A 425,822-nucleotide genomic window follows, 5' to 3' on the forward strand; every position below is an offset into this window, starting at 1 on the left:
CCACGGGAGCGCCGATCTTCACGTCGTCACCGTTGCCGACCAGCAGCACGCGATCGAAGGTGACGGAGTCGCCAGTGCCCACTTCGAGCTTTTCGATCTTGAGGAATTCGCCTTCGGCAACCTTGTATTGCTTGCCGCCGGTCACGATTACTGCGTACATGGTATGTCTCCGTTGATCCTGCTCACCCGGCGCTTTATAGAAGGAGTCGTTGGCCGGCATGGCTGCGCGGACTGGATGACCGCCTGCGCAATTGCGTAAGACAGGGAAATACCCAGGGAAGTTAGGGCCCGCGATTGTACGCAAGCGCCAGAAGCCACGCAAGCGCCGCCAGCCCTTGCCTTGACAGCCCATACCCTGCCACCTAGCATGCCGCGGCAACTGATCAGGAGCTCGAGGCGTTGATGCAACCCCAGGCCTTTTACCGCGTGGTCGCGGACGATTTCAGCGCTGTTGACGGCATTATCCGCAAGCAGCTCACCTCGCGCGTCCCCCTGGTGGAGACGATTGGCGATTACATCATTTCCGCCGGCGGCAAGCGCCTGCGCCCCTTGCTGGTGCTGCTATGCGGCAACGCCCTCGGCAAGTGCGACGAGCGGATGCGCCTGCTGGCCGCAGCCATCGAGTTCCTGCACACCTCCACCCTGCTGCACGACGACGTGGTCGACGGCTCCGACCTGCGCCGCGGCCGCTCCACCTCCAACGCCCTGTGGGGCAATGCGCCGAGCGTGCTGGTCGGCGACTTCCTCTATGCCCGCTGCTTCGAGATGCTGGTCGAGCTGGCCTCCATGCCGGTGATGCGCATCATGTCCCAGGCCACCCGGGTGATCGCCGAGGGCGAGGTGCTGCAGCTGTCCAAGGTGCGCGACGCCAGCACCACGGAGGAGACCTACATGGAAGTCATCCGCGGCAAGACCGCGATGCTCTTCGAGGCCGCCAGCCACGGCGCCGCCATCCTGGCCGACGCCACACCCGCGCAGGCCGAGGCGCTGCGCTGCTTCGGCGACTCGCTCGGCGTCGCCTTCCAACTGGTGGACGACCTGCTCGACTACCGCGGCGATGCCGAAACCCTGGGCAAGAACGTCGGCGACGACCTGGCCGAGGGCAAGCCGACCCTGCCGCTGATCTACACCATGCGCGAAGGCACCCCCGAGCAGGCCGCCCTGGTTCGCCGGGCGATTCAGAAGGGCGGGATCGAGGATCTGGCCGCCATCGTCGCCGCCGTGGAGGCCTCCGGCGCCCTGGACTACACCGCCCGCCTGGCCCGCGAGCACGCCGAGCGCGCCATCGCCAGCCTGGACGTCCTGCCGCCCGGCGAATACCGCGACGCCCTCGTCGAGCTGAGCCGCTTCGCCGTGGCGCGTACCCACTGACGGTCAGCCTTCAGCATCGGCCAGAACGAAGAAGCCGGGTCCATGGACCCGGCTTCTTCGTCTTTGCCTGCGGCAACCCGTAGGAACGGCGTCTTACAGCACGTCCAGCAGCTCGACGTCGAACACCAGCACGCTGTGCGGCGGGATGCTGCCGATGGCCTGATCACCGTAGGCCAGTTCGCTCGGCACATAGAGGCGCCACTTGCTGCCGCTGTTCATCAGTTGCAGGGCCTCGGTCCAGCCGGCGATCACGCCGCCGACCGGGAACTCCGCCGGCTGGCCGCGCTGATAGGAGCTGTCGAACACGCTGCCGTCGATCAGGGTGCCATGGTAGTGGGTCCGTACATGGTCTTCGCGGCCCGGCTTGCGGCCCTCGCCGGCCGTCAGCACCTCGTACTGCAGGCCGGAGGCCAGCACGGTGACGCCCTCGCGCTTGGCATTCTCGGCGAGGAAGGCGACGCCTGCGGCAGCCGCCGCCTCGGCCTTGGCCTGGGTTTCGGCCTGCATGCGGTCGCGGATGACCTTGAAACTGGCCGACAACGCGGCCGGCTCGACACGGCTGGGCTGGCCGCTGAAGGCATCGGCCAGGCCGGCCAGCACCGCCTCGAGACTGACCCCCGGCGGCGGATTGTCACGGATCTGGTCGCCCAACTGGCGCCCGATGCCGTAGCTGACGCGGGCTTCGTCGGTGGAAAGGTTTAGTTCGCTCATGACGGAGTTCCAGTCGGTGAAAAGGCCCGACAGACTAGCACAAGCACAGGAGCGGCACGGGAAAGATGATCGGCGGGACGCATCCGCAGGCATGCCGCCGCACAGGGGAAAGTCGCTCAGGAAGCAGCCGCCTCAATGGGCCTTCTTGGCCATCTTCTCCAGATAACTCATGACGAAGGCGGAAATGACGAAGGTCATGTGGATGAGCACGTACCAGAGCAGCTTGTCGTTGGGGATCTTCTGCGCATCCATGAACACGCGCAGCAGGTGGATCGAGGAGATCGCGACGATGGAGGCGGCCACCTTCAGCTTCAGCGAGCCGGAGTCCATCTTGCCCAGCCAGTCGAGCTTTTCCTTGCCTTCGTCGATGTCCAGCTGGGACACGAAGTTCTCGTAGCCGGAAATCATCACCATCACCAGCAGGCCGCCGACCAGCGACATGTCGATCATCGACAGCAGGACCAGGATCAGCTCCGCCTCGGCCATCTCGAACACATGTGGCAACAGATGATAGAGCTCCTGGAAGAACTTCAGGGTCAGCGCCAGCAGGGCCAGGGACAGACCGATATAGATCGGCGCCAGCAGCCAGCGAGAGGCATACATCGCATTCTCGAGAAAACGTTCCATGGGGCATCCACTCAGCCAAAAACGGCGGCGAGTATACCCATGGGCAGGAACGGGACAAAGATGCCTGCCGGGGCCGGAAACGCCCGGCAACATATCCCCAACCACTGTGGATAACCCTGTGAACGGAGCGCGGATGGATGCCTTCGGAGCCCGCCAGGCGGCCCTCCGCTCCCATCGTACAAATCTCGGACAGCACCTGTTCAGAACTCCGGCCGGGACTCGCAGCTGCCCGGCCGACAGCGTTGCGGGCCGTTCAGCCGGCGCAGTTCGGCCTGCAGATGGAGGCACCAGATGAGCGGGTCGGAGCTCTCCTGATAGCCCACGCCAGCCAGGGTGGCGGCAACCTCGTCGAGTACCCGCCCTGCCGCCACGGGCCCGCGGAACGGCCCCTGTGCCTTGACCGAGGACGGTTGCGCGCCGGACAGACCGGCAGCGAAGAGCAGGATCCACAGCCCCTGCTCCCCCGCCAGCGGGCGGGTTGCCAATTCGATGCGAACGGTCAGCCCCAGGCAGTTCCGGATCAGACAAAGCGTGCGTGACATAGGGCAATCCCCCTTCAGGGTTTTGCTTTCAGCGTACACCCCGCACGGCAACCCAGGAAAATTTTTGCATCCGCCAAATCTGTGGATAAGTCTGTGAGCGAATCCGGGACAATCGAAACCGCACTGCGGCATTCGGCCGCCCCGGTCTGCCGTGGCCCGCTCACTCCTGAAGGCCGATCTGCGGCTCCTTCGGCTTGCCCGAATCCTCCTCCATGCCCATTTCGGCGATTTCCCGCAGCCGCTCGACCACCCGTGCATTGACGCTGCCGACCGGGAAGCGGCCCTGCCCGTCCGGTGCGCCGGCCGGTTCGCCGAGCAGCAGGCTGAGCGCCTCGTCCACCTGGCGCACCGCATAGACATGGAAGCATCCGGCGCGCACCGCCTGCAGCACGCGCTCGTCAAGCATCAGATTGGTGACGTTGGCGCGCGGGATGATCACTCCCTGCTCGCCGGTCAGACCGCGCGCCTCGCAGAGACGGAAGAAGCCCTCGATCTTCTCGTTGACCCCACCGACCGCCTGCACCTCGCCGAACTGGTTGATCGAGCCGGTGATGGCGAAGCACTGCTTGAGCGGGGTGCGCGACAACGCCGAGATCAGCGTGCAGACCTCGCCGAGCGAGGCGCTGTCGCCGTCGACGTAGCCGTAGGACTGCTCCAGGGCGATGCTCGCCGAGATCTCCAGGGGAAACTCCTGGGCATAGCGGCTGCCGAGGTAGCCGGTGAGGATCATCACGCCCTTGGAGTGGATCGGCTGGCCGAGGTTGACCTCGCGCTCGATGTCGACGATCCCCGAACCGCCCGGATAGACGGTGGCGGAGATCCGCGCCGGCACGCCGAACACGGAGTCGCCGATCTCCAGCACGGTGAGCCCGTTGCATTTGCCGGTCGCCGCACCCGCGGTGTCGATCAGGATGATGCCGGCGAGCATGTCGTCGAGAATGCGCGCCGAAACCCGTCCGGTGCGGGTTTCCTTGGCCTTCAGGGCGCGCTCGATGTGGCCGACGTCGGTCAGGGCCTCGCCGGCCAGGTGGCGGATGAAGTCGGCCTCGCTGACCAGTTGGAAGAGATCGCCGATGCGCGCCGACAGCCGCCCCTGATGCTCGGCCAGACGCGCGCTGTAGGTCGCCAGGCGTGCCACGGCCGGACCGGTCAGGGGCGCCATGCCCTCCTCCGAGGTGCGTGTCTTGAGCAACTGGGCGAACTGCTCGAGGCTGTCGTTGCCGAGGGGGATCTCCTCGTCGAAGTCCACCAGCACGCGGAACATCTCCTGGAAGTCGGGATCCACCTCCTGCAGCGCGTAATAGAGCTGGCGGGAGCCGACGATCACCACCTTGACCTGCAGCGGGATGACCTGGGGGGTGAGGGTCACGGTCGCCAGGCGCCCCAGCTCGGCCAGTGGCGACTCCATCTTCAGCTGGCGCGAATGCAGGGCGCGCTTGAGGGCATCCCAGACGAAGGGCTCGCCGAGCAGACGCTCCGCCTCGAGGATCAGGAAACCGCCGTTGGCGCGGTGCAGCGCGCCCGGACGCAACTGGCGATAACTGGTGTAGAGCGCGCCCTGATCGGTGCCGTACTCGATGCGGCCGAACAGGTTGTCGTAGGTCGGGTGCGGCTCGAACACCACCGGCGCGCCCCCCTGGCAGTGGTGGCCGACCACCAGGCTCGGGCAGTACTGCTCGACCAGCAGCGCACGCCGCTGGGCATCGGCGGCGTTCTCGTCGCTCAGTTGCTCGACCACGGTGCGCAGCAGATTGACCTGCATCGCCTGAAGATAAGCGCAGATTCCGGAATTTTCTGCATACTTTTCCGAAAGCGGCGCGAGCAGCGGCTGCAGGGCCACCGTGATGGTTTCCTCGTTGAGCTGGCGCAGCTGGTTGCTCGACTCGCGCTTCCACTGCGGCAGGCTGGACAGCTCCTCGTTGAGACGGTCCTCGAGGTAGCCGATGTCCTCGTGGAAACGCTCGCGCTCGGCCTCCGGCAGCAGGGCGAACTCGCCCTCGTCCAGCGTCTTGCCGTCCTTCATCGGGGTGAAGGCGATGTTGGCGCTGTCGCGGTACAGGGCGATGCCCTTGTCCAGCGCCTGGCGCTCGATGCAGTCCAGGGCGCGGTCGTAGCGCTGATTGAAGCCGCGGTCGATGGCGCTCTTCTTCTGCTGATAGGTCGGCGTCTCGAACACCGCCGGAAAGGTTGCCAGCAGATTGTCGACCAGCAGATTGAGGTCGGCGATGAACTCGCTGGCGCTGCCCGCCGCGAGCTGCAGCGAGCGCGGTTCGCGGGGCTCGTCGAAGTGATTGACATAGACCCAGTCGGACGGCGTTTCCAGGCGCTTGGCCTCGGCCTGCAGGTAGCGCTTGACGTAGGAGAAGCGGCCGGTGCCCGGCTCGCCCATGACATAGACGTTGTACCCCGGGCGCGGCATCGCCACGCCGAACTGCAACGCCTCCACCGCACGCTCCTGACCGAGCACGCCGCGAAAGGGTTCCAGCTCGTCGGTACTGGTGAAGGCGAACTGGGCGGGATCGAAGGGACGGGTCAGCTCATCGGGTGCCAGGCGCAGGCCGGCAGCAACGGAGTCGGGCATCGAGAGTCCTTACATCGGGCGGCAGGTGCCGCGGAGAGGGGGGAAAACAGTCGCCATTCTGGCCTTCGCACCGGCCAGCCGCAAGGCGCCCCATCGATGCCGCACGACGGACGATGCCCCTCATTCGATCAACAGGTCACTCCCGGCCTCAGTGCTCCAGCCCGGCACAGTGCAGGCAGAGCTCGGCGACCGGCAACGCCGCCAGCCGCGCCGGCTCGATGGGCTGGCCACAACGCCGGCAGATACCGTAGCGGCCCTCCGCCAACCGCTGGCGCGCCCGCTCGACCTGGCGCATGCCGGCCTCGGCCTCGGCCAGCAGGGCCTGCAGGACCTCGTCGTTCTGCCGCTCGCCGGCGCGCTCGGTGGCATCCGTGTCGTGCGGCTGGGCCAGATCGTCGCGGAGGGCCTCGGCGCGCTGCCGATAGTCCCGGTACAGACGATCGAGGGTGTCCTGTGGATCGAAGGCGTCGGACATGTTCGCTCCCGGGAATCAACCATACTTCTGTTCAGTGTGGCCCAGACTGGGCGACATGCAGTGATCTATATCAAACGCCCTGCTGCCACCAAGGCGGCTGCCTTGACAGCCCCACGGCGTTGCAAAATGCTGCGCACCGGCCGGCAAGAACCGGCCCATATCCACATGAAGAAGAAGAGATAATCGATGAAAAGGATTCTGCTGGGTTCCCTGTTCGCCATCGCCTCCGTCAATGCCTTCGCCGAGGCGCCGGGTGGTCCGGGCTGCGGCTGGGGCAACATGCTGTTCAAGGGACAACGCGGTATGGCCTCGCACCTGGTCGCCTCGACCACCAACGGTTCCTCGGGCAACGCCACCTTCGGCATGACCTCCGGCACCAACGGCTGCCGTACCGACGGTGCCCTGGCCTACCATGGCAAGTCGATGCTGGTGCTGGGCGGCATCATGGACGAGCTTTCCGAGGACATGGCCAAGGGCGAAGGCGAAGCCCTGAGCACCTACGCCGTGGTGCTCGGCGTGCAGCCGGAAGACCGTGCCTACTTCGCCGCCGTGACCCGTGAGCACTTCATGGAAATCTTCAGCTCCGCCGACGTCACCGCCGAGGACGTGCACAACGCCACCCTGGCCGTGCTGAAGAAGGACGCCCGTCTGGCCAAATACGCCGAACAGGCCTGACCCGGCCGGGCCGCAGCGGCCCGCTGCCGCCTCGTGCCCGCTTCGGCGGGCACTTTTCTGTCCGATCGCTTTAGTCCTCCATGCTCAAACGCCTGCTTCCCCTTCTGCTGGGCGGCGCCTGCGCCGCGCTCCAGGCCGCACCGCAACTGCCGGCGGCGCAGTTGCACGAGTTGGCCACGGATCCCTTCTGGCTCGCCCTTGGCCACTACCAGCGCGACCGACTGGGCGGCTGGCGCAGCCATGTCGACGATGCCGAATTCTTCCTGGCCGAGCGGGGCGAGCGCGACCCGAAAGCGGAACTCGCCGCCACCCTGGCCGCCCTCTACCAGGAACCGGCCCTCGCCGACCACCACCCCCAATGCCGCTTTCCGGCTCGCACCCGCTGGCTGCGCGAGCGACTGGCGCTCGACGGCCTGCCGCAGCCGCAGTGCCGCGAATACATCGACTGGCATGCCGAGATCGCCCCGTACAGCACGGTACTGGTGTTCCCCGCCGCCTACCTGAACAGCCCCTCGTCGATGTTCGGCCACACCCTGCTGCGCATCGACCCGGCCGACCTCGACACCCAGGGCAGCCCGCTGCTCAGCTATGCGCTGAACTTCGGCGCCTACATCGAGGGCAGCGACAACAGCGTCCTGTATGCCTGGAAGGGCCTGATGGGCGGCTATCCCGGCCTCTTCGCCCTGCTGCCGTACCGGGAAAAGCTCGCCGAATACAGCCGCCTGGAAAACCGCGACCTCTGGGAATACCGCCTGAACCTCAGCGCCGAGGAAACCGGGCGGATGGTCGAGCACGTCTGGGAACTGCGGCAAATCCAGTTCGATTACTACTTCTTCGACGAAAACTGCTCCTACCGTCTGCTCGAGCTGCTGGAGATCGCCCGCCCGGGCCTGGCGCTGACCGACCAGTTCCCGCTCACCGCCATCCCCGCCGATACCGTGCGCGCGGTGCAGCAGGCCGGACTGATCGAGCGTACCGATTACCGTCCCTCGCGGGAGAAGGAGCTGCTCGCGCGCGCCGGCCTCCTGAGCCGCACGGAGCAGGACTGGACGCGGCGTCTGGCCGGGGACAGCGCCCCGCTCGCCAGCCCGGCCTTCCAGGCGCTGCCGACCGAGCGCCGGGCACTGGTGCAGGACGCCGCCTACCGGCTGATCCGCTACCGCAAGAACGGCGAGGAGCGCGACGCAGCCAGCGCCCGCGACAGCTACCGCCTGCTGCAGGCGATCAACCGCAACCCGCCGCCGCGCCTGGCCGAGGAGCGCCCGGTAGCGCCGGAGAACGGCCACCCGTCGCGCACCTGGCAATTCGGCCTCGGCCAGCGCGAACAGCGCAGCTTCGCCGACTACGGCCTGCGCATGGCCTATCACGACCTGGCGGACAATCTCGACGGCTTCCCCCTCGGCGCGCAGATCGAGATCGCCCAGCTCAAGCTGCGCCAGTACGAGGGCAATCACTGGCAGCTGCAGCGGCTGGATGTGGCCAACATCCGTTCCCTGACTCCGCGCAGCGCCCTGCTCTCCCCCTGGTCCTGGCAGGTCGGCGGCGGCCTGGAGCGGGTCATCGGCAAGGGGCATCACGACGACGAGCAATTGGTCGGCCACCTGAACGGCGGCGCCGGCGTCACCTGGCAGCTCGCCGACAATCTGTTGGGCTTCGCCCTGGTCACCGCCCGGCTGGAGCAGAACGAGGACTTCGCCGCCTTCCTCAGCCCGGCCGCCGGCTTCGATGCCGGGCTGCTGTGGCGCAACCGGCTGGGCAACCTCGGCCTGGAGGCCCGCGCCGACTACTTCCACAACGGCGAGGTGCGCCGCGCGCTGAGCCTGGCCCAGCAATGGGAAATCGCCGGCAACCTCGGCCTGCGCCTGGCCGCCCGTCGCGAATTCAGCCACATGGGCTCCCCTGCCAGCGAGCTGAGCCTGCAGTTGCGCTGGTATCACTATTGAGGAGACCGTGCGCGAGGCCTGCGGCTCTGCCGCCCTATTCCCTGCTCGCCGCCGGCCCATCGAGACGGAGCGGGCGTCCCGCCCCACCGCTCTCCAGCGCCCTCCTCGCCGGCTCGACGACCTCCTCGAGCGGCAAGGCGGCCACCGCCTGCTGCGCCTGCCGCCCGGCGCTGCGCCGCACATCCTCCAGCTCCGCCTTCAGCGCCTCGTTCTCCTGACGGAACATCTCCGCCACCTCGCGCCAGACCCGGGCGACCACCTCCTGCTCGCGCGCCTCGCCCGGCGAGCCGGCCCGGCGTGCCCGCTCGTCCGCCTGCGCGGCCCTGGCTTCGGCCTTGTCCAGATTGGCCACCCGGCGCCGGCGCAGGATCTCCCGGAGCCTGTCGAACAGCCAGTCGGAGAACTCGTCCAGGATCCTCCCGAGAAGCACCTTGACCACCGGCCCGAGCAGGCCAATCAGGAGTTTGCCAAGCATTGCCGTTTCGCTCCGAATCAGGTTCCCATCCGGCCGGAGGAGCCCGGCCGGTAGGCGGCGCAGCTTGCCGGAAAGGCCACCCGGCGTGCAAACCTCAGCGTGCCTCGATGTCGATATCCACCTTCGCGCCCTGGACAAGCGTGTTGTAGACCGGCGAGAACGCGGCCAGCTCCTTGAGCAGTTCGAGGTTTTCCGGGGCGGTCTTCACCCGGAACTTCACGCGGATGGCCGTGTAGCCCTTGGGCACCGTCGGATCCAGCCCGAGAAAGCCGCGCAGGTCGATGTCGCCCTCCAGTTCCGACTCCAGCTCGTCGATGGCGATGCCGCGCACCGCCGCGTGGGCGACCATGCTGGTGGTGATGCAGCCGGCCAGGGCATTGAGCAGGTGCTCGACCGGATTGGCGGCCCGGTCCTCGCCGGCCAGCACGCCGGGCTCGTCCGCCTGCAGTTCGAACGGCTCCCGGTGGGCGATCTCCCGCCCGGCACCGTGGAAGCCGGAAATGGTGCTGCAGTTGCGCGTGGCGCCGAGCCACCGGTTGCGCGCCCGGAACCTGCAGGCGCCCAGAGCAGGATCCTTCCGGATGGCGCCGATGGTTTCCTCGAGTACTGTCAGATCGATGCCGTTCACACGGCTGATGTTCTTTTCCATCGCTCTTCTCCCCTGCCAGACACGTGAGCGGTGACCAGGCGGATGCGCGCCCCTGCAGGTGCCGAGCGCCCGGCCCCGGAAAGGCCGCCAGGCGACCCAATAGCGTATTAGCCCCTCCCGGGCACGCCGGCCAGTCCGGTTCGTCGCGGCACTGCCCGCCCGGCGGCGGTTCTCCCGCGCCGCACCGCCGGCGCTTTGTGCGATCATCGCGCCTTCGAAAAACCACACCAGATGAGAGGAAACATGAGCAGCGAAGCTTCCGGCACCTGCCGCCACTTCGTTACCTACAGCGGCATCAAACTGCCGCTGAAGCTGATGAACGAGCTCGACGAAGCCGGTCTCCACAACCGCAACACCTTCTTCCGCGGCCACTTCGACGAACAGGACCGCCTGATCAAGATGGAGAAGATCGTCTACGGCGAGCTGGAGCTGCAGCACGTCTACAGCTACCACGCCAACGGCGCCCTGCGTCAGGCCGAGATCACCGACGCCGACGAGGAAGTCACGGTGCTCGACTTCGACGAGAACGGCCAGCCGGTCTGAAGCCCCCCATGCTGCCCTGACCGGCATGAGCTCGCGCATGACGAAAGCCCCCGGCACCGCCCGGGGGGCAACCTGAAGGAAAGGCTTCTGCTTGCTGCAAGTCCAGACATGAGCGGAGGCGGAATCCCCTGTCAGATATCCGCATCGCCCCGGCTCGCCGGCTCCGCCGCCCGCTGCCATGGCCAGCGGCCGTCCAACTCGACCTGCAGGGACATGCTCAGGAAGGTCCGGATCAGGACGATCAGCCCCAGGACGAGGACGCTCTCGAGCGTCGGGGTCACAGCCACCGTGCGGATGATGTCGGCCGCCACCAGAAACTCCAGCCCGAGCAGGATCCCCCGCCCCAGATCGTGCCGCAACTGCCGATAGGGGGTGGCCGTCCGCCGGCCGGCAATGCAGAAGCGGACCGCGGCGACCCCTATTCCAAGCACGATGATCACAACCCCGGCGCCATCGATCGCGAGACCGGCGACCTCGATCATTTCATCCAGTGAAGGCATGGCGTTCCTCCCCAGCGGGCACCCATGGTATCGGCAGCCTTCCGAAAAACCTCGCTGCCTCGTCCAAAACGAAAAAGCCCCTGCCGCTGTGGCAGGGGCTTCTCGTCTCGGGCCTGCTTGTGGCTGCCTTCGAGTTTACGCCAGCTTCTTGTAGCGCACCCGGTGCGGCTGGGCGGCGGCGTCGCCGAGGCGCTTCTTGCGGTCGGCCTCGTACTCGGTGTAGTTGCCCTCGAAGAACACCACGCTGGAGTCGTCCTCGTAGGAGAGGATGTGGGTGGCGATGCGGTCGAGGAACCAGCGGTCGTGGGAAATCACGATGGCCGAGCCAGGGAAGTCCAGCAGCGCCTCTTCCAGGGCGCGCAGGGTTTCCACGTCGAGGTCGTTGGACGGTTCGTCGAGCAGCAGCACGTTGCCGCCCTGCTTCAGGGTCAGCGCCAGGTGCAGGCGACCGCGCTCACCGCCGGAGAGGTCCTTGACGAACTTCTGCTGGTCGGCGCCCTTGAAGTTGAAGCGGCCCACGTAGCTGCGCGAAGGCACCTCGTAGTTGCCGATGCGGATCTGGTCGAGACCGTCGGAGACCTGCTCCCAGACGGTCTTGCTGCCGTCCAGGCTGTCGCGGCTCTGGTCGACGCTGGCGACCTGCACGCTGTCGCCGAGCTCGATGGTGCCGGCGTCCGGGGTTTCCCGGCCGAGGATCATGCGGAACAGGGTCGACTTGCCCGCGCCGTTGCCGCCGATCACCCCGACGATGGCGCCCTTGGGCACGGCGAAGGACAAATCGTCGATCAGCACGCGGTCACCGTAGCCCTTGCGCACGTGGCTGAACTCGATGACCTTGTCGCCCAGGCGGGGACCGGCCGGGATGTAGATCTCGTTGGTCTCGCTGCGCTTCTGGAATTCCTGGGACTGCATCTCCTCGAAACGCTGCAGGCGCGCCTTGGACTTGGCCTGGCGGGCCTTGGCACCCTGGCGCACCCATTCCAGCTCGGCCTTCATGGCCTTGGCGTGAGCAGCCTCGGCCTTGGCTTCCTGGGTCAGGCGGGCGGCCTTGGATTCCAGCCACTGCGAGTAGTTGCCCTCGAAGGGGATGCCGTGGCCGCGGTCCAGTTCGAGGATCCAGCCGGCGACGTTGTCGAGGAAGTAGCGGTCGTGGGTGATCGCCACCACGGTGCCGGGGAAGTCGTGGAGGAAATGCTCCAGCCAGGCCACGGAGTCGGCGTCCAGGTGGTTGGTCGGCTCGTCCAGGAGCAGCATGTCGGGCGCCGACAGCAGCAGACGGCACAGCGCCACGCGGCGCTTCTCGCCGCCGGAGAGGTGCTCGATCTTCGCCTCCCACGGCGGCAGGCGCAGGGCGTCGGCGGCGACTTCCAACTGGCGCTCGAGGTTGTGGCCGTCGGACGCCTGGAGGATCGCCTCCAGCTTGGCCTGCTCGGCGGCCAGCGCATCGAAGTCGGCATCCGGTTCGGCGTAGGCGGCGTAGACCTCGTCGAGGCGGGCCTGGGCCTGCTTGATCTCGCCCACCGCCTCCTCGACGATGTCGCGCACCGTCTTCTCCGGATCGAGCTGCGGCTCCTGCGGCAGGTAGCCGACCTTGATGCCGGGCATCGGCCGGGCCTCGCCGTCGAACTCGGTGTCGACCCCGGCCATGATCCGCAGCAGGGTCGACTTGCCCGCGCCGTTGAGGCCGAGCACGCCGATCTTGGCGCCTGGGAAGAACGACAGGGAGATGTCCTTGAGGATTTCACGCTTCGGGGGCACGACCTTGCTGACCCGATGCATGGTGTAGACGTATTGAGCCATGAATGACCTTGGTTTCGACCAGGAAATGGAAACGGGAAGACGGGGGCGCCTAGCCGGGGGCGCCTAGCCGGGGACACCCGGCCAGGGGCGCGGCCGAACGGCGATCCGCGACAGCTCAGTGACACCGGCTGCCCGGCCCCCGCGCGTGCCGGCAAAGCTACCCGAAATGCGCCGGGCAAACCAGACGAGGGGCGCCCCGGGCGGCGAGCGGCTTTACTGTGGGGAAGATGGCGCGGCCCGCGAGATGAGCCCGGCTCGCCCACAGTTGATCGTCTTTCATGTGCCGGCCCGCTGCGGATAGGGTAGAATCCGCGCCCTCTTTAAATCTACCGCCCAGCCGAACCCAGGGGATTGCCATGTTCAGCCGTGATTTGACCCTCGCCCGCTACGATGCCGAACTGTTCGCCGCCATGGAGCAAGAAGCCCAGCGCCAGGAGGATCACATCGAGCTGATCGCGTCCGAGAACTACACCAGCCCCGCCGTGATGGAGGCCCAAGGTTCGGTACTCACCAACAAGTACGCCGAAGGCTATCCGGGCAAGCGCTACTACGGCGGCTGCGAGTACGTCGACATCGTCGAGCAGCTGGCCATCGACCGCGCCAAGCAGCTGTTCGGCGCCGACTACGCCAACGTCCAGCCGCACGCCGGATCGCAGGCCAACGCCGCGGTCTACCTGGCCCTGCTCAACGCCGGCGACACCATCCTCGGCATGAGCCTGGCCCACGGCGGCCATCTGACTCACGGCGCCAGCGTGTCCTCCTCCGGCAAGCTGTACCATGCGGTGCAGTACGGCATCGACGGCAACGGCCTGATCGACTACGACGAAGTCGAGCGCCTGGCCCTCGAGCACAAGCCGAAGATGATCGTCGCCGGCTTCTCCGCCTACTCCCAGGTGCTGGACTTCCCGCGCTTCCGCGCCATCGCCGACAAGGTCGGTGCCTACCTGTTCGTCGACATGGCCCACGTCGCCGGCCTGGTCGCCGCCGGCGTGTATCCCAACCCGATCCCCTTCGCCGACGTGGTCACCACCACCACCCACAAGACCCTGCGCGGCCCGCGCGGCGGCCTGATCCTCGCCCGCAGGAACGAGGAGATCGAGAAGAAGCTCAACTCCGCGGTCTTCCCGGGCACCCAGGGCGGCCCGCTGGAGCACGTGATCGCTGCCAAGGCGGTGTGCTTCAAGGAAGCCCTGCAGCCGGAGTTCAAGGAATACCAGCAGCAGGTGGTGAAGAACGCCCAGGCCATGGCCCAGGTGTTCATCGAGCGCGGCTTCGACGTGGTGTCCGGCGGCACCCAGAACCACCTGTTCCTGCTGTCGCTGATCAAGCAGGACATCACCGGCAAGGACGCGGACGCCGCCCTGGGCCGCGCCTTCATCACCGTGAACAAGAACAGCGTGCCGAACGACCCGCGCTCGCCCTTCGTCACCTCAGGTCTGCGTATCGGCACCCCGGCCGTGACCACCCGCGGCTTCAAGGAAGCCGAGTGCCGCGAGCTGGCCGGCTGGATCTGCGACATCCTCGCCGACCTGAACAACGAGGCGGTGATCGACGCCGTGCGCGAGAAGGTCAAGGCCGTCTGCGCCCGCCTGCCGGTTTACGGCAACTAAGCCTCGCCTCCTGGAAAAGCCCGGCCCCGCGCCGGGCTTTTTCGTCTCCTGCCGGCGCACCGGCACGACAAGCACGCGCCCCCCCCTGCAGTGCTGGCCACTGCGCAAGCCCTTGCGCCATCGGCTCCCCGCATCCCTCCCGAGACAGCCTCAAGCCCCGCCAGCCGTAGCTTTCGGACAGGAGGCAAGTTCTCGTCCATCTCTACGCAAAAAGCTGCGCAAGGGTTGCCGACAGCCGTCACACAGTTTCGGCTCTCCCAGCCCATCTTCTTGATTTAAAAGGATTAGTGGGTTCGGCACGGGTCTTGTCTGGTTTCGACTTCCGGACCGCTCCGGTCCATCACCCAGCAAGGAGAGTCCCCATGCCAACACCCGCGTACCTGTCCCTCGAAGGCACCAAGCAGGGCCTGATCACTGCCGGCACCTTCACCGAGGATTCGGTCGGCAATATCTTCCAGGAAGGCCACGAGGACCAGATCCTGGTTCAGGCCTTCAACCACCAGGTGATCATTCCCCGCGACCCGCAGTCCGGCCAGCCCACCGGCCAGCGCGTGCACAAGCCGCTGATGATCACCAAGGTGTTCGACAAGTCCTCGCCGCTGATCTTCAACGCCCTCACCTCCGGCGAGCGCCTGGCCAAGTGCCGCCTGGAGTGGTTCCGCACCTCGGCCACCGGCACCCAGGAGCACTACTTCACCATCGAGCTGGAGGATGCGGTGATCGTCGACGTGCAGTCACGCATGCCGAACTGCCAGGACCCGAACATGGCGCACTTCACCCATCTGGAGGACGTCTATTTCACCTACCGCAAGATCGTCTGGACCCACGAGGTGTCCGGCACCTCCGGCTCCGACGACTGGCGCACGCCGATCTCCGCCTGACCGCCGCGGCCGCACCGGCCGCCACTCCTGGCCAGGGGCGGCGAATGTTCGCTCCCGGCCCGTGCGGCCCAACGTTCGGCGCAAAACTGTCCCCACCGAGGCGGCGCGGCTCAGTCCTGCACCTCGGCGAATCCCGCGCGGATTTCCTCTTCCGGCAGGTTGTCGCCGATGAACACCAGCACGCTCTCGCGCGTCTCGTCGGCGCCCCACTCCTCCGCCCAGTCGAAGCCGTAGAGGCGCAGCACGCCCTGGAACACCATGCGCCGCGGCTCGCCGGCCAGGCTCAGCACGCCCTTGTAGCGCAGCAGCGAGTTGCCGTAGCGCGCCAGCAGACCCTCCATGAACAGGCCGAGCCGCTCCAGGTCCAGCGCCTGCTCGGTGCGCAGCACCAGGGTGGCGATGCGGTCCTTGCTGGCGGCCGGAACGAGCGGGCGCAGGGTCAGGGCCTGGCCGAAGTCGGCGTTGAGGTTGAAGCCGCGCACATCGAGCAGCTCGCCCAGCTCGATGCGGCCGTGCTCGACGATGCGGATCGGCGCGCGACGGTTGATGCGCTGCAGGCGCTGGCTCAGCGCCTCGACCGCCTCGCTTGCCACCAAGTCGGTCTTGCTCAGCAGGATGCGGTCGGCGAAGCCGACCTGGGCCTGGGCGATGGCCTCCTGCAGGTGGCGCCCGGCATTGGCGGCATCCACCAGGGTGATGATGCCGTCGAGCACGTAGCGGTCGCACAGCTCGTCGTCGGCGAAGAAGGTCTGCGCCACCGGCGCCGGATCGGCCAGCCCGGTGCACTCGATGACCAGACGGTCGAAGGCCAGCTCGCCGGCGTCCAGACGCTCGAGCAAAAGAAACAGCGCCTTTTCCAGCTCGACATGGATCGAGCAGCAGACGCAGCCGTTGGCCAGGGTCATCAGCTCGACCGGTGCGGAGCCGAGCAACTGGCCGTCGATCGGCGTCTCGCTGAACTCGTTCTCGATCACCGCGATCTTCAGGCCGTGCTCGGCCTCGAGCAGGTACTGCAGCAGGGTGGTCTTGCCGGCGCCGAGAAAGCCGCTGAGCACGGTGACCGGGATGGGGGCTTGGGACATGAAGCGTTCCTCGAAACGAAACGCGCCACGGCGGAGCGTGGCGCGTGAATGCAATGCCAGGCGCAACGATCTGGCGTGGACAACGCTGCGCGGTTGTCCACCCTACGCCAAAGTCAGCAACAACGCACCGGCCGCCCCTTGCCGCCACCATAGCGGGCATCCTGGCGCTCGCGGAAGAAATCCTCGTAGCTCATCACCGGCTGGTCCGGATGCTTGCTCTGCATGTGCTCGACGTAGGTGTCGTAGTCGGGCATGCCGACCAGCATGCGGGCGGCCTGGCCGAGATACTTGCCCATGCGGCTGAGATCGTTGAACACGAAACCTCTCCTCTCTTGCTCAAGACCGGGCCCCCGAAGGAGCCCGGAGCTGGATCAGGCGCCGGGAATCGCCTGGAAGGGCGTTTCCTTGTCGGTGCGCTCCTCGACGACCCAGGCGGCACGGCCGACCTTCAGCGAGTAGAACAGGATGCTGAACACCACCACCAGGAACAGCACGCTGAGACCGGCATTGGTGTAGGCGTTCATGATCACGCTCTGCATCTGGCCGAGGTCCTTGGCCGGAGCCAGGATCTGGCCGGCCTCCAGCGCTGCGGTGTACTTGTTGGCCAGGGCGAGGAAGCCGACCGCCGGGTTCGGATCGAACAGCTTGATCAGGCTCGCCACCGTGGTGCAGATCAGCAGCCAGACAGCCGGCAGCAGGGTGACCCAGACGTAGCGCTGGCGCTTCATCTTGATCAATACCACGCTGCAGAGCATCAGGGCGATGCCGGCGAGCATCTGGTTGGAGATGCCGAACAGCGGCCACAGGGTGTTGATGCCGCCCAGCGGGTCGACCACGCCCTGGTACAGCAGATAGCCCCAGAGCGCCACGCAGCCGGCGGTGGCAATCACGTTGGCACCCCAGGAGTCGGTGCGGCGCAGGGCCGGCACGAAGTTGCCGAGCAGGTCCTGGAGCATGAAGCGCCCGGCGCGGGTGCCGGCGTCCACGGCGGTGAGGATGAACAGCGCCTCGAACAGAATGGCAAAGTGATACCAGAACGCCATGGAGGTCGCCCCCGGCAATACCTGATGAAGAATCTGCGCGATGCCCACGGCCAGGGTCGGCGCACCGCCGGCACGCGCCAGGATGGTGGTTTCACCGATGTCGCGGGCCACGCCCTCAAGCGCTTCGGGGGTGATGGCGAAGCCCCAGTTGCTGACCGCCGCCGCCACGCTGGCGGCATCGGCACCGACAATGGCCGGCGGGCTGTTCATGGCGAAGTACACGCCAGGCTCGATCACCGCGGCAGCGACCATGGCCATGATTGCCACCATCGACTCCATCAGCATGCCGCCGTAGCCGATGTAGCGGGCATGGGTCTCGCTGGCCAGCAGCTTGGGCGTGGTGCCGGAGGCGATCAGCGCATGAAAGCCGGATACCGCGCCGCAGGCGATGGTGATGAACAGGAAGGGGAACAGCGCGCCCTTCCACACCGGGCCGCTGCCGTCGATGAACTGGGTCACGGCCGGCATCTTCAGGTCGGGGTTGAGGATCACGATGCCGACCGCCAGGGCGGCGATGGTGCCGATCTTCAGAAAGGTCGACAGGTAGTCGCGCGGGGCGAGGATCAGCCACACCGGCAGCACTGCGGCGACGAAGCCGTAGCCGATCAGCATCCAGGTGATCTGCACGCCGCTGAAGGTGAACACCTCGCTCCAGTAGGGGTCGGTGGAAATCGCACCGCCCAGCCAGATCGAGCCCAGCAGCAGGACGATGCCGACCAGCGAGATCTCGCCGATGCGTCCCGGGCGGATGTAGCGCATGTACAGGCCCATGAACATGGCGATCGGGATGGTCGCGATCACCGTGAACATGCCCCACGGGCTGTGGGCCAGGGCCTTGACCACGATCAGCGCCAGCACCGCGAGGATGATGACCATGATCAGGAAGCAGCCGAACAGCGCGATGGTGCCGGGAATCCGGCCCATTTCCTCGCGCACCATGTCGCCCAGCGAGCGGGCGTTGCGGCGGGTGGAGATGCACAGGACCAGGAAGTCCTGCACCGCGCCGGCCAGCACCACCCCGGCGATCAGCCACAGGGTGCCGGGCAGGTAGCCCATCTGCGCGGCGAGCACCGGGCCGACCAGCGGGCCCGCGCCGGCGATGGCGGCGAAGTGATGGCCGAACAGCACGTGCTTGTTGGTCGGCACGAAGTCCAGGCCGTCGTTGTTGAGCACCGCCGGGGTGGCGCGGCGCGGATCGAGCTGCATCACCCGGGTGGCGATGAACAGGCTGTAGTAGCGGTAGGCGACCAGGTAGATGGCCGTCGCGGCGACCACGATCCACAGGGCGTTGATGGCTTCGCCTCGACGCAGGGCCACGACGCCCAGGGCGGCGGCGCCCAGCACCGCCAGGGCGAGCCAGGCGAGATGAGAGACCAGTCGGTTCATTGCGTTCTCCTGCCGCCGGCCGGGCGGCCCGCGGCGCCATTGTTGGAATTGTCGCGCTCCGGAGATGGAGCCTTGCTACTATCCCCACATCTCGCCGGCGCCGATATTCGCAGTGCTACTCAGGGCCACTACGTAGAACTACGCAGACGCGAAAAGGACGGCGTGCCACGCCCCACCCCCGGATGGCTCTGGCACGGCGCCTGGCGCCAGATGGCAGGCAGCCGGACGGCAGCGTCCGGCAGAAACGCTCCTGCCGAAAATCCTAGGACAGAATCGCCAGGCCCGGCGGCCTCCCCTTCCCGGCCCGCAACCTCCGCTGCGGGGAATCCCGGCGACAGCGCCGCGCTCCACGAGAAGACCCATGCAGCTCAAACACAAGATCGTCGCTCTCAGCATCCTGCCGCTGCTGCTGGCCGTGGCGCTGATCTGCGCCCTGGTCATCGTGCAGAACCAGCGGCTCGGGGAAGACCAGGCCCGGCTGATCGAGAACGCCATCCTGTCCAGCAAGCGGGCCGAGCTGAAGAACTACATGGCCATGGCGCTGAGCGTCATCGCCCCGCTGCAGGCCAGCGGCCAGGACGATGCCCGGGCCCGGCGGCAGGCGCTCGAGGCCCTGGCCAGGATCAGTTTCGGGCGGGACGGCTACTTCTTCGTCTACGACACCCGGGGCCGCAATCTGATGCATCCCCGCCAGGCCGAACTGGTCGGCCGCGACCTGTGGAACCTGACCGATCCCCACGGCCTGCCCGCCGTCCGGGCGCTGGTCGAGAGCGCCACCCACGGCGACGGCTTCCAGCGCTATGCCTGGCAGAAGCCCTCGACCGGCCAGGTGACCGACAAGCTGGCCTATGTGGTGATCCTCGAACCCTGGGGCTGGATGCTCGGTACCGGGATCTACCTCGAGGACGTGGAGCAGGCGACCCGCCAGGTCCGCGACGAGGTGGCCGGCGGCATACGCTCCACCATGCTCGCCATCGCCACCATCGCCCTGGTGGCGGTGCTGCTGGTCTTCGCCGGCGGCCTGACCCTGAGCGTCCGGGAACACCGGCTGGCCGACAGCAAGCTGCAGGCGCTCAACCGGCGCATCGTCCACCTGCAGGAAGAGGAGCGCTCGCGGGTTTCCCGGGAACTGCACGACGGCATCAGCCAGTTGCTGGTGTCGATCAAGTTCCAGTTCGAGCTGGCCGGCCATCAGTTGGAAGCGGGCCACGCCGCGGGTCTCGCGATCCTCGGCCAGGCCACCGAACGCCTGGGCAGCGCCATCGGCGAGATCCGCCGCATCTCCCACGACCTGCGCCCCTCGCTGCTCGACACCCTGGGCCTGCCGGCCGCCATCGGCCAACTGGCGACCGAGTTCGAGCAGCGCTGCGCCCTGGGCGTCGTCTACCGCAACGGCCTGCCCGACGCCCGGCTGCCCGACGAAGTGGCGGTGGCGCTGTTCCGCATCGTCCAGGAGGCGCTGACCAACATCGAACGCCACGCCCGGGCCGGCAGCGTCCTCATCGATCTCGAGCCCTGCGTGAACGGCGTGCAGCTGCTGGTGCAGGACGACGGCATCGGCTTCGATCCGCAGACCATCGAGCACCTGCAGGACGGCATCGGCCTGCGCAACATCCGCGAACGGGTCGAGCACCTCGGCGGTCGCTTCAGCCTATCGTCCAGCACGGGCCGGACCGGGATACGTGTAATATTGCCCGTGCCGACCGCCTGAGGCCGGCACGTCGCCCACCCAATAAGAAGAGTTGCAGCATGAATTCCGGCAACCCGATCCGGATCGTCCTGGTCGACGATCATGCACTGGTACGCGAGGGCATCCGTGCCTTGCTGGCGGTCATGCCGCGAATCGAGGTGGTGGGCGAGGCGGAAAGCGCCGTCGAGGCGCTCGAACTGCTCGCCCGGGTGCCGGCGGATCTGCTGCTGCTCGACATCGGCCTGAAGGACACCAACGGCCTGGAGCTGACCCGCACCCTGGGCCGGCAGTACCCGGACCTCAAGGTGCTGATCCTCAGCATGTATGACAACACCGAATACGTGCGCACCGCGATCCGCGCCGGGGCCTGCGGCTATGTGCTGAAGGACGCCTCGTCCCGGGAGATCGTCGCCGCCATCGAGGCCATCGCCGCCGGCGGCAGCTTCTACAGCTCGGAAATCGCCCGCAAGCTCGCCGAGCGAAGCGCGGAGCCCCACAACCTGACGCCACGGGAGTGCCAGATCCTGCAGATGCTCGCCCAGGGGCTGGACAGCAAGGCCATGGCCCGCGAACTCGACATCAGCGTGCGCACGGTGGAGACCCATCGCCTGAGCATCCGCCGCAAGCTGAACATCGACGGCTCGGCGGCGCTGATCAAGTACGCCCTGAGCGCCTCCCTGCTCTGAGCGGGGCCCTGTCAGATCCAGCGCCTCACCCGCGCCCGGTAGGCGCGATAGGCGTCGCCGAAGAGCTCGGTCAGCAACGCCTCCTCATGGCGGATCACCGTGCGGCTCATGAAGACGATCAGCACCGGCAGCAGCAGCCAGGGCCAGAGGCTGGCCAGGAGCAGGGCGATGCCGGCGTAGACCAGGGTATCGGCCAGGTAGATGGGGTTGCGCGAGAAGCGGAACGGCCCCTCCTCGAGCAGCTTCGCCGGCGTGCCGTAGGGATTGACGGTGGTGCGCTGGCGGATCATCTGCAGCGCGCTCCAGAGCATCAGCACCAGGCCGGCGTCGATCAGGCCCCAGCCGGCCCAGTAGGTCCAGTCGTTGGACGGCAGTGCTATCGGCAGCAGGGCATCCAGGCCCCAGGCGAGGCCGATGAAGAGCAGATAGATGAGCGGCGGCGGCAGGATGCGGGGGATCGGGCGGCTGGACATGGCGGCACTCCTTGGCGAAAAAGGCCGATTGTAGCGCCCGCCGCTGACGGAGCCGACGCCCGGCACTCACTCGAACAGTGCATCCAGCGCCTGCTCCAGGCGCGTCACCGCGACCACCGCCAGCCCGTCCGGGGCCTCCTTGGGCGTGTTGCCCCTGGGCACGATGGCGCGCTTGAAACCGTGCTTGGCAGCCTCCTTGAGGCGCTCCTGGCCGCTCGGCACCGGACGGATCTCGCCGGACAGGCCGATCTCGCCGAACACCAGGAGATCGTGGGGCAAGGGCCGGTTGCGCAGGCTGGAGATCACCGCGGCGAGCAACGCCAGATCCGAGGCGGTCTCCAGCACCTTGACCCCGCCGACCACGTTGAGGAACACGTCCTGGTCGTAGGTGGGAATGCCGCCGTGGCGGTGCAGCACGGCCAGCAGCATGGCCAGGCGGTTCTGGTCCAGGCCCAGGGTCACGCGCCGCGGGTTGGCCAGGTGGCTGTTGTCGACCAGCGCCTGCACCTCGACCAGCATCGGCCGCGAACCCTCCCAGGTGGCCATCACCACGCTGCCGGGCACCGCCTCCTGGGCGCGGGTGAGGAAGATCGCCGAGGGGTTGGAGACCTCCTTCAGGCCCTTGTCGGTCATGCCGAACACACCCAGCTCGTTGACCGCGCCGAAACGGTTCTTCACCGCCCGCAAGAGGCGCAGGCGGCCGTCGGACTCGCCCTCGAAATACAGCACGGTGTCGACCATGTGCTCGAGCACCCGGGGGCCGGCCAGCGCGCCCTCCTTGGTGACGTGGCCGACCAGGAACACCGCGGTGCCGCTCTGCTTGGCGAAGCGCACCAAGAGCGCCGCGCTCTCGCGCACCTGGGCGACGCCGCCGGGCGCCGACTGCAGCTGCTCGGTGAAGATGGTCTGGATCGAGTCGATCACCATCACCTTGGGCTTTTCCAGGCGGGCGGTGGCGATGATCGCCTCGATGCAGGTCTCGGTCATCACCTTGAGCTTGTCCTGCGGCAGGTCCAGGCGGCGGGCACGCATCGCCACCTGCTGCTGGGACTCCTCGCCGGTGACGTAGAGCGCCGGGAAGCGTTCGGCGACGTTGCACAGGGTCTGCAGGAGGATGGTCGACTTGCCGATGCCGGGGTCGCCGCCGATCAGCACCACCGAGCCGTCCACCAGGCCGCCGCCGAGCACCCGGTCGAGCTCCTTCGAGGCAGTGGAGAAGCGCGGCACCTCCTCGACGCTGACCTCCGCCAGGGTCCTGACGTTGGCCTGCTGGCCGGCCCAGCCGCCGCGACCGTTCGGCGTCGCCGCGCCCTCCAGCAGGGTTTCCACCAGGGTGTTCCAGGCGCCGCACTCGCCGCACTGGCCGGCCCATTTGGGGAAGGTGGCGCCGCACTCGGTGCAGCCGTACATGCGCTTGGCCTTGGCCATGGGAACTCCGCTCCGGGAAAAGCCCGCATGATAGCGGCCGGGCGCAGGCCTGTGCGCGACGCTCGACGAGTCAGCTTCCGCTGTTGTCGAGTGCCTTTCGGAGCTGGCGGGCGATATCGTCCTTCATCACCACCCGCTCCTGCTTCAACGCTTGCAGCTGCAGGTCGTCCAGGTTCTCCGTACCGCCCTCGACACGGCAGATGCGCTTGTCCAGCGCCTCGTACTCCTCGACCAGGCGGGAAAAGTTGGGGCTCGTCTGCCGCAGACGCTGCAGCGTCTCGGTCTGGTCCGGGAAATCCTTGCTCAGGGGGTGGGGATCGACGTACATGAAGCGTTCCTCCTGTGGTGGCGGGGCCGGACCTCTTCACCTTAGCAGCCGGCAACCGCAGCTGCCGGCGCTCAGGGCGAGCGGATCTCCCCGCGCGCCAGGTTCTCCACCGTGTTGCCGAACGCATCGCTGGCCGTCAGGTTGGCACCGCGCTCGCGCAGCGCCTCGAGCAGCTCCCGGCGCTGGAACAGCGCGGCGTACATGGCCGGGGTCTGGCCGGCGGCATTGCGCTGGTCCGGATCGCATTCGGTCGCCAGCAGGCGCCTGGCGATGCGCAGCTCGCCCTTGAAGATCGCCCCCATCAGCGCGGTGTTGCCATGCCGGTCCTGGCCACAGGCATCGGTGCCGGCGCCGGCGGCGAGCAGCTGCGCCACCGTCTCGATTCGCCCGTGATAGGCGGCCAGGATCAGCGCCGTGTGGCCCTATTCGTTGGCCATGCCGAGGTCGTAGCCGCGGAACAGCTCCCCGGCCTGCTTGAAGTTCTGCTCGCGACGGATCCTCTTCTGCTCGGTAATGTATTCATCTGCCTCATAGAAAAGCTTTCCTGGCCCTGGCGAGGCTGTCGCTGCAAGCCGGGCGTGCCTGAAAGTCCGGATGACAGCCAAGGTGAAATCTGCTTTCGTGCCTCATCGAACCCTTCCGAGTCATTCGCCGATGCCTGACACCCCATCGCCCTGCCACGCCTGCCAGACCGCCCCGGACTCCACTCCCGCCCTGAGCATGGCCTTCCAGCCGATCGTCGACCTGCCGAAGCGCCGCATCTTCGCCCACGAGGCACTGGTGCGCGGTGCCGACGGCAGCGGCGCGGGCAGCCTGCTGGCGCAGGTCGATGCGGAGAACCGCTACCGCTTCGACCAGCAGTGCCGGGTCAAGGCCGTGGAATGGGGAGCGGCCCTGGCCGTACCGGGATTCCTGTCGATCAACTTCATGCCCAATGCCGTCTATCGCGCGGAAACCTGCCTCCGCGCCACCCTGGAAGCCGCGCGGCGCTGCCATTTCCCGCTGGAGCGGATCATCTTCGAGGTCACCGAGCAGGAACAGGAGCTCGACCTCGACCCCCTGATCGGCATCCTGCGCGCCTATCGCCAGCAGGGTTTTCGCACCGCCATCGACGACTTCGGCGCCGGCTACGCCGGGCTCAACCTGCTGGCCGACTTCCAGCCGGACCTGATCAAGCTGGACATGGCGCTGATTCGCGACATCGACCGCGACAGCGTGCGCCAGGTCCTGGTCGAGGGTCTGCTCGCGATCAGCCGGCGCCTGGGGATCACGGTGATCGCCGAGGGCGTGGAGACGCCGGGCGAACTCGAGGCCCTGCGCGGTCTGGGGATCGAGCTGTTCCAGGGCTACCTGTTCGCCAGACCGGCCTTCGAGGCCCTGCCGCCAGTCCGCTTTCCGGACGTCTGAGGGACGCCGGCCGGGTTTTCAGCGACCGGCGCGCTGCGGGAAATAACCGATGACACGCCCTAGACTGCGAGCCAGGTCATCTCAACGAGGAGCGCTTGCATGGGCATGCTCAGCGAATTCAAGGCCTTCGCCGTCAAGGGCAACGTGGTCGACATGGCGGTGGGGATCATCATCGGCGCGGCCTTCGGCAAGATCGTCTCGTCCTTCGTCGGGGACTTGATCATGCCGCCGCTCGGCCTGCTGATCGGCGGAGTGGACTTCTCCGACCTGGCCATCACCCTCAAGCAGGCCCGGGGCGATGCGCCCGCGGTGGTGCTGGCCTACGGCCGGTTCCTCCAGACGGTGATCGACTTTGTGATCATCGCCTTCGCCATCTTCATCGGCGTCAAGGCACTCAACAAGCTCAAGCGCAAGGAGGCGGCGGCGCCGAGCCTGCCGCCGGCACCGACCCGCGACCAGCAGCTGCTCGAGGAGATCCGCAACCTGCTCAAGGCGCAGAACCGCTCCTGATCAGCCGAGGGCCTTCTCGATCGCCTGCAGCAGCGCCGGGGCGTCCGGCGCGGTGCGCGGCGAGAAGCGCGCCAGCACGCGGCCGTCGCGGCCCACCAGGAACTTCTCGAAATTCCAGGTGATGTCGCCGGGGAACTCGGCGTCCTCCCCCGCCAGCAAGCGGTACAGGGGGTGGCGCTCGGGACCGTTGACCTCGAGCTTGGCCGCCAGGGGGAAGGTCACACCGTAATTGAGGGTGCAGAACTCGCGGATCTGCGCCTCATCGCCCGGCTCCTGAGCGGCGAACTGGTTGCACGGCAGGCCGAGCACGCTGAAACCACGGTCGCGGTACTGCAGCTGGAGCCTCTCCAGGCTCGCGTACTGAGGCGTCAGGCCGCATTTCGAGGCGACGTTGACCACCAGCACCACCTTGTCGCGGAACTGCGCCAGCGGCAGGTCCTGGCTGTCCAGTCCGCGCAAGGCCAGATCATGGAACGCACTCATCTCTCGACTCCCCTGCTTGCCAAGAGAAAAGGCGCCAAACGGCGCCCTTTCGAGGTGTCACGCACGGCCGGCGGGCCGGCTTCAGTGGTGGTGGCCACCCTCGCCATGGATATGGCCGTGGGCGATTTCCTCCGGATGGGCTTCGCGCACGCCGACCACCTTGACCTGGAAGTTCAGGCGCTGACCGGCCAGGGGGTGGTTGCCGTCGACGGTCACGTCGTCGCCTTCCAGGTGGCGGATGGTGACGATCTGCATGCCGCCGTCCGGCGCGGAGGCGTGGAACTGCATGCCCACCGCCAGCTCGTCGACGCCTTCGAACATGGCGCGGTTGAGGGTGGCGACCAGCTCGGGGCTGTACTCGCCGTAGGCCTCTTCCGGCTCGATGGAAACCTTCAGCTCGTCCCCGGCCTGCTTGCCTTCCAGCGCCTTCTCCAGGCCGACGATGATGTTTCCGGCCCCATGCAGATAGACCAGCGGCGCACCGCCGGCAGAACTGTCGATCACCTCACCGGCATCGTTGGTCAGGGTATAGTCGATGGAGACAGCCTTGTTGGCGGCGATCAGCATGAGCGAACAACCTTTTGCAAAAGAAGAATGAAGTTCCCAGTGTAACCGTCACCTCGCGGGAAAGCGAACCGGGCGAGGACGAGCGGGCCGGGACGCCGCGCCTGACCGGCTTCCGCCAGGACGCGGACGGCCACTGGGTGGCGCTGCTGTCCTGCGGGCATACCCAGCATCTGCGTCACCAGCCGCCCTGGCAGAACCGCCCTTGGGTACTCAATCCGGAACATCGCCGGCGCCTCATCGGTCAACCCTTTTCCTGCGGCTGGTGCCGGAAGGAACGATCCCGGGAGGACTGATGGCCACACGCAACATACTGGTGCTCAACTGCGGCAGCTCGTCGCTCAAGTTCGCCCTGATCAGCCAGGCCCACGCCATGCCCCTGCTCGCCGGCCAGGCCGAGCGCCTGAACAGCCCGCAGGCGCTGCTGCACTGCTGGCAGGCCGCGAGCATCCGCCACCAGCGCGAGCTGCCCGGCGCCGACCACCGCGCCGCGCTCGAAGCGCTGTTGCCGCTGGTCGAGGAGGCCTGCGAGGGCCGCCTGCACGGCATCGGCCACCGGGTGGTGCACGGCGGCGAGCAATTCACCCAATCCTGTCTGATCGACGCGCGGGCGCTCGCGGCGATCCGCGCCATGGTGCCGCTGGCGCCGCTGCACAACCCGCAGAACCTGCTCGGCATCGAGACGGCCATGCAGCTGTTCCCCGGCCTGCCGCAGGTCGCGGTGTTCGATACCGCCTTCCACCAGAGCATGCCCGAGCACGCCTTTCGCTACGCCATTCCGGACTACCTCTACCGCGAGCATGGCGTGCGCCGCTACGGCTTCCACGGCACCAGCCACCACTACGTCGGCCGGCGCGCCGCGGAGCTCGCCGGCCTGTCCCCCGGCGACAGCAGCTGGCTGAGCGCACACCTGGGCAACGGCTGCTCGACCTGCGCCATCGTCGACGGCCAGAGCCGCGACACCAGCATGGGCCTGACCCCGCTGGAAGGCCTGGTTATGGGCACCCGCAGCGGCGACGTCGACCCCAACCTGTATGGCCACCTGGCCCGCGTGCTGGGCTGGAGCCTCGAGGAGATCGACCACCTGCTGAACAGCGAGAGCGGCCTGCTCGGCCTGTCCGGGCTTTCCAACGACATGCGCAGCCTGGAGCAGGCGCGTGCCCGGGGCCACCGCCCGGCGACCCTGGCCATCGAGGTGTTCTGCTACCGCCTGGCCAAATCGCTGGCCGCGCTGTCCTGCGCCCTGCCGCGCCTGGACGGGGTGATCTTCACCGGCGGCATCGGCGAGAACTCGCCGCTGGTGCGCGCCAGGACCGTCGGCCATCTGGGGCTGCTCGGCCTGGCGGTCGACAAGGCCGCGAACGCCCGCTGCGTCGGCGGCGTCAGCGGCGCGATCAACGCCCCCGGCCATCCGCGCCTGCTGGTGATCCCCACCAGCGAGGAGCGGCAGATTGCCCTGGACACCCTGGCGCTGCTCGACTCCCCCACTTCCTGACAAGGACAGCCCCATGCAGACCTTCCTGATCGCCCCCAGCGGCTACGGCGTCGGCCTCACCTCGGCCAGCCTCGGCCTGGTCCGCGCCCTGGAGCGGCGCGGCCTGAAAGTCGCCTTCTTCAAGCCGGTCGCCCAGCCGCACCCCGGCGATAGCGGTCCGGAGCGCTCCACCGCGTTGATCGCCCGCACCCACCATCTGAACCCGCCGCAGCCTCTATCGCTGGCCCAGGTGGAGCGGCGCCTCGGCGACGGCCAGTTGGATGAGTTGCTGGAGGACATCGTCGGTCGTCTGCAGCAGCTCGAGAACGGCCACGACGTGCTGATCGTCGAGGGCCTGGTGCCGAGCCCACAGGTCGGCTACGCCATACGCCTCAACGGGCATCTGGCACGCAGCCTGAACGCCGACGTCGTCCTGGTCTCCACGCCGGCCGAGGAAAGCCTCGAAGAGCTGCGCGACCGCCTGGAGATCCAGGCCCGCCTGCTCGGCGCCGGCCAGGACACGCCAGTCGCCGGGGCGATCCTCAACAAGGTGCGCCCCGGGCCTTTGGCCGAGCGCCTGTGCCAGCCCGAACCGCTCGGCAAGACCCTGCGCCTGCTCGGCTGCGTGCCCTGGCACGACACGCTGAACACCCCGCGCACCAGCGACATCGCCGACCTGCTCGGCGCGCGCCTGCTCAACCCCGGCGACTACCGCCAGCGCCGGGTACAGCACAGCCTGCTGTGCGCCGCCGCCGCGCCGAGCCTGCTGCCGCGCTTCAGGCCGGGCACCCTGTTGCTGGTGCCCGGCGACCGCCACGACGTGATCCTCGCCGCTGGCCTGGCCAGCCGCAACGGCATGGCGCTGGCCGGGCTGCTGCTGTGCGGCGAACTGCCCGCCGATGAGCGGGTGCTCGAGCTGTGCCGCCTGGCCATGGCCGACGGCCTGCCGGTGCTCGCCGTGGAGCGCGCCCCCGAGGAAACCCTGCACGAACTGGAGCGGCTGAACCGGGAGATCCCCCTCGACGACCAGGAGCGCGCCGAACGGATCAGCGACTACGTGGCCAGTCACCTCGACCACGCCTGGTTCGCCCGGCGCTGCGGCACGCCCCGCGAGCCGCGCCTGTCGCCGCCGGCGTTCCGCTACCAGCTGGTCAGGCGGGCCAGGGCGGCGAACCGGCGCATCGTCCTGCCGGAAGGCAGCGAGCCGCGCACCGTGCAGGCCGCGGCAATCTGCCAGCAGCGCGGCATCGCCCGCTGCGTGCTGCTGGCCAGACCCGAGGAGGTGCAGACGGTGGCCCGGGCGCAAGGTATCGAATTGCCCGCCGGCCTGGAGATCGTCGATCCCGAGCGGGTCCGCGAGCGCTATGTCGAGCCGATGGTCGAGCGGCGCCGGCACAAGGGCCTGAGCGCCCCGGCGGCACGCGCCCAGCTGGAGGACAACGTGGTGCTCGGCACCATGATGCTGGCCCTGGACGAGGTCGACGGGCTGGTTTCCGGCGCCGTGCACACCACCGCCAACACCATCCGCCCGGCCCTGCAGCTGATCAAGACCGCACCGGGCTGCCGTCTGGTGTCCTCGGTGTTCTTCATGCTGCTGCCCGACCAGGTGCTGGTCTACGGCGACTGCGCGGTGAATCCCGACCCGAGCGCCGAGGAGCTGGCCGACATCGCCCTGCAGAGCGCGGCCTCGGCCCAGGCCTTCGGTATCCCGCCGCGGGTGGCGATGATCAGCTATTCCACCGGTGCCTCCGGCGAGGGCGTCGACGTGGAGAAGGTCCGCGAGGCCACCCGCCTGGCCCGCCTGGCGCGCCCGGACCTGCCGATCGACGGCCCGCTGCAGTACGACGCCGCGGCGATCGCCGCGGTCGCCCGGCAGAAGGCCCCGGACAGCCCGGTGGCCGGCCGCGCCACGGTATTCGTGTTCCCCGACCTGAACACCGGCAACACCACCTACAAGGCGGTGCAGCGCAGCGCCAACTGCGTCAGCGTCGGCCCCATGCTGCAGGGCCTGCGCAAGCCGGTGAACGACCTTTCCCGCGGTGCGCTGGTCGACGACATCGTCTTCACCATCGCCCTCACCGCGATCCAGGCCGAAACCGCCGCCGGCTGAAAACGAAGAAGCCCGGCATCGCCGGGCTCCCGTACTGCACAAAGCTTCTCGGCTTACGGCTGCTGGGCGGCACCCGGCAGCGGCCGCAGGTTGATCTCCACACGGCGGTTCTGCGAACGGCCGGACTCGGTGGCATTGCTGGCCACCGGCATGTCCGGGCCGACGCCACGGGTGGAGACCCGCGCACCATTGACGCCCTGAGCGACCAGGTAGTTGGCCACGCTCTGCGCACGGCGCTGCGACAGGCTCAGGTTGTTCTGGTAGGAACCGGTGCTGTCGGTGTGACCGACGATCTCGATGCTGTTCTGGTCGTACTGCTTGAAGGAAGTCGCCAGGTCGTTCAGCGGGGTGTAGAAGTTGCTGGCGATCTCCGCCGAGCCGGTGGCGAAGGTGATGTTGCCGGGCATGATCAGCTTGATGTCGTCGCCCTGGCGCTGAACCTCGACGCCGGTGCCGGCCATCTGCTGGCGCAGCTGGGCTTCCTGCTTGTCCGCGTAGTAGCCATAGCCGGCACCGGCGGCACCGGCCACCGCCGCGCCGATCAGGGCGCCCTTGCCGCGGTTGTCGTGGTCGATCAGCGCACCGGCAGCAGCACCGGCCAGCGCACCGAGGCCGCCGTACTTGGCGGTGCGGCTCATGCCGCTCTGCTCCCCGGTCTGGGTCTGATTCTGGTAGGGATTGTTGGAAGCGCAACCGGCCAGCAGCGCCATGGCAGTTGCGGCAATCAACAGGCGAGACGGAGTAAACATGCAGTACTGCTCCTCAGAGATTCATCAGCCCCTTGAAAAAGGGAGGGTGATTGGAACATGAACACGGCGGGAAATTCCCTACACAATCCGCAGGGTTCCAAAAAGGAAGTCTACCCGCTATCCACGGGGCGTGCCGTGCCTCGTCCAGGCCGAACACAGGCTGCCCGGCGCCTTCAGGCCCGGACGAAGGGATTCTCCCGCATCTCGTCGCCCAGGCAGGTATCGGGGCCGTGGCCGGTGACCACCGTGGCCTCCTCGTCCAGCGTGTAGAGCCGCTCCCTGATCGAGCGCTTGAGGGCAGCGGCATCGCCTCCCCACAGGTCGGTGCGGCCGACGCTGCGATGGAACAGGGTATCGCCGGCGATCAGCAGCCTGGCCTCGGCGAACCAGAAGCTCATCGAGCCGGGCGTATGTCCAGGCGTGTGCAGCGCGACGCCGCAGCCGCAGGCCAGTTCCTCGTCGTCGCTCAGCCACTGGTCGGGCGCCGGCACCGGGGTGTAGGGTACGCCGAACATGCGACACTGCATCTCCAGGTTGTCCCAGAGGAACTGGTCGTCCTGATGCAGGTGCAGGGTCGCGCCGGTCAGCTCCTTCAACTGGCCGGCGGCGAGGAAGTGATCGAGGTGGGCATGGGTGTGGACGATGCTGACCACCTTCAGCCCGTGCCGCTGCAGGCGCGCCAGGATCAGCTCCGGGTTGCCGCCCGGATCGACGACGATGGCCTTCTTGCTGACGGGATCGCCGATGATGGTGCAGTTGCACTGCAGGGGACCGACGGGGAAGGTTTCGCGGATCAGGGCGGTGGGTGCGGTCATTGGCGGGGGCTCCGGAAGCGTCGATGCGCCATCTTGGCACACTGCGCAGCAAGTGTGCGCATCCGGACCGGGGCTCGCATAACGCACAGCGCGCCCCGGTCCGTGCGCCCCGTCTCGCAAGGGACGCAGGCGGCTTCAGCCATCCACTCCCGCCGTCGAGGCCAGGATGGCGGCGACCCGCTCCGGCCGGCAGTTGAGGTAGAGGGACGAGGCCAGCCACTTCTGGTCGGGATAGTAGGAAAACATGAACTGCCCGCCCTTGAGACTGTCGACCACCATGCGCGCCACTTCCGGGCGCACCGCCGGGCAGCCGTGGCTGCGCCCGAGGCGGCCTTCGCGGGCGATCCAGGTCGGGCTCACGTAGTGGGCGGCATGGATGACGATGGCCCGCTCGCGCGCCCGGTCGTTGATGCCCGGCTCCAGACCGTCCATGCGCAGCGAGTAGCCGTGCTGCCCCTCGTAGCTTTCCTGGGTGCGGAACAGGCCGATGCTCGACTGATGGCTGCCCTCGATGTTGGAGAAGCGCGTGGCGTAGTTCTCGCCGGACTTCTGCCCATGGGCGACGAAGTCTTCCAGCAGCAGCCGCCTGCGCTCCAGATCGAAGATCCACAGGCGGCGCTGGGACGACGGCAGGGAGAAGTCGATCACCGCCAGACGCTGGGCCGGCGCCGAACCATTGTTGATGGCGCACTGCATGGCCGCCAGGGCGCTGTCGAGCACCTTGCGGTTCAGTTTCGGAGCAGCTCTGGACAGGCTGTCGAGCAGGGAATGGGGGGCCGGTGCCGCGTGGACGGATACGGCGAAGCCCGCCACCGCCAGAATGAGCAGCCGGAAGAGAGTGGACATGAAAAACGCGCCTCGTCTGGGTTGGGTGGCGCACGATCGGAACGCCCTTTGCCCCGCCGGGCAATTGGGTTGATCATGGATGCCACATGATTGCAGTCTAGCCGGCAACCTGCGATCCGAATGTCCTGCAGGCTTGGGAGCCAGCCATTGTATAAAAAGTGCACAGCCCTGTTAACCACTCTGCTCCTGGCAGCCCAGCTCGCCCAGGCCGCCCCGGACACCCCGGGCATCCCGCTGCCGGGCGACGAGGCGCTCCACCAGCAGCTGGCGCAGCCATCGCTCGGCTGCGTCTCTCCGGCCGTCGAACTCGACGCCTTCGCCCTGGAGGCGCTGTCGGCCTTCTATCGCCAGCTCGGCTACCAGCGCGTCTGGGCGGTCGACGCCCGCCTGGAAAAGCTGCTCGGGCAGCTCGCCCAACTGGTCGACGACGGCCTGGAGCCGGCCAACTACCAGCTCGCCAGCCTACGCCGACTGGCCGGCAGCCCGGCCAGCCATCCCAAGAGCAGCGCCTGCACCGACGTCCTGGCCACCCACGCCTACCTGCAAGCCTTGCGCCATCTCGCCTATGGCCAGCTGGACCAGGCCCGGGTCGAGCCGCTCTGGCGCTCGCCGAACAGCCGCGCACCGGCATCGCCCACCCTGTTTCCTGCCGTTGCCGTGACCCAGCTGGACGATCTGCCCGCCGCCTTCGCCGCGGCCCGTCCGGACTTCGAACCCTACCGGGCGCTGCGCCACGCCTACGCGGAGCTGCGCCGCAATCCGTCGCGCAGCTGGCGGCGCGTGCCGGAAGGCGACCTGCTGCGCCCAGGCATGACGGACGAGCGCGTGCCATTGCTCGAACAGCGCCTGACCGCCGAAGGCTATCTGACCGAGCCGGCCCGCCCCGGCAGCGACCGCCAACGCTACACGCCGCAGCTGGTGGAGGCCGTGAAGCGCTTCCAGGCCCGGCATTTCCTCGACGACGACGGCGTCGTCGGCCCGGCCACCCTGGCGGAACTGAACGTCACGCCCGCCGAGCGTCAGGAACAGGTCCGCGCCAACCTCGAGCGCTTCCGCTGGCTCGCCCGGGAGATGGAGCCGACCCTGCTGCTGGTGGATGTCGCCGGTGCCCAGCTGACCCTATTCCGCGACCAACAGCCACGCTGGCAGACGCGCACCCAGGTCGGGCGCCCTGCCCGGCCCACGCCGCTGCTCAAGTCGCAGGTCACCCACCTGACCCTGAATCCGACCTGGACCATACCGCCGACCATCCTGCGCGAGGACAAGCTGCCGCAGATCCAGCGCAACATCGGCTTTCTGGCCAGCCAGAACCTCAAGGTGATCGACTACCAGGGCAACGAGGTCAACCCGCACAGCGTCGACTGGCACAACCCCAGCGGCATCATGCTTCGCCAGGACCCCGGCCCGCACAACCCGCTCGGGCGGATCGCCATCCGCTTTCCCAACCCCTTCGCCGTGTACCTGCACGACACGCCGAGCCAGCACCTGTTCGCCAAGGAGACGCGCACCCTGAGCTCCGGTTGCGTCCGTGTGGAACGGGCGATGCAACTCACCGACCTGCTGCTGGAGGGCGCCAATCCGGCCGAGCGCCAGCGTTTCGAGGAAATCCTCGCCAGCGGCAAGACTCGCAACCTGAACCTGCCCCGGCCGGTGCCGATCCTGCTGGCCTACTGGACCGCCCAGGTCGACGACGGCGGCCAGCTGACCTTTCGCCCGGACATCTACGGGTACGACGCGAAGATCATCGCCGCGCTGAAGGCCCCCGCGCTGGGCGGCGAGCATCCGCCTGCCGGCTAGAAGCGCACGCCGAGGCTCAGCAGCAGGTAGTCGCGATCCACCTGGGTGCTGTACTCGCCGCCGAAGAAGTCGGTATAGGACAGCCCGGCGCTGTAGGTGTCGAGGTAGTCGACATCCAGGTTGAGGCCGAGCGCCTTGCGGCCCTCCACGAAATTGCCCTCCGGACCGGGGGAATAGCCGTCCACGTCGTGGGACCAGGCGATCCCCGGCTCGAGGTCCAGGCCCGGCAGGACGTCGCGGTACGCCCAGGTCGCCCGCAGCCGGTAGCCCCAGGAGTCGCGGGTGGTGAAGCCGTCGCTCTCGCAGTAGCGACCGAGGTTCTTCTGCGAGCGGCCGGCCAGGGTGGCGGTGTTCTGCGCCTGGCAGGCGCCGTCCGGCAGGGGGCCGGCGCCGAACACCGGGTCGCGGCCGTAACGCAGCTTGTCCGCCCCCTCCAGACCGCCGACGTGGGTCCAGCCGACCTCCCCTTCCAGGGTCAGGCGACTGGCACCCATCACCGCATCGAGTTCCTGGGTGAAGCCGGTCTGCAGCTGGATGATCTCCTTGCGCCGGTAGCCGCGGATCTCCTGGCCCGGGCGTGCCTGCTGGAGCGCCGCGCTGGGGTCCAGCGGAGTCAGGGTGGCACCGAGAAGATCGTTGATGTTGAGCTGCACCGGGGCGTTCGGCCGGTAGCTCAACTCGCCGCGCCAGCGGGTTCCGATCGGCAGCGTGGTAGCGAAGCTCAGGCCGAACAGGCGGATGTCTTCGGGGTATTCAACGAAGTAGCGCGCATTGCCGGCCGCCGCCAGCGGCAGCAGCGCCGGCGGCAGGTTCGCGGCGAATGCCGCCGGGCCGGCGGCGCCGGTGCTGAAGATCGCCGCGCGGCTGTGATAGTTCATGAAGTAGGCGCCGAACTCGGTGTCCAGCGGCACGGCGAAATAGCGCAGGGCGATCCCCCACTGGCCGCCGTCGCGGGCATTGCGGTCGCCGCCGCGGCGCACCAGCACGCCTTCGTCGGGTGCAGTCCAGGCGACGCCCTCGGCCTCGAGCGCGGCGATGTCGGCGGCGCTCAGGGCGCCAGCCCGGCTGAGCATCGCCAGGTTGCGGTCGCAGCCGTCGGCCAGCATGTCCGCCTGGGAAAAGAAGGTGCCGCAGTTGTCGCTCAGGCTCTGGTCCCAGGCCAGTTGGTAGAAGGCCTCTACCGTGAAGGCATCGTTCAGGCTCTGGGCGAGGTGCAGCAGGGCGACCGGCAGCCGCCCCTCGCGGACCTCGGCGACGGAGCGGTGGAAGGTCTGCGCATCCAGAGGATTGATCGCATCGATGCCGCCCTGCAGGAACAGGCCCTCGCCCCAGTTCACCACCTGCCGGCCGAGGCGCAGCGAACCCGGCAGATCGCCGACGAGGTAGTTGCGGTAGACGAAGGCATCGAGCAGCCGGGCACCCGAGGCGCGCACGCCCTCCTTGCGGTTGCCGTCGTCGATGTCCTTGAACAGTCGCTGCTCGTCCTTCAGCTCGACGTCGTACCAGTAGTCGCCGCGCAGGAAAATGCCGCTATCGCCGCGCTTGAGCTCCAGACCGTGCACGCCGCGCAGGCGCTTGGCGAAGGTTTCGCCGCGCTTGAAGTTGCGCCGGCCGTCGTCGGAGATCGGCGACAGACCACGTCCACCGTCGGCGCCGATCAGGTCCTTGTCCGTCCTGGCCGTCGACCAGGCCGTCTCCAGCGTCAGGCTGGAATCGAGCTGCCCCTCGATCGGGCCGATATTGAAGCTCACGGCGCCGGCCGGCGCCGCCAGCGAGACGACGAAGACGGCGGCCATGCACCGGAGGACGGGAAAGGATGGCATCGAGGCAACTCCAGGGAGCGGCAGGCAAAGCGCCTATTGTCCCTGCCTCCCCCGGGCTGCCGCCAGCCCGAAGCGCCCTTCGCGCCGAACGGAGCCCTCTGTTAGGCTCCCCGCTTGCCCCACTCCCCCAGCCAAGGAAACTTCGATGAACGCACGTCGCGCCGTATTTCTCGACCATGCTTCTCTCGATCTCGGCGATCTCGATCTCGCCCCGCTGCGCCAGGCCTTCGACGAACTCGTGCTGCACGACGCCAGCAGCGCCGGCGAGGCAGCCGGGCGGCTGCGCGGCGCGCAGGTGGCAATCGCCAACAAGGTACCGCTCGGCGCGGAAACCTTCGCCACCTGCCCCGACCTGAAGCTGGTGCTGGTCGCCGCCACCGGCACCAACAACGTCGACCTCGCCGCCGCCCGGGCGCATGGCGTGGCGGTGTGCAACTGCCAGGGCTACGGCACGCCCTCGGTGGCCCAGCACACCCTGATGCTGCTGCTCGCCCTGGCCACCCGCCTGCCCGACTACCAGGCGGCGATCCGCGCCGGGCGCTGGCAGCAGGCGACGCAGTTCTGCCTGCTGGACTTCCCCATCGTCGAGCTGGAAGGCAAGACCCTCTGCCTGCTCGGCCACGGCGAACTGGGCAGCGCCGTCGCCCGGCTGGCCGAAGCCTTCGGCATGCGCGTGCTGCTCGGTCAGCTGCCAGGCCGCCCCGAGCGCGCCGACCGCCTGCCGCTGGCCGAACTGCTGCCGCAGGTCGATGCCCTGACCCTGCACTGTCCGCTGACCGAGCAGACCCGCAACCTGATCGGCGCCGAGCAGCTGCAGGCGATGAAGCCCGGCGCCTTCCTGATCAACACCGGCCGCGGCGGACTGGTCGACGAACAGGCGCTGGCCGATGCCCTGCGCCACGGCCAGCTGGGCGGCGCAGCCTGCGACGTGCTCAGCGAGGAGCCGCCGCGCCACGGCAATCCGCTGCTGGCGCCGGACATCCCGCGGCTGATCCTCACCCCGCACAGCGCCTGGGGCAGCCGCGAGGCGCGCCAGCGCATCGTCGGCCAGTTGGCGGAAAACGCCCTGGCCTATTTTGCCGGCACGCCGAAGCGCCGGGTCGCCTGAGTCGCCAGCCCCTCTGCTAAGCTGCGGGCTTTTTCCGAGGATGTTCCATGGACCCGCGTAGCGAAGTGCTGTTGCGCCAGGCCGCGCTGTTCGGCGGCGATCTGCTGCTGGCCGGCCTGCCCGCCGACGACCTGCTCGGCCGGTTGCCTGCCGCCCACGGCTGGAGCTGGCACGCCGGGGAGCATGCCGCCCTGACCGCGCGCTTCGCCGGCCGCTGCCAGTTCGGTACCGCCCCCGGCGAGCGGCCCTTCGCCGCCGCCGTACTGTTCCTGCCCAAGTCCACCGAGCTGGCCCGCTACCTGCTCGACGCTCTCGCCGCCCGTCTGCCCGGCGCCGAGCTGTACCTGGTGGGGGAAAAGCGCGGCGGCATCGAGAGCGCCGCCCGCCAGCTGCAGGCCTTCGGCCAGCCGCGCAAGCTGGACAGCGCCCGCCACTGCCAGCTGTGGCAAGTGACGGTGGAACAGGCGCCGCCGCCTCCCGTGCAGGAGGAGCTCGCCCAGCGCTACCGGCTCGAGCTGGCCGACGGTGCGCTCGAGGTGGTCAGCCTGCCCGGGGTGTTCAGCCACGGCCGCCTCGACCGCGGCAGCGCCCTGCTCCTCGAGCACCTCGACGGGCTGCCGCCGGGGGATTTGCTTGACTTCGGCTGCGGCGCCGGCGTGCTCGGCGCGGCGCTCAAGCGGCGCTATCCGCAGAGCCGGGTGAGCCTGCTGGACGTGGACGCCTTCGCCCTGGCCAGCAGCCGCCTGACCCTGGCGGCCAACGGCCTGGAAGCGGAGCTGATCGCCGGCGGCGGCATCCAGGCCGCCCCTGGCGAACTGGCGGCGATCGTCAGCAACCCGCCCTTCCACCAGGGCGTGCACACCGACTACCAGGCCACCGAGACGCTGCTGCGCGAAGCCGCCCGGCACCTGCGTCCCGGCGGCGAGCTGCGCCTGGTCGCCAACAGCTTCCTCAAGTATCCGCCGCTGATCGAGCGCCACCTCGGCCCCTGCCAGGTACTGGCCGAGGCCCACGGCTTTCGTGTCTACCGCGCCGGACGGGAGCGCTGAACTTGCCCGCCGCCCGCCGCTTCGGCACAATGCCCGCCGTCCTGGGGGAGTAGTCTCCCGCGAGCAGCCGCTCGCCCGGCACCCGTCAACATACTTGGCCTGCAGGCCATGGCGAGTGCGACCTCGGCCCCATGCAGGCCGCAGGGTTTGACAAGACCCATGACACGCACACCTCACCCGGGGCGGGGAGGCGTGCGTGTCATGGAAAAGTTGTCGACCCGCCCCCTGCAGGAAATTCAATGGAATCTCTTTTCGTCCCCACCCTGATCGTTGCCCTGGCCGAAATCGGCGACAAGACGCAACTGCTCGCCCTGCTCCTCGCCGCCCGCTTTCGCCAGCCCTGGCCGATCATCTGGGGCATCGTCGTCGCCACCCTGGCCAACCACTTCGCCGCCGGCGCGGTCGGCAACTGGGTCGCCGGCTTCTTCTCGCCCGCCACGCTGAGCGCCATCCTCGCCGCCGCCTTCGCCGCCGTGGCGGTCTGGACGCTGATCCCGGACAAGCTGGACGAGGACGAGGAGTCCGGCCTCAAGCGCTACGGCCCCTTCCTCACCACCCTGATCGCCTTCTTCCTCGCCGAGATGGGCGACAAGACGCAGATCGCCACGGTGATGCTCGCCGCGCAGTATCCGCACTTCGTCCTGGTGGTGATCGGTACCACGCTGGGCATGCTGATCGCCAACGTGCCGGTGGTGCTGGCCGGCAACTTCGCCGCCGACCGCCTGCCGCTGACCCTGATCCGCCGCATCGCCGCTGCCGGCTTCGCCGCCCTGGCCGTCTATACCGGCTACCAGGCGATGCAGCTGGCCGGCTGGCTGTAGGTCCCTTGCCCGGGCAGGGCCGCGCTTGCCCGGCGCGCCCCCCTTGGGCACAATGCCCGCCGTCCTAGGGGAGTTCTCTCCCGCCCGTCCGGAGCTGTCGCCGGCTCCGGTCATGACGCGTGCGCTCCAGGCCCGTCGTATACATGCCCAAGGTATGACACGCGTCCCTCACCCGGGGCGGGAAGGCGTGCGTGTCCTGGAAAATGTCGTCCCGCCCCCAGGAATTCCGATGGAATCACTCTTCATCCCCACCCAGATCTCCATCCTCGCCGAGATCGGCGACAAGACCCAGCTGCTGGCCATGCTGCTGACCCTGCGTTTTCGCAAACCCTGGCCGATCGTCTGGGGCATGTTCGTCGGCATCCTAGGCAATCACATCCTCGCCGCCGAAGTCGGCCACCTGATCGCTGGCCATCTCTCGGAAGTCGCACTGAACGGCATACTCGCCGCGGCCTTTGCCGCGATCGCCGTCTGGACTCTGCTGCCGGACCAGCGGGGCGACGACGACGACTCCAGGCTCAAGCGCTATGGTCCCTTCCTGACCAGCACGGTCGCCTTCTTCTTCGCCGAGATGGCCGACAAGACCCAGGTCGCCACCCTGGTGCTGGCCGCGCAGTACGAATATCCCTTCTTCGTGGCGGTCGGCACGACGCTCGGCATCGTGATCTCCAACGGACCGGTGGTGCTGCTGGCCGGCAACTTTGTCGCCCAGAACCTGCCGCTGAAGCTGATCCGCCGCATCGCCGCCCTGGCCTTCATCTGCCTGGCGGTGTATTCGGGCTATCAGACCGCGAAACTGGCCGGCTGGCTGTAGGCGCCGGCCCCCCGCGCAGGCGGGGGGCCATCCGGCGACTCAGTTGCCGCCCTGCGCCTGCCGGTACAGCGGCATGACCTTGGGAATCGCCGCCTCCAGCGCCGCGGTGCGGTTACCCGGCGAGGGGTGGGTGCTTATGAACTGCGGTGTGCCGTTGTTCCCCGCCTGGTTCATCTTCTGCCACAGGGTGATCGCCGCGTTCGGGTCGTAGCCGGCGCGGGCGGCCAGTTCCAGACCGATCAGATCCGCCTCGCTCTCGTTGCTGCGGCTGTTGGGCAGGGTCATGCCGTACTGCACCGCCACATCCGCCATGGCCATACCGGCCTCCCCCACTCCGAGCAGCGCGCCGGCGCCCTGCTTGGCCATCTGGATGCCATAGGCCTTGGACATCGCCTCGCGGCCGTGCTCGCGCAGGGCATGGGCGATCTCGTGGCCCATGACCGCGGCGATCTCGTCGTCGGTCAGACGCAGCTTCTCGATCAGCCCACTGTAGAAGATGATCTTGCCACCCGGTCCGCAGCTGGCGTTAAGCTCGTCGCTGTCGATCAACGCGACCTCCCATTGCCACTGCGCGGCATCGGCGCGGAACAGCGGCGCCTTGGCGATCAGCCGGCGGGCGATTGCGTTCAGACGCTGGGCATTCTGGCTGCTGGTATCCAGGACGCCCTTGGTGGAAGCTTCGCCCAGCGTCTGCTGGTAGGACTGGGCATACATCTGGTTGACCTGCTCGGTGGAGAGCATGCTGAACATGTACTGCTTGCGTTCGACGCCCACGGCACCGCCACTGGTGGTCTGGACGGGCTGGCAGGCGGCCAGCAGCAGCGCGGCGGCGACACCGGTGAGATAAGACGACTTGCCCATGTGGGTACTCCTGAAAAACACGGTCCGTATGCTAGGTCGCCGCTACAGGAGCGGCAACCGGGGCCGAGGAATGGACAATGGCAGTGAGCCACCCCGGCAGGCGGGGCCGGCAAGAGAGCGCCGACAGGCCGGAAAGTTCCCGCCGCGCCCCTGGCTCAGGCAGGTGTCAGGCACTCCGGGGCATCCAGGCGTGGATCGTTGACCAGATCCGCCAGCGCCCGCTCGCGCAGTGCCGGCACGGGCCGCAACAGCAGCTCCTGCAGCGGCCCCATGGGGCTCGCCGCATCCAGCCAGAGCGCCTGGCCGGCCTCGTCGAGCACCACGGGCCGGCGCTGGCTGGCCGCCGCCTGGGTGATCATGGCGACGCTCAGATAGACCTGCCCGTCGATCGGATAGGCTTCCCAGATCGCCGCGAAGTGCAGCAGCGGCGCCTCGCCGGTCATCCAGTAGGGGCGCTTGCGCGCCGCGCCGCGCCACTCGTAGAAGCCGTTGGCCGGCAGCAGGCAGCGCCGGGTGCGGAAGGCCTCGCGGAACATCGGCTGCTCGGCCAGGGTCTCCGCCCGGGCGTGGGCCGGGGTGCGCGACAGATCGGTCAGCCAGCCCGGGGTCAGCCCCCAGCGCGCCAGCGCCGCCTCGCGGACACCGGCGGCATTGCGCAGCATCAGCACCCGCGCGGCCGGGGCGATGCTCCAGTGCGGCGCCAGGTCCGCGGGAAATCCGCGCAGGACAGTCAGGGCCGGCGGCCAGCGAAACAGGGCATAACGTCCACTCATGACGGCAGGCACTCGGATCAGGAAGCGAAAGAGGTACCGGCCATTGTAGCGGCGGCGCCTGCCGACCGTCCCGACGCGTCGCGGACTTCGGCGGCTCCGTGTCGCCGGCATCGTGGAGTCCCTCGAGTTGCCGCTATAATGCTCAGCCGATTTTTCCCCGCGACAGGAGGCGCAGGCCTGCGCCTCCGCCTCCTTTTTTATCTACCCAGTCCTGATCAAGAGCACATGATGGGCGAATTCGATGCCATCCGACCCTATGCCGACGCCGAGGTCCCTGCCGTCCTGCAGCGGCTGATCGCCGACGCCGGCTTTCTCGACATTCTTACCCGCTTCCGCTTCCCGCGCCTGGCCGGGCCGCTCGGCTGGCTGCTCAAGCCGCTCATCGCCATGCGGCTGCGCACCGAGTTCGCCCGGATCGACAGCGTCGCGGCCCTGCAGACGAAGATCGAAGCCTATGTCGACCGTACCATCGAGCGCGCCACGGATGGCGTGACTTACAGCGGCCTGGAGCAGCTCAGGCCCGGCAAGGCCTACCTCTTCCTCGCCAACCACCGCGACATCGTGATGGATCCGGCCTTCGTCAACTATGCGATCTACCACGCCGGGCTGCGCACCCCGCGCATCGCCATCGGCGACAACCTGCTGCAGCGGCCCTTCGTCAGCGACCTGATGCGCCTGAACAAGAGCTTCATCGTGCACCGCTCGCTGAGCGGGCGGCGGGAAAAGCTCGCCGCCTATCACCTGCTCTCCGCCTACATCAACCACTCGATCCAGGTGGAGGGCGAGTCGATCTGGATCGCCCAGGCCGAGGGACGGGCCAAGGACGGCGACGACCGTACCGACTCGGCGATCCTCAAGATGTTCCACATGAGCCGCAAGAACGAGCCCTTCGCCGAGACGGTGAAGGCCCTGAACCTGATTCCGGTGTCGATCAGCTACGAATACGACCCCTGCGACCAGGCCAAGGCCCGCGAGCTGTACATCCGCGCCAGCAGCGGCAGCTATACCAAGGCGCCGGGCGAGGACGACCAGAGCATCGCCCTCGGCATCACCGGCTACAAGGGACGGGTGCACATCCACTTCGGCACGCCGCTGGAGAGGCCTGCGGAGGATGCCAAGCAGCTCGCCGCGGAGATCGACCGGCAGATCCTCGGCAACTACCGGCTGTTCCCGGCCCATTATCTGGCTTACGAGATGTATGCCGGACGCGATCCCGAGCTGCCGGTGCCGACGGCAGCGCAGCTGTTCTCCGCCGAGGAGCTCGCCCGCGCCGAAACGGAATGGCAGAGGCGCCTGGCCGCCTGTCCCGAGGAACAGCGCCCCTATCTGGTCCTGCAATACGCCAACCCGGTCCGCAATCAATACCGCGTCAAGGCCGGCCTGCCGCTGTAGAGACGCCCCACGGCGGCGTGCCCCTCAGAGTCGGGTGCTGCTCCAGGAGAGGAGCAGCGCCAGCAGCAGGGTGCCGGCGCCAAAGCGGTAGAAGAAGCGGTTGACCCGTCCGGTCGCCGCCTCCAGCGCCCAACCCTCCTCCTCATCCAGCTCTCCCTCGCCGGCCAGACGCGCAAGGGCACGCTGCTCGCGCAGGCGGGTGGCGAGCAGCAGCCAGCTCCCGACAAGGGCGAAGAGCAGGGCCACGGCATTCAGCAGCAGCGACGGGGACAGCGGCAGGGGGAACCCAAGGGCCGGCAATAGCATCGAAACCTCCGCATCGGCGAGGTGCACGGAGGAGTCGCGCGCACCACAACAGGGAAATACGGGCTACTCTGTGGCGGGCCGAAAACGTCACTGCCCGCTGCCGCGCTCGGGAACTGCCCATCGCAGGGCGGCCTGACGCTTCCGTACGTCCCGCAGGGACGACTGGCCGGCGACTTGCATGACATCCCGGCGCGGACAGAGAAGACTCGGTCATATTTTACGCAAGCAAAGCGCCTTATAAGCGCTGCTTTCGACCAAATGCCCAATGAGTCCTCGAAGTTCTGATTCCGTCGGAAAACGGTCATCCGACCGTCCTAAAGTCTGAAGCCCTGGCCATGAGGCAAGGCATTCGATCAGCCAAGGAGGAACCGACATGCAACACGCTGAATCCCTCGACCGTTCGACCGATCTGCAGGATGACCTGGAAGAGCGCATCGCAATGGACTTCTGCGTTCACGATCAGGACTGGCTGGACTATTGCCGGCTGGGCGGCCACGAGCATTACGAACTGCCCGTCACCGAACGGCCCGGGAAGCGCTACGCCCAGGCCGCCTGAGCACGCGAGGCCGTCACGACACCCAGCTCAGGCAGCCAGGGGGCGGCTGCCGCCACCGGCTCCCGCCCCTGCGAAGGAAAGCCCGGCGACGGACCGGGCCGCATACATCCCGTCTCAACGTCCCAGCAGCAGCTGACCGATGGCCGGATCCTTGAAGGCACGGGTCAGGGCATCGCTTAGCACATCGCCAATCAGCTTGGTGTTGGTCTGCTGGTTCGGCGCCATTCCGAAGCGCTGGTTCAGCGACGCACCATAGCGGCCGCTGTAGCGGCGCCCGCTGTTCTGCACATCGACCCGGAAGGTCGCGCCGATATCGGCCTCGGTGACATACAGTCCCTTCTTCGGCGACTGGTATTTCAGTTCGGCCAGGGTCAGCGTCAGCTGCGGCGCATTGTAGGCATTGGGCGACGGGGTGAAGCCGAGCAGGCGCACGGCCGTCTCGGCCTGGGTCTGCAGCCGGGGCAGCACATCCTGCCCGCGCACGACGATCGCGCTGGTTTCCGGATACAGCCCGCCGCGGGTACCGAGGTTCGGCGAGGCGCGTCCGTCGACCACCCGCACGACGACGGGCTGACCGCTGCCGACTGCGGTGAGTGGCGTATTGAGCTTGGGTTCGGGGGTGATTTGTTGCGGGCTGAGGGCACAGCCGGCCAGCCCCAGGCTGGCGACGGCGATCAGGCCGAGCACAGGCAACAGACGATGCAGCATGCGCGATTCTCCAGATTACGCGAAGGAAGCGCAGTATAGCGACAGCGATCCCCGCCCGCAGCCGAGGCAAAGGCTCCCCGGAGCGCGGCACGGCCGGTATCGATAGCACCCGAATAAAACTAAAGCCAAAGGGCCAAACCTGCCGATTTGGCGGTATACTCGACCCCCGATTATAAGGTCGCCTCCTGATCGGGCATCGTCATGCACAGCCGTGCAGCTTGGCAGGACCTCCCCCAGAGAGTCGCCCATCCGCTGCCAGCATGGTCAGCACCGGTTTTACTTTCCGCCCATCGCGCAGAACACTTTAATCGCTTGCAGGGACGCGGCGTGTCTCGTTACGCCTCGGGGTATTGGCGTGCCGCAGACAACGACGAGCAAGGTTCATGCCTCTCAACAAAAAGAGCGTGACAATGCGGTTTTTTCACTACTTCGAAAGAGTGTGGCGAGCAATGAACGACGATGCGTCCCGAGCGAACATTCGTGCTCCTTCGCCCATCGATGATCCACTGACCGAGAGATCGGGGTCTACCCGCTAGGGCCGGCCGAATGGATGCCGCGACGAGAGTCGCCGGCTGCCGACCGGGATCCCGCCCGTTTTCCCGGCAGCCGCCCAGGTATCCCGCAGGAGCACGGCCGACGCAGTCGGCAGGTGCCCGTCAAGGAACAACGGATAACAGGCCGACCGGACGGCCGAAGCATCCTCGCAGGGCAAGGGCGCAGCTCGATGCCCGGGGATTCGGCACAAGGTCGTACTGCCAATTGATGTTGCAGATTTGGAGGCGTTAATGGCGCAGAAAAACTACGAAGTCGATGCGGTGCTGGTCGGCGCCGGCATCATGAGCGCGACACTGGGCGTGCTGCTGAAGGAACTCGATCCCGGCATCAAGCTGGAAATCATCGAGATGCAGGATTCCGATGCCCTGGAAAGTTCCAACCCCTGGAACAACGCCGGCACCGGACATGCCGGTCTCTGCGAACTGAACTACACCCCGCAGGCGGCCGACGGCTCGGTCAAGGCGCAGAAGGCCGTCGAGATCAACGCCAAGTTCGAGGTCTCCAAGCAGTTCTGGGCCTACCTGCTGGAGCAGGGCACCTTCGGCTCGGCGCAGTCGTTCATCAGTCCCGTCCCGCACCTGAGCTTCGTGCGCGGCGACAAGGACATCGGCTTCCTCAAGACGCGCTTCGACGTGCTGAAGAAGCATCACTGCTTCGCCGACATGGAATACACCGAGGACAAGGCGACCCTCGACGAGTGGATGCCGCTGATGATGGCCGGCCGCGACCCGAACGAGCGCCTGGCCGCGACCCGCTCCCTGGGCGGCACCGACGTCAACTTCGGCGCCCTGACCGGCCAGCTGCTGCAACACCTGGCCAGCAAGCCCGACGTCACCCAGAGCTACGACCACAAGGTCACCGGCCTCGAGCGTAGCGACGACGGCTGGAAAGTCACCGTCAAGGACCGCAAGAGCGGCGAGAGCCGCGTCATCAAGGCCCGCTTCGTGTTCCTCGGGGCCGGCGGCGGCGCCCTGCCCCTCCTGCAGATGTCCGGCATTCCGGAAGGCCACGGCTACGGTGGCTTCCCGGTCAGCGGCCAGTGGCTGCGCTGCGACAACCCGGAAATCGTCAAGCAGCACCAGGCCAAGGTCTACAGCCTGGCCGCGGTCGGCGCACCGCCGATGTCGGTGCCGCACCTCGACACCCGCGTGGTCGATGGCAAGAAGTCCCTGCTGTTCGGCCCCTACGCCGGCTTCACCACCAAGTTCCTCAAGCACGGCTCCTTCCTCGACCTGCCCCTGTCGATCCGCCCGAGCAACATCGGCCCGATGCTGGCGGTGGCCCGAGACAACATGGACCTGACCCGCTACCTGATCAAGGAAGTGAAGCAGTCCATGGGCGATCGTCTGGAAACCCTGCGCGGCTTCTACCCCGAGCTCAATCCCCAGGACTGGCGCCTGGAAGTCGCCGGCCAGCGTGTGCAGATCATCAAGAAGGATGCCGAGCGCGGCGGCAAGCTGGAGTTCGGCACCGAGATCGTCGCGGCCGAGGACGGCTCCATCGCCGCCCTGCTGGGCGCCTCGCCGGGCGCCTCGGTTTCCGTGTCGGCCATGCTCGACCTGCTGCAGCGCTGCTTCACCGACCGGATGAAGTCCGAAGAGTGGACCAGCCGCCTGAAGGAAATCTTCAAGGCCTCCGCCAAGGAGCTGGAGAGCGACGCCGAGCTGTACCGCAGCGTCCAGGCCGCGTCGAACCAGCGTCTGGCCCTGGTCACCCCCGCTGCGGCCAAGACCGCGCCCGCGGCAGCCAGCGCCGACAGCTGATCGGACTGCCGGCCATGAAAAAACCGCCTGAACAGGCGGTTTTTTCGTTTTCGGAGGAAGTCGCCCGATTCAGCGCTGGGCAGCCCGCACGATCTCGATATAGGGCTCGGCGAGGCGCTGGTCCTGGATCAGCGCGACGAAGTCGCGGCCCTGGGCATCCTGTGTCGAGAGGTCGTAACCGGCCTCGACGAAGAAGCCCACGAACCGCTCGAAATCGTCCACCCGCAGTCCCCGGTAGGCCTTGACCAGCTTGTGCAGGGCGGGCGGCGTGGCGTCCGCCGGCTCGACCTCGAGGAACAGACGGATCTTCTCGTCGCCGATCTCCTCGCCGATCACCTGCTTCTTGTCTTTCTTGCGCATGTTTCGCTCCATTGACCGCTCTGGAAAGGGCGCATTCTAGCTGCCTTCGGCAGGCGGCGTCTCACAGCCCCTTGACCGCATAGATGCCGGCGGCGTTGCGCCAGTAGCCCTTGTAGTCCATGCCGTAGCCGAATATGTAACGGTCCTCGCAGCTCAATCCCACGTAGTCGGCCCTGAGGTCGGGCGCGGCCTTGCGCTGGTGCTGCTTGTCCACCAGCACCGCGGTATGCACGGCGCTGGCGCCCTCGTGGCGGCAGAAATCGATGATCGCCGCCAGGGTGTGCCCCTCGTCGAGGATATCGTCGATGATCAGCACGTCGCGGTCGATGCAGGAGATTTCCGGCTTGGCCTTCCAGAACAGGTCGCCACCGCGGGTTTCGTTGCGGTAGCGGGTGGCGTGCAGGTAGGACAGTTCCAGCGGGAACCCCAGCAGGGGCAGCAGCTTACCGGCGAAGACCAGGCCACCGTTCATCACGCAGAACACCACCGGATTGCGCTCGGCCAACTCGGCGTTGATCGCCGCGGCGACGCGTCCGATCGCTGCCTCGACTTCGGCATGGTTGAACAGGCAATCGGCCTCCGCCATGACTTGGCGGATATGGGCGAGATCGACGGACATGACATTTACCTCGGATGGATGGAGCGTGAAGGATCCGCTGCAGCGGGTCGGCCCCGGCAATCGAAGCGGGAACGTTACCCAGCGCTCTTGCCGCGGGCAAGCCCCGCGGCCCGGCCACCGGCAGTGCGATTCATTCTCCGGCCGGCCGTGTTTTAATTCAGGCACCATCCCTGAGTGCCGGAGTCCTTCATGCCCATCCACGAAATCCGCCACCCGCTGATCCGCCACAAGCTCGGCCTGATGCGCCGCGCCGACATCAGCACCAAGAGTTTCCGCGAACTGGCCCAGGAGGTCGGTGCCCTGCTCACCTACGAGGCCACCAAGGACCTGCCGCTGGAGAGCTGTCAGATCGAGGGTTGGTGCGGTCCGGTGGAAGTGGAGAAGATCGCCGGCAAGAAGATCACCGTGGTACCCATCCTGCGCGCCGGGATCGGCATGCTCGACGGCGTGCTGCGACTGGTCCCGAGCGCCAAGGTCAGTGTGGTCGGCCTGTCGCGAGACGAGGAAACCCTGGTCGCGCACACCTACGTGGAGAAGCTGGTGGGCGAGATCGACCAGCGCCTGGCGCTGATCGTCGACCCCATGCTCGCCACCGGCGGCTCCATGGCCGCCACCATCGACATGCTGAAGAAGGCCGGCTGCAAGGAGATCCGCGCCCTGGTGCTGGTCGCCGCGCCGGAGGGCATCCGCCTGCTCGAGCAGACGCACCCCGACGTGACCATCTATACCGCGGCCATCGACCAGCGCCTCAATGAGAACGGCTACATCATCCCCGGCCTCGGCGATGCCGGCGACAAGGTCTTCGGCACCAAGCAGAAACCGGGTTGAGGCTCAGGTCGGCGTGCGGCACATCTGCGCCAGCGCCGATGCCCACGCCGGGTGATCATTGAGGCAGGGCACCAGGACCAGTTCTTCGCCACCGGCCGCCTGGAACTGCTCGCGGCCGCGCTGGCCGATCTCCTCCAGGGTCTCGATGCAGTCGGTGACGAAGGCCGGGCACATCACCAGGAGCCTCTTCACCCCACGCGCGGCCAGCGCATCGAGCTGCTCCTCGGTATAGGGCTCGATCCACTTGGCGCGTCCCAGGCGCGACTGGAAGGACACCGACCACTGCCGCTCGTCCAGCCCCATCCGTCGGGCGAAGCCCTCGGCACTTCGCAGGCACTGAGCCCGATAGCAGCGCGCCAGCACCTCTGGCGGCGCCTGGCGGCAGCAGTCGGCGCTGCTCAGACAGTGCCTGCCGCTCGGATCGGCCTTGCGCAGATGCCGCTCCGGCAGGCCGTGGAAGCTCAGCAGCAGATGGTCGAAGCCCTGCTGCAGATGGGGCCTGGCGCTCTGCACCAGGGCCTCGAGGTACTCCGGCCGCGCGAAGAAGGGCTCCAGCACCTCGAGCTCCAGCGCCAGGCCGCTCGTCCGCAGCACCCGCCGGGTCTCCTCCACCACGGTGGTCACGGTGCTGTCGGCGAACTGCGGGTAGAGCGGCGCCAGGGTCACCCGGCGCACGCCCCCCTCCGCCAGCCGGCTCAGCGCCGCCTCGATGCTCAGGCTGCCGTAGCGCATCGCCAGCTCCACCGGCCCCTCGTGCCAGTGAACCTGCACCGCCTCCTGCAGGCGCCGGCTGAGGGCGATCAGCGGCGAGCCTTCCGGCCACCAGATCGAGGCATAGGCGTGCGCCGACTGCTCCGGCCGCTTGCGCAGGATCAGCGAGACCAGCAGGCGCCGCAGCGGCCAGGGCAGGTCGATCACGTAGGGGTCCATGAGGAACTGGTTGAGATAGCGGCGCACATCGGCCACCCCGGGGGAGTCGGGCGAGCCCAGATTGACCAGCAGCAGCGCGTGATCGGTCATGCAACATCCTTACTTCGATGGTCGCCCAGCAGATCGGCCAGGGCAGCGTTGAGATCGGTGAAACGAAACACGAAGCCGGCCTCGCACAGGCGTGCCGGCACGGCGCGCTGGCTGCCGAGCAGCAGCCCGGCCAGCTCGCCCAGCCCCAGGCGCAGGGCGAAGGCAGGCGCCGACAGCCGCGCCGGACGGTGCAGCGCCTGCCCTAGGGCGCGGGCGAATTCGCCGTTGCGCACCGGCTGTGGCGCGCAGGCATTATAGGGACCCCGCGCATCTTCCCGGTGCAGGAGAAAGTCGATCAGCGCGACCTGATCGGCGATATGTATCCACGGCAGCCACTGCCGGCCATTGCCCAGCGGCCCGCCCAGCCCCAGGCGGAACACCGGCAGCAGGCGCTGGAGAAAGCCGCCGTCGGGCGCCAGCACCACCCCGCTGCGCAGAAACGCCACGCGGATGCCCAGCTCCTCGGCGCGCCGCGCCGTGTCCTCCCAGGCGCCGCACAGCTGGCTGGCGAAATCCGTGCCGACCGGCCCCATGTCCTCGCGCAGCTCGCGCTCGCCGCCATCGCCGTACCAGCCCACCGCCGAGCCGGAGATCAGCACCCGCGGCCGCTGCATGCGGGTCTGCAGCCAGTTCACCAGGTGCTCGGTCAGAGTGATCCGGCTGGACCAGAGCACGGCCTTGCGCCGGCGCGTCCAAGGCCGCTCGGCAATGGGCGCGCCGGCCAGGTTGATCACCGCGTCCAGCGTCTCGCCGTCCAGCTCCTCGAGCCGGCCGACCCCGCGCACGGATGGCCCGCAGAGGCCGGGAACCCGCTCCGGCGAGCGGCTCCACACCGTCAGCCGGTGTCCTTCGGCAGTCCAGTTCCGGCACAGGGAACGCCCCATCAGTCCGGTACCGCCAGTCAGCAAAATGTGCATTGCCGTCTCCTCGCATTGCCCAAAGGCACGCATGGCCCTACTTTGAATTTATGACGCTTTTTCGCTTTCGCACTTGTTGATTTAGGAGTACAGATGAAGGAGCACCAACCGTTGTGATCTGCGCCGCATGTACGGAGCGGGGAATTCGTCAGCGGCGCACCTGCTGAAGGGGTACGAGGTAAACCATGACTTTTCCTATTGCCATCATTGGCACAGGTATCGCGGGGCTCTCCGCGGCGGGGGCTCTGCACGCGGCGGGACTCGAGGTCCAGTTGTTCGACAAGGGCCGGGGCAGCGGCGGCCGCATGGCCAGCAAGCGTACCGAGGTCGGCGCCCTCGACCTGGGTGCCCAGTACTTCACCTGCCGTGACCGCCGCTTCGCCGAGGCGGTCCAGCAATGGCGCAACCAGGGCTGGATCGCCGAATGGCAGCCCAGTCTCTACGATTCCGCCAACGGCGCGCTGCGCCCATCCCAGGACGAGCAGATCCGCTGGATCGGCACGCCGCGCATGAGCGCCCTGACCCGCGGCCTGCTCGGTGACATGCCGGTGCGCTTCTCCTGCCGCATCACCGAGGTCTTCCATGGCAAGCAGCACTGGATGCTGCAGGATGCCGACGGCAAGGCCTACGGTCCGTTCAGCCAGGTGGTGGTGGCCACGCCCTCGCCGCAGGCGGCGCAGTTGCTGGCGGCCGCGCCGAAGCTGGCCAGCAGCGTGGCCAGCGTGGCGATGGAGCCGAACTGGGCGGTCGCCCTGTCCTTCGAGCAGCCGCTGGAAACGCCGGTGGACGGCTGCTTCATCCAGGACAGCCCGCTCGAATGGGTGTCGCGCAACCACGGCAAGCCCGGTCGCGCCAGCCAGCCGGACACCTGGGTGCTGCAGGCCAGCAGCCGCTGGACCCGGCAGAACCTCGATGTGGCCAAGGAGCAGATCATCGAGCAGTTGTACGGCGCCTTCGCCGAAATGATCGGCTGCACCGTGCCCGAGCCGGTGTTCAGCCTCGCCCACCGCTGGCTCTACGGCCGGCCGGTCGGCAGCCATGGCTGGGGCGCCCTGGCCGATTCCAGCCTGGGCCTCTACGCCTGCGGCGACTGGTGCCTGTCCGGACGCGTCGAAGGCGCCTGGCTGAGCGGCCAGGAGGCCGCCCGCAAGCTGCTGCAGCACCGCGCGAGCTGAGCTTCGCGCCCATTCCGAAGAAGCATACCCGCCCGACGGCCACCGCATGGCGGCCGTCACCGCTGCCCGCCCATCCATCTTCCTGCCGCGCAGCCATGCCATGTTTTCCCTTCCTCCTGACTCGGCTCGGCGCCGAAAGCTATACAAACGGTTGATCCTGTACAGGAATACCCCTAAGCTCGGCGCATGCTTATACAAATCACGGAATCTGTACAGATATTCGCGAGGTCGTCCATGTCCACCGCCAGACCGAAGATCGCCATCAGCGCCTGCCTGCTCGGCGAGCGGGTGCGTTTCAACGCCGGCCACAAGGAATCGCAACTGTGCAGCCGCGAGCTCGCCAGGCACTTCGACTTCGTCCCGCTCTGCCCGGAAATGGCCATCGGCCTCGGCACGCCGCGCCAGCCGATTCGCCTGGTGGGCGATCCGGCCAGCCCGCGGGCGGTCGGCACGCGCGATGCCACGCTCGACGTCGGCGCACCGCTCGCCGCCTACGGCGAGCGCATGGCCGGCGAGCTGGACGACATCGACGGCTTCATCTTCATGCAGAAATCTCCCTCCTGCGGCCTGGAGCGGGTCAAGGTCTACCAGGCCAACGGCCACCCCGCCGAAGGCGGTGGCCGCGGCCTGTTCGCCGCCGCCTTCTGCGCGCGCCGTCCGGAGCTGCCGGTGGAGGAAGACGGCCGCCTGCACGACCCGGTGCTGCGCGAGAACTTCGTCACCCGGGTGTTCGTGCATGCCGAGTGGCGCCGGTTGCTCGGCCAGGGCCTGACCCGCCAGGCGATCCTCGACTTCCATGCCCGCCACAAGTACCTGCTGATGGCCAACCACCCGCAGCAGTACCGGGCGCTCGGCCGGCTGCTCGGCCAGACCGGCCGGCATGCGCCCGAGGAACTCGGCCCGTGCTACTTCGCTCAATTGATGGCCGCGCTGCGCCAGTGCGCCAGCCGCGGCAGCCACGGCAACGTGCTGCAGCACCTCTGCGGCTATCTGCGGCCGGCCCTGGATGCGGACGAGCGCGAGGAACTCCAGCAGTTGATCGAGCAATACCGCCTCGGCATGCTGCCGCTGGTGGTGCCCCTGACCCTGCTCAAGCACCATTTCCGCCGCCATCCCCACCCCTATGTGGCCCGGCAGGCCTACCTGCAGCCACACCCCGAAGAGCTTGGCTTGCGCAACGCGATTTGAACGATGTCCGAAAAACTACTGCCCGCCCCAGCGCTCGATGAGCCCGAAACCGCCGCCGAGCCCGGCTGGCTGCCGATCCGCGAGGTCGCCCGGCAGACCGGGGTCAACCCGGTCACCCTGCGCGCCTGGGAGCGTCGCTACGGCCTGATCCTGCCCCGCCGCACGCCCAAGGGGCACCGCCTGTACAACGACACCCATGTGGCGCGCATCCACGCGGTGCTCGCCTGGCTGAACCGCGGCGTGGCCGTCGGCCAGGTCCGCGACCTGCTCGACCGCGAGCCGCCGGGCGACGCCGAAGCGGCCCCCGACAGCCCCTGGCAGGTCTTGCAAGCGGAACTGCTCGCCGCCATCGAGGCGCTGGCCAGCCGCCGTCTCGATACTCTGTTCGACCAGGCCGGCGCGCTCTATCCTGCCCCCCTGCTCTGCGAGCGCCTGCTCCAGCCGCTGCTCGCCGAGCTGGAGCGACGCGAGCGGGCCGGTGCCGGGCTGGAGCGTGCGTTCTTCCTGTCCTGGCTGCGCACCCGGCTCGCTGCCCGCGTCCAACAGCACAGCCGCCAGAACGGCGGCGCGCCGCTGCTGCTCGCCGGCCTCGCCGGACAGCCGATCGAGCCCGGCCTGTGGCTCTGCGCCTGGCTCGCCACGGCGGCCGGCAGCCCGCTGGAGGTGCTCGACGGCCCCGCGTCCCTCACCGAACTGGAGCTGGCGCTGCCGCGCCTCGCGCCGTGCGGCCTGCTGCTGCACGCCACCCAGCCGCTGACGGCGGTGCAGCTGCGCCAGCTGGAGCGCCTGGTCCGCGGCAGCAGGTTCCCGGTGCTGCTGGCCGGTCCGGCGGCGGCTGCACAACGAGAAGCGCTGTCGCAGCTGCCCGGCCTGCTGCTGGCCGAGAACCCGTCCGTCGCACTGCGGCTCCTGCAGGAGCTGCACGGGAAAGCGCCATGCGCCAATTGATCTGGCTGCGCAGCGACCTGCGCGTCCGCGACAACCGCGCCCTGAGGGCCGCCATGGCTGCGGGACCGACCCTCGCCCTCTACCTGCTCAGCCCCGGCCAGTGGCGCGCCCACGACGACGCCCCGTGCAAGGTCGACTTCCGGCTGCGCAACCTGGCCGAGCTGTCGCACAGCCTGGCGCGCTTGGGTGTGCCGCTGCTGATCCGCCGGGCCGATACCTGGGACGAGGCGCCCGCCCTCCTCACCCGCCTGTGCCATGAGCAGAACATCGTCCGGGTACACGTCAACGACGAATACGGGGTCCACGAAAGCCGCCGCGATGCGGCGGTGGAGAGCGCATTGCAGGCGCAGGGCATCGGCCTGCAGCGGCACTTGGACCAATTGCTGTTCGCCCCGGGCAGCCTGTTGACCCGCTCCGGCGGCTGCTTTCAGGTGTTCGGCCAGTTCCGCCGGGCCTGCCACCAGCACCTGACCTCCGGCCTGCCGGCAGTCGACGGCCAGCCCGCCGCGCAGCCGCCGTTGGCCGTCGCCAGCGATGCCGTTCCCGCCGCGCTGGAAGGTTTCGCCACCCCGCCGGAATCCCTGCGCCGGCTCTGGCCGGCAGGCGAAGCGGCCGCGCAGCGGCGCCTGCATGAGTTCGTCGAGAACCGCCTCGCCGCTTACGCCGAAGCCCGCGACTTTCCCGCCGAGCCCGGCACCAGCCGGCTGTCGCCCTACCTCGCCGCCGGCGTGCTGTCGCCGCGCCAGTGCCTGCACGCAGCATTGCAGGCCGGTGGCGGCGACTTCGACCGCCCGGGCGTCTCCGCCTGGTTCGATGAACTGCTCTGGCGCGAGTTCTACAAGCATGTGCTGGTCGGCTACCCGCGGGTGTCGATGGGCCGCGCCTTCCTCGCGGAAACCGAGGCCCTGCCCTGGCGCGATGCCCCGGCGGAACTGGAGGCCTGGCAGCAGGGGCGCACCGGCTTTCCGCTGGTCGATGCGGCGATGCACCAGCTGCTCGCTACCGGCTGGATGCACAACCGCCTGCGCATGGTGGTCGCCATGTTCCTGACCAAGAACCTGCTGATCGACTGGCGGCACGGCGAGCGCTGGTTCATGCGCCACCTGATCGACGGCGATCTTGCCGCCAACAACGGCGGCTGGCAGTGGAGCGCCTCCACCGGCACCGATGCGGTGCCCTACTTCCGCCTGTTCAACCCGCTCGCCCAGTCGCGCAGGTTCGACCCGGACGGGCGCTTCATCCGCCAGTGGCTGCCGGAGCTGGAGGGCCTGGACAGGCGCGACATCCACGCGCCGGTCGGATTGTTCCGCCCCGCCGGCTATCCGCCGCCGATCGTCGAGCTGCCCTACAGCCGCGAACGCGCCCTGGCCGCCTTCAAGGCCCTGCCCCGCCGCGGCTGAGCCACCTCAGCAGGGCAGCGCCTCGACCGTCGCGGGCGTGCCCCACAGCAGCGGCAGTACCCGCTCCAGCCCGGCCGGATCGCCGCTCGACCAGAAGCGCGCGGCGGCCGGCCCGGAGGCCAGCAGGTCGCGGGCCTCAAGCAGGCGTTCGAGCTGGCGGGCCACCGCGGCGCCGGTGTCGATCAGGCTGACCGAGCCCGGCACCAGCTCCCTGAGCAGCGGCCTGACGAAGGGGTAATGGGTGCAGCCGAGGATCAGGGTGTCGCAGCCCTCGGCCAGCAGCGGCGCGACGAAGCCCTGCAGCAGCTCGCGGGTCTGCGGCCCGTCCAGCTCGCCGGCCTCGATCCGCTCGACCAGGCCGGGACAGGGCTGGGTGATCACCCGCACATCGCCGGCGAAACGGTCGAGCAGCGCGGCGAAGCGGGCGCTCTTCAGCGTTCCGGTGGTCGCCAGCACGCCGATCTGGCCGCTGCGGGTGGCCGCCGCCGCCGGCTTCACCGCCGGCTCCATGCCGACCACCGGCAGCTCCGGGTACAGCTCGCGCAGCTCGGCCACCGCCGCCGCGGTGGCGGTGTTGCAGGCCAGCACCAGCGCCTTGGCGCCTCGCTCGAGGAGGAAAGCGGCAATATGCCGGCAGCGCTCGCAGATGTAGTCAGGGCTCTTCTCGCCGTAGGGCACGTGGCCGCTGTCGGCGACGTAGAACAGAGACTCGCGGGGCAGCCGGGCGCGGATCTCGCCCAGCACCGACAGACCGCCGACCCCGGAATCGAAAACGCCGACCGGCGCCTCACTGGCCATGCCGCACTCCACAGACCGGGCACTGCGGATCGCGCCGCACGCGCAGCTCGCGGAAACGACTGGTCAGCGCATCGACCAGCAGCAGGCGGCCGACCAGCGGCTCGCCGAAGCCGGCCAGCAGCTTGAGCGCCTCCAGCGCCTGCAGGCTGCCGACCAGACCGACCAGCGGACCGACCACCCCGGCCTCGCTGCAGGTCAGCTCGGCCTCGCTGCCGTGGCCGTAGAGGCAGTGGTAGCAGGGACTGCCCTCGCTGCGCGGGTCGAACACCGAGAGCTGGCCCTCGAGGCGGATCGCCGCACCGCTGACCAGCGGCTTGCCGGCGGCCACGCAGGCGGCGTTGACCGCCTCGCGGGTGGCGAAGTTGTCGCTGCAGTCGAGCACCAGGTCCACCGCGGCCACCGCCGCGGCCAGCGAGTCGGCATCCAGGGCGCCGCGCAGCGGATGCAGGGCGACCTCGGGGTTGAGCGCTGCCAGCCGGGCCAGCGCCGAGTCCACCTTGCCCTGGCCGACGCTCGGCGTGTCGTGCAGGACCTGGCGCTGCAGGTTGGTCAAATCCACGCTGTCGAAGTCCGCCAGATGCAGTTCGCCGACCCCCGCCGCCGCCAGGTAGAGCGCCACCGGCGAGCCCAGCCCGCCGAGGCCGACGATCAGCGCGCGGCTCTGTTTCAGCCGCAGCTGGCCGTCCACGTCGATCTGCGGCAGGAGGATCTGGCGGCTGTAGCGCAGCAGTTCTTGATCACTGAGCATGGACTTGTCCTGACGAAAGATGGATTCGATGAATGGGCGCACCTGGGAGCCCGGCGGCTCCGCCGCACACCTCCGGCCTCACGCCGCCAGCCGCCCCAGGCTGATGCGCTCGTGGCCGCCGAGGTCGCGGCGGCTGTGCACCTCGACGAAGCCGCGGGCCGCCAGCAGTGCGCGCACCGCGCCGGCCTGCTCGAAGCCGTGCTCCAGCAGCAGCCAGCCACCGGCCTTCAGGTGTCCTGGAGCCTCGGCGACGATCCGGCGGATATCGTCCAGCCCGTCGGCACCGGCCACCAGCGCGCTGGCCGGCTCGAAGCGCACATCGCCCAAGGCCAGGTGCGGATCGTCGGCAGCGATGTAGGGGGGATTGCTGGCGATCAGGTCGAAACGCCGGCCATCCAGCGTGGAAAACCAGTCGCTCTGCAGGAATTCGACATTGCCCAGGCCCAGGCGCAGGCGGTTGCGCTCGGCCAGTGCGACCGCCTCCGCAACCCGGTCGACGCCGGCCAGCCGCCAGGCCGGACGCTCTGCCGCCAGCGCCAGGGCGATGGCCCCCGTGCCGGTGCCGAGGTCGAGCACTGCGGTATCGGTCGCCGGCAGCAGCGCCAGGGCGGTTTCCACCAGCAGCTCGGTGTCCGGGCGGGGAATCAGGGTCGTCGGCGCCACTTCCAGATCGAGGCTCCAGAAGCCCTGGCGGCCGAGGATATAGGCCACTGGCTCGCCAGCCCGGCGGCGCGCCAGGTCGGCGGCGAAACGTGCGGCCACCGCTTCCGGCACTTCCCGCTCGGGCCAGGTGCGCAGGTAGCTGGCCGGCTTGCCGAGGGCCGTGGCGAGCAGCCACTCGGCATCCAGCCGCGGGCTGGGCGAGTCGGGCAGATCGGCGCTGTTCAGCAGGTTTTCGATGCTTGCCATGGAGGCGGCTATCTCCGGTCGTGGGCTGGACCAGCACACCGGCGCTGGCCCGAAGGTGGAAAACCGCTGCGCGGGTTTTCCACCCTACGGCATCACAGGATCAATCCCCCAGCGCAGCCAGCTGGTCGGCCTGGTATTCGCTGAGCAAGGGCTCGATCACCGCCTCCACGCCACCGGCCATGACCTCGTCGAGGGCGTAGAGGGTCAGGTTGATGCGGTGGTCGGTGACCCGCCCCTGCGGGAAGTTGTAGGTGCGGATGCGCTCGGAACGGTCGCCCGAGCCGACCAGCAGCTTGCGGGTTTCGGAGATTTCCTTGTGCGCGGCGGCATCCTGGCGGTCCTGCAGCTTGGCCGCCAGCCAGGCCATGGCCTTGGCGCGGTTCTTGTGCTGCGAGCGCTCCTCCTGGCATTCGACGACGATGCCGGTGGGCAGGTGGGTGATGCGGATCGCCGAGTCGGTCTTGTTGACGTGCTGGCCGCCGGCCCCCGAGGAGCGGTAGGTGTCGACGCGCAGCTCGGCCGGGTTGATCTCGATCGCCGCCTGCTCGTCCGGCTCCGGCAGCACCGCGACGGTACAGGCCGATGTGTGGATGCGGCCCTGGGACTCGGTTTCCGGCACGCGCTGCACGCGATGGGCGCCGGACTCGAACTTCAGCTTGCCGTAGACGCTGTCGCCCTCGACGCGGGTGATGATCTCCTTGTAGCCGCCGTGCTCGCCCGGGTTCTCCGAGAGGACCTCGATCCGCCAGCCCTGCTTTTCCGCATAGCGCGAGTACATGCGGAACAGGTCGCCGGCGAAGATCGCCGCCTCGTCGCCGCCGGTGCCGGCGCGAATTTCCAGGAACACGTTGCGCCCGTCGTTGGGGTCCCTGGGCAGCAGCATGCGCTGCAGACGATCCTCCAGGCCGGCCAACCGCTCGCGGGCCTCGGTCACCTCCTCGGCAGCCATCTCGCGCAGGTCCGGGTCGCTGTCCTTGAGCAGCGCCTGGGCGCCCGCCAGATCGTCCTGCACCTTGCGGAATTCGCGGTAGGCGGCGACCACCGGCTCGACCTCGGCATACTCCTTGGAATAGGCGCGGAACCGGGTCTGTTCGGCGATCACCTCAGCGTCGCCGAGCATCGCGGTGAGTTCCTCGTAGCGGTCGTGCAGGAGATCGAGTTTGTTCAGCAGGGAGGCTTTCATCGTTTCGACTCACCCTCGTCGAGGGCAAAGAGTTCCTGGGCCACGGCCAGCGCATCGAAGCGACCGTCGGCGGAAAGTTTCTTCAGCTGCACGCTGGGCGCATGCAGCAGCTTGTTGGTCAATGCGCGCGCCAGGGCGGCGATCACCTCCAGCGGGTCGCTGCCGTTGGCCAGCAGGCGCTGGGCCTTGGCCAGTTCCTCGTCGCGCAGCCGCTCGGCCTGCTGGCGGTAGGCCTTGAGCACGTCCACCGCGGCCAGCTCGCGCAGACGCAGCATGAAGTCGTCGGCGCCGGCGGCAACCAGCTCCTCCGCCGCCTTCGCCGCGTCCAGGCGACTCTTGCGGTTTTCCTCGATGACCTCGTGCAGGTCGTCGACGCTGTACAGGTAGACGTCGTCCAGATCGCCCACCTCCGGCTCGATGTCGCGCGGCACGGCGATGTCGACCATGAACATCGGCTTGTGCTTGCGCTGTTTCAGCGCCCGCTCGACCGCACCCTTGCCGAGAATCGGCAGCTGGCTGGCGGTGGAGCTGATGACGATGTCGCTGTTGGGCAGCTCGCTGCCGAGATCGGCGAGCATGATCGCCTGGCCGCCGACCTGCTCGGCCAGGAGCCGGCCGCGCTCCAGGGTGCGGTTGGCGATGACGATGCGTTTGACGCCCTGCTCGTGCAGGTGGCGGGCGACCAGGGTGATGGTTTCCCCGGCGCCGATCAGCAGCGCCTGGCTGCGGCGCAGGTCGCTGAAGATCTGCTTGGCCAGGCTGACCGCGGCGAAGGCCACCGACACCGGGTTCTCGCCGATGGCGGTGTCGGTGCGCACCGCCTTGGCGGTGCTGAAGGTGGCCTGGAACAGCCGGCCGAGCAGCGGGCCGACGGTGCCGGCCTCGCGCGCCACGGCGTAGGCGATCTTCATCTGGCCGAGGATCTGCGGCTCGCCGAGCACCAGGGAGTCGAGTCCCGAGGCGACGCGCATCATGTGGCGCACCGCGGATTCGTCCTGATGCACGTAGGCGCAGGCGCGCAGCTCGTCCAGGCTCAGCCGGTGGTAGTCGGCCAGCCATTGCAGCACCGCCTCGACCCCCAGGCTATCCTGCTCCAGATAGAGTTCGCTGCGGTTGCAGGTGGAGAGGATCGCCGCCTCGCGGCTGTCGGTATGCCGGCAGAGCTGCTGCAGTGCCTCGGTGAGCTGCGCGGGGGTGAACGCCACGCGCTCGCGGACATCCACCGAGGCGGTCTTGTGGTTGATACCGAGGGCGAGGAATGCCATTCAGGTGCGCAGATCCGAACAGGGGAAGCACACGATTGTCCTATTTCATCGGATGGAGAACAACCTCCGCCCGCCTGTTCCGCGCCCCGCCGGCCCCCGTAGCCATGGGCTTGACCGGCGGCTTGTGTCATGATGCTTCCCACTTTTCCGGTGCAACCATCGCCTTCCCCCTCCCTATGAATAAAATCTTCGCCTCGCTGGCCGTCATGATGTTCCTCGGCGGCTGCCAAAGCCTCTCCCAGCCGGGTAGCAGACCGCCGGCGAAGGAAGAGGCCGCACCGTCGCCCGCCCCGGCCAGCCCGCCGCCTCCGCAGCCGGTTGCCCCGTTCCGCGAAGACACCCTCTACAGCCTGCTGGTCGGCGAGCTGGCGGGGCAGCGCAACCGCTTCGATATCGCCCTGGAAAACTATGCCGCACAGGCCCAGGTCACCCAGGACCCGGGCGTTGCCGAACGGGCCTTCCGCATCGCCGAATACCTCGGCGCCGACCAGACCGCCCTGGAGAGCGTGCTGATCTGGGCGGACAACGCCCCGACCAATCTTGACGCGCAGCGCGCCGCCGCCATCCAGCTGGCGCGCAGCGGCCGCTACGACGAGTCCATGGGCTACATGGAGCGGGTTCTGCAGGCCCAGGGCGATACCCATTTCGACTTCCTGGCCCTGGCCGCCGCGGAAAGCGATCCGGAAACCCGCGCCGGACTGATGCAGAGCTTCGACCGGCTGCTCGCCAGGTCTCCGGAGAACGGCCAGCTGCTGTTCGGCAAGGCGCTGCTGCTGCAGCAGGACAATCAGCCCGAAGCCGCCCTCGAACTGCTCGAGGACCACCCGGCGAGCGAACAGGAAATCGCCCCGCTGCTGCTGCGCGTGCGCCTGCTGCAGGGGCTGGGGCGCAGCGACGACGCGCGCGCCCTGCTGAAGAAGGGCATGCGCCAGCACCCCGACGACAAGCGCCTGCGCCTGACCTATGCCCGCCTGCTGGTCGAGCAGGGCCACCTCGACGATGCCAAGGACGAGTTCGCCACCCTGGTCCGGCAGTTCCCCGAAGACGACGACCTGCGTCTGTCCATGGCGCTGGTCTGCCTGGAAGCCAGGGACTGGGACGAAGCCGCGGTCTACCTGGAGGAGTTGATCGAGCGCGGCAGCTACGTGGATGCCGCGCACTACCAGATGGGCCGTGTCTACGAAGAGCGCGAGGACCCGGAGAGCGCGCTGATCGAATACGCCCTGGTCGGTGCCGGCAACCACTACCTGCCGGCGCAACTGCGCCAGACCGAGATCCTCTTCGAGCGCAACCGCCCGCAGGAAGCCGCGGCGCGCCTGGCGCAGGCCCGCGAGAACCAGCCGGACTACGCCCTGCAGCTCTACCTGATAGAGGCCGAGGCGCTGACCAACCGCGAACGGCTCGACGAGGCCTGGCAGGTCATCGAGCGCGCCCTGCGGCAGTTCCCGGACGACCTCAACCTGCTCTACACCCGCGCCATGCTGGCCGAGAAGCGCGGCGACCTGGCCCAGCTGGAGCACGACCTGCGCTTCATCATCGCCCGTGAACCGGACAACGCCATGGCCCTGAACGCCCTCGGCTACACCCTGGCCGACCGCACCACCCGCTATGCCGAGGCCAAGGCGCTGATCGAACAGGCCCATCAGTTGAACCCGGACGATCCGGCGATTCTCGACAGCCTCGGCTGGGTGCACTACCGCCTGGGCCAGCTGGGCGAAGCCGAGCGCCTGCTGCGCCTGGCCGCCGAGCGCATCTCCGACCACGAGATCGCCGCCCACCTGGGCGAAGTACTCTGGGCCCGCGGCAAGCAGCGCGAAGCCCGCAAGGTCTGGGCCAAGGCCCTCGAGGAACAGCCCGACAGCGCCATCCTGCGCAGTACCCTGCTGCGCCTGACCGGATCCGAGACCTTCTGAGCCATGCCCACCCCGCTTCCGTTTCTCCGCCACGGCCTGCTGCTCGTCCTGCTCGCCCTTTTGGCCGGCTGTGCCGGCCTGACTTCCCGGGAGGCCCTCGAGGGCCAGGGCGATCCCGGCCGCTGGCAGGTGCACAAGCGCGAGATCGGCGCCCTCGACGCCTGGCAGATCAGCGGCAAGGTCGGCATCCAGGCGCCCCGCGAATCCGGCAGCGGTACCCTGTTCTGGCTGCAGCGCCAGGAGTACTACGACATCCGCCTGTCCGGCCCGCTCGGCCGCGGCGCGGCGCGCCTGACCGGCCGTCCCGGCACAATCCAGCTCGAGGTCGCCGGCCAGGGGCGCTACCAGGCCGAATCGCCGGAAGCCCTGCTCGAGCAGCAGCTCGGCTGGCGCCTGCCGGTTTCCCACCTGCTCTGGTGGGTGCGCGGCCTGCCGGCCCCCGGCAGTCGCAGCCGGCTCACCCTCGACGGCAACAGCCACCTGGCCCGGCTGAGCCAGGACGGCTGGCAGGTCGAATACCAGCGCTACGTCGAACAGAACGGCTTCTGGCTGCCCGAGCGCCTGAAGCTGTACGGCCAGGACCTGGTCATCACCCTGGTGATCAAGGACTGGCAACCGCGCCGGCTGGGGCTCTGAACACCATGCAGCACGCCCGACTGATCCTGCCGGCACCGGCCAAGCTCAACCTGATGCTGCACATCCTCGGCCGCCGCGCCGACGGCTACCACGAGCTGCAGACCCTGTTCCAGTTCCTCGACCACGGCGACGAGCTGGGCTTCGCCGTACGCGAGGATGGCGCGATCCGCCTGCACACGGAAATTCCCGGCGTTCCCCACGACAGCAACCTGATCGTCCGCGCCGCACGCCGGCTGCAGCAGCAGAGCGGCTGCCGGCTGGGTGCCGACATCTGGCTGGACAAGCGCCTGCCGATGGGCGGCGGCATCGGCGGCGGCAGTTCGGACGCGGCGACCACCCTGCTCGCCCTCGACCGCCTCTGGCGACTGGGCTGGAGCGAGGACCGCCTGGCCGCACTGGGCCTCGCCCTGGGCGCCGACGTGCCGGTCTTCGTGCGCGGCCGTGCCGCCTTCGCCGAAGGGGTCGGCGAACGCCTGCAACCGGTCGAACTCGAGGAGCCCTGGTTTCTCGTCGTGGCACCGCAAGTCACTGTCAGCACAGCAGAAATTTTTTCCGACCCGGAGTTGACACGTAATACACCGGCCATTACAGTTCGCAGCCTCCTTGCAGGGGACGGTCGCAACGACTGCCAGGCAGTCGTCGAGAGGCGCTACCCGGAAGTGCGTAATGCCTTGAACTGGTTGAACAAATTCGTTCCAGCCAGAATGACCGGAACTGGAGCTTGCGTATTTGGGAGCTTCCCAAATCGGGACGATGCTGATAAAGTCGCCCGCCAACTTCCAGTGACCATGCCGGGTTTCGTTGCCCAGGGTCGCAACCGCTCGATGTTGCACCGCAAGCTAGAGACGTTGGCGCAGGGAGTGAATGCCTAGCATTCGATGATCGTGTGTCACAGGGGCGTCGCCAAGCGGTAAGGCAGCAGGTTTTGATCCTGCCATGCGTTGGTTCGAATCCAGCCGCCCCTGCCATCTCCCTACCGGGGTCGCACGCATCGACCGGGTATTCAAGGATGTAACGCCACAGGGGCGTCGCCAAGCGGTAAGGCAGCAGGTTTTGATCCTGCCATGCGTTGGTTCGAATCCAGCCGCCCCTGCCATATTCCAGGAAGCTGTTCAAAAATGCCGCAATTACGCCGCCTTTTTGAGCAGCTTTTTAATTTCATCGGGTCCACCCTCAGCCGGCAGGTACTGCGCGTGTCCAAGATGATGGTCTTCACGGGGAATGCCAACCCCGATCTGGCGCGTCGCGTCGTACGTCAGCTGCATATTCCCCTCGGCGATGCCTCCGTAGGCAAGTTCTCCGATGGCGAAATCAGCGTTGAGATCAACGAGAATGTCCGTGGCAAGGACGTCTTCCTGATTCAACCGACTTGCGCGCCGACCAACGACAACCTCATGGAACTGGTGGTGATGGCCGACGCCTTCCGCCGCTCCTCCGCCTCGCGGATCACCGCAGTCGTCCCCTACTTCGGCTATGCCCGCCAGGACCGCCGCCCGCGCTCCGCCCGTGTGGCGATCAGCGCCAAGGTGGTGGCCGACATGCTCGACGTGGTCGGCGTCAACCGCGTGCTCACCGTCGATCTGCACGCCGACCAGATCCAGGGCTTCTTCGACATCCCGGTGGACAACATCTACGGCTCGCCGGTACTGGTCGACGACATCCAGGCCCAGCGCTTCGAGAACCTGATGATCGTCTCTCCGGACATCGGCGGTGTGGTGCGCGCGCGCGCCGTCGCCAAGTCCCTGGGCGTGGATCTGGCCATCATCGACAAGCGCCGGCCGAAGGCCAACCAGTCGGAAGTCATGCACATCATCGGCGATGTGGAAGGCCGCACCTGCATCCTGGTCGACGACATGGTCGACACCGCCGGCACCCTGTGCCATGCGGCCAAGGCCCTCAAGGAGCACGGCGCCGCCAAGGTATACGCCTACTGCACCCATCCGGTACTGTCCGGCCGCGCCATCGAGAACCTCGAGAACTCGGTGATGGACGAATTGGTGGTGACCAACACCATCCCGCTGTCCGCCGCCGCCCAGGCCTGCCCGCGCATCCGCCAGCTGGACATCGCCCCGGTGGTGGCCGAAGCGGTACGGCGCATCAGCAACGAGGAATCCATCAGCGCCATGTTCCGCTAGGAACGGGCGCCGATACCACCGCCTCGCCAAGTGCGAGGCCCTCAGCCATCGCCCGGACGCTGGTCGCAAGCGTCGCGGGCGATGCTGTCATTCTGGAGAAACGCAATGACCGATTTTGCCCTGAATGCCGAAGTGCGTTCCGACCTGGGGAAAGGTGCGAGCCGCCGCCTGCGTCGTAACGCCGACCAGGTCCCCGCCGTGATCTACGGCGGCGACAAGGAGCCCCAGTCCATCAGCCTGCTGGCCAAGGAAATCGCCAAGCTGATCGAAGACGAGGCTGCCTTCAGCCACGTGATCGCCCTGAACGTCGCCGGCACCACCGAAACCGTGCTGATCAAGGCCCTGCAGCGCCACCCGTCCAAGGCCATCGTGATGCACGCCGACTTCCTGCGCGTGGTCGCCGACCACAAGCTGACCGCCCACGTGCCGCTGCACTTCATCAACGCCGAAGCCTCGGTGGGCGTGAAGCAGCAGGGTGGCGAAGTCTCCCACGTGATCAGTGAAGTGGAAGTGTCCTGCCTGCCGAAGGACCTGCCGGAGTTCATCGAAGTCGACCTGGCTAAGGTCGAAGTCGGTCAGATCGTTCACCTGTCCAACCTGACCGTTCCGGCCGGCGTCGAGCTGGTGGCCCTGGCCCACGGCAACGACCTGGCCGTGGCCAACATCCACGCCTCCCGCGTGAAGGAAGAAGGCGCCGAGTAATTTCTCGGAGTCCAGGAGGGCCTCTGCGATGACTGCCGTGCAACTGATCGTCGGCCTGGGAAATCCCGGCCATGAATACGAGCAGACCCGGCACAACGCAGGGGCCCTTTTCGTCGAGCGCGTGGCGTCCGCCAAGGGCGTCGGCCTCAGCGCCGACAAGAAGTATTTCGGCCTGGTCGGCAAGTTCAGCCATCAGGGCCGCGACGTTCGTCTGCTCATTCCCACCACCTACATGAACCGCAGCGGCCAGTCCGTGGCGGCGCTGGCGAACTTCTTCCGTATCCCGCCGGCGGCCATCCTGGTGGCCCACGACGAACTCGACATGCCCCCCGGCACCGCCCGACTCAAGCAGGGCGGCGGCCATGGCGGGCACAACGGGCTAAAGGACATCATCGCCCAGCTCGGCAACCAGAATTCCTTCCATCGCCTGCGGCTCGGCATCGGCCACCCCGGCGACAAGACGCTCGTCTCCGGCTTCGTGCTCGGCCGGGCCCCGCGCAGCGAACAGGAAAAGCTCGAGGCCAGCATCGACTTTGCCCTCGACGTGCTGCCGGACATGCTCGACGGCCACTGGACCCGCGCCATGCAGCAGCTGCACAGCAGGAAAGCCTGAGCCCACCCTTTTCCACCGACTCCAGCTCTGCGAGGGACACACCATGGGATTCAACTGCGGCATCGTCGGCCTGCCCAACGTCGGCAAGTCCACCCTGTTCAACGCCCTCACCAAGTCCGGCATCGCCGCCGAGAACTTCCCGTTCTGCACCATCGAGCCGAACAGCGGCATCGTGCCGATGCCCGACTCGCGCCTGGACGCCCTGGCCGCCATCGTCAAGCCCGAGCGCGTGCTGCCGACCACCATGGAGTTCGTCGACATCGCCGGCCTGGTGGCGGGCGCCTCCAAGGGCGAGGGCCTGGGCAACAAGTTCCTCGCCAACATCCGCGAGACCGACGCCATCGCCCACGTGGTGCGCTGCTTCGAGGACGACAACGTCATCCACGTGTCCAACAGCGTCGATCCCAGGCGCGACATCGAGATCATCGACCTCGAACTGATCTTCGCCGACCTCGACAGCTGCGAGAAGCAGCTGCAGAAGGTCGCGCGCAACGCCAAGGGCGGCGACAAGGAAGCCCTCGCCCAGAAGGCCCTGCTGGAGAAGCTGATTCCGCACTTCAGCGAGGGCAAGCCGGCCCGCTCGCTGATGAAGGGCATGGACGACGAGCAGAAGCGCATCATTCGCGGCTTTCACCTGCTGACCAGCAAGCCGGTGATGTACATCGCCAACGTCGCCGAGGACGGCTTCGAGAACAACCCGCACCTCGACGTGGTGAAAGCCATCGCCGAGGAAGAAGGCGCCATCGTGGTGCCGGTGTGCAACAAGATCGAGGCGGAAATTGCCGAGCTCGACGACGACGAGGAAAAGCAGATGTTCCTCGAGTCCATGGGCATGGAGGAGCCCGGCCTGAACCGGGTGATCCGCGCCGGCTACCAGCTCCTCAACCTGCAGACCTACTTCACCGCCGGCGTGAAGGAAGTGCGCGCCTGGACCGTCAAGGTCGGCGCCACCGCGCCGCAGGCCGCCGCGGTGATCCACACCGACTTTGAGAAGGGCTTCATCCGCGCCGAGGTCATCGCCTACGACGACTTCATCCAGTACAAGGGCGAGGCCGGCGCCAAGGAAGCCGGCAAGTGGCGCCTGGAGGGCAAGGACTACATCGTGAAAGATGGCGACGTGATGCACTTCCGGTTCAACGTCTGATCGCTCCCCGCTTCAGCCAAGGCCCCACATACGGGGCCTTGGCCTGCTCTCCGCCTCACCCCTTCCCTACCAGCCCGGCCAGCTGCCAGCCCAGCGACACCAGCGCCAGGCCGACGGCCATCAGGGTCAGGCGGTAGCGTCCCACGCGCTTATCCTGCGCCTCCTCCAGAAACTGCAAACGAGCCTCCGCGTTATCCAAGGCTTCGGCCCTGGCCTTCAGCTCGCTCTCCAGCCGTGCCAGCGTCTCGTCCTTGCGCTTCGACTCGTCCGCCAGTTGCGCCAGTGCTTCGCCCAAGGCCGTCAGCTCGCCCTCCAGGCGCACCAGCACCTTGTGCTGCACCTCCAGGATCCGGGCCTGTTCCTGTTGCCAGGTGCCCTGGCGCAGTTCAACAGTGCCGAATGCCTTGCGCAGCGGAGGACGCTCTGCTCCAGCGTGGTGACGAGTTCCTGGCGAAACTGCGTCAGCCGCTCCGAGAGCGCCTCGCGCAGTTGCCGGGCCGCCGCTTCCTGGGCCTCCATGCGCGCCTGGCCGGCCTGCACCTGCTGCTGCAGCTTCCGCTCCAGCCCCACCGAACAGGCTGCGGCCTTGTCCGCAGCGGCCTCCAGTTCGATCCGCACCTGATCGATATGGTCGCGGAACTCGTCGAACAGCTTGCGCTCCAGCCCGGCCTGTTGCTGCCTGAAGTCGCGGGCCAGGTCGTCGAGCCGGGTGCGCCAGTCGCTGACCACGCTGACCAGATCCTCGGCGACACAGGCGATCAACTGCTGATTGAGCGCCTCCATCTGCGACTCGGCCTGCTCCAGGCGCTTCACGCTGCCGATCAGCCGGTCGGTCTGCTCCGCGCCGAGGTCCCGGGCCTCCAGCAGCCCCCGGTTGGCCACGTCGATTTCCCGCTGCTGCTGCTCGAGTGCCCGCTGCTGCTCGAGAATCCGGTGGTTCTGCTCCTCGAGGATATCGGCCTGCTGCCTGAGCATGTTCTGCTGCTGCAGAAGGCTCCGCTGCTGATCGCTGAGAACCCTGGAGATCGCCGCATTGACGATCAGCAGCTGCGAGGACTTCTGCGACAGGCTGCCGATCGACTTCTGCAGGTCGATCTGGGCATCCAGCAGCTTGTCGCCCCGCTCCTTCCACCAGTTGCCGAGCAGGCTGCCGCCCTTCTTCTCCCGCCGGGCCTGCTCCAGCTCCTCGGCGCTCCGGCCGACCTCGGCCTGGGCAGACAGCATGCCGCCGACCAGCTCCTTGATGTCGGCCGAGCGGATGATCTGCTCGGAAACCTCCGCGGAGGAGAAGGCCTGCACGATCTGCAGCTCCTGCCCGCTCCGCCTGTCCTCGTCGTGCGCCACGGAAATCGCCTCGGGAAAAGCTCAATGGGTGCGGATATTGTCCCGAAAACCGCCGATGCCTGTGCCCGGCCGGTTGGCAAATCCGCCAACCGCTCAGCGGGAGATCACCCAGCACCACCCCGCCTCCGGCATTGCCTGCGCCGCCTCGAACAAATCGCCGGCCCTAAGCTGCTGCAGCCCGGCGCGCAACCGCTCCAGCCAGTCGTCCGGCCGGCCGCCGAGCCAGGCCGTGACGGCACGCTGCAGGCGCAGCGGACGGCTGCCTTCGTCGAGGGCATCCAGCGCCGCGCGGCGGGCCGACGCCAAACGCGTCGCATCCAGCCCGGCGAGGCCGTCCCGCTGCCTGATGAGAAAATCGCCGATCGCCTGTTGCAGACGCGGCGCCGAGACGTGCGGCGACTGCACGCCGAACTGCATCTCGCCCCCCTCCTCGGCGTCGACGAAACGGCAGAACAGCGCATAGCCGAGGCCCTGCTCGACGCGCAGGGCTTGATGAAAGGCACCCTGCAGGAGAATCGCCAGCAGGCGCCAGGCCGCCTCCAAGCCGGGATCGCCGGACGGCGCCAGAAGGCGCAGCAGGACCGCCTGTTCGCCTCCCGCGATCCCCAGATGCAGCTCATGCTCACCGCCCAGGGGCTGCTGCTGCGATTGCATGGCCGCAGGATGGCCGAGCCCCTGCAGCAGCGGCAACACGGCCGAAGGCACCTCGCCCATGCACCAGCCGCACAGACCGGCACCGGCCAGGTAATCGCCAACCAGGTCTGCCAGACCGGCGCTATCCAGCGTCGTCAGCTGCCGGGCGAGCCAATCCTCATCCACCACCAGCACACGCGTCCGCGCCGCCGGATGCGCCACTAGACGGCGCAGCAGGATCTGCTGCCCCTGTGCATCGCGCCGCCGCTGCCAGACAGCGCGCCAGCGCGCCGCATCGCCCTCGCGCAGTGCTGCCAGCAGAGGCGCCAGCGCCGAAGGCAGAGCTGCGGGCGGCCCGCTCAGGCACAGGCTCAGGCGTCCGGCATCGCTCGATACCTGGCAGTCGACGCCAAACGGCCGCGCTTCACCGGCCAGCGCGTCCCAGCGCTCGGCCAGCGCCAGCTCCGCCAGCCGCGCCTCCGGCCCCGGCGTTGCCGCCTGCCAGGCGAGCAGCAGTGCGGCGTGGCCGGGACGCAGCAGCTCCGTGCCCGTGCTGCGCCACTCGACAGGCCAGTCTCCCGCACCGGACGGAAGCGCCGGTGCCTGGAAAGGATTGGCCGGGGACGCCTGCCAGGAACTCCGTACAGGCGGCAGCCCGGCCTGCGGCAGCACCCGATGGCGCACCGGAAAGCGTGCGGTGAGCTCGCCCCCCGGCAGGGCATCACGGCTGCAGTGCAGGAGCCGCGGCGGCTGCGCCAGCGGCCTCAGCCACTCGCCCAGCACGGCATGCGTCGGCGGTTCCGGCCACAGTGCCAGCTCGGCACCGCCCTGACGCTGCCAGCGCTCCAGCCAGCGCGCGGCACGCTCCAGCGGCGCCTGCTCGTATTCGTCCCAGGCCTGGCCGATGCGCAGGTTTTCGATCAGGGCCGGATCGCCGACCCGCTCGGGTGCGGTCTGCAGCCAGGCCAGCCAGTCGCGGCAGAGGGCAGCGACCTGCTCCTCGCGGCCACTGCCCTCCTCCAGCAGATCCAGATGCAGGGCCAGCAGCGCCTGCCCGGCATCCGCCGGGTGCAGCTCCAGGCGAGCCGACCGGGCCAGACCGCGGGCGCGCAGCACGCCGAGCAGGCTGCCGGCGTCGCTGCGCTGCAGTGCCTGGCGCAGCAGATCCAGAGCCGGCTCGTCGCGCGCGGCGACATGCTCCAGCGCCCACCACAGGCTCATGCGCCGCTGCGCCGGCTGCTCCAGCTCCAGACGCAGGCAGCCCTGCCCTGCCGGCCAGGACGATGGCCAGGCGGGTGCCGCCACGCGTGCGCCGCCCGGCAGCACGCCGGCGACGGCGCGGACCTGCGCCTCCAGCTCGCCCAGGGACTGCGGCCCGCAGGCCAGCAGGCGCAGGTTCTCGCCCCGGTAATGCCGGGCGTGCCAGGCGCGCAGCTCGGCGAGAAAGGCCGCTGACGGCGGATCGAGGCTGTCGCGTGCGCCGGCATGGAAGCGCGCCAGCGGATGGCCTGGCTCGAGCAGAACGGCCAGCGCACCGAGCAACTGGCTGTCGCCGTCCTGACAGCGCGCCAGATACTCGGCATGCAGCACCTCGCGCTCGGCGAGCAGCCGCTCGGGCAGCAGCAGCGGCCGCGCCAGCAGGTCGCAGAGCCGCTCGAGGGCGGGGATCAGCTCGCGCGCCGGCATCTCCAGGTAATACTGGGTATGGAGGCCGAGGGTGCGGGCGTTGTAGCGCCCGCCTTCGCCGTGCACGTACCCGGCGAAGACGCCGACCTCGGCAAAGCCTTCGCTGCCGAGAAACAGGCAATGCTCGAGAAAGTGCGCCAGTCCCGGCCAGGCCTCGGGCTCGTGCAGGCTGCCGGTGTCCACCCCGGCGGCCAGGGCCAGGCGGCGGGCCTGCGGGTCGTGCAGCAGGGTCGCCTGCACGCCGTTGTCCAGGCGCAGGCTGCGCTGCTCGAGCGGCGGCAGTTCGCGCATGCCCCGCTGCCTCAATCCAGCAGACGCCGATAGAAGCGCCATTCGCGCTCCAGCGCATCGGCCAGATGGGCGGCCTGGCGAAAGCCGTTGCGCTCGTCGGGATAGAGCCGGTACTCGACCGGCACCCCGTGCGCGCGCAGGGCGGCGACCATCGCCTCGGTCTGCTGCGGCACCACCACCGCATCCAGGCCGCCCTGGAAGAAGATCACCGGTGCCTCGATGCGCCCGGCGTGCAGCAGCGGCGTGCGCTGCCGGTAGCGTTCGGCGTCGCGCTCGGGATCGCCGATCAGCCAGTCGAGGTAGTCGCCCTCGAACTTGTGGGTGACCCGGCGCAGGCTCAAGGGATCGCTGACCCCGTACAGGCTGGCGCCGCCGCGGAACAGGTCGTGGAAGGCCAGGGCACACAGCGCGGTGTAGCCGCCGGCGCTGGCGCCGCGGATGAAGGCCCGCGCCGGGTCGATCAGGCCCGCATCGCCCAGATCGCGGACCAGGGCACAGGCGTCCTCCACGTCGATCCGCCCCCACTCGCCCGCCAGGCGCAGCCGATAGGCGCGCCCGAAGCCGCTGGAGCCCCGGTAGTTGAGGTCGGCCACGGCGAAGCCGCGCTGGGTCCAGAACTGGATGCGCGGATCGAGCACCGGATAGCAGGCCGAGGTCGGCCCGCCGTGGACGAACACCACCAGCGGCGGCCGCCCGTACTCGGGCTCCGGGCAGGCGGCATTGCGCGGCGGATAGAAGAAGGCCTGGGCGGACTCGCCCTCGCCGGTGGCGAAGCGCAGCGACTGCGGCCAGGACAGCTCGACCTCGGCCAGCGGCGCATCGCCCCCGGCGAGCAGGCGCACCGCCCCGCCGGCCCGCTCGATCGCCAGGACCGCCGGCAGCCGCGTCGGCGAACCGGCGATGCAGTAGAAATACTCCTCGTCCGCCGCCAGTTGGCGAAAGCGGCTGAACTCCGTGGCCAGATAGCGCTCGCGGCCCGCGGCATCGCGCTCGATCAGAAAGCCCCAGCCTTCCTCCTGGCAGGTGAGCAGCAGGCCGCCGTCCGCCAGCGGCAGGTAGCTGACAGTGCCCAGCAGCCAGGGAGCCGGGGCATGGTCGGCGGCGGCCAGGGGACGTGGCTCGCTCCAGTCCGCGGCACCGGCCGACGAGGCTGCGCCGTTGTCCGACCTGCGTCCTGCGTCCTCGCCCGTCCGCTCGATGGCCTGCAACCGGCCGCCCTGCTCCACCCAGGGCTGCCACCAGCCGGCGCGGTCGGAGAGGCACCACAGGCGCCCGTCGGCGGCGAAGCAGGGCTGCTGCAATGCCTCGCCGCCCTCGAGGCCGGCCAGGGTCACGGGCTGGCCGAGCGGGCCATCGGTCTCCACTTCGGCCAGGCACAGGCGGGTGGCGGTCCACGGCAGCTCGGGGCGGTCCCACTCGAGCCAGGCCAGACGGCAGCCGTCGGCGCTCAGCCGCGGCGCGCTGTAGAAGTCGGCGCCCTCGGCCAAGACCCGGCGCGTGCCGTCGTGCAGCGACAGGGCGACCAGCCGGTGCACCACCGCCTGCGCCGCGTGGCTTTCCTCGACCGCCAGCACCGCGCTCCAGCCCGGCGCGTGGTGCAGGTCGCCGTAGCGGCAGTCGCTGCACGCGGTCAGCGCCTGCGGAGCGGCGGCAGCGGCGAGGTCCGTGCGATAGACCTGCTGGTCGGCCTCGTCGACCCAGGCCACGCCGTCCTCGACGACGCAGAAGGCCCCGCCGCCGTATTCGTAGACCCGGCTGCGCACCGAGCGGCCCGGCGGCGTCAGGCACTGCACGGCGCCGTCCCGCCACAGCCACAGGCAGCAATGCCCGTCGTCCGGGCGGTATTCCAGCCAGAGCAGGCCGCCGAGGCCGGCCTGCAGCCCGGCGAAGTCGCAGCTGGCCGCGGCGGCATCCGCCGCCGACCAGCGGCTGGGCCAGGAACCGTAGGGCATGGGTTGCGTGGACACGGGCAAGCCTCCCGGAAGATGGCCAATCGAGGACCGATGGAGAAGCTCATCGGCCGCCGGGTGGAGAGCCGCCGGCGCGGCCTCCCTCCTAACTCTGACCCCTACCCCTTGCAGATGATCTTTCGATGGCTCCCACGCTCCTGCGTGGGAGCCATACCCGAGCGACTCGAACGCTCCTCAGACGCCAGAGCACCCACGGTGGCGTTCCCACGCAGGAGCGTGGGAACGATCGGCTCCCTGGCACTGCCCATCGGCCCGCCCTCAGCCCTTGCAGATGATCTTCGAGGTCCGGGCATTGCGCCAGGTCAGCCGCTCCAGGCCGAGCGGCGCCTCCTCCGCCTGGCGACGGGCGTCGAGGATCAGGCCGTGATGGGCCGACTTGCCGCATACCGGGTCGGCCGCCGCGGCGTCGCCGGTGAGCAGGAAGGCCTGGCAGCGGCAACCGCCGAAGTCGCGGCCCTTCTCGTCGCAGGAACGGCACGGCTCGGGCAGCCAGACGTCGCCGCGAAAGCGGTTGAAACCGAAGGAGTCGTACCAGATGTGCCGGAGGCTGTGCTCGCGCACGTTGGGAAACTGCACCGGCAGCATCTTCGCGCTGTGGCACGGCAGTGCCGTGCCGTCCGGGGCGATGTCGAGGAACAGGCTGCCCCAGCCGCCCATGCAGGCCTTGGGACGCTCCTCGTAGTAGTCCGGGGTGACGAAGATCAGCTTGCACGGGTGCTTGCGTGCGGCGAGCTTTTCCCGCCACTCATTGGTGATGCGCTCGGCGCGCTCCAGCTGGGCACGGGTCGGCAGGAGTCCGGCGCGGTTCAGCTCGGCCCAGCCGTAGAACTGGCAGGTCGCCAGCTCTACGTAATCCGCCTCCAGCTCGATGCACAGTTCGATGATCCGCTCGATACTGTCGATGTTGTGCCGGTGGGTGACGAAGTTGAGCACCATCGGATAGCCCTGGGCCTTGACCGCGCGGGCCATGGCCAGCTTCTGGGCGAAGGCCTTGCTTGATCCGGCCAGCAGGTCGTTCACCTCCTCATCGGCGGCCTGGAAGCTGACCTGGATATGGTCCAGGCCGGCCGCGGCGAACGCGGCGATGCGCGTCTCGGTGAGGCCGATGCCGGAGGTGATCAGGTTGGTGTAGTAGCCGAGGCCGCGGGCGGCACGGATCAGCTCGGTCAGATCCTGGCGCACCAGCGGCTCGCCGCCGGAGAAGCCGAGCTGGGCGGCGCCCAGCTCGCGGGCCTGGCGGAACACCTCGATCCACTCGGCGGTGGACAGCTCCTCGCCCTGCCTGGCGAAGTCCAGGGGGTTGGAGCAGTACGGGCACTGCAGCGGGCAGCGGTAGGTCAGCTCGGCGAGCAGCCACAGCGGCGGGCCCGGCTCAGTGCAGCTCGATCCAGGATCGCTCACGCGCCACCTCCAGGAACTCCAGGACGTCCGTCTCGATGTCCCCGGCCTCGGGAAAGCGCTCGCGCAGCGCGGCGACGATGGCGGCGATGCTGCGATCGCCGTCGACCTGGCCGAGGATCGCCGCGGCGCTGTCGTTGAGCTTGACCATGCCCTCGGGATAGAGCAGCACATGGCAGTTCTGCGCCGGCTCCCACTGCAGGCGGAAGCCGCGGCGCAACTGGGGGATATCGTTCAGGGTGGTTTCGCTCATGGGCATTTCCCCTCTGTAGGGTGGAAAACGACCGCAGGTCTTTTCCACCAGTGTGGACTGCAGTGGAAAATCGCGGCGCGCGTTTTCCACGGGATGGCCATCCACCCCACCGAACGTTCGCGCACGGCACTCACCACGCGATTCCCCGGTGCCAGACCCGTTCGCCGGTCACCGTGTGGTACGGCGGGCGGTTCAGCTCGTAGGCCATGCTCATGGCGTCGAGCATGCTCCAGAGGATGTCCAGCTTGAACTGCAGGATCTCCAGCATGCGTTCCTGGGCCTCGCGGGTGGTGAAGTGCGCGAGGGTGATGCGCAGGCCGTGCTCGACGTCGCGGCGCGCCTCCTTCAGGCGCTTGCGGAAGTAGTCGTAGCCACCGGCCTCGATCCAGGGATAGTGCTGCGGCCAGGTGTCGAGGCGCGACTGGTGGATGCTCGGGGCGAACAGCTCGGTCAGCGAACTGCCGGCCGCCTCCTGCCAGCTGGCGCGGCGGGCGAAGTTGACGTAGGCGTCCACCGCGAAGCGCACCCCCGGCAGCACCAGCTCCTGGGACATCAACTGCTCGCGCCTGAGCCCGACCGCCTCGCCGAGGCGCAGCCAGGCCTCGATGCCGCCCTCCTCGCCGGGGCCGCCATCGTGGTCGAGGATGCGCCGGATCCACTCGCGGCGGACCTCGCGCTCCGGGCAGTTGGCGAGGATCGCCGCGTCCTTCAGGGGAATGTTCGCCTGATAGTAGAAGCGGTTGGCCACCCAGCCCCGGATCTGCTCGCGGGTCGAGCGGCCCTCGTACATGGCGACCTGGAACGGGTGGTGGATGTGGTAGTAGGCGCCCTTGGCGCGCAGCGCCTGCTCGAATTCGGCAGGGCTCATGGCTGGCTCGGTCATTGTGGCTCCTCGGCGGCCGCGATCGGCACGGCGCGTTGTTGTTCTGGTGGTGCCTGGCACCTTGCGTAGGGTGGGTTAGGCCAGAGGCCGTAACCCACCAACCGGCTGCAAGGCCGGCAATCGCGACGCCTGACGGCATCGTTGGTGGGTTACGCCGCTACGCGGCTAACCCACCCTATGATCCGCCTTACAGCTCGATGCTCATGCCGTCCCGGGCGACCTCGACGCCGCACGCGGTCAGCTCGGCGCGCTCGGGCGAGTCCTCGTCGAGGATCGGGTTGGTGTTGTTGATATGGATGAGCACCTTGCGCCCGTCCAGGCCGTCGAGCACCTCGAGCATGCCGCCCGCGCCGCTCTGCGGCAGATGGCCCATCTCGCTACCCAGCCTGCTGCCGCAGCCGGCGTGGATCATCTCGTCGTCGCGCCACAGGGTGCCGTCGACCAGCAGACAGTCGGCGCGGCGCATCCAGCTGAGCAGCGGCGCATCCACCTGGCCGAGGCCGGGGGCGTAGAACAGCACGCCGCCCGTGCGGCTGTCCTCGACCAGCAGGCCGAGGTTGTCGCCCGGGTGCGGGTCGTTACGGTGCGGCGAATACGGCGGCGCGGCGCTGCGCAGCGGAATCGGCGTGAAGCGCAGGGCCGGGCAGGCGTCGATCACGAACGGCCGGTCCAGGGCGATGGGCCTCCACGTCAGGCCGCCGTTCCAGTGCTCGAGCATGTTGAACAGCGGGAAACCGGTGGTCAGGTCCTGGTGAACCATCTCCGTGCACCAGACCTCGTGCGGGCAGCCCTCGCGCAGGCTGAGCAGGCCGGTGGTGTGGTCGATCTGGCTGTCGAGGAGGATCAGCGCGCGGATCGCCGTGTCGCGCACCGCGCGGGCCGGCTGCAGGGCCGGGAAGGCCTCGATCTGCACGCGGATGTCCGGCGAGGCGTTGCAGAGAATCCAGTTCGCCCCGTCGTCGGACAGGGCGATGGACGACTGGCTGCGCGGCGTGGCGCGCAGGCTGCCTTCGCGCAGGCCACGGCAGTTGCGGCAGTTGCAGTTCCACTGGGGAAAACCGCCGCCGGCGGCCGAGCCGAGAATTCGGATATGCATGGGCGCATGGGAAGGCCCCGGCACGCCGGGGCCACTCTTTCAACGGTTGGCGAAGTACAGCGTCACTTCGAAACCGATGCGCAGGTCAGTGAAGGCGGGTTTGGTCCACATGACAGACTCCTTGCAGGTGCGTGGTGGTGAATGATTGATCCGGCGCCGCTTGTTTCGACGGGACCTGCAACGATCCGTTCGGAACAGTGCGCAGGAAACTCCCCGCGAGCGGCCTTGGCAGCCACGGCTCTTCCTTCCATTAAAGAAGAAAAGGCCCCGGGCGGCCGGGAGCCGCCCTCAACCGCGCCTTTTCCCCGGCATCTCGATGCCGTGCTGGTTCACCCGGCGATACAGGGTGGCGCGGGAGATACCGAGGGATTCGGCCGCCGGCCCCGGTTTCCAGCGGTGGCGGACCAGCGCGTCGAGCAGCGCCTGGCGCTCCGGGTCGGCGGCCAGGGCGGCGGCGTCCTCGCCGGTGGCCAGGCGCCCGCCGCGCAGTTCGGCCGGCAGGTCGTCCGGCTGGATCACCCCGCCGGCGCACACCGCGCAGGCGTAGCGCAGGGCGTGGCGGAGCTGGCGCACGTTGCCCGGCCAGCGGTAGCCGAGCAGGCACTCCAGCGCCGCGGCGCTCAGGCCGACGGGCTCGCCGCAGGACTCCGCCTCCTCCTCCAGCACGCGGTTGATCAGCGCCAGGCGGTCGCTGCGGCTGCGCAGCGGCGGCAGCTCGAAGCGCGCGCCGCCGATGCGGAAGTACAGGTCCTCGCGGAAGCTGCCGTCGGCGACCATCGCCGCCAGGTCGCGGTGGGTGGCGCAGATCACCTGGATGTCCACCGCCTGGCGCCGCGCCGCGCCCAGGGGCGCCACCTCGCCCTCGGCGAGCACCCGCAACAAACGGGTCTGCAGGGTCAGCGGCATGTCGCCGATCTCGTCGAGGAACAGGGTGCCGCCGTCGGCCTGCTGCAACAGGCCGCGCATGCCCTTGCTGGAGGCGCCGGTGAAGGCGCCGGCGGCGTAGCCGAACAGCTCGCTCTCGATCAGGCTCTCCGGGATCGCCGCGCAGTTCAGGGCGACGAAGGGCTTGCCGCGGCGGGCACTGGCCTCGTGCACCTGGCGGGCGAAGACCTCCTTGCCGGCGCCGGTCTCGCCCTGGATCAGCACCGGCAGGTTGCGGTCCTTGACCCGCACGGCCAGGCGCAGGTTCTCGGCGATGCGCGGATCGAGCTCGCTGGCGCACGGTGCACTGCGCAGCGCCACCCGCTGCGGACGCTGCGGCACGCTCAGGCGCACGTGCAGGGCGAGGCTGTCGCCGCGCCCGCGCAACTGGCAGGTGGAGCCGTCCTCGGCAGCGTGCAGGGCGTCCGGGTCGAACACCTCGGCGACATGGGTCGGCACCTCGCCGAAACGCTGGCCCAGGTAGCGGCGCGCCGCCGGGTTGAGCGCCAGCAGGCGGCCGTCGGCGTCCCAGGCGAACAGGTAGTCGGGCTGGCTGTCGACGTAGCCCGGCACCGCGTGGGCGCGCAGTATCCAATGCCCGCGGGCGCTGTGCATGAAGAAGGCGTTCTCGATCTGCCGGGCGCTCTGCGCCACCAGCTGGCGGACCAGGGTCTGGCTGCGGCGGTCGTCGGGCGACTGCACCGCCGAGACGTCGAGCACGCCGAGCAGCTCGCCCTGCGGATCGAAGACCGGCACCGCCGTACAGGTCAGGCCGATGAAGGCGGCGCGGAAGTGATCGCGCTTGTGCACCGTCAGCGGCATCCGGCTGGCCAGCACGGTGGCCACCCCGCAGGTGCCCTCCTCGCCCTCCGACCACCAGGTGCCGAGGTCGAGGCCGGCCTTGCGGCAGTCGTTGCGGATGGCCGCATCGACCCGGTAGTCGAGGGTCCGCCCCTGGGCGTCGGCGAGCATCACGCAGTAGTCGGCGTCGCGCACCTGGCCGTGCAGGCGGCCGACTTCCTCGCTGGCGATGCGCAGGAACAGCTCGGCGCGCTCGCGGCATTCCCTGAGCAGGACCTGGTCGAGGATGCGCGGCCCCTGCAGGGAGCCGGGGTCGAGCCGGTGCTGCTCCGAGCGGCGCCAGGAATCGAGGATCGGCGCGGGAACCGGTGCCTGGGGCAGGCGGGCGGCGTTCTTCAACACGCGGCTGACACAGTCCACGTGGGCTTTCGAGTCTGCGGAAAGCATGACGTCTCCGTCTCTCGTCTCTTGTTGTTGTCTTCCCATTAAGCACCCTTCCCCACCCCGCGACAAGCGCCGGGACGGAGAAGCCCGGCGCTGAGACGGAGCGTCTCAGCGTCTCGCCGCCGCCGCCGCCGCGCTGACACCCGGCGTCTCGCCGAGGCCGTCCCCAAGCCCGCTACCCAGCCGAGCGAACCGCTCTAAAACGCGGCATACAGCCTGTTCAAGGCATTCTGGCACCGCCCTTGCTCTCTCCCTTGGCAGAAACGGCCGGCAACGCAAGCCCGGCCCATAACAACAAGCACAGGTGCCCCATGTCCGAGTCACTCCTTCCCGAATTCTCCCTGTCCGGCAAAGTCGCCCTGGTCACCGGGGCCGGTCGCGGCCTCGGCCAGGGCATCGCTCTGAGCCTGGCCCGCGCCGGCGCCGACGTGGCGGTGGCCGACCTCGCCGGCGCCGAGGAAACCGCCGCGCAGATCCAGGCCCTCGGCCGGCGCAGCCTGGCGCTGGCGGTCGACGTCGCCCGCCAGGACAGCGTGCAGGCCATGGTCGCCAAGATCGTCGAGGGCTTCGGCCGCCTCGACGTGGCGGTCAACAACGCCGGGGTGATCGGCATCCACAAGGTCGGCGAACTGACCGTCGAGGAATGGGACCGGGTGCTGAACGTCAACGCCCGCGGCGTGTTCCTCTGCTGCCAGGCCGAGCTGGAGCCGATGCGCGCGCAGCGCTGGGGGCGGATCATCAACGTCGCCTCGATCGCCGGCAAGGTCGGCTTTCCCGACCTGTCCCACTACTGCGCCTCGAAGTTCGCGGTGGTCGGCTTCAGCAACGCCCTGGCCAAGGAGGTCGCCCGCGAGGGCATCACGGTCAACGCGCTCTGCCCCGGCATCGTCGGCACCGGCATGTGGCGCGGCGAGCAGGGCCTGGCCAACCGCTGGCGCCAGCCCGGCGAGAGCGAGGCGCAGTCCTGGGAACGCCACCAGGCCAGCCTGCTGCCGCAGGGCGAGGCGCAGACCGCCGAGGACATGGGCCAGCTCGCCGTCTACCTGGCCTGCGCCCCGCACGTCACCGGCCAGGCCATCGCCGTCGACGGCGGCTTCTCGCTGTGAGTCCGCGGAGTCCTGTCATGAGCCGTCCTCCGCTGACCGTGGGGATCATCCCCAACCCGGCCTCGGGCCGCGACCTGCGCCGGCTGACCGCCAACGCCGGGCTGTTCTCCAGCACCGACAAGGCCTCGGTGGTGCAGCGCCTGCTCGGCGCCTTCGGCGCCACCGGCGTCGAGCGCGTGCTGCTGCCGACCGACATGACCGGCATCGCCGCCGCGGTGCTCAAGGCCAGCCGCGGCCGCCACGCCCGGGACAACCGCTGGCCGGAACTGGAAATCCTCGACATCCGCCTGCGCCAGACCGTCGAGGACACCCGCCTGGCGGCGCGCCTGATGGCCGAGCGCGGCGTCGCGCTGATCGCCGTGCTCGGCGGCGACGGCACCCACAAGGCGGTGGCCGCCGAGGTCGGCGACATCCCCCTGCTGACCCTCTCCACCGGCACCAACAACGCCTTTCCCGAGCTGCGCGAGGCGACCGGCGCCGGGCTCGCCGGCGGGCTCTTCGCCGCCGGGCGGATTCCGCCGGAGATCGGCCTGCGCCGCAACAAGCGCCTGCTGGTGCGCGAGGCGCGCCGCGGCCTCTGCGAATGGGCGCTGGTGGACGTGGCGGTGTCGCCGCTGCGCTTCGTCGGCGGCCGGGCGATCAGCCGCGCCGAGGACCTCGCCGAGGTCTTCGTGACCTTCGCCGAACCGCACGCCATCGGCCTGTCGGCGCTCTGCGGACTCTGGTGCCCGGTCTCCCGGCAAGCCCCCGAAGGCGCCTGGATGCGCCTGCATCCGCAGGCCCGCGACGCCCTGCTGGCGCCGCTCGCCCCCGGCCTGCTGCAGGGCTGCGGGGTGGTCGCCGCCGGCACCCTGGAGCCGGGCGTGCCCCACGCGCCCAGCCTGAGCGGCGGCACCCTGGCGCTGGACGGCGAGCGCGAGATCGCCTTCGCCGCCGGCGACCGACCGACCGTCACCTTGGATTCCCACGGCCCGCTGAGCATCGACGTGGAAGCCACACTTGCCTATGCGGCACGCCACCGTCTGCTGTCCATCGACCGCGAACACCCGCAACACCCCGTGAACCTTTCGTGTTGAAACAACCCAGGAGAACAACAATGACCACCCACCTGTCAGCCGAGCAGCTGCTGCATGCCTACCGGGTGATGCGCACCATCCGCGTCTTCGAGGAGCGCCTGCACATCGAATTCGCCACCGGCGAGATTCCCGGCTTCGTCCACCTCTACGCCGGCGAGGAAGCCTCCGCCGCCGGAGTCATGGCCCACCTGCGCGACGACGACTGCATCTCCTCCAACCACCGCGGCCACGGCCACTGCATCGCCAAGGGCGTGGACGTGCACGGGATGATGGCCGAGATCTACGGCAAGAAGACCGGCGTCTGCCAGGGCAAGGGCGGCTCCATGCACATCGCCGACCTGTCCAAGGGCATGCTCGGCGCCAACGGCATCGTCGGCGCCGGTGCGCCGCTGGTGGCCGGCGCGGCGCTGGCCGCCAAGCTCAAGGGTACCGATGCGGTGGCCGTGGCCTTCTTCGGCGACGGCGCCTCCAACGAGGGCGCGGTGTTCGAGGCGATGAACCTCGCCGCGATCATGAACCTGCCGTGCATCTTCGTCGCCGAGAACAATGGCTACGCCGAGGCCACCGCCTCCAACTGGTCGGTGTCCTGCGACCACATCGCCGACCGCGCCGCCGGCTTCGGCATGCCCGGGGTGACGGTGGACGGCTTCGACTTCTTCGCCGTCCACGAGGCCGCCGGCGCCGCCGTGGCCCGCGCCCGCGCCGGCGAAGGCCCGTCGCTGATCGAGGTGAAGCTGACCCGCTACTACGGCCACTTCGAGGGCGACGCCCAGACCTACCGCGACATGGACGAACTCAAGGAGATGCGCGAGGTGCGCGACTGCCTGAAGCAGTTCCGCGACCACACCGTCGCCGCCGGCCTGCTCGATATCTCGCAACTCGACGACATCGACGGCGAGGTCGAGCGGCAGATCGAGGACAGCGTGATCAAGGCCAAGAGCGATCCCAAGCCGCCGGCGGCCGATCTGCTCGCCGACGTCTACGTCTCTTACCCCTGAGCCCCCATTCCTAGGAGAACCATCATGGCAAGAAAAATCAGCTACCAGCAGGCCATCAACGAAGCCATGGCCCAGGAAATGCGCCGCGACGAAACCGTCTTCCTGATCGGCCAGGACATCGCCGGCGGCGCCGGCGCACCGGGCGAGCAGGACGCCTGGGGCGGCGTGCTCGGCGTCACCAAGGGGCTCTACCACCAGTTCCCCGGCCGGGTGCTCGACGCCCCGCTGTCGGAGATCGGCTACGTCGGCGCGGCGGTCGGCGCCGCCACCCGCGGCATGCGCCCGGTGTGCGAACTGATGTTCGTCGACTTCGCCGGCTGCTGCCTGGACCAGATCCTCAACCAGGCGGCGAAATTCCGCTACATGTTCGGCGGCAAGGCGGTCACCCCCTTCGTGCTGCGCGCCATGTACGGTGCCGGCCTGCGTGCCGCCGCCCAGCACTCGCAGATGCTCACCTCGCTGTGGACCCACATCCCCGGCCTCAAGGTGGTCTGCCCCTCCTCGCCCTACGACGCCAAGGGCCTGTTGATCCAGGCGATCCGCGACAACGACCCGGTGATCTTCCTCGAGCACAAGATGCTCTACGGCATGCAGGGCGAGGTGCCCGAAGAGCTGTACACCGTGCCCTTCGGCGAGGCCAACTTCCTGCGCGAGGGCGACGACGTGACCCTGGTCACCTACGGCCGGATGGTCCACCTGGCCATGGACGCCGCCGCCAACCTGGCCCGCCAGGGCATCGGCTGCGAGGTGCTGGATCTGCGCACCACCAGCCCGCTGGACGAGGACAGCATCCTCGAAAGCGTCGAGAAGACCGGCCGCCTGGTGGTGATCGACGAGGCCAACCCGCGCTGCTCGGTGGCCACCGACATCTCCGCGCTGGTCGCGCAGAAGGCCTTCGCCGCCCTCAAGGCGCCGATCGAGATGGTCACCGCGCCGCACACCCCGGTGCCCTTCACCGATTCCCTGGAAGACCTGTACATCCCCAACGCGGCGAAGATCGAAGCCGCCGTCCTGAAGATCGTCGACAAGAGGAAGGTTGCATGAGCCAGATCCATACCCTGACCATGCCGAAGTGGGGTCTCTCGATGACCGAGGGCAAGGTCAACGCCTGGCTCAAGGAAGAAGGCGCCAGCATCGCCAAGGGTGATGACGTGCTCGACGTGGAAACCGACAAGATCTCCAGCAGCGTCGAGGCGCCCTTCTCCGGCGTGCTGCGGCGCATCGTCGCCCAGGAGGACGAAACCCTGCCGGTCGGCGCCCTGCTCGCCGTGGTGGTGGAAGGCGAGGCCAGCGAGGAAGAGATCGACGCCGTGGTGCAGCGCTTCCAGGCCGAGTTCGTGCCCGGCGGCGAAGACGAGGAAGCCGGCGGCCCGGCGCCGCAGAAGGTCGAGCTGGACGGCCGCACCATCCGCTTCCTCGACCGCGGCGAAGGCGGCGCCCCGCTGCTGCTGATCCACGGCTTCGGCGGCGACCTGAACAACTGGCTGTTCAACCACGAGACGCTGGCCGCCGGCCGCCGGGTGATCGCCCTCGACCTGCCGGGCCACGGCGAGTCGGGCAAGACGCTGAAGAGCGGCGACCTCGACGAACTGAGCCGGGCCGCACTGGCCCTGCTCGACCACCTGGACATCCAGCGCGCGCACATCGCCGGCCACTCGATGGGCGGCGCGGTGTCGCTGAACCTGGCGCGCCTGGCGCCCGAGCGGGTGCTCTCGCTGACCCTGATCTGCAGCGCCGGCCTCGGCGCGGAGATCAACGGCGACTACCTGCGCGGCTTCGTCGAGGCGAGCAACCGCAACGCCCTCAAGCCGCAGCTGGTGCAGCTGTTCTCCGACCCCGCGCTGGTCACCCGGCAGATGCTGGAGGACATGCTCAAGTACAAGCGCCTGGAGGGCGTCGAGACGGCGCTGCGCCAACTGGTCGAGCGGCTGTCCGCCGATGGCCGCCAGCAGATCGACCTGCGCGGCGTGCTGGAACAGGGCCGCCATCCGGCCCTGGTGATCTGGGGCAGCGACGACGCGATCATCCCCGTCGCCCACGCCCAGGGCCTGCCGGCGCAGGTGGAGATCCTCCCGGGCCAGGCGCACATGGTGCAGATGGAAGCGGCCGACGAGGTCAACAGGCTGATCCAGGCCTTCCTCGCCAAACACTGAAGCCGGCGGCGGCCGGCCCGCGCCGGTCGCCGCAACCCTGCAAGTCCCGAAGGAGAACAACAATGACAACATCCCTTGGTGCAACCATGCGCGCCGCCGTCTGGCATGGCCGTCAGGACATCCGCGTGGAGGACGTGCCGCTGCCCGCCGACCCGCCGCCCGGCTGGGTGCAGATCCGCGTCGACTGGTGCGGCATCTGCGGCTCGGACCTGCACGAATACGTCGCCGGCCCGGTGTTCATCCCGGTCGAGAAGCCCCACCCGCTCACCGGCATCCAGGGCCAGTGCATCCTCGGCCACGAATTCAGCGGCGAGATCGTCAAGCTCGGCGCCGGCGTGAGCGGCTTCGCCCCCGGCGAACGGATCGCCGCCGACGCCTGCCAGCACTGCGGCACCTGCTACTACTGCCGCAGCGGCCTGTACAACCTCTGCGAAAAGCTGGCCTTCACCGGGCTGATGAACAACGGCGCCTTCGCCGAACTGGTGAACGTGCCGGCCGAACTGCTCTACAAGCTGCCGGCAGGCTTCCCCGTCGAGGCCGGCGCGCTGATCGAACCGCTGGCGGTGGGCATGCACGCGGTGAAGAAGGCCGGCAGCCTGCTCGGCCAGAACGTGGTGGTGGTCGGCGCCGGGACCATCGGCCTGTGCACCATCATGTGCGCCAGGGCGGCCGGCGCGGCCCAGGTGATCGCCCTGGAAATGTCCTCGGCGCGCAAGGCCAAGGCGCTGGAAGTGGGCGCGAGCCTGGTGCTCGATCCCAAGGAATGCGACGCGCTGGCGGAAATCCGCGCCCGCACCAACGGCCTCGGCGCCGACGTCAGCTTCGAGTGCATCGGCAACAAGCACACCGCCAAGCTGGCCATCGACGTCATCCGCAACGCCGGCAAGAGCGTGCTGGTCGGCATCTTCGAGGAACCCAGCTCGTTCAACTTCTTCGAACTGGTCTCCACCGAGAAGCAGGTCATCGGCGCCCTCGCCTACAACGGCGAATTCGCCGACGTGATCGCCTTCATCGCCGACGGCCGCCTGGACGTCAAACCGCTGATCACCGGCCGCATCGGCCTGGAGGACATCGTCGGCCGCGGCTTCGAGGAACTGGTCAACAACAAGGAGCACAACGTCAAGATCATTGTTTCGCCGCATTGAGGGCGGGGACGGCGCGGGGCGGCGGGGGGCCGCTTCGCGTGTGTGTGGGGGGGGGAGGAAGGTGTGTGTACTGATGGGGTTATGCCTTCCCAAGCGGTCTGTCGCCACAGGCGGAAAGCGGCCAACAACGGGCGTTTGCTCCCTGGGACGGTGCGACACTCGAACGGCGCCTTCGCAACGGTCACTCAAGCCCTCCTCGTGCTTGCCCGATGAGGAGTTGACCGTTCGGGAGGCACTCGTCACCCGTCGATCCGAGCGTCGCGGTATGGCGTGCCATCACCTCGACGACGGCTTTGCAACCCAGCTAAAATCCTAGGACTTAGTACCCGTCAGGTTCCCAGGGGCCGCTGTTCTCCGCTTTTCCCGACAAGCACGAACGGTAGCCTTTAACTGCTCGGCATCCCCGCGCGCATTAGGACACCTGCAGGAAGCTTAGCGGCCCTGTCGAACGGGGCTTGATCGCTGTCAGCTTCCTCGCAGCCTATCCAAGTAAGGTCAGTTCTTCGCGGAATTAGCTGAATAAATCCTGAAGGTCAATCACGCTGTACAGGCTGATCAACAAGAACATAACTCGACAATGAACTCTTTCCCAGAGAAGCCGGTGCGGCACGCTTCCGCGTTAAGGCCGGTGACGCTACCTCCCAGGATTTGCAAGTGACGCTCGTACCCTTCATCGATCCCGACGACACGCCCGCTCTCCGCAAGGAGCGAGGCGCCTTCTTCACGCCCGACGAGATCACCCGATTTGTGGCCAACTGGGCAATTCGCGCGCCCAGCGACCGAGTGTTGGAACCGTCCGCAGGCGATGCTGCTTTTCTTGTCTCCGCCGTGGGCCGTTTTCGCGAGCTGACACCTAACATAGATGCACGTCCGACCGTCGACGGTGTCGAGATTCATGCCCACAGCGCACACGTCGCCCGCCAACGTGTGCGGGAAGCTGGTGGTAAAGCCAAAATCCGGCATAGTGACTTTTTTACGATCGAACCCGAATCCGTCTACGACACTGTTATTGGCAACCCGCCCTACATCCGCTATCAGGACTTCTCGGGCGAGGCCCGCGCCCGATCGCGCGAGGCCGCCCTCCGAGGTGGCGTATCGCTCACCGGCCTCGCCTCTAGCTGGGCCGCATTCACCATCCACTCCGCGATGTTCTTGAAGCTGGGTGGGCGGCTCGGGCTTGTTCTCCCAGCCGAATTGCTTTCGGTGAACTACGCGGCTCCCGTGCGCCGATTTCTCTTCAACCGCTTCCGCGACGTGCAGCTCGTGCTCTTTGACGAGCAGGTGTTCCCCGAAGCAGAGGCCGACGTCGTGCTGCTACTAGCCGACGGTTATCTTGAAGGCCCTGCGCATTACGCGACCATTCGGCAATCGAAGAACGCTGCTGACCTTGCGTCGCTTGGTGCAGGCCTGATTTGGACGCCGACTGATCCCGCGGCCAAGTGGACCAGCAGTCTCATCGACCCGAAAGCTATCGAGCCGCTGCACGAGCTACTGCAGCGAGGACTGTTTACTAGCTTGGAGACGTGGGGAGACACCACCCTCGGCATCGTCACGGGCAACAACAAATACTTCACGCTCTCCCCTCAGCGAGTGAAGGAACTCGGCCTACGCCGCAATGAGCTGCTGCGCCTCTCGCCGCCTGGAAGCTCCCACCTACGTGGTCTCTCGCTCTCCAAAGCCATGCTTACCAAGCTTGGCCGAGAAGGTCACGCTACCTACCTCTTTTATCCGAGCGCCCCACCCTCGGCTGAAGCAGCGGCATACATCGAAGACGGCCACCGAACCGGTGTCGATACTGCATACAAATGCCGCGTCCGCAAGATCTGGTACCAAGTGCCGCTTGTCCCCGCTGCGGACCTGTTCTTGACCTGCATGAACGCAGACACACCCCGACTCACAGCAAATGACGCGGGCGCTCGCCACCTCAACTCCGTGCATGGCGTTTACCTTGATGAAAAATTCCGTGAACTCGGCCGTGAGCTTTTGCCGCTTGCGAGCCTGAACTCGGTCACGCTGCTGCATGCAGAAATGGTTGGACGCGCTTATGGTGGGGGGATTTTGAAGATCGAGCCGAAGGAAGCCGACGTCTGGGCAATGCCCTCGCCAACGTTGATCTTGGCCCGTGCTAACGCGCTTCGCACAGTCAAGCAACAAGTTGCAGACCTCCTAAGCGACGGCAGGCTGCTCGACGCCGTAGAGATCGTGGATCAGGTCGTCCTTGAGGGATGCGGCGACTTATCAACAAAACAGATTAAGCATATCCGGCAGGCACGAGCAGAGCTTGCCCACCGCCGCACAGTGAGGGCAGCCAGTGGCCGCTAAGCAATCCACGAAAGCAAAAGCTTGGGTCCTTTTCGACCGAATCGTCGCCCGCGCCGCCCCTGGCGGCATGCACAGCAATCCTTGGATCAAGAGCCCCGATGGACAGGTGCACTTCGAGCCGGACTACAACACGCTTATCCAACTGCTGGGCGTTCCTCTTTACTTAAAGGCCGAGACCCAATCCGGAGTGCCGGCGCTAGCACTCGATGTATGGCTGAGCTATGAGCTGCGACGGGCCGGCTTCAACTCGGATCAGGCTTGGCCACGACCAGTCCACCCACGCATCCTCCCGGCGCCTGTTGCGGCCTTGCTGAAGTCACTGCCTAACGGGATTCGAGCGACTGTGGCGGATCGGCTGAACAAGCAAGCTTCGATTCCTGGCGTTACCTCGTCCAGTGCAGTCATTCTTGGCAAAAACTACCTCAAGCAAGTTGACGTCGTCATCACAGACTGGGCTACTGGCCCAGAGTTGCTGATTTCGACAAAGCGAATGGACTCGTCCTACGGAAAAAACGCTCCGAATCGAGTCGAGGAGTCATACGGCGACGCCAAGAACCTGCGATTGAGGCACCCCCTCGCTGCTCTCGGCTTCGTGTTTGGGCTTCGGTCCGACATCCTCCAAAAGGAACCCTCTGTTGCCGAATGGTTGTTCGACCTGCTCGCCAAGCTCGGACGTGAGGACGACGCTTACCACGCTACCTGCCTCGTCTTGATGGAATACGCAGACGATGTCGCAATAGCTAACGCAGGGGAAGAGATTCCCGCTGACGGCGTGCCGGAGCCGGGGCCCGAATTGGACGAAGAGGAGGATACACCGGCACCCGCGCCCGAGTTCGACGTAGACCGTGATATTGCGCAGCTTCCAAAGGTGACGATCCTCAAAGGACAGACTCCAGAGGAACTCGCACCAAGCCGCTTCCTCGCGGCGATGGTCACGCGTGTCCTTGGCGCTACGCCGGTCAACATGCACAAGGAAGCGCGGCAACGTCGTGCTTCGCCCGAGCTACGATAATGAGCGTCGCTCTAGGGCGACGTAGCGTTGCATGTGCGGCTGAATAGCATGAAGTCCCCTGATCATGCCGCTTGAGGCGGCATGCTTCGAAATTCATTTGCAACCGGTCGCAAATTGTCAAGGGCGACACATCGGAGTCGGGACTCGCAGCCCTGGAAGCGGTCATTGATCGGACGAAGTCGCCTTGGGTAGCGACTGAAGACTCAGTCCGATGATTCATCGGCCAGCGCGATTGTGCGAGTAGTAGGTGCAGTTCTGAAGCAGCCGTTGCTGTGGTACCGGCTCGAATGGCGGTTTAGGGTCGCAGCCAGTCGATGAACACCCGCAGGCACGGCGTCAGGTGCCGGTGATGTGCATAAAACGTCATGATCGGCAACGGCGGCTGCGGTAACAGTTCGACCAGGCTGCGGGCGATCAACGTCGACTCGACCGACCTACCGCCCCGCCCCACACAGCCCTCTCACCTCTTCGCACACCCGGTCGATCATCCGCTCGGCGAAGCCGATCTCCAAGGCGATTTCCGGGTAGCGCGCATGAAGATCCGGCAGAGCCGGGATCACGACCGGGCGACGGCGGCCCACCGGTTTCCGGCATCGCCCCATCGCATCCACAAAAACCAGTCCCATCACCCCTCCCCTCACTCCTGATGCACCCCCGCCCGCTTGAGCAGTTGCCTGCAGCGCTCGGACAAATGCAGCACGCGCAGGTGCTTGCCAGCCTTGGCGTAGCGCTCGCGCAGGGTCTTCAGCGCGGCGATGGCCGAGTAGTCGACGAAGCTCAGGTGGCGGCAGTCCAGGGTCACCTGGGGCGGGTCGCCGGCGGGGTCGAACTGGTTGAGGAAGGGCGTCGTGGAGGCGAAGAACAGCGTGCCGTGCAGGCGGTAGAGCTTGCTGCCGTCGGTTTCCCGATGGGTGTCGGCGTACAGCTCGCGGGCCTGCTGCCAGGCGAAGTTGAGCGCGGCGATGACGATCCCGCAGAGCACGGCGGTGGCCAGGTCGGTGAACACGGTGACGATGGTCACCGCGACGATCACCAGCGCGTCGTTCAGCGGCACCTTGTCGAGCACCCGCAGCGAGGCCCAGGCGAAGGTCTGCTGGGCCACCACGAACATCACCCCGACCAGCGCGGCGAGCGGGATGCGCTCGATCAGTGGCGAGAGGAACAGCACGAAGAGCAGGATCATCACCCCGGCGACCACCCCGGAGAGCCGGCCGCGGCCGCCGGAGCTGAGGTTGATCATGGTCTGGCCGATCATCGCGCAGCCGCCCATGCCGCCGAACAGGCCGGACACCAGGTTGGCCGCGCCCAGCGCCGCGCACTCGCGGTCCGGGTAGCCGCGGCTCTCGGTGATCTCGTCGGTGAGGTTGAGGGTCAGCAGGGTTTCCAGCAGGCCGACCAGCGCCATCAGTACCGCGTAGGGCGCGACGATGCCCAGGGTTTCCAGGTTCCAGGGCACGTCCGGCACGGCCGGGACGGGCAGGCCGCCGGCGATGTGCGCCATGTCGCCGAGGGTGTGGGTCGGCAGGCCGAGCAGGTATGCCAGCAGGCCGACGCCGAGGATCGCCGCCAGCGCCGGCGGCACGGCGCGGGTCAGGCGCGGCAGCAGGTAGACGATGGCCATGGTCAGCGCCACCAGCCCGAGCATCAGGTAGAGCGGCATGCCGCTCAGCCAGGCCTCGCCGTCCTTGAAGTGCTCCAGCTGGGCCAGAGCGATGATGATCGCCAGGCCGTTGACGAAGCCGAGCATCACCGGATGCGGCACCATGCGGATCAGTTTGCCCAGGCGCAACAGGCCGAAGGCGACCATGATCAGCCCGCCGAGCAGCACGGTGGCGAGCAGGTACTGCACGCCGTGCTGCACCACCAGCGCGACGATCACCACGGCCATCGAGCCGGCGGCGCCGGACACCATGCCCGGCCGGCCGCCGAACAGGGCGGTCAGGGTACAGATGATGAAGGCGCCGTAGAGGCCCATCAGCGGGTTGAGGTGGGCGACCAGGGCGAAGGCGATGCACTCGGGCACCAGGGCAAAGGACGTGGTGAGTCCGGCCAGGACATCGGCACGCAGGGATTTCGGTTTCATGACTTACCTGAAGGGTTGGCCGGCAAGGCCGGCCGCAGGGGGATGGCTGGAAAAAAGGGCTTCGGATGTTACGGATTCGAAGCGGATGGGGCCAGCGATTGGGTGGCCGCCAGCCCTGCGCGGCGGTCTTTCGCTGCCGGGGCGTTTCGGGCATCCATTGCCAGGCCTTTCAAGCGAGATCGATAGCGCTTCGGCAGGAGCGAATTCATCGCGATGCTTGCGGTCTTGCCGATGGGCATAGGTTACGATTGCGAACCGTGATGCGATAGATCACACTGCAAACCCATGATCATCAGCTTCCAGCACAAGGGCCTTCGCCTCTTCTACGAAACAGGCTCGACCAAGGGGATTCGCGCCGATCATGCCAAGCGCCTGGCCCGCATGCTGGCCTTCATGGATCGAGCTACAGCGCCGGGAGACCTCGACCTTCCGGGCTGGAGACTCCACCCTCTGAAGGGGGATCGCGCGGGGTTCTGGTCGCTGACTGTCAGCGGCAATTGGCGGGTGATTTTCCGCTTTGCCGGCAACGATATCGAACTGGTCGACTACCTCGACTACCACTGAACAGGAGGGCAACATGGTCATGTTCAACCCACCGCATCCGGGGGAAACGCTCCTCGAAGACGTGCTCCCCGAGTTGGATATCAGCATTGCCGAGCTTGCCCGTCGGCTGGGCTTCGCGCGAGAAACCCTGTCTCGCATCCTGCACGGACGCGCCCCTATCAGCCCGGACCTGGCCGTTCGCCTGGAAATGGCCGGTATCGGTACGGCACGTACCTGGCTTGGCGTACAGGCCGATTATGACCTGTGGCAAGCCCGGCACCGCGAGCAGCCCCGCATAGAGCGATTCGCCTCGATTGCCTGATACGACACAGGACCCAGGCACCAGGCCTGGGTCTCATCCACGCGCCCGAGCTCCCGCTCGCCTCAGGATGAAACCCCGCTTTCATCCCCTCACCCGAACACCCCCATCAACCAAACGATGAACACCCGCAAACGCGGCGTCGGATGCCGGCGGTGCCAGGTATCGGGGCATTCGCGATGTTTCCGGTCTTGCAGATGAGCGCAGGTGAATCCGCTACAGGGGTGTATCGGGCAGGCCGGCGGCGGGCCAGTCGATCCGATAACGGGTGCTGCGCCCGCCGCCGGGCAGACGGACGAGGCAGCCCTTGTCGAGCAGGTCGCCGAGATGGCGGGTGGCGGTGGCCTTGGAAACCCTGGCGACGGCCTGGTACTGGGCGGCGCTGATGCCGCCTTCGAAGCCGCGCTCGCCGCCGTCGAGCAGGCGGTTGAGCACCTTGATCTGTTCGGCGGACAGCGCCTGCTGGCGGTGCCGCTGCCAGAAGCGCGCCTTGGCCAGCACCCGGTCGATGCGTGCCAGCGCCTGTTGCAGGCTGCGCAGCAGGGTATGGAGGAACCATTCCAGCCAGGGGGTGATCTCCAGCCCACCCTTCTGGCTGGCTTCGAGGATGCGGTAGTAGCCTTGGCGGTCGTCGAGGATGCTGACCGACATGGCATGCAGGCGGATCGCCTGGCGCTCGCCCTGGGCCAGCGCCAGGTCGGTGATGGCGCGGGTCAGCCGGCCGTTGCCGTCGTCGAAGGGATGCAGGGTGACGAACCAGAAATGGGCGATGCCGGCGCGCAGCAGCGGGTCGAGGCCGCCGTCGCTGCGGCTCGCCTCGAACCAGTCGAGGAAGGCGGCCAGTTGCCGCTCCAGCCCGTCGCGCGGCGGCGCCTCGAAATGCACGGTGGGCCGGTCGAGCCGGCCGGAGACCACCTGCATCGGCTCTTCGCCGCGCAGGGCACCGACGCGGATGCGCCGCGGCAGCAGGTCGTCGTCCTGCGCGGGAAACAGCAGCCGGTGCCAGTGCAGCAGGCGTTCGAGGCTCAGCGGTTGCTCCAGGTGCCGGGTGGCGTCCAGCATCAGCTCGGCGAGACCTTCGCTGCGCGGGCTGACGCGGCTGTCGCCGTCCGTTTCGAGACCCAGGCGGCGGGCCAGCGAGGAGCGTACCGAGCCGACGTCGAGTTGCTCGCCTTCGATGGCCGAGGAGGTGACGATGTTCTGCAGCAGGGCATCCAGCTCGCTCTGCGCGCCGAGTTCGTCCCCTGCCGCCCCGGCCATGCCGAGCAGCCGGCCCTGGGCCTGCGCGCAGTCGCGCAGCAGCGGCGCCAGGCGCTCGGCCTGCCAGCGAAAATGTGGCCAATCCGGTTGCTGCCAGATCCAGCGTGAGTCTTCCATCGTGAGCCTGCTGCGGGTGGCGAGCCGATTAGGGAGGCTATTCGGCTCATTCAGTGAGCCGATTATGGGGACTATTCGGCTCAGGAGCCATTCGCGTGTCGACGGCTGCCGCTCCCCGCCCTCAGCCGAACAGCGCCACCAGCCAGTCGATGAACACCCGCAGGCGCGGCGTCAGGTGGCGGTGATGGGGATAGAGCACGGTCAGCGGCAGCGCCGGCGGCGAGTATTGCGGCAGCAGTTCGACCAGACTGCCGGCGGCCAGCTGGCGCTCGACGTGGTAGCGCGGCACCTGGACGATGCCGAGGCCCGCCTCGCAGGCCGCCACGTAGGCTTCGCCGTGGTTGACCGCGAGACTGGCCGGCAGGCTGCGCGTCTCGATGCGGCCGTCGACGGCGAACTCCAGCGGCGCCAGGCGCCCGGTGGTGGGCGAGAGGTAGTCGACGCAGCGGTGACCCTGCAGTTCGTCGAGGCTGGTCGGCAGGCCGTGGCGGGCCAGGTAGCCGGCGCTGGCGCAGGTGATCTGGGGCAGCGCCGGCAGGCTGCGGGCGATCAGCGTCGAGTCGCTCAGCCCGCCGATCCGCACCACGCAGTCCACCCCTTCGCGCACCAGATCGATCATCCGGTCGCCGATGCCGATTTCCAGGGTGATTTCCGGGTAGCGGGCGTAGAAGTCCGGCAGGGCCGGGATCACCAGCAGGCGGCCGAGAGAGGCCGACAGGTCGATCTTCAGCCGGCCGCGCGGGTGCCCGGCGCTCTGCGACAGCACGCTCTCCACTTCCTCGATCTCGCCGAGGACCGACAGGCAGTGCTGGTAGTAGGAACGCCCGTCGAGGGTGGCGCTGACCTGCCGGGTGGTGCGCTGCAGCAGGCGCACGCCGAGGTGGTTCTCCAGTTGCCGGATCAGCGCGCTGGCCGAGGCGCGGGACATGCCCTGCTGCTCGGCGGCCTTGCTGAAGCTGCCGAGTTCGACGATGCGGGCGAAGAGCTGCATGGCCTGGAAGCGGTCCATGGCTAGGGTCTGTTGACGTTTTGGCGTGAGCCGCGTTGCCGCGTCAAATGCCGCCAGGCAAGGCGCGGGGCGCCGGCAATGGTCATTCCCTTGCCAAGCCCCGCAACGCCGCATGGCGGCATTTGCCGCGCAACCCGAAGGGACGGGGCCCGTTTGGCGCAGCACGGCGTCGCTCGTCGTTCATTTGGAATGACCAAACCTCTCTCCTCGTTCCTTGTTCTGCGCCAAACGGGCCTCCGTCGCGGCCATGCCAAAACGTCAACAGACCCTAGGGCCTTTATTCGTGAAGGCCGAACAGTGTTGCCGGTTTTCGCGGCTTTATCCATCCAGGCAATGACAATAAGGTGGAGCCTCGTCCGCACAGCCGCCAGGAGCCGAGCCCGCATGAAGCCCCTAACCCTCCACAAGGATTTCTCGCTGTCCGCCGTCACCGCCGGATTTCTCGCCGTGCTGATCTCCTACTCTGGCCCGCTGGTGATCTTCTTCCAGGCCGCGCAGAGCGCCGGGATTTCCGCCGGGATGATGTCCTCCTGGGTCTGGGCCATCTCCATCGGCGCGGCGCTGTCCGGCATCCTGCTCAGCCTGTGGCTCAGGGTGCCGGTGGTGACCGCCTGGTCCGCGCCCGGCACCGCCATGCTGGTCACCCTGTTCCCGGCGCTCAGCCTCAACGAGGCGGTCGGCGCCTACCTCACGGCCGGCGCGATCCTCTTTTTGATCGGCATTTCCGGCTGGTTCGACCGGTTGGTGCAGGCCATTCCCCGAGGCATCGCCTACGCCATGATGGCCGGCATCCTGCTCCAGTTCGGCGTCGGCGCCTTCCAGTCGGTGGCCTCGATGCCGGCGCTGGCCTTCGGCATGCTCCTCGCCTACCTGATCTTCAAGCGCCTGTTCCCGCGCTACTGCCTGGTGCTGCTGTTGGTCGTCGGCGTGGCCCTGGCCGTCGGCCTGGAAGGCAGCAACCTCGCCGGCATCGGCGCGAGCCTGGCCGCGCCGCAGTTCATCGCCCCGCAGTGGAGCTGGAGTTCGACCCTGAGCCTGGCCATTCCGCTGGTGCTGGTCAGTCTGACCGGACAGTTCCTGCCCGGCATGGCCATCCTGCGCAATGCCGGCTACGACACCCCGGCCAGGCCGGTGCTCGCCACCACCGGGCTGGCCTCGCTGGCGGTGGCCTGTTTCGGCGGCATCAGCATCGTCATCGCCGCCATCACCGCCGCCCTGTGCACCGGCAGGGACGCCCACGAGGACCCGGACAGGCGCTACGTCGCCGGCATCGCCAACGGCGTCTTCTACCTGCTCGGCGGCACCTTCGCCGGCACCATCATCCTGCTGTTCAGCGCCATGCCGAAGACCTTCGTCGCCGTGCTCGCCGGCCTGGCGCTGATCGGCGCCATCACCAGCAACGTGATGGGCGCGGTGAACGAGGAGGACCACCGCGAGGCGTCCATGCTGACCTTCCTGGCCACGGCGTCGGGGATGAGCTTCTTCGGCCTGGGCTCGGCCTTCTGGGGCGTGGTGATCGGCGCCCTCGCCTACCTGATCCTGCACCGGACGGGCTGGCTGCCGAAGAACCTGCTGGCCGGGCTGCTGGCGGCGGGCAAGGACCAGGGCGTGCGCTGAGCGGAAGGAACGGAAAAGCCCGAGCCAGGACTCGCCTGGCTCGGCAGGGCCGTTGAACGCTCCGCTCGTGGCGGCGCGACGGCGAAAGAAGCCACCGAACCGCACCGGCCTTGCGCGCGGTGCGGTCCGGGGCAACCGGGAGCTCAGCGGTATTCGATGCGGATCTGATCGACGGTGACCTGCTGCGGTACGGCGCCGGCAACGGTCACGGTGATTTCCCCACCCGAGTACAGGCCCTTTTCGGTCTGCTTGCGCAGCGCCTCGGTGATATCGAAGGTGCGGTCGAACTTCATCGGCTGCATCTTGAGGGTGGCACCGAACATGGAGATGGTGCCGACCAGGTAGGGGCTGTCCAGGGACGGCTTCTCGTCGCTCGGCAGGTTGGCGAACACCGGCAGCAGGAAGGAGTGCATGGGCGCACTGATGCCCTGCAGATGCAGGATGACCCGCTGCTTGGAGTCTTTCGCCGGGGCGGCTGCGACCGGCGGCATGACCTTCGCCGAGGCGCGACCGCCCTTGTGCAGCAGGGCAGGCTCCTGGCCCGAGCCGGTCGCCTGGCCGGCGACCTTCTGCTCGGCCGCATGTCCGCTGTGATCCGCGGCGAGCGCGGCAGTGACGGCGGTGGCGGTGCAGCTGGTGATCTTGGCGACGTCCTGCGCACTCTGCTGCTGCGAGGCCTGTCCGGCAGCGGTCAGCTCGAGGGTGTCGTATCCGTAGCCCAGCTTCTCGCTGTCGAGCACATCCTCCACCGCCTCACCGGTCACCCGCTGCACCTGCTCGGCGAGGGCTGCCACCTGGGCGCGGCGATGGTGATCTTCTGGTAGTCGGTGGAGTCGCGCTGGTTCATGCGCGTCAGGTAGCCGCCCTGGAAGCTGAGGCCGGGGATATCTTGGAAGGGCTTCTACTACTACTTCAAGAGTCGCGGCGAACTGCTCGAAAGCATCCTCAGCGACTGGCGGGCACGGGCTACCGAGAGCGTCATCCAGCAGCTGCGCAATACCCGCAACAGCCCGCGGGAGCAGCTCAAGCAACTGCTCGAACTGCCCCTGCACGACAATACCGCGCGCGAGGCAGCCTCCACCGAGATCGGCATCCGTGGCTGGGCCCGTCGCGCCCCGCAGGCGCGCCAGGCCATCGATGAGGTCGACAGCCACCGCCTGAGCTATATCGAAGGCCTGCTGATGCAGCTCGGCTGCAACGAAACCGAAGCCCGCGACCGTGCCTGGCTGATCTACGCCTACCAGCAGAGCCTGTCGCAAGTGCAGGCCGGCGCCGATCCCGGGGAAAAGGCACAACGCAGCGCCAGGCTTCTGGACATCCTGCTCCCCCCTCCCCAGCCGGAGCAGGAAAAGGGCGGAGCCTGACCGCCCCACTCTTTTCGGCAGGATTTGCCTTTGTCGGCAACAGCATCCGCGCTTTCCCTCAACGCCCGACCGACTCGGGGCGTTGAACCGCGCCCGATCTTTTCCCTGTCGTCGCCAAGGCCCGGATTTTCCTGATCTTTTTTATGAAAAAGAGGGTTGACACCCAAATCGATGGCGATAATAATGCGCGCCACTTGGCTACATAGCTCAGTCGGTTAGAGCGCAGCATTCATAATGCTGATGTCCCAGGTTCAAGTCCCGGTGTAGCCACCAATCGCTGTAACAAGAAAGCCCGCCCCGTGCGGGCTTTCTTGCTTTTATCCCTTGCCGTCATGACTCGCATCGCCGGGGACTCCCAATCCGGCCTCAAGGCGCCTCGCAGCGTCCCGCCTGGCACCCAGCCGGGCGCCAGGGAGACGACCTGGCTGTCCCGCCACTCACAAGCTGGACGATGACTCCTTCACCCCGTGCGTATCATCCAGGCGAACGACGCCGCGGTTTCATCTGCCCGATATCCACATCCGGCACGGCGCCAGCGTGCCGGCATGGAAATCGTTTTATTGCACAATGGACGTCAAGGCACCCGCATGCCCCGTTGCGCGGGTCGGAAAACGGCCAAAGCCTTGGAAAAGATGCGGTAAGATCCATCCGGAACCCGCAGGCGGCAGTTGTATCCCCGCAGATGCATTCCCGACTCTCGAGCAAGCATCGCTCGCACACACCTACGTACGCTACAGGCCGGCTCCAGCGGAGCGCGGCACGGCAGGATGAGTTGATGAACAAGCGAAACACACTGGAGGGCTTCAGCGCCCGCGAGGATGACCTGGAAGAATTCGAGCTGGAGATTGCCCCGGCGACCCGCGCCGCCGGACAGCGGCGGAGCAGGAGCGGCAGCCTGGTGTTGCAGATCGCCCTCGGCGTCTGGCTCGGCGGCCTGGCGCTGATGCTCACCTGGTACGGCCTGTCGCAGGTGCTGCCGGCGGCAGCGGACCTGCACCTGCAACTGCGCTGAGGCCCGGCCAGCCGGCCTTTTTGCCGCCGCCAGGCCCCGGCGTTGAGGGCCTTCAGAAGGCAGCGGCTCGACTCGCCGTCACCACCCGGTGCCGGCCGAAGGTGCGCAGGTCACGGAGGAAATTGTCCCGCCAGGCGTTCAGGTCGGCTGCGCGCAGGGCCCGCATCATGTCCTCGTAACGCTCCTTGCGCTCCTCCAGCGGCATGCGCAGGGCGCGGTCCATGGCCTCGGCCATGCCCAGGCAGTCGTAGGGATTGACGATCAGCGCCGCGGTCAGTTCACGGGCCGCGCCGGAGAAGCGCGACAGCACCAGCACGCCCGGATCGGCCGGATTCTGTGCGGCGACGTACTCCTTGGCCACGAGGTTCATGCCGTCGCGCAGCGGGGTGACCAGACCGACATTGGCGGTGCGGAACAACCCCATCAGGGTGCGCCGGTCGAGGCTCTTGTTGAGATAGTGCAGCGGCATCCAGTCGAGGTCGGCCAGGCGCCCGTTGACGTGTCCGGCCACGGTTTCCAGCTGCTTGCGGATGGCCTGGTAGGTCTTCACGTCCGAGCGCGAGGTCGGCGCGATCTGGATGAACTCCACGTTGCGTCGGTGCTCGGGGAAGCGCTCCAGGAACTGCTCGTAGGCCAGGAAGCGCTCGACCAGCCCCTTGGAGTAGTCCAGCCGGTCGACGCTGATGAGGGTCTTGCGCAGCGTGCCTTCGGTGGTCCGCCCGATCATGGGCCGGCGGCCCCGGTAGGAGTCGGCCAGGCGGCGGATCTCGTCGGGCATGACGCCGATGGGATAGACGCCGGCGCGGAAGTTCTGCCCGCAGGCGCTCAGGCTGCCGTCGGCCTCGACGATTCCGCCGAGTTCGCGGCAGACGTAGTCCTGGAAGGCCATGCGGTCGGTTTCGGTCTGGAAGCCGACCAGGTCGTAGTCGCAGAAGGTCCGGAACAGGTCTTCGTGCGGGGGGATGGCGGTGAGGACTTCCGGCGTCGGGAAGGGAATGTGCAGGAAGAAGCCGATGCGGTTGCCGATCCCCAGCTGGCGACAGGCGGCGGCAAAGGGAATCAGGTGGTAATCGTGGACCCAGATGATGTCGTCCGGACGCAGCAGGGGCTTGAGCTTCTCCGCCAGCATGGCGTTGACCCGCCGATAGCCCTGGTACTCCTCGCGGTAGTAGCGCGCCAGATCGATGCGGTAATGGAAGATCGGCCAGAGCGTGGCATTGGAAAAGCCGCGGTAGTATTCGTCGTAGTCCGACTTGCTGAGGCCCAGGGTGACGTAGGTGATATTGCCGACGGTTTCGCAGGCAGTCTCCGGCGTCTTGCTGACCTCGCCACTCCAGCCGAACCAGATGCCGCCATTCTGCCGCAACGCATCGTACACGCCCACGGCCAGCCCCCCGGCGGCGACCTTGCCTTCGCGGATGGGGGCGACCCGATTGGATACCACGACTAGACGGTTCATGGATAAACCTCCGGTTTGAGAGGCCGGACCAGGTCGTCCAGCCATTTTTCCACTGCCGTGACGGAGTCCAGCCGCTGCTGCGCGACCGTCTCGCCCGGACCTACCTTGAACGAATGCCCACCCAGGGCGTTGACTGCCAGGAAACCGGCCTCGTCGGTGAGATCGTCGCCGATGAAAACCGGCACCCGGCCGCAGAACGGCGGCTCGCGCATGAATGCGCGGATCACCTCCCCCTTGCTGGCGCCGCGGGGCTTGAGTTCGAACACGCACTTGCCCGGCTGCAGGGTCAGCAGTTCGGGATGACGGCGGGTGAAGTCCTCGGCCAGGCGGCGAGCGGTCGCCTCCAGTTCGGGGGCCAGGCGGAAATGCAGCGCGAAGGCCAGGCCCTTGTTCTCCAGATGCAGTCCGGGATGCTGGGCACAGGCCTGCACCAGCTCACCCTCGACCCGGCGCAGGGCCTCCCAGTCCAGGCTCAGCTGCCGCAGCCGGCCGTCGGCTCCGCGGCGCTCGGCGCCGTGCACGCCGGCAGCCGGCAGGCGCAGCGGTTCGAACAGGCGATCGAGATCCGCCAGCCGGCGGCCGGAAATCACGGCGACCGGCACACCGACGGCCTGGAGCCGGTCGAGGGCGGCGAGGGTAATGGGGGGAATGAATACCAACTCGGGACGGGGCTGTATTTCGGCAAGCGTTCCGTCCACATCGAAGAAGAAGGCGCAGCTCTTCAGGTCCTGCGCACTGGTGGGGCATTGACCGTTCATATCGATTGGGACCGCCAATCGGCGACTCAGTTTCGCTAGATATGAATCAATGGAACAGGAATGCCGGCCGGCGGCCAGCCTGAATCATCCGCCGTCGCGCAGGTCACACCCTGCAAGAACGCAGCCCCGGCAGGAGGTTCCCATGAAACATCGCAAGCCCCACGTACAGGAAATCGACGACCTCGAGGATCGCATGGGCTCGCTGCAGCCGCTGGACTTCAGCAGCCGGCAGGACGAACGTCGGGGCCATGCCGGCGATCGGCGGCCGGCCGAGGAGGTGCGGGAGGAGTTCCCGCCGGAGCGGGTTCGCGAAGCGGGCACGAGCGGCGGCGAGACGCCCGACGGCCACTCGACCATGGACGATGCGGACCCGGAAATCCTCATCCCCGAAGATGGCGCGCGCTCGCCCAGGGAGCACGGCCACGGCATTCCGGCCGACAAGGATCTGAGCATCGTCTCCGCCGAGCGGATCGGCGCGGGCGGCGGGCTGGACGAGGCCGAGGAGGCCCGGCTCCTCCCCTTGGACGGCGAGCCCTGGGATGGCCGTACGGACGAGACGGCCTCGCTGGAGGAGGACGAAGACGAGGAAGAGAATGAGGAAGTCCTGTCCGACGAGGAACTCAAGGGCCCCGAGCCGCTACACTCGTCGCGCGACCGGGAGCCTTGAGGCTCAATCGAGCAGGGTGCAGACCATCACCAGGGCATCCTCGCGGCCGCCGGCGGCCGGATAGTAGTCGCGCCGCCGGCCGACCTCGTTGAAACCGTAGCGCTCGTAGAGCCGGTAGGCGGCGCCGTTGCTGGCCCGTACCTCGAGAAAGCACTCCGTGGCCTTGTGTTCCCGCGCCCGCGCCATCAGGTACTCGAGCAGGCGCAGGCCGAGCCCGCGCCCCTGGCTCTGCGGCTTGATGGTGATGTTCAGCAGGTGCGCCTCGTCGAGGATCACCTGGATCACGCCATGGCCGACCTGCTGGCTGCCTTCGAACATCAGCCAGCACTCGTAGGACTTCAGGGCATCCTGGAAGATGCCACGGGTCCAGGGATGACTGAAGGCGGCGTATTCGATCTTCAGCACGGCATCCAGATCCGCCTCGATCATCGGGCGGAAGTTAATCGCATCACTCATTCGCGGATATCCAGCGCATACGTACTCGGCGCATCGCGCGCCACAGCTCGGCCTTGCGGGCCGGCTCTTCCATCAGGGTTTCCAGACCGGGCAGCGCCCAGACCGGCGGCAAGCCTTCGACCTGCAGCTCGCGAAGGCAGGCATCGGCCTCGGCCGCGGCGGCGAAACGCAGCGCCGGCAGCCCGACCAGCCACAGGCAGGCGCAGTCGCCCTCCTCCTCCAGCCGTGCCGCGACGAAGGTCTGCACGTATTCCAGTGCCGCCTGCGGCCCTTGGTCCAGATTGCCGCCCTTGAACAGGGGCCAGCGCACCGGCTCGCCGAGCGGACGCGGGCTGTCCGCAAGCCCCGCGGCACGCAGCAAGTCCCTGAGCAGCAGATAAGCCGGGTCGCGGCTCTGGAAGGGTTCGCCGGTGGGCAGCTCGACCAGCAGGGCGCAGCGGCCGGCACGCAGCAGCTGCAGGGCGAAGCGCGGCGGCGGCAGCGAAAGAGCCCTGGGTGCGGTCGGTTCGACGGTCTCCTCGCGGGCGGCGGGCGCCTCGGCACGGGCAGCGGGACGCGGCACCTCGATCTTCGCCCGCTCGACCGGGCTTGGCCTGGGCGGCGCCTCGGGCACGGCCCTGAGTTCCACGGCCGGTCGCACCGGCGCTGCCGTCGCCGGCTCGGGCGGTTCGAGCAATTCCGGCCGCGACGGCGCGGCGAACGGCAGCGCCACCCGCGGCACCCAGCTGACCACCTGCATGGCGCCGAGACAGGCGCGGCGGCGGACCTCGTCGATCAAACGTCGGCCGCCTGCGGGTGGGCCTTGGGTACGCCGGCCTGCATCAGGTTCAGCGCGTTGATGTAGGCCTTGGCCGAGGCCACCAGGATGTCGATGTCGGCGCCGTTGCCGTTGACGATGCGCCCCCCCTTCTCCAGACGCACCGTGACCTCGCCCTGGGAGTCGGTGCCCTCGGTGATGGCATTGACCGAGTAGAGCTGCAGGGTGGCCTGGGAGGCGGCGAGCGACTCGATGGCCTTGAAGATCGCATCCACGGGGCCGGCACCTTCGGCCGTCGCCTCCTGTTCGTGGCCGGCCACGGAAAGCAGCAGGTGCGCCCGCGGCACCGCGCCGCTCTTCGAGACGACTTCCAGGGAATGCAAGCGGAAGTGCTCCGGCGCCTCCTCGTCTTGGGCCTCGGAGACCAACGCCTGCAGATCCTCGTCGAAGATCTCGTGCTTCTTGTCGGCCAGCGCCTTGAAGCGAGCGAAGGCCGCATTCAGCGCGGCCTCGTCGGCGAGCTGGATGCCCAGCTCCTCCAGACGGGTGCGGAAGGCGTTGCGCCCGGAATGCTTGCCCAGCACCATCTTGTTGGTGTGCCAGCCGACCGACTGTGCCGACATGATCTCGTAGGTCTCGCGGTGCTTGAGCACACCGTCCTGATGGATGCCCGACTCGTGAGCGAAGGCGTTGGCGCCGACGATGGCCTTGTTCGGCTGCACCGGGAAGCCGGTGATCCCCGAGACCAGCCGCGACGCGGCGAGGATGTGCGGCGTGTCGATGTTGGTGTACACGCCGAGCAGATCGTGACGGGTCTTGATGGCCATGACGATCTCCTCCAGCGCGGCGTTGCCGGCACGCTCGCCGAGGCCGTTGATGGTGCACTCCACCTGGCGCGCCCCGGCCACCACCGCGGCCAGCGAGTTGGCCACAGCCAGCCCCAGGTCGTTGTGGCAGTGCACCGAGAACACGGCCTTGTCGGCATTGGGAATGCGCGCGAGCAACTGGCCGATCATCTCGCCGTATTGGTGCGGAATGGCATAGCCGACGGTGTCCGGGATGTTAATGGTGCGCGCCCCGGCGTCGATGGCCGCCTCGATGATCCGGCAGAGGAAATCGATCTCCGAACGACCGGCATCCTCGCAGGAGAACTCCACGTCGGCGCACAGGCCGCGCGCCTTCTTCACCGCCCGCACGGCCTGCTCGACCACTTGGTCGGGCTGCATGCGCAGCTTGTACTGCATGTGGATCGGGCTGGTGGCGATGAAGGTGTGGATGCGTCCGGAATTGGCGTTTCTCAGCGCTTCGGCGGCACGCTCGATGTCCGCGTCCACGGCACGCGCCAGGCTGCATACGGTGCTGTCCTTGATATTCTCGGCGATCGCCTTGACCGCCTCGAAGTCGCCCGGGCTGGCAATCGCGAAGCCGGCCTCGATCACGTCCACCTTGAGCCGCTCCAGTACCTTGGCGATGCGCAGCTTCTCCTCCCTGGTCATGGAGGCGCCGGGGCTCTGCTCGCCATCGCGCAGTGTGGTGTCGAAGATGATGACGCGGTCTTTGCTGCTCATTCGCGGGCTCCTCACGTCCCCGCCGGGCGGCGGCGGGGTTCGGGCTTGTTCAATGCTTGCCGACGGGCAAGCCCATAGCGGAATTGTGGCCGGAAACGGCACAGGCGGAAAGCTGCCGGACCGAATCCCGGGCCGTCGCGGCAACGCGCCGTCAGCGAAAGCGACGAGGGGCCGCTGTGCGCCCCCTCTCCTTCTCCGGCGCGCATCCAGATAGCCCGGGCTACCGCCTCTCCTTCTCCAGAGCGATCTTCGGCGCCCACTGCAACCATTCGCCGTTCGCTTCGGCGAACAGCGGAAAGGTCTGCCCCGGGATCGCCGGCTTGCCCATCTGCTCACCTTCGGGCGTGGCGAAGGCAATACCGCCCTCGAGCAGGGTTTCCAGCGATTCAGTACGCAGCTGCGCCCCCTTGAGCAGACCGAAGTCGAAACCGAAACCGCTGGTGTTCCAGAAGCGGCTGCCGCTGCGAACCAGGGGCGCGTAGCGCGGCTCGATGAGGATGTCGATCAGCACCCGGTCGGCATTCGGCCCCAGTTCGAACCCGGTGACCTTGCCGACCGTCACCTCACGATAGGTGACCGGTACCCCCGCCTTGAGCGAGCCACGTCGCGGCGTGCTGAGTACCAGTCTGAGCCCGGCCTCCGGCTTGGACGAGCCCTCCGGCGGTTGTGACAGGGCGACAAAGCTGGTCTGCCGGGAGGAGTTGCCCGCATCGGGCCGTACCTCGATGTAGGGGCCGCTGATCAGGGTATCCAGATTGGCAGTACGCATCAGGCCAAGCTCGGGCCTGACCACCCAGAACAGGCTGCCCGAGCGGGCGATCCGCTCGGCGGCCTGGGTGATCCGGGTACGAAGCAGGACCGACTGCAGGTCCTCGCTCAGCTCGACCCGCTCGACCTTGCCGACATCCAGCCCCTTGTAGCGGATCGGTGTGCCGGCTTTCAGTCCATCGCCACTGTCGACGCGGATCTGCAGTTCGGTTCCCGCCTGCAGGGCGCTCTCGCGATCGGCGTGCAGGGCATAGCGCGGAATCTGCCGTGTGTTGGCAGGCGCTTCGGGATCGGGTGTTTCGAAGGCGATGCCACCGGCCAATAGGGTCTGCAGGGACTCGCTCTTCACCTCGATTCCGGACAGGCCACCGCTCAGGGTGATGCCGCTGGCATTCCAGAAGCGCGTCGAGCTGTTCACCAGACCGGCATACTCCGGCTCGATGTGCACACCCAGCAGCACGCGACGACGGTTGCGGGACAGCTGGAAACTTTGCACGGAGCCGACCTTGATCTGCCGGTAGAGTACCGGGCTGCCGATATCCAGCGAGCCGAGGGTGTCGTTGGTCAGCACCAGATGCAGGCCGGGAGCGCCGAGATCCATGGGTGGCGCCTTGGAGCGGGCCACGAAGGTACGCCTGACCGCCGCCCCCTTCTCGCCTGGACGCATGCCGATGTAGTTGCCCTTCACCAGCGCCTCGAGGCCGGTGACCCCGCCCAGGGAGATCGAGGGTTTGACTACCCAGAAGTCGGTTCCCTCGACCAGAAAATCCTCGGCCAGCGGATCCAGAGTCAGCTCGGCCATAGCGCGGGAAAGGCCGGGCTCGATCTTCAACGTTTTCAGGATGCCGACCTGAACGCCCTTGTACACCACCGGGGTACGCCCGGCCTGGAGCCCCTCGAAATCGCTCAGCTCGAGCATGACCTTGATGCCGGTCTGCGCTGCATCGAAACTGTCATACAGGCGAAACGGCAGGCGCGGATCGGTGGGCGGACTGTCCTGACGGTGCTCTGGCGTGGCGAAGGCGATACCGCCCGCCACGATACTGGCCAGGGACTCGGTACGGAACTTGACGCCACCGAGTCCGGCATCGACCGTGACCCCACTGGCATTCCAGAAGCGCGTGTGCTTGCGCACCAGATGGGCATAGGCCGGCTCGATGAAGATCCTGATCTCCACGGTGCTCAGGTCCTCGGCCAACTGATAGCTCTTTACCCGGCCGACCTGGATCTGCTTGTAGAACACGGGGCTGTCCCGATTCAGCGAGCCCAGCCGCTCGGCTTTCAACGTGATGTGCAATCCGGGCGTACTGTCCGGCAGTGGTGGCTCCTCGGACAAAGCGGTGAACTTCTTGCTCGGCTCGCCATCTCCCGGACTGACTGCGATGTAATTTCCAGAAACCAGGGTTTCCAGACCGGTGATGCCGGCCAGGGTGACCTGCGGCCTGACCAGCCAGAAACGCGTATTGCTGCGCAGATAGGACTCGACGTCCTTGTTCATCTCCAGCGTGGCGATCACCCCTGTGTTCGAACCCTCGTCATCCAGGGTAAGTCCCACGACCTTGCCAACCGGCATGCCCTTGTAGATCACCTCGGTCTTGTTGACCTGGATACCCTCGCCGCTGGCGAAGCGTACCTGGACCTCGATACCGGCCTGGCTATAGGCATTCCAGGCCAGCCAGGCGCCGATCAGCAAGGCGATCAACGGCAAAACCCAGATCGCCGACCAGGTGGAGGCCGGGCGGGTTCTGGCCTCAGGCAGGTCACTCATGGTCATCGTCGGACTCCGTGTTATCCCAAATCAGGCGTGGATCGAAGGTAAGGGCTGCCAGCATGGTCAGGATCACCACACTGGCGAAGGCCACGGCCCCCAGGTTCGGCTCGACCTTGGCCAGGGTGCCGAAATTGACCACGGCTACCAAGATGGCGATGACGAAGATATCCAGCATCGACCAGCGGCCGATCCATTCGATGAAGCGGAACATGAGGATGCGCTGGCGGGCGGAGAGCGGCTGGTGACGCTGCACGGAAAGCAGCAGCAGGGCGATGCCGACCAGCTTGAAGGTCGGCACCAGAATGCTCGCCACGAATACCACGAGCGCAACGGGCAGGGACCCCATGTGCACCAGAGCAATCACGCCGGACATGATGGTGTCCGGCTCGCCCTTGCCAAGGGAGCGGACGGTCATGATGGGCAGCAGATTCGCCGGGATATACAGGATTGCGGCCGCAAGCAGCAGTGCCCAGGTACGCCTCAGACTGTTCGGATGACGTGCATGCACTCGCGCACCACAGCGGATACATAGTTGTTGTCCGTCGCAGTCCTTCTCATGGCGATTGAGTTGGTGGCACTCCGGACAGACCAGAATGCCCATGTCAATGGCTCGCATGGGTCCTCCCCCGAGACAGGGCCTCCCATACCTGGTGCGGCGACATGGTGATCTCGAGCCAGACCTGTATCAGCAGCAGGCAGATAAAGCAGGCCAGCCCCGCCCCAACCGCCAGATCGGCCAGGGAAACCAGCTTGACGATCGAAACCAGAATGCCCATGAAATACACCTCCAACATCCCCCATTCGCGCAGATGGTGGTAGATGCGATATAGCAGCAGGCCATATGCTCGCCCCGCATCCCAGTAGATGGTCAGCAAGACAACTAGCTGACAGAGCAGCTTGAGCAGTGGAATACCCATGCTGCAGAGAAAGACGACCCCGGCAATGCCTTGCAGGCCACTTGCATAGAGAGCGACAACAGCACTCCATACGGTGTCCTCGGTCGTCTGGCCCAAAAGACGAAGCTGCAGGATGGGTAGGAAATTCGCCGGGACATAGAGCAGCAAGGCAGCAATGACCAAGGCCAGACTGCGCCCCAGCATACGAGGCTGATTGCTGAACAATTCGAAACCACAGCGGGGGCATTCGGCGCGCTCGCCTGGAGCGAGTTCAGGCTTGAGCATCAATAGGTCGCACTCATGGCAAGCGACCAGTTTATCCAAGGGAAGCTCCCTCAAGTCGTGAGATCGGCTCGAGTCATGCATGGCTACTGCCCAATTGAAACGGCCGCTCATTTTAAACGAGCGTAACGAGCTCGTAGAGTGCCACTAAGCCGCCAAGCAAGAACCCCCGAGCCGGATGACGGCTCGGGGGTTCGGAAAGGGCGCTTGACGATGACCTACTCTCGCATGGGGAAGCCCCACACTACCATCGGCGATGCGTCGTTTCACTGCTGAGTTCGGGATGGGATCAGGTGGTTCCAACGCTCTATGGTCGTCAAGCAATTCGGTGGGGAGGTCGCTGTGCGGCGCCCTCCCGTATCGGGCATGTGATATCGGTGTCGCGGTGCTCTTGCGGTTCAGGCGAATCTTCGGTTCTGTCGGCTTCGACCCCACCCGCTGCCGCAGCGTGCTGCGTGCAGATTGTTTGGGTGTTATATGGTCAAGCCTCACGGGCAATTAGTATGGGTTAGCTCAACGCCTCACAGCGCTTACACACCCCACCTATCAACGTCGTAGTCTTCGACGGCCCTTCAGGGAGCTCGATGCTCCAGTGAGATCTCATCTTGAGGCAAGTTTCCCGCTTAGATGCTTTCAGCGGTTATCTTTTCCGAACATAGCTACCCGGCAGTGCCACTGGCGTGACAACCGGAACACCAGAGGTTCGTCCAACCCGGTCCTCTCGTACTAAGGTCAGCCCCTCTCAAATCTCAAACGTCCACGGCAGATAGGGACCGAACTGTCTCACGACGTTCTAAACCCAGCTCGCGTACCACTTTAAATGGCGAACAGCCATACCCTTGGGACCGGCTTCAGCCCCAGGATGTGATGAGCCGACATCGAGGTGCCAAACACCGCCGTCGATATGAACTCTTGGGCGGTATCAGCCTGTTATCCCCGGAGTACCTTTTATCCGTTGAGCGATGGCCCTTCCATACAGAACCACCGGATCACTAAGACCTACTTTCGTACCTGCTCGACGTGTCTGTCTCGCAGTCAAGCGCGCTTTTGCCTTTATACTCTGCGACCGATTTCCGACCGGTCTGAGCGCACCTTCGTACTCCTCCGTTACTCTTTGGGAGGAGACCGCCCCAGTCAAACTGCCCACCATACACTGTCCTCGATCCGGATGACGGACCAGAGTTAGAACCTCAAGCATGCCAGGGTGGTATTTCAAGGATGGCTCCATGGGAACTAGCGTCCCCACTTCAAAGCCTCCCACCTATCCTACACAAGCAGGCTCAAAGTCCAGTGCAAAGCTACAGTAAAGGTTCACGGGGTCTTTCCGTCTAGCCGCGGATACACTGCATCTTCACAGCGATTTCAATTTCACTGAGTCTCGGGTGGAGACAGCGCCGCCATCGTTACGCCATTCGTGCAGGTCGGAACTTACCCGACAAGGAATTTCGCTACCTTAGGACCGTTATAGTTACGGCCGCCGTTTACCGGGGCTTCGATCAAGAGCTTCGCTTGCGCTAACCCCATCAATTAACCTTCCGGCACCGGGCAGGCGTCACACCCTATACGTCCACTTTCGTGTTTGCAGAGTGCTGTGTTTTTAATAAACAGTCGCAGCGGCCTGGTATCTTCGACCGGCATGGGCTTACGGAGTAAATCCTTCACCCTCACCGGCGCACCTTCTCCCGAAGTTACGGTGCCATTTTGCCTAGTTCCTTCACCCGAGTTCTCTCAAGCGCCTTGGTATTCTCTACCCGACCACCTGTGTCGGTTTGGGGTACGATTCCTGGTTACCTGAAGCTTAGAGGCTTTTCCTGGAAGCAGGGCATCAACCACTTCGCCTTCGTAAAAGAAGGCTCGTCATCAGCTCTCGGCCTTGACCACCCGGATTTGCCTGAGTGATCGGCCTACCACCTTAAACTTGGACAACCAACGCCAAGCTGGCCTAGCCTTCTCCGTCCCCCCATCGCAGTAACCAGAAGTACGGGAATATTAACCCGTTTCCCATCGACTACGCTCTTCAGCCTCGCCTTAGGGGTCGACTCACCCTGCGTCGATTAACGTTGCGCAGGAACCCTTGGTCTTTCGGCGTGGGTGTTTTTCACACCCATTGTCGTTACTCATGTCAGCATTCGCACTTCTGATACCTCCAGCCAGCCTCTCGACTGACCTTCACAGGCTTACAGAACGCTCCTCTACCGCGCATCTTGCGATGCACCCGTAGCTTCGGTGCCTGGTTTGAGCCCCGTTACATCTTCCGCGCAGGCCGACTCGACTAGTGAGCTATTACGCTTTCTTTAAAGGGTGGCTGCTTCTAAGCCAACCTCCTAGCTGTCTAAGCCTTCCCACATCGTTTCCCACTTAACCAGGACTTTGGGACCTTAGCTGACGGTCTGGGTTGTTTCCCTTTTCACGACGGACGTTAGCACCCGCCGTGTGTCTCCCGTGCTGACACTTGCCGGTATTCGGAGTTTGCATCGGTTTGGTAAGTCGGGATGACCCCCTAGCCGAAACAGTGCTCTACCCCCAGCAGTGATACACGAGGCGCTACCTAAATAGCTTTCGAGGAGAACCAGCTATCTCCGAGCTTGATTAGCCTTTCACTCCGATCCACAAGTCATCCGCTACCTTTTCAACGGGAGTCGGTTCGGTCCTCCAGTCAGTGTTACCTAACCTTCAACCTGCTCATGGATAGATCGCCCGGTTTCGGGTCTATACCCAGCGACTAGACGCCCTATTAAGACTCGCTTTCGCTACGCCTCCCCTATTCGGTTAAGCTTGCCACTGAATATAAGTCGCTGACCCATTATACAAAAGGTACGCAGTCACCCAACAACGTGGGCTCCCACTGCTTGTACGCATACGGTTTCAGGTTCTATTTCACTCCCCTCTCCGGGGTTCTTTTCGCCTTTCCCTCACGGTACTGGTTCACTATCGGTCAGTCAGGAGTATTTAGCCTTGGAGGATGGTCCCCCCATGTTCAGACAACGTTTCACGTGCGCCGTCCTACTCGATTTCACTTGCCAGATCCTTTCGTATACGGGGCTATCACCCACTACGGCGGCCCTTTCCAGAGCCTTCTACTAGAATCAAGCAAGCTTAAGGGCTAGTCCCCGTTCGCTCGCCACTACTAAGGGAATCTCGGTTGATTTCTGTTCCTCAGGGTACTTAGATGTTTCAGTTCCCCTGGTTCGCCTCTTGCCCCTATGGATTCAGGACAAGATACCCGGCTTGTGCCGGGTGGGTTTCCCCATTCAGAGATCGCCGGATCACGGGCTGTTTGCCGCCTCCCCGACGCTTATCGCAGGCTACCACGTCTTTCATCGCCTCTGACTGCCAAGGCATCCACCGTATGCGCTTCTTCACTTGACCATATAACCCCAAGCAATCTGTGGCCTCGCGGCCGTGCCTGGATGGCGTGAAGACGACATTCGCCGAAAATTCGCGCTTGAACTCGCAAATTTACCTTGACCTCATCGATTGCAGTGAAACAATCGATCAGTCTACTTCTATCACATACCCGAATTTTTAAAGAACGGTTCTGGCGCAAAGACCAGAAATCAATGTTCGCCCAGACGCTGGGGAAACATTCATTTCTGCGCTTTCAGCGATCGATGAGTGGTTGGTGGAGCCAAGGAGGATCGAACTCCTGACCTCCTGCGTGCAAAGCAGGCGCTCTCCCAGCTGAGCTATGGCCCCTCTATCCTCTCGCGAGGTCGAGACCGGCCATGCCCCTTGACAATTGGTGGGTCTGGGCAGATTCGAACTGCCGACCTCACCCTTATCAGGGGTGCGCTCTAACCAACTGAGCTACAGACCCAATCGTCTCACTCTCGGGTCTAGACCCAATCGCTGTTTGCCAGTGAATCAAGCAATTCGTGTGGGCGCTTATGGAAGGCCGGGATCTTCGATTAAGGAGGTGATCCAGCCGCAGGTTCCCCTACGGCTACCTTGTTACGACTTCACCCCAGTCATGAATCACTCCGTGGTAACCGTCCTCCCGAGGGTTAGACTAGCTACTTCTGGAGCAACCCACTCCCATGGTGTGACGGGCGGTGTGTACAAGGCCCGGGAACGTATTCACCGCGACATTCTGATTCGCGATTACTAGCGATTCCGACTTCACGCAGTCGAGTTGCAGACTGCGATCCGGACTACGATCGGTTTTCTGGGATTAGCTCCGCCTCGCGGCTTGGCAACCCTCTGTACCGACCATTGTAGCACGTGTGTAGCCCTGGCCGTAAGGGCCATGATGACTTGACGTCATCCCCACCTTCCTCCGGTTTGTCACCGGCAGTCTCCTTAGAGTGCCCGACCGAATCGCTGGTAACTAAGGACAAGGGTTGCGCTCGTTACGGGACTTAACCCAACATCTCACGACACGAGCTGACGACAGCCATGCAGCACCTGTCTCTGCGCTCCCGAAGGCACCCGGGTATCTCTACCCAGTTCGCAGGATGTCAAGGCCAGGTAAGGTTCTTCGCGTTGCTTCGAATTAAACCACATGCTCCACCGCTTGTGCGGGCCCCCGTCAATTCATTTGAGTTTTAACCTTGCGGCCGTACTCCCCAGGCGGTCGACTTAATGCGTTAGCTGCGCCACTAAGCTCTCAAGGAGCCCAACGGCTAGTCGACATCGTTTACGGCGTGGACTACCAGGGTATCTAATCCTGTTTGCTCCCCACGCTTTCGCACCTCAGTGTCAGTATCAGTCCAGGTGGTCGCCTTCGCCACTGGTGTTCCTTCCTATATCTACGCATTTCACCGCTACACAGGAAATTCCACCACCCTCTACCGTACTCTAGCCAGGCAGTTTTGGATGCAGTTCCCAGGTTGAGCCCGGGGCTTTCACATCCAACTTACCAAACCACCTACGCGCGCTTTACGCCCAGTAATTCCGATTAACGCTTGCACCCTTCGTATTACCGCGGCTGCTGGCACGAAGTTAGCCGGTGCTTATTCTGTCGGTAACGTCAAGACTGCAGGGTATTCGCCTACAGCCCTTCCTCCCGACTTAAAGTGCTTTACAATCCGAAGACCTTCTTCACACACGCGGCATGGCTGGATCAGGCTTTCGCCCATTGTCCAATATTCCCCACTGCTGCCTCCCGTAGGAGTCTGGACCGTGTCTCAGTTCCAGTGTGACTGATCATCCTCTCAGACCAGTTACGGATCGTCGCCTTGGTGGGCCGTTACCCCACCAACCAGCTAATCCGACCTAGGCTCATCTGTTAGCGTGAGGCCCGAAGGTCCCCCACTTTCTCCCGTAGGACGTATGCGGTATTAGCGCGAGTTTCCCCGCGTTATCCCCCACTAACAGGCAGATTCCTAGGCATTACTCACCCGTCCGCCGCTCGCCGGCAACCCGAAGGTCCCGCTGCCGCTCGACTTGCATGTGTTAGGCCTGCCGCCAGCGTTCAATCTGAGCCATGATCAAACTCTTCAGTTCAAATTCAGCAGGATCCGAGGATCCAAAGCCTGGCTCAGCAATCGCAAATAAACTCATGAATTCACGAGCTACTTGTGTTGCCGATAATCTTGCGACCACCGGTTCTATCCACAAGCACCCACACGAATTGCTTGATTCGACTTGTTAAAGAGCGTTTCGCTTGAGCTTTCGTCTCAACCGAGGCCGCGCATTCTACAGCAGCCTTGAAGCCTGTCAAGCGTTTCGATGAAGGTCGTTTCGCATCCCTCTCGAGCGCCTGCCCCCGCTACCAGCCTCACAGACAAGCCCTTGATTTTCAAGGGTTTCCGGTGCCACTGCGCAGGAAGTGGGGCGCATTATAGGGCCTCGAAGCGGGGCGTCAACAGTTAATTGAAATATTCTTCGACAAACCGACTTACGCCTCTTTTCTTATAGGACTCAAAGAGCGCTCAGCCGACTCGCTTTCGACGCCATTGCAACAGATACTGCAGCGGACCAGAAATCGCGTAGGCCAAGAAAATCAACAACAAGATCCGTGGCGGATCACTGAACACCACGGCGAAGAGCAGCACCACTACCAGAATGGCAACAAAGGGCACCCGCCCCCTGAGGTCCAGATCCTTGAAGCTGTAGTACTTGATATTGCTGACCATCAACATGCCTGCTGCGGCAACCAGCAGAGCAACCAGGGAAGCGATATTCGACCCCTGAACACCAAAATCACTGAAGGCCCAGACAGTGCCAGCTACCACACCCGCTGCCGCCGGGCTAGCCAGCCCTATGAAGAAGCGCTTGTCAGCCTTGCCGATCTGGGTATTGAAGCGCGCCAGGCGCAAAGCCGCACCCGCCACATAAATGAACGCGACCATCCAGCCGACCTTGCCCATGCTGCCCAGCGCCCACTCGAAAGCGAGAATGGCTGGCGCCAGCCCAAAGGCCACCATGTCGGAAAGCGAGTCATATTCGGCACCGAACGCACTTTGCGTATTGGTCAGGCGAGCCACGCGCCCGTCCAGACTATCCAGCACCATTGCGACGAAGACCGTGGCTGCGGCCACATCCAGGTTTCCATTGATGGCACTTACAATGGAATAGAAGCCCGCAAAAAGGTTGGCCGTGGTAAACAGGTTAGGCAACAAATAAATACCACGGTGACGGACCTTGCGCCCCTCCGCATCCCGCCCTTCTTCAATGTGTTCGTCGATGGGCAACAGGCTGTCAGCTGCGGGCCCCTTGTTGGACTCCTCCGGACGTTCGCTCATGAACAGTACCTTGCAGATTCAGAAAGATTTTCAACGGATGCCGTGACGTGAATTCACAGGCAGCACGCTGCCATGCGGCTTTATACCAGAAGCCGCCACCAATAAAAAAACGCGGCCGGAGCCGCGTCTTTTTCGTTCCGTCTTTAATCTTAGTTCTTCGCCTTGTCGACGATCTTGTTGGCAGCGATCCAGGGCATCATGGCACGCAGCTTCTCACCGACCACCTCGATCTGATGCGCAGCGTTGTTGCGGCGGTAGGCGGTCATCGATGGATAGTTGGCGGCGCCTTCGGTAATGAACATCTTGGCGTACTCACCGTTCTGAATGCGCTTCAGAGCATTGCGCATGGCCTGACGGGACTGCTCGTTGATCACCTCCGGACCGGTAACGTACTCGCCGTACTCAGCGTTGTTGGAGATCGAGTAGTTCATGTTGGCGATGCCGCCTTCGAACATCAGATCGACGATCAGCTTCAGCTCGTGCAGACACTCGAAGTAAGCCATTTCCGGCGCGTAACCGGCTTCAACCAGGGTTTCAAAGCCGGCCTTGACCAGTTCGACGCAACCGCCACACAGGACAGCCTGCTCGCCGAACAGGTCAGTTTCGGTTTCATCCTTGAAGGTGGTTTCGATGATGCCGGTACGACCACCACCAACGCCACTGGCGTAGGACAGGGCAAGGCTCTTGGCATTGCCGGAAGCATCCTGATAGATGGCGATCAGATCCGGAATACCGCCGCCACGGACGAACTCGGAGCGCACGGTATGACCCGGCGCCTTGGGCGCGATCATGATCACATCCAAGTCGGCACGGGGCACCACCTGGTTGTAATGGATAGAGAAACCATGCGCAAAGGCCAGGGTTGCACCCTTCTTCAGATTCGGCTCGACCTCATCCCTGTACAAACGGCCCTGGAACTCGTCGGGAGTTAGGATCATCACCACGTCGGCACTGGCAACGGCATCCTTGACACTCTTCACGGTCAGACCATGAGCTTCGGCCTTGGCTATCGAAGCGGAGCCGGCACGCAGGCCGACGCAAACGTCAACACCGGAATCCTTCAGGTTGCAGGCGTGCGCATGGCCTTGGGAACCGTAACCGATGATGGCAACCTTCTTGCTTTGGATAAGGGAAAGGTCGCAATCTTTGTCGTAATACACTTTCATGAGGTTACCCCTGTTAACTGGCCCGGTACGGCCATTTGCTAAATGGTGAGTACTTTGTCGCCACGGGCAATGCCGGTGACGCCACTGCGCACGGTTTCGAGGATCGAGGAAGTGCCGATGGCATGCAGGAAGCTGTCCAGCTTGTCACTGGTTCCAGTGAGCTGAATGGTATAGACGCTACTGGTGACATCGACGATCTGCCCACGGAAGATGTCGGTGGTACGCTTGATCTCGGCACGCTGGGCGCCGGTGGCCTTGACCTTGACCAGCAGCAACTCGCGCTCGATATGCGCACTCTCCGACAGGTCTACCAGTTTGACCACCTCGATCAGCTTGTTGAGGTTCTTGGTGATCTGCTCGATCACTTCGTCCTGACCGATGGTGGTCAGGGTCAGACGGGACAGAGTCGGATCCTCGGTGGGCGCCACGGTGAGGGTTTCGATGTTGTAGTTGCGCTGGGAGAAAAGGCCGACTACGCGGGACAGGGCACCCGGCTCGTTTTCCATCAGCAGGGAAATGATGTGTCGCATGCTCAGGTCCGCTCCGTCTTGCTCAGCCACATATCGCGCATCGCACCGTCTCTGATTTGCATCGGATAGACGTGCTCGCTGGTATCCACCGCGATATCGAGGAACACCAGGCGGTCTTTCAGGGCGAAGGCCTCTTCCATCTTCGGCTTGAGGTCCTTCAGCTCGGTAATGCGCATGCCGACATGCCCATAGGCCTCGGCCAGCTTGACGAAATCGGGCAGCGACTCCATATACGAGTGCGAATAGCGGCTGCTGTACTGCATGTCCTGCCACTGGCGAACCATGCCCAGTGCGCCGTTGTTGAGGTTGACGATCTTGACCGGCAGGTCGTACTGCATGCAGGTGGACATTTCCTGGATGTTCATCTGAATACTGCCTTCCCCGGTGACGCAGACCACGTCCGCCTCGGGGAAATTCAGCTTGATGCCCATGGCTGCCGGGAAGCCGAAGCCCATGGTGCCCAGGCCACCGGAGTTGATCCAGCGGTTCGGCTTGGCGTACTTGTAGTACTGGGAGGCGAACATCTGGTGCTGCCCCACGTCGGAGGCGACGTAGGCATCGCCCTTGGTCACTTCGTAAAGGGTCTCGATCACCATCTGCGGCTTGATGATGCTGCCGTCCCCCTTGTCGTAGGGGAACAGGCCGCGCGTGCCACGCCACTCTTCGATCTGCTTCCACCAACTGGCCACGACATCCTTCTGCGGCATCACGCCGATTTCCTTGACGATGGAGATCATTTCGGCAAGCACGCTGTCAACCGGCCCGACGATCGGCACATCGGCCTTGATGGTTTTGGAAATCGAAGCCGGATCGATATCGACGTGAATGATCTTGGCATTCGGACAGAACTTGGCAGGCCCGTTGACCACCCGGTCATCGAAGCGCGCCCCGACAGCGAGAATCACATCGGAGTGGTGCATGGCCAGATTAGCGGTGTAGCTGCCGTGCATGCCCAGCATGCCGAGGAATTGCCGGTCGTTGCCGGGATAGCCACCCAAGCCCATCAGGGTATTGGTTACCGGCAGGTTGAGCATCTGCGCCAGCTCGGTCAACTGGGCGGCAGCTCTGCCCATGATCACACCACCACCGGAATAGATTACGGGACGCTTGGCTGCCAGGAGCATCTCGACAGCCTTGCGAATCTGTCCGGAATGCCCACGCTGCGCAGGGCTGTAGGAGCGCAGCTTGGCCTTCTTCGGATAGACATACTCATACTTCTGGGTCGGATCGCCCATGTCCTTCGGGATATCCACCACCACCGGACCGGGCCGCCCGGACTCGGCAATATAGAAGGCCTTCTTCAGCACTTCGGGGATTTCCGAGGGATGCTTGACGATGAAACTGTGCTTCACGATCGGACGGGAGACGCCGATCATGTCGGTTTCCTGGAAAGCATCGCTGCCGACCATGGTGCTCGGCACCTGTCCGGAAATCACCACCATCGGGATGGAGTCCATGTAGGCAGTGGCGATGCCGGTAATGGCGTTGGTTGCGCCAGGTCCGGAGGTCACCAGCACGACACCGGCCTTGCCAGTGGCGCGGGCATAGCCATCGGCCATATGGGTGGCCGCCTGCTCATGACGGACCAGGATATGGGTGACTTCCTTTTCCTTGAACAGGGCATCGTAGATGTGCAGAAGGGCACCGCCCGGATATCCGTAGATGTATTTAACGCCTTCGTCGCGCAAAAAGCGGACTACCATTTCAGCGCCGGATAAAAGCTCCACGTTGTTCACCTCTAGAACGCCAGATTGCCGCCGGCTAGCGGACGGTCTGAATAGATTACTGCCAAACAGGCATGAGCGACGGTTGTCGCCGCCTACGCAGCGCTGTCGAGCAAGTATCGGGAGGCCCCGGAGTGTGTTGCAGGATTCTCCCACCCAGCGCGAGGTAACGCGTTGCGGGTGTATCAGGTCGGCGTGGATGACGCCTCATGTCTGCTGAGCTGAAGCCCGCCTGCGGCGAACCCCGCTGCAGCGAACCTTGAATTGTTCGGATTCACTCAACCCAAGTCAAGTAATGCCTCGGCCTTCGGTCCTTTACCGCTGTGACGGGATGCCATAAGGCGCACTATCGTTCCGGTTATAGTAGTGCCAGGCCTCACCGAGACTTAAGGAGTCCTCATGCGAAGCATGATCCTCACCAGCCTGCTGTTCACCCTGAGCACAACCGCCATGGCTGGCCAGGTTTACACTTGGGTGGACAAGCAGGGCGTATCCCACTTCAGTGAGCTGCCCCCGAACGGCCAGGCAAGCACCATTATCAACACAGCCACTCCCGCTCCTCGGCCGCCCGCCTCGGAGAAACTGCCGCCGAGTCAGACAAAGGACCCTGAACAGGAGACCATCGAGCGCAAAGTGCAGCATGAGGTTGCCTCCCAGGAAGCCAAGCGCCGGGAATTCTGCGAAACGGTGCGCACCAACCTGGCCCAACTGGAGAACAATCCCAGACTGCGTGCACAGATCAAGGGAGAGATGCGCAGGCTGACCGAGGAAGAGCGTCAGGCCCGCATCGCCGAGGCGAAAAAGGCCATAGAGCACAGTTGCCGCTGATCAGCCGGCAACAGTCAATCCCCATCCGCGATCAACCGGTCAATTTCGCCGAGCGCCTCCAGCAGGGCGGCCACTTCGGCGAGTCGCTCGCGGTAGACCATCTCGGCCATCGGCCGAATCCCCGAGGAGGCAGGGAGAGCTCTGCCTCCCTCGATGATCACCTTCATCCGAGGCAGGAAGATCCACTGCAGCCACTCCTCGAAGGCCAAGGTGTCGACACAGAACGGCTGCTCGCTGGATAGCGCCTCGTCGCTCGGTGGCAGCAGGCCCCACATCCCGAGAATCCGCAACTCCCGCTCAATCAGCAGCATCTGCTCGGCCAACGCCGGAATACGCACGTCCATCACAGGTTGACCCGTGCCCGTTCGCGCGCCTGGGCTGCTCCTGCCACATCACCTTGCCGCTCACGTGCCTGGGCGATCAGGTTCCACAGGCTGGCCTGCAGTGCCGGGCGACCGCCGGCATAGGTCAAGGCACGACGCGCCAACTGCTCGGCCTGGGCAGCATCGCCCTGGGCCAGGCGAACCTCGGCCAGCCGGTAGAGCACTTGCGGCTCGCGGGGCGCGATGCGCTGCGCCCGCTCCAGACTGGAGGCGGCGCTCTCTAGATTGCCGCTCCCCTGCTCCCGCTGTGCCGTGGTGAGCAACGCCAGGATCGGACCATCAAGCTGCTCGTCGGCCGCCAGATCGCTTGAAGGAGCAGAAGCCGTTCCCGGAACACCGCTCGGCCCACTGGGTACGGAATAGCCAGTGTTGCCGCCAACCGCGGTGGTGGCGGTGATCGGCTGCGAAACGATCGGCGCCGCACTGCCGGAGACGCCGGATGCCGGGTAAGCCTGAATCGGCGCCGAGCTGGCGCCAGCACCGGGCACCATTACCACTACCCCGGAATCCTGGGCGGAAGCAGGAGCCTTGGATGCCGGCGCCTGGGGAGCAGGCGCCGCCGGAGGGCGAGAAACCGCGTTGCCACGCCCCTGTTGCCGGTCATAGACCGAGCCACTCGCCTCGACCACCGGGATCGAGCCACGCTCGACCGTTGCACAGCCGCTCAGCAGGACGCCTGCGGCCACTGCCCCCATCAACCACCTGTTCACCTGGCACCCTCTTCGCTCAATTCGACCAGCCACGCACCCAGTCCATGACATCCTGAACATTCTCGATCACATCCGGCATGTTTCCGTTTGGAGCCTGCGGCAGGCCGCAAGCGGGCCCTGGCGGCGGCTCGCTGCCCCTGATATAGGGCATCTGCACCGCATCCGGGCAGCCTTGCTCGGAGCTCAGCCCGTTGCGCGCATTCACCCAGGTCAGGGTGACATTGTCCGGCAGCGGCATGTCCAGCGGAAGCGGATCGGCCTTGACCATGAAATCCGTCCAGACCCTCAGCGCACCGGTGGCACCGGTCAGCGGGGTCTTGCCGTTGTCGTCACGCCCCAGCCAGACCACTGCCAGCAGATCCTGGCTGAAGCCGGCGAACCAGCTGTCACGCGAATCGTTGGTGGTACCGGTCTTGCCGGCCAGAGTCAGCGAGCGCGGCAACTGGCCGTAAACCGAACGCCCGGTTCCCTCGCGCATCACCCGTTGCATGGCGTTCTGTAAAAGATAGATGGCGCCCGGGTCGAAGCGCTGCTGGATCTGGAACGGATAGCGCTTGAGCGGCTCGCCGTCGGCCGCCAGGACACTGCGGATACCACGCAGGGGCGTGTTGAATCCGCCACTGGCGATGGTCAGGTACATGCTGGTCACTTCCATCGGGGTCAAGGCCCCGGCCCCCAGCAGCATCGACGGGTAGGCTGGCCACTCGCGATTGACGCCCAGACGGGCCAGCGTCTTCAGCACGTTCGGCACGCCCAGCTCGAGGCCGAGCTTGGCGGTCGACAGGTTGTAGGAGTTGGCCAGCCCCTGATACAGATAGATATCGCCATGGGCCTGGTGGTCGTAATTCTGCGGGCGCCAGAGCTGGCCGTCCTGCCCCTTCACCGAGAAGGGCACATCGGCCAGCCAACTGGTCAGGGTGTACTGGCTGGGCCGCTCCAGCGCGGTGAGGTAAATGGCCGGCTTGATCAGCGAACCGATCGGCCGCACCGCATCCAGCGCCCGGTTGAAGCCGGCGAAGCGCGGCTGCCGGCTGCCGAGCAGGGCCAGCACTTCGCCGGTTTCCGGATTGCTGACCACCATCGACGCCTCGACCGGATCGCCGCCCTTGCCGATGCGCTTGAAGGTATCCCGCACCGCGGCTTCGGCCTTGCTCTGCAGGATCGGGTCGAGGCTGGTGAAGATGCGCAGCCCCTCCTCGGTGAGATCGGCCTCCTGGTAGTCCTCGCGCAACTGGCGCTTGACCAGGTCGAGAAACGCAGGATAGGAGGTATTGGCCATGCTGCCGCGGGCGGTGACGCCGAGCGGCTTCTGCTTGGCGGCCGCGGCTTGCGCGGTGTCGATCACGCCCTGCTCGGCCATGAGGTCGAGAACCAGGTTGCGCCGCGTCATGGCCCGCTCGGGGTTGCGGCGCGGATTGTAGTAGGTAGGCCCCTTGACCATGCCTACCAGCAGGGCGATCTGGTGCGGCTGCAGTTCGGCCAGCGGCTGACCGAAGAAATACTGGCTGGCCAGACCGAAGCCATGCACTGCACGATTGCCGTCCTGCCCCAGAAACACCTCGTTGAGGTAGGCCTCGAGAATCTCGTCCTTGTCGTAGTGCAGCTCCAGCAGCACGGCCATCATGGCCTCGGTGGCCTTGCGCACCAGGCTGCGCTCGTTGCTCAGGTAGAAGTTCTTCACCAGTTGCTGGGTCAGCGTGCTGCCGCCCTGGACCACTCCGCCCGCCGAGGCATTGACCCATAGGGCACGGACGATGGATTTCGGCGACACCCCGAAATGGCTGAAGAACTCGCGATCCTCGACCGCCACCAGCGTCTCCACCAGATAGGGCGGCAGCTCGTTGCGTTGGACCAGAATGCGGTCCTCGTTGTGCGCAGGATACAGGCCACCAATCAGCAGCGGCTCCATCCGCACGACGGCCAGGTCTTTGCCATCGGCGCCGCTCAGGCCGGCCACGTAGTCGCCGGAGAAACGCACGCGGATCCTCCGTGCCGGCTCGTCACCTTCATAGAAGCGGAAGCCCCGGGTATGCAGATCGATGGTATTGCCGGATACCAAGGCCGAACCCGGCCCGGCAACGGCCTCGCGGCGATAGCCAAGCGCATCGAGCTCGGTGAGAAAGTCCTGTTTCGACAGCTTGAGTCCGGAGAACAGCTCCAGCGGTCGTGCATAGACCTTGGCCGGCAGCGTCCAGCGCTTGCCGGAAAACTTCTCCTGCACCACGGCATCGAGATAGATGGCAAAGCCGGCCAGCACCACCAGACCGACCAAAGCGAGCTTGACGGTCCAGCCCAGCCAGGAACGAAGGGCGCCGGAGCGACGGGGAGGGAGCGATTTGGGAGAGCGGGTACGTGTCATGGCGGCGCATTATACGCACTTTACCCACCCTCGATAGCGCAGCCCGGCGGTTTGCAGGGGCGGTCTCAGCGGCCATAATGCGGGCCTTCGCCCCGACTGCCCCAGCAAGGACTGACCGTGAGCCAAGCCCTGATCAACGCCCTGCAGAACCCTGCGCTCTATCCGCATGCGGTGACTGAGTTCAAGGTCATCGAGACCCACATCTCCTGGGTCCTGCTCACCGGCCCCTATGCCTACAAGTTCAAGAAGGCTGTCGACTTCGGCTTCCTCGACTTCACCGGACTGGCGGCACGCAAGCACTTCTGCGAGGAGGAGGTGCGCCTGAACCAACGCCTGACCCGCAACCTCTACCTCGAGGTGCTGCCGATCACCGGCAGCGAGAACGCCCCGCAGCTGGCGGGCGACGGCCCGGTCATCGAATACGCGGTCAAGATGCGCCAGTTCCCGCAGAGCCAGCTGCTCGGCGAAATGCAGGCCCGCGGCGAGCTCGCCCCCGAGCACATCGATGCCCTTGCGGAGCGGATCGCCGCCTTCCACCTGCAGGCGCCGAAGGTACCGGTGGAGCACCCGCTGGGCGGCCCCGAGGCGGTGATGAGCCCGGTGCGGCAGAACTTCGAACAGATCCGCCCGCTGCTCGCCGAGCCGGCCGACCTGCAGCAGCTCGACGCCCTCGAAGCCTGGGCAGAAATCAGCTTCGAGCGCCTGCGGCCGCTGCTCGAACAGCGCAAGGCCGATGGCTTCATCCGCGAATGCCATGGCGATCTGCACCTCGGCAACGCCACCCTGCTCGATGGGCAGGTCGTGCTGTTCGATTGCATCGAGTTCAACGAGCCGTTTCGCCTGATCGATGTCATGTGCGACGCCGCCTTTCTCGCCATGGACCTGGAGGACCGCGGCCTCAAGGGGCTGTCCCGGCGCTTCGTCAGTGCCTGGCTGGAGCTGACCGGCGACTACGCCGCCCTGCCGCTGCTGAACTTCTACAAGGCCTACCGCGCCATGGTGCGCGGCAAGGTCAACCTGTTCCGTCTGGCCCAGGAGGAGAGTGCCGAGCGGCGTGCCGCGATCCTCCAGCAATACCGCAACTACGCCAGCCTGGCGGAACACTACAGCGCCATCCCCTCGTGCTTTCTGGCTATCACCCACGGGGTATCTGCCGTCGGCAAGAGCCATGTCGCCCAGCGCCTGACGGAAGAATTCGGCGCCATCCGCCTACGTTCGGACGTGGAGCGCAAGCGCCTGTTCGGCGAGCAGCAGGCAGCCGACCAGGAACGATTGGCAAGCGGCATCTACAGCATGCAGGCCAGCGTGGCGACCTACGAGCACCTGCACCGGCTGGCTGCCGGTGCCCTGCAGGCCGGCTTTCCGGTGGTGATCGACGCCACTTACCTGAAGCAGGCACAGCGCGCGGCCGCCTGGCAGGTCGCCCAGAACAACGGCGTCCCCTTCCTGATCGTCGACTGCCAGGCCCCCGAAGCCCTGATCGCCGAGTGGCTCGCAGAGCGCCAGGCTGCCGGAAAGGATCCGTCCGACGCCACGCTGGAAGTCATCCGGGCACAACAGGCCAGCCGCGAGTCCCTGACCGAGACCGAACAGCAACGCAGCCGACGGGTCGATACCCACCTTGCCGCCAGTCTCGATGATCTGGTGGCGCGCATGCGCAATCACCTTCCCCACCTCTAGACCAGCCCTCCTCTGCCGAAGGCGCTCAGCGGGCGCCTTCTTTAACCTTGGGTTCCACCAAGAGAGCCGACAGAAAAATTCGCCGCCATCACTTGACCAGCAAATGAGAAGCGTTATTATTTGAACAGCTGATCGCGAGATCAGCGGTAAACTGACAGAGCGGCTACTCTTCAGGTTATCTCCTCATCAGGCTAATTACGGTTTTCGACCCGGCTCTGCCGGGTCTTTTTTTGTCTGCCGCTCGGCAGCCCGCATCTCGGCGCAGTAGTCGCGGGCCAGTGTCTCCGGGGTATACCAGACATAGTCGGCAGCTTTTGCCTCCACTGCATCCCCGGCCTCGGCCAGCAGCAGCACGACACTGCCGCTCGTCCCACCGAGGTCGGCCAGGTGCAGAGGCACGCCCAGATCGCGCCGCACATGGTAGGCGCCAGCCAGCAGCAGGGCCGGCTGCGGGGCGGCCAGCAGTCGCTCGGCCATGCGTCGGTCGCGCTGCTGCTGGACGGCGAGCATCGCCGGCCACTGGGACTCCGGCAACTGGCCGCAGTGGGAGGCGCCAATCTGTTCGAGCAGTGCCTCACGCACCCGCGCATCGGTCGACGCGCGGCCAGGCAGGGTTGGACGCTCGGCATAGATACGGCGCATCTCCTGCTTATCCAGATTGGCTGCCAGCAACGGATAGGGCTGTGCCAGTGCATGGCGTAGCAGCGGACCGTACAGCGTCCAGTCCCAGCCCTGGCGCCAGGCCAGCGCCGCGGGCAGATCCTCCGGCGCACGGCCCGCGGCGAACGCGGCCTGGGTCGCCCCCACCCGCGCCTGCTGGTCGGGCTCGAGCATCTCCAGCAGCAGACTGCCCTGCGCCCGTCGCCCGGCAAGGGCCTCGAGCAGCCATAACTGCAGGGCATGATGATCTGGGTTGTCGTGCTTCTCGCCGACCAGCAGCCGTGGCGCCACGGCCAGCCGCTCGACCAGTTGCTCCGGCGTCAGGCTGGCGCCACTGCGCAGATCGAGGATGGTGCCGGGGCCGGTGCCCTGCCGTTCACCATCCACCTGCCAGGCGGGCAACGGCGGCAGCGCCTGACAGGCAGCCAGCAGGATCAGGCCGACGAACAACAATGAACGCATGAATCCTCCTCAGCGCGCCACGATCAGCGGATGCCCCCGCTCCGGATGGCGCTGCACCAATACATCGAGACCGAAGACCGCCTTCAGCGGTCCGGCACGTAGAATCTCCTCGGGACTGCCGAGCGCCTGCATGCGGCCATCGGCCAGCAACAGCAGGCGATCACAGTAGCGCGCCGCCAGATTCAGGTCGTGGAGTATCGCCAGCACAGCCGTGCCCTGCCCTGCGAAGCCCCGAACCGCCTGCAGAATGCTGTGCTGGTGCAGGGGATCGAGCATCGAGGTCGGCTCGTCGAGCAGCAGCACCCGCTCGCCCCCCCCCGGCCAGAGTTGCGCCAACACCCGCGCCAGATGAACCCGCTGACGCTCGCCCCCCGACAGGGTCAGGTAGCTGCGCCCGACCAGATGGGCGGCGTCGGCCGCCGCCAGGGCACGGGCGACGATCTCGGCATCGCACTGCCGGCCGCTGGCATGGGGCAGACGCCCGAAGCCGACCACCTCCTCGACGCGAAAGGCAAACTCCAGCGCCGGGCTCTGCGGCAGCACCGCCAGCCGACGCGCCCGCTCCGGCCCTCGCCAGCAGGCCAGCGCGCGACCATCCAGGCGGACCTGCCCCTCCTCCGGGCGCAGCTCGCCGGAAAGCGCCGCTAGCAGCGAAGACTTGCCCGCCCCGTTCGGTCCCAGCACACCGAGCAGCTCACCGGGCCTCAGCTCGAGGTCGATCCCCCGCAACACCTGCCGGCCGCCACGCCGCACGGCCAGCCGCTCGGCCCGCAGCATCAGAGTGGCTCCCGCCGCAGCAGCCAGAGGAAGAAAGGCGCGCCGAGCAGCGCTGTGACAATGCCGAGCGGCAACTCGGCCGGCGCCAGCAGCAGACGCGCCAGCAGGTCGGCGAACAGCAGCAGGCTGGCGCCGGCGAGCATTGCCGCCGGCAGCAGCAGGCGATGATCCGGCCCGCAGATCAGGCGCAGCAGATGCGGCACCAGGAGGCCGACGAAGCCGATCAGCCCGGCCGCCGCCACCGCCGCCCCCACGCCCAGGGCCGTGCAGAGCACCAGTTCGCGCTTCAGCCGCTCCACGTCGAAGCCGAGATGGCGCGCCTCCGACTCGCCCAGCAACAGGGCGTTCAGCGCTCCCGCACGGCGCGGCAGCCAGAACGCCACCCCCAGGGTCGCCAGCAGCAATGGCCAGAGCCGGGCATAGCTGGCGCCGCTCAGGCTGCCCAGATTCCAGAAGGTCAACCGGCGCAGCGCGGCGTCGTCGGCCAGATAGCCGAACAGACCGACCGCCGCGCCAGCCAGGCTGCTGAGGGCGAGCCCGGCGAGCAGCATGGTGGCCACCCGGGTCTGGCCGTCGCGACGCCCCAATCGATAGACCAGCGCGGTCACCACCAAGCCTCCGACGAAGGCGCTCGCCGACAGCAGATAGGGCGACACCTCGGGCAGGGCATCGGCACCGAACAGCGAGCCGCCGACGATCGCCAGCGCCGCCCCCAGCGCGGCGCCGCTGGACACCCCGATCAGCCCGGGATCGGCCAGCGGATTGCGGAACAACGCCTGCATCGCCACCCCGCTCAGCGCCAGCACGCTGCCTACCGCCAGGCCGAGCAGGGTTCTCGGCAGGCGGATCTGCCCAACGATCAGCTCGGCCCTTTCGAGGCCCTCCCCGGACAACGGCAAGCCGGCCAGGCGCAGCAGCGCCAGCAGGGAATCGGCCAGGGGCAGCCGCAGCGGCCCCAGCGCCAGCGACAGCCAGAAGGCGAGCAGCAGCAGTAGCCCCAGGCTCATCAGCAGGACGCGGGAACGACGGTCACAGACAGTCATGAAAGGCTCTGGAAGTGAAGGTGGCGGCAAGCATAAGAGGCGCTCCGGCCAATCACCAGCCCATGGCTTCCGCCATCTCCCGTCGGCATGGATAATCGCGGGCTTTTCGGGAGGCGCCATGAAGTTTCTCTGTGCCGGGGACGCCCTCGGCGAAGGACAAAGCCGCGGTTTCCTGCTCGAAGACCGCAAACTCCTCGCGATCCGCAAGGACGGCCGGGTTTTCGTCTACCGCAACGTCTGTCCACATCTGGGCATTCCGCTGGAATGGCAACCCGACCGGTTTCTCGACGCCAGCGGCAGCCTGATCCAGTGCGCCACCCACGGTGCGCTGTTCCTGATCGACAGCGGCGAATGCGTGGCCGGCCCATGTGCCGGTGAGCACCTGCCACGCATCGCCTGCCGCGAAGACGGAGCCGGTATCTGGGTAGACCTGTAACCGCCGCCTCGCCGCCCTACAGGCACATCTCGAGTCGGTGCGTCAGCCGGATCGCCGCGGACGACAGCTCGGCACCATAGGCGAGCACCTCGACGCCCGCCGCCACGGCTTCGCGCAGCGCCTGCGCATAGCACGGATCGACCTCCGCCGCCGGGCGCACCGCCGTGATGCCGGACAGGTTCACGCAGTACAGCTGCACCGTACGCACGCCCTGTCGCGCCAAGGCCGCCAGCTCGCGCAGGTGCCTGGCGCCGCGCTCGGTGCGGGCATCGGGGAAGGCAGCGACCGGGCTGTCGGCAAAGCCCAGGGTGACGCTCTTCACCTCGACGAACGCCATCCCATCCGGGTAGTCGAGGCAGAAATCCACCCGGCTGTTCTCCACCCCGTAGCGAACCTCCCGGCGCAACGCAGCAAACCCTGCCAATTCGGGGATCAGCCCGGCACGCAGTGCCTCCTCCACCAGTGGATTAGCCCGTGCGGTATTCACGCAGGCCAGCCGCCCCTGCGGCGTCTCGCTCAGTTCCCAGGTGCCCGGCAGCTTGCGCCGGGGATCGCTCGAGCGGCTGAACCAGATGCGTCCGCCCTCGGCCATGCAGTTGAGCATGGAGCCGGTATTGGGGCAGTGGATGCACAGTACTTCGCCGGCCGGCGTCTCGATATCGGCAAGAAAGCGCTTGTAGCGGCGCAGCAGACGCCCCTCCTCCAGCGGCGGATCAAAGCGCATCGGGCTGCCAGCTCTTCAGACCGCGGGCGATGCGCTCAACCGCCTGCTCCAGGCGCGGCAGGCTCTGGGTGTAGGCGAAGCGCACATGCCGGTCGGCCAGGTGATGGCCGAAATCGATGCCCGGCGTGATGGCGACGAACTCGCGCTCGAGGAAGTGCCGGCAGAAGGCGAAGGCATCGCCGCCGAAGGCGCCGATGTCGGCATACAGATAGAAGGCCCCCTCGGGCTCCACGGCGATGCCGAAGCCCAGTTCGCGCAACGCCGGCAGCAGGTAGTCGCGGCGCCGGGCGAACTCCGTGCGGCGCGCCTCGAGGATCTCCAGGGTCTCCTCCTCGAAGCAGGCCAGCGCGGCATGCTGGGCCAGGGTCGAGGCGCTGATGTAGAGGTTCTGTGCCAGCTTCTCCAGTTCGGGCACCGCCGCCTCGGGCGCCACCAGCCAGCCGAGCCGCCAGCCGGTCATGCCGAAATATTTGGAGAAGCTGTTGAGCACGAAAGCATCGTCGTCCACCTCCAGCACGCTGGAGGCGTCCACGCCGTAGGTCAGACCGTGGTAGATCTCGTCCACCAGCAGATGGCCGCCGCGCGCATGCAGGGCGGCGGACAGCGCCGCCAGCTCGTCGCGCCGCAGCAGCGTTCCGGTGGGGTTGGCCGGCGAGGCGACCAGGGCCCCGACGCTCTCCGTGTGCCAGTAACGCGCAACCAGCTCCGGCGTCAATTGGTAACGCTGCTCCGGCCCGACCGGGACCAGTTGCGCGCCCCCCTCGACCAGACGCAGGAAGTGGCGGTTGCAGGGATAGCCGGGATCGGCCAGCAGCCAGTGCCGACCCGGGTCGACCAGCAGGCTCGTAGCCAGCAGCAGGGCACCCGAGCCGCCAGGCGTGATGAGGATGCGCTCGGGGTCTATAGTCAAGCGGTAACGCTGCTCGTAGAACCGGGCGATGGCCTCGCGCAGCTGCGGCAGGCCGCGCGCGGCGGTATAGCGAGTATGTCCGGCCGCCAGCGCCGCCTGCCCGGCAGCAACGATGGGCGCCGCTGTGGTGAAGTCCGGCTCGCCGATCTCCAGGTGGATCACGTCGTGGCCCAGGGCCTGGAGTTCGTTGGCACGGGCCAGCAGGGCCATGACATGAAAAGGTTCGATGGCACGACTGCGCGCACTGTAGGGCATGGGCCTTCCATCAGGACGGGGCGGAAGGTGGATTCTACCCCTCCGGGACCGCTCTGGCAGCTGCCATGGCCAGCGCTGGGGAGTAGCGCGGCCCGATGGCTTCTGGTAAGTTCGGCCGCTTGCGGTCGCAGGGCCGACGCCGTCGGCAGGGAAATGTGCCTGCGTGTATGGATTAGAGAGAGCGAGGCGGTCATCCATGCCCACCAAAGCAAAGCAGAACAATCTGGTTCGCGGTTTCGAGCCTTACCCGGAAACTCCGGGCGAAGAATACATGAGCGAGAACATGCGCGCCCATTTCACCGATATCCTCAACAAGTGGAAGCAGGAGTTGATGGAAGAGGTCGACCGCACCGTGCACCACATGCAGGACGAGGCCGCCAACTTCCCCGACCCCGCCGATCGGGCCAGCCAGGAAGAGGAGTTCAGCCTGGAACTGCGCGCCCGCGATCGCGAGCGCAAGCTGATCAAGAAGATCGACGAAACCCTGCAGCTGATCGAGGACAACGAATACGGCTGGTGCGACTCCTGCGGCGTGGAGATCGGCATTCGCCGCCTCGAGGCGCGCCCCACCGCCACCCTGTGCATCGACTGCAAGACCCTGGCGGAAATCAAGGAAAAGCAGATCGGCAGTTGATCCTGCATGCGGGGCGCCTCGGCGCCCCGCTTCGCGTCCGCAGCCCGGCAGGCTGCCACTGTCGATCATCAGCTCCGCCGAACGCCGCATGATTGCCTCCCCGCCCCTTCCCTACGTCGGCCGCTTCGCCCCCACCCCCAGTGGCTCCCTGCATTTCGGTTCGCTGATCGCCGCCCTGGCATCCTATCTGGATGCACGCCATGCCGGCGGTCGCTGGCTGCTGCGCATGGAGGACCTCGACCCACCCCGTGAGGTGCCAGGCGCCCAGGCGGTCATCCTCCGGACCCTGGAAGACTACGGTTTTGAGTGGGACGGCGAGGTCGTGCGCCAGAGCGAACGCCTGGCGTTGTACGGCGAAGTGGTCGAGCGCCTGCTCGAACGGGGCCTGGCCTACGCCTGCACCTGTTCGCGCAAGCAGCTGGAGGGATTTTCCGGAATCTACCCGGGCTTCTGCCGGGAGGCCGGGCGCCCTCCACGAGATGCCGCCATCCGCCTGCGCGTGCCGGAGCGCGAATACGCCTTCGTCGACCGGGTGCAGGGCCCCTTCGTCCAGCACCTCGCCCGCGAAGTCGGCGACTTCGTAATCCGTCGCCGCGATGGCCTCTACGCCTACCAGCTGGCGGTGATCCTCGACGATGCCTGGCAGGGCATGACCGACGTGGTACGCGGCGCCGACCTGCTCGACTCGACTCCGCGCCAGCTCTACCTGCAGGAACTGCTCGGCCTGCCCCATCCGCGCTACCTGCATGTACCGCTGATCGTCCAGCCGGACGGCCACAAGCTCGGCAAATCCTACCGCTCGCCCCCGCTCCCCGCCGACCGGGCCGGCCCGCTGCTGCTGCGCGCCCTGCGTGCGCTCGGCCAGCGCCCGCCGGCGGAGCTGGGGCGCACCTGTCCGCGGGAGCTGCTCGCCTGGGGCATCGCCCACTGGGATGCCGGGCGCATCCCGCGCTGCCGGACCCTGGCCGAGGCCGCGCTCGACTGAGCGGTCGGTCGGCAAGGATGCCGCCACGTTTGCGCCGGCGCGCGCTTCCATTACCATCGCCGACGCCATTGCCCATCCACATGGAGGCACACCATGTACATCTACCGGCTGGTCCTGCTGCTGGTGGTGGGAATCTATCTGTTCTCCCCCGCCATCATGGACTGGTGGATCGACCCCAACGGCGCCTGGTACCGCCCGTACCTGCTGTGGCTGATCCTCATCGTGGTGACCTTCATCCTGCAGAGCCAGCCCGACGCCGATGAGCTTTAGCCTGAGTGAATTGCTGCTGATCAGCGCCGCCTATCTGCTGACCCTGTTCGGCGTCGCCTGGCTCAGCGAGCAGGGCCTGATCCCGCAGCGGCTGATCCGCCACCCGCTGGTCTACACCCTGTCCCTCGGCGTGTACGCCAGTGCCTGGGCCTTTTACGGCGCGGTCGGCATGGCCTACCAGTACGGCTACGGCTTTCTCGCCTGCTACCTGGGGGTTTCCGGTGCCTTCATGCTGGCGCCGGTGTTGCTCTACCCGATCCTGCGCCTGACCCGCACCTACCAACTCTCCTCCCTGGCCGACCTGTTCGCCTTCCGCTTCCGCAGCACCTGGGCCGGTGCACTGACCACGCTGTTCATGCTGGTTTCGGTGCTGCCGCTGCTGGCCCTGCAGATCCAGGCGGTCACCGACTCGGTGGGCATCCTCACCCAGCAGCCGGTGAAGGCACGCGTGGCGCTGGGCTTCTGCGCCCTGATCATTCTCTTCACCATCCTCTTCGGCTCGCGACATATCGCCACCCGCGAGAAGCACCAGGGTCTGGTCTGCGCCATCGCCTTCGAGTCGCTGGTCAAGCTGGTCGCCCTCGGCGGCATCGGGATCTACACCCTGTACCGGGTGTTCGACGGCCCCCAGGGCCTGGAGCAGTGGCTGCTGCACCAGCGGGAAGTGCTGGGCACGCTGCACACGCCGCTGCAGGAGGGGCCCTGGCGCACCCTGCTGCTGCTGTTCTTCGCCTCGGCCATCGTCATGCCGCACATGTACCACATGGCCTTCACCGAGAACCTCAACCCCCGCGGCCTGGCCAGCGCCAGCTGGGGCCTGCCGCTGTTCCTCCTGCTGATGAGCCTGGCCGTCCCGCTGATCCTCTGGGCCGGCATGCGCCTCGAGGTCGCCACCGGTCCGGAATACTTCACCCTGGGCGTGGGTCTGGCACTGGAAAACGCGCCCCTCACCCTGCTGGCCTATGTCGGGGGACTGTCCGCCTCCAGCGGGTTGATCATCGTCCTGACCCTCGCCCTGTCCGGGATGACCCTCAACCACCTGGTGCTGCCCCTGTACCAGCCGCCGGCCGAGGGCAACATCTACCGCTGGCTGAAGTGGACGCGGCGCACGCTGATCATCGCCATCATCGCCGCCGGCTACGCCTTCTACCGGCTGCTGGATGCCAGCCAGAACCTGTCCAACCTCGGCGTCACCGCCTTCGTCGCCACCCTGCAGTTCCTTCCCGGCGTGCTCTCGACCCTCTACTGGCAGACCGCCAACCGTCGCGGCTTCATCGCCGGCCTCCTAGTCGGCATGACGGTATGGCTGGGCGGCATGATGCTGCCCATGCTGGGCAACCTGCAGGACGTGCACCTGCCGCTGCTGAATTTCGTCTATGCACTGGACGACACCAGCTGGCACCTGGCGGCGATCACCTCGCTGGCCGCCAACGTGCTGGTGTTCTCCCTGGTATCGATATTCACCGAGCCGAGCCCCGAGGAGCGCAGCGCCGGCGAGGCCTGCGCCGTGGACAACGTGCGCCGGCCGCAGCGCCGCGAGCTGCTGGCCACCTCCGCCCAGGAGTTCGCCGCCCAGTTGGCCCGCCCCCTCGGCGCCAGGACCGCTCAGCGCGAGGTGAAGCAGGCCCTGCGCGACCTGCACCTGCCGTTCGACGAAAGCCGCCCCTTCGCCCTGCGCCGCCTGCGCGACCGCATCGAGGCCAACCTGTCCGGCCTGATGGGGCCGAGCGTGGCGCAGGACATCGTCGAGACCTTCTTGCCCTACAAGACCGCCAGCGAAGACTACGTCACCGAGGACATCCACTTCATCGAGAGCCGCCTGGAGGACTACCGCTCGCGCCTGACCGGCCTGGCCGCCGAGCTCGACGCGCTGCGCCGCTATCACCGCCAGACCCTGCAGGAGCTGCCGATGGGCGTCTGCTCGCTGTCCAAGGACAAGGAGATCCTCATGTGGAACCGGGCCATGGAGGAACTCACCGGCATCTCCGCCGAGCGCGTGGTCGGCTCCTGCCTGGCGACCCTCGATGCCCCCTGGCGGGGCCAGCTGGAAGACTTCATCCAACGCTCCGACGAGCACCTGTACAAGCAGCGGCTGTCGCTGGACGGCCAGATGCGCTGGCTCAACCTGCACAAGGCGGCGATCGACGAACCCCTGGCGCCGGGCAGCAGCGGCCTGGTCCTGCTGGTCGAGGACCTCACCGAAACCCAGCTGCTGGAAAACAAGCTGGCGCACTCCGAGCGCCTGGCCAGCATCGGCCGCCTGGCTGCCGGCGTGGCCCATGAGATCGGCAACCCGATCACCGGCATTGCCTGCCTGGCGCAGAACCTGCGCGAGGAGCACGAGGACGACGCCGAGCTGGGCGAGATCAGCAGCCAGATCATCGACCAGACCAAACGGGTGACACGCATCGTCCGCTCGCTGATGAGCTTCGCCCATGCCGGCAGTCACAAGCAGGCCAGCGAAGCGGTATGCCTGGCCGACATCGCCCGCGAGGCGATCGGCCTGCTGTCGCTCAACCGCGAAGGCGTCGAAGTCCAGTTTCTCAACCTTTGCGATCCCGCCCACTGCGTGGTCGGGGATCCCCAGCGACTGGTCCAGGTACTGGTCAACCTGCTCTCCAACGCCCGCGACGCCTCTCCTCCCGGCGGCTTCATCCGCGTGCGCAGCGAGGCCGTGGAGCACAGCATCGATCTGATCGTCGAGGACGAGGGCAGCGGCATTCCCAAGGCCATCGCCGGACGCCTGTTCGAACCCTTCTTCACCACCAAGGACCCAGGCAAGGGGACCGGCCTCGGCCTTGCACTGGTCTATTCGATCGTGGAAGAGCATTATGGCCGGATCACCGTCGACAGCCCGGCCGACCCCGCGCGGCAACGCGGGACCCGAATCCGGGTCACCCTGCCACGGCATGTCGACATAGCGCCGGTGCCGTGAGACCGTCGAGAGAGCCCGTCCGATGCCACATATTCTGATCGTCGAAGACGAAACCATCATCCGCTCCGCCCTGCGCCGTCTGCTGGAACGCAACCACTACCAGGTCAGCGAGGCCGGCTCGGTGCAGGAAGCCCAGGAGCGCTACAGCCTTCCCGGCTTCGACCTGATCATCAGCGATCTGCGCCTGCCCGGTGCGCCCGGCACCGAACTGATCCGCCTGGCCGAGGGTACGCCGGTGTTGATCATGACCAGCTATGCGAGCCTGCGCTCGGCGGTGGACTCGATGAAGATGGGCGCGATGGACTACATTGCCAAGCCCTTCGACCACGACGAGATGCTCCAGACCGTGGCGCGCATTCTCAGCGAGCGGCGCCAGGCGCCGCCACCGACCGTGCCCGCCGAAGCGGCGCCCCTGGCTCCTGCCCCGGCCAGCGGCGAGATCGGCATCATCGGCTCCTGTCCGGCCATGCAGGACCTGTTCAACAAGATCCGCAAGGTCGCCCCGACCGACTCCACGGTGCTGATCCAGGGTGAATCCGGCACCGGCAAGGAGCTGGTCGCCCGCGCCCTGCACAATCTGTCGAAGCGCGCCAAGGCGCCGCTGATCTCGGTGAACTGCGCGGCGATTCCGGAAACCCTCATCGAGTCCGAACTCTTCGGCCACGAAAAAGGCGCCTTCACCGGCGCCGTCGCCGGCCGTACCGGCTTGGTCGAGGCCGCCGACGGCGGCACCCTGTTCCTCGACGAGATCGGCGAGCTGCCTCTGGAGGCCCAGGCCCGCCTGCTGCGCGTGCTGCAGGAGGGCGAGATCCGCCGGGTCGGCTCGGTGCAGTCGCAGAAGGTCGATGTCCGCCTGATCGCCGCCACCCACCGCGACCTCAAGACACTGGCCAAGACCGGCCAGTTCCGCGAGGACCTGTTCTACCGACTCAACGTCATCTCGCTGAAGCTGCCGGCCCTGCGCGACCGTGAAGACGATGTCCTGCTGATCGCCCGGGCCTTCCTCAAGCGCCAGAGCCAGCGCATGGGCCGCGGCGAAATGCGCTTCTCCCCCGAGGCCGAGCGGACCATCGGCCAGTACACCTGGCCGGGCAACGTGCGCGAGCTGGAAAACGCCATCGAGCGCGCGGTGATTCTCTGTGAGGGCCAGTCGATACCCGCCGACCTTCTGGGCATCGACCTCGAACTGGAGGACCTGGAGGACGAGGGCTTCGCCGAACTACCCGGTCCGGAGGTCGGTGGCAGCCACGAGCCCACCGAGGATCTCTCGCTGGAGGACTACTTCCAGCACTTCGTCCTGGAGCATCAGGACCACATGACCGAGACCGAACTGGCCCGCAAGCTCGGCATCAGCCGCAAGTGCCTGTGGGAACGCCGCCAGCGCCTCGGTATCCCGCGCCGCAAGTCGGGAGCGCCCAGCGGCTCCTGAGTGCCATCAGGGTAACAGCCGGCTGCCAGCAGGCTGTTACCCCCGACAAAGGTGGTAACAGAAACCGGGTCGACAAGTAACCAAAGCCCAGCTAACCCTTTCCCAACGCCACACAAAAATAAAGCTAATTAATTGATTAAAAAGAAATTTTTAATTCATGGCATGACATCTGCTTCTTAATTCGCACAACAACAATAACAAGACGTACCACACCTAATAAGAACGACTGACACGACTCCAGCCCAACAAGAACAACGACGCGGAGACGGGGCCAACCGATTTTTTTGGAGTAGCGCATGCCCGCCGGGCCAAGCCCGCAGCCAGGCCGAGAACAACAAAACTGCCTTGAGGCAGCACCCGAACTGGTGGATCCGCAGGATCCAGGCAATACCTGCGACCAAAGAAATCCGTTTGCTATTGGCTCCCCTGTTGGGGGCCATCCCGGAGCCAACGAGCCAACCGGGACGGGCACACAACAAGAACAACAAGCCCGAAACAGAACAAGAACAACGCACGCACCTCGATTTGAAAGGGAGCTTCGGCTCCCTTTCTGCGCTCGTGAGCCATTCCGGCTTCGTATATCCTCCGGTGCCGATGCTAGAATCCGCAGTCATTCCGCGGTCAAGCTCGTGTCTGGCCGGTCACTCCGTCAAGCAGTCCATCTCCAATGCTGAAGAAGCTGTTCAAGTCCTTTCGCCTATCCCTGAACCGCCCCCATCCGCGCAGCACGCCGGAGGTCCTTGGCAGCCAGCAGCATCCGCTGCGCCGTGCCGACATCAGCCGCCATGCCGTCAGCGTGGTGGAGCGCCTGCAGAATGCCGGCTACCAGGCCTACGTCGTCGGCGGCTGCGTTCGGGACCTGCTGCTCGACATCGAGCCGAAGGACTTTGACGTCGCCACCAGCGCCACGCCCGAACAGGTCCGCGCGGAGTTCCGCAATGCGCGGGTGATCGGCCGCCGCTTCAAGCTGGTCCACGTGCAGTTCGGCCGGGAGATCATCGAGGTCGCCACCTTCCGTGCCCACCACCCGGACGATGAGGACGACGACGAGGACAACCACCTGGCAGCGCGCCACGAAAGCGGCCGGATCCTGCGCGACAACGTCTACGGCACCCTGGAAGAGGATGCCCAACGCCGCGACTTCACCATCAACGCCCTGTATTTCGACGTCACCCATGAGCGCATCCTCGACTACGCCCACGGCGTACACGACATCCGCAACCACCTGGTCCGCCTGATCGGCGATCCCGAACAGCGCTACCTGGAGGATCCGGTGCGCATGCTGCGTGCCGTGCGCTTCGCCGCCAAGCTCGACTTCGACATCGAGCATCACAGCGCCGCGCCGATCCGCCGGCTCGCCCCGCTGCTGCGCGACATCCCTGCCCCCCGCCTGTTCGACGAGGTGCTCAAGCTGTTCCTGTCCGGTTATGCCGAGGACACCTTCGAACTGCTGCTCGAATACGACCTGTTTGCCCCCCTGTTCCCCGCCACGGCCGAGGCTCTGGAGCGCAACCCAGGGTATGCCAGTCGACTGATTCGCCAGGCCCTGGCCAATACCGACGAGCGAATCGTGCAGGGCAAGCCGGTGACGCCCGCCTTCCTGTTCGCCGCCCTGCTCTGGCCAGCCCTGCCGCCCCGGGCCCTGGCGCTGCAGGAGCGCGGCATGCCGCCGCTCCCGGCACTGCAGGAGGCGGCCCACCTGGTGATCACCGAACAGTGCCGGCGAACCGCGATTCCCAAGCGCTTCACCATACCGGCCCGGGAAATCTGGGACCTGCAGGAGCGCCTGCCGCGCCGTCAGGGCAAGCGAGCCGATCTGCTGCTCGAGCACCCGCGCTTCCGCGCCGGCTACGACTTCCTTCTCTTGCGCGAGGAGGCTGGCGAGCAGACCGGCGGACTGGGCGACTGGTGGACCGATTACCAGGAGGCCAGCGACAGCGAAAGGCGCAACATGATCCGCGCCCTCGGCAACAAGGAAGAGGCCGGCGCCGCCCCGCGCAAGCGCCGCCGCAGCGGCGGCCGGCGACGCCGCGGCTCGGACGCTGCACCGGAGCGGGATTGAACGTGGAGCGCGTCTATATAGGTTTGGGCAGCAACCTGGCCGATCCCGCCGCGCAGCTGCGCGCCGCCCTCGCCGCCCTGCAGGCCCTGCCCCGCACCCGCCTGGTGGCGGTTTCCTCCTTCTATGACAGCGACCCCCTGGGGCCCGCCGACCAGCCGTGTTACGTGAATGCCGTCGCCGCACTGGACTCTGCGCTGGCCCCCCTCGAACTGCTCGATGCCCTGCAGGCGATCGAACGGGAGCAGGGCCGGGTACGCAAGGCGGAGCGCTGGGGCCCGCGCACCCTGGATCTGGACATCCTGCTGTTCGGCGACCGTCAACTGCACGAAGAGCGCCTGACCGTTCCCCACTACCACCTCCATGCGCGCCCCTTCGTGGTCTATCCACTGGCCGAGATCGCTCCCGGGCTGCACCTGCCGGACGGCCGCTCACTCGATGAGCTGCTCGCCACCTGCCCGGCACAGGGGTTGCGTCGCCGCACCGAACCGGAGCCGGACGCCCAAAGCGCCAATTGACTTGAAGCCCCCCCATCTGGACTATAGGCCTCCCATTGCTCCGCATCGGTGTCCGCCGATGCCGACCAGGACGAAACCGACATGCCTGATGTAACCCTGACCACCCTGCAAGGCCTCAAGCAGCGCGGCGAAAAAATCGCCATGCTGACCTGCTATGACGCCACCTTCGCCCAGACCGCCTGCCAGGCAGGCATCGAGGTGCTGCTGGTCGGCGACTCCCTGGGCATGGTCCTGCAAGGTCATGACAGCACTCTGCCAACCAGCGTGGCCGAGATGGCCTACCACACTGCCTGCGTCAAACGCGGCAACCGCGGCGCACTGATCGTTACCGACCTGCCGTTCATGGCCTACGCCACCCTCGATCAGGCCTTGGAAAGCAGCGCCCAGGTCATGCGTGCCGGAGCCCACATGGTCAAGCTGGAAGGCGGAGCCTGGCTGTGCGAGACCGTGACGCGCCTGGCCGAGAACGGCATCCCGACCTGCGTGCATCTGGGCCTGACCCCGCAGTCGGTGAACCTGTTCGGCGGCTACAAGGTGCAGGGTCGCGACGAGGGCCGGGCACAGCAGCTGCGTGCCGATGCCGAAGCCCTGGAGCGGGCCGGTGCAGCCATGCTGCTGCTGGAGTGCGTGCCCAGCCCGCTGGCAGAACAGATCACCCGGGCGGCGGGCGTGCCGGTCATCGGCATCGGCGCCGGCGCCGCCACCGACGGCCAGGTACTGGTCATGCACGACATGCTCGGGCTGTCCCTGAGCGGGCGCACGCCGAAGTTCGTGAAAAACTTCATGGCCGGCCAGGACAACATCCAGGCAGCCTTTGCCGCCTACGCCAACGCAGTCAAGCAAGGCGAATTCCCCACAGCCGAACATGGATTTTCAGCATGATCACCTTCAAGACCGTCCGCGAACTGCGTGCCGCCATCGCCCGGGCCCGTGGCGAAGGCAAGCGCATCGCCCTGGTGCCGACCATGGGCAACCTGCACGCCGGCCACATCGCCTTGGTTGACAAGGCCCGCCAGCGCGCCGACTTCGTGGTCGCCAGCATCTTCGTCAACCCCCTGCAGTTCGGCCCCACCGAGGATCTGGATAAATATCCGCGCACCCTCGCCGCCGACCAGGAAAAGCTGCTCGAGGGCGGTTGCAACCTGCTGTTCGCCCCCAGCGCCGAGGAGATGTATCCGGGCGGCATGCAGGGGCAGACGCGCATTGCCGTTCCTGGCGTCTCCGAGGGACTCTGCGGCGCAACGCGTCCCGGCCACTTCGAGGGGGTCGCCACCGTGGTGACCAAGCTGTTCAATATCGCCCAGCCCGACATCGCCCTGTTCGGCGAGAAGGACTACCAGCAGCTGGCGGTGATCCGCGCCCTGGTGCGCGACCTCAACATGCCGATCCAGATCTTCGGCGAGCCCACCGTGCGCGCCGCCGACGGCCTGGCGCTGTCTTCGCGCAACGGCTACCTGAACGACGAGCAGCGGAGCGTGGCGCCGGCGTTGTACCGCACCCTGTGCGATATCGGCACAGCCATCCAGGCAGGCGAGCGGGACTTCACCACACTCTGCGCCCGGGGACTGGAAACGCTGCGGCAGTCCGGCTTCCGCCCCGACTACCTGGAGATCCGCGAAGCCGCCAGCCTGCGCCCGGCGAACCCCGGGGACCACCGGCTGGTCGTGCTCGGAGCAGCCTATCTGGGCACCACCCGCCTGATCGACAACCTGAGCGTCGATATCAGCGGCGACTGAACAATGACGAAGGCTCGCCGGGACGGTCCGCAGGTCGGTCCCGGCGGGCCGTTTTCTTGATCCCCCCTGACGGTTAAGGCAAACTCAGCCGCCGCCAGTGGAACCTGAAGAGGAATCGCCATGCATGCCATCATGCTCAAGGCCAAACTGCACCGTGCCGAGGTGACCCACTCGGTGCTCGATTACGAAGGCTCCTGCGCCATTGATGGGGAATGGCTGGATCTGGCAGGTATCCATGAATACGAGCAGATCCAGATCTACAATGTCGACAACGGCGAGCGTTTCACCACCTACGCAATCCGCGCCGAGGACGGCTCGAAGATGATCTCGGTGAACGGCGCCGCCGCGCACAAGGCGCAGAAGGGCGACCGCGTGATCATCTGCGCCTATGCCCATTACAGCGAGGCGGAGCTGGCCACGCACAAGCCGCGCATGCTGTACATGGCGCCCGGCAACGTGCTCAGCCATACCAGCAACGCGATCCCGGTCCAGGTTGCCTGAGTCGCTCACCCACGCCACCGGCCCCTCCGCCTTTTGCCATGTGCGCTGCAGGCGTCCCTCCCGAAAAGCCCGGAATACTCCGGGCTTTTTGCTATCCGCACAGCCCCACAGGAAGCAGAATCCCATGCCGCACTACCAGCAACCTCTCGATGTGACTACCCTGAGTTCCTGGGAGGCGCTCCGCCAGCATCGCGAAGTCATGCAGTCCTTCAGCATGCGCGAGGCCTTCCAGAACGATCCGCAGCGCTTCGCCGAGTTCTCCCTGAGCAGCAGCGGTCTGTTTCTCGACTACTCGAAGAACCTGCTGACCCAGGAGACCCGCAGTCTGCTGATGCGCCTGGCACGGGAAGCCGGGCTGGAAAGAGCCATCCATGCGCTGTTCGAAGGCGAAGCGGTGAACGCCTCCGAAGGCCGTCCGGCGCTGCACACCGCGCTGCGCCGGCCGGTCGGCGACCGCCTGGTGGTCGACGGCGTGAACCTGATTCCCCAGGTTCATCGGGTACTCAACCAGATGACCGAACTGGTCGGCCGCATCCATGACGGCCTGTGGCGCGGCTACTCGGAAAAACCCATCACCGATGTGGTGAACATTGGCATCGGCGGCTCCTTCCTGGGCCCCCAACTGGTCTCCGAGGCCCTGCTGCCCTTCGCCCAGCGCGGTGTGCGCTGCCACTACCTGGCGAACATCGACGGCAGCGAGTTCCATGAACTGTCCACCCGCCTGCGTGCCGAGACCACCCTGTTCATCGTCTCCTCGAAGTCCTTCGGCACCCTGGAGACTCTGAAGAACGCCCAGGCAGCACGCACCTGGTACCTGGCCCAGGGCGGCACGGAAAGCGAGCTGCACCGCCATTTCATCGCCGTCTCCAGCAACATCGAGGCAGCGGTGGCCTTCGGCATCCGCGAGGAGAACATCTTTCCCATGTGGGACTGGGTCGGCGGACGCTATTCGCTGTGGTCGGCCATCGGCCTGCCGATCGCCCTGGCCATCGGCATGGCCAATTTCAAGGATCTGCTCTCCGGCGCCTACGCCATGGACCAGCACTTCCTGAACGCGCCCTTCGAAGGCAACATGCCGGTGCTGCTGGCCATGCTCGGCGTCTGGTACGGCAATTTCTGGGGCGCGCAGAGCCACGCCATCCTGCCCTACGACCACTACCTGCGGAACATCACCCAGCACCTGCAGCAGCTGGACATGGAGTCCAACGGCAAGAGCGTTCGCCAGGACGGCAGCCCGGTTTCCTGCAATACCGGTCCGGTGATCTGGGGCGGCGTCGGTTGCAACGGCCAGCACGCCTACCATCAGCTGCTGCACCAGGGCACCCTGCTGATTCCGGCGGACTTCATCGTGCCGGTGGTCAGCCACAACCCGGTGGCCGACCACCATCAGTGGCTGTACGCCAACTGCCTGTCGCAGAGCCAGGCCCTGATGTGCGGCAAGAACCGCGCGGAAGCCGAGGCCGAACTGCGCGCCAGGGGCATGAGCGAGGAGCAGGTGCAGCGCCTGGCGCCGCACAAGGTGATCCCCGGCAACCGGCCGAGCAACACCCTGGTGATGGAGCGCGTCAGCCCGCGCCGCCTCGGCGCGCTGGTCGCCCTCTACGAACACAAGGTGTTCGCACAGAGCGTCATCTGGGGCATCAACGCCTTCGACCAGTGGGGCGTCGAGCTCGGCAAGGAGCTCGGCAAGAGCGTCTATCCGCGACTGACCGGCCATGACGAGTCAGTGGCCGAGGATGCCTCGACCCAAGGCCTGATCGACTACTTCCGCGGCCGCCACCGCGGCTGAATCCACCCGGCGCGCAGGCCCCGTCCGGCCTGCACGCCCCCTCCTGCGCCCCCCCCCTTGCGAAACTTGAACCCGGCGGTCCGTGGGTCCACGATTACGTCACCCGCGGACACACAACAACAAGGAGCCGCCATGTTCAAGATCGCCAACCATCCCGTCAGCGAAGCATCGCGCCAGCACAGCTGGCTGGACAATGACGACTATCTGCGCCTGTATCGGCAATCGGTCGAACAACCGGACAGCTTCTGGGCCGAACAGGCCAAGGCCTTCCTAGACTGGTTCGAGCCTTGGCAGAACGTCCATCGCGGGGACATGAACAAGGGCCAGACCAGTTGGTTCGAGGGCGGCCAGTTGAACGTCGCCCACAACTGCATCGACCGGCACCTGAAGCAGCGCGGCGATCAGGTGGCGATCATCTGGGAAGGCGACAATCCAGCCGATTCCGCACGGATCACCTACCGCCAGCTGCACGAGCAGGTCTGCCGCCTGGCCAATCTGCTGAAAAACCGCGGCGTCGGCAAGGGCGACCGGGTCTGCATCTATATGCCGATGATTCCCGAGGCCGCCTATGCCATGCTCGCCTGCGCCCGCATCGGCGCCGTCCATTCGGTGGTGTTCGGCGGCTTCTCCCCGGAGGCCCTGCGCGACCGCATCCTCGACGCCGATTGCCGCCTGCTGATCACCGCCGACGAGAGCGTGCGCGGCGGCAAGGTCGTGCCCCTCAAGCGCAATGCCGACAAGGCCCTGCAGAGCTGCCCGAACCTCTCCACCATGGTGGTGGTACGCCATACCGGCGGCAACATCGACTGGAGCGAAGGCCGCGATCTCTGGTACCACGAGGCCGTACCGGGCTGCAGCGCCGACTGCCCGGCCGAGCCGATGGACGCCGAGGCACCGCTGTTCATCCTCTACACCTCGGGCAGCACCGGCAAGCCGAAGGGCGTGCTGCACACCACCGGCGGCTACCTGCTGCAGGCGGCGATGACCCACAAGTACGTGTTCGACTACCACGACGGCGACATCTACTGGTGCAGCGCCGACATCGGCTGGATCACCGGACACAGCTACATCGTCTACGGCCCACTGGCCAACGGCGCCACCACCCTGATCTTCGAGGGCGTCCCCAACCATCCGGACGCCTCGCGCTTCTGGCAAGTCGTCGACAAGCACCAGGTCAACATCTTCTATACCGCACCCACCGCACTGCGCTCGCTGATGCGCGAAGGCGAAGGCCCGGTCAGGAAGACCTCGCGCGCCAGCCTGCGCCTGCTCGGCTCGGTGGGCGAGCCGATCAACCCGGAAGCCTGGGAGTGGTACTTCCACGTGGTCGGCGAAGGCCGCTGCCCGATCGTCGACACCTGGTGGCAGACCGAAACCGGCGCCATCATGATCACCCCCCTGCCCGGCGCCACCCTGCTCAAGCCCGGCTCGGCAACCCGTCCATTCTTCGGCGTGCAACCGGCGCTGCTCGACGAGAAGGGCAAGGAGATCGAAGGCCCCGGCGCCGGCGTGCTGGTGATCAAGGCCAGCTGGCCGAGCCAGATCCGCAGCATCTACGGCGATCACCAGCGCCTGATCGACACCTATTTCAAGCCCTACCGCGGCTACTACTTCACCGGCGACGGCGCGCGTCGGGACGAGGATGGCGACTACTGGATCACCGGCCGGGTCGACGATGTAATCAATGTCTCCGGCCACCGCATCGGCACCGCCGAAGTGGAAAGCGCCCTGGTGCTCCACGACTGCGTCGCCGAAGCCGCCGTGGTGAGCTGTCCCCACGACGTCAAGGGCCAGTGCGTCTACGCCTTCGTCACCCTAGTGACCGGCAGCCAGCCCAGCGATCAGCTCAAGCGGGAACTGATCGATCAGGTCAGCCGAGAAATCGGCAGCTTCGCCAAGCCGGACTTCCTGCAATGGGCACCGCGCCTGCCGAAGACCCGCTCGGGCAAGATCATGCGGCGCATCCTGCGCAAGATCGCCTGCAACGAACTGGACAATCTGGGCGATACCTCGACACTGTCCGATCCCTCGGTGCTCCAAGAGCTGATCGACAGTCGCCTGAACCACTGAGGCCGGCGCAAGGAAAGGCAGGAAGCAGGGGGAGAGACACCTCTGCCCCGCTTCCTTCCCAGTCCCTCCCGATGGAACAACGCGCGGCCGGCTTGGCTTCGGGGAACAGGGCTCCCATGCCATACTCCCAGCCATGTATTGCCGGAAAAGATGCACCTCCATGCCCAAAGGACTGAAGCCCACCCTCGCCACCCTGGCAATCGCGCCCGCCCTCTACAGCCTGCTCGGCTTCCTCGTTCTCCCAGGCGTTGCCCAGCAGGCGATCAACCGGCAACTGCCCCGCTTCGTCACCCAGCCCGCCAGCCTCGAGCGCCTGGAATTCAACCCTTTCACTCTGGAGCTGACCCTGCACCGATTGCGCCTCGGCGAAACGGGCCGCGAACAATTGGCCTTCGAACGCCTGTACGGCAAGCTGGAGTGGGACAGCCTGTGGCGCGGCCACTTGCATCTGGCCGAGATACAACTGGAACGCCCGCAGGTGGAAGTGCTGTTCGACAAGCAGGGCACGCTCAATCTGGCCCGCCTGTTCAAGCTTCCGGCGCCCTCTCCGGAGAAGGCGGAAGAGTCCGCTGGAGCCCCCTTTCCAGTACGCCTCGACCACTTCCTGCTGACGGGCGGCCAGTTGCACTTTCAGGACCGACGGCCGAGCGAGCCGGTCGAGGCCCGCTATAACGACCTCGCCCTCGAGCTGCGCCATCTCGGCACCCTGCCGAACGACACAGCCGAGCTGAATCTGCAGGCCAGCGACCGGAATGCCGGGCGGATCGACTGGCGCGGGCAGCTCAGCCTGATTCCGCTGCGCTCCAGCGGCAAACTGGGCATCGATCAGGCCAGCCTGCGTCCCTGGTGGCCCTATGTGCGGGATGCCGCGCCCCTGGTGCTGGAGAAGGGCATGTTCAGCCTGAGCAGCGACTACCGGCTGGACCTGGCGGAAGGCGTCCAGCTGCAACTGCAGAATGCAGTCCTCAAGCTCGCCCCGTTTGCCCTCGCGGCGCCGGATGGCCGTCCCCTGGCACGCCTGAAGAGCCTGGAGATCGGCAAGACCTCGCTCGATCTGACTAGGCGCCAGGTGTCGATCGGCCAGTTGCAGGGCCAGGGACTGGAAACCTGGGCGGCCCGCGAGGCCGATGGCGAGCTGGACTGGCAGAAACTGCTCGCCCCCAGCACGTCCGGACAGCAGAGCGACGCCAAAACCAAGGATAAACAGCCCGACAAACCCGACAAAGAACCCGGCAAGCCTTGGCAGATCCTGTTGGCGGATGTCCGCCTGCGCGGCAGTCGCCTGCATCTGGCCGACCGGGTGCCGGAACAGGACGTGGAGCTCCAGGTCGGCCCGCTGGATCTCGCCCTGCGCGACTTCGACAGCCTCGGCCAGACCCCCTTCCGTCTCGAACTGGATAGCGGTATCGACCGAGAGGGCCACCTCAAGGCCGCCGGCCAAGTACGGCTGAGCCCTCTCGCCGCGCAACTGCAGGTCGACAGCCGCGATCTAGACCTACGCCCGGCGCAGGCCTATCTCGCCCCGTTCATTCACCTGGAACTGCGCAGCGGGCAACTCGACAGCGCCCTGAAAATCGACCTGAAAGGCGGCGAAAAGCTGGCCCTGCAGGTCGACGGCCGTGCCACCGTCAAACAATTGCATACCCTCGATACCCTGAAGAACCGCGACTTCGTCAAGTGGCGACAGCTGACCCTCGAGAACCTCCGCTACCGTCATGGCGAGCAGCTGGGTATCGAGCGGATCGTGCTCGAGCAGCCCTATGCCCGCTTCATCGTCAACGAGGACCTGAGCACCAACGTCAGCGAACTGCTTATTCCCCAAGGGGAAAAGCAACCAGCCCAGGTGACACAAAAAGGCACGAAGTACCCCACGGAGAAAACGGCTGCCCAGCCGCTGGGCATCCACATTGGTGCGGTGGAGATCAAGGACGGCTCGGCCAACTTCGCCGACTTCAGCCTGAAACCCAACTTCGCCACCGCCATCCAGCAGCTCAACGGGCGCATCGGCAGCCTGGACAATCGCCGGCAGAAGCCGGCCACGGTGGACGTCAAGGGCAAGGTGGACCGCTACGCTCCGGTCAGCATCAAAGGCAGTCTGACCCCCTTCGATCCGCTCGAAAGCCTGGACATCACGACCCGCTTCCAGCGCGTCGAGCTGACCACCCTGACCCCCTACTCCGGCAAGTTCGCCGGCTATCGCATCCGCAAGGGCCGGCTCAACCTGGACCTGCGCTACCGCATCGACAAGGGCCAGCTGAATGCCGAGAACCGCCTGGTCCTGGAGCAGCTGCAACTGGGCGAGCAGGTCGACAGCCCGGATGCGGTGGACCTGCCGATCCGCCTGGCGGTAGCCCTGCTGAAGGACAGCCGGGGACGGATCGCCATCGACCTGCCGGTCAAGGGCGATCTGAACAACCCCGAGTTCAGGGTCATGCCCATCGTCTGGCAAACCCTGCGCAATCTGGTACTGCGCACGGCACAAGCGCCGTTCAAGTTCATTGCCGGGCTCGTCGACGGCGAAGCCGATCTCAGTCAGGTCGAGTTCAGGCCAGGCAGTAGCGAACTGGATGCTACCGCGCAGCGCAACCTGGATGCCCTCGGCAAGGCCCTGAAGGAGCGTCCGCAGCTGCGCCTGGAGGTCGAAGGCATGAGCGCTCAGGCCAGCGACGGCCCCCTGCTGGCAGAACAGCGCCTGGAGCGCGAATACCGGGAGCTCTACTACAGCATTCTGCAGCGGCGGGGCGAGCGCGTGCCGGCCAGCGCCGATGGGCTGAAGGTACCCGAGGGAAAGAAAGGGCCACTGCTGGAGGGCATCTACCGCAGCCGCCTGAAACGACAGCCGCCGGAGGAATGGAGCGGGCTGGACAAGAAGCGGCGCGCCGCCCGGCTGCGCGAAGCCGTGCTGACCGACTGGGCTGACAGCACGCTGCTGCTTCGCCAGCTGGCCCAGGCGCGCGCCACCAGCATCAAGGCCTACCTGGTCGAACAGGTCGGCCTGGACGACCAGCGCATCTACCAGTTGGATGTCGGCGTCAGCGAGGCGCCCGCCGGCGAGCGCGTCAGTGTCCCTCTGCAACTGGCCAGCGAATAGGTGCGCGAATGAATCTCCTGCGCCTGCTCGCCGCACTGCTCGGCCTGGCACCGACGCTGCTCCTGGCCGCCACCCTGCGCTGCGACAACCGGCTGATCAGCACCGGCGACTCCATCCACGAAGTCCTGACCAAATGCGGCGAACCGGTCAGCCGCGATCTGCTCGGCTATCGCGAGCGGCGCGACGACTGGGGTTTTCGTCATGAGCTGGTAGTGGAGGAATGGGTATACGGCCCGCGCAACGGCATGTACTACTTTCTACGCTTCGAAGGCAACCGTCTGGTCGACATCGACAGCCGTCGCGTCCAGTAGGGAACGTCCTGTACCGAAACGAACGAGGGCCCCGCAGGGCCCTCGTCTTTTCCACTTGGAGGCGATGGCGTCAGACGCCAGAAGCTTCGGCAGCGGCGACGTCCTTGATCGACAGCTTGATGCGACCACGGTTGTCCACATCGAGAACCAGCACCTTCACCTCCTGGCCTTCCTTGAGCACGTCGGTGACCTTCTCGATACGCTGGTCGCTGATCTGCGAGATGTGCACCAGACCATCCTTGCCCGGCAGGATGTTGACGAAGGCACCGAAGTCGACGATGCGCTCGACCTTGCCGACGTAGATCTTGCCGATCTCGGCCTCGGCGGTAATGGACAGCACGCGCTGCTTGGCCGCCTCTGCTGCCTCGCGGGTCTCGCCGAAGATCTTGATCGAGCCGTCGTCCTCGATGTCGATCGAGGCCTTGGTTTCCTCGCAGATGGCACGGATGGTGGCGCCACCCTTGCCGATCACGTCGCGGATCTTGTCCTGATCGATCTTCATCGCCAGCATGGTCGGGGCGTTGACCGACAGCTCGCTGCGCGACTGGCCGATCACCTGGCTCATCTGACCGAGGATGTTCAGGCGGGCTTCCAGCGCCTGGTTCAGGGCGATCTCCATGATCTCCTCGGTGATGCCCTGGATCTTGATGTCCATCTGCAGCGCGGTAACGCCCTTGGCGGTACCGGCCACCTTGAAGTCCATGTCGCCCAGGTGGTCCTCGTCGCCGAGGATGTCGGTCAGCACGGCGAACCGCTCGCCTTCCTTGACCAGACCCATGGCGATACCGGCTACCGGCGCCTTCATCGGCACGCCGGCATCCATCAGCGCCAGGGAGGCACCGCAGACCGAAGCCATGGAGCTGGAGCCGTTGGACTCAGTGATTTCCGAGACCACACGCACGGTATAGGGGAACTCGTCGCCCTTCGGCAGCATGGCCTGCACACCGCGGCGGGCCAGGCGGCCATGGCCGATCTCGCGACGGCCGGCACTGCCCATGCGGCCGCACTCACCCACCGAGAACGGCGGGAAGTTGTAGTGCAGCATGAAGCTGTCCTTGCGCTCGCCTTCCAAGGTGTCGAGCACCTGGGCATCACGCGCGGTACCCAGAGTGGCCACCACCAGCGCCTGAGTCTCACCGCGGGTGAACAGGGCTGAACCGTGGGTCTTCGGCAGCACGCCGACCTCGATCTTCAGCGGGCGCACGGTGCGGTTGTCGCGACCGTCGATGCGCGGTTTGCCGTCGACGATGTTCTCGCGCACAGTGCGGTATTCGATCAGGCCGAAGGCATCCTTGACCTCGCCGACGGACGGCTGGCCCTCGGCTTCGCCGGCCAGGCTAGCCACGGCCTGGGCGCGCAGCTCGTCAAGGCGATTGTAGCGCTCCTGCTTGACGGTGATGGTATAGGCCTGCGAGATCGCCTCGCCGAACCCGGCGCGAATGGCCTCGAGCAGCGCGCTCGGCTCGGTCGGCGGCTCCCAGCTCCAGGCCGGACGGGCAGCCTCGGCGGCGAATTCCTTGATCGCCTGGATGACCGCCTGGAACTCCTCGTGGGCGTACAGCACGGCGCCCAGCATCTGGTCCTCGGTCAACTCCTCGGCTTCGGACTCGACCATCAGCACAGCAGATTCCGTACCGGCCACCACCATGTCCAGGCGCGAGGCCTTGAGCTGCTCGTAGGTGGGGTTCAGCAGGTAGCCGGTCTCCTCGTGATAACCCACGCGGGCGGCGCCGATCGGGCCGCTGAAGGGAATCCCGGAGACCGCCAGGGCGGCGGAGGTGCCAATCATCGAAGCGATGTCCGGATCGGTCCTCTTACTGGTGGAAAGCACGGTGCAGATCACCTGCACCTCGTTCATGAAGCCTTCCGGGAACAGCGGGCGGATCGGCCGGTCGATCAGCCGCGAGGTCAGAGTTTCCTTCTCGCTGGGGCGGCCTTCGCGCTTGAAGAAACCACCCGGGATTCGGCCGGCGGCGTAGGTCTTCTCTTGATAATGCACGGACAGCGGGAAGAAACCCTTGCCCGGATCGGCCTGCTTGGCGCCGACCACGGTGACCAGTACAGTCACGTCCTCGTCGACGGTGACCAATACGGCGCCGGAGGCCTGGCGGGCGATGCGGCCGGTCTCCAGGGTGACGGTCGACTGACCGAACTGGAATGTCTTGATAACCGGATTCACGGTATTTTCCTTCTCTTTGTTGCTCGGGGGAAATCCTCAGGAAGGTGGGAGTCGGACCCAGAGAGCTTCCTGAAAAGGGAGAAGCCGAAAGCAAAAGGCTGGAAGCAAGCACGATGTCTCACTTCCAGCCTCCCGCTTCCAGCTTGGCGCGCGTCTTAACGACGCAGGCCCAGGCGACCGATCAGGGCGCTGTAACGAGTGGTGTCCTTACCCTTCAGGTAATCCAGCAGCTTGCGGCGCTGGTTGACCATGCGGATCAGGCCACGACGGGAGTGGTGATCCTTGCCGTTGGCCTTGAAGTGATCCTGCAGCTTGTTGATGTTGAAGGTCAGCAAGGCAACCTGCACTTCCGGGGAGCCGGTATCGCCTTCAGCTTGCTTGTACTCGTTGACGATCTGGGCTTTTTCTTCAACGGTGAGTGCCATGATGGGCATCCTCTCTGTCGGGAAACCATTCAGGCCGTGGCACCGAATGATTTCAGCAGGCCGGGAACATCTTCCCGTGTTTGAGAAAGAGGTATGACCGTGCCTGCTAACAGCCACCCTCGCATCGGTCATTCCGACCGAATCAATCGACGCGGCGCGATGCGCCCGTCGTCGCCGACCTCACCGATGCCGATGAAGCGGCCTGTGTGATCCTGCACTCGCACCATACCGAACTTCGGCGACTGGGGCGCGCGCACCGGCTGCCCGTGCAACCAGTAGTAACTGCTGTGCTCGGAAAGCTGCAGCAACGGCCAATGCTCCAGGCCGCTGTCTGCCGGCAGCAGGAACTGGTCCAGTGCCTCGCTGCCGCCTTGGGCGTGGGCCTGCTCCAGAGCCTCGAGACTAACCGTCTGGACCAGGCCGAAGGGGCCGGCCTGGGTCCGGCGCAACTCCGCGACATGCGCGCCGAGCTCGAGCGTCCGGCCAATGTCCTCGACCAGGGAGCGAATGTAGGTTCCCTTGCTGCAGGCCACCGCCAGCCGTACGAACGGCGGCTCGAAGGCCAGCAGATCCAGGCGCGCAATAGTAACAGAACGTGCCTCGCGCTCCACCACCTCTCCGGCCCTAGCCAGCTTGTAGAGCGGCTGTCCGTCGCGCTTGAGGGCCGAGTACATGGGCGGCACCTGGCTGATCTCGCCACGGAAATCCGCCAGCGCCGCCTCCAGCGCATCCCGTCCGAGCAGCACCTCGCGCCGCTCGAGCACCTCGCCCTCGGCGTCCCCCGTGGTCGTGGCCACGCCGAGATGCATCAGAGTTTCGTAGCCCTTGTCGGCATCCAGCAGGTACTGGGAAAACTTGGTCGCCTCGCCGAAGCACAACGGCAGCACGCCGGTGGCCAGCGGATCGAGACTGCCGGTATGCCCGGCCTTCTCGGCATTCAACAGCCAGCGGACCTTCTGCAGTGCGGCGTTGGAGGTCAGCCCGCGCGGCTTGTCGAGAATCAGGATGCCATCGACCTTGCGGCGGATACGTTTGCCCTGAGCCACGCCTTACTCCTCGTCCTTGCCGGCATGTAGCCGGTCTTCAGCGACCGCGCGCTCGATCAAAGCCGACAACTCGACACCCCGACGAATGCTCGCATCATAACTGAAGTGCAGCTGCGGCACGCTGCGCAGCTTCATCACCTTGCCCAGATGCATGCGCAGGAAACCGGCCGCCTCGTTGAGAATCTCGAGGTTTCGGTTGACCTCCTCGACGCTGTCTTCCTTGCCCATGACGGTGATGAACACCTTGGCATGGGACAGATCGCGAGCGACCTCGACAGCAGTAATGGTGACCATGCCGAGGCGCGGATCCTTGATCTCGCGCTGGATCAGCTGGGACAGCTCACGCTGCATCTGATCACCGATGCGCTGGGTGCGACTGTAGTCTTTGGCCATATTTCGCCTCTCAATAAGCCAAAAGCTGGAAGCCGAAGCCGGGAGCCTTCCGGCCTCCGGCTTCGTGCTTCCAGCTTCGTGCTTGCACGCGCATCAAAGCGAGCGCGCCACCTGGACCTTCTCGTACACTTCGATCTTGTCGCCGACCTTGACGTCGTTGTAGCTCTTCACGCCGATACCGCACTCCATGCCGGCCCGGACTTCAGAGACGTCGTCCTTGAAGCGGCGCAGGGACTCCAGCTCGCCCTCGAAGATCACCACGTCGTCGCGCAGCACGCGGATCGGACGGTTGCGATGGACGTTGCCCTCGACCACCATGCAGCCGGCGACGGCGCCGAACTTCGGCGAGCGAAACACGTCGCGCACCTCGGCGATGCCCAGGATGTTCTCCCGCACCTCGCTGCCCAGCATGCCCGACAGCGCCTTCTTGACATCCTCGATGATGTCGTAGATGACGTTGTAGTAGCGCAGGTCCAGACCTTCCTGCTCGACGATCTTGCGCGCACCGGCGTCGGCGCGCACGTTGAAGCCGAACAGCACGGCATTGGAGGCCAGTGCCAGGTTGGCATCGCTCTCGGTGATGCCGCCGACGCCGCCACCGACCACGCGGACCTGGACCTCCTCGTTGCCGAGCTCGCCCAGAGCGCCCTGCAAGGCCTCCAAGGAACCGCGCACGTCGGACTTGAGGACGATGTTGAGGGTCTTCTTCTCGTCCTGGCCCATGGTCTCGAAGATGTTTTCCAGCTTGGCCGAATGCTGACGAGCCAGCTTGACCTCGCGGAACTTGCCCTGACGGAACAGCGCCACTTCGCGCGCCTTCTTCTCGTCGGTGACCACGGTCAGCTCGTCGCCCGCATCCGGCGTGGAATCCAGGCCGAGAATTTCCACCGGAATCGACGGACCGGCCTCCTTGAGGGGCTGGCCGTTCTCGTCCAGCATGGCCCGCACACGGCCGAAGTTGACACCGGCAAGAACGACATCGCCCTGGCGCAGGGTACCGTTCTGGACCAGCACGGTCGCCACCGGACCACGCCCCTTATCCAGACGCGACTCGATCACCACACCGCGCCCCGGAGCACTCGGCGTAGCGGTCAGCTCAAGCACCTCGGCCTGCAGCAGCACCGCTTCCAGCAACTCGTCGATACCGGTACCGACCTTTGCCGAAACCGGGACGAACTGGGTGGTACCACCCCACTCTTCCGGGATCACGTCGCGTGCGGCCAGATCGTTCTTGATCCGGTCCAGATCGGCTGCCGGCTTGTCGATCTTGTTGACCGCGACGACGATCGGCACACCGGCCGCCTTGGCATGCTGGATGGCCTCCTCGGTCTGCGGCATCACGCCATCGTCGGCTGCCACCACGAGGATGACGATGTCGGTGGCCTTGGCACCCCGGGCACGCATCGCGGTGAACGCAGCGTGGCCGGGGGTGTCGAGGAAGGTGACCATGCCGCGATCGGTTTCCACATGGTAGGCACCGATGTGCTGGGTAATGCCACCTGCCTCGCCGGTCGCCACCTTGGTGCGACGGATGTAGTCGAGCAGCGAGGTCTTGCCATGGTCGACATGACCCATGACGGTGACCACCGGTGCGCGCGCCACGGCTTCGCCCTCGAACTTGAGGGACTCGGCCAGCTGTTCTTCCAGCGCATTCTCGCTGACCAGCTTGACCTTGTGCCCCAGTTCCTCGGCCACCAGTTGCGCGGTTTCCTGGTCGAGCACCTGGTTGATGGTCACCGGCGTGCCCATCTTGAACATGAACTTGATGACCTCGGCCGCCTTGACCGACATCTGCTGGGCCAGTTCGGCGACCGTGATGGTCTCGCCGATGGTCACCTCGCGCACGACAGGGCCGGTCGGACTCTGGAAGCCATGCTGGTTGCGCTTCTTCAGCTTCGACCTGCCACCGCGACCACCGCGACGACCGAAGCCCTCGCCCTCTTCGTCGACGGTGCGTACCGACGCACGGGCAGCGGGAGCCTTGTCCTTGATGGAAGGGCGATGCTGGGCATTCTTGCGCTCACGCCGCTCATCATCGACATTGCGCACCTTCTCCTTCTCGGTACGACGAGGCTCTTCCCGCTTGCGCTCTTCGCTGGCGGCCGGGACGGCAACGGGCTCGGACGCAACACTGAGTGCCGGCTCCCGCTCCTTCGCCGAGGACGCTGCCGCAGCAGCAGCCTCCTCGGCCTGACGCTGCGCCTCCTGCTCGGCAGCACGGCGCTTGGCCTCTTCCTCTGCCTTCTGGCGCGCGGTGGTCTCCTCGGCAGCGCGCTGCTCCTCAAGCTCGCGCTGCTTCTCGGCCTCGAGTTCGTCAGGGCTGCGCTTGACATAGGTCTTCTTCTTGCGCACCTCGACGCTGATGGTCTTGCTACCGGCGACCCTCAAGGTAGTCGTGGTCTTGCGTTGCAAGGTAATCTTTCGCGGCTCCTCCAGCTTCACACCGTGGCTGCTCTTGAGGTGAGCCAACAGGGCCTGCTTTTCATTATCGGTCACTACCTGCTCGGCGCTGGTATGCGACAGCCCTGCCTCGCGCATCTGCTGCAGCAGGCGCTCGACCGGTGTATCGACCACCAGGGCCAGTTCTTTCACCGTGACTTGCGTCATGCATCTCTCTCCTCAGGCCGCTAATGCTTACTCGAACCAATGGGCTCGGGCGGCCATGATCAGCTTGCCGGCACGCTCTTCATCCATGCCGTCGATGTCGAGCAGGTCGTCGATCGACTGCTCGGCCAGGTCTTCGCGGGTAATCACTCCACGCATCGCCAGCTCAACCGCCAGCTCCTTGTCCATGCCCTCAAGCGAGAGCAAGTCTTCGGCCGGATGGGCTTCCGCCAGCTTTTCTTCAGTAGCAATGGCCTTGGTCAGCAGGCGATCCTTGGCGCGTGCGCGCAATTCGTTGACGACTTCCTCGTCGAAGCCATCGATGGCGAGCATCTCCTCCATCGGCACATAAGCAATCTCTTCCAGACTGGTGAAGCCTTCCTCCACCAACACCTGCGCCAGTTCCTCGTCGACTTCCAACTCATCAACAAAGGAGCGCAGAATGCTGCCAGTCTCGGCCTGTTGCTTGGCCTGGATATCAGCCTCGGTCATTACGTTCAGGGTCCAGCCGGTCAGTTGGCTGGCCAGCCGCACATTCTGCCCGCCGCGGCCAATGGCCTGGGCCAGATTGTCATCGGCCACGGCGACATCCATTGCGTGGGCATCCTCATCAACAATGATTGCCGCCACTTCGGCGGGGGCCATTGCGTTGATCACGAACTGAGCCGGATTATCGTCCCACAGCACGATATCGACACGCTCGCCACCCAGTTCCCCGGAAACGGCCTGCACACGAGAGCCACGCATGCCGATGCAGGCACCTTGCGGGTCGATGCGCTTGTCCTTGGAGCGCACGGCAATCTTGGCGCGCGATCCCGGGTCGCGGGAAGCCGCCTTCACCTCGATCAACCCCTCGGCGATCTCCGGCACCTCGATGCGGAACAGCTCGATGAGCATGCCCGGCGCGGTGCGCGAGAGGATCAGTTGCGGGCCGCGGTTCTCCGGGCGGATCTCCTTCAGCAGCGCCCGTACCCGTGCGCCTACCCGGAAGGTCTCGCGTGGAATGATATCCTCTCTCGCCAGCAGCGCTTCGGCGTTGTTGCCGAGATCGACGATGACATTGTCCCGCGTCACCTTTTTAACGGTGCCGGAAATGATTTCACCTACACGCTCGCGATAGGCATCCACCACTTGGGCACGCTCGGCCTCCCGCACTTTCTGCACAATCACCTGCTTGGCGGTCTGAGCAGCGATGCGCCCGAACTCGATGGACTCGATCTTTTCCTCGATTACATCACCTACCCGGGCATCGGGCTCACGCTCGCGGGCCTCGTCGAGCGTCAACTCGGCAGCCGGATTTTCCAGCAGATCGTCCTCGACAACGGTCCAGCGACGGAAGGTGTCGTACGCACCGCTCTGGCGATTGATCTGCACACGCAGATCGACTTCGCCCTCGTAGCGCTTCTTGGTGGCAGTGGCCAGCGCCAGTTCCAGGGCTTCGAAAATCACACCAGCCGGAACGCCCTTTTCGTTGGACACCGACTCAACTACCAGCAGTACTTCTTTGCTCATCGTACGCTCGCCTTTCGCAATCCATTGGGACCCGCGGGATCCGCGTCTCAGTCAAAACGGGGAATGATATTGGCTTTATCGATCAGATCGATCGGCAACAGGTATTCATGATCGTCCACCAGCACGACCACATCCTGATCCTCGATGCCACGCAGAAGCCCCTGAAAGTTGCGCCGTCCCTCAAAGGGGGAGCGCAGCCTGATCTTCACCTGCTCGCCGGCGCAGCGGGCAAACTGCTCCAGAGTGAACAGGGGCCGGTCCATGCCTGGAGAGGAAACCTCAAGGGTATATTCATTGCTGATCGGATCTTCCACATCGAGTACGCCGCTGATCTGACGACTGACCTTTTCGCAATCATCGATGAGAATACCGTTGGCGTGATCGATATAGACCCGCAGTAGCGAGTGCCGCCCCTGCGACAGGAACTCAATGCCCCAACATTCATAGCCGAGCGCCTCGACTACCGGGGCCAACAAGGCCTGCAACTGTTCTAGCTTGCTCGACACCTGAACCCCTCGCGCATGCTGTGCAAATAAAAAATGGGCGAAACGCCCATTCCCTTCATCATCTTCGCCATGTGCGCCGCTTGCCGGCACTTGCTTTCAACTAGCAAAAAGCCCCTTGGAAAGGGGCTTCTGCGACAACTGGTTGCGGGGGCTGGATTTGAACCAACGACCTTCGGGTTATGAGCCCGACGAGCTACCAGACTGCTCCACCCCGCGTCAAAAGCTGGAGCGAAAGTATACGCACGACCTCTACTTCTGGTCAACCTAACTTTCACCGACAAGAAAGCCCGCTGATTAGCGGGCCTCTTGATTTGGTACCGAGGAGGGGACTCGAACCCCTACAGCCTATGGCCACTACCACCTCAAGGTAGCGTGTCTACCAATTCCACCACCTCGGCAAAAACCTTTATTTTTGCTCCGGGGCCTGCGGAACATCTGCGGCACCGCCCGCAGCACCCTGCCCCTCAAGCACCGGCACATCCTCCGCCGCCGGCTTCTTCAGCTGAACTTCGAGCGCCGCCGGATCCGGCAGACCAGCCCCACTCAGCAAGTCAGCCTTTTCCTTGGCCAAAAACCCCAATCCGAGGCTGGTCAGGAAAAAAGCGGTGGCGAGTATAGCAGTAACGCGACTCAAAAAGGTAGAGGAACCTTGGCTACCAAAAACAGTGGCCGATGCACCAGAACCAAAAGAAGCGCCTGCTTCCGCCCCCTTACCCTGCTGGATCAGAACCAGCACGACCACACCCAGCGCAGCCAGCAGGTGAAAGACGACAACGATCGTTTCCGTTTCCAGCATCTTCAATTACCCGCGGCGCGACAGATCGCACCAAACTCATCCGCATTGAGGGAAGCCCTACCAACCAGCCCCCCATCGATATCAGGCATGCAAAACAGCTCAGCCGCGTTTTCCGGCCTGATGCTCCCACCACACAGAATCCGTAGATCCTGCCCGATCAGCACATCAACCAAAGGGCGACGCATGCTTGCCTCATCCATCAAAGTGGGCGCAGATGTTATACGAACAAAAGTCGACCTGCAAGCGAATCAAGCACATACATCTGAAACAATCTTTGCCAGGTTATCCGCGTGGAGCCGTACTTGGCTTTCGTCATCACCCTCGACCATCACCCGCACCAAGGGCTCGGTACCCGACTTGCGCAATAGCACCCGCCCTCGCCCCGCCATCTGCTCGGTCACGCGCTCGCAGGCTTCCTGCACGGCAGGATGCCCGACGGGATCCTTGTCACCCGCATAACGTACGTTGACCAATACCTGCGGAAATTTGCGCACCCCTTGGCGTGCCTCTGCAAGCCTCTGCCCGCGATGCTTCAAGGCCATCAGCACTTGCAGCGCTGCGATGATTCCATCACCCGTCGTCGAGTGATGGCAGCAGACGATATGTCCGGAGCTTTCGCCACCCAATTGCCAATCCCGGGCCAGCAGCTCAGCCATGACATAACGGTCACCGACCTTGGCCCGCTCGAAGGGGATCCCTATATCCTGCAGAGCCAGCTCCAATCCCAGATTGCTCATCAGGGTACCGACGACGCCCCCCTGCAGCCTGCCCTGCTCGTGCATGTCGCGCGCGATAAGAAAGAGCAGTTCATCGCCATCGACCACTGCACCGGTATGATCAACCATCAGCACGCGGTCGCCGTCGCCATCGAAGGCAATACCAAGATCGGCACGCTGCATGAGCACTTCGGCCTGCAAGGCGACGATATCGGTGGAGCCGCAACGGTCATTTATATTCAGGCCGTTGGGCTGGGCCGCCAGCACTGCCACCTCGGCCCCCAGCTCGCGGAACACACTGGGGGCGACCTTGTAGGTCGCTCCATGAGCGCAGTCCACGACCATCTTGAGGCCGGCAAAGCTGGTGCCGGTCGGCACACTGCTCTTACAGAACTCGATGTAGCGACCAGCTGCATCGTTGATCCGGGAAACCTTGCCCAACTGGGCCGAGTCGACCACCGTCATCGGAGTATCGAGCAACTCCTCAATGACCAGCTCGAGCTCGTCTGGCAACTTGGTCCCCTGTCCGGAAAAGAACTTGATGCCATTGTCGTAATGGGGATTGTGCGAGGCGCTGATGACAATGCCGGCCTCGGCATGGAAGGTTCGCGTCAGATAGGCGATAGCCGGTGTCGGCATGGGCCCGAGCAGCAGCACATCGGCGCCAGCGGCAGAGAGCCCCGCCTCCAATACCGACTCGAACATGTAACCGGATATGCGGGTATCCTTGCCGACCAGCACGCGACATATGCCTTGGCGACGAAAGGCCTTGCCGGCAGCCCAGCCCAGCCTGAGCATGAAGTCCGGCGTAATGGGATACTCGCCTACCCGGCCACGAATGCCATCGGTGCCGAAATATTTTTTACTCAATGCTTCCCCCTATTCTGCCGTCTCCACGGCATCGATCATTCGTATCACCTCGACCGTTTCCGCCACGTCGTGCGCTCGCACGATACGTGCCCCCTTGGCTACTGCCAGTGCTGCCAGGGCCAGGCTGCCGCTCAGGCGCTGACCGACCTCGCGTCCCAGGACTTGGCCGATCATGCTTTTACGGGATACGCCAACCAATAGTGGACGACCGAGTTCGTGCAGTATTTCCAGACGCCTGAACAGCAGCAGGTTGTGCTGCAATGTCTTGGCAAATCCAAAACCCGGGTCCAGCAGCAAGCGCTCGCCCGGAATTCCCGCCGCCGCACAGGCCTGCATGCGCTCAAACAGAAAGCCGCGCACCTCACCCAGCAAATCTTCATACCGAGGATCCTGCTGCATGGTGCCCGGCTCTCCCAACATGTGCATCAGACAGACAGGCAGCCTCGTTTCTGCGGCCGCTTCCAGAGCACCATCCCGCTGCAGCGCGCGAACGTCATTGATCAGACCAGCGCCCAGCCGGGCAGCTTCGCGCATCACCAGGGGAGTCGAGGTATCTACCGAAATAATGACATCCAGCTCGGCCGCAATGACTTCGACGACAGGCGCGACCCGATCCAGTTCCTCGTCTGCCGATACTGCAGCAGCACCGGGGCGGGTCGATTCCCCCCCGACATCGATCAGCGCAGCTCCGGCAGCAACCATGCTCTGTGCGTGCCTCAACGCCGCATCGAGCCCACGGAAGCGCCCTCCGTCCGAAAAAGAGTCAGGCGTCACATTGAGAATCCCCATCACCTGGGGATGCGATAAATCAAGAACCCGGTTGCCACAAGGCAACCGGGTTGGGGACAACAAGGTCATCTTCAAGCCTTAATGTTCGCCAGCTGGCCCTCCGATTGGAGCCTCTGGCCGGCTGGCCCCATGGGAGGCCGGCGTTCCGGAGGCACCAGAACCACCCTGCCAGTCCTTCGGCTCGCGAACCGTGCGCCCGGCCATGATGTCGTCGATCTGATCGGCATCGATGGTTTCATACTTCATCAATGCCTCTGCCATCATGTCCAGCTTGTCGCGGTTATCCTTCAATAATCTGGTAGCCGTGGCATAGCACTGATCGATGACGCTGCGCACTTCCTGATCGATCAGCCTGGCAGTTTCCGCCGAGACGTTGGAGTGCTGGGCCCCTGCGGTGCGACCAAGGAACACCTCCCCCTCCTCCTCCGCATACATCAACGGTCCCAGCTTCTCCGAGAGCCCCCACTTGGTCACCATGTTCCGGGCAATCTGGGTAGCGCGCATGATGTCGTTGGATGCCCCCGTGGTGACCCCTTCGAAGCCCAGGGTCATCTCCTCGGCAATACGCCCGCCAAACAATGAGCAGATCTGACTGACCAATGCCCGCTTGGACAGGCTATAGCGATCTTCTTCCGGTAGGAACATGGTCACGCCCAAGGCACGCCCACGCGGAATGATCGATACCTTGTAGACAGGATCGTGCTCGGGCACCAGCCGCCCAACGATTGCGTGCCCCGCCTCGTGGTAGGCCGTATTGAGCTTTTCCTTCTCGGACATGACCATGGTCTTGCGCTCGGCGCCCATCATGATCTTGTCCTTGGCCAGCTCGAACTCGCGCATCTCCACGATGCGCTTGTTGGCACGCGCGGCGAACAATGAAGCCTCGTTTACCAGGTTAGCCAGGTCGGCGCCGGAGAAGCCGGGAGTACCGCGGGCAATGACTGCCGGATTGACATCCTCGCTCACCGGAACCTTGCGCATGTGCACCTTGAGGATCTGCTCGCGACCACGGATATCCGGCAGGCCAACCACCACCTGGCGATCGAAGCGACCAGGACGCAGCAGTGCCGGATCGAGCACATCGGGACGGTTGGTCGCCGCGATGACGATGATGCCATCGTTCATCTCGAAGCCATCCATTTCCACCAGCAACTGGTTGAGGGTTTGCTCCCGCTCGTCATGACCACCGCCGAGCCCGGCACCACGATGCCGACCGACGGCGTCGATTTCGTCGATGAAGATGATGCAGGGAGCATGCTTCTTCGCCTGATCGAACATATCCCGTACGCGCGAGGCGCCAACCCCGACGAACATCTCGACGAAGTCCGAACCGGAGATGGTGAAGAACGGAACCTTGGCCTCGCCGGCAATCGCCTTGGCCAGCAGCGTCTTGCCGGTGCCGGGCGGACCGACCATCAGCACGCCGCGGGGAATGCGTCCGCCGAGACGCTGGAACTTGCCCGGATCACGGAGGAACTCGACCAGCTCGCTGACCTCCTCCTTGGCCTCGTCACAGCCGGCGACATCGGCAAAGGTGGTCTTGACCTGATCCTCCGAGAGCAGACGCGCCTTGCTCTTGCCAAAGCTCATCGGACCGCCCTTGCCGCCCGCACCACCCTGCATCTGGCGCATGAAGAACATGAACACGGCAATAATCACCAGAATCGGGAAGCTGGCCACCAGCAGCTGCGACCAAATGCTCTGCTGCTCTGGCTGCTTGCCCTCGATCTGGACATTGTTGTCGATCAGATCGCCTATCAGGCCGCCATCCTGGATCGCCGGACGGATCGTCTTGAAGTTGTCGCCGTCTATCCGCTGGCCGGTGATGATGTAGCCATCCACGGTCACGCGCTCGACCTTGCCATCCTTGACCTGCTGGATGAAGTCCGAATAATTCAGCGTCTGCGGCTCGCTCGGATTGGTAAAGTTGTTCATCACGGTCACCAGAACGGCCGCGATGATCAACCACAGAATCAGGTTCTTTGCCATGTCGTTCAATTAACTACCCTCTGGGACGGAGCCAGTCCCTGTATGACGGCCGGTACAGCTACCCGCCTAACTTAATACACAACCCCCGACCCCGGCAGGCCTCTCTGTAACCCTTTGTGTGCCAGTCCCTCGGGCACGTGCATGGTCCATCAGCAGTCTAGGCTCCATGAAAGCCACGCGCGAGCAGATATTGTTCGCGAGAGCGGTCACGTGAGGAAAGTGGCTTGCGCATCTGCACCTTGTCGAAACTTTCGCGCACTTGTCGCAGATACTGGTCGAAACCTTCGCCCTGGAAGATCTTGATCAGAAAGTCGCCTCCCGGCCGCAGAACTCGTCCGGCCAGATCCAGCGCCAGCTCGCAGAGGTACATGGCCCGCGGCTGATCAGCCGCCTTCACCCCACTCATATTGGGGGCCATGTCGGAAATCACAAGATCGACCGGTTGCTCGCCAATCGCCTCGAGGAGTTGGGCAAACACCGCGTCATCGGTGAAGTCCCCCTGAATGAAGGTCACATCCGGGATGCTGTCCATTGACAGGATATCCGAGGCGATCAGGCGTCCCCGGTCGCCAATGACCCGACTGGTCACCTGCGACCAGCCGCCCGGCGCAGCCCCCAGATCGACCACGGTCATACCCGGCCGCAGAATGCGGTCCCTTTCCTGAATCTCCAGCAATTTGTAGCTGGCGCGCGAGCGGTAGCCGTCTCTTTGCGCCATCTTCACATAGGGATCATCGAAATGCTCTTTCAACCAACGATGACTAGTCTTGGATCGGGCCACGGGCACCTCGCGTTTGGCTGGGCGGCCCCGGGTCGCTCGGGTAGACTAGGCCGCTTTTCAACAAGATCGGACGCAGGGGTCAGATTATGGCGCTCACTCAGGAGCAGAAGAAACATTTCAAATCCATCGGCCATCACCTGAAGCCTGTTTTGATCGTGGCCGAAAATGGCGTGACCGAAGGCGTTCTGGCCGAGCTGGAGCGGGCCCTGAACGATCACGAATTGATCAAGGTGAAGATCAACCTCGCCGAGCGGGAAGATCGCCAGACGGTGATCGCCGAACTCTGCGCGGCGTCCGGAAGCGAACTCGCCCAAGTGATCGGCAAGGTTGCCCTGCTCTACCGCAAGAACCCGAAGCCGAACAAGAACCTCTCGAACATCAGTCGCTTCCTTCAGGCTTGATGTGAAGGGCGGGCCACCCCTCCGGCTTGCATACCGAAAGGGTGGCCATCCAGTACCAGACTGACGCTGCATCCCCAAGAGGCCAGCTCGAAAGCCCCCTTGGTACAGGGGCTCCGACTCAGATGTGACGGACCTCAATGATTTCGTATTCGACGGTACCGCTTGGCGTCTTAACCACCACCACGTCGCCCTCCTCCTTGCCTACCAGGGCACGGGCGATGGGCGAGCTGACCGACAGCTTGCCCTGCTTGATGTCGGCCTCATCGTCACCCACGATCTGGTAGACCACGGTTTCGTCGGTCTCGACGTTGGCAATCTCCACAGTAACGCCAAAAATCACCTTCCCGGAATGGGGAATGGTCGTCACATCGATGATCTGCGCATTCTGCAGACGTCCCTCGATATCGCGTATCCGCGCCTCGACCATGCCCTGCTGCTCCCGGGCAGCGTGGTATTCGGCGTTCTCCTTGAGGTCGCCCAACTCGCGCGCCTCGGCGATCGCCTGGGTGATCTGCGGACGCAGCTCGGTTTTCAGATGCTTGAGTTCTTCCTCCAGGGCGCGTGCGCCCTGGACAGTCATCGGAAATTTGGTCATGCGTTGATTCCTGCATGGAGATCCTGCAGACGGCGCACGGTCTTCTCGGGACCGAACTTGAGCGCTTCACAGATCGCCTGGCCACCGGCGATGGTGGTGGTGATGCAGATCTTGTGCTGCAGAGCGTTGCGACGGATCGAGAAGGAGTCGGCGATCGACTGACGTCCCTCGGTGGTGTTGATGATCAGGGTGACCTCGTCATTCTTGATCATGTCGACCACATGGGGGCGGCCCTCGGTCACCTTGTTCACCCGGCGGACCGGCAGGCCGGCAGCCTCGATCATTCGAGCGGTACCGGCAGTGGCCACCACTTCAAAGCCGAGGGCAACCAGATTGCGCGCCACGTCAGCGACGAACGGCTTGTCATCCTCTCGCACGCTGATGAAGGCACAGCCACCGGTCGGCAGGGTCTCGCTGGCGCCCAGTTGGGCCTTGGCAAACGCCTCGGCAAAACTGTCGCCGACTCCCATCACTTCGCCGGTGGACTTCATTTCCGGGCCGAGAATGGGATCGACGCCGGGGAACTTGGCAAACGGGAACACCGCCTCCTTGACGCTGAAGAACGGCGGAATGATTTCCTCGGTAAAACCGATTTCCCTGAGCGTCTTGCCAGCCATCACGCGGGCCGCAACCTTGGCCAGGGACTCGCCGATGCACTTGGAAACGAAGGGCACGGTGCGCGAGGCACGCGGGTTCACTTCCAGCACGTAGATGTCCTCTCCCTGCACGGCCATCTGCACGTTCATCAGACCGACCACGCCGAGTTCCAGGGCCATTTTCTTGACCTGCTCGCGAATATCGTCCTGGATGCGTGCCGGCAGCGAATAGGGCGGCAGCGAGCAGGCCGAATCGCCGGAGTGTACGCCGGCCTGCTCGATGTGCTGCATGATCGCGCCGATCACCACGTCCTTGCCGTCACAGACCGCATCGACGTCGACCTCGATGGCGCAATTGAGGAAGTGATCAAGCAGCACCGGGCTGTCGTTGGAGACCTGCACGGCTTCGCGCATGTAGCGCTTGAGCTCGTCCTCCTCATAGACGATCTCCATGGCTCGGCCGCCCAACACATAGGATGGACGCACCACCAGCGGATAGCCGATCACCTTCGAGGCGGCGATGGCCTCGTCCTCGCTGCGGGCGGTAGCGTTCGGCGGCTGGCGCAGGCTGAGGCGCTCGACCATGTGCTGGAAGCGCTCGCGGTCCTCGGCGCGGTCGATGGCGTCCGGGCTGGTACCGATGATCGGCACGCCAGCCTCTTCCAGGGCACGACAGATCTTCAGCGGAGTCTGGCCGCCGTACTGCACGATGACGCCCTTGGGCTGCTCGACACGGACGATCTCCAGCACATCCTCCAGGGTCACCGGCTCGAAATACAGGCGGTCGGAAGTGTCGTAGTCGGTGGAGACGGTTTCCGGGTTGCAGTTGACCATGATGGTCTCGTAACCGTCCTCGCGCATGGCCAGCGCAGCATGCACGCAGCAGTAATCGAACTCGATGCCCTGGCCGATGCGGTTCGGACCGCCGCCGATGACCATGATCTTGTCGCGGGACGACGGATTGGCCTCGCACTCTTCCTCGTAGGTCGAGTACATGTAGGCGGTGTCGGTGGCGAACTCGGCGGCGCAGGTATCGACACGCTTGTACACCGGCTGCACCTTGAGCTTCTGCCGGTGGCTGCGCAGGTTCTTCTCGGTCACGCCGAGCAGCTTGGCCAGGCGGGCGTCGGAAAACCCCTTGCGCTTGAGCTTCCACATCAGGTTGCGATCGATGCTGGAGAGACCGAGCGTCTTGACCTGCTCCTCTTCCTTGACCAGATCCTCGATCTGCACCAGGAACCAGGGATCGATCTTGGTCAATGCGAAGACATCATCGACGCTCTTGCCGGCGCGGAAAGCGTCAGCCACATACCAGATGCGCTCGGCACCCGGCACAGTCAGCTCGCGCCGGAGAATGCTCTCGGCCTCCGGATTGCCCAGATCCAGCTTGGGATCGAATCCGCTGACGCCCACCTCGAGGCCGCGCAGGGCCTTCTGCACCGACTCCTGGAAGGTGCGCCCGATAGCCATGACCTCGCCCACGGACTTCATCTGGGTGGTCAGGCGGGCGTCGGCCTTGGGAAACTTCTCGAAGGCGAAGCGAGGCACCTTGGTGACCACATAGTCGATGGCTGGCTCGAAGGAAGCGGGAGTACGGCCGCCGGTGATGTCGTTGGACAGCTCGTCGAGGGTATAGCCCACCGCCAGCTTGGCGGCGATCTTGGCGATCGGGAAGCCGGTGGCCTTGGAGGCCAGTGCCGAGGAGCGCGACACGCGCGGGTTCATCTCGATCACCACCATGCGGCCGTCGACCGGATTGATGCCGAACTGCACGTTGGAGCCGCCGGTTTCCACGCCGATCTCGCGCAGCACCGCAAGCGATGCATTGCGCATGATCTGGTATTCCTTGTCGGTCAGGGTCTGCGCCGGAGCCACGGTGATCGAGTCGCCGGTATGCACGCCCATCGGATCGAAGTTCTCGATCGAGCAGACGATGATGCAGTTGTCCTTCTTGTCGCGGACCACTTCCATCTCGTACTCCTTCCAGCCGATCAGCGACTCGTCGATCAAGAGCTCGCTGGTTGGCGAAAGGTCGAGACCCCGGGTGCAGATTTCCTCGAACTCTTCGCGGTTGTAGGCGATGCCGCCACCGGTGCCGCCCATGGTGAAGGACGGACGGATGATGCAGGGGAAGCCGACCTTGTCGAGCACGCCATAGGCCTCGTCCATGCTGTGGGCGATGCCGGAGCGCGGGCACTCCAGACCGATGGAGCGCATGGCCTTGTCGAAGCGCGAGCGGTCCTCGGCCTTGTCGATGGTATCGGCATTGGCGCCGATCATTTCGACGCCGAACTTGGCCAGCACGCCGTGCTTTTCCAGCGCCAGGGCGCAGTTCAGCGCGGTCTGGCCGCCCATGGTCGGCAGCAGGGCGTCGGGACGCTCCTTCTCGATGATCTTGGCCACGGTCTGCCACTTGATCGGCTCGATGTAGGTGGCGTCGGCCATGGCCGGGTCGGTCATGATGGTGGCCGGGTTGGAATTCACCAGAATGACGCGAAAGCCTTCTTCCTTCAGCGCCTTGCACGCCTGGGCGCCCGAGTAGTCGAACTCGCAGGCCTGACCGATGACGATGGGGCCGGCGCCGAGGATCAGGATGCTTTTAATATCTGTACGTTTTGGCATGGTCTCTCACACGAATCCGTTGATCTGTCGGCAGGCTCAGCGACGCTTGGCCATCTCGGCGATGAAGCGGTCGAACAGCGGCGCCACATCATGCGGGCCCGGGCTGGCTTCCGGGTGGCCCTGGAAGCTGAAGGCCGCCTTGTCGGTGCGCTCGATACCCTGCAGGGTGCCGTCGAACAGCGATTTATGGATCGCCCGCAGATTGGCCGGCAGCGTGCTCTCCTCCACGGCGAAGCCATGGTTCTGGCTGGTGATCATCACGGCGCCGGTGTCGAGGTCCTGTACCGGGTGGTTGGCGCCGTGATGGCCATGGCCCATCTTCACGGTCTTGGCCCCCGAGGCCAGGGCCAGCAACTGATGACCGAGGCAGATGCCGAATACCGGAATATCGGTCTCGAGGATTTCCTTGATCGCCTGGACCGCATAGTCGCACGGCTCGGGATCGCCCGGGCCGTTGGACAGGAACACACCGTCCGGATTCAGCGCCAACACCTCGCGGGCCGAGGTCTGTGCCGGCACCACGGTGAGGCGGCAACCGCGCGCCACCAGCATGCGCAGAATGTTCAGCTTGACGCCGAAGTCGTAGGCCACCACATGGTAGGGCAGCTTGCCGGCCGGAATTTCCGGGTGGTTGTCGGTCGCCAGCTCCCAGACGCTGGAGCGCCATTCGTAGGGCTCGGTGCAGCTGACCACCTTGGCCAGGTCCATGCCCTTGAGGCCGGGGAAGCTGCGCGCCAGTTCCAGGGCTCTTTCCTCGGTGGCGTCGTCACCCACCAGGATGCAGCCGCTCTGCGAGCCCTTCTCGCGCAGGATGCGGGTCAGGCGGCGGGTATCGATGTCGGCGATGGCCACGCAGCCGTTTTCTTTGAGGTAGTCCGGCAGCGACTGCTTGCTGCGCCAGTTGCTGGCCAGCAGCGGCAGATCGCGGATGATCAGGCCGGCCGCCCACACGCGATCGGATTCGGCATCTTCCGGCGTAGTGCCGGTGTTGCCGATGTGCGGATAGGTCAGGGTGACGATCTGCTGCGCATACGAAGGATCGGTGAGGATTTCCTGATAGCCGGTCATGGCAGTGTTGAACACCACCTCGCCGATGGTCTGTCCATCAGCGCCGATGGATTCGCCACGAAAGATGCTGCCATCAGCAAGGGCGAGAATGGCTGGCTTAGTCAAGAAGACCTCCGTAAATCAAGCCTGAAGGGCATACGCAGGTTGTAAAAAAGCGGAATGACGTGTAAACACATCATCCCGCTCTTTTTCAAATTGTCTGCGTGCTTTTAGTAGACACATTGGAATCCTAGGGTACAGGAAAAGGCTTTTCCGGTCCAGCAACCCACCATTCCACTCAGTCTTTTCAACGTCAACGCAGCGCGAGCACGTCCTGCATGTCGTACAGTGCCGGGCTGCGTTCCTCCAGCCAGAGCGCGGCGCGTACCGCTCCCTTGGCGAAGGTCATGCGGCTGGACGCCTTGTGGGTGATCTCGACCCGCTCCCCCTCAGCGGCGAACAGGACCGTGTGATCGCCGACGATATCGCCGGCACGCACCGTGGCGAAGCCGATGGTTTCCCGCGCCCGGGCCCCGGTCTGACCTTCGCGGCCGTATACCGCCACCTTCTGCAGGTCGCGCCCCAAGGCGCTGGCCACCACCTCTCCCATACGCAGGGCGGTGCCGGACGGTGCATCGACCTTGTGCCGATGATGGGCTTCGATGATTTCGATATCGACCTCGTCGCCCAAGACCCGCGCCGCAGTATCCAGCAACTTCAGACACAGGTTGACACCGACGCTGAAGTTGGCGGCAAAGACGATCGGAATCTCCCGGGCCGCCTCGCTCAGCAATTGCCGCTCGTCGGCCGAAAAGCCGGTGGTACCGATCACCATGGCCTTGCCGGCCTGGCGGCAGATTTCCAGGTTCTTCAGGGTCACGGTCGGATGGGTGAAATCGATCAGCACATCGAACTCGTCCAGCACCGCGGTCAGATCGCCCGACAAGGGCACGCCGATCCGCCCCAGACCGGCCAGCTCGCCAGCATCCCCCCCCACCAGGGTGCTGTCCGGCCGCCCGACGGCCGCCGCCAGGCAGGCTCCCGGGGCTTGCCGCACCGCCTCGATCAAGGCCTTGCCCATGCGCCCGGCGGCGCCCATCACTGCAATACGTCGCATAACATCAGCCTCAAGCTACAAGCCCAAACCTGCAGGCCGGCGGCAGCCTCATCGAATTTGCCGCCAGCCCGCAGCCAGGAGTTACAAATCGTCGAAAAAGCGCTTCACGCCCTCGAACCAGCCGCTGGCCCTGGGCGAATGGCTGCTGTTGCCCTGCAAACTGCCGCGGAACTCCTCGAGCAGTTCGCGCTGGCGCTTGCTCAGATTGACCGGCGTTTCCACCACCACCCGGCACATCAGGTCGCCAGCCGCGCCGCCGCGTACCGGCGCCACCCCCTTGCCGCGCAGACGGAACAGCTTGCTGGTCTGGGTGCCCTCCGGGATCTTCAGCTTGACCCGGCCATCAAGGGTCGGCACCTCCAACTCGCCGCCGAGCGCCGCATCGGCGAAGCTGATCGGCACCTCACAGTACAGGTGCTTGCCGTCGCGCTGGAAGATCGGGTGTTCGCGGACACTGACCACCACATAGAGATCGCCGGGCGGTCCGCCCAGGGTACCGGCCTCGCCCTCGCCGGCCAGACGGATGCGATCGCCGCTGTCGACCCCGGCCGGCACCTTCACCGACAGAGTCTTGTGCTCCTCCACACGCCCCTGGCCATGACAGTCCGGACAGGGATCGGCAATCATCTTGCCGCTGCCGTGGCAGCGCGGGCAGGTCTGCTGCACCGAGAAGAAGCCCTGCTGCATGCGCACCTGACCGATGCCGCCGCAGGTCGTACAGGTGACCGGCGTGGTGCCCTTCTTCGCACCGCTGCCATCGCAGGTCTTGCAGTGCACCAGGGTCGGCACGCGGATGGTCACCGTGGTGCCGCGGACCGCCTCCTCCAGGTTGAGCTCAAGGGTGTAGCGCAGATCGCTGCCGCGCTGCGGCCCGCCACGGGCACCGCCGCGTCCGCCCCCGAAGAAATCGCTGAACACGTCACCGAAGATATCGGAGAAGTTGGCTCCACCGGCACCGAAACCGGCGCCTCCCCCCATGCTCTGATCGACCCCGGCATGACCGTACTGGTCGTAGGCCATCCGCTTGCCTGAATCGGAGAGCACCTCGTAGGCCTCGTTGACCTCCTTGAACTTCTCCTCGGCCGACTTGTTGTCGGGATTGCGATCAGGGTGGTACTTCATCGCCAGACGGCGGTAAGCCTTCTTCAGCTCCGCTTCGTCAGCCCCCCGCTCGACCCCCAGCACCTCGTAATAGTCACGCTTCGCCATAAATCTCATGAACTCCGGATTCGTCTGCCCCAGACACGCCGACGCGGGAGCAAGCCCCCGCGTGGCGGTTCAGGCCCCCCGCAGGCGACGGGCCGGGACGAAAGCAAGCGTGCTGCTTACTTGTTGCCCTTGCTGTCCTTGACCTCTTCGAACTCGGCGTCCACCACGTCGTCCGCCGAGGCCTTGGCCTTCTCGCCGCCTTGGGCAGCCGCCTCGCCGGACTCGGCCTGCTCGGCATACATCTTCTGCGCCAGCGGAGTGGTGGCCTGGGACAGAGCGTTCATCTGGGACTCGATCCGGGACTTGTCGTCGCCCTTGAGCGCCGCCTCCAGATCAGCGATCGCTTTTTCGATGCCAACCTTCTCGTCCGCGCCGACCTTGTCACCTGCCTCGGAGATCATCTTGCGGGTGGCATGTACCAGCTGATCGCCCTGGTTACGCGCGGAAACCAGCTCCTCGAACTTGCGGTCTTCCTCGGCATTGGCCTCGGCGTCACGCACCATCTGCTGGATCTCATCCTCGGACAGGCCGGAGTTGGCCTTGATCACGATGGACTGATGCTTGCCGGTGGCCTTGTCCTTGGCGGACACGTGCAGGATACCGTTGGCGTCGATGTCGAAGGTGACCTCGATCTGTGGCACGCCGCGCGGTGCCGGCGGAATGTCGGCCAGGTCGAAACGGCCCAGCGACTTGTTCTGCGCGGCCTGCTTGCGCTCGCCCTGCAGCACGTGAATGGTCACGGCGCTCTGGTTGTCATCCGCGGTGGAGAACACCTGCGACTTCTTGGTCGGAATGGTGGTGTTCTTCTCGATCAGCGGCGTCATCACGCCACCCAGGGTCTCGATGCCCAGGGTCAGCGGAGACACGTCGAGCAGCAGCACGTCCTTCACGTCACCGGCCAGCACCGCACCCTGGATGGCGGCGCCCATGGCCACGGCCTCGTCCGGGTTGACGTCCTTGCGCGGCTCCTTGCCGAAGAACTCGGCAACCTTCTGCTGCACCAGCGGCATGCGGGTCTGACCGCCGACCAGGATCACCTCGTCGATCTTGCTCACGTCAATGCCGGCGTCCTTCAGGGCAATGCGGCACGGCTCGATGGTGCGCTGCACCAACTCCTCGACCAGGGATTCCAGCTTGGCACGGGTCACCTTGACGTTGAGGTGCTTCGGACCGGTCTGATCGGCGGTGATGTACGGCAGGTTGACGTCGGTCTGCTGGCTGGAGGACAGCTCGATCTTGGCCTTCTCAGCGGCCTCCTTCAGGCGCTGCATGGCCAGCGGGTCGCCCTTGAGGTCGATGCCGCTCTCCTTCTTGAATTCGTCGACGAGGTAGTCGATCAGGCGGATGTCGAAGTCCTCACCACCCAGGAAGGTGTCGCCGTTGGTGGCCAGCACCTCGAACTGGTGCTCGCCGTCGACCTCGGCGATTTCGATCACCGACACGTCGAAGGTACCGCCGCCCAAGTCATAGACGATGATGGTGTGATCGCCCTTGGCCTTGTCCATGCCGTAGGCCAGCGCTGCGGCAGTCGGCTCGTTGATGATGCGCTTGACGTCCAGACCGGCGATGCGGCCGGCGTCCTTGGTGGCCTGACGCTGGCTGTCGTTGAAGTAGGCCGGCACGGTGATCACCGCCTCGGTGACCGGCTCGCCGAGATAGTCCTCGGCGGTCTTCTTCATCTTCTTCAGCACTTCGGCGCTGATCTGCGGCGGAGCCATCTTCTGGCCCTTCACTTCGACCCAGGCATCACCGTTGTCGGCCTTGACGATCTTGTACGGGACCAGCTTGATGTCCTTCTGCACCACATCTTCTTCGAAGCGGCGGCCGATCAGGCGCTTGACCGCATACAGGGTGTTCTGCGGGTTGGTCACCGCCTGGCGCTTGGCCGACTGACCGACCAGGGTTTCGCCGTCATTGCTGTAGGCGATGATCGACGGTGTGGTGCGCGCACCTTCCGCGTTTTCGATGACCTTGGCCGTCCCGTTCTCCAGCACAGCCACGCAGGAGTTGGTGGTGCCCAGGTCGATACCGATGATTTTTCCCATGTTCATTCTCCGAAACTTGATTCAACAGGCCACCGAAAGGCCCCTGCGCTAATCGTTCCACTGGCTCGCCGCCGTGCCGCAAAGGCCAGGCGCGAAAACCGATAAATACATGCCCCTACAGATGGGGGCGGGCTGCCCCATTTCAAGCCTGCTCGTCGTTCGAAGGCACCGGCGCCTTGCTGACCACCACCATCGCCGGACGCAGCAGGCGACCGCTGAGCAGATAGCCCTTCTGGAACACCTTGAGCACACTGCCTGGCTCGGCGCTGTCGCTTTCCTCCATGGCCATCGCCTGATGGTGCTCGGGATTGAAGGGCTCACCGTGTGGATCGAGCTGCTCGAGCTGATAGCGCTTGAGAACGTCATGGAACATCTTCAGGGTCAGCTCCATGCCTTCACGCATCGGTCGAATCGACTCGTCGGACGGATCGGACAGCTCGATACCGCGCTCGAGACTGTCGACCACCCCCAGCAGATCCTGGGCAAAACGCTCGAGAGCGAACTTGTGTGCCTTCTCCACATCCTGCTCGGCACGCCGACGCACGTTCTGCAGCTCCGCCGCGGCGCGCAAGGCCTGATCCTGGGCAGCAGCCAGCTGCTCTTCCAGCGCCTGCACGCGAGCAACCAGGTCCTCGCCGGCAGGGACACCCTCGGCGGCCGGCGTCTCCGGTGCCTGGTTATCGAGGTTCTGTTCGTCAGCCATGCATCTCTCCTTTCAAACAAAAAGCAGCCACGGGCGCGGCTCGTGTTTCTGCCGCCCTATATGGGGATGCAATCCGGCGCTTCAAGAGGCCTTGTGCAGTCCATCCGCATTTCGCGCACGGGCATGTTGTCGGCACAAAACCGACTACTGTATATATGCACAGAAAACGCATCCCGGGAGCCTTGCCATGCTGGTGCACCTGTCGATCCACAACTACGCCATCGTCGAACACCTGGACCTCGAACTGGACGCGGGCATGACCGTCATCACCGGCGAGACCGGCGCCGGCAAGTCGATCATGCTCGATGCCCTCGGCCTGGCCCTGGGCGATCGGGCCGACAGCGGCGCCGTGCGGCCCGGTGCGGACAAGGCTGACATCCTCGCCAGTTTCGATCTGACGACGATCCCCGAAGCACAGACCTGGCTCGCAGAGCGAGACCTAGAGCGCGGAAGCCCGTGCATCCTGCGCCGGGTGATCACCGCCGAAGGCCGCTCGCGCGCCTATATCAACGGCACACCCTGCCCGCAGGGCGACCTCAGGGCACTCGGCGAACTGCTGATCGACGTCCATAGCCAGCACGAACACCAGTCCCTGCTGAAGAACGACATTCAGAGGCGCCTGCTCGACGAATACGCCGGCGCCAGCGACCTCGCCCGCCAGGTACGACTGGCCGCACAGCGCTGGCGACAGACCCGCCAGGAGCTGGAAAGACTGAGCAGCGCCGGCGACGAGCAGCGCGCCCGCCAGCAACTGCTCAGCTACCAGTTGGAGGAGTTGGAGAACCTCGCCCTCGGCGACCATGAGCTGGAAGAGCTGGAGCAGGAACACAAGGCCCAGACCAATGCAGAGCATCTGCTCGGCAGCTGCCGCCAGGTCATCGACCTGTGCAGCGAGAACGATGCCGGCAACGTGCTCTCCGCCCTGACCGCCAGCCTGCAGCGCCTGACCGGCCTACAGGCCCAACCCGGCCCGCTCGGCGAGGCGATCAACCTGCTGGCCAGCGCGCAGATCCAGGTCGAGGAGGCCGTCGGCGAGCTGAACCGCTTTCTCGATCACTTCGACATCGACCCGCAGCGCCAGCAACGCATCGAGGAGCGTCTCGATGCCATCTACAGCCTGGCACGCAAGCACCGCATCCAGCCGTACGAGCTGATCCCCCTGCAGCAACGGCTGCTGGATGAGCTGTCCGGATTGAACGCGGACGACGAAACCCTCGAGCGACTCGCACAGGAGCTGGCAGCCTACGAACGGCATTATCAGGAAAAGGCCGTGGAGCTCGGCGAGCTTCGACGGCAGGCGGCTACCCGCCTGGGCATGGCCGTCGAGCAGCAGATGCAGCGCCTGGGCATGCCTGGCGGGCGCTTTGCCATCGAGCTATCCCCATCCACCTCGAGCGAGCCTCATCCCCACGGACTCGAGCAGGCCGAATTCCTGGTCAGCGCCAACCCCGGCCAACCCTTGAAACCCCTGGCCAGGGTCGCCTCGGGCGGCGAGCTGTCGCGCATCAGCCTGGCGATCCAGGTGATCACCGCCCAGACTTCGCGCACGCCGACCCTGGTCTTCGACGAGGTCGACGTCGGCATCGGCGGCCCGACCGCCGAAGTGGTCGGCCAGCTCCTGCGCCAGCTCGGCGAGCTCGGCCAGGTGCTGACCGTCACCCACCTGCCCCAGGTGGCCGCCCAGGGCCATCGCCACCTCTTCGTGCACAAGGCGCGCGGAGTCGACGAAACCCGCACGGCAGTCACCCTTCTCGAGGGCGATCCTCGCATCGAAGAGCTGGCCCGCATGCTGGGCGGGCTCGAGCTGACCGAGGAGTCCCTGGCCCACGCACGCCGCATGATCGGCAGCGCCCAGGCCTGAGCAACACTGCCTGCCGGCCGATGCAAAAAAGGCGACCAACCGGTCGCCTTTCCACTGATGAAAGAGGCTGTCCGACCTCAGGATTTCTTGCGCACGTAGAGCACCAGGTTGTGGTCGACCAGCTCGAAGCCGTGTCGCTTGACGATTTCCCGCTGCAGCTTTTCGATATCCGGATCGTAGAACTCGATCACCTCGCCGGAATCCACGCACACCATGTGGTCGTGGTGACCGCTGTCGGCCAGCTCGAACACCGCATGTCCGCCATCGAAATTATGGCGCACCACCAGCCCAGCCGCCTCGAACTGGGTCAGCACCCGATAGACCGTCGCCAGCCCCACGTCTTCTCCGGCCTCCATCAACGCCTTGTAGACATCCTCCGCACTCATGTGGCGATGCCCGGCGGAATCGAGCATCTGCAGGATCTTGACGCGCGGCAGGGTAACTTTCAGACCGGCTTTACGCAGTTCGTTATTTTCAACCATGGTCGGCTTTCTTGCTGCTGCTTCGCAGCCTCCTTCAATGCGGGTATTATCAGGGATTCGTTGCCCCAGCAGATAGCGGAACTCTCCCAGCAATGCAAAACACCAAGCTCATGCTGACCAGTCTACCCCTCGTGGGCCTGCTCGCTCTTGCCGGCTGCACGATTCCCGGGGTGTACAAAATCGACATTCAGCAGGGCAATGTCGTGACGCAGGACATGATAGACCAGTTGCGCCCCGGAATGACCCGCCGGCAAGTCCGGTTTGTCATGGGAAGCCCGCTGATCACCGATACCTTCCATCCGAATCGCTGGGATTATCTGTACAGCATCAAACCCGGCGGCGGCCAGCGGCTGCAGGAGCGGGTCAGCCTGGTGTTCGACAGCAACGACCTGCTGGTCGGCCTGGCCGGCGACTTCCTCCCCGGCGTCACACGCGAAGAAGAGATCATGGGAGGCAGTGGCGGCACTGTCATCAGAAGGGCGCCGAGCGGGGAGGGCGAAAAGCCGATCAAGCCCGGCTCCCTGCTCGAGGAGATCCAGCGCGAAGTGGACGAGGCGGAAAGCGAACCCGTACCGACGCCGGAACCCTTGGACCCCAGCCCGCAATAGGCCGACCGGTCCGCAGGCCTCCAGAAGCCCCTACTCTGGCGCTCCCTCGTCCGCCTTGACCCTGGCGGCCTTGGCAGCCCGCAGCTTGCGCACCTCCTTGGGATCGGCGATCAGCGGACGATAGACTTCCACCCGCTCGCCCTCCTCCAGCACACGCTCCTCCGGCCTGGGCACCACCTTGCCGAAGACTCCCAGAGGACTGTTCGCCAGGTCCAGGCCGGGAAACTCCCGGTCGAGCCCGGAGCGCAAGGCCGCTTCGCGCACCGTGGTACCACGCGGCACGCTCAGGCAGACGAGTCTCTGCCGATCCGCCAGGGCATAAACCACTTCCACGGCGATGCTCTGCCTATCCATACAGTTGCTTGGCCCGTTCGCAGAAGGCATCCACCAGGGTATTGGCCGCCTGGTTGAACAGCGGCCCGAGGGTCGCCTTGACCAGTGGCCCGGAGTAGTCGAAGGTCAGATCAAGGCTGATCTTGCAGGCTTTCTCGCCGAGCGCCTTGAACTCCCAGAGACCATGCAGATGGGTGAAGGGCCCCTCCTCCAGATTCATCTCGATGCTCCGCCCCGGCTGCAGGGCGTTGCGGGTGAGAAAGCGCTGACTCAAGCCCCCCTTGGCCACTTCCAGCCTGGCGCGCATATGCGTCTCGCTGACCTCCAGCACCTCGGTGGCGCTGCACCAGGGGAGAAAATCCGGATAGTGCGCCACGTCGTTGACCAGGTCATAAAGGACACGCGCCGGAAAAGGCAGCAGTGCCGAGCGGTGTATGCGCGTCGCCATTCAATGCACTCTCGGTTACTTCGTCAATTCGCCGGCAAACACGGCAGCACGCCTGGCACCTGCAGCCCCTGCGAGGAGATGCCAGAAGCTCAGACAAGGGCACAGCCGGCGGACCCCAGGTACGCCCCGGCCGCAGCCGCATGCAGCAGCGATTGGGCATTGTCCGAAATTAACCGCCCCCCCTCAAGCTCGGTGTCGCCAGCCCGCCCGCAACTGCCTATAATGCGCGCCCTATGGCTAAGCAAAAGAAACACCCTCAGGGCAACATCGCGCAAAACAAGAAGGCGCTGCACGACTATTTCATCGAGCAGAAGTTCGAGGCCGGCCTGGCCTTGTCCGGCTGGGAAGTGAAGAGCCTGCGTGCCGGCAAGGCACAGCTGGTCGACAGCTACGTACTGCTGAAGGATGGCGAGGCCTGGCTGATGGGCAGCCACATCACACCCCTGACGACGGCCAGCACCCACGTGATCGCCGACCCCACCCGCACACGCAAACTGCTGCTGCACAAGCGCGAGCTCGGCAAGCTGTTCGGCGCCGTCCAGCAGAAGGGCTACGCCTGCGTCGCCCTCTCGCTGTACTGGAAGAAGCATCTGATCAAGTGCGAGATCGCCCTGGCCAAGGGCAAGAAGGAGTACGACAAGCGCGACACCGAGAAGGCGCGCGACTCAGACCGGGAAATCCAGCGCGCCATACGCAGCAAGGGCAAGGAAGATTGAACCACGGGGCGACGCCACCCTGGCGCCGCCCCGCCCCGTCAGCCCTCGGCCAACCCTTGGCGTCGCCGCGCCCGCGCCTCGCGCTGCGCCTCCTGCCGCACCTCGGCCAGCACCTCCTGCACATAATGAATGTGCCGACTGGATACCACTCGCGCCTCTTCGGCCCGCCCGCCGACGATCGCCTCGTACAGCTCGCGATGCTGCTGCATCAGCATGTCGCGGGTCTCTCCGCGCTGGGCATACATGCCGCCGATATTGGTCACTACGTTGCGCTGAAGCAGATCGAACAGCCCCTTGATGGTATGCAGCAGCACGGCATTGTGGCTGGCCTCGGCGATCGCCAGATGAAAGTGCGCATCGGCCAGGCCCTCCTCGGTGCTGCCACCGGGCACCGAGGCTTCGTAGCAGCGCTGCAGCCGTTGGAAGGCGGCACGCAGGCGCTCGTGATCCAGGGGCGTGGCGCGCTGCGCCGCATAAAAGGCGCAGGCGCCCTCCAGTGTATGCCGGAACTCCAGCAGGTCGCGCTGCGCCTCGGTGCTGCTTTCCAGCAACTGCACCAGCGGGTCGCTGAAGGTCGAACCCAGCGCCTCGGCCACATAGGTGCCGCCTCCCTGGCGGCTGACCAGCAGGCCACGTGCCGCCAGCCGCTGAATCGCCTCGCGCAGCGAGGGGCGCGACACGCCGAACTGCTCGGCCAGCACACGCTCCGCCGGCAGGCGCTCGCCCGCCTTGAGCGAGCCTTCGAGAATCATTGCCTCCAGACGCTCGACGATGTCATCCGACAGACGACGCTGCCGAACCGGACCGAATCCCATTCCTTCCTCTCCAGTGGTTTGACCGCTCAAGCTCCTGCCGGAGCACGCAGCCGGCAAGCCTAACGCCTGGACGGAAAGCCTCACAAGCCATAGTCGAGCGACTAAAGTCAAAGCAGGGGCGATTGACAGACGTCAATTTCAACTTTTACCCTGAGCCTCGCCATTTGTAAATTGGTATTACCAATTTAGGCCAACAAATCCAATAACCGGCCACGAGGTCCAGCCATGCCTGCTCCGCTTGCCTGCCATCCCCTGTCCACCTGCCCGCGCGTCGCGCCCTGATCCGAGGTACAGCCCATGCAACCCGGAATCCTCGCGCTTCTCGCCTTTTCCCCGATCCTGCTCGCTGCCGCCCTGCTGGTCGGCCTGCGCTGGCCGGCCAAGCGCGCCATGCCGCTGGTCTACCTGCTCACCGCCGGCATCGGCCTGTACGTCTGGGACATGAGCCTCAACCGCGTGCTCGCCTCCACCCTGCAGGGTCTGGTCATCACCATCGGCGTGCTGTGGATCATCTTCGGCGCCATCCTGCTGCTCAACACCCTCAAGCACTCCGGCGCCATCGCCGTGATCCGCGCCGGCTTCACCACCATCAGCCCCGACCGGCGCATCCAAGCGATCATCATCGCCTGGCTGTTCGGCTGCTTCATCGAAGGCGCCTCCGGCTTCGGCACCCCGGCGGCCATCGCCGCCCCGCTGCTGGTGGCCATCGGCTTTCCGGCGCTGGCCGCGGTGCTGATGGGCATGCTGGTACAGAGCACCCCGGTGTCCTTCGGTGCGGTCGGCACGCCGATCATCATCGGCGTCAACAGCGGCCTGGACAGCGCCAGCCTGGGCGCCCGCCTGAGCGCCGAAGGCTCCAGCTGGGAGGTGTTCCTGCAACTGATCACCAGCAACGTGGCGATCATCCACGCCATCGTCGGCACTCTGATGCCGCTGATCATGGTGCTGATGCTGACCCGCTTCTTCGGCAAGGAGAAGAGTTGGAAGGCCGGCTTCGAGGTGCTGCCGTTCGCCATTTTCGGCGGCCTGGCCTTCACCCTGCCCTACGTCGCCACCGGCGTGTTCCTCGGTCCGGAGTTCCCCTCGCTGGCCGGCGGGCTGATTGGTCTGGCCATTGTCACCAGCGCCGCGCACTACGGCTTCCTGGTACCGAAGAAGACCTGGGACTTCGCCGACGCCAAGGACTGGCCGAACGAATGGCTGGGCAGCGTGGAGATGAAGCTCGATGCGCTCACCCAGCGGCCGATGAGCACCCTGCGCGCCTGGCTGCCCTATGTGCTGGTCGGCCTGCTGCTGGTGATCAGCCGGGTGTTCCCGGAAGTCGGCAGCGCCCTGAAATCGGTGATCGTGGTGTTCCCCGACCTGCTCGGCGAAACCGGGATCAAGGCCGACTTCATGCCGCTGTACCTGCCGGGCGGCATCCTGGTCGCCGTGGTCATCGCCACCTTCTTCCTGCATGGCATGAAGACCCGCGAACTGGCAGCGGCAGTTGGCGAATCGAGCAAGGTGCTGCTCGGCGCCGGCTTCGTCCTGCTGTTCACCGTGCCGATGGTGCGCATCCTGATCAACTCCGGCGTCAATACCGGCGGGCTGCCGAGCATGCCGATCGCCATGGCGCAATGGGTGGCCGACAGCGTCGGCAGCATCTATCCGCTGCTGGCGCCGAGCATAGGCGCCCTGGGCGCCTTCATCGCCGGCTCCAACACGGTGAGCAACATGATGCTCAGCCAGTTCCAGTTCGGCGTCGCCGAGAACCTCGGCATCTCCGGCGCGCTGATCGTCGCCGCGCAGGCCATCGGTGCCGCTGCCGGCAACATGGTGGCGATCCACAACGTGGTCGCCGCCTCCGCCACCGTCGGCCTGCTCGGACGCGAAGGCAGCACCCTGCGCAAGACCGTGTGGCCGACCTTCTACTACGTGCTGTTCACCGGCCTGATCGCCCTGCTCGCGATCTATGTCCTCGGTGTCAGCGATCCGCTGGTGAACGCCCGCTGACGGCCGCTGCCGACCGTGCGAAACCCGCCTCGTGCGGGTTTCGCCGATGCCGTGACAACCAGGCCAATGGATGATCGGAGATCCCGATGAGCGAACTCTTCTACAATGCCGCGCCCAACGCCACCCGCGTGGCGCCGCCCCTGCCCGAACCGCGCCAGTACCCGGCGCAGAAACCGGGCAACGCCTACCTGTTCGGCACCTGCGTGCTCGACCTGTTCTTCCCCGAGGCCGGCCTCGACGCCATCCGCCTGCTCGAGCGCGAAGGCATCCAGGTGCACTTCCCGCAGGAACAGAGCTGCTGCGGCCAGCCGGCCTACACCTCGGGCTACACCGACGAGGCGCGGGAGGTCGCCCGCGCCCAGCTGGCGCTGTTTGCCGAGGACTGGCCGCTGGTCGTGCCGTCCGGCTCCTGCGCCGGGATGATCCGCCATCACTATTGCGAGCTGTTCAAGGACGAGCCGGCCACCCTGCGCCAGGTGCAGGCCCTGGCCGCACGGACCTTCGAGCTGGCCGAGTTCCTCCTGCACATCTGCAAGGTCGAGTTCAAGGACCGGGGCCAGCCGACCCGCATCGCCCTGCACACCTCCTGCTCGGCGCGCCGCGAGATGAACACCCACCTGCACGGCCGTGCCCTGCTCGCCCAACTGGAGCGGGTCGAGCGCGTCGAGCACGACCACGAGGGCGAGTGCTGCGGCTTCGGCGGCACCTTCAGCGTGCGCATGCCTGACATCTCCGGCGCCATGGTCGCCGACAAGACCCGCGCTCTGCAGGACTCCGGCGCCGCCGAGGTGGTCAGCGCCGACGGCGGCTGCCTGCTCAACATCAACGGCGCGCTGGAGAAGCAGCACGCGCCGCTGCGCGGCCAGCACCTGGCCAGCTTCCTCTGGAAACGCACCGGAGGCGCCCGATGAACAGCCAGGCCCGCATCCCGGCGGTGGAGCTCTCCAGCCGCGACCTCAAGCACAACGCCCACAATGCCCTCGGCGACGCCCAGTTGCGCGGCAACATGCGCAAGGCCATGGATTCGCTGATGGCCAAGCGCCTGGCCTCGATGCCGGACGAGTATGAGCGCGAGCACCTGCGCGAGATGGGCAACCACGTGCGCGCCCGCGCCCTGTCCAGGCTGCCGGAACTGCTCGAGCGGCTGGAAGCCAACCTGACCCGCAACGGCGTGAAGGTGCACTGGGCGGAAACCACCGAGGAGGCCAATCGCATCGTGCTGGAGATCGCCGAGCGCCATCAGGCCAAACAGGTGATCAAGGGCAAGTCGATGGTCAGCGAAGAAATGGAAATGAACCATTTCCTCGAACGCCACGGCATCGAGGCCCTGGAATCCGACATGGGCGAGTACATCATCCAGCTCGACCACGAGAAGCCCACCCACATCATCATGCCGGCGATCCACAAGAACGCCCGGCAGGTCGCCGACCTGTTCCACGACCGGCTCGGCGAACCCTATACCGAAGACGTCGATGCGCTGATCCAGACCGGTCGGCGTGTGCTGCGCAAGAAGTTCCTCGAGGCCGACATCGGCGTCTCCGGGGTCAACTTCGCGGTGGCCGAGACCGGCACCCTGCTGCTGGTGGAGAACGAGGGCAACGGCCGCATGTCGACCACGGTGCCGCCGGTGCACATCGCCGTCACCGGCATCGAGAAGGTGGTGGAGAACCTGCGCGATGTGGTGCCGCTGCTCTCCCTGCTGACCCGCTCGGCGCTCGGCCAGGGCATCACCACCTACGTCAACATGATCTCCGGGCCGCGCAAGGCCGACGAGCTGGACGGCCCGCAGGAAGTCCACCTGGTGCTGCTCGACAACGGCCGCAGCCAGGCCTTCGCCGACGGCGAGCTGCGCCAGACCCTCAACTGCATCCGCTGCGGCGCCTGCATGAACCACTGCCCGGTGTACACCCGGATCGGCGGCCAGGCCTACGGCACCGTCTATCCCGGGCCGATCGGCAAGATTATCTCGCCGCACCTGATGGGCCTCGAGAACACCCCCGACCACCCCAGCGCCTCCTCGCTGTGCGGCGCCTGCGGCGAAGTCTGCCCGGTGAAGATCCCGATCCCCTCGCTCTTGCGCCGCCTGCGCGAGGAGAACGTCAAAGCCCCGGACGACCCGCACAAGGTCATGCGCGGCCAGGGCAGCAAGTACTCGCCGCGCGAACGCCTGTTGTGGAAGGGCTGGCGCCTGCTCAACCGCTCGCCATGGCTGTATCGCGTCTTCGGCTTTTTCGCCACCCGCCTGCGCGGCCTGACGCCAAGCAACCTCGGCCCCTGGACGCAGAACCACAGCGCACCGAAACCGGCCGCCCGCTCGCTGCACGAGCTGGCCCGCGAGCACCTGGAGGGCAAATGATGTCGGCCAAAGCCAATATCCTCGCCAAGCTGAGAAAGAGCCTCGAAGGCACCGCACCGGTGGCCGACGACTACGACGTGGACCTGGTGACCCGGCCCTGGAGCTACCCGGCCGCCGAGCGCATCTCGCGCCTGCGCCAACTGATGGAAGCGGTGCACACCGAAACCCACCTGACCACCGCGGCCGACTGGCCGGCGCTGCTGGAAAAGCTGCTGGCCGACAAGCAACTCCCCAGCCTGCTGATTGCCCCGAGCACCGCCCACGGCGCGCAGCTCGCCGCACACTTCGCCGGACGCGAGGGCCTGCCGCGGCTCAAGGCCTACGACCGGCCGGTCGAGGAATGGAAGGCCGAGCTGTTCGACGACACCCCGGCCAGCCTGACCGGCACCCTCGGCGCCATCGCCGCCACCGGCAGCCTGATCCTCTGGCCGACCCGCGAGGAGCCGCGGCTGATGAGCCTGGTGCCGCCGGTGCATTTCGCCCTGCTCAAGGCCAGCGAGGTCTACGACAACTTCCACGAGGTGCAGCAGAAGCAGCGCTGGGCCGCCGGCATGCCGACCAACGCCCTGCTGGTGTCCGGCCCGTCGAAGACCGCCGACATCGAGCAGGTGCTGGCCTACGGTGCCCACGGCCCCAAGGATCTGGTCGTGTTGATCCTGGAGGATGCATGAGTCTGCCCGCTTCCTTTATGAGCGCCGTCGAACGCCTGATTCCCCGCGAGCGGCGCTTCGACGATCCGCTGTCGACGCTGGCCTTCGGCACCGACGCCAGCTTCTACCGGCTGATTCCCAAGCTGGTGCTGCGCGTCGAGACCGAGGCCGAAGTGGTCAAGCTGCTGCGCCTGGCCTCTACCTCCCGCGTGCCGGTGACCTTCCGCGCCGCCGGCACCAGCCTCTCCGGCCAGTCGGTGACCGACTCGGTGCTGATCGTCCTCGGCGAGCAGTGGAACGGCCGCGACATCCGCAACGGCGGCGCGCAGATCCGCCTGCAGCCCGGCGTCATCGGCGCCCACGCCAACGCCGTGCTGGCTCCGCTGGGACGCAAGATCGGCCCGGACCCGGCGTCGATCAACGCGGCGAAGATCGGCGGCATCGTCGCCAACAACTCCAGCGGCATGTGCTGCGGCACCGCGCAGAACAGCTACCACACCCTCGCCGCCCTGCGTCTGGTGCTGGCCGATGGTACCGTGCTGGACACCGAGGACCCGCTCAGCGTGGCGAGCTTCCAGGCCAGCCACGGCGAGCTGCTCGAGCAGCTCGCCGAACTGGGCCGGCAGACCCGCGCCGACGAGACGCTGGCGGCGAAGATCCGCCACAAGTACCGGCTGAAGAACACCACCGGCCTGTCGCTCAACGCCCTGGTCGACTACGACCAGCCGCTGGACATCCTCACCCACCTGATGGTCGGCTCCGAGGGCACCCTGGGCTTCATCAGCGCGGTGACCTACCACACGGTGCCCGAGCACCCGCACAAGGCCAGCGCGCTGATCGTCTTCCCCGACGTGGAGACCTGCTGCAACGCCGTGCCGGTGCTCAAGCAGCAGCCGGTCTCGGCGGTGGAACTGCTCGACCGGCGCAGCCTGCGCTCGGTGCAGGACAAGCCGGGCATGCCGGAGTGGGTCAAGGCACTTTCCGCCGGTGCCTGCGCCCTGCTGATCGAAACCCGCGCCTCCGGCCTCTCGCTGCTGGAGGAGCAGATCGAGCGGATCACGGCGTCCATCGCCGGCTTCCCGGTGGAGAAGCAGGTCGACTTCAGCAGCGACCCGGCCGTCTACAACCAGCTGTGGAAGATCCGCAAGGACACCTTCCCGGCGGTCGGCGCGGTGCGCCAGACCGGCACCACGGTGATCATCGAGGACGTCACCTTCCCGATCGAACGCCTGGCCGAAGGCGTTAACCGGCTGATCCAGCTGCTGGAGAAGCACCGCTACGACGAGGCGATCCTGTTCGGCCACGCCCTGGAGGGCAACCTGCACTTCGTCTTCACCCAGGGCTTCGACGAGCCGGCCCAGGTCGCCCGCTACGAGGCCTTCATGCAGGAGGTCGCGCAGCTGGTGGCGGTGGAGTTCGGCGGCTCGCTGAAGGCCGAGCATGGCACCGGGCGCAACATGGCGCCCTTCGTCGAGCTGGAATGGGGCCAGGATGCCTACCAGCTGATGTGGAGAATCAAGCGCCTGCTCGATCCCCAGGGCATCCTCAACCCCGACGTGGTGCTCTCGGAAGATCCCGAGATCCACCTGAAGAACCTCAAGCCGCTGCCGGCCGCCGACGAGATCGTCGACAAGTGTATCGAGTGCGGCTTCTGCGAGCCGGTCTGCCCGTCCCGCGGCCTGACCCTGACGCCGCGCCAGCGCATCGTCATGTGGCGCGACATCCAGGCCAGACGGCGCAACGGCACGGCCAGCGACACTCTGGAGAAGGCCTACCGCTACCAGGGCATCGACACCTGCGCGGCCACCGGCCTGTGCGCCCAGCGCTGCCCGGTGGGGATCAACACCGGCGACCTGGTGCGCAAGCTGCGCGGTCTGGACGCCGGCCGCAACGGCACCGCCGACTGGCTGGCAGAACACTTCGCCGCTGCCGTGCGCGCCTCTCGCCTGGTGCTGGTCGCCGCCGACGGCGCGCGCCGCCTGCTCGGCGCGCCGCGCCTGGCGAAGTTCAGCAGCGCCCTGTCCCGAATCAGCGGCGGGCACCTGCCGCAGTGGACGCCGGCCATGCCGCAACCGGTGCGACTGAAGCGGCCTGCCGCAGCGCAGCCCGACGAGCGGCCACGGGTGGTCTACCTCGCCGCCTGCGTATCGCGCGCCATGGGGCCGGCCGGCGACGACAAGGAGCAGGTGCCGCTGATCGACAAGACCCGTGCCCTGCTGGAGAAGGCCGGCTACCAGGTAGTCTTCCCGGAAGGGCTGGACAAGCTCTGCTGCGGCCAGCCGTTCGCCTCCAAGGGCTATGCCGGACAGGCCGAGCGCAAGCGCCGGGAAACCCTCGACGCCCTGCTCGAGGCCAGTCGCGGCGGGCTCGATCCGATCTACTGCGACACCAGCCCCTGCACCCTGCGCCTGGTCAAGGAGCAGCCCGATCCGCGCCTGCAGATCTTCGATCCGGTGAGATTCATCCGCACCTTCCTGCTCGAGCGGCTGGACTTCGAGCCGCAGGAGGCGCCGGTCGCCGTGCACGTCACCTGCAGCACCCAGCACCTGGGCGAAGCCGAGGCGCTGATCGACATCGCCCGGCGCTGCGCCAGGGAAGTGGTGGTTCCGGAGGGCATCCACTGCTGCGGTTTCGCCGGCGACAAGGGCTTCACCACCCCCGAGCTGAACGCCAACGCCCTGCGCAGCCTGAAGGACGCAGTGCAGTACTGCGAGGAGGGCATCTCCACCAGCCGCACCTGCGAGATCGGCCTCAGCCGGTACAGCGGGCTGGACTACCACGGACTGGTCTACCTGGTCGACCGGGTCAGCCGCGCCAAGGGCCGCCCGGCCTGATCCCTTCGGGGCAGGGACGCCCCACCCGTCAGTCACGCTTCAGGAATCGTCCTCGACCCACTCGACCTGTCCGGCCGACGGGCCGTTGCCGAATGCCGCCTGCTGCTCCTCGGGCGAGGCCGCTCCCGGCAGATCGATCCAGAAACAGCAGCCCTGGCCGAGCTCGCTGTGAAAGCCGAGGCTGCCGTTCATCATGCCGGCCAGCTCATAACACAGCACCAGACCGATGCCGGAGCCGGGAATGTTCGAGCTTTCCCGCCCCAGGCGCTGGAAGGGCTGGAACAGCTGCTTCTGCTGGTCGGCATCGAGCCCCGGCCCTGTGTCCTTGACCCAGAGACGCACGCAGTCCGGACGTACCTCGTGGCCGAGCGTGACGGTGCCCTGCGGGCGGTTGTACTTGATCGCATTGGACAAAAGGTTCAGCAGGATCTGCCGCAGGCGACGGGAGTCGGCCTGCACGTAGAGGGGCAGGCGCCCGGACACGAGCGTCAACTGCAGTCGAAGGTCGCGGGCCTGCGGCTGAACCAGCTCCACACAGCTGGCCAGCATGGCCCCCACCTCGACCGGCCGGATCTGCAGATGCTGACGGCGCCCCTCGAGCGTGGAGAGGTCGAGAATGTCATCCACCAGTGCGGTGAGATGCCGGCTGGCCTTGACGATTTCCCGCGCATACTCGCCAACCGGCTGCGTCTCGGACTTGCCCTCCACTTCCAGCTCGATCAGTTGGGCGAAGCCCTGCACCGCATTGAGCGGGGTACGCAGCTCGTGGCTCATGCTGGACAGGAAGCGGCTCTTCGCCCGGCTGGCGTCCTGGGCTTCCAGGGTGGCGCGACGCAGATCCTCCTCCACCGCCTTCAGCCGAGAGATATCCACATGGGTGCCCGCCGAGTGCAGCACCCGGCCATTGGCATCCCATTCCAGGGCCTGGCCGCGGGACAACAGCCAGACGTACTGGCCGGCACGGTCGATACAGCGGTACTCCACCTCGTAGACGCCGTCGGCGCCGCTGAAGAAGCTCTCGCGCCGCAGCTTGAGACGCTCCATGTCGTCCGGATGGACGAGCCGGTTGAATTCCTCGATGGTCACGCATTCGGAGTCCAGGGCGAAACGCCGGGCGAAGCGGCTGCTCACCCGGATCAGGCTCTTTTCCGCGACGATTTCCCAAAGACTCTCGGTGGTGTTCTCCATCACCACCTCCAGCAGGCGCTGGGCCCTGGAGCGCTCGGCCTCGCTGGCCTGCAATTGGCGGTCGCTGCTGCGTACCGCATCGGCCATCGCATTCAGCTCCTCGATCCGGCTGGCCCGCAGCGGCGAGAGCTGCACGGTTCCCGGCTGCCACTCGCTCTGGCCCAGATGCCGAAGCATGTCGACGATACCGCTGATCGGCAGCTCCAGCTCGCGGCTCAGACGCCGCAAGCGTCGCCACCAGAGCATCAGTAACAGCACATGGAACAGCAGCAGACCGGCGATCAGCAGATAACCCATCTTCTGGTAGTGGGCAGCCAGGGCACGGGTCGGCTGGAGAATCCGGTCCTTGTCCGCGACCAGCAGCAGACGCCAGCCGGTCTGGGAAATCCCCTGCCAGGCCAGCAGATGCTCGCGGCCATCGAACACCGCCGTCTGCACCTCCCCTTCGGCTCCGACCGCCGGCAGCAGATGTTTCACCTCGCGCAGATACCGCGGCGCATTGACAATGGAGTCGCCCGGGCTCCTGTGCTGACCCGGCAAGAGCATGACGTTGCCGCCCGCGTCGATCAGCACGGCATGGCCCTGCCAGGGCACGCCCAGCTCGCCGATGTCGGCGAGCAGGCGCTCGAGATCGATCTCCAGGCCGACCACCCCCTCCAGGAAATCGCCGTGGTAGACCGGGGCGAGCGTCGACATGCGCCAGCGCCCGTTCGCGTCGGGATAGGGATCGGTCCACACCGGCTCGCGCCCCGGGTTGTGGGCCTGGTCGGCCCGGGAATAGAAGCCGTACGCGGGAGACGGCCTGCCGGCAAGATCCCGCTGCAGTACGTCGAAGAACGGATAACTGCGGATATAGCCGTCCCAACTGCGGAAATGGACGGCAACCACCAGGGGGCCGGCCTCCTCGATCGAACGCATCAGGAAGTCGAGGTGCGATAGACGCAGGGCCTTGGCATGATCCTGCCGTTCCGGTGGCGTGTCCTTCACATAGAAGGAGACGGCGCGGCCATCGCCGCTGCGGCTGTAGAACAGTCCGTCCGGACCGACCACGTGCCTGGCCCGCTCCACGGCATCCGGCCGGAAGCTCCGCTCCTGCAGGGCATGGGCGACGGCACCGCGGAAAATCCGAGTCTGCTTCTCTATACTTTGCAGATCCCAGCCGATGATCTCTGCCTCGCGCCGCACGGTACCAGCCAGGCTCTGCTGCGCCCGCTCCTCGAGATGTGCGAGCTGCGCATCGCGCATCGCCGCGTTGCTCAGTAAATAGGCTCCGATCAGCACGAGTTCCACCAGGAACAACGGAATCAGGGCGCACTGCATGAAGACGCGCCAGATCCACTGGCGCAGGGAATATCGCATTGCCCGGGGCATAGAAGGTCTCGTCACCCAGTGACGTCAGAAAGACCATCATATAGCAGCCCACTGGCGATTTTTGCCAGCCTCGACAGTCGACGTGCCGAGCTATTTGCCGTAAACTTGACTTACCACCTAAGGTTTTGGGGCCGATTAGGATTCGACGCCGGTAACGAAACTTGAGGGGCATGCCGAGTTGGTAACAGAACTCGTAAATCCACTGTTGCAAACCTATAGTTGCCAACGATGACAACTTCGAAGGGTACGCGCTAGCCGCCTAACCTTCATCTGGTCGCTTCGGCGCCAGCGATCATCAGGGGATGCCTGTAAACCCGAAGTGATCGTCAGACAGAACAGGATCGCCGCCAAGTTCGCTGTAGACGTAACGGCTAAAACCCATACAGCTCGCTCCAAGCACCCTGCCACTCGGGCGGCGCGGAGTTAACTCAGTAGAGCTGGCTAAGCATGTAGAACCGATAGCGGAGAGCTGGCGGACGGGGGTTCAAATCCCCCCGGCTCCACCAGATACAAGCACAGAGCCCCGTTTTACGGGGCTTTTTGCTGTCCATACCTGCTATTTTCGGCAAATGCGACACCGAGCGGTCCCACGCGCATGGGACACCACTGCAGGCGTTCGGCGCTCCCCCTCCTGCCTCTTTCTCCCTATCACGCACCGTACGAAAGCGCCAACGCTGGATGCCCATCCTTGCCGACCGCCGTTTGGCTCCGCCGGGAACAGACCTCTAGCCTTGATTGCTTGGGGCGTTTTCGGGCCCCTTGTTCCCCTTGCATGCCGATTCGCTGTTCTGGAGGGGTGTCCATGAATGTATTCGCAATCAGCCGACGGGCCAAGGACGAAGGCATCGCCCTGGCCCTGAGAGACGACTGCCTGCATGTGCAGGCAGGCCACCTGCCAGCCCTTGATCTGCTGGCCGGGTCGAGGACGGACAAGGCAACGAGCCTCGAGATCCCGGGCACTGCCGAGGATCGTCGCCGGTATGGCGCCCGGATGGCTCCTGGTCGATGGCTCATTCCTATCAGCCCTCCGTAAGCCGCAATCCAGCCTTGACCATTGCTCGCTGGCGGTGAGGCGATGTCGATATCGCCGACCGGACATTACGGGAAAACAGAAAGGGCTACAGATTCAATTCCCTGATCGCTTGCCGAGGACCGGGGATGGGAGCGGAACATGGAAAACAATCACGACGGCCTGACCGGCCTGCTGGCTCACTACGGCGGGGTCCATGAAGAAATCAAACGAACAGCCGCGGAGTTTGCCGCGGAAATCGATCAACGCCACCGTCTCATCGACCTGGCGGACCAGCTCGAGCAGGAGTTCGGCCCAGCCCTCCTGACACGCGAGGAACTACTCGCGTGGCTGGCTGAGCAGGTCGAGGCGATCAAGGCAGCCGGCGTCACGGATGGCAACTCGGCGACCGAGATGATCGACAACGCCTATCTGGAACTGCTGATCGATGATGCCTACCTGGGACCGATGCTTGGATGGCCTTCGATCCATTGATGACAGACGCGAGGCCGTTCACGATCTCTCCCAGACGCGGCGGGGTGCCCCGGAAAAAGATCGTGAACAGCCTCCAGGAGTTCCTGTAGGCGACGCCGATCGACGGCTGTAGCCTGCCAATGGAATGCCCCCGTGCATGCCAGTCCGGCACGGACCCCGCTGCTCTCCGCCACGGCCTGCTCTCTGCGGGCTTGCCTGTTTCTGACGCCCCCTCTCCCGGATGCATGCCGCTTTCCGAGAAGCGCCCTCTCCTGCCGGCACCTGCCCCCATGTACTGCCAGCGCCGGACGGGGCAACGCGAAAACAATCGATAAATACGATCGATTCATCCAGAAAGCCGCGTTTTTCTTTCACTTCGGCGAAGACTAGCCTTGCTGACAGCAAAGCCCCTTCAACTTTTGGAGAGACTCGATGATCACTCTGCGCCCGGCCGCCGAACGCGGGCATGCCAGCCTTGGCTGGCTGGACAGCTACCATACCTTTTCCTTCGCCGACTACCACGATCCGCGCCACATGGGAGTCTCGCGGCTGCGGGTGATCAACGACGACCGCATCGCACCGCGGACCGGCTTCGATGCCCATCCGCATCGCGACATGGAGATCATCACCTACATGCTGGAAGGCACCATCGAGCACAAGGACAGCATGGGCAACAACAGCCGGCTGAAAGCCGGGGAGGTGCAGGTGATGAGCGCCGGCAGCGGCATCGTGCACAGCGAGTACAACCCGTCCGCCAGCGAGCCGCTGCACCTTCTGCAGATCTGGATCCAGCCGCAGGAAAGCCGGGTACCACCGCACTATGCGCAGAAGGACTTTTCCGCCGTGCAGGGGCTCGGCCTGGTGGTCTCACCGGACGGTCGCGAGGGCTCGCTGCCGATCCATCAGGACGCCTGCCTGTACCTGGCCCGCCTGGACGAGCACCAGCAGGTCAGCCAGCCGACTCGCGCCGGCCGCACCTACTACCTGCATGTCGCCAGCGGAAACCTGCAGGTCAACGGCGTGCCCCTGGAGGCCGGCGACGGCGCCACGCTGGTCGGCGAGCCGGCCATCGCTCTGGAAGCCCGAGGGAAAGCCGAGGCACTGCTGTTCGAACTGCCCTGAGCCGCCCGCTCAGAAGCGGAATACCTCGACGTTGTTGCGGGTCGGACTGACGATAGGGATATCCGGCGCCTGCGGCGGTTTTGCCTCCACCTTGGGCGTCGCCACGCGCGTGCTCCTGCGCGATTCCGCCACCGGGGCCTGTCTCTGCTGCTTGGCCAGCGGCAGGATCGACGTCGCCAGTTGCTCCGCCAGGCGCTGCAACACCACACTCTGTGCCCGCACCTGATCGGCGCTGGAGCCCAGGTGCGGCTCCTCCAGCCGGATCAGGCGGCTCTCGCCGAGCTGGCCCCGGCGATCCAGCAGGCGCCATTGCGCCTCCAGCACGGCAGGCTGCTTCGGCCCCGAATCCAGGCGGGTGATGTTCAGCTGAACCTGGACATCCGGCTTGAAGCCGGGCGTGCCCGGCTCGGGAACCAGGCGGTGGCTGTCCAGGCGCCAGGCCAGATGGCGCAGCAGCAGTTGGTCGATGTCGGCCTTCAGGTCGCCGGCCCAGCGAGCGTCGCGGGCGGAAGTGAAGCTGCCGTCTTCGTGACGCTGCACCAGGGCGGCGCCCTGTCTCAGATAGTCGGCCACGGTCACCGGGCCTAGCAGAACGGCCAGACCATTGCGTTCGGGAAGGGAGGGATTACCGCCGTCCAACCTGTAGAGAGTGGACGTCGGACGCAGGGTGCACGCACCCAGCAGCGACAGGACGCCCAGCAGGACAAGCAAACGAAAGCGCGGAAGATTCATCAATGTTCACCCAGAAGGTTGCCGGCAGGCAGTCCTAGTCCATTACCAAACCCTTGCTCGGCGAGCTGCGCAGGCAGCACGCACCGAGGGGATCAATCGGCCATGCCCGAGGTGGCCGGATTCCTTGTACCGGGGCGCTCCACGCCCCGAACCAAGGCCGGCCCGGACATGGCCAATACGTCAATCCCTTGCAGGCCGACCTGTGTGATGCGTTGAAAAGCCGCGGAAAGCTGGCTGCAGGTTGCTGTGCCAGCGCCCTGCGACGCGCTCGGGCGACATTCTGCCATCAGGCCGGCTCTTCGACCAATAGCGCATCGACTCGCTGAAAACCGCGTGGCAGCTTGTTGCCGCGCCCGCCACGCTCGCCCCGGTAATGCTCCAGGTCGGCCGGCTTCAGCGACAGGGTCCGCTTGCCGGCCTGCAGCTGCAGAGTCGCCTGGGCGGACAGCACGGCGAAGTCGCTGAGATACTCCTCGCGGCTGGCGACCCGCGCTCCCGGGATGGCGATGATCCGGTTGCCCTTGCCCTTGGCCAGCTGCGGCAGATCGGCGACCCTGAACAGCAGCAGGCGCCCTTCCGTGGTAACCGCCGCCAACCAGTCGTTCTGCGCATCGCCCAGCGGCCGCGGCGCCATGACCCTGGCCCCGGCCGGCAGGCTCAGCAGGGCCTTGCCCGCCTTGTTCTTCGCCTGCAGATCCTCGCCCTTCACCACGAAGCCATAACCGGCATCGGACGCCAGCACGTAGAGCGCCTCGTCGTCCGGCAGCAGTACGCATTCGAAACTCGCCCCTGGCGGTGGCGCCAGGCGCCCGGTCAGAGGCTCGCCCTGACCGCGCGCCGAGGGCAGCGAATGTGCCGCCAGGGAATAGCTGCGCCCGCTGGAGTCGATGAGCACGGCATATTGATTGGAGCGCCCCTGGGCCGCCGCCTTGAAATTGTCACCGGCTTTGTAGGAGAGCGCCGCCGGGTCGATGTCGTGGCCCTTGGCGCAGCGCACCCAGCCCTTCTCGGAAAGCACCACGGTCACCGGCTCGGTGGGCAGCAGTTCGGTTTCCGACAGCGCCCTGGCCTCGGCCCGCTCGACGATCGGTGAGCGGCGCGCGTCGCCGTAGGTCTCGGCGTCCGCCAGGAGCTCCTTGCGCACCAGCCTCTTCAGCCTGGCCTCGCTGCCGAGCAGGGCAAGGAGCTTGTCGCGCTCCTTGGCCAGCGCGTCCTGCTCGCCGCGGATCTTCATCTCTTCCAGCCGCGCCAGCTGGCGCAGGCGGGTGTCGAGGATGTAGTCGGCCTGCACCTCGCTGAGGGCGAAGCGCTCGATCAGCACAGGCTTCGGCTGGTCTTCGGTGCGGATGATGCGGATCACCTCGTCGAGATTGAGGAAAGCGATCAGCAGGCCCTCGAGCAGGTGCAGACGCCTTTCCACCTTGTCGAGGCGGAACTGCAGGCGCCGGCGCACCGTCCGCACGCGGAACTCCAGCCACTCGGCGAGCAGCGTGCGCAGGTTCTTCACCTGCGGCCGGCCGTCCAGGCCGATGATGTTGACGTTGACCCGGTAGCTGGATTCCAGATCAGTAGTGGCGAACAGATGCTGCATCAGCCCTTCCACGTCAACCCGATTGGAGCGCGGGATGACGACGATGCGGCAGGGATTCTCGTGGTCGGACTCGTCACGCAGGTCGGCGACCATCGGCAGCTTCTTGGCCTGCATCTGCGCGGCTATCTGCTCCAGCACCTTGGCCCCGGAGACCTGATGCGGCAGCGCAGTGATCACCACGTCGCCGTCCTCGACCCGGTACAGCGCGCGCATGCGCACCGATCCGCGGCCGCTCTCGTAGATCTTCAGCAGCTCGGCGCGCGGGGTGACGATCTCCGCCTCGGTGGGAAAATCCGGTCCCGGGATGTGCTCGCAGAGCTGCGCCACCGTCGCCTGCGGCTCGTCCAGCAGGCGCACGCAGGCGGCCGCCACCTCGCGCAGATTGTGCGGCGGCACATCGGTGGCCATGCCCACGGCGATCCCGGTGGTGCCGTTGAGCAAGAGGTTGGGCAGCCGCGCCGGCAGCACCGCCGGCTCGTCCAGGGTGCCATCGAAGTTCGGCACCCAGTCGGCGGTACCCTGGCCCAGCTCGGCCAGCAGCACTTCCGAGTAGCGCGACAGACGCGCCTCGGTGTAGCGCATGGCGGCGAACGACTTGGGATCGTCCGGCGCGCCCCAGTTGCCCTGGCCGTCGATCAGCGGGTAGCGGTAGCTGAACGGCTGGGCCATCAGCACCATGGCCTCGTAGCAGGCCGAGTCGCCGTGGGGGTGGAACTTGCCGAGCACGTCGCCGACGGTGCGCGCCGACTTCTTGTGCTTGGCGTCGGCATCCAGGCCCAGTTCGCTCATCGCGTAGACGATGCGCCGCTGCACGGGTTTCAGGCCGTCGCCGATGTGCGGCAGGGCGCGGTCCATGATCACGTACATGGAATAGTTGAGGTAGGCCTGCTCGGTGAACTCCGCAAGGGAGCGGCGCTCCACGCCGTCCAGGCCGGGATCGAAGGATTCGTTCATGGGTCAGTCCCTAGGGTGTGTCATCGATTATTTCCCCGATTGCGGGAAATAATCGATGACACACCCCCTATGTTGCGGCGCGGCGGCAGGTGGCCGGCGCCGGAAGACAATGAATGCGGTGTCGTGGCCAGGCTTCAAGGCGCGCCGTTCCAGCCTTCGGCCGGTGCGGCGAAATGCCAGAGCATCGGCCGCGTCTCGCCGTCGCCGCGGGCAAGGGTTCCGTTGTCGGTGCCGATCCAGGCGCCGTCGTCGTCGATCCACAGGGCCTCGGCGCTGCCCCAGGGCTGTGCGTAGCGGCGCGCGTCGGTGAGCAGCTCGTCGGCGAACGACCAGCAGCGTTCGACCTCGCCGGTGTTCGGGCTGTGCCGGCAGATCTGGTGCGCCAGGCGCTCCAGGCTGAACAGCTTGCCGGCGTGGAAGGCCAGGTCGGAGAAACTCTTCGCCCAGCTGCGCGAGCTCTCCAGCTGGGCCGGCGGCAGCGCCAGGCCGTCCTCGCTGAGCAGCACGCAGCTCCCGCTGCACTGCCAGCTGCTGCGCACGCGGTGCGCCACCAGCAGTCCGCGGCGCTCCCGCTCGGCGGCCAGCCAGAGGCGTTCGCCGGGCGGATCGACGGCGACCCCCTCGAACATGGCGTTGAACTTCAGCAGCATGCCGCTGGCGCGGGCCTGACGCAGCAGCGGCGCCGGCAGCGCCAGCCACTGCGGATCACCGACCTCCGGCAGCTGCAGCACGGCGGCGTAGGCCTCGCTGACCAGATAGCGGTTGCCCTGGTCGTCGCAGCTCAGCCCCTCGAAATCCATCTCGCCGCCGCGCAGCTTGCCCATCAGCCTGGAGCGCGCCCGCACGCCCCAGGGCAGCCCGCTGTCGGGCCGCGGCGGCAGGACGAAGGTCCGCGCCTCCGCCAGCCAGGCCTGCTCGCCGGGCTGCAGGCGGTAGAGACGATCGTCGTCGCGGTCGGAGACCGCCCACAGCGCGTCCCCGCAGCGGGCCAGCCCGGAGAGGTTGCCGCTCGGCATGCCGTCGAGCGGATGCTCGCCGAGCAGGCGCAAAGGCTCCACCGGCAGCGCGGCGTGCAGCGCCGTGCTGAACAGCAGGCACAGGCCCGGCAACCAGCACCGCATCAGACCAACACCTCGGCCAGGTTGCCCTTGGTCTCCAGCCAGGACTTGCGGTCGCCGGCGCGCTTCTTCGCCAGCAGCATGTCCATGACCTCGCGGGTGCTGTCGAAATCGTCCAGGGTCAGCTGCACCAGACGGCGGGTGTTGGGGTCCATGGTGGTCTCGCGCAGCTGCAGCGGGTTCATCTCGCCGAGGCCCTTGAAACGGGTGACCTGCGGCTTGCCGCGCTTCTTCTCGGCGACCAGGCGCTCGAGGATGCCGTCGCGCTCGGCCTCGTCGAGGGCATAGTGGACCTCCTTGCCGAGGTCGATGCGGTACAGCGGCGGCATGGCCACGTACACGTGGCCGGCCTCCACCAGCGGCCGGAAATGGCGGACGAACAGCGCGCACAGCAGGGTGGCGATGTGCAGGCCGTCGGAGTCGGCGTCGGCGAGGATGCAGATCTTGCCGTAGCGCAGCTGGGAAAGGTCCGCCGAGCCGGGATCGATGCCGATGGCCACGGCGATGTCGTGCACCTCCTGACTGGCCAGCACCTCGCCGCCGTCCACCTCCCAGGTGTTCAGGATCTTGCCGCGCAGCGGCATGATCGCCTGGAACTCCTTGTCGCGCGCCTGCTTGGCGCTGCCACCGGCGGAATCGCCCTCGACCAGGAACAGCTCGGCGCGCAGCGGGTCCTGGCCGGCGCAGTCGGCCAGCTTGCCGGGCAGCGCCGGGCCCTGGGTGATCTTCTTGCGCTCGACCTTGCGTCCGGCCTTGAGGCGGCGCCCGGCGTTGCTGATCGCCAACTCGGCCAGCTGCAGACCCAGCTCGGGATGCTCGTTGAGCCACAGGCTGAAGGCGTCCTTCACCACGCCGGAAACGAAGGCCGCCGCCTCGCGGGACGACAGGCGCTCCTTGGTCTGCCCGGAGAACTGCGGCTCGGCGAGCTTCATCGAGAGGACGAAGACGATGCGCTCCCAGACGTCCTCCGGCGCCAGCTTGACGCCGCGCGGCAGCAGGTTGCGGAATTCGCAGAACTCGCGCATGGCGTCCAGCAGGCCCTGGCGCAGACCATTGACGTGGGTACCGCCCTGGGCGGTGGGGATCAGGTTGACGTAGCTTTCCTGCACGCTCTCGCCGCCCTCGGGCAGCCACAGCAGCGCCCAGTCCACCGCCTCGCGGCTGGCGGCGAAGCTGCCGGTGAAGGGCTCCTCGGGCAGGCGGGCGAAGCCGCTGACCGCATCCGCCAGGTAGGAGCGCAGGCCGTCCTCGTAGTGCCACTCGACCTTCTCGCCGGTGCTCCGGCCCTCGAAGCTCACGGAAAGGCCCGGACAGAGCACCGCCTTGGCCTTGAGCACATGCTTGAGGCGGCTGACGGAGAACTTCGGCGAATCGAAGTACCTGGGGTCAGGCCAGAAATGCACGCTGGTGCCGGTGTTGCGCCTGCCCACGCTGCCGACGATCTCCAGCTCGCTGGCCTTGAAGCCGTCGGCGAAGGTCATCCGGTATTCTTTGCCGTCGCGCTTGACGCGCACCTCGACGGAGGTCGACAGCGCGTTGACCACCGAGATGCCGACGCCGTGCAGGCCGCCGGAAAACTGGTAGTTCTTGTTGGAGAACTTGCCGCCGGCGTGCAGCTTGGTGAGGATCAGCTCGACTCCCGGCACGCCCTCCTCCGGATGGATGTCCACCGGCATGCCGCGGCCGTCGTCGATCACCTCCAGCGAATTGTCCTCGTGGAGGATCACCTGCACGGATTTCGCGTGGCCGGCCAGAGCCTCGTCGACGCTGTTGTCGATCACTTCCTGGGCCAGGTGGTTGGGACGCGTGGTGTCGGTGTACATGCCCGGGCGCTTGCGCACCGGGTCGAGTCCGGAAAGGACCTCGATGGCATCCGCGTTGTAGGTCTGAGCCATGGTTGCCTTAGTTCAGAGTTCGGAAAAATCGAAATTGCGCCACAGCGCGGCATCGAAGCCGGCGAAGGCGAGCAGCTCCGGCAGGTGCCCGGCGAAACCCTGGAAGCCGTGGTCGCCGCCCGTCTCGACGGCGGGCGCGCAGTGCCGGTAGTAGGTTGCGGCATCCCGCCAGTCGAGCGTCTCGTCGCCGGTCTGCAGCCACACCCGGTAGCGCGCCGGGTCCTGCGGGGGCGGTACCTCCAGGGCGACGAGCGCCGCCAGATGGTCGGCGGTCAGTTCCCAGGTCTCGCCGCTGTGGTGGTTGTGCTGCGTCCCCAGGCGGCCGTCGAACAGCCGGTATGGACGTACCGCGGGGTTGATCAGCACGGCCCGCAGGCCGTGCCGCTCGGCCAGGTGGGTCGCATAGTAGCCGCCCAGGGAGCTGCCGACCAGCGTGGGGCGCCCCAGCTCGGCAAGCGCCGTCTCGAGCTGGGCGATCGCCTGGCGCGGATGATGGTGCAGGTCGGGCGCCCGCAGGCGTGCCCCCAGGCCGAGGGCCTGCATGGCGCGCATCAGCTGCCGGGCCTTGTGGGAGGCGGACGAGCTGTTGAAGCCGTGGATATAGAGGATGGACGGCGCGGCGCTGGGCATGAATCTCGGGCGACAGGGACGGAAGGGTGAAGGCTACAAGCGGAGCGCGACAGTCTCAAGTCGGCCGGCGGATTTGTCGCCGTACGGCGCGGCCCCGCCATCCTGCCGGAGTCAGTAGCCGTCCTTGCCGTAGTCGATCTGGAAACGATAGTCGATCAGGCGCGACACGCCGGTTTCCAGACGGCCATCGGCATGCAGGCGCAGCCAGCGGTAGCCGGGGGCCTGGTCGCTGACCGAGAATTCCTCGCTGCCGGGCGTGAACTGCACGCAGGTCGAGGGCGAGGCCAGCAGACGCACGCCGTGGCGCATGCGGTCGAACTCCTGGTGCACGTGCCCCCAGAGCAGCGCGCGCACCTGCGGGAAGCGATCCAGCACGACGAACAGCGCCTCGGCGTTGCGCAGGCCGATCGACTCCATCCAGTGGCAGCCGATCGATACCGGGTGATGGTGCAGACAGACCAGATGATGGCGCTCGGGCGCCTCCGCAAGGGCCTGCTCGAGGCGGGCCAGCTCGACCGGCTCGAGAAAGCCGGGCACCGCGCCGGGAAGGACCGAGTCGAGCAGCACGATGCGCCAGTTGCCCAGATCGACGACCGGCTGGCGGTATTCGCCGCCGGCACTGGCGCGTGCCATGACCTCGGGCTCGTCATGGTTGCCGGGAATCCAGCGCAGCGGCGCAGCGAGTGGCGCGCAGAGCTGCAGGAAACGGGCATAGGATTCGGCCGAGCCGTCCTGGGAGATATCGCCGCTGGCCACCACCAGGTCGATGCGCGGCTGCTCGCGACGCACCAGCTCGATCACCCGCTGCAGGCTATCCTGGGTCTGCATGCCAAGCAGCCGCGCCTGTGCGTCGGCGAACAGATGACTGTCGGTCAGTTGCACGACCAACAGGGAAGAATCGTCATTGGTGGGGGATGGGCGCGGCAAGACCGTCTCCTGGAGCAGAAGCAGGTTAATTATCGGCTCAGGCAACCGGCCTGGTAAGTCCACACAGCGGACATGGTTCACAGAACCTCCGTGCGCAATCCCCCGTTGCGAAGCGAATCATTGTCGCAGCCCCTGGTGTGCATGCCTGCCACACTCGCCCGGACCGCTGCCTGGCCGGTGTCCCTCAGATGCCGGGAGCGTCCCGCGCCTTACCGGCCCGGCGACATCAAAACATGAAACTCGTATCCGCTCAGCCCGGAAAGTGGAGGTAACAATAGGGGCATGAACTTTCGGGACGTTAAAAAGTATCGGATCTTTATTTCCTGAAGCCGGACTGTGCCTCGCAAATGGCGGGCAGCTTTTGCAGAAGCGCGGACATATACCGGCAGGGCGCCAGCAACTCGCCGAAAACATAAAGATGGAATCAAATATTCGCACCACCCCAGCATGTTCAGGAAACTTCTCCAGCTCCGGACCAAACGATGTCGCACGAAAATATCACTTGAACCAATAAAAGAACTTTCCGAAAAAATTTCCTGATCCTTTCGACCGCGCTCCAGTTTCGGCTCTTGCCAAGGCTCTGCCCAGCGGCATGCAAGCCCCCGGCAGTAGGCACTGTGGAAGCATCCGAGACGTGGACCGGCATGCCGGGCAAAACCGGACAAAAGCAACGAAAATGACGGATACCTCCTTTTCAAAACGGTTACAAAGCGGAAGTCTGTATTCTCTTCCCTTGCCGCTCACAGAACTTACCTGTCCTTCCGGGAGTCCATAGTTACGTTGCCACGCTGTAATTCCCCCAGAAGAGCAGGAGTGAACACCATGAAAAAGCATCCCTGGACTTATATTGCCATCACCGCCACTGCCGCTCTTGGCCTTTCGATGGCCAATGGCGTCCTTGCCGACGAGGCTCGGCAGGACAAGACCCCATCCGTGCTCATGGCTGCCGGCGAAACCATGGACAAGGCCGAAGATGCGGTTTCCGACACCTGGATCACCAGCAAGGTGAAGTCCACCTTCCTGGCCGACAGCGATCTTGACGGCATGGACATCAAGGTGGAAACCAATCAGGGTGTGGTGTCGCTGTCCGGCACGGTCAGCACCGAGGCCGAAAAAGAGCTGGCCATCCAGAAAGCCAGGAGCATCAAGGGCGTGAAGGACGTCTCCGCCGATGCTCTGATGGTGGCCGAATAAGCTGCCGCACACGCTAAACCTGCCTGCAGCCATGGCGGGCTTTGCCGTGACGCCCATTCAGGAGTCGGCTTGCCGGCGCCGCCCTTGGCGCCTGGCGATTACGGGCAAGCCGGCTCCTGGAGTCTTTCCCCGGAAAACGCCGTCCCCCTCCTCCCGCGCAGCGACCCGGGCGAGGCGCTGCCAAGCTCTCGCGCTCTGGCTCAGAGCCGGTCCAGCGCCTGAATGAAATCCTGAACGATATCCCCAGCCTCCTCGATGCCCACGGAGACGCGCACGGTGCCGTCGTGGATGTCCAGTTCGGCGAGGACCTCCGGCGCCAGGCCGCGGTGTGAGGTCTTGCCCGGATGGCTGATGCTGGTCGCCACGCCGGCCAGCGAGGGGGCGAACACCGCGAGCCGCAGGTTATGGATCAGCCGGTCGACCTCGGCCAGCCCGCCCTTGAGGGTGAAGCTCAGCATGCCCGAGCAGCCCCTGGGGAACAGCCGCCGGGCCAGGGCGTGGTCGGGGTGCGAAGGCAGCCCCGGATAGTGGACCCGCGCCACCTGCGGATGGGCCTCGAGCGCCTCGGCCAGCGCCTGGGCGTTGCGCGAGTGGGCCTGCATGCGCAGGGCCAGGGTCTTGGCGCCGCGGAAGGTCAGCCAGGCCTCGACGGGGCTGGCGCTGCCGCCGGCGTTGACCTGGAAGCGCCGCGCCCGGGCCACCCACTCGGCGTCGCCGACGAGGATGCCGCCGGTGGCGTCGCTGTGGCCGTTCAGGTACTTGGTGGTGCTGTGCAGCACCAGGTCGGCACCGTCGTCCAGCGGCCGGTACAGCGCCGGCGAGAGGAAGGTGTTGTCGACCAGCAGCTTGAGGCCGCGCCGCCTGGCCAGCGCGGCCAGCGCCGGCACGTCGCTGACCCGCACCAGCGGGTTGGAGGCGCTTTCCGTGTAGATCAACCGGGTCCGCGGGCCGATCGCCGCCTCCACCGCGGCCAGGTCGCGGATATCGACCAGCGTGGCGGCGATGCCGAAGCGGCCCAGCTCCTTCTCGATCAGGCTCTGGGTGGTGCCGTACAGCTCGCGGCTGGCGATCAGGTGGTCGCCGGCCTCCAGATTGCCGAGCAGCGCCGCGCCGATCGCCGCCATGCCGGAGGCGCCGAACAGCGCCGCCGCGCCGCCCTCCAGGGCGAGGATCAGCTCCTCCAGCGCGGCCGGGTTGGGGTTGCCGATGCGCGTGTACATATAGTTGTCGGGATTGCCGGCGAGGAAGTCGTCGACCTGCGCCAGCGAGTCGTAGACGAACACCGAGGTCTGGTAGATCGGCTGGGCCTTGGGGTGGGTGACCATGTGGCGGTCGACCTCGTTGCCCGCGTGCACGGCGCGGGTGGAGAAACCGGAAAGGGGTTCGGACATGGCGGAATCCTGAGGTGGGCTTGCGAGGGTCTGCCGAAAAGATAGCGCCGCCCCACCTGGCGTGGGGCGGCGAAAGGGATCGCCGGCCAGCCGGCGCCGGCGTTACAGGCCGAACAGCCGCGCGGCGTTGCCGTAGAGCAGCTTGTCCAGCACGTCTTCGCGAAAGCCCAGGGCGAGGAAGTCGTCGATCGACTGGCGGATCGGGCGGAACGGATAGGACGAGCCGAACAGCAGCTGCTCGCCAAGAAAACCGTTGGCCGCCTGCACGAAGGCCGCGCTGCCCGGCAGGAACAGGTACATGTCCGGCACGGCGAGGATGTTCTCGTAGCGGAAGGCCACACCGAGCAACTGGTCCACGTTCGGCCAGTAGCCGTGGTAGCAGACGATCTTCAGGGTCGGGAAGGTCCGCGCGATCTTCGCCAGCCGGCCGGGGTCGTTGAACGCCGGGTCGGGGGTGGTCGGCCCGGACATCAGAAACAGCGGGATGCCGCGCGCCGCCAGGTGCTCGTAGACCGGGAAGTACAGCGGGTCGTCGGGATGGCGGGCCGGCTCGCCGAAGCCCGGCTCCAGGTCTATGCCGGACAGGCCCAGGCGATCGACGGCGCGGTCGATCTCCTCCACCGCGCCCTCGACGCCCTGCAGCGCCGGGTCGATGCCGGCGATGCCGAGCAGTTCGTCGTGGCCGTGGACGATCTGCTGGATGAAATCGTTGGGCAGGTGCTGGGCCGGGGTGTGTCGGCCGACCACCACCGCCTTGCTCAGCCCGGCGTCGCGCACCTCGGCGAGAAAGCCCTCGGGCGTCAAGGAGCGCTCGAAGTGCGCGTCGTCGCCGCGGGTGCCGACCCGCCGGTTCAGCCAGCGGGCCGCCGCGTGGGCGGCATTGCCCGGCGTGGCGCCGAAGAAGTCGTGCAGGTAGGCCGGCCGGCAGCGCATGTCGATAACCTTCATGCCGCGGCCTCGCTCTTGGTGGCGCGCACGTCGAAGGCGCCGCCGGTCAGTTCCTCCTCGACGGTGACTGGCTGCTTGCCCGGCAGCAGCGGGAACACCAGCTCGGCGAAGCGGATCGCCTCCTCCAGGTGCGGATAGCCGGAGAGCACGAAGCTGTCGACGCCGAGGTCGGCGTACTCCTTGAGGCGCGCGGCGACGGTCTGCGGGTCGCCGACCAGCGCGGTGCCGGCGCCGCCGCGCACCAGACCGACCCCGGCCCACAGGTTGGGGCTGACTTCCAGCTGGTCGCGGCGGCCGCCGTGCAGCGCGGCCATCCGGCGCTGGCCCTCGGAGTCCATGCTCGCGTAGTTGGCCTGGGCCTTGGCGATGGTCTCGTCGTCGAGGTGGCTGATCAGCCGCTCGGCGGCGGCCCAGGCTTCCTCGTTGGTCTCGCGTACGATCACGTGCAGGCGCACGCCGAAGCGCACGGTGCGGCCGTATTTCTTTGCCCGCTCGCGCACGTCGGCGATCTTCTCGGCCACCGCCGCCGGCGGCTCGCCCCAGGTGAGGTAGGCGTCGACGTGCTTGGCGGCCAGCTCGTGGGCGGCCGGCGAGGAGCCGCCGAAGTACAGCGGCGGATAGGGCTTCTGCACCGGCGGGAAGAAGTTCTTCGCGCCCTCGACGGTGATGTGCTTGCCGGCGAAGTCGACGGTCTTGCCCTGCAGCAGGTCGCGCCACACGGTCAGCACCTCGTCGGCCGCCTCGTAGCGCTCGTCGTGGCCGAGGAACACGCCGTCGGCGGCCAGCTCGGTGGCGTCGCCGCCCGGCACCACGTTGAGCAGCAGGCGGCCCTTGAGCGCCTGGTCGAGGGTGGCGGCCTGGCGGGCGGTGGCGGTCGGGCCGCTGACCGAGGTGCGCAGCGCCACCAGCAGCTTGATGCGGCTGGTCACCGGCGCCAGGCTGGCGGCGGTGATCCAGGGGTCCAGGCAGCTCGATCCGGTGGGGATCAAGAGGCCGTCGTAGCCGAGGCTCTCGGCGGTCACGGCGATCTGCCGCATGTATTCGTTGGTCGCCGGGCGACCGGCGGAGGACTTGCCGAGATAGCGGGTGTCGCCGGAAGTGGGAAGGAACCAGAAGATGTCCAGACTCATGGGTGCGTGCCTCAGGATGGATGCGGTGCGGCGATGCGCGGTTTCCCTATAGGGGCAAGCGCCATGCCAGCACGGCCGAGGCAGCCTTTAGCCTTAGGTTATTGCCGCGAAAAACCAGGAAACGGCAGCCAACACACAAAATTCAGCGAGCATCGACAAGCGGGCCGCGGACAAGGCCGGCGATCTCCCCATCCTTTATCCATACCAGCCGACACCGGGCAACTGTTGGCGAATCACCACTTTGCGGGGCAAGTGTTGCCGGCGGAACAGTTGCTCCACCAACAGCGCCCCATCCTGGTGGCGATCGCGGTAAAACCCTTAAGCAAATAACAAAAAGATATTTAATTTAAAATTTTTATATCGCCTAGATTATTTGCAGCGGTCTGCCGCCCCCTGCCGACAACGGGCCGACTGCTGCCGCCGCAACAGCAGGCCCGGTGTTGCTCCGGCAGCAGCGATTCAACAGTGCAGCACCGCAGGCAACAAGGACAGCCGGGCGCCTCTCGCCCAAGCCCCCGATTTCAAAGGGCTCGCTCCCTGGCACAGGGATTGCCCCTGCCAGCGCCAGTCGAACCACAGCCCGAGGAAACAACCTGTGACTGTCATCCAGCAACCCAAGGTACTGCCGCCCCTGGAGACCGCCCGCCAGCTGGCCGCCGAATTCGCCGAAACCGCCGCCGAGCGCGACCAGCACGGCGGCACGCCGAAGGCCCAGCGCGACGCCCTGCGCCGGAGCGGCCTGCTGGCCCTGAGCATCCCCCGGGAATACGGCGGCCTGGGCGCCAGCTGGTGCGAAACCCTGGAGATCGTCCGCGAGTTCGCCCGGGTCGACAGCTCGATCGCCCACGTCTACGGCTTCCAGCACCTGATGCTGGCCACCGTGCGCCTGTTCTCCCGCCCGGACCAGTGGCAACCCTGGTTCGAGCAGACCGCGCGCAACCAGTGGTTCTGGGGCAACGCCCTGAACCCGCTGGACACCCGCACCGTCGCCCGCAAGTTCGACGGCTGGCGCGAATTCTCCGGGCGCAAGAGCTTCTGCTCCGGCTCGGCCGATTCGGAAATGCTGATCGCCTCGGCGCTCGACGAGAGCAACGGCGGCAAGCTGCTGATCGCCGCGCTGCCCAGCGGGCGCAGCGGCATCACCCTGCACGGCGACTGGGACAACATGGGCCAGCGCCAGACCGACAGCGGCAGCGTCACCTTCGAGCGGGTGCGCGTCGAGGAGAACGAGCTGCTGCTGGAGCCCGGCCCGCTGAGCACGCCCTTCGCCTGCCTGCGCCCGCTGATCGCCCAGCTGACCTTCGCCAACCTGTTCCTCGGCATCGCCGAGGGCGCCTTCGCCGAGGCCCGCCACTACACGCTCAAGGAAACCCGCCCGTGGTTCAAGTCCGCTGCCACCCACATCGGCGAGGACCCCTACGTGTTGCGCCACTTCGGCGAGTTCTGGGTCGGCCTGGAGAGCGTGCGCCTGCTCGTCGAGCGGGCCAATGCGCTGCTCGACGACGCCTGGCGCAAGGAGGACGGCCTCGGCGCCGAGGAGCGCGGCCGGCTCGCCGTGGCCATCGCCACCGCCAAGGTCGCCGCCAGCCGCGTCGGCCTCGAGCTGACCGGCCGGCTGTTCGAGGTCACCGGCGCCCGCGCCACCCATGCCGCCCTGCGCCTGGACCGCTACTGGCGCAACCTGCGCACCCAGACCCTGCACGACCCGGTGGACTACAAGCTCCACGAACTGGGCGACTGGGCGCTGAACGGGGCGCTGCCGACTCCCACCTTCTACTCATAGCGATCGCCCATGCAGTTACTCACCCTGCCCCCGTCCCCTGCGCTCGCCACCTCGGTCCGCGCCACCGCGCAGGTCTTCGCCGACCCCAAATCGCAGGCCCTGCTTGACCACCTGCAACAGATCGCGCCGAGCGACGCCAGCGTGCTGATCATCGGCGAAACCGGCACCGGCAAGGAGCTGGTGGCCCGCCACGTGCACAACCTCAGCAAGCGCCGCGGCGGCCCCTTCGTCGCGGTGAATTGCGGCGCCTTCTCGGAAAACCTGGTGGAGGCCGAGCTGTTCGGCCACGAGAAAGGCGCCTTCACCGGCGCCCTCAGCGCCAAGGCCGGCTGGTTCGAGGAGGCCAACGGCGGCACCCTGTTCCTCGACGAGATCGGCGACCTGCCGCTGCCAATCCAGGTCAAACTGCTGCGCGTGCTGCAGGAACGGGAGGTGGTGCGCCTCGGCTCGCGCAAGAGCATCCCCATCGACGTGCGGGTGCTCGCGGCGACCAACGTGCAGCTGGAGAAGGCGATCAACGCCGGCAATTTCCGCGAGGACCTCTACTACCGCCTCAACGTGGTCAGCCTGGAGCTCAGCCCGCTGCGCGAGCGCCCCGGCGACGTGCTGCCGCTGGTCCGCCACTTCATCGGCGAATACAGCCGGCGCCTGGGCTACCGCGAGATCGCCCTGGACCGCGAAGCCGAGGAGAAGCTGCTCGCCTATTCCTGGCCGGGCAACATCCGCGAGCTGGAGAACGTCATCCACCACACCCTGCTGATCTGCCGCAACAACCGGATCCGCGCCGCCGACCTGCACCTCTCCAACCTGCGCCTCGAGCGCCAGGAGGAAGCCGCCGCGCCGGCCGACGAGTCGGCCGAGGCGCTGTTGCAGCGCGCCTTCCACAAGCTCTTCGAGGAGGACGCTGGCGCCCTGCACGAGCGGGTCGAGGCGGCCCTGCTGCGCACCGCCTACCGCTTCTGCCACTGCAATCAGGTGCACACCGCCAACCTGCTCGGCCTCAGCCGCAACGTCACCCGCGCGCAGCTGATCCGCATCGGCGAGTTGGTGGTCAACAAGCGCCGCCGCCCGGTGCCGACAGCGGACAGGAGGCGGATCGACCTGTCGATCTGAGCCATCGGGCAGGAGCGTTGTCAGATGCACGCCATCGGCGCAGGCCATGATGCGCCATGCCATACGTCGCGCCGTCATCTCTGTGACTCATGTCCCGCGGCGATCTTCCGAGCGCAAACACCCCCGGCGAAGAGCAACCCGATGCCTGAAACCCACACCCTGACCCAGCAGCAGTCCCAGCCGGAGCGCGCCTCCGCCAGCCTGAGCCAGGCCCTGCGCTTCTGGCTGAAGCTCGGCTTCATCAGCTTCGGCGGCCCGGCCGGGCAGATCGCCATCCTCCACCAGGAGCTGGTCGAGCGGCGCCGCTGGATCTCCGAACGGCGCTTCCTGCACGCCCTGAACTTCTGCATGCTGCTGCCCGGCCCCGAGGCGCAGCAGCTCGCCACCTACCTCGGCTGGCTGCTGCACGGCACCCGCGGCGGGCTGATCGCCGGGGCGCTGTTCGTGCTGCCCTCGCTGTTCGTCCTGATCGCCCTGTCCTGGATCTACCTCGCCTTCGGCGACGTGCCGCTGGTCGCCGGGCTGTTCTACGGCATCAAGCCGGCGGTGACCGCCATCGTCGTCCACGCCGCCCACCGCATCGGCGCACGCACCCTGCGCAACGCCTGGCTGTGGGCGATCGCCGCGGCGGCCTTCGTGGCGATCTTCGCCCTGGGCGTGCCCTTCCCGCTGATCGTGCTGGGCGCCGCGCTGTTCGGTTACCTGGGCGGACGCCTGGCGCCGGAGAAATTCAGCACCGGCGGCCATGCGGCGGCGCAACAGAGCTACGGCCCGGCGCTGATCGACGACGACACCCCGACGCCCGCCCATGCGCGCTTCAGCCGTGCGCGGCTGGCGCGGCTGCTGCTGGCCGGCGCCCTGCTCTGGCTGCTGCCGATGGGCCTTCTGACCCTGCTGTTCGGCTGGCATGGCACCCTGACGCAGATGGGCTGGTTCTTCACCAAGGCCGCGCTGCTCACCTTCGGCGGCGCCTATGCGGTGCTGCCCTACGTCTACCAGGGCGCGGTCGGCCACTACGGCTGGCTGACCCCGACGCAGATGATCGACGGCCTGGCCCTCGGCGAGACCACCCCGGGGCCGCTGATCATGGTGGTGGCCTTCGTCGGCTTCGTCGGCGGCTACGTCCAGCAACTGTTCGGCGCCGAGCAGGCCTTCCTCGCCGGCGCGCTGGCCGCCTGCCTGGTCACCTGGTTCACCTTCCTGCCGTCGTTCCTCTTCGTCCTCGCCGGCGGCCCGCTGGTGGAGTCCACCCACGGCGAGCTGAAGTTCACCGCCCCGCTGACCGGCGTCACCGCCGCCGTGGTGGGGGTGATCCTCAACCTGGCGCTGTTCTTCGGCTACCACGTGCTCTGGCCCGAAGGCTTCGCCGGCCGCTTCGACTGGCCCTCGGCGCTGATCGCCCTGGCCGCGGCCATCGCGCTGTTCCGCTTCAGGCGCGGGGTGATCGAAGTGCTGGTGGGCTGTGCGCTGGCGGGATTGCTGGTGCACTTGGGGCTGCGCTGAGAGACGAAGAACCTGTGTGAAAGTGGTGGCAGGCGTCGGTCCGATGGGGACGGTGGAAAAGTCGATCGTATCTGTGCTCCTGCGTAGGTACGCCGCCGGGGACGCTCCCGCGTCCCCTGGACACAGAGCGTCGATCAGTCAGGGCTCCACGCAGAAACGTGGAAGCCGTCAGAATCAAGATGTATCTGGCATTTCGCTGGGAGTTGAAAAACGTCAGTGAAATGCGTGACAGAAAACGGCCAGTTCCGGTGATTCGCCGGTCGCCGAAACCAACTTAGGAACGGCGGCTATACCCGGATTCTGTTGAAAAACTCGATTTCCTCGCTCAACCAAGCTGAAAGGAGAGAGTCGGCTTTTCATAAACGGCTGAATAAACAGCGAGTTACCATCAGGGGATAGCTCAATCCTTCTCTCTGAAACTCCTTGAAAATCGGTTTCTGGGAGTTTTTCAGCAGAATCGGCCAGAAGCTGACTTTCGTGACTGCCTACTATCTGGCCAGCATCTGACGCTTGCCAGTTTCGGTTTTCAAGCCGTGGTGGATGGTCATCAGTGCCCTGTGGAGCGATGCTCCTGGAGAGTCATCATATCCAGACGCAAGTTGTCCCAAATGCTCATTGCCAGTGTCACGGCTGCGTCGAGCATCGCATGCGGTACGCCGTCCCGAGCCAGTGGGGACAGTCCCAATAGAAAGCTGTCGAACACAGCAGCAAGCGCCTCTGGAACAACGGTTGATGGCAGCTCCCCTGAGGCGACGGCCCGTTCGATACAGGCCACCATTCCCGCACGGTTCAAGGCTCTTGCTTTGGCGAGGGGCTGGGAGATGATTTTGCTTTCCTCCGAGCAGGCGCTCATCAGTCCCAGCGCCACGAGACAGCCTCTGGGATGACCTGGTTCGCACTGCATTCTTGCTGACCGACGAATCGCGAGCTCAATAGCCTGCCTGGGGGGCAAGGACTCATCGAAAAGGCTTTCTGTCACTCTGCCGTGAGTTGCCAGATAACGATCCATCACCTCAGTGAACAGCGCTTGTTTTGAGCCGAACGCAGCGTAAAAGCTCGGCGCGCTGATTCCTCCACCGATACTAGCCTTGAGTTGGGTAAGCGATGTAGCGTCGTAACCGTGCTCCCAAAACAAGTGCATTGCTTGAGTAATTGCCGCGTCACGGTCAAAGGTGCGCGGACGGCCCATCTGTGCCAATGCATGCCTCCTCTTGAACGAAATACATACTAGTCGATACATAAGTCATTGACTACCGCTGCCACAACAATTTACATTTATACCGATCGGTATATATTAGGTGTTGTAATGACTACGAATGAACCACTGGATGGTAAACTCCCTGTCGGAGCGCTGTTGGCTTTGGCCATGACCGGGTTTATCTGCATCGTGACGGAAACATTACCTGCAGGCCTGCAGCCGGAAATTGGTACAGGATTGGGGGTCTCAGCTTCCTTGGCAGGTCAGATGGTAACCGTGTATGCGCTGGGATCCCTGTTGGCGGCGATACCGCTGACAATTGCTACTCAAAACTGGCGGCGCAGAACGGTGCTGATGCTGACCATCATCGGATTTCTGGTTTTCAACTCCATCACTGCGATATCCACGAACTACTGGGTGACCCTTGTCGCACGCTTCTTTGCCGGTGTTTCTGCCGGTCTGGCATGGAGCCTGATTGCAGGCTACGCACGGCGCATGGTTGTGCCCAAATTGCAGGGACGTGCGTTAGCCATTGCGATGGTAGGAACTCCTATCGCCTTGTCGCTAGGCGTACCTCTAGGAACTTGGCTAGGCGGGGTTATGGGGTGGCGGATGGCGTTTGCGTTGATGTCCGCTTTGACGCTTGTGTTGATCGCATGGGTCTTAATCAAGGTTCCGGACTATCCAGGACAATCGTCATCGCAACGGATGGCCCTGCGTCAGGTTTTCATCTCGCCGGGTGTTCGTCCCGTGCTGGGCGTGGTGATGACTTGGATGTTGGCTCACAACATTCTTTACACCTACATAGCGCCTTTCGTTTCTCAGGCAGGTCTGACTAGTGATGTTGATTTGGTGCTGCTGGTGTTTGGTCTCGCCGCGTTGGGGGGAATCGGGGCAACAGGTCGGCTTGTCGATAGGTATCTTCGCAGCGCAGTCCTTGCCAGCCTCGCAATCTTCACAGCGGTCTCAGCTCTTTTAGGACTATTTCCTCACTCAGCAGTCGCGGTATACGCAGGCGTGTTTCTCTGGGGCCTGAGCTTTGGTGGGGCGGCAACGCTCCTACAAACAGCATTGGCTGATTCCGCCGGCAAGGGGGCAGATGTCGCCCTCTCGATGAACGTTGTTGCCTGGAATAGTGCGATTGCTGGTGGCGGACTAATAGGGGGAGTGTTGCTCGGACAGTGGGGGGCGGCTGTGCTGCCCTGGGTGCTGATATTCCTGCTGCTGGCGAGTCTGGCTATTGCGTTTCGGGCGCGCACGCATGGCTTTCCACAAGGTGAAAGGCGCACCGGTCAAGTGGTGCTGGGACACTAGTGTGGTGAATCACAACTACTCAGGATAAGTCTTGTCTACCGCGGAGCTGGCAGAGTTTTTTCGGAGGGCATGCGATGAAAACAGGCCGCCCAGCCGTTCGGATCGAACTGACCGAACACGAGCATGCCGAACTCACCCGCCGCCGAGCCAGGCACAAGGGGCCTGCCGATATGCAGCTGCGCGCCGAGATCATTCTGTCCTGCGCTCGAGGCGAGTCCGGCTCTTCCATTGCTCGACGGCTCGGCATTACGGCGCAAACCGTTTCGAGGTGGCGCCTTCGCTTCGCCCGTTTGGGCCTGCAAGGCCTCAATGACGAGCCGCGCTCAGGCCGCCCACGCAGCATCAGTGATGAAAAGGTCCAGGAAGTGGTCGACCGGGTGCGGCAGACCCGGCCCGACGATGCCAGCCATTGGAGCTCGCGCCGGATGAGCAAGGCCACCCATATTTCACCGGCGAGCGTACAGCGTATCTGGCGAGCCTTCGGGCTCAAGCCTCACCTGGAGCACACCTTCAAGCTGTCCACCGATCCTGCCTTTGTCGACAAGGTGCAGGATATCGTAGGGCTCTACCTGAATCCGCCGGATAAAGCGCTGGTACTGTGCGTCGATGAGAAAAGCCAGATCCAGGCGCTCAATCGAACACAGCCGGGGCTGCCGCTGGAGCCTGGGTATCCGGCGACCCGTACCCATGATTATCAGCGCCATGGCACGACGTCCTTGTTTGCCGCCCTGGATGTGGCCACCGGCGAGGTGATCGGACGTCTCAAGCGCCGTCACCGCAGCGCAGAATTCCTGGAGTTTCTCAGGGCCATCGAGGAAACGGTCGAGAGCGACAAGGCCATACACCTGATCATGGATAACTATGCCGTGCACAAGACCGACAAGGTGCGTGCCTGGCTTGTCGCACACCCGCGTTATCACGTGCATTTCACCCCGACGTCTGCGTCATGGCTGAATCTGGTGGAGCGCTTTTTCTCGATGCTCACCCAGAAGTGGATAAAGCGCCAGGCCCATACCCGCGTGAAGGATCTCGAGCAGTCCATCGAGTATTACCTGGCGACCTACAACCAGAATCCAAGGCCCTTCCGCTGGCGTAAGGGAGCAGGTGAAATCCTGGCCTCTGTCGGCAGGGCTGCTCGAGCCTTGCAAAGAAATAATGAAGCGAACTTGTGATTCACCACACTAGGCGCAAGGTGTTGCCAGGGCGGACAAGGGCCCCTTGCATATTAATCCGGCAATCCAATACCCCAAATCATGCCGCATAGGCTATTTTGGGGTGCCTGAAGTACGAGCGAATTCGCTCGGGCTTTGATTGCAGGCGGCGCATGACCGAACGAACACGTCCTTCCAGAGCCTCCCGGCTTCTCGCGCTCGGCCCGCTGCGCACCTGCTGCTTGAGGTCGCCATTGAGGTACTCGTCCGGGTTGAGCTCCGGGGCGTACGCAGGCAGAAAGAACACCTCGATCCGCTCTCGTCGCTCGCCCAGCCAGGCTTTCACTGTCTTGCAGTGATGCACGCGCAGGTTGTCCAGGATCAGGAACACCTTGCGCCCTTGGGTGTCCCGGATCAGCCGCCCCAGGAAGCGGATCAACACAGTCGCCGTCATGGTTTCCCGGTACAGCATGAAGCGCAGCTTGCCCCGGTTGGTCACCGTCGAAATCATGTTCGTGGCAAAGCGGCTTCCACTGACCTCGCGTACCGGCGTTCGCCCTGTCGGGGCGTAGCTGCGCCCCGCGTGGCTATCGCTGCGCAAGCCGGTTTCATCGCCCCAGTGAATCTCGCCGCTCTCGGCCTTGGCACGCTGTTCGATCTTCGGGTACTCGGTCTTCAACCAGCGCTGTATCGCCTCGGGCTGCTGCTGATAGGCGCGCTTCAACGGCCGCTGCGGGGTATAGCCCCAACGCTTGAGGTATTCGCCGACCGTCCGGATCGGCATCTGAAAACCACAGTGCAGGGCGATCAGGGCCTGTACCGCCTCCCGAGTCCAGAGCGCGAAAGCGAGCTTCAGCTGGTCTGGCATGGTATCGAGCAGCAACGTGCGAATCAGCGCCTCCTGCTCCGGGCTGAGGCTGCGGCGCTCTCCTGGCAGTGACCCGCGCTGGCCACCCTCGATGGCAGCCGCCTTGCCCTGGCGCTGCGCCACCTCAACCCAGTGCGCCACGGTGCGCAGATGAACGCCAACGGCTTCGCCGATGGCTCGGTAGGTATACCCCTGCTCGCGCATGCGAAGGGCGATGGCGCGTTTTTCGCGCTGTTCCAGGGGGCTGAGGCTTCGGGCGTCACGGGTCATCGGGAAAATGCTGATTATGCCCTATTTTATTGCCGGATTAATAGCGTCGGTGACCGTCCGCTTCTGGCCGATTCTGTTGAAAAACTAGCTACCCCGGCAGACAGCGGCCAGACTCCTCGTGTCGGCAAGCGAGAGGGCACGCAGCATGATGGGGCGGCTATCGAGTGGGCAGGAGCGGCTGTTTTACGCGTTCAACCTGGAAGAGTATGTTCCCTGCCAGCACCTCCTGCGCCGTATCGATCGCGGCCTGGATCTCAGCAACCTGCGCCAGTACCTCAAGGATTTCTACAGTCCCGTCGGGCGTCCCTCGATCGATCCCGAGCTGATGATCCGTATGCTGGTCGTCGGCTACTGCTACGGCATCCGCTCCGAGCGGCGGTTGTGCGAAGAGGTCCATTTGAACCTGGCCTATCGCTGGTTCTGCCGTAACCGTCCGGCCAAGTCATCTGGCTTGAACCCGCCAGGCTAAGAGATGGTGTCCACCTATTTATCGTGGACACCATTTCAAGGCTTTCAAGCGGGGAATCATGCAGCGACGTTCTTATTCCAAGGCCTTCAAGGCGCAGGTCGTGCAGGAGTGCAGCCTGCCCGGCAACTCGGTTGCCAGCGTGGCCCTGAGCCACGGCATCAATACCAATGTGGTTCATCGCTGGAGAAGATTGGCCGCATGCTCCCCGTCGACCGGGACACTGCCCGCCTTTCTTCCGGTGACGCTGGAGCCGCTGGTTCAGTCGGCGACTTCCGACCAGGCGGAGATCCGCATCGAGATTCCCCATCGCCGTACAAGCTTGACCGTGCACTGGCCGGCGGGCGATGCCGAAGGCTGTGCCCGGTTCGTCCGCGAGCTCCTGCAATGATCCGCATCGATGCCATCTGGCTCGCCACCGCGCCGCTGGATATGCGGGCCGGAACGGAAACGGCGCTGGCCAGGGTGGTGGCGGTCTTCGGTGCGGCGAAGCCGCACAACGCCTACCTGTTCGCCAACAAGCGGGCCAACCGCATGAAAGTGCTGGTTCACGATGGTTTCGGTGTCTGGCTGGCCTCGCGCCGGCTGAACCGGGGCCGCTTCGTCTGGCCGGGCAGCTGGCAGGGTGCCCAGTTTGAACTGAGCGCCGAGCAGCTTCAGGCCCTGGTGGTCGGGCTGCCCTGGCAGCGGGTCGGATCGGGGGCCGAAATCCGCCTTTTATAGTTGACCGTCAGGTGCCCCATGCCGCGCAATTGACCGAACGGCCTATCGCCGGGAGCGATCAAGGCAGGCACACTCGGCGCCATGACTTCTGCTTGCTTCGACCATCTGACTCCCGAGCAACTGCGCGAACTGGCGGCGCAGTTGACGCAGCAAGTCCATTACTATTAATCCGGCAATAAAATAGGGCATAATCAGCATTTTCCCGATGACCCGTGACGCCCGAAGCCTCAGCCCCCTGGAACAGCGCGAAAAACGCGCCATCGCCCTTCGCATGCGCGAGCAGGGGTATACCTACCGAGCCATCGGCGAAGCCGTTGGCGTTCATCTGCGCACCGTGGCGCACTGGGTTGAGGTGGCGCAGCGCCAGGGCAAGGCGGCTGCCATCGAGGGTGGCCAGCGCGGGTCACTGCCAGGAGAGCGCCGCAGCCTCAGCCCGGAGCAGGAGGCGCTGATTCGCACGTTGCTGCTCGATACCATGCCAGACCAGCTGAAGCTCGCTTTCGCGCTCTGGACTCGGGAGGCGGTACAGGCCCTGATCGCCCTGCACTGTGGTTTTCAGATGCCGATCCGGACGGTCGGCGAATACCTCAAGCGTTGGGGCTATACCCCGCAGCGGCCGTTGAAGCGCGCCTATCAGCAGCAGCCCGAGGCGATACAGCGCTGGTTGAAGACCGAGTACCCGAAGATCGAACAGCGTGCCAAGGCCGAGAGCGGCGAGATTCACTGGGGCGATGAAACCGGCTTGCGCAGCGATAGCCACGCGGGGCGCAGCTACGCCCCGACAGGGCGAACGCCGGTACGCGAGGTCAGTGGAAGCCGCTTTGCCACGAACATGATTTCGACGGTGACCAACCGGGGCAAGCTGCGCTTCATGCTGTACCGGGAAACCATGACGGCGACTGTGTTGATCCGCTTCCTGGGGCGGCTGATCCGGGACACCCAAGGGCGCAAGGTGTTCCTGATCCTGGACAACCTGCGCGTGCATCACTGCAAGACAGTGAAAGCCTGGCTGGGCGAGCGACGAGAGCGGATCGAGGTGTTCTTTCTGCCTGCGTACGCCCCGGAGCTCAACCCGGACGAGTACCTCAATGGCGACCTCAAGCAGCAGGTGCGCAGCGGGCCGAGCGCGAGAAGCCGGGAGGCTCTGGAAGGACGTGTTCGTTCGGTCATGCGCCGCCTGCAATCAAAGCCCGAGCGAATTCGCTCGTACTTCAGGCACCCCAAAATAGCCTATGCGGCATGATTTGGGGTATTGGATTGCCGGATTAATACAAAACCCGCGGCGAGCAGCTGGCTCACGAAATTGCCGTCCTCAAGCGGCATCGGTTTGCCCGGCGCAGCGAGCAGCTCGGTGCTGCCCAGCTCAGCCTGCTGGACGATCTGCTCGATACCGATATCGCGGCCATCGAAGCCGAGCTCGAGGAACTGGCTCCAGCTCCCGCCGCTGCCGGGCCACGCCGGCAGCCCAGGCGCACGGCCTTGCCGCCGCAGTTCCCCCGCACGCTGATCCATCACGAGCCGGACAACACGCAGTGCTCCTGCGGCTGCCAGCTCAAGCGCATCGGCGAGGATGTCAGCGAAAAGCTCGACTACACCCCGGGCGTCTTCACGGTGGAGCGGCATATCCGCGGCAAGTGGGTCTGCGAGCGGTGCGAAACCCTGATCCAGGCGCCGGTTCCGGCCCAGGTGATCGACAAGGGCATCCCGACCGCCGGGCTGCTGGCCCAGGTCATGGTGGCCAAGTTTGCCGATCATCTGCCCCTGTACCGGCAGGAAAGGATCTTCGCCCGGGCCGGCCTGGCCATCCCGCGCTCGACCCTGGCGCAGTGGGTCGGCCGCTGCGGCGTACAGCTGCAACCGCTGGTCGATGCGCTGCGGGACACAGTCCTGGAGCAGAACGTCGTCCATGCCGACGAGACCCCGGTGCAGATGCTCGCGCCGGGCATGAAGAAGACCCAGCGCGCCTACGTCTGGGCCTACGTTCCCAGCCCGTTCGCCGAGCTGCGCGCAGCCGTCTACGACTTCAGCCCCAGCCGTGCCGGCGAGCATGTCCGCACCTTCCTGGGCGACTGGAAAGGCAAGCTGGTCTGCGACGACTTCGCCGGTTACAAGGCCTGCTTCGAGCAGGGCGTGACCGAGATCGGCTGCATGGCCCATGCCCGACGCAAGTTCTACGACCTGCATGTCGCGAACCAGAGCCAACTGGCTGAACAGGCCCTGCGCCACATCGGTCAGCTGTATGACGTCGAGCGCGAGGTACACGACTTGCTGCCCGATGAGCGACAGCGAATACGCCAGGAAAAAGCCAAGCCCATCGCCGATGCCCTGCACGGCTGGATGCTCGCCCAGCGCCGGTTGGTGCATGAAGGCACGGCCATCGCCAAGGCACTCGACTACAGCCTCAAGCGCTGGGCGGCCCTGGTGCGCTATCTCGATGACGGCATGCTCGCCATCGACAACAACGGGTGTGAAAACCAGATCCGCCCGTGGGCCATCGGCCGTGCGAACTGGCTGTTCGCCGGCTCGCTGCGCAGCGGCAAACGTGCGGCTGCGCTGATGACACTGATCCAGTCAGCGCGGTTGAACGGCCATGATCCGTATGCCTATCTGAAAGATGTGCTGACCCGGCTGCCAACGCAGAAGGCCAGTGGGCTCACCGAGCTGCTGCCGCACAACTGGATGCCTGCCAGCAAGGTGTAATCCCCAGCCGCTTACGTTCTGCCGGTTGGGGCTGGAAGACGAAGTGTCCAATCACTCGACGCTTTCCAAGAACCGGCATGGCCGCTTTCGGGCCAGCGGCCTGTTTCGCTGGCTGTTCAATGAAGTGGTTCGTCGCTGCATGACCGCCGGCCTGGTCAAGGGCGAAGGCTTTGCCGTGGACGCCAGCATCATCAAGGCGGATGCAAACCGGCAGCGTGGCGTCACCGGGGATGAAGCGATCAACTGGGGCGACCCGGCACTCAGCACGCGCGCGGTGCGTGAGTACCTCGAGGCACTCGATGACGAAGCGCTCGCGGAAACGCTACCCAAGCGCTTGTCACTGACCGGCCAGCTGGACGGCTGCGCCGGGCGGGCCGGCGTTCTTCGCCTATTCCACGAACTACCTGATCGATACCGAGCACAGCGTGATCCTGGACGTGGAAGCCACGCCGGCTCACCGCACCGCCGAGGTCGAGTCGACCAAGACCATGGCGGAGCGCGTCGAAGAACGTTTCGACATCACACCGGAACGTCTGATCGGCGACACCGCCTATGGGACAGCGCCCATGCTGGCCTGGATGGTGGAAGAAAAGGGCATCGAACCGCATGTCCCGGTGTGGGACAAAACCGAACACAAGAACGGCACCTTCTCGAGCAATGATTTCCACTGGAATGAAGAGGATGGGGAATACCGCTGCCCGGCCGGACGCCCCCGGCGTAGCGAGTGGCGGGCCTTCAAGCGTCAGCGCTCCCACGTCACGAAAGCCAACACGGTGATCTACCGGTCCAGCCAGGCCGACTGCACAACCTGTCCGATGAAGTCACGGTGTTGCCCGAATACGCCGATGCGCAAGATCGTCCGCAGCGTTCATGAAGCCGCTCGGGAAGTGGCTCGACGCATCGCCACCACAGCGGCGTATCAACGCTCCCGCTGCGAACGCAAAAAGGTCGAGATGCTCTTCGCCCATCTCAAGCGGTTCCTGAAAGTCGATCGCTTGCGGCTACGTGGACTGACTGGCGCAATCGATGAGTTCACACTCGCCGCAGCGGTACAAAATCTGCGGCGATTGGCCAAGTTGGTTCCTCAGGGGCCACCGGTCACAGGATAGGTACGCCTGTTTGAAGCAGAAACCCTCCAAATAACCCCAAAACCCGAGCCTGAAGGCTCAACAGAACATCGAAAGGCCATGAAAAGTGGCGGGCCAGCCCTTCGGTGACCAATCCGAAGGCCAGCATGCCTACTGTAAGTAAAACCACTTTTTCAACAGAATCCCCGGAAAGCTGACCTACAAGGATCGGTCGTCAATTCCTGCTCATCGGTCTAAAGCCGCCAGTGGCTTCCTATTGCGCTAACGACCGCTACAGGCTCATCACCGGCCGTCTCGGCTTCATTTGCTCATGCTGCTGATCATGCAAGCTATCGCCCGAGCCAGGACAGCACGAAGAACGCGACGACGATGGCGATCCGGAGCGTCGATGACCTGAACCGTGGCCAGGAATGTGTCTTGCCGCGCCCGAATTTGTGTAACGTTTCGAGGATTCCGCCAACTAAATTGGTAGGTGGCCGCGCCGGCGACCACTCTTACCTACTCATTTTAGGAGGCTGAGATGGACATACTAAAGACGCACAGATTGACCCACCGCAAGCTCGATGGCCGTGCAGGCGTTTGGGCCGGGGTGATCGCCGGTGTTGCGTTCCTGGCGCTCGAGATGCTGCTGGTGCCGCTGCTGATGGGCGGAAGCCCGTGGGGGCCGCCGCGGATGATCGCGGCGATCGTCATGGGTCGGGATGTGCTGCCACCCCCGGCGACCTTCGACGGTGGTGTCCTGATGGCAGCGCTGCTCGTGCATTTCGCGTTAGCCATTGTGCTGGGATTGATCCTGGGCAAGCTCATCGCCCTATTCAACCTCGATTCCAGCTGGGGATTGACCTTCATTGTCGGGGCGGTGTTCGGGCTGGTGGTCTATGTCGTGAATTTCTACGGGATGACCGTGTTTTTCCCATGGTTCGCCGAGGCTCGTAACTGGCTCAGCATGACGCTGCACGCCGTCTTCGGCGTGATCGCAGCCGAATCCTACTTCGGGCTGGAAAAGCGCCCGGCTGCAGCCTCAGGGCTTGTGTCCTGAGCAAGCTTTCTCGCTGGCGAGAGGGACAAGCGGCAGCCGTCGAGGTTGCCGCTTGCCTGCCTAGTGAGCTGGCAATAATGATGTTCACTGCAACAGCGGCTCCACTTTTGGGAACCGCCGTTTGACTTCTGAGCCGCCGAAGCCGAAGTGGTTCGGAATTCAGTCCATCGCGAAGTCCGAATGTAGCCATTCGGCGCGAGCGTTCCGCCGCTGGCCGGTAAGGCCGCATAGCGGACACGGCAAGGCCGATGGCGAGTCAGATTTCCTCAGCTTTTGGCTACCGAGCAAAAGCCTACGCAGTCCACCCATTCAATCCCCGAATGATCGGACTCATCGCCCACCGCAGACATGCACGCAAAGCCTGAACCCACAAGGCCGGCTCGGGGCCGGGACGGGCCGGTTTCTCCTTGAGGCCGCCATCCGTCCATGACAAGCTGCCGCACCGGTCGCCTCCGCTCCGCATCCTGGCGACGCTCTTCGCGGCGGCGTTGGCTGCCCCGCTCTCCGGCTCACGGCCGCCCTCTTCGTAGAGATGCCCATGAAACGTTTCGTCCTGCTCGACACGGCCTCCATCCCGGAAAACGGCGGTGCGCTGTGCCTGTACGAATATGGCGAGGATTTCGTCATCAAGATCCAGGGCGGCAGCGGCAATCAGCTGATGAATACCCGCATGCACGGATCGGAGGACGCCCTTGGCCAGATCCCCTGCCGCAAAGTCGCGTCGCGCCCGCAGGCGCGCGTGCTGGTCGGGGGCTGGGGATGGGCTTCACCCTGGCCGCGGCGCTCAAGGCGCTGGGTGCCGATGCGGAGGTGCAGGTGGCGGAGCTGGTGCCCGGCGTGATCGAGTGGAACCGCGGCCCTCTGGGCGAGAAGGCCGGCCATCCGCTGAACGACCCGCGCACCACCCTGCTCAACGCGGACGTCGCAGCAGTCCTCAAGCGGGAACCCGGGGGCTATGACGCGATCATGCTGGATGTCGACAACGGGCCCGAGGGGCTGACGCAGAAAGTGAACGGCTGGCTCTACTCGCCGGACGGCCTGAACGCCTGCGCGCAGGCCCTGCGGCCCAGGGGCGTGCTGGCCGTCTGGTCGGCCAGCGCCGATCGGGCCTTTTCTGGACGGCTTGCCAAGGCCGGCTTCCGGGCGGAAGAGGTTCAGGTCTTCGCGCACGGCAACAAGGGCACCCGGCACACCATCTGGATTGCGGAAAAGCTTCGCTCTTGAAGGTGTGCTGCGGACCGCAGCCGAACGAACCCTGGAGCGAGCGTCGATCTTCCTTGGCAGTCCGTCCGTGTCGGTGGAAAAGCATCCCCAGATTCACCGCCCCGCTCTCGCGCTGTTCCGCGCGCTGATCGAGGTGCTGGCTGTGCGCTGGCGGGATTGCGGGTGCATCCGGGGCCGCGCGGAAGCTCGCCCCGGCCGAGGAGAAAGGCACAGCCCGTCGGAATCGCCGGACGCCTGCAGGGGACGATCTAGACTCGGTTTCCCAAGGAAACCCCCAGGGAAATCGAGCATGCCCTTCTGCAGATTCATGGTCGTCGTCCTGGCGCTCGCCGGCGCCGCCTGCAGCAACATCCCCTCCTCCGAAAGCCGCCATTCCGGGTTTCTCGGCGACTACAGCAGGCTGGTCGAGGACCCCTACTGGGACAACAGCGAGTACTGGGTCAAGCCGGACCTGAACCTGCGCCAGAACTACGACAGGCGGATCGCCCTCGAACCGTCCCGCTACTACGTGGACCCCGCTACCCAGACGGTGATCCGCGAGCGCGGCGAGGAAACCGCCAAGGTCCTGGCCCATCTCGACCAGGCCCTGCGCCGCGAGCTGCAGGCCGGCGGCTACCAGTTGGTGAAATCCGGCGATGCGCGCAGCCTGCGCCTGAGTCCGGCGATCACCGGCCTGATCCGCAACGCCCGCGACCTGAAGCCCACCGAGTACATTCCCATCGGCTTTCTGATCGGCGCCGGCATGCAGCTCGGCGGCGTGCGCGACCAGCAGGTACGGATCTTCTTCGAGACCGAAATCCGCAACGCCAGGACCGGAGAACTCCTCGCCCAGTCGGTCAGCGCCGCCAGCGGCAACGAGATCCCGCCTTCGGTCAAGGCCGGCGCCAGCGACACCTACCGGGCCCTGGACGACTGGGCCCGGCAGGTGCGCGAACGCCTGGACCGGGCCTATGACGAGGGCGTCGAGCAGCGGGCCGGACGCTGAGCTCAGGAGCGGACCTAAGCGTGCGGCAGATGGCCGAGGTCGACCGGATCGCCCGGATGCAGCCCCAGCTTGGCGCGGATGTCCCGGAACATGGCGTCGTATTCGCCGTGTTCGCGCAGGACCGGTCCGAAGCGCGGCTGGAAGCCGTTGCGCACGGCGATCTGGGTCAGCGCGTTCATAAAATCGAAGGCCATGTCGCGGTGCAGCTCGCACTCCTCCGCAAAGGGCCGGCCGTCGATCTCGCCCTCCATGCGCAGATGCAGCATCGACCCTTCCCGGGGATCTTCGCGCACGTCGTAGTAGACGTCGCAGACGAAGGCCTGGCGATTGAACTTGTCCACCTTCTGCTCGCGGTGCACATGGCCGGGTGTGAACATGGGATTCTCCTCGCTGTGTGAAAACCCACCCCGGAGTCCCCCTGCCGGCCGGGATGGACTCCGCCCGGACACAGTGTAGGTAGTGCCCCGCGGCCCGCACCGACGGGGCGATGTCCGGCAGGGAGCCGCGGTCATGTGCGCAGATAACCGGCAATGCGCCACGCACCGTCGGTCGGTGGCTGCCGGCCGGCAACACCGCCGGCGACGACTGGCATGGTCAAGGCGATGGCGCCACCTAGACTCTGCCCCGAAACACGACCAAGGCATGAGCATGGACATCGCAGCCCGGCTGGCACGCAGCCAGGCCATTGCCGGCAAGACCCGGCAGCTCCTCGAAAAACGCACCCGGATCGCCCGGGAGCAGTTTCGCGAGCGGCTGCACGAGGCCTGGGAGCGGGAAATGGCCGGCGCGCTGGCCAATCCCCTGGCGCCCTGGGACCAGTGGAACGCCTGGTGGCGCTACGGCCTGGACGTCGCCCAGCGCTCGGTGCTGTTCTGGGACACGCTGCGCCAGCGCGGCGACAACTATCTGGAGCATGTGCGGCAGGGCCAGCCGCCCCTGCTGCACTTCGACCACGAGATGGTGCTGGACGGGCGCACCTTCGCCCGTCCGGTCAACTACGCCCTGCTGCGCATCCTGCTGCCGGCAGGCCAGGAAGTGGACCCCAGGCAGCGCCCCTACCTGATCATCGACCCGCGGGCCGGGCACGGCCCGGGCATCGGCGGCTTCAAGGATGACTCCGAGGTGGGGGTGATCCTGCGCGAACGGCACCCGGTGTACTTCGTGATCTTCTTCCGCCTGCCGGAGCCGGGGCAGACCCTGCTGGACGTGTGCGCCGCCGAGCAGCGCTTCGTGCGCAAGGTGCGCGAACTGCACCCGGACAGCCCCAGGCCGGCGCTGGTCGGCAACTGCCAGGGCGGCTGGGCGACGATGATGCTGGCCGCCACCGACCCGGACAGCACCGGCCCGGTGGTGATCAACGGCGCGCCCATGTCCTACTGGGGCGGCGCCCTGCAGGAGGGCGAAGGCGACAACCCCATGCGCTACGCCGGCGGGCTGCTCGGCGGCAGCTGGCTGGCCTCGTTCGCCGCCGACCTGGGCAACGGCCTGTTCGACGGCGCCCATCTGGTGGAGAACTTCGAGAACCTGAACCCCGCCAACACCTTCTGGGACAAGTACTACCACCTGTTCGCCAACATCGACAGCGAGCCGCCGCGCTTCCTCGAGTTCGAGCGCTGGTGGGGCGGCTACTTCCTGATGAACCGCGAGGAGATCGAGTGGATCACCCGCAACCTGTTCGTCGGCAACAAGCTCTGGTCCGGCGAGACCCGCGCCGGCAAGGGCCGGGCCTTCGACCTGCGGGACATCAAGTCGCCGATCGTCCTGTTCGCCTCCCTGGGCGACAACATCACCCCGCCCCAGCAGGCCTTCAACTGGGTGGCGGACATCTACGGCAGCACCGAGGAAATCAAGGCGCGCGGCCAGGTCATCGTCGGCCTGCTGCACCGGGACATCGGCCACCTGGGGATCTTCGTCTCCGGCCGGGTGGCCAGGAAGGAGCACGCGCAGATCGTCGAGGTGCTGAAATCCATCGAGATGCTGCCGCCAGGCCTGTACGGCATGGCCATCCAGGAGCGCCCGGGCGCCGGCGGCCGGATGGAATACGAGGTGGAGTTCCACGAGCATCGTCTGGAAGAGGTAGCGACCCGCCTCAACCGCCTGCAGCGGGCCGACGAGAAGCCCTTCGAGGCGGTGGTCGCGCTGTCCGAACTCAACCAGCACCGCTACGAACTCTTCGTCCGCCCCTGGGTACAGCTCGTGACCAACGAGCGCTCCGCCGAGCTGCTGCGCCAGCTGCATCCGCTGCGCCTGCAGCGCTGGGGCCTCTCGGCACGCAACCCCTGGCTCTGGTGGCTGGCCCCGACCGCAGCCATGGTCAGGACGCAGCGCCAGGCGCTGAAAGTGGGCAGGGACGACCTGCCCCACCACGGCGAGCGGCTCGCCTCCGAACTGATCAGCGCCTCCCTGGACCATTACCGGGCGCTGCGCGACGCCTGCGGCGAGGCGCTGTTCTTCCAGACCTACGGCAGCCTGTTCTCCCTGCTCCTGGGCGAAAGCCCCGCGGCCACAGCGCCGGCGGCGGCCGAGCCGCAGGAGCTGCCCTTCGTCGAGGAGGCTTTGGCCGCCATCGGCGAAGGCGGCTACGACGAGGCCTGCGCCCGGGTGATGGTGCTGCTCTCGCGCAAGGGCGAGGTGCCCCTGTCGCGGCTGGCGGCCAAGCAGGAGGTCGCCCGCGACCATGCCGACCTGCTGCCCCGGTTGCCGCCCGAGACCTGGCGGCGCATCCGCGGCGAGCAGGAGATCATCGTCCACTACGAGCCCGAACAGGCCCTCGCCACCCTGCCCGCCCTGCTGGGCGAGCCGGCCGATCGCGACCGCCTGCTGACCCTGCTCGAGCGCCTGGTGGCGGACGAGCGCGTCCAGCGCTCCGCACCCACGGCCGAACAGCGCGCCATGCTCGAGCGCATCCGCGCCGTGCTGGGCCGCGAGCCCGCCGCGCCGCAGCCCGTCGCGGCCCAGAGTGCCTGAGCCCCCGAGAACGGAGGTATGCCGATGACCGGCCCCCACGAAAAATACCGGCGCCTGATCGACTACTGCAGCAGCCTGCCGCCGACGCCGACGGCGGTGGCCTGGCCCTGCGACCAGAGCGCCCTCGAGGGCGTGGTGGACGCGACGAAGAGCGACCTCATCGCGCCGATCCTGGTCGGGCCCCGCGCACGGATCGAGGGGCTGGCGGCCCAGCACGGCATCGACATCGCCGGCCTGCCGATCGAGGAGGCGCCCTACAGCCAGGCGGCCGCCGCCCGCGCCGTGGAGCTGATCCGCGAAGGCCGGGCCGAGGCGCTGATGAAGGGCAGCCTGCACACCGACGAGCTGATGGCTGCGGTGGTCAGGCGCGACACCGGGCTGCGCACCGCGCGCCGGGTCAGCCACTGCTTCGTGATGGACGTGCCGGGACACGAGGAGACGCTGATCATCACTGACGCCGCGGTGAACATCGCGCCGACCCTGGCCGAGAAGATGGACATCACCCAGAACGCCATCGACCTGGCCCACGCCCTGCTGCAGGTCAGCCCGGAGAAGAAGGAGGTGCGGGTGGCGATCCTCTCGGCGATGGAAACCGTCAACCCGGCGGTGCCCTCCACCGTCGAGGCGGCCGCCCTGTGCAAGATGGCCGACCGCCGGCAGATCACCGGCGCCATCCTCGACGGCCCGCTGGCCCTGGACAACGCCATCAGCCTGGAGGCGGCGCAGATCAAGAAGATCGACTCGCCGGTGGCGGGCCGCGCCAACGTGCTGGTGGTGCCCGACCTGGAAGCCGGCAACATGCTCGCCAAGAGCCTGTCCTTCCTCGCCGGCGCGGATGCCGCCGGCATCGTGCTGGGTGCGCGGGTGCCGATCATCCTGACCAGCCGCGCCGATTCGCTGACCACCCGCATGGCTTCCTGCGCGGTGGCCACCCTGGTGGCCAAGGCCCGCCGGGAGAGCACCGGCAAGGTGATCGGGTGAAGTCATGCGGAACGTGATCCTGGTTCTCAACGCCGGCTCGTTCAGCCTCAAGTTCTCCTTTTTCGCCGACCATCCCCAGGAGCCGGAACTCTGTCTGCGCGGGCAGATCGAGGGGCTCAACGGCGCACCGCACTTCGTCGCCAAGGACACCACGGGCGCGATCCTCGACGAACGGCGCTGGGCCGACGGCACCCGACTCGGCCACGACGGCGCGGCCCACCATCTGGTCGAGTTCCTGCAGGACTACCGGGACCGCTACCAACTGATAGCGGTGGGCCATCGGGTGGTCCACGGCGGCCAGGAGTTCTCCCGACCCACCCGGGTGGACGGCGAGATGCTGAAGAAGCTCGAGAAGCTGATTCCCCTGGCGCCGCTGCACCAGCCGCACAACCTGGCGCCGATCCGCGCCCTGGCCGAGCGGGCGCCGCACTTGCCGCAGGTGGCCTGCTTCGATACCGCCTTCCATCGCCGACAGCCGGAACTCGCCCAACTGTTCGCCCTGCCACCGGCGATCACCGGGCGCGGCGTGCGCCGCTACGGCTTCCACGGGCTGTCCTACGAATACATCGCCAGCGTGCTGCCGCAATTGGCGCCCGAGGCGGCGGCCGGCCGGGTGGTGGTCGCCCACCTGGGCAACGGCGCCAGCCTGTGCGCCATGCGCGGCGGCCGCAGCCTGGCCAGCACCATGGGCTTCACCGCCGTGGACGGGCTGCCCATGGGCACCCGCTGCGGGACCCTCGACCCCGGGGTGATCCTCTACCTGCTGGACGAGCTGAAGATGGACGCCCGCGCCATCGAGCGGCTGATCTACAAGGAGTCCGGCCTGCTCGGCGTGTCGGGGATCTCCAGCGACATGCGCGAGCTGCTGGCCAGCGATGCGCCCGGCGCCACCCTCGCCGTGGACCTCTTCGTCTACCGCATCGGCCGCGAGCTCGGCTCCCTGGCCGCGGCCCTGGGCGGACTCGACGCCCTGGTGTTCACCGCCGGCATCGGCGAGCACGCCGCGGCCATCCGCGAGCGCGTCTGCCGCGACGCCGCCTGGCTGGGGCTGGAGCTGGACGCCGCCGCCAACGCGGCCGGCGGGCCGCGGATCAGCACGGACGCCAGCCCGGTGTCGGCCTGGGTGGTGCCCACCAACGAGGAGCTGATGATCGCCCGCCACACCCGGCAGGCACTCTCGTCAACCTGAGGACAACGGATATGTCAGAGGAAACTCCCCGTCCGCTGCTGCAGGGCGCCAAGGCCCTGGTCACCGGCATGGCCAACGAACACTCGATCGCCTACGGCTGCGCTAAGGCCTTCGCCGAACTGGGCGCCGAACTGGCCATCACCTATGCCGACGACAAGACCCGCGGCTACGTCGAGCCCCTGGCCCAGGCCCTGAAGGCGCCGATCTTCATGCCGCTGGACGTCACCCGGCCCGAACAGCTCGATGCCGTGTTCGAGGCGATCGAGCGGCAATGGGGCGGCCTGGACATCCTGGTGCACTCCATCGCCTGGGCGCCCAAGTCAGACCTGCAGGGCGGCCTGCTCGACTCCTCGGCGGCCGGCTTCGGCCTGGCCATGGATATCTCCTGCCACTCCTTCGTGCGCATGGCGCGTCTGGCCGCGCCCCTGATGAACAACGGCGGCACCCTGTTCGCCATGAGCTACTACGGCGCCAACAAGGTGGTGCCCAACTACAACCTGATGGGGCCGGTGAAGGCCGCGCTGGAGGCGTGCTGCCGCTACCTGGCCTACGAGCTGGGGCCGAAGGGCATCCGCGTGCACGCCATCTCCCCCGGCCCGCTGAAGACCCGCGCCGCCTCCGGCCTCAAGGACTTCGACCTGATGCTCAACGAGGCCGCGCGGCGCGCGCCGCTGGGAGAGCTGGTGGACATCATGGACGTGGGCTTCACCTGCGCCTACCTGGCCACCCCCTACGCCCGCCGCCTGTCCGGCGAGACGCTGTACGTGGACGGCGGGGTGAACATCATGGCCTGAGAAGCCCACGAACCATGGGTATCCTGAAGGGATGGTCACGCCCGGTGCGTGACTGCGCAGTCGCTGGCCTGCAGACAGGCGAAGCGGTGTATCGAGGAGTCGGCCGGCCAGTCGCCTGGCTGGCCGCAAGCATGGCTCTGCTCGCCGGCTGCGGCGAAGCGCCCGCCCCGCCGCCACGCCCGCCCACCGAAGTGACGGTCCTGACGGTAACGGCGCAGGACACCCCGGTGGTCTTCGAATTCGTCGCCCAGACCCAGAGCTCCCGGGAGGTGGAAATCCGCGCCCGGGTCGAGGGCTTCCTGGAAAAGCGGCTGTACAACGAAGGCGATCTGGTGCAGGCCGGACAGGTGCTGTTCCAGATGGACCCCCGGCCCTTCGAGGCGGCGCTGCAGTCGGCCCGCGGCCAGCTCGCCCAGCAGCAGGCGCGCCTGGAGATGGCCAGGTCCGACCTGGTGCGCATCCGCCCCCTGGTGAAGATCGGTGCGCTGAGCAAGAAGAGCCTCGACGACGCCATCGGCACCGAGCGGCAGGCGCAGGCCGCCGTGCTTTCGGCCGAGGGCGAGGTGCGCACCGCGCAGCTCAACCTCGGCTACACCACCATCGCCTCGCCGCTCACCGGGGTGTCGAGCTTCGCCAAGCTGCAGGAAGGCAGCTACGTGACGCCGGGCGCAGCCGGCCTGCTGACCTACGTGTCGCAGGTGGACCCCATCTACATCAACTTCAGCCTCTCGGAAAACGAGATGCTGAAGTTCCGCAACGAGATCTCCGCCGGCCAGCTCAGGTTTCCGGCGCGCGACGACTTCGAGGTCGAGGTGGTGCTGGCCGACGGCACGCTGGTGCCCGAACGTGGCCACCTCAACTTCGCCGACTTCTCCTTCAGCGAGGAAACCGGCACCTTCCTGATCCGCTCGGTACTACCCAACCCGAAGGGCCTGCTGCGTCCCGGCCAGTTCGTGCGTGCCCACGTCAAGGGCGCAGTCCGGCCCAATGCCCTGCTGGTGCCCCAGCGCGCGGTCCTGCAGGGCTCCAAGAGCCATTACCTGTGGGTGATCGGCGAAGGCGGCAAGCCCGAGCAGCGCATCGTGGAGATGGGCGACTGGCACGGCGACGACTGGTTCGTCGCCCAGGGCCTGCGTGCCGGCGAGCGCATCGTGGTCGACGGCGCGATCCGGGTGGCGCCTGGCATCCCGCTGCAGATCGCCGAAGCCCGCCCTGCGGCGGGCGAAACAGGCAAGCAGCCGCGCCAGAAGGCAGCCGAGACCTGGCACGGCGAGCAGGAGCGGCTGAAGGCCAGTCCGTCCGGCGCAGGCGCGACACCATGAACAGGCCGCCCCGATGAGCATCTCCCACTACTGCATCGACCGGCCGATCTTCGCCTCGGTGATCTCCATCGTCATCACCCTGGCCGGGGCGGTGGCGATGTTCAACCTGCCGGTCGCCCAGTACCCGGACATCACCCCGCCGCAGATCACCGTCTCGGCCACCTACCCCGGTGCCGACGCCGAGGTGGTGGCCAACAACGTGGCGGCGCCCATCGAGCAGCAGGTCAACGGCGCCGACGCCATGATCTACATGAACTCGTCGAGTTCGGCGACCGGCAACATAACCCTCAACGTGTTTTTCGAGATCGGCACCGACCCCTCGCTGGCCCAGGTGGACGTGCAGAACCGCGTCAACCTGGCCCTGCCGCAGCTGCCCTCGGCGGTGCAGGCCCAGGGCATCCAGGTGCAGAAGAAGTCCTCGGCGTTCATGATGGTCATCGCGGTGTACTCCCCGGACAACCGCTACGACAGCACCTACATCGCCAACTACACCAACCTGTACATCCTCGACGCGCTCAAGCGCATCCCCGGCGCCAACCAGGCGAGCATCTTCGGCACCCCCGACTACGCCATGCGCATCTGGCTCAAGCCCGACCGCATGGCCCAGCTGAAGATCACCGCCGCCGACGTGCAGCAGGCGGTGGCCAACCAGAACCAGCAGTTCGCCGTGGGGCGCATCGGCCAGTCGCCGACCGGCGAGGCGGTCGAGCAGTCCTTCGCCGTCACCACCAAGGGCCGGCTGACCGAGCCGGAGGAGTTCGAGAACATCATCGTCCGCGCCGCCAGCGGCGGGGCGGCCATCGTCCGCCTGCGCGACGTCGGCCGCGCCGAGCTGGGTCAGAAGGACTACTCCCTGCGCAGCACCTACCAGGGCAAGCCGGCGACGCTGATGGCCGTCTACCAGCAGCCCGGCGCCAACGCCCTGGACGTATCCAACGCCGTCCGGGCGACCCTGGCGGAGATGGAGAAAAGCTTTCCCGCGGGCATCGAATACAGGATCGTGATGGACACCACCGCCTTCACCCGCGCCTCGATCAGCGAGGTGGTGCACACCTTCTTCGAGGCCCTGGTGCTGGTGGTGGTGGTGGTCTATGTGTTCCTGCAGAGCCTGCGCGCCACCCTGATCCCGGTGCTGGCGGTACCGGTGTCCATCGTCGGCACCTTCATCGGCATGACCGCCCTGGGCTTCTCGATCAACATGCTGACCCTGTTCGGCATGGTGCTGGCGATCGGCATCGTGGTGGACGACGCCATCGTGGTGATCGAGAACGTCGAGCGCAACATGCACGTCCACAAGATGCATCCCAAGGACGCCGCCAAGCAGGCGATGGACGAGGTGGCCGGCCCGGTGGTGGCCATCGTCCTGGTGCTCTGCGCGGTGTTCGTCCCGGTGGCCTTCATGGGCGGCATCACCGGCCAGCTCTACAAGCAGTTCGCTATTACCATCGCCATCTCGGTGGTGATCTCCGGCCTGGTCGCCCTGACCCTGTCGCCGGCCCTGGCCGCCCTGCTCATCAAACCCGCCCACGGGCAGAAGCGCGGCTTCTTCCGCTGGTTCGAGCGCAATTTCGAACGCATGACCGAGGGCTACTCCCGCGCGGTGGCCTTCATGATCAGGCGCTTTCTGCTCGCCCTGCTGCTGTTCGCCGGGATGCTCGTGCTGACCGTGCTGATGGCGCAGCGCATCCCCGGCGCCTTCCTGCCGCCGGAGGACCAGGGCTACTTGCTCGGCGCGGTGATCATGCCCGATGCCGCCAGCCTGGACCGCACCAGCGAGGTGGGCCGGGTGGTCAGCGACTACTTCATGCAGGACGAAGCCGTCGAGGGGGTGGCGGTGGTCAGCGGCTACAGCCTGCTGGACAGCCAGAACAAGAACAACGCCGGGGCCTTCTTCGTCGGCTTCAAGGATTTCGAGGAGCGCTACCAGGACGCGGAAAGCATCCGGGCGCAGAGCGCCCCGGCGGTCATCAAGGCCGCCGGCCAGGCTTTCTCCCGGATACGCGAGGGCCTCGTGGTGCCGGTCAACCCGCCCTCCATTCCCGGCCTGGGCACCACGGGCGGCATGGAGGTGTGGATCCAGAGCAAGGGCGACGGCACCATCGGCCAGCTCGCCGAGCTGGTGAACGACTTCCTGGCCGGGGCCAGGCAGCGCCCGGAACTCGGCGCCATCACCTCCACCTTCAACGCCTTCTCCCGGCAACTGCTCGCCGACGTCGACCGGGAAAAGGCCGAGACCCTCGGCGTGCCGGTGGAGGACGTGTACAGCACCCTGCAGACCATGTTCGGCTCGCTGTACGTGTCGCAGTTCAACAAGTACAGCCGCCTGTGGCAGGTGATCCTGCAGGCCGAGCCGGCCTACCGCCTCAAGGTCGAGGACCTGCAGCAGATCTACGTGCGCAGCCGCAGCGGCGAGATGATCCCGCTCAAGGCCCTGCTGACCACCCGCTACGTCACCGGCCCGGACCTCTTGACCCGCTTCAACAACTTCCCGGCGGTGAAGATCACCGCCAGCGCGGCGCCGGGCTTCAGCTCCGGGCAGGCGCTGGCGGCCCTCGAGGTGGTGGCCGCAGAGAGCATGTCCAGCGACTATGCCCTGGCCCTGAGCGGCGAGGCCTTCGAGGAGAAGAAGGCCGGCGGCACCAGCGCCCAGGTGTTCGTCTTCGGCCTGGTCATGGTGTTTCTGATCCTCGCCGCCCAGTACGAGAAGTGGTCGCTGCCGGTCGGCGTGCTGCTGGCGGTGCCCTTCGCGCTGTTCGGCGCGCTGCTGGCGATCCTCCTGCGCGGCCTGGTCAACGACGTGTACTTCCAGATCGGCCTGACCATGCTGGTGGCCCTGGCGGCGAAGAACGCCATCCTGATCTTCGAGTTCGCCGTGCTGAACCGCGAGAAAGGCATGTCGGTGTTCGACGCGGCGATGACCGCGGCGCGCGAGCGCCTGCGGCCCATCGTGATGACCTCGCTGGCCTTCATCCTCGGCTGCGTGCCCCTGGCCATCGCCGTCGGCGCCTCGGAGAACAGCCGCCACTCGATCGGCACCGGGGTGATCGGCGGCATGCTGGCGGCGACGGTGATCGCGGTGTTCTTCATCCCGCTGTTCTACTACCTGATCGAGCGGATTTCCGAGAAGACCGCGGGCAGGAAGCAGGCGCCGCCCGTCGAGCCGGCGCTGCCGGGCGGCGGCCTGAGCGGCGCGCCGCAAAGCCGGCGCGAGGACGACTGAGATGAGCCTGGCCGAACAGCCCCTGGTCGCCTGCCACGACTGCGACCTGCTGCAGCGCGAGCCGCTCCTGCCCCAGGGCGGCGTGGTGCGCTGCCGGCGCTGCGGGGCGACCCTGCTGCGCAGCCATCCGCGGAGCAGCGAACGCGCCCTGGCCTTCACCCTCGGCGCCCTGTTCCTCTTCATCCTCGCCAACGTCTTTCCCATCGTCGGCCTCAAGCTCAGCGGCGACTACATCCAGACCAACCTGCTCGGCGCGGCGCAGGCCATGTACGACAACGACATGCGCCTGGTCGCCGGATTGGTGCTGATCACCACCTTCGCCGCGCCCCTGGCGCAGATGCTGGCCATGACCTACCTGTTGCTGCCGGCCTGTCTTGGACGCCGGCCGCCGCAGGCCCGGCGCGTGTTCCGCGGCATGACCCTGGTCCAGCCCTGGGGCATGCTGGAGGTGTTCGTGCTCGGCATCCTGGTCTCGTTGGTCAAGCTCGCCCACCTCGCCGCCGTGGTGCCGGGGGTCGCCCTGTGGTCGTTCGGCGGGGTGATGCTGCTGATGGCCGCGGCCACCGCCTCCTTCGACGCCCGCGACCTCTGGGCGCGGCTGGAGGCGGCGCGATGAAGGACCCGGCGAGCACCGCCCGCTGGCACCTGGCGACCTGCCACGGCTGCGGCCTGCTGAGCCGCGCAGGCACAGGCCACGCCGCCCGCTGCCCGCGCTGCGGCACGCCCCTGCACGCGCGCAAGCCGGAGAGCATCGCCCGCACCTGGGCCCTCATCGTCGCCGCGGCGATCCTCTACGTCCCGGCCAACCTGCTGCCGATCATGGAGACCAGCTCCCTGTTCGGCGCCCAGAACGACACCATCATGAGCGGCGTGGTGTACCTGTGGGTGTCGGGCTCCTGGCACCTGGCTCTGGTGGTGTTCATCGCCAGCATCGTGGTGCCGATGGCCAAGCTGATCGCCCTGGTCATCCTGGTGCTGTCGGTGCAGCTGCGCGCCCGCTGGCAGCCGGTGCAGCGCACCCGCCTCTACCGCCTGGTCGAGCTGGTCGGACGCTGGTCGATGCTCGACGTCTACGTGGTGACCCTGCTGGTGGCCCTGGTGCAGCTCGAGGCCCTGGCGACCATCCGCCCCGGCCCCGGCGCCCTGGCCTTCGGCGCCGTGGTGGTGCTGACCATGTTCGCGGCGATGAGCTTCGATCCGCGCCTGATCTGGGACTCCATGGAGAAGAACGATGCCTGATACACCTCCGGCTTCCGATCTGTCCACGCTGCCGGAGGCCGAAACGGCGCCCCGCTCGCGCTGGCGGCCGCAACTGGTCTGGCTGGTGCCGCTGGTGGCGGCCCTGATCGGCGGCTGGCTGGCGATGAAGTCGATCCTCGAGCAGGGGCCGGTCATCGGCATCGTCTTCAAGAATGCCGAAGGCCTGGAGGCGGGCAAGACCAAGGTCAAGTACAAGGACGTGGACATCGGCCTGGTCACCGCCGTGACCCTGTCCAAGGATCTCAGGCAGGTGGAGGCCACCGCGGAGCTGGTCAAGGACTTCCAGCCCCATCTGGTCGAGGACACCCGCTTCTGGCTGGTCACGCCGCGCATCTCCGGCGGCAGCGTCTCGGGGCTCGGCACCGTGCTGTCCGGCGCCTTCATCGGGGTCGACGTGGGCAAGTCGAGCCGCGCGCAGAGGACCTTCACCGCCCTGGAGGTGCCGCCGCTCATCCAGATCGACACCCCGGGTCGGGAGTTCGCCCTGCACAGCGCCGACCTGGGCTCCCTGGCGATGGGTTCGCCGGTATTCTTCCGGCGCCTGCAGGTCGGCCAGGTGGTCGGCTATCAGCTCGACGAGAACGGCCGCGGGGTGAGCCTGAAGATCTTCGTCAATGCGCCCTACGACCGTTTCGTCACCGACAACACCCGCTTCTGGAACGCCAGCGGAATCGACGTCAAGCTCGGAGCCGGCGGCATCGAGGTGGATACCCAGTCGCTGGCCTCGCTGCTGCTGGGCGGCGTGGCCTTCGAAACGCCGGAGGAGGCCGTTGCCCTGCCAGCCGCCGCCCCCGACACCCGCTTCGAGCTGTTCGCCGATCGCACCCGGGCCCTGCGCAATCCCGAACGCGACGTGTTGAAAATGGTCCTGCTCTTCGACGAATCCCTGCGCGGCCTGGAGGTGGGCGCTCCGGTGGACTTCCAGGGCATCGCCCTCGGCGAAGTGTCGGCCATCCGGGTGGAACTGGACCCGGTCAGCCGGCGGATCATCATGCCCGTCGAGATGAACCTCTATCCGCAGCGGTTGCGCCTGCGCTCCAAGGAAAAAGATCAACCCCCGCTGTCGGACGAGGCGCGCAAGCGTTTCCTGGACGACATGGTCGCCACTGGCCTGCGCGCCCAGCTGCGCAGCGGCAACCTGCTCACCGGCCAGCTCTACGTCGGCCTCGACTTCTTCCCCCGGGCGGCCACCGCCAGAATTCAGTGGGACAGCGATCCGCCGCAGCTGCCCACCACGGTGGGCAGCCTGGGCGAACTGCAGGCGTCCCTGCAGCGCGTCGCCGGCAAGCTGGAAAAGCTGCCGCTGGAACAGATCGGCGCCGACCTGCGGCAAACCCTGCAGACCACCAGCCGCCTGCTGCACCGGCTGGACACCCAGGTGGCTCCCGAGGTCGTAGCTACTCTGGGCGAGGCGCGCAAGGCCGTGGACACCGCCCAGGGCATGATGGCCGATGACGAGCCCCTGCAGCAGGACACCCGCGAGGCGATCCGCGAGCTGGGGCGCACCGCCAAGTCCCTGCGTGCCCTGGCCGACTATCTCGAACGCCACCCCGAGGCGCTGCTCTGGGGCAAGAAGAGGAATCAGCAATGAAGCGTCGCGCTCCGCTCCTGCTCGCCGGCCTGGCCCTGGCCGCCCTCGGCGGCTGCGCCAGCGCTCCCGAGGAGCGTTTCTACACCCTCAGCGCCGTGGCCGAACCGGCGACGGCCACGCGGGCCTATACCGTGAGCGTGGGACCGGTCAACGTGCCCGAGATGGTGGACCGGCCGCAGCTGGTGCTGCGGCTCGCCGCCAACCGGGTGGAGATCCTCGAGCAAGCGCGCTGGGCGACCCCGTTGCCGAGCGGCATCGGCCAGGTCGTCGCCGCCAATCTGGCCCGGCTGCTGGGCGGTACCCGGGTGGCCGCCTATCCGCAGAGCGCCGTGTCCGATCCCGACTACCGGGTGGCAGTGGACGTGCAGCGCTTCGAGTCGGCACCCGGCACCGCGGCCAGCCTCGACGCCCTGTGGACGATCCGCAGCGCCAGGGGCGCGCTGGTCAAGGCCGGCCGCTCGACGATCGACGAGCCGGCCAGGGGCGGCGACACCGAAGCCCTGGTGGCAGCCCACGACCGCGCCCTGGCGGCGCTGAGCCGGGACATCGCCCGCGCCCTGCCGGCGATGGCCTCACCCTGAGCGGGATTGACCGCCATCTGGCTTGTCGACTTCGACCTCGGCAGGCTGGTTGTCCACCCACTGCCAGAACAGGCGGTAGCCCACGGCCAGGATGATCGGTCCGATGAACAGGCCGAGAATGCCGCTGGCCACCATGCCGCCGAGCGCGCCGATCAGCACCACCGGCATGGGCACATCCACGCCGCGGCCGAGCAGCAGCGGCTTGAGCACATTGTCCACCAGGCCGGCGAGGACGCTGTAGACGGCGAAGACGATGGTGGCCAGGCTGGCGCCTTCGCTGGAAAAGACGTAGATGATCACCGGCACGGTGATCAGGGTCGCCGGCACCTGGATGATGCCGAGCACCAGGACCGCCAGCGCCAGCAGACCGGCGCCCGGTACCTCCATGAACACGAAGCCGACACCGACCAGCAGCATCTGGATGAAGGCGATGCCGAGCACCCCCTGGGCCACGGTGCGGATGGTGGCGGTGCACAGCTTGACGAACGGCTCGCTCCTTTCCGGGCCGACGATCCGTGCGGCGATGCGATGGGCGCTGCGATGGCCGAGTTCGCCGAAGGCCATGATGATGCCGGCGATGATCAGGGCAGCGATGAAGAGCAGAAAGCCGGCGCCGATGCCGGCGATCCTGCCCAGCAGGCCGAGCAGGAGTTCCCGGATCTGCGGCCTGAACTTCTGGATCGTGCCCGACAGGTCGGAGGCGATCTGCTGCCAGGCGGTGTACAGCGGCTCGCCGATCAGCGGCCAGTCGGCCACGGACTCGGACGGCGGCGGAATGCGTAGGGAGTCGCTCCTGACGGTTTCCATGACCTGCTGCGCCGAGTCGACGAGCGAGATACCGAGCAGGTAGGTCGGCACCATCAGGATCAGCAGGCCGACCCCCACGATGAGGCTGGCCGTCCGGCCCTCGTGGTGGCCCAGGCGGGCGGCGAGCCGGCGCTGCAGCGGATAGAGCATGACGGCGAGGATCAGCGACCAGAGTATCAGCTCGAGAAAGGGCCGGAAGACCAGGTAGCAGTAGATCGTCAGCACGGCGATCAGACCGGCGCGGATCAGCACATCGAGCAGGTTTCCGGACAATTGCTGGTCGGAAGAGGATTTCGGCGACATGAAGGGTCCCTTTCGTGGCTACACGGCGCGTCCTGTCCGGGCGGTCTGGGCGACTCGTCGAAAGTCGGGCCGAATGCTCCCGCCGGGGCTTGCGGGGGCTGATAGAGCATAGTTCAGGGCGGCGCTTGCGCGTGTGCCCGCCAGGGGGCGCCGGCGATTGCCAATCCCGGCGATTCCTGAGAAAAAGCCGCCCACCGGGACGGCCCCTGACGGGCCGCCGACTGAACGAGAGCGAGCGATGAGCAGCGAACTGCAGATCGAAGACATCCAGCCGGGCGACGGCAAGGCAGTGGTCAAGGGCGCCCTGATCACCACCCAGTACAACGGCTTTCTGGAGGACGGCACCAGGTTCGATTCTTCCTACGACCGCGGCAAGCCCTTCCAGTGCGTGATCGGCACCGGCCGGGTGATCAAGGGCTGGGACCAGGGGCTGATGGGCATGAAGGTCGGCGGCAAGCGCAGGCTCTTCGTGCCGGCCCACCTCGCCTACGGCGAGCGGCAGATCGGTGCGCACATCAAGCCGAACTCGAACCTGATCTTCGAGATCGAGCTGCTGGAAGTGCTGACGCGGGACGATTGAACAATCCCCGGCACTTTCGGAGAAAGGAAAGCGGGTATTCCGGGTCCTGCACTTGCAATGCAAGACCCGGCCTCCCGGAACTTTCCCGTTATCCGCCTTTGCTCTTTCGCCGCGTCAAGGGCGATGCCCATCAAATCAAAAACCATGCGTCTTTCCGCAATCGCAAAGTTGTGCGGAGCGTGGCCGGCAGGCAGGCGGGCCGCTGTCTGGCGGAACTTCAGCCGGCCTGTGGCGGCAACTTCGAAACATGCGATTTCCGCTGTTCGTTCATTCGTCACCGCCAATCCGACAGCCTGTCGGATCGACTGCAAAGTTTCCTGAACCAACAAAGCCGGGGCGAACTCTAGTTCCCAGGAGGGCGTGAAACGCTCGGCCGAGCGAAGGATGGGAGACGATGCCTGCAGACGAACCCAAGAGACTGGAAAGCGAGACGATTCCGGTGATGGCCGAGGAGGCCGTCCTGCACAAGCGCCAGGTCGAGTCCGGCCGCGTGCGGATCAGCAAGTCGGTGGAAACCGAGGACTGTCTCCTGGAGGAGTCCTTGCGCCGTGAAGAGGTGCAGGTCGAGCGGGTTCCCTGCGGGACGGAAGTCGATCCGGCCCATCCGCCGCAGGTTCGCCAGGAGGGCGACGTCACCGTCATTCCCGTGCTCGAGGAAGTGCTGGTCGTGGAGAAACGGCTGGTGCTCAAGGAAGAGCTGCATGTCCGGCGAGTCGTGCATGAGGAGCCTCACAGCGTGCCCGTCACGCTGCGGCGCGAGCAGGTGACGGTCGAGCGCACCCCCACGGAAGTCCCGCCCTCCCAAACCCGGTAGACATCTACCGCAGCACCGCTATCGCCTTGCAGCCCAGGCTGCCGAATTTATAGAGGTGGACCATGCAACACATTCTGATTGGCGCATTCGACCACTACGACGAAGCCGAACAGGTCAAGCGCGAGCTGATGAGTAGCGGCGTGTCGCAGACCGATATCCTGCTGGCTGCCTCGAACGATATCAGCATCGGCGAGGACACGGCACTGCGCACCGACACCACCTACGACACGCGCCGGGAGGACCAGTCCCTGGGCGACAGGGTCAGCGAGTTCTTCCATTCGATCTTCAGCGGCGAGGACGCCACCGCCCAGCGCTATGCCGATACCTACCCCGAGGCGGTACGCCACGGCTCCACCGTGGTGACCGTCACCGTCAACGACGACGACCAGGTTCCCGTCGTCGAGGAGATCATGGAGCGCAACGGCGCCATCGACATCGACGAGCGCAGCGCCAGCTGGGGCCTGCAACATACGGAACAGCTCGGCTCGGCCGAAACCGCCAGGACCACTGGCGAAGCTCCCGTCAGCGGGACGGCCGAGCGCACGGCCATTCCGATCATGGAGGAGCAGCTCAAGGTCGGCAAACGGGAGAACGCCCTGGGGCGCATCCGCATCGTGTCGCGGATGAGCGAGCGCCCGGTCGAGGAGACGGTGAACCTGACCGAGCAGCACGCCGTGGTCGAGCGCCGCCCGGTCGAGCGCCCGGCCTCGCAGGAAGAGATGTCCACCTTCCACGAGGGCACCATCGAGATCCAGGAAACCTCCGAAGAGCCCGTGGTCTCCAAGACCGCCCGGGTGGTCGAGGAGGTCACGGTCGGCAAGGAAACCACCCAGCGCGAGGAAACCGTGCACGACACGGTGCGGCGCACCGACGTGGACATCGAGAGGGACAGCGACATCCGCAAGACCCGGCCGACCGCCGGCGACCGGCCGATCGATCCCGACACGCCCTTCCGCGACCGCCCCTGAGCGGCCTGCACGCCCTCCCCTCTCCCGCCCGCGGGAGAGGGGGCCTCTTTCCGCAATCCGCAGGCGCCTGCCTGTCCCTCAGGCCGTGGGCGCGTTGCCGTCCGGCCCGACCGGGGCCCGCTCGCCGAAACGCCAATACTCCTCGCGCGGCCCCTTGATGCGCACCAGCCGTCCCTCCTGCAGGCGCCAGACCTGATCGGCGACGTTGATCAGCGCCGGCCGGTGCGAGACGGCGATGACGGTGATCTCCGGGGTCAGCTGCTTCATGGTCCGGCAGATCGCCTCTTCCGCCTCCGGGTCGAGGGCGCTGGTCGCCTCGTCCAGGATCAGCAGCCGGGGCCGGTGGGCCAGCGCCCGGGCGATGACGATGCGCTGGCGCTGGCCGCCGGACAGCTTGCCGCCGCGCTCGCCCACGATCGTCTGCAGGCCGTGGGAAGTCCTTTCCACGAATTCCCAGGCGCCGGCCTGCCTGAGCGCCCGCTCTGCATCCGCGGCGGTCAGCGCTGGATCGCCGAGGGTCACGTTGGCCAGGATGCTGTCGTGGAGCAGCAGGGTTTCCTGGGGCACGTAGCCGATCAGCCGCCGCCAGCGCCTGCGGTCCAGCGCCTCTAGGGGGACGCCGTCGATCAGTATGCGTCCGGACTGCGGGATCAGCAGCACGCAGAGCAGGTCGAGGAGCGTGGTCTTGCCGGCTCCCGAAGGCCCGACCAGGCTGGTGAAGGTGCCCACCGGGATTGTCAGGTCGACGGCATCGAGGATCGGCCGCTCGCCGTAGCCGAAGGACACGCGCTCGAAGACGATCTCGTCCTGCAGGCTGGGAACCCGCTTGCCGCCGCCGGGCTCGGCATCGGCCAGCGCGGTATCGATCGCCTCCCGCAGCGCCCAGTAAGCGCTTTCCTGGGCGGCCATGCGGTGGTAGCGCTGCTGGGCCTTGTGCAGCAGGCTCAGGATCCGCACCACCAGAAAGATCAGGACCATCACCGACGACAGCGGCAGCCTCCACACCACCAGCCCGACATAGAGCCCGCCCGCCGCGAGGATCGCCAGCATGGGACCCTGCAGCGCCCTGAGGGTCTCGCGGCTCATGACCTCGCGCTCCATGGCCCGGTTGAGTTCGTCGGCCTCGCACCTGAGCAGCGAGTCGGCGATATCCTCGCGGGCCATGGCCTTGAGCGGCTTGACCGAACCCAGGGTGTCGGTCAGGTGCGCCAGCAGCTCGCGCATCAGCCGGGTCTGGCTCTTGCCGGCACGCCGCGAGGTCTTCACCAGCCTCTGCAGGACCAGCAGCAGGAAGACCCCGAGGACCAGCGAGAGGACGGCCGCCTGCCAGGAGACGAACAGGGCGACGACCACGTAGACCATGGCCTGGATGACCAGGGCCAGAGTATTGGCGGCATGCTCGTAGCCAGTGGAGGCCCGGTAGGCCTCGGTGGCGACGGCGTTGGCCAGCGCGCCGGTCGGCTGGCGCAGATAGTATTCCCAGCGACTGCCGAGCAGGGCGCGGATCAGTTCGAGGCGCAGGTCCGTGGCAACATGTGCCACCGTATAGCCGACCTGGCGGTTGCCCAGCAGGACCAGCGCGCTGCTGAGGACCATGCCCAGCACCATCACGCTCAGCATGGTCGTCACGCTCGGTTCCAGACCGAGCTGGCGCAGGATCGCGATGACCTCGAGGGAGAACGCCGAGTGCGTCTCGTCGCCCAGCGCCACCGACAGCAGGGGCAGCAGGGTGGTCAGGCCGATGCCCTCGGCCAGGCCGGCCAGGAGCAGGCTGACGAGCATGAGCAGTGTGCGCGCCGGGTAGGACCGGCCGAAGGCAAGAAGAATCCGCATGGCGATCGCTCAGGGAAACAGGGCCTTCCGGTTGTAGGTGGGCGTCATTCGGCATCCTCCCGCGCCGCCGGCGCTCCCTCAGGCACCGGCCATGGCCTGGCCGGCGGGAGCACGCAACAGGGCGAACGCCTCGATGATCCGCTCGATCTGCTCGGGCGTGTGCGCGGCGCTGACGCTGCAGCGCACCAGCGCCTGACCGCCGGGCGTCGCCAGCGGCGGCACCAGGTTCACGTACACGCCGCGCTCGATCAGGCCCTGCCAGAAGGCCACGCCCTCCTTCGGCGAACCGAGCAGGACCGGAATGACCGGGCTCGGCTGCGGGCCGGTCCGGTAGCCCAGCGCCGCCAGTCCGCGATACAGCCGCCGCGCGTTGGCCCAGAGGCGCTCGCGCAGCTCCGGCCGGCTGCGCAGGGCCTGCAGGGCGGCGCGCACCGAGGCGATGGCGGACGGCGACGGCGAGGCCGTGAAGATGTATGGGCGGCTGGCACAGCGCAGCAGCTCCAGATCCGGGTCATGGCTGGCCGCGAAGCCGCCGATCGCCCCCAGGCTCTTGCTGAAGGTGCCCATGACCACGTCCACGTCCGCCTCGACGCCCAGTTCCTCGGCCAGGCCGCGGCCGCGCCCGCCCAGTACGCCGACCGAGTGGGCCTCGTCGACCAGCAGGTAGCCGCCCAGGCGCCGCTTGACCTCGACGATCTCGCCGAGCGGCGCCTGGTCGCCCAGCATGCTGTAGATGCCCTCCACCAGGATCAGGGCGTGGCGCGCCCGCTCGCCGAGGCGCTGCATGCGCCGCTCCAGGTCGGCGGCATCGTTGTGGCGGAAGCGGATCACCTGGGCGCCGCCCAGCTTGCAGGCGTCGTAGATGCTGGCATGGCAGTCGGCATCGAGCAGCACGATGTCCTCCGGGCCGGCCAGGGCGCCGATGACGCCGAGGTTCACCAGGTAGCCGGTGGAGAAGACGATCACCGAGCGGCGCCCCAGGAAGTCGCCCAGCTCGGCCTCCAGCGACAGGTGGCTGCCATAGCTGCCGTTGGCCATGCGCGAGCCGGTCGTCCCCGTGCCCTGCTGCGCCAGCGCCTGCTGCGCGGCCTGGATGCAGGCGGGGTCGAAGGTCAGCCCCAGGTAGTTGTTGGTGCCGGCGAGGATCACCCGGTAATCGCCGATGCGCCCTTCGGTGGGCGAGAAGATCTCGTCGATGCGCGTGCCGAACGGATTGAGGTGGCCCTGCACCAGCTCGGCGCGTGCCTGCGCCAGACTTGCGAACCTATCGAACAAGGCCATCGGTATGCTCCATCAGCGCGTGGACGGCCCGTGCCAGCTCGGCCGGCGTGTGCACGTCTATCAATACGTTCAGGGGAATGGAGACATCGAATTCGTCCTCGAGCGCCATCAAGAGGTCCATGACCTTGATGGAGTCCAGGCCCAGCTCCTGTTTCAGGTCGATATCCGCATGCAGCGGCGTTCGGGGCGGCACCAGTGGCCGCAGATGGACGAAAAGCCGCTCCAGTATCTGCTCCTCGGAAATCATGACGGGGGTCCTCCTCTCGTCCTGGAAGTGCCTTTCGTTTAGAACCAGCGCTCCTGCAAGGCCTCCCTCAGCGCTATCCGGGGCTCCCAACCCAGGGCGCTGCGGATCGGCTCGTTGCTGCAGGACCAGTCGGGATGGGTCAGTTCCCCCACCTTCGCCGGCGTCAGCATGGGCGCGCGGCCGGTGAGGTGCGACAGGAGCAGGTTGCCGCGGGCGAGCCCCTTCAGCAGCGGCGCCGGGATCACGATCCGGCGCACTGGCTCGTGGCGGATCTGCGTGGCGATGGCGGCGATGCCGTTCCAGTCGTAGCCGTCCGGCTGGCAGTCGTTCAGCTCGTAGGTGGCGCCCGGCGCCCGCGGCGCCTCCAGCCAGCGCAGCACGGCGCCGGCCAGGTCCTCGACGTGCAGGAAGCTGAGCCGCGCACTGTCCTGCCCCAGGGTGAACAGCCAGCCGCGCAGCAGCCACTCGAACAGCGGACGCATCTCCCGGTCGCCCGGGCCGTACACCGCGGTGGGCCTGAACACCGTCACGGCGATGTCCCCGGCCGCCTGGGCGACCCGGCGCTCGGCCTCGAACTTCGAGGCGGCATACCAGGACAGCTGCGGATGCCGGGCCGCCAGCGACGACATCAGCAGAAAGCGCGTGCAGCGGCCGCCGTTGCGGGCGGCCTCGAGCAGGCGCAGGCTGCCGTCGACATTGATGGCCTGGAAATGCGCGGGGCTGGCGCCGCGCACCGCGCCGGCGCAATGGATGACCGTATCTGCCCCGGCGACCAGCCGTGCCAGGGCCTCCTCGTCCTCGAGGGTGCCGCGTATCCAGACGGTGCCGTCCTCGAAGCCGCTCCGGCGGCGGCCCAAGGCGCGCAGCGGAACGCCCGCCTGGGTCAGGCGCCGGCGCAGGACGCCGCCGATGAAGCCGGTTGCTCCCGTCAGGGCAACGACGGACGCCACGGGCCGCTATCCGCAGACCCGGGACAGTCCGGGGGCGGACTGTGCCAGGAAACGCCTGCGCGCCTCGGCCCGTGAGGGCTTGCCCGACGAGGTGCGCGGCAGGGAATGGGGCGGCACCAGCTCCACCAGGGCGATGAAGCCGAATTCGCTGCTGATCAGCCCGCCCAGCGCGCGCACCAGGCGCTCGCGCCTCTCCGGGTCGATCACCCGGCACTGGACCTGCACCACGACCTGGGGATCGGGCGTCGTGGGAATGAGGAAGGCGATCACGTCGCCCGGACGGATGTCCGGCTGGGACTCGACCAGGTATTCGACGTCCTGCGGCCAGATGTTGCGGCCGCGCACGATCAGAAGATCCTTCTGCCGGCCGGTGATGAACAGCTCGCCGCCGCTCAGGTAGCCGAGATCGCCGGTATCCAGCCAGCCATCCTCCACCAGGACCGCCTGGGTGGACTCCTCGTCGCGGAAATACCCCGACATGGTGCTCGGGCCCTGAACCATCACCCGGCCGATCCGCCGCTCCGCCAGAGGGCGGCCGGCCTCGTCGCGGACCTCCAGGCGGTGTCCCGGCAGCGCGGCGCCGCAGTTGACGAAGGTGCTGGCCCGGCTTTCCTCGCCGCCGAAGGGCACGGCCGCCGACTGCAGCTCCAGGGCCCGGCGCTCGATGCGATCCACCCGGACCCCGGCGCCGCGCCGGCCGAAGCTGACGCCCACGGTGCTTTCCGCCAGGCCGTAGCTGGGCAGGAAGGCCGTGCGCTCGAAGCCGGCCGGGGCGAACTGCTCGGCGAAGCGCTCGAGCACCTCCGCGCGGATCGGCTCCGCGCCGATCCCGGCGACACGCCAGCTGGACAGGTCGAAGCGGACGGCCTCGCCTTCCCGGCTGCGCCGGGTGCAGATGTCGTAGCCGAAGGGCGGGGCGAAGGAGATGGTGCCGCGGTTGCGGCTGATCAGGTTGAGCCACTGCCGCGGGCGCATGGCGAAATCCTGGGTGCGCAGGTAGTCCACCGACAGCTGCGCGGCCATCGGGCCGAGCACGAAGCCGACCAGCCCCATGTCGTGATAGAAGGGCAGCCAGGAGACGCAGCGGTCGTCGGGACGCACGCCCAGCCCCGCGCGAATGATGCCCTGCAGGTTGGCCATGACCGCCCGCTGCGTCACCACCACCCCGCGCGGAAAGCGGGTGCTGCCCGAGGTGTATTGCAGATAGGCGACCTCGTCCGGCCGCGAGGGCTCCAGCGTCACCGGCGGCGCCTCCCGGGTCTTCAGCTCCTCGGTGGAGCCGACGAGCAGCCCGGCAAAGGGCGCGGCCGCCTCCTGCGCGAACGGCAGCCAGGCGGCGGGCGCCAGGACGGCGGCCGGCGCGCAGCTCCTCAGCAGCGCGCCGAGCCTCTCGACATAGGCGGCATGGCCGCCCACCCCGGTGGGAATGGGCAGCGGCACCGGCACGAAGCCGGCGTACTGGCAGCCGTAGAAGGCCTTCATGAATCCCGGCTCGCTGTCGGCGATCAGCGCCACCCGGTCGCCGCGGCGCACGCCCAGCCCGTGAAGGCGCCTGGCCAGGGCCAGCGCCTCCTGGCGCAGTTCGGCATAGGGGACGACCGCCGTCAGGCGGCATTGTCCGTCATGGAAGTTCAGGCCGGTATGTCCCAGTGCCGCATAATCGAGGGCTTCGGCAAGCGTCGAGAAATCGCCTAAACGCGGCGGCAAGATGTTCAGCGTAGGAGTTGCAGGCATAGAGGGTCTGGCCATGATTCCAGTCCTGGTATGTTTTAGCGCAACAACTTATTCCCTTATTTCCCATTTTCCTGCGGCGGACCGAGCAGCAAGGCCGGCAGAAGCATTTCGAAGCACAAAAGACAGATGAAGCGTGGCGGACCACGATCTGGTGAGAGTAGTCCATTTTGCTCGGTCAAGGGGGCCGCGGGGAAAACGGGATGACAGGATGGTTAAAGCCGGCAGGCCGGGCCATGCGCGCCCTGCCGGCGGACTTCCACTATTAAGGTGGCCCTTAAATAGACGTCTAGTTAGACTTCAGGCATGGAAAAGATCGACGCCCGCAAACTGACCGCAGAGAGTCGCAAGCTGCTTCGCCAGATAGTGATTCGCCTGCGCCAGCAGTCCAACATGAAAGTCGAGGAGTTGGCCTCGGTCACCGGTGTGCATCCGACCACCATCAAGACTTGGCTGACCCGTGCCAACCGCGAGGGCGCGCAAGCCCTGGAGGAAAAGCGTCGGGGGCGCCCGGCGGGCGCCTGCCGCAAGCTGACGCCGGCCGACGAGCAGTGGCTGCGCGAGCAAATCGTCGAGCAACCCCCGCAGCAGCTGCAGTTGCCGTTTGCCCTATGGACGCGCCCGGCCATCAAGGCGCTGGCCAGGGAACGCCTCGGGATCGAGCTGCAGGACCGGTTGATCGGCAAGTATCTCAAGCGCTGGGGGTTTACGCCTCAGCGTCCCGTGAAGCGGGCGCAGGAGCAGCGGCCGGAGGACATCGAGCGCTGGCTGAAGCAGACCTACCCCCAGGTCAAGGCGCGCGCCGCTGCCGAAGGAGCGGTGATTCACTGGGGGGACGAAACCGCAGTCAAGGAGGATGCGAACTGGATACGCGGCTACGCCCCCAGGGGCCAGACGCCAGTGCTGGCGACGCCCACTCGCTGGCACAAGCTGTCGATGATCTCCGCAATTTCGCCCCGTGGCGAGGTGGCCTTCCAGATCGTCGAAGGCAGTATCAACGCGCTGCGTTTCATCGACTTCCTGAGCCGCCTCGTTGAAGGGACACCGCAGAAGATCTTCCTGGTGGTCGATAACCTGCGCGTCCACCATGCCAAGGTGGTCAGCGAGTGGCTCAGTGACAAGCAGGACAGGATCGAACTGGTGTTCCTACCACCCTATGCGCCCGAGTCCAATCCCGACGAGTACCTGAATCGGGATTTCAAGACGGCGCTGCGCAGCGGCCCGGTCAGCCATGACAAGGCCAGCCTGCTGGACAAGGCGATGGCTTTCATGAACACACTCGGCAGCTTGCCCGACAAGGTCATGGCCTATTTCCAGCATCCTGCAGCACGCTATGCCATGGCGTGAATTTAAGGGCCTGATTAATAATCTTTTTCATTTGCTCTGGAAAACCGCCCGCCAAATGGCCTTTCCAATAAAAGGGAAATACCCCTCCGCGAACTTCACAGTGATTGCCTCGCGACAACTTCATTGATGGCGAAGTTGCGGCAAGGGGCGAAGCATGGCTGCACCGCCTATAAGTTCAGTGGCCATGTCGGCCATTTGGACGAGAGGACCGTGGATGTGAATCGACCGTTTTCCCCAGGGAATGGAGCGCTCGTCACCAGACCGGTGCAGAGCAGGGCCGATCTCGCCGCCTTCATCGGCCTGCCGGGCCGGCTGCACCGGGACGATCCGCACTGGGTGGAGCCCCTGCACGCCGAGCGCCGCGACCATCTGTCGGCGAAGAATCCGCTCTTCGCCCATCTCGATTGGCAGGCCTGGATCGCCTGGTCGGGCGCCACGCCCGTGGGCCGCATCAGCGCCCAGGTGGACCGCCTGCACCGCCAGTTGCACGGCCCGGACACGGGCCACTTCGGCATGCTGGCGGCAGTCGACGATCCGGCGGTCTTCGAGACGCTGCTGGCGAACGCCGAGCACTGGCTGCTCGAACGGGGCGCCCGGCGGATAACCGGCCCCTTCAGCCTGAACATCAACGAGGAAAGCGGCCTGCTGGTCGAGGGCTTCGACCGGCCGCCGGCGGTCATGATGGGCCACGGCCAGCCCTGGTACGGCGCCCGCATCGAGGCGCTGGGCTACTGCCCGGCCACGGACCTGCTGGCCTACTGGATGCGCACGGACGAGCTGCACTTCCCGCCCCCGCTGCGCCAGCTGATGGAGCGCTGGCGGGACCGCGTGCGCATCCGGCCGCTGGACCGCCGCCGCTTCGCGGCGGAGATGCGGCTTCTGCGGGACATCTTCAACGACGCCTGGGCCAACAACTGGGGCTTCGTCCCCTTCACCGCCGAAGAATTCGAGGCCCTGGGCGACCACCTCAGGCTGCTGGTGCCGGACGACCTGCTGTACATCGCCGAGGTCGACGGCGAACCCGGCGCCTTCATCGTCGCCCTGCCCAACCTCAACGAGGCCATCGCCCCCCTGCAGGGGCGCCTGCTGCCCTTCGGCTGGCTCCGCCTGCTCTGGGGGCTCAAGGTCCGCGGCCTGCGCACCGCCCGCGTGCCGTTGATGGGCGTGCGCCAGGCGCATCAGCGCAGCCGTCTGGGCTCGGCGCTGGCGCTGTACCTGATCGAGGCGCTCAAGCCGCCCTTCGTCCGCCGCGGCCTCCAGGCGCTGGAGATGTCGTGGATTCTGGAAGGCAACCGCGGCATGCGGAACATCCTCGAGCACATCGGGGCCTACCCCTACAAGAGGTACCGGGTCTATGAAAAGCGCATCTGAAGCCGGGTGCTGCAGCGTGCTGGTGCTGGCCGCCGACCGCCATGCGGAGGACGCCGTGGCGAGCGCGGCCGGGGTCGCCTGCAAGGCCCTGGCGCCGGTCGGCGGCGTGCCGATGGTCCACCGGGTGGTGCAAAGCCTGCGCAGGAGCCGCCGGGTCGGCCGCATCACTCTGGTCGGGCCGGCGCACGCCCTGCTCCTCCGGGATGCCGAACTCGCGCGCGAGCTGGCCAGCGACGCCCTGGGCTGGCAGGAGAACGCCGCCTCGCCGAGCGCCAGCGCCGCACGCGCCCTGGAAGGCGAGGACCTGCACCGGCCGGTGCTGTTGACCACGGCCGACCACGCCCTGCTGAGCCCGGCCATGGTCGATCACTTCCTCGAGCAGGCGCTGGCCAGCGGCTGCGACTTCGTGGTCGGCGTCGCCCGGCTGGACACCGTGCGAGCACGCTATCCCGACACCCGGCGCACCGCCATACGGCTGCGTGGTGGGCCGTACTGCGGCTGCAACTTGTTCGCCTTCACGACCGCCCGGGGCCGCCGGCTGGCGTCCTTCTGGCGCGGCGTCGAGCAGGCGCGCAAGCGGCCCTGGCGGGTGATCGGCGGCGCGCTGGGCCCGGCCGCCACCCTGCGCTACCTGCTCGGCCGCCTGACCCTGGAGCAGGCCCTGGCACGGCTGTCGCGGCGGCTCGGGGTGAAGATCGGCGCCGTGGTGCTGCCCTTCGCCGAGGCGGCCATCGACGTCGACACCGCGGCGGATCTCGCCCTGGTCGAGCGCATTCTGGCGCAGTGCCCCGCGGAGCGAGCCGCTCAGCCCTGAGCCACGGCCAGGGGCGTCTCCCAGAGGTGGGCCTTGGCCCTGACCGCCTCCAGATCGGCCGGGAAGTCCAGCTCGCCCCAGCCGAGCCCCTCGATGGACTGCACGAACACCTGGCCGGTGCTCTGCGCCAGCTGGTCGATGATGCTGAGATACCAGCGCTGCAGGGCCTCCGGCCGGCGCATCTGCGCCTCGAGGCTCTGGCGGAACAGCGCCGCGCCCGGCGCCTGGAAGTACATCATGCCGATGGATTCGCCATCGATGCGGGTCAGCGGCAGCGTCTTGCCGACCCGCTCCAGCCGCGTGCCGTCCAGGCAGACCTTCATGTCGTCGCTGTCGTAGCTGGCCTTGCGGTCGACGGCCAGGGTGATGGGCCGTGGCGGCGCCGCCAGCAGGCGCTCGAGGACCGCCGGCTCGAACAGGGTGTCGCCGTTCAGCAGCAGGAAGGCCTCCTGCATTGCGTGCCGGGCCATCCAGCAGCTGGCCAGGTTGTCCGCCACCTCGAAGAAGGGATTGAACAGCGTAGCGATGGCGCCGGTCCCGTAGCGCTCGTCCAGCACGCGCTCGACCTGCTCCGCGCCATAGCCCACGACCACGGTGATGTGGCCGATGCCGGCGGCCAGCAGCGCATCGATCTGGCGCTCGATGACGCTGCGTCCGGCAATGTCGAGCAGGCACTTGGGGCTGCTCTGGGTGAAGGGAAGAAGGCGACGTCCCTGGCCTGCGCTCAGGATTACCGCCCGACGGAGTTCATTCCGCTTGAAAGGGTGCATGCCATCCCCCGCTCTTGATCTGTAAACCCGAGCCACTCCGTTCGGCTAAAGGACTACGCTCCTGAGAATAGATCACGGCTTCAGGGATGGCCTGGCCGGGTGCATGGCACGGGGAAGGTTCAAGCATTCATGCTGCTGATCGAGCGCTACGTCATCACCGAGACACGCCGGCCGCTGCTGGTCATGCTGGGGATTCTCACCTTCATCTTCGCGGCCTACTCCTCCGAGCGCTATCTGGCCGAGGCCGCCAACGGCACCCTGGCCCTCGAGGTGGTGTTCGACATCGTCGTCTACAAGGTGCTGATCGCCCTGGAAGTGCTGGTGCCGGTGGCCCTGTACGTATCGGTGGTCCTCTGTCTGGGGCGCCTGTACCACGACTCGGAGATCACCGCCGTGGCCGCCGCGGGCATGAGCCCGCTGCGGCTCTACAAGGCCGTGGCCATCCTGGCGATCCCGATCGCCCTCGCCGTGGCCGCGCTGTCCCTGTACGGACGGCCCTGGGCCTACGCCAACGCCTACCGGCTCGAGCTGGAGTCGAAGACCGAGCTGGACATCGGCCACCTGCTGGCCGGGCGCTTCAACGTCAATGCGGAGAACGGCCGGATGATCCTGGCCGAGCGCATCGACCGCCGCAGCGGGCGGCTCAGGGACGTGCTGATCTTCGACGGCGGCGAGCGCCGAACCCGCCTGTACCGCTCCCGGGAGGCCTGGATCGCCGATCCCGACCCCGAGGACCCGATCGTCGAGATGACCCACGGCACCGCCTATTCGCTGCAGCACGAGGGCATCAAGGACAAGCGGGTGTTGTTCCAGCGGATGGCCATCCACCTCGAGCCGCTCGAATCGACCGCGGAGTTCCGCAGGAAGGCGGCCCCCCGGCCGGCGCTGCGGGCCTCCGCGGCACTCCCCGACCGGGCGGAGCTGCAATGGCGCGAAACCCGCGGGGTCAGCACCTTCCTCCTGGCCCTGCTGGCCATCCCGCTCAGCCGGACCGCGCCCAGGCGCGGCCGCTTCGCCGCCCTGCTGCCGGTCACGGCGGTCTACGCGGCGATCTTCTACGCCGGCGACATCTGCAAGAGCCTGGTCGGCAACGGCTCCCTGCCCCTGATGCCCGGACTCTGGCTGGTGCCCCTGGCCATGGGGCTCGTCCTGCTGGCGCTGATCGTCCGCGAGCGGGCCATCGTCCGGGTGAAGACCGGATGAGGATTCTCGACCGCTACCTGGTGCGCAGCCTGTTCCTCGGCTTCGCCGCCGCGGCGGCCCTGCTGCTGCCGCTGTTCAGCACCCTGGACCTGGTCGGCGAGCTCGACGACATCGGCGACGCGGAATACCGTCTGCAAGAGGCGCTCGAAGTCGTGCTGATGACCCTGCCGCGCCGCGCCGTGGAGCTGGGCCCCTTCATCGCCCTGCTGGGCGGCATCGCCGCCCTCGGCCAGCTCTCCCTCACCCAGGAGCTCAGCATCCTGCGCACGGCGGGCATCTCCGCCACCCGCATCGGCCTCACCGCCCTGCTGGCCGGGACGACGCTGGCCGTGGCGCTGGGCGCGCTCGACGAATTCGTGGCCTCGCCCCTGCAGCAGCAGGCCATTCAGGTGCGGGCGCACGCCAAGCCGGGCGACGACAAGGACAACAGCATCTGGGCGCGCCGGGACGACCAGGTCGTGCGCATCGGCGGCCTGCGCGCCGGGCGCGTCCCCGACCATCTGGAGATCTTCCGCTTCGACGGGCAGAACCAGCTGCGCGAATACATCCTGGCCGACCACGCCGAGGTCCGCCCCGGCGGCACCTGGCTGCTGCGCGACGTGCGGCTGAAGCGCTGGAGCGACGAGGCGGAAAGCGTCGAGCAGCTCGAGCAGATGCCCTGGCGCGCCATCCTGCCCGACTCGCGCCTGCACGAGGTGTCCCTGCCCCCCGAGAGCCTCTCGGCGCGGCAACTGCGCCGCTACGTGCAGTTTCTGCAAGGCACCGGCCAGCCGGCGCTCCAGTTCGAGATCGCCCTCTGGCAGAAGCTCGGCGTGCCGATCCTGACCCTGGCGATGATCCTGTTCGCGCTGCCCTTCACCTTCGCCCCGGTGCGCTCGACCGGACTCGGCAGCCGGCTGGCGCTCGGCGCGGTCCTCGGGCTGCTGGTGTACATCGGCAACGAGATCCTGATCAGCCTGGGCCAGCTGTTCAAACTGAACGCCATGCTGGTCGGGCTGGCGCCGGCCCTCGTCCTGCTCGGCACGGCCCTGGCCCTGGTGCGCCGGTTCGACCGCGGCAGGCCCTGAGCGACGCCGCCGCCGTGCCGATTGCGCCGGACGTGCTTTCATTAACGAGTCCCGACACATTTCGGTCACTTGGGTCAAGGCAGGGAAACCATGACGACATGCGTCCATCTGCTGGGCGATTGCAGCGTACGCCTGTGGGGATTGACCTCCAGGGAAAGGCTCGGGCGGATGCTCGAAAAGCACCCCGGAGCGCGCCTGTGCGAGGCGCATGAGCCCCTGCCGCCGGCCGGGAGCGTGCTGCTGCTGCGCGAAGACTACCTGTACGACGAGCGGGTGCTGCGCGGGCTGCTGGACACGCCGGACGTCGCCCTGCAGGACCCGCGCGACGGCAGCCTGGTCGCCGCCCGCCTGCCGGCCGGCGAGCTGGCCGGGACGGCCGGCTTCGACGCCCCGGCCATCGGGCGGCTGCGCCGGGTGCGCCCGGATACGGTGGCCTCCGGCCTGCAGGAACAGCTGCGCAAGTTCGACCCGCCCTGGGTCGCGCGCATCGCGGAAGGCGAGCGCGAGGCCCTGGAAAGGTCGCTGTTCGACGGCGCCTACAAGGGCGTCACCGACTTCATCACCCGCGGCGTCTGGCCGGTGCCGGCGCGCCGGGCCACGGCCTGGTGCGTGCGCCTGGGCCTGAGCCCCAACCATGTCACCGCCGCGAGCTACGTTCTGGCGATCCTCGCCGGCTACTGGTTCTGGCAGGGCGCGTACGGCGCGGGCCTGCTCGCCGGCTGGATCATGACCTTCCTCGACACGGTGGACGGCAAGCTGGCGCGGGTCACCGTCACCTCGACCCGCTTCGGCGACCTCTTCGACCACGCCCTGGATCTGGTGCACCCGCCGCTCTGGTACCTCGCCTGGGGAATGGGACTGAGTGCCGGCTGGGATGCCGCCATTCCCCTGGATACGCTGCTGTGGGTCATCTTCGCTGGCTATGTCGCCGGCCGCCTGTGCGAGGGAGCCTTCAAGTTCGCCGCGCCCTTCTCGCTGTTCCTCTGGCGTCCCTTCGACTCGCTCAACCGCCTGGTGACCGCCCGCCGCAACCCCAACCTGCTGATCCTGACCCTGGCCTGGGCGCTGGGCGCCGGCGATACCGGCCTGCTGCTGGTCGCGCTCTGGACGCTGGTCTCCACGCTGGTCCTCGCCGCCCGGGTGTTCTGGGCGCTCCTGCTGCGCCGGCGCGGCGCCGAGCTGCAGCCCTGGCTGAGCCAGATCGACCTGCGAGCCGAGGGCCACCGGCCGATCGTGCGCCTGTTCGCGCCGCGCTCCGGGCTGAGCGATGTCTGAGGCCGGAGCGCGGCCGGCGCGGATCGCCATCCTGCTGAACCCCGGCAGCGGACGCGTCCGCCGCCAGCTGCCGGCGCTGCGCCGGATCGCCGCCACTGTGCCCGGCGCCCTGCTGCAGGAGGTCTGCGACGCCCAGGAGATCGCCCGGGCGCTGCGCCACTGGCGCGCCGGGCCGCAGGACCTGGTGGTGGTGCTGGGCGGGGACGGCACCCTGCAGGCCGTCCTGACCGCCCTCCTGCAACGACCGGCCGCCGGCCTGCCCGGCCTGCTGGTGGTGCCGGGGGGCACCACCAACATGAGCGCGAGCGACCTCGGCGCGCGCCTGAAACCCGAGGCCGCGCTGCGCGCCCTGTGCGCCTGGCTGCGGGGCGCCGGACCGGCGCCGCAGGCGGTGCGGCGCGCCGTGCTGCGGATCGACGGCGAGGCGGACCTGGGGCCGCAGTTCGGCATGTTCTTCGGGACCGGCGCCATCCTCAGCGGAGTGCGCTATTTCCACCGGCACATCCGCCCGACCGGCGTGCGCGGAACCCTGGGGCCGGCGCTGGCCCTCGGCCGCCTGCTGTTCTCGCTGCTCGGCAACCGGCCGCACCCGCTGCTGCCGGCGATGCCGGCCCGGCTCAGCGCGACGGACGCCGACTGGCAGAGCGACTGGCTGCTGGTGCTGGCCTCGACCCTGGACCGCCTGCTGGTCGGCTGCCGGCCCTACTGGGGAGCCGAACCGGCTCCCGTGCACGTCACCGCGGTCCGCCATCGCCCGCGCCGCCTGCTGCGGGTCCTGCCAGCCCTGCTGTGCGGGCGCGGCGCGCGCGTCGCCCGCGAGCAGGACGGCTACCTCAGCCGCAATCTCGAGGCGCTGAGCCTGAGCGGGCCCGACGACTTCCTGCTCGACGGCGAACTGTTCCAGACCCGGGCGCCGATCCGCCTGTCCAGCACACCCCCGCTATGCTTTCTGACCTTCTGAGGCCGGCCGATGCCCGACGTACCGCCCTTGCCCGCACCGCCACCGGACCTGCTCGCCGAGATCGCCGGCCAATGCGCCCGGCCGGTCGCCGGGGAACTGCACCAGCTCTGCGCCGAAGCCCGCGCCCGCTTCGGCGACGCCCTGGTGGCGCTGCTGTTCTACGGCTCCTGCCTGCGCAGCGGCAATCCCGGCGAAGGCCTGGTCGATCTCTATGCGATCGTCGACGACTATTCCCACGCCTACCCCAGCCGCCTGCTGCGGCTGGCGAACGCCTGGCTGCCGCCCAACGTCCTGCTCCTGCGCACGCGCACGGCCGACGGCCGGCTGCTGCAGGCGAAATGCGCGGTGCTGTCGCTGGCGGATCTCGAACGGGGAACCGCCCGCTGGTTCCAGAGCTACCTGTGGGGACGTCTCGCCCAGTCGTCGCGCCTGGTCTACTGCCGGGACGAACGGATCGAGCGACGGGTACAGGAGGCGCTGGCCCGCGCGGTCCTCACCCTGCTCGAGCAGGCCCTGCCGTGCCTGGAGCCGCGCTTCGACAGCGAGACGCTCTGGCAGCGGGCGCTGGCGCGCAGCTACGGCTGCGAGCTGCGCCCGGAGTCGGCCGACCGCCCGGCCCGGCTGGTGCGCCACGACCGGGAGCACTACCGGCGCCTGACCCGGGCCGCCGTCCCGGCGCTCGCCGGCCTGGAGGCCGTCGCCGGCGAGGCCGACCTGTACCGCAACCGCTTGTCCGCCGCCGCCTGCCGGCAGGGCCGCCGGCGCTGGCGGCTGCGGCGCCTGCAGGGACGGCTGCTGAACCTGGCCCGCCTGGCGAAGGCGTCCTTCACCTTCGAGCTGGGTGTGGACTACGTCGTCTGGAAGCTGCAGCGCCACCTGGACCAGCCCGTCGAGATCAGCCCGCGCCTGCGCCGCCATCCGCTGATCTTCGGCTGGCCCCTGCTCTGGCGGCTGCTGCGGGAGCGGCGCCTGCATTAGTTCGACCAACCAATCGTGTGCCGGGCATGCCTGGCCGATCCGGGGGAGTCCCATGGAACAGAGCAACGACGACATCGCGCCGGCGCCCCGGCGCAAACGCAGGCACCGCCCCAGCGTGGCCGTCGGCCTGTGGCTGATCAAGCGTCTGGAACATGCGATCCGCCACTATTCGACCGTGGGCACTACGCCGTTCTTCGATACCCGGCAGTTTCCCTGGGTGCCCGTGCTGGAGGCCAACTGGCAGGCCATCCGCCAGGAGCTGGAGCAGGTCCTGGAGCAGCGCGAGCGGCTGCCGAACTTCCAGGACATCTCCCGGGACCAGTTGAACATCACCCAGGACGACCGCTGGAAGACCTTCTTCCTCTACGGCTACGGCTACAAGATGGAAGGCAACTGTGCACGCTGCCCGGAGACCACGCGGCTGGTCGAGGCCATTCCCGGGATGTACACCGCCTTCTTCTCGATCCTCGCCCCCGGCAAGCACATCCCGCCGCACCGCGGCCCCTACAACGGCCTGCTGCGCGCCCACCTGGCGCTGATCGTGCCCGAGCCGCGGGAGCAGTGCCGGATCCAGGTCGGCGACCAGGTCCGCCACTGGGAGAGCGGCAAGTGCCTGGTGTTCGACGACACCTACCGGCATCAGGTGTGGAACGACACCGACGGCACCCGCGTCGTGCTGTTCCTCGACGTGCAACGGCCTCTGGCCTGGCCGGGGACGCTGCTCAACAGGGCGGTCCTCCGGCTGATCCGCTGGTCGCCCTTCATCCAGGACGCGCGGCGCAACCACCGCGCCTGGGAGCGGGGGCTGGAGCGTTAGGCTTGGCCGGCTGCCGCCTATGCATGCGCCACCGAACGGCCGCCTCGTATGCGATCGGCTATATGGCTATATGAAGACGGCCGGTTATTCACACGGCCCCACAGTGATTGACGAATCCTTCACGGCTACCGCCCATTCGTCGGCGATCGGTGCCGGCAGCCTTCGACGGCATGAACTCCTGGTTTCGACCACCTTCTGACACGTTGACGACGGCTCTTTTTATCCGGGCCTCGCCCGGAAAATCTGTCCGAACGGCAATCACCAGCGCAAAAGCAGGAGGTGCAGGATGACAGAGAAGAAAAAAGGCGACATGAGCGTCAGCGAAGCGGGCCGCAAGGGCGGTGAAAGCACGGCGGCGACCCACGACCACGAGTTCTACGAGGAAATCGGCCACAAGGGTGGCGAGAAAGGCGGCCAGCGGGTCCGCGAACTGGTCGAAGAAGGCAGGAAGTCCGAAGAAACCGGTAAGAAAGGCAAAAAATCCTGAACGTGCGGGAAGCCCGGCCTGACCGGGCGCCTCCCGTCACCCGAGGAGACAGCAGATGGCCAAGACCGAGAAAGGCAGGATGAGCGTCGGTGAAGCCGGCAAGAAAGGTGGCCAGGCCACGTCCGCCACCCATGACCGCGAGTTCTACGAGGAGATCGGTCACAAGGGCGGCGAAGCGGGCGGCAAGAAGGGCGGACAGCGTGTCCGCGAGCTGATCGAGGAAGGCAAGCGCCAGGAAGACAAGTCCTGAGCGGCCGGCGCCGAATGAACATATGCAGCGGCACGCCAGAGGGACCGTCCCCCTGCTCCGTGCCCACCCTATGGAGGTGCATCATGACCAGAGGCATGGGTGGTCATTCCCCGTCCAACATCTCCCATCACCTGAAAGGCATCGACTTCCCGGCGCAAAAGAACGACCTGCTGAAGCAGGCCGAACAGAATGGCGCCGACGAAGAGGTGCTGGATACCCTCAAGCGCATGCCGGACGAGCGCTACGAAAACATGGCGGACGTCATGAAGGGCTACGGCTCGGTGCACTGAGCCGATCGCACGGAGCGGGCCCTCGGCCCGCTTCCTCTTTCCTGTTCCCGGCCGCTCAATCGTCCAGCAATTTGTGCGCCTCGTCCCAGGCCGCCAGGTTGCGCCGCGCCTCCTGAACGAACGGGCTATGCCGCACCGCGCCGAGAAACAGGTCGCCCAGCAGGCGCCCGGGCAGGCGCAGCGGGCGCTTGAACTGGATCAGCAGCACCACGCGGGTCTGCTCGGTGTCGTTCCACACCTCGTGGGGATAGGTGTCGTCGAAGACCAGGCACTGGCCGTCGCCCCAGCAGGCCGTCTGGTCGCCGACCTGGATGCGGCAGCGCTCGGCCGGCGTCGGCGTCATCACCCCCAGGTGGCAGGTCATGATGCGCTTGGTCACGCCGGTGTGCCGCGGGATATGCGCGCCAGGCGCGAGGATCGAGAAGAAGGCGCTGTTGAGCCCGGGCACCACCGACAGCAGCCGCGCCGTCTCCGGGCACTGGCGGCAGCCGTTGTCGATCCGGTAGCCATAGCCCCAGAGAAAGAACGACTGCCAGGCGTTGCCCGCGGCGATGCGCCGGTGGTCCGGGGAAATGTCGCGCAGGGCCGGTATCGGGGTGCGCTGCTCGAGCAGTCGGTCGAGTTCGGCGCGCACGACCGGCCAGGCGGCCTCCAGCTTCGCGGTCCAGGGGAACAGCCGCTTGTCGAAGACCGGCGGATCGCCCACCAGGGAATTGCGCGCCAGGTAGCGGTTGAGCAGCGGCCGCAGTTTCTTGCCGGTCCGGTACAGGGCGCTGCGCTTGACCTTGTCCCTGGCCACCTCGGCCGAAGCCATCTCCTTCATTCGGACACTCCCGGTTGCCGGCTGCGGATGCCGGGGCAGCGGCGCTGCCCGGAGGACGTTGGTCGTCCGCCGCTCATGGCACGGGCCGCTCCGCCACCATCACCTCGCGGATCGCCTGCAGGGCACGGTCGCGGGAAGCGGCGAGCAGGGCCGGCGAGAGTCCCGGCGGGTGGTCCAGCCCTTCCGGCAGGGGCGCCACGCCCAGGGACAGGTGCACCTGCTCCATGCGCCGCTCGCGACTGATCCAGCCCGCCTCGACCACCCGGTCGTAGAAGCGCCCGAGCCGGTTCTGCTGCCGGGGCACGCCGCGACTGCCGGCGACCCGCTCGACCACGCCCATCCGCCGCTCCAGCAGGTGGCGCAGCCGCTCCTTGCGCTGCCGGCGCACCGGCAGGGGGAACACCGCCACCGGCCGGCCGGTCATGCAGGCCTCGGTCAGCATGGAGACGCTCTCGCCGGTGACGATGAAGGCATCGGCCAGCGCCAGCAGGGCCCGGTAGGGATTGTCGCCCGGACTGCCGAAGCGGTAGCTCCACAGCGGCGTGTCGATGGCCGCCAGCAGGGCATCGATCGCGCTGCCGGAGGTACGCGGGCTGGTCGAGAGAAGCAGCGATCCGCCGCGGGCCCTGGCCGCGACGCCGGCCTCCCGGCCCAGCGCCGCGGCGGTCTGCGCATCGAGCCGGTAGGGGATGCTGTCGCCGCCCACCAGCAGCGCGATCCAGGGCCGCGGCAGAGGGGCGAAGCGCTGCCGCCAGGCTTCCAGCGCCGCCTCGTCGAGCGGACGCTCGCCGATGAAGGGCGCCGGCAGATCGACGACGTTGGCGCGCAGCGGCAAGCCGTACTGCGGGGTCGTCACCACCCGGTCGAAGCGGGCCAGCGGCGCGCGCGGGCGCCCCAGCACCACCAGCCGCGTGCGGCCCTGCGAGCGGCGCTGTATCCGGCGGGCCAGCGGTGCGGTACGCCGTCCTGCGCTGAGCACCAGGTCCGGCCAGGGCGGCGCCAGGCCGGCCTCGGCGGCGCCCGGACGCTTGATCTCGCAGGGCCAGCCCAGGGCCTCGGCGATGTCGGTCAGCTGCGCATTGTCGCCGGCATGCTCGCCCTGCAGCACCCAGACCCTGGGCAGCCCCCGGCCATCCCGGCTGCGCTGGGCGAAGTCCGCCCGGAAGCGCTGCGTCCGCCCCTGGCGGTCCAGGCAGTCGAGCTGCCAGCAGCGGTCCGGATAACGCTGCGCCACCCGGCGCAGCAGCGTCCGCCAGCCGTCCGGGCTGCCGATCGTCGAGTCCTCGGCGCCGAGCGCCGCCCGGACGAACACCCAGCGGCGGCCGAGCCGGAACAGCCGGTCCACCACCCAGGGCAAATCCTCCACCGGCAGCCGTTCGAGGCCGGTCGCGGCGATCGCATCCCGGGGCACCGGGTCGTCGCTTCCGATCCGCTCCAGCGGCCAGAGCGGCAAGGACAGCTCGGCGGCCTCCGCCGCGCTCCAGGGCCCGGCCAGCGCCAGCTGCGTGGCATCTGCCGCCCGCGCCCGGCGCTGAAACTCCGCCGGCGACGCGGCCGGCATCCGGGCCGCCTGTTCGCAGCCAGCGACGAAGCCGGGACTGGGATGCGCCGCCGTGTAGATTTCGTAGCCCTCGCGGTCGGCCGCCTGCTCCAGGCTGAGGAAATGCTCGGCGAGGGGATGGATCTGGTAGGAGTACTGCCCGGGCGTCGGGCGCCAGGGCTGCAGGTGCAAAGCCGTGTAGTGCAGCAGCCGGGATTCGCCCGGCCGGTACTCGAAGTCCCGGGCGTGCCAGCGGGGATCGAGCGCGCCCCAGCGCCCCGGCTCGGCGGCCGCCTCCGCGCACAGGGCCTTCTTCGGCTCGCGGCAGGCCCTGGCGAAGGTCCAGCAGCGGGCCATGCGCGCGCAATCGATCAGCATCACCGCGGTGTCCTCGGGACGCAGCGCCAGATAGCCGTGCTCGCCCATCGGCTGGTCGAACAGTTCGGCGGGATCGGCGGTGTAGATCTGGTCGACGTCGTTGTAGATCGCCCGCCCCTGGCGTCCGGCGAGGTCGGGAATGGCGAAGCGGTAGTTGGTGAAGCCGGTGCGCCAGCCCCGTTGCGCGAAGCCCGGCAGGCCGGTCATGCGGTAGACCTCGTAGCGGCGCTGCGGATCGCGCACCTGCTCCAGCGAATAGAAGAAGATGCGCTCGGCCCGGTGCTGCGCCGGCTCGGTGCCGAGGAAGATCCGCACGGCCGGCGCCTGTGGCGCGCCGGGCCGGGCCTCCAGCACGACGGGGACGATCTCCGGCACCGCCGGCGCCTCGTCCGGGCGATCCCGCGCCGCGGCGGCGCCCGGCCGGGGCGCGGCCCAGGCCTGGAAGGCCGGCGACTGCTGGTGAAGCGCAAGAAGTTTCCGTACTGCCTCGTTGATTTTCAGGGCAAAGAAAGTCATGCGTCCGCTCATCCCTTGCGAGTACGGCAGTTGAACCTTGGCCAGGCCGGCCCCGCTGAATATATAGTTCATCCATTGCGCACACGCGTGGCTCATGGTCAGGACGCTTCCACCCGAAGTGCGGGCCAATGCCCCGGCCGGCGCGCTCGTCGACTCCTTCGCACAGAGGCGGTTCCCGGCAGCATGACGCGCATCCTGCACATCTCCGACACCCATTTCGGCACCGAACAGCCGCCGGTCATGGCGGCCCTGGAAGCGCACGTGCGCGAACGCGGCGCCGACCTGCTGGTGCTGTCGGGGGACATCACCCAGCGTGCCCGGCGCGACCAGTTCGACGCGGCGCAGGCCTTCGTCCGGCGCCTGGAGGACTGCGGCATCCCGCGAACCCTGGTGATCCCCGGCAACCACGACCTGCCGCTGTACAACCTGCTGTCGCGCTTCCTGTCCCCCTACGGCAACTACTGCCGGCACTTCGGCCGGGAGCTGGAGCCGGCCTTCGAGAACGACGAGCTGCTGGTCATCGGCCTGAACACCACCCATCCCTGGCGCCGCAAGGACGGCCGGGTGTCGAGCGAGCAGGTGCAGGCGGTCTGCGAGCGCCTGCGCCGCTGCGATCCGGACAAGCTGCGCATCGTCGTGGCCCATCAGCCGTTCGGCTCCATCGTGCCCGCGGACCTGAGCAACCTGCAGCACGGCGCCCAGGAGGCGCTGACGCGCTGGGCCGAGGCCGGCCTGGACATCGTCATGGGCGGGCACATCCACCTGCCCTACGTGCTGCCGCTCAGCGGCCAGTACCCCGAGCTGGCGCGGGAGATCTGGACGGTGCAGGCGGGCACCGCCGTGTCGGCGCGGATCCGCGGCACCGCGCCGAACTCGTTCAACCGGCTGCATCTGAGCCAGCAGCCGGAGAAGCGGGTGGAGGTCGAGCGCTGGGACTACCAGACCCACAGCGGCCGCTTCGTGCCCGGCGGGCATTTCTACCTGAACTGGCCGGCCCGCTGAGCCTGCGCTTCGCTCAGCGAGGCACGGCCAGCAGGTCCTCGAGGGCGGCGATCAGCTGCCGCTCCTCCCGCGCGCCGTCGGCGGGCGCCGCACTCGCCCCGTGCGAAGGCGGCCGGCGCTGCCCCAGCCTCTGCAGCTGGCGCTCGAGGGCGGCAGGCTCGGGACGGCTTTCCAGCAGGCGCCGCCGCGAGAACGGCCGCTTGGTCGAATAGCCCACCAGGAGCGGCAACAGCCGCTCGGCCTCGGCGAGGCCGGCCCCAGCGCCCGAGATCTGCCGCAACAGCCGGCAGGCGGCCTCCGCCAGCCGCGGCGAGGGTGCACTGCGCTTGCCGTTGAGCTCGTGCAGGAGCACCCCCAAGTGCAGCGCCGCCGAGACGGCGGAATCGGCGTCCAGGCACATCTGCCCGCAGTCGATCACCCGCAGCGGCGCCCGCGCATCGGGCGCGACCATGAGGTTGGCCGGATGCAGGTCGAGATGGCTGATGCCGGCCTCGCGCAGCGCCGTCAGCACGTCCAGCGCCTGCCAGAGCAGCGCCCGGCGGCGCGCGGCATCCTGCTCGTGCTGCCGCCAGGCGGTGCCGAACGGCTGCCAGCCGGCCAGATACTCCTGCAGCAGCACCTGCCGTACCGGCAGGCCGCAGCGGAAGTACTCGCCGAAGGCCAGGGTCCTGACCCCGTGCCGGGTGCGCTCGGCCAGCGCCAGGTTGTGCGCCAGCTCGGCGGTCCCGTGACTGACGCCCAGCAGCGGGCCGCTGCAACCAAGCAGCGCGCCGAGGCGCTTGCGCGGGCCCAGGGCCATCTGCTTGACGAAATAGCCGGGCGCCTCCGGCCGTTCCGGCGGTACCAGCCGGTAGATGCGCCGCGCCTTCCCGGCCTTCTCGCGCAGCAGCGCCATCCCGGCCGCCTCGCCCGTCGCCAGGTAGTGGTCGACGATCCGGGCCGCCGCCTGCGCCTCCGCGTCGGCCAGCCACCAGCGCCAGCCCGAGCCGGACAGGGCCAGCGGACCGACGAACCGGGCGCTGAGAAACCCGGGCCTCGGCCAGCCCGTGCCAAAACCCGCTGCACGAAGGCTCATCCGCTCGCTCCCGCTGCCATGGACCCGATTGAGAATAAGCTGCCCGGGGCCATCCTGCCGGCCCGTTGCACTACGCTGAGGATGTTCGCAGCGTCAGGCGCTTCGGCAGCAGCGCCCTTGCCCGGGAAATCTCGCCATGACTCGACCACCGCGCGTGACGGTCTTCATTCCGGTCCACAACCGGCAGCATTACATCTCCACCGCCGTCGACAGCGTGCTGGCGCAGACCTTCGGGGACTTCGAGCTGCTGGTCGTCGACGACGGCTCGACCGACGCCACCCTCGAGGTGCTGTCGCGCTACCGCGACCCGCGCCTGCGCGTGGAATGCAATCCGCGCAACCTGGGCATTCCGGCGACGCGCAACCGCGGCCTGGAGCTGGCGCGCGGCAAGTACATCGCCCTGCTCGACAGCGACGACAAGGCCTGGCCGACCCGCCTCGCCCGCCAGGTCGAGGCCCTCGACCGTCATCCCGAGCTGGCCCAGATCGGCAGCGCCTGCGACTTCATGGATGCCGACGGCCGGCGCCTGAAGAAAGTCCGCCGCCAGCCGCTCGATCCCGACGAGGTGGCCGCCAGCCTGGCGTTCTACTGCGCCCTGACCAACCGCACCATCATGGCGCGCACCGCCGTCCTGCGCGCGCATGGCTACCGCGAGGACTTCCCGCGCTGCCAGGACTACGAGCTGCACCAGCGCCTGTCGCGGACGCAGCGGATGGCCAATCTGGGCGAGGTGCTGGTCTGCGGGCGCGAGCACGACGGCCGCTTCACCAAACAGACCGACACCCTGGGCCGCGAGCGCAAGCGCGAGATCTGCCGCCGTGCGCTGGGCGAGCTGGGCATCGAGCCGAGCGAGGACGACCTCGACCGCCACTATGCCCTGGCGCGCCCCCGGCGGCTCGGCGCCGCCCTGGACGAGGACTATCTCGACTGGGCCGACCGCTGGCTGGCCCGGCTCGAGGCCGCCAACCGGCGCACGCGGCGCCATGCGCCCGAAGCGCTCCTGCGCGTCATGACCGAGCGCTGGGTGCAGCTGTGCTGGCAGGCGCGCCGGCCGCTCGGCCCCAACGCCTGCCTGCGCCTGCTGCGCTCGCCGCTGGCCCGCCGCCTGCCTTCGGCATTGCTGCGCTTCCTGCGCACGCCCCGCCCGCTGGCCGGCTGAGTCCCTCCTCCCACCACGCGCCAGAAGGAGCACGACATGCGCTATCTGGATCTCGAGGCCCTGGAGCGCATGGACGCCCGGGCATTCCAGCGGCAGCAACCCTATCCCTGGGCCAATCCGGCCGGCCTGCTGACCGCCGAGGGCTATGCGGCGCTGCGCGACAGCCTGCCCCCGGTGGAAAGCTTCACGGCGGTCTTCGGCAAGGCGCGCCGCCACGGCCAGCAGTCCCATGACCGCCTGGCGCTGGAGTATTCGCCCGGACTCGCGCTCTCGCCGCACTGGCAGGCCTTCGTGGACGAGCTGAGCGGCCCGCACTACCGGCAGTTCATGACCCGCATGCTGGGCACCCGCGCCTTCCGGCTGCGCTTTCACTGGCACTACACGCCGGCGCGCTGCTCGGTCTCGCCGCACTGCGACGCCCGCGAAAAGCTCGGATCGCACATCTTCTACTTCAACACCGAGGACGACTGGCGGGCCGAATGGGGCGGGCAGACCCTGGTGCTCGACGACGGCGGCCGCTTCGACAGCAGGAGCGCGCCGGCCTTCGAGGACTTCGAGCGCATCATCGAGTCCCGGGCGCTGGGCAATTACAGCCTGCTGTTCCGCCGGCGCGGCAACTCCTGGCACGGGGTGCGCGAGCTGAGCTGCCCGCCGGGCCACTACCGCAAGGTCTTCATCGTGGTCATCGACGAGCGCCAACCGCTCCGCCAGCTGTCCCGGCGGATCAAGGGGCTGTTCGGGCGTGCCGCCTGAGAGCCGGCCTCAGACGCTCGCCGCCTGCCCCGCCCCGAAGATCCGGTAGCAGGCCTTGCCTGCGTGCTTGGCCTCGTACATGGCGTGATCGGCCTCGCGGATCAGGCTGTTGGCATCGCTGTGCTCGCCGGCGAAGGCCACGCCGATGCTCGCCGAGACAGCGATGGGGGATTGTCCGCCGCCCAATGCCATGGGCCGGCTCACCTGCTCGATCAGCCGCTTCAGGATGCCGTCGAGGATGGTCCCATCGTTCACCCCCGGCAGCACCAGCACGAACTCGTCGCCGCCGAAGCGGGCGAGCGTGTCGGAGGGGCGCAGCACGGCCTGCATGCGCTGCGCGACCTCCTTGAGGAGCAGGTCGCCGGTCTGATGGCCGAAGCGGTCGTTGACCGCCTTGAAACCGTCCAGATCGAGCACGCAGACCGCCAGCCGGCCGCCCTGCCGGCGCTGCTGACCGAAGGCCATGTGGATGCGGTCGAACAGCAGCCGGCGGTTGGGCAGGCCGGTCAGGGCGTCGTAGTAGACCAGGCCGTCGAGCTCCCTCTGCCGGCTCAGCAGCTCGCGGTTGAGCCGCGCCAGGGCGATGGCGCCGCGCCAGGAGCGGTCGAGAAAGAGCAGCAGGACCAGGGTCAGTGCCAGCAGCGACAGCATCAGCAGCAGGGGCAGGACACTGACCGACAGGCCGCCGAGGCCTTGCGGGGCGACGAACTCGATGAGCCACTCCCGGCCGGGAATGCTCAGCCGGCCCTGGACCACAGCATCTCCGGGCTCGCGGGGCACCGCGCCGCGCGGGTGGATGGCCAGCGGCTGCCCGTTCTCCAGGTCGTAGAGACGCACGGCCACCCGCTGCTGCCCGAACGACAGGCTCCTGAGCAGTACGGTGGGCTGCAGCATCAGGATCAGATGGCCCGCAAGGGCCTGCCAGCGCTGCCCGTCGCTCACCACCGGCATGCCCTTGCGATACAGCGGCTGATAGATGGCGACCGCCGGCGGCCCGTCCGGGTCCTGCAGCAGCGAGAAGACCGGGGTGGTCCGCTGCAGGCCCAGGCGGGCCGAGGCGAGCGCCACCTCCCGGTTGTGGGGGCGCGTCAGGATGTCGAGCCCGAGCCCCCGGCGGTTCGCCTCGAGCGGCTCGATGTACCAGATCGGCAGATACTCCTCGCGCGCGGGCGCCGGCACCGGGAGCCGGCCATCGGCGCTCACGTCGAAGATGCCGAGCGGGCGCTCCTGCAGGGACAACAGCTTCCACTCGAATGTGGCGCGCTGGTCATGGGCGATCTTCGGCGCCCAGTGCATGGCCAGGATTTCCGGGTAATTCGGCAGCACCTCCCGGGCGAAGCGGGCAAACTCCTCGCGTTCCACCGTCTCGGCCGCCATGAACAGGCCGCGAAAGGCCATCAGGACCTGCGGCGAATGGTCCAGCAAATTCTGGACACTGCGGAGCTGGACGTGCGCCAGGCGCTGGAACTCGGCGGCCTGCACGCGCCGCTCCAGCGCGGAGCTGTACAGGTAGGCGATCACCGAGATCAGCCCGCCGAGTCCTCCCACCGCCAGCAATCTGGCCCAATGCCCGCGCCGTGCGCGTCGATCCGCCCCCATCATTCATGCCTTCGCCTGGAGCCGCTACCCTTCAAGGCTGTGAATTATATGGGTGAATGCCTGCCTGCACCGCTCGCCGATCGCATTAGGCACGAGGATATCCGACCTGCACACGGCCCAACCTGCCCGGGCCGGGGACGCAAAAGGATAAGCGGGCCCCCTCAGGTGTAGTTCGCCGGATCGGGCGCCTCGTCCTTGAGCGCCCAGCGGCCGAGCATGTTCAGCTTGTAGTCGATCGGGTCGTGCAGGGTGTGGGTGCGCACGTTGCGCCAGTAGCGGTCGAAGCCGAGCGAGGCGCGGGTGCCGCGGGCGCCGACCACCTCGAACAGCTCCTGGCTGGCGAACAGCCCGGCGCGATGGGCCAGCACCTTGGCCTCGGCCACCGCGACCGCCACCCGGGCGCGCTCCGCGGCGGTCAACGCGGGCCCGCGGGAAAACGCCCGGTCGATCAGCTCGGCGGCGCGCTCGGCCAGGGCGCGGCCGGCGGCGATCTGCACGTGCATCTCGCCGAAGCGGTTCTGGGTGAAGGGATCGTCCACCGCCTGTGCGGCCGGCGAGGTCAGCCAGGGCCGCGCCTGGCCGTGGGCGTAGTCGCGGGCCTCGGCGAAGGCGCCCTCGGCGATGCCCAGGTAGAGGTTGGTCAGCACCAGCTGGCCGAAGCAGTTGCGCAGGGTGTGGAAGGCGCTCGGCGTGGCGTCCGCCGGGCGCAGCACATCGCGCGCCTCCAGCGGCACCCGGGTGAAGCGGATCGAGTTGCTGTCGGTCTGGCGCTGACCGATGGGCTCCCAGTCGTCGAGCACCTGCACGCCGGAATGCTCGGTGGAAACCACCCCGAGCAGCGGCTGGGCGTGCTCGCCGAGCACCGCCGAGAGGGTCATGAAGTGCGCGCCGACGGTGCCCGAGCAGAAGGACTTGGTGCCGTCGAGCAGAAAGCCGCCGGCCGTGGGTTCGGCGACCAGGCGGCGGTCCAGCGGGTTCATGCCGTTGCCCCACCAGCACTGGTGCTCGGCGGTGTGGCCGAGCAGACGCGTCTGCTGCTCCTCGCTGCCGTAGATCAGCACGGTGGCGACCTGCAGCTGGTGGAAGGCCAGGATGTGGGCCAGGGAGCTGTCGACGGCGGCCAGCCGGCGCACCAGGGCGAAGATCTCCTGCCAGTTGCGCTCCAGGCCGCCCAGGGCGCGGGGAATGGCCAGCAGCAGCAGGCCGGCGTCGCGCAGCAGCGCCTTCTCCGCGGCGGCATGGCCGCCCCGGGCATCGCGCTCGACGGCGCTGGCCTTGATGTGTTCGAACAGGGTGTGCAGATCGTGGGACATGTCGGTCAATCGGTCGTGTGGAAAATTCAGTGGCAGATCAGCCCTTGCTCGAGCTTCAGCACGTCGAAGGCCAGCTCGCCGGTGCGCTGTGCCAGCACGGCGTCCAGCGCGCCACGGCGCTGCCAGTCGCCCAGGACCGCGGCGAGCCAGGCCTGCGCCTGCGGCTCGGCGTCCGCCAGGCGCACGTGGCCACTGGCCGGCGCCTGCAACTCGAATGGCAGGCGCCGGTAGAAACGCCAGTCGGGCTGCTGCAGCAGCCAGTCGACCAGGCTGCGCGCCTCGACCAGCGCCTGGCACTCGCCGGCCATGAAGGCGGCGATGGCGTGGACCGCCGAGGGATACTCGCGCAGCCGGGCGCCGTGGCGCTCCGCCAGCGGACGGCGGTACGGGCTGCCTTCGGCCAGGCACAGGCTGCGGCCGCGCAGGCCCTCGCCAGCGTGGATGTCGAGCCCGCGCAGGACGACCAGCGCGCCCTCCCCCTGCCGCCTCGACGGCGGGATTGCCGCGCCACTGTCCGCGGCGGCGCCGGCGACCAGCAGGTCGACCCGCCCTTCGCGCAGCGCGGCCTCGCGCCGCTCGGGCGAAAGGCCGAGGGTTTCCACCGGCACCCCCAGATAATCGCCGAGGGCCCGCGCCAGGGCCGCATCGAAGGGATCGGGCTCGGCCACCACGGGCAGGCCGGGCAGCGCCGGACGCGGATAGGCGCGCACGCCGACGATCAGCCGGCCGCGCGCCCTGGCCTGCTCGAAGTATGGGCCGGGCGACAGTCGATCGGGATGCGCCGTGTCCTCGCGCCCGGCCACACCGAAGCCGGCGAGCAGCACCGCCAGCAGCAGGAGTGCCATGCCAGGCCAGAGCCCCGGGCGCCGCGCCGGCAGCGTCTCGCGCAGCGGGCGAAGCTCGCCGAGCCAGGCCGGCACCAGCGCGTCAGGCATTGTGGGTCAGCCCCTTGCGCCAGCGGGTGAGGCGCCGCTCGATCAGGGCGAGCACGACGTTGAGCAGCAGCCCCACCAGCGCCAGCAGCAGGATCCCGGCGTACATGCTCGGCACCTGGAAGACTTCCTGGGAGTTGAGGGTGAGGAAGCCCAGTCCGGAATGCGCGCCGATCATCTCGGCGGCCACCAGCGCGGTGACGCAGTAGGCGCCGGCCAGACGGATGCCGGTGAAGATCGACGGCGCGGCGGCCGGCAGCACCACCTTGCAGAACAGGAAAGCCTGCGAGGCGCCCATCGAGCGGGCCGAGTCGATCAGCAGCCGGTCCACCTGCTTCACCCCGCTGATGGTGCTGAGCAGGATCGGCCAGAACGACGCCCAGAAGATGATCGCCACCTTGGACGACTCGCCGATGCCGAAGAACAGGATGAACACCGGGAACAGCGCCAGCGCCGAGGTCTGCCGGAACAGTTGCAGCAGCGGATCGACCAGCGCCTCGAGACGCCTGAAGCCACCCATCAGCAGGCCGAGGCCCACTCCGCTGGCGGTCGCCAGCAGCAGGCCGGACAGCGAGCGGTAGAGGCTGGCCTCGAGGTGCTTGAGCAACAGGCCCGACGCGGCCAGCTCCGCGATGGCCTGCAGGACCGCCGAGGGCGGGCTGAGATAGGCCGCACTGACCAGGCCGCTACGCGGCAGCAGCTCCCAGAGCAGGACGAAGACGAGAATGCCCAGGCTGCGCTGGAACAGGCTGGAGAGCTTGCCGTAAAAATTCATGGCGCCTCCCTATCCCTTGGCCAGTTGCCGACCGGCCTGCGCGCTCGCCGGCCAGTCGGCCGCACGCACGGAGGTCGGCGCCGGCACCGGGGCCGTGGCGAAGCGCACCTCGTCCTTGAGCACCTCCCAGGCACGCTGGCGCAGGTGCACGAAATCCTCGGAGTTGCGCAGCTCGGCGAGCCGCGGGCGCGGCAGCGACACCTCGATGATTTCCTTGACCCGTCCCGGCCGGTGGGTCATCACCGCGATGCGGTCGGACAGGAAGATCGCCTCGTCGAGGCTGTGGGTGATGAACACGATGGTCTTCTTGTGGGCGTCCCAGATGCGCAGCAGTTCGCCCTGGAGGATCTCGCGGGTCTGGGCGTCCAGGGCGGCGAAAGGCTCGTCCATGAGCAGGACCTCGGGCTCGTAGACCAGCGCGCGGGCGATGGCCACACGCTGGCGCATGCCGCCGGAAATCTCGTGGGGATAGCGCGCGCCGAAGCCGCTCAGGCCCACCAGCTCCAGGTACTCGCGGGCCCGCTCGCGGCGCTCGGCCTTGCCGACGCCGCGGATCTCCAGACCCACCTCGATGTTTTCCAGCACGGTGCGCCAGGGAAACAGGGCATAGCCCTGGAACACCACGCCCTGCCGGGCATTGATGCCCTCCAGGGGCTGCCCGTCGATCAACAGGCTGCCGCCGCTCTTCTGCGCCAGCCCGGCGAGGATGCTCAGGAAGGTCGACTTGCCGCAGCCGGAGGGGCCGAGCACCGAGAGGAACTCGCCGGCGCGCACTTCCAGGTCGAAGTGCTCCAGGGCGACGATCCGTTCGGCCCGGCCACCCTCGTCCCGGGCGGTGAACTCCATGCGCAGGTCGCGCGCGGCTATGCGGCTGCTCACGCGGGCGCCTCCGGGCTGACGAAGGGGTTGAATTCGTTGGTGTAGACGTCCTTCACCCGCACCTTGCCGGGCGGGATCTTGCCTTCGGCCTCGAGGATGTCGATGTAGTACTGGATCGGCGGCTCGGTGATCACCAGGTTCTCGACATAGGCGTAGCGCTCGACCAGGCGCAATTCCATGCCGATGCGCTGGGCGGTGATCTTGCGCGCCTCATCCGGATTGGCGTTGACCCAGTTGGCTGCCCGGGCGATGGCCCTGACCACGTCGCGGGTGGCCTCGGGATGCTCGCGGATGAAGCGGCCGTGCGCGCTGTAGGGCGCCATGCCGCCCAGGCCTCGGTCGAGGTCGTAGTCGCTCCACAGCCGGAGCAGCGCCGGATTGTGCTCGGCGCCGCCGGAATGCGGCGGATGGATGATCGCCAGGTCGATGTTGCCGGTCGCCAGGGTTTGCTCGCTCTGGTTGTCCGGCACCACCAGCCAGTTGATCCTGTTCACGTCCACGCCATGCTGGCGCAGGTAGGTCTTGGTGACGAACTCGGCGCAGGCGCCGAAGCTGTTGAAACCGATGGTCTTGCCTTCGAGATCCTTGGGCGTGCGGATGCCCGAGTCGCGGCGCACGAAGTACTTCATGTGCGGCGCCTCTTCCAGGGTCTTGCCGCCGGCGGACACCACCTTCAGATCCAGGCCGCTGGCAATGGCCGAGATCACCAGCGGCACCATGCGCATGCCGAAGTCGATCTCGCCGGTACCGACCAGCGGAATGATCTGCGGTGCGGCAATCTTGCCGACATATTTGGGTCGTGCGCGAGTGCCCTCGAAATAGCCCAGCGACTCGGCCAGATAGATCAGGTCGAACGCCGGATTGTCGGGATACTTGAACTCCACCACCGGATCGCCGGCACTCTTCACCACGGCCGGCGCGCTCGCCGCCTTGGCAGCGCCCTTCTCTTCCTGCTTCCAGCATCCGGGCAGCAGGAGGCTGGCGGCGCCCGCCGATCCGAGCAGGGCGAGCGTCTTGAGTGCCGATCGACGGCTGGCATTTACAGGCATGGCGATTTCCCTCTTGCGGTGGGCGGGCGCGAAGGCGGCCCGTTCCGATGTGCTGAAGGCCATTCAGCAAGAGCCGCGCCATGACTCTGGAAATTCGAGCAAGCCTTTGATTTATAAGATTTTTACTCCGAACACCAAAGGCTTTCGGAAAAGGTGCAAGTCCCTCGGCTGCGCGAATCGCAGCAGCGAGCCGCGCCAACTGCGCGAAATCGCGCAGCGGCGGGAGTCGAGCACGGCACAAGCCCCGGAGCAGCGGCCCGGCGTGGGGGAAGAGCGGAGAAGATTCGGACCGGAGACATCCCGGTCCCGACGAGCGGTCGTCGCCTCAGGGCGATGGAAAATGCCGGTGGAACGACCGGCGCCCGGTCAGACGACCGGCTCCACTTCGTGTCCGCAGGACAGGCAGTGGCTCAGCCATTCGCCGAGGAACAGGTTGAGCTGACTCTTCTCGTCCGGCTGGTGCATCGCCGCATTGGGGTAGACGTAGCGGCTGCGCAGGCGCCGGGCCTGCTCCGCGCCGACCACCTCGGCCATGCGTGCATCGTGATAGACCCGCACCTCCATCCGCGGCGCCGGCAGCCACGGCAGGCTGTGCTCCTGGCAGACCTTGAGGGTGGTGGTGTAGGGGCAATCCTCCAGCACCTCCAGTGCCAGCACGCCGAGCAGCCGCTCGCCCTGGCTCACCCCCACCCGTCGCGCCGCCGCGGGCACGCTGCGCATCTCCGGCAGCAGGCGCATCAGCCGCGCATAATTGGCCTCGCAGGTCGCCTGCAGGTCGACCAGGTCGACCCGGTAACGCTCGCGCATCAGACTTACGCCCACAATCCTCGTACCTCGACACGGTTCAGCGCCAGCCACTGCAGGGCAATGATGCTGGCGGCATTGTTGATCCTGCCATCCCTGACCGCCTGCAGCGCGTCCTCGAAAGGCAGCACGTGCACGCGGATGTCCTCCCCCTCCTCGGGCAATCCATAAACGCCGCCGGCCCCCTGGCTGTCGCAGCGACCGACATAAAGGTAGACCTTCTCGTTGCTGCCGCCGGGCGAAGGGTAATAAACGGTCACCGGCCACAGCGCCTGGAGCCTGAGCCCCGCCTCCTCGAGGGCCTCGCGGTGGGCGACCTCCTCGGGCTCCTCGTCCTTGTCGATCAGCCCGGCGACCATCTCGAGCAGCCAGGGATTGTCCGACTTGTCCATCGCCCCGACGCGGAACTGCTCGTTCAGCACCACGCAGTCGTGCTGCGGATCGTAGGGCAGTACGCAGACCGCATCGTGACGCACGAACAGCTCGCGGCTGAGCACCGGGCCCATCTCGCCGGAAAACTGGCGGTGGCGCAGGTGCACGCGCTCGAGTCGGTAGAAACCGCTGAAACAGGGCTCGCGCCGCACGATTTCCACGGCATCCGCATCCGGCTTGAAGAATTCGCTCATCCTGCACACTCACTCGTCTAGTGAACCGAAGTCGGTGCCATCCTAACCCGCCCTTTCGAGCGGCGCAGCCCCTTTGCAGAAGGCCGAGGACCTGCGACCCTAGCCAGTCCGCCGGCGACCGATCCGGGTGTCCGGCGGAGTCTCCCTCAACGACGCCGAAAGCCCCGATGAATGCTGTCTCGCCCCTGAAATCGCTCGTCCTCGCCGCTCTCGTCCTGCTCCTGGGCGCCTGCCAGAGCCTGTCTTCCTCGAGCCGGCCGGCCGTCTACCAGCGCACGGCCTGGGAACATCTGCAAGCCGGATGCCAGGGCAGCGAGTGCCCGCTGGTGAACATCGACACCCTGCACTTTCCCGACGAGCCGGAGCTGAACCGGCTGATCGATCGCGGTCTGCTGGAGCTGACCCGCGACGCCGAGGGCATGCCGCTGCCGGCCTCGCTGGAGAGCCACGAACGGGACTTCCTGGCCAGCGCCAAGCGCGGCTGGAGCAGCTACCTGCAGGCCAAGGTGCTGGAGCAGAACGGCGGGCGCATTCTCGTGGAGCTGTCGAGCTACCGCTTCACCGGCGGCGCCCACGGCATGCCGCGGCGCGCCTTCATCGACTTCGACCGCAGCCGGCAGAAGGCCCTGGAGCTGCGCGATCTGCTGCTGCCGGGTCAGGAGGAAGCCTTCTGGACGAAGGCCAGACAGGCGCACCAGCGCTGGCTGGTGGCCCAGGGTGTCGGCGAGGACCCGGAGTTCATCGACACCTGGCCGTTCCAGCAGACCCGCCACATCGCCCTGGCGAAGGTCGGCGTGCTGCTGATGTACGACACCTACCGCATCGCCCCCTATGCCATGGGGCATCCGCTGGTGGTGGTGCCCTACCCGCAGCTCAACGGCATCCTCAAGCCGGAATTCTTCCCGCGCAGCAGGTAGGAGCCAGGGGGACGCGCCCCGACGAGGTGGACATGAGGGCCGCTGCCGCTCCCGTGTAGCCAGCTCGCTGGTGGTCGGTGGTCGGTAGGGTGGACAACGCCGCAGGCTTGTCCACCATGGTGGATGGCTGCGGCCATCCACCTTACAGCCTGCGCCGGTCACCCCTGCGGACCGCATGCCCGGCCCCGGGAAGAGCCGGGCGGCGCTTCAGACCTGCTTGTAGATCACCGAACCCTCTTCGCGGAAGCGCTCGGCCTGCTCCTTGAAGCCGGCCTCGACGGCCTGGCTTTCCTCGGACAGGCCGTGCTCGGCGGCGTAGTCGCGCACTTCCTGGGTGATCTTCATCGAGCAGAACTTCGGTCCGCACATCGAGCAGAAGTGCGCCACCTTGGCCGAGTCCTTGGGCAGGGTCTCGTCGTGGAAGGCCCGCGCGGTGTCCGGGTCGAGGCCGAGGTTGAACTGGTCCTCCCAGCGGAACTCGAAGCGCGCCTTGGACAGGGCATTGTCGCGGATCTGCGCACCCGGATGGCCCTTGGCCAGATCGGCGGCATGCGCGGCGATCTTGTAGGTGATGATGCCGGTCTTCACATCGTCCTTGTTGGGCAGGCCGAGGTGCTCCTTGGGCGTCACGTAGCAGAGCATGGCGCAGCCGAACCAGCCGATCATCGCCGCGCCGATGCCGGAGGTGATGTGGTCGTAGCCGGGCGCGATGTCGGTGGTCAGCGGGCCGAGGGTGTAGAACGGCGCCTCGTCGCAGCATTCCAGCTGCTTGTCCATGTTCTCCTTGATCATGTGCATCGGCACGTGGCCGGGGCCTTCGATCATGGTCTGCACGTCGTGCTTCCAGGCGATCCTGGTCAGCTCGCCAAGGGTTTCCAGCTCGCCGAACTGGGCGGCGTCGTTGGCATCGGCAATCGAGCCCGGGCGCAGGCCGTCGCCCAGCGAGAAGGCGACGTCGTAGGCCTTCATGATCTCGCAGATTTCCTCGAAGTGGCTGTAGAGGAAATTCTCCTGGTGATGCGCCAGGCACCACTTGGCCATGATCGAGCCACCGCGGCTGACGATGCCGGTGACGCGCTTGGCGGTCAGCGGCACATAGCGCAGGAGCACGCCGGCGTGGATGGTGAAGTAGTCCACGCCCTGCTCGGCCTGCTCGATCAGGGTGTCGCGGAACAGCTCCCAAGTCAGGTCCTCGGCGATGCCGCCGACCTTCTCCAGCGCCTGGTAGATCGGCACGGTGCCGATCGGCACCGGCGAGTTGCGGATGATCCACTCGCGGGTCTCGTGGATGTGCTTGCCGGTGGACAGGTCCATGACGGTGTCGGAGCCCCAGCGGATGCCCCAGGTCAGCTTGGCGACTTCTTCCTCGATGCTCGATCCCAGCGCCGAGTTGCCGATGTTGCCGTTGATCTTCACCAGGAAGTTGCGGCCGATGATCATCGGCTCCAGCTCCACGTGGTTGATGTTGGCCGGAATGATGGCGCGGCCGCGGGCGACCTCCTGGCGGACGAACTCGGGGGTGATCTCCTTGGGGATCGCCGCACCGAAGCTCTGCCCCGGATGCTGCTCGGCGAGCAGGCCGGCTTCGCGCGCCTCGGCGAGCTTCATGTTCTCGCGGATGGCGACGTATTCCATCTCGGGGGTGACGATGCCCTTCTTGGCGTAGTGCATCTGGGTGACGTTGTGACCGGCGCGGGCTCTGCGCGGGTTGCGCACGTGGGCGAAGCGCATGGCGGCCAGCTCGGGGTCGGAGAGACGGCGCTGGCCGAACTCCGAGGACAGCCCCGGCAGCTTCTCGGTGTCGCCGCGGTCCTCTATCCAGGCGCTGCGCACGTCGGCCAGGCCCTGGCGCACGTCGATGGCGACGCTCGGGTCGGTGTAGGGACCGGAGGTGTCGTAGACGGTGACCGGCGGGTTGATCTCGCCGCCGAAGGCGGTGGGCGTCACGTCCAGGCTGATCTCGCGCATCGGCACGCGGATGTCCGGGCGCGAGCCGGTGACGTAGATCTTCCGCGAGCGCGGGAAGGGCTGTACGGACTGCTGGTCGACCTGGGCGGACTCGCTCAGGTTCTTATGTTGTTCTGTCACGCTCATCAAGGCACTCCATTTCGTCCGGGGCATGAATTGTCGGAGTCGATCGGAGCGGGCGCAGGCATGCCGAGGCATGGAGAAATCCCCGCCGAACGGCGAGGACGTCTTGTTCCCTACGCAGGCGTCACCCTGATCAGGTTCAACGGGACCCGGCCTCAGCCGATCTCAGCCCCCCACTGGGGCACCCCGACAAGTACCGGCTGAGTCTAAACAAGCTGTGCGCAGAATACCAACGGGCATGTGCCGCCTCGTCGGAAAAAGCGATCAGGGTTTCGCCAGCAGCCGCTCCAGCCCGTCCAGCAGCCGCGTCAGCGCGCCCTGGTTGGCCTCAAGTACCGCTTTGCCGGCCGCGCCGGCCTGCGCGGCGCTCGCCGGCTCGCGCCAGAAGGCGCCGACCGCCGCGGCCAGCGAGCCGGCGTCGGTCACCTGACGCAGGGCACCCGCCTCGGCGAGCCGCGCGGCGATCTCGAGGAAGTTGAACAGGTGCGGCCCGCTCAGCAGCGGCTTGCCCAGTGCCGCCGGCTCCAGCAGATTGTGTCCGCCGCTTTGTACCAGGCTGCCGCCGACGAAGGCGCAGTCGGCCAGGGCATAGAGGAACAGCAACTCGCCCATCGTGTCGCCGAGCAGCACCTGGGTCTGCGCCGCGACCGCCTCGCCGCCGGAGCGCCGCACGGTGGCGAAGCCTTCGCGGCGGCACAGCTCGAAGACCTGGGCGAAACGCTCGGGATGGCGCGGCACCAGGATCAAGAGCGCCTCGGGAAAGCGCGCCAGCAGCTGACGATGGGCCGCCAGGATGATCTCGTCCTCGCCGGCATGGGTGCTGGCGGCGATCCACACCGGGCGATCCGCCGCGTCCCACTGCGCGCGCAGCGCCGCCGCCCGTGCCGGCAGCTCGGGATCGACGGCCAGGTCGAACTTGATCGAACCGGTCACCGCCACCGCCTCGCGACCGGCGCCCAGCGCGCGGAAGCGCTCGGCCTCGGCCTCGCTCTGCACCGCCAGCCAGCGCATCTCGGCGAGCATCGGGCCGGTGAGCCGGGCGAAGCGTCCGTAGCCGCGCGCCGAGCGCGCCGACAGCCGGCCGTTGGCCAGTGCCACCGGAATGCCGCGCCGCGCGCACTGGTGCACATGGTTGGGCCACAGCTCGGTCTCCATGATCACCGCCAGGCGCGGCTGCAGCCGGTCGAGAAAGCGTGCCGCCGCCCAGGGCAGGTCGTAGGGCAGGTAGCAGTGCTGCACGCTGTCGCCGAACAGCGCGCGGATGCGCTCGGAGCCGGTCGGCGTCATGCAGGTGACGGTCAGCGGCAGCTCCGGATGGCGCGCCTGCAGGGCGCGGATCAGCGGCGCGGCGGCGATGCTCTCGCCGACCGATACCGCATGCACCCAGATGCCGCCCGGGCGCAGCGCCGGCAGGCCGAGGGCGAAGCGCTCGCCGACGCGGTGCGCATAGGCCGGCGCGCGCCAGGCACGCCAGGCCAGGCGCAGGAGAATCACGGGAAGGGCGAGATGCAGCAGAAGGGTATAGAGGGTTCGGTTCATGGCGGCGCAGCTTAACAAAGCGCCCGGCGGCTGCAAGGTGGCTGATAGCGGGCTGCCTACACGACTAAGGTCGTGATCGACTCGACAGAAAAAGCCCGACGAATGGCATGCTTCATGCTGACCGGGATCAATAAACTGGCGCCCCTTTATCTCCTATGGTCCCAGTCCGAGCACATCGGATAACCGGGACCCATGACATCAAGTCAGCCGCTATAATCCGACTCTTTTACTCAACGAGACGAGCCATGTTCCCAACCCTCAGCACGGACGTCCTGATCGTTGGCGGCGGTATCGCCGGCCTCTGGCTGAATGCACGCCTGCGCCAGGCAGGCTACGCCACCCTGCTGCTGGAGAGCGCCAGCCTCGGCGGCGGACAAAGCGTCAAGTCACAGGGAATCATCCACGGTGGCACCAAGTACGCACTGCACGGCGCGCTGACCGGCGCCTCCGAGGCCATCGCCGACATGCCGCGGCGCTGGCGCCAGGCGCTTGCCGGCGACGGCGAGCTGGATCTCTCCGGTGTGCGCCTGCTGTCCGATGCCCACTATCTATGGTCGCCCGGCACCCTGGCCGGCAAGCTGACCAGTTTCTTCGCCAGCAAGGCGGTACGCGCGCGAGTCGAGCCGGTGAAGGGCGAGGCCCTGCCCGCGGCGCTGCAGCATCCGGCTTTCCGCGGCAGCGTCTATCGCCTGGACGAGCTGGTGCTAGACGTGCCCAGCCTGATCGGCCGCCTCGCCGAGCTGGCCGGCGAGGGCCTGCTGGCCGCCCGCGAGATCGCCCCGCTGCGCGAAGCCGGCGAACTGGTCGGCCTGAGCGTCGACGGCCGGGAAATCCGCGCCCAGCGCATCGTCCTCTGCGCCGGCGCCGGCAACGCCGCATTGCTGGCCGCGCTCGGGCTGAGCCAGCCGGCCATGCAGCGGCGCCCGCTGCACATGGTCATGCTCAAGGCACCGCCCCTCAAGCCGCTCTACGCCCATTGCCTGGGCGGCGGACCCAAGCCACGGATCACCGTCACCAGCCATCCGGCCGCCGACGGCCAGTGGGTCTGGTACCTGGGCGGCGACCTGGCCGAGGCCGACGGCGTGGCCCGCGACGAGGCCCGGCAGATCGACATGGCCCGCCACGAACTGAACGACCTGCTGCCCTGGATCGATCTGAGCCAGGCGCGCTGGGCGACCCTGCGGGTGGACCGCGCCGAGCCGGCGCAGTCGGCCCTGGCGCGCCCGGACAACGCCTTCCTCGCCGAGCAGGGCCGCCTGCTGGTCGGCTGGCCGACCAAGCTGGCCCTGGCCCCGGATCTGACCGACCGGATCTTCGCCGCCCTCGAGCGGGACACCGTGCGCCCGGCGGCGCATCCGCCGCTGCCCGCCCTGCCCCGCCCGCCGCTGGCGCGCCCGGCCTGGGAGGAGCTGCTGCCATGAGTGTCGCGACCCTCCACGATCTGCAGCGTCCGCTGGGCAGCACCGGCCTGACGGTCTCGCCGCTGGGCCTTGGCACCGTCAAGCTGGGCCGCGACCAAGGCGTGAAATACCCGACCGGCTTTCGCATCCCGGACGACGCCGAGGCCCGCCAGTTGCTCGCCCTGGCCCGCGAGCTGGGCATCAATCTGATCGACACCGCGCCGGCCTACGGGGTCAGCGAAGCGCGCCTCGGCCCGCTGCTGCGCGGCCAGCGCGATGCCTGGGTGATCGTCAGCAAGGTCGGCGAGGAGTTCGAGAACGGCCAGTCGCGCTTCGACTTCTCGCCGGCGCACACCCGCTTCTCCGTCGAGCGCAGCCTCAAGCGCCTGGAGACCGACCGCATCGATCTGCTCCTGGTGCACTCGGACGGCAACGACGTCGCCATCCTGCAGGACAGCGGCGTCTACCCGACCCTCGCCGAGCTCAAGCGCGAAGGCAAGATCCGCGCCTTCGGCCTGTCCGGCAAGACCGTCGAGGGCGGCCTGCTGGCCCTCGAGCAGGGCGACTGCGCCATGATCACCCTGAATCTGAACGACCAGCGCGAACGGCCGGTGGCCGACTACGCCGCCGCCCACGGCAAGGGCATTCTTGTCAAGAAGGCCCTGGCCAGCGGTCATGTCTGCCTGGACGGCGGCATCGACCCGGTTCGCGCCAGCTTCGAGCTGCTGTTCCACCACCCCGGTGTCGGCAGCGCGATCATCGGAACCATCAACCCGCTGCACCTGTCGCATAATGTCTCGGCAGCTGCAGCCGTCATCCGCCAACAAAGACAATAAGGACCTGCCGCTTCTGCGGCAGGCCAGGACCAAGGAGCCGCCATGTCGACCATCATCGCCAAGCGCAATCCGCGCGCCTTCAAGACCCTTCCGCTGTTCGTGGAAGCCGCCCCCGAAGGCCTCAGCTACCAGGCTCTCGGTCAGCCACTGAACTTCAGCCAGATGCTCGAACGGCGCCGTCCGGTCGAGGTCACCGACAGCCAGCGCTTCGCGCTGGAACTGGCCAACCTGGGCGTCTCCGTGCGCCTGACCCTCTCTTGGCAGGGCCGCGACTACTGGCTGCTGGTACGCCAGCAGCGTCAGGATCGCGGCGACGTGGTGCTCAAGCCGATCTCCGGCTACGTGCCGGCCCACGAGCTGAACCTGCCGCTGCTCACGGCGATCCAGGAGGTCGCCGAGGAATGCCTGCTGCAGACCCCGCAGTGCTGGCTAACCGGGCGCTTCGGCGACACCTGGCTGCCGGCACCCTACGAGAACGTCCTGCACTACTGCGACAACACCACCTTCCGCCTGAGCCCGCTCTCCGGCGCGGCCCGCCCGGTGTACTGCGGCAACATGCCCCTGCTGGAGCGCCCGCGGGCCTACGTGCACCTGCCCACCGCCTCGCTGCAACTGGTCTACGACATGCGCCTGGAGGTCCCGGAGAACCTGCGCCAGCTGAGCCTGCTGCACGCCGACGACTATCTGGAGGACGACACCCTGATCGCCCGCATCGACCACGACAGCCCGGACATCTACCTGCTGCCCTTCGACCAGGACCGGCGCCCGGCGGACGAGCTCTACACCCTGCAGCAGGGCTTCCTGCGCCCGGTCGACACCCGCGGCCTCTGGCTGGCCGAAAGCTTTGCCCCGCAGGACGGCTGGGTGGTACGCGAAGAGCGGATCAGCTGGCGCGACTGGCAGGCTCTGTGGGACACCCCGGAGCAGAAGGTCGCCAGGCCGGCTCCGCAGCGCAGCGGGGCGATGGGCTGAGAGGAGCCCCCAGGAGGAAATTCCCCCCGGCCGCCGCTCACCGAGGGCACGCCAGTGCCCTTACCTGGCCACATCCTTCCGCCGATGTGCCAAGGCCTCGCCGGCGTCCTGCATGGATGCGAAAGCCTTGGCAAACATCGGCACCAGCAGGCGGTTGCCGAACTCGCTCAGATGATCGTCGTCCGCATACAGCGGGATTCCATTCCTGCTGCCGTGACAGACCTTGCCGTCGCACAGATAAGGCAGGGGGTCGAGAATCCGGGCGCCGCATTGCTCGCGGGCCTCGTCCTGAAGGCGCCAGACGAAGGCATGGCGCTTGTGGTAGTCCGCCAGTGTGATCGAGATCTCCCTCTGGGCGCCTATCAGCATCGCCTTGGCCATGGCATGGGGCACATCTATCGCCATCTCGGGTATGGGCCGCATCAGGAATAACGGCCGATGCCTGGCGATGTCGCAAGCGCTCGCCAGATAGTGCCGGCGAAACTCCTCCAGATACTCGGGCGAAGCCCTGTCGGCAGGCGAGGAAAAAAACACCAGGGGCCGGCCGGTCTCCTTGCCCTCGAATTTTTCGTTGTAGCCCATGGCATACACGGAGGTCCGATTTATCACGATGACCGGCAGGCTGGAGGAAGCATCGGCCAACTCTGCTTCCAGGTCCCTCTTCAAGGCCAGACAAGGCGCCGCATTCTTCCTCTCGACATCGTGCGCACCGAACACCAGCAGACACAGGGGAGCCGCTCGAAACTGGATGCCCTGTTGCGAACCGGGCAGCGCGGCCTGTGCCGCCATGACCAACGCATCGGCATGACTGTCGCCCACCATCAGCGCCCTGATCGAAGGGCCACCGAAAGTGCAGGCAGCTCCCTTGTCCAGGCATTCTTCCTGCCGGGGATTGCGATTGTCGGCCTGAGCCTCGATCTCGCCCACGGCCGCGGGCAGACGCTGCGGGAAACCATCGGCTTCACGTATCCAGGCGGCTGCCAGCGCTGGCGGAACAACCGCCAGTAGCAGAGCGGCCGCCGCCCAACGAGGCGCCAATCCGTGCAAGCCACGCCGTGCCGGAACCTCGACCAAGGCATAGGAGAGCTGGCCAAGCAACAGGGTCGCGAAGAGAGCAGACAGGACCCAGGCCGGGCTTTCCAGCCTCTCGCAATAGGCAAGGCCGGCGACCAGCGGCCAATGCCACAGGTAGATGGAGTACGAGCGAGTGCCAAGCCACTGGGCTACAGCGCTGCAGGTCCAGGGTGAATTTCCGCGCTGTGCCAGCAGTACCGACAGGGCCCCGATGCAGGGCACCAGTGCCAGCCAGCCCGGCCAGAGACTCGACGAGTCGAGAAAGACTACGGCAGAGACAATCGAGAGCAGGCCAAGCCACTCCAAACCGAGCCTGGTGCGCGCGGAAAGCCTCAGGTTCTCGCCAAACAGGAAAAGCAGACCTCCGGCCAGGAACTCCCATGCCCGCGACTGCAGCAGGTAGAAGGCTTTGGGCGGCTCGCTCAGAGTCAGTACGACACAGACGCCAAAGGAGGCAAGCAATAACGGGACATGGACCAGGAGCATTGCCCGCCGGCCCGGAAACAACCGCCAGACGGCCAGCAGGAGTACGGGCAGCAGAAGATAGAACTGCCACTCCACGGACAGCGACCAGCTATGCAGAAGCCACTTTTCGTGGGCGTCGTCATCGAAATAGCCGGACTCCTGCAGGTAACGCAGGTTGGATGCAAAGAGCAGGGTTCGCCGGGCATGCCCACCGAGCGTCTCGTACTCCTTGGGCATCAGGAAGAACCAACCGACCGCCAGCAGCACCGCCGCCAGCACGATCAGGGCCGGAAGAATCCGCCGGGCCCGGGCCAGGTAGAAATCCCACAGGGAAAAATCTCCCCGCTGCAGGCCCTTGCCGATGATGCCGGTCATCAGGAATCCGGAGATGACGAAGAACACATCGACACCGACAAAACCGCCCGCGAAACCGGCGATGCCGAAGTGATACAACACCACGGCCATCACCGCCCAGGCGCGTAGTCCATTGATGTCACGGCGGAACTCATTGGCTCCGGTGGTCGATGCAGAAATGCTGTGCGACACCCTCTTCCCCACAGGAATTTGCGGATCGCAATACCCAGGCGAAGCAGTGCAGGCGCTTGGGTGCGACGGATTTGAAGGACGAATTTTCCGCGCTTATGGCTGCCGGCGGATTTTCTCGACGATGCCGGTAGTGGAGCTGTTCTCCACCAGCCCCAGCACCCGCACCTCGCCGCCATGGGTGCGGACGATATCGGCACCGACCACCTGATCGACGCCATAGTCGCCGCCCTTGACCAGCACGTCCGGACGGACCTGCTCGAGCAGGTGCTCGGGGGTGTCCTCGGCGAAGCTCACCACCCAGTCCACCGCGCCGAGCCCGGCGAGCACCGCCATGCGCCGGTCCACCGTGTTGATCGGCCGGCCCGGCCCCTTCAGGCGGGTGACCGAAGCGTCGTCGTTGACCGCCACGATCAGCCGGTCGCCCTGGGCGCGGGCCTGGTCCAGGTAGGTGACGTGGCCGGCGTGGAGGATGTCGAAGCAGCCATTGGTGAAGACGATCTTCTCGCCCTGGGCGCGGGCGTCCTCGATGGCCAGCAGGAGCTGCTCGAGACTCAGCACGCCGCGCTCCGAGCCCTGTTCGCGCTGCACCGCGCGGCGCAGTTCGGGGGCGCTGATCGCCGCGGTGCCCAGCTTGCCGACCACGATGCCGGCCGCCAGGTTGGCCAGCGCCACCGCCTGCGGCAGTTCCTCGCCGGCGGCCAGCGCTGCGGCCAGGGTGGAGATCACGGTGTCGCCGGCGCCGGTGACGTCGAACACCTCGCGGGCCCGCGCCGGCAGGTGCAGCGCCGGATGGCCGGGGCGCAGCAGGGTCATGCCATGCTCGCCGCGGGTCACCAGCAGCGCGCCGAGCTCGAGCTCGGCCATCAGCCGGGCGCCCTTGGCCACCAGCTCGGCTTCGTCGGCGCAGCGGCCGACGATGTTCTCGAACTCGGCCAGGTTCGGCGTGATCAGGTCCGCGCCGCGGTAGATGCTGAAGTCCTTGCCCTTGGGATCGGCCAGCACCGGAATGCCGCGGGCGCGCGCCGCCTGGATCAGCACCTGCTGGTTCTTGAGCGCACCCTTGCCGTAGTCGGAGAGCACCAGCACCCGGACGCCCGCGAGCAGCCCCTTGACTTCGCTGGCCAGGGCCGAAGCATCGGTGGCGAAAGGTTCTTCGAAATCCATGCGCAGCAGCTGCTGATGGCGGCTCAAGACCCTGAGCTTGACGATGGTCGGCTGACTGGCGATGCGCTGGAAATGCACGTCGACACCGGCCGACGTCAGACTCTGGGCCAGGCTGTCGGCCGCCTCGTCGGCGCCGGTCACCCCGACCAGGGTGGCCGCAGCACCGAGGGCGGCGATGTTCAGCGCGACGTTGGCCGCGCCGCCCGGGCGGTCCTCCATCTGCTCGACCTTCACCACCGGTACCGGCGCCTCCGGGGAAATCCGCGTGGTGCAGCCATGCCAGTAGCGGTCGAGCATGACATCGCCGACCACCAGCACGGGGGAGCGATCGAAACGGGGCATGGAAAGCTTCATACTGTACCGAAGAGTAGAAAAAAATATTGAAAATTCTACAATAGTCCCACCAACAGAGATACCCCTTCCTTAATAGTGTCTTGAAACAATATGCCTTCGCTAGCCTACCTAAAAAAAGCATTTCCCATAAAACTACAAAACGACGGCTTTCACTATTACCTGACCGAACCATTGGACATCGGCAACCTGAGACGAAACGTAATAAGCACTGGAGGCGAGCGCACCCTGATACTCGCCACACACCCACACAACAAAAGCAATTATTTCATCAAGAGATCGCTGCTGACGGGCCTCTCGTCCAAGCTCAGAATTACTTTTGGGCTACCCAGGAAGAACGCCGGACCTGACTGGGAGGTCGAAGAATTGATCAACAATTTGAATGCCCTACAGAAGAATATCGATAGCCCCAGGATTCTGGGCTTCGGTTATCGAAAGAGACTTGGACTGATCAATGACTTCGAAATAATATCAGAACACTTGGGCACCCATACGGATGCCGCGACATGGCTCTCGACCAACCCCAAAAAGAAAGAAATCCAAGAGTTCGCCCGCTGTATCCAAGAACTGATAATGAAACTCCACCAAAGAGAGGCCTATCACCTTGACATGTGGGCAGGCAACTTGATGCTACCGCCAGACAGAAAGACACCCAAGTTAATCGACTTTGAAAACTACCAGTTTGGCAGAACCGCATACAGCCATGAGCTTCTTGGCTTCCTGTTTGGCTTTTTCTTTCACAGAGAACTCGGGAAGCACCTAACCAGCCAAGAGTACGACAAGATTACGGAGCACACGCTAGAGAACCATCCCGAGATTGATACAGGCCGATTCGCCAGGCTCTATGAAGTGAGCAAGTATCTGAAAATAGGCCGCAAGGAGCGCCGCGAGATTTTTCATAGCGGCACAGTCGTTACAGGATAAGCTCTGGCCAAACGGGCTGGATGGTCATGCATCCTGCTCAGCAACGGATACTATTAATCCGGCAATACAATAGGGCACTTTCTGTATTTTGGTTTCTCCTTGAAAATCAAGGATATATGCCGATACTGGTATGAGCCTTATTTGTGCTTTCGTATTGCCGGATTAATACCCAGCTTCCATTAAGCAGGAATCGTCATGATTCCTCAGCTACTTGTGCGCTCGCCTGTGGCAACCGCCCGCACCCAGAACAGCTCATGCCGGCGCACCGCCTTGCGGAAGAACTCGTCGGCCCCGGTGGCCGGCCAGCGGCGCCCGGCCAGCAATTGCTGGATCAGCCGGCGCAGACGCTTCTTCGCCGGCAGGGGCGCCTGCAGGTCATGCTGCATGGCGAGGGCCGCGGCCTTGTCCAACCGGGTCTCGGCATCAAGGCCGGGGCTCCACAGGCCGTCGGCCGGCAGCGGCTCGATGGCCGGCGGCAGGGCGATACCACCCTCGGCCGGGCCCATCGGCCAGCGGTCGTTGTCGTGCAGATGGTTGGCGTAGAGCAGCAGGGTCTCGGGACGCCAGGCGCTGTCGGCAACCGCCTCGCGCAGGGCACGGGTGGCGGCCACGTGGTCGGCATGCGGATCCAGCTCGGGATGCGGCGTCACCACCACCTCGGGACGGAAGTGCTCGAGCAGCGCACCCAGGTCGGCGACCAGGTTGCGCCAGCTCGGCGCACCGTCGGCATCGCCGGGGAGGGGCAACGGATTGTGCCGGCGGGCGTTGCGGATGTCCGTCTCGCCGGACTCCCGCGAGCCGAACGGTCGCGGCGGCTCGGCGGCCATCGTCGGCAGTTGCAGGCAGTAGTAGCCGAGCTGCACGCAGCGGCTCTGCGGCACGCCCCCCCACAGCGGCACCGCCAGGCTGTCCCAGGTGCGCAGGCGGCCCTTGAAACGCGCCGCGGCAGCCGCGTCGAGTAGACCCCAGCCTCGATCTCGCCCTGGGTCAGTGTGACGATGGCGACGTCCCGTGCCCGGCTGTAGAGGCCGAAGGCGGCCAGTTCGGCGTCGTCGGCATGCGGGGCGACGATCAGCAGGCGCCGTTCGGCATAGTCCGGGTTGCTCAGCGCATGCAGGGTGGCACTGCCGGCCAGGCTGCAGAAGCGCCCGTGAAGGCGCAGGCTCCCGTCACGCAGCGCCTCCTGCTGACCGGACAGGTTCAGGTAGCGCCGCCCGTCGACGCCGCGCTCGAAATCCTGGCGGTCGTCGCCGATCCACACCTGCGGATCGAACAGCCGGCCGAGCCGGCCGGCGCTGACGCGCACCTCGAGGATCAGGGTCTCGGCCGCACCGATATCGCCCTCAACCACCAGCCTGCCCTCCTCCAGGCGCGCCGGCAGGGCCAGGGCATCGGGCGGAAAAGCGTAGCGGTAATCATCCTGCGGACGATAGAACAGATGATCGGCGAACCAGGCCTCGTGGGCGACCCAGCCCAGCACCAGCGCCAGCGGCACCAGCCACCAGGCGACCAGCAGGCCGAGCAGGACCAGCGCCACCAGGGCGACCAGCATGAAGAAGCGCTTGTTGCGGCGATGGCGCTTCAGCAACTGCTGCTTGCGGGCTGTCATGGCGTCAAACCTGATAGACCGGCACCCGGTGGCACCACAGATCCTTGTATTCGCGGTCGGCACGCCCGAAGGAATAGCGCAGCTGCTTGTCCTTCGCCCGCGCCTCGGCCCAGGCGTCCTGGGTGTTGACGAAGGTGAGCACGCTGCCCGGGGCCAGCTTGTCGCAGTCGGGATCGAAGCCGCCGTTGATGTACTCGTAGGAGACCCACTTGGGCGACTCGACCCGATAGAGGATTTGGATGGCGATGGGGCGCTCCTCGAGAAACACCACCTGGCCGGCCATGAACTCGTTCATCAGCTCGAACACCTCGGCCAGGCGGGGCTTGCCCGGCACTTCGAACTTCCAGCGGCGCTCGAACAGCTCCGAGTAGATGGAAGCGCGCTCGGCAGGCGTCACCTCGCCGATCGGCCGCAGATGACCGCCGGCCTCCTGCAACAGGCGCAGGTCGCGGCGCAGGTTGTAGCGATAGCGGCCCTTGTAGTTCTCCGGCGGGCGGGCCATGGCCAACTGCTCGGGCTGCTCGCGCAGATTCTCGATGCGCCCGTGGTTCAGCTCGGAGACGTAGCTCATCTGCTGACGCACGGGGACGCAGGCGTTCTCGGCGATCGGCAGGATCACCTCGGCATTGCCCAGATCGAACAGCCGGCGCTTGCCGGCCTGCTTCAGCACGTCCTTGGACAGTGCCAGATGGCGCCCCCAGCAGGGCACGGCAGCCAGCAGCTCGCCATCCTGCTCCCAGCCCAGGTAACGGACAGGCATGTCCGCCAGGGCGGACAGCCGCTCGACGAACTCGGGATGGGTCGCCACGCTGCCGCCATGGCGGTGCCAGGCCGCGGCATAGGCCGCCCGATCGATGACATTCCAGCCGCGCTCACGCCAGCCACGCAACAACTGCAGCATCAGGCATCCCCTGTTACAGAAAGCATTTCATCGGTTTCCTTGAATTGTCTGGCGTGCAGACGCGCGTAGTGCCCGCCGAGCGCCAGCAGCTCGGCGTGGGTGCCGCGCTCGACGATGTGCCCTTCGTCCATCACCAGGATCAGGTCGGCCTTCTCGATGGTCGACAGACGGTGGGCAATGACCAGCGTGGTGCGCCCCTGCATGACGCGATCCAGGGCGGCCTGGATATGTCGCTCGGACTCGGTGTCCAGCGCCGAGGTGGCCTCGTCGAGAATCAGCAGCGGCGCGTCCTTGAGCAGCGCCCGGGCGATCGCCAGGCGCTGGCGCTGGCCGCCGGAAAGGGTCACGCCGTTCTCGCCCACCTCGGTGTCGAAGCCCTGCGGCAGCTTGTCGACGAACTCCCGGGCGTAGGCGGCCTCGGCAGCCTGCTCGATGGCCTCGCGAGGCGCTCCAACCAGGTCGCCATAGGCGATGTTGTTGGCCACGCTGTCGTTGAACAGGGTGACCTGCTGGGTCACCAGGGCGATGTGCCGGCGCAGGTTGCGCAGGCTGTAGTCCTCGATGGGGACGCCGTCGAGCAGGATCTGTCCCTGTCGATGCTGGTAGAAGCGCGGGATCAGGTTGGCCAGGGTCGACTTGCCGCTGCCGGAACGGCCGACCAGGGCGACCATCTGTCCGGGTTCGGCGCTGAAACTGATGCCCTCCAGCACCGGACGCTCGCTGCCGGGGTAGCCGAAGTTCAGGTCGCGCACCTCGAGACGCCCGGCGACCCGCTCGCGCTCGACACGCCCCTGGTCGAGCTCGGGCTCCTCGTCGAGCTGGGCGAAGATGCTGTCGGCCGCCGCCAGACCCTTCTGAATCGTGGCGCTGACCTCGGACAGCTGGCGGATCGGCTTGGGCAGCATGCCGGCCGCGGTGATGTAGGCGATCAGGTCGCCCGCCGAGGCATCGCCGCGCAGATAGAGCACCATGTACATGAGTACGGCCATGCCGCTGTAGATGACCAGCTGCAGCAGCGGCGTATAGACCGCCTGGGTACGGGTCATGCTCAGGCTGCGGTTCATGTTGAGGGCGCTGGCCTTGTGGAAGCGCCCCCGCTCGTAGGTCTCGCCGCCAAAGCTGCGCACCACCCGGTAGCCCTGAATGGTTTCCGAGGCGACATGGGTGACGTCGCCCATGGCATCCTGGATCTTCCGGCTCTGCTTGCGAAAGCGCTTGCTGGCCGCGGTCACCATCAGCGCGATGATCGGCAGCAGCACCACCAGCAGCAGGGTCAGCTTCCAGTTGCTGAGGAGCAGATAGCCGAACAGGAAAACGACGGTGAGCCCCTCGCGGATCACCACCTTGATCGCATCGGTCGCCGCGCCCGTCACCATGGTCACGTTGTAGGTGATCCGCGAAATCAGGTGGCCCGAGTTGTGGGTATCGAAATAACGGTTGGGCAGAGTCAGCAGGTTGTCGAAGAGGGCGCAGCGCAGGTCGTGCACCACGCCGCGGGCGACTTTCGCCAGGTAGTAGTTGCCGAGAAACGAGCCTATGCCCTGATAGAGGGCAATGAGTACAATCAGCAGCGGCACGCCATAGAGCAGCGGCACGCCCAGCAGCCTGGCGTCGCCCGCCCCCTCCAGGCCATCCAGGAAGTACTTGAGCATTTCCGCCAGCAGCGGCTGGCTCGATGCGAACAACAGGAACCCCACGATGCTCAAGGCGAAAGCCTTCGTATAGGGCAGAACATACCTCAGCAACCGCAAATAGACTTTCAGGCTGGATTGCTGGACAGGGTTGGCCATGCGGCGAGCCTCGGACATCGATTGAGGAACAGGATGCGGATTGTATCAGCGCAGCAGCTGGAAGAATGGCTGGGAAACGGCCGGGTCCTGGAAAAGGACGGACGCGGCCCCAAGGTCGTCGCCCTGGACGACGGGCGCTTCCTGAAAATCTTCCATACCCGCCGCCATCCCCTGCTCGCCCGCCTGCAGCCCGCCGCGCGGCGCTTCTCCCGCAATGCCGGGCAGCTCGCAGAGCGCGGCATCCGCACGCCACAGGTCATCGAGACCTTCTGGCTGGACCGTGCGGCGGGCCTGAGCGGCTGTCTCTACCACCCGCTTCCGGGAGCCTCCGTGGAGCAGCTGTATCGCCAGAAGCCGCAGCAGATCGCCGAACTGCTGCCGGCCCTGGCGGACTTCATCCGTCACCTGCACGAGCGCGGGGTCTACTTCCGCTCCCTGCACCTGGGCAACATCATCCGCATGCCCGACGGCCAGTTCGGCCTGATCGACATCCTCGACCTGCGCTGCCGGCAGGGTGCGCTCGGCGCCTGGCAGGTCAGGCGCAACCTCGGTCATCTGCGCCGCTATCTGGAGCGGCGCAAGCTGACCGACTTCCCCTTCGACGCGCTGTGCGAACTGTATCGCCATGCGGCCCACAGCCAGGCCAGCCGCACGGCCCTCGCAGGTCCAGGCAAGACGAAGTGACGGCAGCGGCTGCGGATATGCACCAAGTCTGGCTGGCTCAGGCCGTTTCGCCCTCGGAGGACGAACACCGCACCCCGAGCAGGATGCCGACCGGAAACCAGAACACCACCCAATAGGGACTCGGGCGATGGAAGACGGCATAGACGTCCGAAACCATTGCCACCATGGCAAATGTCAGCAAGGCCAGCCCCAACCGGGCCAGAGGCTCCGCCCTGCACGTCCAGCCCTTCCAGAGCAGACTCGCGAGCAAGGCGACGAACAACAGGAAGCCGACGATGCCGTATTCGTACCAGAGCTGCAGGTAAAGGCTATGCGCGTGCTTGACGCTCCAGTTGGCGGGCGGCGGAAAGGTAAAATCGAAGTCCGCTCCGGCCCCTGCTCCCAGCAACCAGAATGAAGGAAGGCGCTCGCCCCACTCGTCCCAGATCAAGCCACGGCTGCTCAATCCCACCTGGCGCTCGTGCTGGACCTCCGGCCAGAACGCAAACAGCACGACCGGCAGCAGGAGAGCCCCTGCCCCGAGCAGGCTTCTCGATTTGACATTGGGTAGCAGCAGGAGCATGACAAAACAGCCGGCCGCCGTGGCAAACCAGGCACCACGGGAGAAGGTCAGCAGGATGTAGGTGGACAATCCAAGCATGCCCAAGGCCAACAGGCCGGCCTGCCAGAAACGGACATGAAGCCCGACGAGAAGCCTGGTCGCCAGCACCATGAAAACACCGTAATACAGGCCGGCGACAATGGGATGATCCAGATCGGCAAAACCCTTCCAGCCCAGTTCGCTCAGGCGGCCGGAAAAGCGCAACGCCTGATAGTCCAGCGGTTTGCCGAGCACGCCAAACTGATAGTAGAGCGTCAGCCAGGCAAAAATCGCCGCCATGGCCACGGCCATGGCCGACAGCCCGGTGAAGAGCCGCGCATGCTCGACCAGGCTGGCCACTGCGAATACGTAGAGAAGGACGAGCAGGACGATCTTGAGCCAATGGGCCGGCTCGCCGGCGGAGCCCGGATTCAGCCATCCCCCCAGCAGAACCCAGACGCACAGTCCGAGCAGAACCCCTCCGGGCAACTGCCGCCAGAGCCCCACGGACAGACGCCGGGATACCAATAGAAAGAGCGCCGGAACAAACAGCAACAGATGGGTCTGGGTGGCATAACGACTACCGTCGTTGTTGAACAGCAGACCGGTCAACTGAACGAAAAGTCCGACGCCCAGAATATACAGGCAAGCATTGGAAAATCGTGACGCCTGGGCCAAGCGCTGAATGGAACTCACTTCAACTCCTTTTATTATCGGGAAACCCTTCCTCGCATACAGACCACCCCGTGCGGGCCAATGATCCGGATATGTTTCAGCTCCAAAAGTGGCGACAAAAATCAAGGCCACTACGAACCTCTCCCTTATCAGGACAGCATGTTCGGCATCCTTGCTGCCATGCCCTCCGAATACGGAAAGGCCGGGATCTCGGCAGGAAAACCGTCAAGCACAATGCCCCGGGAGTTTTCTGCATCAGCGGCAACGAAAGACGGATCATCCTTCGTAGCCATGCGGATTCATCGACAGCCAGCGCCAGGTATCGACCATCATGTCGGAAAGGCTTCTCCGTGCCTTCCAGCCCAGTTCCCGCTCCGCCTTGAGAGGGTCTGCCCAACACGTGGCAACATCACCGGGACGACGCCCCACGATGCGATACGGGATGGGGCAACCGCTGGCGCACTCGAAGGCGCGGATCATCTCCAGCACGCTGTAACCTCGCCCCGTGCCGAGATTCCACACCCCAAGCCCCGTCCTGTCGCTGATTGCCTGCAATGCCTTCAGGTGTCCCTCTGCCAAGTCGACCACGTGGATATAATCACGTACGCCCGTGCCATCCCGGGTGGGATAATCCCCCCCGAAAACGGCAAGCTCCTTGCGCCTGCCGATGGCGACCTGCCCGATGAAAGGCAGCAGGTTGTTGGGAGTGCCGCAGGGATCCTCCCCGATCAGCCCGCTGTCATGCGCCCCCACCGGATTGAAATAGCGCAGCAGTGCAATGCCCCAGCGCGGATCTGAAGCCGCCAGATCACGTAGAAGCTCCTCGACCATCAGCTTCGAGCGAGCATAGGGGCTGGCTGGCGAACCGGTCGGACAGGCCTCGGACAGCGGTACCTTGCGCGGCTGTCCATAGACGGTCGCAGAGGAGCTGAAGACCAGCCGAAAGACACCGGCACGCGCCATCGCCCGGCACAGCTGCACGGTGCCGGCCACGTTGTTTTCATAGTATTCCAGCGGATTGCGCACACTCTCACCGACGGCCTTGAGTCCGGCGAAATGCAGCACGGCCGTTATCTCGTGCGCGGCGAAAAGAGCCTCCAGCAAGCGGGCGTCGCGAATATCGCCCTTGATGAGCGTCGGCGCCCTGCCGCAAATCCTGGCTACCCGGACCAGGGACTCGGCCGAGCTGTTGCACAGGTTGTCCAGCACCATGACCTCGAAACCCGCGGCCAGCAGAGTCATCACCGTGTGAGAGCCGATATAGCCGGCACCGCCGGTGATCAATAGTGTTTCCGTCAAGAGCGACTGCCATTCACACGCGATGGGACAGCGGCCAGATGCACTGGCCGTGAATCTTTCCAGAACGGCAAAACCACTAGCCCGTCATATACTTCTTGTGCAGGAACTTGCCGTACCATAACAACCCGCTCAGCCAGCGCCCCTGTTGAAACATGAGCCGGTACATGAACCGCGAGTAGACATAGATCTCTCGAGGGGTAAAGCTGTCATCCAGAGACTCCCCGGCCCAGGGCGACAGAGCCTGATACTTGAGGAACAACTCCTTCGACTGATGAGGGTTCCAGTTGCGCCAGGGCTTCATCGGACCGATGAAGTGGACGAACCTGGTATCCGGCGGAACATCCATGTCGACCTTGCCCTTTTTCAGCTTGCCGGTCAGACCATATTGATGGTTCCAGACCCTGTCGGCTATTCGCACGTCGCCATCGAGCACCAGGTTGAGAGCATCCTGATCGGAATATCGGAGATTCAGGACAGGATCGGCTATCTTCTCCAGAGCCTGGCGTGATACGTCCCTGGCAATCCAGCGGGGGATGTTGATATACAGAACGCCGGAGTTGAAATAGTTGCCCAGTATCTGCCCCTTCTTGGCCAATCCGGCCCGCTTCGACTCTGCACCGGTATCGCGGACCACGGCAGCAGTCTGCTGGCTGATATCCAGTTGCAATAAGCCGGAAATATCACCAACGCACAGAATATCCGCGTCGAGATAAAGCACCCTGTCGGCTACATCCTTGAGTGCCTCGGGAATCAGCAGCCGAATGTAGGCCGCCTTTGAAATATGGGCCTGTCCCTTGGCCGCTGCCGGGTCTTTGACATTCATCAGCTCATCGACCAGGTGCAGCTTGACCGGCCTCTCGAAAGTCCGCTCCAGTTGCTCCAGACACGCACGACTGTTCGGCGAAATCCTGGAAATGAAAACATGGAAGACCAGATTCAGCCCGGGGTTGTTTTCAACAATGGAGGCAATGGTTACCCCCATGGGGTGCAGATACTTTTCGTCCACACCAAAGGCAATATGCAGAAGATCGGTACTTTTTATAGTGGTGACGGACATGATTTCCCCCGAATCGAAACGCACTCGAGCAGGACGAACCGCTCGCAGGCAAGCTGCTGCCAATACTCATGAGAACCAAGGCAGGTCCCTGCGTCCATTCGCCCAGTGATGGGGGGCCTGACCCGACAGCTTCCGGGCAGTGCATGAAAAGTTGGTAACGCTCTTTCAGACAAGATGTAAGAGCCCTCAGGCTTGCATTCTGCGTGCAACTTCCTGCAAATGCTCGATATCGGCATCCTGCCAGCGTCCCGGCACACAGTACACATTCCTCAAATAGAGCAGGAAGCTTTTTCGCAAGCCATCGTCGATGGGCCAGTCGGGAAACTGCCTGGCGATACGCACGAGTTCGTCGGCCGAGTCCGCATGCATGACCACGCCCTCGACGTTGAAGAATGCCTGCCCCAGCGTTACCACCGGCTTGCCGAGGAGAATGCTTTCCAGCCCTACGGTGGAGTTCAGAGTGACCACGAACTGGCTGCCCTCGATCAACTCCTGGGTACTGTTGCCGTTGGCGAACAGCAGGCGCTCATGGGTGCGACGATGCAATTCGGGATAGGACTCGCGGCTGGAGGGGTGCTCCTTGAAAACCACGGACAGGCCCGTTTCGGCGGCCAGCCGCTCGCCCAGGGCGAAGAGTTCGCGCATGTTGCCTACCCAGGGCGAGAACAGGCGCACCTGGGTATCGCGGTCGTCCTGGAAGGGTATGAATATGTACCGCTGGGGCAGTGCGATAGGCTGCAAGCCGGTATTGCGCGGCTTGCGCGGCACCAGGACGATCTCGCCGCCCGGCTCGTCGCCCAGAGTGGCCGCATAGCGCCGATAGAAATCGGCATCCCGCGGTACGGAGTTGTGGAAGTTGACCCCCCGGAAATCGAGCGTCGTGGTGTTGGGCAACAGGCCATTCTCGAAGAAGAAGGTGCGACAGCCCTCCGGCAGCAGAGCCCTCAGCAGCTGGCAATAGCGATGAGAGCCGTTCCACATGACCAGCGCCGCGGGATGCTCACGGTCCAGCAGTGCCTGGATGCTCAGTGCCGTCCAGAGCAGCTCCAGGCGCAGCAGCAGCCGATAGAACGGGCCCTCCGGCTTGCGCTTGACACGGCGCTCCTGACATTTCTCGTCGATCAGCCGCGCCCAGTCGATGCGCTTGACAATGGCCGGCAACCGCCAGGGGCGCGGCCAAGGCAGATCCGCCGGAGTCACCACCCTGCCACGGAGTTCGGTCGCATCCAGAAGCTTCTGGAAATAAATGCTCTGATGCTTGGCCAGAGAAAAAAACAAGAAATGCCCCATAAACGAATTCCGCAGCCCCTGCTCCATCATGCCAATCATTGATGCCATGAAAGCTCCGCAAGCCAGCCCTTGCATGGCGCCACCGCGCGCTCAGGGGAGAACTCCGGTCCGACTTTCGACAGCCTGCTCATTACACTCTTCGCAAGTGAGCTGCCCCCATGGGCGGCTTCCATCCGCTCGAGTCACTTTTCACCCATACCGGATTCTGGCCAGCAGACGCTCCAGAAACTGGCGGGATTTGAACCTGGGTTTGCGCATTACCTGCTCGATGTCGCTCAGGTCCATGAGCCGCTGACGCGCCAAGGTGGGCTTCACCATGAGCCCACGAACTTCCGGCAGCAGCACCTCGGAGTAGTACCAGTCGAGCGGCAGCCCGGACAGGGGCGCCTCGGCGAGAATCCGCTCGTAGAGCTCCGCCTTGACCATGTAGGCATGGGTCAAACGCATGCGCGTCACCGACAGCAGGTTCGCCGCGACCTTCCGCTTCGCCCCGCCCTTCTTGAAGGTGCCGCCGAGATACAGCATGTCCCACCCTTTTCCCTGCAGCTGGGCCTGCACGCGCCTGAGTACGGCCTGGGCATAGGGCTCGAATTCGCAGTCATCCTCCATGATCAGCACCGCCGGCCAGCCGTTGTCCCTGGCCTTGGCGATCACGCCGAGATGACTGCGCATGCAGGCCCAGGTCCCCAGCAGCTTGCGCTCGAACCCGGGACTCTCGCCATCGGCGCGCAGCAGGAACTCCCGCAACGCCGTGGATGGCGGGTCGCCCTCCAGATTGTGCAGGGAAACCGCGGGAAAACGCTCCGCCTGCACACCCATGTCACGTAAAGACGCCTCCATGCGAGCCCAACGGTCCGGCCTGCCGTCCAGATTGATGACGCAGGCAAAATCAAACGGCCAGCTCACTGTGTGATCCTCGATTAAGTCCGGTAAAACCCGCTCATGAGACGGAGCCGTCGAGCGGCTGGCCCGGGACAGCGTCCCCCTGAAGGAGACGGCCAAGCAGTTCGATGGTCTGCTCCAGACCGCAAACCCCATGGGCCAGGTGATATTCGGCGAATTCCCGCGCCTTTTCGAGGCTTGCAAGGTAATGCTCCTCGATCCAGGCCACACGCTGCGTCAAGGCCGCGAGGGAGTCGATCCGCCCGCCGAAGAAACGCTCCTGGGCGAAGATGTCCCGATCGTCGCCGGCATTGACATAGATGACCGGCCGCCGCGCCAGCGCCGCCTCGACCACCGCATTGGACATGATGTTGACCACCACACCGGCTCGCCCGAGGGCCTCGGCCAGAGTGCAGCCGGCCGGCAGGACCTCGATATGGGCGTGCTGCGCGGCCGCTTCCTGCCAGAACGGCACCTTGCTGCGCGGATGGGCCTTGACCAGCACCCGGTAGTGCGGATTGTCCGCGGCCCAGTCCCTGAGCAGCGCATAGGTGCGCTGGTAGCCGGCCTCCTTCTCCTTGTCGGGGCCGACCCCAAGAATCAGCAGGGTACGCAGCGCCGCATCGGCCGGCGGCAGATCGTAGGCGCGGTCGATCATGTGCGAGCCGGACAGCACCGCCCGGGTGTCGCCGAAGCGCAGGGGCCGCTCGCGCAGCGCGTCCAGCGAACTCTGGCCGAACAGGAAGTAGTAGTCGTAATCGGTCATGCCCAGGCGCCGCGAGTCTTCCAGAGTGGTGGCATGGGCCAGGTGTACCAGCGGACGGCCAAGACGGTTGAGCGACAGGCGTAGGAACGGGCTGTACAGACTGCCGTTACGGTCGTTGATCAGCAGCTTGGGATCGTGGCGCTCGATCAGCCATTCGGCGTAGGCGGCGTAGCCGAAATAGCGCAGCGGCACCGGCTGCGGCGGACGCGCCAGCATGTGTCCGGCGATGACCGCCCGCGGATCTTCCTGGGCGATCTCGACCAAGTGGTGACCGGCACCGCGCAAGGCCGCGATCAGGTGTTTCTTGCGCTGCAGCGGAATCACCTTGGGCGCCCCCTGCAACAGCAGGAAGTCGCAGGACTCGCTTTCACGGCTAGCTTTCGACAGGCCAAGGTGTGCCCGTATGCCGAATATCAGGTCGAGCAGCGCCTCGCGGCCAAAACGCAGCGCAGCACCCGGCCAGGCGTGGCGCTCGCGCAGCAGCCGCCAGCGATAGCGATCCAGCATGCGGGCCCTGCGCGCCCAGGCACCTTCGCCCGGCGGAGCGATACGAATGGGTTCGGCCATGAGGTCAGTCCAGCACGAAGGGGGCGGTCATCGGCAGCGCCCAGAAGCGCCGGGCCACCGCCTGGTCGGAGAAGCGCTCCTGCAGCCGTCGCTCCATGGCCTGCTCGCAGGCGGCGCGGGCGGCCTCGTCGAGGCCGGCGAGACGCACCAGGCCCGCGGCCAGCGCCGCCGCATCGCCCAGCGGAAACAGCGTACCGGCGCCCTCGACCACTTCCTTGCCGCCGCCGCAGTCGGTGGCGATCAGCGGCACGCCGGCGGCCATCGCTTCCAGCAGCACCATGCCGAACGGCTCGTGGTCGGAACTCAGCGCGAAGACGTCGAAGGCCCTGAAGTAGCGCCGGGCCTCGGGAACCTGCCCGAGAAAGCGCACCTGGCGGTCGATGCCCAGCGTGCCGGCCAGGGTTTTCAGCTCGGCCTCCAGCCGGCCACTGCCGAGGATCGCCAGCAGGCTGCCTGCAGGCAGCTGCGGCAGCGCTTCAGCGAAGCCGCGCAACAGGGTGGCCTGGTCCTTGTCCGGATGCAGCCGGCCGACGTTGCCGACGACCCAGGCCTCCTCCGGCAGCTCCAGCGCCTGGCGGGCCACCCGACGCTCCAGCTGCACGGCCTTGAGGGCCGCCACATCGATGCGGTTGTACAGGGTCTCGATACGCTCGGCCGGCCAGGATGGCAGGCAGGCGCGCATGTCGTCGCGCACCGCGTCCGACACGCCGAGCAGGCTCAGGCGCCCGCGGAAGAAATGGGCGAACAGCCGCCGCGACAACCGCCGGTAGTCGTCGAAGGCATGATGCACGGCGATCACCGGCAGGCCGCTGGCCAGCAGGGCGACGTAGGCCGGCTTGAAGCGATGGGCGATGCACAGGCGGAAATCGCGCCCGCGCAGGATGCGCTTCAGCTCGCGGATGGCGGCGAGCTTGAGGCCGCGCACATCCCTGCTGTCATAGCCGAGGAAGACCACCTCGTCGGAGGCGCTGCCCTGCGCCGCCTCGATGCTGGGCTCGCCAGTCAGGTAGACGGTGGTGACCTTGTACGGGGTGCCGGCGAACAGCTGCGCGTACTGCCGGGCGCAGTCGAGGAAAGGCCCGTCGTAGCCGTGGCAGAACTGCAGGACCCGCGGCCCCTCAGATGGCGTCATACCAGTCCATCCCGTCCTTGACCACCAGGATGTCTTCCATGATCAGGTAGCGCAGGTCCGATCCGTAGAACATGTTCAGGGCGTCGGTCGGCGAACAGATCATGGGCTCGCCGCGGCGGTTCAGCGAGGTGTTGAGCGACACGCCGTTGCCGGTGAGGTTTTCCAGCTCCTTCATCAGGTCGTACCAGCGCGGGTTGAACTCGCGCCTGAGCACCTGGGCGCGGGACGTGCCGTCCTCATGGACGACTTCCGGCACGCGGGTCTTCCACTCCTCGTTGACCTCGAAGGTGAAGGTCATGAACGGCGACGGATGATCGACCTTGAGCATCTGCGCGGCGACGGTGTCGAGCATCGACGGGCAGAACGGCCGCCAGCGCTCGCGGAACTTGATCTGCTCGTTGATCCGGTCGGCGACGCCCGGCACGCTCGGGCAGCCGATGATCGAGCGCCCGCCGAGGGCGCGCGGGCCGAACTCCATGCGGCCCTGGAACCAGGCCACCGGATGGCCGTCGACCATGATCCGGGCGATGCGCTGCTCGACGTTGTCGATTCTCTTCCAGACGGGCTTCTGCGGGTGCCTGGCGCAGGCGGCGATCACCTCCTCGTTGGAGTAGGACGGGCCGAGATAGACATGTTCCATCTTCTCCACCGGCACGCCGCGCTGGTGCGAGACGTAGGCGGCGGCGCCGACCGCGGTGCCGGCATCGCCGGACGCCGGCTGGACGAACAGCTCCTTCACCTCCGGGCGGGCGATGATCTTCTGGTTCAGCTTGACGTTCAGCGCGCAGCCGCCGGAGAAAGCGATCCGTCCGGTCTCGCGGATGATGTCGCCGAGGTAGTAGTCCATCATCTCCAGCGCCAGCTTCTCGAACAGCGCCTGCATGCTGGCGGCGTAGTGGATGTAGGGTTCGTCGGCGACATCGCCTTCGCGCCTGGGCCCCAGCCACTCGACCAGCTTGGGCGAGAAGTAGTAGCCCTTGCCCTTGTCCTTGTAGCGGCGGAAGCCGATGACGTTGGCGTAGTCGGTGTTGATGGTCAGCTCGCCGTTCTCGAATTTGGCCAGCCGCGAGAAGTCGTAGCGGGCGGCGTCGCCATAGGGCGCCATGCCCATCACCTTGAACTCGCCGTCGAGCATCTCGAAGCCGAGGTACTCGGTGATGGCGCCGTACAGGCCGCCGAGCGAGTCGGGGTCGTAGAACTCCTTGATCTTGTGGATCTGGCCGTTCTCGCCCCAGCCGAAGAAGGTGGTGGCGTACTCGCCCTTGCCGTCGATGCCGAGGATCGCGGTCTTTTCGGTGAAGCCCGCGCAGTGGTAGGCGCTGGATGCGTGGGCCAGGTGGTGCTCGACCGCCTCGATCCGCACCTTCTTGAGATCGAAGCCGAGCTGCTGCAGGCACCACTGGATGCGTGTGCGGTAGCGCTTGTAGCGGCGGTTGCCCATCAGGATGGCGTCCAGCGCCCGGTCCGGGGCGTACCAGTAGCGCCCGGCATAGTGCCAGCGGGCCTTGTCGAACAGGCTGATCGGTGCGAAGGGAATGGCCACCACGTCGACATCGGAGGGCTTGATCCCGGCCTGCTCCAGGCAGAACTTGGCCGACTCGTAGGGCATGCGGTTCTTCGCGTGCTTGTCGCGCACGAAGCGCTCTTCTTCGGCGGCCGCGACCAGCCTGCCGTCGATGTACAGGGCGGCGGAGGGATCGTGACTGAGGGCGCCGGAAAGGCCGAGAATCGTCAGTGCCACAGGGTCTAGCCTCTTTACTCTTCGGTGGTGCGGGCATCCGCTGCCCGCGGTAAGCGTTGATCGAGCAGCCGGAACAGCGCCGAGTCGGCCGGCCAGTTGCGCAGGAAGCGGGCGCGGTCCTCGGCGAAGGCGCGCTCGAAACGGGCAGTGCTGTGATGCTGCTCCAGTGCATCCAGGTCGATCAGCAGCCAGTGGCCATCCTGCCAGAGCAGGTTGTTGCCCTTCAGATCGCCATGGCTGATGCGCTCGCGCAGCAGGGCGGCGAACAGCCGTTCCAGCGCCAGCAGCTCCTCTTCCGGCGGCATGCCGTCCAGATACGGCTGAAAGCGCGCGAGTATATCCTGCCCGCCGCAGTATTCGGTAATCAGGTAGGCACGCCCGCGCAGCCCGCAGAAGCGCCGCTCGAGCACCGCCAGGGGGCGCGGCGTGGGGATGCCGAGAAAGGCCAGGCGATTGCCAGCGACCCAGCTGTGCCAGCCGCGACTGGGCCGCCAGAAGCGTTTGAGCCAGTGGGCGAAGCCCTTGATGTTGTAGCGTTTGACGACCAGTATCCGGCCGCACAGCTCGACCCGCGCCACGGTGGCGGCCCCGCCGGTCTTGTAGATGTGCCCCCGTTCGATGAGCGCATCCGGCGTGGCCAGGAGCGGACGCAGCAGCGCCTCGCTATCGCGCCGCTGCGCACACAGCCCCATGGGCCCGCGCCGCACGCTGAACAGGGTGCAGTCGCGACCGACCTTGGCGAGAAAGTCGCGCAGGCGCCAGCGCCGCACCCGGGCCACCTCCTTGAGCAGCGCTTCCAGCGGCAGGGCATGCTCGCCGTTGACCAGCAGGTAATGGACCAGGAGTTCCTCGATGAACGGCTCGAGTGCGACCGGGAACTGGGCGAAGAAGGCGCCGAGGTTCTCCAGCACCCGCTCGCGGGACAGCGGCCGACCCGGCTCCTCGGCATGTACCGCGCCGCCGTCGACCAGATACAGCCGCCCCTCGTGGCGCAACAGGTTGTCCAGGTGCATATCGGCCTGCCAGAGTCCCTTGGCATGCAGGCCGGCGATGGCGGTCAGGGCTTCGCCGAGTACCGCCTGCTGGCCGTCGGACAGCAGCGGCTCGCCCTCCACCTGCTGCCAGGCCTCGTTCAGGCCGTGGGCCTCCTCGAGATACTCGAACAGCAGCCAGCCGCCCTCCCCCTCGATCAGGCCCTCGGCGCGCAGGTGCGGCGTCGTCTGCTGCTGGCCGGCGAGCAGATGCACGCCCTTCAGCTCGCGCTGGAAGTGCCGCGACGCCTTGTCGCCGACCAGCAGCTTGGCGAGCACTCTCTGGCCGCGCCACTCGCCACGACCGACGTAGCGCTGCCCCGGCAGCACGCGCAGCAGGCTGTCGAGGCGCAGGGTGGCCGACCCGTCGGCATCGGCCAGCTCGACGAGCAGCGGCAGCTCCGGCTGGCGGCCGGCCTTTTTCAACTGACGCAGATTCATGCGAGATACTCCTTTCCGTGCTGTCGCCTCGACAGCCGTCCATGTCCTGTGTGCGGCATGCTGGGGATGCACACGCTCATTCGCGCCCCTCGAAATACTTCAGGATCTGCCGGATGCGCACCTTGTCGCTGGCATTCAGCCTGCTGCGCCGGCGGTACTGCAGATAGAAGCGCAGGCGCTGGGTGCGCGACAGCGTGTACTTGGCTACCTTGTCCAGGCAGGCCAGATCCTTGACGATTCGCCAGCGCAGCCAGTGGCCCCACCAGAAGCCGCCCACCGGGCAGTCGATGAGAAACAGCCGACCCTCGTCGTCGACCAGCAGGTTGCGCCACTTCAGGTCGTTGTGGACGAAGTGGTGATCGTGCATGGTCCGGGTCGCCCGGGCCAGTTGACGGCTGACGGCGTCCACCCAGTGCGGATCGGACAGGCGCGAATCGTTGTCCTTGGCCAGCCGGGCCAGATCCTTGGTGCCGGGCAGTTCGCGGGTGATCAGCGCGCCGCGCAGGAAGGCCCCGGCGCTGCGCTCCAGGCCCCAGGCGGCCAGGGAGGCGGTCGGAATGCCCCACTTGGCGAAGCACTTGAGGTTCTGCCATTCGGCCTTGACCCGCGGCCGCCCCAGATAGCGGCGCAGGCCCTTGCCCGCCGAGCGGTAGCGCTTGACGTAGTAGCGCACGCCGGCGAGCTCGACGCGGATCACGTCGGACAGCGGATCCCGGGACACCCGCTCGCCCTCGAGGGCGAAGACCGCATCCAGGCTGACGAAGGCTTCGGCCGCCGCCGGCTCCAGGTCGGGGGCCAATTGCCAGGAGCTCATAGCGGGTTGCCCTCCGCCGCCCTGCGCTGGAAGCGTGCCAGCAGCCGTCCGGCTCGAGCCTCGAGACGGGCGATCAGCCGGGCTTCCTCATGCAGTATCTGGCGCAGCGGCCGGCGGAAGTAGCCGCGCAGGAAGCGCAGCTTGTCGCGCCGGGTCAGGCCGATGTCCAGCGCCGAGAAATACAGCGCGGCCAGGTCCTTGTCGCGCCAGCGCCGCGGCGTGCGCGCCCGGGTCTGCGCACGGTGCAGGTCGATCAGCGACAGGCGCAGGCTGTCGGGCTCGATCGGCCGGTCGGTGTGCAGCAGGAAATGGCAGATGTAGCAATCGCGGTGGTTCACCCCGGCGCGGTGCATGTCGCCGGTCAGCCGCGCCACCTCGGCGATCAGCGCGCGCTTCAGGCGCGGCGCCGGCGGCCGGCTCGGCCAGTCGAGGCAGAAATCCTCCAGGCTGAGGGTCGGCGCCAGCTCCTCGGTGATCAGGAAGGAGTGCTGGTGCGCCGGGTTGCTGCCACGCTCGCCGAAGGCCACGGGATGCATGGTCGGAACCCCCGCCTCGGTCAGACGCCGGAGTGCCGTCCACTCCTGGGCGGCACCGAGCACCGGAGCCTTGGCGGTCAGCAGGTTCTTGAGGATCTCGGCCCAGCCGATGCCGCGGTGGATCTTGACGAAGTAGCCGCGCCCGGCCACCTCGATGCGCAGGGTGCGGCGAGCCTCCAGCTCGCGGTAGACCCGGCCCTGCAGGCGCTCGACCTCGGCGAAGGCATCGCGCCCGGCCCAGAGGGACTTGAAGGGTTCGGAGAGAATCAACTGCATGGACATACATCCCTGTAGGAGCCAGTGTGCTGGCGATCTTCAGCGAACCACGATATCGCAAGCATGCTGGCGCCTGCACCCGGCAAGAGGCTCACGCGTCCTGCCCCGTCAGGATCAGGTCGGCGGCCCGCTGCGGCATGGAGTAGAGATCGGCGGTTGCGGCGTAGGCCAGACCGTTGCGCCGATGGAGCGCCCGCTGTCCCTCGTCCTCGAGCATCCCGGCGAGCACCCGGCTCAGGCGCTCCTGCTCGAAGGGGCTGGGCAGCACCTGCCCGCAGCCTGCCTCGGCGATGTAGTGAGCATAGCCACAGACATCGGTGACCAGCACCGGCAGCCCGGCGACCAGTGCCTCGAGCAGCACGGTGCCGGTGTTCTCGTTGTAGGCCGGATGGATCAGCAGGTCGGCGCCGAGCAGAAAGCGCGGAATGTCGTTGCGCCCCTTGAGGATCTCGACCCGTCCGGACAGGCCGAGCGTCCTGACCTGCAGCTGGAAAGGCCGGGGGTCGTCCTGGCCGATGGCGATCAGCCGGGTGCGCCGTTTCAGCGCTGCCGGCAGCGCGGCGAGCGCCTTGAGGCTGCGGTCCAGCCCCTTGGTCTTGAAGCCGGAACCGATCTGCACCAACAGGAGGTCGTCGTCGCCCAGGCCGAACTCGCGGCGGAAGTCGGCGCGGATCTCACCCGCGTCGGCCGGCGCGCGGCGATCGCTGGAGATTCCCGGGGGCAGCAGATGGAAGCGCTCGGCCGGGGTGCCGTAGTGCTTGACGAACAGCGGCTGCTGTACTTCGGAGATCATCAGGATCCGCGTCCTGGACTGCGGCGCGAACACCGCGCGCTCGTAATCGGCGAAGTGCCGGTAACGTCCCCACAGGCGATAGAGCGGGTTGCGCAGGGTCTGCGCCTTGTCCTCGTAGCAGGGATCGGCGGCGTAGTAGACGTCCAGCCCGGGCATCTTGTTGAAGCCGACCACCCTGTCCACGGGGCGGCGCGCCAGGTCGGCCTGTACCCAGGCGGTGAACCTCTCGTTGCGGCGATGGTTGAACAGCGCCCTGATCGGAGCGATCAGGACCTCGAAGCCCGGCGGAATCTCGCCCTCCCAGATCATGCTGTAGACGCGGATGGCGTGCCCACGCCGCTGGCACTCCAGGGCGATGCGCATGAAGTCGCGCTGCAGCCCGCCGAAGGGGAAGTACTTGTAGAGGATGAAGGCCAGCTGCATCAGGAGATCCTGTCGGCAAAGGCATGGATCGGCGCCGGGCGCACCGGCACGATGAAAAGGGCCGGCCCGTTCAGCATCGGCACGCCGCCTCGTCCAGCAGCGCCTGCAGCTCGCCGGCCACCCGTTGCGGGGCGAGGCGGCTGAAGCACACCGGCTGCTCGCGGCTCAGGTCCAGCCGCTGGCGGTCCTCCTCGGTCGGCCGGTAGCTGCAGGTCTTCTGCAGGCAGGGCACGCAGGCCGGGTAGTCGCTGGTCAGATGGCGCTGGTGGCGGCCATAGGCACCGGTCAGGCGCGGATCGGTCGGCCCATAGAGGGAAATGGTCGGCACGTCCAGCGCTGCCGCCAGGTGGCCGAGACCGGTATCCACCGCCACGCAGGCGCTCGCCCCGGCGAGGATGCCGGCGATGCCGGCGAGGTTGGTCCTGGGCAGCACCTCGACCGCCGCCAGCCCCTCGGCGATACGCTCGGCGCGCGCCTGCTCCGCCGCATTGCCCCAGGGCAGGCGCACCGCCCAGCCCTCCCCGGCCATGCGCTCGGCCAGCCCGCGCCAGTAGCTTTCCGGCCAGTGCTTGCTGTCCCAGGTGGTGCCGTGCAGGAACAGCAGGTAGGGCGCGGCCGCCGGCGTGGCCAGCCGGCTGCGGTCCAGGCCGTAGTCGCCGACCGTCGCCGGCACGGAGTAGCCCAGCGCCTGGGCGAACAGCTGGCGCACCCGCTCCACCGCGTGCTGGCCCCAGGGCACGGGATAGCGGCGCCCATAGAAGAGACTGGCCAGCGGCTCGCGTGCCGAGCGGCGATCCAGCCCGGCCACCGGCGCCCCGCCGAAGCGGGTCAGCCAGGCGCTCTTCAGGAGGCCCTGGGCGTCGATCACCAGGTCGTAACGGCTGTCCCCCAGGCTCTGCCGGAAGCGCCGCCACTCGGCGCGGGTAGTCGTCTGCCAGAGATTGCGGCGCCAGCGGCGAATGGCCACCGGCAGCACCCGCTCCACGGCCGGGTGCCAGGCGGGAATCTCGGCGAAGCCCTCCTCCACCACCCAGTCGAAGCGGATGCCGGGCAGCGCCCGCGCCGCGTCGGTCAGCGCCGGCAGGGTATGGATGACGTCGCCCAGCGAGGAAGTCTTGATCAGCAGTACGCGCACTCAGTGCTCCTGCGGCTGCGGGACGGACAGGGGATCGCCGGCGAGGCGTTGCAGGGCATCCAGCACCCGCTGCGGAGCCAGCTCGCGCAGGCAGTTGTAGTGGCCGAGGGGGCAGGTGCGCTCGAAGCAGGGGCTGCAGTCCAGGCCCAGACGGACGATCTCCACCTGTTCGGCCAGCGGCGGGGTGAACTGCGGCGAGGTGGAGCCGTATACCGCCACCAGCGGGCGGCCCAGCGCGGCGGCCACGTGCATCAGCCCGGAGTCGTTGGACACCACCGCATCGGCGCAGGACAACAGGTCGAGGGCCTCGGCGAGGCTGGTTTCCCCGGCCAGGTTGACCACCGCCTCGCGAAGCTCGGGCGTCAGGGCCGCGCGGATCGCCTCGCCGACCGGGTGGTCGTTCTTCGAGCCGAACAGCCAGACCTGCCAGCCGGCGCGCAGCTTGGCCTCGGCCACCGCGGCGTAGTGCTCGGCCGGCCAGCGCTTGGCCTCGCCGAACTCGGCGCCGGGACAGAGCGCCAGCAGCGGCCGGCCGAGGCGCAGACCGAACTTCTGCAACGCCGCCGCACGGCTCTGCGGCTCGATGCGCAGGGCCGGCCGCGGATAGGGCCGCGGCAGTTCGGCGCCCGGCGCATAGGCCAGGGCCATGAAGCGCTCGATCATCAGCGGATAGCGCGTCTTGTCCAGCCGGCGGATGTCGTTGAGCAGGACGTAACGCATCTCGCCGCGCCAGCCGGTGCGCCTGGGGATGCCGGCGAAGAACGGCACCAGGGCGGACTTCAGCGAATTGGGCAGGAGGATCGCCTGGTCGTACTGTCCGGCCAGCGACTTGCCGATGCGGCGGCGGCCGGCCAGATCGAGCACGCCATGGCCGAACGGAAAGCTCAGCGCGCGGCGCACCTCGGGCATGCGTTCGAGGATCGGCCGGCTCCAGTCGGGCGCCAGCACGTCGATCGCGCAGTCGGGATGGCGCTGCTTCAGGCAGACGAACAGGGTCTGCGCCATCACCATGTCGCCGACCCAGCTCGGGCCGATGATTAGAATATTCATGGGAATTCGACAGCTCGTAGGTTGGGTCGAGCGCCGCAGGAACTGCCGCGGCGCCAGCGGGCAAGCCCCCTGTTGGGTTCCGGGCACCGCCCGCAACCCAACCTACGCGGCATGCGGCTTACTTGACCAGGGTGCGCCACTCGGAATGGGCGTCGGTCTTGCCGGTGACCAGGTCGAAGTAGGCGCGCTGCAGCTTCTCGGTGACCGGACCGCGGCGGCCGATGCCGATCTGCCGGCCGTCCACTTCGCGGATCGGCGTGACTTCGGCGGCGGTGCCGGTGAAGAAGGCCTCGTCGGCGATGTACACCTCGTCGCGGGTGATGCGCTTCTCGACGATCTCGATGCCCATCTCGCGGGCCAGGGTCAGCACGGTGTTGCGGGTGATGCCGTTCAGGCAGGCGGTGACTTCCGGGGTGTAGATCACGCCGTCCTTGACGATGAAGATGTTCTCCCCCGAACCCTCGGCCACATAGCCTTCCGGATCGAGCAGCAGGGCCTCGTCGGCGCCGCCGGAGATCGCCTCCTGCAGGGCCAGCATGGAGTTGACGTAGGCGCCGCTGGACTTGGCGCGGGTCATGGTGATGTTCACATGGTGGCGGGTGAAGGAGCTGGTGCGGATCTTGATGCCCTGCTCCAGCGCGTCCTCGCCCATGTAGGCGCCCCAGTGCCAGGCGGCGACGATGACGCGGACCTTCAGGCCGCTGGCGCGCAGACCCATGCCCTCCGAGCCGTAGAAGGCCAGCGGGCGGATGTAGGCACTGTCCAGCTTGTTCTCGCGCACCGCGGCGCGGGTCGCCTCGTTGATCTCGTCCTTGGTGAAGGGAATCTTCATGCCCATGATGTGCGCCGAATCGAACAGGCGGTCGGTGTGTGCCTGCAGACGGAAGATCGCCGTGCCCTGCGGGGTGTTGTAGGCACGCACGCCCTCGAACACGCCCATCCCGTAGTGCAGGCTGTGGGTCAGCACATGGGTGGTCGCATCGCGCCACTGCACCAGTTCGCCGTCGTACCAGATCACACCATCACGGTCGGCCATCGACATAATTAGCCTGCTCCTCAAGAGAATTCGCTACGTAATACACATCCAGACCGGGCGGCGCCCTTGCGCCACCCCTTTCGGCAGGCCCCCGCAGGCGCCCCGCTCAGCTCAACCCCAGCTCCCGCCAGATCCGCATGACCGCACGACGTTCGTCCTGGAACTGATCGCCGCCCACCACGCCCGGCTGCTTCTGCAGGGCCAGTCGATGGGCTGCGGCGCGATAGGCCTTGTAGGCCTCCTGCAGCAGGCGAACCTCGTCGCACGGCAGCAGGCCGGCCTGCGCGAGGCCGTCCAGAATCCTGATGTTGTCGGTGTAGCGCAACAGCTCTGGATGCTGGTGCGACCAGGCGAGGGCCGCATATTGCACCATAAATTCGATATCGACGATACCGCCGGCATCCTGCTTGAGATTGAAGGGGACCGCCGCCTCGAAGGCGTTCTCCGCGGTGCCGGCGGCCGTGAGTCCAGTGCCCAGGTTGGCGCGCATCTTCGCGCGCATGTCGCCGACCTCGCGGCGCAGGCCGTCCAGCTCGCGCGGACGGGCCAGCACCTGGGTGCGCACCTGGGCGAAGTCGGCGGCCAGCCGCGGGCTGCCGACCAGCACCCGGGCACGCACCAGCGCCTGATGCTCCCAGGTCCAGGCCTCCTGCTCCTGATAGCGCTGGAAGGCGCCGAGCGAACTGACCAGAAGCCCTGCGTTGCCGCTCGGGCGCAGGCGCATGTCCACCTCGTAGAGTTGCCCGGACGGCGTCTGCGCGGTGAGCAGGTGGACGATGCGCTGGCCCAGGCGGGTGAAGAACTGCGCGCCGTCGATCGGCTTGGCGCCGTCGGTTTCGGCCTGCGGATCGCCGTCGTGGATGAATACCAGGTCCAGGTCCGAACCGTGGCCCAGCTCGATGCCGCCGACCTTGCCGTAGCCGACGATGATGAAATCCAGATCGCAGGGGCTGCCGTCGCCGCGCCTGGGGTTGCCATGGCGGGCGACCATCTGCCGCCAGGCGAGGTTCAGCACCTGTTCGAGAATCGCCTCGGCCAGCCAGGTCAGGTAGTCGCTGACCTTCATCAAGGGCAGGGTGCCGGCGATTTCCGAGGCGGCGACACGCAGCCGGTGGGCCAGCTTGAAATGGCGCAGCGCCTCCATCTGCTGCTCCAGGTCGTCCTCGGGAATGCGCAGCAGCAGCTCGCGCAGCTCGGCGGCCAGCTCAGCCTCCTGCGGCGGGCTGTACAGGCGCTCCTCGTTGAGCAACTGGTCGAGCAGCAGGGGGAAGCGGGCGATCTGCTCGGCGATCCAAGGACTGGCCGCACAGAGGACAAGCAGCCGCTGCAGGGCGCCAGGATTTTCCGTGAGCAGCACCAGGTAGGCCGAACGTCGCGCCACCGCCTCGACCAGCGGCAGCACCCGCTCCAGCACCAGATCGGGGTCGCCCTGCTCCACCGCCAGGGCCAGCAGCTGCGGAATGAAGGCATCGAGGCGCTCGCGGCCGAGGCGCTGCATGCTGCGCACCTGAGTGCCGCCGCGCAGCGCCGCGAGGCGCTGGCAGACCTGCTGCGGATCGGCGAAGCCGGCCTCGGCGAGCTGCCGGCAGGCCGACGCCTCGTCCCCGGCACTCTCCCACAACGGCAGCCACTGGGTGTCGACCGGCCGCTCCTCGGGCGTCTCGTCCTCGCCGGGGACGGCAATCACCTGGCGGAAGTGCCAGTCGACCCGCTCGCGCCAGTGCGCCAGCCGGCCGAGGAAGGCCTCCCAGTCGGCGCAGCCGAGCATGCTGGCGACTCGCACCCGGTCGAGCTCGTTGTCGGGGAGCATCTGCGTCTGGCGATCGGCGATGGCCTGCAGGGCATGCTCGGTGTAGCGCAGGAACTCGTAGCCCTCGCGCAGCTCGGCCACCACCGCCGGCGGCAGGTAGCCCTGCCCCTCGAGGGTTGTCAGCACCTTCAGCAGCGGCCGCTGCTGCAGGCTACGGTCGCGGCCGCCGTGGATCAGCTGGAACACCTGGGCGATGAACTCCACTTCGCGGATGCCGCCAGCGCCCAGCTTGACGTTGTCCGCCATGCCCTTGCGGCGCACCTCCTGGCGGATCAGCTGCTTCATATCGCGCAGCGCCTCGATCGCGGAAAAGTCCAGGTAGCGCCGGTAGACGAACGGCTGCAGCATCTCCAGGAGCAGGCGCCCGGCCTCGCGGTCGCCGCCGACCACGCGCGCCTTGATCATCGCATAGCGCTCCCAGTCGCGCCCCTGGTCCTGGTAGTACTGCTCCATGGCGCTGAAGCTGTAGACCAGCGGCCCGCTGGAGCCGTAGGGGCGCAGGCGCATGTCGACGCGAAAGGCCTGGCCGTCCACGGTGATGGCGTCCAGCGCCTTGATCAGCTTCTGGCCGAGGCGGACGAAGAACTCCTGGTTGTCCAGGCTGCGCCGCTCCCCTGCCGTTTCGCCGCCCTCGGGGTAGGCGAAGATCAGGTCGATGTCCGAGGACAGGTTCAGCTCGCCGGCGCCCAGCTTGCCCATGCCGAGCACCACCAGTTGCTGCGGGCGCCCGGAGCGACGCCCGATCGGCGTGCCGAACTGCGCGCAGAGCCGCGTGTGCAGCCAGTGGCAGGCCAGGTCGATGCAGACGTCGGCGAGCTCGGAGAGGTCGCGACAGGTCTCGACCAGATCGGCCTGACGGGTGATGTCGCGCCAGACGATGCGCAGCTGCTGGCGATGGCGGAAGCGCCGCAGCCGCCGGCCCAGCTCCTCCTCGCCCTCGCAGTCGGCGAGCAGCGCCGCCAGCTCTCCGCGCAGTTCGTCCGGCGCCAGGGAACGCTCGAGGGCGCCGCTGTCGGCCAGCTGCAGGAGCGTGGCCGGATCGCGCAGTGCCTGTTCGGCAACGAATTCGCTGTTCGCGCAGACCCGTGCGAAGGCCGCACGACGTATCTGCGGCCAGGCGGGAAAGGGCGTCGCCGGGCTGTCGCCGAGCATGCCGGCGGCCTGCTCGAACGCCTCCAGGGCGCGGTTGGCCAGGGTTTCCAGCGAGGGGGGAAGGGCGATCAGCGTAGGTAGGCTCATGCTCATGTCCTGTATCGGCCAGACTTTCCGCAAGCGGCTGAGTCCGACCCGCGGGGTAATTTTACAAAAATCCGTGGGAGGGGGCTGAAAGCGCCATTGTTTTGTAGTAAAACTACAAGACAGTCGGATCACCCGCCGACCCCACTAACAACAATCCCGCTGCCGCCCATAAGGCCGGCAGCGCATCCAGGCTCCCAACTCAGGGAGGCCTTCCGCTATGGAGCAAGACATGCAAGACATGCAAGACCTTGACCCCATCGAGACCCAGGAGTGGCTGGACTCGCTCGAATCCGTCCTCGATCAAGAAGGCGAAGACCGCGCCCACTATCTGCTGACCCGGATGGGCGAGCTGGCCACCCGCACGGGCGCCCAACTGCCTTACGCGATCACGACGCCCTATCGCAACACCATTCCGGTTACCCATGAAGCGCCCATGCCCGGCGACCTGTTCATGGAGCGCCGCATCCGCTCCCTGGTGCGCTGGAACGCGCTGGCCACGGTCATGCGGGCGAACAAGAAGGACCCGGACCTGGGCGGCCACATCTCCACCTTCGCCTCCAGCGCCACCCTCTACGATATCGGTTTCAACTATTTCTTTCAGGCGCCGACCGCCGAACATGGTGGCGATCTGATCTATTTCCAGGGCCACGCCTCTCCCGGCGTCTACGCCCGCGCCTTCCTCGAAGGCCGCCTCAGCGAGGCACAGCTGGAAAACTACCGGCAGGAAGTCGACGGCAATGGCCTGTCCTCCTACCCGCACCCGCACCTGATGCCGGACTTCTGGCAGTTCCCCACCGTCTCCATGGGCCTGGGCCCGATCCAGGCGATCTACCAGGCGCGCTTCATGAAGTACCTGGAAGACCGTGGCTTCATCGCCCCCGGCAAGCAGAAGGTCTGGTGCTTCATGGGCGACGGCGAGTGCGACGAACCGGAATCCCTCGGCGCCATCGCCCTGGCCGGCCGCGAGAAGCTGGACAACCTGATCTTCGTCATCAACTGCAACCTGCAGCGCCTCGACGGCCCGGTACGCGGCAACGGCAAGATCATCCAGGAACTCGAAGGCGTGTTCCGCGGCGCCCAGTGGAACGTCAACAAGGTGGTCTGGGGCCGCTTCTGGGACCCGCTGTTCGCCAAGGACCATGCCGGCCTGCTGCAGCAGCGCATGGACGAGGTGGTCGACGGCGACTACCAGAACTACAAGGCCAAAGACGGCGCCTTCGTGCGCAAGCATTTCTTCGGCGCGCGCCCCGAGCTGCTGGAGATGGTCAAGGACATGTCCGACGAGGACATCTGGAAGCTCAACCGTGGCGGCCACGACCCCTACAAGGTCTATGCCGCCTATCACCAGGCGGTCAACCACAAGGGCCAGCCGAGCGTGATCCTCGCCAAGACCATCAAGGGCTACGGCACCGGTGCCGGCGAGGCGAAGAACATCGCCCACAACGTGAAGAAGGTCGATGTCGAGAGCCTCAAGCTGTTCCGCGACAAGTTCGACATCCCGCTGAAGGATGAGGAGCTGGAAAGCCTGCCGTTCTACCGGCCGGACGAGAACAGCCCGGAAATGAAGTACCTGTGCAGCCGCCGCGAGGCCCTGGGCGGCTTCGTGCCGCAGCGCCGCAACAAGAGCATCAGCATCCCGACCCCGCCGCTGGACACCCTCAAGGCGATCCTCGACGGCACCGGCGACCGCGAAATCTCCACCACCATGGCCTTCGTGCGGATCCTCGCGCAACTGGTCAAGGACAAGGAGCTGGGCTCGCGCATCGTGCCGATCATCCCCGACGAGGCGCGCACCTTCGGCATGGAGGGCATGTTCCGCCAGCTCGGCATCTACTCCTCGGTCGGCCAGCTCTACGAGCCGGTGGACAAGGACCAGGTGATGTTCTACCGCGAGGACAAGAAGGGCCAGATCCTCGAGGAAGGCATCAACGAGGCCGGCGCCATGTCCAGCTGGATCGCCGCGGCGACCTCGTACAGCAACCACAACCAGCCGATGCTGCCGTTCTACGTCTACTACTCGATGTTCGGCTTCCAGCGCATCGGCGACCTGGCCTGGGCGGCCGGCGACAGCCAGGCGCGCGGCTTCCTGGTCGGCGGCACCGCCGGACGCACCACGCTCAACGGCGAAGGCCTGCAGCACGAGGACGGTCACAGCCACATCCTCGCCTCGACCATCCCCAACTGCCGCAGCTACGATCCGACCTATGCCTACGAGATGGCGGTGATCATCCGCGAAGGCATCCGTCAGATGACCGAGGAGCAGCAGAACGTCTTCTTCTACCTCACCGCGATGAACGAGGCCTACGCCCAGCCGGCCATGCCGGAAGGCGTCGAGGAAGGCATCGTCAAGGGCATGTACCTGCTCGAGGAGGACAAGCGCGACGCCGCGCACCACGTCCAGCTGCTCGGCTGCGGCACCATCCTGCGCGAAGTGCGCGAGGCGGCGAAGATCCTCCGCGAGGACTACAACATCGCCGCCGACGTGTGGAGCGTGACCAGCTTCAACGAGCTGCGCCGCAACGGCCTGGCCGTCGAGCGCCACAACCGCCTGCACCCGGAACAGAAGCCGGAGCTGAGCTACGTCGAGCAGTGCCTGAACGGCCGCAAGGGTCCGGTGGTGGCTTCCACCGACTACATGAAGCTGTTCGCCGACCAGATCCGCCAGTGGGTCCCGAGCCGCGAATACAAGGTGCTCGGCACCGATGGCTTCGGCCGCAGCGACACCCGCAAGAAGCTGCGTCATTTCTTCGAGGTGGATCGCTACTGGGTCGTGCTGGCCGCGCTGGAAGCGCTGGCCGATCGCGGCGACATCGAACCCAAGGTGGTGGCCGAGGCCATCGCCAAGTTCGGCATCGACCCCGACAAGCGCAACCCCCTGGACTGCTGAGGAGAGCCATCGTGAGCGAAATCATCCGCGTACCCGATATCGGCGGCGATGGGGAAGTCATCGAGCTGCTGGTCAAGACCGGCGACCTCATCGAGGTCGAGCAGGGGCTGGTGGTGCTGGAGTCCGCCAAGGCCAGCATGGAAGTTCCCAGCCCCAAGGCCGGGGTGGTCAAGAGCGTGAGTGTCAAGCTGGGCGACAAGCTCAAGGAAGGCGACGCGATCATCGAGCTGGAGCCTGCCGCCGGTGCCGCGGCGAAGCCGGCTGAAGCGGCGGCCGTGCCCGCCGCGCCGACCCAGGCCGTCGACGAGGCCGAGGCGCCCTCTCCCGGCGCCTCCGCCGGAGCCCCGGCCGCTCCCGCCGCTGCCGAAGCCGTGACCCAGGAAATCCGGGTTCCCGACATCGGCTCGGCCGGCAAGGCGCGGGTCATCGAGGTGCTGGTCAAGGCCGGCGACCAGGTCCAGGCCGAGCAGTCGCTGATCGTGCTGGAGTCGGACAAGGCCAGCATGGAGATCCCCTCCCCGGCCGCCGGCGTGGTGGAGAGCGTCGCCATCGCCCTGAACGCCGAGGTCGGCACCGGCGATCTGATCCTCACCCTGCGCACCACCGGCGGCGCCCCGGCCCAGCCCGCAGCCTCCGCCCCGGCGGCAGCGAGTGCGGCGCCCGCTCCGGCGGCTCCGGCCGCTGCCGGTCCCCAGGAGGTCAAGGTCCCGGACATCGGCTCGGCCGGCAAGGCGCGCGTCATCGAAGTGCTGGTCAAGGCCGGCGACCAGGTCCAGGCCGAGCAGTCGCTGATCGTGCTGGAGTCGGACAAGGCCAGCATGGAGATTCCCTCCCCGGCCGCCGGCGTGGTGGAAAGCATCGCCGTCCAGCTGAACGCCGAGGTCGGCACCGGTGATCCGATCCTCACCCTGCGCGTCGCCGGTGCTGCGCCGGCCCCCGCGCCTGCAGCAGCCCCGGCCAAGCCGGCCGCCGCTGCGGCCGCTCCGGCGGCAGCTGCCCCGGCTCCGGTCGGCGCGCCGACCCGCAACGGCGCCAAGGTGCATGCCGGTCCCGCCGTGCGCCAGCTGGCTCGCGAGTTCGGCGTCGAACTGGGGGCGATCAACGGCACCGGTCCGCGCGGGCGCATCCTCAAGGAGGACGTGCAGGCCTACGTCAAGGCGATGATGCAGAAGGCCAAGGAGGCGCCGGCTGCCGGCGCGGCCGGTGGCGCGGGCATCCCGCCGATTCCAGCGGTCGACTTCGCCAAGTACGGCGAAGTGGAAGAGGTGGCGATGAGCCGCCTGATGCAGATCGGCGCCACCAACCTGCACCGCAGCTGGCTGAACGTGCCGCACGTGACCCAGTTCGACTCGGCCGACATCACCGACCTGGAAGCCTTCCGCGTCGCGCAGAAGGCCGTCGCCGAGAAGGCCGGGGTCAAGCTGACCGTGCTGCCGCTGCTGCTCAAGGCCTGCGCCTACCTGCTCAGGGAGCTGCCGGAGTTCAACAGCTCCCTAGCGCCCAACGGCCAGGCGGTGATCCGCAAGAAGTACGTGCACATCGGCTTCGCCGTGGACACTCCGGACGGCCTGCTGGTGCCGGTGATCCGCAACGTCGACCAGAAGAGCCTGCTGCAGCTGGCTGCCGAGGCCGCCGAACTGGCGGAGAAGGCGCGCACCAAGAAGCTCGGCGCCGACGCCATGCAGGGTGCCTGCTTCACCATCTCCAGTCTCGGCCACATCGGCGGCACCGGCTTCACGCCGATCGTCAACGCACCGGAAGTGGCGATCCTCGGCGTGTCCAAGGCCAGCATGCAGCCGGTGTGGGACGGCAAGGCCTTCCAGCCGCGCCTGATGCTGCCGCTGTCGCTGTCCTACGACCACCGGGTGATCAACGGCGCCGCCGCGGCGCGCTTCACCAAACGTCTCGGCGACGTGTTGGCGGATATCCGTTCGATGCTGCTGTGAACTTCCCTTGAAGAGCGAACCCGCTACGCTCTTTGACCTTCGGCCCCGCCCTCGTGGCGGGGCTTTTTTATGTCCGCGCGGCCAGGGTCGGTCGACCTTTTGACGTGAACCTACTCCAAAACGCCAACAGCCCCTAGGATAGATGACGCCTCGTCGATCCCCAGGAGAACTCCCATGGTGCTGCGCTCGCAGATTCTCGCCCACAAGCTGGCCCTGCCCGACCCCGCCCAGGCGCTGCCCGGACGCGCCGAGGCCATGCCGGTGCCGGCGGCCCACTACGTCAACGGCCACCCCCTGAAACCGCCCTTCCCGGCCGGGCTGCAGCAGGCCGTGTTCGGCCTCGGCTGCTTCTGGGGCGCCGAGCGGCGCTTCTGGCAGCAGCCCGGCGTGTGGAGCACGGCGGCGGGCTACGCCGGCGGCTTCACGCCGAATCCGACCTACGAGGAGGTCTGCTCCGGCCTGACCGGGCACGCCGAAGTGGTGCTGGTGGTGTTCGATCCGCAGGAAACCGACTACCAGACGCTGCTGAAGACCTTCTGGGAAATCCACAATCCGACCCAAGGCATGCGCCAGGGCAACGACATCGGCACCCAGTACCGCTCGGCCATCTACTGCTTCGACGCCGCCCAGCGCGCCGCCGCCGAGGCCAGCCGGGAGCGCTTCCAGGCGGAGCTGGCGAGGGCCGGCTACGGCCCGGTCACCACGGAAATCGCCGACGCCCCGCCGTTCTACTACGCCGAGGAGTATCACCAGCAGTACCTGGCGAAGAACCCCGGCGGCTACTGCGGGCTGGGCAGCACCGGTGTCTGCCTGCCGCCGGCCTGATCAGCCCTTGTGCCCCTTGCGCCCGATCGCCTGAACAGCGGATTTGGTGACGGGTTTGGCGGCGGCCGGCTGCTCCTCGATCAGCCAGTCCAGCCGCCAGCCGCCCTCACTCTGCGCCAGGCGCTCGGCCAGCCAGGGCAAGAGCTGGCGCAGCTCCTCCTCCAGCCCCCACGGCGGGTTGGCGATCGCCAGGCCCGAGCCGCTCAGGCGCTGCGCATCATCGGCCGGATGCACGTAGAGTTCGGCACGCAACAGCTTGGGCGCGCCGCTTTTCTGCAGGTCCTGATAGAAGCGTTTGAGCTGCCGCAGATCCTTGATCGGATACCAGATCGCCACTACCGTCTGGCGCATGCGCCCGATCGCCTCCTGCAGCGCCTGGGCGCAGCGCTCCAGCTCGTCGGGCTGCTCGAAGGGCGGGTCGATCAGCAGCAGGGCGCGCTTCTCCGCCACCGGCAGCAGGGCCCGCGGAAGGTGCCAACCCTCGCCCAAATGCACCGCGACGCGCCGGTCGCCGGCCATGTTTTCCTTGAGCAGACGCCCGTCCTTGGGGTGCTTCTCGTTGAGCAGCAGGCGGTCCTGCGGCCGGGTCAGGCGGCGCGCCAGTTCGGGCGAGCCGGGATAGTGGCGCAGCACGCCGTCGGCGTTCATCTCGCGTACTACGTTCAGGTAATCGGCGGCCGGCGCGGGCAGGCCCGCCGCATCCCACAGGCGGGCGATGCCCTCCAGCCACTCGCCGGTGCGGCTGGCCGCATCACCCTGCAGATCGTACAGACCGACGCCGGCATGACTGTCGAGGTAGGCGAAGGGGTTCTCCTTGCGCGCCAGCAGGGCGATCAGGCGGGCCAGGGTCAGGTGTTTCAGGACATCGGCATGGTTGCCGGCATGGAAGGCGTGGCGGTAATTCATGGCTGCGAAACTCCTCGGGGCGCACAGTTTACCCGCTTGCCGTCCGCCTCAAGCAGAGGGTTGCACAGGCAGGCTCCGCAGCAGCTCGACCAGGCGCTCCAGGGCGCCGTGCGCCGGCGCATCGCGGCGGCGCATCAGGAGCGTCGGCGCCGCCGCCAGGTCAGCCTCGATCGGCTGCCAGCACACCAGCCTGCCGCGCGGGTGCAGCTCCAGCAGGCTGCGCGGCAGCAGGCCGACGCCCATGCCGGCGGCGGCGGCACCGAGAATGGCATCGATCGAGCCGTAACTCTGCCGCGCGCCGATCTGCAGGCGCTGGCGCTCGCTCCAGCGTTGCAGGCGCTCGCGGTAGTGGCAGCCATTGGGAAAGCCGAGCAGGGTCACCGGGGCCTGCCTCAGCCCCTCGGGGGTCTGCCCCGCCGGCAGCACCAGCACCAGTTCCTCGTGCCAGATCACCTCGCCATGCAGCCGCGGGTCCTCGTAGGGGCCGCCGATCAGCACGGCGTCGAGCCGGCCGGCGAGCACCTCGCCGAGCAGATGGCCGCTGGTGCCGGTCACCAGGCTCAGGTCGAGCCGCGGTGCCTCCCGGTGGAAGGCCGCCAGCACCTCCGGCAGGCGCACGGCAGCGGTGGTTTCCATGGAGCCCAGGCGCAGCTCGCCGGCCCAGAGATCCTCCTGGACGCTGCTCCAGGCCGCCCGGCAGAGCTGCTCCAGCTGCTCGGCATGGGGCAGCAGGCGCGCTCCCGCCGGGGTCAGGCGCAGACGCTGGGCCTGGCGCTGGAACAGTGCGACGCCGAGCTGCGCTTCCAGCTGGCGCAGCCGTGCGGAGACGTTCGACGGCACGCAGTGCAGCTCCTGGGCCGCGCCGATCAGCGAACCGGTGCGGCTGACCGCGAGGAAATGACGCAGTAGCTGGGGATTGAGTCGTTCCCAGGAGGACATGGGCACCTCGACCACATCAAAAGTGAAAATCCGCTTCAATATTTTTCACTGGCAGTATTTCCCAGGCAATCGCTAAGGTAAATAAAAGACCACAAGAGAGCCTCGCCCATGAGCGCACCGCCCCGTCAGATCCTCCTCGCCCTGCTGGGCGGCAGTGCCGCCCTGGTGGTGGTGCACGCCCTCGGCCGCTTCGCCTTCACCCCGCTCTTGCCGCATTTTCTCGCCGACGGCCTGTTCGATCTGCAGCAGGGCTCGCAGCTGGCGACCTGGAACTACGTCGGCTACCTGCTCGGCGCCCTGCTCGCCCTGGTTCTCCACACCCCGTCACGGCTGCGCCCGGGCCTGATTCTGGCTCTGCTGCTGAACGCCCTGCTGACCCTGGCGCAATGCTTCGCCAGCGACTACGCGCTGCTGCTGGCCCTGCGCCTGGCCAACGGCGTCAGCAACGGCGTGGTGTTCGTTCTCGCCCCAGCGCTGGTCCTCGAATGGCTGGCCAGTCGGCAGCGCGCCGGGCTGAGCGGCTTGGTCTACCTCGGCTTCGCCGCCGGCCTGCTGCTCTCCAACGGCCTGGCCAACTGGCCGGCCGACGCGCTCGCCGGCGCCCGGCGCTGGCTGCCGATGGCCGCCCTGGCCGTGCCGCTGGCCCTGCTCGGCGCCTGGCTGCTCGCCCGCCTGCAGTTGCCGCCCCGCCCGGCGAGCGGCACCGGAAAAGGCACAACACCCGCCACGGCGCTGTTCGACCGGGCCAGCACACCGCTGTTTCTCGCCTATGCCGGCGCCGGCCTCGGCTACATCCTGCCGATGACCTTCCTGCCGACCCTGGCCCGCGAGCAGTTGCCGGCCGGCGATCCGCTGCTCGAAGGCGCCTGGCGCTGGACGGCACTCGCCTGCCTGCTGTCGATCCCGCTGTGGAACCACCTGGGCACACGCCTGGGCGACCGCCGAGCGCTGCTCGCCAGCTACGCCCTGCAGGCCCTCGGCGCCGCCGCGCCGCTGCTCTGGCCGGGCGCGACCGGCGTGCTGCTCTGCGCCGTGCTGGTGGGCGGGACCTTCGTCGGCAGCGTGCTGCTGACCCAGCGACTGGCCCGCAGCCTGCAGCCGCATCAGGGACCTCGCCTGTCGGCCGCGCTGATCGCCCTGTACGGCGGCGCCCAGCTCACCGGCCCCTGGCTGGCCGGGCTCTGGATCGGCCTGGGCGGCAGCCTGACGCAAAGTTTCGTCCTCGGCGCCGGCGCCCTGCTCTGGGCGCTCGCCTGGACCTGGCTGATCCCCGTCCACACCCTGCACAAGGAAATACAGCAATGCCCTACGTGAACATCAAGATCACCCGCGAAGGCGCGACCACCGAACAGAAACGCCAGCTCATCGAAGGCGCCACCCGCCTGCTGGTCGAGGTACTGGGCAAGAACCCGGCGACCACCGTGGTGGTGATCGACGAGGTGGACACCGACAACTGGGGCATCGGCGGCATCCCGGTCACCGAGCGCCGACGCAGCGAGAACAAGCAGCCGGGATAGCCCCGCAGAACGTGCCGGTGCCCCTGCGGAGCGGGCCCCGGCACGCGTCGCAGACAGCTTCCCATCCCGCTCCGAAGGCCCCGTCGGCATGCCGACGGGCAGCCGCTCCCGCCCTTCCGAAAGCGCCGAACATAGTCTTTGACAGCCGGGCAAGGCAGCGGTTTTAATCCGTTGGCACGCCCAATGCATATATGCGTGGACCCTTCTGCCGGCCGCCCTGGAGACCCCCTGTTTTGGATGCCGCCACCATCAACACCCTGTTCCTGATCGGCGCGCTGCTGGTGGGCTCCAGCATCCTGCTCAGCTCCCTGTCCACGCGGCTCGGCATCCCGATCCTGGTGATCTTCCTCGGCGTGGGCATGCTCGCCGGGGTCGATGGCATCGGCGGCATCGTCTTCGACGACTATTCCCTGGCGTTTCTGGTCAGCAACCTGGCGCTGGCGATCATCCTGCTCGACGGCGGCATGCGCACCCGCGTGGCCACCTTCCGCGTCGCGCTCTGGCCGGCGATGTCGCTGGCCACCCTGGGCGTGGCGGTCACCTCCGGCCTGACCGGGCTGGCCGCCGCCTGGCTGTTCGACCTCAGCCTGCTGCAGGGCCTGCTGATCGGCGCCATCGTCGGCTCCACCGACGCCGCGGCGGTGTTCAACCTGCTCAACGGCAAGGGCCTCAACGAGCGGGTCGGCGCCACCCTGGAGATCGAATCGGGCAGCAACGATCCGATGGCGGTGTTCCTCACCGTGACCCTGATCGAGATGCTCGCCTCCGGCCAGACCGGCTTCGGCTGGGGCGTACTGCTCAGCCTGGTGCAGCAGTTCGGCATCGGCGTCGCCCTGGGGCTCGCCGGCGGCTGGCTGCTGCTGCAGCTGATCAACCGTCTCGACGTGGCCGACGGCCTCTATCCGCTCTTGGCGGTCAGCGGCGGCATCATGATTTACGCCACCGCCGGGGCGATCGGCGGCAGCGGCATCCTCGCCGTCTATGTCTGTGGCCTGCTGATGGGCAACCGGCCGATCCGCAACCGCTACGGCATCCTGCACATGTTCGACGGCCTGGCCTGGATCAGCCAGATCGGCATGTTCCTGGTCCTCGGCCTGCTGCTCACGCCCAGCCAACTGCTGCCCATCGCCCTGCCGGCGCTGGCCCTGTCGCTGTGGATGATCCTCGTCGCCCGTCCGCTGTCGGTGTTCCTCGGCCTGCTGCCGTTCCCCAACTTCTACCTGCGCGAGCGGCTGTTCATCTCCTGGGTCGGCCTGCGCGGCGCGGTGCCGGTGATCCTCGCGGTCTTTCCGCTGATGGCCGGGCTGCCCCAGGCGAACCTGTACTTCAACGTGGCCTTCTTCATCGTGTTGGTATCGCTGCTGCTGCAGGGCACCACCCTCGGCTGGGCGGCGCGCAAGGCCCGGGTCGAGGTGCCGCCCTCGCCCACGCCGATCTCGCGGATCGGCCTGCAGATCCACCCTACCAGCCAGTGGGAGCTGTTCATCTATCGCCTGAGCGCCAGCAAATGGTGCGTCGGCGCCGCCCTGCGCGACCTGAAGATGCCCGACGGCACGCGCATCGCCGCGCTGTTCCGCGGTCGGCAACTGCTCCACCCGTCCGGCAGCACCCGCCTGGAGGTCGGCGACCTGCTCTGTGTGATCGGCCACGAGGAGGACCTGCCGAGTCTCGGCAAGCTGTTCAGCCAGCCCCCGCAGCGCGGCAAGGACCTGCGCTTCTTCGGCGATTTCGTGCTCGAGGGCGATGCCGAGCTGTCCGCCCTGGCGGCGCTCTACGGCCTGAAGCTCGACGGCATCGATGGCAACCAGTCGCTCGGCCGCTTCATCGCCGGCCTGATCGGCGGCCATCCGGTAGTCGGCGACCAGGTGGAATGGAACGGCCTGACCTGGACCGTGGCCGATACCGAAGGCGACCGGGTGCGCAAGGTCGGCCTGAGGTTCCCCGAGGACGGCAGCCGCCACGGTCCCACCCTGTTCCTCTGAGGCTAGCTCGTCGGGCAGGCATGCGAAAAAGCCCTCGTTTGCTACACTGGGGCCTTTTTCAGCCGAAAGACCCAGACGCCATGACTGTTTCGCGTTCCCTGTTCAGCGTTCTTCTTCTCGCGCTTTGCCTTCATATTCCCGCTCTTCAAGCCGCCGAGCCGCCCAGCCGCAAGGCCGTGCAGACCAGCCTGGACGGCCTGGCCGAGCGCAAGCTGCCGGAGGCCGACCAGGCCACCGTCAAGCAGCAGCTCGAGCAGAGCCTCGTCCAGCTCGACCTCCTCGACAAGAGCCGCCAGGCCATGGACGAGCTCAAGCGCCGGCTGGCCGCCGCGCCGCAGCAGATCAAGACCTCCCAGCGCGAGCTGGAAAGCCTCAAGGAGGCCGCGCAGAAGCCGGTGACCGCACCGAACGGCAACACTCCGCTGCCGCGGCTGATGGACCAGCTGACCACCCGCAACAGCCAGATGGCCGAATGGCAGCAGGCCCTGAACGAGGCCAACAGCCTGCTGGTCAGCTCGCAGACCCGCCCGGAGCGGGCACAAACGGAAATTGCCGCGAACCAGGCCCGCATCCTGGAGATCAACGCCCTTCTCAAGAGCGGCAAGCAGGACGGCAAGCCGCTGACCACCGAGGGCCGCGGCCTGCTGGAGGCCGAACTCGCCGCCCTGGAAGCCAAGACCGCGCTGCGCCGCCAGGAACTGGCCGGCAACAGCCAGCTCCTCGAGCTGGGCACCAGCCAGCGCGATCTGCTGCAGGAGCGCATCCAGCGCCTGACCAAGGAGATCGCCGCCCTGCAGGCGGTGATCAACGAAAAGCGCATGGCGCTGTCCGAGGAAACCTTCGCCGAGCTTTCCCGCAATGCCAGCGCAGCCGGCTCCGACAGCCTGCTGGCCAAGGAAACCGCGGCCAACCTGAAACTGTCCGACGCCCTGCTGCGTACCACCGACCGTCTCAACGAGCGGACCCGGCAGAACCTGGAAACCAAGCACACCCTGGACAGCCTCAGCCAGAACGAGCAGGCCCTCGAGGAGCAGATCGAGGTCCTGCGCGGCAGTCTGCTGCTGGCCAAGATCCTCCTGCAGCAGAAGCTCGCCCTTCCCCAGGTGCAGAGCGACGGCCGCCTCGCCGACGAAATCGGCGACATCCGCCTCTACCAGTTCGAGCTGGGCCAGAAGCGCAGCGAGATCAGCGACCCCGAGGCCTACGTCGATCGCTTGCTGGCCAAGCAGACGGCAGAAGGGGAAGCGTCGGTCGATCCGCAACAACTGCGCAGCGGCCTGCTGGAGCTGGTGAGCAGCCGCAGCGACCTGATCGAGCGCCTCGACCGCGAGCTCAACGCCCTGCTCAACGAAGAGATCACCCTGCAGCTGAACCAGAAGCAGCTGCTCGATACCGCGAAAAAGGTGGAAGCCACCCTGGAAGAGCAGCTGTTCTGGATTCCCAGCAACAAGCCGCTCGACCTGGACTGGCTGAAGACCGCGCCGCAGCGCCTCCAGGAGCAGGTCGCCGGCACCTCCTGGAAGACCATCCTCGAGGACCTGGGCGCCGGCCTGATCCAGCGTCCCTGGATCTTCCTGCCGCTGCTGCTGCTGATCGGCCTGCTGCTCTGGCAGCGCGGAGCCATCAACCGCAAGCTCGAGGCGCTGCACGCCGACATCGGCCACTACCGCCGCGACAGCCAGCGGCACACCCCGCTGGCCCTGCTCTTCAACCTGCTGCTGGCGCTGCCCGGCACCCTGTTCCTCGCTCTCGGCGGCTATACCCTGCAGATGGACGCCCGCGGCCAGAACGCCTACCTGGGCGCCGCGCTGAACGACATGGCGCTGGCCTGGCTGGTGCTCTACAGCACCTACAAGATCCTCTCCCCCGGCGGCGTGGCCGAACTGCACTTCGGCTGGGCCCGGCCGCAGGTCGCCTTCCTGCGCAAGCAGATGCGCCGCTTCACCATCGTGGTGCTGGCCCTGGTCGGGGTAGTCGGCTTCGCCCGCAACCAGCCGGGCGCGCTGGACAACGACGTGCTCGGCATCCTCGTGCTGCTGTCCGGCTATGCGCTGATGGCCTGGCTGCTGGGCAAGCTCCTGCTGCGCGGCCCCGCCAGCCAGAACGCCTCGCCGATCAACCTGCTGATCGGCCTGCTGTTCACCGTGCTGCCGATCGGCCTGATCCTCGGCCTGGTGCTCGGCTACTACTACACCGCCCTGCGGCTCAGCGACCGCCTGGTCACCACTCTCTACGTGCTGCTGTTCTGGGCACTGATCGAGGCCACCGTGGTGCGCGGCCTGTCGGTCGCGGCGCGTCGCCTGGCCTACCAACGCGCCCTGGCCAAGCGCCAGGCGGCTGCGGCGGAAGGCAGCGAGACAGGCGAGACGACCAAGGAGGAACCGGTACTCGACATCGAGCAGGTCAACCAGCAGTCGCTGCGGCTGATCCGCCTGGTCCTGTTCGGCGTGCTGCTGAGCGCCCTGTACTGGGTCTGGGCCGACCTGCTCTCGGTGATCGACTACCTGGACAACATCGTGCTCTATGAATTCGCCAGCGAAGCCGCCGGCGCCGCCAGCCTGGTGCCGATCAGCCTGCGCGACGTGCTGGCCGCCCTGCTGATCGGCACCGTCACCGTGGTCCTGGCGCGCAACCTGCCGGGCCTCTTGGAGATGCTGATCCTCTCGCGCCTGCAGTTGGCCCAGGGCAGCTCCTACGCCACCACCACCCTGCTCTCCTACGCCATCTACGGCTTCGGCCTGGTCACCGCGCTGTCCATCCTCGGGGTCAGCTGGGACAAGCTGCAGTGGCTGGTCGCCGCGCTCTCGGTGGGCATCGGCTTCGGCATGCAGGAGATCATCGCCAACTTCATCTCCGGCCTGATCATCCTTTTCGAACGTCCGGTGCGCATCGGCGACACGGTGACGGTCGGCGGGGTCAGCGGCTGGGTGAGCCGGATCCGCATCCGCGCCACCCACATCATCGATGCCGACCGCAAGGTGGTGGTGGTGCCGAACAAGACCTTCATCACCAGCCAGTTGATCAACTGGACCCTGAGCGACACCGTCACCCGTCTGGTGCTCAAGGTCGGCGTCGGCTACGGCTCGGACCTGGACCTGGTGCGCGAGCTGCTCTACAAGGCCGCGCGGGAGAACCCGCGGGTGCTGCGCGACCCGGAGCCGCTGGTGCTGTTCCAGACCTTCGGCGAGAGCACCCTGGACCACGACCTGATCGTCCACGTGCGCGAACTGGCCGACCGCGGCCGCGCCACCGACGAGATCAACCGGCGCATCGACGAGCTGTTCCGCGAGCACCACATCGACATCGCCTTCCGCCAGGTCGACGTGTTCGTCAAGAACGCCAAGGGCCAGGAGCAGTTGCTCAAGAGCGGTGAAGTCCAGGCGGCCATTGGCGCCGCGGTGGACAAGCCGGCCACCTTGCCCGCACCGGCGGGCAAGGTGTGATTCCACCGGCGAGCGCGCATGCTATGGTGAGCGGATCCAGGTAGTGCCGGAGGATCGTCGTGAAACACCTGAGCGAGCTCACCTTCGACAACCGCTTCGCCCGCCTCGGCGATACCTTTTCCACCGCGGTGACGCCGCTCCCCATCGCGTCGCCGCGGCTGGTGGTGGCCAGTCCCGCGGCGCTGGCGCTGCTCGATCTCGCCCCGGCCACGGTGGACGATCCGCAGCTCGTCGCGTTCTGCTCCGGACAGAGCCCCTGGCCCGGTGCCGAACCGCGCGCCATGGTCTACTCCGGCCATCAGTTCGGCTTCTACAACCCCCAGCTCGGCGACGGCCGCGGCCTCCTGCTCGGCGAGGTGATCAATGCGGCCGGCGAACGCTGGGACCTGCACCTGAAGGGCGCCGGCAAGACCCCCTACTCGCGGATGGGCGACGGCCGCGCCGTGCTGCGCTCGTCGATCCGCGAATTCCTCGCCAGCGAGCACCTGCACGCCCTCGGCATCCCCAGCTCGCGGGCGCTCTGCGTGACCGCCTCGGACACCCCGGTCTGGCGGGAAACCGAGGAGCGCGCCGCCACGCTGCTGCGCCTGGCCCCCAGCCACGTGCGCTTCGGCCATTTCGAGTTCTTCTACTACACCCGCCAGCATGAGGCCCTGCGCCAGTTGCTGGACTACGTCATCGGCGAGTACTTCGCCGACTGCCTCGAACACCCCGAGCCCTACCGGACCTTCTTCGACCGGGTGCTGGAGCGCACCGCGACGCTGCTCGCCCACTGGCAGGCCTACGGCTTCTGCCACGGGGTGATGAACACCGACAACATGTCGATCCTCGGCATCACCTTCGACTACGGTCCCTACGCCTTCCTCGACGACTTCGACCCGGGCCTCGTCTGCAACCACTCCGACGATACCGGCCGCTACGCCTTCGACAACCAGGTGCCCATCGCCCACTGGAACCTTTCCGCGCTGGCCCAGGCGCTGACCCCCTTCGTCGACAGGGATGCCCTGCTGGACAGCCTCAAGCGCTTCCTGCCGCTGTTCCGCGGCGCCTGGCTGGAGCTGATGCGCCGCCGCCTCGGCCTCACCACGGCGGAAGCGGACGACCGCGAGCGGATACAGCGCCTGTTGCAGCTGATGCAGGGCAGCGCGGTGGACTACAGCGGCTTCTTCCGCGAGCTGGGCGACAGCCCGGCAGCGGCCGCCCTGCGCGGCCTGCGCGAGGACTTCGTCGACCTGGCCGGCTTCGACGCCTGGGCCGAAGACTACCTGGCGCGCCTCGCCCGCGAGGGCGAGCCGGACGAGGCGGCCCGATGCGCGCGCATGCATGCCGTCAATCCGAAGTACATCCTGCGCAACTACCTGGCCCAGCAGGCCATCGAGGCGGCGGAACGCGGCGACTACGGTCCGGTCCGCGAACTGCACGCCGTGCTCTCGCGCCCCTTCGACGAGCAGCCGGGCATGGAGCGCTACGCCGAACGCCCGCCGGAATGGGGCAAGCACCTGGAGATCAGCTGCTCGTCCTGACCTGTTCAACGACGCGTCGCACTGTCTGCCGGAGGCTTTCACGATACCTCGGGAAAGAAGCGCTCCAGCAGCCCAAACCTCGCCTGACCCGACAAGCTCGACAAAGCGGGGCGCCTCAGCCCTGCCCCAACTTGCACAGCGCCTCCAGACGGAAGGCGATGTCCTGCTCCAGCTCGGCCAGCTGGCGCTGCAGGCGCAGGCGCAGGCGGGTGGGCTCGTCGCCGGCCGCCGCCAGGCTGGCGCGCAGGCTGGCACGTTGCTGGAACAGCTCCACTTCCGCTGGCGGCACCCCAGCGCTCTTCAGGATCTGAAAGGCCATGCGCAACCCGGGCGGGGTCTGCAGCCAGGCCTCGTCAATCACCAGCGGCTTGCCCGCGCCGGCGCGCAGCTGACCGGCGGCCATCGCCCGGGCCAGTTGGCGGCCGATCTCGTCATCCAGTGCTTTCATGACGCCTCCTGCCGATCGTGACGCAAAGCCCTAGGATGCCGCACGCCGGACGAGGCAGGCAATCAGGCGCATTTAATCCTATTTTGCATATAAACCTTCTCAAACATTCTTAGACTATCTAAAAAAAGCCGCTTATCTTTGCGGCGGCTTCACTTTTGCCTGTTCTACCACCCACTGCCAGGCGCAACTGCATGAAAATCCGCGATCTCGATCTCAGCCCAAGTCTGCTCAACGCGGAGCACCAAGCACTGGGATTACCCCCCGTAGAAGACTTCGTTTCGCACCCGGACAACCACCCTGTCCTGCGCGCAGCCATGTGGGCGGCCGCGCTGATCCTGGCCGGGTTGGTGGTATTTCTCACTTGGCGCCTGTTCTTCGGTGACAACGGCGGCATCACTGGTCTGGAGATCATCGAGCAGACCCTGGCCAGCCAGACCTTCTGGAGCGCCGTTGCTGTTGGCTTCTTCGCGCAAATAATCGATGGCGCGCTGGGCATGGCCTACGGCATCACGGCCACCACCTTCCTGCTCAGTGCCGGCGCCTCGCCGGCGGCGGCCAGCGCCAGCGTACACATCGCCGAGGTATTCACCACCGGGATATCCGGTATCGCTCACGTCAAGCTGGGCAACGTCAACAAGTCGCTGTTTCTGCGCCTGTTGCTGCCAGGGATCATCGGCGCAGTACTCGGCGCCGTGCTGGTCACCCAGCTCGACGGCAAGGTACTCAAGCCTTTCATTTCCGCCTACCTGCTACTGATGGGCCTGTACATCCTGAGCAAGGCGTACCGCCATGTGATCCAGCGCAAAGCGCCCAAGCATGTGGCCAAGCTGGCCCTATTCGGTGGTTTCGTCGATGCCGCCGGTGGCGGTGGCTGGGGGCCGGTGGTCACCAGCAGCCTGCTCGGCTCCGGCAGCGACCCGCGCACGACGATCGGTTCGGTCAACTTCGCCGAGTTCTTCCTGACCCTTTCCAGCGCCACCTCGTTCATCCTGCTGGCCGGGCAGCCGGATACCTGGAAGCTGGTCGCCGGCCTGGTGTTCGGCGGCCTGTTCGCCTCTCCATTCGCTGCCCTGCTGTGCAAGAAGCTGTCGGCCAGAACCCTGCTGACCATCGTTGGCTGCCTGATCACCTTGATCAGCGCTTACAACATCTATATCGGCCTGACCTGAAGCACGGAGCCCCGCAGCCCCTCCGCTGCCACCGAATCCACTCGGCGGCAGCCTCCCTTGATTTTCCCGCCCGCGGCTCCAGATAGGTAACGAACGCCTCCGGAGCCCACCATGACCGACGCCCTGCTGATTCCCTGCCCGCACTGCCACAGCCTCAACCGCATTCCCGCCGCACGCCTGGACGAGGCGCCGCATTGCGGGCGCTGCAAGAGTCCCGTGCTGCCCGGCAAACCCTTCGCCGTCGACGCCGCCGGCTTCGCTGCCCAGCTCAAGGGCGATCTGCCACTGCTGCTGGATGTCTGGGCCGACTGGTGCGGGCCGTGCAAGGCCTTCGCGCCGACCTTCGAGCAGGCCGCCCGGGAGCTGACGGGGCGGGTACGCCTGGCCAAGCTGGACAGCGAGACCGAACCGCAGCTGGCCGGACAGCTGGGTATCCGCTCGATTCCCAGTCTGATTCTGTTCAGGGCTGGCCGCGAAGTGGCCCGCCAGAGCGGCGCCCTGCCGCTTCCGCAGCTGCTCGCCTGGCTGCGCCAGCAGGGCGTCTGAAGCGTCGCCAGCGTCACATCAAGGCTGCGGCAGGTTTGCCGCAGGTCAAGGCCGGGCTCCCGGCTTGCCGCCAGACTGAGGCCCCCTCAGGAGGAAGCGCCATGGCCAAGCATATTCTGATCGCCCATGATCTCAGCCCCGAAGGCGATATCGCCCTGCGTCGTGCTATCCAGCTCGCCGGTCAGTTGCAGGCACGCCTGACCCTGCTGCACGTGGCCTCCAGCCAGCCCTCGCCGGCCCTGCTCGCCCGGCTGCGCAGCGCCGAGGAGCAGACCCTGGCCCACCATCTGCAGGGCCAGCCGGCCCTGGACGTGCAGTTGCGCCTGGAGGTGGGGCCCCACCCCGCCGAACTCATCCTGCAGTACATCAGCCTCGGCAGCTGCGACCTGCTGGTGCTCGGCAGCCACCACCGGCAACCCACCGAGGGTTTCGCCGGCAGCGTGCAGGAGCGCATCCTGCAGGCCAGCCCGGTTCCCGTGCTGGTCGCGATCGACCCGGCCGCCGCGCCCTACGAACGCGCCCTTGCCGCCATCGACTTTTCCCCCTGCGCCAGCCGCGCCCTGCGTGCGGCCTGGCAGCTGCTGCCGCCCGGCGCACAGCTCAGGGCCCTGCACGTGCAGGAGGTCGCCGCCATCCACGCCGCGGACAATCCGGACGAGCAGGCCTTCCAGCAGTCGCTCTTCGAGCGCTTCATCGGCGCCGAATTCACCGCCCTGCCACCGCGTGCCGTGCAGTTCAGCCATGGCTTCCAGAGCGGCGAGCGGCAAGCCTGCCTGGACGCCGCGATCGCCAGCCAGCGCGCGCAACTGCTCGCCCTCGGCGGGCACAGCCGCGACGCCCTGAGCGAGCGGCTGCTCGGCAGCCTGACCCGCTACTATCTGGACACCCCGCCCTGTGACCTGCTGGTGATGCGTTAGGGCCTGTTGGCACTACTCCACGCGGCCGCGACGGAGCCCGTTTTTGCGCGGGGTTAGGCGCGAGGAGAGAAGTTTGGTCATTCCAAACGAACGGCGAGCAACGACGCACCGCGCAAAAACAGGCCCGTCCCTGCGGGTGGGGCCGCCTAGGTTGCGCGGCAACGCGGCTCGCGGAGAGTAGTATCAACAGGCCCCGGTCAGTCGGCCGACTCCAGCAGGTCGTGCAGCGCGACGAACTGGCGGGTCAGCCTGTGCTTCGGTTCCAGATGGATCAGCGGCGTGCAGGCCTGGTGCGACTCGCGCATCTTCACCGAGCTGCCGAGATACACCGGCAGCACCGGCAGCGACTCGGCGATCAGTTCGTCGAGCATGCGCTGGGGCAGCGCCGCCTGCGGCAGGAACTGGTTGACCACGATGCCCTCGACCCGCAGGTGTTCGTTGTGGTCCTCGCGCAGCTCGTCGATCTCGGCGAGCAGGGCGTACAGCGCCAGGCGCGAGAAGCTGTCGCAGTCGAAGGGAATCAGCACGCGGTCGGCAGCGATCAGTGCGGAAACCGTGTAGAAATTCAGCGCCGGCGGCGTATCCAGATAGATCCGCTCGTAATCGCCGCCCAGCTCGTCGAGCAGTCTGCGCAGACGGGTGATCTTGTGCTTGGCCTCCAGCTTGGGCTGCAGGTCGGCCAGCTCGGCCGAGGCGGTGACCAGGTCGAGGTTGGCGAAGGGCGTTTCGATCACCTTGACCTTCGGCCGCTTGCCCACCCCGCCGGTGAGCACCTGCTTGAAGAAGTCGGCGATGCCCAGCGGAATGTCCTCGCCGCAGAAGCCGCTGAGGTAGTGGGTGGAGTTGGCCTGGCTGTCGAGGTCGACCAGCAGGGTGCGGTAGCCCGCCGCCGCACTCACCGCCGCCAGATTGCAGGCGATGCTCGACTTGCCGACCCCGCCCTTCTGATTGAACACCACGCGCCGCATGCTGCCGTCTCCTTCCGCCCGGTCTGCTGAAGATTCAGCATTTAACCCCATTTCCGTCGGCGCGTGCGCTTATCCCTTGGTGGTTGGCCGGGGCGGCTGCGCCTCGCGCGCCTCCCGCTCGAGCAACTCGGCAAAGCGCCGCACCAGCGGCGAGGCCTCGTCCCGCCGGCGCACCAGCCACACCGCGGTGCTGGCGCCCGGATCGAGCAGGGTGCGGCAGACCACGCCGTCGATGCGCATGCGGCTGAAGGAGGCCGGCAGCACGGTGACACCCAGGCCGGTGGCGACCAGGCCGATCAGGGTCATGGCCTCGCTAGCTTCCTGCACGATGCGCGGGATGAAGCCGGCGGCTCGGGCCAGACCGAGCAACTGGTCGTAGAGCCCGGTGCCGAAGCTGCGCGGGAAGAACACGAAGGGCTCCTCGCCCAGCTCGGCCAGTTGCACCCCAGCGGCGCAACCGCCGGCCAGTCGGTGGCCGACCGGCAGGACCACCACCAGGGGCTCGGCGAACAGCTCAAAGGCCACCAGCTCCTCCGGCAGGGGCGCCAGAGGGCGCAGCACGCCGACCTGCAGCCGTCCCTCGTGGACCGCCTCGGCGACCCCGCGGCTGCTCAGCTCGCGCAGATCCAGATGCACCTCCGGGCAGGCTTGGCGGAAGGCGCGGATCGCACGCGGAATGGTCGAAGTGAAGGGCGCCGAGGAGGTGAAGCCGACCTTCAGCTCGCCCAGCTCGCCACGCTGGGCACGCCGGGCCACGGCGACTGCCTGCTCCAGTTGGGCCAGCACCTGGCGCGCCTCGGGCAGGAACAGCCGGCCGACCTCGCTGAGCATCACCCGGCGGTTGGTGCGCTCGAAAAGGCGCGCGCCGAGCTCCTCTTCCAGAGCCTGGATCTGCTGGCTCAACGGCGGCTGGGAGATGCCCAGCTGTTCGGCGGCGCGTCCGAAGTGCAGCTCCTCGGCGACGGCGATGAAGTAGCGCAGGTGACGGAGTTCCATGGCGGCCTCATTGATTCGCAATACATATCAAATCAGTCGAACAATATATTGGAACCCAGAATATCGCCTCACTTATCCTGATCGGCATCCGCCGGACCGCCGGCCGGCCATCGCCCGCACCGAGGTCGAGATGAACACCCTTGCCGTCCAGCCCGCCCCCGCCAGCCTCGCAGCCGCTCCCCAGACCGAAAAGGGCACGGCGCAGTTCCGCCGCACCAACTGGGCGCTGTTCGCCGGCGGCTTCGCCACCTTCGCCCTGCTCTACTGCGTGCAGCCGATGCTGCCGGCACTCTCCGCCGCCTTCTCGCTGAGTGCGGCGCAGAGCAGCCTGGCGCTGTCGATCTCGACCATCACCCTGGCGGTCGGCCTGCTGCTCACCGGCCCGCTGTCCGACGCCATCGGCCGCAAGCCGGTGATGGTCGCGGCGCTGTGTGCGGCGGCGCTGCTCACCCTGCTCGGTCCGCTGATGCCCAACTGGCATGCCCTGCTGCTGATGCGCGCGCTGGTCGGCCTGTCGCTCAGCGGCCTGGTGGCGGTGGCGATGTCCTACCTGAGCGAGGAGATCCATCCCCAGCATCTGGGCCTGGCCATGGGCCTGTACATCTCCGGCAATGCCCTGGGCGGCATGAGCGGACGGCTGCTCAGCGGCGTGCTGCTGGATTTCTTCTCCTGGCAGGTGGCGGTGGCCGCCCTCGGCGGCCTGGCGCTGCTCGCGGCACTGGTGTTCTGGCGTCTGCTGCCGGACTCGCGGCATTTCCGGGCGACGCCGCTGAGCTTCGCCAACCTGCTCCAGGGCCTGCGTCTGCACCTGTCCGACCGAGGCCTGCCCTGGCTGTTTCTCGAGGCCTTCCTGCTGATGGGCGGCTTCGTCACCCTGTTCAACTACATCGGCTACCGCCTGCTCGAGCCGCCCTACGAACTGAGCATGAGCCTGGTCGGCCTGCTCTCGGTAGTCTATCTGTCGGGCACCTACAGCTCGACCCAGGCCGGAGCGCTGGCCGACCGTCTGGGCCGGCATCGGGTGTTCTGGCCGGCGATCCTGCTGATGTTGGGAGGGGTCCTGCTGACCCTGTTCGGCTCGCTGGGCGTGATCCTGGCCGGCATGCTGCTGTTCGCCTTCGGCTTCTTCGCCGCCCACTCGTTGGCCAGCAGCTGGGTCGGCCGCCGCGCCCTGCAGGCCCGCGGCCAGGCTTCGTCGCTGTACCTGTTCAGTTACTACGTCGGCTCCAGCGTGGCCGGCACGGCGGGCGGCCTCTTCTGGCAGCACGCCGGCTGGATCGGCGTCGGCCTGTTCATCGCCGTCCTGCTCAGCCTCGCCCTGCTCGTAGCCCTGCACCTGTCGCGCCTGCCACCGAAGCAGTCGCCAGCCTGAGCCCCTGAAACGCAAAAGCCCGATCGGTCGATCGGGCTTCGATTCAGGCGCGGATCACTGGTGATAGCGTGCGGACAGCTCGTGCACCGCCTCGAAGAAGGCGCCGGCATGGGCCGGATCGACCTCGGGGGTGATGCCGTGGCCGAGGTTGAACACATGCCCCGTGCCCTTACCGTAGCTGGCGAGGATCCGTGCCACTTCGGCGCGGATTGCCGCCGGGTTGGCATAGAGCACGCTCGGGTCCATGTTGCCCTGCAAAGCCACCTTGTCGCCGACGCGGGCGCGGGCGCTGCCGATATCGCAGGTCCAGTCCAGGCCCAAGGCTTCGGCGCCGCTCTCGGCCATGGCCTCGAGCCACAGACCGCCACCCTTGGTGAAGAGGATCACCGGCACGCGCCGGCCTTCGTGCTCGCGAATCAGGCCGTCGACGATCCGGCGCATGTAGGCCAGGGAGAACTCCAGGTAGGCTGCCGACGACAGGCTGCCGCCCCAGGAGTCGAAGATCTGCACCGCCTGGGCGCCGGCGCGGATCTGTCCGTTGAGGTAGGCGGTGACCGACTGGGCCAGCTTGTCGAGCAGTGCGTGCATGGCCTGCGGGTTGTCGTAGAGCATCGCCTTGGACTTGCGAAAGTCCTTGCTGGAGCCGCCCTCGACCATGTAGGTGGCCAGGGTCCAGGGGCTGCCGGAGAAGCCGATCAGCGGCACGCGGCCGTTCAGCTCGCGGCGGATGGTGCGCACCGCCTCCATCACGTAGCCCAGGTCCTGCTCGGGATCGGGCACCGGCAGGGCTTCGATGTCCGCCAGGCTGGAAACCACCTTGCGAAAGCGCGGCCCCTCGCCGCTCTCGAAGTACAGGCCCTGGCCCATGGCATCGGGAATGGTGAGGATGTCGGAGAAGAGGATCGCCGCATCCAGCTGCGGATAACGGTCCAGGGGCTGCAGGGTCACCTCGCAGGCCAGCGCGGGATTCATGCACAGACTCATGAAGTCGCCCGCCTTGGCCCGGGTCGCCCGGTATTCCGGCAGGTAGCGGCCGGCCTGGCGCATCATCCACACCGGAGTGACGTCGACGGGTTGCTTGAGCAGGGCGCGGAGGAAGCGGTCGTTCTTCAGGACAGTCATGGCAGGGTTCCAGCGAGAGAGTGCCGAACATTTTCGCAAAGCCCAACGCAAAAGGCACGGCGAGTGCCGTGCCTTCTTGCTGCCCGATGCCTGCGGCGTGCCGCGGTCGTCTCAGAGGCCCAGGTAGTCGAGGATGCCCTCGGCCGCCTGGCGGCCTTCGTAGATCGCCGTGACCACCAGATCGGAGCCGCGCACCATGTCGCCGCCGGCGAAGATCTTCGGGTTGCTGGTCTGGTGCTTGAACTCGTTGTCGTGCAGCGGCGCGATCACCCGGCCCTGGCTGTCGGTCTTGATCTGCAGCTCCTCGAACCAGGGCGCCGGGCTCGGACGGAAGCCGAAGGCGATCACCACGGCATCGGCCGGGAGGATCTCCTCGGAGCCGGGAATCGGCTCGGGGCTGCGCCGGCCGCGGGCATCCGGCTCGCCGAGACGGGTCTCGACCACCTTGACGCCTTCCACCTTGTCCTCGCCGACGATGGCGATGGGCTGGCGGTTGTAGAGGAACTTCACGCCCTCTTCCTTGGCGTTCTTCACCTCGCGGCGGGAGCCCGGCATGTTCTCCTCGTCGCGGCGGTAGGCACAGGTCACGCTCTTGGCGCCCTGGCGGATCGAGGTGCGGTTGCAGTCCATGGCGGTGTCGCCGCCGCCCAGCACCACCACCTTCTTGCCCTTCATGTCGATGAAGTCTTCCGCGGACTTCTCGAAGCCGAGGTTGCGGTTGACGTTGGCGATCAGGAAGTCCAGCGCGTCATGCACGCCCGGCAGGTCCTCGCCGGGGAAACCGCCCTTCATGTAGGTGTAGGTGCCCATACCCATGAACACCGCGTCGAAATCGTCGAGCAGCTGCTGCATGGTCACGTCCTTGCCCACCTCGGTGTTCAGGCGGAATTCGATGCCCATGCCCGCGAACACCTCGCGGCGCCGGCTCAGCACGCTCTTCTCGAGCTTGAACTCGGGAATGCCGAAGGTCAGCAGGCCGCCGATTTCCGGGTTGCGGTCGAACACCACCGGGGTCACGCCGTTGCGCACCAGGATGTCGGCGCAGCCGAGGCCGGCCGGGCCGGCACCGATTATCGCGACACGCTTGCCGGTCGGGGTGACCTTGGACATGTCGGGACGCCAGCCCATGGCGAAGGCCGTGTCGGTGATGTACTTCTCCACCGAGCCGATGGTTACCGCGCCGAAGCCGTCGTTCAGGGTGCAGGCGCCCTCGCAGAGACGGTCCTGCGGGCAGACCCGGCCGCAGACTTCCGGCAGGGTATTGGTCTGGTGCGACAGCTCGGCGGCCGCGAGGATGTTGCCTTCGGAGACCAGCTTCAGCCAGTTCGGGATGAAGTTGTGCACCGGGCACTTCCACTCGCAATACGGGTTCCCGCAACCGAGGCAGCGATGCGCCTGATCCTGGGCCTGCTGCGGCTTGAACAGGTCGTAGATCTCGACGAACTCCCGCTTGCGCTGGCGCAGCAGCTTCTTCTTCGGATCCTTGCGCCCGACTTCGATGAACTGGAAGTCGTTGTTCAGACGTTCAGTCATTTCAAAACCTCTATACAGCGGCTGCGAGCCTCAAGCTGCAGCTGCAAGACACATCAGGATGGGCCGCAACCTCGCGCCCTTGCGCGAGGTTGCGGCCGAAGCTGCTTACTGCGGGTTGGCCCGGGTGCTGGAGAGCAGCGACTGCAGGCTCGCCGCTTTCGGCTTGACCAGCCAGAACATGCGCAGGTAGTCGTCCAGGTTCTCCAGCAGGTGGGCGCCCCACTCACTGCCGGTCTCGGCCACATACTCGGCCAGCACCTGCTGCAGGTGGCTGCGATGGGCCTCCATGGACTCCCCGCTGATCCGCTGCATTTCCACCAGCTCGTGGTTCACCCGATCGACGAAGCCGTTGTCCAGGTCGAGCACATAGGCGAAGCCGCCGGTCATGCCGGAGCCGAAGTTGTAGCCGGTCCGGCCCAGCACGCAGACGAAGCCGCCGGTCATGTATTCGCAGCAGTGGTCGCCGGTGCCCTCCACCACCGCATGGGCGCCGGAGTTGCGCACGGCGAAGCGCTCGCCGGCGGTACCGGCGGCGAACAGCTTGCCGCCGGTGGCGCCGTACAGGCAGGTGTTGCCGAGAATGGCGGAGTCCTGGCTCTTGAACACGCTGCCCTGCGGCGGGGTGATGACCAGCTTGCCGCCGGTCATGCCCTTGCCCACGTAGTCGTTGGCGTCACCCTCCAGGTAGAGGTTCAGACCGCCGGCGTTCCACACGCCGAAGCTCTGCCCCGCGGTGCCCTTGAAGCGGAAGGTGATGGGCTGGTCGACCATGCCCTGGTTGCCGTGGGTCCTGGCGATCTCGCCGGAAACCCGGGCGCCGATGGAGCGGTCGCAGTTGCAGATCTCCAGCGCGAATTCGCCGCCGCCCTTGGCCTGGATCGCCGGCAGGGCCAGCTCGACCATCTTCTCGGCCAAGAGACCCGGGTCGAACGGCGGGTTCTTCTCCACCTCGCAGAACTGCGGCTTGTCGGCCGGGACATGGGCGCTGCCGAGCAGCGGGCTCAGGTCCAGGTGGGCCTGCTTGGCGGTCTCGCCCGGCAGCACCTCGAGCAGATCGGTGCGGCCGATCAGCTCGCCGAGGCTGCGCACGCCCAGCCTGGCCAGCCACTCGCGGGTTTCTTCGGCGACATAGGTGAAGAAGTTCATCACCATCTCCACCGTGCCGATGAAGTGATCCCGGCGCAGCTTGTCGTTCTGGGTGGCCACCCCGGTGGCGCAGTTGTTCAGGTGGCAGATGCGCAGGTACTTGCAGCCCAGGGCGATCATCGGCGCGGTGCCGAAGCCGAAGCTCTCGGCGCCGAGGATGGCCGCCTTGATCACATCGAGGCCGGTCTTCAGGCCGCCGTCGGTCTGCACCCGCACCTTGCCGCGCAGGTCGTTGCCGCGCAGGGTCTGGTGCGCCTCGGCCAGGCCCAGCTCCCAGGGACTGCCGGCATAGCGGATGGAGGTCAGCGGCGATGCGCCGGTACCGCCGTCATAGCCGGAAATGGTGATCAGGTCGGCATAGGCCTTGGCCACACCGGCGGCGATGGTGCCGACGCCCGGCTCGGCCACCAGCTTCACCGAGACCAGTGCCCGCGGGTTGACCTGCTTGAGATCGTAGATCAGCTGCGCCAGGTCCTCGATGGAATAGATGTCGTGGTGCGGCGGCGGCGAGATCAAGGTCACGCCGGGCACCGCATAGCGCAGGCGGGCGATCAGACCGTTGACCTTGCCGCCCGGCAGCTGGCCGCCCTCGCCGGGCTTGGCGCCCTGGGCCACCTTGATCTGCAACACCTCGGCATTGACCAGGTACTCGGGGGTAACCCCGAAGCGGCCGGTGGCCACCTGCTTGATCTTCGAGCTCTTGACGGTGCCGTAGCGTGCCGGGTCCTCGCCGCCCTCGCCGGAGTTGGAGCGCGCACCCAGACGGTTCATCGCCTCGGCCAGGGCCTCGTGTGCTTCCGGCGACAGGGCGCCGAGGGAAATGCCGGCGGAGTCGAAGCGCTTGAGGATGGCCTCCAGCGGCTCGACCTCTTCCAGCGCCAGCGGCTGAGCGGCCTCCCTGACCTTCAGCAGGTCGCGCAGCATCGACACCGGACGCTGGTCGACCAGTGCGCTGTATTCCTTGAACTTGGCGTAGTCACCCTGCTGCACAGCGGCCTGCAGGGTGCTCACCACATCCGGGTTGTAGGCATGGTATTCGCCGCCGTAGACGAACTTCAGCAGACCGCCCTGCTGGATCGGCTTGCGCTTGCTCCAGGACTCGGCGGCCAGCAGCTTCTGCTCGGCCTCCAGGTCGACGAAGCGTGCGCCCTTGATGCGCGAGGCGACGCCACGGAAGCTCAGCTCCACCACCTCGTCGGCGAGACCGACCGCCTCGAACAGCTGGGCGCCACGGTAGGAGGCCACGGTGGAAATGCCCATCTTCGAGAGGATCTTCAGAAGGCCCTTGGAGATACCCTTGCGGTAGTACTTGAACACATCGTCCATGTCGCCCAGCACTTCGCCGGTGCGAATCAGGTCGGCCAGCACCTCGTAGGCGAGGAGCGGATAGACCGCGGTGGCGCCGAAGCCCAGCAGCACGGCGAAATGGTGCGGGTCGCGGGCAGTGGCGGTTTCCACGAGGATGTTGCAGTCGCAGCGCAGGCCCTTCTCGACCAGGCGGTGGTGCACTGCACCGACGGCCAGGGAGGCATGCGCCGGCAGCTTGCCGGGAGCGATATGGCGGTCGGACAGCACCAGCACCACCTTGCCGCCGCGCACCGCCTCCTCGGCCTGGTCGGCGATGTTGCGCACCGCGGCCTCGAGGCCCAGCGACTCGTCGTAGTTGAGGTCGATGAAATGCCGCTCGAAGCCTTCGCGCTCGAGGTTCATGATGCTGCGCCACTTGGCGGGGGAAATCACCGGCGTGGTCAGGATCGCCCGGTTGGCGTGCTCGGCGGTCTCCTCGAAGACGTTGCGCTCGGCCCCCAGGCAGGTCTCCAGGGACATGACGATGGACTCGCGCAGCGGGTCGATCGGCGGGTTGGTGACCTGGGCGAACTGCTGGCGGAAGTAGTCGTAGGGCGAACGCACGCGCTTGGACAGCACGGCCATGGGGGTGTCGTCGCCCATCGAGCCGACCGCTTCCTGGCCCTGCTCGGCGAGCGGGCGCAGCACCTGGTCACGCTCCTCGAAGGTGACCTGGAACATCTTCATGTACTGCTTGAGCTGCTCGGCATCATAGGCCGAAGTACCTTCGCTCTCGTCCAGGTTGGCCTGGATGCGCAGGGCGTTCTGGCGCAGCCACTTCTTGTAGGGGTGACGCGACTTCAGACGGCTGTCGATGTCGTCGGTGTGCAGGACCTCGCCGGTTTCGGTGTCCACGGCGAGGATCTGTCCCGGGCCGACCCGTCCCTTGGCGATGACGTCTTCCGGCGCGTAGTTCCATACACCGATTTCCGAAGCCAGGGTGATGTAGCCGTTCCTGGTGGTCACCCAGCGTGCCGGGCGCAGGCCGTTGCGGTCGAGCAGGCAGACCGCGTAGCGACCGTCGGTCAGCACCACGCCGGCCGGACCGTCCCAGGGCTCCATGTGCATGGAGTTGTATTCGTAGAAGGCGCGCAGGTCGGCGTCCATGGTCTCGACGTTCTGCCAGGCCGGCGGAATGATCATGCGCAGGCCGCGGAACAGGTCCATGCCGCCGGTGACCAGCAGTTCGAGCATGTTGTCCATGCTCGAGGAATCGGAGCCGGTCCGGTTGACCAGTGGCGCCAGGCTTTCCAGATCGGGCAGCAGTTCGTTGGAGAATTTCACGCGGCGCGCCTGGGCCCAGTTGCGGTTGCCGGTAATGGTGTTGATCTCGCCGTTGTGGGCGAGGAAGCGGAACGGCTGGGCCAGCGGCCATCTCGGCAGGGTATTGGTGGAGAAGCGCTGGTGGAACACGCAGATCGCCGTGGCCAGGCGCTCGTCGCCGAGATCCGGATAGAAGCGCGCCAGATCGGCGGGCATCATCAGGCCCTTGTAGATGATGTCCTTGTGCGACAGGCTGCAGACGTAGAAGTCCGGGTCGTCCTTGAGGGCGACTTCGGCGCACCGGCGGGTAAAGAACAGCTTGATGGTGAAGTCCTGGTCGGAAAGACTTTCGCCGGTGACAAATACCTGCTCGATGCGCGGCAGGCGCTCGAGAGCCAGCGGGCCGAGCACCGAGGTATCCACCGGCACTTCGCGCCAGCCCACCAGGCCCAGCCCCTGTGCGACGATCTCCTCGCTCAGGCGTGCACGCGCGGCTTCGGCCTTGCCCGCATCCTGACTGAGGAAGACCATGCCGACCGCGTACTGCCCGGGCAGCTCGGCACCGAAGTGCTCCTGTGCCTTGGTGCGCAGGAAGGCATCCGGTTTCTGCATCAGCAGACCGCACCCGTCGCCGGTCTTGCCGTCGGCGTTGATGCCGCCGCGGTGGGTCATGCAGGTCAGCGCTTCAATGGCAGTTTGCAGCAGGTGATGACTCGCCTCGCCTTGCATGTGGGCAATCAGACCGAAGCCGCAGTTATCCTTGAATTCTTCAGGATGGTACAGACCTGCTTTCATAGACACTCTCACCGGGCAGATTCTTTGCTTTCAAAACGTGCTTGCCTGCGCGACCGGGGTCGCCCTCGACGCCGGACAGACAAAAAGGGCGACTATTGTCGCACACCCGCCTACACACCTCAAACGCTCAAGTCGTTTTCTCGTAGCAGGGTGTCGCGATCTTGAAAGATAAATCGAACCTGTCGTGTTAGAGCGATATCAGCGCACGCCGGCCTCCTGCTGAATGCTGGCGAAGGTGCGAGGCCAGGGCTTGCTGGCCTGCACCGATGCCGGCAGGGTCTTGATCGCCGCCTGCGCTTCGGCGCGGCTGGCGAAACTGCCGTAGGTCACCACGAACAGCGGCTGCCCCTGATGTAGCTTCCGGAAGTAGCGGTAGCCCGCACCCTGGGCTCGCACGAAGGCCTGGGCACTGCTCTCCGAGCGTGTGCCCAGCACCTGCAGGGCATAGCGCGAGGCAGCCTGGCCGCGATACCAGTCGCCCCCCGCCGATGCGCCAGGCTGTGCGGCAGCCGGCGACCGAGAGGCGGGGGCCACTGCCGTCGGAGCCGGCTTCGCGGCGACCGGCGCCGTGGGAGTGGCCGGCGCCGGGGCCGGCACGGCGGGCTTCGCCACGACCCGCGGCGCAGGAGCCGGCGCGGAGGACGTAACGGGCCTCGCGACAGCTGGCGGCTGAGTTGCCGATCCGGACTGGGGAGCCGGCGCCGGCTGCACCACTGCAGGCGCCCTGACCTCAGGCTTCGGCGCAGGCACTGACGGCGTGACCGGCGCAAGCACGGCACTAGTGGTGGCGGCCACGACCGCAGCCGGACCGGCAATACCGATATCCTCGGCGTCCACCTCGCTCGCCGCCTGGGCCAGCGGCTCGCGCAGCACCGGCTGGACTTCACCCGCCGCGGACTGCACGGGCATGGCGCCAGCCGGCCCGGCAGTCGGGGCGCTCGGTGCCTCCGCCGGCGGCTGCTGCGCCACAACCGGTGTCTCGCCTTCCGCTCCACCGTGCATGAACCAGGCCCCAGCCACGGCCATGGCGACCACTGCCATGGCCAGCAGATGCTTTCTCGGCAGCATCAGGCCTGGCGCCTCCTCGTCATCCTCCGCATAGCCGGCCAGCATTTCCTCGTGCAGCAGCTCGCGAGCAAGCCGATTGATCTCTCCCGGCCAGCCACCGGACTCGCGGCGAATCGCCTCGATCTGCTCGTCGCTGAACACCCCGATATCGCTGCCCGCCCCCTCCAGGCGCTGCGCCAGATATTCGCGCGTGTCGTTCAGCGTGTAGGGATTCAGCTGCAGCACATGGAAGCGTTCCTCGCCGCCATCCAGAGACTGCAGGCGCGCCACCAGCTCCGGCTCGCCGAACAGAAACACATGCGGCCGCCCGATATCAGTGCCCGCCGCCAGGGCCAGCAGCGCATCGAGGGCAGCCGTTTCCAGCAGCTCCGCATCGTCCACCAGAAGGTAGAGATCCTGGCCAGCGGCGGCCAACTGCTCCACCTGATCCAGGATCGATTGCTCGTCCGCATGCGCCAGCCCCAGCCCGAGCGCAACCTGCCGCAGCAGACCGTCGACACGCGCCGAGGCCCGCGCAGAAACCACAACGCACAGTACCGTCTGCTTGTTGCTGCTGGCCACCAGCGCCTGCCGGAGAAGCGTCTTGCCACTGCCCAGCGGCCCGCTGACCACCAGCAGCAGGCGGCTGTAGTGGGCAAGATGATGCAACTGGCCGAGCACCTGCTTGCGCTGCGCTGGAAAGAACTTGAATCCCGGCGTACGCGGCGCGAAAGGGTCGTGGCTGAATTGGTAGTAGGTCAGGAGTGCGTCGTCTGCATGCAAACTGGTCATGGCTTTCTCAGTGACTGATCTGTTCCATCAGCGTCCGGTAGTCGGTATCCAGGGTGGCCAGCAAGGCCTCGTGCGGGAAATCCCCGGTCACCACCGCTTCGCCCAGGCGCTTGAGCAGCACCAGCCGCAAGCGACCGCCCAGAACCTTCTTGTCGACGGCCATGTGCCTGAGGAAGTCGTCCGCCGTCATCTCCGCCGGCGGCACCACGGGCAAGCCTGCCCGCTGCAGCAGACGGATGCCGCGATTACGCCCGGCCTCGTCGAGCCAGCCGAGGCGTCGGGACATCTCCAGGGCCATGACGGTCCCCGCAGCCACCGCCTCGCCATGCAGCCACGAACCGTAGCCCATGTGGGTTTCGATGGCATGACCGAAAGTGTGTCCCAGATTCAGGGTGGCGCGCACCCCCGATTCGCGTTCGTCGGCACCGACCACCTGCGCCTTGGCCGCGCAGGAGCGGGCGATGGCCTCGGTCAGGGATGCCGAGTCCAGGGCGCGAAGCGCTTCCATGTGCGATTCCAGCCAGCCGAGGAAAGGCTCGTCACAGATCAGGCCGTACTTGATCACCTCGGCCAGCCCGGCGGACAACTCCCGCTCCGGCAGGGTCGCCAGCGTGGCGGTATCGATCACCACGGCCTTCGGCTGATAGAAGGCACCGATCATGTTCTTGCCCAGCGGGTGATTGATGCCGGTCTTGCCTCCGACCGAGGAGTCCACCTGGGACAGCAAGGTGGTCGGAATCTGGATGAAGTCAACCCCGCGCTGATAGCAGGCCGCAGCAAATCCAGCCATGTCGCCGACGACTCCCCCGCCCAGGGCAATGATGGTAGTGCGCCGGTCGTGCCGGGCCTCGAGCAGGCCGTCGAAAATCTTCTGCAGGGTCTCCCAGTGCTTGAAGGCTTCGCCATCCGGCAGCACGATGGGCGTCAGTTCATGACCGGCCAGAGTCCGGATCAGTTGGTCCAGATAGAGCGGCGCCACGGTTTCGTTGGTGACCACCGCCACCTGACGGCCGGCCAGATGCGGAACGATGCATTCCACCTGGCTCAGCAGACCGGCTCCGATATAGATGGGATAACTGCGCTCGCCGAGATCAACCTGTAACGTCTGCATGAAAGCCCCCGCATTGGAAAGGGCGCTAGAATAGCGCAGTTGCGTGCGGCGTTACCGCGGCGGCAGCGTGTGCAGGCGATCGAGGATTTCTTCCACGACCATGCGCGGCGGGCGCTCGTCGGTCTCCACCACCAGATCGGCGATCTCCCGGTACAAGGGATCCCGGATGAGCATCAGATCGCTCAGCACCCGCCCCGGATCGGCAGCACGCAGCAGCGGACGATTGCGGTCGCGGGAAGTACGCTCCAGCTGCTGGGCAACCGAGGCATGCAGATAGACGATCCGTCCGCCCGCGCGCAGGGCGATGCGATTCTCGGGCCGCAGCACGGCACCGCCACCCGTGGCGAGCACGATGCCGTCGCTGGCGCAAAGCTCTCCAATCATCGCCTGCTCGCGCTCGCGAAATCCCTTCTCTCCTTCCACATCGAAGATCCAGGGAATGTCGGCACCGGTACGCTGTTCGATTTCCTTGTCGGAATCCTTGAACGTCAACCGCAGTTCTTTGGCAAGCAAACGCCCGATGGTACTCTTGCCCGAGCCCATCGGGCCCACGAGGATCACATTTCGCACTGACTCAACGACTCACAGCAATAGCCTGGTTATTAAGAATACGCGGAGTCAGGAAAACAAGCAGCTCGGATTTGCTGTCGGCAACCACGTCGCGGCGGAACAGACGCCCGATGAACGGCAAATCGCCGAGGAAAGGCACCTTGTCCACGGATTTGGCCTGGGTATTGGAGAAGACCCCGCCGATCACGATGGTTTCGCCGTCGCCGATCAGCACCTTGGCATTGACCTCGTTCTTGTTGATCGGCGGCACCCCGTTCAGGGCCTTGGAGAAGTCCGCCTGATCCTTGGTCACCTTCACTTCCATGATGATGCGGTTGTCGGGAGTGATCTGCGGCGTCACCTCCAGCGACAGCGCCGCCTCCTTGAAGGAGGTGCTGGTCGCACCGCTGGAGCTGGCCTCCTGATAGGGGATCTCCTCGCCGGTCAGAATCTTTGCCGTCTCCTTATCCGAGGTGAGCACCTTGGGCTGGGAGATGACCTCGCCGTTGCCGGTCTTCTCCATGGCCGACAGCTGCAGATCGAGGATCAGATGATCGGAGACGAAGCCAATGCCAAGACCGGAGGTGCTGTTCGCAACCCCCATGTCGACGAAGGGGACGGGAGCCACGCCATCCTCCAACGTGAAGTTGCCGACTTTGTCGGTCCCCGGCAGGAACACCTGCCCGTCATCGATCGATTGTGCGCCATCCTTGCCATACAGGCTCCACTGGTCGTTCACGAAACTTCCGCCCCAGCGCACCCCCAAGCTCTTGTCGTAATCGACATTGGCCTCGACGATGCGCGCCTCGATCATCACCTGGCGCACCGGGATATCAAGTTGGGCGACGATCCGCCGCAACTCGTCCAGGCGATCCTGGGTCTGGTAGGCAATGATGTTGTTGGTCCGCTCGTCGACCGTGATGGAGCCACGCTGCTCTCCAACCTCTTCGCCGCTGGTGACCGACTGGAAGAGCTTGGCGATGTCCGCCGCTTTGGCATAGTTCACCTGAACCAGCTCGCGACGGAGGGGAGCCAGCTCGGCGATCTGCTGTTGCGCCTCCAACTCTTGACGCTCGCGTGCCGCGATTTCGTCGGCCGGCGCCACCAGAAGCACGTTGCCGATCTTGCGCTTGTCCAGCCCCTTGGTCTTGAGCACCAGGTCGAGCGCCTGATCCCAAGGCACATTCTGCAGGCGAAGGGTGATATTGCCCTGCACGGTGTCGCTGGCCACCAGGTTGAGATTGGTGAAGTCGGCGATCAACTGCAGAACCGAACGGATATCGATATCCTGGAAATTCAGCGACAGCTTTTCACCGGTATACGCGAAGCGATCGGCACCGGGCCTGACATTACTCTCCTGGGCCTTCGCCTTGACGCTGACGGTCAGTCGATTGTCGGCCTGGTAGACCAGGTAGTCGTACATGCCGGTCGGCTCGATGAGGATACTGGCCTTGCCACCCTGGCTCGAAGCACTCACGAACTGCACGGGTGTGGCGAAATCCTTGACGTCCAGGCGTGCCCGCAGGGACTCCGGCAGCTGCGCCCCCGAAAAATCCAGGCGGATCTTGCCGCCCTGCTCCTGGATATCGGGATTCATGCCTGGGCTCGACAGATCGATGATGACGTTGCCCTCGCCCTGCTCGCCCCGCTGGAAGTCGATGCCCTGAACCGCCTTGCCTGCCGGCACGTAGGGCTTGGCCAGCGGAGCCGAAGCCGCCGCGACCGGTGGCGGCGCAGTGCGGGCCTGCTGGGGCGCGGTGGCCGATTCGCCGATCACCACATAGAGGTTGTTGCCCTCGGCCCGCGTGTTGTAGGGCGACAGTGCAGCCAGGTTGACGATCATCCGGGTGCGTTCGTTCGCCTCGACCAAGGTGACACTGCGGGCGTTGCCGACACCCAGCTCACGGTACTTGGTCCCCAGTTTGTTGGCCACACCGGGCAGATCCAGGGCAATACGGGCCGGCTGCTCGATGGTGTAGCCGCGCGGAGCCGGCACGGGCTCGTCGAATGACAACTTGAGTTCGACCCGATCGCCAGGCAGGGCGGCCACGTCCAGGGCCTTGAGATCGGCCGCCAACAATTCCGGCGACAGCAGGGCAGCCAGGATCGAAATACCGAGACGCGAAAGGGTGCTGTTCATTGACTGGTTCCGTAATGCAGACCGGGGATTTTTCTTCATGCTGGATCCGCCCATCACGAGCGCTCCTTCAACGTGAGACTGCGCGGGCGCTCCAGCCAGCCGCCCTCGCCGTCGGGAACGATTTCCACGACATCGATGGAGGCTTCGTTGATCTTGACGATGCGGCCGTGGTTGCGCCCCAGATAGTCGCCCAACCTCACCCGATGGACGCCGCCTGCCCCGCGCACCAGGGCGTGCATGCCCGCCCCGTTGGAAAGCGTGCCGACCATCTCGAAAACCTCGATGTTGAACCCCTCGAGGTATTGCCTGACCCTGCCTTCGTCCGGCCGAATGTCCTGCGAGCCTCTACGATGGTTGGCCAGATCGATCTTCACCGGCGGCTGGAACGGGCTGCGCATGGCGGCCGCACTGTAGGTGAAGGCCTCATAGGGCTGGAACTCCGGCAGCGGCTCGATCGTTCCCTTGGGCCGTGCACGCACTTCATCCATATAAGCCTGCAAATCCTGAAACTCGCTGCCGACATCGCAACCGGAAAGTCCGACAAGAGCCACAATGCAAACCAGACGGGCAGACTTCATTTGCGCAGCCCCTTGTCGTTATAACGATAAGTCTTGGCCAATATCTTCATGCGCAACTTCGTATTGTCTCCCGAGGCCACGGGCTTTATATCGAAATCATGCAAGGTGACTATGCGCGGAAGGCTGGCGACGCCACTGACAAAAGTGGCGAGATCGTGATAAGTGCCCACTACGGATATTTGAATCGGCAACTCGATATAAAATTGCTGGGCAACTTCCTCGAGAAGTTTGATTTCCTCAAACTCCAGTCCGCTGCCCAAGCCGGTACGGGTGATATCCTCGAGCAGCCCCGGTACTTCGGTATCGCTCGGCAACTGCCGCAACAGGGCACCGAAAGAGGCCTCCATCTCCACCATCTGCTGCCTATAGGCCTCCAGGTTTGCAGCCTGGAAAGCCTTGGTGGAAAACTGCTGTTTCAGGGTTCCCTCTTCGCCTCGCTCCCGCTCTAGCTGGGCCTGCAGATCCTTGAGATGGAAGTTGTATCCCAGCGCCAGAACGGCAATCAGCATCAGCAGGCAGGTAATGACCTTCACTGGAGCCGGCCACGAGCCGAGGTTGTTCAGATCCAGATCGGCCAGGTCGACCTTGCGCAAACTTTCCAGGGACTCGGACAGGCTCATTTCCGCGCTCCTCCTTTTTTCTCCTGCGCACCCTTCGAAGCGGGAACCCCTGCACCGCGCACGGCAGCTGCGGCCTGCGCATGCCCGGCGACCTGCGCAGCATCCTCTCCCGGCTGCACCTGCTGCACTGTCAGCTGGAACACGTTGGCCTGATCGAGGGCCCCGGCCGTCACAGCCTTCACCGCAGTCAGGTTGGGCGCCTCGAGCCATTCCGAGCCGTCCAGGTTGCGCATCAAATTCGAAACCCGGTTGTTGGACTCGGCAGCCCCTTCGATAGCAATGTTCTTGCCGGTCATCTTCAACGAGGTGAAATACACGCCGTCAGGCAAGGTGCGGACCAACTGTTCGAACACCCGGCCGATGATCGGCCGATTGCCCTGCAGGTCCTGGATGATCTTCATCCGCTCCAGCAACTGCTGACGGCGGGTCTTGAGTTCGCTGATCTCCTTGATTCGCGCGTCGAGCACGGCGATCTCCCGACGAATGAAATCGTTGCGCGCACGCTGCGCGTCGATGCTCGCGTTCAGGTACCGGTCACCCAGGAAAACCAGACCACCGGCAGCCAGCAACACTGCCCCCAGCGTGACCAGAAAGCGCTGGCGGCGCTCCTCGCGGAGCTGCTCGCGCCAAGGTAGAAGGTTGATCCGCGCCATCTAATCGAAACTCCTCATCGCCAGACCGCAGGCAACCATCATGGCCGGAGCGTCGCTGGCCAGAGCCGCTGCACTCACCTTGGGGCTCAGCGTCATCTCGGCAAACGGATTGGCCACCAGGGTCTTGGTACCGGTCTTCTGCTGGATCAACTGATCAAGCCCCGGCAGGGAAGAGGTCCCACCCGCCAGCAGGATGTAGTCGACCTGGTTGTGCTGGCCCGCCGCAAAAAAGAACTGCAGCGAACGGGACACCTGCTGTACGACGGCTTCCTTGAACGGCTGCAGAACCTCACTGTCGTAGTCTTCCGGAAGTCCGCCTTTTTTCTTGGCCAGACCGGCTTCGGCCACGGACAGCCCATAACGGCGCTGGATTTCGTCGGTGAGCTGCCTGCCGCCAAACAACTGCTCACGGGTATAGAGGGTGCGACCGTCATGCAATACGCTGAGCGTCATCATGGTCGCGCCGATATCCACGACGGCCACGATCAGCCCCGCCGGATCGCCGCCCAGTTGATTGACCAGCAGCCCGCACGCACGCTCCATGGCATAAGCCTCGACATCAACGACCTTGGCCGTCAGGCCGGCCAGTGCCAGCACTGCCTCGCGGGCTTCGACGTTTTCCTTGCGACAGGCGGCGAGCAGCACCTCGACCCGGCCGGGGCTGCGCGGCAGCACCCCCTGGACTTCGAAGTCGATCGCCACTTCCTCGAGGGGATAGGGAATGTATTGGTCGGCCTCAAGCTTCAGCTGGGTTTCCATTTCCTCTTCGGAAAGCCCGGCATCCATCTCGACAGTCTTGGTGATCACTACGGAGCCGGCCACGGCCACCGCTGCATTCTTGGTTCCGGTCTTGGCCTTGGCCAGTACCTTGCTCAAGGTCTGGCCGACACCATCGAGATCGGCGATATTCTTCTCGACGACGGCATTGGCAGGAAGCGGCTCGACGGCATAGGCCTCCACCCGGTAACGATTACCCGAACGACTCAATTCGATAAGCTTGACCGTGGTCGAACTAATATCGATCCCCAGTAATGAACCCGCTTTCTTGTTGAAGAGCCCTAGCACAACCAATTTCCTTGCTGTATCCGTAACTTACGGACAATTTATGTAATGACGCATTAGATAACAGGCTTGACAGAAGCGTAAATGGCTATCCCGCAGAAAAAACGCATATAATGTGACCGGCTTTTCGCTTTTCGCCTTGCCCGAACTTCTGTCCTTCTTTCATCTGGAAACCCCGCCGCCTTGATGCGTTTGCTTAAATTCTTCGGCTGGACCTTCGTCGCCATTTTCAGCAGCCTGCTGCTCGGCCTGAGCGGAGCCTTTCTCTATCTGGGACCCAACCTTCCGTCGGCCGAATCGCTGCGCACCATCCAGCTGCAAATCCCCCTGCGGATATACAGCAGCGATGCCAAGCTGATTGCGGAATTCGGCGAGATGCGCCGCACCCCCATCCGCTACGCAGAAATCCCCCCGGACTTCATCCATGCCCTGCTGGCTGCGGAGGACGACAATTTCGCCAGCCATTATGGCGTCGACCTTGCGAGCCTAATGCGCGCTGCCACGCAATTATTGAGCAGCGGGCATATTCAGACCGGGGGCAGCACCATCACCATGCAGGTGGCGAAGAATTTCTTCCTGACCAGCGAGCGGAGCTTTTCGCGCAAGGTCAACGAAATCCTGCTCGCCCTGCAGATCGAGCGGGAGCTCAGCAAGGAGGAAATCCTCGAGCTCTACGTCAACAAGATCTACCTCGGCAACCGCGCCTATGGCATCGAGGCAGCGGCCCAGGTCTACTACGGCAAGTCCATTCGCGAACTGAGCCTGGCGCAGATGGCGATGATCGCCGGCTTGCCGAAAGCCCCGTCGCGCTTCAATCCCCTGGCCAACCCGGCACGCAGCAAGGAGCGGCGCGACTGGATCCTCGGGCGCATGTACAAGCTTGGGCACATCGACGAGACTCGTTACCTGCAAGCCCTCGCAGAACCGGCGGACGCGAGCTATCACGTTCCCGCTCCGGAGCTGAACGCCCCCTATATCGCCGAACTGGCCCGTGCCGAGCTGGTCGGCCGTTACGGCAGCGACGCCTATACCGAGGGGTTCCGGGTTACCACCACGACTCCCAGCGACCTGCAGGAAGCGGCCAACAGCGCCGTTCGCCAGGGGCTGCTCGACTACGATCGGCGCCACGGCTACCGAGGCCCCGAGGCCCACCTGCCCGGCACGAGCAGAAGCGCCTGGCTGGACGAGCTGGACAAGCAGCGCAGCATCAACGGTCTCGAGCCCGCCGTCGTCACCCAGGTCGGCAGCAACGCCATCCAGGCCCTGATGCGCAACGGCGACGAGGAAACGGTGCGCTGGGAAAGCATGAGCTGGGCCCGGCCCTTCGTCAGCGCCGACAGCATGGGACCCAGACCGCAGAACCCGGGTCAGGTGGTCAAGGTTGGAGACCTGATTCGCGTCATGCGTCAGGAGGATGGCAGCCTGGCCTTCAGTCAGATTCCTGCCGCCCAGAGCGCCCTGATCTCCCTGGACCCGCGAAACGGCGCGATTCGCGCCCTGGTCGGAGGCTTCTCCTTCGAGCAGAGCAACTACAACCGCGCCGCCCAGGCCAAGCGGCAACCCGGCTCGAGCTTCAAGCCCTTCATCTACAGTGCAGCCCTGGACCGCGGCTTTACCGCCGCCAGTCTGATCAACGACGCCCCGATCGTCTTTGTCGATCCGTATCTGGATACGGTCTGGCGCCCCAAGAACGATACCAACACTTTTCTCGGCCCGATCCGCTTGCGCGAAGCCCTGTACAAGTCGCGCAACCTGGTATCGATTCGCCTGCTGCAAAGCATCGGCATCGACTACACCCTGGATTACATCGGCCGCTTCGGCTTCGACAAGCGCGACCTGCCACGCAACCTGTCCCTGGCGCTCGGCACGGCCAACTTGACCCCGCTGGAAATCGCCGCCGGCTGGAGCACCTTCGCCAATGGCGGCTACCGCATCCAGCCCTACCTGATCGAGCGCATCGAGGACCGCGACGGCAAGCTTCTGTATCAGGCCAACCCGCCTCGCACTCCGGCAGAGGAGCCGGCACCGGCCGCCTTCACCAGCCCCCCGATCATCACCGAGGGCGCACAGCTCGTTACCACCGCCGATGCCTCTTCCGAGGCGGTCCAACCAGCCCCGCCCACGCGGCTCCCGCCCCCCCCCGAGCCGATCGTCGCGGAGCGCATCGTCGATGCCCGTACCACCTACATCATGACCAGCATGCTGCAAGATGTGATCAAGCGCGGCACTGCCCGCCGCGCCCTGGAGATGGGGCGCAGCGACCTGGCCGGCAAGACCGGGACCACCAACGAGTCCAAGGACAGCTGGTTCTCCGGCTACAACGCCGACTACGTCACCACCGTCTGGGCCGGTTTCGACCAGCCGGAAAGCCTGGGCAGCCATGAATACGGCAGCACCGTGGCCTTGCCGATCTGGATGAACTTCATGAGCGCAGCCCTGAAGGACAAGCCGCCGCACCTGCAGGCCGAGCCCGAAGGGCTACTGACCCTGCGCATCAACCCCGGCAGCGGTCGCATCGCTTCGCCCGGCACCCCCGGCGCCGTCTTCGAGCTGTTCAAGAACGAAGCCCCGCCGCCTATGGCCAGCGAGGAGGAGTCCGGTCCGGGCACACTGGCGAAAGAATCCGCACCGCCGATCGACCTGTTCTGACCCTCAAAAGAAATTCCCGCCTTAAGCCAAGGCCAGTCAGTTAAGCTGACTAAGCTGACTGGCATTTTTCTTTCTGGGGATACTTATTCGAACATGGTTTCGCGACGCGCGAATAGTGCCGCTCATGCCTGAGCGGCAGCATGAAGTGGCGAGCCTGCGCCCGGAGTTCCATCAGCCGCTGCGGGATCGTGCCTGGCATCAGGCCGTTGCCCTCGGATAATCCCGGCTGTTGCACGATCAGCCAGCTGGGCTCGCCCCCTGAACAGGGCCATCCCGACGACCAGCCAGACGATACGCTCGGCCGGCAAGCGCCGGCAGCGCAAGGAAACCGTGCCGGTCAGTGTCAATGCCTCCTCGATCCAGGCAGGGTCGATCGACAGGACGAAACACTCGAACGAGGCGGGATTGAGTTCCATGTCCTGCTGGAGTACTTGCTGAAGGAGCATAAAAGAAACAGGCTCATGGGAATCCATGAGCCTGTTTCCATCGTTTTATCCTGCAAGGTCAATGCCTTGACTGACGGGCATTCGCCTTAAGCGGGGTTTCTTTTGGACCAGGCAGAGTCTCGCTCAGCTGTTGAACACCGCCTCCACCGACTGCAGCGGATAGTGCTTCGGATACGGCAGGGAGGCCACGCCGCTCTCGATGGCGGCGCGGGCCACGGCGTCGGACACCATGGTGATCAGCCGCGGGTCCATGGGCTTGGGAATGATGTAGTCGCGGCCGAACTCCAGCCCCGACACCCCGTAGGCCTCGCACACCTCCCTGGGCACCGGCAGCTTGGCCAGCTCGCGCAGGGCATGCGCCGCGGCGATCTTCATCTCCTCGTTGATGCGGGTGGCGCGCACGTCCAGGGCGCCGCGGAAGATGAAGGGGAAGCCCAGCACGTTGTTGACCTGGTTCGGGTAGTCGGAACGCCCGGTGGCCATGATCACGTCGCCGCGCGTGGCATGCGCCAGCTCCGGCCGGATCTCCGGGTCGGGGTTGGAGCAGGCGAAGACGATCGGGTTCGGCGCCATGCGCAGCAGGTCTTCCGGACTCAGCAGGTTGGCCCCGGACAGGCCGACGAACACGTCGGCGCCGTCGAGCGCGTCGGACAGGGTGCGCTTGTCGGTCTCGTGGGCGAACACCGCCTTGTACTGGTTCAAGTCGTCGCGTCCGGCATGGATGACCCCCTGGCGGTCGACCATGTGGATGTTCTCCACCCTGGCCCCCAGGCTGATCAGCAGGCGCATGCAGGAGATAGCCGCGGCGCCGGCGCCGAGGCAGGCGATCCTGGCATCGGCCAGGGTCTTGCCGGCGATCTCCAGGGCATTGAGCATGCCCGCCGCGGTGACGATGGCGGTGCCGTGCTGGTCGTCGTGGAACACCGGGATGTCGCACTGCTCGATCAGCGCCCGCTCGATCTCGAAGCACTCGGGCGCCTTGATGTCCTCCAGGTTGATGCCGCCGAAGGTCACGGAGATGCGCTTGACGGTGTCGATGAAGGCCTGCGGGCTCTCGGCATCCACCTCGATGTCGAACACATCGATCCCGGCGAAGCGCTTGAACAGCACGCCCTTGCCTTCCATGACCGGCTTGGAGGCCAGCGGGCCGAGGTTGCCCAGGCCGAGGATCGCGGTGCCGTCGGAGATGACGGCGACCAGGTTGCCCTTGCCGGTATAGCGGTAGGCCAGTTCGGGATCGCGAGCGATTTCCCGCACCGGCTCGGCGACGCCGGGGCTGTAGGCCAGCGACAGATCGCGGGCGGTCTGGGTGGGTTTGGTCAGTTCCACGCTCAGCTTTCCGGGACGCGGCTGGGCGTGATATTCGAGGGCGGCGGTCTTGAGATCAGACATAATTATTAGTTTCCGTTTTTATAGTGTTGCAACTTGCTGAATGAGCATACGGCAAGACAACAAGCACCAACAATAGCACTCAACGCCGCATGTCAAGATCCCTGACGCCCGACTTTTAGCCAATTTCCGACCTGTCTCAAGGAGAGCATGGACGCTTGTCCAGATCGGCCATCGAGGCTTGTCAAATACTGCGATATGGCCGGACACGGCCACCAACGCCAGCGGGCGACAGACGAAAAGGCGCTGCTCCTCTCCAACCGATACAGATAGGGCAGAACGATCTGCGCATTTACCCTGGCTCGACAGCCGCTGATCTCCATGGGCGAGAACCCACCGGCAGCGACAGGCGGTTTCGACAGCCCGCATGACGAAAGATCCAGCAGCGACCGGCCGAGTACCAGAGCCCGGCAAGCCTCATGGAAGCACGTCGAGCATGAACGGATGGGTCAGAGGCAGCATCCAGCGTGCCTGCTCCTTGTCCACTTGCCCCTGACGGGCGCGATCGACCACCCAGCCTCGCGTCTCGACCCTTCGTCCCGGCAGGCGCTGCAGGGCGGCCAGATCGAACAGGCGGAGCAGCTTCGGCTCGACACGCAGGACCAAGCCCCCCTCCAGCTCGATCCACAGGCCACCGCCATTGCGTTCGACCCCGCCGACCCGTGCGCGGATCAGGGCGAAGCCACCGCGCCGCAGCTGCTCCGGTCGCTGCCATGCCGGCTGCCGCCAGAGTCCTGCGCCGGCTGCCCGCGCCCGGCGCTCGGCCTGCCTCAGGCAATCGGCAAGCGCCGCGTTCGGCGCCACCGCCACCTGGTAGCCGAGCCCCTCGGCCAGCAGTTGCGCCTCCCAGCTGCGGCCATGCGCATCATAGGCATGAGCCAGGAGGCGGCCATGGCGATCCCTGGCCTGACGCCCCGGCAGCAGGTCGACCCGCCCGCCGTTGGCCGTCACCAGTTGCCGAAGGCGCTCGCGCGCCGCCTCGGCAAAGGGCTCGGCAGGCTGCTCACGGCGTGCACGCTCCGGCGTATTCACACCGATCAGGCGCACACGCCGGCCGTCGGCGAGGTGCAGGGTATCGCCGTCTATCACACGCTCCACGCGGGCAGTCGACAGCTTGTCCGGCGCCGGGCATAGCGCCTGTGCAGGCAGACCCCAGGCGACGGAAACGAAAAAGGCGCCCGCGAGGGGCGCCTTTTTCAGCAGCGCGAAACAGCGCATCAGGCCTCCCTGGCCATCGGTGCTTACTTGGAGCCGAACACACCGAAACGCTGCTTGAAACGATCGATACGGCCGCCGGTGTCGAGCACCTTCTGCTTGCCGGTATAGAACGGGTGGCACTCGGAGCACACGTCGATGCTGATGCTCTTGCCCAGGGTGGAGCGGGTCTTGATCACGTTCCCGCAGCTGCAGGTCGCCTCGATCTCGACGTAATTCGGATGGATATCGGCTTTCATGGAAAAGTCCTCGACTCTGGCGTACCGCCACCCGACCCAATGTCGGGCACCGTACGAAAACAGGCGCCGGATGATACCAGAGCACTGCGGCGATGCAAGCACGCAAGACCAGGCGGTCGCCGTCCCGGCTTCGCCGCCTGCTAAGATCGTCGCTCTCCGTCAAGGACTGCCCGCGTGCCTGCTCCGATCCTCCGCCTCGCCTTGCCCTCGCCACTGCGCCGCCTGTTCGACTACCGCGCACCGCCCGGCGTGCCGGCCGCCCTCCTGCAGCCGGGCGTACGCCTGCGCGTGCCGTTTGGCCGGCGTGAGGTGGTCGGCGTGCTGGTCGAACTGAGCGAGCGCAGCGAAGTACCGGCCGACAAGCTGAAGGCTGCCCTCGAACTTCTCGATCCCGGCCCGCCACTGCCGCAAAGTCTGCTCAGGTTGTGCCAGTGGACGGCCCACTACTATCAGCACAGCCTCGGCGACACCTTCGGCTGGGCCCTGCCGGCGCTGCTGCGCCAGGGCGAGCCGGCCGAGCAGCGCCAGGAGCGCTGGTGGCATCTGGCCGAAGGCGCGCACCCGGACGACCCGCGCCTGGCCCGTGCACCTCGCCAGCGCGAAGCCCTGCAGACTCTCGCCCAGCATCCCCATGGCGTACCCCAGGCCTTGCTCGGCAAGCTGCAACTGAACAAGGCCAGCCTCGACCTGCTGCTGGCCAAAGGCCTGCTGCGTACCGAGATACGCCAGCATGCGCCCCGCGAACGGCACGGCAGTTGGCTGCTCCAGGCCGAACTGGCGCTGAACGACGAACAGCGCGGGGCCGTCGAGGCGGTGCGCGCCGGCTTCGGCGGCTTCAATGCCTTTCTGCTGGCCGGCGTCACCGGCAGCGGCAAGACCGAGGTCTATCTGCAGTTGATCCACCAGGTGCTGGAGGCCGGGCGACAGGCACTGGTCCTGATCCCGGAAATCAACCTCGGTCCGCAGACACTGGAGCGCTTCACCCGCCGCTTCAACGCGCGGATCGCCCTGCTCCACTCCGGCATCGGCGACCGCGAGCGCCTGGACGCCTGGCTGGCAGCTCGCGACGGCGAGGCGGACATCGTCATCGGCACCCGCTCGGCACTCTTCACCCCGCTCAAGCACCCTGGCCTGATCATCGTCGACGAGGAGCACGACGCGTCCTATAAACAGCAGGAAGGCCTGCGCTACCATGCCCGCGACCTGGCCGTGGTTCGCGCCCGGCTGGAGGAGATCCCGCTCCTGCTCGGCTCCGCCACGCCCTCTCTGGAAAGCCTGCACAACGCCCACACCGGCCGCTACGCCCTGCTCCAGCTCCGCCAGCGCGCCGGCCACGCCCGCCCACCGCGCTTTTTGCGCCTGGACGTGAAGAGCCGGCCGCTCGACGGCGGAATCTCCCCACCCCTGCAGCAGGCGATCGCCCGCACGCTCGCCGCCGGCCAGCAGGTGCTGGTGTTCCTCAACCGTCGCGGCTTCGCGCCGACCCTGCTGTGCCACGACTGCGGCTGGATCGCCCAATGCCCGCGCTGCGATGCGCGCATGACCCTGCACCAGCGCCAGCGCGAACTGCGCTGCCACCACTGCGGCCACGCGGAACGCCAGCCGATGGCCTGCCCGCAGTGCGCCCGGGTCGACCTGCGCCCGGTCGGCGTCGGCACCGAGCGTACCGAGGAGCGTCTGAGTATCCTGTTTCCGGATTACCCGGTGCTGCGCATCGACCGCGACAGCACCGCACGCAAGGAGGCGCTGCCCAGGCTGCTCGCCGCCATCCATCGCGGCGAGCCCTGCCTGCTGGTCGGCACGCAGATGATCGCCAAGGGGCATCACTTTCCGCGGGTCACCCTGGTGGCGATCCTCGATGCCGACGGTGGCCTGTTCTCCGCCGACTTCCGCGCCAGCGAACGCATGGCCCAACTGATCGTGCAGGTCGCCGGGCGCGCCGGGCGAGCCGAGGAGCCGGGCACGGTGATCATCCAGACCCATCTGGCAGACCACCCGCTGCTGGTCCAACTGGCCGAACAGGGCTACCTGGCCTTCGCCGAGCAGGCCCTCGAGGAACGCCGCGCCGCCGGCCTGCCTCCCTTCACCCATCTCGCCCTGCTGCGTGCCGAGGCGCACCGGCCGGGGCAGGCCGAAGGCTTTCTCGAACAGGCTGCCGACGAAGCCCAGCACCTGCTCGACGCCCTGCCGCTCTCCGGCCTCGAGCTGCTCGGCCCGGTCCCGGCGCCGATGGAGCGCCGCGCCGGCCGCCATCGCGCCCAGCTGCTGTTGCAGGCGACCAGCCGTGCGCCACTGCGCCGACTGCTCGGCCCATGGCTGGCGGCCCTCGAACGACTGCCCGGCGCCCGTACGGTGCGCTGGTCGCTGGATGTCGACCCGATCGACCTGTACTGAGCCGCCACGGCCGGCACCGGCCGCTTCGCCTGCCGATCGCGGTGCCTGCCCCCAGGGCTCGCAGCGGTTGGCAAGCCCGCCGCTGCCGCGGATAATGCCCGGTTTTCACAACCCGCCTTCCCGGTGCACTGCCCCTCCGTGGCCAAGAGCAGACCATGAAAGACACGATTCGCCAGCTGATCCAGCAAGCCCTGACCCGCCTGACCGATGACGGCGTGCTCCCCGCGGGCCTGGCGCCGGCGATCCAGGTGGAAAACACCAAGGACAAGAGCCACGGCGACTTCGCCAGCAACATCGCCATGATGCTGGCCAAGCCGGCCGGCCTGAAGCCGCGCGAGCTGGCCGAGAAGCTGGTCGCCGCGCTGCCGGCCAACGCCTCGATCAGCAAGGTGGAAATCGCCGGTCCCGGCTTTCTCAACTTCTTCCAGAACAGCGACGCCCTGGCCCTGCGCCTGGAGGCCGCACTGACCGACGAGCGCCTCGGCGTGCGCAAGCACGGCGACCTGCAGCGGGTGGTGGTCGATCTGTCCTCGCCCAACCTGGCCAAGGAGATGCATGTTGGCCACCTGCGCTCGACCATCATCGGCGATGCCGTGGCGCGGGTGCTGGAATTCCTCGGCGATAGCGTGATCCGGCAGAACCACGTCGGCGACTGGGGTACCCAGTTCGGCATGCTGCTGGCCCACCTGGAGGAAAACCCGGCCTCGGCCGAGAGCGAGCTGGCCGACCTCGAGCAGTTCTACCGCGCCTCGAAGAAGCGCTTCGACGACTCCGAAGCTTTCGCCGACCGCGCCCGCGAACTGGTGGTCAAGCTGCAGGCCGGCGACCCGGAGTGCCTGCGCCTGTGGCAACGCTTCAACGAGGTCTCCCTGTCCCACTGCCAGGAAGTCTACGAACGCCTCGGCGTGCGCCTGAGCACCGATGACATCCGCGGCGAGAGCGCCTACAACGACGAGCTGCCGGGCATCGTCCAGGCCCTGCGCGACAAGGGCCTGCTGACCGAGAGCGAGGGCGCCCAGTGTGTGTTCCTCGACGAGTTCAAGAATGCCGAAGGCAACCCGCTGCCGGTGATCGTGCAGAAGGCCGGCGGCGGCTATCTCTACGCCACCACCGACCTCGCCGCAATGCGCTACCGCAGCCAGGTGCTCGAGGCCGATCGCGTGCTCTACTTCGTCGACCAGCGCCAGGCCCTGCACTTCCAGATGGCCTTCGCGGTGGCGCGCCGCGCCGGCTTCGTGCGCGCGGGCATGGAGCTCGAGCACATGGGCTTCGGCACCATGAACGGCGCCGACGGTCGCCCCTTCAAGACCCGCGACGGCGGCACGGTGAAGCTGATCGACCTGCTCGACGAAGCCGAGCAGCGCGCCTACACCCTGGTCAAGGGCAAGAATCCGGAGCTGCCCGAGGAAGAACTGCGCACCATCGCTCGCGCCGTGGGCATCGGTGCGGTGAAGTACGCCGACCTGTCCAAGCACCGCACCAGCGACTACAGCTTCAACTTCGAACTGATGCTGAGCTTCGAGGGCAACACCGCGCCGTACCTGCTCTATGCCTACACCCGCGTGGCCAGCGTGTTCCGCAAACTGGGCAAGGGCATCGACGAGATCGGCGGCGGCATCGTCCTCGAGGCCGCACCGGAGCAGGCGCTGGCCGCCCGGCTGGCGCAGTTCGGCGAGGTGCTCGGCAATGTCGCCGAGAAGGGCCTGCCGCACCTGCTCTGCGCCTATCTTTATGACCTGGCCGGACTGTTCTCCAGCTTCTACGAGAACTGTCCGATCCTCGCCGCCGGCACGCCGGCCCGCCAGCAGAGCCGCCTGCTGCTGGCCGCACTGACCGGCCGCACCCTCCGGCAGGGCCTGGAACTGCTCGGCCTGGAAACCCTGGAACGCATGTAAGTAAAGGGACTTACCCATCAGCATGGCAAAGAACAATGCCCCCAAGCGTGGCGCCAGCCGCACCCCGCCCCCGCGCAAGCGGGAGGTGCCGGGTTGGCTCTGGCTCTCCTGCGGCCTGGCCGTCGGCGGCTTCGCGATGTTTCTGACCAAGCTCGAACCCGGCAGCAATGCCATCAAGCGCGACACCGCCGAGCAACCGGCCAAGGCGATGCAACAGCAGCCGAGCAAGCCCAAGTACGACTTCTATACCCTGCTGCCCGAGTCGGAAGTCGTGGTGCCGCCGACCGCGCAGCAGCAGGTACAGGCACAGCCGCAGAAGCCGCCGGAGCAAGCGCCGGCCCAGCCGGCACAACAGCCGCCGCAGACGCTGCCGCCGACGCAGCAGACGGCACAAACGCAAGCGCCACCCCTGCGTCCGGCTACACCGCCGCAGCAGCCAAAGCCGACGCCGACGCCGACGCCGACGCCGACGCCAGCCCAGGACGCCGCACGAGCAGAAGCCCTGCTCAACGGCCGCACGCCTCCCGCCGTCACCGCCAAGCCACCGGCCCTGGCCAAGCCTGCGCCGACCACCCATTACTACCTGCAGGCCGGCTCGTTCCGCAGCAAGGCCGATGCGGAGGATGCCAAGGCGCGCATCGCCCTGCTCGGCCAGAGCGTGCGCGTCGAGGTCGGCACCGTGCGCGGCGAGACCTGGCACCGCGTGGTAGCCGGCCCCTTCGGCAACCGCCAGCAGCTGGAGCAGGCACAGAAGCAACTGGCCGGCGACGGCTTTCGCAACCTGATGCCCCAGCAGCGCCAGACACACTGAGCTTCCGGCAGGCCGCCTGCCAAGGCCTGCCGCCTTCCTCGTTGAAATTCTCCCGCCCCTGCCCCATATAGGTTCCACTCGGGCATTTTCGCCCCGCAGCGTGGAGACACTCCCTTGACCACCATCGTTTCAGTCCGCCGCCAAGGCAAAGTCGTCATGGGCGGCGACGGCCAGGTTTCCCTCGGCAACACCGTGATGAAGGGCAACGCGAGGAAAGTCCGCCGCCTCTATCACGGCCAGGTGCTGGCCGGCTTCGCCGGTGCCACTGCGGATGCCTTCACCCTCTTCGAGCGCTTCGAGGGTCAACTGGAAAAACACCAGGGCCATCTGGTCCGCGCTGCCGTCGAGCTGGCCAAGGACTGGCGCACCGATCGCTCGCTGAGCCGCCTGGAGGCCATGCTGGCGGTGGCCAACAAGGACGCCTCGCTGATCATCACCGGCAACGGCGACGTGGTCGAACCCGAGGAAAGCCTGATCGCCATGGGCTCCGGCGGCCCCTACGCGCAGGCCGCGGCGAAGGCGCTGCTGCTGCATACCGGCCTGTCGGCCCGCGAGGTTGCCGAAACCGCGCTGAACATTGCCGGCAGCATCTGCGTCTTCACCAATCAGAACCTGACCATCGAGGAGCTGGACCTCGACTGAGGCCCAGCGCAACCGGCCGCAGATCCGCGACCGGCGAACAGAACGCCGCGGCGGAGGGTCCCAGACCCGACGCCCCACCGCATGAAGCGAGTCTTACCCATGTCCATGACGCCCCGCGAAATCGTCCACGAACTCAACCGCCACATCGTCGGCCAGGACGACGCCAAGCGCGCCGTCGCCATCGCCCTGCGCAACCGCTGGCGGCGCATGCAGCTGCCGGCCGAGCTGCGCGCCGAGGTGACGCCGAAGAACATCCTGATGATCGGCCCGACCGGCGTCGGCAAGACCGAGATCGCCCGCCGCCTGGCACGCCTGGCGAACGCTCCGTTCATCAAGGTGGAGGCGACCAAGTTCACCGAGGTGGGCTATGTCGGCCGCGACGTGGAATCCATCGTCCGCGACCTGGCCGACGCGGCGGTGAAGATGATGCGCGAGCAGGAGATCCAGCGGGTGCGCTACCGCGCCGAGGACGCCGCCGAGGACCGCATTCTCGACGCCCTGCTGCCGCCGGCACGCCAGGGCTTCGGCGACGAGCAGGTGACGCGCGAGGACTCGAACACCCGCCAGCTGTTCCGCAAGCGCCTGCGCGAGGGTCAGTTGGACGACAAGGAAATCGATATCGAGATCGCCGAAGCGCCCAGCGGCGTGGAAATCATGGCCCCACCCGGCATGGAGGAAATGACCAGCCAGCTGCAGAACCTGTTCTCCAGCATGGGCAAGGGCCGCAAGAAGACCCACAAGCTGAAGGTCAAGGATGCGCTCAAGCTGGTCCGCGACGAGGAGGCGGCACGCCTGGTCAACGAGGAGGAGCTGAAGGCCCGCGCCCTGGAGGCGGTGGAGCAGAACGGCATCGTCTTCATCGACGAGATCGACAAGGTGGCCAAGCGCGCCAATGTCGGCGGCGCCGACGTCTCCCGCGAGGGCGTGCAGCGCGACCTGCTGCCGCTGATCGAGGGCTGCACGGTGAACACCAAGCTGGGCATGGTCAAGACCGACCACATCCTGTTCATCGCCTCCGGCGCCTTCCACCTGGCCAAGCCCAGCGACCTGGTGCCGGAACTGCAGGGCCGCCTGCCGATCCGCGTCGAACTCAAGGCGCTGAGCCCGGAGGACTTCGAACGCATCCTCACCGAGCCGCACGCCTCGCTGACCGAACAGTACAGCGAACTGCTGAAGACCGAAGGGCTGGACATCGAGTTCACCGCGGATGGCATCAAGCGCATCGCCGAAATCGCCTGGCAGGTCAACGAGAAGACCGAGAACATCGGCGCCCGGCGCCTGCACACCCTGCTCGAACGCCTGCTCGAGGAGGTTTCCTTCAGCGCCGCCGATTTGGCCGCCGATCATAGCGGTCGGCCGATCGTGATCGACGCCGCCTATGTCAACAGCCACCTCGGCGAACTGGCCCAGGACGAGGACCTGTCGCGCTATATCCTCTGAGCGGACGCTGTAGCCGCAGGGCGGATGGCCACCCCGTGGGAAACCGCCCAGCGTTTTCCATCGGGCCCCTATGGCGGTGGGTAAGGCGCCGCCGCTACCCCCCCCCTACGACCCGCCTCCTCACGCGGAGCCCCGACGATGCACATACCGACTGCCATCAAGCTGCACAAGGCCTCGAAAACTCTCGAGCTGCACTACGGTCCCGACGAACAGTACTGCCTCGATGCCGAATTCCTCCGCGTGCACTCGCCCTCGGCGGAAGTGCGGGGCCACGGCCATCCCGTGCTGCAACACGGCAAGCTCGGCGTCGGATTGACCGGTGTGGAGCCGGTCGGCCAGTACGCCCTCAAGCTGACCTTCGACGACGGCCACGACAGCGGCCTCTACAGCTGGGACTACCTCTACCAGTTGGCCCACGACCGCGACCGCCTGTGGACCGACTACCTGGCCGAACTGGAGCGCGCCGGCAAGTCCCGCGATCCCCACGAGTCGGTGGTCCGCCTGATGCCCTGAGCGAGCCACAGGTGCCCTGGCAAGACAAACCCGACCGCCAGCATTAGAATGTCCGGCACATTTTTCCGGTGCCAGCGACATGAACGATCCGCGCAAGAGCCACGAGTCCGAACCCATCACCCACTTCGGCTACCAGAACGTCCCGGAAAGCCAGAAGGCACGGAAGGTCGCCGAGGTGTTCCATTCGGTGGCGGCCAAGTACGACCTGATGAACGACGTGCTCTCCGGCGGCCTGCACCGGCTCTGGAAGCGCTTCACCATCGAGCTGTCCGGCGTGCGCCGGGGCAACCGGGTGCTGGACATCGCCGGCGGCACCGGCGACCTCGCCGGGCAGTTCTCCCGTCTGGTCGGCGAGACCGGCGAGGTGGTGCTGGCCGACATCAACGACTCCATGCTCAAGGTCGGCCGCGACCGCCTGCTCGACAAGGGCGTGGCCGGCAACCTGCGCTTCGTCCAGGCCGACGCCGAGAAGCTGCCGTTCCCCGACAACCACTTCGACGTGGTCACCATCGCCTTCGGTCTACGCAACGTCACCCACAAGGAAGACGCCCTGCGCTCCATGCTGCGGGTACTGAAGCCGGGCGGCCGCCTGCTGGTGCTGGAGTTCTCCAAACCGGCCAACGCCCTGCTCGGCAAGGCCTACGATGCCTACTCCTTCGCCTTCATGCCGCTGGCCGGCAAGCTGATCACCAACGACGCCGACAGCTACCGCTACCTGGCCGAGTCGATCCGCATGCACCCGAATCAGGAGACCCTGAAGGGCATGATGGTCGACGCCGGCTTCGAGCGCGTCACCTATCACAACATGACCGGCGGCATCGTCGCCCTGCACCGCGGCCTCAAGCCCTGATGATCGGCACGGCCCTGCTCGCTGGCGCGGAACACGGACTCAACCGCCTGCTGCGCCTGGACGGCACCGCCCTGCCGCGCCTGGCCCGGCTGGCCGGCAGCGTGCTCGCCGTGCACTGCACGGCCCCCGAGCTGCGCTTCCATATCCTGCCGAACGCCGACGGCCTGCGCCTGGCGAGCCACTGGCAGGGCGAGGCCGACTGCACCCTGCACGCCCCTGCCGAAAGCCTGCTGCGCCTGGTCGCCAGCCGGCGGAAGACCGCCATCCTGCACAGCCCCGAGGTCAGCCTGGAGGGCGACAGCGCCAGCCTGCTGGCGCTCGCCGAGATCCTCCAGGATCTGGAGCTGGACTGGGAGTACGAGGTGTCGCGCTGGCTCGGCCCGGTGGCCACCCAGGTGTTCGCCGGCAGCCTGCAGCATGCCACGCGCTGGGGCGGTCGGAGTCTGGCCAGACTGCGCCAGGATCTGGCCGACTATCTCGGCGAGGAAGCACGCACCCTGGTCGGTCGCCACGAAGCCGAGGCCCGCTTCGCCGAGGTCGACGACCTCCGGCTGGCCATGGACCGCCTCGAGGCGCGCATCGCCCGCCTCGCCCACCCACAGGAACCCAGCGATAACGCATGAAGCTCCTCGCCGTCCGCCGTCTGCTGCGCATCCAAAGCGTCGTCGTCCGCTATCGCCTCGACGACCTGCTGTTCGACCAGCTGCTGCTGCCCTGGTGGCTGCGCGCGCTGGGCTACCTCCTGCCCTGGCGCTGGTTCCCGCGCAGGCACAGCGAGCTGCCGCGTGCGGTCCGGCTGCGCCTGGCCCTGCAGGATCTCGGGCCGATCTTCATCAAGTTCGGACAGATCCTCTCGACCCGACGCGACCTGCTGCCGGAGGATATCGCCGACGAGCTGGTCTGGCTGCAGGACCGCGTACCTCCTTTCAATCCGCAGCAGTCCGTGGCGCTGATCGAGGAACAGCTCGGCGCCAAGGTCGACGAGGTGTTCGCCCGCTTCGACAGCGAGCCGCTGGCCTCGGCCTCGGTCGCCCAAGTGCATGCGGCACGGCTGAAGACCGGCGAGGAGGTGGTGGTCAAGGTGGTCCGCCCCGGGCTCAAGGCGGTGATCCGCCAGGACCTGGCCTGGCTCTACCTGTTCGCCCGGCTGGCCGAGCGGGCCTCCACCGAGGCCCGTCGCCTGCATCTGGTGGATGTGGTCAGCGACTACGAGAAGACCATCTACGACGAGCTCGACCTGCTCCGCGAGGCGGCCAACGCCAGCCAGCTCAAGCGCAACTTCGAGGACTCGCCGCTGCTCTACGTTCCGCAGATCTACTGGGACTGGTGCCGGCCCAAGGTGCTTGTGATGGAGCGCATCTACGGCGTGCCGGTGACCGACCTGGCCGCCCTCGTCGACCAGGGCACCGACCTCAAGCTGCTCGCCGAACGCGGCGTGGAGATCTTCTTCACCCAGGTGTTCCGCGACAGCTTCTTCCACGCCGACATGCACCCCGGCAACATTTTCGTCAGCACCCGCCAGCCCTGGGACCCGCAATACATCGCCATCGACTGCGGCATCGTCGGCAGCCTGACGCCGGAGGACCAGGACTACCTGGCGCGCAACCTGATGGCCTTCTTCAAGCGCGACTACCGCAAGGTCGCGCAGCTGCACATCGACTCCGGCTGGGTCCCGGCGCAGACCAAGGTCAACGAGTTCGAGGCGGCGATCCGCACCGTCTGCGAGCCGATCTTCGAGAAACCCCTGAAGGACATATCCTTCGGCCAGTTGCTGCTGCGCCTGTTCCAGACCGCCCGGCGCTTCAACATGGAGGTCCAGCCGCAGCTGGTGCTGCTGCAGAAGACCCTGCTCAACATCGAGGGGCTCGGCCGCCAGCTCTACCCGGAGCTGGACCTGTGGACCACCGCCAAGCCCTATCTCGAGCGCTGGATGCGCAAGCGCATGAGCCCGAAGGCCGTGCTCGGCAACCTGCAGGGCCAGATCGAGCAGCTGCCGCATCTGGCGCACATCACCCGCGAAGCGCTGGAAGGACTGGCCCGTCCGGCGTGGGACAGGGCGCCGCGGGAGCGCGAACGGCACGACCACCATCTCCTGCGCCTGCTCGGTGCCGCCCTGCTGGCCGGCGGCGTGCTGCTCGCCCTACAGACGCAGCCAATGGCCGTGAACGCCTGGCCGAGCTGGCTGATGCTCGCCAGCGGCCTCTACCTGCTGGTACGCCGCCGGCGCTTCCCCGACTGACCCGGTTGTCGCGACGCCCGCGCGTCGCAACGGAGTGGATATGCAAGACTGGTTGGACGAGATTCACTGGAACGCCGATGGCCTGGTGCCGGCCATCGCCCAAGACTACAAGACCGGGCGCATCCTGATGATGGCCTGGATGAACCGCGAGTCCCTGGCCCTGACCGCCCGGGAAAATCGTGCCATCTACTGGTCACGCTCGCGTGGTAAGCTTTGGCGCAAGGGCGAGGAATCGGGCCATGTGCAGAAAGTGCATGAACTGCGCCTGGACTGCGACGCCGACGTGATCGTCCTGCAGGTCGAGCAGCTCGGCGGCATCGCCTGCCACACCGGCCGCGAAAGCTGCTTCTACCGCGTTTTCGAAGACGGCGCCTGGAGGGTCGTCGATCCGATCCTCAAGGACCCCGACGCCATCTACCACGCAGGACACCGTCATGAGTGACACCCTCAACCAGCTGGCCGAAGTGCTCGAGGCGCGCAAGAACGCCGCCCCGGAAAGCTCCTACGTGGCCAGCCTGTATCACAAGGGTCTGAACAAGATTCTGGAAAAGGTCGGCGAGGAATCGGTGGAAACCATCCTCGCCGCCAAGGACGCCGCGGCCAGCGGCGACTACAGCGACCTGATCCACGAAACGGCCGACCTCTGGTTCCACAGCCTGGTCATGCTCGCCGCCCTCGGCCAACATCCCCAGGCGGTGCTCGACGAACTGGAGCGGCGCTTCGGCCTGTCCGGGCATGCGGAAAAGGCCGCCCGCCCGAAGTCCTGAGCACGGCCAGGACACAGCAACCCCTTCATGTTTTTACGGAGTGAACCACCATGGGTTTCGGCGGCATCAGCATCTGGCAACTTCTGATCGTTCTGCTCATCGTCGTCATGCTGTTCGGCACCAAGCGCCTGAAGAGCCTGGGCTCGGATCTGGGCGATGCCATCAAGGGCTTCCGCAAGTCGATGGATAGCGAGGAGAACAAGACGCCTCCGGTGGAGGAGCACAAGGGCCATACCATCGAAGCGCAGTCACGCAAGGTCGAGGAACCGGCCAGGAAAGACTGAGCATGTTCGACATCGGCTTCAGCGAACTCCTGCTGGTCGGCCTGATCGCCCTGCTGGTGCTCGGTCCCGAGCGCCTGCCGATCGCCGCGCGCATGGCCGGGCTGTGGATCGGCCGCCTGAAAGGCAGCTTCAATGCGCTCAAGACGGAGGTCGAGCGCGAGATCGGCGCCGACGAGATCCGCCGCCAGCTGCATAACGAGCGGATTCTCGAGCTGGAGCGCGAGCGCGAACGGGAGATGAAGCAGAGCCAGCAGCCGGCCGCCGCTGCGCCAAGTGCGCCGGACAAGGACCCGACCAGCCCTGCCCTGCCCTCTCAGTCTGCCCCTGCGACCAGCACCGAGCCGCCTGCCGCCAACCCCGACAAGACGCCCAGCCCATGACAGCCCGACCGGACAGCGATCAGGACATGCCCCTGGTCGCGCACCTGACCGAGCTGCGCTCGCGCCTGCTGCGCAGCGTGGCGGCAGTGCTGCTGATCTTCGCCGCACTCTTCTACTTCGCCCAGGACATCTACGCCCTGGTCTCGGCGCCCCTGCGCGCCTACCTGCCGGAAGGCGCGACCATGATCGCCACCGGCGTGGCCTCGCCGTTCCTCGCGCCGTTCAAGCTGACCCTGATGGTGTCGCTGTTTCTCGCCATGCCGGTGGTCCTCTACCAGATCTGGGGCTTCATCGCGCCGGGGCTGTACCAGCACGAGAAACGCATCGCCGTGCCGCTGATGGCCTCCAGCGTGCTGCTCTTCTATGCCGGCATGGCCTTCGCCTACTTCGTGGTCTTCCCGATCATGTTCGGCTTCTTCGCCAGCGTGACCCCCGAAGGCGTGGCGATGATGACCGACATCGGCCAGTACCTGGACTTCGTCCTCACCCTGTTCTTCGCCTTCGGCGTGGCCTTCGAGGTGCCGGTGGCGACTTTCCTGCTGATCTGGGTGGGCATCGTCGACGTGGAAAGCCTGCGCCGGAGCCGCCCGTACGTGATCGTCGCCAGCTTCGTGATCGGCATGATCCTCACCCCGCCGGACATCTTCTCCCAGACCCTGCTCGCCGTGCCCATGTGGCTGCTGTTCGAGGTCGGGGTATTCTGCGGCGCCCGCATCCGCCGCCAGGAGTCGGCCGGAGCCAACGGCCAGTCGCACCCGTGAACCTGCTGCTGCTCGACGACGCCGACTTCGTCGCCGCCGACCGGGTGATCCTGCGCGACCGCCGCCTGCGCCACCTGCAGGAAGTGCATCGCGCCGAAGCCGGCGACAGCCTGCGGGTCGGCCATGTGGGCAGGGCGATGGGCGAGGGCCGCCTGCTGCGCCTGGAGGCCGGGCTCGCCGAGCTGCAGGTGGCCTTCGACCGGGCACCGCCGGCCAAGCTGCCGCTGACCCTGCTGCTCGCCCTGCCTCGGCCGAAGATGCTCAAGCGCGTGCTGCAGACGGTCGCCGCCATGGGCGTGCCGCGCCTGGTGCTGCTCAACAGCTACCGGGTGGAGAAGAGCTTCTGGCAGACCCCCTTCCTCGAACCCGCGGCGATCCGCGAGCAGTTGATCCTCGGCCTGGAACAGGCGCGTGACACCGTGCTGCCGGAAGTGCTGATCGAAAAGCGCTTCAAGCCCTTCGTCGAGGATCGCCTGCCGCAGCTCGCCGCCGGCAGCCTCGGCCTGCTCGGCCATCCCGGCGACTTCCCGCCCTGCCCGCGCGCCGTCGACCGGCCGGTGACCCTGGCCATCGGCCCGGAAGGCGGCTGGATTCCCTACGAGGTGGACAAGCTGCAGGCCGCCGGTCTCGCCCCAGTGCAACTGGGCGAGCGCATCCTGCGCGTGGAGACTGCGGTGACCGCGCTGCTTGCGCGCCTGTTCTGAGCGCACGTCGCCGCCCCTGCCGCCTTGCGGGCACCTGCCTCACGCCCCCTCGACGACAGGGCGTGGCGGGCGCATGAGCGCCCGCCGCCCTACCCGGCCAGCAGCACCCCGTCGGCCGCCGGCTTCGCCTGGCTGCTCGGGGCAGGCTGGGAGCGACCGCTGCTGCGGTACAGCCCGCCCAGGGAGCGCCGCCAGGGCGCCAGCCAGTTCTCCCAGCCCTCCTCCCAGAGCTGCAGGTGCAGGCGCGCCAGGGCCACCGGATCGCTGAGCAGAGCCAATCGCGCCCGGTCGTCGAGCCGCTCGGGGCCGACGGCCAGGGCATGGGTCACGCGCTCCGCGCGCAGCCGCTCGACCGCCAGCGAACGGCCATGGCGCGCGGTGGCCATGGCGCAGGCCAGGGCATTGCCCAGCGGATCGACCACTGCCCGGACGAAGGCGCCGCCCAACGCGCGCCGGCGGTTCTCACGGGTATAGCGCTCGGTGGCGCGCAGTTCGGGCGGCGCATCGTGCTCCTCGGGGATGAGGAACAGCTTCAGCGCGCGCAGGTGCCGGCCCAGATCGACCCGACTGGAGAGCACCGACACCGGAATAGAGAGCGTCAGGGCCCCGACGATCGGCGCCAGCCACCAGAGGAAGTGCGGATTCAGCCAGGCCACCAGCAAGGCCCAGACGACGCCGAGCAGGGTCTGCACCCCATGCCGGCGCAGCGCCTCGCCCCAGGAGGTGGAGCCGTCGTCGCGGCGCGGCGACTTCCACTGCACCGAGCGGCCGAGAAAGGCACCGATCACGAAGCAGCTGTGGAAGAACATCCGCACCGGCGTCAGCAGGATCGAGCAGCACATCTCCAGCAGCACGCTCAGGGTCACCCGGATCGCTCCGCCATAGGGGCCGGCCCCCTTGACCCAGACCAGCACCAGACTGAGCAGCTTGGGCAGCACCAGCATGGTCAGGGTGCTGTAGAACAGCAGCATCGCCTCCCGGGGATACCAGGGCATCCAGGCTGGAAACGGCCCCGATGCACTGGCGACATCCTGGGGCATCAGCAGTTGATGCGCGGCCATCAGCGCGGTGGAGAGCAGCAGAAAGGCGAACCACAGCGGTGCCGACAGGTAGGACATCACCCCGGTGAGGAACACCGCGCGGTGTACCGGATGTATGCCACGGACCAGAAACAGGCGGAAGTTCATCAGGTTGCCATGGCACCAGCGGCGGTCGCGCTTGAGCTCGTCGATCAGATTCGGCGGCAGCTCCTCGTAGCTGCCCGGCAGGTCGTGGGCGACCCACACGCCCCAGCCGGCGCGGCGCATCAGGGCCGCCTCGACGAAGTCGTGGGAGAGGATCGCCCCGGCGAACACCCCACGTCCGGGCAGCGGCGCCAGGGCGCAGTGCTCGATGAACGGCTTGACGCGGATGATCGCGTTGTGCCCCCAGTAGTGCGACTCGCCGAGCTGCCAGAAATGCATGCCGGCGGTCAGCAGCGGGCCGTAGACGCGGGTGGCGAATTGCTGCATGCGCGCATAGAGGGTGTCGCGGCCCGAGGCCCTGGGCGCGGTCTGGATGATCCCGGCCTCGGGATTGGCCTCCATCAGTCGCACCAGGGTGGTCAGGCACTCGCCGCTCATCACGCTGTCGGCGTCCATCACCACCATGTAGCGGTACTGGCTGCCCCAGCGCCGGCAGAAGTCGTCGATGTTGCCGCTCTTGCGCTTCACCCGACGGCGGCGCCGGCGGTAGAAGATGCGCCCGAAGCCGCCGGTCTCGCGGCACAGCTCGAGCCAGGCCTGCTGCTCGGCGGCGGCGATGTCGGCCGAGCCGCTGTCGCTGAGGATGAAGAAGTCGAAGCGCCCCAGCTCGCTGCCGGCGGCCAGCGACTCGTAGGTCGCCCGCAGGCCGGCGAAAGCCCGCGCCACGTCCTCGTTGCAGATCGGCATGACGATGGCCGTGCGCACCTCGGCGGGTATCGGCTCGGCCTGCAGGCCAGCGGCGGAGATGTGCTGGCGCTCGCGTCCGCGCAGCAGCTCCCAGAACCCCATCACCGCGGTCCAGAAACCGGCGGACACCCAGCCGAAGAGCAGCGCGAAGAGGCCGAGCACGCTGCCCTCGAGCAGATAGGGCAGCGCCGTGCCCAGGCTGTGCCAGGGGCTGGGTGGGACACCCTCAACGAGCTGGGCGAGTGTCGAGAAAGACCAGTCACAGCAGGGCAGGATATCCCTCATGTACCAGGTGGCCAGGGCGGTCGGTCCCAGCATCAGCAGCAGCAGGATCAACCGGCGCAGCGAGGCGACCCGCTGCCAGCTCGCCGGCGGCAGATCGTGCCTCGGCGGCGGCGAATTGCGGCGGCCGGTGAGCCGGCGCCAGAGACGCAGCAGCGGATTGCAGCCCCAGGGCTCGGGGATGACCGGTGTGCGGCGGATCGGCGGTGCGGCGGCCAGGCGGGCATGCCCAGCGGCATCGGTGGCGAGCCCCCCGGCCAGCTCGTCGCCGTAGCCCCCGGCCAGGCGCCGGGAGGCCGAGGCCAGGACGGCATCGCCGGCCCCCGCCCGGGCATCCCCTGCCAGACGCCGGTGCAGTTCGACGAACGAGCCGGCATCGGTCATTTGCTCGCGCTCTGTCGCGGCCAGCGGCAGATGCCGCAGGTAGTCGTCCAGCGGAGCCTGGGGGAAGGTCGGATTATTCTTTGGCATGCAACTGGTAACTCCAGATTTCGGTCAGGCGTCGGTCGCCCTTGACCAGTGCGGCGTACATCTCCACCGGCCGCTGTGGGTCCTTGATCTTCAAACGCAGGGTAAGGCGCCAGCCACGAATGGCCGGGTGATAGCGTAGGCTGTTCTCCAGCAGCTCGCCGTTGTGGTCGACGCTGACCTGGCTGGCGAGCGGCGTGTCCGGAGCCAGCGCCTGCAGCGCCGGCCCCTCGAAATCCACCAGCAGCAGCGTGCTGCCGTCGGCCTGGCGGACCAGGTTGCGCTGGCGGAACTCCCCCCGCGAGCGCAGCGTCTGCCTGACCCAGGCCGAGCCGCCGGGATACAGCGCCGCCTCGTTCCGGGTCCAGTGCAGGCGGTAGGCGAAGTCCAGCGGCTGGCCCGACACGGGCATGACCTGCGGCCGCCAGAAGGCGACGATGTTGTCGTTGGTCTCGTCCGCGCTGGGGATCTCCACCAGCTCCACGCTGCCCTGTCCCCACTGGCCCAGCGGCTCGACCCAGGCGCTCGGACGCAGATCGTAGCGATCATCCAGGTCTTCGTAGTCGGAGAACTCGCGGCTGCGCTGCAGCAGGCCGAAACCTCTGGGGTCCTCCAGGTGGTAGGGGGTCACCGACAGCTGGCGCGGGTTCTGCAGCGGGCGCCAGATCCAGTCGCCATTGCCGTCATGGATCAAGAGGCCGCTCGAGTCGTGGATCTGCGGGCGGAAGTTGAGTTGAGGCGACGGCTGGTTGTCGCCGAACAGAAACATGCTGGTCAGCGGCGCCAGGCCCAGCCGGCCGACCGGCCCGCGCAGATAGAGCCGGGCCTTGATGTCCATCCGGGTATCCTGTCCCGGATGCAGGACGATGTGGTAGGCGCCGGTGGCCCGTGGCGAGTCGAGCAGGGCGAAGATGGTCAGATGCTGATCATGGGGCTCCGGCCGCTCGATCCAGAACTCGCGAAATTGCGGGAACTCCTCGCCGGAAGGTAGTGCGGTGTCGAGCGCCAGGCCGCGGGCGGACAGGCCGAACACCTGGCCCTGGCCGACCACCCGGAAATAGCTGGCGCCGAGAAAACTGGCGATCTCGTCCCGCTTGTCCGCCTGATTGATCGGATAGAGCACGCGAAAGCCGGCGTAGCCGAGCCGCTCGATCGCCCCGGGATCGATGTGCAGGGAGCCGAAATCGAAGCGCGAGGGATCATAGGCGATTTCCCTGGCGATACCGTCCACCACCTCGTTGATGCGCACCGGCATGGCGAAGTGCATGCCCTGGTGGTGGAAGCCCAGCTTGAAGCGGGTCTGCTCACCGGCCCAGTAGGCCTTCTCGGGACGGAGGCGGATCTGCTGGTGATCGGCGAAGGTCATGCCGGCGAGCTCGGCCGGCAGGTTGCCGACGGAGGCGGCATAGGGTTCGCGGGCCAGGCGCTTCGCCCGCTCGGCCACCTCGTCGAAGCCGAAGCCCCAGGCCGGGGCGGCGCCCAGCGCCAGGATGGCGGAACCGGCCAGCAGCAGGCCGCGGCATGAAGCGATCATCGACGTCATTGCGCAAGGCTCGGGCATGGCTGAAAGGTGGGGATGGACGGGAGTTGTCGGTCGGCAACTCTAACCTATTGAAAAAAATAGAGAAAATCCGGAAGGCGCGGAAAGCCGCAAATAGGCAAATTTTCCTTTGCATTCATATGGTTAGCTATTTTTATCCAAATCCTTCAAAAATCCCCGGAAAGGGGGACGAGCGGCAACCCGGCCGAGCAGGACAGTCGCCGTCGGCATTTTGCAGGGTTGCCAGGGTACAACACTCGGCTCCCGGCCACGGCGCCGCTCACGCCCGGCGCGCGGCAACGGCGTCATGGGTGCGCCCCTCCCCCTACCTCGCCAGCAGCACTCCAGCGGCCTCCGGCGTGGCCTCGTCGGTCGCGTGGCGGCGGCACCGGGCACTCCGAGCATGCCGCCATGGCGCCAGCCAGTTCTCCCGGCCCTCCTCCCACAGCTGCAGGTGCAGGCGCGACAGGGCCACCGGGTCGCTCAGCAAGGCCAGACGCGTTTCGCCATCGAGCCCTTGCGGCCCGGCTGCCAGCGCCTGCTCCACACGCTCGCGGCGCCGCGTCTCGATCGCCTGGGCGGTGCCGTGCCGCGCCGTGCCCATGGCGCAGGCCAGGGCGTTGAGCTGCGGATCGACGGCGGCCCGGATGAAACCGTCCTGGAGTGCTTGCCGCCGATTCTCTCGGCTGTACGCGTCGGTAGCGCGCAGTTCCCGTGGCATGTCGTACTCCTCTGGAATGAGGAACAGCCTCCCATGACGTGCGCATGCCCCCCATTTGACCCAGCTGGTGACCACCGACACCGGGATGGACAGTATCAGCGAGCCCAGGATGGGTGACAGCCACCAGAGGAAGCGGGGGTTCAGCCAGGCCACCAGCAGCGCCCAGGCGATGCCGAGCAGGGTCTGCCCGCCGTGCCGGCGCAACGCCTCGCCCCAGGTAGTGGCATCGTCGTCGCGCTGTGGCGACTTCCATTGCACCGACCGGCCGAGGAAGGCGGCGAATACGAAGCGGGTGTGAAAAAGCATGCGTACCGGCGCCACCAGCATCGAGAAGCACATCTCCAGCAGCATGCTCAGGGCCACCTTGAACGCGCCCCCATAGGCCCTGGCCCCCTTCGCCCAGACCAGGATCACGCTGAGCAGCTTGGGCAGGAACAGCAGGGTCAGGGTGGTGGAGAACAGCGCGATGGCGCGTTCCGGGTGCCATTGCGGCCAGATCGGAAAGAGCTGCCTTGGCGCCATGAAATACTGCGGCTCCATCAACTGATGCACCGCCAGCAGGGCGGTGGAGAGCACCAGGAAGGCGAACCACAGCGGTGCCGACAGGTAGGACATCACCCCGGTGAGGAACACCGCGCGGTGTACCGGATGCATGCCCTTGACCAGAAACAGGCGGAAGTTCATCAGGTTGCCGTGACACCAGCGACGGTCGCGCTTGAGCTCGTCGAGCAGGTTCGGCGGCAGCTCCTCGTAGCTGCCCGGCAGGTCGTAGGCGATCCACACGCCCCAGCCGGCGCGGCGCATCAGCGCCGCCTCGACGAAGTCGTGGGAAAGGATCGCCCCGGCGAACGCCCCCTTGCCCGACAGCGGCGCCAGCGCGCAGTGCTCGATGAACGGCTTGATGCGGATGATCGCGTTGTGCCCCCAGTAGTGCGACTCGCCGAGCTGCCAGAAGTGCAGGCCGGCCGTGAACAGCGGGCCGTAGACGCGGGTGGCGAACTGCTGCATGCGTGCGTAGAGGGTGTCCATGCCCGAAGCCTTGGGCGCGGTCTGGATGATCCCGGCCCCGGGGTTGGCCTCCATCAGCCGCACCAGCTTGGTCAGGCACTCGCCGCTCATCACGCTGTCGGCGTCCATCACCACCATGTAGCGGTACTGGCTGCCCCAGCGCCGGCAGAAGTCGTCGATGTTGCCGCTCTTGCGCTTCACCCGGCGCCGCCGGCGGCGGTAGAAGATGCGCCCGAAGCCGCCGGTCTCGCGGCACAGCTCGAGCCAGGCCTGCTGCTCGGCGGCGGCGATGTCCGCCGAGCCGCTGTCGCTGAGGACGAAGAAATCGAAGCGCTCCAGTTCGCCGCTGGCGGCCAGCGACTCGTAGGTCGCCCGCAGGCCGGCGAACACCCGCGCCACGTCCTCGTTGCAGATCGGCATGACGATGGCCGTGCGCGCTTCGGCGGCGATCGGCTCGTCGTCGCTCACGCTGCTGCCGGAGATGCGGTAGCGGTCGCGTCCGGTGAGCAGCTCCCAGAAGCCCATCAGGGCCGTCCAGAAGCCGGCCGAGACCCAGCAGAAGAGGACGGTGAAGAGCGACAGCACGCCGAACTGGAGGACATACGGCAAGACCTGCTGCAGGCTCTGCTGCCAGCTCTGCCGGCTGATCTCCGCGAGATCGACGAAGGCCCAGCCCTGATAGGGCAGGATGTCCTTCATGTACCAGGTGGCCACACTGGTCTGGCCCAGCATCAGCAGCAGCAGGATGAGCCGGCGCCGCGAGCCGACCCGCTGCCAGTGCGCCTTCGGCAGGTCGCGGGTCGCCCTGGGCGGGCTCCGGCGGCCGGTGAGCCGGCGCCAGGCGCGCACCAGCAGGTTGGTACGCCAGGGCTCGGGGATGACCCGGGTGCGCCGGATCGGCGGAGCCGCCTCCAGGCAGGGACGGCCACAGGTATCCCTGCCTGGCGAGCCGGCCTCGTCCGGCTCGCCGCGGCCACCCAGCGCCAGGCGCCGGGCGGCCGAGGCCAGGGCGGGATCGCCGGCCTCTGCCGGAGCTTCCCCGGCAAGCCGCCGGTGCAGTTCGGCGAGCGAGCCGGCCTCGGCCAGGCCTTCGCGCTCCCGCGCATCGAGCGGCAGATGTTCGAGATATTCGGCCAGCAGAGCTTCGGTGGGCGTCGGATTATTCATTGGCGGGCAACTGGTAGCTCCAGGTTTCGGTGAGGGTTTTCTTGCCGTTGACCAGCGCGACGCGCATCTCCGTCGGCTTCTTCGGGTCCTTGACACTGACCCGCAGCATCAGGCGCCAGCCCTTGGTGGCCGGGTTGTAGCGCAGGCTGTTCTCCTTCACCTCGGCGTTGCCGTCGACGCCGATCTGTGGAGCGAGCGGCGCATCCGGCGGCAGACCCTTCAGCGCCGGCCCCTCGAAGTCGACCACGAGCGCCGTGCTGCCGTCCGGCTGGCGGATCAGGTTCTTCTGCTTCACGTCGCCCGCCGCGCGCAGGGTCTGCTCGACCCAGGCCGAATCCCGGTCGTGCAGCCCCGGCTCGTCGCGGGTCCAGTGCAGGCGGTAGCTCAGGTCCAGCGGCTGGCCCGGCTCCGGCTGGCTGGCCGGACTCCAGAAGGCGACGATGTTGTCGTTGGTCTCGTCCGGGGTAGGGATCTCGACCAGCTCCACGCTGCCATTGCCCCAGTCGCCCTGCGGCTCGACCCAGGCGCTCGGGCGCAGGTCGTAGCGGTCGTCCAGATCCTCGTAGCGCGAGAATTCGCGGCCGCGCTGCAGCAGGCCAAAGCCCTTCGGGTTCTCCACGCTGTAGCTGCTCACCGAGAGGTGCTTCGGATTGTTCAGCGGGCGCCAGATCCATTCGTCGTTGCCGGCATGGATCTGCAGACCGCTGGAGTCGTGCAGTTCCGGACGGTAGTTGGGCTGCGCCGGAGGCTGGTTGCCGCCGAACAGGAACATGCTGGTCAGCGGCGCCAGGCCCAGCTTGCCGACCTTGTCGCGCAGGAACAGCCGGGACTGGACGTCGACCACGGCGTCGCGGCCCGGGTGCAGCACGAAGCGGTAGGCACCGGTGGCGCGTGGCGAGTCGAGCAGGGCGAAGATCGTCAGGTGCTTGTCCTGCGGCTTCGGCTGCTCGATCCAGAACTCGCGAAAGCGCGGGAACTCCTCGCCCGAAGGCTGCGCCGTGTCGATCGCCAGGCCACGGGCGGACAGGCCGTAGGCCTGGCCCTTGCCGACCACCCGGAAATAGCTGGCGCCGAGGAAGGTGGTGATCTCGTCGCGCTTGCCCGCACCGTTGATCGGATAGAGCACGCGGAAGCCGGCGTAGCCGAGATTCTGAGTGGCGTTGCGATCGAACTTCAGGGTGCCGAAGTCGAAGCGTGTGGGGTCATAGGGGATTTCCGCGACCCGGTTGCCGGCGATTTCGTTGATCTTCACCGGCGTGTTGAAGTGCATGCCCTGGTGGTAGAAGCTCAGCTTGAAGGGCGTCTTCCTGTCCGACCAGTAGGCCTTGTCCTCGCGGAAACGGATCTGCTGGTAGTCGGCAAACTTCATCTCGCCGAACTCGGCGGGCAGGTTGCTGGCGGGAGCGACGAACTTTTCCGCGGCCAGGCCCTTCGCCCTCTCGGCCACGTCGTCGAAGCCGAAGGCCCAGGCCGGGGCGGGCTCCAGCGTCAGGATGAGAGCCCCGGCCAACAGCAGGCCATGCAAACAGTGGTTGCGTGATGCAGATAGAACAGCGCGAAAAGCCACGAATCCTCCTGTTATCCAATACAAGAACGAAGATGCTGCCTGCCAGGACAGCACCGGACACCAGGGAGTGGGACCAGGGTGCCAAGAGGTGAGTTCCGCTTCGCTGCAACCGCTTGTCTGCCCGGCAGGCGAACGCGAAACCCAGGCGCCCTGGAGAGGCACCATTCCGATACCGCGTCGGCGGGTCGTCCTCCCATGGAAAACAGCCCCCGCCGAGCCGCAGCCCGAGGGTCACCGCCCGTGAGATTCAGGCCGGCAGCTTGCCGACGATGCCGACCAGGAAGAGCGTCCACCGATGAACACCAGCACCAGCGCGTACTTGCTGTAGCCGAAGCGTTGGATCATCGCGGCGAGGGCGAAGTACGGGACGCGCAGGCCCTGTCCTCCAACAGCGCCCGGCCTCATGCCTGCGACTATCGACAGAGGCCGGCGTGGCCGCCCGTCGGGCCTTGCCGCACCCGGCCCGGCAACCGTTAAGCTGGGGCCTCGTCCCCCTCAGCCGGAGATCGCCATGCTTCTGACCATCGACCTGCAACGACTGGAAAATGCCCTGGAAGGCGACGAAGCCGTCGATCACTACCTGGACCTGGATACCGGCGAGATCCTCACAGTCGGTCCCGAGGCGCCGATTCCGGGCAGCACCGAGAAGTACGACGTGCAACCCGAGCGCTACCTGCCCATCGAGCCCCTGCCCGGCGCCAAGAGCCTGGCCATGCGCGAGGACTTCCTCTACACCCAGCCGGACCCGCACGCGCACCCGCTGCTCAGCCGCGCCTTGAGCGGGCGCCGGCCGCTGCGTACCTTCGACTACGGACTGGAGCACTTCCCGCGGATGCGCGAGGCCTGGCACCTCTACCGCCAGCGGCGGCTGCGCGAGTACGCCCTGGAGTGGCTGGAGGACAACGGCCTGGAGCCGGCGAGCGACCTCAGGCCTCGAGCAGGAAGGTCACTGGGCCGTCGTTGACCAGCTCGACCTGCATGTGGGCGCCGAAGCGCCCGCTGGCGACCTGCGGATGGCGCTCGCGGGCCAGCGCCAGCAGCGCCTCGAACAGCGCCTGGCCCTGCGCCGGCGGCGCGGCGCTGGAGAAGCTCGGACGCAGCCCGCTTCCGGTATCGGCGGCGAGGGTGAACTGCGAGACCAGCAGCAGGCCGCCGCCGACCTGGCTCAGGGACAGGTTCATGCGCCCCTCGGCGTCGGCGAACACCCGGTAGTTGAGCAGCCGGTGCAGCATCCGCCCGACGCTGTCCCGGTCGTCCTGCGGCTCGATGCCGACCAGCGCCAGCAGGCCCTGGCCGATGGCGCCGACCTCCTCGCCCGCGACTGTCACCCGGGCCGTGGCGACCCGCTGGATCAGCGCCTTCATCAGGCCTCCTCGGGCGGCACGCCGAGCAGGCGCTTGGCGAGCGCGTCGGTGGCGTGCACCAAGGCATCGGCGATGCCCGGCTCGCCGGCCGCGTGCCCGGCATCGCGGATGATCTGCAGCTGGCTGTTCGGCCAGGCATGGTGCAGCTCCCAGGCATTGTCCAGCGGACAGACCACGTCGTAGCGGCCATGCACGATCACCCCCGGCAGGTGGGCGATCTTCGGCATGTCGCGCAGCAACTGGTCGGGCTCGAGGAAGGCATCGTTGACGAAGTAGTGACACTCGATGCGGGCGATGGACAGGGCATGCTCGTGGAAGCGCTCGACCACGTCCGGGTTCGGCCGCAGGGTGGCGGTGCGCCCCTCCCAGGCCGACCAGGCCTTGGCCGCGTGCATCTTGGCGATCTCGTCGGTTCCGGTGAGGCGCTTGTAGTAGGCCTGCATCAGGTTGTCGCGCTCCTCCACCGGGATCGGCGCCAGATAGTCCTGCCAGTAGTCCGGGAACAGCCGGCTGGCGCCCTCCTGGTAGAACCAGTGGAAGTCCTGCGGGCGGCACAGGAAGATGCCGCGCAGGATCAGCGCCTTCACCCGCTCCGGATGGGTCTGGGCATAGGCCAGCGCCAGGGTCGAGCCCCAGGAGCCGCCGAACAGCACCCACTGTTCGATGCCCAGGTGCTCGCGGATGCGCTCCATGTCCGCCACCAGATCCCAGGTGGTGTTGTTCTCCAGGCTCGCATGAGGCGTCGAGCGCCCGCAGCCGCGCTGGTCGAAGGTGACGATGCGGTACAGGTTGGGATCGAAGAAGCGCCGGCTCATGCTGTCGCAGCCCGCCCCCGGCCCGCCGTGGACGAACACCACCGGCAGGCCGTCTGGCGATCCGCTCTCGTCCACGTACAGTTCATGGGGATGGTCCACGGCCAGTTGGTGACGGGCGTAGGGTTTGATCTCTGGATACAAGGTTTGCATGCTCTGCTCCAAGGCTGAACAGGACCATCCGTCCCGGGTTAGCCGGCATCATAGCCTCGAAAAGAGCCGGGGGCATGCGTCCGATCAGGCGAATTTTCCGCCTGCCGCTGCGCTTTTTTGCAGGTTGCCGCACCCCTCCCGGACGCAGCGCCAATGCCGCCGCCCACGCGGAAGGAGCGGCCCGTCGCCCCGCCGGCCGCGCGGGGGAAGCCCGCGGTGAGTACCGCCACCTGGCTGTCCAGGCTGACCTGGACGGAGCGATTCGATGAGCATGCCCCCGCGCCAGCTGTACCCGATGTTCGGCCTGCTCGCTCCGGTCTGGCTGTGGGCGGCCATCGATCCTCTGAGCCGCGCGGACTGGCTGCTAGAGAACCTGCTGGTGTTCTTCTTCGGCGGCCTGCTGTTGGCGACCCACCGGCGCTTCGCCTTTTCTCCGGGCGCCTACTGGCTGTTCGCCCTGTTCCTCGCCCTGCACCTCTACGGCGCCCACTACACCTACATGGAAACGCCCCTCGGCAACTGGCTGCGCGACACCTTCAGGCTGGGCCGCAACCATTACGACCGGCTGGTGCACCTCGCCTTCGGCCTGCTGCTGGCCTGCCCGCTGCGCGAGCTGCTGGAGCGCCGCGCCGGCCTGCGCGGGTTCTGGCTGGATGGCCTGACCCTGTGCCTGGTGATGGCCATGAGCAGCCTCTACGAACAGCTGGAAATGCTCGCGACGCTGATCGTCAGCCCGGAACTGGGCACGGCCTTCCTCGGCACCCAGGGAGACGAGTGGGACGCCCAGAAGGATTCGGCGCTGGCCACGCTGGGGGCGGTCGGCGCCCTGAGGCTGCGTCGGCTGTTCGGGCGAAGCCGGGGCACGATAGCCTGAAGCCGGGCTTCTCCCCCGGCGCCGCTGGCGGCTACGCTTGAGGCAAGGCGGACTCATGGCGTCGCTCCGGGCAGCGCCGTCGCCACAGGAGGAACATGGAAGCCTCTTTCCCACGCATCGGCATCGCCGGCGCCGGCGCCATCGGCTGCACCCTGGCCGCGCGCCTGGCCTGCAGCGGCCGGGCCGTCAGCCTGCTGGCCCGCGGCGCGACCCTGGAGGCGCTGCGCCGCGACGGCGTGCGCCTGACCGACTGGCAGGGCCATCACCGCGCGGCAGTGACGGCCAGCAACCGGGGGGCGGAGCTCGGCGAGCAGGATCTCCTGTTTCTCTGCACCAAGGCCCACGACCTGCCGGCACTGCTGCCGGCCATCGAGCCCATGCTCGGCGCCGACACCCTGGTGGTGCCGGTGGTCAACGGCGTGCCCTGGTGGTACTTCCTGGGCGAAGGCGGACGCTTCGCCGGGCAGCACGTCGAGACGGTCGATCCCGGCGGACGGCTCGCCGCGCGCCTGGCCCCGCCGCGCCTGATCGGCTGCGTGGCCTTCATCACCGCCGAATCGCCGGCCCCCGGCGTGGCGCTGACCACCAACCCCTTGCGGATGGTCTTCGGCGAGCCGGACAACCGTCCGAGCCAGCGCCTGGAACGCCTGTGCGCGCTGGTCGAGGCGGCCGGCATCGAGGCCCGCGCGAGCGAGCGCATCCGCGACGCGCTGTGGACCAAGATCATCGCCAACCTCAGCTCCAACCCGCTGTCGGTGATCAGCGGCGCCACCCTGGAGGAGGTCTATACCAGCCCCGAGCTGCACGCGCTGGTCTGCGACCTGCTGCACGAGGGGCTGCTGGTCGCCGCCGCCTACGGCGCACGGCTGGAGCTCGACCCGCCGGGCTTTCTCGAGCGCGGCGCGGCCATGGGCGCGGTGCGCACCTCGATGCTGCAGGACCATGTGCGGGGACGCCCGCTGGAGCTGGCGGCGATCGGCGACGCAGTGCTCGAACTGGCCGCCAGGCTGGACATTCCGCTGCCACGCAGCCGCGAGATCATTGCCCTGGCGCGCTTCTGCAGCGGCCGGGGACGCCCCTGCTAGATTCGAACCCTCATTACAAGCCCGAGAGCACTTCATGGCCAGACTGCACCTGGAAATCCCCGAGCATGCCTTCCTCTACCGCACCGAGATGAGCGTGCGCACCAGCGACGTCAACGGCGCCCGCCATCTGGGCAACGACGCGCTGGTCTCGATGCTCTCCGAAGCGCGCTCGCGCTTTCTGTTCGCCCACGGCATCGACGACAGTGGCGCCGAAACCGAGGGCCCCGGCATCATCGTCACCGACCTCGCCACCCTCTACAAGGCCGAGGCCCACGCCCGCGACCGGCTGCTGTTCGAGGTGGGGCTGGCGGACTTCAACCGCTACGGCGGCGACATCGTGTTCCGCGTCAGCCGCCCGGCCGACGACGCCCTGCTGGCACTGGCCAAGTACGGCTTCGTGTTCTTCGACTATGGCGCCGGCACGGTGGTGCCGATCCCCGAGGCCTTCGCCGCGCGTTTTCCGGAGGTCAACCGGCTGTCGTAGCGCCCTTCGCATGCACCGCCAGCCAGACCGTCGGGCCGGCCGGATCGGTGGCCTCGACGCGGTGGCGCTCGCCGGCCGGAATCAGCAGGTGATCGCCCACCGCCAGAGCGATCGGCCGGGGCCGGCTTTCCAGGCGCAGCACCGCGCTGCCGGCCAGGAGCAGCACCCACTCGTCCCAGTCCTGGTCGTACCAGAAGCCCGGCGGGCTGGCCTGGCCCCGGGAGACGATGCGCTCGACCCGGCAACCGGGCAGGCTGAGCAGGTCGTCGAAGCGCTCGCCCGCCGAGGCGTCGGGCAGCGGCCGGAAGAGGTTGGGAAGGGACGGCATGGAGACTCCTGGCAGTGTCAGGGAGCGGCGGCCGGCGCCGCCGGGTCTTCGGGCCGCCAGATCAGCAGCTCGAGATGGTAGCCCCGCTCGCGGGCCAGCTTGAGCAGGCGCTCGCGGTCCTGCGGGGCGATGGTGGTGTCGCGGGAGAGTATCCAGAGGAATTCGCGGTCGGGGCTGCCGACCAGGGCCAGGCGGTAGTCCGGGTCGACGTGCAGCACCCAGTAGTCGCCCTCGGCCAGGACCGGAAAACCGTAGCCGAAGACGTTGTGGAAGCGCACCCAGAGCCGGTCGGTGCGGCCCCGCTGCAGCGGCCGGGCCGTGCCGCTGGCCTCCAGCCATTCGCCGGCGGCCGTTCGGCAGCGGTTGAGCACGGCCAGAACGTCGGGGGACAGCAGTCGATAATGGGCTTCTGCCTGACGGCAGCGGCTCTGGAACGGCACCGGCAGACGCGCCAGCTCGTACCAGGTGCCCTGGTAGCGTTCGAGGTCCACCGCGCCGGCGGTAGCCGGCGGCTCCCGCCCCCAGTAGGCGCAGCCGCCGAGCAGCAGGCCGAGTCCGGCCAGGCCGAGCGCACGCCACGGCCCGGCCCGCCTCACCGCAGGCCCTGCCCCGAGAACAGCAGCACCTTGTCGCCGCCGAACTGGATGCTGATGAATTTCTGCTGATCGCCCCAGGTGCAGCTGGAGAAACCGAGCGCCCCGGAGCACTCGGCGGGTTTGCCGAGCAGCTGCTCGACCTCGGGACGGGTCATGCCGGGCTTGAGCCGGGAATAGTTCTCCTGGTTGAGCCTGTCGTTGCAGGCAGCCAGCAGGAGACAGAGGGACAGCAGGGCGAAGCGAGGCGACATCGATGGACATCCTGGCAAGGGAGAAGCGACAAGCCTGACATGATAACGCCCCAGGTGGCATCGGAGTCTCGTGGAAGCCGGAGCCGGCGGGAAATGCCGATCCGGCCACAGTCGCGGCGCTGCCGCCCGGTGGAGGCGGCAGCGGCAGGGATCACTCCTGATGATAGCCGGTGATGCGCTCGACCTCTTCCTTCGAGCCGAGGAACACCGCGACCCGCTGGTGCAGGGACTCGGGCTGGATGTCGAGGATGCGCTGGGTGCCGTTGGTGGCGGCGCCGCCGGCCTGCTCGATGATGAAGGACATCGGGTTGGCCTCGTACATCAGGCGCAGCTTGCCGGGCTTCTCCGGCTCGCGGGCGTCGCGCGGGTACATGAAGATGCCGCCGCGGGTGAGGATGCGGTGCACATCGGCCACCATGGAGGCGATCCAGCGCATGTTGTAGTTCTTGTCCAGCGGGCCGGTCTTGCCGGCCAGCAGTTCGTCCACATAGCGCTTGACCGGCGGCTCCCAGTGGCGCTGGTTGGACATGTTGATGGCGAACTCGGCGGTGGTTTCCGGCACGCGCAGGTTGTCGTGGGTGAGCACGAAGCTGCCCAGCTCGCGGTCGAGGGTGAAGCCCTTGACGCCGTTGCCGAGGGTCAGCATGAGCATGGTCTGCGGGCCGTAGATGGCGTAGCCGGCGGCCACCTGCCTGGTGCCCGGCTGGAGGAAGGCCTGCTCGTTGAGGCTGTCGTTCTGGCTCAGGTACTGGTCCGGGCAGCGCAGCACCGAGAAGATGGTGCCCACCGAGACGTTGACGTCGATGTTGCTGGAGCCGTCCAGCGGGTCGAACACCAGCAGGTAGGCGCCCTTCGGGTACTTGCCGGGGATCTGGTAGGCGGCGTCCATCTCCTCGGAGGCCATGCCGGCCAGGTGGCCGCCCCACTCGTTGGCCTCCAGCAGGATCTCGTTGGACATCACGTCGAGCTTCTTCTGCACCTCGCCCTGCACGTTCTCGGTGCCCATGCTGCCGAGCACCCCGCCCAGCGCGCCCTTGGACACCGCATGACTGATTTCCTTGCAGGCACGCGCCACCACCTCGATGAGGAAGCGCAGGTCGGCCGGGGTGTTGTGACTGCGAGTCTGCTCGATCAGGTAGCGGCTCAGGGTTACGCGGGACATTGTAGATGGCTCCGGAGGTGGAAGATGCGCGCATCTTAGCGCGACTGGGTGGGCGATGCCTCACTCAGACCGGGCCGGCCGGCGCAGGTTCAGCCACTCGCCCACCGGCTTGCGAAGGCCGACTCACTCCGGCAGCCGCCAGATCTCGCGGGCGTACTCGCGGATGGTGCGGTCGGAGGAGAACCAGCCCGTCCGTGCGGTGTTCAGCACCGCCGAGCGCCACCACTGGCTGGGCACGCGCCAGCGCGCATCGACCTCGCGCTGGGCCTGCCAGTAGGCATCGAAGTCGGCACAGACCATGAAGTTGTCATGCTGCAGCAGCCCGTCGACCAGCCCCGCGTAGCGCCCCGGATCGTCCGGCGAGAACACCCCGCCGCGGATCGCCATGAGCACCTCGGACAGCCGCGACGAGGCGGCCACGGCGGCCGCGCCGCCGACCTCGCCGGAACGCCGGCGCGCCTCCACCTGCTGCGCGCCGAGGCCGAAGATGAACATGTTCTCGCTGCCGATCCGCTCGCTCATCTCCACGTTGGCGCCGTCCAGGGTGCCGATGGTCAGCGCGCCGTTGAGGGCGAACTTCATGTTGCTGGTCCCGGAGGCCTCCATGCCGGCCGTGGAGATCTGCTCGGAGAGGTCCGCCGCGGGGATGATGACCTCCGCCAGGCTGACATTGTAGTTGGGCAGGAACACCACCTTGAGCCGGCCGCGCAGCGTGGGGTCGCCGTTCACCGTGCGGGCGATGTCGTTGGCCAGCTTGATGATCAGCTTGGCCTGATAGTAGCTGGCCGCCGCCTTGCCGGCGAGGATCTTCACCCGCGGCGCCCACTCCATGCCCGGCTCGTCGCGGATCGCCTGGTAGAGCGCCACGCAGTGCAGCAGGTTGAGCAGCTGGCGCTTGTACTCGTGGATGCGCTTGACCTGCACGTCGAACATCGCCTCGGGATCGAGGGCGATACCCAGGCGGTCCTGCACCAGCGCGGCGAGGACTTCCTTGTTCTGCCGGCGCAGGGCACGGAAGTGCTGATGGAAGGAGATCTGTCCGGCCTGTACCTCGAGCCCGCCGAGCAGGTGCTCCGGATCGTCGAGCAGCGGCTCGCCGAGCGTGTCGACCAAAAGCGCGGTGAGCCGCCGGTTGCTCTGGTAGAGCCAGCGGCGGAAGGTGATGCCGTTGGTCTTGTTGCTGATCCGTTCGGGATAGAGGCGGTGCAGCTGGGCGAACACGGTCTTGCGCATCAGCTCGGTGTGCAGCGCCGAGACGCCGTTGACGCTGTGCGAGCCGAGGAACGCCAGGTTGCCCATGCGCACCCGCCGGCCATGGCCCTCCTCGATCAGCGAGACCGCCCGCAGCAGCTCGAAGTCGTGCATGCCCTGGGCGCGCAGGTGGTCGATGTGCTGGGCGTTGATCAGGTAGATGATCTGCATGTGGCGCGGCAGCAGGCGTTCCATCAATGCCACCGGCCAGCTCTCCAGGGCCTCGGGCAGCAGCGTGTGGTTGGTGTAGGACAGGGTCGCCACGGTCAGCTCCCAGGCCTTGTCCCAGTCCAGGCCGTGGATGTCGAGCAGCAGGCGCATCAGCTCGGCCACGGCGATCGACGGGTGGGTGTCGTTGAGCTGGATGGCAGCGTACTCGGGCAGGTCGAGCAGGCTGCCGCGCTGCTTGAGGTGGCGGCGCAACAGGTCCTGCAGCGAGGCGGAGACGAAGAAGTACTCCTGGCGCAGGCGCAGCTCCTGGCCGGCGGGGGTGTCGTCGGCCGGATAGAGCACCCGCGAGATGCTCTCGGCGCGCACCGCCTCGGCCACCGCGCCGAGGTGGTCGCCGGCGTTGAAGCGCTCCAGGTGCAGGTCGGTCTCGGCGCGGCCGCGCCACAGGCGCAGGCTGTTCACGCTGTGCCGGCGCCAGCCGACGATCGGCGTGTCATAGGCAATGGCGCGCATCTCCTCGGCTGGCTGCCAGACGTGGCACTGCCGGCCGCCCTCGCCGTCCACGCAGGCCACGCTGCCGCCGAAGCTGATCCGGTAGCTGACCTCGGGCCGCTCGAACTCCCAGGGGTTGCCGAACTCCAGCCAGGTCTCGGTCTGCTCCTGCTGCCAGCCGTCGACGATGGTCTGGCGGAACAGCCCGTAGTCGTAGCGGATGCCGTAGCCGTAGGCAGGAATGCCGAGGGTCGCCATGCTTTCCATGAAGCAGGCGGCCAGCCGGCCGAGGCCGCCGTTGCCCAGCGCCGCATCCGGCTCGAGGTCGCGGATGCGCTCCAGGTCGACGCCCAGCTCGGCCAGCGCGGCGCGGGCGACCTCGAGCAGGCCCAGATTGCTCAGGGTGGCCTGCAGGAGGCGCCCGATGAGAAACTCCAGCGACAGGTAGTAGACGCGCTTGCTGCCCTGGCGATAGGCGCGGCGGGCGTGATCCATCCAGGTTTCCACCAGATGGTCGCGGGTGGCCAGGGCAACGGCCTCGAACCAGTCGAAGCCGACGGCATGCTCGGGGTCTCTGCCCACGGCGTACCTCAGCTTGTCGACGATACGTTCACGGAATGCGGCGACTTCCTCGGGAACAGGCGACACCTCGGGCATAACGGCAACCTCGCTGGGTGGCGGTGACAGGACAAGGGTTCGATCCTCGACGGCGCAACGACATGCATCCATCCGATCAAGCATGCACAAAGCAGGCGAGGTCGCCAGGCGGATGCACCGGCGGGCGGATTTGCCGCTATCATCGCGCCCCCTCGCCAGCCGTTCCCCCGACCGATGAAAAAGCCGCCGATCCTCGCCTCCGCCGACCCCGACCGCCTGGAAACCTGGGTCAAGTACCGCCAGAGCCTGTGCCTCGACTGCCACGCCACCTGCTGCACCCTGCCGGTGGAGGTGCGCCTCCCCGACCTGATCCGCCTGGGCCTGGCCGATCCCTTCGAACAGGACGAGCCGGCCAAGCAGGTCGCCCGCCGGCTGATGAAGGCCGGCGTGGTCGAGCACTTCAACCACAAGCGGGAACTCTTCACCCTCGCCCGCCGCAGCAACGGCGACTGCCTCTATCTGGATGCGCGCACGCGCCTGTGCACCTGCTACGAGCAGCGCCCGGACACCTGCCGCAACCATCCGGGCATCGGGCCGAAGCCGGGCTACTGCGCCTGGCGGCCGAAATGATCCTCACCAGAGCCAGCCGAGCCAGAGCAACGCCGCCAGCAGCCAGGCGCTGAAGGGCAGCGCCCGGCGAGCGCAGAGCCGGCTCCAGCGCCGCTCGCCCCGGCGCCAGCGCGCCGGGTCCGGACGCAACCGAAGCTCCGGCAGGGGCGGCCGGCGCAGCAGCCTTGCGATCCGCAGGGACAGGCCCAGCGCCCGGCTCCGGCGCTCGCCCAGAGGCGGCGGCACCGACCAGCCGACGCGCACCGCCAGGGTCGCCAGGGTCGCTGCCAGGAGCAGCGGCCAGAGCAGCTTCCACACGCCATCCAGACTCAGGCTGGCCAGCAGCGGCAGGCGCAACTGGGGCCAGAGCCAGGGCAGCAGCAGCGGCAAGCTGCTGAGCAGTGCCCAGGGCAGCCGCTGGGCCAGCGGCGGCGAGCGCGCCGGCGCATGCGCGGCATCGCGGCGCAGCAGCCAGAGCGCGCGCAGCAGCAGCAGGGCCGTGCCGGCACTGCCCAGGCTCAGCCAAGGCTGCCAGATGCTGTAGGCGCTCGCGCTCCAGGCATCCTTCAGCGCTGTCTTGACCGCCCCGCCGCTGCTCAGCGGCAGCCCCATCAGCGCCAGCGCCGGCACGCTCAGCAGCAACCAGCCCGGCCAGCGCAGGCGCCCCTCGTGGCACAGGCCGGCGGCGAGGAACAGCGCGCCCTTGGCCAGCCCGTGGTGCACCCCGTAGAGCACCAGCAGGGTGGCGAGCGCCGCCGCTTGGGCCGGATGGCGCCAGGCCAGGGCCAGCACCATGAGGAACCAGCCCATCTGGCTCACCGAAGACCAGGCCAGGGTCGCCTTGGCGCGGCTGCTGCACAGACCGAGCAGCACGGCGTAGAGGGCGCCGAACATGCCGGTCACCAGCAGGGGCGCGGACCAGGCGGCGAGCAGCGGATCCGCCTCCGGCAGGCAGCGCCAGAGGCCGAGCACGCCGGCCTTGAGCATCGCCCCGGAAAGCACCGCGCTGGCCGGCGCCGGCGCCGCCGGATGGGCCAGCGGCAGCCACAGGTGCAGCGGCCAGAAGCCGGCCTTGAGGCCCAGCCCGAGGAACAGCAGGAGCAGGGTCGTGCCGTCCAGCGGCACGCGCTCCCAGGCGACGAAGGAGAAATCGCCGCCGGCGGCATGGCTGCGCAGCAGGAGTCCGGCGAGCAGGAGCAGCTCGCCGAGAACAGCCAGCTGCAGGTACAGGCGCCCGGCCCGACGCGGCTCGGGGCCGCCCAGGTGCACCACCAGGCCGTAGGCGGACAGGCTCATGGCGCTGAAGCCCAGGTAGAAGCTCAACGCATCGCTGGCGATGATCAGCAGCAGGTTGCCGGCCAGGGCCAGCAGCCAGAAGCACCAGAAGCGCAGTTGCCGGGCATCGGTGGCCAGGCTGCTGGCGCCGAACACCGAGGCGCAGCCCCAGAGCAGCGCCGTGAAGCCCAGCCAGGCACGGCTCAGCTCGTCGCCGTGGCCCCAGCGCTCGCCTTCCCACAACCAGGCCAGATCCAGCGGCGGCGGCTGCAGGAGCACCATCGCCAGCGCCGGCAGGCAGGCCAGCGCCAGCCAGGGCGTCGCCCGTTCGCGCCAGACCAGCAGCGCCACGCCGGCGAGCAGCGGCGCCAGCGGCACCAGCGGCCAGAGCCAGGCGGCCGTCACAGGGCGAACTCCCGGTCGACGATCAGCCGGCTCCAGCCCAGCGGGCTGATCGCGGTGCCGGCCAGCAGGCCGACCAGCAGCGACAGCAGCGCGGTGAACAGCGTCGGCAGCAGCATCCAGTGGGTTTCGAAGCGCTCCCCGGCCCAGCGTCCGTGCTGCCAGTCGGCCGGGGCAGCGAACCAGCCGCGCCAGAGCAGCGGCAGGAAATAGGCGGCGTTGAGCAGCGCCGAACCCAGCAGCACCAGCAACACCCAGTCCTGGCCCACCTCCAGGGCGCCGAGGCCCAGGTACCACTTGCTGACGAAGCCGGCGATCGGCGGCACCCCGATCATGCCCAGCGCGCCGATGCTGAAGGCCGTCATGGTCAACGGCATGCGCCGGCCGATGCCGTCCAGATCCTGGACGCGGTACACGCCGAGGGTCTCGGTGAAATTGCCGGCGCAGTAGAACAGGGTCACCTTCATCAGCCCCTGATGGACCAGGTGCACCAGCCCGCCGACCGCCGCCAGCGGGCCGAGCAGGGCCACGCCGAGGGTGATGTAGGAGACCTGGCTGATGGTCGAGTAGGCCAGGCGCTTCTTCAGCTCCTGCTGCTGCAGGGCGCGCAGCGAGCCGTAGAGGATGGTCGCCGTGGCCAGCCAGAGCAGGGGCTGCATCAGGTCCAGGCGGCTGAGGGTCTCGGCGCCGAACACGTCGTAGACCACCCGCACGATGCCGAAGGCTCCGGCCTTGACCACCGCCACCGCGTGCAGCAGGGCGCTGACCGGCGCCGGCGCCACCATCGCCTGGGGCAGCCAGCCGTGCAGCGGGATCAGCGCGGCCTTGACGCCGAGGCCGCCGACCAGCAGGGCGAAGGCCACGCGCAGGAGCGGCTCGTGCCCGGCGGCCTGTCCGCCCAGGTAGCCGCCGGCCTGGAACGAAGGGCTTCCGGCCAGGCCGTGGAGCAGCGCCACCCCGATCAGCAGCAGCATGCCGCCGCCCAGGGTATAGGCCAGGTAGACGCGGCCGGCGCGCAGCGAGCCGGAGGTGCCGCGGTGCACCACCAGGGGGAAGGTGGCCAGGGTCAGCAGTTCGTAGAACAGCAGGAAGCTGACCAGGTTGCCGGCCAGCGCCAGACCGACGGTGGCGCTGACGCACAGGCTGAAGAAGCCGAAGAAGCGCGAGCGCAGCGGCGAACCCTCCAGATAGCCGATGGCATAGACGGTGGTCGCCAGCCAGAGCACCGAGGACAGGGCGACGAACAGCAGGGACAGCGCATCGGCATGCAGCAGCAGCGGCGCACCGGGCAGCAGCGGCAGGCTGAAGCGGAATTCCAGGCCGAAGGCCACGCCCACCAGCATGGCGCCGACCAGCAGCAGCTTGATCACTGCCCCGGCGAGGTTGAGGGCGATGCGCAGGCGATGCTGCTCCTCGCGCAGGGCGAAGATCACCAGGCCCGGCAGCAGCGAGCTGAGCACCACGGCCAGGGGCAGCAGGCTGCCGCCGTTCATCGCCCGGCCCCGTCGAGCCACTGCAGCAACGGCTCGGCGAACGGCGCCAGGGCCCACACCAGCAGCGCCGGCAGCAGCGCCAGCCCGTGGGCCAGGCGATCCTGAGGCCGAGCCGGCCGCCGCGACCGCTGCCGGTCGAAGCCCCGGGCCACCACGCGGAACACATAGGCGGCGGAGAGCAGCGTGGCGAACAGCACGCCCAGCACCCAGGGCCAGCGCCGCGGCTCCTCGAGCAGCGGCTGCAGGAGCAGCCACTTGGCCAGGAAGCCGCCGCTCGGCGGCAGGCCGATCAGGCTGGCGCCGGCCAGGGCGAAGGCGAACAGGGCCAGCGGCAGGCTCTGCCCGGCGCCGGCCAGGGTCTTCACCCGGCGGCTGCCGAAGCCGTGCTGCAGCTCGCCGGCAGCCAGGAACATCGACAGCTTGGCCAGCCCGTGGGCGAACACGAACAGCCACAGCGCGGCGTCCAGGCGCGGCTCCCGCCAGTGCAGCAGCAGGCCCAGGGCGAGCAGCCCGTAGCCGAGCTGGGCCACGGTGGAATAGGCCACCAGGGTCTTCAGCCAGGGCGAGCGCAGCGCCGACCAAGCCGCCGGCGAGCAGGGCCGCCATGCCGCTCGCGGCCAGCAGCGGGCCGGCCTGACGCCCCAGCTCGGCCGGCGCGACGTCCCGCCACAGCAGCCAGAGGATGTACAGGGGCCCCTTGACCACCAGTGCCGAGAGCAGCGCGCTCACCGCTGCCGGCGCTCCGGCGTGGGCTGGCGGCAGCCACAGGTGCAGCGGCCAGAGCGCCGCCTTGAGCATCAGCCCCAGGCTCATCAGCAGCAGGGCCAGGCGGGTGGCGGCATCGGCCTGTGCCTGCGCGCCGAGCAGCGGAATGTCGAGCACGCCATAGCGGCCATAGAGCACCGCCACGCCGAGCAGGTAGGCCAGGGAGCCGGCCAGGGACAGCAGCAGGTAATCCAGGGCCGGCGGATAGGCCCTGGGGCCGGCCAGGGCGACCAGCGCCACCGCGGTGAGGCCGAGCAGCTCCAGGGTCACGTAGAGGTTGAACAGGTCGGCCGACAGCCACAGCGCGGCCAGCGCCGCTTGCAGCAGGCAGGACAGCGGCCAGAAGTCCTCGCCGCCGATGGCGTGCCGGCTGCGCGCGGCGTACAGCGCCACCAGCAGCTGCAGCAGGGCGCCGAACAGCAGCAGCAGAGCCGCCAGCGGGGTCAGCCGGAAGCGGATCGCCAGTCCCGCCGGCCAGCCGCCCAGCTGCAGCAGTTGACTGCCCTGCTCCAGCACCTGCTGCAGCGCCAGGGCAGCGGCCAGCAGGCTGGCCAGGGCGATGGCGATCGTCCAGCGCCCGCCCGGCGGCCGCAGGAGCACCAGCAGCAGACCGCCGACCAGCGGCAGCGCCAGGCACAGCAGCGCCGGCGTCATCCGCCGCGCCTTCCACGTGCGGCGCCGCCCAGGCGCAGGGCCAGGGCGGTGGCGCTGATCGCCACCACCAGTCCGGTGACCACCAGCGCCTGCAGCAGCGGATCGGTCGGCGTGACGCGCGCGGCCAGGGCGATCAGCACCAGGAACACGCCGCTGCCCATCAGGTTGACGGCGATGATCCGCCGCAGCGTGTCGCGCAGGCCGAGCAGACCGAACAGGCCGAGCAGCCAGAGCGCGGCGCCGATGCCCAGATAGAACAGCGTCGCGCTCATCCCGGCGGCTCCTCGCCGATCACCAGAAGGCTCAGGGTGAAGGCGATGGACAGGATCGCCGCCGTCTCGATCGCGAGGATCAGCGCCCCGGCCCAGGCCGGCGGATAGCTCAGCCAGCCCGCCCCCAGCCAGGCCGTGCCGGCGGCCACGGCGAGAAACAGCAAAAGGCCGATCAGCAGCACCAGGCGCAGCGGCCAGGACGACCAGCGCAGTGCCGGCAGCAGCCCGGCCAGGCGCAGCAGCACCAGCGCGGCGGCGAACAGCGCGCCGCCCTGGAAGGCGCCGCCCGGCGCGTGGCTGCCGCGCCACAGCAGGTAGCCGCCGGTCAGCACCAGCAGCGGCGCGAGCAGGCGGCTCCAGGCCTGCAGCAGGGGCCAGGGGGCGGCGACGGCGAAGCGCGCCGGCCCGAGCTGGCGGGCGCCGAGCAGGGCGAGCAGCAGCACGGCCAGCTCCAGCAGGGTGTCCCAGGCGCGGAAGTTCAGCAGCACGGCGGTCACCGGATGGCTGACGCCGCTGTCCGGCAGGTGGCTGCGGATGCTGTCCGGCAGGTCCGGGGCCAGCGCCAGGCTGGGTACCAGGCCCTGCAGCAGCAGGATCGCCAGCGGCAGCACCACGAGCGCTGCGGCCAGCAGAGGGCGGCGCTCGGTGGCAGCAGCTTCCGCCTGCTCCTGGCGGGCCAGGGCGGCAAACAGCAGCACGCCGGTCAGCCCGGCGCCGATGGCCGCCTCGGCCAGGGCCAGGTCGGGCGCGCCCAGGCGCGCCCAGACCAGCGCCAGCACCAGGCCGAAGGCCATGAACAGCAGGATGCCCGCATACAGGCTGGGAGCCAGCAGGGCGCCGCCGGCCAGGCCGAGCAGCAGCAGGCCGAGCGTGCCGTCGAGCAGCCACTCAGCCATCGTCCCGCTCCTCGCGCACCAGACGCGCCAGGAGCAGGCAGGCGGTGGCGCTGGAAGCCAGCAGCAGCAGCCAGATCAACAGCGGCCGGGCGACCGTCAGCGGGCCGTCGGCACGGCAGATCAGCCCGGCTACCACCAGGCCGAGGCCGAGGGCGTCGGCCTTGGTCAGGGCGTGCAGGCGGCTGCAGGCATCGGGAAAGCGCAGCAGGCCGATGCTGCCGGCGGCGAAGAACAGCAGGCCGCCGGCCAGCAGCAGCCAGCTCAGCGCCGTCAGGAGCGCCTCAGTCATGCCCGCGCCCCAGCTGCACCAGGGCGGCGCCGGTCACGGCCGCCAGCAGGGCCAGCAGCAGCGCCACGTCGAGCAGCGCCGGCTGCCCTAGGGTTTGTCTGAAAAGTCGGCACGTAAGCATTTTTCGATGCAGGCCAGCGTGACCATGGCCTTGAAACTGCTGGCCAGCTTGTCATAACGGGTGCAAAGACGGCGCTTTTCCTTGAGCCAACTGAACAGTCGTTCAATGGCGTTGCGCTTTTGGTACTGCGGTCTGTCAAATAGGCGAGGCAAGCCCGGTCGAGGCTTACGGTGCATCTTGCGTAAGGGAATGATGGGCTTCATGCCATACCGGTCGCAGTATTGGCGCAGGCTTTCGCTGTCGTAGCCTTTGTCAGCCAGTACATACCGGCAGCGCTTGCGCGGACGACCCTGGCTGCCAGGCAGGCTGATCTGCTCAAGCAAGGGCATGAAATAGCGCGAGTCGGCGTCCTGCCCGGGTGAAAGCATCACTGCCAGCGGATACCCGTTGCTGTCACAGGCCAGATGAAGCTTGGTGGTCAGCCCACCACGGCTTCGGCCGAGACATTGGTGCTGCGGCTCTTGCAGGCCCCTTTTTTTCTCGCACCGCTGGCGGCTCTGGTGGCCCGAATCGACGTTGAGTCGACCATCCAGGTATCCAGGTCGATAAAGCCGTCCTCACGCAGACGCAGATGCAGATGCCGCAGCACCTGCTCGAAGGTGCCGTTGTCACGCCACAGCCTGAAGCGCTGATATACCGTCTTCCAGGGGCCATAACGCTCGGGAAGATCGCGCCACTTGGCCCCTGAGCACAGAATCCAGAAGATGCCGTTGAGCATCTGGCGGTCATCTCGCCGGGGGCGGCCCATGCGTTGAGGGGGAGAAACGATGGCTTCGATCATCGCCCAGCGCTGGGCAGAAATCTCGTAACGGCCTGACATGGCTGCGCTCGGAACAACGGAGGCGGCATTTTAGCCAAATCGACTTTTCAGACAAACCCTAGCCATTCGCCCAGCACCAGCAGCACGGCGGTGCCGCTGGTGCCGACCAGTTGGATCGCCAGCAGCCGGTCGACCCGCCCCGGACCGAGCAGCACCCGCACCAGACCGGCGCTCATGGTCAGCAGCAGCAACCCGGCATAGAGCGCCATCAGCCGGCTCCTGCGCCGAGCAGCCGCGCCAGATGCCGCTCCAGCTCGGCGACGGTGGCCTGCCAGGGCTGCTCATGGTCGAGTAGGTGCATACGCAGACAGTCGCCCTCGACCTCGGATGCCAGGGTGCCGGGCAGCAGGCCGACCAGCGCCGACAGCAGCAGGCGCACCCGTGGCTCGGAGCAGGCCAGCGGATAGTCGCGCCAGGCCGGCGCCAGCGGCAGGCGCGGATGCAGGGCGCGACGGGCGACGTCCCAGCCGCCCTGCAGCATGTGCCAGGTGAAGAACGCCACGAAGCCCGGCAGCGCCGGCAGGTGCAGGCGCACCGGCGCCGTGCCCAGCCAGAGCGCCAGGCTGGTGGCCAGCAGCACCAGCGGTATGCCCAACGCCCAGCCGCGCCCCTCGGCGAGCAGCGCCCAGAGCGCAGCGTGGAACGAGCCCCAGTAGAGTCCGCCGGCATGGCTGCGGCGCAGCCGGGACAGCTCCATCGCCTTCCTCCTTGGTCAGCGGACATGCCGCCCGCTGCGCCGCCGATGGCCGTCCGTCGCGCACGAGCGCGCGAACGGAAGAGGCCGGAAATCCGTTCCTAAGGCTAGCACTCGCCCAGCCCGGCGAACGCTCGCCGGGCCGCGCCGGCATCAGAAGAAGAAGGTCGGCCTGCCCGCGACGCTGCCGGCCCCGGCGGCGCCGTCCCGCTCCCGGAGCTGCCGATGATCCCGGTTCCAGGCCGGCAGGGCCCGTCCTCCGGGGCCATGGATGGCTTGGAACAGGCCGCCCGGCGCCGCGTCCTCGGCAAATGCCGGCTGCCCCGGCCCGGAGCCGATGGCGCGCTGCGGGGCCGATCCCTGTTCCCTGTCCCGCTGGCAGGGCCGGTCCGACGTCCCCGAGCAATCGCCCACGGACGACGGATCGACAGCGGAAGATGACTGATTCCCGGCGACGGCCTGAGTGCACAGAGCGAACACCAGCACGGCAGCGGCAAGCATGGACGGTTTCATGAACGGCTCTCTGCATGAAATGGGAACGGCAGCATGCGCAGTCAAGATGACGGCAGAATGACAACCCTATCCGAGCAGATAGCAGCAAAATAATGGCATTAGACTGGCAGCCGGTGTCTCCCGGGGCTATCGCTCCGACCGCGCCGCCCCCGAAGCTGCCCGGCGAGCAGCGCGGTTTCAGCGCCCCATCCCCTCCCCTGTCCCGGAAGAAAGTCGGGAGGGGGTGGCCAGATCCCGTACAGGCCTCAGCGTCCTGCCGCCTCGAGCGGCGTGCGGTCGATGCGGAACAGCGTGGTCGTGCCGCTGACCTCGTTGGCCACCACCAGCAGCGGCACGCCGGGAAGCGGGCTGGCGCCGGCCTCGATCACCGTCAGCCCCTCGGGGCCCAGATCGCCGGTCTCGGGCGTGCCCGGCGTGGCCTGGAAGTCGCGTCGGTTGAGGTACTGCACGAAGGTCGGCGCGCGCGGATCGTCGATGTCGTAGACCATCACCCCGCCGACCCGCTCCAGGCCGACGAAGGCATAGGTCCGCCCCCACAGGCTGGCCAGGGTCAGGCCCTCGGGCTCGGGTCCCTTGTCGTCGCTGCGGGTGTCGAAGCCGTTCTCGCTGTGGTTCGAGTTGAAGAAACCGGGGTTGGCCTCGGCGATGATCCGCTCGAAGTCGGCGCCGCTGTCCCAGACCGGCTCCAGATTCTGCGTCCAGATCGAAAAGGAGCGCCCGCCGAAGGCGTGGATGCGCTCGTAGCGCCCGGTCTGCGGATTCAGGCCGCTGGCCTTCGACACGTTCAGGCGGCCCAGGTTGGCGTTCTGCTTGAGTTCCGCCGCCTCGGGAAAGCGCTCCGGGTCCAGCGGATAGGCGGCGCTGCCGAGGCGCACCACCTCGCTGTAGCCGCCGTAGTCGCGGGCATCGCCCTCGTTGGCGGTAACCAGATAGGTGAGCCCGCGGTGCTCGTAGCGGGCAATGGCGTCCGGCTGGTACATGCCCAGCACCGGCCAGTTGCGCAGGTCGATCCTGCCGTCGCGGTCGCTGGCATCCAGCTCGTTGCCGGGCAGGCCGTGGTCCTTGAAGCCGAGGCCGTGCAGTGCGCCGAAGGTGCCGCTGCGGATGTCCAGCACGGCGACGGCGTTGCCCTCCTGCAGGCTCACCCAGGCGGTCCGCGAATCCCCGGACACGGCGATGTACTCCGGCTCCAGGTCCCGGGCCACGCTGGCGTGGGGGCCGAAGACGCGGACCGAGTCGTCCAGCTCGGTATCGTCGAAGCGGCGGAAGTCGGCGGTGCGCACCTGATCCTGGGTCAGCCGGGCGATGTCGCCGGGCAGGTCGATGATGCTCACCGAGCCTTCGGGGTCGATCCCGTAGTCGTCGCTCGGCTCGCCCTCGTTGGCCACCAGCACATGGCGGCCGTTTGGGGTGAAGGTCAGCATGTCCGGCAGCGCGCCGACCTCGACCGCGGCCAGCACCTGGCCGTCGCGGTCCATGAACACCGCCTTGCCCGGATCGGTCTTGCTGCGCGCCTCCACCGCCGCCGCCACCAGCCCGCCATGCACCGCCACGCTGTTCACCGCCGCCCCGTGGGCGGACAGGTCGATGCTGAACAGCAGCGCCGGCGCCGCCGGATCATGGATATCCAGCACATCCAGCCGCCCGCTGGCGGCATTGACCACATACAGCCGCTGGCTGTGCGGATCGTGGGCGACGATCTCCGCCGCGGCCTGGTCGAACAGCCCGGAATGGAAGGTCCCCAAGGGCGACAGCCTGAGGGTGAACGGCGGCTGGATCTCGGCAAGCGCCGGCCCGGCCAGCCCGACAGCCAGCAGCGCGGCGGCAAGCATCTTCTTCATGTACGACTCCCTGTCTGAACGGAAGCCGCAGCATGGGTCGGCGAGGTTGCCGGCGCATGACAGATGGCAGAACACTGGCAAGCCCGCCATGCGGACAACACCTGACAAGCCACCCTGCGCCCGCCTCCCCCGCCCGGCATGCCTCTTGTGAATCTTCGACTACAGCGAGCGTCGGCACCTCGATCGGGCAAAGAGGCAGGCCATAATATTTGGTGAAAATTTCGTGAAAAACCGAAAGCCTTTTCACCCATACTGCATCGGCAGTGCCTTGCTATACAGGCATCTCGCAATCAGGACGGCGACAGACACCCTTGCAGGCCATCCCGTCCCGCCAGAAGCCATAACCTCGCCCCGCCCGGGGCTGGAGCAGGAAAATGGACGACCGAAACGACTTGGCCGCGCTGCTGGCCCACTCTCGAGCCCCCCAGGTCATGCAGGGGGCAACGGCGGAGCTGGCGGCAGGGATCTATCAACGCTACCGGCTCACCAATCTGGCCGACCGGCTCGAGGAAAGCTTCGGCCCGACACTTCTGGCGCGCGAGGAACTCCTGGCCTGGCTGGCCGAACAGATCGAGCGAATCGGCACCTCCGGCATCACGGACTGCGGCCTCGCGAGCGCCTTGATCGACGAGGCCTATCAGGAGTGGTTGAAGGTCGGCAGCGCACGTTTTTTCGAGCGCTACGCCCCGTGATATCCAGCGTCCCTGAGTAGTGCGAAACAGCAGGGCGATACGGCTCTCAAGACAACCGGAACGCTCGCCCCAAAATACCGGCAAAAAGACATCAAGGCGCAGTAACCTACCGGGCAAACTGCGGACGACCTCTCTGCGACTCCGTGAAGCCCACCACGGAAGGCGCACTCGCAATGGCCGAAGCCAAGGACCCGCTGTTCAGATACCTCGCCCTGCTGCAACTGATCCCGCGCTGGCCGGGACGCATCTCGACCCCGACCCTGCAGGAAAAACTCAGGGACAAGGGCTTCGAAATCGACAAGCGCTCGCTGCAGCGCGATTTGCGCGACAAGCTGGCGCGCCGCTTCCCGATCATCTGCGACGACACGGAACGCCCCTACCGCTGGAGCCTCGACCGCGACGCCACCCACGGCCTGCCCGCCCTCGACACCGCCTCCGCGCTGGCCCTGCACCTGGCCGAAAGCCACCTGAACACCCTGCTGCCGCAGAGCGTGCTGGATCAGCTCAACCCGCACTTTCGCAGCGCCCGCGACTACCTCGACGGCATGGAACGCAACGGCCTGGCCCACTGGGCGCGCCGGGTACGCAGCCTGCCCAACGGCAAGGCCCTGCTCCCCGCCCCGCTGCAGCCGGAGACCTGGACGCAGGTCTGCACCGCCCTGCTGGAGCGCCGGCAGCTCCGGGTCGACTACCTCAGCCGCAGCAAGGGCGAAGCCAGGAGCCTGCGCATCCACCCCGCCGGCCTGGTGTCCCGCCATTCCAGCAGCTACCTGATCGGCACCGCCAACGACTACGAAGACCTGCGCCAATTCGCCCTGCACCGCATCAAGCGCGCCGAACTGCTCAACGAACCGGCCCGCGAACCCGCCGGCTTCGACATCGACCGCTACATCGAAAGCGGCGCCTTCGCCTGGCGCCAGGCCCCGCACGAGGTCGAACTGATCGCCGACGTCCACCCGCAGATCGCCTGGCTGCTCAACGAAACCCCGCTCAGCCGCCAGCAAAGCCTCGAACCGCTCCCCGACACCGACTGGCAACGCCTGCGCGCCAGCGTCCCGCTCGACCAGGAGACGCTGTGGTGGATCTTCGGGCTGAACGACAACATCCGCGTGCATACGCCGCGGGAGTGGGTGGAGGAAATCACCTGCCGCGTGAACAACTTGCGAGAGATGTATGCGGAGCCGGCGCAGTGCGACACAAGCCGTCGCGCCCCCATGGAAAACTCCCCGCAAGCGCCCGCAACCGAGCGGCAAGGCGCAAAAGCACAGACGCCGGAGGAAATGCCATGAAAGAACTGACCTGTTTCGTGATCGGGCTGGTGGTGGGTGGACTGCTGTGAAGAACCCTACAGAAATAAAGAGGCAGAGAACCCCCTAATCACAGTACACAAACATCACTCTCGCCGGCATGAGCAAACCAGGCCGAAATAGAAAACCAGCATTTCCTTAACCATATAGCACATCCAAATATTGCATATAAAGCAAAAAGACAAGAAACCCGCAGACTGGCACAGGACAGGCTTTGAGCAGCAGTCCCAGAGTAAAGAAATCAAATATACCAAGACCGTCAAAAAATACAGTCCCAAAAAATCATTTCAGCCACCACTCACAACCTACACAGCGAAAGACATAAAGGAAAGAGCATGACAATCATTAGCTCTCATAACAGCCACAACACAAACGACCCCATTGACACTGCAATCAAAGATGCAGTAAAGGGAGTTGGCAAGATAAATATATTAATAGCGGGAAAAACTGGCGTAGGGAAAAGCACCCTCATCAACTGTATATTTCGAGGAGAATTAGCTAAAACCGGATCAGGAAGGCCTGTCACACAAAACTCAGAGGAAATCACAAAAGCAGGACACCCCATTACTATTATCGACACAAAAGGTTTAGAGATTAAAGACTATGAAAGCATAGCCTCACAACTTGAAGAGCTAATACAAGAAAGATCCCAGCACCACGATGAGAACAAACATATTCACGCAGCTTGGCTTTATATCCATGAAAATGGACGCAGAGTTGAAGATGCTGAAATAGCTCTATGCCAGATGCTGGACAAAAATAAGATACCTGTCGTAGTTGCTATTACTAAAGCCCGGTCAGACAAAGGCTTTGCAACTGAAGTCAGAAAAGCACTCCCAACAGCAGCTGAAATAATTTCAGTAAGAGCTCTTAAAGAGCAAATTGAGGACGGCGACGATATAATTACGCTTAAAGAAAAGGGCATTATTAACGCGGCAATCAAATTCACGATATAAAGAGGCATGAAAAAGATCGATGCCCGAAAGCTCTCTCGAGAAACTCAGGACCAGATGCGGCGCCTGGCCATGAATCTGCGTGAGCAGCGCGAACTGACTTGGCAAGAGGTTGCCGACGCATTGGGCGTACATCTGAGTACCGTACTAGCCTGGTCCAAACGCTACAGCGAGCAAGGCAGCGAAGGTCTGAAATCCAGGACACGAGGTCGGCGCCAGGCAAGCGGACGGACCTTGACGCTCGCACAGGAGTGGCAGTTGCGCTCGATTCTGGTGGGCCAGACCCCGAACCAGTTGCAACTCGACTTTGCCCTGTGGAACCGCCGGGCCGTCATGCAGTTGATCAAGCACTTGTATGGCATCGAGATGCCGATCCGGACGGTGGGTCAGTACCTTCAGCGCTGGGGATATACCCCACAGCGGCCGACCCGGCAGGCGCTGGAACAGAACCCGGAGGCGGTCGAGCACTGGCTTGAAGAGACCTATCCGGCCATCGTGGCACGCGCCAAGGCCGAAAACGCGACGATCTACTGGGGCGATGAAACGGCCGTAGCTGAAGATGGGCATTGGATTCGAGGCTATGCGCCGGCAGGCGTCACGCCGGTGCTGGTGGCGCCGACTCGGCGTCATGGCCTGAGCATGGTCTCAGCGATCAGCAACCAGGGACTGGTACGGTTCGAGTTCCTGGAGGGGGCCATGAATACTGAGCGGATGATCGGTTTCATGTCGAGGCTGGTGGCGGACAGTGACAGGAAGATCTTTCTGATCCTGGACAACCTGCGTGTCCATCATGCGCGTCTGGTCAGGGAATGGCTCGAAGGGCACCAGGAAGAAATCGAAGCGTTCTACCTGCCACCCTATTCGCCTGAGTGTAATCCGGACGAGTATTTGAACCGCGACCTCAAGACACGCTTGCGCACCAGTGACCGGGCGCGAAACAAGTCGGAATTGCTGGAGAAGGCCGAGGCATTCATGAGCTGGTTGGCCAAAACCCCGGAGCGGGTAGTTGCCTATTTCCAGCATGCGTCGGTGCGTTATGCCACTTAGATTGGGTATTTGATTGCCGGGCTAATAACGATTTAATTAACGCAACCGCAAGGCTGATTCCAGACGCAAAAAAGCGCGCATTTGCTAACGCGTTATCTTCAAGACACCAAGCCGCCCTCGCATTAAAAATTGAACAGGCTGAACGCGAAGTCAATATTGCAGCGACTGCTGCAGGTACTGCCGCAGCTATTCCCGTGCCATTTTCAGACGCATTTACACTGGTTCCTATCCAAGTAGACATGCTGGCAAAAATTGGCGTAACCTTTGGAATGGAAGTAAGAGCAGCAACATTAACAACTGTTGTGACATCAATAGCTGGAGCGTCTGCCGCCACAGTAGTAGGGCGGACGCTCGTCATCGGCTTATTGAAAATGGTTCCAGGGGTAGGCTCCGCTGCAGGCGGGGCAATAGCGGCCGCGACTGCTGTAGCACTCACAAAAGCTTTGGGCGCTGCTTATATTGCTGTGCTAACGGATTTCTGCAACCAACATCCAGGTGAAGAACTAGATATACCGCGCATCACAGCAGCACTAAAAAATCGCCTCAAGTTTTCCTGATACCAAAAAACAGATTAGCCTCCGCAGGCACACTGACGGGGGCTATCTTTATTGCGTACAAGCAATTCACTCAATCAAGCCTTACTGTTCTCTAGCGAGGTGAGTAGAAACTCGTTTACAAAAAGAGGCGGCCAAAGCTGAGACTAGATGATCTCCTAGCCAGACTCTCCATAGGCCAAACTCCTGACCTCGCCTTCAAGTTATGCACCTCTTTATCAAATGACTTCCCCCTGCCCCGCAGATACGAACTACCCTTTCCCTCAATACACCTGACCGCAGCGCTGCCCAGCACCCGACCGCCTGCACCAAGCCGGCCGCACCCCCTACTCCAGAAGGCCGCCGCCATGCCCCAACCCCACGACAAGCCCTACATCGTCGCCCTGGACCAGGGCACCACCAGTTCGCGGGCCATCGTGCTCGATCGCGAGGCCGGCATCGTCAGCGTGGCGCAGCGCGAGTTCACGCAGTTCTACCCGCAGTCGGGCTGGGTCGAGCACGATCCCATGGAGATCTGGGCCACGCAGAGCGCCACCTTGGTGGAGGCCCTGGCCCAGGCCGGGATCGAGCAGCGGCAGGTGGCTGCCATCGGCATCACCAACCAGCGCGAGACCACGGTGGTCTGGGACCGGCAGAGCGGCCGGCCGATCCACAACGCCATCGTCTGGCAGTGCCGGCGCAGCGCGGCGATCTGCGAGGAGCTCAAGCGCGACGGCCTGGAGGAGTATGTCCGGGAACACACCGGCCTGGTCATCGACCCGTATTTCTCCGCCACCAAGATCAAGTGGATCCTCGACCACGTCGAGGGCAGTCGCGAGCGGGCGCGGCGCGGCGAGCTGCTGTTCGGCACCATCGACTCCTGGCTGGTCTGGAAGATGACCCAGGGCCGGGTGCACGTCACCGACTACACCAACGCCGCGCGCACCATGCTCTTCGACATCCATGCGCTGGACTGGGATACGCGCCTGCTCGAGGCCCTCGACATCCCACGCGAAATGCTGCCGCAGGTGCGCTCCTCTTCCGAGGTCTACGGCCACGCCTGCATCGCCGGCGGCGACGCGCACGGCGGCATCCCCATCGCCGGCATCGCCGGGGACCAGCAGGCCGCGCTGTTCGGGCACATGTGCGTGGAGCCCGGCCAGGGCAAGAACACCTACGGCACCGGCTGCTTCCTGTTGATGAACACCGGCGCCAGGGCTGTGCGCTCGGCCCATGGGCTGCTCACCACCATCGCCTGCGGGCCGCGCGGGGAGGTCGCCTATGCGCTGGAGGGGGCGATCTTCAACGCCGGCTCCACGGTGCAGTGGCTGCGCGACGAGCTCAGGCTGATTGACGACTCGTTCGACTCCGAATACTTCGCCACCAAGGTCGAGGACAGCAACGGCGTCTACCTGGTGCCGGCCTTCACCGGCCTGGGCGCGCCCTACTGGGACCCCTACGCGCGCGGCGCGGTGTTCGGCCTGACCCGTGGAGTGAAGGCCGACCACCTGATCCGCGCCGCGCTCGAATCCATCGCCTTTCAAGCCTGCGACGTGCTCGACGCCATGCAGCGCGACGCCGGCGAGCGGCTCAGGTCGCTGCGCGTGGACGGCGGCGCGGTGCGCAACAACTTCCTCATGCAGTTCCAGGCCGACCTGCTCGGCACGCCGGTCGAGCGCCCGGCGCTGAAGGAAGTCACCGCGCTCGGCGCCGCCTACCTGGCGGGTCTGGCCACCGGCTTCTGGAGCGGCCTCGACGAGCTGCGCGACAAGGCGCGGATCGAGCGGGTGTTCGAGCCGGACTGCTCCGACGCCAAGCGCCAGGCGCTGAGTGCCGGCTGGAAGAAGGCAGTGGCCCGCACCCGGCGCTGGACCGAGGAGGAGTGAGCACGAGACAGGACCTGCGGAGCGGACTGCCGGGTGCCGACAGGGCGCGAGACAGGTATCGTCTGGACCGTTCCCGGCAATGCCCGCTCGCTCTCGCCTTGGACTTGGACTTGGACTTGGACTTGGACTTGGACTTGGACTTGGACTTGGACTTGGACTTGGACTTGGACTTGGACTTGGACTTGGACTTGGACTTGGACTTGGACTTGGACTTGGACTTGGACTTGGACTTGGACTTGGACTTGGACTTGGACTTGGACTTGGACTTGGACAGGTTTGGCGGCGATGCCATGCGCGGCCTCGCCCCCTTCGTCCACGTGATCGCGGGACCTCCCACGGTTGCGGCAAGGCTCGAAAACATTCATGCACAGCGGTGGCAGTGCTTGCCTTCCTGCCATAGCCTTCCCCTAAGGTGAACCTGTCTTTTCGCTGCAGCGCAGGTAGTCGCATGACGCATTCCCACACCAGTCTTGCCGAGCTCTACGATGTCGCCGTGATCGGCGGCGGCATCAACGGCGCAGGCATCGCCGCCGATGCGGCCGGCCGCGGTCTTTCGGTGTTTCTCTGCGAGCAGGACGACCTCGCCCGGCACACCTCCTCCGCCAGCAGCAAGCTGATCCACGGCGGCCTGCGCTACCTCGAGCACTACGAGTTCCGTCTGGTGCGCGAGGCGCTCGGCGAGCGCGAGGTACTGCTGGCCAAGGCCCCGCACATCGTCAGGCCGCTGCGCTTCGTCCTGCCGCACCGGCCGCACCTGCGCCCGGCCTGGATGATCCGCGCCGGTCTGTTCCTCTACGATCACCTGGGCACGCGCAAGACGCTGCCGGGCTCGCGCAGCCTTCGCTTCGGCGCCCGCAGCCCGCTCAAGGCGGAGATCCGCCGCGGCTTCGAATATTCCGACTGCTGGGTCGACGACGCCCGCCTGGTCGTGCTCAACGCCATGGCCGCCCGCGAGCACGGCGCCCAGGTGCAGACCCGCACCCGTTGCCTCTCCGCCAGCCGCAACCTGGACCACTGGCACCTGCAACTGGAGCGCGCCGACGGCAGCCGCTTTTCGATCCGCGCCCGGGCGCTGGTGAACGCGGCCGGCCCCTGGGTGGCGCGCTTCATCGAGATCGGCCTGCAGCAGAAGGCCCCCCACGGCATCCGCCTGATCCAGGGCAGCCACCTGATCGTGCCGCGGCTGTACGAGGGCGAGCATGCCTACATCCTGCAGAACGAAGACCGGCGCATCGTCTTCGCCATTCCCTATCTGGAGCGTTTCACCCTGATCGGCACCACCGACCGCGAGTACCAGGGCGACCCGGCGCAGGTACGGATCAGCGAGGCGGAAACCGACTATCTGCTCGCGGTGGTCAACCGCCACTTCAAGCGCCAGCTGAGCCGGGACTGCATCCTGCACAGCTATTCCGGCGTGCGGCCGCTGTGCAACGACGAATCGGCCGATCCCTCGGCAGTGACCCGCGACTACACCCTGGAGCTGTCGAGTAATCCGGGCGAGCCGCCGCTGCTGTCGGTGTTCGGCGGCAAGCTCACCACCTACCGCAGGCTGTCCGAAGCGGCGCTGGAGCGGCTGGCACCCTTCTTCCCGCAGATGGGTCCGTGCTGGACCGCCGGGAAACCGCTGCCGGGCGGCGAGCAGATGAGCGACAGCCGCACCCTGGCCATCCAATTGCGCGAGCACCATGCCTGGCTCGCCCCGGAACTCGCCCAGCGCTGGGCCACCAGCTACGGCAGCCGCGCCTGGCGCCTGCTGGAGGGCGTCGACGGCCCTGGCGATCTCGGCGAACACTTCGGCGCCAGCCTGCATGCCCGCGAAGTGGACTATCTGTGCATGCAGGAATGGGCACGGGAGGCAGAGGACATCCTCTGGCGACGCAGCAAGCTCGGCCTGTTCCTGAACGCCGAGGAGCAGGAGCGGCTGCGCGCCTATCTGGGCACGACGGCCAGGCAGTCGGAGTGCCGCGTCCTGGCCCCCTGAGGCTTTCACGCCCCGCCCATCGCTCCGCAGCAGGAGCATTGGCTGCGCTGCAATCGGAGTGGCCACTCTCGGCATGCATGGCTTCGCGCCATGGCACAACCCTGCAGGCAGGGTAAGCACGACCATGGTCGCAGTTTATCGGCCTCGGCGGGCTGGCTTAGGATCGAGCGAGGTCACCGCCCGGTGGCCTACAAAAAACCATGAAATAACAAGAACAAGAGGCGTAAGACATTCATGCGCAAGACCCTGCTGGTAATGCTGTGCACTGCGGGTATCCACCTGACCGCCCACGCCGGCGAGTTCGGCACCGCCGACGAAGCCAAGGCCATGCTCGAAAAGGCCGTGGCAGCGGTCGAGGCCGACAAGGCCTCAGCCCTGGAGAAGTTCACCAAGGGCGAAGACGGCTTCAAGGATCGCGACCTCTATCCCTACTGCGGCGGCCCGGACGGCACCTTCACCGCGCATCCCACCCTGATCGGCAAAAGCCTGAAGGAGCTGAAGGACAAGGAAGGCAAGGCCCTGGGCGAGGAAATCTACGCCAAGGCCCAGCCAGGCACGATCAGCGAAGTCTCCTACATGTGGCCGCGGCCGGGCAGCGATACGCCGGTCGAGAAGGTCACCTTCGTGACCAAGGCCGATGATCAGGTGTGCGTGGTCGGCTACTACAAGTAAGGCCCCTCCCCCAGCCACGGCTCCCAGAGGCACGTAGCTGAAGCGACAATTGCCGTGCGCCAGCCTTCTTCGGCGCACGGCAACCGAACAGCCCTCCTCTTGTTTCCTCCCGACAGACCGCTCCCCCGCGGGCGCCACTCCTCAAGCCCCACGTCCCTTTTCGCAGCTCTCGTCGGCCCGCGCCATTGCGTGCGGTGACGGATGCCGGCAGCGGCGCGCAGAGCCGCCCAAAAACAAAAGGCCCCGCCGGCGATGCCGGCGGGGCCCCTGTCACGCGACAGCGGTCCGATCAGACCTTGCTGCGCTCGTAGCGCTTGCGGTCGTTCTCGTTGAGCAGCTTCTTGCGCAGGCGGATCGACTTCGGCGTCACTTCCACCAGCTCGTCCTCGTCGATGAACTCCAGCGCCTGTTCGAGGGTGAACTTCAGCGCCGGGGTCAGCTGGATGGTCTCGTCCTTGCCGGAAGCGCGCATGTTGTCGAGCTTCTTGGCCTTGGTCGGGTTGATCACCAGGTCGTTGTCGCGACTGTGGATGCCGGCCAGCTGGCCTTCGTAGACCTCCTCGCCCGGGGACAGGAACAGCTTGCCGCGATCCTGCAGGGTTTCCAGCGAGTAGGTCAGCGCGGTGCCGGTGGCCATGGAGACCAGCACGCCGTTCTGGCGGTGGGCCACTTCGCCAGCCTTGATCGGGCCGTAGTGGCTGAAGGTGCTGGTGAGGATGCCGGTGCCCGAGGTCATGGTCAGGAAGGCGTTGCGAAAGCCGATCAGGCCGCGCGCCGGGATGGTGTATTCGAGACGAATACGGCCCTTGCCGTCCGGGATCATGTTGGTCAGGTCGCCCTTGCGCAGGCCCATCTGCTCCATCACCGGGCCCTGGTGCTGCTCCTCGATGTCGATGGTGACGCTCTCGTAGGGCTCCTGCTTCTCGCCGGCCTCGTTCTCGATGATCACCACTTCCGGGCGGCCCACGGCCATCTCGAAGCCCTCGCGGCGCATGGTCTCGATCAGCACCGAGAGGTGCAGCTCGCCGCGGCCGGACACCTTGAACTTCTCCGGGCTATCGCCCTGCTCGACGCGCAGCGCCACGTTGTGCAGCAGTTCCTTCTCCAGACGATCCTTGATGTTGCGGCTGGTGACGAACTTGCCTTCCTTGCCGGCGAACGGCGAATCGTTGACCTGGAAGGTCATGCTCACGGTCGGCTGGTCGACGGTCAGCGGCGGCAGGGCCTCGACGTTCTGCTGGTCGCACAGGGTGTCGGAGATGTACAGCTCCTCCATGCCGCTGACGCAGACGATGTCGCCGGCCTGGGCTTCCGGCACTTCGACGCGCTGCAGGCCGTGGTGGCCCATGATCTTCAGGATGCGGCCGTTGCGCTTCTTGCCGTCGGTGCCGATGGCGGTCACCGGGGTGTTGGACTTGACGGTGCCACGGGCGATGCGGCCGATGCCGATCACGCCGAGGAAGCTGTTGTAGTCCAGCTGGGAGATCTGCATCTGGAACGGGCCCTCGACGTCCACCACCGGGGCCGGCACGTGGTCGATGATGGCCTGGAACAGGGCGTCCATGTTGTCGTCCATCTTCTCGTGGTCCATGCCGGCGATGCCGTTCAGGGCACTGGCGTAAACGATCGGGAAGTCGAGCTGCTCGTCAGTGGCGCCGAGGTTGTCGAACAAGTCGAAGATCTGGTCGATCACCCAGTCCGGACGCGCGCCCGGACGGTCGATCTTGTTGACCACCACGATCGGACGCAGGCCGGCCTTGAACGCCTTCTGGGTCACGAAGCGGGTCTGCGGCATGGGGCCGTCCTGGGCATCGACCACCAGCAGCACGGAGTCGACCATGCTCATCACGCGCTCCACCTCGCCGCCGAAGTCGGCGTGCCCGGGGGTGTCGACGATGTTGATGTGGTAGCCGTTCCACTGGATGGCGGTGTTCTTGGCCAGGATGGTGATGCCGCGCTCCTTTTCCTGGTCGTTGGAGTCCATCACGCGCTCGTTCTCGGCCTCCTTGCGGTCCAGGGTGCCGGAGAGCTTGAGCAGCTTGTCGACGAGGGTGGTCTTGCCATGGTCGACGTGGGCGATGATGGCGATGTTGCGCAGTTTTTCGATCACGGTTCTGTCTCTATGAAAGCGTCCAGCTGAAGGCTGGGCGCTGAAAAAAGGAAAGTGGGCCGAACTGGCCGACAGCGACGTTGCGGGCGGTCAGCGGTCGGGAGGGCGGTGGCGGATACTGCCACCGAGCAGGCCCGGCAACCTATGCCGGACGATAAACGCGCACATTGGCATGCCCCTCGCTCAGAAGATGATGAGCATGCAGGCGGCTCATGACACCCTTGTCGCAATAAAGGAGATATTGACGGTTGGTGTCCAGCTCCTTGAAACGGTTGTTCAGCGCGTAGAAGGGCAGCGTCCGCACCTCGATGCCGGGAAGCGTGAGCGGCTCGTCCTCGGCCGTGTCCGGATGGCGGATGTCGAGGACGATCTGTCCGGCCAGCGCCTCGCGGACCTCCTCCACGCGGATCTCCTCGCCCAGTTCGTCGATCACCCGGTCGATCGGCACCAGGCGGGCGCGCTCCAGGGCGCGCTCGAGGATCGCCATGTCGAACTGGCGCTCCTCGTACTCGATGCGCTCGCGCTTCGCGCGGGTGGTCGGGTTCACCGAGATCACCCCGCAGTATTCGGGCATGTTCTTGGCGAACTCGGCGGTGCCGATGTGCGTCGCGGTGTCGATGATGTCCTGCTTGTGGCTGGCGACCAGCGGGCGCAGCACCAGCATGTCGGTGGCCGAATCGATCACCGAAAGGTTCGGCAGGGTTTGGCTGGAGACCTGGGAAATGGCTTCGCCGGTGACCAGTGCGTCGATCTTCAGGCGCTCGGCGATGCGCGTGGCGGCGCGCAGCATCATGCGCTTCAACACCACGCCCATCTGGCTGTTGTCGACCTTGCCGAGGATCTCGCCGACCACTTCCTCGAAGGGCACGCTGACGAACAGCACGCGCTGCGAGCTGCCGTACTTCTGCCACAGGTAGTGGGCGACTTCCATCACCCCCAGTTCGTGGGCGCGTCCGCCCAGGTTGAAGAAGCAGAAATGGCTGAGCAGGCCGCGGCGCATCATCTGGAAGGCCGCCACGGTGGAATCGAAACCGCCGGACATCAGCACCAGGGTCTGCTCCAGGGCGCCCAGCGGGTAACCGCCGACGCTGTCGTGCTGGCTATGGATGACGAACAGGCGCTGATCACGGATCTCCATGCGCACCTCCACTTCCGGAGCGCTCAGCGAGATGCCCGCGGCGCCGCACTGCTGGCGCAGGCAGCCGCCCACATAGCGCTCCACCTCCATCGAGGTGAAGGAGTGCTTGCCGGCGCGCTTGCAGCGTACGGCGAAGATCTTGCCGGGCAGTTGCGCAGCGTAGTGGCGCTTGCACTTTTCCAGGATGTCGTCGAAGTCGCCCAGGGGGTACTCGTGCACCTCGAGGAAGTGGGCGATGCCGGGCGTGCAGCTCAGCCGCTCGACCATCTCGCGCAGAAGGCGCGGATCCTCGACTGCGGTCTCCACCTCGAGGTTGTCCCATACGCCGGTCACCGCCAGGTCCGGATCGAGGTCGCGCAGCACGGTGCGGATGTTCTTCGCCAACTGGCGAATGAAGCGCTTGCGCACCGGCGGGCTCTTGATGGTGATTTCCGGAAAGACCTTGACGATGAGTTTCATGGAGGCAGCACGGGCCGGACAGGCAAAAAGGGGGCGAGATTATAGCGGATCTTGCTCAAGGCTTGACCAATTATCGGCAGGCCTGCGCACCTGCACCAAAATGAAACAAAACACCTGATCCAGGCACATAAATCGGGCGCAACTTTCCGCCACAATAGCCGGCACCGGAATGGCAGGTCTGGCCGAGAGCCCTTTCTTACCTCCCGAGCAGTGGCATGAAACTTGCTCTCTTGTGGCGCGACTTGCCTTGGCGGATGATCGCCGCCCGGTTTTACCCGAATTCCCCGAGGGCCTTTTCGAGGCTCTCTCCACCTGGAGGACAACATGTCGAAGTCGCTTCAACTGATCAAAGAACATGACGTGAAGTGGATTGATCTGCGCTTCACCGACACCAAAGGCAAGCAGCAACACGTAACCATGCCGGCGCGTGACGTGGACGACGACTTCTTCGAATACGGCAAGATGTTCGACGGCTCCTCCATCGCCGGCTGGAAAGGCATCGAAGCTTCCGACATGATCCTGATGCCGGACGACAGCACCGCCGTGCTGGATCCGTTCACCGAAGAGCCGACCCTGATCATCGTCTGCGACATCATCGAGCCTTCGACCATGCAGGGCTACGATCGCGACCCGCGCGCCATCGCCCGTCGCGCCGAGGAATACCTGAAGTCCACCGGCATCGGCGACACCGCCTTCTTCGGTCCGGAGCCCGAGTTCTTCATCTTCGACGAAGTGAAGTTCAAGTCCGACATCTCCGGCTCCATGTTCAAGATCTTCTCCGAGCAGGCCTCCTGGAACACCGACGCCGACATCGAGAACGGCAACAAGGGTCACCGTCCGGGCGTCAAGGGCGGCTACTTCCCGGTTCCGCCGGTCGATCATGACCACGAAATCCGCACCGCCATGTGCAACGCCCTCGAAGAGATGGGCCTGAAGGTCGAAGTGCACCACCACGAAGTGGCCACCGCCGGCCAGAACGAGATCGGCGTCAGCTTCAACACCCTGGTGGCCAAGGCCGACGAAGTGCAGACCCTGAAGTACTGCGTGCACAACGTCGCCGACGCCTACGGCAAGACCGTGACCTTCATGCCGAAGCCGCTGTACGGCGACAACGGTTCGGGCATGCACGTGCACATCTCCATCGCCAAAGACGGAAAGAACACCTTCGCTGGCGAAGGCTATGCCGGCCTGTCCGAGACCGCCCTGTACTTCATCGGCGGCATCATCAAGCACGGCAAGGCGCTGAACGGCTTCACCAACCCGTCGACCAACTCCTACAAGCGTCTGGTCCCGGGCTTCGAAGCCCCGGTCATGCTGGCCTACTCGGCCCGTAACCGTTCCGCCTCCATCCGCATCCCCTACGTCAACAGCCCGAAAGCCCGCCGCATCGAGGCGCGCTTCCCGGACCCGGCGGCCAACCCCTACCTGGCCTTCGCCGCTCTGCTGATGGCCGGTCTGGACGGCATCCAGAACAAGATCCACCCCGGCGATGCCGCCGACAAGAACCTGTACGACCTGCCGCCGGAAGAGGCCAAGGAAATCCCGCAGGTATGCGGCAGCCTGAAGGAAGCCCTGGAAGAGCTGGACAAGGGCCGCGCCTTCCTGACCAAGGGCGGCGTCTTCTCCGACGACTTCATCGATGCCTACATCGAGCTGAAGTCCGAGGAAGAGATCAAGGTGCGCACCTTCGTGCACCCGCTGGAATACGACCTGTACTACAGCGTCTAAGCCAGCCGGCAGCATTGGAAGGCCTCCCTCGGGAGGCCTTTCTTTTTGAGTGATCGCCGTAACGCTCCGATATCCCCGGACTTGCCAGCCCACAGCAGCAGTGCAAGGCTTCATCCAACGAGTTTCGCGGAAGCCCTCTCCCATGCGCAGCATATTGCCCGGCCTGCTTCTGCTGCTGGCCCTTCCAGCCGGCGCGGAGATCTACAAGTACCTCGATGCCAACGGCAACCCTGTCTTCAGCAACCAGCCACCCGAGGGCGTGGCCGCGGAAAAGGTCGAGTTGCCGGCGCCCAGCATCGTCACCCCGCCCCCTCCCGACCCGGCGGACGCGGCCAAACGCAAGGAGCAAGCGGCAGAGGCCCGCTATAGCCGCCTCGAGCTGACCGGCATTCCGGACGGCGAATCCCTGCGTGCCAACAACGGCAGCCTCAGTGTCGACGTGGCCATCGAGCCCATGCTGCGCCCCGGCCACAGCCTGCGCCTGCTGCTGGACGGCCAGCCCTACGGACAGCCCGGCAGGGCCACCCGCCTGCAACTGGTCAACGTCGATCGCGGCGAACACAGCCTGGCAGTGGAAGTGCTCGCCGGCGACCGCTCCCTTCAGCAGAGCGCTCCGCTCGTGTTCACCGTCCAGCGGGTCCATCGGCGCAGATAGACGACTCCATGCGAATCCTTCCCCTCTGCCTGGCCCTGCTCGCCTTTCCGGCGCCGGCCGAGATCTACAGCCATGTCGACGAGCAGGGCAATCGGGTCTTCACCGACCAGCCCCGGGGCGACGCGCCGGCGATCCGCCTGAACCCGACCAACAGCATGTCCGCTGTGCCGACGGCACAGCCCACACGGGAAAATTCCGCCCCCCGGACGAAGAAGCCCGGCTATCGCTGGCTGCGCATTGTCGATCCGGAGCCCGATGCCACCCTGCGCGACGCCAGCGTACTGACGGTGACGGCTGCCAGCGAGCCCGCCCTGCATCCCGGCCACCGCTACCGGCTGCGCCTCGACGGTACGCCGGCCGGTCCGGGCGGGGCGGAACCGGTCTTTTTCCTGGACAGCCTGGAACGCGGCACCCATCTGCTGGTCGTGGAAATCCTCGATGCCGAAGGCCGCCCTCTGGAGAGCAGCCCCGAGCAGGCCGTGCACGTGAAGCGCCCCTCGCTGATCCAGAAGCGCCTGGCCAGCCCCTGCCAGCTCGCCGATTACGGGGTGCGTCCCGAGTGTCCGCTGAAGGACAAGCCAGCCCAGAAGCGGGACATCCCCTACGTGCCCGTCCTGTGAATCCCGCCCTGTTTTGGGGCAACTTACAGCCTACCCTTCTATACTGTCCCCATATTGGATCATCTCCTGTCCGCGAGGCGCGCCAAAAGTCGGCATGGAGCACGCTTTCTCGCCTCCCTGAAATTCCGGTGCATTTTTTGCATTTGCCGACCCGACGCCGGAGCCCTGGTAAACCAGCCAATGCCTGATAACGACAACCTGCACCGCCTGCTGCTGGACAACCTGACCACCGCCACCATCCTGCTCGACGGCGAGCTGCGCCTGGAGTACATGAACCCGGCCGCGGAAATGCTGCTGGCCGTCAGCGGCCAGCGCAGTCACGGACAATTCATCAGCGAACTCTTCACCGAGTCCCCCGAAGCCCTGATCTCCCTGCGCCAGGCCGTGGCCGAGGCGCACCCGTTCACCAAGCGCGAGGCCCAGCTCACTTCGCTGACCGGCAAGACCCAGACGGTGGATTACGCGGTGACCCCGGTCATCAACCAGGGGCAGACCCTACTGCTGCTGGAGGTCTATCCACGCGACCGCCTGCTGCGGATCACCAAGGAGGAGGCCCAGCTGTCCAAGCAGGAAACTACCAAGCTGCTGGTGCGTGGTCTGGCCCACGAGATCAAGAACCCGCTCGGCGGTATCCGCGGCGCGGCGCAGCTGCTCGCCCGCGAACTGCCGGACGAGGCCCTGAAGGATTACACCAACGTCATCATCGAAGAGGCCGACCGTCTGCGCAATCTGGTGGATCGCATGCTCGGCTCGAACAAGCTGCCGTCGCTGGCGATGACCAACATCCACGAGGTGCTGGAGCGGGTCTGCAGCCTGGTGATGGCGGAAAGCGAGGGGCGCATCGTGCTGGTGCGCGACTACGACCCGAGCATCCCGGAGCTCTTGATCGACCGCGAGCAGATGATCCAGGCGGTGCTCAACATCGCGCGCAATGCCATGCAGGCGCTGACCGGCCAGAGCGATCTGCGCCTCGGCCGCATCCAGCTGCGCACCCGCACCCTGCGCCAGTTCACCATCGGCCACGTTCGCCATCGCCTGGTCTGCCAGGTGGAGATCATCGACAACGGCCCCGGCATCCCCGCCGAACTACAGGAAACCATGTTCTATCCCATGGTCAGCGGCCGTCCGGACGGTACCGGACTGGGCCTGGCCATTACCCAGAACATCATCAGCCAGCACCAGGGCCTGATCGAATGCGAGAGCCATCCCGGCCATACCCGCTTCTCGATCTATCTGCCGCTGGATCTAGGAGCCTCATCTTCATGAGCCGAAGCGAAACCGTGTGGATCGTCGACGACGACCGCTCCATCCGTTGGGTCCTGGAAAAGGCCCTGCAGCAGGAAGGCATGACCACCCAGAGCTTCGACAGCGCGGACGGCGTGCTCAACCGCCTGTCCCGCCAGCAGCCGGACGTGATCATCTCCGATATTCGCATGCCCGGCGCCAGCGGCCTCGACCTGCTGGCGCAGATCCGCGAGCACTACCCGCGTCTGCCGGTGATCATCATGACCGCGCACTCCGACCTGGACAGCGCGGTGGCCTCGTACCAGGGCGGCGCCTTCGAGTACCTGCCCAAGCCGTTCGACGTCGACGAGGCGGTGTCGCTGATCAAGCGCGCCAACCTGCATGCCCAGGAGCAGCAGGGACTGGAAGTGCCGACCGTCCAGGCGAACACCCCGGAAATCATCGGCGAGGCGCCGGCGATGCAGGAGGTGTTCCGCGCCATCGGCCGTCTCTCCCACTCCAACATCACCGTGTTGATCAACGGCGAGTCCGGCACCGGCAAGGAGCTGGTCGCCCATGCCCTGCACCGCCACAGCCCGCGCGCCAAGGCGCCGTTCATCGCACTGAACATGGCGGCCATCCCGAAGGACCTGATGGAGTCCGAACTGTTCGGCCACGAGAAAGGCGCCTTCACCGGCGCCGCCAGCCTGCGCCGTGGACGCTTCGAGCAGGCCGACGGCGGAACCCTGTTTCTCGACGAGATCGGCGACATGCCGGCCGACACCCAGACCCGCCTGCTGCGCGTGCTGGCCGACGGCGAGTTCTATCGGGTCGGCGGCCACACGCCGGTCAAGGTCGATGTGCGGATCATCGCCGCCACCCACCAGAATCTGGAAAACCTGGTGCAGGCCGGCAAGTTCCGCGAGGACCTGTTCCATCGCCTGAACGTCATCCGCATCCACATCCCGCGCCTCTCCGACCGCCGTGCCGATATCCCCGCACTGACCCGGCACTTCCTCAACCGCGCGGCCGTGGAGCTGGCGGTCGAGCCCAAGACGCTCAAGCCGGAAACCGAGGAATACCTGAGCAACCTGCCCTGGCCCGGCAACGTGCGCCAGCTGGAGAACACCTGCCGCTGGATCACGGTGATGGCCTCGGGGCGCGAGGTGCACATCGACGACCTGCCGCCGGAGCTGCTCAGCCATACCCAGGAGAATGCGCCGGCCAACAACTGGGAACAGGCCCTGCGCCAGTGGACCGACCAGGCCCTGGCCCGCGGCCAGTCGAACCTGCTGGACATCGCCGTACCGGCCTTCGAGCGGGTGATGATCGAGAGCGTGCTCAAGCACACCGCCGGACGCCGCCGCGACGCCGCCCTGCTGCTCGGCTGGGGGCGCAACACCCTGACGCGCAAGATCAAGGAGCTCGGCATGAACGTCGGCGGCAGCGACGAGGAAGACGGCGACGAGAGCTGACCCCCCATCCTTCATCTTCCGGCCCGCCTTGTGCGGGCCTTTTTCATTCGGACCACGGCACGCATGCCGCCGCATGGGCCAAAGCTCTGCGAAAACAATCTTTTCGACATGCCGGGGTTGTATCGTGCAGCGGCCGGCCCCATATCGGCTGTTCGGCGCATGCAATCGCCCGAATCTTCGATTGACCGGGACAATGAACCCTATGCGGTCAATCAATGAAGGTTTTTCCCGGGATCGCGTAACATCGCCCCTGATTTCCCCATCCACAAAAAGGAGTTCGCAGATGTCTCTGATCAACACTGAAGTCAAGCCGTTCAAAGCCACCGCCTACCACAACGGCAAGTTCATCGACGTCACCGAAGCCGATCTGAAAGGAAAGTGGTCCGTATTCTTCTTCTACCCGGCCGACTTCACCTTCATCTGCCCGACCGAACTGGGCGATCTGGCCGACAACTACGCCGAATTCCAGAAGCTGGGCGTTGAAATCTACGCCGTGTCCACCGACACCCACTTCACCCACAAGGCTTGGCACGACAGCTCCGAAACCGTCAAGAAGCTGCAGTTCCCGATGATCGGCGATCCGACTCTGGCCATCTCCCGCAACTTCGAAGTGCTGATCGAAGAAGCCGGCCTGGCCGAGCGCGGCACCTTCGTCCTCGACCCGCAGGGCAAAATCCAGATCATCGAGCTGAACGCCGGCAACGTCGGCCGTGACGCCAACGAACTGCTGCGCAAGATCAAGGCTGCCCAGTACGTTGCCGCCCACCCGGGCGAAGTCTGCCCGGCCAAGTGGAAGGAAGGCGAAGGCACCCTGAAGCCGTCGCTGGATCTGGTCGGCAAGATCTAAGTCGCCCCAGACCACCGCGCCACGGGGCCGCAACCGGCTCCCTGCCGCATAAGAAAACGCCCGGTCGCGCTGCGCGCCGGGCGTTTTTCATTACAGACGGGCGGCTTGGCGGCCGTAGGGTGGGAAACCGCGCCAGCGTTTTCCACCATGGTTTACGCCCTCAATACCCCAAGTCGAACTCCTCCGCCGCCATTTCCATCAGCGGGCCGGCGCCGCTGAGCATGGCCTCCACATGGCTGCGGGTACGTGGCAGGATCCGCGTGAAGTAGAAGCGCGCGGTCTGCAGCTTGGCACGGTAGAAGGCCTCCTCACCCGTTCCGGCAGCCAGCTTTTCCTGCGCCAAACGCGCCATGTCGGCCCAGAAGTAGGCTAGGCAGGCATAGCCGGAATACATCAGGTAGTCGACCGCGGCGGCTCCCACCTCCTCGCGATCCTGCATGGCCTGCATGCCGATCTGCAGGGTGATCTCGCCCCACTCCTTGTTCAGCCGGTCCAGCGGCTCGACGAAGGCCTTGAGCCCCTCGTCCTCGGCGTGGGCCTTGCAGAACTTGTGCACGATCTTGGTGAAGGCCTTGAGCGACTCGCCCTGGGTCATCAGCACCTTGCGCCCGAGCAGGTCCAGCGCCTGCACGCCGGTGGTGCCCTCGTAGAGCATGGCGATGCGGCTGTCGCGCAGGTTCTGCTCCATGCCCCACTCGCGGATGTAGCCATGTCCGCCATAGACCTGCAGGCCGAGGCTGGCGGCCTCGAAGCCGGTCTCGGTCATGAAGGCCTTGGCGATCGGCGTGAGGAAGCCCAGCAGCAGGTCGGCCGCCGCCCGCGATGCGGCGTCCTGGCTGTAGCGGGCGATGTCCACCTGCTTGGCCGAGAAGTGCAGTAGCGCCCGGTTGCCCTCGGCGAAGGCCTTGATGGTGAGCAGCATGCGTCGCACGTCGGGGTGCACGATGATCGGGTCGGCCGGCAGCTCCGGCGCCTTCGGGCCGCTCAGGGCGCGCATCTGCAGGCGCTCGCGGGCGTAGCGGATCGCGCCCTGGAAGGCTACCTCGGCATGCGCCAGCCCCTGCAGCGCAGTGCCCAGGCGCGCGGTGTTCATGAAGGTGAACATGCAGTTGAGGCCCTTGTTCGGTGGGCCGATGAGAAAGCCGGTAGCACCGTCGAAGTTCATCACGCAGGTGGCGTTGCCGTGGATACCCATCTTGTGCTCGATCGAACCGCAGGACACCTGGTTGCGCGCACCCAGCCCGCCATCGGCTCCCGGCAGGAACTTCGGCACGATGAACAGCGAGATGCCCTTGGTCCCGGGCGGCGCGTCGGGCAGACGGGCCAGCACGATGTGCACGATGTTCTCCGCCAGGTCATGCTCGCCGGCGGAGATGAAGATCTTCGTGCCACTGACCCGGTAGCTGCCGTCGGTCTGCGGCTCGGCACGGGTGCGCAGCAGGCCCAGGTCGGTGCCGCAATGCGGCTCGGTCAGGCACATGGTGCCGGTCCATTCGCCGGACACCAGCTTGGTCAGGTAGGTCGCCTTCTGCTCCTCGGTACCGTGGGCCGACAGGGTGTTCATCGCCCCCTGAGCCAGCCCCGGGTACATGCCCCAAGCCCAGTTGGCCTCGCCGATCATCTCGGTGATGGCAATGTCGAGGGATTCCGGCAAGCCCTGACCGCCATGCTCGACGGCATGCGCCAGGCTCGGCCAGCCGCCCTCGACGAAACGCCGATAGGCCTCTCTGAAGCCGCTCGGGGTTTTCACCCCCGCCTCGCTCCATTGGCAGCCCTCGATATCACCCACCCGGTTGAGCTGTGCGATCACCTCTTCGCAGAAACGTGCGCCCTCCTCGAGGATGGCATCCACCACATCGGGCGTGGCATCTGCACCACCAGGCAGGCTCCGGTAGTGGGCCGGGTAGTCGAGCAATTCATCGCGAACGAAACGGATATCCCGCAAGGGGGCCTTGTAGTCGGGCATGACGATACCTCGGCGGCTCGGATCAAGGGCATGGACAGCTCTGCGGTCGCGGAAGACAACCCCTGTCCCCGCAGAAGCCTCTGCCCTCATCATTACACGTATTGTTCTTACATACATATCTTAGGGTCTGTTGACGTTTTGACGTAGGCCGCGACAGCGGCCCGTTTGGCGCAGAACAAGGAGCGAGGAGAGAAGTTTGGTCATTCCAAATGAACGACGAGCGACGCCGTGCTGCGCCAAACGGGCCCCGTCCCTGCGGGTGGGGCCGCCGAGGTTGCACGGCAAATGCCGCCATGCGGCGTTGCGGGTCTTGGCAAGGGAATGACCATTGCCGGCGACCCGCGCCTTGCCGAACGCGGCCCGGCCTGGCGGCATTTGACGCGGCAACGCGGCTCACGCCAAAACGTCAACAGACCCTAGCCTGTGCCTGTCAGGCAGCACCGCACTGGCGAAACGGCCGGCCCCTTACGACCGACGCAGAGCATTCACGCTCGTCCGCCCGCGGGAACGTCCGCAGGGCCGGGCAGTCCTCTTGGAAAGACCGGATGTCTCAGGAGGCGCCATGAACCCGCATCCCCCTCTCGCTGCCGAGCGTATCCCGCCCGAACGGCTGCACCAGGCCAATGTCCAGGGCCTGGAGCGAGCCGCCTCGCTGGCCGGCGGCAGCCTGCTGATCGGCAAGGGGCTGCGCCGCGGTGGCCTTGGCGGCGGCCTGCAAGTAATCCTCGGTGGTCTGGCTCTGGTGCGCGGGCTGAGCGGTCGCTGTGCCCTGAAGGCCGCCATGCAGCCGAGCCCGCTCGAACAGCAGCTGATCGAAGACACCCATTGGCGCAGCGCCAAGGCCCTGGCGCGCAGCATCACCATCAATCGCCCGCGCGAGGAGCTGTACCGCTACTGGCGCGACTTCAACAACCTGCCGACCTTCATGACCTTTCTCGAGCACATCGAAGTCCTGCCTGGGGCGCGCGTCCGCTGGGTGGCCAGATTGCCGATGGGCAAGACGCTGGAATGGACCACCCATCTCACCGAGGACTTGCCGGGCGAACGTCTGGCCTGGGAGTCGGAGGCCAACGCGCCGATCCGCAACCTCGGCCGGGTGACTTTCCGGGATGCCCCGGATGAACAGGGCACCGAGATCCAGGCGCTGATCGCCTACGAGCCGCCGGCTGGTCGTGTAGGACATGCGCTGGCCGGGCTGCTCGACCAGTTGCCGGCCTTCAAGACCGCTCAGGACCTGCGTCGCCTCAAGCAGCTCATGGAAACCGGCGAGATTGCCACCAGCCGCATGACCCGGGACGCCAGAGTCGAAACGCTCCAGCCAGTTCCCCCCACTGCCGAGCAAGGTATCCACTGATGCGCGCCCTGACCTGGCAAGCCCCGAACCGCCTCAGCGTCGAAACCGTTCCCGATCCCTCCATCGTCAATCCGAAGGATGCGATCGTCAGGGTCGTCATGTCCTCGGTATGCGGCTCGGACCTGCACCTGCTCGGCGGTTACGTGCCGACCATGCAGCCTGGTGACGTCATCGGCCATGAATTTCTCGGCGAGGTGGTGGAAACCGGCTCGGCGGTCAGCGCCTTCGCCAAGGGCGATCGGGTGATCGCCATCTCCATCATCGGCTGTGGCGAATGTGCCTATTGCAGCCGGAACGACTTCAACTGCTGCGACAACTCCAATCCGAACAGCCCTCAGACCGAGCTGGCCTACGGCTACACCTGCGCCGCTATATTCGGCTACAGCCATGCCTTCGGCGGTTACGCAGGCAGCCACGCCACCTACGTCCGGGTGCCCTACGCCGAGGTGAACCTGTTCAAGGTGCCGGAAGGCATTACCAACGAGCAGGCCGTGTTCGTCTCGGACGCCGCCCCGACCGGCTTCTTCGGCGCCGATCAGGCGAACATCCAGCGCGGCGATACCGTAGCCGTATGGGGGTGTGGGGGTGTCGGCCAGATGGCCGTCCGCAGTGCCTACCTGCTCGGCGCGGAACGGGTGATCGCCATCGACCGTTTCACCGATCGCCTGGAGCTGGCCGAGCGCAAGGCCCACGCCCTCCCCCTCAACTACGAAACTACCGATGTGCACGAGGCCCTGCTGGAGCTGACCGGCGGGCGCGGCCCGGACCGCTGCATCGAGTGCGTCGGCATGGAGGCCCACGGCACCGGCATCGAGTACGCCTACGACAAGGTCAAGCAGCAGCTGCGCCTGCACACCGAGCGCGGCGAAGCCCTGCGCCAGGCCATCCACAGCTGCCGCAAGGGCGGTACGGTGTCGGTGCTGGGGGTCTACGGCGGACTGCTCGACAAGTTTCCCATGGGTGCGATCGTCAACAAGGCATTGACGCTGCGCGCCGGCCAGCAGGCCGGCCAGCGCTATGCCGAGCGACTGTTCCAGTACATCCTGGCGGACCTGCTGGACCCGAGCTACCTGCTGACCCATCCGATGAGCCTGGAGGAAGGCCCGGAAGGTTACCGCCTGTTCAAACACAAGGAGCAGAACTGCCTGCGTGCGGTATTCATGCCCTGAATGGCAGCCCGAGCGGCGCAAGATCGAGATGTCGGGCCACGGCCGCAGGCGTGGCCGCGTGCAACTGGGGGACCTGTCCCAGGCAGGGCGCCAGCAGACGTTCGGCGAGGGTCGCAAGGTTCTCGTCGAGACGCGCGGTGTGCGGATCGATCACATTGGCCACCCAGCCGACCAGCGGCAGGCCGTCGCGGACGATCGCCTCGGCGCTCAGCAACGCATGATTGATGCAGCCCAGGCGCACGCCAACCACCAGAATCACCGGCAGACCGAGGGCCACCGCCAGATCGGACAGGTTTTCGCGCCCTGACAGAGGCACTCGCCAGCCGCCGGCGCCCTCCACCAGAGTGAGGTCGGCGCCATACGCCAATACCTGGCGTACCGGCGGGAGGAGGGTCTTCACCGTCAGCTCGATGCCGACCTCACATGCGGCCAGATGCGGGGCAATGGCCGGAGCGAAGGCGACCGGATTGACTTCGGCATAGTCCAGCGCCACTGAACACTCGCCGAGCAAGGCCAGGGCATCGCCGTTGCGCAGCCCTTCGGGTGTGGCCTTGCAGCCAGAGGCCACCGGCTTGGCCGCGGCGGTGGACAGTCCCCTCTGCCGGGCGGCATGCAACAGGCCGCAGGCCACGGTAGTCTTGCCGGCATCGGTGTCGGTGCCGGCGATGAAGAAGGCGGCGCTCACGTCTATATGCTCCTAATCGCTCGAAAAATAGATGGCCGCATGGAGCAGCCCCAACACCAATGCCCAACGATGCCAGCACCGGGCAACCGACCGAGGGTACGCCATCGCCGGCCTGCGGCTCTCCCGAGAGGGGCCGGTCGTGCTACTGTCCCGGCATGACTCCCCCGGCTTCGACTCCGGGCGCGGTCTCCGCGAGTGTCTTTTCGATCCGCATCCTCTTCTGTGGAAGTCCGTGCTCCTCGATCAGAACATTTTCCTGATGCACCACGCTCCATCCTCAAGAAGAAAGCGCCATGCCTCCCTGTCACACGCATGCCATTGCCATCGTCGGCCACAGATGCCGGCCATTCCGCCCGGCTTCGCCTCCGTGGTCACACACTACCCTCCACACGGAGGCGGTGCCGGCAGGACCGAAATCCTCATGAGCAGCCGCGACAATCCCCTCTGGCTGCGACTCTGGCGCGACCGGCGAACCGACGACTTCCACCAGAAGACGGTGAATCGCTACCTGGCCAGGTTTTGGCCCGACCTCGCGCGCCCCCTGGGCAGCCGGGTATTCGTCCCCCTCTGCGGCAAGAGTCTGGATATGATCTGGCTTGCCGAGCAGGGCCATGAAGTCATCGGCGTCGAGCTGAGTCCCGTCGCCGTCCGGGCCTTCTTCCAGGAGAACCGCCTGCAGCCATCTCGACGGCGGATGGGCGACTTCACCCTGTGGGAGCACGGCCGAATCGGTATCCTCTGCGGAGATTACTTCGCGCTGGACAAGGGGGACCTGGGGCAGATCGACACGGTGTACGACCGGGCGGCGCTCACCGCTCTGCCGGAAGACATCCGCCGACTCTACGTGGCTCACCTGCGAAGAATAGTGCCGGCCAACACCGGCGTCTTTCTGCTGACCATCGAGGACGCGGAGGAGGACCTGCCTTTAGAGCAGGCCTTGGGCGTGGATGAGGAGCTCACGGCCCTTTATTCAGAAGGGTTCGAGATCAGGCTGGAGCATGTCGAAAGCGTGTTCGAGACCGATCCGCAGACGCCAAAATGCCCCCCAAGACGCGCCGAATACAAGGTGTATCGACTCTCCGGCAGGGCGGACGCTAGATAGCGGATCGACAGGGCGCCGGAGATCGAAGTGTGGAGTACTTCGAATCACGCTGCTGCGCCCGCCTCTCCTGCACCATCAGGCTGTGCGATCAGGCCGACAGAAACTCCTCCTGCAGCACGGTCACCCAGCGCTCGAGGCGCTCGTCGGTCTTGTCCGCCTCGTTGATCTTGTCGAACGGCAGGCCCACGAACTTACCGTCGCGCACGGCGAAGGAATACTCGTAGGTGTAGCCATCGGTCGGAAAGCTGCCGACCAAGGTGGCGCCACGCGCCTTGAACTTGTCGTAAAGAATGCCCAGTGCACTCACGAACTGCTCGCCGTGGGAGACATAATCACCAGCACCGAACAGGGCAATGGTCTTGCCCGAAAAATCGGGCTTTTCATTATCTAAGTCCAGCAGCGGATCGCGCCAGTCATTCTGCACTTCGCCCGAGCCCCAGGTGGAACAGCCGAACAGCAGGTGGTCATACTTCAGCATGTCGTCGAAGTCGACGAAGTCTTCTTCCATGTTGTAGAGATCACAGCGATCCTCGCCCAAGAGCCCGGCAAGCTTTTCAGCCACTTTTCCAGTGACGCCGGAGGAGCTGCCATAGAAGATACCGATGCGTGACATACCTGTGTTTCCTTCGTAAATAAAACAATCAATGGTGTGTATTGCCAAAACCGAACAGGAATTCGTTAATCTCGCCCAGGCCGAGCGGCGCCGCAAAGCCGGAATTGGCGCCTCAATCACCTTGGCTGGTGCAGCCTTCGAGAAGAGCGGGGCCAGCAGAACACCGGGCTCTCATCAGAAAAACCCCACAAATAGGAATGATTATCAAGTTACCAAACACTCTCCGTCAACCCCCTGTCCGGGTGTTTCGGTGTGCCGGCCGAGGCCCTCTCTGCCGTCAAGCGGGATAGAAGACGGCAGTGGATAAGCTGCTGCAGTGTACCGGCCGATTGTCGTATAAGGCGGCCGGATTTTTTCGAGCCAGAGCGAGCTATACGAAAACCGATGAAGACACCCAAACGCCTTGAGCCCCTGATCAAGGATGGCCTGATCGACGAAGTCCTGCGCCCGCTGATGAGCGGCAAGGAAGCGGCCGTGTACGTGGTGCGCTGCGGCCGCGAGCTGCGCTGCGCCAAGGTCTACAAGGATGCCAGCAAGCGCAGCTTCCGCCAGGCCGCCGAATACCGGGAGGGCCGCAAGGTGCGCAACAGCCGCGATGCGCGGGCCATGGCCAAGGGCAGCAAGCACGGGCGCAAGGAGCAGGAGGAGGCTTGGCAGAACGCCGAAGTGGCCGCGCTCTACCGTCTGGATAAAGCTGGCGTGCGCGTGCCCAAACCCTATGCCTTCCTCGACGGCGTACTGCTGATGGAAATGGTCACCGGTGACGACGGCGATGCAGCGCCGCGCCTGAACGATATCAACCTGACGCCTGAGCAGGCCCGCGCATACCACGCCTTCATGATCCGCCAAGTGGTGCTGATGCTCTGCGCCGGCCTGGTGCATGGCGACTTATCGGAATTCAACGTGCTTCTCGGCCCGGACGGGCCGGTGGTAATCGATCTGCCGCAGGCGGTGGACGCGGCGGGCAACAATCATGCGCTGAGCATGCTTGATCGTGATGTCGCCAACATGAATGCCTATTTCGGCCACTTCGCTCCCGAATTGCTCAAATGCCAGCATGCCCGGGAGATGTGGGCCCTGTACGAGGCCGGCAAGCTGACCCCGAACAGCATGCTGACCGGTACCTTCGAAGAGCAGGAGGAAGAAGCCGACGTCTGGGCTGTGATGCGCGAGATCAACGCCGCTCTGGCCGACGAGGCTCGCCGCAAGGCAGTACGCGAAGCGGAAGATGCGCCGGTACAGCGCGAGGAACCGACACCACCGTGGCTACGCAGTTGAACGCAGACCGTCACACATAAGGAGAGGGCAACCCACACGTCGCTTTCTCTCCGACCATGGCCGATGCATCATCTTCGGCACCCCTGTTGACGGGTCATGCCCATACGTCGAGCCCGGCGCCTGGATTGAAGCTTGCGATCACTGTATTACAGTTCGGATGGCATGAGTGGTCGTGGTGCAGCCATGAGGTATCTGCCCCATGACGACCCTGTAATGGTGAATGTCGAGCATGCCACCACACTGCGGGATCTCAAACACCTAGAAGCCTTGTGCCGCCCCCCGACCCGCCGCCGGGGCGTCCGGGGGCGCAAGCAAGAACCCCCGAGCCGGATGACGGCTCGGGGGTTCGGAAAGGGCGCTTGACGATGACCTACTCTCGCATGGGGAAGCCCCACACTACCATCGGCGATGCGTCGTTTCACTGCTGAGTTCGGGATGGGATCAGGTGGTTCCAACGCTCTATGGTCGTCAAGCAATTCGGTGGGGAGGTCGCTGTGCGGCGCCCTCCCGTATCGGGCATGTGATATCGGTGTCGCGGTGCTCTTGCGGTTCAGGCGAATCTTCGGTTCTGTCGGCTTCGACCCCACCCGCTGCCGCAGCGTGCTGCGTGCAGATTGTTTGGGTGTTATATGGTCAAGCCTCACGGGCAATTAGTATGGGTTAGCTCAACGCCTCACAGCGCTTACACACCCCACCTATCAACGTCGTAGTCTTCGACGGCCCTTCAGGGAGCTCGATGCTCCAGTGAGATCTCATCTTGAGGCAAGTTTCCCGCTTAGATGCTTTCAGCGGTTATCTTTTCCGAACATAGCTACCCGGCAGTGCCACTGGCGTGACAACCGGAACACCAGAGGTTCGTCCAACCCGGTCCTCTCGTACTAAGGTCAGCCCCTCTCAAATCTCAAACGTCCACGGCAGATAGGGACCGAACTGTCTCACGACGTTCTAAACCCAGCTCGCGTACCACTTTAAATGGCGAACAGCCATACCCTTGGGACCGGCTTCAGCCCCAGGATGTGATGAGCCGACATCGAGGTGCCAAACACCGCCGTCGATATGAACTCTTGGGCGGTATCAGCCTGTTATCCCCGGAGTACCTTTTATCCGTTGAGCGATGGCCCTTCCATACAGAACCACCGGATCACTAAGACCTACTTTCGTACCTGCTCGACGTGTCTGTCTCGCAGTCAAGCGCGCTTTTGCCTTTATACTCTGCGACCGATTTCCGACCGGTCTGAGCGCACCTTCGTACTCCTCCGTTACTCTTTGGGAGGAGACCGCCCCAGTCAAACTGCCCACCATACACTGTCCTCGATCCGGATGACGGACCAGAGTTAGAACCTCAAGCATGCCAGGGTGGTATTTCAAGGATGGCTCCATGGGAACTAGCGTCCCCACTTCAAAGCCTCCCACCTATCCTACACAAGCAGGCTCAAAGTCCAGTGCAAAGCTACAGTAAAGGTTCACGGGGTCTTTCCGTCTAGCCGCGGATACACTGCATCTTCACAGCGATTTCAATTTCACTGAGTCTCGGGTGGAGACAGCGCCGCCATCGTTACGCCATTCGTGCAGGTCGGAACTTACCCGACAAGGAATTTCGCTACCTTAGGACCGTTATAGTTACGGCCGCCGTTTACCGGGGCTTCGATCAAGAGCTTCGCTTGCGCTAACCCCATCAATTAACCTTCCGGCACCGGGCAGGCGTCACACCCTATACGTCCACTTTCGTGTTTGCAGAGTGCTGTGTTTTTAATAAACAGTCGCAGCGGCCTGGTATCTTCGACCGGCATGGGCTTACGGAGTAAATCCTTCACCCTCACCGGCGCACCTTCTCCCGAAGTTACGGTGCCATTTTGCCTAGTTCCTTCACCCGAGTTCTCTCAAGCGCCTTGGTATTCTCTACCCGACCACCTGTGTCGGTTTGGGGTACGATTCCTGGTTACCTGAAGCTTAGAGGCTTTTCCTGGAAGCAGGGCATCAACCACTTCGCCTTCGTAAAAGAAGGCTCGTCATCAGCTCTCGGCCTTGACCACCCGGATTTGCCTGAGTGATCGGCCTACCACCTTAAACTTGGACAACCAACGCCAAGCTGGCCTAGCCTTCTCCGTCCCCCCATCGCAGTAACCAGAAGTACGGGAATATTAACCCGTTTCCCATCGACTACGCTCTTCAGCCTCGCCTTAGGGGTCGACTCACCCTGCGTCGATTAACGTTGCGCAGGAACCCTTGGTCTTTCGGCGTGGGTGTTTTTCACACCCATTGTCGTTACTCATGTCAGCATTCGCACTTCTGATACCTCCAGCCAGCCTCTCGACTGACCTTCACAGGCTTACAGAACGCTCCTCTACCGCGCATCTTGCGATGCACCCGTAGCTTCGGTGCCTGGTTTGAGCCCCGTTACATCTTCCGCGCAGGCCGACTCGACTAGTGAGCTATTACGCTTTCTTTAAAGGGTGGCTGCTTCTAAGCCAACCTCCTAGCTGTCTAAGCCTTCCCACATCGTTTCCCACTTAACCAGGACTTTGGGACCTTAGCTGACGGTCTGGGTTGTTTCCCTTTTCACGACGGACGTTAGCACCCGCCGTGTGTCTCCCGTGCTGACACTTGCCGGTATTCGGAGTTTGCATCGGTTTGGTAAGTCGGGATGACCCCCTAGCCGAAACAGTGCTCTACCCCCAGCAGTGATACACGAGGCGCTACCTAAATAGCTTTCGAGGAGAACCAGCTATCTCCGAGCTTGATTAGCCTTTCACTCCGATCCACAAGTCATCCGCTACCTTTTCAACGGGAGTCGGTTCGGTCCTCCAGTCAGTGTTACCTAACCTTCAACCTGCTCATGGATAGATCGCCCGGTTTCGGGTCTATACCCAGCGACTAGACGCCCTATTAAGACTCGCTTTCGCTACGCCTCCCCTATTCGGTTAAGCTTGCCACTGAATATAAGTCGCTGACCCATTATACAAAAGGTACGCAGTCACCCAACAACGTGGGCTCCCACTGCTTGTACGCATACGGTTTCAGGTTCTATTTCACTCCCCTCTCCGGGGTTCTTTTCGCCTTTCCCTCACGGTACTGGTTCACTATCGGTCAGTCAGGAGTATTTAGCCTTGGAGGATGGTCCCCCCATGTTCAGACAACGTTTCACGTGCGCCGTCCTACTCGATTTCACTTGCCAGATCCTTTCGTAT

General features: G+C 66.6%; 364 protein-coding genes, 7 tRNA genes, 5 rRNA genes, 1 other RNA gene, 10 pseudogenes and 2 riboswitches (2 of these 389 running past the window's edge). Of the genes and pseudogenes, 180 read left to right on the top strand and 207 right to left on the bottom strand.

Annotated features, from left to right (window positions below; translation table 11 throughout):
- Positions 1–160 carry the 5' portion of a 50S ribosomal protein L21 gene (rplU, locus tag GCU53_RS07800; RefSeq protein WP_152387119.1) on the bottom strand. 152 nt of this gene lie to the left of the window's left edge, so 160 of the gene's 312 nt are visible here — the first part of the coding sequence; it begins with the start codon at positions 158–160; its stop codon lies beyond the left edge, outside the window.
- 242 nt (positions 161–402) lie between these two features.
- Here rplU and GCU53_RS07805 point away from each other — a divergent pair, with 242 nt between their 5' ends.
- Positions 403–1,371: a polyprenyl synthetase family protein gene (locus GCU53_RS07805; protein WP_152389820.1), complete on the top strand. Its 969-nt coding sequence runs from the start codon at positions 403–405 to the stop codon at positions 1,369–1,371.
- Positions 1,372–1,464: 93 nt separating this feature from the next.
- Here GCU53_RS07805 and bamJ read toward each other — a convergent pair whose 3' ends face one another.
- The 5 genes from bamJ to GCU53_RS07830 all read right to left on the bottom strand — a co-directional run bounded on the left by bamJ (position 1,465) and on the right by GCU53_RS07830 (position 6,307).
- Entirely contained in the window at positions 1,465–2,082 is a 618-nt protein-coding gene (gene bamJ, locus GCU53_RS07810; RefSeq protein WP_152387120.1) for a BamJ family beta-barrel-assembly machinery protein, read from the bottom strand.
- Between the two features lie 132 nt (positions 2,083–2,214).
- Entirely contained in the window at positions 2,215–2,709 is a 495-nt protein-coding gene (locus GCU53_RS07815) for a TIGR00645 family protein (RefSeq protein WP_152387121.1), read from the bottom strand.
- A gap of 200 nt (positions 2,710–2,909) precedes the next feature.
- Complete coding sequence (locus GCU53_RS07820; RefSeq protein WP_152387122.1) at positions 2,910–3,251, bottom strand: PA4575 family protein; 342 nt, start codon at positions 3,249–3,251, stop codon at positions 2,910–2,912.
- Positions 3,252–3,411: 160 nt separating this feature from the next.
- Positions 3,412–5,832 (bottom strand): Lon protease family protein, encoded by a 2,421-nt coding sequence (locus tag GCU53_RS07825; RefSeq protein ID WP_152387123.1) that lies wholly within the window; start codon positions 5,830–5,832, stop codon positions 3,412–3,414.
- A gap of 148 nt (positions 5,833–5,980) precedes the next feature.
- Entirely contained in the window at positions 5,981–6,307 is a 327-nt protein-coding gene (locus GCU53_RS07830) for a TraR/DksA family transcriptional regulator (RefSeq protein ID WP_152387124.1), read from the bottom strand.
- Positions 6,308–6,493: 186 nt separating this feature from the next.
- Here GCU53_RS07830 and GCU53_RS07835 point away from each other — a divergent pair, with 186 nt between their 5' ends.
- Positions 6,494–6,982 carry a DUF3015 domain-containing protein gene (locus GCU53_RS07835; RefSeq protein ID WP_152387125.1) on the top strand — a complete coding sequence of 163 codons (489 nt, stop codon included), beginning with the start codon at positions 6,494–6,496 and terminating at the stop codon, positions 6,980–6,982.
- Positions 6,983–7,062: 80 nt separating this feature from the next.
- A complete protein-coding gene (locus GCU53_RS07840; protein WP_152387126.1) occupies positions 7,063–8,925 on the top strand; it encodes an Lnb N-terminal periplasmic domain-containing protein in 1,863 nt (620 codons plus the stop codon).
- Between the two features lie 34 nt (positions 8,926–8,959).
- Here GCU53_RS07840 and GCU53_RS07845 read toward each other — a convergent pair whose 3' ends face one another.
- Positions 8,960–9,400 (bottom strand): hypothetical protein, encoded by a 441-nt coding sequence (locus GCU53_RS07845; RefSeq protein ID WP_152387127.1) that lies wholly within the window; start codon positions 9,398–9,400, stop codon positions 8,960–8,962.
- 94 nt (positions 9,401–9,494) lie between these two features.
- On the bottom strand, positions 9,495–10,049 hold the full coding sequence (locus GCU53_RS07850) for an OsmC family protein (RefSeq protein WP_152387128.1): 555 nt from the start codon (positions 10,047–10,049) through the stop codon (positions 9,495–9,497).
- 243 nt (positions 10,050–10,292) lie between these two features.
- Between GCU53_RS07850 and GCU53_RS07855 the strand changes: the two genes are divergently transcribed.
- Positions 10,293–10,592, top strand: a complete 300-nt coding sequence (locus tag GCU53_RS07855; RefSeq protein WP_152387129.1) for a DUF6156 family protein — start codon at positions 10,293–10,295, stop codon at positions 10,590–10,592.
- A 131-nt stretch (positions 10,593–10,723) separates the two neighbouring features.
- On the opposite strand, the gene GCU53_RS07860 is transcribed toward GCU53_RS07855, so the two are convergent.
- Positions 10,724–11,092, bottom strand: a complete 369-nt coding sequence (locus GCU53_RS07860; protein WP_152387130.1) for a DUF1622 domain-containing protein — start codon at positions 11,090–11,092, stop codon at positions 10,724–10,726.
- 135 nt (positions 11,093–11,227) lie between these two features.
- The gene (gene ettA / locus GCU53_RS07865) at positions 11,228–12,892 is read right to left on the bottom strand and encodes an energy-dependent translational throttle protein EttA (protein WP_152387131.1); all 1,665 of its coding nucleotides are present in this window, start codon (positions 12,890–12,892) and stop codon (positions 11,228–11,230) included.
- Positions 12,893–13,248: 356 nt separating this feature from the next.
- Between ettA and glyA the strand changes: the two genes are divergently transcribed.
- Positions 13,249–14,502: a serine hydroxymethyltransferase gene (glyA, locus tag GCU53_RS07870; RefSeq protein ID WP_152387132.1), complete on the top strand. Its 1,254-nt coding sequence runs from the start codon at positions 13,249–13,251 to the stop codon at positions 14,500–14,502.
- A 362-nt stretch (positions 14,503–14,864) separates the two neighbouring features.
- Positions 14,865–15,383 (top strand): Hcp family type VI secretion system effector, encoded by a 519-nt coding sequence (locus GCU53_RS07875; RefSeq protein ID WP_039802313.1) that lies wholly within the window; start codon positions 14,865–14,867, stop codon positions 15,381–15,383.
- A 110-nt stretch (positions 15,384–15,493) separates the two neighbouring features.
- Here GCU53_RS07875 and yjiA read toward each other — a convergent pair whose 3' ends face one another.
- From yjiA to GCU53_RS07890, 3 genes are all read right to left on the bottom strand, one after another.
- A complete protein-coding gene (yjiA, locus tag GCU53_RS07880; RefSeq protein WP_152387133.1) occupies positions 15,494–16,465 on the bottom strand; it encodes a GTPase in 972 nt (323 codons plus the stop codon).
- Between the two features lie 113 nt (positions 16,466–16,578).
- Positions 16,579–16,782, bottom strand: coding sequence for a YbdD/YjiX family protein (locus tag GCU53_RS07885; RefSeq protein WP_131299946.1), 204 nt, complete (start codon positions 16,780–16,782; stop codon positions 16,579–16,581).
- A gap of 54 nt (positions 16,783–16,836) precedes the next feature.
- The gene (locus GCU53_RS07890; protein ID WP_152387134.1) at positions 16,837–18,894 is read right to left on the bottom strand and encodes a carbon starvation CstA family protein; all 2,058 of its coding nucleotides are present in this window, start codon (positions 18,892–18,894) and stop codon (positions 16,837–16,839) included.
- A 361-nt stretch (positions 18,895–19,255) separates the two neighbouring features.
- Here GCU53_RS07890 and GCU53_RS07895 point away from each other — a divergent pair, with 361 nt between their 5' ends.
- Together GCU53_RS07895 and GCU53_RS07900 are read left to right on the top strand one after the other, a co-directional pair.
- Positions 19,256–20,605, top strand: coding sequence for a cache domain-containing protein (locus GCU53_RS07895; RefSeq protein ID WP_152387135.1), 1,350 nt, complete (start codon positions 19,256–19,258; stop codon positions 20,603–20,605).
- A 38-nt stretch (positions 20,606–20,643) separates the two neighbouring features.
- On the top strand, positions 20,644–21,270 hold the full coding sequence (locus GCU53_RS07900) for a response regulator (RefSeq protein ID WP_152387136.1): 627 nt from the start codon (positions 20,644–20,646) through the stop codon (positions 21,268–21,270).
- An 11-nt stretch (positions 21,271–21,281) separates the two neighbouring features.
- On the opposite strand, the gene GCU53_RS07905 is transcribed toward GCU53_RS07900, so the two are convergent.
- The 4 genes and pseudogenes from GCU53_RS07905 to GCU53_RS07920 form a co-directional block, all read right to left on the bottom strand.
- Complete coding sequence (locus tag GCU53_RS07905) at positions 21,282–21,743, bottom strand: methyltransferase family protein (protein WP_152387137.1); 462 nt, start codon at positions 21,741–21,743, stop codon at positions 21,282–21,284.
- A 66-nt stretch (positions 21,744–21,809) separates the two neighbouring features.
- Positions 21,810–23,171: a DNA repair protein RadA gene (gene radA, locus GCU53_RS07910; RefSeq protein WP_152387138.1), complete on the bottom strand. Its 1,362-nt coding sequence runs from the start codon at positions 23,169–23,171 to the stop codon at positions 21,810–21,812.
- A gap of 70 nt (positions 23,172–23,241) precedes the next feature.
- The gene (locus GCU53_RS07915) at positions 23,242–23,499 is read right to left on the bottom strand and encodes an HP1242/YdcH family protein (RefSeq protein WP_152387139.1); all 258 of its coding nucleotides are present in this window, start codon (positions 23,497–23,499) and stop codon (positions 23,242–23,244) included.
- A gap of 71 nt (positions 23,500–23,570) precedes the next feature.
- Positions 23,571–23,957: pseudogene (locus tag GCU53_RS07920) on the bottom strand (ankyrin repeat domain-containing protein); the annotation flags it as partial.
- Between the two features lie 196 nt (positions 23,958–24,153).
- Here GCU53_RS07920 and GCU53_RS07925 point away from each other — a divergent pair.
- Both GCU53_RS07925 and mscL read left to right on the top strand, forming a co-directional pair.
- A complete protein-coding gene (locus GCU53_RS07925; RefSeq protein ID WP_152387140.1) occupies positions 24,154–24,906 on the top strand; it encodes an EAL domain-containing protein in 753 nt (250 codons plus the stop codon).
- 99 nt (positions 24,907–25,005) lie between these two features.
- Positions 25,006–25,416: a large-conductance mechanosensitive channel protein MscL gene (gene mscL / locus GCU53_RS07930; RefSeq protein ID WP_152387141.1), complete on the top strand. Its 411-nt coding sequence runs from the start codon at positions 25,006–25,008 to the stop codon at positions 25,414–25,416.
- On the opposite strand, the gene GCU53_RS07935 is transcribed toward mscL, so the two are convergent.
- A complete protein-coding gene (locus GCU53_RS07935) occupies positions 25,417–25,899 on the bottom strand; it encodes a glutathione peroxidase (protein ID WP_152387142.1) in 483 nt (160 codons plus the stop codon).
- An 81-nt stretch (positions 25,900–25,980) separates the two neighbouring features.
- Positions 25,981–26,466 (bottom strand): FKBP-type peptidyl-prolyl cis-trans isomerase, encoded by a 486-nt coding sequence (locus GCU53_RS07940; protein ID WP_152387143.1) that lies wholly within the window; start codon positions 26,464–26,466, stop codon positions 25,981–25,983.
- A 14-nt stretch (positions 26,467–26,480) separates the two neighbouring features.
- On the opposite strand from GCU53_RS07940, the gene GCU53_RS07945 reads away from it, so the two are divergent.
- Genes GCU53_RS07945 through pta form a run of 3 tightly spaced genes read left to right on the top strand, consistent with a single transcriptional unit; the run spans position 26,481 to position 30,047 of the window.
- On the top strand, positions 26,481–26,759 hold the full coding sequence (locus GCU53_RS07945; RefSeq protein ID WP_152387144.1) for a DUF3565 domain-containing protein: 279 nt from the start codon (positions 26,481–26,483) through the stop codon (positions 26,757–26,759).
- Positions 26,759–27,958 (top strand): acetate kinase, encoded by a 1,200-nt coding sequence (locus tag GCU53_RS07950; RefSeq protein WP_152387145.1) that lies wholly within the window; start codon positions 26,759–26,761, stop codon positions 27,956–27,958. The genes GCU53_RS07945 and GCU53_RS07950 overlap by 1 nt, the downstream gene beginning before the upstream one ends.
- Before the next feature lie 13 nt (positions 27,959–27,971).
- The gene (gene pta, locus GCU53_RS07955) at positions 27,972–30,047 is read left to right on the top strand and encodes a phosphate acetyltransferase (RefSeq protein ID WP_152387146.1); all 2,076 of its coding nucleotides are present in this window, start codon (positions 27,972–27,974) and stop codon (positions 30,045–30,047) included.
- Between the two features lie 53 nt (positions 30,048–30,100).
- Here pta and GCU53_RS07960 read toward each other — a convergent pair whose 3' ends face one another.
- The 3 genes from GCU53_RS07960 to GCU53_RS07970 all read right to left on the bottom strand — a co-directional run bounded on the left by GCU53_RS07960 (position 30,101) and on the right by GCU53_RS07970 (position 32,457).
- The gene (locus GCU53_RS07960) at positions 30,101–30,796 is read right to left on the bottom strand and encodes a YiaD family glycine zipper/OmpA-like lipoprotein (protein WP_152387147.1); all 696 of its coding nucleotides are present in this window, start codon (positions 30,794–30,796) and stop codon (positions 30,101–30,103) included.
- A gap of 173 nt (positions 30,797–30,969) precedes the next feature.
- Positions 30,970–31,611 carry an MBL fold metallo-hydrolase gene (locus GCU53_RS07965; protein ID WP_152387148.1) on the bottom strand — a complete coding sequence of 214 codons (642 nt, stop codon included), beginning with the start codon at positions 31,609–31,611 and terminating at the stop codon, positions 30,970–30,972.
- A 135-nt stretch (positions 31,612–31,746) separates the two neighbouring features.
- Positions 31,747–32,457: a murein L,D-transpeptidase catalytic domain family protein gene (locus tag GCU53_RS07970; RefSeq protein WP_152387149.1), complete on the bottom strand. Its 711-nt coding sequence runs from the start codon at positions 32,455–32,457 to the stop codon at positions 31,747–31,749.
- Positions 32,458–32,604: 147 nt separating this feature from the next.
- Between GCU53_RS07970 and GCU53_RS07975 the strand changes: the two genes are divergently transcribed.
- A complete protein-coding gene (locus GCU53_RS07975; protein ID WP_208845455.1) occupies positions 32,605–34,254 on the top strand; it encodes a L,D-transpeptidase family protein in 1,650 nt (549 codons plus the stop codon).
- Here GCU53_RS07975 and GCU53_RS07980 read toward each other — a convergent pair.
- Positions 34,251–36,077: a DUF1302 domain-containing protein gene (locus GCU53_RS07980; RefSeq protein ID WP_152387150.1), complete on the bottom strand. Its 1,827-nt coding sequence runs from the start codon at positions 36,075–36,077 to the stop codon at positions 34,251–34,253. The genes GCU53_RS07975 and GCU53_RS07980 overlap by 4 nt on opposite strands.
- A gap of 145 nt (positions 36,078–36,222) precedes the next feature.
- Between GCU53_RS07980 and GCU53_RS07985 the strand changes: the two genes are divergently transcribed.
- The 4 genes from GCU53_RS07985 (at position 36,223) to GCU53_RS08000 (ending at position 39,869) form a co-directional block, all read left to right on the top strand.
- Positions 36,223–37,185, top strand: a complete 963-nt coding sequence (locus tag GCU53_RS07985; RefSeq protein ID WP_152387151.1) for a 2-hydroxyacid dehydrogenase — start codon at positions 36,223–36,225, stop codon at positions 37,183–37,185.
- Positions 37,186–37,232: 47 nt separating this feature from the next.
- Complete coding sequence (locus GCU53_RS07990) at positions 37,233–38,234, top strand: class I SAM-dependent methyltransferase (RefSeq protein ID WP_152387152.1); 1,002 nt, start codon at positions 37,233–37,235, stop codon at positions 38,232–38,234.
- Positions 38,235–38,266: 32 nt separating this feature from the next.
- A riboswitch (yybP-ykoY riboswitch) is annotated at positions 38,267–38,383 on the top strand.
- Positions 38,384–38,473: 90 nt separating this feature from the next.
- The gene (locus GCU53_RS07995) at positions 38,474–39,055 is read left to right on the top strand and encodes a TMEM165/GDT1 family protein (protein ID WP_152387153.1); all 582 of its coding nucleotides are present in this window, start codon (positions 38,474–38,476) and stop codon (positions 39,053–39,055) included.
- Between the two features lie 229 nt (positions 39,056–39,284).
- Positions 39,285–39,869 (top strand): TMEM165/GDT1 family protein, encoded by a 585-nt coding sequence (locus GCU53_RS08000; RefSeq protein ID WP_152387154.1) that lies wholly within the window; start codon positions 39,285–39,287, stop codon positions 39,867–39,869.
- 39 nt (positions 39,870–39,908) lie between these two features.
- Here GCU53_RS08000 and GCU53_RS08005 read toward each other — a convergent pair whose 3' ends face one another.
- On the bottom strand, positions 39,909–40,730 hold the full coding sequence (locus GCU53_RS08005; RefSeq protein WP_152387155.1) for a M48 family metallopeptidase: 822 nt from the start codon (positions 40,728–40,730) through the stop codon (positions 39,909–39,911).
- 155 nt (positions 40,731–40,885) lie between these two features.
- A complete protein-coding gene (locus tag GCU53_RS08010; protein WP_152387156.1) occupies positions 40,886–41,503 on the bottom strand; it encodes an SOS response-associated peptidase in 618 nt (205 codons plus the stop codon).
- A 225-nt stretch (positions 41,504–41,728) separates the two neighbouring features.
- On the opposite strand from GCU53_RS08010, the gene GCU53_RS08015 reads away from it, so the two are divergent.
- Positions 41,729–42,895: a 1-acyl-sn-glycerol-3-phosphate acyltransferase gene (locus GCU53_RS08015; RefSeq protein ID WP_152387157.1), complete on the top strand. Its 1,167-nt coding sequence runs from the start codon at positions 41,729–41,731 to the stop codon at positions 42,893–42,895.
- Between the two features lie 24 nt (positions 42,896–42,919).
- On the opposite strand, the gene GCU53_RS08020 is transcribed toward GCU53_RS08015, so the two are convergent.
- Positions 42,920–43,201 carry a hypothetical protein gene (locus tag GCU53_RS08020; RefSeq protein WP_152387158.1) on the bottom strand — a complete coding sequence of 94 codons (282 nt, stop codon included), beginning with the start codon at positions 43,199–43,201 and terminating at the stop codon, positions 42,920–42,922.
- 373 nt (positions 43,202–43,574) lie between these two features.
- Here GCU53_RS08020 and GCU53_RS08025 point away from each other — a divergent pair, with 373 nt between their 5' ends.
- Positions 43,575–43,757, top strand: coding sequence for a hypothetical protein (locus tag GCU53_RS08025; protein ID WP_152387159.1), 183 nt, complete (start codon positions 43,575–43,577; stop codon positions 43,755–43,757).
- Between the two features lie 114 nt (positions 43,758–43,871).
- Here the strand turns inward: GCU53_RS08025 and GCU53_RS08030 are convergent, their stop codons facing one another.
- Positions 43,872–44,465 carry a YajG family lipoprotein gene (locus GCU53_RS08030; RefSeq protein WP_152387160.1) on the bottom strand — a complete coding sequence of 198 codons (594 nt, stop codon included), beginning with the start codon at positions 44,463–44,465 and terminating at the stop codon, positions 43,872–43,874.
- 773 nt (positions 44,466–45,238) lie between these two features.
- Here GCU53_RS08030 and mqo point away from each other — a divergent pair.
- Entirely contained in the window at positions 45,239–46,783 is a 1,545-nt protein-coding gene (gene mqo, locus GCU53_RS08035; protein ID WP_280115870.1) for a malate dehydrogenase (quinone), read from the top strand.
- Positions 46,784–46,852: 69 nt separating this feature from the next.
- On the opposite strand, the gene GCU53_RS08040 is transcribed toward mqo, so the two are convergent.
- Entirely contained in the window at positions 46,853–47,143 is a 291-nt protein-coding gene (locus GCU53_RS08040) for a PA4642 family protein (protein ID WP_152387162.1), read from the bottom strand.
- Positions 47,144–47,204: 61 nt separating this feature from the next.
- A complete protein-coding gene (locus GCU53_RS08045; protein ID WP_152387163.1) occupies positions 47,205–47,762 on the bottom strand; it encodes a hypoxanthine-guanine phosphoribosyltransferase in 558 nt (185 codons plus the stop codon).
- Between the two features lie 189 nt (positions 47,763–47,951).
- Between GCU53_RS08045 and upp the strand changes: the two genes are divergently transcribed.
- Positions 47,952–48,590, top strand: coding sequence for a uracil phosphoribosyltransferase (gene upp / locus GCU53_RS08050; RefSeq protein WP_152387164.1), 639 nt, complete (start codon positions 47,952–47,954; stop codon positions 48,588–48,590).
- Between the two features lie 3 nt (positions 48,591–48,593).
- Here upp and hemH read toward each other — a convergent pair whose 3' ends face one another.
- Both hemH and GCU53_RS08060 read right to left on the bottom strand, forming a co-directional pair.
- Positions 48,594–49,610, bottom strand: coding sequence for a ferrochelatase (gene hemH, locus GCU53_RS08055; protein ID WP_152387165.1), 1,017 nt, complete (start codon positions 49,608–49,610; stop codon positions 48,594–48,596).
- The gene (locus GCU53_RS08060) at positions 49,607–50,527 is read right to left on the bottom strand and encodes a TIGR01777 family oxidoreductase (RefSeq protein ID WP_208845456.1); all 921 of its coding nucleotides are present in this window, start codon (positions 50,525–50,527) and stop codon (positions 49,607–49,609) included. The genes hemH and GCU53_RS08060 overlap by 4 nt, the downstream gene beginning before the upstream one ends.
- A gap of 185 nt (positions 50,528–50,712) precedes the next feature.
- Here GCU53_RS08060 and GCU53_RS08065 point away from each other — a divergent pair, with 185 nt between their 5' ends.
- The 4 genes from GCU53_RS08065 to phrB all read left to right on the top strand — a co-directional run bounded on the left by GCU53_RS08065 (position 50,713) and on the right by phrB (position 55,238).
- Complete coding sequence (locus GCU53_RS08065; RefSeq protein ID WP_152387167.1) at positions 50,713–51,702, top strand: NAD(P)/FAD-dependent oxidoreductase; 990 nt, start codon at positions 50,713–50,715, stop codon at positions 51,700–51,702.
- Between the two features lie 234 nt (positions 51,703–51,936).
- Positions 51,937–52,890 (top strand): YbgA family protein, encoded by a 954-nt coding sequence (locus GCU53_RS08070; RefSeq protein WP_152387168.1) that lies wholly within the window; start codon positions 51,937–51,939, stop codon positions 52,888–52,890.
- Positions 52,891–52,893: 3 nt separating this feature from the next.
- Positions 52,894–53,838 (top strand): MerR family transcriptional regulator, encoded by a 945-nt coding sequence (locus GCU53_RS08075; RefSeq protein ID WP_152387169.1) that lies wholly within the window; start codon positions 52,894–52,896, stop codon positions 53,836–53,838.
- Positions 53,826–55,238 (top strand): deoxyribodipyrimidine photo-lyase, encoded by a 1,413-nt coding sequence (gene phrB / locus GCU53_RS08080; RefSeq protein WP_152387170.1) that lies wholly within the window; start codon positions 53,826–53,828, stop codon positions 55,236–55,238. Before GCU53_RS08075 ends, phrB begins: the two co-directional genes overlap by 13 nt.
- A 6-nt stretch (positions 55,239–55,244) precedes the next feature.
- Here the strand turns inward: phrB and murI are convergent, their stop codons facing one another.
- From murI to hemA, 5 genes are all read right to left on the bottom strand, one after another.
- Positions 55,245–56,036, bottom strand: coding sequence for a glutamate racemase (gene murI, locus GCU53_RS08085; RefSeq protein ID WP_152387171.1), 792 nt, complete (start codon positions 56,034–56,036; stop codon positions 55,245–55,247).
- Positions 56,026–56,784, bottom strand: coding sequence for a molybdopterin-synthase adenylyltransferase MoeB (locus GCU53_RS08090; protein ID WP_152387172.1), 759 nt, complete (start codon positions 56,782–56,784; stop codon positions 56,026–56,028). Before GCU53_RS08090 ends, murI begins: the two co-directional genes overlap by 11 nt.
- Before the next feature lie 78 nt (positions 56,785–56,862).
- Complete coding sequence (gene prmC, locus GCU53_RS08095) at positions 56,863–57,693, bottom strand: peptide chain release factor N(5)-glutamine methyltransferase (RefSeq protein WP_152387173.1); 831 nt, start codon at positions 57,691–57,693, stop codon at positions 56,863–56,865.
- Between the two features lie 100 nt (positions 57,694–57,793).
- Entirely contained in the window at positions 57,794–58,876 is a 1,083-nt protein-coding gene (gene prfA / locus GCU53_RS08100) for a peptide chain release factor 1 (protein ID WP_152387174.1), read from the bottom strand.
- On the bottom strand, positions 58,873–60,141 hold the full coding sequence (hemA, locus tag GCU53_RS08105) for a glutamyl-tRNA reductase (RefSeq protein WP_152387175.1): 1,269 nt from the start codon (positions 60,139–60,141) through the stop codon (positions 58,873–58,875). The genes prfA and hemA overlap by 4 nt, the downstream gene beginning before the upstream one ends.
- Positions 60,142–60,317: 176 nt before the next feature.
- Between hemA and GCU53_RS08110 the strand changes: the two genes are divergently transcribed.
- The 9 genes from GCU53_RS08110 to ychF all read left to right on the top strand — a co-directional run bounded on the left by GCU53_RS08110 (position 60,318) and on the right by ychF (position 67,284).
- Positions 60,318–62,054, top strand: coding sequence for a tetratricopeptide repeat protein (locus GCU53_RS08110; RefSeq protein WP_208845457.1), 1,737 nt, complete (start codon positions 60,318–60,320; stop codon positions 62,052–62,054).
- A gap of 3 nt (positions 62,055–62,057) precedes the next feature.
- On the top strand, positions 62,058–62,690 hold the full coding sequence (lolB, locus tag GCU53_RS08115; protein ID WP_152387176.1) for a lipoprotein insertase outer membrane protein LolB: 633 nt from the start codon (positions 62,058–62,060) through the stop codon (positions 62,688–62,690).
- Between the two features lie 5 nt (positions 62,691–62,695).
- Positions 62,696–63,562: a 4-(cytidine 5'-diphospho)-2-C-methyl-D-erythritol kinase gene (gene ispE, locus GCU53_RS08120; protein ID WP_152387177.1), complete on the top strand. Its 867-nt coding sequence runs from the start codon at positions 62,696–62,698 to the stop codon at positions 63,560–63,562.
- A gap of 21 nt (positions 63,563–63,583) precedes the next feature.
- Positions 63,584–63,658 (top strand) — tRNA-Gln (locus GCU53_RS08125).
- A 53-nt stretch (positions 63,659–63,711) separates the two neighbouring features.
- A tRNA-Gln gene (locus tag GCU53_RS08130) sits at positions 63,712–63,786 on the top strand.
- A gap of 97 nt (positions 63,787–63,883) precedes the next feature.
- The gene (locus GCU53_RS08135; protein WP_152387178.1) at positions 63,884–64,825 is read left to right on the top strand and encodes a ribose-phosphate pyrophosphokinase; all 942 of its coding nucleotides are present in this window, start codon (positions 63,884–63,886) and stop codon (positions 64,823–64,825) included.
- 105 nt (positions 64,826–64,930) lie between these two features.
- Positions 64,931–65,527: a 50S ribosomal protein L25/general stress protein Ctc gene (locus tag GCU53_RS08140; protein ID WP_152387179.1), complete on the top strand. Its 597-nt coding sequence runs from the start codon at positions 64,931–64,933 to the stop codon at positions 65,525–65,527.
- Between the two features lie 28 nt (positions 65,528–65,555).
- Complete coding sequence (gene pth, locus GCU53_RS08145) at positions 65,556–66,140, top strand: aminoacyl-tRNA hydrolase (RefSeq protein WP_152387180.1); 585 nt, start codon at positions 65,556–65,558, stop codon at positions 66,138–66,140.
- A 43-nt stretch (positions 66,141–66,183) separates the two neighbouring features.
- The gene (gene ychF, locus GCU53_RS08150; protein WP_152387181.1) at positions 66,184–67,284 is read left to right on the top strand and encodes a redox-regulated ATPase YchF; all 1,101 of its coding nucleotides are present in this window, start codon (positions 66,184–66,186) and stop codon (positions 67,282–67,284) included.
- A 55-nt stretch (positions 67,285–67,339) separates the two neighbouring features.
- Here ychF and GCU53_RS08155 read toward each other — a convergent pair whose 3' ends face one another.
- The 10 genes from GCU53_RS08155 to GCU53_RS08200 all read right to left on the bottom strand — a co-directional run bounded on the left by GCU53_RS08155 (position 67,340) and on the right by GCU53_RS08200 (position 79,010).
- Positions 67,340–67,624 carry a hypothetical protein gene (locus GCU53_RS08155; RefSeq protein ID WP_152387182.1) on the bottom strand — a complete coding sequence of 95 codons (285 nt, stop codon included), beginning with the start codon at positions 67,622–67,624 and terminating at the stop codon, positions 67,340–67,342.
- Complete coding sequence (locus GCU53_RS08160) at positions 67,585–68,628, bottom strand: coiled-coil domain-containing protein (protein WP_152387183.1); 1,044 nt, start codon at positions 68,626–68,628, stop codon at positions 67,585–67,587. Before GCU53_RS08160 ends, GCU53_RS08155 begins: the two co-directional genes overlap by 40 nt.
- A gap of 93 nt (positions 68,629–68,721) precedes the next feature.
- Positions 68,722–71,238, bottom strand: a complete 2,517-nt coding sequence (gene pqqF, locus GCU53_RS08165) for a pyrroloquinoline quinone biosynthesis protein PqqF (RefSeq protein WP_152387184.1) — start codon at positions 71,236–71,238, stop codon at positions 68,722–68,724.
- Between the two features lie 11 nt (positions 71,239–71,249).
- Positions 71,250–73,190 (bottom strand): alpha/beta hydrolase family protein, encoded by a 1,941-nt coding sequence (locus GCU53_RS08170; protein WP_208845503.1) that lies wholly within the window; start codon positions 73,188–73,190, stop codon positions 71,250–71,252.
- A 276-nt stretch (positions 73,191–73,466) separates the two neighbouring features.
- Positions 73,467–74,609: a pyrroloquinoline quinone biosynthesis protein PqqE gene (pqqE, locus tag GCU53_RS08175; RefSeq protein WP_152387186.1), complete on the bottom strand. Its 1,143-nt coding sequence runs from the start codon at positions 74,607–74,609 to the stop codon at positions 73,467–73,469.
- Positions 74,581–74,859 carry a pyrroloquinoline quinone biosynthesis peptide chaperone PqqD gene (pqqD, locus tag GCU53_RS08180; RefSeq protein WP_152387187.1) on the bottom strand — a complete coding sequence of 93 codons (279 nt, stop codon included), beginning with the start codon at positions 74,857–74,859 and terminating at the stop codon, positions 74,581–74,583. The genes pqqE and pqqD overlap by 29 nt, the downstream gene beginning before the upstream one ends.
- 130 nt (positions 74,860–74,989) lie before the next feature.
- Positions 74,990–75,742 carry a pyrroloquinoline-quinone synthase PqqC gene (gene pqqC / locus GCU53_RS08185; RefSeq protein ID WP_152387188.1) on the bottom strand — a complete coding sequence of 251 codons (753 nt, stop codon included), beginning with the start codon at positions 75,740–75,742 and terminating at the stop codon, positions 74,990–74,992.
- Positions 75,743–75,929: 187 nt separating this feature from the next.
- Positions 75,930–76,838, bottom strand: a complete 909-nt coding sequence (gene pqqB / locus GCU53_RS08190) for a pyrroloquinoline quinone biosynthesis protein PqqB (protein WP_152387189.1) — start codon at positions 76,836–76,838, stop codon at positions 75,930–75,932.
- A gap of 39 nt (positions 76,839–76,877) precedes the next feature.
- Positions 76,878–76,949 (bottom strand): pyrroloquinoline quinone precursor peptide PqqA, encoded by a 72-nt coding sequence (gene pqqA / locus GCU53_RS08195; protein WP_072432761.1) that lies wholly within the window; start codon positions 76,947–76,949, stop codon positions 76,878–76,880.
- A gap of 177 nt (positions 76,950–77,126) precedes the next feature.
- On the bottom strand, positions 77,127–79,010 hold the full coding sequence (locus GCU53_RS08200; RefSeq protein WP_152387190.1) for a sigma-54-dependent Fis family transcriptional regulator: 1,884 nt from the start codon (positions 79,008–79,010) through the stop codon (positions 77,127–77,129).
- Positions 79,011–79,318: 308 nt separating this feature from the next.
- Here GCU53_RS08200 and GCU53_RS08205 point away from each other — a divergent pair, with 308 nt between their 5' ends.
- The 8 genes and pseudogenes from GCU53_RS08205 to GCU53_RS08240 all read left to right on the top strand — a co-directional run bounded on the left by GCU53_RS08205 (position 79,319) and on the right by GCU53_RS08240 (position 88,819).
- Positions 79,319–80,113, top strand: a complete 795-nt coding sequence (locus tag GCU53_RS08205; RefSeq protein WP_152387191.1) for an SDR family NAD(P)-dependent oxidoreductase — start codon at positions 79,319–79,321, stop codon at positions 80,111–80,113.
- 17 nt (positions 80,114–80,130) lie between these two features.
- Positions 80,131–81,170: pseudogene (locus GCU53_RS08210) on the top strand (ATP-NAD kinase family protein); the annotation flags it as partial.
- Between the two features lie 39 nt (positions 81,171–81,209).
- The gene (locus tag GCU53_RS08215) at positions 81,210–82,187 is read left to right on the top strand and encodes a thiamine pyrophosphate-dependent dehydrogenase E1 component subunit alpha (RefSeq protein WP_090623848.1); all 978 of its coding nucleotides are present in this window, start codon (positions 81,210–81,212) and stop codon (positions 82,185–82,187) included.
- A gap of 24 nt (positions 82,188–82,211) precedes the next feature.
- On the top strand, positions 82,212–83,231 hold the full coding sequence (locus GCU53_RS08220; RefSeq protein WP_152387193.1) for an alpha-ketoacid dehydrogenase subunit beta: 1,020 nt from the start codon (positions 82,212–82,214) through the stop codon (positions 83,229–83,231).
- Positions 83,228–84,340, top strand: coding sequence for an acetoin dehydrogenase dihydrolipoyllysine-residue acetyltransferase subunit (locus GCU53_RS08225; RefSeq protein ID WP_152387194.1), 1,113 nt, complete (start codon positions 83,228–83,230; stop codon positions 84,338–84,340). The genes GCU53_RS08220 and GCU53_RS08225 overlap by 4 nt, the downstream gene beginning before the upstream one ends.
- A gap of 86 nt (positions 84,341–84,426) precedes the next feature.
- A complete protein-coding gene (locus tag GCU53_RS08230; protein ID WP_244307148.1) occupies positions 84,427–85,485 on the top strand; it encodes a 2,3-butanediol dehydrogenase in 1,059 nt (352 codons plus the stop codon).
- A 654-nt stretch (positions 85,486–86,139) separates the two neighbouring features.
- Positions 86,140–87,807, top strand: coding sequence for an Eco57I restriction-modification methylase domain-containing protein (locus GCU53_RS08235; RefSeq protein WP_152387196.1), 1,668 nt, complete (start codon positions 86,140–86,142; stop codon positions 87,805–87,807).
- Positions 87,797–88,819: a hypothetical protein gene (locus GCU53_RS08240; RefSeq protein ID WP_152387197.1), complete on the top strand. Its 1,023-nt coding sequence runs from the start codon at positions 87,797–87,799 to the stop codon at positions 88,817–88,819. Before GCU53_RS08235 ends, GCU53_RS08240 begins: the two co-directional genes overlap by 11 nt.
- Positions 88,820–89,253: 434 nt before the next feature.
- On the opposite strand, the gene GCU53_RS25680 is transcribed toward GCU53_RS08240, so the two are convergent.
- Both GCU53_RS25680 and GCU53_RS08250 read right to left on the bottom strand, forming a co-directional pair.
- On the bottom strand, positions 89,254–89,445 hold the full coding sequence (locus tag GCU53_RS25680) for a hypothetical protein (protein ID WP_208845458.1): 192 nt from the start codon (positions 89,443–89,445) through the stop codon (positions 89,254–89,256).
- An 11-nt stretch (positions 89,446–89,456) separates the two neighbouring features.
- Positions 89,457–90,902, bottom strand: coding sequence for a SulP family inorganic anion transporter (locus tag GCU53_RS08250; protein ID WP_152387198.1), 1,446 nt, complete (start codon positions 90,900–90,902; stop codon positions 89,457–89,459).
- A gap of 285 nt (positions 90,903–91,187) precedes the next feature.
- Here GCU53_RS08250 and GCU53_RS08255 point away from each other — a divergent pair, with 285 nt between their 5' ends.
- Together GCU53_RS08255 and GCU53_RS08260 are read left to right on the top strand one after the other, a co-directional pair.
- The gene (locus GCU53_RS08255; protein ID WP_152387199.1) at positions 91,188–91,466 is read left to right on the top strand and encodes a type II toxin-antitoxin system RelE/ParE family toxin; all 279 of its coding nucleotides are present in this window, start codon (positions 91,188–91,190) and stop codon (positions 91,464–91,466) included.
- Between the two features lie 13 nt (positions 91,467–91,479).
- Complete coding sequence (locus GCU53_RS08260; protein ID WP_090900022.1) at positions 91,480–91,767, top strand: HigA family addiction module antitoxin; 288 nt, start codon at positions 91,480–91,482, stop codon at positions 91,765–91,767.
- A 213-nt stretch (positions 91,768–91,980) separates the two neighbouring features.
- On the opposite strand, the gene GCU53_RS08265 is transcribed toward GCU53_RS08260, so the two are convergent.
- Positions 91,981–93,141, bottom strand: a complete 1,161-nt coding sequence (locus tag GCU53_RS08265) for a Fic family protein (protein ID WP_152387200.1) — start codon at positions 93,139–93,141, stop codon at positions 91,981–91,983.
- A 121-nt stretch (positions 93,142–93,262) separates the two neighbouring features.
- Positions 93,263–94,150 (bottom strand): LysR family transcriptional regulator, encoded by an 888-nt coding sequence (locus GCU53_RS08270; protein WP_152387201.1) that lies wholly within the window; start codon positions 94,148–94,150, stop codon positions 93,263–93,265.
- A gap of 384 nt (positions 94,151–94,534) precedes the next feature.
- On the opposite strand from GCU53_RS08270, the gene GCU53_RS08275 reads away from it, so the two are divergent.
- Positions 94,535–95,767, top strand: coding sequence for a benzoate/H(+) symporter BenE family transporter (locus GCU53_RS08275; RefSeq protein ID WP_152387202.1), 1,233 nt, complete (start codon positions 94,535–94,537; stop codon positions 95,765–95,767).
- A 143-nt stretch (positions 95,768–95,910) separates the two neighbouring features.
- Here GCU53_RS08275 and GCU53_RS08280 read toward each other — a convergent pair whose 3' ends face one another.
- Complete coding sequence (locus GCU53_RS08280) at positions 95,911–96,561, bottom strand: DUF7868 domain-containing protein (RefSeq protein WP_152387203.1); 651 nt, start codon at positions 96,559–96,561, stop codon at positions 95,911–95,913.
- A 387-nt stretch (positions 96,562–96,948) separates the two neighbouring features.
- On the opposite strand from GCU53_RS08280, the gene GCU53_RS25995 reads away from it, so the two are divergent.
- From GCU53_RS25995 to GCU53_RS08295, 3 genes are all read left to right on the top strand, one after another.
- Positions 96,949–97,131 carry a hypothetical protein gene (locus tag GCU53_RS25995; RefSeq protein WP_244307080.1) on the top strand — a complete coding sequence of 61 codons (183 nt, stop codon included), beginning with the start codon at positions 96,949–96,951 and terminating at the stop codon, positions 97,129–97,131.
- A 196-nt stretch (positions 97,132–97,327) separates the two neighbouring features.
- Positions 97,328–97,404: transfer RNA gene (locus tag GCU53_RS08290), tRNA-Met, on the top strand.
- 502 nt (positions 97,405–97,906) lie between these two features.
- Complete coding sequence (locus GCU53_RS08295) at positions 97,907–98,143, top strand: hypothetical protein (RefSeq protein WP_152387204.1); 237 nt, start codon at positions 97,907–97,909, stop codon at positions 98,141–98,143.
- Between the two features lie 52 nt (positions 98,144–98,195).
- Here the strand turns inward: GCU53_RS08295 and otsA are convergent, their stop codons facing one another.
- Positions 98,196–99,602, bottom strand: a complete 1,407-nt coding sequence (otsA, locus tag GCU53_RS08300; RefSeq protein ID WP_152387205.1) for an alpha,alpha-trehalose-phosphate synthase (UDP-forming) — start codon at positions 99,600–99,602, stop codon at positions 98,196–98,198.
- Positions 99,599–100,360: a trehalose-phosphatase gene (gene otsB / locus GCU53_RS08305; RefSeq protein WP_152387206.1), complete on the bottom strand. Its 762-nt coding sequence runs from the start codon at positions 100,358–100,360 to the stop codon at positions 99,599–99,601. Before otsB ends, otsA begins: the two co-directional genes overlap by 4 nt.
- Positions 100,361–100,502: 142 nt before the next feature.
- On the opposite strand from otsB, the gene GCU53_RS08310 reads away from it, so the two are divergent.
- Positions 100,503–101,027 carry a hypothetical protein gene (locus tag GCU53_RS08310; RefSeq protein WP_152387207.1) on the top strand — a complete coding sequence of 175 codons (525 nt, stop codon included), beginning with the start codon at positions 100,503–100,505 and terminating at the stop codon, positions 101,025–101,027.
- A gap of 3 nt (positions 101,028–101,030) precedes the next feature.
- On the opposite strand, the gene rimI is transcribed toward GCU53_RS08310, so the two are convergent.
- The 15 genes from rimI to GCU53_RS08385 form a co-directional block, all read right to left on the bottom strand.
- Positions 101,031–101,483: a ribosomal protein S18-alanine N-acetyltransferase gene (rimI, locus tag GCU53_RS08315; protein ID WP_152387208.1), complete on the bottom strand. Its 453-nt coding sequence runs from the start codon at positions 101,481–101,483 to the stop codon at positions 101,031–101,033.
- On the bottom strand, positions 101,476–102,261 hold the full coding sequence (locus tag GCU53_RS08320) for an energy transducer TonB (protein WP_152387209.1): 786 nt from the start codon (positions 102,259–102,261) through the stop codon (positions 101,476–101,478). Before GCU53_RS08320 ends, rimI begins: the two co-directional genes overlap by 8 nt.
- Entirely contained in the window at positions 102,258–103,808 is a 1,551-nt protein-coding gene (locus GCU53_RS08325) for a 2-isopropylmalate synthase (protein WP_152387210.1), read from the bottom strand. Before GCU53_RS08325 ends, GCU53_RS08320 begins: the two co-directional genes overlap by 4 nt.
- A gap of 220 nt (positions 103,809–104,028) precedes the next feature.
- Complete coding sequence (locus GCU53_RS08330; protein ID WP_152387211.1) at positions 104,029–106,344, bottom strand: PqiB family protein; 2,316 nt, start codon at positions 106,342–106,344, stop codon at positions 104,029–104,031.
- Complete coding sequence (locus GCU53_RS08335; protein ID WP_152387212.1) at positions 106,337–106,963, bottom strand: paraquat-inducible protein A; 627 nt, start codon at positions 106,961–106,963, stop codon at positions 106,337–106,339. Before GCU53_RS08335 ends, GCU53_RS08330 begins: the two co-directional genes overlap by 8 nt.
- Positions 106,950–107,609 carry a paraquat-inducible protein A gene (locus GCU53_RS08340; protein ID WP_152387213.1) on the bottom strand — a complete coding sequence of 220 codons (660 nt, stop codon included), beginning with the start codon at positions 107,607–107,609 and terminating at the stop codon, positions 106,950–106,952. Before GCU53_RS08340 ends, GCU53_RS08335 begins: the two co-directional genes overlap by 14 nt.
- A gap of 121 nt (positions 107,610–107,730) precedes the next feature.
- Positions 107,731–107,846: ribosomal RNA gene (rrf, locus tag GCU53_RS08345) — 5S ribosomal RNA — on the bottom strand.
- 156 nt (positions 107,847–108,002) lie between these two features.
- Positions 108,003–110,894 (bottom strand): 23S ribosomal RNA (locus GCU53_RS08350).
- A 251-nt stretch (positions 110,895–111,145) separates the two neighbouring features.
- A tRNA-Ala gene (locus GCU53_RS08355) sits at positions 111,146–111,221 on the bottom strand.
- A gap of 44 nt (positions 111,222–111,265) precedes the next feature.
- Positions 111,266–111,342 (bottom strand) — tRNA-Ile (locus GCU53_RS08360).
- Between the two features lie 92 nt (positions 111,343–111,434).
- A 16S ribosomal RNA gene (locus tag GCU53_RS08365) occupies positions 111,435–112,970 on the bottom strand.
- The 16S, 23S and 5S rRNA genes sit together here with 2 tRNA genes alongside, the layout of an rRNA operon.
- A gap of 428 nt (positions 112,971–113,398) precedes the next feature.
- Positions 113,399–114,211: a CDP-diacylglycerol--serine O-phosphatidyltransferase gene (gene pssA / locus GCU53_RS08370; protein ID WP_152387214.1), complete on the bottom strand. Its 813-nt coding sequence runs from the start codon at positions 114,209–114,211 to the stop codon at positions 113,399–113,401.
- Positions 114,212–114,360: 149 nt separating this feature from the next.
- On the bottom strand, positions 114,361–115,377 hold the full coding sequence (ilvC, locus tag GCU53_RS08375) for a ketol-acid reductoisomerase (RefSeq protein ID WP_152387215.1): 1,017 nt from the start codon (positions 115,375–115,377) through the stop codon (positions 114,361–114,363).
- Positions 115,378–115,415: 38 nt separating this feature from the next.
- Complete coding sequence (gene ilvN, locus GCU53_RS08380) at positions 115,416–115,907, bottom strand: acetolactate synthase small subunit (RefSeq protein WP_039802115.1); 492 nt, start codon at positions 115,905–115,907, stop codon at positions 115,416–115,418.
- Between the two features lie 2 nt (positions 115,908–115,909).
- Positions 115,910–117,634 (bottom strand): acetolactate synthase 3 large subunit, encoded by a 1,725-nt coding sequence (locus GCU53_RS08385; RefSeq protein WP_152387216.1) that lies wholly within the window; start codon positions 117,632–117,634, stop codon positions 115,910–115,912.
- A 396-nt stretch (positions 117,635–118,030) separates the two neighbouring features.
- On the opposite strand from GCU53_RS08385, the gene GCU53_RS08390 reads away from it, so the two are divergent.
- A complete protein-coding gene (locus GCU53_RS08390) occupies positions 118,031–118,459 on the top strand; it encodes a DUF4124 domain-containing protein (RefSeq protein ID WP_208845459.1) in 429 nt (142 codons plus the stop codon).
- A 14-nt stretch (positions 118,460–118,473) separates the two neighbouring features.
- On the opposite strand, the gene GCU53_RS08395 is transcribed toward GCU53_RS08390, so the two are convergent.
- The 3 genes from GCU53_RS08395 to mrcB are packed head-to-tail and all read right to left on the bottom strand — an operon-like array spanning position 118,474 to position 121,911.
- A complete protein-coding gene (locus GCU53_RS08395) occupies positions 118,474–118,803 on the bottom strand; it encodes a YqcC family protein (RefSeq protein WP_152387217.1) in 330 nt (109 codons plus the stop codon).
- Entirely contained in the window at positions 118,803–119,552 is a 750-nt protein-coding gene (locus tag GCU53_RS08400) for a tetratricopeptide repeat protein (protein ID WP_208845460.1), read from the bottom strand. The genes GCU53_RS08395 and GCU53_RS08400 overlap by 1 nt, the downstream gene beginning before the upstream one ends.
- Before the next feature lie 16 nt (positions 119,553–119,568).
- Positions 119,569–121,911, bottom strand: a complete 2,343-nt coding sequence (gene mrcB, locus GCU53_RS08405; RefSeq protein ID WP_152387218.1) for a penicillin-binding protein 1B — start codon at positions 121,909–121,911, stop codon at positions 119,569–119,571.
- Between the two features lie 117 nt (positions 121,912–122,028).
- Between mrcB and GCU53_RS08410 the strand changes: the two genes are divergently transcribed.
- Positions 122,029–123,591, top strand: a complete 1,563-nt coding sequence (locus GCU53_RS08410) for a bifunctional aminoglycoside phosphotransferase/ATP-binding protein (RefSeq protein ID WP_152387219.1) — start codon at positions 122,029–122,031, stop codon at positions 123,589–123,591.
- Positions 123,592–123,786: 195 nt separating this feature from the next.
- Here the strand turns inward: GCU53_RS08410 and GCU53_RS08415 are convergent, their stop codons facing one another.
- From GCU53_RS08415 to GCU53_RS08425, 3 genes are read right to left on the bottom strand one after another with little or no spacing between them, the layout of a single operon-like run.
- On the bottom strand, positions 123,787–124,713 hold the full coding sequence (locus tag GCU53_RS08415) for a ChaN family lipoprotein (protein WP_152387220.1): 927 nt from the start codon (positions 124,711–124,713) through the stop codon (positions 123,787–123,789).
- A 9-nt stretch (positions 124,714–124,722) separates the two neighbouring features.
- On the bottom strand, positions 124,723–125,490 hold the full coding sequence (locus GCU53_RS08420; protein ID WP_152387221.1) for a heme ABC transporter ATP-binding protein: 768 nt from the start codon (positions 125,488–125,490) through the stop codon (positions 124,723–124,725).
- A complete protein-coding gene (locus GCU53_RS08425; RefSeq protein WP_152387222.1) occupies positions 125,490–126,533 on the bottom strand; it encodes a FecCD family ABC transporter permease in 1,044 nt (347 codons plus the stop codon). Before GCU53_RS08425 ends, GCU53_RS08420 begins: the two co-directional genes overlap by 1 nt.
- A 118-nt stretch (positions 126,534–126,651) precedes the next feature.
- Here GCU53_RS08425 and GCU53_RS08430 point away from each other — a divergent pair, with 118 nt between their 5' ends.
- A complete protein-coding gene (locus GCU53_RS08430) occupies positions 126,652–126,969 on the top strand; it encodes a Rieske (2Fe-2S) protein (protein ID WP_152387223.1) in 318 nt (105 codons plus the stop codon).
- Positions 126,970–126,985: 16 nt separating this feature from the next.
- Here the strand turns inward: GCU53_RS08430 and sfsA are convergent, their stop codons facing one another.
- Positions 126,986–127,693 (bottom strand): DNA/RNA nuclease SfsA, encoded by a 708-nt coding sequence (sfsA, locus tag GCU53_RS08435; protein WP_152387224.1) that lies wholly within the window; start codon positions 127,691–127,693, stop codon positions 126,986–126,988.
- On the bottom strand, positions 127,683–128,858 hold the full coding sequence (locus GCU53_RS08440; RefSeq protein WP_152387225.1) for a pyridoxal phosphate-dependent aminotransferase: 1,176 nt from the start codon (positions 128,856–128,858) through the stop codon (positions 127,683–127,685). Before GCU53_RS08440 ends, sfsA begins: the two co-directional genes overlap by 11 nt.
- A gap of 196 nt (positions 128,859–129,054) precedes the next feature.
- On the opposite strand from GCU53_RS08440, the gene dksA reads away from it, so the two are divergent.
- The 14 genes from dksA to GCU53_RS08510 all read left to right on the top strand — a co-directional run bounded on the left by dksA (position 129,055) and on the right by GCU53_RS08510 (position 147,186).
- Entirely contained in the window at positions 129,055–129,492 is a 438-nt protein-coding gene (dksA, locus tag GCU53_RS08445; protein WP_152387226.1) for an RNA polymerase-binding protein DksA, read from the top strand.
- 88 nt (positions 129,493–129,580) lie between these two features.
- Positions 129,581–130,477 (top strand): tRNA glutamyl-Q(34) synthetase GluQRS, encoded by an 897-nt coding sequence (gluQRS, locus tag GCU53_RS08450; protein ID WP_152387227.1) that lies wholly within the window; start codon positions 129,581–129,583, stop codon positions 130,475–130,477.
- A 93-nt stretch (positions 130,478–130,570) separates the two neighbouring features.
- Complete coding sequence (locus tag GCU53_RS08455) at positions 130,571–130,747, top strand: hypothetical protein (protein ID WP_012702757.1); 177 nt, start codon at positions 130,571–130,573, stop codon at positions 130,745–130,747.
- On the top strand, positions 130,737–133,682 hold the full coding sequence (locus tag GCU53_RS08460) for a sensor histidine kinase (RefSeq protein WP_152387228.1): 2,946 nt from the start codon (positions 130,737–130,739) through the stop codon (positions 133,680–133,682). The genes GCU53_RS08455 and GCU53_RS08460 overlap by 11 nt, the downstream gene beginning before the upstream one ends.
- A gap of 22 nt (positions 133,683–133,704) precedes the next feature.
- Complete coding sequence (locus GCU53_RS08465) at positions 133,705–135,111, top strand: sigma-54-dependent transcriptional regulator (protein WP_152387229.1); 1,407 nt, start codon at positions 133,705–133,707, stop codon at positions 135,109–135,111.
- A 667-nt stretch (positions 135,112–135,778) separates the two neighbouring features.
- Positions 135,779–137,173, top strand: coding sequence for a polynucleotide adenylyltransferase PcnB (locus GCU53_RS08470; protein ID WP_152387230.1), 1,395 nt, complete (start codon positions 135,779–135,781; stop codon positions 137,171–137,173).
- Between the two features lie 2 nt (positions 137,174–137,175).
- Positions 137,176–137,688 (top strand): 2-amino-4-hydroxy-6-hydroxymethyldihydropteridine diphosphokinase, encoded by a 513-nt coding sequence (gene folK / locus GCU53_RS08475; protein WP_152389825.1) that lies wholly within the window; start codon positions 137,176–137,178, stop codon positions 137,686–137,688.
- Positions 137,689–137,769: 81 nt separating this feature from the next.
- The gene (panB, locus tag GCU53_RS08480; RefSeq protein ID WP_152387231.1) at positions 137,770–138,570 is read left to right on the top strand and encodes a 3-methyl-2-oxobutanoate hydroxymethyltransferase; all 801 of its coding nucleotides are present in this window, start codon (positions 137,770–137,772) and stop codon (positions 138,568–138,570) included.
- Positions 138,567–139,424 carry a pantoate--beta-alanine ligase gene (panC, locus tag GCU53_RS08485; RefSeq protein WP_152387232.1) on the top strand — a complete coding sequence of 286 codons (858 nt, stop codon included), beginning with the start codon at positions 138,567–138,569 and terminating at the stop codon, positions 139,422–139,424. Before panB ends, panC begins: the two co-directional genes overlap by 4 nt.
- Positions 139,425–139,544: 120 nt before the next feature.
- Complete coding sequence (gene panD, locus GCU53_RS08490; protein ID WP_012702764.1) at positions 139,545–139,925, top strand: aspartate 1-decarboxylase; 381 nt, start codon at positions 139,545–139,547, stop codon at positions 139,923–139,925.
- 124 nt (positions 139,926–140,049) lie between these two features.
- Positions 140,050–141,714, top strand: a complete 1,665-nt coding sequence (gene pgi, locus GCU53_RS08495) for a glucose-6-phosphate isomerase (RefSeq protein WP_152387233.1) — start codon at positions 140,050–140,052, stop codon at positions 141,712–141,714.
- Positions 141,715–141,846: 132 nt separating this feature from the next.
- On the top strand, positions 141,847–143,784 hold the full coding sequence (gene acs / locus GCU53_RS08500) for an acetate--CoA ligase (protein ID WP_152387234.1): 1,938 nt from the start codon (positions 141,847–141,849) through the stop codon (positions 143,782–143,784).
- Positions 143,785–143,944: 160 nt separating this feature from the next.
- The gene (locus GCU53_RS08505; RefSeq protein WP_152387235.1) at positions 143,945–146,875 is read left to right on the top strand and encodes a DUF748 domain-containing protein; all 2,931 of its coding nucleotides are present in this window, start codon (positions 143,945–143,947) and stop codon (positions 146,873–146,875) included.
- A gap of 8 nt (positions 146,876–146,883) precedes the next feature.
- The gene (locus GCU53_RS08510) at positions 146,884–147,186 is read left to right on the top strand and encodes a DUF2845 domain-containing protein (RefSeq protein ID WP_208845461.1); all 303 of its coding nucleotides are present in this window, start codon (positions 146,884–146,886) and stop codon (positions 147,184–147,186) included.
- Between the two features lie 70 nt (positions 147,187–147,256).
- Here the strand turns inward: GCU53_RS08510 and pnp are convergent, their stop codons facing one another.
- From pnp to rlmE, 15 genes and pseudogenes are all read right to left on the bottom strand, one after another.
- Positions 147,257–149,365: a polyribonucleotide nucleotidyltransferase gene (pnp, locus tag GCU53_RS08515; protein WP_152387237.1), complete on the bottom strand. Its 2,109-nt coding sequence runs from the start codon at positions 149,363–149,365 to the stop codon at positions 147,257–147,259.
- A 155-nt stretch (positions 149,366–149,520) separates the two neighbouring features.
- Positions 149,521–149,790, bottom strand: coding sequence for a 30S ribosomal protein S15 (gene rpsO, locus GCU53_RS08520; protein WP_039802075.1), 270 nt, complete (start codon positions 149,788–149,790; stop codon positions 149,521–149,523).
- A gap of 128 nt (positions 149,791–149,918) precedes the next feature.
- Positions 149,919–150,836 carry a tRNA pseudouridine(55) synthase TruB gene (gene truB, locus GCU53_RS08525; RefSeq protein ID WP_152387238.1) on the bottom strand — a complete coding sequence of 306 codons (918 nt, stop codon included), beginning with the start codon at positions 150,834–150,836 and terminating at the stop codon, positions 149,919–149,921.
- Positions 150,837–150,839: 3 nt separating this feature from the next.
- Positions 150,840–151,229 (bottom strand): 30S ribosome-binding factor RbfA, encoded by a 390-nt coding sequence (gene rbfA / locus GCU53_RS08530; RefSeq protein ID WP_152387239.1) that lies wholly within the window; start codon positions 151,227–151,229, stop codon positions 150,840–150,842.
- Positions 151,230–151,322: 93 nt separating this feature from the next.
- Entirely contained in the window at positions 151,323–153,836 is a 2,514-nt protein-coding gene (gene infB / locus GCU53_RS08535; protein WP_152387240.1) for a translation initiation factor IF-2, read from the bottom strand.
- A gap of 27 nt (positions 153,837–153,863) precedes the next feature.
- Entirely contained in the window at positions 153,864–155,345 is a 1,482-nt protein-coding gene (nusA, locus tag GCU53_RS08540) for a transcription termination factor NusA (protein WP_152387241.1), read from the bottom strand.
- A 47-nt stretch (positions 155,346–155,392) separates the two neighbouring features.
- The gene (gene rimP / locus GCU53_RS08545; RefSeq protein ID WP_152389826.1) at positions 155,393–155,851 is read right to left on the bottom strand and encodes a ribosome maturation factor RimP; all 459 of its coding nucleotides are present in this window, start codon (positions 155,849–155,851) and stop codon (positions 155,393–155,395) included.
- 139 nt (positions 155,852–155,990) lie between these two features.
- A tRNA-Met gene (locus GCU53_RS08550) sits at positions 155,991–156,067 on the bottom strand.
- Positions 156,068–156,163: 96 nt separating this feature from the next.
- Positions 156,164–156,249, bottom strand: a tRNA-Leu gene (locus GCU53_RS08555).
- An 8-nt stretch (positions 156,250–156,257) separates the two neighbouring features.
- Entirely contained in the window at positions 156,258–156,647 is a 390-nt protein-coding gene (secG, locus tag GCU53_RS08560) for a preprotein translocase subunit SecG (protein ID WP_152387242.1), read from the bottom strand.
- 2 nt (positions 156,648–156,649) lie between these two features.
- Positions 156,650–156,790 (bottom strand): annotated as a pseudogene (locus GCU53_RS08565) (triose-phosphate isomerase); the annotation flags it as partial.
- Between the two features lie 105 nt (positions 156,791–156,895).
- On the bottom strand, positions 156,896–158,233 hold the full coding sequence (glmM, locus tag GCU53_RS08570) for a phosphoglucosamine mutase (RefSeq protein WP_152387243.1): 1,338 nt from the start codon (positions 158,231–158,233) through the stop codon (positions 156,896–156,898).
- Positions 158,234–158,242: 9 nt separating this feature from the next.
- Positions 158,243–159,091, bottom strand: coding sequence for a dihydropteroate synthase (folP, locus tag GCU53_RS08575; RefSeq protein WP_152389827.1), 849 nt, complete (start codon positions 159,089–159,091; stop codon positions 158,243–158,245).
- Between the two features lie 9 nt (positions 159,092–159,100).
- On the bottom strand, positions 159,101–161,011 hold the full coding sequence (gene ftsH, locus GCU53_RS08580; protein WP_152389828.1) for an ATP-dependent zinc metalloprotease FtsH: 1,911 nt from the start codon (positions 161,009–161,011) through the stop codon (positions 159,101–159,103).
- Between the two features lie 157 nt (positions 161,012–161,168).
- Positions 161,169–161,792 (bottom strand): 23S rRNA (uridine(2552)-2'-O)-methyltransferase RlmE, encoded by a 624-nt coding sequence (rlmE, locus tag GCU53_RS08585; RefSeq protein ID WP_152387244.1) that lies wholly within the window; start codon positions 161,790–161,792, stop codon positions 161,169–161,171.
- 86 nt (positions 161,793–161,878) lie between these two features.
- Between rlmE and yhbY the strand changes: the two genes are divergently transcribed.
- Positions 161,879–162,193 carry a ribosome assembly RNA-binding protein YhbY gene (gene yhbY / locus GCU53_RS08590; protein ID WP_152387245.1) on the top strand — a complete coding sequence of 105 codons (315 nt, stop codon included), beginning with the start codon at positions 161,879–161,881 and terminating at the stop codon, positions 162,191–162,193.
- Positions 162,194–162,311: 118 nt separating this feature from the next.
- Here the strand turns inward: yhbY and greA are convergent, their stop codons facing one another.
- The 7 genes from greA to grpE all read right to left on the bottom strand — a co-directional run bounded on the left by greA (position 162,312) and on the right by grpE (position 172,127).
- Positions 162,312–162,788 (bottom strand): transcription elongation factor GreA, encoded by a 477-nt coding sequence (gene greA, locus GCU53_RS08595; RefSeq protein ID WP_152387246.1) that lies wholly within the window; start codon positions 162,786–162,788, stop codon positions 162,312–162,314.
- On the bottom strand, positions 162,785–166,006 hold the full coding sequence (gene carB, locus GCU53_RS08600) for a carbamoyl-phosphate synthase large subunit (RefSeq protein ID WP_152387247.1): 3,222 nt from the start codon (positions 166,004–166,006) through the stop codon (positions 162,785–162,787). The genes greA and carB overlap by 4 nt, the downstream gene beginning before the upstream one ends.
- Before the next feature lie 36 nt (positions 166,007–166,042).
- The gene (gene carA / locus GCU53_RS08605; RefSeq protein ID WP_152387248.1) at positions 166,043–167,179 is read right to left on the bottom strand and encodes a glutamine-hydrolyzing carbamoyl-phosphate synthase small subunit; all 1,137 of its coding nucleotides are present in this window, start codon (positions 167,177–167,179) and stop codon (positions 166,043–166,045) included.
- Between the two features lie 187 nt (positions 167,180–167,366).
- A complete protein-coding gene (gene dapB / locus GCU53_RS08610) occupies positions 167,367–168,170 on the bottom strand; it encodes a 4-hydroxy-tetrahydrodipicolinate reductase (protein WP_152387249.1) in 804 nt (267 codons plus the stop codon).
- An 81-nt stretch (positions 168,171–168,251) separates the two neighbouring features.
- The gene (gene dnaJ, locus GCU53_RS08615) at positions 168,252–169,379 is read right to left on the bottom strand and encodes a molecular chaperone DnaJ (RefSeq protein WP_152387250.1); all 1,128 of its coding nucleotides are present in this window, start codon (positions 169,377–169,379) and stop codon (positions 168,252–168,254) included.
- A 116-nt stretch (positions 169,380–169,495) separates the two neighbouring features.
- On the bottom strand, positions 169,496–171,424 hold the full coding sequence (gene dnaK / locus GCU53_RS08620; protein WP_152387251.1) for a molecular chaperone DnaK: 1,929 nt from the start codon (positions 171,422–171,424) through the stop codon (positions 169,496–169,498).
- A gap of 142 nt (positions 171,425–171,566) precedes the next feature.
- Positions 171,567–172,127 (bottom strand): nucleotide exchange factor GrpE, encoded by a 561-nt coding sequence (gene grpE, locus GCU53_RS08625; RefSeq protein ID WP_152387252.1) that lies wholly within the window; start codon positions 172,125–172,127, stop codon positions 171,567–171,569.
- A gap of 187 nt (positions 172,128–172,314) precedes the next feature.
- Here grpE and recN point away from each other — a divergent pair, with 187 nt between their 5' ends.
- Positions 172,315–173,988, top strand: a complete 1,674-nt coding sequence (recN, locus tag GCU53_RS08630) for a DNA repair protein RecN (RefSeq protein ID WP_152387253.1) — start codon at positions 172,315–172,317, stop codon at positions 173,986–173,988.
- Positions 173,989–174,065: 77 nt separating this feature from the next.
- On the opposite strand, the gene fur is transcribed toward recN, so the two are convergent.
- Positions 174,066–174,470, bottom strand: coding sequence for a ferric iron uptake transcriptional regulator (fur, locus tag GCU53_RS08635; protein ID WP_012702790.1), 405 nt, complete (start codon positions 174,468–174,470; stop codon positions 174,066–174,068).
- A gap of 92 nt (positions 174,471–174,562) precedes the next feature.
- Here fur and GCU53_RS08640 point away from each other — a divergent pair, with 92 nt between their 5' ends.
- Positions 174,563–175,078: an outer membrane protein assembly factor BamE gene (locus GCU53_RS08640; RefSeq protein ID WP_152387254.1), complete on the top strand. Its 516-nt coding sequence runs from the start codon at positions 174,563–174,565 to the stop codon at positions 175,076–175,078.
- A 30-nt stretch (positions 175,079–175,108) separates the two neighbouring features.
- Here the strand turns inward: GCU53_RS08640 and GCU53_RS08645 are convergent, their stop codons facing one another.
- Together GCU53_RS08645 and GCU53_RS08650 are read right to left on the bottom strand one after the other, a co-directional pair.
- Entirely contained in the window at positions 175,109–175,432 is a 324-nt protein-coding gene (locus GCU53_RS08645) for an RnfH family protein (RefSeq protein ID WP_152387255.1), read from the bottom strand.
- Complete coding sequence (locus GCU53_RS08650) at positions 175,425–175,859, bottom strand: type II toxin-antitoxin system RatA family toxin (protein ID WP_152387256.1); 435 nt, start codon at positions 175,857–175,859, stop codon at positions 175,425–175,427. The genes GCU53_RS08645 and GCU53_RS08650 overlap by 8 nt, the downstream gene beginning before the upstream one ends.
- A 233-nt stretch (positions 175,860–176,092) precedes the next feature.
- Here GCU53_RS08650 and smpB point away from each other — a divergent pair, with 233 nt between their 5' ends.
- Positions 176,093–176,575 (top strand): SsrA-binding protein SmpB, encoded by a 483-nt coding sequence (gene smpB / locus GCU53_RS08655; protein WP_152387257.1) that lies wholly within the window; start codon positions 176,093–176,095, stop codon positions 176,573–176,575.
- Positions 176,576–176,613: 38 nt separating this feature from the next.
- Here smpB and GCU53_RS08660 read toward each other — a convergent pair whose 3' ends face one another.
- Positions 176,614–177,390 (bottom strand): FCD domain-containing protein, encoded by a 777-nt coding sequence (locus tag GCU53_RS08660; protein WP_152387258.1) that lies wholly within the window; start codon positions 177,388–177,390, stop codon positions 176,614–176,616.
- A gap of 297 nt (positions 177,391–177,687) precedes the next feature.
- Between GCU53_RS08660 and GCU53_RS08665 the strand changes: the two genes are divergently transcribed.
- From GCU53_RS08665 to GCU53_RS08685, 5 genes are all read left to right on the top strand, one after another.
- The gene (locus tag GCU53_RS08665) at positions 177,688–179,385 is read left to right on the top strand and encodes an L-lactate permease (RefSeq protein ID WP_152387259.1); all 1,698 of its coding nucleotides are present in this window, start codon (positions 177,688–177,690) and stop codon (positions 179,383–179,385) included.
- A gap of 86 nt (positions 179,386–179,471) precedes the next feature.
- On the top strand, positions 179,472–180,296 hold the full coding sequence (locus GCU53_RS08670) for a (Fe-S)-binding protein (protein ID WP_152387260.1): 825 nt from the start codon (positions 179,472–179,474) through the stop codon (positions 180,294–180,296).
- The gene (locus tag GCU53_RS08675) at positions 180,293–181,741 is read left to right on the top strand and encodes a LutB/LldF family L-lactate oxidation iron-sulfur protein (protein ID WP_152387261.1); all 1,449 of its coding nucleotides are present in this window, start codon (positions 180,293–180,295) and stop codon (positions 181,739–181,741) included. The genes GCU53_RS08670 and GCU53_RS08675 overlap by 4 nt, the downstream gene beginning before the upstream one ends.
- Positions 181,741–182,412, top strand: a complete 672-nt coding sequence (locus tag GCU53_RS08680) for a LutC/YkgG family protein (RefSeq protein ID WP_152389829.1) — start codon at positions 181,741–181,743, stop codon at positions 182,410–182,412. The genes GCU53_RS08675 and GCU53_RS08680 overlap by 1 nt, the downstream gene beginning before the upstream one ends.
- Entirely contained in the window at positions 182,409–185,225 is a 2,817-nt protein-coding gene (locus tag GCU53_RS08685; protein WP_152387262.1) for an FAD-binding and (Fe-S)-binding domain-containing protein, read from the top strand. The genes GCU53_RS08680 and GCU53_RS08685 overlap by 4 nt, the downstream gene beginning before the upstream one ends.
- Positions 185,226–185,264: 39 nt before the next feature.
- Here GCU53_RS08685 and GCU53_RS08690 read toward each other — a convergent pair whose 3' ends face one another.
- Entirely contained in the window at positions 185,265–187,784 is a 2,520-nt protein-coding gene (locus tag GCU53_RS08690; RefSeq protein ID WP_244307082.1) for an ATP-binding protein, read from the bottom strand.
- Positions 187,785–187,911: 127 nt separating this feature from the next.
- Here GCU53_RS08690 and ssrA point away from each other — a divergent pair.
- The 3 genes from ssrA to GCU53_RS08705 all read left to right on the top strand — a co-directional run bounded on the left by ssrA (position 187,912) and on the right by GCU53_RS08705 (position 190,389).
- Positions 187,912–188,290: a transfer-messenger RNA gene (gene ssrA, locus GCU53_RS08695) on the top strand.
- Between the two features lie 665 nt (positions 188,291–188,955).
- Entirely contained in the window at positions 188,956–189,288 is a 333-nt protein-coding gene (locus GCU53_RS08700; protein WP_152387263.1) for a hypothetical protein, read from the top strand.
- A 411-nt stretch (positions 189,289–189,699) separates the two neighbouring features.
- Positions 189,700–190,389, top strand: coding sequence for a pirin family protein (locus GCU53_RS08705; RefSeq protein ID WP_152387264.1), 690 nt, complete (start codon positions 189,700–189,702; stop codon positions 190,387–190,389).
- Positions 190,390–190,398: 9 nt separating this feature from the next.
- Here the strand turns inward: GCU53_RS08705 and GCU53_RS08710 are convergent, their stop codons facing one another.
- The 6 genes from GCU53_RS08710 to cpdA form a co-directional block, all read right to left on the bottom strand.
- On the bottom strand, positions 190,399–191,121 hold the full coding sequence (locus GCU53_RS08710) for a PqiC family protein (protein WP_152387265.1): 723 nt from the start codon (positions 191,119–191,121) through the stop codon (positions 190,399–190,401).
- A 286-nt stretch (positions 191,122–191,407) separates the two neighbouring features.
- Positions 191,408–193,666: a DNA topoisomerase IV subunit A gene (gene parC, locus GCU53_RS08715; RefSeq protein WP_152387266.1), complete on the bottom strand. Its 2,259-nt coding sequence runs from the start codon at positions 193,664–193,666 to the stop codon at positions 191,408–191,410.
- Between the two features lie 134 nt (positions 193,667–193,800).
- Positions 193,801–194,787, bottom strand: coding sequence for an esterase-like activity of phytase family protein (locus tag GCU53_RS08720; RefSeq protein ID WP_152387267.1), 987 nt, complete (start codon positions 194,785–194,787; stop codon positions 193,801–193,803).
- Entirely contained in the window at positions 194,787–196,679 is a 1,893-nt protein-coding gene (gene parE, locus GCU53_RS08725) for a DNA topoisomerase IV subunit B (RefSeq protein WP_152387268.1), read from the bottom strand. Before parE ends, GCU53_RS08720 begins: the two co-directional genes overlap by 1 nt.
- Positions 196,680–196,691: 12 nt before the next feature.
- On the bottom strand, positions 196,692–197,309 hold the full coding sequence (locus GCU53_RS08730) for a YqiA/YcfP family alpha/beta fold hydrolase (protein ID WP_152387269.1): 618 nt from the start codon (positions 197,307–197,309) through the stop codon (positions 196,692–196,694).
- 111 nt (positions 197,310–197,420) lie between these two features.
- Positions 197,421–198,236 (bottom strand): 3',5'-cyclic-AMP phosphodiesterase, encoded by an 816-nt coding sequence (gene cpdA / locus GCU53_RS08735; RefSeq protein ID WP_152387270.1) that lies wholly within the window; start codon positions 198,234–198,236, stop codon positions 197,421–197,423.
- Between the two features lie 822 nt (positions 198,237–199,058).
- Between cpdA and GCU53_RS08740 the strand changes: the two genes are divergently transcribed.
- A complete protein-coding gene (locus GCU53_RS08740; protein ID WP_152387271.1) occupies positions 199,059–199,430 on the top strand; it encodes a BON domain-containing protein in 372 nt (123 codons plus the stop codon).
- 200 nt (positions 199,431–199,630) lie between these two features.
- Here the strand turns inward: GCU53_RS08740 and GCU53_RS08745 are convergent, their stop codons facing one another.
- The 3 genes from GCU53_RS08745 to ssuD form a co-directional block, all read right to left on the bottom strand.
- The gene (locus tag GCU53_RS08745) at positions 199,631–200,821 is read right to left on the bottom strand and encodes a trans-sulfuration enzyme family protein (protein ID WP_152387272.1); all 1,191 of its coding nucleotides are present in this window, start codon (positions 200,819–200,821) and stop codon (positions 199,631–199,633) included.
- A gap of 102 nt (positions 200,822–200,923) precedes the next feature.
- Positions 200,924–201,769, bottom strand: coding sequence for an amidohydrolase family protein (locus GCU53_RS08750; protein WP_152387273.1), 846 nt, complete (start codon positions 201,767–201,769; stop codon positions 200,924–200,926).
- Positions 201,766–202,899, bottom strand: a complete 1,134-nt coding sequence (ssuD, locus tag GCU53_RS08755) for an FMNH2-dependent alkanesulfonate monooxygenase (protein WP_152387274.1) — start codon at positions 202,897–202,899, stop codon at positions 201,766–201,768. Before ssuD ends, GCU53_RS08750 begins: the two co-directional genes overlap by 4 nt.
- A 595-nt stretch (positions 202,900–203,494) precedes the next feature.
- On the opposite strand from ssuD, the gene GCU53_RS08760 reads away from it, so the two are divergent.
- The 3 genes from GCU53_RS08760 to chrA all read left to right on the top strand — a co-directional run bounded on the left by GCU53_RS08760 (position 203,495) and on the right by chrA (position 207,298).
- On the top strand, positions 203,495–204,682 hold the full coding sequence (locus tag GCU53_RS08760) for an acyl-CoA dehydrogenase family protein (protein WP_152387275.1): 1,188 nt from the start codon (positions 203,495–203,497) through the stop codon (positions 204,680–204,682).
- Between the two features lie 9 nt (positions 204,683–204,691).
- On the top strand, positions 204,692–205,795 hold the full coding sequence (locus GCU53_RS08765) for a sigma-54 interaction domain-containing protein (protein WP_152387276.1): 1,104 nt from the start codon (positions 204,692–204,694) through the stop codon (positions 205,793–205,795).
- 141 nt (positions 205,796–205,936) lie between these two features.
- Complete coding sequence (gene chrA, locus GCU53_RS08770) at positions 205,937–207,298, top strand: chromate efflux transporter (RefSeq protein WP_152387277.1); 1,362 nt, start codon at positions 205,937–205,939, stop codon at positions 207,296–207,298.
- Positions 207,299–207,845: 547 nt separating this feature from the next.
- Here chrA and GCU53_RS08775 read toward each other — a convergent pair.
- Positions 207,846–208,496 (bottom strand): TetR/AcrR family transcriptional regulator, encoded by a 651-nt coding sequence (locus GCU53_RS08775; RefSeq protein WP_152387278.1) that lies wholly within the window; start codon positions 208,494–208,496, stop codon positions 207,846–207,848.
- 108 nt (positions 208,497–208,604) lie between these two features.
- Between GCU53_RS08775 and GCU53_RS08780 the strand changes: the two genes are divergently transcribed.
- A complete protein-coding gene (locus GCU53_RS08780; protein ID WP_152387279.1) occupies positions 208,605–209,810 on the top strand; it encodes an MFS transporter in 1,206 nt (401 codons plus the stop codon).
- Positions 209,811–209,884: 74 nt separating this feature from the next.
- Positions 209,885–210,982, top strand: coding sequence for an IS630 family transposase (locus GCU53_RS08785; protein WP_152387280.1), 1,098 nt, complete (start codon positions 209,885–209,887; stop codon positions 210,980–210,982).
- A gap of 79 nt (positions 210,983–211,061) precedes the next feature.
- On the opposite strand, the gene GCU53_RS08790 is transcribed toward GCU53_RS08785, so the two are convergent.
- Positions 211,062–212,099 carry an IS630 family transposase gene (locus tag GCU53_RS08790; RefSeq protein ID WP_152386499.1) on the bottom strand — a complete coding sequence of 346 codons (1,038 nt, stop codon included), beginning with the start codon at positions 212,097–212,099 and terminating at the stop codon, positions 211,062–211,064.
- A gap of 145 nt (positions 212,100–212,244) precedes the next feature.
- On the opposite strand from GCU53_RS08790, the pseudogene GCU53_RS08795 reads away from it, so the two are divergent.
- The 9 genes and pseudogenes from GCU53_RS08795 to GCU53_RS08835 form a co-directional block, all read left to right on the top strand.
- A pseudogene (locus GCU53_RS08795) lies at positions 212,245–212,526 on the top strand (transposase); the annotation flags it as partial.
- A 100-nt stretch (positions 212,527–212,626) separates the two neighbouring features.
- Entirely contained in the window at positions 212,627–212,956 is a 330-nt protein-coding gene (gene tnpA, locus GCU53_RS08800) for an IS66-like element accessory protein TnpA (RefSeq protein WP_152386470.1), read from the top strand.
- The gene (tnpB, locus tag GCU53_RS25450; protein ID WP_167520046.1) at positions 212,953–213,288 is read left to right on the top strand and encodes an IS66 family insertion sequence element accessory protein TnpB; all 336 of its coding nucleotides are present in this window, start codon (positions 212,953–212,955) and stop codon (positions 213,286–213,288) included. Before tnpA ends, tnpB begins: the two co-directional genes overlap by 4 nt.
- Before the next feature lie 205 nt (positions 213,289–213,493).
- Positions 213,494–214,531 (top strand): IS630 family transposase, encoded by a 1,038-nt coding sequence (locus tag GCU53_RS08810; protein WP_152386499.1) that lies wholly within the window; start codon positions 213,494–213,496, stop codon positions 214,529–214,531.
- 41 nt (positions 214,532–214,572) lie between these two features.
- Positions 214,573–215,988 (top strand): annotated as a pseudogene (tnpC, locus tag GCU53_RS08815) (IS66 family transposase); the annotation flags it as partial.
- A 16-nt stretch (positions 215,989–216,004) separates the two neighbouring features.
- Positions 216,005–217,097, top strand: a pseudogene (locus tag GCU53_RS08820) (transposase); the annotation flags it as partial.
- A gap of 499 nt (positions 217,098–217,596) precedes the next feature.
- Entirely contained in the window at positions 217,597–218,115 is a 519-nt protein-coding gene (locus GCU53_RS08825) for a hypothetical protein (protein WP_152387282.1), read from the top strand.
- Positions 218,116–218,653: 538 nt separating this feature from the next.
- A pseudogene (locus GCU53_RS08830) lies at positions 218,654–219,339 on the top strand (spermidine synthase).
- Positions 219,340–219,628: 289 nt separating this feature from the next.
- The gene (locus GCU53_RS08835) at positions 219,629–220,324 is read left to right on the top strand and encodes a DUF3313 domain-containing protein (protein ID WP_152387283.1); all 696 of its coding nucleotides are present in this window, start codon (positions 219,629–219,631) and stop codon (positions 220,322–220,324) included.
- 14 nt (positions 220,325–220,338) lie between these two features.
- Here the strand turns inward: GCU53_RS08835 and GCU53_RS08840 are convergent, their stop codons facing one another.
- Positions 220,339–220,701 (bottom strand): DUF5064 family protein, encoded by a 363-nt coding sequence (locus GCU53_RS08840; RefSeq protein ID WP_152387284.1) that lies wholly within the window; start codon positions 220,699–220,701, stop codon positions 220,339–220,341.
- A gap of 265 nt (positions 220,702–220,966) precedes the next feature.
- Between GCU53_RS08840 and GCU53_RS08845 the strand changes: the two genes are divergently transcribed.
- From GCU53_RS08845 to GCU53_RS08890, 10 genes are all read left to right on the top strand, one after another.
- Positions 220,967–223,291 (top strand): DUF3141 domain-containing protein, encoded by a 2,325-nt coding sequence (locus GCU53_RS08845; RefSeq protein ID WP_244307083.1) that lies wholly within the window; start codon positions 220,967–220,969, stop codon positions 223,289–223,291.
- Positions 223,292–223,315: 24 nt separating this feature from the next.
- Positions 223,316–224,272, top strand: coding sequence for a phosphate acetyltransferase (locus GCU53_RS08850; RefSeq protein ID WP_152387285.1), 957 nt, complete (start codon positions 223,316–223,318; stop codon positions 224,270–224,272).
- 4 nt (positions 224,273–224,276) lie between these two features.
- Positions 224,277–225,461, top strand: coding sequence for an acetate/propionate family kinase (locus tag GCU53_RS08855; RefSeq protein WP_152387286.1), 1,185 nt, complete (start codon positions 224,277–224,279; stop codon positions 225,459–225,461).
- An 11-nt stretch (positions 225,462–225,472) separates the two neighbouring features.
- On the top strand, positions 225,473–226,255 hold the full coding sequence (gene fabI, locus GCU53_RS08860; RefSeq protein ID WP_152387287.1) for an enoyl-ACP reductase FabI: 783 nt from the start codon (positions 225,473–225,475) through the stop codon (positions 226,253–226,255).
- Between the two features lie 131 nt (positions 226,256–226,386).
- The gene (locus GCU53_RS08865; RefSeq protein ID WP_152387288.1) at positions 226,387–227,577 is read left to right on the top strand and encodes an efflux RND transporter periplasmic adaptor subunit; all 1,191 of its coding nucleotides are present in this window, start codon (positions 226,387–226,389) and stop codon (positions 227,575–227,577) included.
- Positions 227,578–227,590: 13 nt separating this feature from the next.
- Entirely contained in the window at positions 227,591–230,797 is a 3,207-nt protein-coding gene (locus GCU53_RS08870) for an efflux RND transporter permease subunit (RefSeq protein WP_152387289.1), read from the top strand.
- Position 230,798: 1 nt separating this feature from the next.
- A complete protein-coding gene (locus GCU53_RS08875) occupies positions 230,799–231,413 on the top strand; it encodes a paraquat-inducible protein A (RefSeq protein WP_152387290.1) in 615 nt (204 codons plus the stop codon).
- Positions 231,410–232,036 carry a paraquat-inducible protein A gene (locus GCU53_RS08880; RefSeq protein ID WP_152387291.1) on the top strand — a complete coding sequence of 209 codons (627 nt, stop codon included), beginning with the start codon at positions 231,410–231,412 and terminating at the stop codon, positions 232,034–232,036. The genes GCU53_RS08875 and GCU53_RS08880 overlap by 4 nt, the downstream gene beginning before the upstream one ends.
- A complete protein-coding gene (locus GCU53_RS08885) occupies positions 232,029–233,648 on the top strand; it encodes a PqiB family protein (RefSeq protein WP_152387292.1) in 1,620 nt (539 codons plus the stop codon). The genes GCU53_RS08880 and GCU53_RS08885 overlap by 8 nt, the downstream gene beginning before the upstream one ends.
- Positions 233,645–234,229 (top strand): PqiC family protein, encoded by a 585-nt coding sequence (locus tag GCU53_RS08890; RefSeq protein ID WP_152387293.1) that lies wholly within the window; start codon positions 233,645–233,647, stop codon positions 234,227–234,229. Before GCU53_RS08885 ends, GCU53_RS08890 begins: the two co-directional genes overlap by 4 nt.
- Here GCU53_RS08890 and GCU53_RS08895 read toward each other — a convergent pair.
- On the bottom strand, positions 234,221–235,339 hold the full coding sequence (locus GCU53_RS08895; RefSeq protein WP_152387294.1) for an AI-2E family transporter: 1,119 nt from the start codon (positions 235,337–235,339) through the stop codon (positions 234,221–234,223). The genes GCU53_RS08890 and GCU53_RS08895 overlap by 9 nt on opposite strands.
- Positions 235,340–235,577: 238 nt before the next feature.
- Here GCU53_RS08895 and GCU53_RS08900 point away from each other — a divergent pair, with 238 nt between their 5' ends.
- The 3 genes from GCU53_RS08900 to GCU53_RS08910 all read left to right on the top strand — a co-directional run bounded on the left by GCU53_RS08900 (position 235,578) and on the right by GCU53_RS08910 (position 237,701).
- Complete coding sequence (locus tag GCU53_RS08900; RefSeq protein WP_152387295.1) at positions 235,578–235,919, top strand: FKBP-type peptidyl-prolyl cis-trans isomerase; 342 nt, start codon at positions 235,578–235,580, stop codon at positions 235,917–235,919.
- Between the two features lie 394 nt (positions 235,920–236,313).
- Complete coding sequence (locus GCU53_RS08905; RefSeq protein ID WP_152387296.1) at positions 236,314–236,733, top strand: YsnF/AvaK domain-containing protein; 420 nt, start codon at positions 236,314–236,316, stop codon at positions 236,731–236,733.
- Positions 236,734–236,795: 62 nt separating this feature from the next.
- Positions 236,796–237,701 carry a YsnF/AvaK domain-containing protein gene (locus GCU53_RS08910; protein ID WP_152387297.1) on the top strand — a complete coding sequence of 302 codons (906 nt, stop codon included), beginning with the start codon at positions 236,796–236,798 and terminating at the stop codon, positions 237,699–237,701.
- A 78-nt stretch (positions 237,702–237,779) separates the two neighbouring features.
- On the opposite strand, the gene GCU53_RS08915 is transcribed toward GCU53_RS08910, so the two are convergent.
- The 5 genes from GCU53_RS08915 to GCU53_RS08935 all read right to left on the bottom strand — a co-directional run bounded on the left by GCU53_RS08915 (position 237,780) and on the right by GCU53_RS08935 (position 243,761).
- On the bottom strand, positions 237,780–239,534 hold the full coding sequence (locus tag GCU53_RS08915; protein WP_244307084.1) for an ABC transporter ATP-binding protein: 1,755 nt from the start codon (positions 239,532–239,534) through the stop codon (positions 237,780–237,782).
- A 78-nt stretch (positions 239,535–239,612) separates the two neighbouring features.
- Complete coding sequence (gene spt / locus GCU53_RS08920; protein ID WP_167520047.1) at positions 239,613–240,815, bottom strand: serine palmitoyltransferase; 1,203 nt, start codon at positions 240,813–240,815, stop codon at positions 239,613–239,615.
- Positions 240,799–241,062 carry an acyl carrier protein gene (locus GCU53_RS08925; protein WP_152387299.1) on the bottom strand — a complete coding sequence of 88 codons (264 nt, stop codon included), beginning with the start codon at positions 241,060–241,062 and terminating at the stop codon, positions 240,799–240,801. Before GCU53_RS08925 ends, spt begins: the two co-directional genes overlap by 17 nt.
- A gap of 38 nt (positions 241,063–241,100) precedes the next feature.
- The gene (locus GCU53_RS08930) at positions 241,101–242,012 is read right to left on the bottom strand and encodes an NAD-dependent epimerase/dehydratase family protein (protein ID WP_152387300.1); all 912 of its coding nucleotides are present in this window, start codon (positions 242,010–242,012) and stop codon (positions 241,101–241,103) included.
- A gap of 6 nt (positions 242,013–242,018) precedes the next feature.
- Positions 242,019–243,761: a fatty acyl-AMP ligase gene (locus tag GCU53_RS08935; RefSeq protein ID WP_152387301.1), complete on the bottom strand. Its 1,743-nt coding sequence runs from the start codon at positions 243,759–243,761 to the stop codon at positions 242,019–242,021.
- Positions 243,762–244,049: 288 nt separating this feature from the next.
- On the opposite strand from GCU53_RS08935, the gene GCU53_RS08940 reads away from it, so the two are divergent.
- From GCU53_RS08940 to GCU53_RS08950, 3 genes are all read left to right on the top strand, one after another.
- Positions 244,050–245,090, top strand: coding sequence for an IS630 family transposase (locus tag GCU53_RS08940; RefSeq protein ID WP_152385914.1), 1,041 nt, complete (start codon positions 244,050–244,052; stop codon positions 245,088–245,090).
- A gap of 210 nt (positions 245,091–245,300) precedes the next feature.
- Positions 245,301–246,461, top strand: a complete 1,161-nt coding sequence (locus tag GCU53_RS08945; RefSeq protein ID WP_244307086.1) for a GNAT family N-acetyltransferase — start codon at positions 245,301–245,303, stop codon at positions 246,459–246,461.
- Positions 246,445–247,275, top strand: a complete 831-nt coding sequence (locus GCU53_RS08950) for an NTP transferase domain-containing protein (protein WP_152387302.1) — start codon at positions 246,445–246,447, stop codon at positions 247,273–247,275. The genes GCU53_RS08945 and GCU53_RS08950 overlap by 17 nt, the downstream gene beginning before the upstream one ends.
- On the opposite strand, the gene GCU53_RS08955 is transcribed toward GCU53_RS08950, so the two are convergent.
- The gene (locus GCU53_RS08955; RefSeq protein ID WP_244307087.1) at positions 247,266–248,045 is read right to left on the bottom strand and encodes a phosphocholine cytidylyltransferase family protein; all 780 of its coding nucleotides are present in this window, start codon (positions 248,043–248,045) and stop codon (positions 247,266–247,268) included. The genes GCU53_RS08950 and GCU53_RS08955 overlap by 10 nt on opposite strands.
- A gap of 129 nt (positions 248,046–248,174) precedes the next feature.
- On the opposite strand from GCU53_RS08955, the gene lptF reads away from it, so the two are divergent.
- The 9 genes from lptF to GCU53_RS09000 all read left to right on the top strand — a co-directional run bounded on the left by lptF (position 248,175) and on the right by GCU53_RS09000 (position 255,373).
- Complete coding sequence (gene lptF / locus GCU53_RS08960; RefSeq protein WP_152387303.1) at positions 248,175–249,248, top strand: LPS export ABC transporter permease LptF; 1,074 nt, start codon at positions 248,175–248,177, stop codon at positions 249,246–249,248.
- Positions 249,245–250,315, top strand: coding sequence for an LPS export ABC transporter permease LptG (lptG, locus tag GCU53_RS08965; RefSeq protein ID WP_152387304.1), 1,071 nt, complete (start codon positions 249,245–249,247; stop codon positions 250,313–250,315). Before lptF ends, lptG begins: the two co-directional genes overlap by 4 nt.
- Before the next feature lie 90 nt (positions 250,316–250,405).
- A complete protein-coding gene (locus tag GCU53_RS08970; RefSeq protein ID WP_152387305.1) occupies positions 250,406–251,590 on the top strand; it encodes a CDP-alcohol phosphatidyltransferase family protein in 1,185 nt (394 codons plus the stop codon).
- Positions 251,583–252,551: a diacylglycerol/lipid kinase family protein gene (locus GCU53_RS08975; RefSeq protein ID WP_152387306.1), complete on the top strand. Its 969-nt coding sequence runs from the start codon at positions 251,583–251,585 to the stop codon at positions 252,549–252,551. The genes GCU53_RS08970 and GCU53_RS08975 overlap by 8 nt, the downstream gene beginning before the upstream one ends.
- Before the next feature lie 9 nt (positions 252,552–252,560).
- Entirely contained in the window at positions 252,561–253,529 is a 969-nt protein-coding gene (locus GCU53_RS08980; protein WP_152387307.1) for a hypothetical protein, read from the top strand.
- A gap of 52 nt (positions 253,530–253,581) precedes the next feature.
- A complete protein-coding gene (locus GCU53_RS08985; protein WP_152387308.1) occupies positions 253,582–254,346 on the top strand; it encodes an aspartyl/asparaginyl beta-hydroxylase domain-containing protein in 765 nt (254 codons plus the stop codon).
- Between the two features lie 286 nt (positions 254,347–254,632).
- Entirely contained in the window at positions 254,633–254,833 is a 201-nt protein-coding gene (locus tag GCU53_RS26765; RefSeq protein ID WP_152387309.1) for a KGG domain-containing protein, read from the top strand.
- Between the two features lie 55 nt (positions 254,834–254,888).
- The gene (locus GCU53_RS26670) at positions 254,889–255,083 is read left to right on the top strand and encodes a KGG domain-containing protein (RefSeq protein WP_152387310.1); all 195 of its coding nucleotides are present in this window, start codon (positions 254,889–254,891) and stop codon (positions 255,081–255,083) included.
- An 83-nt stretch (positions 255,084–255,166) separates the two neighbouring features.
- Positions 255,167–255,373 (top strand): DUF2795 domain-containing protein, encoded by a 207-nt coding sequence (locus tag GCU53_RS09000; protein ID WP_244307088.1) that lies wholly within the window; start codon positions 255,167–255,169, stop codon positions 255,371–255,373.
- Positions 255,374–255,428: 55 nt separating this feature from the next.
- Here the strand turns inward: GCU53_RS09000 and GCU53_RS09005 are convergent, their stop codons facing one another.
- Both GCU53_RS09005 and GCU53_RS09010 read right to left on the bottom strand, forming a co-directional pair.
- Positions 255,429–256,196: an aspartyl/asparaginyl beta-hydroxylase domain-containing protein gene (locus GCU53_RS09005; protein WP_152387311.1), complete on the bottom strand. Its 768-nt coding sequence runs from the start codon at positions 256,194–256,196 to the stop codon at positions 255,429–255,431.
- Between the two features lie 73 nt (positions 256,197–256,269).
- Positions 256,270–258,630, bottom strand: a complete 2,361-nt coding sequence (locus GCU53_RS09010) for an ELM1/GtrOC1 family putative glycosyltransferase (RefSeq protein WP_152387312.1) — start codon at positions 258,628–258,630, stop codon at positions 256,270–256,272.
- Between the two features lie 183 nt (positions 258,631–258,813).
- Between GCU53_RS09010 and GCU53_RS09015 the strand changes: the two genes are divergently transcribed.
- The gene (locus GCU53_RS09015; protein ID WP_152387313.1) at positions 258,814–259,632 is read left to right on the top strand and encodes a metallophosphoesterase family protein; all 819 of its coding nucleotides are present in this window, start codon (positions 258,814–258,816) and stop codon (positions 259,630–259,632) included.
- Positions 259,633–259,645: 13 nt separating this feature from the next.
- Here GCU53_RS09015 and GCU53_RS09020 read toward each other — a convergent pair whose 3' ends face one another.
- Positions 259,646–260,707 (bottom strand): protein kinase family protein, encoded by a 1,062-nt coding sequence (locus GCU53_RS09020; protein ID WP_152387314.1) that lies wholly within the window; start codon positions 260,705–260,707, stop codon positions 259,646–259,648.
- 136 nt (positions 260,708–260,843) lie between these two features.
- On the opposite strand from GCU53_RS09020, the gene GCU53_RS09025 reads away from it, so the two are divergent.
- Entirely contained in the window at positions 260,844–261,866 is a 1,023-nt protein-coding gene (locus GCU53_RS09025; RefSeq protein ID WP_152387315.1) for a glycosyltransferase family 2 protein, read from the top strand.
- 36 nt (positions 261,867–261,902) lie between these two features.
- Positions 261,903–262,619: a 2OG-Fe(II) oxygenase gene (locus tag GCU53_RS09030; protein ID WP_152387316.1), complete on the top strand. Its 717-nt coding sequence runs from the start codon at positions 261,903–261,905 to the stop codon at positions 262,617–262,619.
- A gap of 9 nt (positions 262,620–262,628) precedes the next feature.
- Here the strand turns inward: GCU53_RS09030 and GCU53_RS09035 are convergent, their stop codons facing one another.
- The 8 genes from GCU53_RS09035 to GCU53_RS09070 form a co-directional block, all read right to left on the bottom strand.
- On the bottom strand, positions 262,629–264,167 hold the full coding sequence (locus GCU53_RS09035) for a diguanylate cyclase domain-containing protein (protein WP_244307089.1): 1,539 nt from the start codon (positions 264,165–264,167) through the stop codon (positions 262,629–262,631).
- A 212-nt stretch (positions 264,168–264,379) separates the two neighbouring features.
- Positions 264,380–265,531: an acyl-CoA dehydrogenase family protein gene (locus GCU53_RS09040; protein ID WP_152387317.1), complete on the bottom strand. Its 1,152-nt coding sequence runs from the start codon at positions 265,529–265,531 to the stop codon at positions 264,380–264,382.
- Positions 265,532–265,557: 26 nt separating this feature from the next.
- On the bottom strand, positions 265,558–266,466 hold the full coding sequence (locus GCU53_RS09045) for a type 2 periplasmic-binding domain-containing protein (RefSeq protein ID WP_152387318.1): 909 nt from the start codon (positions 266,464–266,466) through the stop codon (positions 265,558–265,560).
- Positions 266,459–267,238 carry an ABC transporter permease gene (locus GCU53_RS09050; RefSeq protein WP_152387319.1) on the bottom strand — a complete coding sequence of 260 codons (780 nt, stop codon included), beginning with the start codon at positions 267,236–267,238 and terminating at the stop codon, positions 266,459–266,461. The genes GCU53_RS09045 and GCU53_RS09050 overlap by 8 nt, the downstream gene beginning before the upstream one ends.
- A gap of 9 nt (positions 267,239–267,247) precedes the next feature.
- Positions 267,248–268,117, bottom strand: a complete 870-nt coding sequence (locus GCU53_RS09055; protein WP_244307090.1) for an ABC transporter ATP-binding protein — start codon at positions 268,115–268,117, stop codon at positions 267,248–267,250.
- Positions 268,114–269,166: an ABC transporter substrate-binding protein gene (locus GCU53_RS09060; RefSeq protein ID WP_152387320.1), complete on the bottom strand. Its 1,053-nt coding sequence runs from the start codon at positions 269,164–269,166 to the stop codon at positions 268,114–268,116. The genes GCU53_RS09055 and GCU53_RS09060 overlap by 4 nt, the downstream gene beginning before the upstream one ends.
- A gap of 366 nt (positions 269,167–269,532) precedes the next feature.
- Positions 269,533–269,988 (bottom strand): DUF1249 domain-containing protein, encoded by a 456-nt coding sequence (locus tag GCU53_RS09065; RefSeq protein ID WP_085930856.1) that lies wholly within the window; start codon positions 269,986–269,988, stop codon positions 269,533–269,535.
- Positions 269,979–270,596 carry an NUDIX domain-containing protein gene (locus GCU53_RS09070; protein ID WP_152387321.1) on the bottom strand — a complete coding sequence of 206 codons (618 nt, stop codon included), beginning with the start codon at positions 270,594–270,596 and terminating at the stop codon, positions 269,979–269,981. The genes GCU53_RS09065 and GCU53_RS09070 overlap by 10 nt, the downstream gene beginning before the upstream one ends.
- A 167-nt stretch (positions 270,597–270,763) precedes the next feature.
- Between GCU53_RS09070 and GCU53_RS09075 the strand changes: the two genes are divergently transcribed.
- Positions 270,764–271,513 (top strand): DUF3298 and DUF4163 domain-containing protein, encoded by a 750-nt coding sequence (locus GCU53_RS09075; RefSeq protein ID WP_244307092.1) that lies wholly within the window; start codon positions 270,764–270,766, stop codon positions 271,511–271,513.
- A gap of 207 nt (positions 271,514–271,720) precedes the next feature.
- Here GCU53_RS09075 and thiC read toward each other — a convergent pair whose 3' ends face one another.
- Together thiC and waaA are read right to left on the bottom strand one after the other, a co-directional pair.
- Positions 271,721–273,607, bottom strand: a complete 1,887-nt coding sequence (gene thiC, locus GCU53_RS09080) for a phosphomethylpyrimidine synthase ThiC (protein ID WP_152387322.1) — start codon at positions 273,605–273,607, stop codon at positions 271,721–271,723.
- Positions 273,608–273,697: 90 nt separating this feature from the next.
- A riboswitch (TPP riboswitch) is annotated at positions 273,698–273,803 on the bottom strand.
- 65 nt (positions 273,804–273,868) lie between these two features.
- Positions 273,869–275,143 carry a lipid IV(A) 3-deoxy-D-manno-octulosonic acid transferase gene (gene waaA, locus GCU53_RS09085; protein WP_152387323.1) on the bottom strand — a complete coding sequence of 425 codons (1,275 nt, stop codon included), beginning with the start codon at positions 275,141–275,143 and terminating at the stop codon, positions 273,869–273,871.
- A gap of 245 nt (positions 275,144–275,388) precedes the next feature.
- Here waaA and GCU53_RS09090 point away from each other — a divergent pair, with 245 nt between their 5' ends.
- Genes GCU53_RS09090 through GCU53_RS09100 form a run of 3 tightly spaced genes read left to right on the top strand, consistent with a single transcriptional unit; the run spans position 275,389 to position 278,351 of the window.
- Positions 275,389–276,564 (top strand): FAD-dependent oxidoreductase, encoded by a 1,176-nt coding sequence (locus GCU53_RS09090; protein ID WP_152387324.1) that lies wholly within the window; start codon positions 275,389–275,391, stop codon positions 276,562–276,564.
- Entirely contained in the window at positions 276,561–277,379 is an 819-nt protein-coding gene (locus GCU53_RS09095) for an aldo/keto reductase (RefSeq protein WP_152387325.1), read from the top strand. The genes GCU53_RS09090 and GCU53_RS09095 overlap by 4 nt, the downstream gene beginning before the upstream one ends.
- 42 nt (positions 277,380–277,421) lie before the next feature.
- On the top strand, positions 277,422–278,351 hold the full coding sequence (locus tag GCU53_RS09100; protein ID WP_152387326.1) for a metal ABC transporter ATPase: 930 nt from the start codon (positions 277,422–277,424) through the stop codon (positions 278,349–278,351).
- A 60-nt stretch (positions 278,352–278,411) separates the two neighbouring features.
- Here GCU53_RS09100 and GCU53_RS09105 read toward each other — a convergent pair whose 3' ends face one another.
- Together GCU53_RS09105 and hldE are read right to left on the bottom strand one after the other, a co-directional pair.
- A complete protein-coding gene (locus GCU53_RS09105; RefSeq protein ID WP_244307094.1) occupies positions 278,412–280,436 on the bottom strand; it encodes an acyltransferase family protein in 2,025 nt (674 codons plus the stop codon).
- 93 nt (positions 280,437–280,529) lie between these two features.
- Positions 280,530–281,954 carry a bifunctional D-glycero-beta-D-manno-heptose-7-phosphate kinase/D-glycero-beta-D-manno-heptose 1-phosphate adenylyltransferase HldE gene (gene hldE, locus GCU53_RS09110; protein ID WP_152387327.1) on the bottom strand — a complete coding sequence of 475 codons (1,425 nt, stop codon included), beginning with the start codon at positions 281,952–281,954 and terminating at the stop codon, positions 280,530–280,532.
- 90 nt (positions 281,955–282,044) lie between these two features.
- On the opposite strand from hldE, the gene GCU53_RS09115 reads away from it, so the two are divergent.
- On the top strand, positions 282,045–282,875 hold the full coding sequence (locus GCU53_RS09115; RefSeq protein ID WP_152387328.1) for a lipopolysaccharide kinase InaA family protein: 831 nt from the start codon (positions 282,045–282,047) through the stop codon (positions 282,873–282,875).
- A 203-nt stretch (positions 282,876–283,078) separates the two neighbouring features.
- Here the strand turns inward: GCU53_RS09115 and GCU53_RS09120 are convergent.
- The 3 genes and pseudogenes from GCU53_RS09120 to msbA form a co-directional block, all read right to left on the bottom strand.
- Positions 283,079–284,484, bottom strand: a pseudogene (locus tag GCU53_RS09120) (PIG-L deacetylase family protein).
- Positions 284,485–284,488: 4 nt separating this feature from the next.
- Entirely contained in the window at positions 284,489–285,385 is an 897-nt protein-coding gene (locus tag GCU53_RS09125) for a GNAT family N-acetyltransferase (protein ID WP_152387329.1), read from the bottom strand.
- Positions 285,385–287,175: a lipid A export permease/ATP-binding protein MsbA gene (gene msbA / locus GCU53_RS09130; RefSeq protein ID WP_152387330.1), complete on the bottom strand. Its 1,791-nt coding sequence runs from the start codon at positions 287,173–287,175 to the stop codon at positions 285,385–285,387. The genes GCU53_RS09125 and msbA overlap by 1 nt, the downstream gene beginning before the upstream one ends.
- A gap of 33 nt (positions 287,176–287,208) precedes the next feature.
- On the opposite strand from msbA, the gene GCU53_RS09135 reads away from it, so the two are divergent.
- Complete coding sequence (locus GCU53_RS09135) at positions 287,209–287,859, top strand: phosphotransferase (protein ID WP_152387331.1); 651 nt, start codon at positions 287,209–287,211, stop codon at positions 287,857–287,859.
- Positions 287,860–287,896: 37 nt separating this feature from the next.
- Here the strand turns inward: GCU53_RS09135 and GCU53_RS09140 are convergent, their stop codons facing one another.
- The 16 genes from GCU53_RS09140 to glnE form a co-directional block, all read right to left on the bottom strand.
- On the bottom strand, positions 287,897–289,135 hold the full coding sequence (locus tag GCU53_RS09140; protein ID WP_244307095.1) for an O-antigen ligase family protein: 1,239 nt from the start codon (positions 289,133–289,135) through the stop codon (positions 287,897–287,899).
- A gap of 255 nt (positions 289,136–289,390) precedes the next feature.
- Positions 289,391–290,398: a UDP-glucose 4-epimerase GalE gene (galE, locus tag GCU53_RS09145; protein WP_152387332.1), complete on the bottom strand. Its 1,008-nt coding sequence runs from the start codon at positions 290,396–290,398 to the stop codon at positions 289,391–289,393.
- A 91-nt stretch (positions 290,399–290,489) separates the two neighbouring features.
- On the bottom strand, positions 290,490–291,470 hold the full coding sequence (locus tag GCU53_RS09150) for a glycosyltransferase family 8 protein (protein WP_152387333.1): 981 nt from the start codon (positions 291,468–291,470) through the stop codon (positions 290,490–290,492).
- Between the two features lie 186 nt (positions 291,471–291,656).
- On the bottom strand, positions 291,657–292,748 hold the full coding sequence (locus GCU53_RS09155; protein WP_244307097.1) for a capsular polysaccharide export protein, LipB/KpsS family: 1,092 nt from the start codon (positions 292,746–292,748) through the stop codon (positions 291,657–291,659).
- A gap of 201 nt (positions 292,749–292,949) precedes the next feature.
- Positions 292,950–293,600 (bottom strand): hypothetical protein, encoded by a 651-nt coding sequence (locus tag GCU53_RS09160; RefSeq protein WP_152387335.1) that lies wholly within the window; start codon positions 293,598–293,600, stop codon positions 292,950–292,952.
- A 100-nt stretch (positions 293,601–293,700) separates the two neighbouring features.
- The gene (locus GCU53_RS09165; RefSeq protein WP_152387336.1) at positions 293,701–294,975 is read right to left on the bottom strand and encodes a polysialyltransferase family glycosyltransferase; all 1,275 of its coding nucleotides are present in this window, start codon (positions 294,973–294,975) and stop codon (positions 293,701–293,703) included.
- Positions 294,976–294,979: 4 nt separating this feature from the next.
- The gene (locus tag GCU53_RS09170) at positions 294,980–296,107 is read right to left on the bottom strand and encodes a glycosyltransferase (RefSeq protein ID WP_152387337.1); all 1,128 of its coding nucleotides are present in this window, start codon (positions 296,105–296,107) and stop codon (positions 294,980–294,982) included.
- Positions 296,094–297,848 (bottom strand): carbamoyltransferase family protein, encoded by a 1,755-nt coding sequence (locus tag GCU53_RS09175; RefSeq protein WP_152387338.1) that lies wholly within the window; start codon positions 297,846–297,848, stop codon positions 296,094–296,096. The genes GCU53_RS09170 and GCU53_RS09175 overlap by 14 nt, the downstream gene beginning before the upstream one ends.
- A gap of 14 nt (positions 297,849–297,862) precedes the next feature.
- A complete protein-coding gene (locus GCU53_RS09180) occupies positions 297,863–299,320 on the bottom strand; it encodes a lipopolysaccharide kinase InaA family protein (RefSeq protein ID WP_152387339.1) in 1,458 nt (485 codons plus the stop codon).
- Between the two features lie 76 nt (positions 299,321–299,396).
- Positions 299,397–300,134: a lipopolysaccharide kinase InaA family protein gene (locus GCU53_RS09185; protein WP_152387340.1), complete on the bottom strand. Its 738-nt coding sequence runs from the start codon at positions 300,132–300,134 to the stop codon at positions 299,397–299,399.
- Positions 300,131–300,946: a lipopolysaccharide core heptose(I) kinase RfaP gene (gene rfaP / locus GCU53_RS09190; protein ID WP_152387341.1), complete on the bottom strand. Its 816-nt coding sequence runs from the start codon at positions 300,944–300,946 to the stop codon at positions 300,131–300,133. Before rfaP ends, GCU53_RS09185 begins: the two co-directional genes overlap by 4 nt.
- A gap of 91 nt (positions 300,947–301,037) precedes the next feature.
- Positions 301,038–302,162: a glycosyltransferase family 4 protein gene (locus GCU53_RS09195; protein WP_152387342.1), complete on the bottom strand. Its 1,125-nt coding sequence runs from the start codon at positions 302,160–302,162 to the stop codon at positions 301,038–301,040.
- Positions 302,163–302,232: 70 nt separating this feature from the next.
- On the bottom strand, positions 302,233–303,297 hold the full coding sequence (gene waaC, locus GCU53_RS09200; protein WP_152387343.1) for a lipopolysaccharide heptosyltransferase I: 1,065 nt from the start codon (positions 303,295–303,297) through the stop codon (positions 302,233–302,235).
- A complete protein-coding gene (waaF, locus tag GCU53_RS09205; protein WP_152387344.1) occupies positions 303,298–304,347 on the bottom strand; it encodes a lipopolysaccharide heptosyltransferase II in 1,050 nt (349 codons plus the stop codon). It abuts the gene before it with no gap.
- Between the two features lie 118 nt (positions 304,348–304,465).
- The gene (locus GCU53_RS09210; RefSeq protein WP_152387345.1) at positions 304,466–305,389 is read right to left on the bottom strand and encodes a branched-chain amino acid transaminase; all 924 of its coding nucleotides are present in this window, start codon (positions 305,387–305,389) and stop codon (positions 304,466–304,468) included.
- 100 nt (positions 305,390–305,489) lie between these two features.
- Positions 305,490–308,432: a bifunctional [glutamate--ammonia ligase]-adenylyl-L-tyrosine phosphorylase/[glutamate--ammonia-ligase] adenylyltransferase gene (gene glnE, locus GCU53_RS09215; RefSeq protein ID WP_152387346.1), complete on the bottom strand. Its 2,943-nt coding sequence runs from the start codon at positions 308,430–308,432 to the stop codon at positions 305,490–305,492.
- A 238-nt stretch (positions 308,433–308,670) separates the two neighbouring features.
- Between glnE and aceE the strand changes: the two genes are divergently transcribed.
- The 3 genes from aceE to msrA all read left to right on the top strand — a co-directional run bounded on the left by aceE (position 308,671) and on the right by msrA (position 314,090).
- Entirely contained in the window at positions 308,671–311,319 is a 2,649-nt protein-coding gene (gene aceE / locus GCU53_RS09220; protein WP_152389841.1) for a pyruvate dehydrogenase (acetyl-transferring), homodimeric type, read from the top strand.
- Between the two features lie 11 nt (positions 311,320–311,330).
- Entirely contained in the window at positions 311,331–313,265 is a 1,935-nt protein-coding gene (gene aceF / locus GCU53_RS09225; protein WP_152387347.1) for a dihydrolipoyllysine-residue acetyltransferase, read from the top strand.
- A gap of 174 nt (positions 313,266–313,439) precedes the next feature.
- Positions 313,440–314,090, top strand: a complete 651-nt coding sequence (msrA, locus tag GCU53_RS09230; protein ID WP_152387348.1) for a peptide-methionine (S)-S-oxide reductase MsrA — start codon at positions 313,440–313,442, stop codon at positions 314,088–314,090.
- Here msrA and GCU53_RS09235 read toward each other — a convergent pair whose 3' ends face one another.
- Positions 314,091–314,996 carry a 23S rRNA (adenine(2030)-N(6))-methyltransferase RlmJ gene (locus GCU53_RS09235; RefSeq protein ID WP_152387349.1) on the bottom strand — a complete coding sequence of 302 codons (906 nt, stop codon included), beginning with the start codon at positions 314,994–314,996 and terminating at the stop codon, positions 314,091–314,093.
- Positions 314,997–315,044: 48 nt separating this feature from the next.
- Positions 315,045–315,935, bottom strand: a complete 891-nt coding sequence (locus GCU53_RS09240) for a LysR substrate-binding domain-containing protein (protein ID WP_152387350.1) — start codon at positions 315,933–315,935, stop codon at positions 315,045–315,047.
- Positions 315,936–316,043: 108 nt separating this feature from the next.
- On the opposite strand from GCU53_RS09240, the gene GCU53_RS09245 reads away from it, so the two are divergent.
- From GCU53_RS09245 to selO, 5 genes are all read left to right on the top strand, one after another.
- Positions 316,044–317,249 (top strand): YbfB/YjiJ family MFS transporter, encoded by a 1,206-nt coding sequence (locus tag GCU53_RS09245; RefSeq protein WP_152387351.1) that lies wholly within the window; start codon positions 316,044–316,046, stop codon positions 317,247–317,249.
- A complete protein-coding gene (locus tag GCU53_RS09250; protein WP_152387352.1) occupies positions 317,237–317,452 on the top strand; it encodes a 2-hydroxymuconate tautomerase family protein in 216 nt (71 codons plus the stop codon). The genes GCU53_RS09245 and GCU53_RS09250 overlap by 13 nt, the downstream gene beginning before the upstream one ends.
- Positions 317,453–317,685: 233 nt before the next feature.
- Positions 317,686–319,434 (top strand): potassium/proton antiporter, encoded by a 1,749-nt coding sequence (locus GCU53_RS09255; RefSeq protein ID WP_152387353.1) that lies wholly within the window; start codon positions 317,686–317,688, stop codon positions 319,432–319,434.
- Positions 319,435–319,514: 80 nt separating this feature from the next.
- Positions 319,515–322,877 carry a mechanosensitive channel MscK gene (gene mscK, locus GCU53_RS09260; RefSeq protein WP_152387354.1) on the top strand — a complete coding sequence of 1,121 codons (3,363 nt, stop codon included), beginning with the start codon at positions 319,515–319,517 and terminating at the stop codon, positions 322,875–322,877.
- A 59-nt stretch (positions 322,878–322,936) separates the two neighbouring features.
- Positions 322,937–324,400: a protein adenylyltransferase SelO gene (selO, locus tag GCU53_RS09265; RefSeq protein ID WP_152387355.1), complete on the top strand. Its 1,464-nt coding sequence runs from the start codon at positions 322,937–322,939 to the stop codon at positions 324,398–324,400.
- Between the two features lie 115 nt (positions 324,401–324,515).
- Here selO and GCU53_RS09270 read toward each other — a convergent pair whose 3' ends face one another.
- Positions 324,516–324,848 carry a DnaJ family domain-containing protein gene (locus GCU53_RS09270; RefSeq protein ID WP_152387356.1) on the bottom strand — a complete coding sequence of 111 codons (333 nt, stop codon included), beginning with the start codon at positions 324,846–324,848 and terminating at the stop codon, positions 324,516–324,518.
- A 191-nt stretch (positions 324,849–325,039) separates the two neighbouring features.
- Here GCU53_RS09270 and GCU53_RS09275 point away from each other — a divergent pair, with 191 nt between their 5' ends.
- The 3 genes from GCU53_RS09275 to GCU53_RS09285 all read left to right on the top strand — a co-directional run bounded on the left by GCU53_RS09275 (position 325,040) and on the right by GCU53_RS09285 (position 327,480).
- Complete coding sequence (locus GCU53_RS09275; RefSeq protein WP_152387357.1) at positions 325,040–326,017, top strand: sulfite exporter TauE/SafE family protein; 978 nt, start codon at positions 325,040–325,042, stop codon at positions 326,015–326,017.
- Positions 326,018–326,128: 111 nt separating this feature from the next.
- The gene (gene trxC / locus GCU53_RS09280) at positions 326,129–326,563 is read left to right on the top strand and encodes a thioredoxin TrxC (RefSeq protein WP_152387358.1); all 435 of its coding nucleotides are present in this window, start codon (positions 326,129–326,131) and stop codon (positions 326,561–326,563) included.
- Between the two features lie 101 nt (positions 326,564–326,664).
- Positions 326,665–327,480, top strand: a complete 816-nt coding sequence (locus tag GCU53_RS09285) for a universal stress protein (protein WP_152387359.1) — start codon at positions 326,665–326,667, stop codon at positions 327,478–327,480.
- A gap of 197 nt (positions 327,481–327,677) precedes the next feature.
- On the opposite strand, the gene GCU53_RS09290 is transcribed toward GCU53_RS09285, so the two are convergent.
- Together GCU53_RS09290 and GCU53_RS09295 are read right to left on the bottom strand one after the other, a co-directional pair.
- Positions 327,678–328,448: a ParA family protein gene (locus GCU53_RS09290; protein ID WP_152387360.1), complete on the bottom strand. Its 771-nt coding sequence runs from the start codon at positions 328,446–328,448 to the stop codon at positions 327,678–327,680.
- A gap of 69 nt (positions 328,449–328,517) precedes the next feature.
- A complete protein-coding gene (locus GCU53_RS09295; RefSeq protein WP_152387361.1) occupies positions 328,518–329,444 on the bottom strand; it encodes a LysR family transcriptional regulator in 927 nt (308 codons plus the stop codon).
- A gap of 130 nt (positions 329,445–329,574) precedes the next feature.
- Between GCU53_RS09295 and GCU53_RS09300 the strand changes: the two genes are divergently transcribed.
- Positions 329,575–330,816 (top strand): MFS transporter, encoded by a 1,242-nt coding sequence (locus GCU53_RS09300; protein ID WP_208845463.1) that lies wholly within the window; start codon positions 329,575–329,577, stop codon positions 330,814–330,816.
- A gap of 54 nt (positions 330,817–330,870) precedes the next feature.
- Here the strand turns inward: GCU53_RS09300 and hemE are convergent, their stop codons facing one another.
- From hemE to GCU53_RS09355, 11 genes are all read right to left on the bottom strand, one after another.
- Positions 330,871–331,938, bottom strand: coding sequence for a uroporphyrinogen decarboxylase (gene hemE, locus GCU53_RS09305; protein ID WP_152387363.1), 1,068 nt, complete (start codon positions 331,936–331,938; stop codon positions 330,871–330,873).
- A gap of 111 nt (positions 331,939–332,049) precedes the next feature.
- Complete coding sequence (locus GCU53_RS09310) at positions 332,050–333,471, bottom strand: FAD-dependent oxidoreductase (RefSeq protein ID WP_152387364.1); 1,422 nt, start codon at positions 333,469–333,471, stop codon at positions 332,050–332,052.
- Positions 333,472–333,576: 105 nt separating this feature from the next.
- The gene (gene gltB, locus GCU53_RS09315) at positions 333,577–338,022 is read right to left on the bottom strand and encodes a glutamate synthase large subunit (protein WP_152387365.1); all 4,446 of its coding nucleotides are present in this window, start codon (positions 338,020–338,022) and stop codon (positions 333,577–333,579) included.
- A gap of 198 nt (positions 338,023–338,220) precedes the next feature.
- A complete protein-coding gene (locus GCU53_RS09320) occupies positions 338,221–339,861 on the bottom strand; it encodes an SPOR domain-containing protein (protein WP_152387366.1) in 1,641 nt (546 codons plus the stop codon).
- A 7-nt stretch (positions 339,862–339,868) separates the two neighbouring features.
- Positions 339,869–340,972 carry a 3-dehydroquinate synthase gene (aroB, locus tag GCU53_RS09325; protein WP_152387367.1) on the bottom strand — a complete coding sequence of 368 codons (1,104 nt, stop codon included), beginning with the start codon at positions 340,970–340,972 and terminating at the stop codon, positions 339,869–339,871.
- 51 nt (positions 340,973–341,023) lie between these two features.
- On the bottom strand, positions 341,024–341,542 hold the full coding sequence (aroK, locus tag GCU53_RS26010) for a shikimate kinase AroK (protein ID WP_152387368.1): 519 nt from the start codon (positions 341,540–341,542) through the stop codon (positions 341,024–341,026).
- A gap of 4 nt (positions 341,543–341,546) precedes the next feature.
- Positions 341,547–343,661, bottom strand: coding sequence for a type IV pilus secretin PilQ (locus GCU53_RS09335; protein WP_167520048.1), 2,115 nt, complete (start codon positions 343,659–343,661; stop codon positions 341,547–341,549).
- A gap of 53 nt (positions 343,662–343,714) precedes the next feature.
- The gene (gene pilP / locus GCU53_RS09340) at positions 343,715–344,239 is read right to left on the bottom strand and encodes a type 4a pilus biogenesis lipoprotein PilP (RefSeq protein ID WP_152387370.1); all 525 of its coding nucleotides are present in this window, start codon (positions 344,237–344,239) and stop codon (positions 343,715–343,717) included.
- A complete protein-coding gene (pilO, locus tag GCU53_RS09345; RefSeq protein WP_152387371.1) occupies positions 344,236–344,859 on the bottom strand; it encodes a type 4a pilus biogenesis protein PilO in 624 nt (207 codons plus the stop codon). The genes pilP and pilO overlap by 4 nt, the downstream gene beginning before the upstream one ends.
- Positions 344,856–345,512 (bottom strand): PilN domain-containing protein, encoded by a 657-nt coding sequence (locus tag GCU53_RS09350; protein WP_152387372.1) that lies wholly within the window; start codon positions 345,510–345,512, stop codon positions 344,856–344,858. Before GCU53_RS09350 ends, pilO begins: the two co-directional genes overlap by 4 nt.
- On the bottom strand, positions 345,513–346,577 hold the full coding sequence (locus GCU53_RS09355; RefSeq protein ID WP_152387373.1) for a pilus assembly protein PilM: 1,065 nt from the start codon (positions 346,575–346,577) through the stop codon (positions 345,513–345,515).
- Between the two features lie 180 nt (positions 346,578–346,757).
- On the opposite strand from GCU53_RS09355, the gene GCU53_RS09360 reads away from it, so the two are divergent.
- Positions 346,758–349,223 (top strand): penicillin-binding protein 1A, encoded by a 2,466-nt coding sequence (locus tag GCU53_RS09360; RefSeq protein ID WP_208845464.1) that lies wholly within the window; start codon positions 346,758–346,760, stop codon positions 349,221–349,223.
- A gap of 122 nt (positions 349,224–349,345) precedes the next feature.
- Here the strand turns inward: GCU53_RS09360 and GCU53_RS09365 are convergent, their stop codons facing one another.
- The 4 genes from GCU53_RS09365 to rpmE form a co-directional block, all read right to left on the bottom strand.
- Positions 349,346–349,696: a transposase domain-containing protein gene (locus tag GCU53_RS09365; protein WP_152387375.1), complete on the bottom strand. Its 351-nt coding sequence runs from the start codon at positions 349,694–349,696 to the stop codon at positions 349,346–349,348.
- 96 nt (positions 349,697–349,792) lie between these two features.
- The gene (locus GCU53_RS09370; RefSeq protein ID WP_152387376.1) at positions 349,793–351,061 is read right to left on the bottom strand and encodes a malic enzyme-like NAD(P)-binding protein; all 1,269 of its coding nucleotides are present in this window, start codon (positions 351,059–351,061) and stop codon (positions 349,793–349,795) included.
- 414 nt (positions 351,062–351,475) lie between these two features.
- The gene (locus tag GCU53_RS09375) at positions 351,476–352,276 is read right to left on the bottom strand and encodes a thermonuclease family protein (protein ID WP_208845465.1); all 801 of its coding nucleotides are present in this window, start codon (positions 352,274–352,276) and stop codon (positions 351,476–351,478) included.
- Positions 352,277–352,299: 23 nt separating this feature from the next.
- On the bottom strand, positions 352,300–352,512 hold the full coding sequence (rpmE, locus tag GCU53_RS09380) for a 50S ribosomal protein L31 (protein WP_152387377.1): 213 nt from the start codon (positions 352,510–352,512) through the stop codon (positions 352,300–352,302).
- 174 nt (positions 352,513–352,686) lie between these two features.
- Here rpmE and GCU53_RS09385 point away from each other — a divergent pair, with 174 nt between their 5' ends.
- The 15 genes from GCU53_RS09385 to GCU53_RS09455 all read left to right on the top strand — a co-directional run bounded on the left by GCU53_RS09385 (position 352,687) and on the right by GCU53_RS09455 (position 366,192).
- Positions 352,687–354,906, top strand: coding sequence for a primosomal protein N' (locus GCU53_RS09385; protein ID WP_152387378.1), 2,220 nt, complete (start codon positions 352,687–352,689; stop codon positions 354,904–354,906).
- Between the two features lie 155 nt (positions 354,907–355,061).
- Positions 355,062–356,801 carry an arginine--tRNA ligase gene (argS, locus tag GCU53_RS09390; protein ID WP_152387379.1) on the top strand — a complete coding sequence of 580 codons (1,740 nt, stop codon included), beginning with the start codon at positions 355,062–355,064 and terminating at the stop codon, positions 356,799–356,801.
- A 22-nt stretch (positions 356,802–356,823) separates the two neighbouring features.
- Positions 356,824–357,612: an SPOR domain-containing protein gene (locus GCU53_RS09395; protein ID WP_152387380.1), complete on the top strand. Its 789-nt coding sequence runs from the start codon at positions 356,824–356,826 to the stop codon at positions 357,610–357,612.
- Between the two features lie 114 nt (positions 357,613–357,726).
- Positions 357,727–358,254, top strand: coding sequence for an ATP-dependent protease subunit HslV (hslV, locus tag GCU53_RS09400; RefSeq protein ID WP_152387381.1), 528 nt, complete (start codon positions 357,727–357,729; stop codon positions 358,252–358,254).
- A gap of 99 nt (positions 358,255–358,353) precedes the next feature.
- Positions 358,354–359,694: an HslU--HslV peptidase ATPase subunit gene (gene hslU, locus GCU53_RS09405; RefSeq protein WP_152387382.1), complete on the top strand. Its 1,341-nt coding sequence runs from the start codon at positions 358,354–358,356 to the stop codon at positions 359,692–359,694.
- 138 nt (positions 359,695–359,832) lie between these two features.
- Positions 359,833–360,207 (top strand): gamma-butyrobetaine hydroxylase family protein, encoded by a 375-nt coding sequence (locus GCU53_RS09410; protein WP_152387383.1) that lies wholly within the window; start codon positions 359,833–359,835, stop codon positions 360,205–360,207.
- Positions 360,208–360,286: 79 nt separating this feature from the next.
- Positions 360,287–361,057: a bifunctional demethylmenaquinone methyltransferase/2-methoxy-6-polyprenyl-1,4-benzoquinol methylase UbiE gene (ubiE, locus tag GCU53_RS09415; protein WP_152387384.1), complete on the top strand. Its 771-nt coding sequence runs from the start codon at positions 360,287–360,289 to the stop codon at positions 361,055–361,057.
- A complete protein-coding gene (locus tag GCU53_RS09420; RefSeq protein ID WP_152387385.1) occupies positions 361,057–361,680 on the top strand; it encodes a ubiquinone biosynthesis accessory factor UbiJ in 624 nt (207 codons plus the stop codon). Before ubiE ends, GCU53_RS09420 begins: the two co-directional genes overlap by 1 nt.
- On the top strand, positions 361,677–363,296 hold the full coding sequence (gene ubiB, locus GCU53_RS09425; protein WP_152387386.1) for a ubiquinone biosynthesis regulatory protein kinase UbiB: 1,620 nt from the start codon (positions 361,677–361,679) through the stop codon (positions 363,294–363,296). The genes GCU53_RS09420 and ubiB overlap by 4 nt, the downstream gene beginning before the upstream one ends.
- A gap of 40 nt (positions 363,297–363,336) precedes the next feature.
- On the top strand, positions 363,337–363,738 hold the full coding sequence (hisI, locus tag GCU53_RS09430) for a phosphoribosyl-AMP cyclohydrolase (RefSeq protein WP_152387387.1): 402 nt from the start codon (positions 363,337–363,339) through the stop codon (positions 363,736–363,738).
- Positions 363,731–364,063 (top strand): phosphoribosyl-ATP diphosphatase, encoded by a 333-nt coding sequence (locus tag GCU53_RS09435; RefSeq protein WP_152387388.1) that lies wholly within the window; start codon positions 363,731–363,733, stop codon positions 364,061–364,063. Before hisI ends, GCU53_RS09435 begins: the two co-directional genes overlap by 8 nt.
- A gap of 50 nt (positions 364,064–364,113) precedes the next feature.
- Complete coding sequence (gene tatA / locus GCU53_RS09440) at positions 364,114–364,347, top strand: twin-arginine translocase TatA/TatE family subunit (protein WP_152387389.1); 234 nt, start codon at positions 364,114–364,116, stop codon at positions 364,345–364,347.
- Positions 364,348–364,349: 2 nt separating this feature from the next.
- On the top strand, positions 364,350–364,727 hold the full coding sequence (tatB, locus tag GCU53_RS09445; RefSeq protein WP_152387390.1) for a Sec-independent protein translocase protein TatB: 378 nt from the start codon (positions 364,350–364,352) through the stop codon (positions 364,725–364,727).
- Positions 364,724–365,488, top strand: a complete 765-nt coding sequence (gene tatC / locus GCU53_RS09450) for a twin-arginine translocase subunit TatC (protein ID WP_152387391.1) — start codon at positions 364,724–364,726, stop codon at positions 365,486–365,488. Before tatB ends, tatC begins: the two co-directional genes overlap by 4 nt.
- On the top strand, positions 365,485–366,192 hold the full coding sequence (locus GCU53_RS09455; protein WP_152387392.1) for a 16S rRNA (uracil(1498)-N(3))-methyltransferase: 708 nt from the start codon (positions 365,485–365,487) through the stop codon (positions 366,190–366,192). Before tatC ends, GCU53_RS09455 begins: the two co-directional genes overlap by 4 nt.
- Positions 366,193–366,281: 89 nt before the next feature.
- Here the strand turns inward: GCU53_RS09455 and mdoH (GCU53_RS09460) are convergent, their stop codons facing one another.
- The 5 genes and pseudogenes from mdoH (GCU53_RS09460) to GCU53_RS26015 all read right to left on the bottom strand — a co-directional run.
- Positions 366,282–368,876: a glucans biosynthesis glucosyltransferase MdoH gene (gene mdoH, locus GCU53_RS09460; RefSeq protein WP_152387393.1), complete on the bottom strand. Its 2,595-nt coding sequence runs from the start codon at positions 368,874–368,876 to the stop codon at positions 366,282–366,284.
- Positions 368,863–370,416 carry a glucan biosynthesis protein G gene (locus GCU53_RS09465; RefSeq protein ID WP_152387394.1) on the bottom strand — a complete coding sequence of 518 codons (1,554 nt, stop codon included), beginning with the start codon at positions 370,414–370,416 and terminating at the stop codon, positions 368,863–368,865. The genes mdoH (GCU53_RS09460) and GCU53_RS09465 overlap by 14 nt, the downstream gene beginning before the upstream one ends.
- Positions 370,417–370,738: 322 nt before the next feature.
- Entirely contained in the window at positions 370,739–373,309 is a 2,571-nt protein-coding gene (gene mdoH, locus GCU53_RS09470) for a glucans biosynthesis glucosyltransferase MdoH (RefSeq protein WP_152387395.1), read from the bottom strand.
- Positions 373,302–374,876: a glucan biosynthesis protein G gene (locus GCU53_RS09475; protein ID WP_280115872.1), complete on the bottom strand. Its 1,575-nt coding sequence runs from the start codon at positions 374,874–374,876 to the stop codon at positions 373,302–373,304. Before GCU53_RS09475 ends, mdoH (GCU53_RS09470) begins: the two co-directional genes overlap by 8 nt.
- A gap of 250 nt (positions 374,877–375,126) precedes the next feature.
- A pseudogene (locus GCU53_RS26015) lies at positions 375,127–375,254 on the bottom strand (TerC family protein); the annotation flags it as partial.
- 133 nt (positions 375,255–375,387) lie between these two features.
- On the opposite strand from GCU53_RS26015, the gene GCU53_RS09485 reads away from it, so the two are divergent.
- Positions 375,388–375,840: a UPF0158 family protein gene (locus GCU53_RS09485; RefSeq protein WP_152387396.1), complete on the top strand. Its 453-nt coding sequence runs from the start codon at positions 375,388–375,390 to the stop codon at positions 375,838–375,840.
- On the opposite strand, the gene dtd is transcribed toward GCU53_RS09485, so the two are convergent.
- Both dtd and pip read right to left on the bottom strand, forming a co-directional pair.
- Positions 375,803–376,240: a D-aminoacyl-tRNA deacylase gene (gene dtd, locus GCU53_RS09490; protein WP_152387397.1), complete on the bottom strand. Its 438-nt coding sequence runs from the start codon at positions 376,238–376,240 to the stop codon at positions 375,803–375,805. The genes GCU53_RS09485 and dtd overlap by 38 nt on opposite strands.
- Complete coding sequence (gene pip / locus GCU53_RS09495; protein ID WP_152387398.1) at positions 376,240–377,205, bottom strand: prolyl aminopeptidase; 966 nt, start codon at positions 377,203–377,205, stop codon at positions 376,240–376,242. The genes dtd and pip overlap by 1 nt, the downstream gene beginning before the upstream one ends.
- 265 nt (positions 377,206–377,470) lie before the next feature.
- Between pip and GCU53_RS09500 the strand changes: the two genes are divergently transcribed.
- From GCU53_RS09500 to GCU53_RS09510, 3 genes are all read left to right on the top strand, one after another.
- The gene (locus GCU53_RS09500) at positions 377,471–378,079 is read left to right on the top strand and encodes a DUF2238 domain-containing protein (protein WP_152387399.1); all 609 of its coding nucleotides are present in this window, start codon (positions 377,471–377,473) and stop codon (positions 378,077–378,079) included.
- A gap of 95 nt (positions 378,080–378,174) precedes the next feature.
- Positions 378,175–379,164, top strand: coding sequence for a ketopantoate reductase family protein (locus tag GCU53_RS09505; protein ID WP_152387400.1), 990 nt, complete (start codon positions 378,175–378,177; stop codon positions 379,162–379,164).
- A gap of 34 nt (positions 379,165–379,198) precedes the next feature.
- The gene (locus GCU53_RS09510) at positions 379,199–379,648 is read left to right on the top strand and encodes a thioesterase family protein (protein WP_208845466.1); all 450 of its coding nucleotides are present in this window, start codon (positions 379,199–379,201) and stop codon (positions 379,646–379,648) included.
- Here GCU53_RS09510 and GCU53_RS09515 read toward each other — a convergent pair.
- From GCU53_RS09515 to GCU53_RS09535, 5 genes are all read right to left on the bottom strand, one after another.
- Positions 379,632–379,976, bottom strand: coding sequence for a cupin domain-containing protein (locus tag GCU53_RS09515; protein WP_152387401.1), 345 nt, complete (start codon positions 379,974–379,976; stop codon positions 379,632–379,634). The two genes, GCU53_RS09510 and GCU53_RS09515, sit on opposite strands and share 17 nt — an antisense overlap.
- Positions 379,977–379,993: 17 nt before the next feature.
- Positions 379,994–380,572, bottom strand: a complete 579-nt coding sequence (locus tag GCU53_RS09520) for a lipocalin family protein (protein WP_152387402.1) — start codon at positions 380,570–380,572, stop codon at positions 379,994–379,996.
- Entirely contained in the window at positions 380,569–380,823 is a 255-nt protein-coding gene (gene bamE / locus GCU53_RS09525; protein WP_152387403.1) for an outer membrane protein assembly factor BamE domain-containing protein, read from the bottom strand. Before bamE ends, GCU53_RS09520 begins: the two co-directional genes overlap by 4 nt.
- 151 nt (positions 380,824–380,974) lie before the next feature.
- Positions 380,975–381,985, bottom strand: a complete 1,011-nt coding sequence (locus tag GCU53_RS09530; protein ID WP_152387404.1) for a class 1 fructose-bisphosphatase — start codon at positions 381,983–381,985, stop codon at positions 380,975–380,977.
- Between the two features lie 123 nt (positions 381,986–382,108).
- The gene (locus GCU53_RS09535; protein ID WP_152387405.1) at positions 382,109–384,556 is read right to left on the bottom strand and encodes a glycogen/starch/alpha-glucan phosphorylase; all 2,448 of its coding nucleotides are present in this window, start codon (positions 384,554–384,556) and stop codon (positions 382,109–382,111) included.
- Positions 384,557–384,730: 174 nt separating this feature from the next.
- Here GCU53_RS09535 and GCU53_RS09540 point away from each other — a divergent pair, with 174 nt between their 5' ends.
- A complete protein-coding gene (locus GCU53_RS09540; RefSeq protein ID WP_152387406.1) occupies positions 384,731–385,126 on the top strand; it encodes a YkgJ family cysteine cluster protein in 396 nt (131 codons plus the stop codon).
- 3 nt (positions 385,127–385,129) lie between these two features.
- On the opposite strand, the gene GCU53_RS09545 is transcribed toward GCU53_RS09540, so the two are convergent.
- The 12 genes and pseudogenes from GCU53_RS09545 to GCU53_RS09600 form a co-directional block, all read right to left on the bottom strand.
- Positions 385,130–386,785: a proton-conducting transporter transmembrane domain-containing protein gene (locus GCU53_RS09545; RefSeq protein WP_152387407.1), complete on the bottom strand. Its 1,656-nt coding sequence runs from the start codon at positions 386,783–386,785 to the stop codon at positions 385,130–385,132.
- Complete coding sequence (locus GCU53_RS09550; RefSeq protein ID WP_152387408.1) at positions 386,782–388,275, bottom strand: proton-conducting transporter transmembrane domain-containing protein; 1,494 nt, start codon at positions 388,273–388,275, stop codon at positions 386,782–386,784. Before GCU53_RS09550 ends, GCU53_RS09545 begins: the two co-directional genes overlap by 4 nt.
- On the bottom strand, positions 388,272–388,820 hold the full coding sequence (locus GCU53_RS26020; RefSeq protein WP_341873595.1) for a proton-conducting transporter transmembrane domain-containing protein: 549 nt from the start codon (positions 388,818–388,820) through the stop codon (positions 388,272–388,274). The genes GCU53_RS09550 and GCU53_RS26020 overlap by 4 nt, the downstream gene beginning before the upstream one ends.
- A gap of 88 nt (positions 388,821–388,908) precedes the next feature.
- Positions 388,909–389,694: pseudogene (locus tag GCU53_RS26025) on the bottom strand (proton-conducting transporter transmembrane domain-containing protein); the annotation flags it as partial.
- The gene (locus GCU53_RS09560) at positions 389,691–389,966 is read right to left on the bottom strand and encodes an NADH-quinone oxidoreductase subunit K (protein WP_152387409.1); all 276 of its coding nucleotides are present in this window, start codon (positions 389,964–389,966) and stop codon (positions 389,691–389,693) included. The gene GCU53_RS09560 and the pseudogene GCU53_RS26025, both read right to left, overlap by 4 nt.
- Positions 389,963–390,862, bottom strand: coding sequence for a hydrogenase subunit MbhD domain-containing protein (locus GCU53_RS09565; protein WP_152387410.1), 900 nt, complete (start codon positions 390,860–390,862; stop codon positions 389,963–389,965). The genes GCU53_RS09560 and GCU53_RS09565 overlap by 4 nt, the downstream gene beginning before the upstream one ends.
- Positions 390,855–391,151, bottom strand: coding sequence for a monovalent cation/H(+) antiporter subunit G (locus GCU53_RS09570; protein ID WP_152387411.1), 297 nt, complete (start codon positions 391,149–391,151; stop codon positions 390,855–390,857). Before GCU53_RS09570 ends, GCU53_RS09565 begins: the two co-directional genes overlap by 8 nt.
- A gap of 87 nt (positions 391,152–391,238) precedes the next feature.
- Positions 391,239–392,092, bottom strand: a protein-coding gene (locus tag GCU53_RS26030) for an IS5 family transposase (RefSeq protein WP_152386036.1) whose coding sequence is annotated in 2 segments (ribosomal slippage) — positions 391,239–391,738 and positions 391,738–392,092 — 855 coding nt in all. Because the reading frame shifts where the segments join, the coding sequence is not laid out codon by codon here.
- Between the two features lie 47 nt (positions 392,093–392,139).
- Positions 392,140–392,301, bottom strand: coding sequence for a hypothetical protein (locus GCU53_RS09585; protein ID WP_208845467.1), 162 nt, complete (start codon positions 392,299–392,301; stop codon positions 392,140–392,142).
- The gene (locus GCU53_RS09590; RefSeq protein ID WP_152387412.1) at positions 392,301–392,789 is read right to left on the bottom strand and encodes a Na+/H+ antiporter subunit E; all 489 of its coding nucleotides are present in this window, start codon (positions 392,787–392,789) and stop codon (positions 392,301–392,303) included. The genes GCU53_RS09585 and GCU53_RS09590 overlap by 1 nt, the downstream gene beginning before the upstream one ends.
- Before the next feature lie 150 nt (positions 392,790–392,939).
- Positions 392,940–393,299 carry a hypothetical protein gene (locus tag GCU53_RS09595; RefSeq protein ID WP_152387413.1) on the bottom strand — a complete coding sequence of 120 codons (360 nt, stop codon included), beginning with the start codon at positions 393,297–393,299 and terminating at the stop codon, positions 392,940–392,942.
- Positions 393,300–393,544: 245 nt separating this feature from the next.
- Positions 393,545–395,140, bottom strand: coding sequence for a choice-of-anchor I family protein (locus GCU53_RS09600; RefSeq protein ID WP_152387414.1), 1,596 nt, complete (start codon positions 395,138–395,140; stop codon positions 393,545–393,547).
- A gap of 374 nt (positions 395,141–395,514) precedes the next feature.
- Between GCU53_RS09600 and GCU53_RS09605 the strand changes: the two genes are divergently transcribed.
- The 9 genes from GCU53_RS09605 to GCU53_RS09645 all read left to right on the top strand — a co-directional run bounded on the left by GCU53_RS09605 (position 395,515) and on the right by GCU53_RS09645 (position 404,211).
- The gene (locus tag GCU53_RS09605) at positions 395,515–395,832 is read left to right on the top strand and encodes a hypothetical protein (protein WP_152387415.1); all 318 of its coding nucleotides are present in this window, start codon (positions 395,515–395,517) and stop codon (positions 395,830–395,832) included.
- A 173-nt stretch (positions 395,833–396,005) separates the two neighbouring features.
- Complete coding sequence (locus GCU53_RS09610) at positions 396,006–397,121, top strand: helix-turn-helix transcriptional regulator (protein ID WP_152387416.1); 1,116 nt, start codon at positions 396,006–396,008, stop codon at positions 397,119–397,121.
- Positions 397,122–397,474: 353 nt separating this feature from the next.
- A complete protein-coding gene (locus tag GCU53_RS09615; protein WP_152387417.1) occupies positions 397,475–398,095 on the top strand; it encodes a GTPase in 621 nt (206 codons plus the stop codon).
- 6 nt (positions 398,096–398,101) lie between these two features.
- On the top strand, positions 398,102–399,139 hold the full coding sequence (locus tag GCU53_RS09620; RefSeq protein WP_152386602.1) for an IS630 family transposase: 1,038 nt from the start codon (positions 398,102–398,104) through the stop codon (positions 399,137–399,139).
- A 128-nt stretch (positions 399,140–399,267) separates the two neighbouring features.
- A complete protein-coding gene (locus GCU53_RS26040) occupies positions 399,268–399,696 on the top strand; it encodes a DUF697 domain-containing protein (protein ID WP_280115880.1) in 429 nt (142 codons plus the stop codon).
- A 344-nt stretch (positions 399,697–400,040) separates the two neighbouring features.
- Positions 400,041–401,558 (top strand): glycerol kinase GlpK, encoded by a 1,518-nt coding sequence (glpK, locus tag GCU53_RS09630; RefSeq protein WP_152387419.1) that lies wholly within the window; start codon positions 400,041–400,043, stop codon positions 401,556–401,558.
- Positions 401,559–401,668: 110 nt separating this feature from the next.
- Complete coding sequence (locus tag GCU53_RS25685) at positions 401,669–401,974, top strand: hypothetical protein (RefSeq protein ID WP_208845468.1); 306 nt, start codon at positions 401,669–401,671, stop codon at positions 401,972–401,974.
- 32 nt (positions 401,975–402,006) lie between these two features.
- Positions 402,007–403,539 (top strand): glycerol-3-phosphate dehydrogenase, encoded by a 1,533-nt coding sequence (gene glpD / locus GCU53_RS09640; RefSeq protein ID WP_152387420.1) that lies wholly within the window; start codon positions 402,007–402,009, stop codon positions 403,537–403,539.
- 234 nt (positions 403,540–403,773) lie between these two features.
- On the top strand, positions 403,774–404,211 hold the full coding sequence (locus GCU53_RS09645; protein ID WP_152387421.1) for a cache domain-containing protein: 438 nt from the start codon (positions 403,774–403,776) through the stop codon (positions 404,209–404,211).
- A gap of 289 nt (positions 404,212–404,500) precedes the next feature.
- Here the strand turns inward: GCU53_RS09645 and typA are convergent, their stop codons facing one another.
- The gene (typA, locus tag GCU53_RS09650) at positions 404,501–406,321 is read right to left on the bottom strand and encodes a translational GTPase TypA (protein WP_152387422.1); all 1,821 of its coding nucleotides are present in this window, start codon (positions 406,319–406,321) and stop codon (positions 404,501–404,503) included.
- 142 nt (positions 406,322–406,463) lie between these two features.
- Positions 406,464–407,918, bottom strand: a complete 1,455-nt coding sequence (gene thiI / locus GCU53_RS09655) for a tRNA uracil 4-sulfurtransferase ThiI (protein ID WP_152387423.1) — start codon at positions 407,916–407,918, stop codon at positions 406,464–406,466.
- A gap of 324 nt (positions 407,919–408,242) precedes the next feature.
- Here thiI and glnA point away from each other — a divergent pair, with 324 nt between their 5' ends.
- The 6 genes from glnA to ahpC all read left to right on the top strand — a co-directional run bounded on the left by glnA (position 408,243) and on the right by ahpC (position 414,467).
- Complete coding sequence (gene glnA / locus GCU53_RS09660; RefSeq protein WP_131344914.1) at positions 408,243–409,646, top strand: glutamate--ammonia ligase; 1,404 nt, start codon at positions 408,243–408,245, stop codon at positions 409,644–409,646.
- 142 nt (positions 409,647–409,788) lie between these two features.
- The gene (locus tag GCU53_RS09665; protein ID WP_152387424.1) at positions 409,789–410,301 is read left to right on the top strand and encodes a DUF4124 domain-containing protein; all 513 of its coding nucleotides are present in this window, start codon (positions 409,789–409,791) and stop codon (positions 410,299–410,301) included.
- An 8-nt stretch (positions 410,302–410,309) separates the two neighbouring features.
- A complete protein-coding gene (locus tag GCU53_RS09670; protein ID WP_152387425.1) occupies positions 410,310–410,921 on the top strand; it encodes a DUF4124 domain-containing protein in 612 nt (203 codons plus the stop codon).
- A gap of 180 nt (positions 410,922–411,101) precedes the next feature.
- Complete coding sequence (glnL, locus tag GCU53_RS09675; RefSeq protein WP_152387426.1) at positions 411,102–412,187, top strand: nitrogen regulation protein NR(II); 1,086 nt, start codon at positions 411,102–411,104, stop codon at positions 412,185–412,187.
- On the top strand, positions 412,184–413,620 hold the full coding sequence (ntrC, locus tag GCU53_RS09680; RefSeq protein ID WP_152387427.1) for a nitrogen regulation protein NR(I): 1,437 nt from the start codon (positions 412,184–412,186) through the stop codon (positions 413,618–413,620). The genes glnL and ntrC overlap by 4 nt, the downstream gene beginning before the upstream one ends.
- A 283-nt stretch (positions 413,621–413,903) precedes the next feature.
- A complete protein-coding gene (ahpC, locus tag GCU53_RS09685) occupies positions 413,904–414,467 on the top strand; it encodes an alkyl hydroperoxide reductase subunit C (protein WP_152387428.1) in 564 nt (187 codons plus the stop codon).
- A gap of 160 nt (positions 414,468–414,627) precedes the next feature.
- Here the strand turns inward: ahpC and GCU53_RS09690 are convergent, their stop codons facing one another.
- A complete protein-coding gene (locus GCU53_RS09690; RefSeq protein ID WP_152387429.1) occupies positions 414,628–416,433 on the bottom strand; it encodes a phenylacyl-CoA dehydrogenase in 1,806 nt (601 codons plus the stop codon).
- 562 nt (positions 416,434–416,995) lie between these two features.
- On the opposite strand from GCU53_RS09690, the gene GCU53_RS09700 reads away from it, so the two are divergent.
- Positions 416,996–417,787, top strand: coding sequence for an SRPBCC family protein (locus GCU53_RS09700; protein WP_152387430.1), 792 nt, complete (start codon positions 416,996–416,998; stop codon positions 417,785–417,787).
- Positions 417,787–418,956, top strand: a complete 1,170-nt coding sequence (locus GCU53_RS09705; protein ID WP_152387431.1) for a zinc-dependent alcohol dehydrogenase — start codon at positions 417,787–417,789, stop codon at positions 418,954–418,956. Before GCU53_RS09700 ends, GCU53_RS09705 begins: the two co-directional genes overlap by 1 nt.
- On the opposite strand, the gene bioD is transcribed toward GCU53_RS09705, so the two are convergent.
- Positions 418,946–419,641, bottom strand: a complete 696-nt coding sequence (bioD, locus tag GCU53_RS09710; RefSeq protein WP_152387432.1) for a dethiobiotin synthase — start codon at positions 419,639–419,641, stop codon at positions 418,946–418,948. The genes GCU53_RS09705 and bioD overlap by 11 nt on opposite strands.
- Before the next feature lie 421 nt (positions 419,642–420,062).
- On the opposite strand from bioD, the gene GCU53_RS09715 reads away from it, so the two are divergent.
- Positions 420,063–420,743, top strand: a complete 681-nt coding sequence (locus GCU53_RS09715; RefSeq protein WP_152387433.1) for a thiopurine S-methyltransferase — start codon at positions 420,063–420,065, stop codon at positions 420,741–420,743.
- Positions 420,744–420,831: 88 nt separating this feature from the next.
- Here the strand turns inward: GCU53_RS09715 and GCU53_RS09720 are convergent, their stop codons facing one another.
- Positions 420,832–421,356 (bottom strand): flavodoxin, encoded by a 525-nt coding sequence (locus GCU53_RS09720; protein ID WP_152387434.1) that lies wholly within the window; start codon positions 421,354–421,356, stop codon positions 420,832–420,834.
- A 384-nt stretch (positions 421,357–421,740) separates the two neighbouring features.
- Between GCU53_RS09720 and GCU53_RS09725 the strand changes: the two genes are divergently transcribed.
- The gene (locus GCU53_RS09725; RefSeq protein ID WP_152387435.1) at positions 421,741–422,634 is read left to right on the top strand and encodes a PA4780 family RIO1-like protein kinase; all 894 of its coding nucleotides are present in this window, start codon (positions 421,741–421,743) and stop codon (positions 422,632–422,634) included.
- Between the two features lie 357 nt (positions 422,635–422,991).
- On the opposite strand, the gene rrf (GCU53_RS09730) is transcribed toward GCU53_RS09725, so the two are convergent.
- Both rrf (GCU53_RS09730) and GCU53_RS09735 read right to left on the bottom strand, forming a co-directional pair.
- Positions 422,992–423,107, bottom strand: a 5S ribosomal RNA gene (rrf, locus tag GCU53_RS09730).
- A gap of 156 nt (positions 423,108–423,263) precedes the next feature.
- Positions 423,264–425,822 (bottom strand): 23S ribosomal RNA (locus GCU53_RS09735); it runs 333 nt beyond the window's last position.

It is taken from the genome of Azotobacter salinestris (assembly GCF_009363155.1).
Classification (GTDB): Bacteria; Pseudomonadota; Gammaproteobacteria; order Pseudomonadales; family Pseudomonadaceae; genus Azotobacter; species Azotobacter salinestris.

What these genes read in the sequence shown, in the direction of transcription:
- GCU53_RS07805 (WP_152389820.1), top strand. Translation starts at nt 403, where the DNA reads ATGCAACCCCAGGCCTTTTACCGCGTGGTCGCGGACGATTTCAGCGCT.
- bamJ (WP_152387120.1), bottom strand. Translation starts at nt 2,082, where the DNA reads ATGAGCGAACTAAACCTTTCCACCGACGAAGCCCGCGTCAGCTACGGC.
- GCU53_RS07815 (WP_152387121.1), bottom strand. Translation starts at nt 2,709, where the DNA reads ATGGAACGTTTTCTCGAGAATGCGATGTATGCCTCTCGCTGGCTGCTG.
- GCU53_RS07820 (WP_152387122.1), bottom strand. Translation starts at nt 3,251, where the DNA reads ATGTCACGCACGCTTTGTCTGATCCGGAACTGCCTGGGGCTGACCGTT.
- GCU53_RS07825 (WP_152387123.1), bottom strand. Translation starts at nt 5,832, where the DNA reads ATGCCCGACTCCGTTGCTGCCGGCCTGCGCCTGGCACCCGATGAGCTG.
- GCU53_RS07830 (WP_152387124.1), bottom strand. Translation starts at nt 6,307, where the DNA reads ATGTCCGACGCCTTCGATCCACAGGACACCCTCGATCGTCTGTACCGG.
- GCU53_RS07835 (WP_152387125.1), top strand. Translation starts at nt 6,494, where the DNA reads ATGAAAAGGATTCTGCTGGGTTCCCTGTTCGCCATCGCCTCCGTCAAT.
- GCU53_RS07840 (WP_152387126.1), top strand. Translation starts at nt 7,063, where the DNA reads ATGCTCAAACGCCTGCTTCCCCTTCTGCTGGGCGGCGCCTGCGCCGCG.
- GCU53_RS07845 (WP_152387127.1), bottom strand. Translation starts at nt 9,400, where the DNA reads ATGCTTGGCAAACTCCTGATTGGCCTGCTCGGGCCGGTGGTCAAGGTG.
- GCU53_RS07850 (WP_152387128.1), bottom strand. Translation starts at nt 10,049, where the DNA reads ATGGAAAAGAACATCAGCCGTGTGAACGGCATCGATCTGACAGTACTC.
- GCU53_RS07855 (WP_152387129.1), top strand. Translation starts at nt 10,293, where the DNA reads ATGAGCAGCGAAGCTTCCGGCACCTGCCGCCACTTCGTTACCTACAGC.
- GCU53_RS07860 (WP_152387130.1), bottom strand. Translation starts at nt 11,092, where the DNA reads ATGCCTTCACTGGATGAAATGATCGAGGTCGCCGGTCTCGCGATCGAT.
- ettA (WP_152387131.1), bottom strand. Translation starts at nt 12,892, where the DNA reads ATGGCTCAATACGTCTACACCATGCATCGGGTCAGCAAGGTCGTGCCC.
- glyA (WP_152387132.1), top strand. Translation starts at nt 13,249, where the DNA reads ATGTTCAGCCGTGATTTGACCCTCGCCCGCTACGATGCCGAACTGTTC.
- GCU53_RS07875 (WP_039802313.1), top strand. Translation starts at nt 14,865, where the DNA reads ATGCCAACACCCGCGTACCTGTCCCTCGAAGGCACCAAGCAGGGCCTG.
- yjiA (WP_152387133.1), bottom strand. Translation starts at nt 16,465, where the DNA reads ATGTCCCAAGCCCCCATCCCGGTCACCGTGCTCAGCGGCTTTCTCGGC.
- GCU53_RS07890 (WP_152387134.1), bottom strand. Translation starts at nt 18,894, where the DNA reads ATGAACCGACTGGTCTCTCATCTCGCCTGGCTCGCCCTGGCGGTGCTG.
- GCU53_RS07895 (WP_152387135.1), top strand. Translation starts at nt 19,256, where the DNA reads ATGCAGCTCAAACACAAGATCGTCGCTCTCAGCATCCTGCCGCTGCTG.
- GCU53_RS07900 (WP_152387136.1), top strand. Translation starts at nt 20,644, where the DNA reads ATGAATTCCGGCAACCCGATCCGGATCGTCCTGGTCGACGATCATGCA.
- GCU53_RS07905 (WP_152387137.1), bottom strand. Translation starts at nt 21,743, where the DNA reads ATGTCCAGCCGCCCGATCCCCCGCATCCTGCCGCCGCCGCTCATCTAT.
- radA (WP_152387138.1), bottom strand. Translation starts at nt 23,171, where the DNA reads ATGGCCAAGGCCAAGCGCATGTACGGCTGCACCGAGTGCGGCGCCACC.
- GCU53_RS07915 (WP_152387139.1), bottom strand. Translation starts at nt 23,499, where the DNA reads ATGTACGTCGATCCCCACCCCCTGAGCAAGGATTTCCCGGACCAGACC.
- GCU53_RS07925 (WP_152387140.1), top strand. Translation starts at nt 24,154, where the DNA reads ATGCCTGACACCCCATCGCCCTGCCACGCCTGCCAGACCGCCCCGGAC.
- mscL (WP_152387141.1), top strand. Translation starts at nt 25,006, where the DNA reads ATGGGCATGCTCAGCGAATTCAAGGCCTTCGCCGTCAAGGGCAACGTG.
- GCU53_RS07935 (WP_152387142.1), bottom strand. Translation starts at nt 25,899, where the DNA reads ATGAGTGCGTTCCATGATCTGGCCTTGCGCGGACTGGACAGCCAGGAC.
- GCU53_RS07940 (WP_152387143.1), bottom strand. Translation starts at nt 26,466, where the DNA reads ATGCTGATCGCCGCCAACAAGGCTGTCTCCATCGACTATACCCTGACC.
- GCU53_RS07950 (WP_152387145.1), top strand. Translation starts at nt 26,759, where the DNA reads ATGGCCACACGCAACATACTGGTGCTCAACTGCGGCAGCTCGTCGCTC.
- pta (WP_152387146.1), top strand. Translation starts at nt 27,972, where the DNA reads ATGCAGACCTTCCTGATCGCCCCCAGCGGCTACGGCGTCGGCCTCACC.
- GCU53_RS07960 (WP_152387147.1), bottom strand. Translation starts at nt 30,796, where the DNA reads ATGTTTACTCCGTCTCGCCTGTTGATTGCCGCAACTGCCATGGCGCTG.
- GCU53_RS07965 (WP_152387148.1), bottom strand. Translation starts at nt 31,611, where the DNA reads ATGACCGCACCCACCGCCCTGATCCGCGAAACCTTCCCCGTCGGTCCC.
- GCU53_RS07970 (WP_152387149.1), bottom strand. Translation starts at nt 32,457, where the DNA reads ATGTCCACTCTCTTCCGGCTGCTCATTCTGGCGGTGGCGGGCTTCGCC.
- GCU53_RS07980 (WP_152387150.1), bottom strand. Translation starts at nt 36,077, where the DNA reads ATGCCATCCTTTCCCGTCCTCCGGTGCATGGCCGCCGTCTTCGTCGTC.
- GCU53_RS07985 (WP_152387151.1), top strand. Translation starts at nt 36,223, where the DNA reads ATGAACGCACGTCGCGCCGTATTTCTCGACCATGCTTCTCTCGATCTC.
- GCU53_RS07990 (WP_152387152.1), top strand. Translation starts at nt 37,233, where the DNA reads ATGGACCCGCGTAGCGAAGTGCTGTTGCGCCAGGCCGCGCTGTTCGGC.
- GCU53_RS07995 (WP_152387153.1), top strand. Translation starts at nt 38,474, where the DNA reads ATGGAATCTCTTTTCGTCCCCACCCTGATCGTTGCCCTGGCCGAAATC.
- GCU53_RS08000 (WP_152387154.1), top strand. Translation starts at nt 39,285, where the DNA reads ATGGAATCACTCTTCATCCCCACCCAGATCTCCATCCTCGCCGAGATC.
- GCU53_RS08005 (WP_152387155.1), bottom strand. Translation starts at nt 40,730, where the DNA reads ATGGGCAAGTCGTCTTATCTCACCGGTGTCGCCGCCGCGCTGCTGCTG.
- GCU53_RS08010 (WP_152387156.1), bottom strand. Translation starts at nt 41,503, where the DNA reads ATGAGTGGACGTTATGCCCTGTTTCGCTGGCCGCCGGCCCTGACTGTC.
- GCU53_RS08015 (WP_152387157.1), top strand. Translation starts at nt 41,729, where the DNA reads ATGATGGGCGAATTCGATGCCATCCGACCCTATGCCGACGCCGAGGTC.
- GCU53_RS08020 (WP_152387158.1), bottom strand. Translation starts at nt 43,201, where the DNA reads ATGCTATTGCCGGCCCTTGGGTTCCCCCTGCCGCTGTCCCCGTCGCTG.
- GCU53_RS08025 (WP_152387159.1), top strand. Translation starts at nt 43,575, where the DNA reads ATGCAACACGCTGAATCCCTCGACCGTTCGACCGATCTGCAGGATGAC.
- GCU53_RS08030 (WP_152387160.1), bottom strand. Translation starts at nt 44,465, where the DNA reads ATGCTGCATCGTCTGTTGCCTGTGCTCGGCCTGATCGCCGTCGCCAGC.
- GCU53_RS08040 (WP_152387162.1), bottom strand. Translation starts at nt 47,143, where the DNA reads ATGCGCAAGAAAGACAAGAAGCAGGTGATCGGCGAGGAGATCGGCGAC.
- GCU53_RS08045 (WP_152387163.1), bottom strand. Translation starts at nt 47,762, where the DNA reads ATGTCCGTCGATCTCGCCCATATCCGCCAAGTCATGGCGGAGGCCGAT.
- upp (WP_152387164.1), top strand. Translation starts at nt 47,952, where the DNA reads ATGCCCATCCACGAAATCCGCCACCCGCTGATCCGCCACAAGCTCGGC.
- hemH (WP_152387165.1), bottom strand. Translation starts at nt 49,610, where the DNA reads ATGACCGATCACGCGCTGCTGCTGGTCAATCTGGGCTCGCCCGACTCC.
- GCU53_RS08060 (WP_208845456.1), bottom strand. Translation starts at nt 50,527, where the DNA reads ATGCACATTTTGCTGACTGGCGGTACCGGACTGATGGGGCGTTCCCTG.
- GCU53_RS08065 (WP_152387167.1), top strand. Translation starts at nt 50,713, where the DNA reads ATGACTTTTCCTATTGCCATCATTGGCACAGGTATCGCGGGGCTCTCC.
- GCU53_RS08070 (WP_152387168.1), top strand. Translation starts at nt 51,937, where the DNA reads ATGTCCACCGCCAGACCGAAGATCGCCATCAGCGCCTGCCTGCTCGGC.
- GCU53_RS08075 (WP_152387169.1), top strand. Translation starts at nt 52,894, where the DNA reads ATGTCCGAAAAACTACTGCCCGCCCCAGCGCTCGATGAGCCCGAAACC.
- phrB (WP_152387170.1), top strand. Translation starts at nt 53,826, where the DNA reads ATGCGCCAATTGATCTGGCTGCGCAGCGACCTGCGCGTCCGCGACAAC.
- murI (WP_152387171.1), bottom strand. Translation starts at nt 56,036, where the DNA reads ATGGCCAGTGAGGCGCCGGTCGGCGTTTTCGATTCCGGGGTCGGCGGT.
- GCU53_RS08090 (WP_152387172.1), bottom strand. Translation starts at nt 56,784, where the DNA reads ATGCTCAGTGATCAAGAACTGCTGCGCTACAGCCGCCAGATCCTCCTG.
- prmC (WP_152387173.1), bottom strand. Translation starts at nt 57,693, where the DNA reads ATGGCAAGCATCGAAAACCTGCTGAACAGCGCCGATCTGCCCGACTCG.
- prfA (WP_152387174.1), bottom strand. Translation starts at nt 58,876, where the DNA reads ATGAAAGCCTCCCTGCTGAACAAACTCGATCTCCTGCACGACCGCTAC.
- hemA (WP_152387175.1), bottom strand. Translation starts at nt 60,141, where the DNA reads ATGGCATTCCTCGCCCTCGGTATCAACCACAAGACCGCCTCGGTGGAT.
- GCU53_RS08110 (WP_208845457.1), top strand. Translation starts at nt 60,318, where the DNA reads ATGAATAAAATCTTCGCCTCGCTGGCCGTCATGATGTTCCTCGGCGGC.
- lolB (WP_152387176.1), top strand. Translation starts at nt 62,058, where the DNA reads ATGCCCACCCCGCTTCCGTTTCTCCGCCACGGCCTGCTGCTCGTCCTG.
- ispE (WP_152387177.1), top strand. Translation starts at nt 62,696, where the DNA reads ATGCAGCACGCCCGACTGATCCTGCCGGCACCGGCCAAGCTCAACCTG.
- GCU53_RS08140 (WP_152387179.1), top strand. Translation starts at nt 64,931, where the DNA reads ATGACCGATTTTGCCCTGAATGCCGAAGTGCGTTCCGACCTGGGGAAA.
- pth (WP_152387180.1), top strand. Translation starts at nt 65,556, where the DNA reads ATGACTGCCGTGCAACTGATCGTCGGCCTGGGAAATCCCGGCCATGAA.
- ychF (WP_152387181.1), top strand. Translation starts at nt 66,184, where the DNA reads ATGGGATTCAACTGCGGCATCGTCGGCCTGCCCAACGTCGGCAAGTCC.
- pqqF (WP_152387184.1), bottom strand. Translation starts at nt 71,238, where the DNA reads ATGCGCGAACTGCCGCCGCTCGAGCAGCGCAGCCTGCGCCTGGACAAC.
- GCU53_RS08170 (WP_208845503.1), bottom strand. Translation starts at nt 73,190, where the DNA reads ATGCCCTACGGTTCCTGGCCCAGCCGCTGGTCGGCGGCGGATGCCGCC.
- pqqD (WP_152387187.1), bottom strand. Translation starts at nt 74,859, where the DNA reads ATGAGCGAAACCACCCTGAACGATATCCCCCAGTTGCGCCGCGGCTTC.
- pqqC (WP_152387188.1), bottom strand. Translation starts at nt 75,742, where the DNA reads ATGACCGAGCCAGCCATGAGCCCTGCCGAATTCGAGCAGGCGCTGCGC.
- pqqB (WP_152387189.1), bottom strand. Translation starts at nt 76,838, where the DNA reads ATGCATATCCGAATTCTCGGCTCGGCCGCCGGCGGCGGTTTTCCCCAG.
- GCU53_RS08200 (WP_152387190.1), bottom strand. Translation starts at nt 79,010, where the DNA reads ATGCTTTCCGCAGACTCGAAAGCCCACGTGGACTGTGTCAGCCGCGTG.
- GCU53_RS08205 (WP_152387191.1), top strand. Translation starts at nt 79,319, where the DNA reads ATGTCCGAGTCACTCCTTCCCGAATTCTCCCTGTCCGGCAAAGTCGCC.
- GCU53_RS08215 (WP_090623848.1), top strand. Translation starts at nt 81,210, where the DNA reads ATGACCACCCACCTGTCAGCCGAGCAGCTGCTGCATGCCTACCGGGTG.
- GCU53_RS08220 (WP_152387193.1), top strand. Translation starts at nt 82,212, where the DNA reads ATGGCAAGAAAAATCAGCTACCAGCAGGCCATCAACGAAGCCATGGCC.
- GCU53_RS08225 (WP_152387194.1), top strand. Translation starts at nt 83,228, where the DNA reads ATGAGCCAGATCCATACCCTGACCATGCCGAAGTGGGGTCTCTCGATG.
- GCU53_RS08230 (WP_244307148.1), top strand. Translation starts at nt 84,427, where the DNA reads ATGCGCGCCGCCGTCTGGCATGGCCGTCAGGACATCCGCGTGGAGGAC.
- GCU53_RS25680 (WP_208845458.1), bottom strand. Translation starts at nt 89,445, where the DNA reads ATGGGACTGGTTTTTGTGGATGCGATGGGGCGATGCCGGAAACCGGTG.
- GCU53_RS08250 (WP_152387198.1), bottom strand. Translation starts at nt 90,902, where the DNA reads ATGAAACCGAAATCCCTGCGTGCCGATGTCCTGGCCGGACTCACCACG.
- GCU53_RS08255 (WP_152387199.1), top strand. Translation starts at nt 91,188, where the DNA reads ATGATCATCAGCTTCCAGCACAAGGGCCTTCGCCTCTTCTACGAAACA.
- GCU53_RS08260 (WP_090900022.1), top strand. Translation starts at nt 91,480, where the DNA reads ATGGTCATGTTCAACCCACCGCATCCGGGGGAAACGCTCCTCGAAGAC.
- GCU53_RS08265 (WP_152387200.1), bottom strand. Translation starts at nt 93,141, where the DNA reads ATGGAAGACTCACGCTGGATCTGGCAGCAACCGGATTGGCCACATTTT.
- GCU53_RS08270 (WP_152387201.1), bottom strand. Translation starts at nt 94,150, where the DNA reads ATGGACCGCTTCCAGGCCATGCAGCTCTTCGCCCGCATCGTCGAACTC.
- GCU53_RS08275 (WP_152387202.1), top strand. Translation starts at nt 94,535, where the DNA reads ATGAAGCCCCTAACCCTCCACAAGGATTTCTCGCTGTCCGCCGTCACC.
- GCU53_RS25995 (WP_244307080.1), top strand. Translation starts at nt 96,949, where the DNA reads ATGCAGCTCGGCTGCAACGAAACCGAAGCCCGCGACCGTGCCTGGCTG.
- GCU53_RS08295 (WP_152387204.1), top strand. Translation starts at nt 97,907, where the DNA reads ATGAACAAGCGAAACACACTGGAGGGCTTCAGCGCCCGCGAGGATGAC.
- otsA (WP_152387205.1), bottom strand. Translation starts at nt 99,602, where the DNA reads ATGAACCGTCTAGTCGTGGTATCCAATCGGGTCGCCCCCATCCGCGAA.
- otsB (WP_152387206.1), bottom strand. Translation starts at nt 100,360, where the DNA reads ATGAACGGTCAATGCCCCACCAGTGCGCAGGACCTGAAGAGCTGCGCC.
- GCU53_RS08310 (WP_152387207.1), top strand. Translation starts at nt 100,503, where the DNA reads ATGAAACATCGCAAGCCCCACGTACAGGAAATCGACGACCTCGAGGAT.
- rimI (WP_152387208.1), bottom strand. Translation starts at nt 101,483, where the DNA reads ATGAGTGATGCGATTAACTTCCGCCCGATGATCGAGGCGGATCTGGAT.
- GCU53_RS08325 (WP_152387210.1), bottom strand. Translation starts at nt 103,808, where the DNA reads ATGAGCAGCAAAGACCGCGTCATCATCTTCGACACCACACTGCGCGAT.
- GCU53_RS08330 (WP_152387211.1), bottom strand. Translation starts at nt 106,344, where the DNA reads ATGAGTGACCTGCCTGAGGCCAGAACCCGCCCGGCCTCCACCTGGTCG.
- GCU53_RS08335 (WP_152387212.1), bottom strand. Translation starts at nt 106,963, where the DNA reads ATGCGAGCCATTGACATGGGCATTCTGGTCTGTCCGGAGTGCCACCAA.
- GCU53_RS08340 (WP_152387213.1), bottom strand. Translation starts at nt 107,609, where the DNA reads ATGCATGACTCGAGCCGATCTCACGACTTGAGGGAGCTTCCCTTGGAT.
- pssA (WP_152387214.1), bottom strand. Translation starts at nt 114,211, where the DNA reads ATGAGCGAACGTCCGGAGGAGTCCAACAAGGGGCCCGCAGCTGACAGC.
- ilvC (WP_152387215.1), bottom strand. Translation starts at nt 115,377, where the DNA reads ATGAAAGTGTATTACGACAAAGATTGCGACCTTTCCCTTATCCAAAGC.
- ilvN (WP_039802115.1), bottom strand. Translation starts at nt 115,907, where the DNA reads ATGCGACACATCATTTCCCTGCTGATGGAAAACGAGCCGGGTGCCCTG.
- GCU53_RS08390 (WP_208845459.1), top strand. Translation starts at nt 118,031, where the DNA reads ATGCGAAGCATGATCCTCACCAGCCTGCTGTTCACCCTGAGCACAACC.
- GCU53_RS08395 (WP_152387217.1), bottom strand. Translation starts at nt 118,803, where the DNA reads ATGGACGTGCGTATTCCGGCGTTGGCCGAGCAGATGCTGCTGATTGAG.
- mrcB (WP_152387218.1), bottom strand. Translation starts at nt 121,911, where the DNA reads ATGACACGTACCCGCTCTCCCAAATCGCTCCCTCCCCGTCGCTCCGGC.
- GCU53_RS08415 (WP_152387220.1), bottom strand. Translation starts at nt 124,713, where the DNA reads ATGCGTTCATTGTTGTTCGTCGGCCTGATCCTGCTGGCTGCCTGTCAG.
- GCU53_RS08420 (WP_152387221.1), bottom strand. Translation starts at nt 125,490, where the DNA reads ATGCTGCGGGCCGAGCGGCTGGCCGTGCGGCGTGGCGGCCGGCAGGTG.
- GCU53_RS08425 (WP_152387222.1), bottom strand. Translation starts at nt 126,533, where the DNA reads ATGACTGTCTGTGACCGTCGTTCCCGCGTCCTGCTGATGAGCCTGGGG.
- GCU53_RS08430 (WP_152387223.1), top strand. Translation starts at nt 126,652, where the DNA reads ATGAAGTTTCTCTGTGCCGGGGACGCCCTCGGCGAAGGACAAAGCCGC.
- sfsA (WP_152387224.1), bottom strand. Translation starts at nt 127,693, where the DNA reads ATGCGCTTTGATCCGCCGCTGGAGGAGGGGCGTCTGCTGCGCCGCTAC.
- GCU53_RS08440 (WP_152387225.1), bottom strand. Translation starts at nt 128,858, where the DNA reads ATGCCCTACAGTGCGCGCAGTCGTGCCATCGAACCTTTTCATGTCATG.
- dksA (WP_152387226.1), top strand. Translation starts at nt 129,055, where the DNA reads ATGCCCACCAAAGCAAAGCAGAACAATCTGGTTCGCGGTTTCGAGCCT.
- gluQRS (WP_152387227.1), top strand. Translation starts at nt 129,581, where the DNA reads ATGATTGCCTCCCCGCCCCTTCCCTACGTCGGCCGCTTCGCCCCCACC.
- GCU53_RS08455 (WP_012702757.1), top strand. Translation starts at nt 130,571, where the DNA reads ATGTACATCTACCGGCTGGTCCTGCTGCTGGTGGTGGGAATCTATCTG.
- GCU53_RS08460 (WP_152387228.1), top strand. Translation starts at nt 130,737, where the DNA reads ATGAGCTTTAGCCTGAGTGAATTGCTGCTGATCAGCGCCGCCTATCTG.
- GCU53_RS08465 (WP_152387229.1), top strand. Translation starts at nt 133,705, where the DNA reads ATGCCACATATTCTGATCGTCGAAGACGAAACCATCATCCGCTCCGCC.
- GCU53_RS08470 (WP_152387230.1), top strand. Translation starts at nt 135,779, where the DNA reads ATGCTGAAGAAGCTGTTCAAGTCCTTTCGCCTATCCCTGAACCGCCCC.
- panB (WP_152387231.1), top strand. Translation starts at nt 137,770, where the DNA reads ATGCCTGATGTAACCCTGACCACCCTGCAAGGCCTCAAGCAGCGCGGC.
- panC (WP_152387232.1), top strand. Translation starts at nt 138,567, where the DNA reads ATGATCACCTTCAAGACCGTCCGCGAACTGCGTGCCGCCATCGCCCGG.
- panD (WP_012702764.1), top strand. Translation starts at nt 139,545, where the DNA reads ATGCATGCCATCATGCTCAAGGCCAAACTGCACCGTGCCGAGGTGACC.
- pgi (WP_152387233.1), top strand. Translation starts at nt 140,050, where the DNA reads ATGCCGCACTACCAGCAACCTCTCGATGTGACTACCCTGAGTTCCTGG.
- acs (WP_152387234.1), top strand. Translation starts at nt 141,847, where the DNA reads ATGTTCAAGATCGCCAACCATCCCGTCAGCGAAGCATCGCGCCAGCAC.
- GCU53_RS08505 (WP_152387235.1), top strand. Translation starts at nt 143,945, where the DNA reads ATGCCCAAAGGACTGAAGCCCACCCTCGCCACCCTGGCAATCGCGCCC.
- GCU53_RS08510 (WP_208845461.1), top strand. Translation starts at nt 146,884, where the DNA reads ATGAATCTCCTGCGCCTGCTCGCCGCACTGCTCGGCCTGGCACCGACG.
- rpsO (WP_039802075.1), bottom strand. Translation starts at nt 149,790, where the DNA reads ATGGCACTCACCGTTGAAGAAAAAGCCCAGATCGTCAACGAGTACAAG.
- rbfA (WP_152387239.1), bottom strand. Translation starts at nt 151,229, where the DNA reads ATGGCCAAAGACTACAGTCGCACCCAGCGCATCGGTGATCAGATGCAG.
- infB (WP_152387240.1), bottom strand. Translation starts at nt 153,836, where the DNA reads ATGACGCAAGTCACGGTGAAAGAACTGGCCCTGGTGGTCGATACACCG.
- nusA (WP_152387241.1), bottom strand. Translation starts at nt 155,345, where the DNA reads ATGAGCAAAGAAGTACTGCTGGTAGTTGAGTCGGTGTCCAACGAAAAG.
- secG (WP_152387242.1), bottom strand. Translation starts at nt 156,647, where the DNA reads ATGCTGGAAACGGAAACGATCGTTGTCGTCTTTCACCTGCTGGCTGCG.
- folP (WP_152389827.1), bottom strand. Translation starts at nt 159,091, where the DNA reads ATGACCTTGTTGTCCCCAACCCGGTTGCCTTGTGGCAACCGGGTTCTT.
- ftsH (WP_152389828.1), bottom strand. Translation starts at nt 161,011, where the DNA reads ATGGCAAAGAACCTGATTCTGTGGTTGATCATCGCGGCCGTTCTGGTG.
- yhbY (WP_152387245.1), top strand. Translation starts at nt 161,879, where the DNA reads ATGGCGCTCACTCAGGAGCAGAAGAAACATTTCAAATCCATCGGCCAT.
- greA (WP_152387246.1), bottom strand. Translation starts at nt 162,788, where the DNA reads ATGACCAAATTTCCGATGACTGTCCAGGGCGCACGCGCCCTGGAGGAA.
- carB (WP_152387247.1), bottom strand. Translation starts at nt 166,006, where the DNA reads ATGCCAAAACGTACAGATATTAAAAGCATCCTGATCCTCGGCGCCGGC.
- dapB (WP_152387249.1), bottom strand. Translation starts at nt 168,170, where the DNA reads ATGCGACGTATTGCAGTGATGGGCGCCGCCGGGCGCATGGGCAAGGCC.
- dnaJ (WP_152387250.1), bottom strand. Translation starts at nt 169,379, where the DNA reads ATGGCGAAGCGTGACTATTACGAGGTGCTGGGGGTCGAGCGGGGGGCT.
- dnaK (WP_152387251.1), bottom strand. Translation starts at nt 171,424, where the DNA reads ATGGGAAAAATCATCGGTATCGACCTGGGCACCACCAACTCCTGCGTG.
- grpE (WP_152387252.1), bottom strand. Translation starts at nt 172,127, where the DNA reads ATGGCTGACGAACAGAACCTCGATAACCAGGCACCGGAGACGCCGGCC.
- recN (WP_152387253.1), top strand. Translation starts at nt 172,315, where the DNA reads ATGCTGGTGCACCTGTCGATCCACAACTACGCCATCGTCGAACACCTG.
- fur (WP_012702790.1), bottom strand. Translation starts at nt 174,470, where the DNA reads ATGGTTGAAAATAACGAACTGCGTAAAGCCGGTCTGAAAGTTACCCTG.
- GCU53_RS08640 (WP_152387254.1), top strand. Translation starts at nt 174,563, where the DNA reads ATGCAAAACACCAAGCTCATGCTGACCAGTCTACCCCTCGTGGGCCTG.
- GCU53_RS08645 (WP_152387255.1), bottom strand. Translation starts at nt 175,432, where the DNA reads ATGGATAGGCAGAGCATCGCCGTGGAAGTGGTTTATGCCCTGGCGGAT.
- GCU53_RS08650 (WP_152387256.1), bottom strand. Translation starts at nt 175,859, where the DNA reads ATGGCGACGCGCATACACCGCTCGGCACTGCTGCCTTTTCCGGCGCGT.
- smpB (WP_152387257.1), top strand. Translation starts at nt 176,093, where the DNA reads ATGGCTAAGCAAAAGAAACACCCTCAGGGCAACATCGCGCAAAACAAG.
- GCU53_RS08660 (WP_152387258.1), bottom strand. Translation starts at nt 177,390, where the DNA reads ATGGGATTCGGTCCGGTTCGGCAGCGTCGTCTGTCGGATGACATCGTC.
- GCU53_RS08665 (WP_152387259.1), top strand. Translation starts at nt 177,688, where the DNA reads ATGCAACCCGGAATCCTCGCGCTTCTCGCCTTTTCCCCGATCCTGCTC.
- GCU53_RS08670 (WP_152387260.1), top strand. Translation starts at nt 179,472, where the DNA reads ATGAGCGAACTCTTCTACAATGCCGCGCCCAACGCCACCCGCGTGGCG.
- GCU53_RS08675 (WP_152387261.1), top strand. Translation starts at nt 180,293, where the DNA reads ATGAACAGCCAGGCCCGCATCCCGGCGGTGGAGCTCTCCAGCCGCGAC.
- GCU53_RS08680 (WP_152389829.1), top strand. Translation starts at nt 181,741, where the DNA reads ATGTCGGCCAAAGCCAATATCCTCGCCAAGCTGAGAAAGAGCCTCGAA.
- GCU53_RS08685 (WP_152387262.1), top strand. Translation starts at nt 182,409, where the DNA reads ATGAGTCTGCCCGCTTCCTTTATGAGCGCCGTCGAACGCCTGATTCCC.
- GCU53_RS08690 (WP_244307082.1), bottom strand. Translation starts at nt 187,784, where the DNA reads ATGCCCCGGGCAATGCGATATTCCCTGCGCCAGTGGATCTGGCGCGTC.
- GCU53_RS08700 (WP_152387263.1), top strand. Translation starts at nt 188,956, where the DNA reads ATGGAAAACAATCACGACGGCCTGACCGGCCTGCTGGCTCACTACGGC.
- GCU53_RS08705 (WP_152387264.1), top strand. Translation starts at nt 189,700, where the DNA reads ATGATCACTCTGCGCCCGGCCGCCGAACGCGGGCATGCCAGCCTTGGC.
- GCU53_RS08710 (WP_152387265.1), bottom strand. Translation starts at nt 191,121, where the DNA reads ATGAATCTTCCGCGCTTTCGTTTGCTTGTCCTGCTGGGCGTCCTGTCG.
- parC (WP_152387266.1), bottom strand. Translation starts at nt 193,666, where the DNA reads ATGAACGAATCCTTCGATCCCGGCCTGGACGGCGTGGAGCGCCGCTCC.
- GCU53_RS08720 (WP_152387267.1), bottom strand. Translation starts at nt 194,787, where the DNA reads ATGCGGTGCTGGTTGCCGGGCCTGTGCCTGCTGTTCAGCACGGCGCTG.
- parE (WP_152387268.1), bottom strand. Translation starts at nt 196,679, where the DNA reads ATGGCTCAGACCTACAACGCGGATGCCATCGAGGTCCTTTCCGGACTC.
- GCU53_RS08730 (WP_152387269.1), bottom strand. Translation starts at nt 197,309, where the DNA reads ATGCCCAGCGCCGCGCCGTCCATCCTCTATATCCACGGCTTCAACAGC.
- GCU53_RS08740 (WP_152387271.1), top strand. Translation starts at nt 199,059, where the DNA reads ATGAAAAAGCATCCCTGGACTTATATTGCCATCACCGCCACTGCCGCT.
- GCU53_RS08745 (WP_152387272.1), bottom strand. Translation starts at nt 200,821, where the DNA reads ATGTCCGAACCCCTTTCCGGTTTCTCCACCCGCGCCGTGCACGCGGGC.
- GCU53_RS08750 (WP_152387273.1), bottom strand. Translation starts at nt 201,769, where the DNA reads ATGAAGGTTATCGACATGCGCTGCCGGCCGGCCTACCTGCACGACTTC.
- ssuD (WP_152387274.1), bottom strand. Translation starts at nt 202,899, where the DNA reads ATGAGTCTGGACATCTTCTGGTTCCTTCCCACTTCCGGCGACACCCGC.
- GCU53_RS08765 (WP_152387276.1), top strand. Translation starts at nt 204,692, where the DNA reads ATGCAGTTACTCACCCTGCCCCCGTCCCCTGCGCTCGCCACCTCGGTC.
- chrA (WP_152387277.1), top strand. Translation starts at nt 205,937, where the DNA reads ATGCCTGAAACCCACACCCTGACCCAGCAGCAGTCCCAGCCGGAGCGC.
- GCU53_RS08780 (WP_152387279.1), top strand. Translation starts at nt 208,605, where the DNA reads ATGACTACGAATGAACCACTGGATGGTAAACTCCCTGTCGGAGCGCTG.
- GCU53_RS08785 (WP_152387280.1), top strand. Translation starts at nt 209,885, where the DNA reads ATGAAAACAGGCCGCCCAGCCGTTCGGATCGAACTGACCGAACACGAG.
- GCU53_RS08790 (WP_152386499.1), bottom strand. Translation starts at nt 212,099, where the DNA reads ATGACCCGTGACGCCCGAAGCCTCAGCCCCCTGGAACAGCGCGAAAAA.
- tnpA (WP_152386470.1), top strand. Translation starts at nt 212,627, where the DNA reads ATGCAGCGACGTTCTTATTCCAAGGCCTTCAAGGCGCAGGTCGTGCAG.
- tnpB (WP_167520046.1), top strand. Translation starts at nt 212,953, where the DNA reads ATGATCCGCATCGATGCCATCTGGCTCGCCACCGCGCCGCTGGATATG.
- GCU53_RS08810 (WP_152386499.1), top strand. Translation starts at nt 213,494, where the DNA reads ATGACCCGTGACGCCCGAAGCCTCAGCCCCCTGGAACAGCGCGAAAAA.
- GCU53_RS08825 (WP_152387282.1), top strand. Translation starts at nt 217,597, where the DNA reads ATGGACATACTAAAGACGCACAGATTGACCCACCGCAAGCTCGATGGC.
- GCU53_RS08835 (WP_152387283.1), top strand. Translation starts at nt 219,629, where the DNA reads ATGCCCTTCTGCAGATTCATGGTCGTCGTCCTGGCGCTCGCCGGCGCC.
- GCU53_RS08840 (WP_152387284.1), bottom strand. Translation starts at nt 220,701, where the DNA reads ATGTTCACACCCGGCCATGTGCACCGCGAGCAGAAGGTGGACAAGTTC.
- GCU53_RS08845 (WP_244307083.1), top strand. Translation starts at nt 220,967, where the DNA reads ATGAGCATGGACATCGCAGCCCGGCTGGCACGCAGCCAGGCCATTGCC.
- GCU53_RS08850 (WP_152387285.1), top strand. Translation starts at nt 223,316, where the DNA reads ATGACCGGCCCCCACGAAAAATACCGGCGCCTGATCGACTACTGCAGC.
- GCU53_RS08855 (WP_152387286.1), top strand. Translation starts at nt 224,277, where the DNA reads ATGCGGAACGTGATCCTGGTTCTCAACGCCGGCTCGTTCAGCCTCAAG.
- fabI (WP_152387287.1), top strand. Translation starts at nt 225,473, where the DNA reads ATGTCAGAGGAAACTCCCCGTCCGCTGCTGCAGGGCGCCAAGGCCCTG.
- GCU53_RS08865 (WP_152387288.1), top strand. Translation starts at nt 226,387, where the DNA reads ATGGCTCTGCTCGCCGGCTGCGGCGAAGCGCCCGCCCCGCCGCCACGC.
- GCU53_RS08870 (WP_152387289.1), top strand. Translation starts at nt 227,591, where the DNA reads ATGAGCATCTCCCACTACTGCATCGACCGGCCGATCTTCGCCTCGGTG.
- GCU53_RS08875 (WP_152387290.1), top strand. Translation starts at nt 230,799, where the DNA reads ATGAGCCTGGCCGAACAGCCCCTGGTCGCCTGCCACGACTGCGACCTG.
- GCU53_RS08880 (WP_152387291.1), top strand. Translation starts at nt 231,410, where the DNA reads ATGAAGGACCCGGCGAGCACCGCCCGCTGGCACCTGGCGACCTGCCAC.
- GCU53_RS08885 (WP_152387292.1), top strand. Translation starts at nt 232,029, where the DNA reads ATGCCTGATACACCTCCGGCTTCCGATCTGTCCACGCTGCCGGAGGCC.
- GCU53_RS08890 (WP_152387293.1), top strand. Translation starts at nt 233,645, where the DNA reads ATGAAGCGTCGCGCTCCGCTCCTGCTCGCCGGCCTGGCCCTGGCCGCC.
- GCU53_RS08895 (WP_152387294.1), bottom strand. Translation starts at nt 235,339, where the DNA reads ATGTCGCCGAAATCCTCTTCCGACCAGCAATTGTCCGGAAACCTGCTC.
- GCU53_RS08900 (WP_152387295.1), top strand. Translation starts at nt 235,578, where the DNA reads ATGAGCAGCGAACTGCAGATCGAAGACATCCAGCCGGGCGACGGCAAG.
- GCU53_RS08905 (WP_152387296.1), top strand. Translation starts at nt 236,314, where the DNA reads ATGCCTGCAGACGAACCCAAGAGACTGGAAAGCGAGACGATTCCGGTG.
- GCU53_RS08910 (WP_152387297.1), top strand. Translation starts at nt 236,796, where the DNA reads ATGCAACACATTCTGATTGGCGCATTCGACCACTACGACGAAGCCGAA.
- GCU53_RS08915 (WP_244307084.1), bottom strand. Translation starts at nt 239,534, where the DNA reads ATGCGGATTCTTCTTGCCTTCGGCCGGTCCTACCCGGCGCGCACACTG.
- spt (WP_167520047.1), bottom strand. Translation starts at nt 240,815, where the DNA reads ATGGCCTTGTTCGATAGGTTCGCAAGTCTGGCGCAGGCACGCGCCGAG.
- GCU53_RS08925 (WP_152387299.1), bottom strand. Translation starts at nt 241,062, where the DNA reads ATGATTTCCGAGGAGCAGATACTGGAGCGGCTTTTCGTCCATCTGCGG.
- GCU53_RS08935 (WP_152387301.1), bottom strand. Translation starts at nt 243,761, where the DNA reads ATGGCCAGACCCTCTATGCCTGCAACTCCTACGCTGAACATCTTGCCG.
- GCU53_RS08940 (WP_152385914.1), top strand. Translation starts at nt 244,050, where the DNA reads ATGGAAAAGATCGACGCCCGCAAACTGACCGCAGAGAGTCGCAAGCTG.
- GCU53_RS08950 (WP_152387302.1), top strand. Translation starts at nt 246,445, where the DNA reads ATGAAAAGCGCATCTGAAGCCGGGTGCTGCAGCGTGCTGGTGCTGGCC.
- GCU53_RS08955 (WP_244307087.1), bottom strand. Translation starts at nt 248,045, where the DNA reads ATGCACCCTTTCAAGCGGAATGAACTCCGTCGGGCGGTAATCCTGAGC.
- lptF (WP_152387303.1), top strand. Translation starts at nt 248,175, where the DNA reads ATGCTGCTGATCGAGCGCTACGTCATCACCGAGACACGCCGGCCGCTG.
- lptG (WP_152387304.1), top strand. Translation starts at nt 249,245, where the DNA reads ATGAGGATTCTCGACCGCTACCTGGTGCGCAGCCTGTTCCTCGGCTTC.
- GCU53_RS08970 (WP_152387305.1), top strand. Translation starts at nt 250,406, where the DNA reads ATGACGACATGCGTCCATCTGCTGGGCGATTGCAGCGTACGCCTGTGG.
- GCU53_RS08975 (WP_152387306.1), top strand. Translation starts at nt 251,583, where the DNA reads ATGTCTGAGGCCGGAGCGCGGCCGGCGCGGATCGCCATCCTGCTGAAC.
- GCU53_RS08980 (WP_152387307.1), top strand. Translation starts at nt 252,561, where the DNA reads ATGCCCGACGTACCGCCCTTGCCCGCACCGCCACCGGACCTGCTCGCC.
- GCU53_RS08985 (WP_152387308.1), top strand. Translation starts at nt 253,582, where the DNA reads ATGGAACAGAGCAACGACGACATCGCGCCGGCGCCCCGGCGCAAACGC.
- GCU53_RS26765 (WP_152387309.1), top strand. Translation starts at nt 254,633, where the DNA reads ATGACAGAGAAGAAAAAAGGCGACATGAGCGTCAGCGAAGCGGGCCGC.
- GCU53_RS26670 (WP_152387310.1), top strand. Translation starts at nt 254,889, where the DNA reads ATGGCCAAGACCGAGAAAGGCAGGATGAGCGTCGGTGAAGCCGGCAAG.
- GCU53_RS09000 (WP_244307088.1), top strand. Translation starts at nt 255,167, where the DNA reads ATGACCAGAGGCATGGGTGGTCATTCCCCGTCCAACATCTCCCATCAC.
- GCU53_RS09005 (WP_152387311.1), bottom strand. Translation starts at nt 256,196, where the DNA reads ATGAAGGAGATGGCTTCGGCCGAGGTGGCCAGGGACAAGGTCAAGCGC.
- GCU53_RS09010 (WP_152387312.1), bottom strand. Translation starts at nt 258,630, where the DNA reads ATGACTTTCTTTGCCCTGAAAATCAACGAGGCAGTACGGAAACTTCTT.
- GCU53_RS09015 (WP_152387313.1), top strand. Translation starts at nt 258,814, where the DNA reads ATGACGCGCATCCTGCACATCTCCGACACCCATTTCGGCACCGAACAG.
- GCU53_RS09020 (WP_152387314.1), bottom strand. Translation starts at nt 260,707, where the DNA reads ATGAGCCTTCGTGCAGCGGGTTTTGGCACGGGCTGGCCGAGGCCCGGG.
- GCU53_RS09025 (WP_152387315.1), top strand. Translation starts at nt 260,844, where the DNA reads ATGACTCGACCACCGCGCGTGACGGTCTTCATTCCGGTCCACAACCGG.
- GCU53_RS09030 (WP_152387316.1), top strand. Translation starts at nt 261,903, where the DNA reads ATGCGCTATCTGGATCTCGAGGCCCTGGAGCGCATGGACGCCCGGGCA.
- GCU53_RS09040 (WP_152387317.1), bottom strand. Translation starts at nt 265,531, where the DNA reads ATGTCCCACGATCTGCACACCCTGTTCGAACACATCAAGGCCAGCGCC.
- GCU53_RS09045 (WP_152387318.1), bottom strand. Translation starts at nt 266,466, where the DNA reads ATGCCTGACGCGCTGGTGCCGGCCTGGCTCGGCGAGCTTCGCCCGCTG.
- GCU53_RS09050 (WP_152387319.1), bottom strand. Translation starts at nt 267,238, where the DNA reads ATGAATTTTTACGGCAAGCTCTCCAGCCTGTTCCAGCGCAGCCTGGGC.
- GCU53_RS09060 (WP_152387320.1), bottom strand. Translation starts at nt 269,166, where the DNA reads ATGCCTGTAAATGCCAGCCGTCGATCGGCACTCAAGACGCTCGCCCTG.
- GCU53_RS09070 (WP_152387321.1), bottom strand. Translation starts at nt 270,596, where the DNA reads ATGAGCGAATTCTTCAAGCCGGATGCGGATGCCGTGGAAATCGTGCGG.
- GCU53_RS09075 (WP_244307092.1), top strand. Translation starts at nt 270,764, where the DNA reads ATGAATGCTGTCTCGCCCCTGAAATCGCTCGTCCTCGCCGCTCTCGTC.
- thiC (WP_152387322.1), bottom strand. Translation starts at nt 273,607, where the DNA reads ATGAGCGTGACAGAACAACATAAGAACCTGAGCGAGTCCGCCCAGGTC.
- waaA (WP_152387323.1), bottom strand. Translation starts at nt 275,143, where the DNA reads ATGAACCGAACCCTCTATACCCTTCTGCTGCATCTCGCCCTTCCCGTG.
- GCU53_RS09090 (WP_152387324.1), top strand. Translation starts at nt 275,389, where the DNA reads ATGTTCCCAACCCTCAGCACGGACGTCCTGATCGTTGGCGGCGGTATC.
- GCU53_RS09095 (WP_152387325.1), top strand. Translation starts at nt 276,561, where the DNA reads ATGAGTGTCGCGACCCTCCACGATCTGCAGCGTCCGCTGGGCAGCACC.
- GCU53_RS09100 (WP_152387326.1), top strand. Translation starts at nt 277,422, where the DNA reads ATGTCGACCATCATCGCCAAGCGCAATCCGCGCGCCTTCAAGACCCTT.
- hldE (WP_152387327.1), bottom strand. Translation starts at nt 281,954, where the DNA reads ATGAAGCTTTCCATGCCCCGTTTCGATCGCTCCCCCGTGCTGGTGGTC.
- GCU53_RS09115 (WP_152387328.1), top strand. Translation starts at nt 282,045, where the DNA reads ATGCCTTCGCTAGCCTACCTAAAAAAAGCATTTCCCATAAAACTACAA.
- GCU53_RS09125 (WP_152387329.1), bottom strand. Translation starts at nt 285,385, where the DNA reads ATGCTGCAGTTGTTGCGTGGCTGGCGTGAGCGCGGCTGGAATGTCATC.
- msbA (WP_152387330.1), bottom strand. Translation starts at nt 287,175, where the DNA reads ATGGCCAACCCTGTCCAGCAATCCAGCCTGAAAGTCTATTTGCGGTTG.
- GCU53_RS09135 (WP_152387331.1), top strand. Translation starts at nt 287,209, where the DNA reads ATGCGGATTGTATCAGCGCAGCAGCTGGAAGAATGGCTGGGAAACGGC.
- GCU53_RS09150 (WP_152387333.1), bottom strand. Translation starts at nt 291,470, where the DNA reads ATGTCCGTCACCACTATAAAAAGTACCGATCTTCTGCATATTGCCTTT.
- GCU53_RS09160 (WP_152387335.1), bottom strand. Translation starts at nt 293,600, where the DNA reads ATGGAGGCGTCTTTACGTGACATGGGTGTGCAGGCGGAGCGTTTTCCC.
- GCU53_RS09165 (WP_152387336.1), bottom strand. Translation starts at nt 294,975, where the DNA reads ATGGCCGAACCCATTCGTATCGCTCCGCCGGGCGAAGGTGCCTGGGCG.
- GCU53_RS09170 (WP_152387337.1), bottom strand. Translation starts at nt 296,107, where the DNA reads ATGACGCCATCTGAGGGGCCGCGGGTCCTGCAGTTCTGCCACGGCTAC.
- GCU53_RS09180 (WP_152387339.1), bottom strand. Translation starts at nt 299,320, where the DNA reads ATGAATCTGCGTCAGTTGAAAAAGGCCGGCCGCCAGCCGGAGCTGCCG.
- GCU53_RS09185 (WP_152387340.1), bottom strand. Translation starts at nt 300,134, where the DNA reads ATGAGCTCCTGGCAATTGGCCCCCGACCTGGAGCCGGCGGCGGCCGAA.
- rfaP (WP_152387341.1), bottom strand. Translation starts at nt 300,946, where the DNA reads ATGCAGTTGATTCTCTCCGAACCCTTCAAGTCCCTCTGGGCCGGGCGC.
- GCU53_RS09195 (WP_152387342.1), bottom strand. Translation starts at nt 302,162, where the DNA reads ATGCAGCTGGCCTTCATCCTCTACAAGTACTTCCCCTTCGGCGGGCTG.
- waaF (WP_152387344.1), bottom strand. Translation starts at nt 304,347, where the DNA reads ATGAATATTCTAATCATCGGCCCGAGCTGGGTCGGCGACATGGTGATG.
- GCU53_RS09210 (WP_152387345.1), bottom strand. Translation starts at nt 305,389, where the DNA reads ATGTCGATGGCCGACCGTGATGGTGTGATCTGGTACGACGGCGAACTG.
- glnE (WP_152387346.1), bottom strand. Translation starts at nt 308,432, where the DNA reads ATGAGCCTACCTACGCTGATCGCCCTTCCCCCCTCGCTGGAAACCCTG.
- aceE (WP_152389841.1), top strand. Translation starts at nt 308,671, where the DNA reads ATGCAAGACCTTGACCCCATCGAGACCCAGGAGTGGCTGGACTCGCTC.
- msrA (WP_152387348.1), top strand. Translation starts at nt 313,440, where the DNA reads ATGGTGCTGCGCTCGCAGATTCTCGCCCACAAGCTGGCCCTGCCCGAC.
- GCU53_RS09235 (WP_152387349.1), bottom strand. Translation starts at nt 314,996, where the DNA reads ATGAATTACCGCCACGCCTTCCATGCCGGCAACCATGCCGATGTCCTG.
- GCU53_RS09240 (WP_152387350.1), bottom strand. Translation starts at nt 315,935, where the DNA reads ATGTCCTCCTGGGAACGACTCAATCCCCAGCTACTGCGTCATTTCCTC.
- GCU53_RS09245 (WP_152387351.1), top strand. Translation starts at nt 316,044, where the DNA reads ATGAGCGCACCGCCCCGTCAGATCCTCCTCGCCCTGCTGGGCGGCAGT.
- GCU53_RS09250 (WP_152387352.1), top strand. Translation starts at nt 317,237, where the DNA reads ATGCCCTACGTGAACATCAAGATCACCCGCGAAGGCGCGACCACCGAA.
- mscK (WP_152387354.1), top strand. Translation starts at nt 319,515, where the DNA reads ATGACTGTTTCGCGTTCCCTGTTCAGCGTTCTTCTTCTCGCGCTTTGC.
- GCU53_RS09270 (WP_152387356.1), bottom strand. Translation starts at nt 324,848, where the DNA reads ATGAAAGCACTGGATGACGAGATCGGCCGCCAACTGGCCCGGGCGATG.
- GCU53_RS09275 (WP_152387357.1), top strand. Translation starts at nt 325,040, where the DNA reads ATGAAAATCCGCGATCTCGATCTCAGCCCAAGTCTGCTCAACGCGGAG.
- trxC (WP_152387358.1), top strand. Translation starts at nt 326,129, where the DNA reads ATGACCGACGCCCTGCTGATTCCCTGCCCGCACTGCCACAGCCTCAAC.
- GCU53_RS09285 (WP_152387359.1), top strand. Translation starts at nt 326,665, where the DNA reads ATGGCCAAGCATATTCTGATCGCCCATGATCTCAGCCCCGAAGGCGAT.
- GCU53_RS09290 (WP_152387360.1), bottom strand. Translation starts at nt 328,448, where the DNA reads ATGCGGCGCGTGGTGTTCAATCAGAAGGGCGGGGTCGGCAAGTCGAGC.
- GCU53_RS09295 (WP_152387361.1), bottom strand. Translation starts at nt 329,444, where the DNA reads ATGGAACTCCGTCACCTGCGCTACTTCATCGCCGTCGCCGAGGAGCTG.
- GCU53_RS09300 (WP_208845463.1), top strand. Translation starts at nt 329,575, where the DNA reads ATGAACACCCTTGCCGTCCAGCCCGCCCCCGCCAGCCTCGCAGCCGCT.
- hemE (WP_152387363.1), bottom strand. Translation starts at nt 331,938, where the DNA reads ATGACTGTCCTGAAGAACGACCGCTTCCTCCGCGCCCTGCTCAAGCAA.
- GCU53_RS09310 (WP_152387364.1), bottom strand. Translation starts at nt 333,471, where the DNA reads ATGACTGAACGTCTGAACAACGACTTCCAGTTCATCGAAGTCGGGCGC.
- gltB (WP_152387365.1), bottom strand. Translation starts at nt 338,022, where the DNA reads ATGAAAGCAGGTCTGTACCATCCTGAAGAATTCAAGGATAACTGCGGC.
- GCU53_RS09320 (WP_152387366.1), bottom strand. Translation starts at nt 339,861, where the DNA reads ATGACCAGTTTGCATGCAGACGACGCACTCCTGACCTACTACCAATTC.
- aroB (WP_152387367.1), bottom strand. Translation starts at nt 340,972, where the DNA reads ATGCAGACGTTACAGGTTGATCTCGGCGAGCGCAGTTATCCCATCTAT.
- GCU53_RS09335 (WP_167520048.1), bottom strand. Translation starts at nt 343,661, where the DNA reads ATGAACAGCACCCTTTCGCGTCTCGGTATTTCGATCCTGGCTGCCCTG.
- pilP (WP_152387370.1), bottom strand. Translation starts at nt 344,239, where the DNA reads ATGAAGTCTGCCCGTCTGGTTTGCATTGTGGCTCTTGTCGGACTTTCC.
- pilO (WP_152387371.1), bottom strand. Translation starts at nt 344,859, where the DNA reads ATGAGCCTGTCCGAGTCCCTGGAAAGTTTGCGCAAGGTCGACCTGGCC.
- GCU53_RS09350 (WP_152387372.1), bottom strand. Translation starts at nt 345,512, where the DNA reads ATGGCGCGGATCAACCTTCTACCTTGGCGCGAGCAGCTCCGCGAGGAG.
- GCU53_RS09365 (WP_152387375.1), bottom strand. Translation starts at nt 349,696, where the DNA reads ATGGATTCCCATGAGCCTGTTTCTTTTATGCTCCTTCAGCAAGTACTC.
- GCU53_RS09370 (WP_152387376.1), bottom strand. Translation starts at nt 351,061, where the DNA reads ATGTCTGATCTCAAGACCGCCGCCCTCGAATATCACGCCCAGCCGCGT.
- GCU53_RS09375 (WP_208845465.1), bottom strand. Translation starts at nt 352,276, where the DNA reads ATGCGCTGTTTCGCGCTGCTGAAAAAGGCGCCCCTCGCGGGCGCCTTT.
- rpmE (WP_152387377.1), bottom strand. Translation starts at nt 352,512, where the DNA reads ATGAAAGCCGATATCCATCCGAATTACGTCGAGATCGAGGCGACCTGC.
- argS (WP_152387379.1), top strand. Translation starts at nt 355,062, where the DNA reads ATGAAAGACACGATTCGCCAGCTGATCCAGCAAGCCCTGACCCGCCTG.
- GCU53_RS09395 (WP_152387380.1), top strand. Translation starts at nt 356,824, where the DNA reads ATGGCAAAGAACAATGCCCCCAAGCGTGGCGCCAGCCGCACCCCGCCC.
- hslU (WP_152387382.1), top strand. Translation starts at nt 358,354, where the DNA reads ATGTCCATGACGCCCCGCGAAATCGTCCACGAACTCAACCGCCACATC.
- GCU53_RS09410 (WP_152387383.1), top strand. Translation starts at nt 359,833, where the DNA reads ATGCACATACCGACTGCCATCAAGCTGCACAAGGCCTCGAAAACTCTC.
- ubiE (WP_152387384.1), top strand. Translation starts at nt 360,287, where the DNA reads ATGAACGATCCGCGCAAGAGCCACGAGTCCGAACCCATCACCCACTTC.
- GCU53_RS09420 (WP_152387385.1), top strand. Translation starts at nt 361,057, where the DNA reads ATGATCGGCACGGCCCTGCTCGCTGGCGCGGAACACGGACTCAACCGC.
- ubiB (WP_152387386.1), top strand. Translation starts at nt 361,677, where the DNA reads ATGAAGCTCCTCGCCGTCCGCCGTCTGCTGCGCATCCAAAGCGTCGTC.
- hisI (WP_152387387.1), top strand. Translation starts at nt 363,337, where the DNA reads ATGCAAGACTGGTTGGACGAGATTCACTGGAACGCCGATGGCCTGGTG.
- GCU53_RS09435 (WP_152387388.1), top strand. Translation starts at nt 363,731, where the DNA reads ATGAGTGACACCCTCAACCAGCTGGCCGAAGTGCTCGAGGCGCGCAAG.
- tatA (WP_152387389.1), top strand. Translation starts at nt 364,114, where the DNA reads ATGGGTTTCGGCGGCATCAGCATCTGGCAACTTCTGATCGTTCTGCTC.
- tatB (WP_152387390.1), top strand. Translation starts at nt 364,350, where the DNA reads ATGTTCGACATCGGCTTCAGCGAACTCCTGCTGGTCGGCCTGATCGCC.
- tatC (WP_152387391.1), top strand. Translation starts at nt 364,724, where the DNA reads ATGACAGCCCGACCGGACAGCGATCAGGACATGCCCCTGGTCGCGCAC.
- mdoH (WP_152387393.1), bottom strand. Translation starts at nt 368,876, where the DNA reads ATGCCAAAGAATAATCCGACCTTCCCCCAGGCTCCGCTGGACGACTAC.
- GCU53_RS09465 (WP_152387394.1), bottom strand. Translation starts at nt 370,416, where the DNA reads ATGACGTCGATGATCGCTTCATGCCGCGGCCTGCTGCTGGCCGGTTCC.
- mdoH (WP_152387395.1), bottom strand. Translation starts at nt 373,309, where the DNA reads ATGAATAATCCGACGCCCACCGAAGCTCTGCTGGCCGAATATCTCGAA.
- GCU53_RS09485 (WP_152387396.1), top strand. Translation starts at nt 375,388, where the DNA reads ATGCTTCTGACCATCGACCTGCAACGACTGGAAAATGCCCTGGAAGGC.
- dtd (WP_152387397.1), bottom strand. Translation starts at nt 376,240, where the DNA reads ATGAAGGCGCTGATCCAGCGGGTCGCCACGGCCCGGGTGACAGTCGCG.
- pip (WP_152387398.1), bottom strand. Translation starts at nt 377,205, where the DNA reads ATGCAAACCTTGTATCCAGAGATCAAACCCTACGCCCGTCACCAACTG.
- GCU53_RS09500 (WP_152387399.1), top strand. Translation starts at nt 377,471, where the DNA reads ATGAGCATGCCCCCGCGCCAGCTGTACCCGATGTTCGGCCTGCTCGCT.
- GCU53_RS09505 (WP_152387400.1), top strand. Translation starts at nt 378,175, where the DNA reads ATGGAAGCCTCTTTCCCACGCATCGGCATCGCCGGCGCCGGCGCCATC.
- GCU53_RS09510 (WP_208845466.1), top strand. Translation starts at nt 379,199, where the DNA reads ATGGCCAGACTGCACCTGGAAATCCCCGAGCATGCCTTCCTCTACCGC.
- GCU53_RS09515 (WP_152387401.1), bottom strand. Translation starts at nt 379,976, where the DNA reads ATGCCGTCCCTTCCCAACCTCTTCCGGCCGCTGCCCGACGCCTCGGCG.
- bamE (WP_152387403.1), bottom strand. Translation starts at nt 380,823, where the DNA reads ATGTCGCCTCGCTTCGCCCTGCTGTCCCTCTGTCTCCTGCTGGCTGCC.
- GCU53_RS09530 (WP_152387404.1), bottom strand. Translation starts at nt 381,985, where the DNA reads ATGTCCCGCGTAACCCTGAGCCGCTACCTGATCGAGCAGACTCGCAGT.
- GCU53_RS09535 (WP_152387405.1), bottom strand. Translation starts at nt 384,556, where the DNA reads ATGCCCGAGGTGTCGCCTGTTCCCGAGGAAGTCGCCGCATTCCGTGAA.
- GCU53_RS09540 (WP_152387406.1), top strand. Translation starts at nt 384,731, where the DNA reads ATGAAAAAGCCGCCGATCCTCGCCTCCGCCGACCCCGACCGCCTGGAA.
- GCU53_RS09550 (WP_152387408.1), bottom strand. Translation starts at nt 388,275, where the DNA reads ATGAACGGCGGCAGCCTGCTGCCCCTGGCCGTGGTGCTCAGCTCGCTG.
- GCU53_RS09560 (WP_152387409.1), bottom strand. Translation starts at nt 389,966, where the DNA reads ATGAGCGCGACGCTGTTCTATCTGGGCATCGGCGCCGCGCTCTGGCTG.
- GCU53_RS09565 (WP_152387410.1), bottom strand. Translation starts at nt 390,862, where the DNA reads ATGGCTGAGTGGCTGCTCGACGGCACGCTCGGCCTGCTGCTGCTCGGC.
- GCU53_RS09570 (WP_152387411.1), bottom strand. Translation starts at nt 391,151, where the DNA reads ATGACTGAGGCGCTCCTGACGGCGCTGAGCTGGCTGCTGCTGGCCGGC.
- GCU53_RS09585 (WP_208845467.1), bottom strand. Translation starts at nt 392,301, where the DNA reads ATGGCGCTCTATGCCGGGTTGCTGCTGCTGACCATGAGCGCCGGTCTG.
- GCU53_RS09590 (WP_152387412.1), bottom strand. Translation starts at nt 392,789, where the DNA reads ATGGAGCTGTCCCGGCTGCGCCGCAGCCATGCCGGCGGACTCTACTGG.
- GCU53_RS09595 (WP_152387413.1), bottom strand. Translation starts at nt 393,299, where the DNA reads ATGAAACCGTCCATGCTTGCCGCTGCCGTGCTGGTGTTCGCTCTGTGC.
- GCU53_RS09600 (WP_152387414.1), bottom strand. Translation starts at nt 395,140, where the DNA reads ATGAAGAAGATGCTTGCCGCCGCGCTGCTGGCTGTCGGGCTGGCCGGG.
- GCU53_RS09605 (WP_152387415.1), top strand. Translation starts at nt 395,515, where the DNA reads ATGGACGACCGAAACGACTTGGCCGCGCTGCTGGCCCACTCTCGAGCC.
- GCU53_RS09610 (WP_152387416.1), top strand. Translation starts at nt 396,006, where the DNA reads ATGGCCGAAGCCAAGGACCCGCTGTTCAGATACCTCGCCCTGCTGCAA.
- GCU53_RS09615 (WP_152387417.1), top strand. Translation starts at nt 397,475, where the DNA reads ATGACAATCATTAGCTCTCATAACAGCCACAACACAAACGACCCCATT.
- GCU53_RS09620 (WP_152386602.1), top strand. Translation starts at nt 398,102, where the DNA reads ATGAAAAAGATCGATGCCCGAAAGCTCTCTCGAGAAACTCAGGACCAG.
- glpK (WP_152387419.1), top strand. Translation starts at nt 400,041, where the DNA reads ATGCCCCAACCCCACGACAAGCCCTACATCGTCGCCCTGGACCAGGGC.
- glpD (WP_152387420.1), top strand. Translation starts at nt 402,007, where the DNA reads ATGACGCATTCCCACACCAGTCTTGCCGAGCTCTACGATGTCGCCGTG.
- GCU53_RS09645 (WP_152387421.1), top strand. Translation starts at nt 403,774, where the DNA reads ATGCGCAAGACCCTGCTGGTAATGCTGTGCACTGCGGGTATCCACCTG.
- thiI (WP_152387423.1), bottom strand. Translation starts at nt 407,918, where the DNA reads ATGAAACTCATCGTCAAGGTCTTTCCGGAAATCACCATCAAGAGCCCG.
- glnA (WP_131344914.1), top strand. Translation starts at nt 408,243, where the DNA reads ATGTCGAAGTCGCTTCAACTGATCAAAGAACATGACGTGAAGTGGATT.
- GCU53_RS09665 (WP_152387424.1), top strand. Translation starts at nt 409,789, where the DNA reads ATGCGCAGCATATTGCCCGGCCTGCTTCTGCTGCTGGCCCTTCCAGCC.
- GCU53_RS09670 (WP_152387425.1), top strand. Translation starts at nt 410,310, where the DNA reads ATGCGAATCCTTCCCCTCTGCCTGGCCCTGCTCGCCTTTCCGGCGCCG.
- glnL (WP_152387426.1), top strand. Translation starts at nt 411,102, where the DNA reads ATGCCTGATAACGACAACCTGCACCGCCTGCTGCTGGACAACCTGACC.
- ntrC (WP_152387427.1), top strand. Translation starts at nt 412,184, where the DNA reads ATGAGCCGAAGCGAAACCGTGTGGATCGTCGACGACGACCGCTCCATC.
- ahpC (WP_152387428.1), top strand. Translation starts at nt 413,904, where the DNA reads ATGTCTCTGATCAACACTGAAGTCAAGCCGTTCAAAGCCACCGCCTAC.
- GCU53_RS09690 (WP_152387429.1), bottom strand. Translation starts at nt 416,433, where the DNA reads ATGCCCGACTACAAGGCCCCCTTGCGGGATATCCGTTTCGTTCGCGAT.
- GCU53_RS09700 (WP_152387430.1), top strand. Translation starts at nt 416,996, where the DNA reads ATGAACCCGCATCCCCCTCTCGCTGCCGAGCGTATCCCGCCCGAACGG.
- GCU53_RS09705 (WP_152387431.1), top strand. Translation starts at nt 417,787, where the DNA reads ATGCGCGCCCTGACCTGGCAAGCCCCGAACCGCCTCAGCGTCGAAACC.
- GCU53_RS09715 (WP_152387433.1), top strand. Translation starts at nt 420,063, where the DNA reads ATGAGCAGCCGCGACAATCCCCTCTGGCTGCGACTCTGGCGCGACCGG.
- GCU53_RS09720 (WP_152387434.1), bottom strand. Translation starts at nt 421,356, where the DNA reads ATGTCACGCATCGGTATCTTCTATGGCAGCTCCTCCGGCGTCACTGGA.
- GCU53_RS09725 (WP_152387435.1), top strand. Translation starts at nt 421,741, where the DNA reads ATGAAGACACCCAAACGCCTTGAGCCCCTGATCAAGGATGGCCTGATC.